Source organism: Gulosibacter molinativorax, from assembly GCF_003010915.2.
In the GTDB taxonomy this organism is placed as follows: Bacteria; Actinomycetota; Actinomycetes; order Actinomycetales; family Microbacteriaceae; genus Gulosibacter; species Gulosibacter molinativorax.
Window position 1 is genome coordinate 2470280 of record NZ_CP028426.1, and the last position, 449742, is coordinate 2920021.

General features: G+C 64.4%; 435 protein-coding genes, 9 tRNA genes, 2 pseudogenes and 1 riboswitch (1 of these 447 running past the window's edge). Of the genes and pseudogenes, 269 read left to right on the forward strand and 177 right to left on the reverse strand.

Annotation, left to right across the window (positions count from 1 at the left end):
- Positions 1-14 precede the first annotated feature (14 nt).
- The 4 genes from GMOLON4_RS11350 to GMOLON4_RS11365 all read right to left on the reverse strand — a co-directional run bounded on the left by GMOLON4_RS11350 (position 15) and on the right by GMOLON4_RS11365 (position 3066).
- Positions 15-266 (reverse strand): HepT-like ribonuclease domain-containing protein, encoded by a 252-nt coding sequence (locus GMOLON4_RS11350; protein WP_245575427.1) that lies wholly within the window; start codon positions 264-266, stop codon positions 15-17.
- A gap of 104 nt (positions 267-370) precedes the next feature.
- Entirely contained in the window at positions 371-814 is a 444-nt protein-coding gene (locus GMOLON4_RS11355; RefSeq protein WP_026936814.1) for a helix-turn-helix domain-containing protein, read from the reverse strand.
- 169 nt (positions 815-983) lie between these two features.
- Positions 984-1472, reverse strand: coding sequence for an Lrp/AsnC family transcriptional regulator (locus tag GMOLON4_RS11360; protein WP_026936815.1), 489 nt, complete (start codon positions 1470-1472; stop codon positions 984-986).
- Between the two features lie 130 nt (positions 1473-1602).
- Complete coding sequence (locus GMOLON4_RS11365; protein ID WP_026936816.1) at positions 1603-3066, reverse strand: aldehyde dehydrogenase family protein; 1464 nt, start codon at positions 3064-3066, stop codon at positions 1603-1605.
- Between the two features lie 219 nt (positions 3067-3285).
- Between GMOLON4_RS11365 and GMOLON4_RS11370 the strand changes: the two genes are divergently transcribed.
- The 3 genes from GMOLON4_RS11370 (at position 3286) to GMOLON4_RS11380 (ending at position 7424) form a co-directional block, all read left to right on the forward strand.
- On the forward strand, positions 3286-4749 hold the full coding sequence (locus tag GMOLON4_RS11370) for an NAD(P)/FAD-dependent oxidoreductase (RefSeq protein ID WP_084147478.1): 1464 nt from the start codon (positions 3286-3288) through the stop codon (positions 4747-4749).
- Positions 4750-5031: 282 nt separating this feature from the next.
- Complete coding sequence (locus GMOLON4_RS11375; RefSeq protein WP_026936818.1) at positions 5032-6174, forward strand: MFS transporter; 1143 nt, start codon at positions 5032-5034, stop codon at positions 6172-6174.
- Positions 6175-6284: 110 nt separating this feature from the next.
- Entirely contained in the window at positions 6285-7424 is a 1140-nt protein-coding gene (locus GMOLON4_RS11380) for an FAD-dependent oxidoreductase (protein WP_026936819.1), read from the forward strand.
- A gap of 47 nt (positions 7425-7471) precedes the next feature.
- Here GMOLON4_RS11380 and GMOLON4_RS11385 read toward each other — a convergent pair whose 3' ends face one another.
- The 8 genes from GMOLON4_RS11385 to GMOLON4_RS11420 form a co-directional block, all read right to left on the reverse strand.
- The gene (locus GMOLON4_RS11385; RefSeq protein ID WP_035732687.1) at positions 7472-8755 is read right to left on the reverse strand and encodes a glycosyltransferase; all 1284 of its coding nucleotides are present in this window, start codon (positions 8753-8755) and stop codon (positions 7472-7474) included.
- Positions 8756-8786: 31 nt separating this feature from the next.
- On the reverse strand, positions 8787-10169 hold the full coding sequence (locus GMOLON4_RS11390; RefSeq protein ID WP_026936821.1) for a D-arabinono-1,4-lactone oxidase: 1383 nt from the start codon (positions 10167-10169) through the stop codon (positions 8787-8789).
- A 9-nt stretch (positions 10170-10178) separates the two neighbouring features.
- Positions 10179-10529 (reverse strand): chorismate mutase, encoded by a 351-nt coding sequence (locus GMOLON4_RS11395; protein ID WP_026936822.1) that lies wholly within the window; start codon positions 10527-10529, stop codon positions 10179-10181.
- A 24-nt stretch (positions 10530-10553) separates the two neighbouring features.
- Positions 10554-11267, reverse strand: coding sequence for a deoxyribose-phosphate aldolase (gene deoC / locus GMOLON4_RS11400; protein WP_026936823.1), 714 nt, complete (start codon positions 11265-11267; stop codon positions 10554-10556).
- 133 nt (positions 11268-11400) lie between these two features.
- Positions 11401-12036, reverse strand: a complete 636-nt coding sequence (locus GMOLON4_RS11405) for a GNAT family N-acetyltransferase (RefSeq protein ID WP_051266777.1) — start codon at positions 12034-12036, stop codon at positions 11401-11403.
- Between the two features lie 222 nt (positions 12037-12258).
- Positions 12259-13056 (reverse strand): PfkB family carbohydrate kinase, encoded by a 798-nt coding sequence (locus GMOLON4_RS11410; protein WP_026936825.1) that lies wholly within the window; start codon positions 13054-13056, stop codon positions 12259-12261.
- 93 nt (positions 13057-13149) lie between these two features.
- A complete protein-coding gene (ftsH, locus tag GMOLON4_RS11415; protein ID WP_026936826.1) occupies positions 13150-15225 on the reverse strand; it encodes an ATP-dependent zinc metalloprotease FtsH in 2076 nt (691 codons plus the stop codon).
- Between the two features lie 77 nt (positions 15226-15302).
- Positions 15303-15911, reverse strand: coding sequence for a DUF1269 domain-containing protein (locus tag GMOLON4_RS11420; RefSeq protein WP_026936827.1), 609 nt, complete (start codon positions 15909-15911; stop codon positions 15303-15305).
- A 179-nt stretch (positions 15912-16090) separates the two neighbouring features.
- Between GMOLON4_RS11420 and GMOLON4_RS11425 the strand changes: the two genes are divergently transcribed.
- Entirely contained in the window at positions 16091-17371 is a 1281-nt protein-coding gene (locus GMOLON4_RS11425) for a PucR family transcriptional regulator (RefSeq protein ID WP_026936828.1), read from the forward strand.
- 96 nt (positions 17372-17467) lie between these two features.
- Here the strand turns inward: GMOLON4_RS11425 and efeB are convergent, their stop codons facing one another.
- From efeB to GMOLON4_RS11450, 5 genes are all read right to left on the reverse strand, one after another.
- Positions 17468-18793, reverse strand: a complete 1326-nt coding sequence (gene efeB, locus GMOLON4_RS11430) for an iron uptake transporter deferrochelatase/peroxidase subunit (RefSeq protein WP_026936829.1) — start codon at positions 18791-18793, stop codon at positions 17468-17470.
- Positions 18794-18795: 2 nt separating this feature from the next.
- Positions 18796-20043: an iron uptake system protein EfeO gene (gene efeO, locus GMOLON4_RS11435; protein WP_026936830.1), complete on the reverse strand. Its 1248-nt coding sequence runs from the start codon at positions 20041-20043 to the stop codon at positions 18796-18798.
- A gap of 50 nt (positions 20044-20093) precedes the next feature.
- Positions 20094-21077 carry an iron uptake transporter permease EfeU gene (gene efeU / locus GMOLON4_RS11440; protein WP_035732690.1) on the reverse strand — a complete coding sequence of 328 codons (984 nt, stop codon included), beginning with the start codon at positions 21075-21077 and terminating at the stop codon, positions 20094-20096.
- Positions 21078-21388: 311 nt separating this feature from the next.
- Entirely contained in the window at positions 21389-22678 is a 1290-nt protein-coding gene (locus tag GMOLON4_RS11445; RefSeq protein ID WP_026936831.1) for an adenylosuccinate synthase, read from the reverse strand.
- A gap of 65 nt (positions 22679-22743) precedes the next feature.
- Complete coding sequence (locus tag GMOLON4_RS11450; RefSeq protein WP_026936832.1) at positions 22744-23184, reverse strand: DUF3151 domain-containing protein; 441 nt, start codon at positions 23182-23184, stop codon at positions 22744-22746.
- A 42-nt stretch (positions 23185-23226) separates the two neighbouring features.
- Positions 23227-23353, forward strand: a riboswitch (FMN riboswitch).
- A gap of 98 nt (positions 23354-23451) precedes the next feature.
- Between GMOLON4_RS11450 and GMOLON4_RS11455 the strand changes: the two genes are divergently transcribed.
- The 5 genes from GMOLON4_RS11455 to GMOLON4_RS11475 all read left to right on the forward strand — a co-directional run bounded on the left by GMOLON4_RS11455 (position 23452) and on the right by GMOLON4_RS11475 (position 28327).
- Positions 23452-24315, forward strand: coding sequence for an ABC transporter permease (locus GMOLON4_RS11455; RefSeq protein WP_084147479.1), 864 nt, complete (start codon positions 23452-23454; stop codon positions 24313-24315).
- An 81-nt stretch (positions 24316-24396) separates the two neighbouring features.
- Entirely contained in the window at positions 24397-25434 is a 1038-nt protein-coding gene (locus GMOLON4_RS11460) for an ABC transporter substrate-binding protein (protein WP_051266745.1), read from the forward strand.
- Between the two features lie 366 nt (positions 25435-25800).
- Positions 25801-26472, forward strand: coding sequence for a homing endonuclease associated repeat-containing protein (locus GMOLON4_RS11465; RefSeq protein WP_146137561.1), 672 nt, complete (start codon positions 25801-25803; stop codon positions 26470-26472).
- Positions 26473-26568: 96 nt separating this feature from the next.
- A complete protein-coding gene (locus GMOLON4_RS11470) occupies positions 26569-27609 on the forward strand; it encodes a sigma factor-like helix-turn-helix DNA-binding protein (protein ID WP_084147480.1) in 1041 nt (346 codons plus the stop codon).
- An 88-nt stretch (positions 27610-27697) separates the two neighbouring features.
- Entirely contained in the window at positions 27698-28327 is a 630-nt protein-coding gene (locus GMOLON4_RS11475; RefSeq protein WP_026936836.1) for a TrmH family RNA methyltransferase, read from the forward strand.
- A gap of 194 nt (positions 28328-28521) precedes the next feature.
- Here the strand turns inward: GMOLON4_RS11475 and GMOLON4_RS11480 are convergent, their stop codons facing one another.
- The 3 genes from GMOLON4_RS11480 to pyrE are packed head-to-tail and all read right to left on the reverse strand — an operon-like array spanning position 28522 to position 30680.
- Positions 28522-29385: a DNA-methyltransferase gene (locus GMOLON4_RS11480; protein ID WP_026936837.1), complete on the reverse strand. Its 864-nt coding sequence runs from the start codon at positions 29383-29385 to the stop codon at positions 28522-28524.
- A 9-nt stretch (positions 29386-29394) separates the two neighbouring features.
- Positions 29395-30081: a septum formation family protein gene (locus GMOLON4_RS11485; protein WP_084147481.1), complete on the reverse strand. Its 687-nt coding sequence runs from the start codon at positions 30079-30081 to the stop codon at positions 29395-29397.
- 44 nt (positions 30082-30125) lie between these two features.
- Positions 30126-30680 carry an orotate phosphoribosyltransferase gene (gene pyrE / locus GMOLON4_RS11490; RefSeq protein ID WP_026936839.1) on the reverse strand — a complete coding sequence of 185 codons (555 nt, stop codon included), beginning with the start codon at positions 30678-30680 and terminating at the stop codon, positions 30126-30128.
- A 53-nt stretch (positions 30681-30733) separates the two neighbouring features.
- Between pyrE and GMOLON4_RS11495 the strand changes: the two genes are divergently transcribed.
- Positions 30734-31570, forward strand: coding sequence for an exodeoxyribonuclease III (locus GMOLON4_RS11495; RefSeq protein WP_026936840.1), 837 nt, complete (start codon positions 30734-30736; stop codon positions 31568-31570).
- Between the two features lie 147 nt (positions 31571-31717).
- Here the strand turns inward: GMOLON4_RS11495 and GMOLON4_RS11500 are convergent, their stop codons facing one another.
- Entirely contained in the window at positions 31718-33232 is a 1515-nt protein-coding gene (locus tag GMOLON4_RS11500) for a serine hydrolase domain-containing protein (RefSeq protein ID WP_051266748.1), read from the reverse strand.
- A gap of 84 nt (positions 33233-33316) precedes the next feature.
- Here GMOLON4_RS11500 and GMOLON4_RS11505 point away from each other — a divergent pair, with 84 nt between their 5' ends.
- Complete coding sequence (locus GMOLON4_RS11505) at positions 33317-33895, forward strand: nitroreductase family protein (protein WP_026936841.1); 579 nt, start codon at positions 33317-33319, stop codon at positions 33893-33895.
- Positions 33896-33904: 9 nt separating this feature from the next.
- Here GMOLON4_RS11505 and GMOLON4_RS11510 read toward each other — a convergent pair whose 3' ends face one another.
- The gene (locus tag GMOLON4_RS11510) at positions 33905-35440 is read right to left on the reverse strand and encodes a UDP-N-acetylmuramoyl-L-alanyl-D-glutamate--2,6-diaminopimelate ligase (RefSeq protein WP_051266750.1); all 1536 of its coding nucleotides are present in this window, start codon (positions 35438-35440) and stop codon (positions 33905-33907) included.
- A 93-nt stretch (positions 35441-35533) separates the two neighbouring features.
- Positions 35534-37678, reverse strand: coding sequence for an ATP-dependent Clp protease ATP-binding subunit (locus tag GMOLON4_RS11515; protein WP_084147483.1), 2145 nt, complete (start codon positions 37676-37678; stop codon positions 35534-35536).
- Between the two features lie 365 nt (positions 37679-38043).
- Between GMOLON4_RS11515 and GMOLON4_RS11520 the strand changes: the two genes are divergently transcribed.
- Positions 38044-38667 (forward strand): SRPBCC family protein, encoded by a 624-nt coding sequence (locus GMOLON4_RS11520; protein WP_026936842.1) that lies wholly within the window; start codon positions 38044-38046, stop codon positions 38665-38667.
- 291 nt (positions 38668-38958) lie between these two features.
- Here the strand turns inward: GMOLON4_RS11520 and GMOLON4_RS11525 are convergent, their stop codons facing one another.
- Positions 38959-39396 (reverse strand): carboxymuconolactone decarboxylase family protein, encoded by a 438-nt coding sequence (locus GMOLON4_RS11525; RefSeq protein WP_026936843.1) that lies wholly within the window; start codon positions 39394-39396, stop codon positions 38959-38961.
- A 226-nt stretch (positions 39397-39622) separates the two neighbouring features.
- On the opposite strand from GMOLON4_RS11525, the gene GMOLON4_RS11530 reads away from it, so the two are divergent.
- Positions 39623-40165, forward strand: a complete 543-nt coding sequence (locus tag GMOLON4_RS11530; RefSeq protein WP_026936844.1) for a YaeQ family protein — start codon at positions 39623-39625, stop codon at positions 40163-40165.
- An 84-nt stretch (positions 40166-40249) separates the two neighbouring features.
- Here GMOLON4_RS11530 and GMOLON4_RS11535 read toward each other — a convergent pair whose 3' ends face one another.
- Both GMOLON4_RS11535 and GMOLON4_RS11540 read right to left on the reverse strand, forming a co-directional pair.
- Positions 40250-41509 (reverse strand): allantoate amidohydrolase, encoded by a 1260-nt coding sequence (locus GMOLON4_RS11535; protein ID WP_051266752.1) that lies wholly within the window; start codon positions 41507-41509, stop codon positions 40250-40252.
- A complete protein-coding gene (locus GMOLON4_RS11540) occupies positions 41509-42699 on the reverse strand; it encodes an FAD-dependent oxidoreductase (RefSeq protein WP_026936846.1) in 1191 nt (396 codons plus the stop codon). The genes GMOLON4_RS11535 and GMOLON4_RS11540 overlap by 1 nt, the downstream gene beginning before the upstream one ends.
- 149 nt (positions 42700-42848) lie before the next feature.
- Here GMOLON4_RS11540 and GMOLON4_RS11545 point away from each other — a divergent pair, with 149 nt between their 5' ends.
- Positions 42849-43730: a LysR family transcriptional regulator gene (locus tag GMOLON4_RS11545; protein ID WP_026936847.1), complete on the forward strand. Its 882-nt coding sequence runs from the start codon at positions 42849-42851 to the stop codon at positions 43728-43730.
- 24 nt (positions 43731-43754) lie between these two features.
- On the opposite strand, the gene GMOLON4_RS11550 is transcribed toward GMOLON4_RS11545, so the two are convergent.
- Complete coding sequence (locus tag GMOLON4_RS11550) at positions 43755-45245, reverse strand: maltokinase N-terminal cap-like domain-containing protein (protein ID WP_051266754.1); 1491 nt, start codon at positions 45243-45245, stop codon at positions 43755-43757.
- A gap of 159 nt (positions 45246-45404) precedes the next feature.
- Here GMOLON4_RS11550 and GMOLON4_RS11555 point away from each other — a divergent pair, with 159 nt between their 5' ends.
- A complete protein-coding gene (locus tag GMOLON4_RS11555; protein WP_051266756.1) occupies positions 45405-45923 on the forward strand; it encodes an 8-oxo-dGTP diphosphatase in 519 nt (172 codons plus the stop codon).
- A gap of 15 nt (positions 45924-45938) precedes the next feature.
- Here GMOLON4_RS11555 and GMOLON4_RS11560 read toward each other — a convergent pair whose 3' ends face one another.
- Both GMOLON4_RS11560 and GMOLON4_RS11565 read right to left on the reverse strand, forming a co-directional pair.
- A complete protein-coding gene (locus tag GMOLON4_RS11560; protein ID WP_051266758.1) occupies positions 45939-47123 on the reverse strand; it encodes a class I SAM-dependent methyltransferase in 1185 nt (394 codons plus the stop codon).
- Positions 47120-47554, reverse strand: a complete 435-nt coding sequence (locus GMOLON4_RS11565) for a pyridoxamine 5'-phosphate oxidase family protein (RefSeq protein WP_026936849.1) — start codon at positions 47552-47554, stop codon at positions 47120-47122. The genes GMOLON4_RS11560 and GMOLON4_RS11565 overlap by 4 nt, the downstream gene beginning before the upstream one ends.
- Before the next feature lie 79 nt (positions 47555-47633).
- Between GMOLON4_RS11565 and GMOLON4_RS11570 the strand changes: the two genes are divergently transcribed.
- The 3 genes from GMOLON4_RS11570 (at position 47634) to GMOLON4_RS11580 (ending at position 50808) form a co-directional block, all read left to right on the forward strand.
- A complete protein-coding gene (locus GMOLON4_RS11570; protein WP_084147484.1) occupies positions 47634-48116 on the forward strand; it encodes a DUF3224 domain-containing protein in 483 nt (160 codons plus the stop codon).
- 195 nt (positions 48117-48311) lie between these two features.
- A complete protein-coding gene (locus GMOLON4_RS11575) occupies positions 48312-49562 on the forward strand; it encodes an NAD-dependent epimerase/dehydratase family protein (protein WP_026936850.1) in 1251 nt (416 codons plus the stop codon).
- A 4-nt stretch (positions 49563-49566) separates the two neighbouring features.
- Positions 49567-50808 (forward strand): glycosyltransferase family 4 protein, encoded by a 1242-nt coding sequence (locus GMOLON4_RS11580; RefSeq protein WP_026936851.1) that lies wholly within the window; start codon positions 49567-49569, stop codon positions 50806-50808.
- Between the two features lie 42 nt (positions 50809-50850).
- Here the strand turns inward: GMOLON4_RS11580 and GMOLON4_RS11585 are convergent, their stop codons facing one another.
- The 6 genes from GMOLON4_RS11585 to serA all read right to left on the reverse strand — a co-directional run bounded on the left by GMOLON4_RS11585 (position 50851) and on the right by serA (position 55737).
- Positions 50851-51159, reverse strand: coding sequence for a hypothetical protein (locus GMOLON4_RS11585; protein WP_026936852.1), 309 nt, complete (start codon positions 51157-51159; stop codon positions 50851-50853).
- An 87-nt stretch (positions 51160-51246) separates the two neighbouring features.
- Positions 51247-51657, reverse strand: a complete 411-nt coding sequence (locus tag GMOLON4_RS11590; protein ID WP_026936853.1) for a hypothetical protein — start codon at positions 51655-51657, stop codon at positions 51247-51249.
- Positions 51658-51849: 192 nt separating this feature from the next.
- Positions 51850-52467 carry a TetR/AcrR family transcriptional regulator gene (locus GMOLON4_RS11595; RefSeq protein ID WP_026936854.1) on the reverse strand — a complete coding sequence of 206 codons (618 nt, stop codon included), beginning with the start codon at positions 52465-52467 and terminating at the stop codon, positions 51850-51852.
- 61 nt (positions 52468-52528) lie between these two features.
- Complete coding sequence (locus tag GMOLON4_RS11600) at positions 52529-53497, reverse strand: lytic murein transglycosylase (RefSeq protein ID WP_146137519.1); 969 nt, start codon at positions 53495-53497, stop codon at positions 52529-52531.
- Between the two features lie 230 nt (positions 53498-53727).
- A complete protein-coding gene (locus GMOLON4_RS11605) occupies positions 53728-54507 on the reverse strand; it encodes an SDR family oxidoreductase (RefSeq protein WP_026936855.1) in 780 nt (259 codons plus the stop codon).
- A gap of 24 nt (positions 54508-54531) precedes the next feature.
- Complete coding sequence (gene serA / locus GMOLON4_RS11610; protein WP_026936856.1) at positions 54532-55737, reverse strand: phosphoglycerate dehydrogenase; 1206 nt, start codon at positions 55735-55737, stop codon at positions 54532-54534.
- 262 nt (positions 55738-55999) lie between these two features.
- Between serA and GMOLON4_RS11615 the strand changes: the two genes are divergently transcribed.
- Together GMOLON4_RS11615 and GMOLON4_RS11620 are read left to right on the forward strand one after the other, a co-directional pair.
- Entirely contained in the window at positions 56000-56962 is a 963-nt protein-coding gene (locus GMOLON4_RS11615; RefSeq protein ID WP_026936857.1) for a hypothetical protein, read from the forward strand.
- Positions 56963-57090: 128 nt separating this feature from the next.
- Positions 57091-58419 (forward strand): hypothetical protein, encoded by a 1329-nt coding sequence (locus tag GMOLON4_RS11620; protein WP_051266762.1) that lies wholly within the window; start codon positions 57091-57093, stop codon positions 58417-58419.
- 21 nt (positions 58420-58440) lie between these two features.
- Here the strand turns inward: GMOLON4_RS11620 and ykgO are convergent, their stop codons facing one another.
- Complete coding sequence (gene ykgO / locus GMOLON4_RS11625) at positions 58441-58563, reverse strand: type B 50S ribosomal protein L36 (protein WP_026936859.1); 123 nt, start codon at positions 58561-58563, stop codon at positions 58441-58443.
- Between the two features lie 108 nt (positions 58564-58671).
- Between ykgO and GMOLON4_RS11630 the strand changes: the two genes are divergently transcribed.
- Complete coding sequence (locus GMOLON4_RS11630) at positions 58672-59493, forward strand: CobW C-terminal domain-containing protein (protein ID WP_051266763.1); 822 nt, start codon at positions 58672-58674, stop codon at positions 59491-59493.
- A 222-nt stretch (positions 59494-59715) separates the two neighbouring features.
- Here GMOLON4_RS11630 and GMOLON4_RS11635 read toward each other — a convergent pair whose 3' ends face one another.
- Positions 59716-60966, reverse strand: a complete 1251-nt coding sequence (locus GMOLON4_RS11635; protein WP_026936860.1) for a ferrochelatase — start codon at positions 60964-60966, stop codon at positions 59716-59718.
- Positions 60966-61691, reverse strand: a complete 726-nt coding sequence (gene hemQ / locus GMOLON4_RS11640; RefSeq protein ID WP_245575429.1) for a hydrogen peroxide-dependent heme synthase — start codon at positions 61689-61691, stop codon at positions 60966-60968. The genes GMOLON4_RS11635 and hemQ overlap by 1 nt, the downstream gene beginning before the upstream one ends.
- Before the next feature lie 632 nt (positions 61692-62323).
- Between hemQ and GMOLON4_RS11645 the strand changes: the two genes are divergently transcribed.
- The 3 genes from GMOLON4_RS11645 to GMOLON4_RS11655 all read left to right on the forward strand — a co-directional run bounded on the left by GMOLON4_RS11645 (position 62324) and on the right by GMOLON4_RS11655 (position 66642).
- Positions 62324-64159: an HNH endonuclease signature motif containing protein gene (locus tag GMOLON4_RS11645; protein ID WP_026936862.1), complete on the forward strand. Its 1836-nt coding sequence runs from the start codon at positions 62324-62326 to the stop codon at positions 64157-64159.
- 243 nt (positions 64160-64402) lie between these two features.
- Entirely contained in the window at positions 64403-66013 is a 1611-nt protein-coding gene (locus GMOLON4_RS11650; protein ID WP_026936863.1) for a GMC family oxidoreductase, read from the forward strand.
- 11 nt (positions 66014-66024) lie between these two features.
- A complete protein-coding gene (locus tag GMOLON4_RS11655) occupies positions 66025-66642 on the forward strand; it encodes a TetR/AcrR family transcriptional regulator (protein ID WP_026936864.1) in 618 nt (205 codons plus the stop codon).
- A 7-nt stretch (positions 66643-66649) separates the two neighbouring features.
- Here GMOLON4_RS11655 and GMOLON4_RS11660 read toward each other — a convergent pair whose 3' ends face one another.
- Positions 66650-66973, reverse strand: a complete 324-nt coding sequence (locus GMOLON4_RS11660) for a branched-chain amino acid transporter permease (RefSeq protein ID WP_035732691.1) — start codon at positions 66971-66973, stop codon at positions 66650-66652.
- Positions 66970-67674, reverse strand: coding sequence for an AzlC family ABC transporter permease (locus GMOLON4_RS11665; protein WP_026936866.1), 705 nt, complete (start codon positions 67672-67674; stop codon positions 66970-66972). The genes GMOLON4_RS11660 and GMOLON4_RS11665 overlap by 4 nt, the downstream gene beginning before the upstream one ends.
- A 124-nt stretch (positions 67675-67798) precedes the next feature.
- On the opposite strand from GMOLON4_RS11665, the gene GMOLON4_RS11670 reads away from it, so the two are divergent.
- Positions 67799-69064 carry an amidase family protein gene (locus GMOLON4_RS11670; protein WP_051266765.1) on the forward strand — a complete coding sequence of 422 codons (1266 nt, stop codon included), beginning with the start codon at positions 67799-67801 and terminating at the stop codon, positions 69062-69064.
- Between the two features lie 3 nt (positions 69065-69067).
- Here the strand turns inward: GMOLON4_RS11670 and GMOLON4_RS11675 are convergent, their stop codons facing one another.
- From GMOLON4_RS11675 to GMOLON4_RS11700, 6 genes are all read right to left on the reverse strand, one after another.
- Positions 69068-69889, reverse strand: coding sequence for an ATP-binding cassette domain-containing protein (locus GMOLON4_RS11675; protein WP_026936867.1), 822 nt, complete (start codon positions 69887-69889; stop codon positions 69068-69070).
- The gene (locus GMOLON4_RS11680; protein WP_026936868.1) at positions 69886-70947 is read right to left on the reverse strand and encodes an ABC transporter permease; all 1062 of its coding nucleotides are present in this window, start codon (positions 70945-70947) and stop codon (positions 69886-69888) included. The genes GMOLON4_RS11675 and GMOLON4_RS11680 overlap by 4 nt, the downstream gene beginning before the upstream one ends.
- A gap of 25 nt (positions 70948-70972) precedes the next feature.
- The gene (locus tag GMOLON4_RS11685) at positions 70973-71980 is read right to left on the reverse strand and encodes a sugar ABC transporter substrate-binding protein (protein WP_245575430.1); all 1008 of its coding nucleotides are present in this window, start codon (positions 71978-71980) and stop codon (positions 70973-70975) included.
- 175 nt (positions 71981-72155) lie between these two features.
- Entirely contained in the window at positions 72156-73379 is a 1224-nt protein-coding gene (locus GMOLON4_RS11690; RefSeq protein WP_026936870.1) for a PQQ-dependent sugar dehydrogenase, read from the reverse strand.
- A 101-nt stretch (positions 73380-73480) separates the two neighbouring features.
- Positions 73481-74185: an RraA family protein gene (locus tag GMOLON4_RS11695; protein ID WP_026936871.1), complete on the reverse strand. Its 705-nt coding sequence runs from the start codon at positions 74183-74185 to the stop codon at positions 73481-73483.
- Between the two features lie 55 nt (positions 74186-74240).
- Positions 74241-74987: a LysE family translocator gene (locus GMOLON4_RS11700; RefSeq protein ID WP_026936872.1), complete on the reverse strand. Its 747-nt coding sequence runs from the start codon at positions 74985-74987 to the stop codon at positions 74241-74243.
- A gap of 130 nt (positions 74988-75117) precedes the next feature.
- On the opposite strand from GMOLON4_RS11700, the gene GMOLON4_RS11705 reads away from it, so the two are divergent.
- Positions 75118-75570, forward strand: a complete 453-nt coding sequence (locus GMOLON4_RS11705) for an Lrp/AsnC family transcriptional regulator (RefSeq protein WP_026936873.1) — start codon at positions 75118-75120, stop codon at positions 75568-75570.
- Here GMOLON4_RS11705 and GMOLON4_RS11710 read toward each other — a convergent pair.
- The 6 genes from GMOLON4_RS11710 to GMOLON4_RS11735 form a co-directional block, all read right to left on the reverse strand.
- Complete coding sequence (locus GMOLON4_RS11710; protein ID WP_051266767.1) at positions 75520-76104, reverse strand: methylated-DNA--[protein]-cysteine S-methyltransferase; 585 nt, start codon at positions 76102-76104, stop codon at positions 75520-75522. The genes GMOLON4_RS11705 and GMOLON4_RS11710 overlap by 51 nt on opposite strands.
- Positions 76079-77677 carry a DNA-3-methyladenine glycosylase 2 family protein gene (locus tag GMOLON4_RS11715; protein WP_035732693.1) on the reverse strand — a complete coding sequence of 533 codons (1599 nt, stop codon included), beginning with the start codon at positions 77675-77677 and terminating at the stop codon, positions 76079-76081. The genes GMOLON4_RS11710 and GMOLON4_RS11715 overlap by 26 nt, the downstream gene beginning before the upstream one ends.
- A 176-nt stretch (positions 77678-77853) precedes the next feature.
- Positions 77854-78219, reverse strand: coding sequence for a helix-turn-helix transcriptional regulator (locus GMOLON4_RS11720; protein ID WP_035732695.1), 366 nt, complete (start codon positions 78217-78219; stop codon positions 77854-77856).
- A gap of 3 nt (positions 78220-78222) precedes the next feature.
- A complete protein-coding gene (locus GMOLON4_RS11725; RefSeq protein ID WP_026936874.1) occupies positions 78223-78594 on the reverse strand; it encodes a hypothetical protein in 372 nt (123 codons plus the stop codon).
- Between the two features lie 274 nt (positions 78595-78868).
- A complete protein-coding gene (locus GMOLON4_RS11730; RefSeq protein WP_026936875.1) occupies positions 78869-79450 on the reverse strand; it encodes a dihydrofolate reductase family protein in 582 nt (193 codons plus the stop codon).
- A 205-nt stretch (positions 79451-79655) separates the two neighbouring features.
- Positions 79656-79737, reverse strand: a tRNA-Leu gene (locus GMOLON4_RS11735).
- 155 nt (positions 79738-79892) lie between these two features.
- Here GMOLON4_RS11735 and GMOLON4_RS11740 point away from each other — a divergent pair.
- The 7 genes from GMOLON4_RS11740 to pknB all read left to right on the forward strand — a co-directional run bounded on the left by GMOLON4_RS11740 (position 79893) and on the right by pknB (position 89191).
- Entirely contained in the window at positions 79893-80606 is a 714-nt protein-coding gene (locus GMOLON4_RS11740) for an FhaA domain-containing protein (protein WP_026936876.1), read from the forward strand.
- Entirely contained in the window at positions 80603-81214 is a 612-nt protein-coding gene (locus GMOLON4_RS11745; protein WP_026936877.1) for an FHA domain-containing protein FhaB/FipA, read from the forward strand. The genes GMOLON4_RS11740 and GMOLON4_RS11745 overlap by 4 nt, the downstream gene beginning before the upstream one ends.
- Positions 81214-82464: a PP2C family protein-serine/threonine phosphatase gene (locus tag GMOLON4_RS11750; RefSeq protein ID WP_026936878.1), complete on the forward strand. Its 1251-nt coding sequence runs from the start codon at positions 81214-81216 to the stop codon at positions 82462-82464. Before GMOLON4_RS11745 ends, GMOLON4_RS11750 begins: the two co-directional genes overlap by 1 nt.
- The gene (locus GMOLON4_RS11755) at positions 82448-83854 is read left to right on the forward strand and encodes an FtsW/RodA/SpoVE family cell cycle protein (RefSeq protein WP_026936879.1); all 1407 of its coding nucleotides are present in this window, start codon (positions 82448-82450) and stop codon (positions 83852-83854) included. The genes GMOLON4_RS11750 and GMOLON4_RS11755 overlap by 17 nt, the downstream gene beginning before the upstream one ends.
- Entirely contained in the window at positions 83851-85311 is a 1461-nt protein-coding gene (locus tag GMOLON4_RS11760) for a peptidoglycan D,D-transpeptidase FtsI family protein (protein ID WP_026936880.1), read from the forward strand. Before GMOLON4_RS11755 ends, GMOLON4_RS11760 begins: the two co-directional genes overlap by 4 nt.
- On the forward strand, positions 85308-87209 hold the full coding sequence (locus tag GMOLON4_RS11765) for a serine/threonine-protein kinase (RefSeq protein ID WP_084147487.1): 1902 nt from the start codon (positions 85308-85310) through the stop codon (positions 87207-87209). Before GMOLON4_RS11760 ends, GMOLON4_RS11765 begins: the two co-directional genes overlap by 4 nt.
- Positions 87210-87280: 71 nt before the next feature.
- Positions 87281-89191 (forward strand): Stk1 family PASTA domain-containing Ser/Thr kinase, encoded by a 1911-nt coding sequence (pknB, locus tag GMOLON4_RS11770; protein WP_245575433.1) that lies wholly within the window; start codon positions 87281-87283, stop codon positions 89189-89191.
- A gap of 62 nt (positions 89192-89253) precedes the next feature.
- On the opposite strand, the gene GMOLON4_RS11775 is transcribed toward pknB, so the two are convergent.
- The gene (locus GMOLON4_RS11775; RefSeq protein ID WP_026936881.1) at positions 89254-89466 is read right to left on the reverse strand and encodes a hypothetical protein; all 213 of its coding nucleotides are present in this window, start codon (positions 89464-89466) and stop codon (positions 89254-89256) included.
- Entirely contained in the window at positions 89466-90278 is an 813-nt protein-coding gene (locus GMOLON4_RS11780; protein ID WP_084147488.1) for a class E sortase, read from the reverse strand. The genes GMOLON4_RS11775 and GMOLON4_RS11780 overlap by 1 nt, the downstream gene beginning before the upstream one ends.
- 30 nt (positions 90279-90308) lie before the next feature.
- On the opposite strand from GMOLON4_RS11780, the gene GMOLON4_RS11785 reads away from it, so the two are divergent.
- On the forward strand, positions 90309-90770 hold the full coding sequence (locus tag GMOLON4_RS11785) for a cell division protein CrgA (protein ID WP_084147489.1): 462 nt from the start codon (positions 90309-90311) through the stop codon (positions 90768-90770).
- Positions 90771-90903: 133 nt separating this feature from the next.
- Here the strand turns inward: GMOLON4_RS11785 and GMOLON4_RS11790 are convergent, their stop codons facing one another.
- Positions 90904-91632: a rhomboid family intramembrane serine protease gene (locus tag GMOLON4_RS11790; protein ID WP_265576751.1), complete on the reverse strand. Its 729-nt coding sequence runs from the start codon at positions 91630-91632 to the stop codon at positions 90904-90906.
- Positions 91633-91804: 172 nt separating this feature from the next.
- Positions 91805-92347: a peptidylprolyl isomerase gene (locus tag GMOLON4_RS11795; protein WP_026936884.1), complete on the reverse strand. Its 543-nt coding sequence runs from the start codon at positions 92345-92347 to the stop codon at positions 91805-91807.
- A 107-nt stretch (positions 92348-92454) separates the two neighbouring features.
- Between GMOLON4_RS11795 and GMOLON4_RS11800 the strand changes: the two genes are divergently transcribed.
- Positions 92455-93057 carry a hypothetical protein gene (locus GMOLON4_RS11800; RefSeq protein ID WP_051266771.1) on the forward strand — a complete coding sequence of 201 codons (603 nt, stop codon included), beginning with the start codon at positions 92455-92457 and terminating at the stop codon, positions 93055-93057.
- A 73-nt stretch (positions 93058-93130) separates the two neighbouring features.
- On the opposite strand, the gene GMOLON4_RS11805 is transcribed toward GMOLON4_RS11800, so the two are convergent.
- From GMOLON4_RS11805 to GMOLON4_RS11825, 5 genes are all read right to left on the reverse strand, one after another.
- Positions 93131-94222, reverse strand: coding sequence for an IS630 family transposase (locus tag GMOLON4_RS11805; protein ID WP_265415367.1), 1092 nt, complete (start codon positions 94220-94222; stop codon positions 93131-93133).
- 230 nt (positions 94223-94452) lie between these two features.
- Positions 94453-94923, reverse strand: a complete 471-nt coding sequence (locus GMOLON4_RS11810) for an NUDIX hydrolase (protein ID WP_026937112.1) — start codon at positions 94921-94923, stop codon at positions 94453-94455.
- A 55-nt stretch (positions 94924-94978) separates the two neighbouring features.
- The gene (locus GMOLON4_RS11815) at positions 94979-95650 is read right to left on the reverse strand and encodes a methionine ABC transporter permease (protein WP_084147538.1); all 672 of its coding nucleotides are present in this window, start codon (positions 95648-95650) and stop codon (positions 94979-94981) included.
- Positions 95650-96690: a methionine ABC transporter ATP-binding protein gene (locus GMOLON4_RS11820; RefSeq protein ID WP_026937110.1), complete on the reverse strand. Its 1041-nt coding sequence runs from the start codon at positions 96688-96690 to the stop codon at positions 95650-95652. Before GMOLON4_RS11820 ends, GMOLON4_RS11815 begins: the two co-directional genes overlap by 1 nt.
- Positions 96691-96825: 135 nt before the next feature.
- On the reverse strand, positions 96826-97725 hold the full coding sequence (locus tag GMOLON4_RS11825; protein WP_026937109.1) for a MetQ/NlpA family ABC transporter substrate-binding protein: 900 nt from the start codon (positions 97723-97725) through the stop codon (positions 96826-96828).
- A 112-nt stretch (positions 97726-97837) separates the two neighbouring features.
- On the opposite strand from GMOLON4_RS11825, the gene GMOLON4_RS11830 reads away from it, so the two are divergent.
- Complete coding sequence (locus GMOLON4_RS11830; RefSeq protein WP_035732904.1) at positions 97838-98659, forward strand: SDR family oxidoreductase; 822 nt, start codon at positions 97838-97840, stop codon at positions 98657-98659.
- A 142-nt stretch (positions 98660-98801) separates the two neighbouring features.
- Here GMOLON4_RS11830 and GMOLON4_RS11835 read toward each other — a convergent pair whose 3' ends face one another.
- The gene (locus tag GMOLON4_RS11835) at positions 98802-100289 is read right to left on the reverse strand and encodes an MDR family MFS transporter (RefSeq protein ID WP_051266918.1); all 1488 of its coding nucleotides are present in this window, start codon (positions 100287-100289) and stop codon (positions 98802-98804) included.
- A gap of 109 nt (positions 100290-100398) precedes the next feature.
- On the opposite strand from GMOLON4_RS11835, the gene GMOLON4_RS11840 reads away from it, so the two are divergent.
- Positions 100399-100998: a TetR/AcrR family transcriptional regulator gene (locus GMOLON4_RS11840; protein ID WP_169516515.1), complete on the forward strand. Its 600-nt coding sequence runs from the start codon at positions 100399-100401 to the stop codon at positions 100996-100998.
- 202 nt (positions 100999-101200) lie between these two features.
- Here the strand turns inward: GMOLON4_RS11840 and GMOLON4_RS11845 are convergent, their stop codons facing one another.
- The 6 genes from GMOLON4_RS11845 to mvk are packed head-to-tail and all read right to left on the reverse strand — an operon-like array spanning position 101201 to position 107717.
- Complete coding sequence (locus GMOLON4_RS11845; protein WP_026937107.1) at positions 101201-102355, reverse strand: hydroxymethylglutaryl-CoA synthase; 1155 nt, start codon at positions 102353-102355, stop codon at positions 101201-101203.
- A gap of 3 nt (positions 102356-102358) precedes the next feature.
- Positions 102359-103408: a hydroxymethylglutaryl-CoA reductase gene (locus tag GMOLON4_RS11850; protein WP_026937106.1), complete on the reverse strand. Its 1050-nt coding sequence runs from the start codon at positions 103406-103408 to the stop codon at positions 102359-102361.
- Positions 103405-104616 (reverse strand): type 2 isopentenyl-diphosphate Delta-isomerase, encoded by a 1212-nt coding sequence (gene fni / locus GMOLON4_RS11855; RefSeq protein ID WP_084147537.1) that lies wholly within the window; start codon positions 104614-104616, stop codon positions 103405-103407. The genes GMOLON4_RS11850 and fni overlap by 4 nt, the downstream gene beginning before the upstream one ends.
- A complete protein-coding gene (locus GMOLON4_RS11860; protein ID WP_245575462.1) occupies positions 104609-105757 on the reverse strand; it encodes a phosphomevalonate kinase in 1149 nt (382 codons plus the stop codon). The genes fni and GMOLON4_RS11860 overlap by 8 nt, the downstream gene beginning before the upstream one ends.
- Positions 105754-106722: a diphosphomevalonate decarboxylase gene (gene mvaD, locus GMOLON4_RS11865; protein ID WP_026937104.1), complete on the reverse strand. Its 969-nt coding sequence runs from the start codon at positions 106720-106722 to the stop codon at positions 105754-105756. Before mvaD ends, GMOLON4_RS11860 begins: the two co-directional genes overlap by 4 nt.
- The gene (gene mvk, locus GMOLON4_RS11870) at positions 106719-107717 is read right to left on the reverse strand and encodes a mevalonate kinase (protein ID WP_084147536.1); all 999 of its coding nucleotides are present in this window, start codon (positions 107715-107717) and stop codon (positions 106719-106721) included. The genes mvaD and mvk overlap by 4 nt, the downstream gene beginning before the upstream one ends.
- A gap of 317 nt (positions 107718-108034) precedes the next feature.
- Here mvk and GMOLON4_RS11875 point away from each other — a divergent pair, with 317 nt between their 5' ends.
- On the forward strand, positions 108035-108937 hold the full coding sequence (locus tag GMOLON4_RS11875; RefSeq protein ID WP_026937102.1) for an Lrp/AsnC family transcriptional regulator: 903 nt from the start codon (positions 108035-108037) through the stop codon (positions 108935-108937).
- A gap of 12 nt (positions 108938-108949) precedes the next feature.
- On the opposite strand, the gene GMOLON4_RS11880 is transcribed toward GMOLON4_RS11875, so the two are convergent.
- Positions 108950-109684, reverse strand: coding sequence for a helix-turn-helix transcriptional regulator (locus GMOLON4_RS11880; protein ID WP_051266912.1), 735 nt, complete (start codon positions 109682-109684; stop codon positions 108950-108952).
- A 97-nt stretch (positions 109685-109781) separates the two neighbouring features.
- On the opposite strand from GMOLON4_RS11880, the gene GMOLON4_RS11885 reads away from it, so the two are divergent.
- Entirely contained in the window at positions 109782-110234 is a 453-nt protein-coding gene (locus GMOLON4_RS11885) for a hypothetical protein (protein WP_245575461.1), read from the forward strand.
- Between the two features lie 12 nt (positions 110235-110246).
- Here the strand turns inward: GMOLON4_RS11885 and GMOLON4_RS11890 are convergent, their stop codons facing one another.
- The 7 genes from GMOLON4_RS11890 to GMOLON4_RS11920 all read right to left on the reverse strand — a co-directional run bounded on the left by GMOLON4_RS11890 (position 110247) and on the right by GMOLON4_RS11920 (position 121106).
- The gene (locus tag GMOLON4_RS11890) at positions 110247-113207 is read right to left on the reverse strand and encodes a type I restriction endonuclease subunit R (RefSeq protein ID WP_265576752.1); all 2961 of its coding nucleotides are present in this window, start codon (positions 113205-113207) and stop codon (positions 110247-110249) included.
- 10 nt (positions 113208-113217) lie between these two features.
- Entirely contained in the window at positions 113218-114333 is a 1116-nt protein-coding gene (locus GMOLON4_RS11895; RefSeq protein ID WP_084147535.1) for an ImmA/IrrE family metallo-endopeptidase, read from the reverse strand.
- Between the two features lie 31 nt (positions 114334-114364).
- Positions 114365-114661, reverse strand: coding sequence for a type II toxin-antitoxin system RelE/ParE family toxin (locus GMOLON4_RS11900; RefSeq protein WP_026937100.1), 297 nt, complete (start codon positions 114659-114661; stop codon positions 114365-114367).
- A gap of 51 nt (positions 114662-114712) precedes the next feature.
- A complete protein-coding gene (locus GMOLON4_RS11905) occupies positions 114713-115972 on the reverse strand; it encodes a restriction endonuclease subunit S (RefSeq protein WP_146137509.1) in 1260 nt (419 codons plus the stop codon).
- 11 nt (positions 115973-115983) lie between these two features.
- The gene (locus GMOLON4_RS11910; RefSeq protein ID WP_026937099.1) at positions 115984-117954 is read right to left on the reverse strand and encodes a type I restriction-modification system subunit M; all 1971 of its coding nucleotides are present in this window, start codon (positions 117952-117954) and stop codon (positions 115984-115986) included.
- 126 nt (positions 117955-118080) lie between these two features.
- A complete protein-coding gene (locus tag GMOLON4_RS11915) occupies positions 118081-120642 on the reverse strand; it encodes an excinuclease ABC subunit UvrA (protein WP_026937098.1) in 2562 nt (853 codons plus the stop codon).
- Positions 120643-120776: 134 nt separating this feature from the next.
- A complete protein-coding gene (locus GMOLON4_RS11920; protein ID WP_026937097.1) occupies positions 120777-121106 on the reverse strand; it encodes a nucleotidyltransferase family protein in 330 nt (109 codons plus the stop codon).
- Positions 121107-121182: 76 nt separating this feature from the next.
- Between GMOLON4_RS11920 and GMOLON4_RS11925 the strand changes: the two genes are divergently transcribed.
- Positions 121183-121842 (forward strand): NUDIX hydrolase, encoded by a 660-nt coding sequence (locus GMOLON4_RS11925; protein ID WP_051266908.1) that lies wholly within the window; start codon positions 121183-121185, stop codon positions 121840-121842.
- Positions 121843-121851: 9 nt separating this feature from the next.
- Here the strand turns inward: GMOLON4_RS11925 and GMOLON4_RS11930 are convergent, their stop codons facing one another.
- Positions 121852-122490 (reverse strand): hypothetical protein, encoded by a 639-nt coding sequence (locus GMOLON4_RS11930; RefSeq protein WP_026937096.1) that lies wholly within the window; start codon positions 122488-122490, stop codon positions 121852-121854.
- Positions 122491-122585: 95 nt separating this feature from the next.
- On the opposite strand from GMOLON4_RS11930, the gene GMOLON4_RS11935 reads away from it, so the two are divergent.
- Positions 122586-124145 (forward strand): helix-turn-helix transcriptional regulator, encoded by a 1560-nt coding sequence (locus GMOLON4_RS11935; RefSeq protein ID WP_026937095.1) that lies wholly within the window; start codon positions 122586-122588, stop codon positions 124143-124145.
- Between the two features lie 23 nt (positions 124146-124168).
- Here the strand turns inward: GMOLON4_RS11935 and GMOLON4_RS11940 are convergent, their stop codons facing one another.
- Positions 124169-125974, reverse strand: a complete 1806-nt coding sequence (locus tag GMOLON4_RS11940; protein WP_026937094.1) for a hypothetical protein — start codon at positions 125972-125974, stop codon at positions 124169-124171.
- A gap of 192 nt (positions 125975-126166) precedes the next feature.
- On the opposite strand from GMOLON4_RS11940, the gene GMOLON4_RS11945 reads away from it, so the two are divergent.
- From GMOLON4_RS11945 to GMOLON4_RS11955, 3 genes are all read left to right on the forward strand, one after another.
- The gene (locus tag GMOLON4_RS11945) at positions 126167-127207 is read left to right on the forward strand and encodes an NAD(P)-dependent alcohol dehydrogenase (RefSeq protein WP_026937093.1); all 1041 of its coding nucleotides are present in this window, start codon (positions 126167-126169) and stop codon (positions 127205-127207) included.
- Between the two features lies 1 nt (position 127208).
- Positions 127209-128255 (forward strand): CobW family GTP-binding protein, encoded by a 1047-nt coding sequence (locus tag GMOLON4_RS11950; RefSeq protein ID WP_051266905.1) that lies wholly within the window; start codon positions 127209-127211, stop codon positions 128253-128255.
- 104 nt (positions 128256-128359) lie between these two features.
- Positions 128360-128944, forward strand: a complete 585-nt coding sequence (locus GMOLON4_RS11955; protein WP_026937091.1) for a DUF937 domain-containing protein — start codon at positions 128360-128362, stop codon at positions 128942-128944.
- A gap of 49 nt (positions 128945-128993) precedes the next feature.
- Here GMOLON4_RS11955 and GMOLON4_RS11960 read toward each other — a convergent pair whose 3' ends face one another.
- Positions 128994-129557 (reverse strand): SMI1/KNR4 family protein, encoded by a 564-nt coding sequence (locus tag GMOLON4_RS11960; protein ID WP_026937090.1) that lies wholly within the window; start codon positions 129555-129557, stop codon positions 128994-128996.
- Positions 129558-129809: 252 nt separating this feature from the next.
- Between GMOLON4_RS11960 and GMOLON4_RS11965 the strand changes: the two genes are divergently transcribed.
- Positions 129810-130196, forward strand: a complete 387-nt coding sequence (locus GMOLON4_RS11965) for a DUF1304 domain-containing protein (RefSeq protein WP_026937089.1) — start codon at positions 129810-129812, stop codon at positions 130194-130196.
- 93 nt (positions 130197-130289) lie between these two features.
- Here the strand turns inward: GMOLON4_RS11965 and GMOLON4_RS11970 are convergent.
- From GMOLON4_RS11970 to dnaA, 9 genes are all read right to left on the reverse strand, one after another.
- Positions 130290-130362, reverse strand: a tRNA-Ala gene (locus GMOLON4_RS11970).
- Between the two features lie 41 nt (positions 130363-130403).
- Positions 130404-130477 (reverse strand) — tRNA-Ile (locus GMOLON4_RS11975).
- Between the two features lie 102 nt (positions 130478-130579).
- Entirely contained in the window at positions 130580-130987 is a 408-nt protein-coding gene (locus GMOLON4_RS11980) for a DUF3566 domain-containing protein (RefSeq protein WP_026937088.1), read from the reverse strand.
- A gap of 11 nt (positions 130988-130998) precedes the next feature.
- Positions 130999-133650, reverse strand: coding sequence for a DNA gyrase subunit A (gene gyrA / locus GMOLON4_RS11985; protein ID WP_026937087.1), 2652 nt, complete (start codon positions 133648-133650; stop codon positions 130999-131001).
- Between the two features lie 51 nt (positions 133651-133701).
- Positions 133702-135804 (reverse strand): DNA topoisomerase (ATP-hydrolyzing) subunit B, encoded by a 2103-nt coding sequence (gyrB, locus tag GMOLON4_RS11990; protein ID WP_026937086.1) that lies wholly within the window; start codon positions 135802-135804, stop codon positions 133702-133704.
- A gap of 149 nt (positions 135805-135953) precedes the next feature.
- A complete protein-coding gene (locus tag GMOLON4_RS11995; RefSeq protein WP_245575460.1) occupies positions 135954-136454 on the reverse strand; it encodes a DUF721 domain-containing protein in 501 nt (166 codons plus the stop codon).
- Positions 136438-137712 (reverse strand): DNA replication/repair protein RecF, encoded by a 1275-nt coding sequence (gene recF, locus GMOLON4_RS12000; RefSeq protein WP_051266903.1) that lies wholly within the window; start codon positions 137710-137712, stop codon positions 136438-136440. Before recF ends, GMOLON4_RS11995 begins: the two co-directional genes overlap by 17 nt.
- Positions 137713-137715: 3 nt before the next feature.
- On the reverse strand, positions 137716-138858 hold the full coding sequence (gene dnaN / locus GMOLON4_RS12005; RefSeq protein WP_026937084.1) for a DNA polymerase III subunit beta: 1143 nt from the start codon (positions 138856-138858) through the stop codon (positions 137716-137718).
- A 680-nt stretch (positions 138859-139538) separates the two neighbouring features.
- Positions 139539-141035: a chromosomal replication initiator protein DnaA gene (gene dnaA / locus GMOLON4_RS12010; RefSeq protein WP_026937083.1), complete on the reverse strand. Its 1497-nt coding sequence runs from the start codon at positions 141033-141035 to the stop codon at positions 139539-139541.
- Positions 141036-141410: 375 nt separating this feature from the next.
- Between dnaA and rpmH the strand changes: the two genes are divergently transcribed.
- The 10 genes from rpmH (at position 141411) to GMOLON4_RS12055 (ending at position 151309) form a co-directional block, all read left to right on the forward strand.
- On the forward strand, positions 141411-141548 hold the full coding sequence (gene rpmH / locus GMOLON4_RS12015; RefSeq protein ID WP_026937082.1) for a 50S ribosomal protein L34: 138 nt from the start codon (positions 141411-141413) through the stop codon (positions 141546-141548).
- Positions 141549-141553: 5 nt separating this feature from the next.
- On the forward strand, positions 141554-141946 hold the full coding sequence (rnpA, locus tag GMOLON4_RS16445; protein WP_051266901.1) for a ribonuclease P protein component: 393 nt from the start codon (positions 141554-141556) through the stop codon (positions 141944-141946).
- On the forward strand, positions 141933-142262 hold the full coding sequence (gene yidD / locus GMOLON4_RS12020; protein WP_181244114.1) for a membrane protein insertion efficiency factor YidD: 330 nt from the start codon (positions 141933-141935) through the stop codon (positions 142260-142262). Before rnpA ends, yidD begins: the two co-directional genes overlap by 14 nt.
- A gap of 9 nt (positions 142263-142271) precedes the next feature.
- Positions 142272-143246, forward strand: a complete 975-nt coding sequence (gene yidC / locus GMOLON4_RS12025; RefSeq protein WP_026937081.1) for a membrane protein insertase YidC — start codon at positions 142272-142274, stop codon at positions 143244-143246.
- 227 nt (positions 143247-143473) lie between these two features.
- Positions 143474-143983, forward strand: a complete 510-nt coding sequence (locus tag GMOLON4_RS12030; RefSeq protein WP_407648561.1) for a Jag family protein — start codon at positions 143474-143476, stop codon at positions 143981-143983.
- 14 nt (positions 143984-143997) lie between these two features.
- Positions 143998-144660: a 16S rRNA (guanine(527)-N(7))-methyltransferase RsmG gene (rsmG, locus tag GMOLON4_RS12035; protein ID WP_245575465.1), complete on the forward strand. Its 663-nt coding sequence runs from the start codon at positions 143998-144000 to the stop codon at positions 144658-144660.
- 2645 nt (positions 144661-147305) lie between these two features.
- Positions 147306-147473 (forward strand): hypothetical protein, encoded by a 168-nt coding sequence (locus GMOLON4_RS12040; protein WP_181244113.1) that lies wholly within the window; start codon positions 147306-147308, stop codon positions 147471-147473.
- Positions 147474-148048: 575 nt separating this feature from the next.
- Positions 148049-149128 carry a ParA family protein gene (locus GMOLON4_RS12045; protein WP_322745118.1) on the forward strand — a complete coding sequence of 360 codons (1080 nt, stop codon included), beginning with the start codon at positions 148049-148051 and terminating at the stop codon, positions 149126-149128.
- A 439-nt stretch (positions 149129-149567) separates the two neighbouring features.
- Positions 149568-150557, forward strand: coding sequence for a ParB/RepB/Spo0J family partition protein (locus GMOLON4_RS12050; protein ID WP_407648562.1), 990 nt, complete (start codon positions 149568-149570; stop codon positions 150555-150557).
- A 44-nt stretch (positions 150558-150601) separates the two neighbouring features.
- Positions 150602-151309, forward strand: coding sequence for an SDR family NAD(P)-dependent oxidoreductase (locus GMOLON4_RS12055; protein ID WP_265576753.1), 708 nt, complete (start codon positions 150602-150604; stop codon positions 151307-151309).
- Positions 151310-151439: 130 nt separating this feature from the next.
- Here GMOLON4_RS12055 and GMOLON4_RS12060 read toward each other — a convergent pair whose 3' ends face one another.
- The 6 genes from GMOLON4_RS12060 to GMOLON4_RS12085 all read right to left on the reverse strand — a co-directional run bounded on the left by GMOLON4_RS12060 (position 151440) and on the right by GMOLON4_RS12085 (position 159817).
- Positions 151440-152435, reverse strand: coding sequence for a D-alanine--D-alanine ligase family protein (locus tag GMOLON4_RS12060; RefSeq protein WP_026937076.1), 996 nt, complete (start codon positions 152433-152435; stop codon positions 151440-151442).
- 42 nt (positions 152436-152477) lie between these two features.
- On the reverse strand, positions 152478-153806 hold the full coding sequence (locus tag GMOLON4_RS12065) for an aminotransferase-like domain-containing protein (RefSeq protein ID WP_051266899.1): 1329 nt from the start codon (positions 153804-153806) through the stop codon (positions 152478-152480).
- 118 nt (positions 153807-153924) lie between these two features.
- Entirely contained in the window at positions 153925-154248 is a 324-nt protein-coding gene (gene trxA / locus GMOLON4_RS12070; protein WP_026937074.1) for a thioredoxin, read from the reverse strand.
- Positions 154249-154259: 11 nt separating this feature from the next.
- A complete protein-coding gene (gene trxB, locus GMOLON4_RS12075; RefSeq protein ID WP_084147531.1) occupies positions 154260-155360 on the reverse strand; it encodes a thioredoxin-disulfide reductase in 1101 nt (366 codons plus the stop codon).
- Between the two features lie 168 nt (positions 155361-155528).
- Positions 155529-157424 (reverse strand): murein biosynthesis integral membrane protein MurJ, encoded by a 1896-nt coding sequence (gene murJ, locus GMOLON4_RS12080; RefSeq protein ID WP_051266897.1) that lies wholly within the window; start codon positions 157422-157424, stop codon positions 155529-155531.
- A 2-nt stretch (positions 157425-157426) separates the two neighbouring features.
- Entirely contained in the window at positions 157427-159817 is a 2391-nt protein-coding gene (locus GMOLON4_RS12085; RefSeq protein WP_026937073.1) for a DUF6049 family protein, read from the reverse strand.
- Between the two features lie 86 nt (positions 159818-159903).
- Between GMOLON4_RS12085 and GMOLON4_RS12090 the strand changes: the two genes are divergently transcribed.
- Positions 159904-161349, forward strand: coding sequence for a CCA tRNA nucleotidyltransferase (locus GMOLON4_RS12090; RefSeq protein WP_026937072.1), 1446 nt, complete (start codon positions 159904-159906; stop codon positions 161347-161349).
- On the opposite strand, the gene GMOLON4_RS12095 is transcribed toward GMOLON4_RS12090, so the two are convergent.
- Genes GMOLON4_RS12095 through GMOLON4_RS12105 form a run of 3 tightly spaced genes read right to left on the reverse strand, consistent with a single transcriptional unit; the run spans position 161346 to position 164382 of the window.
- Positions 161346-162317 (reverse strand): TAXI family TRAP transporter solute-binding subunit, encoded by a 972-nt coding sequence (locus GMOLON4_RS12095; protein ID WP_051266895.1) that lies wholly within the window; start codon positions 162315-162317, stop codon positions 161346-161348. The genes GMOLON4_RS12090 and GMOLON4_RS12095 overlap by 4 nt on opposite strands.
- On the reverse strand, positions 162314-163741 hold the full coding sequence (locus GMOLON4_RS12100; protein WP_084147530.1) for a sensor histidine kinase: 1428 nt from the start codon (positions 163739-163741) through the stop codon (positions 162314-162316). Before GMOLON4_RS12100 ends, GMOLON4_RS12095 begins: the two co-directional genes overlap by 4 nt.
- Complete coding sequence (locus GMOLON4_RS12105; protein ID WP_245575457.1) at positions 163738-164382, reverse strand: response regulator transcription factor; 645 nt, start codon at positions 164380-164382, stop codon at positions 163738-163740. The genes GMOLON4_RS12100 and GMOLON4_RS12105 overlap by 4 nt, the downstream gene beginning before the upstream one ends.
- Before the next feature lie 197 nt (positions 164383-164579).
- Between GMOLON4_RS12105 and GMOLON4_RS12110 the strand changes: the two genes are divergently transcribed.
- Positions 164580-165959: an MFS transporter gene (locus GMOLON4_RS12110; protein WP_026937068.1), complete on the forward strand. Its 1380-nt coding sequence runs from the start codon at positions 164580-164582 to the stop codon at positions 165957-165959.
- A gap of 107 nt (positions 165960-166066) precedes the next feature.
- Here the strand turns inward: GMOLON4_RS12110 and GMOLON4_RS12115 are convergent, their stop codons facing one another.
- Complete coding sequence (locus GMOLON4_RS12115; protein WP_026937067.1) at positions 166067-166576, reverse strand: hypothetical protein; 510 nt, start codon at positions 166574-166576, stop codon at positions 166067-166069.
- Between the two features lie 66 nt (positions 166577-166642).
- Entirely contained in the window at positions 166643-167212 is a 570-nt protein-coding gene (locus tag GMOLON4_RS12120) for a hypothetical protein (protein WP_051266894.1), read from the reverse strand.
- Between the two features lie 282 nt (positions 167213-167494).
- Here GMOLON4_RS12120 and rpsF point away from each other — a divergent pair, with 282 nt between their 5' ends.
- From rpsF to dnaB, 5 genes are all read left to right on the forward strand, one after another.
- A complete protein-coding gene (gene rpsF, locus GMOLON4_RS12125; RefSeq protein ID WP_181244123.1) occupies positions 167495-167878 on the forward strand; it encodes a 30S ribosomal protein S6 in 384 nt (127 codons plus the stop codon).
- Between the two features lie 44 nt (positions 167879-167922).
- Positions 167923-168495 carry a single-stranded DNA-binding protein gene (locus GMOLON4_RS12130; protein ID WP_026937065.1) on the forward strand — a complete coding sequence of 191 codons (573 nt, stop codon included), beginning with the start codon at positions 167923-167925 and terminating at the stop codon, positions 168493-168495.
- 50 nt (positions 168496-168545) lie between these two features.
- Positions 168546-168803 (forward strand): 30S ribosomal protein S18, encoded by a 258-nt coding sequence (gene rpsR / locus GMOLON4_RS12135; RefSeq protein WP_026937064.1) that lies wholly within the window; start codon positions 168546-168548, stop codon positions 168801-168803.
- Positions 168804-168823: 20 nt separating this feature from the next.
- Positions 168824-169276, forward strand: coding sequence for a 50S ribosomal protein L9 (rplI, locus tag GMOLON4_RS12140; RefSeq protein WP_026937063.1), 453 nt, complete (start codon positions 168824-168826; stop codon positions 169274-169276).
- Between the two features lie 459 nt (positions 169277-169735).
- Positions 169736-171136: a replicative DNA helicase gene (dnaB, locus tag GMOLON4_RS12145; RefSeq protein ID WP_026937062.1), complete on the forward strand. Its 1401-nt coding sequence runs from the start codon at positions 169736-169738 to the stop codon at positions 171134-171136.
- Positions 171137-171150: 14 nt separating this feature from the next.
- Here dnaB and GMOLON4_RS12150 read toward each other — a convergent pair whose 3' ends face one another.
- The 4 genes from GMOLON4_RS12150 to GMOLON4_RS12165 all read right to left on the reverse strand — a co-directional run bounded on the left by GMOLON4_RS12150 (position 171151) and on the right by GMOLON4_RS12165 (position 178518).
- Positions 171151-173790 carry a multicopper oxidase domain-containing protein gene (locus GMOLON4_RS12150; protein WP_026937061.1) on the reverse strand — a complete coding sequence of 880 codons (2640 nt, stop codon included), beginning with the start codon at positions 173788-173790 and terminating at the stop codon, positions 171151-171153.
- Positions 173787-175067 (reverse strand): hypothetical protein, encoded by a 1281-nt coding sequence (locus GMOLON4_RS12155; RefSeq protein ID WP_181244122.1) that lies wholly within the window; start codon positions 175065-175067, stop codon positions 173787-173789. The genes GMOLON4_RS12150 and GMOLON4_RS12155 overlap by 4 nt, the downstream gene beginning before the upstream one ends.
- Positions 175064-175789 (reverse strand): helix-turn-helix transcriptional regulator, encoded by a 726-nt coding sequence (locus GMOLON4_RS12160; protein ID WP_156892043.1) that lies wholly within the window; start codon positions 175787-175789, stop codon positions 175064-175066. The genes GMOLON4_RS12155 and GMOLON4_RS12160 overlap by 4 nt, the downstream gene beginning before the upstream one ends.
- 170 nt (positions 175790-175959) lie before the next feature.
- Positions 175960-178518 (reverse strand): ATP-dependent Clp protease ATP-binding subunit, encoded by a 2559-nt coding sequence (locus GMOLON4_RS12165; protein WP_026937060.1) that lies wholly within the window; start codon positions 178516-178518, stop codon positions 175960-175962.
- A 137-nt stretch (positions 178519-178655) separates the two neighbouring features.
- On the opposite strand from GMOLON4_RS12165, the gene GMOLON4_RS12170 reads away from it, so the two are divergent.
- The 6 genes from GMOLON4_RS12170 (at position 178656) to GMOLON4_RS12195 (ending at position 183982) form a co-directional block, all read left to right on the forward strand.
- On the forward strand, positions 178656-180185 hold the full coding sequence (locus GMOLON4_RS12170; RefSeq protein ID WP_026937059.1) for a lipase maturation factor family protein: 1530 nt from the start codon (positions 178656-178658) through the stop codon (positions 180183-180185).
- A 137-nt stretch (positions 180186-180322) separates the two neighbouring features.
- Positions 180323-181492 (forward strand): AI-2E family transporter, encoded by a 1170-nt coding sequence (locus GMOLON4_RS12175; RefSeq protein ID WP_084147528.1) that lies wholly within the window; start codon positions 180323-180325, stop codon positions 181490-181492.
- Positions 181493-181501: 9 nt separating this feature from the next.
- Positions 181502-182119 carry a CG0192-related protein gene (locus GMOLON4_RS12180; RefSeq protein WP_051266890.1) on the forward strand — a complete coding sequence of 206 codons (618 nt, stop codon included), beginning with the start codon at positions 181502-181504 and terminating at the stop codon, positions 182117-182119.
- 76 nt (positions 182120-182195) lie between these two features.
- Entirely contained in the window at positions 182196-182831 is a 636-nt protein-coding gene (locus GMOLON4_RS12185; RefSeq protein ID WP_026937058.1) for a hypothetical protein, read from the forward strand.
- A 110-nt stretch (positions 182832-182941) separates the two neighbouring features.
- Complete coding sequence (locus GMOLON4_RS12190) at positions 182942-183625, forward strand: HdeD family acid-resistance protein (RefSeq protein WP_026937057.1); 684 nt, start codon at positions 182942-182944, stop codon at positions 183623-183625.
- Between the two features lie 3 nt (positions 183626-183628).
- Positions 183629-183982 carry a hypothetical protein gene (locus GMOLON4_RS12195; protein ID WP_026937056.1) on the forward strand — a complete coding sequence of 118 codons (354 nt, stop codon included), beginning with the start codon at positions 183629-183631 and terminating at the stop codon, positions 183980-183982.
- Between the two features lie 139 nt (positions 183983-184121).
- On the opposite strand, the gene purB is transcribed toward GMOLON4_RS12195, so the two are convergent.
- Positions 184122-185504, reverse strand: a complete 1383-nt coding sequence (purB, locus tag GMOLON4_RS12200) for an adenylosuccinate lyase (protein WP_026937055.1) — start codon at positions 185502-185504, stop codon at positions 184122-184124.
- A 10-nt stretch (positions 185505-185514) separates the two neighbouring features.
- Complete coding sequence (locus GMOLON4_RS12205) at positions 185515-186045, reverse strand: low molecular weight protein-tyrosine-phosphatase (protein WP_026937054.1); 531 nt, start codon at positions 186043-186045, stop codon at positions 185515-185517.
- A gap of 217 nt (positions 186046-186262) precedes the next feature.
- Here GMOLON4_RS12205 and GMOLON4_RS12210 point away from each other — a divergent pair, with 217 nt between their 5' ends.
- Together GMOLON4_RS12210 and GMOLON4_RS12215 are read left to right on the forward strand one after the other, a co-directional pair.
- Entirely contained in the window at positions 186263-186577 is a 315-nt protein-coding gene (locus tag GMOLON4_RS12210) for a hypothetical protein (RefSeq protein ID WP_146137531.1), read from the forward strand.
- Positions 186574-188250, forward strand: a complete 1677-nt coding sequence (locus tag GMOLON4_RS12215; protein WP_026937052.1) for a hypothetical protein — start codon at positions 186574-186576, stop codon at positions 188248-188250. The genes GMOLON4_RS12210 and GMOLON4_RS12215 overlap by 4 nt, the downstream gene beginning before the upstream one ends.
- 33 nt (positions 188251-188283) lie before the next feature.
- Here GMOLON4_RS12215 and GMOLON4_RS12220 read toward each other — a convergent pair whose 3' ends face one another.
- Complete coding sequence (locus GMOLON4_RS12220) at positions 188284-188688, reverse strand: phage holin family protein (protein ID WP_026937051.1); 405 nt, start codon at positions 188686-188688, stop codon at positions 188284-188286.
- Between the two features lie 76 nt (positions 188689-188764).
- On the opposite strand from GMOLON4_RS12220, the gene GMOLON4_RS12225 reads away from it, so the two are divergent.
- The 9 genes from GMOLON4_RS12225 to GMOLON4_RS12265 all read left to right on the forward strand — a co-directional run bounded on the left by GMOLON4_RS12225 (position 188765) and on the right by GMOLON4_RS12265 (position 197783).
- Positions 188765-189865, forward strand: coding sequence for a histidinol-phosphate transaminase (locus GMOLON4_RS12225; protein ID WP_026937050.1), 1101 nt, complete (start codon positions 188765-188767; stop codon positions 189863-189865).
- 127 nt (positions 189866-189992) lie between these two features.
- On the forward strand, positions 189993-191108 hold the full coding sequence (locus GMOLON4_RS12230; protein ID WP_026937049.1) for a thiamine pyrophosphate-dependent dehydrogenase E1 component subunit alpha: 1116 nt from the start codon (positions 189993-189995) through the stop codon (positions 191106-191108).
- Complete coding sequence (locus tag GMOLON4_RS12235) at positions 191105-192088, forward strand: alpha-ketoacid dehydrogenase subunit beta (RefSeq protein WP_026937048.1); 984 nt, start codon at positions 191105-191107, stop codon at positions 192086-192088. Before GMOLON4_RS12230 ends, GMOLON4_RS12235 begins: the two co-directional genes overlap by 4 nt.
- Before the next feature lie 9 nt (positions 192089-192097).
- Positions 192098-193495, forward strand: a complete 1398-nt coding sequence (locus GMOLON4_RS12240) for a dihydrolipoamide acetyltransferase family protein (protein WP_026937047.1) — start codon at positions 192098-192100, stop codon at positions 193493-193495.
- Positions 193496-193610: 115 nt separating this feature from the next.
- Positions 193611-194741: a metal ABC transporter substrate-binding protein gene (locus tag GMOLON4_RS12245; RefSeq protein ID WP_051266888.1), complete on the forward strand. Its 1131-nt coding sequence runs from the start codon at positions 193611-193613 to the stop codon at positions 194739-194741.
- Between the two features lie 6 nt (positions 194742-194747).
- Complete coding sequence (locus GMOLON4_RS12250) at positions 194748-195578, forward strand: metal ABC transporter ATP-binding protein (protein ID WP_084147526.1); 831 nt, start codon at positions 194748-194750, stop codon at positions 195576-195578.
- On the forward strand, positions 195575-196504 hold the full coding sequence (locus GMOLON4_RS12255; protein WP_026937045.1) for a metal ABC transporter permease: 930 nt from the start codon (positions 195575-195577) through the stop codon (positions 196502-196504). The genes GMOLON4_RS12250 and GMOLON4_RS12255 overlap by 4 nt, the downstream gene beginning before the upstream one ends.
- A complete protein-coding gene (locus GMOLON4_RS12260; RefSeq protein ID WP_026937044.1) occupies positions 196501-197370 on the forward strand; it encodes a metal ABC transporter permease in 870 nt (289 codons plus the stop codon). Before GMOLON4_RS12255 ends, GMOLON4_RS12260 begins: the two co-directional genes overlap by 4 nt.
- Positions 197367-197783, forward strand: a complete 417-nt coding sequence (locus GMOLON4_RS12265) for a Fur family transcriptional regulator (protein WP_026937043.1) — start codon at positions 197367-197369, stop codon at positions 197781-197783. The genes GMOLON4_RS12260 and GMOLON4_RS12265 overlap by 4 nt, the downstream gene beginning before the upstream one ends.
- A gap of 212 nt (positions 197784-197995) precedes the next feature.
- On the opposite strand, the gene GMOLON4_RS12270 is transcribed toward GMOLON4_RS12265, so the two are convergent.
- Positions 197996-199237: a DDE-type integrase/transposase/recombinase gene (locus GMOLON4_RS12270; protein WP_181244158.1), complete on the reverse strand. Its 1242-nt coding sequence runs from the start codon at positions 199235-199237 to the stop codon at positions 197996-197998.
- A gap of 263 nt (positions 199238-199500) precedes the next feature.
- Here GMOLON4_RS12270 and rpmB point away from each other — a divergent pair, with 263 nt between their 5' ends.
- From rpmB to GMOLON4_RS12300, 6 genes are all read left to right on the forward strand, one after another.
- On the forward strand, positions 199501-199737 hold the full coding sequence (gene rpmB / locus GMOLON4_RS12275; protein WP_026937798.1) for a 50S ribosomal protein L28: 237 nt from the start codon (positions 199501-199503) through the stop codon (positions 199735-199737).
- Entirely contained in the window at positions 199737-199907 is a 171-nt protein-coding gene (gene rpmG / locus GMOLON4_RS12280; protein ID WP_026937797.1) for a 50S ribosomal protein L33, read from the forward strand. The genes rpmB and rpmG overlap by 1 nt, the downstream gene beginning before the upstream one ends.
- Positions 199908-199910: 3 nt before the next feature.
- Positions 199911-200216, forward strand: a complete 306-nt coding sequence (gene rpsN / locus GMOLON4_RS12285) for a 30S ribosomal protein S14 (protein ID WP_026937796.1) — start codon at positions 199911-199913, stop codon at positions 200214-200216.
- Between the two features lie 448 nt (positions 200217-200664).
- A complete protein-coding gene (locus GMOLON4_RS12290) occupies positions 200665-200955 on the forward strand; it encodes an HU family DNA-binding protein (RefSeq protein WP_026937795.1) in 291 nt (96 codons plus the stop codon).
- Between the two features lie 89 nt (positions 200956-201044).
- A complete protein-coding gene (locus tag GMOLON4_RS12295; RefSeq protein ID WP_245575559.1) occupies positions 201045-203165 on the forward strand; it encodes a cytochrome c oxidase assembly protein in 2121 nt (706 codons plus the stop codon).
- Positions 203165-204478, forward strand: a complete 1314-nt coding sequence (locus tag GMOLON4_RS12300) for an ATP-dependent DNA helicase (RefSeq protein WP_026937793.1) — start codon at positions 203165-203167, stop codon at positions 204476-204478. The genes GMOLON4_RS12295 and GMOLON4_RS12300 overlap by 1 nt, the downstream gene beginning before the upstream one ends.
- A gap of 15 nt (positions 204479-204493) precedes the next feature.
- Here GMOLON4_RS12300 and GMOLON4_RS12305 read toward each other — a convergent pair whose 3' ends face one another.
- Complete coding sequence (locus tag GMOLON4_RS12305; protein ID WP_169516546.1) at positions 204494-206164, reverse strand: alpha/beta-hydrolase family protein; 1671 nt, start codon at positions 206162-206164, stop codon at positions 204494-204496.
- Positions 206165-206498: 334 nt separating this feature from the next.
- Here GMOLON4_RS12305 and GMOLON4_RS12310 point away from each other — a divergent pair, with 334 nt between their 5' ends.
- A complete protein-coding gene (locus GMOLON4_RS12310; protein WP_026937792.1) occupies positions 206499-207044 on the forward strand; it encodes a YceI family protein in 546 nt (181 codons plus the stop codon).
- Between the two features lie 122 nt (positions 207045-207166).
- Here the strand turns inward: GMOLON4_RS12310 and GMOLON4_RS12315 are convergent, their stop codons facing one another.
- Positions 207167-207871 (reverse strand): IclR family transcriptional regulator, encoded by a 705-nt coding sequence (locus GMOLON4_RS12315; protein WP_051267379.1) that lies wholly within the window; start codon positions 207869-207871, stop codon positions 207167-207169.
- A complete protein-coding gene (locus tag GMOLON4_RS12320) occupies positions 207864-208568 on the reverse strand; it encodes an IclR family transcriptional regulator (protein ID WP_035733782.1) in 705 nt (234 codons plus the stop codon). The genes GMOLON4_RS12315 and GMOLON4_RS12320 overlap by 8 nt, the downstream gene beginning before the upstream one ends.
- Positions 208569-208807: 239 nt before the next feature.
- Here GMOLON4_RS12320 and GMOLON4_RS12325 point away from each other — a divergent pair, with 239 nt between their 5' ends.
- The 4 genes from GMOLON4_RS12325 to GMOLON4_RS12340 are packed head-to-tail and all read left to right on the forward strand — an operon-like array spanning position 208808 to position 212268.
- Entirely contained in the window at positions 208808-209392 is a 585-nt protein-coding gene (locus GMOLON4_RS12325; protein WP_026937790.1) for a VOC family protein, read from the forward strand.
- Between the two features lie 17 nt (positions 209393-209409).
- Complete coding sequence (locus tag GMOLON4_RS12330) at positions 209410-210372, forward strand: fumarylacetoacetate hydrolase family protein (RefSeq protein WP_035733778.1); 963 nt, start codon at positions 209410-209412, stop codon at positions 210370-210372.
- A complete protein-coding gene (locus GMOLON4_RS12335; RefSeq protein ID WP_026937788.1) occupies positions 210369-211856 on the forward strand; it encodes an aldehyde dehydrogenase family protein in 1488 nt (495 codons plus the stop codon). Before GMOLON4_RS12330 ends, GMOLON4_RS12335 begins: the two co-directional genes overlap by 4 nt.
- Positions 211843-212268: an ester cyclase gene (locus tag GMOLON4_RS12340; protein WP_051267377.1), complete on the forward strand. Its 426-nt coding sequence runs from the start codon at positions 211843-211845 to the stop codon at positions 212266-212268. The genes GMOLON4_RS12335 and GMOLON4_RS12340 overlap by 14 nt, the downstream gene beginning before the upstream one ends.
- 73 nt (positions 212269-212341) lie before the next feature.
- Here the strand turns inward: GMOLON4_RS12340 and GMOLON4_RS12345 are convergent.
- A protein-coding gene (locus tag GMOLON4_RS12345; RefSeq protein WP_265415360.1) for an IS3 family transposase occupies positions 212342-213528 on the reverse strand; the annotation gives its coding sequence in 2 pieces (ribosomal slippage) (positions 212342-213258 and positions 213258-213528; 1188 coding nt in all).
- 33 nt (positions 213529-213561) lie between these two features.
- On the opposite strand from GMOLON4_RS12345, the gene GMOLON4_RS12350 reads away from it, so the two are divergent.
- The 9 genes and pseudogenes from GMOLON4_RS12350 (at position 213562) to GMOLON4_RS12390 (ending at position 227846) form a co-directional block, all read left to right on the forward strand.
- Positions 213562-214179 carry a flavin reductase family protein gene (locus tag GMOLON4_RS12350; protein ID WP_051266596.1) on the forward strand — a complete coding sequence of 206 codons (618 nt, stop codon included), beginning with the start codon at positions 213562-213564 and terminating at the stop codon, positions 214177-214179.
- A 199-nt stretch (positions 214180-214378) separates the two neighbouring features.
- Complete coding sequence (locus GMOLON4_RS12355; protein WP_051266598.1) at positions 214379-215068, forward strand: YczE/YyaS/YitT family protein; 690 nt, start codon at positions 214379-214381, stop codon at positions 215066-215068.
- 15 nt (positions 215069-215083) lie between these two features.
- Positions 215084-216541: a phytoene desaturase family protein gene (locus tag GMOLON4_RS12360; protein ID WP_026936508.1), complete on the forward strand. Its 1458-nt coding sequence runs from the start codon at positions 215084-215086 to the stop codon at positions 216539-216541.
- 359 nt (positions 216542-216900) lie between these two features.
- The gene (locus GMOLON4_RS12365; protein WP_146137517.1) at positions 216901-221526 is read left to right on the forward strand and encodes a choice-of-anchor G family protein; all 4626 of its coding nucleotides are present in this window, start codon (positions 216901-216903) and stop codon (positions 221524-221526) included.
- A gap of 102 nt (positions 221527-221628) precedes the next feature.
- Positions 221629-222384: a DUF5819 family protein gene (locus GMOLON4_RS12370; RefSeq protein WP_026936509.1), complete on the forward strand. Its 756-nt coding sequence runs from the start codon at positions 221629-221631 to the stop codon at positions 222382-222384.
- Positions 222384-223478, forward strand: coding sequence for an HTTM domain-containing protein (locus GMOLON4_RS12375; protein WP_084147421.1), 1095 nt, complete (start codon positions 222384-222386; stop codon positions 223476-223478). Before GMOLON4_RS12370 ends, GMOLON4_RS12375 begins: the two co-directional genes overlap by 1 nt.
- 174 nt (positions 223479-223652) lie before the next feature.
- The gene (locus GMOLON4_RS12380; RefSeq protein ID WP_026936511.1) at positions 223653-224102 is read left to right on the forward strand and encodes a 3-oxoacyl-[acyl-carrier-protein] synthase III C-terminal domain-containing protein; all 450 of its coding nucleotides are present in this window, start codon (positions 223653-223655) and stop codon (positions 224100-224102) included.
- Between the two features lie 107 nt (positions 224103-224209).
- A pseudogene (locus tag GMOLON4_RS12385) lies at positions 224210-226842 on the forward strand (alpha/beta fold hydrolase).
- A gap of 35 nt (positions 226843-226877) precedes the next feature.
- Positions 226878-227846 (forward strand): NAD-dependent epimerase/dehydratase family protein, encoded by a 969-nt coding sequence (locus tag GMOLON4_RS12390; RefSeq protein ID WP_026936512.1) that lies wholly within the window; start codon positions 226878-226880, stop codon positions 227844-227846.
- Between the two features lie 17 nt (positions 227847-227863).
- Here GMOLON4_RS12390 and GMOLON4_RS12395 read toward each other — a convergent pair whose 3' ends face one another.
- Complete coding sequence (locus GMOLON4_RS12395) at positions 227864-228490, reverse strand: SIMPL domain-containing protein (RefSeq protein ID WP_026936513.1); 627 nt, start codon at positions 228488-228490, stop codon at positions 227864-227866.
- A gap of 108 nt (positions 228491-228598) precedes the next feature.
- Between GMOLON4_RS12395 and GMOLON4_RS12400 the strand changes: the two genes are divergently transcribed.
- Positions 228599-229615 carry an LLM class flavin-dependent oxidoreductase gene (locus GMOLON4_RS12400; protein WP_026936514.1) on the forward strand — a complete coding sequence of 339 codons (1017 nt, stop codon included), beginning with the start codon at positions 228599-228601 and terminating at the stop codon, positions 229613-229615.
- On the opposite strand, the gene GMOLON4_RS12405 is transcribed toward GMOLON4_RS12400, so the two are convergent.
- Together GMOLON4_RS12405 and GMOLON4_RS12410 are read right to left on the reverse strand one after the other, a co-directional pair.
- On the reverse strand, positions 229612-230115 hold the full coding sequence (locus GMOLON4_RS12405) for a nuclear transport factor 2 family protein (protein WP_026936515.1): 504 nt from the start codon (positions 230113-230115) through the stop codon (positions 229612-229614). The two genes, GMOLON4_RS12400 and GMOLON4_RS12405, sit on opposite strands and share 4 nt — an antisense overlap.
- A 71-nt stretch (positions 230116-230186) precedes the next feature.
- On the reverse strand, positions 230187-230984 hold the full coding sequence (locus tag GMOLON4_RS12410; protein ID WP_026936516.1) for an SDR family oxidoreductase: 798 nt from the start codon (positions 230982-230984) through the stop codon (positions 230187-230189).
- A 171-nt stretch (positions 230985-231155) separates the two neighbouring features.
- On the opposite strand from GMOLON4_RS12410, the gene GMOLON4_RS12415 reads away from it, so the two are divergent.
- Positions 231156-231491 carry a hypothetical protein gene (locus GMOLON4_RS12415; protein WP_035732465.1) on the forward strand — a complete coding sequence of 112 codons (336 nt, stop codon included), beginning with the start codon at positions 231156-231158 and terminating at the stop codon, positions 231489-231491.
- Positions 231492-231523: 32 nt separating this feature from the next.
- On the opposite strand, the gene GMOLON4_RS12420 is transcribed toward GMOLON4_RS12415, so the two are convergent.
- Entirely contained in the window at positions 231524-231928 is a 405-nt protein-coding gene (locus tag GMOLON4_RS12420) for an arsenate-mycothiol transferase ArsC (RefSeq protein WP_026936518.1), read from the reverse strand.
- A 120-nt stretch (positions 231929-232048) separates the two neighbouring features.
- Positions 232049-233959 (reverse strand): KUP/HAK/KT family potassium transporter, encoded by a 1911-nt coding sequence (locus GMOLON4_RS12425; protein ID WP_169516491.1) that lies wholly within the window; start codon positions 233957-233959, stop codon positions 232049-232051.
- Positions 233960-234053: 94 nt separating this feature from the next.
- Between GMOLON4_RS12425 and GMOLON4_RS12430 the strand changes: the two genes are divergently transcribed.
- Positions 234054-234557 carry a ferritin gene (locus GMOLON4_RS12430; protein ID WP_026936520.1) on the forward strand — a complete coding sequence of 168 codons (504 nt, stop codon included), beginning with the start codon at positions 234054-234056 and terminating at the stop codon, positions 234555-234557.
- Between the two features lie 334 nt (positions 234558-234891).
- Here the strand turns inward: GMOLON4_RS12430 and GMOLON4_RS12435 are convergent.
- A tRNA-Gly gene (locus GMOLON4_RS12435) sits at positions 234892-234965 on the reverse strand.
- Positions 234966-235034: 69 nt separating this feature from the next.
- On the opposite strand from GMOLON4_RS12435, the gene dcd reads away from it, so the two are divergent.
- Genes dcd through GMOLON4_RS12450 form a run of 3 tightly spaced genes read left to right on the forward strand, consistent with a single transcriptional unit; the run spans position 235035 to position 237833 of the window.
- Positions 235035-235640, forward strand: a complete 606-nt coding sequence (dcd, locus tag GMOLON4_RS12440) for a dCTP deaminase (protein ID WP_026936521.1) — start codon at positions 235035-235037, stop codon at positions 235638-235640.
- Positions 235641-235653: 13 nt separating this feature from the next.
- Positions 235654-236700, forward strand: a complete 1047-nt coding sequence (locus GMOLON4_RS12445; protein ID WP_026936522.1) for a serine hydrolase domain-containing protein — start codon at positions 235654-235656, stop codon at positions 236698-236700.
- A 29-nt stretch (positions 236701-236729) separates the two neighbouring features.
- Positions 236730-237833 (forward strand): VIT1/CCC1 transporter family protein, encoded by a 1104-nt coding sequence (locus GMOLON4_RS12450; protein WP_026936523.1) that lies wholly within the window; start codon positions 236730-236732, stop codon positions 237831-237833.
- Positions 237834-237861: 28 nt separating this feature from the next.
- Here GMOLON4_RS12450 and GMOLON4_RS12455 read toward each other — a convergent pair whose 3' ends face one another.
- A complete protein-coding gene (locus GMOLON4_RS12455; protein WP_026936524.1) occupies positions 237862-239016 on the reverse strand; it encodes a PucR family transcriptional regulator in 1155 nt (384 codons plus the stop codon).
- A 135-nt stretch (positions 239017-239151) separates the two neighbouring features.
- Between GMOLON4_RS12455 and GMOLON4_RS12460 the strand changes: the two genes are divergently transcribed.
- From GMOLON4_RS12460 to GMOLON4_RS12470, 3 genes are read left to right on the forward strand one after another with little or no spacing between them, the layout of a single operon-like run.
- Positions 239152-240486 carry an MFS transporter gene (locus GMOLON4_RS12460; RefSeq protein WP_026936525.1) on the forward strand — a complete coding sequence of 445 codons (1335 nt, stop codon included), beginning with the start codon at positions 239152-239154 and terminating at the stop codon, positions 240484-240486.
- A 42-nt stretch (positions 240487-240528) separates the two neighbouring features.
- Complete coding sequence (locus GMOLON4_RS12465; RefSeq protein ID WP_026936526.1) at positions 240529-242181, forward strand: amidohydrolase; 1653 nt, start codon at positions 240529-240531, stop codon at positions 242179-242181.
- 20 nt (positions 242182-242201) lie between these two features.
- Complete coding sequence (locus tag GMOLON4_RS12470; protein WP_026936527.1) at positions 242202-243449, forward strand: M20 family metallo-hydrolase; 1248 nt, start codon at positions 242202-242204, stop codon at positions 243447-243449.
- 38 nt (positions 243450-243487) lie between these two features.
- Here the strand turns inward: GMOLON4_RS12470 and GMOLON4_RS12475 are convergent, their stop codons facing one another.
- From GMOLON4_RS12475 to GMOLON4_RS12485, 3 genes are all read right to left on the reverse strand, one after another.
- A complete protein-coding gene (locus GMOLON4_RS12475) occupies positions 243488-244309 on the reverse strand; it encodes a DUF4333 domain-containing protein (RefSeq protein ID WP_026936528.1) in 822 nt (273 codons plus the stop codon).
- Positions 244310-244330: 21 nt separating this feature from the next.
- Positions 244331-245200 carry a hypothetical protein gene (locus GMOLON4_RS12480; RefSeq protein WP_026936529.1) on the reverse strand — a complete coding sequence of 290 codons (870 nt, stop codon included), beginning with the start codon at positions 245198-245200 and terminating at the stop codon, positions 244331-244333.
- A gap of 158 nt (positions 245201-245358) precedes the next feature.
- Entirely contained in the window at positions 245359-246435 is a 1077-nt protein-coding gene (locus GMOLON4_RS12485; protein WP_026936530.1) for a trypsin-like serine peptidase, read from the reverse strand.
- Between the two features lie 124 nt (positions 246436-246559).
- Here GMOLON4_RS12485 and GMOLON4_RS12490 point away from each other — a divergent pair, with 124 nt between their 5' ends.
- From GMOLON4_RS12490 to GMOLON4_RS12510, 5 genes are all read left to right on the forward strand, one after another.
- Positions 246560-247579 (forward strand): LLM class flavin-dependent oxidoreductase, encoded by a 1020-nt coding sequence (locus GMOLON4_RS12490; protein ID WP_026936531.1) that lies wholly within the window; start codon positions 246560-246562, stop codon positions 247577-247579.
- A 263-nt stretch (positions 247580-247842) separates the two neighbouring features.
- A complete protein-coding gene (locus tag GMOLON4_RS12495; RefSeq protein ID WP_026936532.1) occupies positions 247843-249477 on the forward strand; it encodes a thiamine pyrophosphate-dependent enzyme in 1635 nt (544 codons plus the stop codon).
- Entirely contained in the window at positions 249477-251159 is a 1683-nt protein-coding gene (locus GMOLON4_RS12500; RefSeq protein WP_026936533.1) for an amidohydrolase, read from the forward strand. Before GMOLON4_RS12495 ends, GMOLON4_RS12500 begins: the two co-directional genes overlap by 1 nt.
- Positions 251160-251198: 39 nt before the next feature.
- On the forward strand, positions 251199-252803 hold the full coding sequence (locus tag GMOLON4_RS12505) for a DUF7059 domain-containing protein (RefSeq protein WP_245575403.1): 1605 nt from the start codon (positions 251199-251201) through the stop codon (positions 252801-252803).
- Entirely contained in the window at positions 252803-253192 is a 390-nt protein-coding gene (locus tag GMOLON4_RS12510) for a metal-sensitive transcriptional regulator (RefSeq protein WP_084147426.1), read from the forward strand. Before GMOLON4_RS12505 ends, GMOLON4_RS12510 begins: the two co-directional genes overlap by 1 nt.
- Positions 253193-253321: 129 nt before the next feature.
- Here GMOLON4_RS12510 and GMOLON4_RS12515 read toward each other — a convergent pair whose 3' ends face one another.
- Positions 253322-254914, reverse strand: coding sequence for an HNH endonuclease signature motif containing protein (locus GMOLON4_RS12515; protein WP_026936536.1), 1593 nt, complete (start codon positions 254912-254914; stop codon positions 253322-253324).
- Positions 254915-255248: 334 nt separating this feature from the next.
- The gene (locus GMOLON4_RS12520; protein WP_051266605.1) at positions 255249-256187 is read right to left on the reverse strand and encodes an acyl-CoA thioesterase domain-containing protein; all 939 of its coding nucleotides are present in this window, start codon (positions 256185-256187) and stop codon (positions 255249-255251) included.
- A 248-nt stretch (positions 256188-256435) separates the two neighbouring features.
- Between GMOLON4_RS12520 and GMOLON4_RS12525 the strand changes: the two genes are divergently transcribed.
- Both GMOLON4_RS12525 and GMOLON4_RS12530 read left to right on the forward strand, forming a co-directional pair.
- The gene (locus GMOLON4_RS12525) at positions 256436-256648 is read left to right on the forward strand and encodes a heavy-metal-associated domain-containing protein (RefSeq protein ID WP_035732491.1); all 213 of its coding nucleotides are present in this window, start codon (positions 256436-256438) and stop codon (positions 256646-256648) included.
- Positions 256626-259169, forward strand: a complete 2544-nt coding sequence (locus GMOLON4_RS12530; protein ID WP_084147428.1) for a heavy metal translocating P-type ATPase — start codon at positions 256626-256628, stop codon at positions 259167-259169. The genes GMOLON4_RS12525 and GMOLON4_RS12530 overlap by 23 nt, the downstream gene beginning before the upstream one ends.
- 242 nt (positions 259170-259411) lie before the next feature.
- Here GMOLON4_RS12530 and GMOLON4_RS12535 read toward each other — a convergent pair whose 3' ends face one another.
- Complete coding sequence (locus GMOLON4_RS12535; RefSeq protein ID WP_026936539.1) at positions 259412-260101, reverse strand: PIG-L deacetylase family protein; 690 nt, start codon at positions 260099-260101, stop codon at positions 259412-259414.
- Between the two features lie 228 nt (positions 260102-260329).
- Between GMOLON4_RS12535 and GMOLON4_RS12540 the strand changes: the two genes are divergently transcribed.
- Positions 260330-260836: a GNAT family N-acetyltransferase gene (locus GMOLON4_RS12540; protein ID WP_051266609.1), complete on the forward strand. Its 507-nt coding sequence runs from the start codon at positions 260330-260332 to the stop codon at positions 260834-260836.
- A 167-nt stretch (positions 260837-261003) separates the two neighbouring features.
- On the forward strand, positions 261004-263970 hold the full coding sequence (locus GMOLON4_RS12545) for a hypothetical protein (protein ID WP_156892038.1): 2967 nt from the start codon (positions 261004-261006) through the stop codon (positions 263968-263970).
- On the opposite strand, the gene GMOLON4_RS12550 is transcribed toward GMOLON4_RS12545, so the two are convergent.
- From GMOLON4_RS12550 to GMOLON4_RS12565, 4 genes are all read right to left on the reverse strand, one after another.
- Positions 263942-267253, reverse strand: coding sequence for a DEAD/DEAH box helicase (locus GMOLON4_RS12550; protein WP_051266612.1), 3312 nt, complete (start codon positions 267251-267253; stop codon positions 263942-263944). The two genes, GMOLON4_RS12545 and GMOLON4_RS12550, sit on opposite strands and share 29 nt — an antisense overlap.
- 118 nt (positions 267254-267371) lie before the next feature.
- The gene (locus GMOLON4_RS12555; RefSeq protein WP_169516492.1) at positions 267372-268826 is read right to left on the reverse strand and encodes an MFS transporter; all 1455 of its coding nucleotides are present in this window, start codon (positions 268824-268826) and stop codon (positions 267372-267374) included.
- A gap of 369 nt (positions 268827-269195) precedes the next feature.
- Positions 269196-269723, reverse strand: coding sequence for a CAP domain-containing protein (locus GMOLON4_RS12560; protein ID WP_051266614.1), 528 nt, complete (start codon positions 269721-269723; stop codon positions 269196-269198).
- Between the two features lie 101 nt (positions 269724-269824).
- On the reverse strand, positions 269825-270580 hold the full coding sequence (locus GMOLON4_RS12565; protein WP_026936542.1) for a cysteine hydrolase: 756 nt from the start codon (positions 270578-270580) through the stop codon (positions 269825-269827).
- Between the two features lie 269 nt (positions 270581-270849).
- Between GMOLON4_RS12565 and dnaK the strand changes: the two genes are divergently transcribed.
- From dnaK to GMOLON4_RS12590, 5 genes are all read left to right on the forward strand, one after another.
- The gene (gene dnaK, locus GMOLON4_RS12570; protein WP_026936543.1) at positions 270850-272715 is read left to right on the forward strand and encodes a molecular chaperone DnaK; all 1866 of its coding nucleotides are present in this window, start codon (positions 270850-270852) and stop codon (positions 272713-272715) included.
- 3 nt (positions 272716-272718) lie between these two features.
- The gene (locus GMOLON4_RS12575) at positions 272719-273414 is read left to right on the forward strand and encodes a nucleotide exchange factor GrpE (protein ID WP_026936544.1); all 696 of its coding nucleotides are present in this window, start codon (positions 272719-272721) and stop codon (positions 273412-273414) included.
- A gap of 131 nt (positions 273415-273545) precedes the next feature.
- Positions 273546-274562: a DnaJ C-terminal domain-containing protein gene (locus tag GMOLON4_RS12580; protein WP_026936545.1), complete on the forward strand. Its 1017-nt coding sequence runs from the start codon at positions 273546-273548 to the stop codon at positions 274560-274562.
- A gap of 33 nt (positions 274563-274595) precedes the next feature.
- Entirely contained in the window at positions 274596-275069 is a 474-nt protein-coding gene (locus GMOLON4_RS12585; RefSeq protein WP_026936546.1) for a heat shock protein transcriptional repressor HspR, read from the forward strand.
- 257 nt (positions 275070-275326) lie between these two features.
- On the forward strand, positions 275327-276484 hold the full coding sequence (locus tag GMOLON4_RS12590; RefSeq protein ID WP_051266615.1) for a M15 family metallopeptidase: 1158 nt from the start codon (positions 275327-275329) through the stop codon (positions 276482-276484).
- A gap of 274 nt (positions 276485-276758) precedes the next feature.
- Here GMOLON4_RS12590 and GMOLON4_RS12595 read toward each other — a convergent pair whose 3' ends face one another.
- Entirely contained in the window at positions 276759-278012 is a 1254-nt protein-coding gene (locus GMOLON4_RS12595) for an acyl-CoA dehydrogenase family protein (protein WP_146137534.1), read from the reverse strand.
- A 427-nt stretch (positions 278013-278439) separates the two neighbouring features.
- On the opposite strand from GMOLON4_RS12595, the gene GMOLON4_RS12600 reads away from it, so the two are divergent.
- Positions 278440-279783, forward strand: a complete 1344-nt coding sequence (locus GMOLON4_RS12600) for an acyl-CoA dehydrogenase family protein (protein WP_084147431.1) — start codon at positions 278440-278442, stop codon at positions 279781-279783.
- Positions 279784-279899: 116 nt separating this feature from the next.
- Here the strand turns inward: GMOLON4_RS12600 and GMOLON4_RS12605 are convergent, their stop codons facing one another.
- A complete protein-coding gene (locus tag GMOLON4_RS12605; RefSeq protein ID WP_026936550.1) occupies positions 279900-280961 on the reverse strand; it encodes a phosphotransferase in 1062 nt (353 codons plus the stop codon).
- Positions 280962-280989: 28 nt separating this feature from the next.
- Between GMOLON4_RS12605 and GMOLON4_RS12610 the strand changes: the two genes are divergently transcribed.
- On the forward strand, positions 280990-282321 hold the full coding sequence (locus tag GMOLON4_RS12610; protein WP_084147432.1) for an aspartate aminotransferase family protein: 1332 nt from the start codon (positions 280990-280992) through the stop codon (positions 282319-282321).
- 98 nt (positions 282322-282419) lie between these two features.
- Here the strand turns inward: GMOLON4_RS12610 and GMOLON4_RS12615 are convergent, their stop codons facing one another.
- The 4 genes from GMOLON4_RS12615 to GMOLON4_RS12630 form a co-directional block, all read right to left on the reverse strand.
- Positions 282420-283808 (reverse strand): LLM class flavin-dependent oxidoreductase, encoded by a 1389-nt coding sequence (locus tag GMOLON4_RS12615; RefSeq protein WP_026936552.1) that lies wholly within the window; start codon positions 283806-283808, stop codon positions 282420-282422.
- A gap of 285 nt (positions 283809-284093) precedes the next feature.
- Positions 284094-285977 (reverse strand): DUF2207 domain-containing protein, encoded by a 1884-nt coding sequence (locus tag GMOLON4_RS12620; RefSeq protein ID WP_026936553.1) that lies wholly within the window; start codon positions 285975-285977, stop codon positions 284094-284096.
- Between the two features lie 144 nt (positions 285978-286121).
- A complete protein-coding gene (locus GMOLON4_RS12625) occupies positions 286122-286925 on the reverse strand; it encodes an HNH endonuclease family protein (protein WP_051266618.1) in 804 nt (267 codons plus the stop codon).
- A 294-nt stretch (positions 286926-287219) separates the two neighbouring features.
- Positions 287220-288059, reverse strand: a complete 840-nt coding sequence (locus GMOLON4_RS12630; protein ID WP_051266620.1) for a patatin-like phospholipase family protein — start codon at positions 288057-288059, stop codon at positions 287220-287222.
- Between the two features lie 183 nt (positions 288060-288242).
- Here GMOLON4_RS12630 and GMOLON4_RS12635 point away from each other — a divergent pair, with 183 nt between their 5' ends.
- Positions 288243-289463 (forward strand): S8 family peptidase, encoded by a 1221-nt coding sequence (locus tag GMOLON4_RS12635; RefSeq protein WP_026936555.1) that lies wholly within the window; start codon positions 288243-288245, stop codon positions 289461-289463.
- A 67-nt stretch (positions 289464-289530) separates the two neighbouring features.
- Here GMOLON4_RS12635 and GMOLON4_RS12640 read toward each other — a convergent pair whose 3' ends face one another.
- Positions 289531-290175, reverse strand: a complete 645-nt coding sequence (locus GMOLON4_RS12640; protein ID WP_026936556.1) for a DsbA family protein — start codon at positions 290173-290175, stop codon at positions 289531-289533.
- 92 nt (positions 290176-290267) lie between these two features.
- On the opposite strand from GMOLON4_RS12640, the gene GMOLON4_RS12645 reads away from it, so the two are divergent.
- Together GMOLON4_RS12645 and GMOLON4_RS12650 are read left to right on the forward strand one after the other, a co-directional pair.
- A complete protein-coding gene (locus GMOLON4_RS12645; protein WP_026936557.1) occupies positions 290268-291149 on the forward strand; it encodes a helix-turn-helix domain-containing protein in 882 nt (293 codons plus the stop codon).
- 74 nt (positions 291150-291223) lie between these two features.
- Positions 291224-293104, forward strand: coding sequence for a DUF2207 family protein (locus GMOLON4_RS12650; RefSeq protein WP_169516493.1), 1881 nt, complete (start codon positions 291224-291226; stop codon positions 293102-293104).
- Between the two features lie 33 nt (positions 293105-293137).
- On the opposite strand, the gene GMOLON4_RS12655 is transcribed toward GMOLON4_RS12650, so the two are convergent.
- Together GMOLON4_RS12655 and GMOLON4_RS12660 are read right to left on the reverse strand one after the other, a co-directional pair.
- Positions 293138-294151, reverse strand: a complete 1014-nt coding sequence (locus GMOLON4_RS12655) for an HAD hydrolase-like protein (RefSeq protein ID WP_245575404.1) — start codon at positions 294149-294151, stop codon at positions 293138-293140.
- 9 nt (positions 294152-294160) lie between these two features.
- Positions 294161-295393, reverse strand: coding sequence for a glycosyltransferase family 4 protein (locus tag GMOLON4_RS12660; protein ID WP_026936560.1), 1233 nt, complete (start codon positions 295391-295393; stop codon positions 294161-294163).
- A gap of 133 nt (positions 295394-295526) precedes the next feature.
- Between GMOLON4_RS12660 and GMOLON4_RS12665 the strand changes: the two genes are divergently transcribed.
- Entirely contained in the window at positions 295527-296489 is a 963-nt protein-coding gene (locus tag GMOLON4_RS12665) for a hypothetical protein (protein ID WP_146137533.1), read from the forward strand.
- An 82-nt stretch (positions 296490-296571) separates the two neighbouring features.
- Here GMOLON4_RS12665 and GMOLON4_RS12670 read toward each other — a convergent pair whose 3' ends face one another.
- On the reverse strand, positions 296572-296988 hold the full coding sequence (locus tag GMOLON4_RS12670) for a hypothetical protein (protein ID WP_146137532.1): 417 nt from the start codon (positions 296986-296988) through the stop codon (positions 296572-296574).
- Between the two features lie 117 nt (positions 296989-297105).
- Between GMOLON4_RS12670 and GMOLON4_RS12675 the strand changes: the two genes are divergently transcribed.
- Entirely contained in the window at positions 297106-297933 is an 828-nt protein-coding gene (locus tag GMOLON4_RS12675; protein WP_407648491.1) for a cyclase family protein, read from the forward strand.
- A 26-nt stretch (positions 297934-297959) separates the two neighbouring features.
- Positions 297960-299672 (forward strand): thiamine pyrophosphate-binding protein, encoded by a 1713-nt coding sequence (locus GMOLON4_RS12680; protein ID WP_026936563.1) that lies wholly within the window; start codon positions 297960-297962, stop codon positions 299670-299672.
- On the opposite strand, the gene nucS is transcribed toward GMOLON4_RS12680, so the two are convergent.
- Positions 299669-300364 carry an endonuclease NucS gene (nucS, locus tag GMOLON4_RS12685; RefSeq protein WP_026936564.1) on the reverse strand — a complete coding sequence of 232 codons (696 nt, stop codon included), beginning with the start codon at positions 300362-300364 and terminating at the stop codon, positions 299669-299671. The two genes, GMOLON4_RS12680 and nucS, sit on opposite strands and share 4 nt — an antisense overlap.
- A gap of 140 nt (positions 300365-300504) precedes the next feature.
- The gene (locus tag GMOLON4_RS12690) at positions 300505-301830 is read right to left on the reverse strand and encodes an MATE family efflux transporter (protein WP_026936565.1); all 1326 of its coding nucleotides are present in this window, start codon (positions 301828-301830) and stop codon (positions 300505-300507) included.
- 109 nt (positions 301831-301939) lie between these two features.
- Between GMOLON4_RS12690 and GMOLON4_RS12695 the strand changes: the two genes are divergently transcribed.
- The 10 genes from GMOLON4_RS12695 to GMOLON4_RS12740 all read left to right on the forward strand — a co-directional run bounded on the left by GMOLON4_RS12695 (position 301940) and on the right by GMOLON4_RS12740 (position 314539).
- Complete coding sequence (locus GMOLON4_RS12695) at positions 301940-303913, forward strand: M13 family metallopeptidase (RefSeq protein WP_026936566.1); 1974 nt, start codon at positions 301940-301942, stop codon at positions 303911-303913.
- Between the two features lie 114 nt (positions 303914-304027).
- Positions 304028-304348: a hypothetical protein gene (locus GMOLON4_RS12700; protein ID WP_035732470.1), complete on the forward strand. Its 321-nt coding sequence runs from the start codon at positions 304028-304030 to the stop codon at positions 304346-304348.
- 39 nt (positions 304349-304387) lie between these two features.
- The gene (locus tag GMOLON4_RS12705; RefSeq protein ID WP_084147437.1) at positions 304388-304867 is read left to right on the forward strand and encodes a phage holin family protein; all 480 of its coding nucleotides are present in this window, start codon (positions 304388-304390) and stop codon (positions 304865-304867) included.
- Entirely contained in the window at positions 304860-305135 is a 276-nt protein-coding gene (locus GMOLON4_RS12710) for a DUF3618 domain-containing protein (protein ID WP_026936568.1), read from the forward strand. The genes GMOLON4_RS12705 and GMOLON4_RS12710 overlap by 8 nt, the downstream gene beginning before the upstream one ends.
- Positions 305136-305176: 41 nt before the next feature.
- Positions 305177-305992, forward strand: a complete 816-nt coding sequence (locus GMOLON4_RS12715) for a chlorite dismutase family protein (RefSeq protein ID WP_026936569.1) — start codon at positions 305177-305179, stop codon at positions 305990-305992.
- A 56-nt stretch (positions 305993-306048) separates the two neighbouring features.
- Positions 306049-306951, forward strand: a complete 903-nt coding sequence (locus GMOLON4_RS12720) for a uroporphyrinogen-III synthase (protein WP_035732471.1) — start codon at positions 306049-306051, stop codon at positions 306949-306951.
- Between the two features lie 59 nt (positions 306952-307010).
- A complete protein-coding gene (locus GMOLON4_RS12725) occupies positions 307011-311246 on the forward strand; it encodes an aldehyde dehydrogenase family protein (RefSeq protein WP_026936570.1) in 4236 nt (1411 codons plus the stop codon).
- A 15-nt stretch (positions 311247-311261) separates the two neighbouring features.
- Positions 311262-312497, forward strand: coding sequence for an ornithine--oxo-acid transaminase (rocD, locus tag GMOLON4_RS12730; RefSeq protein WP_026936571.1), 1236 nt, complete (start codon positions 311262-311264; stop codon positions 312495-312497).
- A 35-nt stretch (positions 312498-312532) separates the two neighbouring features.
- Positions 312533-313417 (forward strand): alpha/beta hydrolase, encoded by an 885-nt coding sequence (locus GMOLON4_RS12735; RefSeq protein ID WP_169516494.1) that lies wholly within the window; start codon positions 312533-312535, stop codon positions 313415-313417.
- A gap of 72 nt (positions 313418-313489) precedes the next feature.
- The gene (locus GMOLON4_RS12740) at positions 313490-314539 is read left to right on the forward strand and encodes a lipoate--protein ligase family protein (protein ID WP_026936572.1); all 1050 of its coding nucleotides are present in this window, start codon (positions 313490-313492) and stop codon (positions 314537-314539) included.
- Positions 314540-314596: 57 nt separating this feature from the next.
- On the opposite strand, the gene GMOLON4_RS12745 is transcribed toward GMOLON4_RS12740, so the two are convergent.
- From GMOLON4_RS12745 to GMOLON4_RS12760, 4 genes are all read right to left on the reverse strand, one after another.
- Complete coding sequence (locus GMOLON4_RS12745) at positions 314597-315241, reverse strand: PepSY domain-containing protein (protein WP_084147438.1); 645 nt, start codon at positions 315239-315241, stop codon at positions 314597-314599.
- Positions 315242-315338: 97 nt separating this feature from the next.
- Positions 315339-315677, reverse strand: a complete 339-nt coding sequence (locus GMOLON4_RS12750; RefSeq protein ID WP_084147439.1) for a GNAT family N-acetyltransferase — start codon at positions 315675-315677, stop codon at positions 315339-315341.
- Between the two features lie 76 nt (positions 315678-315753).
- Positions 315754-316422 carry a TetR family transcriptional regulator C-terminal domain-containing protein gene (locus GMOLON4_RS12755; RefSeq protein WP_026936574.1) on the reverse strand — a complete coding sequence of 223 codons (669 nt, stop codon included), beginning with the start codon at positions 316420-316422 and terminating at the stop codon, positions 315754-315756.
- 5 nt (positions 316423-316427) lie between these two features.
- Complete coding sequence (locus GMOLON4_RS12760) at positions 316428-317753, reverse strand: flavin monoamine oxidase family protein (RefSeq protein WP_026936575.1); 1326 nt, start codon at positions 317751-317753, stop codon at positions 316428-316430.
- 275 nt (positions 317754-318028) lie between these two features.
- Between GMOLON4_RS12760 and GMOLON4_RS12765 the strand changes: the two genes are divergently transcribed.
- The 4 genes from GMOLON4_RS12765 (at position 318029) to GMOLON4_RS12780 (ending at position 322026) form a co-directional block, all read left to right on the forward strand.
- Positions 318029-319141 carry an extracellular solute-binding protein gene (locus tag GMOLON4_RS12765; RefSeq protein ID WP_026936576.1) on the forward strand — a complete coding sequence of 371 codons (1113 nt, stop codon included), beginning with the start codon at positions 318029-318031 and terminating at the stop codon, positions 319139-319141.
- Positions 319142-319259: 118 nt separating this feature from the next.
- Positions 319260-320030, forward strand: a complete 771-nt coding sequence (locus GMOLON4_RS12770; RefSeq protein WP_245575405.1) for an ABC transporter permease — start codon at positions 319260-319262, stop codon at positions 320028-320030.
- Positions 320027-320827, forward strand: a complete 801-nt coding sequence (locus GMOLON4_RS12775) for an ABC transporter permease (RefSeq protein ID WP_026936578.1) — start codon at positions 320027-320029, stop codon at positions 320825-320827. Before GMOLON4_RS12770 ends, GMOLON4_RS12775 begins: the two co-directional genes overlap by 4 nt.
- Positions 320824-322026, forward strand: coding sequence for an ABC transporter ATP-binding protein (locus GMOLON4_RS12780; protein ID WP_084147440.1), 1203 nt, complete (start codon positions 320824-320826; stop codon positions 322024-322026). Before GMOLON4_RS12775 ends, GMOLON4_RS12780 begins: the two co-directional genes overlap by 4 nt.
- Positions 322027-322106: 80 nt before the next feature.
- On the opposite strand, the gene GMOLON4_RS12785 is transcribed toward GMOLON4_RS12780, so the two are convergent.
- Positions 322107-323381, reverse strand: coding sequence for a flavin monoamine oxidase family protein (locus GMOLON4_RS12785; RefSeq protein WP_146137497.1), 1275 nt, complete (start codon positions 323379-323381; stop codon positions 322107-322109).
- A 214-nt stretch (positions 323382-323595) separates the two neighbouring features.
- Here GMOLON4_RS12785 and GMOLON4_RS12790 point away from each other — a divergent pair, with 214 nt between their 5' ends.
- Entirely contained in the window at positions 323596-325908 is a 2313-nt protein-coding gene (locus GMOLON4_RS12790) for a hypothetical protein (protein ID WP_211222685.1), read from the forward strand.
- Between the two features lie 82 nt (positions 325909-325990).
- Here the strand turns inward: GMOLON4_RS12790 and pgm are convergent, their stop codons facing one another.
- Positions 325991-327619: a phosphoglucomutase (alpha-D-glucose-1,6-bisphosphate-dependent) gene (pgm, locus tag GMOLON4_RS12795; protein WP_026936580.1), complete on the reverse strand. Its 1629-nt coding sequence runs from the start codon at positions 327617-327619 to the stop codon at positions 325991-325993.
- Positions 327620-327681: 62 nt separating this feature from the next.
- Here pgm and pheA point away from each other — a divergent pair, with 62 nt between their 5' ends.
- Positions 327682-328629 carry a prephenate dehydratase gene (gene pheA, locus GMOLON4_RS12800; RefSeq protein ID WP_026936581.1) on the forward strand — a complete coding sequence of 316 codons (948 nt, stop codon included), beginning with the start codon at positions 327682-327684 and terminating at the stop codon, positions 328627-328629.
- A gap of 150 nt (positions 328630-328779) precedes the next feature.
- Here pheA and GMOLON4_RS12805 read toward each other — a convergent pair whose 3' ends face one another.
- The 8 genes from GMOLON4_RS12805 to GMOLON4_RS12840 form a co-directional block, all read right to left on the reverse strand.
- Positions 328780-329640 carry a MurR/RpiR family transcriptional regulator gene (locus tag GMOLON4_RS12805; RefSeq protein WP_026936582.1) on the reverse strand — a complete coding sequence of 287 codons (861 nt, stop codon included), beginning with the start codon at positions 329638-329640 and terminating at the stop codon, positions 328780-328782.
- A complete protein-coding gene (gene phnE / locus GMOLON4_RS12810; RefSeq protein WP_265576754.1) occupies positions 329618-330508 on the reverse strand; it encodes a phosphonate ABC transporter, permease protein PhnE in 891 nt (296 codons plus the stop codon). Before phnE (GMOLON4_RS12810) ends, GMOLON4_RS12805 begins: the two co-directional genes overlap by 23 nt.
- On the reverse strand, positions 330505-331314 hold the full coding sequence (gene phnE / locus GMOLON4_RS12815; RefSeq protein ID WP_026936584.1) for a phosphonate ABC transporter, permease protein PhnE: 810 nt from the start codon (positions 331312-331314) through the stop codon (positions 330505-330507). Before phnE (GMOLON4_RS12815) ends, phnE (GMOLON4_RS12810) begins: the two co-directional genes overlap by 4 nt.
- Positions 331311-332096, reverse strand: a complete 786-nt coding sequence (gene phnC / locus GMOLON4_RS12820; protein WP_035732474.1) for a phosphonate ABC transporter ATP-binding protein — start codon at positions 332094-332096, stop codon at positions 331311-331313. Before phnC ends, phnE (GMOLON4_RS12815) begins: the two co-directional genes overlap by 4 nt.
- A gap of 78 nt (positions 332097-332174) precedes the next feature.
- Positions 332175-333188: a phosphate/phosphite/phosphonate ABC transporter substrate-binding protein gene (locus tag GMOLON4_RS12825; protein WP_026936586.1), complete on the reverse strand. Its 1014-nt coding sequence runs from the start codon at positions 333186-333188 to the stop codon at positions 332175-332177.
- 70 nt (positions 333189-333258) lie between these two features.
- The gene (locus tag GMOLON4_RS12830; RefSeq protein ID WP_051266631.1) at positions 333259-333945 is read right to left on the reverse strand and encodes an HAD family hydrolase; all 687 of its coding nucleotides are present in this window, start codon (positions 333943-333945) and stop codon (positions 333259-333261) included.
- Between the two features lie 49 nt (positions 333946-333994).
- Entirely contained in the window at positions 333995-334681 is a 687-nt protein-coding gene (locus tag GMOLON4_RS12835) for a hypothetical protein (RefSeq protein WP_051266633.1), read from the reverse strand.
- Positions 334682-334756: 75 nt separating this feature from the next.
- Positions 334757-335722 carry a diacylglycerol/lipid kinase family protein gene (locus GMOLON4_RS12840; RefSeq protein WP_026936587.1) on the reverse strand — a complete coding sequence of 322 codons (966 nt, stop codon included), beginning with the start codon at positions 335720-335722 and terminating at the stop codon, positions 334757-334759.
- A 53-nt stretch (positions 335723-335775) separates the two neighbouring features.
- On the opposite strand from GMOLON4_RS12840, the gene serS reads away from it, so the two are divergent.
- From serS to GMOLON4_RS12885, 9 genes are all read left to right on the forward strand, one after another.
- Positions 335776-337038: a serine--tRNA ligase gene (gene serS / locus GMOLON4_RS12845; protein ID WP_026936588.1), complete on the forward strand. Its 1263-nt coding sequence runs from the start codon at positions 335776-335778 to the stop codon at positions 337036-337038.
- 8 nt (positions 337039-337046) lie between these two features.
- Positions 337047-337859: an HAD family hydrolase gene (locus tag GMOLON4_RS12850; RefSeq protein ID WP_035732476.1), complete on the forward strand. Its 813-nt coding sequence runs from the start codon at positions 337047-337049 to the stop codon at positions 337857-337859.
- A gap of 126 nt (positions 337860-337985) precedes the next feature.
- Positions 337986-338070, forward strand: a tRNA-Ser gene (locus GMOLON4_RS12855).
- Positions 338071-338250: 180 nt separating this feature from the next.
- A complete protein-coding gene (locus tag GMOLON4_RS12860) occupies positions 338251-339411 on the forward strand; it encodes an LCP family protein (protein WP_051266635.1) in 1161 nt (386 codons plus the stop codon).
- A 46-nt stretch (positions 339412-339457) separates the two neighbouring features.
- Positions 339458-339546, forward strand: a tRNA-Ser gene (locus tag GMOLON4_RS12865).
- A 252-nt stretch (positions 339547-339798) separates the two neighbouring features.
- A complete protein-coding gene (locus GMOLON4_RS12870; RefSeq protein WP_026936590.1) occupies positions 339799-340446 on the forward strand; it encodes an IclR family transcriptional regulator in 648 nt (215 codons plus the stop codon).
- Positions 340447-340566: 120 nt separating this feature from the next.
- Positions 340567-341664, forward strand: coding sequence for an isocitrate/isopropylmalate dehydrogenase family protein (locus GMOLON4_RS12875; RefSeq protein WP_026936591.1), 1098 nt, complete (start codon positions 340567-340569; stop codon positions 341662-341664).
- A gap of 40 nt (positions 341665-341704) precedes the next feature.
- Complete coding sequence (locus tag GMOLON4_RS12880; protein WP_265576755.1) at positions 341705-342769, forward strand: NAD(P)-dependent oxidoreductase; 1065 nt, start codon at positions 341705-341707, stop codon at positions 342767-342769.
- Between the two features lie 96 nt (positions 342770-342865).
- Entirely contained in the window at positions 342866-344329 is a 1464-nt protein-coding gene (locus tag GMOLON4_RS12885; protein WP_106486641.1) for a 2-hydroxycarboxylate transporter family protein, read from the forward strand.
- Positions 344330-344350: 21 nt separating this feature from the next.
- Here GMOLON4_RS12885 and GMOLON4_RS12890 read toward each other — a convergent pair whose 3' ends face one another.
- Positions 344351-345619: an MFS transporter gene (locus GMOLON4_RS12890; protein ID WP_026936594.1), complete on the reverse strand. Its 1269-nt coding sequence runs from the start codon at positions 345617-345619 to the stop codon at positions 344351-344353.
- Between the two features lie 155 nt (positions 345620-345774).
- Between GMOLON4_RS12890 and GMOLON4_RS12895 the strand changes: the two genes are divergently transcribed.
- Positions 345775-345847, forward strand: a tRNA-Arg gene (locus GMOLON4_RS12895).
- Here GMOLON4_RS12895 and GMOLON4_RS12900 read toward each other — a convergent pair.
- Positions 345813-346118 carry a helix-turn-helix domain-containing protein gene (locus GMOLON4_RS12900; protein ID WP_146137495.1) on the reverse strand — a complete coding sequence of 102 codons (306 nt, stop codon included), beginning with the start codon at positions 346116-346118 and terminating at the stop codon, positions 345813-345815. The two genes, GMOLON4_RS12895 and GMOLON4_RS12900, sit on opposite strands and share 35 nt — an antisense overlap.
- 131 nt (positions 346119-346249) lie before the next feature.
- On the opposite strand from GMOLON4_RS12900, the gene GMOLON4_RS12905 reads away from it, so the two are divergent.
- From GMOLON4_RS12905 to GMOLON4_RS12915, 3 genes are read left to right on the forward strand one after another with little or no spacing between them, the layout of a single operon-like run.
- Entirely contained in the window at positions 346250-346468 is a 219-nt protein-coding gene (locus tag GMOLON4_RS12905) for a helix-turn-helix domain-containing protein (RefSeq protein ID WP_026937829.1), read from the forward strand.
- Between the two features lie 59 nt (positions 346469-346527).
- A complete protein-coding gene (locus GMOLON4_RS12910) occupies positions 346528-346884 on the forward strand; it encodes a hypothetical protein (RefSeq protein ID WP_026937828.1) in 357 nt (118 codons plus the stop codon).
- Positions 346884-347138, forward strand: coding sequence for a helix-turn-helix transcriptional regulator (locus tag GMOLON4_RS12915; protein WP_035733856.1), 255 nt, complete (start codon positions 346884-346886; stop codon positions 347136-347138). The genes GMOLON4_RS12910 and GMOLON4_RS12915 overlap by 1 nt, the downstream gene beginning before the upstream one ends.
- A 14-nt stretch (positions 347139-347152) precedes the next feature.
- On the opposite strand, the gene GMOLON4_RS12920 is transcribed toward GMOLON4_RS12915, so the two are convergent.
- Positions 347153-347593 (reverse strand): hypothetical protein, encoded by a 441-nt coding sequence (locus GMOLON4_RS12920; RefSeq protein ID WP_146137494.1) that lies wholly within the window; start codon positions 347591-347593, stop codon positions 347153-347155.
- Between the two features lie 179 nt (positions 347594-347772).
- Between GMOLON4_RS12920 and GMOLON4_RS12925 the strand changes: the two genes are divergently transcribed.
- From GMOLON4_RS12925 to GMOLON4_RS13240, 66 genes are all read left to right on the forward strand, one after another.
- Positions 347773-348591: a BRO family protein gene (locus GMOLON4_RS12925; RefSeq protein ID WP_051267399.1), complete on the forward strand. Its 819-nt coding sequence runs from the start codon at positions 347773-347775 to the stop codon at positions 348589-348591.
- Entirely contained in the window at positions 348591-348878 is a 288-nt protein-coding gene (locus GMOLON4_RS12930) for a hypothetical protein (RefSeq protein WP_026937825.1), read from the forward strand. The genes GMOLON4_RS12925 and GMOLON4_RS12930 overlap by 1 nt, the downstream gene beginning before the upstream one ends.
- Before the next feature lie 271 nt (positions 348879-349149).
- Positions 349150-349341, forward strand: a complete 192-nt coding sequence (locus GMOLON4_RS12935) for a hypothetical protein (protein ID WP_026937824.1) — start codon at positions 349150-349152, stop codon at positions 349339-349341.
- Complete coding sequence (locus GMOLON4_RS12940) at positions 349338-349709, forward strand: hypothetical protein (protein ID WP_026937823.1); 372 nt, start codon at positions 349338-349340, stop codon at positions 349707-349709. Before GMOLON4_RS12935 ends, GMOLON4_RS12940 begins: the two co-directional genes overlap by 4 nt.
- 5 nt (positions 349710-349714) lie before the next feature.
- Entirely contained in the window at positions 349715-350458 is a 744-nt protein-coding gene (locus GMOLON4_RS12945) for a phage antirepressor KilAC domain-containing protein (protein WP_245575561.1), read from the forward strand.
- A gap of 51 nt (positions 350459-350509) precedes the next feature.
- Entirely contained in the window at positions 350510-350707 is a 198-nt protein-coding gene (locus tag GMOLON4_RS12950) for a helix-turn-helix domain-containing protein (protein ID WP_084147710.1), read from the forward strand.
- Positions 350704-350895, forward strand: a complete 192-nt coding sequence (locus GMOLON4_RS12955; RefSeq protein ID WP_026937822.1) for a hypothetical protein — start codon at positions 350704-350706, stop codon at positions 350893-350895. The genes GMOLON4_RS12950 and GMOLON4_RS12955 overlap by 4 nt, the downstream gene beginning before the upstream one ends.
- On the forward strand, positions 350879-351352 hold the full coding sequence (locus GMOLON4_RS12960; RefSeq protein WP_026937821.1) for a hypothetical protein: 474 nt from the start codon (positions 350879-350881) through the stop codon (positions 351350-351352). The genes GMOLON4_RS12955 and GMOLON4_RS12960 overlap by 17 nt, the downstream gene beginning before the upstream one ends.
- Before the next feature lie 82 nt (positions 351353-351434).
- Positions 351435-351605 carry a hypothetical protein gene (locus tag GMOLON4_RS12965; protein WP_181244107.1) on the forward strand — a complete coding sequence of 57 codons (171 nt, stop codon included), beginning with the start codon at positions 351435-351437 and terminating at the stop codon, positions 351603-351605.
- Positions 351574-351954 (forward strand): RusA family crossover junction endodeoxyribonuclease, encoded by a 381-nt coding sequence (locus tag GMOLON4_RS12970; RefSeq protein WP_146137493.1) that lies wholly within the window; start codon positions 351574-351576, stop codon positions 351952-351954. Before GMOLON4_RS12965 ends, GMOLON4_RS12970 begins: the two co-directional genes overlap by 32 nt.
- Positions 351935-352879, forward strand: a complete 945-nt coding sequence (locus GMOLON4_RS12975; RefSeq protein WP_026937839.1) for a YqaJ viral recombinase family nuclease — start codon at positions 351935-351937, stop codon at positions 352877-352879. The genes GMOLON4_RS12970 and GMOLON4_RS12975 overlap by 20 nt, the downstream gene beginning before the upstream one ends.
- Positions 352876-353664 carry a recombinase RecT gene (locus GMOLON4_RS12980; RefSeq protein WP_051267408.1) on the forward strand — a complete coding sequence of 263 codons (789 nt, stop codon included), beginning with the start codon at positions 352876-352878 and terminating at the stop codon, positions 353662-353664. The genes GMOLON4_RS12975 and GMOLON4_RS12980 overlap by 4 nt, the downstream gene beginning before the upstream one ends.
- Positions 353665-353679: 15 nt before the next feature.
- Positions 353680-353907, forward strand: a complete 228-nt coding sequence (locus GMOLON4_RS12985; protein WP_026937838.1) for a hypothetical protein — start codon at positions 353680-353682, stop codon at positions 353905-353907.
- Positions 353908-354116: 209 nt separating this feature from the next.
- On the forward strand, positions 354117-354347 hold the full coding sequence (locus GMOLON4_RS12990; RefSeq protein WP_026937837.1) for a hypothetical protein: 231 nt from the start codon (positions 354117-354119) through the stop codon (positions 354345-354347).
- Positions 354319-354687, forward strand: a complete 369-nt coding sequence (locus GMOLON4_RS12995) for an HNH endonuclease (protein ID WP_146137492.1) — start codon at positions 354319-354321, stop codon at positions 354685-354687. The genes GMOLON4_RS12990 and GMOLON4_RS12995 overlap by 29 nt, the downstream gene beginning before the upstream one ends.
- A 30-nt stretch (positions 354688-354717) precedes the next feature.
- On the forward strand, positions 354718-355437 hold the full coding sequence (locus GMOLON4_RS13000; RefSeq protein WP_106486637.1) for an HNH endonuclease: 720 nt from the start codon (positions 354718-354720) through the stop codon (positions 355435-355437).
- A complete protein-coding gene (locus GMOLON4_RS13005; protein WP_106486636.1) occupies positions 355427-356347 on the forward strand; it encodes a hypothetical protein in 921 nt (306 codons plus the stop codon). The genes GMOLON4_RS13000 and GMOLON4_RS13005 overlap by 11 nt, the downstream gene beginning before the upstream one ends.
- On the forward strand, positions 356344-357927 hold the full coding sequence (locus tag GMOLON4_RS13010) for a DNA-methyltransferase (RefSeq protein ID WP_265415368.1): 1584 nt from the start codon (positions 356344-356346) through the stop codon (positions 357925-357927). Before GMOLON4_RS13005 ends, GMOLON4_RS13010 begins: the two co-directional genes overlap by 4 nt.
- Complete coding sequence (locus GMOLON4_RS13015; protein WP_026937869.1) at positions 357924-358304, forward strand: hypothetical protein; 381 nt, start codon at positions 357924-357926, stop codon at positions 358302-358304. Before GMOLON4_RS13010 ends, GMOLON4_RS13015 begins: the two co-directional genes overlap by 4 nt.
- Positions 358297-358467 carry a hypothetical protein gene (locus GMOLON4_RS13020; RefSeq protein ID WP_156892074.1) on the forward strand — a complete coding sequence of 57 codons (171 nt, stop codon included), beginning with the start codon at positions 358297-358299 and terminating at the stop codon, positions 358465-358467. Before GMOLON4_RS13015 ends, GMOLON4_RS13020 begins: the two co-directional genes overlap by 8 nt.
- A 195-nt stretch (positions 358468-358662) precedes the next feature.
- Complete coding sequence (locus tag GMOLON4_RS16450; RefSeq protein WP_407648564.1) at positions 358663-359082, forward strand: HNH endonuclease signature motif containing protein; 420 nt, start codon at positions 358663-358665, stop codon at positions 359080-359082.
- Entirely contained in the window at positions 359082-359492 is a 411-nt protein-coding gene (locus GMOLON4_RS13025) for a hypothetical protein (protein WP_026937867.1), read from the forward strand. Before GMOLON4_RS16450 ends, GMOLON4_RS13025 begins: the two co-directional genes overlap by 1 nt.
- Before the next feature lie 9 nt (positions 359493-359501).
- On the forward strand, positions 359502-359768 hold the full coding sequence (locus GMOLON4_RS13030; protein WP_146137491.1) for a hypothetical protein: 267 nt from the start codon (positions 359502-359504) through the stop codon (positions 359766-359768).
- Complete coding sequence (locus GMOLON4_RS13035; RefSeq protein ID WP_026937891.1) at positions 359768-359974, forward strand: hypothetical protein; 207 nt, start codon at positions 359768-359770, stop codon at positions 359972-359974. The genes GMOLON4_RS13030 and GMOLON4_RS13035 overlap by 1 nt, the downstream gene beginning before the upstream one ends.
- Before the next feature lie 164 nt (positions 359975-360138).
- Positions 360139-360690, forward strand: coding sequence for an HNH endonuclease signature motif containing protein (locus tag GMOLON4_RS13040; protein WP_084147718.1), 552 nt, complete (start codon positions 360139-360141; stop codon positions 360688-360690).
- Positions 360691-360919: 229 nt separating this feature from the next.
- The gene (locus tag GMOLON4_RS13045; RefSeq protein WP_026937884.1) at positions 360920-361492 is read left to right on the forward strand and encodes a hypothetical protein; all 573 of its coding nucleotides are present in this window, start codon (positions 360920-360922) and stop codon (positions 361490-361492) included.
- On the forward strand, positions 361482-361763 hold the full coding sequence (locus tag GMOLON4_RS13050) for a hypothetical protein (RefSeq protein WP_026937885.1): 282 nt from the start codon (positions 361482-361484) through the stop codon (positions 361761-361763). The genes GMOLON4_RS13045 and GMOLON4_RS13050 overlap by 11 nt, the downstream gene beginning before the upstream one ends.
- Entirely contained in the window at positions 361753-362067 is a 315-nt protein-coding gene (locus GMOLON4_RS13055) for a hypothetical protein (protein ID WP_026937886.1), read from the forward strand. The genes GMOLON4_RS13050 and GMOLON4_RS13055 overlap by 11 nt, the downstream gene beginning before the upstream one ends.
- A gap of 116 nt (positions 362068-362183) precedes the next feature.
- Positions 362184-362489 carry a hypothetical protein gene (locus GMOLON4_RS13060; protein WP_106486634.1) on the forward strand — a complete coding sequence of 102 codons (306 nt, stop codon included), beginning with the start codon at positions 362184-362186 and terminating at the stop codon, positions 362487-362489.
- 151 nt (positions 362490-362640) lie between these two features.
- On the forward strand, positions 362641-363141 hold the full coding sequence (locus GMOLON4_RS13065) for an ead/Ea22-like family protein (protein ID WP_106486633.1): 501 nt from the start codon (positions 362641-362643) through the stop codon (positions 363139-363141).
- Positions 363131-363340, forward strand: coding sequence for a hypothetical protein (locus tag GMOLON4_RS13070; RefSeq protein WP_026937844.1), 210 nt, complete (start codon positions 363131-363133; stop codon positions 363338-363340). Before GMOLON4_RS13065 ends, GMOLON4_RS13070 begins: the two co-directional genes overlap by 11 nt.
- Positions 363341-363366: 26 nt before the next feature.
- On the forward strand, positions 363367-363606 hold the full coding sequence (locus tag GMOLON4_RS13075) for a hypothetical protein (protein WP_026937843.1): 240 nt from the start codon (positions 363367-363369) through the stop codon (positions 363604-363606).
- A gap of 104 nt (positions 363607-363710) precedes the next feature.
- Positions 363711-364307, forward strand: a complete 597-nt coding sequence (locus tag GMOLON4_RS13080) for an ead/Ea22-like family protein (RefSeq protein ID WP_146137490.1) — start codon at positions 363711-363713, stop codon at positions 364305-364307.
- Complete coding sequence (locus GMOLON4_RS13085; RefSeq protein WP_026937841.1) at positions 364307-364597, forward strand: hypothetical protein; 291 nt, start codon at positions 364307-364309, stop codon at positions 364595-364597. The genes GMOLON4_RS13080 and GMOLON4_RS13085 overlap by 1 nt, the downstream gene beginning before the upstream one ends.
- Positions 364594-364821, forward strand: coding sequence for a hypothetical protein (locus GMOLON4_RS13090; protein WP_026937840.1), 228 nt, complete (start codon positions 364594-364596; stop codon positions 364819-364821). The genes GMOLON4_RS13085 and GMOLON4_RS13090 overlap by 4 nt, the downstream gene beginning before the upstream one ends.
- Before the next feature lie 311 nt (positions 364822-365132).
- Positions 365133-365273: a hypothetical protein gene (locus GMOLON4_RS13095; protein WP_181244098.1), complete on the forward strand. Its 141-nt coding sequence runs from the start codon at positions 365133-365135 to the stop codon at positions 365271-365273.
- A complete protein-coding gene (locus GMOLON4_RS13100; RefSeq protein ID WP_026937876.1) occupies positions 365266-365457 on the forward strand; it encodes a hypothetical protein in 192 nt (63 codons plus the stop codon). Before GMOLON4_RS13095 ends, GMOLON4_RS13100 begins: the two co-directional genes overlap by 8 nt.
- Positions 365429-366181 (forward strand): helix-turn-helix domain-containing protein, encoded by a 753-nt coding sequence (locus GMOLON4_RS13105; RefSeq protein ID WP_026937875.1) that lies wholly within the window; start codon positions 365429-365431, stop codon positions 366179-366181. The genes GMOLON4_RS13100 and GMOLON4_RS13105 overlap by 29 nt, the downstream gene beginning before the upstream one ends.
- Before the next feature lie 223 nt (positions 366182-366404).
- Positions 366405-366486 (forward strand) — tRNA-Leu (locus tag GMOLON4_RS13110).
- Between the two features lie 254 nt (positions 366487-366740).
- Entirely contained in the window at positions 366741-367040 is a 300-nt protein-coding gene (locus GMOLON4_RS13115) for a hypothetical protein (protein ID WP_106486631.1), read from the forward strand.
- Positions 367041-367103: 63 nt separating this feature from the next.
- On the forward strand, positions 367104-367409 hold the full coding sequence (locus GMOLON4_RS13120) for an HNH endonuclease (protein ID WP_265415369.1): 306 nt from the start codon (positions 367104-367106) through the stop codon (positions 367407-367409).
- Positions 367406-367612: a hypothetical protein gene (locus GMOLON4_RS13125; protein ID WP_146137489.1), complete on the forward strand. Its 207-nt coding sequence runs from the start codon at positions 367406-367408 to the stop codon at positions 367610-367612. The genes GMOLON4_RS13120 and GMOLON4_RS13125 overlap by 4 nt, the downstream gene beginning before the upstream one ends.
- 310 nt (positions 367613-367922) lie before the next feature.
- The gene (locus GMOLON4_RS13130; RefSeq protein ID WP_026937846.1) at positions 367923-368240 is read left to right on the forward strand and encodes a hypothetical protein; all 318 of its coding nucleotides are present in this window, start codon (positions 367923-367925) and stop codon (positions 368238-368240) included.
- A complete protein-coding gene (locus tag GMOLON4_RS13135) occupies positions 368173-369747 on the forward strand; it encodes a hypothetical protein (protein ID WP_146137488.1) in 1575 nt (524 codons plus the stop codon). Before GMOLON4_RS13130 ends, GMOLON4_RS13135 begins: the two co-directional genes overlap by 68 nt.
- A gap of 12 nt (positions 369748-369759) precedes the next feature.
- Positions 369760-371037, forward strand: coding sequence for a phage portal protein family protein (locus tag GMOLON4_RS13140; RefSeq protein ID WP_265415370.1), 1278 nt, complete (start codon positions 369760-369762; stop codon positions 371035-371037).
- Positions 371034-372197, forward strand: a complete 1164-nt coding sequence (locus GMOLON4_RS13145) for a head maturation protease, ClpP-related (protein WP_265415371.1) — start codon at positions 371034-371036, stop codon at positions 372195-372197. Before GMOLON4_RS13140 ends, GMOLON4_RS13145 begins: the two co-directional genes overlap by 4 nt.
- 2 nt (positions 372198-372199) lie before the next feature.
- Positions 372200-372562: a capsid cement protein gene (locus GMOLON4_RS13150; RefSeq protein WP_265415372.1), complete on the forward strand. Its 363-nt coding sequence runs from the start codon at positions 372200-372202 to the stop codon at positions 372560-372562.
- Positions 372563-372574: 12 nt separating this feature from the next.
- Positions 372575-373507, forward strand: a complete 933-nt coding sequence (locus GMOLON4_RS13155; protein WP_265415373.1) for a phage major capsid protein — start codon at positions 372575-372577, stop codon at positions 373505-373507.
- Complete coding sequence (locus GMOLON4_RS13160; RefSeq protein ID WP_106486757.1) at positions 373507-373788, forward strand: hypothetical protein; 282 nt, start codon at positions 373507-373509, stop codon at positions 373786-373788. The genes GMOLON4_RS13155 and GMOLON4_RS13160 overlap by 1 nt, the downstream gene beginning before the upstream one ends.
- Positions 373789-373801: 13 nt before the next feature.
- Positions 373802-374149 carry a hypothetical protein gene (locus GMOLON4_RS13165; protein WP_106486756.1) on the forward strand — a complete coding sequence of 116 codons (348 nt, stop codon included), beginning with the start codon at positions 373802-373804 and terminating at the stop codon, positions 374147-374149.
- Positions 374150-374172: 23 nt separating this feature from the next.
- A complete protein-coding gene (locus tag GMOLON4_RS13170; RefSeq protein WP_146137588.1) occupies positions 374173-374496 on the forward strand; it encodes a hypothetical protein in 324 nt (107 codons plus the stop codon).
- Positions 374496-374765 (forward strand): HK97 gp10 family phage protein, encoded by a 270-nt coding sequence (locus tag GMOLON4_RS16455; RefSeq protein ID WP_407648565.1) that lies wholly within the window; start codon positions 374496-374498, stop codon positions 374763-374765. Before GMOLON4_RS13170 ends, GMOLON4_RS16455 begins: the two co-directional genes overlap by 1 nt.
- Positions 374762-375178 carry a hypothetical protein gene (locus GMOLON4_RS13175; RefSeq protein WP_026937831.1) on the forward strand — a complete coding sequence of 139 codons (417 nt, stop codon included), beginning with the start codon at positions 374762-374764 and terminating at the stop codon, positions 375176-375178. Before GMOLON4_RS16455 ends, GMOLON4_RS13175 begins: the two co-directional genes overlap by 4 nt.
- A gap of 26 nt (positions 375179-375204) precedes the next feature.
- Positions 375205-375792, forward strand: a complete 588-nt coding sequence (locus tag GMOLON4_RS13180) for a hypothetical protein (RefSeq protein ID WP_026937832.1) — start codon at positions 375205-375207, stop codon at positions 375790-375792.
- Between the two features lie 59 nt (positions 375793-375851).
- The gene (locus GMOLON4_RS13185; protein ID WP_026937833.1) at positions 375852-376205 is read left to right on the forward strand and encodes a hypothetical protein; all 354 of its coding nucleotides are present in this window, start codon (positions 375852-375854) and stop codon (positions 376203-376205) included.
- 20 nt (positions 376206-376225) lie between these two features.
- Positions 376226-376567: a hypothetical protein gene (locus GMOLON4_RS13190; RefSeq protein ID WP_026937834.1), complete on the forward strand. Its 342-nt coding sequence runs from the start codon at positions 376226-376228 to the stop codon at positions 376565-376567.
- A gap of 44 nt (positions 376568-376611) precedes the next feature.
- Entirely contained in the window at positions 376612-379596 is a 2985-nt protein-coding gene (locus GMOLON4_RS13195) for a hypothetical protein (protein ID WP_265415374.1), read from the forward strand.
- Complete coding sequence (locus GMOLON4_RS13200; protein ID WP_265415375.1) at positions 379593-380375, forward strand: phage tail family protein; 783 nt, start codon at positions 379593-379595, stop codon at positions 380373-380375. The genes GMOLON4_RS13195 and GMOLON4_RS13200 overlap by 4 nt, the downstream gene beginning before the upstream one ends.
- A 10-nt stretch (positions 380376-380385) precedes the next feature.
- Positions 380386-381519: a hypothetical protein gene (locus GMOLON4_RS13205; protein WP_265415376.1), complete on the forward strand. Its 1134-nt coding sequence runs from the start codon at positions 380386-380388 to the stop codon at positions 381517-381519.
- 590 nt (positions 381520-382109) lie between these two features.
- Entirely contained in the window at positions 382110-382634 is a 525-nt protein-coding gene (locus GMOLON4_RS13210) for a M23 family metallopeptidase (protein ID WP_265415377.1), read from the forward strand.
- Positions 382635-382781: 147 nt separating this feature from the next.
- Positions 382782-383138 (forward strand): hypothetical protein, encoded by a 357-nt coding sequence (locus GMOLON4_RS13215; protein ID WP_265415378.1) that lies wholly within the window; start codon positions 382782-382784, stop codon positions 383136-383138.
- Positions 383138-384526, forward strand: coding sequence for an SGNH/GDSL hydrolase family protein (locus GMOLON4_RS13220; RefSeq protein WP_265415379.1), 1389 nt, complete (start codon positions 383138-383140; stop codon positions 384524-384526). Before GMOLON4_RS13215 ends, GMOLON4_RS13220 begins: the two co-directional genes overlap by 1 nt.
- A gap of 132 nt (positions 384527-384658) precedes the next feature.
- Positions 384659-386119: a peptidoglycan-binding protein gene (locus GMOLON4_RS13225; RefSeq protein WP_265415380.1), complete on the forward strand. Its 1461-nt coding sequence runs from the start codon at positions 384659-384661 to the stop codon at positions 386117-386119.
- Positions 386119-386541, forward strand: a complete 423-nt coding sequence (locus GMOLON4_RS13230) for a hypothetical protein (protein ID WP_026937863.1) — start codon at positions 386119-386121, stop codon at positions 386539-386541. Before GMOLON4_RS13225 ends, GMOLON4_RS13230 begins: the two co-directional genes overlap by 1 nt.
- A 3-nt stretch (positions 386542-386544) precedes the next feature.
- Positions 386545-386835: a hypothetical protein gene (locus tag GMOLON4_RS13235; RefSeq protein ID WP_026937862.1), complete on the forward strand. Its 291-nt coding sequence runs from the start codon at positions 386545-386547 to the stop codon at positions 386833-386835.
- A gap of 3 nt (positions 386836-386838) precedes the next feature.
- The gene (locus GMOLON4_RS13240; RefSeq protein ID WP_051267431.1) at positions 386839-387087 is read left to right on the forward strand and encodes a holin; all 249 of its coding nucleotides are present in this window, start codon (positions 386839-386841) and stop codon (positions 387085-387087) included.
- Positions 387088-387152: 65 nt separating this feature from the next.
- Here GMOLON4_RS13240 and GMOLON4_RS13245 read toward each other — a convergent pair whose 3' ends face one another.
- The 3 genes from GMOLON4_RS13245 to GMOLON4_RS13255 all read right to left on the reverse strand — a co-directional run bounded on the left by GMOLON4_RS13245 (position 387153) and on the right by GMOLON4_RS13255 (position 390121).
- Complete coding sequence (locus GMOLON4_RS13245; protein ID WP_169516551.1) at positions 387153-387314, reverse strand: hypothetical protein; 162 nt, start codon at positions 387312-387314, stop codon at positions 387153-387155.
- A gap of 13 nt (positions 387315-387327) precedes the next feature.
- On the reverse strand, positions 387328-388023 hold the full coding sequence (locus tag GMOLON4_RS13250; protein ID WP_265415381.1) for a tyrosine-type recombinase/integrase: 696 nt from the start codon (positions 388021-388023) through the stop codon (positions 387328-387330).
- Between the two features lie 400 nt (positions 388024-388423).
- On the reverse strand, positions 388424-390121 hold the full coding sequence (locus GMOLON4_RS13255) for an SWIM zinc finger family protein (protein WP_026937861.1): 1698 nt from the start codon (positions 390119-390121) through the stop codon (positions 388424-388426).
- A gap of 325 nt (positions 390122-390446) precedes the next feature.
- Between GMOLON4_RS13255 and istA the strand changes: the two are divergent.
- From istA to GMOLON4_RS13280, 4 genes and pseudogenes are all read left to right on the forward strand, one after another.
- Positions 390447-391990 (forward strand): annotated as a pseudogene (gene istA, locus GMOLON4_RS13265) (IS21 family transposase).
- Positions 391987-392769 carry an IS21-like element helper ATPase IstB gene (gene istB, locus GMOLON4_RS13270; protein WP_106486792.1) on the forward strand — a complete coding sequence of 261 codons (783 nt, stop codon included), beginning with the start codon at positions 391987-391989 and terminating at the stop codon, positions 392767-392769. The pseudogene istA and the gene istB overlap by 4 nt, the downstream one beginning before the upstream one ends.
- A gap of 165 nt (positions 392770-392934) precedes the next feature.
- Positions 392935-393621, forward strand: coding sequence for a uridine kinase family protein (locus GMOLON4_RS13275; RefSeq protein WP_051267403.1), 687 nt, complete (start codon positions 392935-392937; stop codon positions 393619-393621).
- A gap of 86 nt (positions 393622-393707) precedes the next feature.
- Positions 393708-394064 carry a DsrE family protein gene (locus GMOLON4_RS13280; RefSeq protein WP_035733875.1) on the forward strand — a complete coding sequence of 119 codons (357 nt, stop codon included), beginning with the start codon at positions 393708-393710 and terminating at the stop codon, positions 394062-394064.
- Positions 394065-394165: 101 nt separating this feature from the next.
- On the opposite strand, the gene GMOLON4_RS13285 is transcribed toward GMOLON4_RS13280, so the two are convergent.
- The 3 genes from GMOLON4_RS13285 to GMOLON4_RS13295 all read right to left on the reverse strand — a co-directional run bounded on the left by GMOLON4_RS13285 (position 394166) and on the right by GMOLON4_RS13295 (position 395836).
- On the reverse strand, positions 394166-394492 hold the full coding sequence (locus GMOLON4_RS13285; RefSeq protein ID WP_035733873.1) for an ArsR/SmtB family transcription factor: 327 nt from the start codon (positions 394490-394492) through the stop codon (positions 394166-394168).
- 17 nt (positions 394493-394509) lie between these two features.
- Entirely contained in the window at positions 394510-394971 is a 462-nt protein-coding gene (locus GMOLON4_RS13290) for a MarR family winged helix-turn-helix transcriptional regulator (protein WP_035733871.1), read from the reverse strand.
- A gap of 103 nt (positions 394972-395074) precedes the next feature.
- The gene (locus GMOLON4_RS13295; RefSeq protein WP_026937835.1) at positions 395075-395836 is read right to left on the reverse strand and encodes a winged helix-turn-helix domain-containing protein; all 762 of its coding nucleotides are present in this window, start codon (positions 395834-395836) and stop codon (positions 395075-395077) included.
- A gap of 389 nt (positions 395837-396225) precedes the next feature.
- On the opposite strand from GMOLON4_RS13295, the gene GMOLON4_RS13300 reads away from it, so the two are divergent.
- Positions 396226-397374 carry an ISAs1 family transposase gene (locus tag GMOLON4_RS13300; protein ID WP_106486788.1) on the forward strand — a complete coding sequence of 383 codons (1149 nt, stop codon included), beginning with the start codon at positions 396226-396228 and terminating at the stop codon, positions 397372-397374.
- Positions 397375-397409: 35 nt separating this feature from the next.
- On the opposite strand, the gene upp is transcribed toward GMOLON4_RS13300, so the two are convergent.
- Complete coding sequence (gene upp, locus GMOLON4_RS13305) at positions 397410-398045, reverse strand: uracil phosphoribosyltransferase (RefSeq protein WP_026937517.1); 636 nt, start codon at positions 398043-398045, stop codon at positions 397410-397412.
- Between the two features lie 64 nt (positions 398046-398109).
- On the opposite strand from upp, the gene GMOLON4_RS13310 reads away from it, so the two are divergent.
- A complete protein-coding gene (locus tag GMOLON4_RS13310; protein ID WP_026937518.1) occupies positions 398110-398586 on the forward strand; it encodes a nucleoside deaminase in 477 nt (158 codons plus the stop codon).
- Here the strand turns inward: GMOLON4_RS13310 and GMOLON4_RS13315 are convergent.
- Complete coding sequence (locus GMOLON4_RS13315) at positions 398583-398882, reverse strand: hypothetical protein (protein WP_146137513.1); 300 nt, start codon at positions 398880-398882, stop codon at positions 398583-398585. The genes GMOLON4_RS13310 and GMOLON4_RS13315 overlap by 4 nt on opposite strands.
- A 103-nt stretch (positions 398883-398985) precedes the next feature.
- Here GMOLON4_RS13315 and proC point away from each other — a divergent pair, with 103 nt between their 5' ends.
- From proC to GMOLON4_RS13350, 7 genes are all read left to right on the forward strand, one after another.
- Positions 398986-399861: a pyrroline-5-carboxylate reductase gene (gene proC, locus GMOLON4_RS13320; RefSeq protein WP_245575514.1), complete on the forward strand. Its 876-nt coding sequence runs from the start codon at positions 398986-398988 to the stop codon at positions 399859-399861.
- Positions 399858-401363: a J domain-containing protein gene (locus GMOLON4_RS13325; RefSeq protein WP_026937521.1), complete on the forward strand. Its 1506-nt coding sequence runs from the start codon at positions 399858-399860 to the stop codon at positions 401361-401363. Before proC ends, GMOLON4_RS13325 begins: the two co-directional genes overlap by 4 nt.
- Before the next feature lie 28 nt (positions 401364-401391).
- Positions 401392-402810: a PucR family transcriptional regulator gene (locus GMOLON4_RS13330; protein WP_026937522.1), complete on the forward strand. Its 1419-nt coding sequence runs from the start codon at positions 401392-401394 to the stop codon at positions 402808-402810.
- A 121-nt stretch (positions 402811-402931) separates the two neighbouring features.
- Complete coding sequence (locus GMOLON4_RS13335) at positions 402932-404338, forward strand: NAD(P)/FAD-dependent oxidoreductase (RefSeq protein ID WP_026937523.1); 1407 nt, start codon at positions 402932-402934, stop codon at positions 404336-404338.
- A 282-nt stretch (positions 404339-404620) separates the two neighbouring features.
- Positions 404621-405937 carry a flavin monoamine oxidase family protein gene (locus tag GMOLON4_RS13340; RefSeq protein ID WP_035733389.1) on the forward strand — a complete coding sequence of 439 codons (1317 nt, stop codon included), beginning with the start codon at positions 404621-404623 and terminating at the stop codon, positions 405935-405937.
- 26 nt (positions 405938-405963) lie between these two features.
- Positions 405964-406635, forward strand: coding sequence for an NAD(P)H-dependent oxidoreductase (locus GMOLON4_RS13345; RefSeq protein ID WP_084147611.1), 672 nt, complete (start codon positions 405964-405966; stop codon positions 406633-406635).
- 104 nt (positions 406636-406739) lie between these two features.
- Entirely contained in the window at positions 406740-408098 is a 1359-nt protein-coding gene (locus GMOLON4_RS13350) for an NAD-dependent succinate-semialdehyde dehydrogenase (protein ID WP_026937525.1), read from the forward strand.
- Between the two features lie 292 nt (positions 408099-408390).
- On the opposite strand, the gene mtnN is transcribed toward GMOLON4_RS13350, so the two are convergent.
- From mtnN to GMOLON4_RS13370, 4 genes are all read right to left on the reverse strand, one after another.
- Entirely contained in the window at positions 408391-409137 is a 747-nt protein-coding gene (gene mtnN / locus GMOLON4_RS13355) for a 5'-methylthioadenosine/S-adenosylhomocysteine nucleosidase (RefSeq protein WP_051267165.1), read from the reverse strand.
- Positions 409137-409601, reverse strand: coding sequence for an S-ribosylhomocysteine lyase (locus tag GMOLON4_RS13360; protein ID WP_035733393.1), 465 nt, complete (start codon positions 409599-409601; stop codon positions 409137-409139). The genes mtnN and GMOLON4_RS13360 overlap by 1 nt, the downstream gene beginning before the upstream one ends.
- A 134-nt stretch (positions 409602-409735) precedes the next feature.
- Positions 409736-410404 (reverse strand): potassium channel family protein, encoded by a 669-nt coding sequence (locus GMOLON4_RS13365; protein WP_026937528.1) that lies wholly within the window; start codon positions 410402-410404, stop codon positions 409736-409738.
- Positions 410397-411833, reverse strand: a complete 1437-nt coding sequence (locus GMOLON4_RS13370) for a TrkH family potassium uptake protein (protein ID WP_051267168.1) — start codon at positions 411831-411833, stop codon at positions 410397-410399. The genes GMOLON4_RS13365 and GMOLON4_RS13370 overlap by 8 nt, the downstream gene beginning before the upstream one ends.
- 221 nt (positions 411834-412054) lie before the next feature.
- Here GMOLON4_RS13370 and GMOLON4_RS13375 point away from each other — a divergent pair, with 221 nt between their 5' ends.
- From GMOLON4_RS13375 to GMOLON4_RS13415, 9 genes are all read left to right on the forward strand, one after another.
- The gene (locus GMOLON4_RS13375) at positions 412055-412258 is read left to right on the forward strand and encodes a helix-turn-helix domain-containing protein (RefSeq protein ID WP_026937530.1); all 204 of its coding nucleotides are present in this window, start codon (positions 412055-412057) and stop codon (positions 412256-412258) included.
- A 134-nt stretch (positions 412259-412392) separates the two neighbouring features.
- Positions 412393-412491 (forward strand): 30S ribosomal protein bS22, encoded by a 99-nt coding sequence (locus GMOLON4_RS13380; protein ID WP_019174583.1) that lies wholly within the window; start codon positions 412393-412395, stop codon positions 412489-412491.
- A 244-nt stretch (positions 412492-412735) separates the two neighbouring features.
- Positions 412736-413980 (forward strand): Na+/H+ antiporter NhaA, encoded by a 1245-nt coding sequence (nhaA, locus tag GMOLON4_RS13385; RefSeq protein ID WP_026937531.1) that lies wholly within the window; start codon positions 412736-412738, stop codon positions 413978-413980.
- On the forward strand, positions 413977-414336 hold the full coding sequence (locus GMOLON4_RS13390; protein WP_245575515.1) for a glutaredoxin family protein: 360 nt from the start codon (positions 413977-413979) through the stop codon (positions 414334-414336). Before nhaA ends, GMOLON4_RS13390 begins: the two co-directional genes overlap by 4 nt.
- 250 nt (positions 414337-414586) lie before the next feature.
- A complete protein-coding gene (locus GMOLON4_RS13395; RefSeq protein ID WP_051267169.1) occupies positions 414587-415075 on the forward strand; it encodes an Lrp/AsnC family transcriptional regulator in 489 nt (162 codons plus the stop codon).
- Between the two features lie 148 nt (positions 415076-415223).
- Positions 415224-416408 carry a pyruvate dehydrogenase (acetyl-transferring) E1 component subunit alpha gene (gene pdhA / locus GMOLON4_RS13400; protein WP_084147612.1) on the forward strand — a complete coding sequence of 395 codons (1185 nt, stop codon included), beginning with the start codon at positions 415224-415226 and terminating at the stop codon, positions 416406-416408.
- Positions 416405-417439, forward strand: coding sequence for an alpha-ketoacid dehydrogenase subunit beta (locus GMOLON4_RS13405; protein ID WP_084147613.1), 1035 nt, complete (start codon positions 416405-416407; stop codon positions 417437-417439). Before pdhA ends, GMOLON4_RS13405 begins: the two co-directional genes overlap by 4 nt.
- Positions 417439-419091 carry a 2-oxo acid dehydrogenase subunit E2 gene (locus tag GMOLON4_RS13410; RefSeq protein WP_026937535.1) on the forward strand — a complete coding sequence of 551 codons (1653 nt, stop codon included), beginning with the start codon at positions 417439-417441 and terminating at the stop codon, positions 419089-419091. The genes GMOLON4_RS13405 and GMOLON4_RS13410 overlap by 1 nt, the downstream gene beginning before the upstream one ends.
- A 262-nt stretch (positions 419092-419353) precedes the next feature.
- A complete protein-coding gene (locus tag GMOLON4_RS13415) occupies positions 419354-420754 on the forward strand; it encodes an amino acid permease (protein WP_051267171.1) in 1401 nt (466 codons plus the stop codon).
- A 126-nt stretch (positions 420755-420880) separates the two neighbouring features.
- On the opposite strand, the gene aspS is transcribed toward GMOLON4_RS13415, so the two are convergent.
- Entirely contained in the window at positions 420881-422191 is a 1311-nt protein-coding gene (aspS, locus tag GMOLON4_RS13420; RefSeq protein ID WP_026937537.1) for an aspartate--tRNA(Asn) ligase, read from the reverse strand.
- 90 nt (positions 422192-422281) lie between these two features.
- Here aspS and GMOLON4_RS13425 point away from each other — a divergent pair, with 90 nt between their 5' ends.
- Genes GMOLON4_RS13425 through ccsB form a run of 5 tightly spaced genes read left to right on the forward strand, consistent with a single transcriptional unit; the run spans position 422282 to position 427229 of the window.
- Positions 422282-422983 carry a histidine phosphatase family protein gene (locus tag GMOLON4_RS13425; RefSeq protein WP_026937538.1) on the forward strand — a complete coding sequence of 234 codons (702 nt, stop codon included), beginning with the start codon at positions 422282-422284 and terminating at the stop codon, positions 422981-422983.
- Positions 422980-423594 (forward strand): TlpA family protein disulfide reductase, encoded by a 615-nt coding sequence (locus tag GMOLON4_RS13430; protein WP_035733396.1) that lies wholly within the window; start codon positions 422980-422982, stop codon positions 423592-423594. The genes GMOLON4_RS13425 and GMOLON4_RS13430 overlap by 4 nt, the downstream gene beginning before the upstream one ends.
- Complete coding sequence (locus GMOLON4_RS13435; RefSeq protein ID WP_245575516.1) at positions 423591-424469, forward strand: cytochrome c biogenesis CcdA family protein; 879 nt, start codon at positions 423591-423593, stop codon at positions 424467-424469. The genes GMOLON4_RS13430 and GMOLON4_RS13435 overlap by 4 nt, the downstream gene beginning before the upstream one ends.
- A complete protein-coding gene (gene resB, locus GMOLON4_RS13440; RefSeq protein WP_026937541.1) occupies positions 424453-426156 on the forward strand; it encodes a cytochrome c biogenesis protein ResB in 1704 nt (567 codons plus the stop codon). Before GMOLON4_RS13435 ends, resB begins: the two co-directional genes overlap by 17 nt.
- The gene (ccsB, locus tag GMOLON4_RS13445; RefSeq protein ID WP_026937542.1) at positions 426153-427229 is read left to right on the forward strand and encodes a c-type cytochrome biogenesis protein CcsB; all 1077 of its coding nucleotides are present in this window, start codon (positions 426153-426155) and stop codon (positions 427227-427229) included. Before resB ends, ccsB begins: the two co-directional genes overlap by 4 nt.
- Before the next feature lie 50 nt (positions 427230-427279).
- Here the strand turns inward: ccsB and GMOLON4_RS13450 are convergent, their stop codons facing one another.
- Positions 427280-428278 carry an o-succinylbenzoate synthase gene (locus tag GMOLON4_RS13450; RefSeq protein ID WP_026937543.1) on the reverse strand — a complete coding sequence of 333 codons (999 nt, stop codon included), beginning with the start codon at positions 428276-428278 and terminating at the stop codon, positions 427280-427282.
- A 166-nt stretch (positions 428279-428444) separates the two neighbouring features.
- Here GMOLON4_RS13450 and GMOLON4_RS13455 point away from each other — a divergent pair, with 166 nt between their 5' ends.
- The 7 genes from GMOLON4_RS13455 to tatA all read left to right on the forward strand — a co-directional run bounded on the left by GMOLON4_RS13455 (position 428445) and on the right by tatA (position 434156).
- Positions 428445-429077, forward strand: a complete 633-nt coding sequence (locus GMOLON4_RS13455; RefSeq protein WP_146137514.1) for a hypothetical protein — start codon at positions 428445-428447, stop codon at positions 429075-429077.
- Positions 429047-429880: a PKD domain-containing protein gene (locus tag GMOLON4_RS13460; RefSeq protein WP_051267174.1), complete on the forward strand. Its 834-nt coding sequence runs from the start codon at positions 429047-429049 to the stop codon at positions 429878-429880. Before GMOLON4_RS13455 ends, GMOLON4_RS13460 begins: the two co-directional genes overlap by 31 nt.
- A gap of 101 nt (positions 429881-429981) precedes the next feature.
- Positions 429982-430407: a hypothetical protein gene (locus tag GMOLON4_RS13465; protein ID WP_026937545.1), complete on the forward strand. Its 426-nt coding sequence runs from the start codon at positions 429982-429984 to the stop codon at positions 430405-430407.
- 43 nt (positions 430408-430450) lie between these two features.
- Positions 430451-431362: a 1,4-dihydroxy-2-naphthoyl-CoA synthase gene (locus GMOLON4_RS13470; protein WP_026937546.1), complete on the forward strand. Its 912-nt coding sequence runs from the start codon at positions 430451-430453 to the stop codon at positions 431360-431362.
- Between the two features lie 109 nt (positions 431363-431471).
- On the forward strand, positions 431472-432794 hold the full coding sequence (locus GMOLON4_RS13475) for an AMP-binding protein (protein ID WP_051267175.1): 1323 nt from the start codon (positions 431472-431474) through the stop codon (positions 432792-432794).
- Positions 432795-432864: 70 nt separating this feature from the next.
- Positions 432865-433815, forward strand: coding sequence for a 1,4-dihydroxy-2-naphthoate polyprenyltransferase (locus GMOLON4_RS13480; RefSeq protein ID WP_026937547.1), 951 nt, complete (start codon positions 432865-432867; stop codon positions 433813-433815).
- 182 nt (positions 433816-433997) lie between these two features.
- Positions 433998-434156 carry a twin-arginine translocase TatA/TatE family subunit gene (tatA, locus tag GMOLON4_RS13485; protein ID WP_084147614.1) on the forward strand — a complete coding sequence of 53 codons (159 nt, stop codon included), beginning with the start codon at positions 433998-434000 and terminating at the stop codon, positions 434154-434156.
- A 17-nt stretch (positions 434157-434173) separates the two neighbouring features.
- On the opposite strand, the gene GMOLON4_RS13490 is transcribed toward tatA, so the two are convergent.
- Positions 434174-434569: a DUF4229 domain-containing protein gene (locus GMOLON4_RS13490; protein WP_051267177.1), complete on the reverse strand. Its 396-nt coding sequence runs from the start codon at positions 434567-434569 to the stop codon at positions 434174-434176.
- 64 nt (positions 434570-434633) lie between these two features.
- On the opposite strand from GMOLON4_RS13490, the gene GMOLON4_RS13495 reads away from it, so the two are divergent.
- Genes GMOLON4_RS13495 through GMOLON4_RS13505 form a run of 3 tightly spaced genes read left to right on the forward strand, consistent with a single transcriptional unit; the run spans position 434634 to position 438093 of the window.
- Positions 434634-435119, forward strand: coding sequence for a PLD nuclease N-terminal domain-containing protein (locus GMOLON4_RS13495; RefSeq protein WP_051267179.1), 486 nt, complete (start codon positions 434634-434636; stop codon positions 435117-435119).
- Positions 435116-437116: a thiamine pyrophosphate-binding protein gene (locus tag GMOLON4_RS13500; RefSeq protein WP_026937548.1), complete on the forward strand. Its 2001-nt coding sequence runs from the start codon at positions 435116-435118 to the stop codon at positions 437114-437116. The genes GMOLON4_RS13495 and GMOLON4_RS13500 overlap by 4 nt, the downstream gene beginning before the upstream one ends.
- Before the next feature lie 59 nt (positions 437117-437175).
- Positions 437176-438093, forward strand: coding sequence for a PPK2 family polyphosphate kinase (locus GMOLON4_RS13505; protein WP_051267181.1), 918 nt, complete (start codon positions 437176-437178; stop codon positions 438091-438093).
- 7 nt (positions 438094-438100) lie between these two features.
- Here GMOLON4_RS13505 and GMOLON4_RS13510 read toward each other — a convergent pair whose 3' ends face one another.
- Entirely contained in the window at positions 438101-438805 is a 705-nt protein-coding gene (locus GMOLON4_RS13510; protein ID WP_026937549.1) for a Crp/Fnr family transcriptional regulator, read from the reverse strand.
- A gap of 113 nt (positions 438806-438918) precedes the next feature.
- Between GMOLON4_RS13510 and GMOLON4_RS13515 the strand changes: the two genes are divergently transcribed.
- Both GMOLON4_RS13515 and GMOLON4_RS13520 read left to right on the forward strand, forming a co-directional pair.
- Entirely contained in the window at positions 438919-439152 is a 234-nt protein-coding gene (locus tag GMOLON4_RS13515) for a heavy-metal-associated domain-containing protein (protein WP_026937550.1), read from the forward strand.
- A gap of 24 nt (positions 439153-439176) precedes the next feature.
- Complete coding sequence (locus tag GMOLON4_RS13520) at positions 439177-441195, forward strand: heavy metal translocating P-type ATPase (protein WP_026937551.1); 2019 nt, start codon at positions 439177-439179, stop codon at positions 441193-441195.
- Positions 441196-441272: 77 nt separating this feature from the next.
- On the opposite strand, the gene GMOLON4_RS13525 is transcribed toward GMOLON4_RS13520, so the two are convergent.
- Positions 441273-442598, reverse strand: a complete 1326-nt coding sequence (locus GMOLON4_RS13525; protein WP_084147615.1) for an isochorismate synthase — start codon at positions 442596-442598, stop codon at positions 441273-441275.
- A gap of 147 nt (positions 442599-442745) precedes the next feature.
- Between GMOLON4_RS13525 and ubiE the strand changes: the two genes are divergently transcribed.
- The 3 genes from ubiE to GMOLON4_RS13540 are packed head-to-tail and all read left to right on the forward strand — an operon-like array spanning position 442746 to position 446029.
- Positions 442746-443477 carry a bifunctional demethylmenaquinone methyltransferase/2-methoxy-6-polyprenyl-1,4-benzoquinol methylase UbiE gene (gene ubiE, locus GMOLON4_RS13530; protein ID WP_026937553.1) on the forward strand — a complete coding sequence of 244 codons (732 nt, stop codon included), beginning with the start codon at positions 442746-442748 and terminating at the stop codon, positions 443475-443477.
- Entirely contained in the window at positions 443474-444595 is a 1122-nt protein-coding gene (locus GMOLON4_RS13535) for a polyprenyl synthetase family protein (protein WP_026937554.1), read from the forward strand. The genes ubiE and GMOLON4_RS13535 overlap by 4 nt, the downstream gene beginning before the upstream one ends.
- Positions 444596-444652: 57 nt before the next feature.
- The gene (locus GMOLON4_RS13540) at positions 444653-446029 is read left to right on the forward strand and encodes an FAD-dependent oxidoreductase (protein ID WP_026937555.1); all 1377 of its coding nucleotides are present in this window, start codon (positions 444653-444655) and stop codon (positions 446027-446029) included.
- Positions 446030-446135: 106 nt separating this feature from the next.
- Here GMOLON4_RS13540 and GMOLON4_RS13545 read toward each other — a convergent pair whose 3' ends face one another.
- Both GMOLON4_RS13545 and GMOLON4_RS13550 read right to left on the reverse strand, forming a co-directional pair.
- Positions 446136-447659 (reverse strand): phospholipase D-like domain-containing protein, encoded by a 1524-nt coding sequence (locus GMOLON4_RS13545; protein WP_051267183.1) that lies wholly within the window; start codon positions 447657-447659, stop codon positions 446136-446138.
- A gap of 36 nt (positions 447660-447695) precedes the next feature.
- Positions 447696-448184 carry a YajQ family cyclic di-GMP-binding protein gene (locus GMOLON4_RS13550; protein WP_026937557.1) on the reverse strand — a complete coding sequence of 163 codons (489 nt, stop codon included), beginning with the start codon at positions 448182-448184 and terminating at the stop codon, positions 447696-447698.
- A gap of 112 nt (positions 448185-448296) precedes the next feature.
- Between GMOLON4_RS13550 and zupT the strand changes: the two genes are divergently transcribed.
- Together zupT and GMOLON4_RS13560 are read left to right on the forward strand one after the other, a co-directional pair.
- Positions 448297-449085: a zinc transporter ZupT gene (gene zupT, locus GMOLON4_RS13555; protein WP_026937558.1), complete on the forward strand. Its 789-nt coding sequence runs from the start codon at positions 448297-448299 to the stop codon at positions 449083-449085.
- Between the two features lie 77 nt (positions 449086-449162).
- Positions 449163-449738, forward strand: coding sequence for a hypothetical protein (locus GMOLON4_RS13560; RefSeq protein WP_084147617.1), 576 nt, complete (start codon positions 449163-449165; stop codon positions 449736-449738).
- Here the strand turns inward: GMOLON4_RS13560 and GMOLON4_RS13565 are convergent.
- Positions 449704-449742, reverse strand: a tRNA-Tyr gene (locus GMOLON4_RS13565); it runs 43 nt beyond the window's last position. The two genes, GMOLON4_RS13560 and GMOLON4_RS13565, sit on opposite strands and share 35 nt — an antisense overlap.

Consider the following 449742-nt stretch of genomic DNA (forward strand, 5'->3'; position numbering starts at 1 on the left):
ACGGCTGCGCCTACTCAATGGGCCCGCTCCCCTGAGGAGTCCGACCCCATTCCGGCGATATGTTCTCGGATGACCGGAAGGTCGACGACCAGAGTGTCCCACACCGCCTCATAGTCGGTGCCTTCATAGTGGTGGGCGAGGCGGTCGCGCATTCGTTTGATCAGTGACCACGGCACTTCCGGATGCTTCTCGAGCGTGTCGCGACTCAGTCGAGCAACGTTCTCGCCTATTTTGACAATGAGCGATTCAGCGGCCAATCCTGGCACGTTGTCAGGGTCGCTCGCATACCAACTGTGACCGCGGGTTACGAGCCGCGAAGATACATCGCAGAGGCGCACAATCTCCTGAAGCGCGGCGGCATCTCTTGACTTCATACGGCAACGGCCGTCGCCAAAATCTCATGCCCAGGGCCGAGAGCACCATCCGTGACGACGTCTACCTCGACGCCAAGCAGTTCGCTCGCTTCCTCTGCGAATGCGACCAGTGTCAACAGCCCAATTCCCGGCGCGCGGGTAACGAGGATGTCCAAGTCACTTCCCGGCCGATCGCTACCCCGCATCGCCGAACCAAAGACTCGAACATTGCTAAAGCCATGTCGTGCAGCCAAGTCGACCAGCTCGTCACGATGCGCGGCGAGCGCGTTGTGCGGCAACGGTCGAGCGGCTTCACGGAGCCGGCTGAGCATCGTGGTAGAAGCTCGTCGTTTACCCGATTCATACGCCGCGATATTGGGCTGCGCAACACCCGAGCGCGCAGCCAACTGCGACTGGCTCAGACCGGCCGCCTCACGCAACTCGCGAACTTCATTCGACACACCCCCATCATATCGCCCGATATGAGGACGGCGCGTCCCGATGAATGCAAATAATGAGTGCATACCTGCCCACGAGCAGGTATGCACTCATTATTCGCAACCGAACAACCGAGTCGTCCGAAGGAAAGATTTCTACTGCCTCACCCAGCCGAGACGAACGTCGACAAAGTTATTTGCCATTTCGTGCACTCGACGGATGGCTATAACCAGTGCCCCAGCCATACGCCAATTTGTACGCCTCAAGCACGAAGAAGGTTTCGGCACCGACGATGCCTTCTTGCCTGGCAATGCGGTCATGCAAAAGTTCGGTGTAATGCTCAACGTCGCGACAAACAACCTCGACCATCACATCAAACTGGCCCGTCGTAAGTACGACGTAGCTTGTCTCCGGCATCTCCGCGAGCGCCTCACAAACCTGCCGCGCCCTGCCCATTTCAGTCTTGATGCCGATCATTGCCAGACGGTCGAACCCGATTCGCAACGGGTCCGCGACACCGACGATCTGGAGAGTGCCGGATTCTTCGAGACGCTGGACCCGGTACCGAACCGATGAAGCAGGGATGCCCGTTTCTTCAGAAATTTCCTTGAACGATCGGCGACCATCCTTTTGCAAGATGGCGATCAGTTGCCGATCAACTTCGTCGAGTTCGGGCTTCATGCCGTCTCCTTCTGCGTCGATACACTCGCGCTCTGTTCCCGCACTCACGCTATGTCAGCGGGCTCGCCCAAGATTAGCAACGCGGCGAGCCCGCTCAACGGCGGCTGTCGGCCACATCCTTCGAATCCAATTAGTCCTCGTCGGCCACCCGGATGCAGCCGTTGCGTAAGTAGGTCATGTCGTGCAGCGTGTACATGCCGCCGATTCGACCCCAACCGGTGGCCGTACCGCCCGCGCCACCGAACGGCATATTGACGTCCCACCAGTTATTCGACTCATTCACGATGACTTGGCCGACCTGCATTTCCTCCATGAAGTAGAAAGCCTTCTTGAGGCTCTCGGTGAAAACGGCACCCTGCAATCCAAGCGGATCGTCGTTAGCGATACGAAGAGCATCCTCGTCGTCCTTTGCGGTAATGATCGGCACGACCGGGCCAAACGATTCTTCGCGAGAAAGCAAACTGTCGGTAGTCACGCCGTCCACTACCGTGAACTCGTAATACAGATTGGTCGGCATACCCTCCGCTCGACCACCGCCGACAAGCACGTCGAACCCACGCTCACGGGCATCCGCCATGTGGCGGTCCATCTTCGCCGCGACCGCCTCATTGTTGAGCGGCCCGAGGTTAGTATTCGGATCCGTCGGGTCACCCAGCACGACGGTCTTCGAGTACTCGAGGACTTCCCGTACGAACTCATCGTGAATGTCTTGGTGCACGATCACCCGTTCCGTCGCGCAGCAGACCTGGCCCGAACACGAGTACGCTCCATCTACCGCAGCCTTTGCAGCGCGCTTTGCGTCCGCATCTGCGAGCACGACTACAGGGCCATTACCAGATGCTTCGATAAGCAGCGGCTTGAGGCCTGCCGTCGCCTGAATTTTTGCAGCCGTCGCCGACGAACCGATGAACCCAACGGCGTTGATTCCTGGGTGCGATACGAGCGAGGCACCGAGTTCACCGTCACCAGGGAGCACGCTCACGAGCCCGTCGGGGAGCCCAGCTTCACGCATGACCTCCATCGCTGCGAGGACCGTAAGTGGCGTGTTCGCTGGCGGCTTGACAACGTGCGCGTTACCAGTCGCAAGACCGGGTGCGACGAATTCGGCAAACATCAGCATTGGGAAATTCCACGGGGTAATGATGCCGAAGACACCGATCGGTGCGCGCCACGTAATCTGACGCATGTTTCGATCGTTTGACGGCAGCGTCTCACCATACAGACGCACTGCGTCTTCAGCGTGCAAGTGGAAAAGGTGAGCTGCTTCGGTGATATCAGCAAGCGACTCGGCGAGCGGCTTGCCTTGTTCGCTCGTCTGGATTCGCGCGAGCTCCTCTGCCCGTGCCTCTAGGGCGTCCCCAATCTTGTGGCAAATTTCGGCTCGGGCGAATACGCCAAGGCGACGCCAGGCCGGTTGAGCCTCGTGTGCCTTCGCAACCGCGAGGTCAAGATCGGGTTGCGTGGGCACAGGAACCGACGCAATCGATTCGCCGGTAGCCGGGTTAATCACTTCGCTGCGTTCTGTCGAAGATCCGTCGGTGTATTCACCGGCGATATAGAGATGCGGCTGAATCCGCAATGACACTGCACTCATTTCGATACCTCCTTGTATCCGTAACGACGCTGTTGACCCCAAGCCTACGGAGCGCTTGCCTGATGTGCAACAAAACTCAGGCTATTTTGCGACTACAACAATAATTTCGTGAATTATTACCGCTCGGAGCAATTTTGTGTGAAGCTCAAACGCAAACCATCGCCCAGCTATTGCTGGCCCCACAACCACTCGTGCAACCAGCGACGCATAAGGAGCATCATGATCACCTTCGATCGCGCCGAACGCGATATCCCCGCATCCCGCATTGATTCCGCTCTAAGGAACACTGCTCGCACACCGTACTGGCTCGACGATCCGCGCCGACCGGGAAGCCTTCCAAGCGCGCGCGGCGAACTCAGGACTGACCTCGCCATCGTGGGCGGCGGCTATACGGGCCTCTGGACGGCTCTCCTAGCCAAAGAACGCGATCCAAACCGTCGAGTAATCCTGCTTGAAGGAAAACAGGTGGGCTGGGCGGCTTCCGGGCGTAACGGCGGATTTTGCGAAGCGTCTCTGACCCACGGGGAAAGTAACGGCCAACGACACTTGCCCAACGAACTCGAAACGCTACAAGAACTCGGCGCTACAAACATCCGCGAAATCGGCGAAACCGTTGCGCGATACAACATGGATTGCGATTACGAGGCTTCCGGAGTCCTACGAATTGCGACCGAGGACTATCAAGTCGAATGGCTGAAAGAGGACTCCGCGAAAAAGCCCGCACAAGTTTTCATGGATCGTGAGCAAGTGCGTAAGGAAATAAACTCACCGATCTTGCACGCAGGACTGTGGGAAAAGACCGACAACGTCCTCGTGAACCCTGCGCGCCTCGCGTGGGAACTTCGCCGAGTTTGTATCGAGCTCGGGGTCGAAATTTTCGAGCACTCGCCCGTGATCGACCTGAAGTCGACACCGGGCTCCGTCGAACTTGTCGTTGGGGGCGTCACAAGTGCCAGTGCGAAGGAGGTCAAAGCAACAGTCACAGCGCCGCGAGTTGCACTCGGTACGAACATATTTCCATCCCTGTTGCATCGAATGCGCCCCTACACCGTCCCGGTTTGGGACTACGCCCTCATGAGCAATCCGCTCACCCCCGAGCAGTCGGATGCGCTGGGGTGGAAGTCTCGACAAGGCCTCGCCGATCTCAATAACCGGTTCCACTACTTGCGCATGACGCGCGACGACAATGGCCACGACCGCATTCTGTACGGCGGCTACGACGCGATCTACCACTATGGCCAGCGATTGAAGCCCGAGTATTACAACCGCGAGGAGACGTACCGCAAACTTGCGGCGCATTTCTACGCAACCTTCCCAATCCTCGGTGACATCGGATTCAGTCACGCATGGGGAGGAGCAATCGATTCATGTAGCCGCTTTTTTTCATTCTTCACACGCTCCCTTGGCGATCGCGTCGTGGGCTCTGCGGGCTATACAGGACTCGGTGTGGGAGCAACACGCTTCGGAGCAAACACCATCCTGGACCTTCTTGACGGCCTCGACACGGAACGCACCCGCTTGGAACTCGTCAAGAAAAAACCCATCCCATTTCCGCCTGAACCCGCTGCCTGGCTCGGAGTGCAAGTCACGACCTCCGAAATGGCTCGCTCCGACCGCCGCCAAGGGAAGCGCGGCTTGTGGCTCTCCACGATGGACGCGATCGGCATGGGGTTCGATTCGTAGGTCGAAAGCTGCGTAGGCGTGCGAAAGATCTACAACATCAAGCGGATTACACCAATCATGGATAATTCGCAAGATTAGCGATAGACTTTGCTCTACCACTAATTACGCCACCGCAATATTGTCGAGTGCGCAATTTTCAAAGGTTCAATCTCATACTCAACGACGAGACAGAGGTCTGCTCCAATGTCAAAAATCAATCCCGCCACCAAATGGGTGATGCTAGGGCTCTCGTACCTAGTTCTCATCGCCTGTTTCATTCCGTATATCGGGTGGACACCAAACTTGATCGAGATCTCGGAAGAATTTGGTCTTTCGGGAGCCGAAGCTGGGCTGCTGAGCTCCATCACGGCGTTAGTCGGCGGGCTCATATTGCCGTTCGCTGGCGCAATCGGGGACCGCTGGGGTATCAAACGAATCATTCTCGTTGGCCTCATCGCCTCGATCATCGGCCAGTTCCTATTTGCCCTAGCCCCTGGATACGGTCTCGCGCTCCTTGCCCGCGCGATCAGCGGCCTCGGCGTCGGGCTCCTCTTCGTTGGCCCCTACACTATGGCCGTGAATTGGTTCGAACGTGAACGCAAAAACGGCATCGCGCTCGGCATCATGTTCACGAGCGACGGCATCGGTACCGGATTCGCACTCTACGTTTTCGCAATCGTGTTGGTCGCGTTTGGATGGCGATCGGGAACAATGATCGGCGGCTACTTCTTGATCGCGGTGTTGTTGATCGCGTGGATCTTCCTCCGTGATGCGCCTAACGTCAAAGAGGAGCCGCTCAATGCAGAACTCGCGTCGAGTTCGGATCGTTCAGCGATTAGCTGGCTCTTCAGCCGGAACGTTCTCATTGCGGCGGCCTTCTTCGTTGGCGAATGGGGCATCTTCGCTGTCGTCGCGGTTTGGATGCCCACCATTCTCATCGAGAACGCGGGGTGGCCGACCGAGATTGCCGGCCTGTTCGCGTCACTGTACGTGCTCATTGGAATGATCACATCGATAGTGTTCGGCCTCATTTCGGACCGCCTCGGACGACGGAAGAACCTCATCGTTCTCGCGGGAGTGATGATGACCACGTTCATGGCGCTAATGACGGTCGCTCTCGCGACAGGCAACTATGTCCTCGTCGCTGTATGTCTGCCTCTCGTCGGACTCGGTGTCTACACCGGCATGCCTCTCGCTCTTGCTCTCGCTGCGGAATCGGTCCCCACTCGAATGGCAGGCACCGTCAACGGGTTTGTCCTCGGAGTCGGCTTCATCGTTGGTGGATTCGCCTACCCCTACATCATGGGCGCGGTCAAGGACGCCACCGATGAGTACGTACTGGGGTTCGTCGGCATGGTGATCGCTACTGCAGTGCTCAACCTCGTCTGCCCGCTATTCGCGAAAGACGTCCGGAGAGTGGACACTCAAACTACAGTCAGCGCGTAAATCGGGCCGGCTTGACTGGGCAGATCTTCACGGCGAAGATACTGCCCAGTTTGAGGTTTCCGATGACGGAGCGAGTCGAGCCCCCATCCCCCTCGCGAGAAGGAATCACCGTGGAATCATCCAAGTACGTCGTCATCGGCGCGGGGCTCGTCGGCTCGGCAACCGCCTGGCACCTCGCGAGCGCAGGCCAGGAAGTCACGCTGCTCGAACGCGACGTCCCCGCCAGCAACCACGGCTCATCCCATGGATCCTCGCGGATCTTCCGCTTCGCCTACCCCGACGAGACATATGCGAACCTCGCGAAAGTAGCCGCACCACTCTGGTCGCACCTCGAGCGCGAGAGCGGCCAATCGCTGCTCCAGCAGGTCGGCGGCGTCGACTTCGGCACCGAGCGCAATCCACGCCAACTCGCCGCTGTCCTCGATCGCGTCGGGGTCGAGCACCGAATCATCGAGATCGACGAAGCCCGGGAACGCTGGCCGCAGTACGCACTCGACACCGAGGTCTTGTGGCAGCCGACCGCCGGCGTCGTCAATCCCGCCAAGGCGGTGGATGCGATGGTCGGGCTGGCAGCGAAAGCCGGCGCCCAAGCACTCACCGGTTGGCAGGTCGCGAGCGTGACCCCCGCATCCACAACGGGGTATGTCGTGACCTCGAGCCGCGGCGAGCAGATCCACGCGGCCGAGGTGGTCGTCGCCGCTGGCAGCTGGCTGCCGCACATCCTGCCAAGGCTCCCACTCCCGAAAGGCTTCTTGGATGCGCTGCCCACCTTTGAGGTGCGGCAAGAGCAGACCTTCCACTTCCCATACGAAAAGCCGCGCGAGGACGCGGACTGGCCGACGCACATCCATATTTTCAAAGAAATCACCACGACACGGATGGTCTACGCGCTCCCCGGAGGCGAGGGCGTAGAGAACCGCGCACTGAAGGTCGCACTCTTCAACGGCGGCAAAGTACTGCCGTCGGCCGCGCAGCAAGACGGCATTGTGGATGCGGCGAATCGCGACTGGGTGACGCGGTACGTCGAGCGCCACGTGCCGGGCGTCGTGCCGGAGCCGTTCGCCGAATCAACGTGTTTGTTTACGAACACGCCGACGGAGGATTTCGTGATCGAGCGCGTGGACGGCATCACGCTGGTATCGGCGTGCTCGGGCCACGGCGCGAAGTTTGCGCCGCTGACCGGGCTGCTCGCGTCCGGAATCACGACGGGCAACGGCACGGTTCCGGATGCGTTTCGGGTGCAACGTTAGATGAATCTACAAAGATCTCGGGCGACAGTGGCCGGATCACACGACGATCAAACCCTTGACGCGAATTCATCGAGGAGATCCGCAGCTTTCGAAGCCCCGCCAGCTTTGTCGAGCTCAGTCGCAACGTTGCGCGCGGCATCGCGATAGGTCCCCTCGTTCAGGACTTTCCCGACAGCAGCCCCGACTTGGCGCGGCGAAGGCCGACCGTTGCGTAGGTTTACCGCGGCGCCCGACGCCTCGACGCGCGCCGCAATTTCGGGCTTGTCGAGGTCACCACCGGCGATAACGAGCGGAATTCCGTGCGCGAGCGCGCCTAGCGTCCCGCCCCAGCCGCCGTTTGTGACCATGGCATCGACGCGCGGGAGCAGCAAGTCGTACGGGATAAACCCGGCGACGCGCGCATTGCATGGCACCGAGAAGGGCAGACGGTCATGCCCGCGACGCCCGGTCGTGACGACGACGATGAGATCGAGGTCTGCGAGGGCCTCGAGCGTCGGGCGAATGAGGTCGGTCGGGTCGATATTGAACGTGCCCTGCGTGACGTGCACAACCACCTTGCCGTCGAGGTCCGACCACCAATCTGGGAGCAGACCAGATGATGTCCTCGGCGTCACGCCCATAGCGGTGAGGTTCCCCACCCACCGCAGATGCTTGGGTCGGTCGGTTCGATGGTGGTCCAATGCGGGAACACCACTGGCGAGGATGAGCTCCGACGAGAACACCGCGCGATCGAACGGTAGCCGTGAGGGCGACAGCCCAGCAGCGCGGCGGGCCCGCGACAGTGCTGGCCCCAACGCCGACCCGAGCGCAGGCGTGAGCGAACGGAGCAGCGCATCCCGCGCCTTGCCGACCGGGCCGTGACCGGGCAGCAAACCGAGCCCGTTGGGTGGCCCTTCCCTGCTCGGCAAACCGAGAGGCAGCACGGCAAGGGTTACCCAGTGGCAACCGAGTGACTCGGCGCAGAGCCGCGGGGCAACGGTCGATTCTTCCGCGACCAGAATATCCCACGGTTCACGCTGCCACTCGTCTCGGAGGTCCGCCACTTGCCCCGGTGCGGTACCGATGAACAGATCCGCGAGATTGGTGATGACCTGCCCGATTCCTGGCCTTCCACGGAGCCTCGGGAAGGTCGTCTCGAGGTCATGCTCATCGAAGTCCGGCGCTCTCTGCCACCCGAGCCAGCTCGCGCCCGTCGCCTCGACACGTTCCCGGTAAGCACGTCCTGTGTAGACACGGACGTCGTGCCCGCGCCCTACGAGTTCGGCCGCGACCGCCAGGACTGGTGCGACGTGACCGGCAAGCGGCATCGCCATGAGCATGAACTTGGTCATCGTTGAACCGCCCCTCGGGATAGCTCCGGGACTAATCTCCCAGCGCCCGCTCCAGATACGCGTTATCGAAGACCCGCTGCGGGTCAACCTTGTCGCGCAGCGCCACGAACTCGTCGAACTTCGGGTAGAGATCGCGCAGCTGCGGCGCGCGCAGCGTGTGCATCATCCCCCAGTGCGGGCGACCACCGGCCGACTGCAGCACCTCTTCGACGACGCCGAAATACTCCGCGTGCCGCTCGCGCACATAACGGTGCACCGCAATGTAAGCCGTCTCGCGACCGTATCCCGGCGAGAGCGGGACGTCATCCGCCGCCCCACACCGAACCTCAATCGGGAACGAAACCGTGATCCCGTGCGCATCGATCTGCCTACGAATCTCGCGGACCACCTCCGGCCCATCCTCGAGCGGCACCGCGTATTCGAGCTCGTTGTAGCGCATCCGCTTCGAGTTGCCGAACATGGTGACCGAGTCCTCGACGTACTGGCGAGAGCCGGTCAGCGCTGAGGTGAAGTGCGAAACCCGCTGCACGAGCCCCGGCGCGACCGTGCCCAACGACGCCGCAAGACCCTGGGCCCAATACTGTACGAGCTCCTCATCGAAGAACTTCGCCGCATTCTTGCCTCCGAGCCCCTCGGGTTCCTCGCCGTCCGCGAGTCGGCGGTGCGCCTTCACGAGCGCCTGCTCTGCATGCGGGAACCAAAAGAACGAGAAGTAATCCGTCGATCGTGCGCGCTCAAGATAGGAATCGAGCACCGCATCCAACGGCTCCGCCGACTCGTTGGCCTCGACACGGAACGTCGGCACGCACTGAATCGCGACCTCGACGATCACGCCCAAAGCGCCAAGACCAAGACGCGCAAATTCAAACAAGTCCGTGTGATTGCGCTCGTCGCAGTACACGATCTGCCCGTTCGCGAGCACCATCCGCAGGCCCTTGACCATCGAGGACAGCCCGCTCGTGCCAAGCCCGGTGCCGTGCGTGCCGGTCGAGATCGCGCCAGCGATCGTCGGCGCGGCGACATCGCCCTGGTTCTCGAGCGTCAGCCCATGCTCGGCGAGCAGATCATGAACCTCGTGCATCCGCGTGCCCGCGCGAAAGGTTGCCACACGCGTTTCCGGGTTCACCGAAACCAGCCCGCGGTAGTCGTCGAAATGCAGGCGCAGGCCCTCGGTGCCTGCGATGTCGTTGAACGAGTGCCCGGAACCGACCGACTTCACCTTGAGTCCAGAGCCTCCGGCACCAACCACGAGCGCGCTCACCGCCGTCTCGCTCGTCGGCCCGGCCGCGAGCTGCGAGGTCTCGGTCACGCCACCCGACCAGTTACGCCACGTATTCCCGCGACGCTTCGGCAGCGAGGTCGCGGGACGCGTCGGCAGAATCTTGCCGGGTTTGTCGGCCTGTGATTCGGTCATTGGCTGCGGCTACTCCCCTGAGGGCTCGGTTGTGGCTGCGGCACCCTCGGCAATGCGCCGGTGGTGATGGATGACTTCGGCAATCACGAAGTTAAGGAACTTTTCCGCGAACTCGGGGTCGAGTCGCGACTCATGCGCAAGCTCACGAAGACGTGCGACCTGACGCTTCTCCCGCTCGGGATCCGACGGCGGCAGGTCGTGCTTCGCTTTGAGCTCGCCGACCTCCTGCGTGTGTCGGAAACGCTCCGCGAGAATGTGAATCATCGCCGCATCCAGGTTGTCGATCGAACCGCGGATCTCGCCCAATTTTTGTAGGGCTTCCTGCTGGTCTTTCGTCGGGGATGCGTGCTGTTGAGTCATGACTACGACTCTATCGAAATTGGCTTAGGCCTCGGGCGCTTCGGCCAGGACTTTCTTGCCCGAAGACATCCCGAGTCGGTTCGCGCCAGCCTCGATCATCGCCATCGCATCCTCGTAAGTGCGCACGCCGCCCGATGCCTTCACACCGAAGTCGGGGCCCACGGTCTTGCGCATGAGCGCGACCGCCGCGACGGATGCACCGCCGGCGGCATGGAACCCGGTCGAAGTCTTCACAAAGTCTGCGCCCGCAGCAACGGATGCCTCGCAGGCCTGGACGATTTCCTCGTTCGTGAGCGCCGCTGACTCGATGATCACCTTGAGCACGGTCGGCGAAGGCACGGCCTGGCGAACCGCGGCGATGTCCTGCTCGACGAGCTCCGGGTGGCCGGCTTTGAGCATCCCGATGTCGATCACCATGTCGATTTCATTCGCGCCCTCGGCTACCGCACGGGACGCCTCGACCGCCTTGATGCTCGAGTGGTGCTTGCCCGACGGGAAGCCCACGACGGTCGCGATTTGCGGCTCGCCCTCGGCGGGTTCGAACGGTTCCGAGTCAGGGTCGAGTCCGGTCCACGCGGCGCCGATCGGCAGCATGTTCGGCGAGACGCACACCGCGTACGTGCCGATCTCCTTCGCCTCCCGGTAGAGCGCGGCGACATCATCGTTGGTCGCGTTAGTCGCGAGCAGCGTGTGGTCGATGTACTTCGCCAGTTCGGCGCGGGTGAGCTTCAGGCTCATTGCGGCTCCTTGAGGGTTTCGGGCTTCGCGGCATGGATGCGCGGCGGCTCGAGAGCGCCGGTCGCGTGGATGCGCTGGGATAGGAGAATAGTCAACCACGGACCCCTGGTCAGCGGCTTGAAACGCGCTCGGGCTACTTCGGAATGCGGGCGAGCAGGCCCGCCCGCACCCCATCCCATTCCTGCTCAAGGATCGAGAAGACCACGGTGTCGCGGAATGTGCCATCGGCGCGCAGCTTGTGCTCGCGGAGCGTGCCGTCGTGGTGGGCGCCGAGCTTGCGCATCGCTGCCTGCGAGCGGCTGTTGAGGTTATCCACCTCGAAGACCGCGCGGTGGAAACCGCCGCCGAACACCGCATCCAGCACGGTGCGCTTGACGTCGGGGTTCAGGCCCGCGCCCCAGGACTCCGGCGCGTATGCCGTATAGCCGAGGTGGACGCTGCGCTGCTTGAGATCGGCGAGGTACAGCGACGTTGTGCCGACCGCGGCGCCGTCGTCGTTGAGCCGGATGACGTACGTGCGCCCCCGTTCGACGCCGGGCGTGTATCCGAGCAGCCAGTCCGCGAACGCCTCGTCGGTCGCCGGGAGCCCGGCGGGCCCGCCGCCGAAACCGCCCGCGAACACCTCGGGATGACGCAAGGCCTTTGCGAGCTCGAGCGCACCCTCCGGGGTCAGCGGCTCGAGCCGTACGTGCCTGCCCTCGAGCACCGTGTCCTCGGCCGGCAGCGTTGCATTGGCGGAGGGCTTCGCCTTGTTGCTATCGCTCGTCATTGCAGCTCCCGCCTCCAGGTACTGGTCGTATAGCCAATCATTGCAGTTCACGCACGCGCTGCCCGTGTCGGTGGCGCTCATCACTGCAGGTCGCGCACGCGACCCTTGCCGGTAGCGCTCATCATTTGCCGCACTTCGGCCATGATGAGCGCTAGCGGCAATGGGTAGCGTGGGCACACAGTTCGATACGCCGACTTCGTCGGCTACTCACTGAGCGCGCCGCTACTCCCCCTGCCAGACCACGTCGAACGGGGTCTGCGCCGAGATCGCGCGGCGGATGCCCGCAGTCACGAACTCCTTCGCGTTCTCGACGGCGGTGTGCAAGTCCTGGCCCTGCGCGAGGCCCGCGGCGATGCCCGACGCGAGCGAGTCACCCGCACCCGAGACGCGGTTCTCACCAATCTTGGGACGCGCGAACTCGACGAGCTCCGAGCCGTCCCACAGCACATCCACCGCCTGGTCGCCCGGCGTGTCGACGCCACCCTTTACGAGCACCGCCTTCGCGCCGTGGTCGGCGATGCGCTTCGCGGCCTCGCCAAAGTCGGCCACCGAGTCGAGCGACTCGATGCCCGAGAGAATCTGCGCCTCAATGACATTCGGCGTCAGCACATCTGCCAGCGGCAGCACCTCGGCGCGCAGCGAGTTGTCGATGTCGAGCGCGGCGCCCGGCTCCTGACCCTTGCAGATCAGCACCGGGTCGAGCACGATGTTCGGCAGCTTCGCCGCGGTGAGGATGTCGCGAACCGCCTCGATCGTCGGCACGGCTCCGAGCATCCCGATTTTTACGGATGCGGGGGTCCAGTCGGCCAGGATCGCCTCGGCCTGGTGGCGAATCACCTCGGCGTCGATCGGCACGAATCGGTGGTTCCAGTCATCCTTCGGGTCAAACGACACGATGCAGCTGAGCGCCGCGGCACCGTAGACGCCGAGCTCCTGCAGCGTGCGCAGGTCGGCCTGCACGCCCGCGCCGCCGGTTGCTTCCGAACCGGCGATGACAAAGGTGACGGGTGGGTTGGTCATGAAAACGTCCTCGTATTGGTGACAGACAGTGCCAAAACGAATCGGTGCGGCGCCGCAAATTGCGATGCCGCACCGATTCATTAGGAGACAACCTTACCCTTCCGGCACGGCCTTATTCTCATGCCCCGGCGACCCCGGCTTCGCGCCGACCAGCAGCGGGCGGGCAGGCTGGTGCACGAGCCCCGCGGCCTCGTACGCCTCCGCCTCGTCGAGCGTCTCCTTCTCGAGCAACGCCGCGACAAGCGAGTCGTGGTGCACACGGTTCTCGCGCAGCACCTTGCGGGTCTCGGCATAGCAGTCGACGACCAGCGCGCGCACCTCCTCGTCCACCAGCTCGAGCAGCCGCTCGGATGCGCCGGACTGGCGCGGGTCGCCATCCTGCGGGTAGACCTGCACGGGACCGACCTTCTCGGACATGCCCCAGCGCCCCACCATCTGGCGGGCGATGTTGGTGACGGTCTGAAGGTCTGACTCGGCGCCGGTGGTAATGACGCCGAAGATTTCCTCTTCGGCCGCCATGCCACCGAGCGCGCCCATGATGCGGCCGCGCAGGTAGTCGACGTCGTAGCCGTAGCGATCCGATTCGGGCGTCGACACCGTCACGCCGAGTGCACGACCGCGCGGGATGATCGAGATCTTGCGCACCGGGTCGGCACCCGGCCGCAGCATCCCGAGCAGCGCGTGCCCGGCCTCGTGGTACGCGGTCCGCAGCTTCTCTTCCTCGGGCATCACGATGCCGCGCTCGGCACCGAGCTGAATCTTCTCGAGCGCGTTCGAAAAGTCCGATGCGTGCAGGTGCGTGTCCTCGCGCTTTGCCGCGAGAATTGCCGCCTCGTTCGCGAGGTTCGCGAGGTCGGCACCGGTCAGGCCGGGCGTCACCTTCGCGACCTGCATGAGGTCGACATCATCCGCGAGCGGCTTATTGCGCGTGTGGACCTGCAGGATCTGCTCGCGACCCTTCGCATCCGGAGCCGACACCGTAATCTTTCGGTCGAAGCGACCAGCACGGGTCAACGCGTCGTCGAGCACATCCGCGCGGTTCGTGGCCGCGATCACCACGACGCCCTCTGAACCGTCGAAGCCGTCCATCTCCGTCAGGATCTGGTTCAGCGTCTGCTCGCGCTCGTCGTTGCCACCCATCGAACGCGAGCTCGAGCGGGAGCGTCCGATCGTGTCGATCTCGTCGATGAAGATGATCGCGGGGGCGACCTTGCGCGCCTCTTCGAACAGCTCGCGCACTCGCTGCGCGCCGACGCCCACGATCATTTCGATGAACTCGGATGCGCTGGCCGAGAAGAAGGGCACGTCGGCTTCACCTGCAGTCGCGCGCGCGAGAAGCGTCTTACCCGTACCCGGGGCACCCTCGAGGAGCACACCCTTGGGTGCCTTCGCACCGAGCCGCGTGTACTTCTCGGGGTTCTTGAGGAAGTCGACGATCTCGTAGACCTCGGCCTCGACCTCGTCGATACCGGCGACGTCGTCGAACGTGACGCGCACCTTTTCCGGGTCGACTCGCTTCGACTTCTTGCCGCCCCCGAACATCCCACCGGCACCGCCAGCACCAGCGCCGCCCATCAGCTCGCCCGCGTTCTTCTGCGCGCGGCGGATGATCCAGAACCAGAGTCCGAAGATGATGAGCATCGGCAGCAGCGAGATGATGATGTTCCAGAACGTGCCGCGCTCTTGCACAAGCGGCGTCGCGCTGACTACGACGTCCTTGTTCTCCAGCTGCGCGAGCAGGTCATCCTGCGCGAAGGTCGGCCGCTCGGTCGTGAAGTACTGGTACTGGCGATTCCCGCTGTCGTCTGGAATATCAGCGGCCTGAATGAGCGAACCCTCGATCGTGTCACCACGCGAGAAGACCTCTTCGACGTTGCCGTCCTGGACCTGCTTCGTGAATTCCGAATACGGAATCGTGGCGGATGGATTGGACCACGCATCCTGAACCGAAGTAAACCCGAACAGCACGAGCCACCCGACGAGCAGCCACACGATGATCGCCCACCATTTGGGCGGCTCAGGCATCTGCGGTTCTTCCGGCATGCCCTCGGTGCGCCAAGGCTTCGGATCATTGCCCTGCTGGTTCGCGCCCTGCTGGCGGTTTTGCTTCCCTTGTTGTCCGTCCCGGGAATTGACGGGTTTCTTTTCTTCAGCGGCATCTCGCGCCATGTCGTCCTCCAATGAACGCAGCGATTGAGCCAACCGTTGTTGACCCAATCGCCGCAATAGATTTGCTTGGGCGTGAGCTAGTCGGCGATGCCGAGCTTCTGCTTGAGGTTCTCCTTGCGCTGCTCGAAGTTCTCCTTGCGCTCGGCCCTGCGCTCCTCGCGCGCAATACGATTCGCTTCTTGGCGGCCCTGCTCGTATGCATCCTCTGCCGCCTCGAGCTCACCGAGGACCTCTTCCACAGGGCGGCGGTACACGACGCCGCCGAGTTCGGCCACGAGCTCGTTGACGACCCCGACCGCGAATTCCTCCACCTCGGCGATGACAACCGTGCCACCATTCGGGATGGACTGGCTCAGCTGGTCGAGGACGGTCTCGCCACGGTCGGCACGGCGAGCGTCGAAGGCGCCGCCAACGAGCGCGCCGCCGCCCCAGCCAAAGAGCATGCCGATCGGGCCACCGAGCACACCGAGCAGAAGACCGGTGAGGCTCCCTGCCCACGTGCCGGTGCCGCCGACCGCATCCTCGCCCTCGGGGATGCTCAGGCGACCTTCCTCGTCACGGTTCACGAGAACGGCGGTGCGGACGTTGACGCGGCCCTCGAGACCCGCGCCCTTCAGATCGCTGAGCGCCTGGTACGCCTTGCTCTCTTCCGTGAATGAAGCAACGATGATGTTGGTCTCAGTCATGTGTGAGGCTCCTTCGACAAATCGGATGAAAAGCCGCCCTGAGTTCGCGCGACAGTACTAGCTTTGTCGACACCAGTCGTGAAGGCATCGTGCAGTGTGCAGCGAACCTGACCCGAGTCGTGGGCAGTTTGCCCCGGCACGCAGCCATCGCAGTTCAGTTCCGTCACTAGGCTGGGCGAATGACGGTTTCTGCCGCAATGACGAAGATGTTGTCCTCGCTGGATTGGGAGGGCGAGCTCGACGACGCCGAGTTCCTGTCCCCGGCATCGATCGATTCCATTACCGACCGGCTACGCGAGGGCCTCGGTGACGGTGCGATTCGCTGGATCCTGGGCACGTCAGAATCCTTTGTCGCGCAATTCGGCATCGAAGTTCAAGATCCGCTCGCGTCCCGCAAAAAATTCGTCCTCTTTTCGCAGCAACTGCTCGCGAGCATCCTGCTGGGCTTGCTCGAGGGCGAGCCACCGTCCATTAAGGGCATCCACCGCGATCGAGAGATCATCGCGGACTTTGTGACGCGTGGTACCGACATGCGCGCCATAGGCGATTCGCTGCGCAAGATGCAGCGCGAGATCCTTGTTCGCCTAGTTGAACGCCTCGCCGATATTGGACCGGATAGCTCGATCCTCGCCGAAATTGCGGCGGGCGTGACGGGCACGATGGACCTCTGGCTCGAGTGGATGCTGGAAGCCACGTTTGCCGAGCGCGACCGGGCCGCGCGAGCTGAGGAGGTGCGAGTTCGCGGTGCCATCGAGGACTTGCTTGCGGGCGGCCCGGTGAACCTCACGGCGACTTCGGAGCTGCTGAGTCGGCCAATAGACGCATGGCACGTGTGTTGTGCGATCGGGGCCTCGCCCGAGGTGTCCCTCGAGCAGGACTCAATCGATGTAGTGGCCACCGGGTTCGCATCGGCCCACGGCGACCCTAACCCGCTTCGCTATGTGACGGCGGGCGGCGAGACCTATGTCTGGGCAACCATTTCGCACGAGCCAGGCGACCTGCCAGCCCTTGACGTCGAGGTTCCCGAACGGATGTCGGTTGGCATCGGTTCCGCGGGCCGAGGCGCCGAGGGTTTCCGTATTTCACGCCGCGAGGCCGCGGATGCATTTCAGCTGTCCCTGCGCATCCCCGCCACCGAGCCGGTGAAGTACCAGGATGCATCACTCGCGATCCTGCTTTGCCAAGACGAAGAGCGTGCCCGCGTGTTTGTTCAGGATGAGCTGGGGGAAATCGCCCGCGATACGCCCGAGGCCGCGGAGATGCGCGACACGATGCGCACGTTTTTCGCCATGCGGATGCGCATCGCGCCGTCAGCCGAAAAGCTGTTCTTGCATCGCAACTCCCTGATCAATCGGCTTGATCGAATTGAGCGGACGCTCGGTCACAGCCTCGCGGAGCGCACGCCCGAGCTGCAGGCGGCGCTCACCATCGCGGACCTGTACCCCACGGTCGGGGAGTAGCGCCAAAGGCGCGTATCGAACTGACCCCGGCCTCGATACGTGGCTTCGCCACTACTCGGCCAACGAATCGCGCCACTACTCGGCCAGCGACAACACCTACGCCTCGAACATGCGCTGGCCGACGTATTCATCCGCGCTCACGCCCGGAGGCACGAAGAATACGCCGGTGCGGTTCGTCTTCAGGTACTCCACGAAGAGATCATCCCGCGCCATGTTCTTGTGCACCTTGGCGAAGCGCTCGGGCGCGTTCACGAACGCAATAAAGAAGAGCCCCGCATCCAGCCGCCCCTGCGCGTCGTTGCCGTCGACGTAGTTATAGCCGCGACGCAGCATCCGAATGCCCCCGTTCTGATCCGGGTGCACGCGGAACACGTGTGATCGCTCGTCGATCAGCGGCGCGCCGTTCGAGCCCTTCGCCGCAAAGTCGGGCGCCGTGAATTCCGTACCGCCCGAAAGCGGCGCGCCCTCAACCTTGTCGCGGCCGGTCACGCGCTCCTGCTCGGCCAGCTGCAGGCCATCCCACACCTCGATCGTCATCGCGATGCGCCGCACGACCATGTACGTGCCATTCACCGCCCAGGCCGGGCCCTGCGCATCCGAAATCCAGACATGCTCCCCGAGCGGCCCGGGTTGCTCGGCCTTGAGGTTGTTCGTGCCGTCCTTCAGCCCGAAGAGGTTTCGTGGCGTCGCCTGCGAGGTCGACGTGGACGACGTGCGCCCGAACCCGAGCTGCGACCACCGCAGCCGTGCCCGACCCATCGCGATTCGCGTGAGGTTGCGGATCGCGTGAACCGCGACCTGCGGGTCGTTCGCGCAGGCCTGGATGCAGAGGTCGCCATCAGAGAGCGCCGGATCGATGAAGTCATTCACGAGGACCGGAAGTTCGGTGAAGTGATCCGGCAGGATGCTCGCGAGGCCGAACCTGTCTTGGCCATCGGCCGTGATGAACAGGCTCTTGCCAAAGCCGAACGTAATCGTGAGGCCCGACGCCCCGAGACCGACTGCCTCCCCCGAATCCTCGGGCGGGTAGTACGCGCCACCACCGAACGCGCCGCCCGGCGCGACCTCGGCGCCGAGCGTGAGCCTGCTCGCCGCGTATGTCCAGTCCTGCAGCAGCTCGATGAGGTCGGCCCGCTGCAGCCCCTCCCGCATATCGAAGGCGGCGAAGTGCATTCGGTCCTGCGCCGGCGTGATGATGCCGGCCTGATGGACTCCCCCGAAATCGTAAGTCAGGCCGTCCGACTCACCCACGGCCGTCGGAGGCGTCGACGTCGCCTGCTGAACACCGATCGTGCCGAGGGCACCGATCGCGATCCCCGCCGCACCCCCGCCGAGCAGCCCGAAGAGGCCGCGTCGGGAAAGTCCGCGGCGCTCGCTTTCGCCGGGCTCGGCGGATGCGTCGGGCTCACTACTTCCTTTCACTGCTACTCCAGCACCGTGCCGGTGAGCTGCGACAATGGCTCGCGGAGGGCATCCACCTGCTCGGTCAGCGCGGTCCGCTGGTCCGCGGTGACGATGTCATAGGAGACGAAGCCCGCGTCGAGATTTCCGTACTGGTCGAGCCCGGTCTGCATCGCCTCAAATTCCGTACGGATGTCCGAAACGAGCTGCGTGCCCTGCTCGCCCCGGCCTTCGGCGATCGGCGCGACGAGTTCGAACGCGGCCTGTGCCCCCTGAATATTGCCCTCGAAGTCCCAGAGGTCAGTGTGCGACCACCAGTTTTCCTCACCCGTGATCTTGCCGACCGCGACTTCTTCGAGCAGACCAATCGCGCCATTCGATACCGACGCGACCGTGAGCTGCTGATCCGCGGCGAAGCTCTCGCTGTTCACGAGGTCGTTGAGCTTGGCGACGTCGCTGATGAGCGCCTCACCGACCACCTGCCGCTGCTCGGTGGTGCTCGGTGCCCAGTTTTCCCACGCCGAGGTGCCGTCGGCATTCAACGCGGACTTGTCGGGAACCCAGAGGTCTTTCTCCATCCGGTGGAAACCGAGCCACTCGGTGAAGCTGGGGTCATCCGCCTGCAACTGCTCCGCCTCCGCACGGTAGTCGACCTCGCGATAGTCGATGCGGGCGTCGAGGATCCCCAGCGCATCCGCGATCGGTTCGATGCGCTCGTAGTGGACTCGCGCATCCGCATAGAGTTCACGCGCCTGGTCGTCGTTGCCGTCCATGTAGGCCGACGCGAACTCGTCCACGAGCGGCACGAGCTGAGACACCTCATCCCTGACGTAATTGGTGTAGTCGACGACCACCTGGTCGAACGCGGCCTGGTCCTCCGCGCTGAGCGCCGTCGACTCGCCCGTCACGACGAACTCCGCCTGACCGACGTTCGCGCCGATCATGCCGGGCTTGCAGGCCGTGAAGTAACTGCCCGGCTGCAACGAAACGGTGAGGTCGGCGGTGGTGCCGGGCGTGATGTTCTCGCGCTCTGCCACGATGCGCAGACCGTCGTCGCCGAGGAGGTAGAACTCGGTGGCCTTGTCGCCTTCGTTCTTGATCGAGAACGTGACGTTGCCACTCGCGATCGAGTCGGCCGAAACGGTGCATGCATCCGCCGTCGAGCTCACCTGCACGGCGTCGCCGGCACCGGCGACGTTCTCAACGCAGCCGGTCAGCGCGAGAGTGGATGAGAGCCCGAGTGCACCGAGGAGGGCGAGCTTCTTGTTCATGTACTGCTTTCTGTCGTGCCAAATGGCGGGAGTGTGCTTGTGCCGTTTGGCTACGAGGTGATGGGGGCGGCGGATGCTGCGGGCAGGGCCGGTGCGCTGGTTGCCGCGCCTTCGCTGGCCGCTGCCTGGCGGGCCTTCAAGGCCTTGCGCTCAAGCGCAGCCTTGCGGTTGCGGCGAGCGAGCCGGATGAACAGCGGCAGTGTGATGCCGATGTACAGAACCCACGCGATCACCTCGAGCCAGGACATCTGCGGGGCGAAACCGATCGTGCCCTTGAGGAGCGCGGCCAGGAATCCAGATGGTTCGATCACGTTCTGGACGTCGAAGGCCCAGCCGAACGGGAAGGCCTCGAAGCCGACGAGTACGTTGCCCGTGGCCGGGTCGATGGGCGTGATCGCGCCACCCGAGAAAGGCCCGGGCAGCACGCCGGCCTCCTGGAGGTCATGGATGCCGTAGGCAAGGATGCCGGCGGACATGACGATCAGGAACGCGCCCGACCAGGTGAAGAACTTCCCCAGATCGAACTTCAGCATGCCGCGGTAAAGCAGGTAGCCGAGACCGGCAGAGACGAGTAGGCCGGTGAACGCGCCGACGATCGCGAGGGCGCTGTCGAGCCAGCCGTACAGCATGAGCGTGGTTTCGATACCCTCGCGCGCGGCCGTGACAAACGCGATCCAAAAGATACTCGCGGCGCCGCCAACGAGCAGCGCGCGGTCGACGTTGCCCTCGACCTCGGCCTTAACTCGGGAACCGGCCGACATCATCCAGAACGCCATGCCCGTAACGAGCACGACGGCGAGCAGCGACATCGAGCCGCCGATGATCTCCTGTGCCTGGAACGAGAGTCCGTAGCGCCCGAAGGTGAAGAACGCGCCGAGCGCCAGCGAGAGCACGACGGCCGCGCCGATGCCCAACCAGATTGGTCGGCGCAACTCTCCGCGGCCGAGCTTGCGGATGTACGCGATGAGAAGGCCGACGACGAGCGCGACTTCCAGGCCCTCGCGGAGGCCAACCAAGAGTGCTGCAAGGAACATGCGAGCTGAATCCATTCCTGTGATCGCGGCATCTGAACCGCGGGATGAGAATCAGCATACACAGAGGTAAGGCTTACCTAAATCTTTTTTTCGGTGGGATGCGCAACACCACCACGCCTGTTGGCAAACAGACGAACGCGCCGCCCCGTACATCAATGATGCATCGCGGGCAGCGCGTGTCTAGGTTAGGTGAGCCTTGTTCTTTCGCCGCGATACGCGCGACCTCGATACGCGCCTGCGGCGCTACTCGGCCAGCGGGCCCGTCGGTCACCGAGTAGGCGCGCAGCGCCGTATCGAGGTGCGGCTGCGTCCTAGTCGCCGAGGAGGTTGTGTCGCTCGATGATGTGGTCGCGGGCCGGCCCCGTACCGATCGCCGAGATGCGCGCGCCCGAGAGTTCCTCGACCGCGAGCACGTAGTCCTGCGCGTTCTTCGGCAGGTCCTCGAACTTCTGGATGCCCGAGATGTCCTCTTCCCAGCCCGGGAATTCCTCGTAGATCGGCTTCGCGTGGTGGATGTCGGACTGCGACATCGGCATCTCGTCGAAGCGCTGGCCCTCGACGTCGTAGGCGACGCATACCGGAATCGTCTCGAATGTCGAGAGCACGTCGAGCTTCGTCATCACGATGTCGGTGAGGCCGTTGATGCGCGACGCGTAGCGGGCAACGACCGAGTCGAACCAGCCGGTGCGGCGCGGGCGGCCGGTGGTCGTGCCGAACTCGCCGCCGCGTTCGCGCAGCTTCTCGCCGAACTCGTCGTCGAGCTCGGTCGGGAACGGCCCGGAACCGACGCGCGTGATGTACGCCTTCTGGATGCCGACGAGCCGGTCGATCTCGCGCGTCGAAATACCCGAACCGGTCGCGACACCCCCGGCGGTGGCCGAGGACGAGGTCACGTACGGATAGGTGCCGTGGTCAATATCGAGCATGGTCGCCTGGCCAGCCTCGAAGACGACGTTCTTGCCCGCCTCGAGCGCCTGGTGCAGCTCGAGCGCGGTGTCGCCGACCATGGGGCGCACGCGCTCCGCGAACGGCAGCAGGCTGTCCGCGATCTCGTCGACCGAGAACGCGCGGCGGTTGTACGCCTTCACGAGCAGCTCGTTCTTCTGCACGAGCGCGCCCTCGATCTTCTGGCGCAAGATGCCCTCATCAAAGAGGTCCTGCATCCGAATACCGACGCGCGACATCTTGTCGGCGTAGGTCGGGCCGATGCCGCGACCGGTCGTGCCGATGCGGCGCTTGCCGAGGAAGCGCTCGGTCACCTGGTCGAGCGCGCGATTGTACTCGGGGATGATGTGCGCGTTGCCCGAGATCCGCAGCTTCGAGATGTCGATGCCGCGCTCATCGAGGTGCTCGAGCTCTTCGAAGAGCACGTTGAGGTCCACGACCACGCCGTTGCCGATCACCGGTGTCACGCCGGGCGAGAGGATACCGGACGGCAGCAGGTGCAGCGCGTACTTCTCGTCGCCAATCACGACGGTGTGGCCGGCATTGTTGCCGCCGTTGAACTTCACCACATAGTCGATCCGGTTTCCGAGCAGGTCGGTCGCTTTGCCCTTACCCTCGTCGCCCCACTGGGTGCCGATGATCGCAATGCCTGGCATGAACTCATCTCCTTGAGGAATGCATCCTTGATTACTGCGCCGTCAAAGACGCAAACAGGTCAACTCTACTGGGCGACGCCATCCAGCTTCTCGATAGCGGCCTCAGCTTCGGAGTCGGCGTCGCGCAAGAGAGCGGTGAGCCGCTCGACCTCGTCGTTCTCACCGATCGCCTCGGCGGCCCGGCGCAGCTGCCAGAATGATCGCAGCACGCCCTGGTTCGGCTCGTGCGACCACGGAATCGGCCCCTGGCCACGCCAGCCTGACTTGCGCAGCGCATCCAACCCGCGGTGATAACCAACTCGGCTGTACGCGTAGGCCTCGAGGATGCGGCCGTCGACGAACTCGCGCTGCGCCGCCTCGGCCCAGGCGAGGGATGATTTGGGATGCTTCTCGACGATAGCCGCGAGCGCGTGCTTTTCGCGGGGCAGGTGGCTGAGGTCATCGAGTACTTCGGGCTCTTCGTCGAGCCGCGTCTCGGGGATACCAAGGAGATTATTTGAAGTCATAGTTTCATTATGGCCAGGAACAGGTTAGGTTTCCTTTCAGTACACGTGCTCCGGGGTCGGTGAAAATCCGAACCGGTGGTTAAAGTCCACGACCCGCTGGTTTCGGCTGGCGGTTGATTCGGTGTAATTCCGAAACCGACGGTCATAGTCCGGATGGGAGGCGCGCGTGAGCTGCAGAACATCCGAGTTGGCTGGCCTGTAGCGACAACCACATTCGTGCCTTCCCTTGTCTTACCCACCTCCTCCGGAGCTGGAAGCAGAAAGACAATGGCACGAAATTCCCGCACCGACTGGTCGCGCATCCTGGCGCCGGTGCTGCTCGCGATCATCGTGGTCGCTGTTTGGGAGACCGCGGTGCGAAGCGGCGCCGTGAGCGCAATGTTCCTCCCCGCGCCGAGCGACTTGATCGCACGATTCTGGCTCGAGCTGACGCAAGGACCACTCCTCGACCACACTTGGCAGACGCTGATCGCCGCGCTGATGGGCACCGTGCTGGCGACGCTGGTCGCGGTTCCGCTCGGCTATCTCATCGCGCGAATCGACTGGGTCGACATGGCCGTGACTCCGTACGTCACCGCATCCCAGGCCATCCCCGCCGTCGCCGTTGCGCCGCTACTTGCCCTGTGGATCGGCTACGGCCTCACGCCGATCGCGATTCTGTGCGCGGTCGTCGCGTTCTTTCCGATGCTCATCACCACGACGATTGGCGTGCGTGCGCTGCCACAGGATGTGCTCGAGGCGGCTCGGCTTGACGGTGCGAACACGTGGCAATCGCTCGCGTGGGTCGAGGCGCCGCTTGCGATGCCCAGCGTGCTCGCTGGCATCCGCGCGGGTGTCGCGCTGTCGGTGACCGGCGCCGTGGTCGGCGAGTTCACGATGGGCGGCAAGGGCCTCGGCATGCTGCTCACGCTGTTTCGGGATGCGAACGACACCGAGGGGATGTTCGCGACGCTCCTCATGCTCGTGATCCTCGCGGTCGGGATGTTCACGGTGCTGCGGGTGCTCGAGTCGCTCGCGAATCGCCGCCAGCGACGCACCTCGAGCGACATGCGTCAGCAGCTGGATGCCGCATCCGAGAACGACCAAGTCATGACGGTGCCGCTGGTCGATGCGGCACCTCTCGATCGTTGAGTAGCGCCGAAGGCGCATATCGAAACCCACGCTTATTGAGTAGCGCCGAAGGCGCGTATCGAAATATCAAAGGAGCCCCAAATGTCCACCAACCGATTCCCCCGCGCGCTGAAGGCACTCGCGACGACGGCCGTCGCCGCCCTCGCCCTCGTGGGCTGCCAGGCGGGCTCGCCCGGCGCATCCGAAACCACGGGGGCAGCCGGAACCGGCGAGCCGCTGACGATCGGCTTGACCTACACCCCGAACATCCAGTTTGCGCCGTTCTATGTAGCGGAGGAGCTCGGCTACTTCGACGAGGCGGGCGTGAACGTCGAGCTGCGCCACCACGGCGAGAGCGAAGAGCTCTTCGGCGCGCTCAAGACCGGCGACGAGCAGCTCGTGTACGCGGGCGGGGACGAGATCGTGCAGGGCGTCTCGGGCGGAGTGCCCGTGCAGTCGGTTGCGACGCTCTACAACACGTACCCGGCCGTGCTGATCGTGCCCGCTGACTCGGATATTCAGAGCGCGGCCGACCTCGCTGGCCACTCGGTTGGCACGCCCGGCCCGTACGGTCAGACGTACTTTGCGCTGCTCGCGATGCTCGAGGGCGCTGGGCTGAGTGAGGCGGACGTCGACGTGCAGCACATCGGCTTCACGCAGCAGGCCGCGCTGTCGTCCGGCAAGGTGGATGCGGTGATGGGCTTCGCGAATAACGACGCGGTGCAGTTCGCGGCGCAGGGCATGGATGTGCGGGTCATCGAGGCCGTGGACTCTTCGGCTCCGACGCTGGTCGGGCCGGCTCTGGGTGCCGAAACGAGCGTGATTGCCGAGCGCGGCTCGGACGTGACCGCGGTGCTCGGCGCTGTGAAGCAGGCGATCGAGTACATCGCGCAGAACCCTGACGAGACGATCGAGATCTCGGCCTCGTACATCCCGACGATGACGACTCAGGAGCAGAAGGACGCGGCCCTCGCGACGCTCGAGGCGACCATCCCGCTGATGGAGGCCGACGGTGACCTGCCGTTGCTCACGAACAACCCCGACACGTGGGCCGCGATGACCGAGTTCATGCTCGAGGCCGGAATCATCACCGAGCCCGTTGCCCCCGAGGACGCCTTCACCAACGAGCTGCTGCCGTAGCGCGCGAGGCGCGGCTTGTTGCGTCGCGCCTAGTGCGGCGCCTTCCCGCATCCCCTCCGCAAATCCGTCACTCGATGTAGTCGAGGATGCATCAAATGCATTGAGTGACGGGCCTGCGGGGTGACCCTAAGGGATCCGTCACCCGATGCAGTCCCAGGCCCACCAAGTGCATCCAGCGACGGGCCTGCCCAGCGACCCCCAGAGATACGTCACTCGACGTTCTTGAGCCGTCTCCGAGTGCATCGAGTGCCGGATTTGTATGGAAGCCAACCGCAGACCCGTCACTCGATGCAGTCTCCGGCTCACCAAGTGCATCCAGCGACGAGTTTGCTGAGGGGACGGGCGTGCTCCTCTATGGTGGAACGCATGATGCCGGAATCGGAGCTCGTCGCCCATCTTCAGACGTGGGCTAGCCAAGCATCCTCGTTTCGGCTGACTGACTACGGAGATTGGGCGCGCGCGAACGAGGCGCCCAGCGCATCCACGCTAATCCTCCGCTTCGGGAGCTGGAGCGAGGCGATGCGCGCCGCCGGGCTCGAGGACAAGATCACGAGCGTGCGGCAGCAGCGGCGCGTGATCTCGAACGCGGAGCTGTGGGCGAGCGTGGTCGCGTACCTCCGCGCCGACCGCAAGAGCCATTCGTTCGCCGACCTCAAGGTGTGGATGCAGCAGCAAGAATTGCCGAGCGCCGCGACGGTGCGGGCACGGCTCGGCAAGTGGTCGGAGGTGCGGGACACCGCCGAGAAAGTGATCGCCTACGCTGACGCCCAATCGCCAACGCCTTGGGAATTTGCGGACGAGGTGCTCTCGATCGTGCCCGGCGAAGGTCCGCGGCGCGAGCACACCGACGACGCCTGCTATTCGGCCCTCCATCGAGTCGCGACGGTGCTGGATGGGCCAATCACTGTGGCGCAGTATGACAAGGTTCGTGCCCCTGCCGAACCGAGCTCGGGCGTGCTCATGAAGCGATACGGCAGCTGGTACGAGTCGCTGCAGTGGGCCGATCTCGGCGACCGCGCGACGTCGGCGCGGGCGTAGTCGCCGCTCTGCAACGGATCTCACGAATATTGTCGGTGGCTGGTGCCACTATCCATTCATTGGACGTGAAAGTTATCGACGACGTTGGAGAACCCAATGACCCAAGACAAACCTGTGGAGAGTGGCCTCTTTGAACGGGACAGTCGGATCGTTGCTCGCCTGCTGGACGGTCAAAATCTCCAGCAAGTTGGCGAGGAGTTCGGACTTACCCGCGAACGCATCCGACAGATAGCTAAAAAGCGCGGCGTGGATGTGCTGAAAATTAGAGAATCCAAGAAGAACGGTCAAGCTCGGAAATTTCGAGACCTAAGTTCGGCCGTTGAAAAGTTCTCAATTCAGCATCCGCTAGCGAGCGTGGATGAGATCGCGTTGAAATTCAACTTGGATCTCGAAACTGCGGAGCGGGCACTCGGGCGTCGAGTGGCCATTCATAGGCCACGCGAGCTCGCCGTCAGTCGGACGTTCACTGACGACGAAATGCTCGACCATCTCAGAATCTGGGCAAAGTCAGCATCAAATTTCCGCCGAGAGGACTACGAGAACTGGGCGGAAGATACTGATTTTGTATCACCAGCGACGTTGACTCTTCGATTCGGTAGTTGGGGCGAGTCAATGCGTCGAGCAGGTCTCGGGCACTTGACCGAGAACCGATCACTTCGGAAAGTTATCTCCGACCTCGAACTCTGGGCTTGCGTAGTTCAATACTTGAAATCAGATCGCGATCGATACTCATTCGGAGATCTCGGTGTTTGGCTCCGAAAATCCGCCCTGCCAAGCGCAGAACTCGTACGGTCGCGCCTCGGTAAGTGGCTAGACGTGCGCGAAACCGCACTTCGAATCATCGATTACGAGAACAACTCAGCACCGGGCACGTGGACATTTGCGGACGAGGTTTTAAGCACTGTCCCCGGTGAGGCAAAGCGACGCGAATTTTCTCCTGAGGAAACCCGCGCAGCTCTGAGACGGGTGGCTGCGTTAGACCGAGGAAAGATCACCGTGGCGAAATATGATTCGCTGCGGTTAGAAGACGAACCCAGTTCGGGCTTAATTATGACTCGAAATGGCGGCAGCTGGCACGATGCACTCGTCGACGCCGGCCTCGGCGACCGTGCGAATCGCCCACGCGACAGGTCGTAGCGAATCGGCCGGATGACGAATCCATCCCCGCGCATCCGCCTACCCAGCCGCGGTACTACCCTCGAGGGTGGACTTGGAGAGGGAGCGGATGAGCGAAACACACGAGCTATCGACGTACGGGGTTGGGCCGTGGGAGGGCGAGTGGCCCGACGATCCGCGATACGATCGCGAACTGCTCGAGCACGGTGACACGCGCAACGTCATCGATCGCTTCCGCTACTGGACGATGGATGCGATCATCGCCGACCTCGATGAGACGCGGCATCCATTCCACGTCGCGATCGAGAACTGGCAGCACGACATGAACATCGGCTCGATCGTGCGCTCGGCGAACGCATTCGGCGCGAATACCGTGCATATCGTGGGTCGCAAGCGCTGGAATAAGCGCGGCGCGATGGTCACCGATCGATACCAGCACGTCATGCACCACGAGACGGTGGATGCGTTCGTCGAGTGGGCGCGGGGTGCCGGCATGCCGATCATCGCGATCGACAATGTTCCCGGATGCGTGCCGATCGAGACGACGCCGCTGCCCGAGCGCTGCGTGTTCCTGTTTGGGCAGGAGGGCCCGGGACTCACGAAGGCCGCCGTTGCCGCCGCCGAGCAGGTGATTGAGATTACGCAGTTCGGGTCGACGCGCTCGATCAATGCATCCGCTGCCGCCGCCGTGACGATGCACGACTGGGTGCTGCAGCACGTCTACGGCCGCAAGCCTTAGTCGGGCGTAATACTGAACCGCATCGAGTGACGGATCGCTGGCGGCCGCCCCACAGGCCCGTCACTGGATGCACTTGGAAGCCCCGCGACCGCATCGAGCGACGGATCATTGGCCGGCCCTCCCGCAAGCCCGTCGCTGGATGCACTTGGAAGCCTCGCGATTACATCGAGCGACGGATTTGCCGAAGTAGGGAGCTAGCCCGCGTAGAACGCGACGTCCGCATCCGCGAAGCGCCGCCGCATCGTCGCGATCGCCTCCGGATTCTGGTCGACCAGCACGAACCGCCGCCCGAGCGACATCGCCGCGGCACCCGTCGTGCCGCTGCCGCCGAAGAAGTCGAGCACCCAATCCCCCGGCCGGCTGCTCGCCGCGATCACGCGCCGCAAAATCCCGAGTGGCTTCTGCGTCGGGTACCCCGTCTTCTCGTGCCCGTTCGGCGACACGATCGTGTGCCACCACACATCGGTCGGCAGCTTCCCGCGCGCCACCTTCTCGGGCGTGACGAGCCCCGGCGCCATGTACGGCTCCCGGTCAACCTCTTCGCTGTCGAAGTGATACCGCCGCGGATCCTTCACGTACACCAGAATCGTGTCGTGCTTCGACGGCCACCTCGACTTCGAGCGGGCGCCGTAGTCGTACGCCCAGATGATCTCGTTGAGGAAGCACTCGCGCCCGAACAGCGCATCCAGCAGCACCTTCGCGTAGTGCACCTCGCGGTAGTCGAGGTGCAGATAGAGCGTTCCGGTCGCATCCAGCAGCCGCCAGGCCTCCTCGAGCCGCGGCTCGAGAAACTCCCAGTAGTCCTCGAACGCGTCGTCGTACGAGGTGACCACCCCGCGCACAGTCTCGTACGTCTGCCCCTTGAACCCGATCCGCGTGCCCGACTCCGACCGCACCGACTTCGTCGTCTGCCGCAGCTGCTTCCGCCCCGTATTGAACGGCGGGTCCAGATAGATCAGCTGAAAGGATGCATCGGGCAGCGATCGCAGGACCGGCAGGTTATCGCCGTGAATGACCGCATTGGGCCCGTCCGGCGCCCACGAAAACTCGCCCGTCATCCCTGCATCCTATGGCTGGAGCGAATCGAATTGTTCCGCGGAGGTCGCAAAGCAGTAGTACGAGCGGATGCCCGCATCCCACTCGACCTCGTCGGCTGGCCAGCGCACCTGCACCTGCAGGTCCGGGATGCTCGCAGCGGCATCGAGGTTGATCGCGTCGGGCGACTGGCAGGCAATCATCGCGCGCTCGCGCAGTGCATCCTCGCCGGGCCAGGCTTCACCGTCGAGGACCGATTCCACGGGCACGATCGCCGTGAGCTGCGCCGTGTGCGACTCGTCGCACGAGATCGGCGCGAAGTCGGACGCCCAGGGCGTCTCGAGCGTCGCGAAACAGTCCCCCGCTTCGAGCGTCGCGAGGGTGGATGCGGCGGGCTGGGTCGTCGCAGGCACGGCCGAGTTGGGTGCCTCGGCGCGGCCGAAGGGCGACCAGATCCATCCGGCGACCCCCGCGGCGAGGACGATTACCGCGCAGATCGCGAGGTTGCGCCCGAGCGGCGAATGGCGTCGCGCATCCTGCCGCCGAGCGGCTTGGCCGTCGCGCCGCGCTCCAGCCGCAGAGTCCCCCACCTCGCGCAGCGACGCGCCAGCACCAGCACCAGCAGAGCCCCGGCCCTCGCGCCGCGAACTTCGCGTGCCGTCAGCAGGACCGCGAGCGCCGGACGACTGCCTGTCGGAAGAGGGTTGTGAACCGGCCACGCCGTCACCGGCCCGGCCGTCGTGGCGCCCGCGAACGCATCCCGCTAAACCGCTTCGAGGCCGAGGTCGTCGAGGCCGATCGCGTAGCGGTACGGGTAGCCCGCATCCTCGATGCGCTGGCCGGCGCCGGTCGCGCGGTCGACGATCGTGCAGACGGCGACGACGTTCGCGCCAACCTTCTCGAGCGCCTCGATCGCGGCGAGCGGCGAGCCACCGGTGGTCGACGTGTCTTCGAGCACGACGACCCGCTTGCCGTCGACATCCGGACCCTCGACCTGCTTGCCGCGGCCGTGGTCCTTCGGCTCCTTGCGCACAACGAACGCGTCGATCGCGCGGCCCTTCGACACCGCGTGGTGCATCACTGCGTTCGCGAGCGGATCCGCACCCATCGTCAGGCCGCCGACGGCGTCGATGTCACCGAACTCGTCCACGAGCTCGAGCAGCACCTCGCCGATGAGGGGCGCCGCGCGGTGGTCGAGCGAAAGCTTGCGCAGATCGATGTAGTACGAGGCCTTCTTGCCGCTGGTGAGCGTGAAGTCGCCGTGGAAAACGGCCTCGTCGCTGATGAGCTGGATGAGTTGAGTACGTGCGTCGGTCACGCCTCCCAGCGTAGTTGCTCGCGCGACGCGGTGCGCGCGATACGGTAGACGCCATGCGCATCGCCACCTGGAACGTGAACTCCATCCGCACCCGCAAGGGTCGCGTCATCGACTTCCTCGAGAACAGCGACATCGACGTCCTCGCGATGCAGGAAATCAAGTGCAAGCCTGAGCAGTTCCCCTACGAGGAGTTCGAGGCTGCGGGCTACGAGGTAATCGCGCACGGGCTCAACCAGTGGAACGGCGTCGCGTTCGCCTCCCGCTTGCCAATTGAGGATGCGGTCGAGGGCTTCGACGGGATGCCCGGATTCAGCAAGAAGCCGGTTGAGGGCGACCTGCCCCTCGAAGCGCGCGCGCTCGGCGTCACGATCGAGGGGATGCGCCTCTGGTCGCTGTACGTCCCCAACGGTCGCGAGCTCGACGACCCGCACTACACCTACAAGCTCGAGTGGCTGAAGGCGCTCCGCGCGGCGACGCAGGCACGGCGGGATGCGCATCCTGACGAGCCACTCGCGCTCATGGGCGACTTCAACATCGCCCCGCTCGACATCGACGTCTGGGATCCGGAATTCTTCGTCGGTAAGACCCACACCTCGCAGCTCGAGCGGGATGCGTTCAATGCGTTCCTCGACGACGGGATGATCGATGTCACGCGCGAGCTCGGCGTCGAGGGCTACACGTACTGGGATTACACGCAGCTGCGGTTCCCGCGCAACGAGGGGATGCGCATCGACTTCGTGCTTGGCAACCCCGAGTTCCTGGAGCTGGTCACCGAGGCCGAGATCGCTCGGGATGAGCGCAAGGGCGACGGTCCGAGCGACCACGTTCCGGTCATCGTCGAGCTCGACACCGAGACCTCGCTCGACGACGACATGCCGATGATCTTCTAGCCCCAGTTGTCTGGTGGGGGTCCCACTGGCCAATTTGGTGGTCGCTGGCTTTGGTGGTCGCTGGCTGAGTAGCCGCGCAGCGGCGTGTCGAAGCCCGGCGACCTTCCCCCTCGATACGGCCTTCGGCCTACTCGGGGAACGAAAGCGTTAAGGGCAGTTGATCGTCAGCGCGACGTCGGTGAGCTCGTACGCGAGGTCGAGGCGCGCGTCCTGTGCGTAGTCGGTCGGCGAGATCGTCCAGAGCACGGTCACCTGGCGCATGCCGTCGGGACTCGACATCGTGATGCCGCGGTATCCCAGTCCCGAACCGATGTGCCCGTACACGTGGCGCGGGGCGCCGATTTGGACCAGCTCGCCGAACGCGGAATCGTGCAGGCTCCCGGAACCCGATTCGGGCGCGGCGAAGTCGTAGGTCGGCAGCGGGGTCGCGGTAGCGGATGGGTCAGACTGCCGCGGTACGGATGCATCCGGCGGCCCCGTTTCACCGGCTTGGGTCGGCGGTGCAGACGCGTCCGGCGGCGCCGTCTCGCCGCCGTGGGTCGGCGCCTCGGATGCGCTGGGTGCGTCCGTGTCCAAAGTCGCTCCGGGCTCGTCCCCGGCATCCGCCCCATCGCTTGCCCCGGGTATCCCTGCCTTATTCGCCGAGGACTCGAGGTACACCGGCTCGGCGTCGGGGCACTGATCGGTCCGCGATTGCACGCCGAGCCCGTAGCCCTCAGGCAGGAGCACGAGCATCTCACCCAAAAGCTCGGGCGCGATGACCTGGCCGGTCAGGAGCGCGCGCATGAACGTGTTCACGTCCGACACGGTCGAAACGACGCCGCCCGCGCCCGACCAGAGCGACGCATCCTGTGCCGTGACATCGATCGAGAGCGCGCCCTCCGTGATGTAGCCGTGCGCGGCATTCTCGGGCATCGCGGTGCCGTCCGGCAGCGACGTAGTGGTGAGTTCGAGCGGCTCGGTGATCCGAATCGCGAGCTCCTCGGCGAGCGTCGAACCCGTGAGCTCCTCGATCAGCATCGTGATCACGATGTAGTTCGTGTTCGAGTACTCGAAGCCTGTGCCGGGCTCGAAACTCCACTCCTGGCTCTGCGCGTTCTCGACCAGCTCCGCGTTGGTCACCGGAGTGACAATGCGGGTCGATAGCTGGGTCGGATCCTCGGGCATGAGCGTCGGCACGTAGTCGGGCAGCCCGGACGAGTGGTTCAGCAACTGCCGCACCGTCACCTCGCGACCGCCGACGACGCCGGGCAGATAGTCCTCGATCCGGTCGCCGAGCTGCACCCGCCCCTCTTCGACGAGCTGCAGCAGGATGGCCGCGATCATCGGCTTCGAAAGGCTCGCGATCCGAACCGGGTCGGTGACGGTCGCGGGCAGCTCGGTCTTTTTTGAGCGGATGCCCTTGGCACCACTCCAGGCATGCTCGCCATCGCGGATCTCGACGAACACGGCGGGGGCACCCGCATCCACCATCTGCGTCATCAGCGCCTCGATATCGGCGACCTCGAAATCGGCCGTCTCGGTCGGGCGCAGCGGTATCGCCGTGGGCCCCGGCTGGGGGCCGGATGCGCATCCAGGCAAGCTCGCAAAGATCACGAGCGAGAGCGTTGCACCGATACCCTTGACGGCGGACTTCCACGAAGGACGAAAGACAGTTCCCATGACGAGGGAATACTGTCACGTGTCGATGAGTTGGAGTTGAACGGAAAGCCGTGCGCTTCCAGAAGCCACCGAAAGGAACAGTTCTTGACGATCATTGCCCCACGCAACGCGACCACAGCACCCATCGCCGACGTGCTCGAGAATCGCTGGAGCCCGCGCGGCTTCGACTCCTCGCACGAAGTCAGCGAAGCGGAAATCCGCTCGCTCATCGAGGCTGCCCGCTGGTCGCCATCGGCGTTCAACTCGCAGCCGTGGGGCTTCATCGTCGGCCGTCGTGGCAGCGACAACTTCAACAAGATCTTCTCCGCGCTCGTCCCTTTCAACCAGGAATGGAACGTGAATGTGTCCGCATTGATCGTCGCGCTCGCACGGGTCGAGATCGACGGTAAGAAGCTTCCGACTGCGTATTACGACCTCGGCCAGGCAGCCGCTCACCTCACCGTTCAGGCCGAAACGCTCGGCTTGAACGTGCACCAGATGGGTGGGTTCGACCCCGCCGCGGTCGCCGAGCAGTTCGTGCTGCCCGAGGGCTACGAGCCCTACACCGTGATCGCGGTGGGCCAGCATTCGACCGATGAGTCGATCGACGACAAGATCCGCGAGCGCGATGCCGCCCCGCGCGAGCGCAACGACGTCAGCGAGATCCTGCTCAGCTTCGAGTAGGGGCGGCCCCTACGAGATCAACTTGTGGCGCGACTTCTCGCACTCTTCCCTTGGGTCGAGCACGCGGGGGTCGCGCCCGGCGATCGCTTCCTTCGCCGCCGCCATTTCGTCGAGGTGAATGGCGCCCTGCCCGTCCGCCAGGATGAGCTGCTTCTCGTGGCCCTTGCCCGCAATGATCACGATATCGCCCTGGCGGGCACGTTCGATACCGGCCGCGATCGCATCCCAGCGGTTGTCGATGCGCTCCCACGCGACGCCCGCCTCGTCAAGCGCCGGCGCGACATCCGCGACGACCTCTTCGAAGCTGCCAGCCTTGAGGTCATCCTCGGTCAGGATGATGTGGTCGGCGCCAGCGGCCGCGACCGTCCCCATCTCACGACGAAGGCGAGGGATGCGGTCCCCAAGCACGCCAAAGACCAGCGTGATCGGCGCATCCGACAGCGCTCGGACGGCCTCGAGGCAGGAATGGAGCGCGTCGGTCGTGTGCGCGTAGTCGATAAAGACGTCGAGCCCGTCCTCGTTCAGCACGCGCTCGAGCCGTCCCGGCACCGGTTCGGCCTCGCCGAGGCCCTCGGCGATCGTCTCGAGTGCATAGCCCTGCGTCATCGCGGCGGCCGCGGCGAGCAGCGCGTTGCGCACGTGGTAACCGCCAAGCGCTCGCAGCCGCACGGGCACGGTTCCGCTACTCGTCACGAGGTCAAATGTCGTACCGTCAAGATCAGTCGCGATGTTTTCCGGTCGTACGTCGACGGCGTCACCAGGGCACCCGACCCGGACGACTCTGGCGCCGGTCGCCTCGATGAGGCCAGCGGCACGGGCACCCCACTCTCCGCCCACGTCAACGATCGAGTAACCGGCGGCAGCGTGCTCGAACAGGCGCCGCTTCGCGTCGAAGTACGCCTCCATCGTCCCGTGCAGCTCGAGGTGGTCCTCGGTGAGGTTCGTGAACATTGCGACATCGAAGGACATCCCGGCAACTCGCTCGAGCTGCAGCGAGTGGGAGGAGACCTCCATGATGACGTCCTCGGTACCGCCCTCGACTGCCGTTCGCAGGAGGTCGTGCAGGATGGGCGCTTCGGGTGTCGTATTGGGCGTCTCGATGATCTTCCCGTCGAGATCGAATCCGATCGTGCCCATCACCCCGACGCGACGCTTCGCGTGCCTGAGGATCGACGAGAGGAAGTAGGCCGTCGAGGTCTTCCCATTCGTGCCGGTGATGCCGTACATCCGGAGCTGCTCGTCCGGCTTGCCATTCAAGATCCGTGCCATCAGAGCCAGCGCGATGCGCACATCCGGCACCACGATGTAGGTCACATCCGGCAAAAATTCGGCCGGCAACTGTGCACACACAACAACGTTTGTGCCCCGAGCGACTGCATCCGGAACAAATTTCATCCCGTCATGATGAAACCCCGGCACCGCCACGAAGGCCGTGCCGGGGCCAGCAACACGAGAATCATGCGTCACCGCGGTGACTTCACGAAGCGGATCGAACTGTGCTGTAGCTACGAGCTGCAACTCAGAAGCAAGAGCGTCAAGCAGCATCCTGTGTTCCTTTGGGCAGTACTGAAAACCAAAAAGTTGTGGGTCCATGACCCACAACTCTTCGGAGGCTAGCACGCTCGGGGTGCGTTTCGGTTACGTTCGGATCACGAGTGAATCACCGTCCGCGGCGACCGAAACCATTACCTTTGCTCCGTCCTGGACCTTGCCCGCAAGGATGGCCCGCGCGAGCTGGTCATCGATCTCCTTCTGCATGAGGCGACGCAGGGGACGAGCACCGTAGATGGGATCGTACCCCCGCTCTGCGAGCCAGTTGCGCGCATCCTCGTCCACCTCAATTTGGATGCGGTGCTCCGCAAGCCTGTGCTCGAGCGTCTCGATGTTGAGGCCGACGATCTTCGCGAGCTGGTCTTGCGACAGCGCCTCGAAGATGACGATCTCGTCGAGCCGGTTGATGAACTCGGGCTTGAAAGCGCGGCGCACCGCGCCCATTACCTCGGCGTGACGCTCCTCGGTCGTGAGCTGCGGGTCGATCAAGAACTGCGAGCCCAGGTTCGAGGTGAGGATGAGGATGGTGTTGCGGAAGTCGACCGTGCGACCCTGACCGTCGGTGAGGCGGCCGTCGTCGAGCACCTGCAGGAGGATGTCGAAGACCTCGGGGTGGGCTTTCTCGACCTCGTCGAACAGGATGACCGAGTAGGGGCGGCGGCGAACCGCTTCGGTGAGCTGACCGCCCTGCTCGTAGCCGACGTATCCCGGAGGGGCACCGACGAGTCGCGAGACGCTGTGCTTCTCTCCGTACTCCGACATGTCAATGCGCACCATCGCCTGCTCGTCGTCGAAGAGCAGGTCCGCGAGCGCCTTGGCGAGCTCAGTCTTACCGACACCGGTCGGCCCGAGGAAGAGGAACGAACCGGTGGGCCGATTCGGATCCGCGACGCCCGCACGCGAGCGACGAATCGCATCCGACACCGCCTGGACGGCCTCGTCTTGCCCAATCACGCGCTTGTGCAGCTCCGACTCGAGGTCGAGCAACTTCTCGCGCTCCGACTGCAGCAGCTTGCCAACGGGAATGCCCGTCCACGCGGCGACGACACTTGCGATGTCATCTTCCGTGACGTGGTCATTCACGAGGCGCTGTTCGCTGCCCTCCTGCGCCTCGGCCTCCGTGAGCTGCTTCTGCAGCTGCGGGATCTCGCCATACAGAACTCGCGAGGCGAGCTCGAGGTTGCCATCGCGTTGGGCGCGGTCCGCACGGATGCGCGCCTCGTCGAGCTTGGTCTTGAGGTCACCGACCTTGTTCAGGCCACTGCGCTCCGCATCCCAACGTGCCTGCAACGCATCCAGCTCGACCTGGAGGTCTGCCATTTCCCGGCGGAGCTGCTCGAGTCGCTGCTTCGAAGCCTCGTCGTGTTCCTTCTTCAGTGCGAGCTCTTCGATCTTCATGCGGTCGATCTGACGCTTGAGGCTGTCGAGCTCGGTCGGCGAGGAGTCGATCTCCATGCGAAGGCGCGACGCTGCCTCATCCACGAGGTCAATCGCCTTGTCCGGCAGCTGTCGAGCCGTGATGTATCGGTTCGACAGGGTTGCAGCGGCGACGAGCGCGTTATCGCTGATGGCGACCTTGTGGTGTGCCTCGTAGCGCTCCTTGAGGCCGCGAAGAATCGCGATGGTGTCCTCGACCGACGGCTCGTCAACGAAGACCTGCTGGAAACGGCGCTCAAGGGCCGGGTCCTTCTCGATGAACTCGCGGTACTCGTCGAGCGTCGTCGCGCCGATCAGACGCAGCTCACCACGGGCGAGCATCGGCTTGAGCATGTTGGATGCGGACACGCTCGACTCGCCACCACCGGCACCCATGAGCGTGTGCAGCTCGTCAATGAACGTGATGACCTGGCCCTCAGATTCGCGGATCTCGTCCAGGACCGCCTTCATGCGCTCCTCGAAATCACCGCGATACTTGGCACCCGCGAGGATTGCCGAGATGTCGAGCGAAATAAGTTCTTTGCCCTTGAGAGACTCGGGGACGTCGCCCGCGACGATGCGCTGAGCGAGCCCCTCGGCAACGGCAGTCTTGCCGACACCTGCCTCACCAATAAGGACGGGGTTGTTCTTCGTGCGCCGAGTGAGCACCTGACTCACGCGGCGAATTTCAGCGTCACGACCGATGACCGGGTCAAGTTTGCCGGTTCGTGCGATGTCGGTGAGGTTGACACCGAAGCGCTCAAGCGCTGACTGGGATTCTTCATCTTGGGGCTGTGCGCCTTGCATATTAGCCATGTGCTTCTCCTTTCGAGGGGGCTCAAGACAGGCCGTTCGACGGGCTCACGACGAGCCTCCGCTGCCTGCAGATTAGGGAAAGAGTCCTCGCACAACCTGCGGCATGGGACGCGGGCCACCACCGGGGGTGGGGAGGATGCTTTCTACACTTGAGTGCAACCGACTCAAGTTTGCAATTATTCCCTGATCCAGGCGAAATATTTTCTGACGATTCAGCAAGTCCACAGCATCCCGCGAGCAAGGAAATTGACGGAAATCAAGCCGTTCACTTGTTGTTCACCTATAATTCACTTAGAAGCATCATTGCTTCCGCTTTTCGCGTCCGCGAGAAGCAACCCAGAAATGGCCGCAAAGGAGGCGACAACATGGGTGAAATCAGCGGGAACATTTCCCGAGTAACTGACAACTACACAGTAACGCTCAGCGCCGACTCAGATTTCGATCGAAAGACGATTTGGCGCGCAATCACTCAGGAGCAAGCGCTCTCGACGTGGCTTGGACGACCTTCGAAGTCGATCATGACGGGTGAGTCATTCACCCTGACCTACCCGAATGATGCTGACTACAGCATCATCGCGCGAGTGCACGATCGCCGAGTACCGAGTTCGCTCGTGCTCAGCTGGAAGTTCAACGAGCTGCCGGAAAATTTCGTGCGCATCACGCTCAGCAAGCGACCGGAGGGCGGTACCGAAATCCGCCTCGAGGTCACGGGCCTACGCCGCGAAGACACCGCAGCCGCCGCAGCAACCTGGCACGCCCAGATGGAGTTCCTCCGGAACTACCTCCAGGGCCGCGAGGTAATCGGGCACGCGCTGCGCTTCCGTCGTGACGAGCTCATACCCGAGTACGAGCAGCAGATGCTCGATGTCGGCGCACCGCGCCGTTCGCGCCGCGAGCTGCTCGACGAGCTGGAGTTCGAGCAGAGCCATGTACCGCCGCAGGACAACGAGTTCCGCCGCGTACTGCACACGCACGGACACCTCGCCTAACGCAGCTAGTTACTCCCGGGGCGGGTGGATGACTTCGGTCACCACCCGCCCCGCGTCGTTTCCGGCCTTTCGGAACTACGGCGACGCGGTACCCGCTGCGTCACCTCGGCAAACCCGTCGTCACCTCCGCAAACCCGTCGCGAAACGCACTCCACGGCACCCCGACTACATCGAGTGACGAGCCTGCAATCTCACTCCAGCAAATCCGTCACGAAACGCACAATGCGCCACGTCCGACTGCATTGAGCGACGGATTTACCGAAGTGATTCGGCGGCGGGGTTGGTTCGGAGCTACGGCGCGACGCGGTAGCCGCTGCGAATCGCCACCCGGTTCCAAGAGTTCATGACGACCGCGAGCCAGCTCACTGCCGAGACCTGCTCGGGGTTCAGCGAGCCGTTGTCCCAGTCGGTGCGTTCTGGCACGGACAACCGCGTCACTTCCTCCGCCAGCCCGAGCGCATCCTGCTCCTGCTCGCTGAAGTACTGCGACTCCCACCACGCGGGCAGCACCGCGAGCCGGTCCGCCGTCTCACCGGCGCTGACCGCGTCCCGCGTGTGCAGGCGACAGCAGAACGCGCAGCCGTTGAGCTGCGAGACACGGATCTTGACGAGCTCGATGAGCTTCTTGTCGAGCCCAGCCGCCGCTGCGGCCTCCTCCGCCGACTTACTGAGCGCGACGACCTGCTGGTAAACGTCGGGGTGCTGCTTGCTGATATTTACTCGCGACATGTGTGAACTCCGTTTCCGTTGCGTAGATGTGCCCTACCCACGATGAATAATCGGATGCACCACCGACATCGTGGGACCACTGCGTGCCCCAGAAGTAGGTGACTCCTACATGCTGCTCTCGCGCCCTGCGAGCCGCCTCCGCATCCCTCGCAACAATGGTGGGGACGAGCTCCTCGCGACCTGCCTCGGCAGGAGACTGTGCCATGCCCCGGTAGGCTCGAACACTATGGCTATTGGCGCAACCATGCACACGTTCGAGGTCGACCTCTCCCTCATCGATCGGGCGGTGTACGAGAGTTTCACCGTGCGAGTGGCGAGGCACCCCTCTGAGACCGAGGCCTACATGATGACGCGGTTGCTCGCCTACTGCATGGAGTACGAGGAGGGCATTGCGTTCGCCGAGGGTGGGGTCTCTTCAACCGAAGAACCGGCCGTGCTGGTACGGGACTTGACCGGGCGAATCACGGCGTGGATCGAGATCGGCGCGCCCGACGCGGCCCGACTGCACTTCGGCAGCAAGCTGGCCGATCGCACCGCCGTCTACACCCATCGGGATCCGGCGAAGCTCTTGGCCTCGTGGTCGGGCAAGACCATCCACCGAGCCTCGGAGATCCCGCTGCGATCCTTCGACCCCGGCTTCATTGACAGCGCGACCACGGCGATCGAACGTCGCAACACGATGTCAGTCTCGGTCACCGAGGGCCAGCTGTACCTGACCCTCGGCGACCTTCACCTCGAGACCCCGGTGCATGAGACACACGTTGCCTAACCCGCGCTGCTCAGAGCGGAGCCCCATCACGCTCAGGAGACCGAGCCACATCCTGCGCGAAACAAGTCAGTCCGGCTCAAACCGCTACGAGCCCGGGCCCAGCCCGAGATCGCTCACCAGCACCGCCGCGAGCGCCTCCGCGCCGATCTCCGCGTCCGCATCCTCGACGTGCTCCTCGTGCGCGTGCGACACTCCGGTCGGGTTGCGCACGAACAGCATCGCGGTTGGCACGTGGGAGGCGAGGATGCCCGCGTCGTGACCGGCGCCTGTGTCGAGTACCGGCGCATCCGGCAGCGTGACCTCGAGCCGCCGACGTAGGCCGGCGTCGAACGACACGGTCGGGCTGAGCGATTCCTCGCGAACAGACACCGCGCATCCCTGCTCGCGCGCGAGTTCGTCGGCCCGCTGCGAGATCTCGGCGACGACCTGCGCCGTGACCGCGTCGTCGGGATGCCGCACGTCGAGCCAGACGTCGACGCGCGAGGCGATCACGTTCGTGCCGCCCGGGATGGGCTGCAGCCGGCCAACCGTCGCGCGGGCGCCGTCGTGGGCACGCGCGACGCTCGGAATCTGGCCGATCAGCGCGCCGGCAGCTACCAGTGGATCACGACGGTCTTGCATCAGCGTCGTGCCAGCGTGATTGCCCTGGCCAGTGAAGCTGAGTCGCCAGCGGCCGTGTCCGAGAATCGACGAGCCAATCGCCACCGCCTGACCGAGATCGATGAGTCCGCGGCCCTGCTCGACGTGCAGCTCGACGAACGCGCCGATCTGCGCGAGCCGCTCGGGGTCCGGACCCATATGCCGAGGGTCGAGCCCGGCGGCGGCAGACTGCTCGGCAAACGTGTTGCCATCCTCATCCGTCAGTGCGAGGGCCTTGTCGAGCGAAATGGCGCCGGTCAGGATGCGTGAGCCGAGGCATGCAATCCCGTACCGTGAGCCCTCTTCCTCGGGGAATACCGCAATTGCGAGCGCGCGATCCGGCTGCCTGCCCTGGGCCCGCAGCACATCCACCGCAGCGAGCGCCGACGCGACGCCGAGCGGCCCATCGAACGCACCGCCGCCCGGCACCGAGTCGAGGTGACTGCCCGTCACGACCGCACCCGAGCGGTCGCCGGAGGGCGTGTCCCACCAGGCCCACATGATGCCGTTGCGGTCGGTCTCCACATCCAGGCCGCGCGCGATCGCCTCTGCGATGAACCAGCTGCGCAGGTCGAGTTCGGCGGTCGAGTAGACCGGACGCGAGTAGCCACCTCGGGCGCTGTCACGGCCCACATCCGCGATCGCCGACAGAAGCGAGGTGACCCGATCGGTGCGCTGGTTACCTTCGATGAGGTTACTCGTCATTACACTGCCTCCCGACCGAACGGCCCTGTGCCGTAGTCCTTGAATTGGTTCTGTGCGACGCGGAACTCCTGCGGCACGGTACCGGTTCCGGTCGCGAGATCGGCGGCAAGCTCACCGAGCAGTGGGGCGAACTTACCGCCGTGGCCGGAGCACGCCGACACGACGACGACGCCGTCGGCCTCGTCGATCACGAAGTCCTCGTTCTGCGTGTTCGTGAACAGGCACGTGGTCTCGGCATAGGGCTCGGGCACGACGCCGGGGAGGAACTCTTCCGCGTACGCGATCATCTTCGCGCGCATCTCAGGGCGGATTCGCCCGTCCTGATCGAGCGCCGAAGGGATGACCGGGCCGCCGTTGAACTGCGCCAGCTTCTGCCCGCGGAACTCGGCGTCACGACCGCCGGGCAACCCGTAGGTCTCGAACTCGAAGCGCTTGTGGATGAACGTGGGCCAGGAAGGATAAGTGTTGCCGGATGCATCCTGCTCTCGCCAGGGCATGTGAAAGGCCTGTTCCTGCCGTACCTCGAGTTTCGGGAACGATTCGAGGAAGGCGCTCGGCAACGCCAGATCCTGCAGCAGGTGCGGGAACCAGCCACCGGCCGCAACGATGACCTTCGCACCAGCGACTCGCTCGCCGGTGGCGGATTTCACCACGAAACCGCCGAACGCGGTGCGCGTGATGCCCGCGACCTCCCAGTTCGTGCGCAGGTCGACGCGACCGGTCGCGACCGCGAGGTCGAGCATCGTCTCGACGGTGGTGATCGCATCGAGCACGCCCGAGCCAGGGTGGTAGAGCACCTCGGTATCGAAGTTGAACTGCGGGAAGCGAGCCCGCGCATCCGCAGCCGCGAGCAGCTCGTGCTCGACCCCGGCCCGTTCGAGCACGCGGGCGAGCAGCTCCGGCTGGCGAACCGCGCCGAAGTCGATCGCGCCGGTCGGGGTGATGAGGTGCTTCCCCGCAGCCCGCTCGAGCGCATCCCAACCGCTGCGAGCCCGCACGACCAAGTCGGTGTAGAGCTGCGATGGGTATGCGTAGCGGAAGATCCGCGCGGAGCCGTGCGAGCTGCCCTCGTCGTTGGCGGGCGTTGTACGTTCGACCACGGTGACGTTGTGGCCCCGCTCGGCCAGCTGCCAGGCGGCGGCCGCGCCAGCGAGTCCGGCTCCGATAACGATGTAGTCCGATAGAGGCATGGTGCTACTCCTCTGGAGTGTGTCGACGATTAATTGCCTTGGTAATGAATAGAACTCCCGAGTGATAGCAAAGTCCAATATAATCTTGGGAAGAATTGTTTTGACTTGGCTAATAAATACTTAGCTAATGAACCGAGATTGGATGCGCGATGGAACTTCGGCAGTTGCGATACTTTCTGGCGGTCGCCGAAGAACTCCACTTCGGCCGAGCGGCCGAGCGGCTCCGGGTGTCTCAGCCGCCGCTTTCGGTCGCGGTGAAGTCGCTCGAGGATGAGCTCGGCGTTTCACTCTTCAACCGCAGTACCCGCAGGGTCACCCTGACCCCCGAGGGTGAGCTGCTGCAGCGGCGCGTGACGCCGATCCTCGAGGACCTCGACCAGGTCGCTAGCGAGGTGGCCGACGTTCGAAAGGGCCTGCGCGGGCTCCTGCGCATCGGTTACGTCAGCTCCGCGAGCTACACGATCCTGCCCCGGGCCGTGCAGCTGTTTCAGGGGCGGCTCCCCCTCATCGATCTCCAGCTCAATCCGCTCACGAGTGGTGAGCAGCTTGAGCGGATGCGCGACGGCGGCATCGATCTCGGCATTGTTCGCGACCAGAGCGCCGTGCCGGGCCTGCGCCTGGAGCCCGTGCTCGAGGAGCGACTCGTCGTCGTGCTCCCGGTCGAGCATCCGCTGAGCCGCTTCGAGACCGTGAAGGTCGAGCAGCTCGAGGGCGAACCCCTCGTGCTGTTCGCGCACGAACTCATGCCCGGCTACGTGACGCGTATCACCGAGGTGCTGGAGGCCAATGGTGCGATGCCGCGGGTCGTGCAGCGAATCGTGCATCAGGAGACGGTGCTCGGGCTGGTCGCTGCGGGAGTAGGGCTTTCGGTGCTGCCCGAGTCGGTCGCACGCATCTCGATGCCTGGCGTTGCCGTGCGACCGCTTGCCGGGGATCCAATTTCCCGGCTACAGCTAGCCGCGCCCGGAACCCTCGCCCCCGCAGCGCGGGCATTCGCCGAGTGCGTGCGCGACGCGAGCGCGGCTGTGTAGCCGAGCTGCGCCAGTCGGACGTCGCTAGGCCTCGCCCTCCGGGCTCTCGTCCTCCGCGCGGTCAGCATCCTGGGCTTCCGGGCTCTCAGCCCCGAGGATCCGCCGGACCGCGGCCAGCGGAATCGGCAGCCACGTGGGTCGGAACTCCGACTCGTACAGCGTCTCGTAGATCGCCTTGTCGAGTTCGTAGGCCTCGAGGACGCGACGCTCGTCTTCCTCGCGAATCGCGCGCCCCGGCGTGCCCGAAGTATCACGCTCCGCGACCACCTCGTCGACGTAACCCTCGAGGAACGCCTCGCGGGCCGCATCCGCCCAATCGCGGGCGACCTCGTGGCCCGCCTGTAGCGTCAGCGATCCGGCAACGTAATCGAACGAGCGCAATAGCCCCGCGACATCGCGCGCGGGAACATCAGGCGCATTCCGCGATTCCAACGGCCGCAGCGGCTCGCCCTCGAAGTCGAGCAACACCCAGCCGCGATCCGGCACGGCAAGCACCTGGCCCAGGTGGAAGTCGCCGTGGATGCGCTGCAGCGTCGGCCACTTTGCGTCACTCGCGAGCGCATACACTCGCTCGACCTCGGTCGCGTATTCGCGCAGTTCGGGCACCGCCTCCGCGGCGAGCTCGTAGCGGCGCCACATCTGCTGGGTCGCGAGGTCGATGTCGGCCTGTTCGGGCTCGACGGTCGGCATCACACGGCGCAGCGTCGCGTGCACCTCGGCCGTGGCGCGGCCCAAAGCCCGGGCCAGCGGCGTGAAGTCCTCGCCACCCTCGGCTGCGCGCAGTGCCACTCGCCACGCATCCTCGACCCCCACAAAAAACTCCTGCGCGAACGCGAGGTGGCCGGCGACCTGCTTGCCGTCCGCATCGGGCCACACGGCCGAGACCTGCCCGAACGTCGGCGGCACATGCAGCGAGCCGGTGGCCGCGAGCGCGGTCTGCAGCGTCACGTCCGGGTTATCGCCCGCATGCAGCGTGCGGAAAAGCTTCACGATGAGCGGCACGGCCGCATCCCCGTTTTCGTCCTGCAGCTCGCAAATGATCGACGTGTTCGACTGCTCGCCCGAGAGCACGCGCGAAGTCACGAAGCGGCCAGCCTTCGCCCCCGGCATCGGCTGGCCATACACGCGCACGCGCGGCACACCATCCGCGCCGACCGCGCCCGAGGCCTCCTTCTCATCCGCGATCAGGCGAATGAGCGCGTGCGCAAACGCCTGATCGTGTGTTCCGTCGACGAGCGCGGCGCGATCGCCGTGCTCCCGGATCGGCCCGATGAATCCGAGCGCGTCGACCTGCGCATCCACATCGCGGATCACGAGCGGCACCTGGTACAGCGGCGCGGGCTTCCGCGAGTGGTCGCGCACCAACGCGACCGTGATGAGCCGCAGCGCCGCGTCCGACTCGACCGGCTCGAGCTCGTAGCTTCCGATGAGCTCGAGCTCCGGGGTCGTCGAGCCGCCGACATACCACCGCTGCCGGGGCATCCATTCGCTGAGCAGGGTGAGCACATCAGACATGCGGTGGCGCCTTCCAATAGCAATCGTGCGGAGAATAGCGGCGGGCACGAGCGGACCGCCGCGACCACATCCAAGGCTAGTGGCCGCCGCCTGACCGCGCCGTAACCACACCCCGACGCCGAGATTTCCTTAGCGCGTGCACGCGAGTAAACTTGGCCCATGGCACTCCCACAGGTGTGCGTCACGTATCTGCTCCGCGAAAGTTCCCGGGGCACTCAGGTTCTACTCGGACGCAAAAAGTACGGGCTGGGCGAGGGAAAACTCGTCGGCCTCGGCGGGAAGCTGCACCCGGGCGAGCATCCTCGCTACGCAGCGATTCGCGAGATCGAAGAGGAATCGAGCGTCTTCGTCGACCCGAAGGCCCTCCAGCACACGGGCCTGCTCACCTACATTTTCCCGACGAAGCCCTCGTGGTCGCAGGAATCCTGGGTGTACCTGTGCCGCGACTGGATCGGGCACCCGATCGAGACCGAGGAACTCGTGCCCGAGTGGCATCCACTCGATGACGCGCCGCTCGCGCGCATGTGGTCGGATGCGCAGTACTGGCTCCCGCGGGCACTCCAAGGCAATTTCATTCGCGCGAGCTACATCTTCGGCCACGATCTCGACACCGCCGTCGCGTCCGACGACCCCTCGACCGGCCTGCCCTCGGTGCCGCCGCAGGGCACCCTCGGCTAGCGCCCGAATTGCCCGCTAGCGACGCTCCGAAACCGTCACCGTAAACTTCTCGGTCCGGTTCAGCTGCTGCGTCGGCCCGACGATGTTCTCGAGATGCTGCCGGTGCTTGAGGTGCGAGTTGAACACCGTGACGAGCAGCCCGCCCGACCGCAGCATCCGCGCGGCACCGCGAAACAGCTCGTTCGCGAGTCCCGGGTCGACCTGCCGCCCGTCGTGAAACGGCGGATTACACAGCACGAGATCGACGCTCCCAGGCTCGATCCCCGCCCCCGCATTCGCGCGCAGCACCTCGATGCGCTCGGCGAAGCCGTTCGCTTCGGCTGTCTGCTCGGCGGACGCGCAGGCCCACCAGGATGCGTCGGTCGCGATCACGTTCGCGTCGGCAAAGCTGCGGGCGAGGACGGCCGCAAGGAGCCCCGTGCCGCAGCCGAGGTCGACGGCGGTGTGGATGCTCGGCTCACCGTCCGAGACGACGTCGGCCAGTGAGACGGTACCCGGACGGTCGCCCGGGATCGACTGCAGCAGCACGCGCGTACCGAGGTCGAGCGTCGTGCCCGCGAAGGCACCGCCGCGGGCCGCGACGACGAGGTCGAGCTCCTCGAGCTGCGCGGTGCGCGGGAAGGCGTTGGCCTCGGTCACCGCATCGGGAATCCGCCCGGTCGCAACGATCGCGCGCGACTTGCGCATCCCACGCGTGCCCCGCACATCCGCGAAATACTTCCCGAGCACCTCGTTCATCGAGCGCGTAAGGTGCTTCTCCCGGGCGCCCAAGATGACCCGCGCATCCGGCGCCGCCTGGCGGTGGATGCACTGGGCGAGGTCCTCGAGTTCGGCGAGCGATTTCGGGAGGCGGCCAACAACGAGGGTGACGTCGGTGAAGAGGCTGCCATCGGGGGTTTCCTCGCGGACCACGCCTTTCGATACGGCCGCCTCCCGCTCGTCGAGTAGCGAAGCGTATCGAGACGCCTCCGGCCCGCGCAAGGAGCCGACCCCGAAGTCGCTAAAGACCCGCACATCCTGCGCCCCGAGCGCGAACAACGGGGCGACGAATGCGGCCTCGGCATCGTCAATCACCGCGACCGCGCCAGGCACGGCCCCGGTGTCGAGCGCCTCCGCGAGCACGACATCCACAACGGGATCGTCATGCAGCGCCGTGCCCCCGCGTCCTGCCGATGCTTCGCCGGAGACGGCGTCGCTCAAGAGACAGTCTCGGGCTCAGCTTCGGGCTCCGCGCCGAGATGGAAGTAGCGCCCCGAGATCTCGCCGATCTTGAACTCGACGAAGACTTCCTTCACGGTCGGCACGAGCGGATGCAGGTCGAGCTGCGATGCCCGCTCAATTTCTTCGGCCGATTCGAGAACCCGAGCGGTGCAGTGCGCAACAACGCTCCACGCGACGTCTTCCGTCACGTTGTCTACTTGGAAGAGAATCTCGTCAGCGACAACCGCACCGGCGAGCTTCGTGCCCGGGGCCGTGCGAATCACGATCCGGTGTCCGTCGCTCCAGTAATTCACGGGGAAAATTTCGGTGATGTCGTGGATGCGCTCCACGAGTCGTCCGAGGGTGTGGCCTCCCAGCAAAGTGCGGGCCCGAGTGTCGTCCAGAATCTCAACTACCGCGTCTTCAGTCATAGCCCTATCGTTTCACGTTCAGATGGAGGAAATCCCCGCCTGACCGCACATTCAGAACCACGTGCCAGAATCCAGCAGTATGCGAGCGAGCAGTTCATTTCAGATTGATGTATGGGATGCCAACGGCCACACCCCGGATGTTGAGACGGGCGCCCCGCTGGCCGGATTCTTTATTCGCCGGACGTTCACTGGGGAGGAAATTACCGGTGCGTCGCAGGTCCTCATGGTGAGCGCCTTCAACAATGACAACGGCTCCGGCACCTACGTCGCGATCGACGCGTTCGAGGGTGAGATCGCTGGGCGACGCGGCACGCTCAACTTCTGGCACACATCCACCGTCGACCACGGCCGGTTCGTGGCCGAGGATGCGCTGCTCAAGATCGTGCCCGCGTCGGGGACGGGCGACCTCCTGGGCGCGCGCGGCACCGGCCGAATCGTGAACCGCGGGGACCTCGAATTGCTCGAGCTCGAGATCGAGTTCGGTGACGAATCGTCGGAGCAAGACCTCGACGGGGAGGCCGCGATTGGCAAGCTCGAGCCTCCCGCGGAGGGCGCCGAGTAGGCTGCTGCCCGTATCGCACGGGTCCCCGAGTCGGCCGCAGGCCCTATCGATGGATGCATAAACTTCACCCGTCGTTAATACAAGGCAATACGATGGCTAGACGTGCCAAAACGCAACCATGGTTTTGACACTCGAAGCTACACCGGCCCCACGGGGCCAGCCCGGAGCGGAAATCCCGCAAGTTATGGAGTACTCGTGAAGATTGCAATTCTCGGTGGCGACGGATTCTGTGGTTGGCCAACCGCGTTGCACCTCTCGGCCCAGGAACACGACATCGTCATTGTCGATAACCTGTCGCGCCGCCGCATCGACGAAGAGCTCGGCGCCGAGTCGCTGACGCCGATCGCATCCATTGAGGAGCGCCTCTCAGCCTGGGAGGAAGTCTCGGGCAAGAAGGTCGGCTTTGCGAACATCGATGTCGCACAGGACTACGACGGCCTGCTGCAGTTCATCATTGACGAGGAACTCGATGCGATCGTGCACTTCGCCGAGCAGCGCGCCGCGCCGTACTCGATGAAGAACTCGCGCACCAAGCGCTACACGATCGACAACAACGTCAACGCAACGGGCAACGTCCTCACCGCAATTGTCGAGTCGGGTCGCGACGTGCACCTCGTGCACCTCGGCACGATGGGCGTCTACGGCTACGGCACCGCTGGCATGAAGATCCCCGAGGGCTACCTCGACATCGAGGTCACGACCGATGAGGACGAGGACGGCAACCAGCTCGACGAGCCGACGCGCGCGCAACTGCAGATCCTCTACCCGACAAACCCGGGCTCGGTCTACCACCTCACCAAGGTGCTCGACCAGAACCTCTTCGCGTACTACGCGAAAAATGACGCGCTGCGCATCACCGACCTTCACCAAGGCATCGTCTGGGGCACCAACACTCGCGAGACCGCGATGGATGAGCGCCTCATCAACCGCTTCGACTACGACGGCGACTACGGCACGGTTCTCAACCGCTTCCTCATGCAGGCCGCGGTCGGCTACCCGCTCACGGTGCACGGCACCGGCGGCCAGACCCGCGCGTTCATCCACATCCAGGACACGGTCCGTTGCATCCAGATCGCGCTCGAGAACCCGCCTGCCGCGGGCGAGCGCGTCAAGATCTTCAACCAGATGACCGAGACGCATCGCGTGCGCGACCTCGCGAACCTGCTCGGCAAGATCGCGGATGCGGAGGTCGAGCTCGTGCCGAACCCGCGCAACGAGGCCCCCGAGAACGAGCTGCACGTCAAGAACGACACGTTCCTTGACCTCGGCCTCAACCCTACGAAGCTCGAAGAGGGCCTGCTGCTCGAGGTGACCGACATCGCGCGCAAGTATGCCGACCGCGCCGACCGCTCGAAGATCCCGGCGACCTCGCTGTGGACCGCGAAGCAGTCCGCCGGCGTGCCCGCCTCGGTCGCATCCGAGACCGAACCGGCGGCCGCGAACTAGCGCCATGCGGATCGCGCTCTTCACCGAAGTCTTCCTCCCGAAGATTGATGGGGTGGTGACGCGCGTTCTGCGTACCCTCGAGCACCTCGAGGCCCTCGGCCACGAGGTGCTCGTGTTCGCCCCGGGTGACCCGCCCAGCAACTACGCTGGCGCGCGGGTCATCCGGGTCAACTCGGTGCCGCTCAAGCCCTGGTATCCCGAGCTCAAGATTGGCATGCCGACCCCGAATATCGCGAAGCTGATCGAGGAGTTCGCGCCGCACGTCGTGCACCTCGTCAACCCGGTGGCGCTCGCCGCCTACGGCGCGCTTTCCGCGGCCCGTCGCGACCTGCCGATGCTCGCATCCTTCCACACCGACACCCCGCAGTACGCGGATGCGCTCGGTCTCGGGCCGATCCGGCGCGCGGGAACGGTGTACCTCCGCGAGATTCACAACCTCGCCGAGGTCAACCTCTGCACCTCACCGCAGATGGTCGAGCGTGCTGAGGAAATGGGTATCGAGCGCGTCGACCTGTGGCCGAAGGCGATCGACACCGTTACCTACCACCCCGACAAGCGCGACCCCGAGATGCGCGAGACCCTGACCGACGGGCATCCGGAGCACAAGCTCATGATCTACGTGGGCCGCATGTCGAAAGAGAAGAATCTCCGCGCGCTGCTGCCGCAGATCCGCAAGTTCCAGGACAGCGGGGTGCGTCTCGCGATGGTCGGCTCCGGCCCGGACCGTGAAGAGCTCGAGCAGGATTTCGCTGACACCAACACGGTATTCACCGGCTACATGTCGGGGGATGCGCTGGCCTCGGCCTTCGCGTCGGCCGACGTTTTCGCGTTCCCGTCCACGACCGAGACGCTCGGCTTGGTTGCGTTGGAGTCGATGGCCTCGCAGGTGCCGGTCGTTGCGGCGCGAGCCGGGGGCATCCCCTTCGCCGTGACCGAGGGACGCAGCGGTTTCCTCTTCGACCCCAAGTCCGAGGATGAGTTCACCGAGGGCCTCGAGAAGCTGCTGTTTGACGATGAGCTGCGCATCGCGATGGGTGCCGAGGCTCGCCGCGAGGCCGAGGAGAGCTCGTGGCGTTCGGCCACCGAGAAGCTCGTTTCCTTTTACGAAGAAGCGATCGACCGTCACTGGGCGCGCGCCCACAGCCTCTCGACGTATTCGCTGCGGATGCGCTTGTTCGGCAAGCCGATGCCGCGGCCGACCGACCTGCGCGGCAACCTCACGGACGACATCCCCGGGAATCGCTAGTTTGTAGCTCCTTGAGTAGCGAAGCCTATCGAAAGGCGCCCCCTACCCCGCGCCAATAATCATCCCGAGCACGAGGGCCGCGATGTTCAAGACGGCTCCCGCAACCGCGGTCACCTTCCATGGGCCGAGCGTCCCGAGCACTCCGAAGAGGAGTCCGATTACGGACGGAAACGGGACGTAGCCCGCCGCAAGGTGGATATCCCCGAAGATTAGCCCGACCCCAAGAACGATGAGCGAGATCGCGCCGAGCGCGAGCGAAATCGCCGCGATCGTCGTGAATCCGCCCCGTTGATACCACGGAACGTCGGGATTCGTTTCGGGCTGAAATTCCGGATTGATTGACTTTGCCATGACCGCCCCCTTGAATCGGTGTTGGTCTTTCCGAGTCTTTAAAGGTAGCACCGGAAGGTTGGTATCCCCTCAGTGCGGTGGGACTGCTTACGCGTTCGCGCCAGCCACAATGAGCCCAATCCCGGCCGCACCAACGCCGATCGTGAGGCTCAGCGCCCCGAGCCAGATGAGCAACTTCAGCCCGTTGGGTTTCTCGGGGTCGCGACCGATGACGGAGAGGAAGAAGCCAGCAGGCATGAGAATCGCGGCGAACAGCACCCCATCGGCAAGGAGCGCGCTCCATTCGGGAGCTCCGCCGAGCTCGACCCAGAGCCGGACGAGCAGCCCAAGGATGACGAGCACTCCGGCGTGCGCGTGCCCAGCGCGGAAATAGCTCCGCTGCAGTTCGTTCGCTGGCACATTGCCGCCAACCACGCGAAGGAGGAACGTACCGCCGAAGGCGATCGTGATGACGATGAGGATGACGATGCCGGTAGAGATGAGCGTGACAGAAGACATGATTGGCTCGCTTTCGTTTGGTTCGGATGTTTCGACTGCGATCAGTGGTTTGCTGGATGTGTACGGCTCAGTGATATGTCTCAGGTGATACGTCTCGGGGCATATCTCTCGGATGGATGCGTCGCTGGGCATACGTCTCAGGTGGATGCGCCTCGAGTGTCGGCCTCTCTGTTCATCGGTCAGTTGGTTGGGTCAGTTGGCTGGGCCACCTTGCTCACTCGACCCTGGCGAGCCGTAGAGCATCCGCGCGGCCCGACGGGTGATCTCGAGCAAATCGCCATCGGCAACCAGCGCCCCGAGCTGAGAATCCTGCAGGTTGCCGGTGATCCCGAGCGTGGCAATGCCGTGCACGAGGCCCCAGCCCGCAATCACGGCGGCAGCCGCATCCTCGATCGCGCCGCGCGCGGCCATCGCGTCGACGCCGCCGCGGAGCTCGCCGAACGCCAAGTCCTTCGCGTCGATGAGCTCGGTGTTCTCGGCATCGAGCAGGGTCGGCGCGAACATGACGGTCATGTGCGCCTTATGTGCGAGCGCAAACTCGACGTACGCGACGCCGACGTCGAGGAACTCGCCACCCGACTCTCGCGTCTCGATGAGGTGACGGCCGAGCATCCGGAACCCCTCAGCCGCGATCGCGGTGCGGAGCCCCCGCAGGTCACCGAAGTGGTGCCGCGGCGCCGTGTGGCTGACCCCAATGTCGGCCGCGATCGAGCGCAGGGACAGCGCCTGGACGCCGTCCTGCTCGATCACTTCCAGCGCGCGCCGAAGCACCGCTGATTTCAGGTCGCCGTGGTGATAGCCGTCGCTCATGTCAGCTATCTTACCGACGGAAACATTCCAGCGGTAAGATTAACCGCATCCTCCCAGGTGGCTAGCGGAGCTCCCGCTCGATGCGCGCGTAGTTTGATGCCGCATCCGCGACCTGCTTCTGGTAATCGTCGGTGTTGTTGTACGAGCGGATGGCCGGAATCCAGTTATCGGCACCCTCGAGCGTGCCCTGCGCGTTGCAGAGATACAGCGCCGCGGTCATCGCCGCGTCGTCGATGTGGTGCGGGTCTTCGATGCCATCGCCATTCCCATCGGTGCCCCAGATTTCCCAGGTCGTGGGGATGAACTGCAGCGGCCCCATGGCTCGGTCCCACTCCGTATCGTTATCGAGTCGGCCCTTGTCGGTATCCTCGATCGCCATCGTGTTGTTCGTGCCGTCGAGGGGAATGCCGTAAATCTTCTGGGACGTTTCGCCATCGGGCTGCACCCCACCCCCAAACAGTGTGCCGTGGTGGCTCTCGACGTAGCCGATGCCGGCGAGCGTGTTCCAGCCCACGCGACAGCCGTACACGTTTGAGGCCACGAGGTCGGCGCCGGCGTAGGCTGCGAGCGCGCGCTCGGGGATACCCGTGGCGGCGGACACGTCGGCCAACCACTGTGGGTCGGGCAGACTCGCGATCTCGGTCGACTGCATGGGCGGGATGCCTCCGGGACCAGCCTCATCGACCGCGACCCCCGCGCCCTCGAGGGCTTGCGCATCCTCGGCTTTGGGGGCTTCGGCGCCGAGAGCTGCCGAGGGGTTTCCTGTGCCCGGGCCGTACGAGAGCCTACCGATCGAGTGGATGCCCGAAACCAGCGCCCAGGTCGCGGCGATCAGGGCTGCGGTCCCGAGGGTCGCAGCGATTGCGGTGAAGGCCTGCCTGCGACGCTTTCGCGCCTGCAGTTTTATGGCCGTTGGAGCACGGCGGGAACCCTTCGAGGCAGGTTTACGCGCAGACCCGCTCGGCTTGCCAGTCTTACCCGACGTGGCGCGCGTGCGGCTACGCCCAGCAGTGCCCCTGCTGGCGCCCATGTTTCGGCCCTGCGTTGTCTTCGAGACGCCGTCCTCCAAACGACTTGCGAGTGTGGTCGATTAGCCAACTGCTCGACCCGAAGTTGGCATCCTAACCTGCGCCTCCGACAGCCCTGCACCTCGGACAGCCCATCGCAGCGGAAGGCAGCGGAAGGTTCAGCGCAAACCGACGTCGTGCATCCGCCAGTGTCGCGTGCGGAGCGCGCTCGCAACTGCGTCGATCCGCCAACCTAGGACTCGCGCGGAACCAGCGGCCCCTTGTGCGTGTCGACGTGGCTCGACTGCGCCACGGGTCGCAGGATGATGAGGTCCTGGTTCACGTGCGGCGGCTGCTCGAACGTGCCGACGAGCACTCGCGCCACGTCTTCGGGTGTGAGCGGCTCGACATCATCGTAAATACCAAGTCGAGCGGCCGCGTCCACGTCGCCGCGCATCCGGTTCAGCGTGAACTCCTCGGTGTGCACGAGGCCCGGCGCAAGCTCCATTACGCGGATCGGTTCGCCCGCGAGCTCGAGCCGAAGCACCTCGGTGACCGCGTGGGCCGCGGACTTCGCCGCGATATAGCCGCCGCCGTGCTTGTAGACGCCGTGCCCCGCGGTCGACGTGAGATTGAGGATCGATGCCCAGCCGTCGCGCGTGGCGCCCTCGCGAAGGACCGGCAGCAGCGCCGCCGTGACCGAGCGGAGCCCGATGACGTTGACCTCGAACATCCGCCGCCATTCGTCGTTGGATGCATCCTCGACACGATCGAGCCCGATCGCACCACCCGCGTTGTTGACGAGCCCGGTGGCGCCGCCCGTCTCGCGGACGGTCTCGGCGAGCTGCGCAACCTGCGCCTCGTCGGTAATGTCACACACGACCGGAAGGCAGCCCGTCTCCTGCGCGAGTTGCTGCAGGCGATCTTCGCGGCGAGCGACCGCGACGGTGTCCCACCCGATTTCCGTGAAGCGACGCACGGTGGCGGCGCCAATTCCTGAGCTCGCTCCGGTGACGACTACCCGCTGCGCCATGTGTGCTCCTCCTCGCGTCGCTTGCTAGCGAACCTGGCCGAGCGCGGTGAGGCGACGTGTCGCCTTGAGCGCGCGGATCTCATCCAGCGCGGCCTGCGGCACGCCGTTCGCGCAGTCGGTCACCACGTAGCCGAGGCTGCCGCGGGTGGTGAGCTGCTGGCCGTCAATGTTGACGCCGTGCTCGCCGAGCACCGAGTTGACGGTGGCGAGGACACCGGGGATGTTCTCGTGGAGGTAGAGCAGTCGCGCGCCGTGGTCGATCGGCGAGAGCTGCACCTCGGGGAGGTTGACCGACATGTACGTGGAACCCGAGCGCACGTAGTCGCGGAACTTACCGGCGACGAAGCGGCCGATGTCTTCCTGCGCTTCGGCGGTCGAGCCACCGATGTGCGGCGTGAGAATCACGTTCGGGATGCCCTGCAGCACTGATTCGAACGTGTCGCCCGCACTCTTCGGCTCGACGGGGTAGACGTCGAGGCCCGCGCCCGCGATGTGGCCCGAGACGAGGTTGTCGCGCAGCGCCTCGAGGTCGACCACGTGGCCGCGCGAGAGGTTGAGGAACAGCGAACGGGGACGCATCATCGCGAAGGTTTCCGCGTTGAAGAGATTGGTGTTCTCGGGGCGACCGTCCACGTGTACCGAGACCGTCTCCACGGTCGACAGCAGTTCCTCGAGCGAGTCGCAGCGCACGGCGTTGCCGAGCGCGAGGCGGTCGACGGCGTCGTAAAAGTAGACGCGCATCCCGAGCGATTCGGCGAGCACCGAGAGCTGCGAGCCGATGTTGCCGTAGCCGACGAGCCCGAGCGTGCGGCCGCGGACCTCGTGCGAGCCCTTCGCAGTCTTATCCCAGAGGCCGTTGTGCATGTTCTTGTTGTGATCGCCCAGGTGGCGAGCGAGGTTGATGATCTCGCCGATTGCGAGCTCGACCACCGAGCGGGTATTCGAGTACGGCGCGTTGAAGGCGACGATCGAGTGCTCGGCGGCAGCGTCGAGGTCGATCTGGTTCGTGCCGATGCTGAACGCACCGACGGCCTTCAACTCGGGGCGCGCCTCGATCACGCGACGCGTCAACTGAGTCTTCGATCGGATACCAAGCAGGTCGATACCTTCGAGGGCCTCGATCAGTTCGTTCTCGTCGAGCGCGCCCTTGCGGGTCTCGACCTCAATGCCGGCGGCCTCGAGCAGGCGAGTGGCTTCGGCGTGGATGTTTTCGAGAAGAAGGGCTTTCACCCGCACCATCCTAGTCCCGGTGATCTTCTTCGCGCACGTCTGTGACGTACCACCGCCGACAGCGGACGCGGTGAGTCAAGGTGGCCGACTCGAATATGCGCGAATCGTTATCCCTCCGCGTTCGCCCCAGCGCACAGTCCCGGTAACTGGCTCGCGGGCTGTTCTCATTCATCCACCGGCTCCATACCCTTAAAGAACCGCGATGACGCGTGGCCCAGGATGCAAGCACAGTCGCCTGCCGGGAGAATTCGAGGGCAGGATCATGAAATCGTTTCTACGACCGCTCGCCTACGGCTTCGCTGTGCTTTTGCTCCTCAGTGGATGCGCGAGCGGCTCTGAGGCAGAGGTCACGACACCAACCTCAACCGGCTCGGCCTCGTCGGATGCAGGCACCGCTGACACCTCCGGGTCTGGGAGCGACGACGGTCCAGGCTCTGGCGCGACGCGCGGGCCGACCCCTGGCCCGGAAACTTCGTCGGTCGCAAGCCTCACCGATTTCATCCGCAACACGGAATGGGTCTTTTCCGAGGACGGCTTGACCAGCAGCATTCTGGTCGACATCAACAATGGCGCAGGAACTGGTGCCGATGGTCAGGTGTACACCGTTGGCGTGCCGGTGATCGGGGATGCCAATGGCGACGACGTCCCGGACGTCGCGATACCGCTCAGAGAAGAGGCGCAAGGCAAGTTCCGCGAGCTCTGGTACGTCTGGCTCGGCGTCGATGCGGGAGGCAATGTCACGGCGGAACAGGTCCCATTCCCGATCGGGGTTACGAGCACGTGCGGCCACGTCGTGAATTCAGTCACGGCCACTAACGCTGGATTCACGGTGGATGAGAATCTCCGGTTGATCCACGACCTCGCGCGGGACTGCATCCACATCGGCAAGGGTCACCAAGTTCGCGAGATCGCAGTAACGCAACTTGATGGCACCTGGTTCCCGCTCCAGGTTGCCCCGAGCGCGGCATGGGGCGGGTTCTGCCCACCGTCGCTTTGGGGCGACGCCGAGGCGATCACGAGCGGGACGACGCTCCTGTCGGCACCTGCCTCATCCGCTCCCGTATCGGTGCGCCCTGATGACCAGATCGCACTATTCCCCGTCGCCCAGGGCACTGAGTTTGCCAGCATGGGATATGAGATCGTCGCGTACCGAGGAGACCAGACGGGCGAACTCGGAACGGCCGACACAACCCCGCTGCTGAACTGCGCGTTTCTCGCGGACTAGCCCTGGATGATCCAGCCGCCAATGCACAGCAATTCGCGACACCAGTCTCACGAGCTTCAGAAGCGGGTTGCAGCCGGTCGGGTGGTTGGTTTCCAAGAACGCCACGAACACCTCTCCAAGGAGCCACCATGACCGTCTTCGCCAATGGACTCAAAGCAATCGAACTCACCGACCGCGAGCGAACTGCGCTGGCTGACCTCGCACAGTTCCCCTTCTTCGACGCCCTTCTTGGTCGCCGTTCGCGACGTTTTCCGGTGGGCGGCCACATCCCCGCTGGCCCGCTTGCGTTCAAGAGCAATAAGGAGCCCAGATCCCTCACCGATCTCCAGCGCGCCTTGGTGCTTGCGACGATGAGTGGGCAGACTGGCTGGCACTTTGCAATTACGCATCACCCGGGCTATGCCCCACACCTTCCCAACTACAGCGGTTCGGCGATCGGCCGCACCTTTCCTTCCGCGGCGGGGTTCCACACCACCGACTTTTTCTTCACTGACGACTCCGGTATCTACTTCTTGTCAACGAGGGATGCGGTCCTCGACACCCAGCTCGGGTCCGAGGGATTGCCCTGTAACGACGAACTCGAGCGGGCTCTCAACGCACTCCTTGCGCGAGTCGTCAGGGTAAGCGACGAGCGGCTTTACCTGCCGCGCGAGCAGCCCTACTTTGAGGGCCACAACACCTGGATCGCAAATTGGCCCGGGACGCTACTTGTCATTCCGGTTGCCGATCTTGCGCAGCAGACGCTCCTCAACATCGCCTTCTTTGGCCAGAACGGATACGCGCTCTACGACGACCTCAACGGACGAGAAATTCCCGGCCTTGAGCGGTTCGCGGGTCGCTTGGAACATGCGGCCGAGCCACAACCGATCTCGTTCGTCGACCAGTATTCACTTGCCGAAGCGAGTGCCGAGCTGATGACCTCGAGCTATGCGGGTCACCTGGCGCTCGGCGCGATCGGGCTCGGAGGCTGGAGCGTCGACGGGCTCGACCGACTCTCCGTGCTGGGCGCATCGGGGAACCCCGACGTGCCCGGGCTTGGGTTCAGTTATGACGAGGATGCTCGATGGTCGATGCCGAATCCCACCGGTCTCGACGGCGTATTCGAATCATTCACCCGGCAGCATTACGGATCGATGCGAGCAGTGGTAGAGGCCCTGGTCGAGCGCAAGTTTGGGGCGGGCGGCCCGTTCAACTCGGGCACGCCCGGTGCGTGGCGCGACTCGCGAGGGATTCGTGGCTCTGCGGCACCATTCGACGAAGAAATGATCGACCTGCTGACCCTGCAGCTCGAGTACATCGACTCGTCGTTCGGGAAGTTCCCTGCGGCCGTGCCCTCGGTGTGGATAATGAACTACCTGCAGGCTCAGCACCTAGACACTGACTTCTACGACGCCCTGTTCACACCGGGCGCGTACCTGTCGACTCACGCCAATGAGCAAGCTCGGTGGGGAAGCTAGCTCCTCCGAGCAGGGTTCGGACTAGCCCTGTCGGCCCTTGAAGCGCGGGGTCTTTTTGTTGATCACGTAGACGCGGCCACGGCGGCGCACGACCTGCGCACCTGGCTGATTCTTGAGCGACTTGAGCGATGCACGAACTTTCACGGTAACCTCCTAATGATAACGATTATCGCTTACTAGATTACACCGAGAATTTTGGAGGCGTTCAGCCGTGAATAGCAGTGCAGTCGATCTCGTGGCCGTGGTCGGGTCGTGTGCCTGCGGGAGGTGCTGTGCGTCGTCGACGCGAGCCACCTCATCCAGGACTTGCTGCGCGACGACTACCGGCCCGTAGCGCCCATCCGCCGCAAACCGCAGGAGTACATGGCACGCGCCATGCTCACCGCGACGCAGATCGAGTACGCCTCGACCGTGTGCTTCGTGAACTGGGAGTCGCTGTCGACCCCTGACTTGTCCACGATGATGGCGCTTGTCAGCCACCTCGCGCCGACCGCGCGCCTGCGCCTCTACGGCGTCGACACGGGGCAGGCCCTCGTCCAGATTTCGGATGCGCGTTATTCGCCTGAACAGGATCGACCTGGCTGGGTGCGGCTGCTGAATGGCGAGCTTGAGCCGCACATGACCGACGAGCGGGTGAGCGCATTCCATTACGAGCGCGTCGGCGCGTTCCATCCCGGTCGGTTGCAGGTGGTGTTGGATGAGCGGGTCGAGCGAGGCGAGTTCGGCCAGGTGCTGCGCTCGAGCGGCTTTTGCAGCTTCGCGACGCGACCGGAGCGGCTCGCCCGCTGGAGTCACGTGGGCGCAATGATTGACTTCGACCCGATCGTGTCGGATGTCGCAGCGCTGGATGCGCAGAACGTTTCGACCACACGCGACGGCACGGACGACCTGGATTTCTTCGCATCCGGCCAGGACCTCGCGTTCTTCGGCCTCGACTTCGAGCACGAAGCGCTCGCTGCCGCGCTCGATACGGCGTTGCTCACGGATGCCGAGTTCACGGCCGGACCTAACGCGTGGCGGCAATTCCCCGACCCGTACCCCGAGTGGCACGTCGAGACCCACGAGCGCGAGTAGCACCGCCCCGCCACCCTTGCTCGTAGCGCTAGCCCTTGTCCGTACACGGCGATGGGTAAGCGCTACCTGCAATGGGCGTCGGCGGGAACTCTGCACGCCTGAGGGCGGCGCACAACTGCCCTTGCTCATAGCGCTAGCCCTTGCCCGTACTCGAGCACGGGCAAGGTCTAGCGGCAATGGCTGCGCGTGGTTACGGCTGCGCGGTGTTAGACATGCGCCGGGTTACGGCTGGAGGCCAGCGACAGCCGGCCGGAACCCGAGTCGCGCGTTCTCGCAGCATCCGGCGCGACACACGTCGTACCAGGGGCCGAGCTCGGTTCGTGCGGGTCGCTCGTCCTTCGGCGTGCCATTCACACGCTCGAGGATGAGGTCGACAAGCCCCGAGACATAGGCCGGGTGGACGCCCGGGGTGGGGGTGCGACGGAAGGCGAGGTTCGCATCCGCCGCCGAGGTCTTGGCCTCGTTGTCGAGATCCCACAGGACTTCCATGTGGTCGGACACGAAGCCGACCGGCACGACGACGACCGCGCGGCGACCCTTCGCAGGGAGCCCCTCGATGACGTCGTTGATGTCCGGCTCGAGCCAGGGCTGGCTCGGCGGGCCCGAACGCGACTGGAAAACGAGCTGCCAGTTGAGCTGCTCGAGCCCGTCGCCGCGCTCCTCGAGCTGAGCCAGCGCATCCTGCACCACGACCTCGCTCACCGCGAGGTGCTGCGCGAAGTACGCGCCGCCCTCACCGAACCCGCGGGATTCGGGGCCAGAGCGGTTCGCGTCATCGGTCGGCACGGAGTGGGTCGTGAAGAGCACCTCGACGTCGCTGCCGAGCTCGAGACTCGGGTCTTCGCGCTTGAGGTCGTCGAGTGCCTCGACGAGGCCGTCCACGAACGGACTGACGAAGCCGGGGTGGTCGAAGAACTGGCGGACCTTATCGATCTGTACCTCGCCCTGGAGATCGAGGTCCTCGAGGAGGTCCGCGAAGTCCTCGCGGTACTGGCGGCAGGATGAATACGAGGAGTACGCGCTCGTCGAGAGCGCGATGATCTTCTTCGCGCCGTTTTCGTGCGCCTCGCGCACCGCGTCGTTCATGTACGGCAGCCAGTTGCGGTTACCCCAGTACACGGGCAGGTTCACGCCACGCTTTTCGAGCTCGGCTTCGAGGGCCGACTTGAGGGCAAGGTTCTGCTCGTTGATCGGGCTTTTCCCGCCGTTTTTGCGGTAGTGCACGGCGACTTCTTCGAGCCGCTCATCCGGGATCCCGCGACCGCCCGTGACGTTCCGCAGGAACGGAATCACATCATCCTGGCCGTTCGGTCCGCCGAAGGACGCGAGCAGGATCGCGTCATAGTCCACGGCCTCCGAAACCCAAGGAGCGCCGTCGCAAGCCGCCGAGGTCGCGGCCGAAACAACCGCGCCGGGGGCGAGCGGAGCATCCTTCGCGGGAGCTGGCTTGCGACCGATATTCTCGGCAGCCACTAGTCGACCGGGACGTAGCGGAGGGCCACAGGCACCTCGGCTTCGGGGATGCGGCGGCCGGTGTAGAACGGCAGTTCTTCGCGCACGTGACGGCGGGCCTCGGTGTAGCGAAGGTCGCGCATCATGTCGAGGATGTTGATGAGGTCATCGTCCTCAAACGAGAGCATCCACTCGTAGTCGCTGATGCCAAAGGCGGCGATCGTGTTTGCCAGGACCGACTTGAATGCAGCGCCTCGCATGCCGTGGTCGCGCAGCATGACCGAGCGCTCTTCCTCGGGAAGCAGGTACCACTCGAACGAGCGCACGAACGGGTAGATCGTGATCCACTTCTTCGGCTCGTGGCCGAGCATGTAGGCGGGCGCGTGGCGCGGGTTAAATTCGGCATCGGCGTGCACGCCGGTGACCTGCCAGACCAGCTCGAGCGACTCGAACAGCGTGGTCGAGCGGATGTTGCGGATCGCGGTCTGGATCGCCTCGACGTCTGCGCCGTGCGTCCAGACGAGGATGTCACCGTCGTGGCGGAAGCCGTTGAGGTCGTAGATGCCGCGGAGCGTCACGCCCGAGGGTTCGAGCTTTGCGGTCACTGCCTCGAGCTGGGCAACTGCGGCGTCAAGATCTGCGGGCGCTGCTGTGCCGGGAAGGCGACGAAATACCGAATAATTTGCGTACTGCGCGAGCTGGCTGGGCGCCTGGGCCTCAGCAGCTTCTCCATGAGGATTCGACATGCATTCCATCTTAGGACTGCCTCCGACACTTACCTGACTTCAACTATCGGGGAGGTGTGCGGGGGCAGTGTGCGGGAGGGGTGGTTGTGGTTGCGGCTGCGCGGTGAGGCTGCGGCTGCGGCTGCGGCTGCGCGGTGAGGATGCGGGTGTCGGTATGGATGCGGTTATGGCTAGGGCAACGGTTTTGGATGCACGGTGTTGCGCCTGTTCGCCGAAGGCCATCGGGCATCGGAAATGTCGGAGGCTCCATTTACCTTGGTTTCGTTGGCCGAGGACAGGAAATGTCGGAGGCTCGACATACCTTGAAGTCATCGGCTCAGGTCGATGCACTCGCTTTCGAGACACCGTCGGATGCTGTCGATTTCAAGTCACCGCGTCGCGCTATTTCAACCGAAACCGGCTCCAACACAAGAATGTCGGAGGCTCAACATAGATTGAACTCCATACCCGGAACCGTTCGACTCTGACCCGAGACATCCACATTCTGCCCCGCTCCAAGTCAGTCATTTCGATCCCCCGCAGCTGAGACCGCCTCCGCCCCAAGAATGTCGGAGGCTCGACATAGATTGAACTCGTCGGCCAACGCTGGTCGACCTAACGCCCGCGATTCGTTAGTTGGAGGTGACATCCTCATGACCGCAATCGACTCTTCCGCTGCAGATGGCAGCACGCGTGACACCCTCGCTGCGATTGTCGGCGAGGCAGAGGCAGGCACCGGCGCTGACGCAGGTGCGGGCGAGATCCGGCCCACACCGATCGAGCTGCACCCCACGGTGCCAGCGACGGCACCACGGCCTCGGCGCCGTCGCTACTCCCGCGAGATCGCTCGTATTCGCGGCGCTCGAGCCGGCGAGGGAAGCATCGGCGGGCAGGATGCAGCTCCGGCTGAAGCAGCGGACGCGGTGGTGGCGGCAGAGAATGCCGCAGCAGAAGATGCGGCCGCCGCTGCGAATGCGGCAGGCGCGGCAGATACGGCAGGCGCGGCGGGTGCGGCAGGCGCGGCAGGCGGGGCAGATACGGCAGGCGCGGCGGATGCGGCGCGGGCGCGGAAGCGCGAGAAGTCCCGGACCAGGGCTCCTGGTGGGAGCCGCGCCGGGAAGTCGCCTCGCGCCAACACCGGCCGCAAGACAGCGGCCGACGAGCTCGGCACACCCGAGCTGAAGGCAGCGCTGACGTCGTTCGGCGAGGCGTACTGCGCGCGAGGCGCGGGTGAGGCTGCGATGATCCGCGCGCTGGCCACGGCGCACGACATCGCGCAGCGCCGCGCGGAGGCAACCCTCGCGGAGTCGGGGCGAGGCGAGGCAGACAGCGACGAGCAGGTCTTCTCGTGGCACTTCACCTCGGTGCTGGGCGAATTCGCGTTCGCCACGCACGACTCGGATCAGTCACTGCGGGCCCGCGGCTACGACGCGTCGGTGCTCGTGGGCCGGTTCCCCGGCTGGGTCACGGCCATCGAGCGTGGCCAGGTCGACACGCGCCACTCCCGCGAGATGCTGAAACACTCGCGTCACCTCGGCGACAAGTACCTCGCCGAGTACGGGGCCGTGGTGCTCGAGTTCGCCGAGCGCCACACCCCCGGTGAGACCGGGACCTTCGCGGAGGAAGCCGCGAGCACCATCGCGGCGGAGGAATTCGAAGCGGAGCACGCCCGGGCTCGGCGGAGGCGAAGCGTCACCGTCAGCCATGACGGGCTCGGCATGGCGGTGCTGAACGCCTACCTGCCGAGCGAGCTGGCCTCGCCGATCGCGCAGCTGATCGACAAGGGAGCGCGAGAGGTCATCGCGCTTGACAAGGAAGCGCAGGCCGAGCACCGCCAGGCCATGCGCGACGCGCGGGCCAGAGGTGCCGTGGAGCCGCCCGAGTTCGAGGCGGACACCCGCTCGATCAGTGAGATTCGAGCGGACGTCTTCGCCCAGACGCTGCTCTGCAGCACTCCGGGCGAGTCGCGGGTGAAGGCAGTGGTGAGCGTCACCGTTCCCGCACTTTCGCTCCTCGAGGGCCGGAAGAACGGGACGGCGCCAGCGCTGCTGGACGGGATACGCCCGATGGGGTTCGAGGAGGCCCGGCAGCTCGCCGGGGAGGCGACCTCGTTCCAGCGGGTTCTGACGGACCCCGCCACCGGGCACGTATCGTGCGTCGACACGTACGAGCCGAGTAAGTCACTACGGCGGTTCCTTCAGGTCCGGGACCGCACCTGCGCGTTCCCGGGCTGCATCCGCCCGGCGGTGCAGTGCGACGCCGACCACACGCATCCATTCAGCGAGGGTGGCGAGACGCACGACGGAAACATGGCCCACCTGTGTCGAGGCCACCACGTGCAGAAGCACGAAAAGCCCTGGACGGTCACCAATCTCGGAGGCGGCGTCCTCCAGTGGGTAACTCCGCTCGGTCAGGTCGTAACCGCGGAGCCGCGCGGGTACGGCCCACGGTTTGTGCCGAAGGTCGAGGATGATCCGCCGCCGTTCTAGCGGCCGCGCCAGTTTCGCCGGCGCGCGGCCGACACAGTAGGCGAGAGCGAGCATCCAGAGACGGATTGCTCGCTACTCGTCGTTGGCAGGGCGGTAATGGAGCAACCCAGGCCAACGCTACAGGAACACAGCCACACAGCCACACAGCCACACAGCCACACAGCCAACTTATAGACACTGTCGATAACGTGCCTCGCGTGCCCACAAGTCCAGGCACCGATCACCTTCACCGAGGAGCGATTCATGACTGTTTACGGAGCCGACTACGTCATCGTCGGGTCGGGTGCGGCGGGTTCAGTGCTCGCTTATCGTCTGTCGGAAAATCCACACGTGCGCGTCGTCGTGCTCGAGTCGGGCGGCAATGACCGCGCACCCGTGCACCGCATCCCGAAGGGCTTCTTCTTCACGATGCACAACGACAAGTACTCGAAATACTTCCCGACAAAGCCATTCGGCCCACACAACACCACCGAGCAGTGGTGGCGCGGCCACATCGTTGGCGGATCGACGACAACAAACGGTCTCGTGTGGAACCGAGGCTGGAAGCAGGACTACGACTCGCTCGAAGCCGCAGGTAATCCAGGGTGGAACTGGCAGGGCTTCCTCAAGGCATTCCGCGAAATCGAGGACTTCGAGCCGGGTGCCAACGAGCTCCACGGCGGCAGCGGGCGCGAGCGCGTCCAGGTCGCGAAGCCTCGCGACGAGACCACCGACCTCTTCATCGACTCGACCTCGGTCGTCGGTGCACACCGCGTCGACGACATCAACGGCTCCGACGACCCGCGCGCGGGCTACGGACAGTACGCAACCCGTCGCGGCATCCGCGTCTCGGCAGCGGATGCGTACCTGCATCCGGCGCTGAAGCGCCCCAACGTGCGGATGCTCACGCACGCCACGGTCAACAACGTCACCTTCTCGGGTAAGCGCGCAACGGGGGTCGCCTTCGAGCACAGGGGTGAACGACACGAGGTACGCGCCAAGCTCGAGGTGATCGTCGCGGGTGGCACGCTCGACAGCCCGCTGCTGCTCGAGCGCTCCGGCATCGGTCGCGGTGATGTCCTCGCGGCGGCCGGCGTTCAGCAGCTCGTCGAGAGCCCCAACGTCGGCGAGCGCCTCCAGGAACACCGCGGCGCGACGCTGATGTACCAGATCAAGGACCTGCCGAGCTTCAACACGCAGCTCTCGAGCCCACCGCGATATCTCGCCACGGGCGCCAAGTACCTCGCAACGCGAACCGGTGTCATCTCGCAGGGTTCCGCCTCGGGCATGGTGTTCTTCAAGGTTGACCCCGCCTCCGACCGTCCCGACGCGATCGGCTATTTCAACCCAATCTCTACCAAGACCTCGCAGCTTGCGGGCAGCGGTCTCGCGGTCGCGGACGAACCCGGCGTCATGCTCGGCCTCTACCCGCTTCGCCCGACGAGCCGCGGCAGCATCCACATCACCGGGCCAAATGCCGAGGACGGCGGCATCGTCAACCCGCAGTTCCTCACCTCCGACTACGACCGCAAGATCGTGTCGCAGCTGGTGCTCAAGGGACGCGAGATCTTCGAGCGCGGTGCAATCTCTAATTACATCGTCCACGAGACGGCACCTGGCACCGAGGTCACCGATGAGGAAAGCGCGCTGCGCAACTCGCTCGAGGCCGGCACCAACGGCTATCACCCGCTGTCGACCTGCGCGATGGGCCCGAACGATGACGACGTCGTTGACGCCGACCTGCGGGTTCGAGGCGTCGATGCACTGCGTGTCGTTGATGCATCGGTGTTTGTCGACCAGCCCTCCGGCAATACGTCAGCACCCGTGCAGGCGCTCGCCTGGCAGGCGGCGGAACGGATCGCGGCGGCGCACTAGGCTCGCACGATATGAGTACTCCATCCGGGGCGCTTTCCGAGCGCCGAGTCACCCTCGCCGACACCAACGATCCGCGAGCGATCGCGACGCGGCAAGCGCTGCTGGATGCATTCATCCAGCAGGTGACGTCGAGGACAACAGGATGCTCGGTCACGGCGATCTCGAAGGCGGCGGGGGTCGCGCGCAGTACGTTTTACACGCACTTCGCAACCGTCGACGAGCTCGCGGCCGCGGCGGTGGGGGCAGCCCTCACCGCCGCGGTGCCGGACGACACTGAGCGCCGCTCGACGCACGAACTCGACCGCGCCACGATCACGGAGCTCGGCGTGCGCGAGCTGGTCTCGGCGACCCAGGCCACGCGAGGGCTCATCCTGGGCGCGATCGCCAACAGCTCCCGAAACGCCCTACAACCACTGCTCGTCACGCGCGTCGCCGATGCGGTGCGGCAGGTGCTTTTCACCGAGCATCCAGAGTCCGCACCGGTCGACGCAGAGCTACAAGCGAACTACATCGCGGCGGGCACGGTCCAGGTGCTCCTCGACTGGGTCGAGCGCGGCGTCCCAGACGTCGAGCGCCTCATCGAGCAGATTACATACCTACTTCCCGAGTGGATGAAGCAAGAATCGTAGTGCACGCCTACCCCGCCAGCGCGAAGTACACCACCGAATAGCTCGCAACACCGCCGACGAGACTCACCAGCACATTGCTGCGCCAGAGATGCAGCAACACCGTCACGAGAATTCCCACGACAGGTGCGACCCACTCAGTCCCTGCGAAGGACATATCGCGCACGGTATACGCCGTCAAGATCACCATCACGCCGACCGGCAGCAACGCGCCGATGTCCCGGACGAGCTCGTTATCGCTGAGCCAGCGCCGCAAAACCAAAGGCGCCGCGCGCAGGGCGAACGTGATCGCCCAGATCACCACCAACAACAGTACCGAGTGCCAGACGTTCATGCCGCCGCCCGCTTCCGGCGCACGAGCACCATCGCGACCACGAGCACGAAGTAGGCCGAAAGGCCAACGAGCAGCATCGCATCCTTCGCAAAGATGATCGCCAGAACGCCGATGATCGCGGAGACCCCGAAGAGCCCCCACTCGCGGCTCGCCTTCGCGGCGTTGATCGCGAGAATTGCGAAGAGCGCGGTCATCGCAAAGCCCATGAACGACAGGTCGAACGGCAACACGCTCGCGAAGAGCGCACCGACGGTGCTGCCGGTGATCCAGTAAAAGTGGCTCGACAGCGAGATGGCGAGGATGCGCGGCCCAGTCAGGTGCTCGCGCCCGATCCCAGCGCACACGGCATAGACCTCGTCAGTCAGCGCGTGGATGCAGTAAAACCGGGCGAGCGGATTCCTCACACGCTCGAGCGGCACGCTCAAGCCGTAAAAGATGTGCCGGGAGTTCACAAACAGCGTGGTCGTTGCGGCCTGGGATACTGGGGCGCCGCCGACGAGCATCCCCGCCGCGAGGAACTCCATCGAACCGGCGTAAATGATGATCGCCGTGATCGTGACCCACCACCACGGCAGGCCGATCGACACCGCGAACAGCCCGTATGACACCCCGAGCGGCAGGTACCCGAGCGCGACCGGAACCGTGTCGCGCAGCCCCTGCTTGAAGTCACCGGGTGACTCGACGGGGACGGACTCGCTCATGCCTGACATTCTGCCCCAGATCAGGCACCTAGCCGAACCCGCGAGCGCGCCGGCTCCGCGCATCCACAGATCACGGCGCTAGCCTGAGGCGGTGGCACTCGCTACCCCGGCGGAAGGAACCGAAGTGACGGCTGATCAGCAAGAAGCAAGCGACAGCAACGGAATTTGGCTCGAGCGCGGGCTCGCCGCACCGCCAGAAGTCGGCGAACCCGTCGGCACGCCCTTCACGCTCGGCGTCAAGGCAAACATCTCGGTGAACGGCTACCGCCTCAGCGCCGGCTCCCCCGTCCTCGGCACCAAGCCAGCCGAATACGACGCGCCGGTCGTCGCGACCCTCCGCCAGTACGGCGCCGAAGTCGTCGGCACCACCAACATGCACGAGCTCGCGTTCGGCATCACCTCGAACAACGCGCACTTCGGCGCGGTGCTGAACCCCCGCGATCCCTCGCGCGTCGCGGGCGGCTCGAGCGGCGGCAGCGCTGCCGCGGTCGCGTCCGGCGAGGTGGATGCGGCGCTCGGCACCGACACGGGCGGCTCGATTTCGATTCCCGCATCCCTCTGCGGCGTCGTCGGCTTCCGCCCCACGACCGGTCGCTGGCCGACCGCGGGCACGGTCTCCCTCTCCTGGACGCGCGACACCATCGGCTCGCACACCCGCGATGTCGCCACCGCGATCCAGTTCGACCGCTGGATCACGGGTATCCACGGCATCGACCATCTCGCAGACGACGAGACCCCGCGCCTCGGCCTGCCCGCCGGTCTTTGGGCCGATCTCGATCAAGCCACGAGGGATGCGACAGACCGCGCGATCGAGCGCATCGCATCCGTCGCCGAGGTGGTCGAGGTCGACCCGAGCGACCTGCTGCAGCAGCTCGACGTCGCGGCGATGCCGATCGTGTTGTGGGAATCGCACCGCACACTCGCCGCAGCGGCGGCGGATGCGCTGGCTCTCGCCCCCGAGGACGCGTTCGCGAGGCTCGTCGAGGGAACCGCGAGTGAGGATGTCCGCCACATCCTGAGCATGGTGCTCGCCGACCCGATCGGCGCGACGACCTACGCCGAGAGCATCCACCTCGTCACCGATGCGCGCGAAAAGTACCTCGCCGCGCAGAAGACCGCGATGCTCGACGGCTGGCTGTTCCCCTCGACCGCGTTGCCCGCGCCGCTACTCGAGGAGAGCCACGAGATCACGCACCTCGGCACGACGTACTCGACGTTCAACCTGCTCACGCGCAACACCGAGCAGGGCACGCTCCTTGGAGCACCGATGGTGACCGTGCCCGTGCCGGTCGAGGACGCGCTGCCGGTTGGGCTCACGATCCAGGGCCACCGGGGCCGGGACCGGCGCACGCTCGGCATCGCGGCGCGGCTCGAGGATGCGCTGGGCTAGCAGCTAGTCGCGCTCCTCGTTCAGCGCCGCATCCAGCTCCTCGACGAGCTCCTCGAGTTCCTCACCGCCTGCCATCAGGTAGGTGAGCTCGTCGAGCGAGATTTCCGACTTCTGGAAGTAGCCGATGCTCTGGCCGCGCTTGAGCAGCAGGAAGCGATCCCCGACGGGGTAGGCGTGGCTGGGATTGTGCGAAATGAAGATGACGCCGATCCCGCGCTCGCGCGCCTGCACGATGTAGCGCAGCACGATCGCCGACTGCTTGACGCCGAGCGCCGCCGTCGGTTCGTCGAGGATGAGCACCTTCGCGCCGAAGTACACCGCGCGGGCGATCGCGACGCACTGCCGCTCGCCGCCCGAGAGCGTGCCGATCGGCTGGTCGACGTCGCGCAGGTCGATGCCCATGCTGAGCATCTCGCGCTTGGTCGTCTCCTTCATGAACTCGATGTCGAGCCGCTTGAACGGCCCCGCGCCCTTCGTCGCCTCCGAGCCGAGGAAGAAGTTGCGCCACACCGGCATGAGCGGTGCGACCGCGAGGTCCTGATACACCGTGGCGATGCCGCGCTCCAATGCCTCGCGCGGGGAGCCAAACTGCACCTCTTCACCCTCGACGAGGTACTCTCCCTCGGTGTTCTGGTGCAGGCCGGAGATGATCTTGATCAGGGTCGACTTGCCCGCGCCGTTGTCGCCGAGCACGCACGTGACCTCGCCCGCGGAGACCTCGAGGCTCACGTCCTTCAGCGCGATCACGTTGCCGTAGCGCTTGCCCGCGTGGCGCAGCTCGACAAGGGGCGCGCGCTCGGTCAAGGCTTCTGCCGACTCGCTCATACCTTGTCCCCCCGTCCTGCCCGGCGCTGCAGCCAGAAGTTGAGCACGGTCGCGCCCAGCAGCATCGCGCCGAGGAAGAACTTGAGCCAGTCCGGATTCCACTGCGCGTACACGACGCCCTTGAGCGCCATGCCGTAGATCAGCGCGCCGATCGCCGCGCCAATCGCGCTGCCCCGACCACCTGACATCAGGCAGCCACCGACCACCGCGGCGATAATGTAGAGGAACTCGTTGCCGACGCCCTCGCCCGACTGCACCGTGCGGAACGCGAACAGCTGGTGCATCCCGAGCAGCCATGCGCAGAAGCTCACGCCCATGTAGAGGCCGATCTTGGTGCGCACAACGGGCACGCCGACCGCGCGCGCGGCATCCGGGGCGCCACCGGATGCGAAGATCCAGTTCCCGGCGCGGGTGCGATTCAGGATCCAGGTCGCGATGAGCACGAGCAGGATCCAATAGAAGACGGTGATCTTGACGTTGACGCCGAAGATCGGGATTTCGGACGCGAATACTGCCGCAGCCGAAGCAAACCCGGTGCCCGGCGCGATAGACGGCGTCGCAACACCACCGGTGATGAGGCGCGTGACGCCCAGGTTGATGCCGGTGAGCATGAAGAAGGTCGCGAGCGTGACGATGAAGCTCGTGAGCTTCGTCTTCGTGAGCAGCCAGCCGTTCAGCAGCCCCAGCGCGAGCGACACGATGAGGGATGCGATGACGCCCACCCAGACGTTCGACCCAAACCAGTAGATCGTGAGCGCGCCCGTGAGCCCGGCCGTCGTGACGGCGACGCCCGCCGAGAGGTCGACCTCCCCACCAATCATGAGCAGCGAGACACCGACCGCCATGATGCCGACGGTGGATGCGCCGTAGAGCGTCGTCGCGATCGACTCCGGCTGGGTGAACTGCGGCGCGACGATCGAGAAGAGCACCGCGATGACGAGCGCGGCCGCAATTGCCCCCGCCTCGGGCTTCGTGAAGAGCCGCCCGAAGAAGGAGGTGGTCGCGATGCGCTCGTCGGCGGGTTTCGCGTTCTGGGAAGTGCTGGCTGGGGCCGTCATATTTCCTGTCTGGTCGCTGGCGCGCTTAGCGAGTGCCGTTGTCCACGTACTCGCTCAGGGTGTCCGCCTGATCCGGCGTGACGATCGACGGGCCGGTGAGCACCGGCAGCCCGCCGCCGAGCACGTTCCCGTTCGTCTGGTACAGCCACACCGCATCCATCGCCTCGTAGCCCTGGAGGTACGGTTGCTGGTCGACGGCAAACTGCAGGTCGCCGTTCTGCAGGCCTGCGACGACGTCGGCGTTCAGGTCGAAGGTCGCAAGCTTCGCGCCCGAGCCGGCCTCCTCGATCGAGGTCAGTGCGATCGCGGCCTGCGGGGCGCCGAGGGTCAGGATGTAATCGATGGATGCGTCGGCCTGCAGCTTCGCGGCGATGGTCGACTGCACGTTGGTAGGGTCCGCGGCATTTACGTAGACGATTTCCATTTTGCCGTCGAGCGTCTCGTCGACGCCCTGGCAGCGCGACTCGTGGCCCACGTTGCCCTGCTCGTGAATCACGCAGATCACGTTCTGCGCGCCCAGTTCGTTGAACTGGTCACCAGCCGCCTGGCCCGAGACGAGCTCATCCTGGCCGAAGTGCGCAAGCACGCCCATCGCCTCCCAGGCCTCCTGGCCCGAGTTGATGCTGAATACCGGGATGCCCGCCGCCACGGCCTTTTCGACCGACGCGGTCATCGCCTCGGGCTTCGCGAGGGTCACGATGATGCCGTCGACGCCCTGGTCGATCGCCTGCTCAACGAGCTGCGACTGCTTCGCGCCGTCCGGGTCCGAGCTGTAGAGCAGCTCGATGCCGTCCTTGGCCGCCGCTGCCTCTGCGCCCTTGCGGACGATGTCCCAGAAAGTATCGCCGGGGGTCGAGTGAGTGATCATCGCAACGGTCATCGTCTTCTCGACATTCGCGCCGGCGCCGGAACCGGCGGTCTCGCGGTTCTCACCCGTCACGCCCGCCGGGCCACCACATGCCGCCAACAGCAGCGCCGCAGATGCCGCGATTGCGGCGAGGCCGAAACGCTTCAGGCCACGAAGACTCTTCACTATGTACTCAACTCCACTGTGCTTCATAGGCGTGCCGCCGAGGCGCGGATCTACGGGCACGCCAAATGGGCCCACTCACGCTCGACGCAATTGACCGCCAGCGTAGTCCGAACCCGGGCCCCATATTTTGAACCGTTCCAAACGCGAGGGCAGGCCCGAAACCAGCAAACGCGGCCTACTTGGCGTCGAGCCGCACCACAAGCAGCCGGTCGTCTTCCGGCCCCGGACTCCCGCGCCCGTCGGTGTTGTTGGTGAGGCTGACGAGGGTCCCGTCGGTGCCGATCGTCGCGTCTCGCATTCGCGCATCCACCCCGTCGGGCGCGAACGCGACCGGATCTCCCACGACCGCGCCACCGGAGGTGTCGACGAGCCAGAGCTGCTGCCCGCGCAGCGTGGCGAGGAACAGTGTGTCCCCCTTGGCCGCGAGGCCGCTCGGGCTCGCCTCGGCCGGGGCCCACTGGATGCTCGGGTCGACGAAGCGGTCGTCCCCGGCGATGCCCTCTACCGTGGGCCACCCGTAGTTTCCGCCCGGCTCGATCCGATTAAGCTCATCCCACGTGTTCTGGCCGAACTCGCTGGCCCACATCACCCCGTCGGAGGTCCACGCGAAGCCCTGCACGTTGCGGTGGCCGAGGCTGTAGACCGCGTTGCCGAAGGGGTTGTCGGGCGCCGGGTTCCCCTCGGCGTCGACGCGCAGGATCTTGCCGCCGAGGCTCTCCGGGTTCTGCGGGTTATCGCGCTGCTGGGCATCGCCCGTCGAGATATACAGGTAGCCGTCAGGGCCGAAGTGGATGCGCCCGCCGTTGTGGGTGTCGGCGCGCGGGATGCCGGTGAGGATGGGCTCGGATGCGCCCAGCGCAAGGTCTTGTGGGCCGGTGCCGTCGAGCCGCATGCGCACGACCCGGTTGTCCTCGGATGCGCCGTGATACGCGTAGAGGTAGGTCGCGTCGCCTTCGTCGAGCAGCGCGAGGCCGTGCATCCCCGACTCCCCGCCCGATTCGACGCCCTCGACCTGCCCGATCGTGGTCTGCGTGCCGTCGGACGCGACGTGGACGATCGCCCCGTCGTCCCGCTGCGAGACGAGGTAGCCGTCGTTGAAGGGGATGACCGACCAGGGCGCGTCGAGGCCGGTCGCGAGGGGGGATGCGGTGGGGTCGGCGGGCACCCAAAGGCCCGTCGCGCCCGACCCGTTGACGGACGCTCCGGGCGCCGTGGAATCTGGCGTGGCCGGCGTTGGGGTCGGCGTGGCTGTTGTCTCCGGCCGCGTGGCTGTCGAACCAGTCGTGTTCACTACGACGGAGTCTGAGCCGTCCCCGGAACCCTGCCCGGCGCATCCTGAGACCGCGAGCGCGAGCGCACTCGCCACCGCCACCATCCGGACCGCTCGCCGCGCGCTCATGCCTCAAGGATGCGCGAGACACCTCCGGATTCCCGCAACCGAGGTGTGGTGGGTACCACGACACAGCAACGAACCACGTGACACGCACCCGGCAGGCGCGACTACTCCTCGATCTCGCCGCCAATCGAGCGCAGGTGCTGGCGGAAGGTCAAGCCGTCCCGATGTCGCGACTCGAGAAAATCGGTGAAGCGAAGCTGTTGGCGCAGGCTCTTGCCAACGCGCATTTGTGCTGCCTGACGGCGCTCCGTCTCCCGGATGCCCTCGGCGACATCGGCAATCTCGATCGCGCGGTCGAGAGGAAGAAATAATGCGCCATCATCGTCGGCGAGGACAAAGTCCGCGCGCGTGACCCGGTTCGCGCCAACCTGGGCGACATCGATCGCATCCTCACGCGGCGGATCGAGCCGCTGTGGCCCCGTCGGCAACGACCCCTGGCTGAACACGGGCAGACCGATCGTCCGCAGCTCGCGGGTGTCACGGTGCAGGCCCCAAATGATCACACCGGCAAGCTGCGCCTGCGCCGCCTCGAGGGTCACGAGGTCGCCCACACATGCCTCGTCGTCGCGTCCGCCATTGTCGACGACCAGCACGTCACCGGGCTGCGAGGTCTCGATCGCTTCGAGAAACACATCCACGCTACCCGCGTGCTGGGCCGGAAGCACTCGGCCCACGATGTGGCCGTCAGGCCACAACGGTGTGACGCTTGCCGGGGCCTGCCGCACCGGGATGCCGAGTCGCATCACGGCGTCGGCGACATGCGGGGTCGTGAGGTCGAGGTAGCGGCGCTGTAGTTCGTGGGATTTCACGCGTGAGATTCTCCTGATTCTTTGGACGAGAGAGGGATAACGAGACGACGTTGCATTACTGCAGCAGGTTCTCGATCACGAGCACCAGCGCAATCACAATCATGATGGCGCCCGAAACCCGTGTGATGACACGCGCCGCCGCGGGTCGTGCCGCAAGCACCCGACGGGCACCGTAACCCACCACGAGGTAGACGATCGCGCAGCTCGCGACGTGCACGAGCCCGAGTATCGCCATCTGCACCCCCACCGGCAAACTGCCGCTGACGTCCGTGAACTGCGGCAGCAGCGCCAATAGGAGGAGGTACACCTTCGGGTTGAGCAGGCTCACGCCGGCGCCCTTCAGGAACTGTGTCCGGATCGGCGTCGTCACGCGCGCCTCGAGTACTACCCGAGTCGCGGTACTCCGCCGTGCATCCTGGCCGACGTGAGCATCCTGGCCGACGTCAGCCTGGCCTGACTGTCCCCTTGAGACGGGCACCGTGGCCGACCCTTCCGCCGAGCCCGGCTCCCGCACCGGCACTTCCCCCGGCGCGCGCAACAGCCCGATGCCCATCCACACGAGATACAGCGCACCCGCAAGAGTCAGGATGCTCAAGAGCGCCGGCAGCTTCGCAACGAGCACGCCCACACCTGCTGCAACCACGAGCGTCGCGACCAGGTGGCCCGAGAGCATCCCGAGAATACCCGGCAGCGGCGAACGGTTTCGCAGCGCGGACGCGATCGCGTAGGCCCAGTCCGCACCGGGCGTGATGATGAAGAGAATCGCAACGAACCAAAACTGCAGAATCAGCGAAGCATCCATCGGTCCTCCCCCACGCCTAAACCCGACTGCCGCGCCGAGTTACCTGATGCCGAAGATGCTACGGAGAAATTCGCGAAAGGTGTTTCGATAATTTCGCCAGAACCGCGCTCCAGCTGGAATAATTAAGCCCATGGATGCGATCGATCGGAAGATTCTTGCGTTGCTTCAGGAGGACGGCCGGAAAAGCGTCACGGACCTCGCGACCGAGGTCGGCCTGAGCCTTTCCGCTTGTCACCGCAGGGTGCGCGAGCTCGAGCAGTCGGGCGCGATCGAACGCTACCGCGCGGTGATCTCACCGGATGCGGTGGGCCTGCATTTCGAGGCCATCGTCTTCGTGACGATGGAACGCAGCGACCAGAACTCCGTCGCCGCGTTTGAGGATGCGGTGAGTGACCTCCCCAACGTCGTTGAGGCTGAGCGGCTCTTCGGCGATCCCGACTTCATGCTGCGCATCCTCACCACTGGCCTCAAGGCCTATCAGGAGTTCTACGACAACGAGCTCGGCGGCCTCCCAGGCGTGCAGAAGCTCACGTCAACGCTCGTCATGAAGCGAGTCGGCCGCGACCGGACGGTCCCGGTGTAGGGAACTGTCTCGAGCCGTGCGTTCACGGTCGAGCAGTGACTGCTTGACATCGGTGCCCCACGCGAATCCCCCGAGCGACCCGTCCGAGCGCAGCACTCGGTGGCACGGCACAAACAGTGCAGGGGAGTTTTTTGCGCAGACCGAGGCCGCGGCACGCACCGCGTTCGGACTACCAAGTCGCCGCGCAAACTCGGTGTAGTTCAGCGGCTCGCCGGGCGGAATTCGCCGCAGTTCGCGCCACCCGCGCTGCTGCAGCGCTGTGCCGTGTTGGCGCACGGGAACCTCCATCGCCGGCTGCATGTCGCCCGCGTAGTACCCGACGACGGCCTTCGCGGCCTGCGTCTCCCCCTCGACGAGCTCGAATGGCCGAAGCGTGCGGTGGATGCGCTCCAAGACTTCAAGCGCATCCCCGGTCCAGCCGGATGCGAGGACGCGACCCTGCGCATCCTCGATCAGCGTAAACGGGCCGTCCGGGGTGTCGATCGTCTCGACCGTCGCCGACTCCTGCTCAGTTTCCTGTCGTCGCTGAAACATGTGCGTCCTCCTTCAGAGATGCGTGGACCCGCCACAGGTGGGCCATGAGATAACTGCGCCAGGGCGCGAATCGGGCCGCCCACTCGATGAGGCCCTTCGCGTCGCTCGGCACGCCCGCGCGTTGTGCGCCCGCCCGGAGTGCGCTGTCGCCGGGCAAGAGCACGTCCGGATCACCGACCACGCGCATCCTCACATAATCCGCCGTCCAGGGACCGATGCCCGGCCTCGCAAGCAGCGCCGCGCGCTGTTCGTCCCCGTCATCGGCGACGGTCAGCGTGAGCGAGCCATCCGCGAGCGCCCCGGCCGTCTCGGTGATCGCCCGGATGCGCGCCCCGGGTCCCCGGAGCACCTCGTGCCCGCGCGCCGCGATCGTCGCCATCGTCGGAAACAGTCGATCCGTCGCATCCTCCGACCCGCCCGCCGACTCGCGCTGTGGTGACTCGCGCTCTGGCGACTCAATCCGTTCGCCGAGTGCATCCACGAGCCGGGTCAACGCCGTCCGCGCCGAAGCGACCGACACCTGCTGCCCGATCATCGCCCGAATCAGCATCTCGTGCGGGTCTGCCGCACCCGGGACCCGGATGCCCGGCGTACCGGCAACCAGCGGCGCGATTTCGGGATGCTGCGCAAGCGCCGCGTCGATCGCGAGCGGATCGGCATCGAGGTCGAAGAGACGCCGGATGCGCGCCACCAGCATCCCGAGATCCGCCAGTTCGGTGACCCGTGCCCGCAGGCGCACCCGGCCGGGCGAGGCCGCATCCTCGCGCACCTCAAAGGATGCTGGGCCGGAGGGCAGCGCGAGGGTTCGCGCGAAGCTCGCCTCGGTCGCGCGTTCCATGCCCGCGACGGCACGTTCGGCCATCCAGCGGAAGACGCCGCGGATATCCAACGGCGCGCGGGCAGGGAGCACGAGGTCGATCACGGTCGGTGTTGGAGACAGTGCCGCGGCGGGAGAGTGTGCGGCTGCCTGTGCTGGACCCGAAGCCGGGGTCGAGCCCACGCCGCGGCTGCGCGAACGCAGTTCGGACGGCGTCATGCCAAACACCTCACGGATAGTGTCGTTGCACTGCCGGATGCTGCCGAAGCCGGCGGAGAACGCAACCTCGGAAACGCCGAGGCTCGTGCCGGTCAACAGCATCCTGGCGGTCTGGGCACGCTGCGACCGGGCAAGCGCGAGCGGGCCCGCCCCGAGTTCCGCCGAGAGCACCCGGGTGAGGTGCCGCGAAGAGTAGCCTAGGCGACCGGCGAGCGCGTCCACGCCCTCGCGCTCGACGATGCCATCGGCGATAAGCCGCATGGCACGGCCAACGACATCGCGGCGGGTATCCCACTCGGGAGAACCGGGCGCGGCCTCAGGCAAGCAGCGCTTGCAGGCACGGAATCCGGCTTCGTGGGCCGCCGCGCTCGTCGGATAGAAGGTGACGTTCGCCCGCTTCGGCGTGCGTGCTGGGCACGATGGTCGACAGTAAATTCCGGTGGAGCGCACCGCCATGATGAACTGCCCGTCGAAGCGCCGGTCGCGCGCTTCAACGGCGCGATAACGCTCATCGAAGGATGCCGGTGCCGTTGTCATGTCACCAGCCTGACACGAAGTGCGGCCCGAAACTAGCGGAAATCGGACACGGCGCTCGACTGCGCAACAGCTCCGGCGAAACCGCTTCGCACTGCTCTCGTTGCCCACGCCGCCAGCCCTGCTGCGTTCGGAATTGCCGACGCGAAGCGTCAAGCTGAAGCCACGAGGTTCTGGGATTACTTGGCGCGAATCTGCGGCAGTTCGATGAGATTCGCGTCGATACCTGCGAGGTACTGAGCACCCTCTGGTGAAAGCGCGAGTTCTTTTCGCTTGGCCCCGGTTCGAGGCGCGTCCCGCTCTTCGCTCAACAGAAACCCTGTGTCTTGAAGGCGCTTCACGGTGCGGTAGAGGCCTCGCTCCGTGATCTGCCATCCGGTGGTGATGGTCAGATGGTTGAGGAGTTCCGCGATGGTCACGGGTTGATGAATCTCGACAAGACGAAGGATGACCGGCGACAGCATGGCCTTCTTATATGTCTCAACCCAGGACTCGACCCGACCGGACAGCCACTCTTCGCTCTCCTCTGCGTGCATCGGGGTCATGCTTTAGTCCTCCCAGCCCCGACCGAGGACGGTGCCGAGCAAGTGGATGAGGAGCCCGAGACCCCACGCAGCGGTCATGATGAGTGTCGCACCGAACCACGGGGTCGTCAGCAGATCACGAGACACAGTTTCGAAGCCCTCGGGCCCGGAACCCAGAATCAATGTGCGCAGGACGGCATGCGCGTTGAACGATGTCGTCACTGTGACGAACGCGATGGCATGAGCAACCGCCACTCCGTACCGCACTTGGGTAAGGCGACGGTAGTTGCGCCACAACCAGACAACGATTCCGAGCGCGACAGCAGCGGTCAACAGCCCCACGAACGGGGTGATCTCGCCGCCAGCGAGCGCGATCGTCGCTTGTGTTACCCCCATCGCGACTATTAGCGCGAGGGCGTAGGGCAGGAGGATGGCTCGTGAATTTACGGTTCTCGGAGATGTAATTGTCGTATCCATGTAGGTACTGTACCACTGGCATAGTACCTATGGAAGTCAGCGATTCTTCCGTGGCAACGACCTGCCGACGTCGTGCCAACAGACTGACAAGAAGTGCGGCTCGAAATGAGCGGAAATCGGATACGGCACTAGGGGTTGGCACGCTCGCTCAGTGCACGCTCGCTCAGTGCAGCCTCGCTCAGTGCAAACTCGCTCAGTGCAAACTCGGGCGATAGACGAGTTCCTGGATGCGGCCATCGAACGTGCGACTCGACACCATGTCGAGGTCAAAGTCGGCCGCGCCCGCAAAGATCGGCGCGGTTCCAGTGACGCCGGTGATGACGGGGAAGATCGTCACCTGCACGAAGTCGACAAGCCCCGCGGCCATCGCGGCACGGTTCAACGCGAGACTCCCGTGCGACCGAAGCGGTACTGGCGACTCCGCCTTCAACCGAGCGATGATCTCGGCCCCGTCACCCCGCTCGAGCGTCGCGTCCGGCCAATCGAGAGGTGCCTCGTGCGAGCTTGAAATGACGGTCGTCGGCGCGAACTTCATCCGCGTATTGACGGGATCTTCGGCCTCGCGTTCGCGCGTCATCGATCCGAGGAAGCGCTGAAACATCCGGAACGTATTCGCGCCGAGCACTAGCCGGAAGCCCTGCCCGTACTGCTCGGCGCGGTGCGCGATAAATTCTGGCCCCTGCTTGCCCCAGTAGCCGCCCCAGTCACCATCGGCGTTGAACGAGCCGTAGCCGTCGAGACTGCAGAACACGTCGAATGTATAGGGTGCCGTCATGATGGCCTCGATCCGCTGTCGCAGCGCTGTCCTGGCGCTGTTTCGACACCAGGCTAGAGCCGCGTGCTTCGGGTTGGCCGGATGCGCGTCAATGCCACGAGCCGGCGCACGCGCGCAACCTCGCGGCACATCAACCGGCACATCAGACGCAAAGAACCCCCGACCTCGGGAACTAAATCCCAGGTCGGGGGTTGTTTTTTCTCTGTGCGCGTGGGGGACTTGAACCCCCACGCCCTTGCGGGCACTGGCACCTGAAGCCAGCGCGTCTACCATTCCGCCACACGCGCGCAAGGGAATACGCTAGCACAGTGAGCGCGCACCACGCTAATCAGGCCCGGTATTCTGTCGTTCTCACCGCGGATAGCCCGGCACTCATCCGCGCCTATTACTATGCACAACGACCGGCGCAGCATATAGCGTGCGCAGACAACCAAGGAGACACGTGGGAATTCTCGACAAGTTCGAGCGCGGATTGGAGCGCACGTTCAATGGCGCCTTCGCGAAAACTTTCCGCTCCGGCCTGCAGCCGGTCGAGATTGTCTCGGCGCTCAAGCGTGAAATGGACACGAAGACGACGATCATTTCGCGCAATCGAATCCTCGTCCCCAACCGCTTCCACGTCATCGTCTCCCCGACCGACTACGACCGGCTTGCGTCAATGGGCGACACCCTGCAGTCCTCGCTCATGCAGGAGGTCGAAAGTCACGCCGCCTCGCACCGATACCAATTTCCCGGTGGCCTGTCGATCAAGCTGATGCAGGACGATTCGCTTGGCATGGGCCAGCTGTCGATCGAGTCGCGCTCGGTCGAGGGCCGCGTGAACTGGACGCCCGTTCTCGAGGTGAACGGCATGCGTTATCCCCTCCACCAGGGTTCGAACGTGATCGGCCGCGGCTCGGATGCGCAGATCACCATCGACGACGGCGGCGCCTCCCGACGCCACGCCGAAGTGGTCTGGGATGGGCAGCGCGCGGGCGTGCGCGACCTCGGTTCCACAAACGGCACTAAACTCAATGGTCGTCGAGTCGCGCAGGCCGCACTCGAGCCCGACTCGCTCATCGAGATTGGTCGCACGCAACTCACCTTCCGGATAATTCCGGAGGCGGAGCCGAGTGACGACACGGGCTACATGCGACGACCCGGAGGTTCACAATGAGTGGGGAGCTCACGCTACTCGTCATCCGCCTCGTCTTCCTCGCGATCATGTGGATCTTCGTGTTCTCGATCGTGTATGCGCTCCGCAGCGACCTCTTCGGCTCGCGCTCGCGCGACTACCAGCAGGCAATGGCGCAGTCGCGGCAGCAGACCTTTGCCGCGGCTGGCTCAGACTCCGGCTCGAGCGGAAGCCCGGCCCCCGCTCCCGCACCGGCAGGCGCGCCGGCAAGTGCCGCGTCGCAGCCTCAGACCCAGCCCGCGCCGCCCCCACAGGCCCCGGCAGCCGCATCCGGTGCGTCCGGCACATCCGGCCAGCCCCAGCGCCTCACGAAGCTCGTCATCACGTCGGGCCCCAAGCGCGGCTTCGAGATCGAGCTCGGCACCGAGCCGCTCTCGATCGGCCGCGCGCGCGATGCCGATGTGTGCATCCAGGACGACTACACGTCGACTCGCCACGCGCGCCTGCTCAACTGGGACGGGGCATGGATGCTCCAAGACCTCGATTCGACCAATGGCACCTTCATTAACGGTGAGCGAGTGAGCCAGCCGGTCGAGCTTCGCAGCGGCGTTCCGGTGCGAATCGGCACGACCACCTTTGAGCTGCGTTAATGCCGAAAGTCGTTCGCGCGGGTGCCGTATCGCACGTCGGTCGAGTCCGGTCCAATAACCAGGACTCGGGCTTCATCGGCAAGCACGTTTACGGCGTCGCCGACGGCATGGGCGGCCACGCGGGTGGCGACGTCGCGTCCTCAATCGCAGTTCGCCACCTCGCCGAGAACGATCAGCTCTACGACACGGTCGAGGAGGCCAAACAAGGCCTGACCGAGGCCCTCCTCGAGGCAAACTCGCTCATTACCGAAGCGGTCGAGGAGCACAGTGAGCTTCGCGGTATGGGTACGACCGCCGATCTCATCACGCGCGTTGATGACGAGATGGTGATCGCGCACATTGGCGATTCGCGCGTGTATCGCTTCCACGAGGGCGAGCTCGAGCAGGTCACGATCGACCACACCTTCGTGCAGCGCCTCGTGGATGCGGGCCGCATCACGCCCGAGGAAGCGCTCGTGCACCCTCGACGATCCGTGCTCATGCGCGTGCTTGGCGACGTCGAGACCAACCCGGATGTGGACACCTACGTCGTGCCGGCCGTCGAGGGCGACCGCTGGCTGCTCTGCTCCGACGGGCTCTCGAGCTATGCCGAAGAATCCCAGATTGCGGAGGTGCTCGCCCGTACCGTCGAGTCCTCCCGCGAGGTCGCGGATGATCTCGTGCAAATCGCGCTCGACAACGGCGCTCCCGACAACGTCACCGTCGTCGTCCTCGAGCTCGGCAACCGCCCCCTCGAGCCGATGCGCAGCCGCATCGTCGGCGCCGCGGCCAACCCGCTCAAGTACGCGTCCCGCGCTCCCCGCCGGGCCAAGCGCATCCTGCCGGACATGCTGCAGTCGAGCCGCCGCCTCGCGCAGCTGCCGGAGCGCGAAGAGTTCGTGCCGCCGAGCGACGAGTTCCTGCAGCAGCTCGTCGACGAGGAGCGCCGCCGCAAGCGCTGGCGGCGCATCACGTGGGCTGCCGCAGCGATCGTGCTGCTCGGGGTCATGGCGGGTGCATCCGCGCTCGCCTACTCGTGGACGCAGCAGCAGTACTACGTTGGCACGTACGAAGACCAGGTCGCGATCTACCAGGGCGTCCAGGCGACCCTTGGCCCGTGGGAGCTTTCGACCATGATTGAAGAGTCGGATATCTCGGTGGATGACCTTCCCGCCTACCAGCACATGCAGGTAACCTCGACCATTCCGTTCTCGTCGCTTGATGAGGCGCGGGCGCTCGTAGAAAGGTTGGAGGATGCAGTCAAGAACTAGCGCACCAGCTGGCGAGACGTCGCAGTCGCTCCCCAAGCCCAAGCGCCAGCGCACGCAGGGTCTACGCAACATGGAACTCGGCTTCCTGATCTTTGCGTACGTCATTGTGCTCGCCGCCCTTCTGCAGGTGCAGCTCGGGGTCACGGGGGCGTTCGACTTCCAGGCCCTCGCGCTCCTCGGCTTCGTCGCGATCCTGACGCTCGCGATGCACGTCGTCCTCCGCTTCATCGCGCCCCAGGCCGACCCGTTCATCCTGCCGATCGCCACGACGCTCAATGGTCTCGGCATCTCCATGATCTATCGGCTCGAGCTCGGTGGCGTCGAGACCGCCAACTCTTTCGCGCAGATCCTCTACACCGGCATCGGCGTCGCGTTCGGCATCGCCGTGCTGTTCTTGGTGCGCAACCACCGCATCCTGCAGCGGTACACGTACCTCTTCGGGCTCATTTCCCTCGTGCTCCTACTCCTGCCGCTCATCCCGGGCCTCGGCGTCTCGGAGGCGAACGCGCGCGTGTGGATCTCGATCGGCCCGTTCAACTTCCAGCCGGGTGAGATCGCGAAGGTCACCATCGCGATCTTCTTCGCCGGCTACCTCGTGACCGCCCGCGACTCGCTCTCGATGGTGAGCCGCAAGTTCCTCGGCATGAAGCTGCCGCGGATGCGCGACCTCGGCCCCATCCTCGTCGTCTGGGCGATCTGTATGGCCATCCTGGTCTTCCAGCGCGACCTCGGCACCTCGCTGCTCTACTTCGGGCTCTTCCTCGTGATGATCTTCGTATCGACGGGCCGGATCTCCTGGGTCGTGATCGGCCTCGTGCTGTTCGTGGCCGGCGCGACCGTCGCCGCGTTCAACATCAGCTACGTGAACTGGCGCGTGATGGCCTGGCTCGATCCGCTCAGCCCCGAGCATTATGACGCGGTCGGCGGCAGCTATCAGCTGGTGCAGGGGATGTTCGGCCTCGCCAACGGCGGGCTGATCGGCACGGGCCTCGGCCAGGGCCGCCCCGACATCACGCCGCTCGCCGAGAGCGACTTCATCATTGCCGCCCTGGGCGAAGAGCTGGGACTCGCCGGTCTCTTCGCGATCCTGTGCCTCTACCTGCTGTTCGTGGCGCGCGGCTTCCGCATCGGCCACCAGGGCGGGGATGACTTCGGTCGCCTCCTCGCGACCGGCCTCGCGTTCGTGATCGGCCTGCAGGTATTCATCGTCGTCGGTGGCGTCACCCGCGTCATCCCCCTGACCGGTCTCACGACACCGTTCCTCGCCGCGGGTGGCTCGAGCCTCCTCACGAACTGGATCATCGTCGCCATCCTGCTCAGGCTGAGTGACACCGTGAAGACCTCAAGTACTCCGCAAATCAAGCCAGCATCGCAGGAGGTGCGTCCATGAGCCGCAATATCCGCGTCGTTGGCATCGTCCTGCTCGCGATGTTCCTCGCCCTGTTTGGGTCGTCAACGTACATTCAGTTCGTCCAGGAGCCGGAGCTCGTCGCCGACGGCCGCAACACCCGAACGCTCCTGGCGAGCTACGAGGTGCAGCGCGGCCCGATCCTCGTCGACGGCAACCCGATCGCATACTCCGAGGCCGATGGCTCGTCGTACATGTACCAGCGCGTGTACACCGATGGCGAGGTCTACGCCCCGATCACGGGCTATTACTCGGCCAACCAGGGCGCGACGCAGCTCGAAGAGGCGATGAACGCCGAGCTCTCGGGCACCGCCGACTCGCAGTTCTTCACGAGCTTGCGCGCGCTGTTCACTGGCGAGGAGCCCGCCGGTGCCGCGATCGAGACCACGATCAACCCAGCGGCCCAGCAGGCCGCCTGGGATGCGCTTGAAGGTCGCCCAGGTGCCGTGTTTGCGTACAACCCCGAAACCGGCGCGATCTACGCGATGGCGAGCACGCCGAGCTACGACCCGAACACGCTCGCGATGCACGATGACGCGACGGTTATCGAGAACTACAACGCGCTCATCAATGACCCGTCGAATCCGATGATCAACCGCGCGATCGGCGGCAACATGAACCCGCCGGGTTCGGTGTTCAAGCTGGTCGTCGCCGCGGCCGCACTTGAAGAGGGCATCGTGACGGCGGACTCCGAGCTCGATAATCCGGAGTCATGGACGCCGCCGGGGACCACCAAGCCCGTCTACAACCCGAACCACGGTCAGAAGTGTGGCTCCGGCGAGAAGACGACGCTTCACATCGCGCTGCAGTACTCCTGCAATATCCCCTTCGCGCAGCTCGCCGTCCAGCTCGGCGACGAGAAGATTCGTGCGATGGCCGAGGCCTTCGGCTTCAACAGCTCGGTGTCCATCCCGATGGAATCGGACCCGAGTGTCTACCCGACCGAGGACCTCGACGACGCGTTCACCGCCCAGACCGGCTTCGGCCAGTTCGAGGTTCGCACCACCCCGCTGCAGATGGCCATGGTCGCGGGCACGATCGCCAACGGCGGCGATATGATTCAGCCAACGTTGATCGAACAGATCATGACCCCGAGCCTCCAGGTCGTCCAGGGTCCGCAGGTGGAGTCGATGGGAACGGTGATTTCCCAAGAGACCGCCACGGCGCTCACCTCGATGATGCAAGACAGTGTCGCCAATGGCGTCGCATCCAACGCCCAAATTGCGGGCGTGGATGTGGCAGGCAAGACCGGTACTGCGGAGAATGGTGAGGGTGAACCGTACTCGCTATGGTTCACCGGGTTCGCCGAATTGGATGGTCAGCAGGTCGCGGTGGCCGTGGTGTTGGAAGACGGCGGCGGAATGGGACAAAGCGGAACGGGAAACGGCTTAGCGGCCACGATAGGACAGCAAGTGATTAAGGCGGTGCTTGAGCTATGAGGCCTGGGCAGGGAGTCACATTCGGCAACCGGTACCAACTGGGAAGCCGCATCGCCATTGGTGGCATGGGTGAAGTGTGGGAAGCCACCGACCTCGTAATAGGGCGCCAGGTTGCGATCAAGATCCTGAAGGATGAGTACATGGGGGACCCCGGGTTCCTCGAACGATTCCGCGCCGAGGCCCGTCACGCCGCACTCGTCAACCACGAGGGCATCGCGAATGTCTACGACTACGGTGAGGAAAACGGTTCCGCTTTCCTCGTCATGGAGCTCGTCCCCGGCGAGGCGCTGTCCACGATCCTTGAGCGCGAGCGCGTGCTGCCCTCGGACCAGGTCATGGATATCGTCGCGCAGACGAGCGCCGCACTGTCCGCAGCTCATCGCGCTGGTCTCGTGCACCGTGACATCAAGCCCGGAAACTTGCTCATTACCCCCGACCACCGGGTGAAGATCACCGACTTCGGTATCGCCCGGATCGCCGACCAGGTGCCGCTCACCGCGACCGGCCAGGTCATGGGTACCGTCCAATACCTGTCGCCCGAGCAGGCCTCGGGGCAGCCGGCCACCGCATCCACCGACATCTACTCGCTCGGCATCGTGGCGTACGAGGCGCTCGCTGGGCGTCGCCCGTTCACTGGTGAGTCGCAGGTCGCGATCGCGATGGCGCACATCAACGACCAGCCTTCCCCGTTGCCGGTAACCGTGCCGGAACCGGTCCGAAACCTGGTCATTGCGTCGATCGCCAAAGACCCAAAGGATCGTCCAGAGTCGGCCGAGGCCTTCTCGCGCGCGGCCTCCGCGCTCCGCGACGGCAACGTGCAGCGCGCGGCCCAGGCTGTTCCCGCCGTGCTCGGCCAGCCGGGGACGCAGGCGACCGCGCAGCTCGACCAGACCCAGGTCCTCAGCAGCGACAACCGACCCACCACCGTGCTTTCTGGGCCGGCGGATGCGGACGGCATCGACTCCCTACTCGGCGACACCCGCGAGCAACGCTCCGTGGGCACCGACGTCGAGAAATCGGAGGAGGACGAGGAAGAGAAACCCAAAAGTGGCCAATGGCGATGGTGGCTCGTAGCCGCGATCGCGCTGCTCGCAATCGCCCTCGGCATCCTCGGGTACGCGATGCTCAGCAGCGGTAACCCCGAGCCGACGCCCACCCCGACGATCACGCAGAGCGCGCCCGAGACCACCGAGCCGACGCAAAGCGAGCCGGAGACGGTATCGGTGAACGCATCCGACTACGTCGGCCTCACCTACGACGAGGCCGCAAGCAAGGTCAGCGAACTCGGCCTCACGCCCGTTCGGGTCGAGGGCGACGCGGCGCAGAATGAGTCGGATGTGGGCGTCGTCTACGACGTGAACCCGACCGGAAACGTCCGCCCGGGTGCGAGCGTGTCGCTGCTCGTCTACGCCAAGCAGGACCCGCTCGAGGGTCCGGCAAGCGCGCCGCAGGTCGGCACGAACGGCACTGAACTCGTCGTCTCCGGCCTCGACGCCTCGTGCCCCGCCGGACGACCCTTCGAGGGCTTCACCGTGACCACCACATGGTCTGATGGCTCAACGGAGACCCACTCGACCTCGGATTCCTCGCTCACCGCGAGCATCCCGAGCGGCGCGACCTCCGTGAATGTGTCCTACGTGCGCTCGTGCGGTGGCCAGGACTCGCCGTCCTCGCCCGCGACGCAGTTCGCGATCAACCTGCCTGCTCCGCCGAATGACAATTCCGGCAGTGGTTCCGGCAGCGGCTCTGGAAGTAACAGCGACAGCGCTACAACCGGTGACACGAGCGGTAACAGTGACTCGGGCGGGCTGGGCGGCGCGAGTGATTCTGGCAGCGCGGATTCGTCCGCTGATACCGCCACCGATCCGAACCCGCCTGAAACCCAAACGGCGCCCTAATCGCGCGGTCGCTAGACTGAGCACCTTACGCATGTCCTAACGGGCGCCCCCAACTTCGAGGAGTTTGTGTCGTGATTCAGACGCAACGCACGCTCGCCGACCGATACCTCATCGGTCGACGCATAGGCCGAGGCGGCATGGCGGAGGTCTATGCGGCCACCGACCAACGGCTCGGGCGGCGCGTTGCGGTCAAACTCCTGCACACGAACCTCGCGACCGAACCGGCTTTCCGCAAGCGCTTCCGCCAAGAGGCACAGGCCGCAGCCCGAATGACGCACCCGACGATCGTGCGCGTGTTCGACGCGGGTGAGGACACCTTCGTGCGCGACGACGGCTTTGAGATCACCGTGCCGTACATCGTGATGGAATTCATTGACGGTGACCACCTCGGCCAAATCATGTCCGAGGGCATCCTGCCGCCGGACAAGATCGAAAAGTACATGTCGGGCATCCTGACCTCGCTCGAGTACTCGCACCGTGCCGGCGTCGTGCACCGCGACATCAAGCCCGCGAACATCATGGTCACGACCAACGACGAGGTCAAGGTCACCGACTTCGGTATCGCGCGCGCGATCTCCGACACCGCCGGAACAATCGCCCAGACGACCGCGATTCTTGGCACCGCATCCTATTTCTCGCCCGAGCAGGCTCGCGGCGAGACCGTCGACGGCCGAAGCGACCTGTACTCGGCGGGCATCGTCCTCTACGAGATGCTCACGGGGCGCGTGCCGTTCCAGGGCGACTCGGCCGTGGCAGTCGCGTACCAGCACGTCACCGAGCCGCCGCGCCGCCCGAGTGAGGTTAATTCGCAGGTCTCCCCGGCGCTGGATGCGGTGGTGCTGAAGGCGCTCGCCAAGCGGCGCGAGGATCGCTATCAGACGGCCGCGGAGTTCCGCGCCGACCTCCAGAACGCCTTCCAGGGCGTTTCCCCCTCCTACGTGGCCGCAGCGGCCGACGACAACCCCACCGAGCTCTTCGGCCCCGGGCCGACCGCAGTGGATGCGACCGAGTCCGCGCTCCAGAACATGAGCACCGACGACGACCGCGCCCCACAGGTGCAGCGGCGTCCGCCAGCGATGTGGATCTGGGGTGCCGCGGGACTCGTCGTGGCCGTGATCATCGGCGTGCTGATCTGGGTCATGCTGTTGCCCAAGGAGGGCCAGCTCCCTTCAGCGAGCGTGGTGGTGCCCGACGTGGTCGGACTGGATGAGACGGAGGCAACGGCCACCCTCGAGGAGCTTGGGCTCGTCGTAGACGTGGAGACCGCGCCGAGCGACGAAGTCGAGATCGACTTCGTGATGGCGCAGACCCCGCCGCCCGAGTCGTCCATCCCCCACGGCGATCCCGTGACGATCACCGTCTCGGCCGGGCCAGCATCAATCTCGGTGCCGAACCTCAATACACTGACAGAGGACCAAGCGAAGGCCGCACTTGAGGCCGTGGGTCTCACCCTCGGATCGGTGTTCACGGAAGACTCGCCTTCCGTGCCGCAAGGCCAGGTCATCCGCAGTCAACCGGGGGGCGGCTCTGCGGCTGCGCCCGGCAGTGGCGTCGACATCTACGTGTCGAACGGCCAGGTAACTATTCCAAACTTCATCGGCGAGAACCTCGAGAGCGCCGAGGAGGTTGTCGCGTCCCTGGGCCTGCGCGTCGAGCGACAGCCCGATTACTCGTGCGTCGCGCAGGATGGCTGGCCGATCACGCAGCAGTCCGTACAGCCCGGCCGCGTAGACCAGGGCTCGACCGTCGGCCTGACCTACTGCGACGGCACCGAGCCGGATCCCGCACCGCCAGCGAACGACCCGGGCGACACCACTCAGGACGACACTCCAGCACCGCCCGAGACCGATGCCGCGGGCAACGCCGACAGCACCAACGGCAATGGCAACGGCACCCCAGGCGGGAATAACGGGAACGGCAATGGCACGCCAGGCGGCAACAACGGGAACGGCAACCCCGGTGGCCTGCGCGGGAGCGACTAAGTCGCAGTTAGCTCCGCGCGGCTGACGGCTAGCGCTCGCTGCACGTGGTTAGGTGCACGCGGCTAGTAGCTCGCGACTGTGGTCACGTCCACGCCACTCGTGGACATGCCCATCGACACCGTAATGTCCTGCGTGTTCGGGAGCACGATGTTCGCGTCGACCCACGGGAACACCCACGTCACGAGGGCATAGAGCACCGCGGCGATCAGGGCGAGGTACACGAGCAGCTTGACCGGCCAGGGGCCTGGAATCGCTCGCCAAAGAGCTCCGTACATTAGAGGTCACCTCCGGTGTCCTGGTTGCCGTTGTTGGCGCGTGCGTTGACCGTGTCGGCAATCTCGGCGGGCGGCCCCTCCGAGCGCGGCACGAAGTCGACCAGCACCGTGTAGGCAACCTGTCGCTCGAGCGAGGATGTGTAGATCGGGTTACACGTCTGCAGAATCATGATCCGGTCCTCGCTCTTCATGTCGGGGTGACGGGGGACGTCCGCTAGGACCGAGACTTCGCTCGGGAGCACGTACTCACCGGAACGATACGTGTAGACATACCAGCCGTCGACCGTCTCGATGTAGACGTTGTCGCCCACCGAGAGGTCGGGGACCTCCTTGAACGCGGAGCCATATCCCCAGCGGTGACCGGCGATGACGAAGTTCCCCACGGACCCGACCGGGTCGGAGGACTCGTACGCCCCGACGTACTGGTCGAGCACGCCGTAGAAGGATGTACCGGTCGCGATCGTGCGCGAGAAGTCACCTTCCCAGGCGGGCACGTAGAGCACGGCAAAGGGCTGACCCTCACCCTCGGGCATCGCTCGGATCGGGATGCCGCTCTCGTCAAGTTCCGGCGCATCCGCCGTCTGATAATCCTGCTCAAACTGCTGGCTGAGGCTCGCACCCGCCTCGTCCTGAGCGCTTCCCGCGAGGCCGTCGTAATAGAAATACTTCCAGCCGATAAACAGCAGCAGCAGCGCGCCAACGGTCAGGAGCAATTCACCAAGAACGCCGGTGAAGGTAACCTTCGGCCGGCGTTTGGCTGCTGCTCTTCTCCCGCTTTTCTTGCGGGGCGAGCTGTGCTGGAGTGCAGTCATGCGGCAATTGTATGTGGCTAGACTTGACGCATGCCCAAGGAGACAGCCTCAACCCCTGCCGAGAACGAGTCCGACGCGACGGAAACCGAGGCGGAGACCACCTCAGAATCGAAGCCCGAGCTCACCGAGAAGGAGCGAATCGAACGCTCGAAGGAGATCGCGGCGAAGGCCAAGGGGAAGACTCCCAAGAAGGGCAAGGCGACCCCGAAGCGCAACGCCAAGTCGAAAAAACTCGAGGTCGAGGAGACCAAGAACGCTGGCAAGACGAAGGAACAGCTGCGCGCATCCGGGAAGAAGCAGCGGCCAGCTGACGCGAACCCGGTGTGGTTCAAGCCGATCATGTTCGGCTTCCTCATCGTCGGCTTCCTCTGGATCCTCGTGTACTACCTCTCACAGGGTTACTTGCCGGTGCGCGCGCTTGGTGACTGGAACATCCTCGTCGGCTTCGGCATCGCGCTCGTCGGCTTCCTCATGATGACCAATTGGAAATAGCTAGCTGTGGATAACTCGACGGGGTGTGAATTACAACGGTGTAATTCTCCCCAGCTGTGAATAACCCTGTGGATAACTCTCCACAGGGTTATTTGCTGCCTACCGGAGCATCCCGTTTACCGGAGCATCCCGTTTACCGGAGCATCCCGATGAGCGGCGGCAAAGCGATACACAAGACGCCAACGAGCACCTGCAGCCACAGGCCGACCTTGCTCTTACCGCCCTTGCGGAGATCGCGGATCGTGAGCCAGCCACAGAGCGCGCCCACGAGCAGCCCACCGAGGTGCGCCTCCCAAGAGATACCGGGGTTGAAGAACGCGACGACCACGTTGATGCCGATCAGCACGAACATGGACGACATGTCTTGGCGGGTCTGCCGCAGCACGACGAACCACGCGCCGAAGAGGCCAAAAATTGCGCCCGAGGCGCCGACCACTGCGGTGTCGGGGGAAATGATCGCGACCGCGAGCGAGCCGCCGAGTGCGGACACGAGATAGAGCAGCAAGAAGCGTGCGGAGCCGAGCAGCGGCTCGAGTGCCCGGCCGAATATCCACAGCGTGAGCGTGTTGGTTGCCAGGTGCATGAGCGAGCCGTGCAAGAAAGCCGAGGTGAGCATCCGCCACGGCTCGAAGGCAACGGCGCCGGTGGCCGTATGGTGCTGGAGGTCCGTGTACTGCGGGGAGTAGGTGAACAGGAAGTCGATGATGGGCGTGCCCATCGTGCGGGTGAGCCACTGGAGGAGATACACCACCACGATGATCCCCATCAGGGTGTAGGTGACGGGCGTACCCGAACCGATCAAGCGCGACTTCCAGGTGCGCTTCGGCCGCTGCTCCTGCATCCGAGCCCTACCCTCTTTCATGCATTCGGGACAAATAACCCCGACCGGCGCCTGCGTCTGACACTGGGGGCAAATCGTGCGGCCGCATCGCTGGCAGAGGACGAAGCTCTGCCGGTCGGGATGGCGGTAACAGTAGTTGCTGGTGTCTTGAGGCGTGCCGGTCGGGGTTGTCATCGATGGTGCGAGTGCGGCTTTAGAGCTGCTCGACCTCGACCGACTCGATTACGACATCATCGAGCGGGCGGTCGCGGCCGTCGGTCTCAACGCCTTCGATCTCGTCAACCACGCGCTTCGACTCTTCGTCGGCAACCTCACCGAAGATGGTGTGCTTGCCCACGAGCCAGCCGGTGTTTGCGGTCGTGATGAAGAACTGCGAGCCGTTGGTGCCGCGACCGGCCATCTTGCCGGCGTTCGCCATTGCGAGGACATAGGGCTCGTTGAAGTTCAGCTCGGGGTGAATCTCGTCGTCGAAGACGAAGCCGGGGCCGCCCGAACCGGTGCCGGTGCGGTCGCCGCCCTGGAGCATGAAGTCGGTGATGATGCGGTGGAAGACGACGCCATCGTAGAAGGGGGTGTTTTCCTTCTTCTCGCCCGTTTCCGGGTCGGTCCACTCGAGCTCACCCGTGGCGAGACCGGTGATGATCTTCACGGTGTTCGGCGCGTGGTTGCCGAAGAGGTTGAGCTTGATGTCGCCATGGTTGGTGTGCAGTGTCATGACTGCAGTCGCATTACTCATGCTGCTTATCCAAGCACAGCGAGTTCCAGGATTTGTGCAAAGCGCCGTGACAAGATTAGGTCATCGCAAACGCGCCATTTCATTTATCGCCGGAGGTAGTAATGGGAATGTCCAGGAAGAACACGCGCAAGCTCAATCGTCTCCGCCGAGACGCAGATCGACTTTGGGGCGAGCAGCAGGCGGTCTTCGCCAAGGCTCGCGAGCTCAGCGGTCGCGGTGTCGAATCCGCACGCGACTACGCAGACGCAGAGGTGCTCCCCGTTGTCCGCAAGAGCGTAGACAATGTCCGCCCCGCATTCGAGCGCGGCGTCGAGTCGGGTCGCACGGCACTGCACAAGGCCGAGTCGGCGCTGCAGCGCAACGTCATTCCTGCAATCGCTGAGGCAGGCGGCAACGTGTCCGGTGCCGTTCGCGAGTTCGTCGACTCCAACAAGACCGTCCAGCAGGTGCAGTCGCGCGGCGAGAAGTTCGCGAAGGAAGCAGCGAAGCGCGTCGAGGAGCTGCAGAAGCAGGTCGCCAAGGAGCAGAAGAAGCAGAAGAAGCAGAAGTCGGGCATCGGCGTCGGTGGCTGGTTCGCAATCGGTGCCGGTGTCGCGGCCCTCGCAGCCGTGGGTTACGCGCTGTGGCAGACCTTCCGCGCGGACGACGACCTCTGGATCGCCGACGAGGAACTGGACGCTCCCGTCCAGACCGTCACGCGCAACAACTAGCTCGCACTAGCCCTTATGCAGGGCAACGCGCAAGGCCCTTGAGTAGGGCGAAGCCCGTATCGAAAGGCCCGGTCTAGTGTCCTGATCCGTTAATTCGTTTCAGGTATTTGGCGATGGATTCGAGGATTTCCTCGGCGGTCTTGGTCCAGATGAACGGCTTCGGGTTCTCGTTCCACGCCTTCACCCAACCGCGGAGGTCTCTCTCGAGCGCTTGCACGCTGCGATGATCGGAACGCTGTAAAAGATCACGAGTAACTTCGGCGAAGAGCCGTTCAACCTGGTTGATCCATGACGAGTAAGTCGGCGTGAAGTGCATGTGAAACCGAGGGTGCTTGGCAAGCCACGCCTTAACGGTGGGGTGCTTGTGTGTGGAGTAGTTATCGCAGATCACATGCACGTCGAGGTGTTCGGGGACGTTCTTGTCGATCTTCTGGAGGAACTTCTTGAACTCGATCGAGCGATGCTTACGATGAATTGAGGAGATCACCGTCCCGTCAGCGACGTTCAGCGCGGCAAACAAACTCGTGGTGCCATGCCGGACATAGTCGTGTGAGCGCCGTTCGGGGACTCCCGGCATCATCGGGAACGCCGGTTGCGAGCGGGCCAAAGCCTGCACCTGACTTTTCTCATCCACACTGAGCACCACCGCCGACTCGGGTGGGTTCAGATAGAGGCCAACAATGTCGTAGACCTTCTCAGTAAACAGCGGGTCGTTGGAGAGCTTGAACCCTTCCTCCAGGTGGGGCTTCAACCCGAATGCCTTCCAGATCCGCCCCACTGTCGATTTCGACAGCCCCGACTTTTCCGCCATCTTCGCCCGTGACCAGTGCGTCGCGTTCTGCGGCGTCGATTCCAGCGTGTCGATGACCACCTGTTCCACACGGTCCACACTGATCAGCGCGGGGCGACCCGGCCGCGGATCGTCAACGAGCCCGTCCAGCCGCCGCTCCAGAAACCGCGAACGCCACTTGCGCACCGTCGGTAACGACACCGCCATACGATTGGCCACCTCGGAATTCGAAGCCCCAGTCGCGCATTCCAACACGATCCGAGAACGCAACGCGAGATCCTGCGCTGACTTCCGGCGACGCACCCACCGTTCCAGTTGGTCACGCTCAGTTTCAGAGAGCTTCAGTTCGGGAAGAGAAGGTCCACGTGTTGCCATACTCCATTCTACAAAACTAGCAACGAATTAACGGTGCAACACACTAGCCGCCTTTCGATAGGCTTCGCTACTCAAGGGCCTTTTGCTGTTGGCAATGCGCGCCGCGGTGGCCCATGCATTGCCGCTAGCGCACTCCCTTGCTGGCACTTCGCCAACCATGAGCGCTAACGGCAATGGGAACGTGTCACAGCTGCCATGGTGAGCCCGCACGGCAATGGCTGCGCGGGCCGTTAGCTCTTGCGCTTCGAGAGTTTCTCGAGGTGCCCGTTGCGCGGCCGCTCATGGTAGAGCCGCATCGCGACCTTGACGAGCGAGACCGTCTGCAGCGTCTTCACCTCGGACAGATCAAACCACTTTGCCTCATCGGTCGTGCCGTCGACCTCGCTTCGCAGCTCGCCGCCGGTGATGCTCGCGAGGTAGACGATCCGCACGTTTTGCAGCGGCGCCTCGCCGGGCTTACCTGCGCGCCGACGATTGCGTGCGTTCACGACGATGGAGTCGACCCCGAGCATCTGGTCAATCGACGCTTCGTAGCCGGTTTCCTCGTGAATCTCGCGAATGGCCGCGTCGTACGGGTCCTCCCCCGCCTCGACGCCGCCACCGGGGAGCGTCCAGCCGGATCGGCCGCGCGCGTTCCAGTGCGCGAGCAGGATCTGCTTATCCCTGACGATCACGCCGTAAGCACCGACACGGAATCGCAATTCGACTCCTTTCGGCGAACGGACGGATGGGCAATTGCAATAGTCTACGTCGGGACTACCTGCGCATTGCCTTCCGAGCCAGCCAGTTGCCGAGGAACTGCACAATTTGCACCACGATGATGATGATGATCACGGCAGCCCAGGTGACCCACGGGTTGAACTGACGATAGCCGTACTGGATCGCGAAGTTACCGAGGCCCTCACCACCGACGTAGCCCGCGACCGCCGACATGTCGATGACCGCGACGAACGCGTAGGTGTAACCAAGGATGAGCGGCCCGAGGCCCTCGGGGATGACGACGGTCAGGAGCGTGCGAAAACGCCCCGCGCCACTTGCGCGCGCGGCCTCGACCACGCCCGGGGGCACCGTCACGAGCGCCTGCTCGACGAGTCGGGAGATGCCGAAGGTCGCAGCGAAGGTCATCGCGAAGATCGCCATCTGATTACCGATACCGATACCGATGATCGCGCGGGCGAACGGCTGCAGCGCCGCGAGAAGGATGATGAACGGGATCGGCCGGAAGATGTTGACGATCACGTTGAGGATGTTGAAGATGAACTTGTTCTCGAGAATGTTCCCCGCGCGGGTCGCGTAGAGGGCGACGCCGAGGATTAGGCCGAGGATGCCGCCAAGCAGCATCGCCATGGCAACCAGGATGAGTGTGGTCGCAAGCTCGCCGGGAAGCTGCGGTAGCAGCTCAATGAGGCGATCGATCTGGTCTTGCATTAGTGGCTCGCCCCCTCGAGTGTCGTGACTTGGGCAATCTGCGAAACCTGCGCGATCGACTCGCGAATCTGCGCATCCTCACCGGTGAGCTCAAACGTGAGATGTCCAAACGAGCGGCCGGACACCTCGTTCATGCCGCCGTACACGAGCTGGGCGTTGGTGCCCGGCGCGAGTAGTCGGCGGAGCACCTCGGGTTGCGCGGTCTGTTCGTCATTGACGGTTATCGTGACGAGCGTGCCGGTGTGCCGAGTGCGCAGCTCGGTGAGCTCGCGGTCACCCGGGACTCCCGGGATGATTGTCGAGACGAAGCGCTGGGTGGCCGGGTGTTGCGGATGCGCAAAGATGTCGAACACTTCGCCCTGCTCCACGACCTTGCCCTTCTCCATGACCGCAACGTGGGAGGCGATGCGCTTGATCACATCCATCTCGTGGGTAATCACCACGATCGTGAGGCCAAGCTCGCGGTTCACGCGCTGGAGGAGATCGAGCACGTCGGATGTGGTCTGTGGGTCGAGCGCGGAGGTCGCCTCGTCGGCGAGGAGGATCTTCGGCGAGGTCGACAGCGCCCGGGCGATGCCGACGCGCTGCTTCTGTCCACCCGAGAGCTGGTCCGGATAGGCACGGGCCTTGTCGGCGAGGCCGACGAAGTTGAGCAGTTCTTCGACCCGCGAGTCCCGCTGCTCCTTCGGGTAGTTCGCGACGTTCATCGGGAAGGCGATGTTGCCCGCGACATTCCGGGAGTTAAACAGGTTGAACTGCTGGAAGATCATCCCGATCTCGGTGCGCACCTTCTGCAGCTGCGACTCAGGAAGCTCGGTGATGTCCGTACCGTCGACCTCGATCACGCCCGAGGTGGTCGGTTCAAGCGCGTTGATGAGCCGCACGAGCGTCGACTTGCCGGCACCGGAGTATCCGATGACGCCGAAGACGTTGCCCTTTTGAATGTCGAGGGAGACGCCATCGACCGCGCGGATCGGCTCAGCGCCGCGCTTCGATGAAGGATATTCCTTCACGATGTCGCGCATCGAGATCATTACCATTCGCGTTCCTTTCCGTACCAGCGAAGATCGTGGCCACGGCCGCTAATGCGACACGCACCCGGTACCGATGGTGACCGGGTGCGTGTCCATTATTCACGAGTGCCAGGCGATTGCTCGCGTATCCGGCGTTATTGCTTAGGGCTGCTCGGACTGAATCTTCTCGAGCGAAGCCTGCAGCTCCTCCGGCGCGATCACGAGCATCTCGGCAGTGCCACCCGATGCGTCGATGACGCCCTGCTGAACGTCTTCGTTGGTCTGGTAGATCTCAACGAGCTTCAAGAGGGTCTCGTTGGTCTTGTCCTCTTCGCGAACGGCGAAGACGTTGACGTAACCCTGCGCGGCGGGGTCGGCAGGGTCATCCTGGGCGATGGCGTCGTCCTCGGTGAGGCCAGCGTCGGCAACGAAGTCGTTGTTGATGATGCCGGCGTCGAGGTCGGGTAGCGATGCAGGGATGAGGTCAGCGTTGAATGCCTGAACCTCCACCTTCGACTCCTCGGCGATGATGTCGTCGAGCGTCGAGTAGGGGCTGCCGCCGTCCTTAAGCTTGATCAGACCGGCCGACTGCAGCACGAGCAGGCCGCGAGCCTGGTTGGTGGTGTCGTTCGGGACGCCGACCTTGCCGCCCTCGGGGATCGACTCGACCGAGTCATGCTTCGTCGAGTAGAGGCCGAGCGGGTAGATCGCGGTCGAGCCGATGACGGTCAGGGTGTCGCCCGACGCGTTGTTGTGCTCGGCGAGGTAGATGATGTGCTGGAACTGGTTGATGTCCAACTCGCCAGCCGAGAGCGCGGGGTTCGGCTGGTTGTAGTCGCCGAAGTCGATGATCTCGAGGTCGATACCCTCGGCCTCAACTGCGGCCTCGTAGGTCGCCCAGTACGGCTCGGATGCGCCGACGACGCCGAGCTTGATCGTCTCGCCCGCCGCCGCAGCGCCAGATTCACCGGCTTGCGGGGTCGTGTTGTTCGAGCAGGCAGCGAGGCTGCCGAGGAGCGCAATCGCGCCGGCTGCTGCCAGCACCTTGGTAATGCGTGCCATGGGGAGATTCCTCTCAATAATTGCCGCGCATTTCGCGCGCATACAGTAGGAATCATAAGGATTGGCTGGAGTTTCCCTCGAACTTAGGTTCATGCCGCGTAACATTCGGCAAATGCGAGCACCACTTCAAGGACGAACCTTGCTCATCTCCGGCGGCAGCCGCGGCATCGGACTCTCGATCGCGCTGCGCGCGGCGGCCGATGGCGCCAACGTAGCCCTGATCGCCAAAACCGCAGATCCGCATCCCAAACTCGAAGGCACGGTCTTCACCGCGGCCGAAGAGATCAATGCGGCGGGCGGTCGCGCCCTGCCGATCGTCGGCGACGTGCGCGACGAAGCGAGTGTCGTGGATGCCGTGGCCAAGACGGTCGCGGAGTTCGGCGGCATCGACGTGGTCATCAACAATGCCTCGGCGATCAATCTCACCGGTTCCGCCGAGATCGAGATGAAGCGTTACGACCTCATGCATCAGATCAATACGCGCGGCACCTTCCTCCTGACCCGCACGGCGCTGCCGCACCTGGCGCAGTCTGCCGACCCGCGCATCCTGAGCCTGTCGCCGCCGCTAAATCTCTCGGAGAAGTGGCTCGGCGCCTACCCGGCGTACATGCTCGCAAAGTATGGCATGACCCTCGCGGCTCTCGGGATCGGTGCCGAGACGGGCATCCCCGCGGCGTGCCTGTGGCCGCGAACGACGATTCAGACCGCCGCGGTGCAGAACGTGCTGGGCGGAGATGAGGTCTTCCGCCGCTCCCGCACGCCCGAGATTTACGCGGATGCGTCGCACGCGCTGCTCTCGGGGGATGCCTCGGCAATGGCGGGCAAGACGCTGTTCTGCGAGGACGTACTCAAGAACGCCGGGGTGACTGACTTTTCGCAGTACTCCCCCGGCGTCCCGGAGTCGGAGCTATTCCCCGACGCGTTTGTTGGCTAGCGGTCGTCCGCTGCCCCATCGGCAGAAAATTGTGCACGTATGTGCAGAGCGCTCGGCGTGTCGCCGCGTGTCGTGCTCAGACGTGCACAGTTTTCTCGAGGCACTCCTCATGAGCGTCTTGTTGGCTAGCAGCCGTTACCGGCTAGGCCGAGGTGCTGACCATCCCCGTTTCGGTGCGCTCGGGCGCACGAGTGGTGGATTCGACCACCTCAGGCTCGCGCTTCGCGCTCTTGATCGTGAACGAAAGAATTATCGCGACGACCGCGAGCACACCACCGACGATGAACGGTAGGCGGACCGCATCCTCAACTGTGCCGAAGATCGACTGGCCAATCCCAAACGCGGTGAGGAATAGCGCGGTTCCGACCGCACCCGCCAGCTGCTGCAGCGTGTTGACGATCGCGGATCCGTGACCGTACAGCTCGCTCGGCAGGGAGCCGAGCGAGTGCGTCATCATCGATGACATCACTAGCGCCATGCCCGCACCGAAAATGGTGTGGAACATGATCACGGTCCACAGCGCAGTGTCGGCACCGGAGGTCGCAAGGCCCCACTGGCCGATCGCCAAGAGGAACGTGCCCGGAATCACGAGCGGCTTCGGGCCGTGCTTGTCGTAGATGCGGCCGGCGATGGGCGAGATGACGGCCTGGATGAGACCGCCGGCGAGGAGCGAAAGCCCGACAGTCGCCGTGTTGAGGCCGAGGCCGTTCTCAAGGTAGATGGGCAGGACCACAGTCGAACCGAGCATGGTGCCGAATGCGATGCCGATGATGATCAGGCTGCGGCTGAAGGTGCCATTCTTGAACGGAGTGAGGTTGAGCAGTGGCGCGCCGCCGCTGCGGACGAGGGAGTTCTGGCGAACCACAAAGATCCACAGCGCGGCGATGCCCACCACGAGCGCGATGAGGGGCACGTAGTTACCCTCGCCGATCAACGAGATGCTGGAAACACCGTAGACGAAGCCGCCGAAGCCGATGACCGAAAGCAAGATGGACACGGCATCGAGGCGACCCGCCGGCTGACCCTTGCCACCCGGAAGCGCAAGCACGCCGACGAAGAATGCCACCACGGCAAACGCGAGCATGCCCCAGAAGAGTGCGTGCCACGACCACGCCTCAATGACGAGGCCGGCGACGGTAGGGCCAACCGCGGGACCAACCGAAATCACAACCGAGTTGAGCCCCATGATCGACCCACGGTGTTGTGCGGGGATGAGGCGTAGCGAGGTCGTCATCAACAGCGGCATGATCACCGCGGTGCCGAGCGCCTGCACGATACGGGCGAGCAGCATCGTCTCGAACGAGGTTGCAAGCGCTGCGATGAGCGTCCCGACCGCGAACAGCGCGATTGCCCAAAGGAACAGGGTTCTCGTGCCGAAGCGCTGCATCAGGTACCCAGTCAGCGGAATGCAGATCGCCATCGTGAGCAGGAACGCGGTGGTAAACCAGCCAGCTGACGCTGCAGAAATTGAGAAGTCGCTCATGAGCGACGGGAGCGCGACGGTGAGGACGGTTTCGTTGAGAATCATCACAAACGCGGCGATCGCCAAGGTGCCAATGATGGCAACGAGTCGCCCAGTGGAGTACACCGGGGCCGCTGATGTAGCCGAGTTCTGCTCGGTCTTTGTCATATGGGTCTTCCTTCAAGTTTTGCGAATACCCAAGTATGGCACGGTGTGACAGGTTGTCGTAAGATGACATTGCGAATTTTTTTGAAACGGACGTGAAACAATGACCGCCATGACCACCGACGGAACCTCGCTCACCGAACGCCGTCGCGCTCAAACCACCAATGAAATTCACCTTGCGGCGATGACCATCTTCGAGAAGCAGGGGGTGGATGCGACGACCGTCGCTGAGATTGCGGATGCAGCTGGCATTTCCTCGCGTACGTTCTTTCGCTACTTCGATAACAAGGAACACGCGGGTATCCCGGGACAGGTCGGGTTGCGGATGCGCGTCGAGAAGTTTGCGCCGATCGATGATTCGCCGAATCACGTGCTCAAACAGATCGAGTCACTGTTCGAATCGGAGATCGAATTCGCGGGGGATCTTGGCGAAGACTCCCTGCGCGTCGCAAAACTGGTCGCTGGTGAGCCGGCGCTTCGCGAGGAAGCGGCGGCTCAGTTGCAGCGCATCGCAAAATCTCTCGAGGCCCAGCTACGTGAACACTGCCCGTCACTCAACCGGTCCACCACGATACTGATCACGAATCTCGCGATCACGACGTGGCAGACCAGTTGGGAATCGCTCGGGCAGCGCTCCATTGCTGGCGAGCGCGTCTCCGCAATCGACAACTACCGTGAGCACTGCGAAATGCTGCGGAGCATCCTGCGCTAGCTGGGCATCGGCGCTAGCTGCGCACCTGCGCGAGCCGGGCATCCCACCGCCACAAGAAAAAGTGCACGTATGAGCAGACGCGCCGGCGTGTCGCCGCGTGTCACGCTCATACGTGCACAATTTTCGAGCGGTGGGTGCGGGGAGGGGACCTCCCCAGGCGGAGCAGCCCAACATGGGCGCCCCACCAGAAACTACGCAGCCCCTAGCTGTTCGCCTCGTACTGGCGCGCGCCGCCGCGGATGCCCGCGAAGCGGTACGGCGCGTTGGTCACGCGCGGATTCTCGACGTCCACGCCGCTCGGCAGCACCCGCTCGTGCAGCTCGACGTACTCGTCGAACGTGATCACGTTGCGCGCGGCGAGCTCAGACTGAATCGGCTCAGTGTGGATGTGGTCGCGATAGTCGTCGCGCACGACGCCGGTGAAGTACTCACCCGTGCTGCCGGAGCCGTAGCTGTAGAAACCGATGCGCTTGCCCGCGAGCTCCTCGTCATGGTGCATCAGCGAGATCAACGCCGAGTAGATCGACGCACCGTAGGTGTTGCCGAGTTCGCGGTTGTACACGAAGCTCGCTTCGAGCACGTCCTCCGGAAGCTCGGTGCCCGTGTGCTTCGCGAGCTCGCGGTGCCCCTTGCGCGCCATCTTCGTGAACGGCTGGTGGTAGAGGAAGCGATCGATCTCAGCCACCGAGTGACCGCCGCGGGCCTGGTAGTCGTCCCACGAGCCGGTCAGCGTATCGAGGTAGGCGGAGAGCGAGAGCGCGCCGTCGACCACCGCGGTGGTCGAGTCATTCGGGCGCCAGAAGTCGTCGACGTCAGCACTGTAGATGCCGGTCTCCGGCTCGATCTCGACGAGCGCCGGGTTCGCCGACACCAGCATTGCGACCGCGCCCGCGCCCTGGGTCGGTTCGCCCGAGCCCTCGAGCTCGTACTTCGCGATGTCGCTCATCACGATGAGCACCTTCGACTCGGGCTCGCGCGCGATCACGCCGAGCGCGCTCTGCAGCGCGACCGTGCCGGCGTAGCAGGCCTGCTTGATCTCGGCGACGCGCATGGCCTTCGGCAGCCCCAGCAGGCCGTGGATGAACATCCCGCCCGACTTCGACTGGTCGACGCCCGTTTCGGTTGCGAAAAGGAGCGAGCGGATGCCGTCGGTCCCGGTACGCTCGAGCAGTCGCGCGGCCGCGGTCGCACCCATCGTGATCGGATCTTCATCCGCCGCCGGAACGCTCATGCGCGTCTGGCCGAGGCCGATCTCGTACTTGGCGGGGTCGACACCGCGCACGCGCGCGAGCTCCGCAAGCTCCAGCACGTCGTGCGTCGCGACGAGCTCGATGTCATCAATTCCAATTGCAACCATTATTTAGTTCCTTTCCCCGCGCTCGAGCGCAACGTGTGACCGCATGAGCTCGCCGGGATTTGTCTGGGCGGCGAGGAGCGAGAGCTCGCCGCAAAGCACGGTGGCGGCGATCATGGCCGCAAGACGCCGTGCGTTGGCGCCGGGTTCGCGCGGTTCGCGGCAACCCAGCTTCTGAAGTGCATCCTCAACCTGCTCGAGGTCCTTGCCGTTTCCGACGGTGCCGACGATGAGGTGCGGGAGCGTGCACGAAAAATAGAGGCCCTCTTCGCGGTTCTCCGCGTAGACGATGCCCTGCGAGCCTTCGACGATGTTCGCGGCATCCTGGCCCGTCGCGAGGTAGAAGGCGAGGAGCATGTTCGCGAAGTGCGCGTTCGCCGAGCGCACGGCGCCCGCGATCGTCGAGCCCACGAGGTTCTTGCGCACGACGATGTCAGTGATCTGCTGCGCGGTGCTGCGCAGCTTCGACTCGACGATGTCGTGCGGAATCAGGATCTCGGCCACGACGCGCTTGCCGCGCCCGAGGATGCCGTTCACCGAGGTGGCCTTCTTGTCGGAGCAGAAGTTGCCCGAAACCGAGCCGTACTCGAGCCCGAGATCCCAAGACAGGATGAGGTTCATCAGCGAGTCGGCGGCCTGGGTGACCATGTTGTGGCCGGAGGCGTCGCCCGTCGTGAACGCGAAACGAATAAACAGCAGGTTGCCGACGATTTCCTCGTGGATCTCGATCAGCCTCGCGAAGCGGCTCTGGGCAGTTACGACCTCGTGCAGCTCGGCCTCGCGTTCGCGGATGCGCGACATCGCTTCGTAGGCATGGGCGGCATCGCGCGCAATAAAGAGGGATGAGCGGGTCATGCGTTCGTCGACGACGGTCGCGCGGATGCCGCCCTCGACCAGGCGCGAGACGCGCGCGCCGCGGCCGACCGACGGCCACAGCGGGGTCTCGTAGGTCGCAAGCGGTACCTTGATCTCTTCGTCGATCGCGTTGCCGCTGATGCGGATGGGACCTACCCAGCTCGACGGAATCCCGGTGACGAATTGTTCGTGCTTGCTCAACGTTTCTCCTCGGTGCTGGTAACTCCGGTGTTGGAAACACCGGTGCTGGTCGCGCGCGCGTCGCTGCGGTGCGACAGCACCGTGACATCGATGCCGCGCAGGGTGGCAAATTCGTGGAGGCGGCCGCGCACGAGCAGGTCGGTCGTGGCGAGCTCGCGCGGGGATGCGGCCCCCAGCATCGCGTGCAGCATGCGGATCTGCTCGAGCCAGCTGGCGATCTCGGCGGTTAGATCCTCAGGCGTGCCCTCGAGTGCGGGCAGCAGGAACGGCCCTGCGACGCCGACGGCGCGCGCGCCGAGCGCGAGGGCCTTGACCACGTCGAGGGGATGCCGCACCCCGCCCGACGCGAGCAGGTTCGGGAAGTGGGTCGGCGCATCCAGCAGGCAGGCCGCCGCCGACTGGCCGAAGCTGCCGAGGTACCCAAACGCATCCCCGCCGCGCGCGCTCTCGATGCGGGCAAAGTTCGTGCCGCCCGAGCCCGAGACGTCGGCGATGTGCACGCCGACCTCGCGCAGCTGCTGCAGCGTGCGGCGGCTCAGGCCGAAGCCGACTTCCTTGACGATGACGGGTACCGAGGTCGCGGCGACCGTGCGTTCCACCCCACGCAGCCAGTTGGAGAACTCGCGACTGCCCTCGGGCATGATCGTCTCCTGCACCGCGTTAAGGTGCAGCTGAAGGGCGTTCGCCTCGAGGAGGTCGACTGCGCGCTGGCCGTGATCGGCTGGGCGGCCCGCGCCGACGTTCGCCATCACGAAGCCGTTCGGGTTTTCCTCGCGGATGACGCGGAAGCTCGCAGCCGTGGACGGGTCGTCGATCGCGATGCCGACCGAGCCGGATGCGATGGGCACGTCGGTCTCGCGCGCCGCGATTGCGAGAGCGCGGTTGACGCGCATCGCAGTCTCGGCGCCGCCAGTCATGCCGTTGATGTAGAGCGGGGCCTGCCAGGTCCAGTCCGCAACCTTGGTGGTGAGGTCGACCGCGGCAACATTGATCGCGTCGAGCGCGTGGTGCAGGAACTCGAGGTCGTCGAACTCGCTCGGTCGCGGCGGATGCGCGGCGACTTCCGGCGCGGACGGCCGCGGGGTCTGTATCTCCCGTCGCTGCTCGGCGGCGAGACGGATGTGGTCTTCCTTGCGCGCCGAAGCACGCGCGACGGCGCGCTGGATTTCCGCGTTGGTCGGCGCGGACTTGGGTGAGGGGTTAGTCATTTGGGCCGCCCGCCTGTGGTTCTGCGTTCTGCGTGCCAACTGCCGGATACACGCCTAGGCCGAGCGGACGGACTCCCGCGGCCTCCCACTCGCGCAAGATTGCCTCGCGATCGGAGTCCGGACCGGCGAACACGATCCCGCAGTCTCCCCCACCGGCGCCCGACGGCTTCGCCGCGGCATCGTGGGATTCCGCGATCTCGCACAACGTGCGCAGCTTCTCGGTCTCGATCTGAATGCCGGTCCGTTCGCCGAGCCCCTGCAACAGAGTTCGGGCCGAGCGAACGAGCTCGAGGGTGCGCGAGGCGTCGTGCGCCTGCATCGCGGCGACCAGCGCATCCACGATCTCGCGACTGCGCGCGAGGAAATCCTCGTGGCTCGTCGACGCGATCGGTGTCTTCTTCTCGACCCGGTTGACGAGGCGCTCGGTGGATGCGGGCGAACCCGTCCAACCCACGAGCAGCTCAAGGGTCTGCGGCTCGGGAAGCTGCGTGACACTGAAGGTATCCCAGCCGGTCGAATCGAGGTTCGCCGAGACCGTCTCGTTGCGGTCGAGGTCGCGCAGCAGCGCATCCCGATCGGGCGAGGTGTAGCGAATCCAGCCGCCGAACGTGCTCGCGGCGAGGTCGCCGCCCGAGGAGCGCGGCGAAACGCGCGCGGTCGACAGCAGGGCGAGCTTGAAACGCTCGGTGGTGGTCAGGCCGAGCTCATAGAAGTCGCCTATCGCGGCGATCGTTGCCACGACGACCGCGGCGGACGAGCCGAGGCCGAACTTGCGGCCGCTCGAGTCGTCGAGCTCGCTCTCGATGTGCAGGTCAAAGTAGCGCGGTTCGCGGCCGCGCTCACCTCGCAGTCGCTCGGTGAGCGCGATTGCGGCCATGACGTAGTCGAAGGGCTGGTGCTCGAGCTGGATGCTGTCGTCGTCATCGCGGGTCCACACGACAGGGCGCAGGCCGTACTCGCTCGAGAACACGCGCCCAACATCATCGCTCGGGGTGAGATTGACGGTGAGGACGCGATCGACGGCGACGATCACCGAGGGCTCGCCCGGCTCAACCACGGCATATTCGCCCGCGATGTAGAGCTTGCCGGGTGCTTTCGTCTCGATTGCCGCGTGCTTATTGGTGGTCACTTGGCTGGTCACTGCGCCTCGCTGTCTGCAAGCAGCTCGGCACCGGGCCCGGGAGCCATGACGCGCACCTCGCCGAACTCCGCGAGCGCCTTGGCCACCGCATCCGCATCTTCGGGACGCGAGATCGCGACCACGTTGGGGCCCGCATCCGCGGTGCCGTAGGTCTCCATACCGGCGTCACGCAGCGCGCGAATGCGGTCGAAAATGGCGATACTCTGCGGCGCAAGGTAGCGAATCGGCGGGTCACAGGCCTGAATTGCGGCGTGCATCCGCATCGCGTTGGTCTCGGTGATGCGGCCAATGCGCGTGAAGTCGCCGTCGGCGCACGCCTCGATCATCGACTCGAGCGCCTCCTCGGTCGTCGTGATCCAGCCTTGGTGGTACGGCGAGGTGGCCGCGGTGCGCTTCATCGCCTCGCGACTCGAAACTTCCTTCTGGCGGGCCTGCACGACGACCACGATCATCCGCATGTCGGGAGCATCGATCGCCTCGGCGACGGAGGTCTCGTCGTCGCCCGCCCTCCACACGGCGAAGTGCGGGATGATCGACCGCGTTGCCGAGCCCGAGCCGCGGCGCGCGAGGCGGCTCACGTCGGCTGGCTCGAGCGAGAGGCCGTATGCCTTCGAGGTCGCGAGCGCGAGCGCGGCGAAGCCGGAGGCCGAGGATGCGAGGCCCGCTGCCGTGGGCCCCTCGTTCTTCGACCGCACGGCGGCGAACTCGCGCACGCCCGAGCGCTCCCGGACGAGGTCGAGGAACTCCGCGACGCGACGCAGCGGCTCGTCGGTGACGACCTCGCCGCCGAGCTCGAACGTGTCGGCGCTCGCATCCGGCTGCCGCTCGACGGTGGTGACGGTCGGGAAATCGTCGAGCGTCATCGACATGCTGCCGGTGAGCGGCAGCATGAGCGTCGAATCGCGCTTACCCCAGTACTTGACGAGCGCGATGTTGGGGTACGCGCGGGCCGTCGCCGTGGTCATCGAGTTGCCTCCAGGGTCATGGTCCAGACGTCGGCCGCGCCCGCGGCGCGCAGTGCGCTTGCGAGTGCGTCAGTTTCCTGCGGAGTTGCGGCAAGTGCGAGGATGCAGCCGCCGAGTCCGCCGCCCGTCATTTTAGCCCCCATGGCACCGGCGTTCAGCGCGGCGGTAACGAGGTCGTTGAGCTCAACCGAGCTCACGTCGATGCGCGTGAGAAGTCCGTGGGCCTCCGTCATGATCGTGCCAAGCGTGGGGGCGTCGCCCTTCGCGAGCGCGATGCGGGATGCGCCGGTCAGCTCCCCGAGTCGTTCGATCGCGCCAGCGGCCATATCGTGGTCAATTTCGTGCAGCGCGCGGACTCCCGCGAGGGCCTGCGCGGTGTAGCTCGGGCGGCCGGTATCTGCGATCACGAAGCCGAACGGTGCGCCGACGCGAATGTCGCTCGCTTTACCGCGCTCAAAGTAGACGGGCTGGTCTGAAATCACGGTGCGGGCATCGAGGCCGCTCGGGGTGCCGTGGGCGACGCGCTCGGCGGCCTGGATGAGCTCGTAGCGCTCGTCGAGGCTCCAGTTCAGGCCCGAGACGTTCGAGGCCGCATCCACAATCGCGCCCGCGACCGCGGCCGAAGAGCCAAGCCCGCGGCCCACCGGCACGGTGCTGCGGATAGTGACCCCGACCTGACCCTTCTTGAATCCCGCGGCCTCGGTCACCGCATCCACCGCCGCCAGCACTGGCGCGACTTCTTCGGGGGCGATGTCGGCGAGACCGACGTACAGGTCGCTGTCGATCCGGGCGGTGTCGAACAGTCGCAACGTCACCGCAGCCTCGACGCTGTTAACGGGAAGCGCGATGGCGGGCTGCCCATAGACCACCGCGTGCTCGCCGATCAGAATCACCTTGCCGTGCACGCGTCCCTCACCTTCCGCACGCACTGAGGGGGCGTCGGACAGACGCAGTGCTGCGGTGTGGAACGGGTTCGCGGGAAGGGAGTGAGTCATAGCAATTATGCGCGGTTACAGCGGGCTGTCATGCGGAGGCGGTCGTCCATCGGTCGTAACGAAACGCGCGGACGGGCACAGCCCATCCGCGCACGGTTAGGCGAAAGTTTACCGCGTGTTACTGGCTGCCGGTAGCCGTTGCGCCGTCGGCGAATCACTCCCCCCAGCGCGAAGCCGCTCACGGATCCCGGATGCGCGTCGAGCGCCATTCGTTTAGCAAGAATTCGGTATCCTTTTGACGCTCCCCCGCGCGCTCCGCATAGTCGGTCGAATCTGGCCCGCGCGTGGCGCGGTTCGCTCCACAGAGAGGTGTGATCATGGCCGTGTCCCGGATTGAGCTCGAAGGACGCCTCTTTGCGGCACTGAAGCGTGAACCGCGTGCCTCCGTGCTCGCCCTCGCCGAGTCAACCGGGTTCCCCCGTGCCGTGATCGCGAACCACCTGAAGGACCTTCAGCGATCGGGCTGCCTTCGCGTCATCGGGGCACTACACCCCAAGCTGACCGGCACACCAACCCTTGCGGCGATCGGGATCGCCGTCGCCGGACCGATCGCACCGGTGCTGGAATTCATCGCACCCATCGAGGAAGTGGTCTCCATTTCCACCATCACCGGGCTCTTTCCGATCGGCGTCGAGGTTCGAGTCACAACCCCGGATCATCTGCAGGCCGTCCTCGACCGCCTGCGGGCACATCCTTCGGTCGTCAAGATCGAAACCCGGATGTTTGGGCGGGTGATCAAGGGTCACTCCTCGCACAGCGTTCCCGATGAGATAGTCCTCGATGAGAAGGATAGTGGGCTCATCGAAGCGCTCGGCGAGGACGGTCGAACCTCGTGGCAAGAGCTCGCGGAGCGAGTGTCGCTGACACCGGCCGCAGCGCGAACCCGCGTTCGTCGACTCATCGACGCCAACGTGCTGCGCATCGTCGTGCTCGAACGCGGCGATCTTCACAGTCGCGGGATTGCACTCGTGGCAAACCTCGCGCTGCGTGGAGACAGCGAAGCCATTCTTGGGCAAATTGCCGAGGAGCTCGAGGTCGAATTCGCCGCAACCGAATTTGGTAAGGGCGACGGGATCCTCGTGATTCGTTCGCGATCGCAGGAATCCCTGTTTGCGCTCCTCGAACGCATCCGCGCGATTCCGGGCGTGATGGAAGTAGAGACGCGCACCTACCTCCATCACCACAAGGAAACCTCCACCGGCATCCCGCTCACGGTGTAACGCTTCGGGGAGCTAATCTGTCTCGGCGTCTGCGCCTCGATCCGGGCCTGTCGCGACCGGGCGGATTGCGACGCAGCATAGGCCCTCGGTCGGCTCGAGGGAGGCACGCGACCCCGCGCATCCGAGCCCGTCGAGCATGCCGCTCACGTAGGCCTCATTGATGCCGCACACGAGGTCGCGGTGCGTGCTCGAGAGGTCATGGAAGGGGCAATTGCGCAGACGAATCGCGTCCTCCGTTTGAATCGGCTCGTAGCCGTCGCTGGTGAGCGTCTCGATTATCGCTTCGGTCTCCTGGCGTTCCTTCTGTGCGGCGTCAGCCGGAGTGGCACCGGATGCACCCCGGCCGGTCTGTTCGCCGGCCTCGCGCGCGGTGTGTTGCAGCGCATCCTGAAGCTCTGGCGTCAGGCCCGCGTGCTCGATCGCGCTGGCAAGAATGCCGCCCACGAGCGCGTATCGACGCCCCGGGAGCGAGACCTCGACGGGTGTGTCGCCGCGCCGGTACACCTTCGCCGGCCGCCCAGCGCCGGGGCCGGTTTTTCCCGTGAGCCTTCGGTACTCGCTCTCGAGCAGGCCCTCCTGCACGAGCCGGTCGAGATGAAACTTCGCCTTGTGTGGCGGAATCTCGACCGCGTTGGCCACCTCCTCGCGGCCGACCGGATCGGGCTGGGCCACGACGTATTCGTACAGCGCGCGCCGAATCGGGTCGGCGAGGCTCCCGACAGCATTGATGGGATCGACGTTGGTCATGTCTCAACTCTATCGGACATTTACTTAACCACTAGAAGCAAATTGGGTCTATCATATAAATATCTAGCCGTTAGAAATTGATCTCAAAGGAGCGATCATGTCGAGCATCAACACGGACGTTGCGAACGTCTACGTCAAGTCGCACGTCCCCCTCTGGCAGGACGGGAACCGACTCGCTTTCGTCCTCCTGCGCACAGTCTTTACCGTCGCGCCGATCCTGTTCGGCCTCGATAAGTTCGTGCGCGTCCTCACGGACAACTGGGAGCGCTACCTCGCCGGCTGGATGGATGCGGTCATCCCCGGCGACGCCCACACCGCGATGCTGATCGTCGGGGCGGTCGAGATCGTCGCCGGCATCGTCGTCGCGATCATTCCTCGCTACGGCGGGCTGCTCGTCGCCGTCTGGCTCGCGGGCATCATCATGAGCCTCATCAGCGTCGGCGGCTACCTTGATATCGCGCTGCGCGACTTCGGCCTGCTGGTTGGCGCGCTCGCGCTGTCGGCCCTCGCCTTTGGCCACCGGAGGGAGGCGGTGCCTGTGCATCGATGAGCGCCGTGCTCACTACCTATGACAGCCTCGGAGCTCAGGCACTCTTCTTGTAAGTCGCTCTGAAGACCGCCTCTTCGAGCCATGCTTGAAGCTCTCGTTATCCTGGAAGGCCTTAAAGAGCTGCGTCTCGTCGGCGATCAGGCTGAACATGGCCTTGCTGAGCGCGCGGTCGCTTTCGACGCGAGCGTTCGTCGGGTCATTATTCGCCTGCGCATTCCGGTAGGCCTCATCTTGCGAGACAAGGCGAGGGATCTCCTCCGTGATGCGCTGCTGGATGCGGTCCGCATCCTCCCAGTCGATATTGCCGAAGTGCTCGTTGAAGCTCTTCACAATCGCCGAGAGCCGCTCTAGCTCGGGGTCCGAGCCGAGGCCGCCACCCGTCGCCGGAACAGGCTCGAGCACTCCGTCCTCGTCCTCGAGGACGATCTGCATCGCGACAGCCTTCTCGGCTCGATACGATTCGAGGTCGATGTTCTCGAGGATGCCGAAGCTCAGGTCTTCCTCTCGAGGCGCGGGCAGCCTCGGCACCAGGTTGTCGAGAAAGATCGAACGCTTCTCCCATTCCACGCTGCCGTACGGAAGCACCGTGGAGAGGAAGTTGTAGGTGCGCAGGAATGCTTTGGCATCACCCTTGAACTTCACCTGGTCCTCTTCGTCGAGCAACTCAGAGTATTCCGTGACCGATGCATCCAAGATCGAGTAGAGCTCAGCGACATCAACACCGGCGAGATACCGCTCGACGAACTCATCAACTTGCTCAGTCGTGTAGACGCCGAAGCCATCGAGATCGTTGATGAGATCGTGCAGCTTATTGGCGTCTGTCTCTTGCGACAGCACCGTAGTGCGGTAGTACGGGTCGAAGGCGCGCTTGATGGCTTCGGCATCGTTCGCGAAGTCGAGCACGAAGGTGTCGCGCTTGGCGGGATGCGCCCGGTTCAGTCGCGAGAGGGTCTGGACAGCGAGCACGTCCGAGAGGGTCTTATCGACGTACATGGTGTGCAGGAGCGGTTCGTCGTAGCCTGTCTGGAATTTGTTGGCCACGACGAGGATGCGGAACGGGTCTTGCTGAATCTTCTCCGCGATGGCCCTCGAAGGGAATCCGTTCAAGCTTGCTTCGGTGACATTGTCGCCGAGGTACTCGTGCTCCCCCGAGAATGCCACGACGGCCTTGTAGGGGCTCTTCCGTTCGGCGAGCGCATCCCGGACCGCGTGAAAATACTGGATGCAGCGATCGATCGATGAGGTCACGATCATTGCCCGCGCCTGGCCACCGACCTTCTGCTTGGCGATGACCTGATCGAGGAAGTGCTCGACCATGATCGCGGATTTCTGCGCAATCGCGTGTTCGTTGCCTTCCACATACGCTCGCAGCTTCTTGGATGCGCGTTTGGCGTCGAACTCGGGGTCGTCCGCAACGGTTTTCATCAGCCGGTAATAGCTTCCGACCGGAGTGTAGTTTGCCAGCACATCCATGATGAAGCCCTCTTGAATGGCTTGCTTCATCGTGTAGCTGTGGAACGGCTCGTACCCAATGCTGCCGTCGAGCCGGGCAACCGGGTTGCCGAACATCTGCAGCGTCTTGTTTTTCGGGGTCGCAGTGAAGGCGAAGTAGCTCGCGTTCGAGAGCATTTTCTTGCCCTCGATGATCGCGTTGATCTCGTCCTCGAAGGTAACTTCTTCGTCATCCGCGGATTCGATACCAGCCAGAGCGCGGGAGACGGCCGCGGAGGTCTTCGTTCCTTGCGAAGAGTGTGCCTCGTCGATGATGATCGCGAAGGTGCGATCGCGGTGCTCGGTCCCGATGTCGTCGAGGATGTAGGGGAACTTTTGCACGGTCGTGATAATGATCTTCTTGCCGGCGGTGATTGCGCGACGGAGATCTCCCGAGCGGTCGGCGTGCATCACGGTCGAACCGACCTGCAGGAAGGACTTGATGGTCTGCGTGAGCTGATTGTCGAGGATGATGCGGTCGGTCACGACGATGATCGAGTCGAACGCGATCTTGCCCCCGTGGGTCGTTTCGGTGAGCTGGTGGGTGAGCCACGCGATCGAGTTCGATTTGCCGCTCCCGGCGGAGTGCTGGATGAGGTAGCGCTGCCCGGCGCCGTTTGCGGCGACGTCAGCGAGCAGCTTCCGGACGACGTCGAGCTGGTGGTACCGCGGGAAGATCGCCTTGCGCGTTTTCTTGCCGGTCCTGGGGTTTCGCTCCTCGACGATCTGCGCGTAGTTTTCGATGATCCCGGCCAAGCTTTTCGGTGCAATGATGCGTCGCCACAGGTAGTCGGTCTGGATGCCCATGGGGTTCGGCGGGTTTCCGGCACCATCGTTGTATCCCTGGTCAAACGGCAGGAACCAGGATGCTTTGCCCTTCAACTGGGTGCTGAATTTCACCCGCTGGTCGTCGAGCGCGAAGTGGGCAATGGTTCGTCCAAACCCGAAGAGCGGGTCGCGAGGGTCCCGATCACGTTGGTATTGCTGCACCGCGTCGTCAACGGTCTGCTTGGTAATGCTGTTCTTGAGTTCGAAGGTGAACACCGGCAGGCCGTTGACGGAAGCGACGAGGTCAATGGCGTCGCCGGGTTTGCTGATGCTGTGGTGGACCTGGCGGGTGATGGTGTAGCGGTTCGCGGCGAACTTCGCTGCGGCGTCGGCGTTGCCGTCGGTGGGCGTCGGATAGTAGAGGTCCACGTGATTCCCGAGGTGTTCGACGCCGTTCCGGAGCAAGTGCACGATGCCGCGCTTCGTTATTTCGCCCTGAAGTCGGGCGAGGAACTTATGGCGGGTTGGCGATTCTTCGCCGAGCCCGAGCGGCTCGACGAGGCTTGGCTGGGTCGCGGCAATAAATGCGGCGAACTCGGTGAGATCGAGCGCGTAGGAGGCGTCGAAGTCGGCAGCTCGGCCTTCGTTCCAGCCGCCGGCAGTCATCTGCTCGACGATGACCGCCTCGAGGTTCTCTTCATTGAGTCGCCGCACGCCTATTCCCCTAGTTGTTCGCCGCGTCTGTACCCGCCGAGCGTGAACTCGCCGAGTCCGAATCTGCGGAGCCCGAATCCCAGTTCAGCGTAACTTTCAGTTGCTGACCCCACGCGTAATCCTCCGTGATGCGCTGCGCCTGGCCGAGGACGATGCTCGGCGCGATGCCGAGTTCGGCCGCGAGCTCACGCACCGCGTCGATGTTGCGGCCGCTCGGGAGCCGATCACGATACTGCGCGGGTACGAGCGTCAGAGCCGCGAATTCGTCGGCCTCGGTTTCTGCGCCGTCGCCAACGCCATGCAGAAAGAGGGTGTTGTGGCCGTGCAACAGCACGTGCCCGAGTTCGTGAAAGAGCGTGAACCAGAGCTGGTCGTCTTTCTTTCCGCGCACGGAAAGTTGCATGACCGGGTGGCCCTGTATCCAGCGGGTGGCACCGTCAACGCCAAAGCCTGGGATGGGTGGGATGAGACTCAAGGCAACGCCGACCTCCCTGAGGAGCGCCTTGGCGTCGGCAATGGCAGCGACAGGATTCGGTTCCGCGGTGAACGTGCGGAGCCGCGGAATGAGTGCTTGAAGTGCGGCCTCGTCGTAGTCGGGAAGGTCGTCGAGGCCTGCCTGAAGCTCGCCGAGGGCGAGCCAGATGGCCTGCTCGTGCGACTTGTCGTTCTTGAGCGTGGCCTTGCGGTAGGCCACTTTGGAGTGCACCCAAGTGTTGTCGAATGCGTCCAGGTGACCGATTCGTAGAATCGAGAGCAGTCCACGGACATTGCCCGCCTTGTCATGCGCCGACGCTTCGATGAATCCCCACCTTCGCAGGTAAGAGAGCGGAAATTGCTTCGCCTGGTCGTACTGTGCCTTCAGCTTGTCGTCTTCCGCGAGGCGCGCGAGGTCTTCACGGAAGGTGGCTTCGAATCGATTCCAGATTCGGGCCGGGATGCCCGTCACCCGCTCGAGGCCGAGGGCGACCGTTGCGGAGAGCGGCGCCTTGCCTGCGAGCAGTTCCGAGACGTGCTTCGGTGTCACGCCGAGACGGCGAGCGAGTTCCGCGGCGTTGATGCCCTGATCATCGAGCCATTCGGCAATGTGCTCGCCTGGAGCAACGGCGTAGTTAGGTAATGCGGTCATGGCGATGCTCCTTTCTTGAAGGGCGTGGTCGTTACCGTTTGTGGTAGTCGGTGATTTCGATGACGAGTACGGTGATGGCCCCGTCGTCAGGGCTCACGATGAGTCGCCAGTTTGCGGTCAATCGCCCTGACCACTGGCCAGCTCGATCGCCCTTCAGCTCCTCCCACCTGCCGGCAAAGAAGAGAAGGTCGCTCATCTCAGCGGCGTTACGCAGTTCATCGAGCCGAAGGCGTAGGGCTTTGGCCACCTGCGCGCCGAGTTTGCGTTGCATATGACGCGCGTCGGTGCAGCGACGCTCCAGCTCGTTGTCCGCGTAGCGCAGTTCCATCGTGTTACCTAAATCGTAACACTCAACGTCACACGCGGATAGATCGAGTCGCTACACATCGGCAGTCTCCAAGGCTTCGATCAATTCGTCGTCAGAATCACTGACGAGATCAGCGACCGCTTCGGGGGCATCGGGGAGTGTAGCCGCGATTGCCCGAACGTCGACCTGTCCTGTTACGACGTCGGCGACTAGGCGAGTTCGAAACTCTTGGAGGAGATCGGTTTCCCGGTTGGATCTACGAACAAGCCGGTCAATGTCAACATTCTCGCGTTCGATTTCACCTACCATTAGTTGCTGTACTTGTCGAGGTGGAACTGCGATGGGTATATCGAAAAGATCTTTTCGGTCAATTCCTGGAACTGCAGACTTGCCTGAGTACTTTGACTTCCCGATCGAGCGCAACGTCCAATAACACCACATCGGATCATTACCTTGAAAGTCTGTAACGAATAGGGATGTGTTGTGGGGCCAAAAATCGGACTCGACGAAGAAAACCGCGTCTGTCGAACCATACCTACCCATGACCACACCAGGCCCCGATGCCCGCGGCTCATCGTGCGTCCCAATGACACCACCGGAAGAAATAACTGGGAATGCACCGGGTCGACGCTTATCTGCAGGAAGGTCGTAACCACGCTGGAGTCGAGTAACCCACTTCAAACGCTTAGTCGTCCAGCCTTGAATCGTCACCGAAGAAGTTTCTCCAAGTGTTAGACGACCAGCAAGAATGTCACGGACGACTTTCCCCCTCTGCTCTTCAAGGAGGGCGATGAGGCGGCGCTTGGCGGTGATGGCCTTGTCGATGCGGGCGTTCGCGTGGGCGAGGTACTTCACGATCGCTGCCTGCTCGTCCTGGGACGGCAGGATCACCTCGATGTTGCGCATGCGAGGAATATCGAGATCCCATTGTCCAATCCGAACACCATCAGACGCAGCAGCGAATTTGGCGACAAACGGCTTACTTCGTAATAGATACTCACCGAACTTGAGATTCGCAAACTCTGCTTCAAACACGAAGTATGCGGGGCTGACTATCCCGTCAACAGGAGCGAGCCCAAGAGAACCCTGCCACGCCTTCATCTTGTTGATGACAAGGTCGCCTTCGCGCGCGACTTTGTAATTGCTGAGGTCCTCCGGGATCACATTGTGATTGGCATCATCCTTTGACCGTACGAACACTCCGCGTTCCCTTGCCACAGTGAGCAGCGGCAGATCCGGGCGATTTCGCTCACTCCGAGGCGTGAGTATCGAGCGCAGAGACCGCTTCTGCCAACCGTCACCCGCTCTATCGCTTCTTGGAAGAGAAAACATTCGAGATCCCATCAGTGATCACCAGCGATCTCAGCAATGAGGTCTTCGGTTTCTGCCTCCAGCGCGCGGATATCGGCCTGAATCTCGGCGAGCGTGCGCATCGGCGCGGGCTTATAGAAGTGTCGGGTGAAGGAGATCTCATAGCCGACCTTTGTTTTCGAGTCGTCGATCCACGCATCCGGAGCGTACGGTTCGACCTCGCGACGGAAGAACGCCTCAACGCCGTCGGCGTAGTCTCCCGAAGGCTCGGTCAGCGGCACCTGCTCGGTATCGCGCAACTCAGTGTCGGGCTCGTATTCGACCACGCGCATCCGGCCACCTACCTCGGCCTCGTAACGTCCATACAGAGGGTCCATAGTCGCCGCAAACGGCAGCGCTTTCCTGATGACCGGCGGCGCAGACTCGTCGCGAACCCCGTGTTCCTTGAGTTGCTTGATTTCTTTGGCCGAATACACTCTGTTCGGGTCGATGCCCGCGATGCGCAGCGGACGCTCAACCGTGATCTTGGTGTAGCCGAAGTCGACGCCATCGAAGACCTTCGAATGATCGGGATCGTCGTACGCCTCGAACGCGTTGAAGGCTTCCAGCACCTTGTCAGCATCCGACTGCGTAACTTCCACGCCTTTCTCCCCGAGGTTTTTCCGCAACGGCGTGAACCAGTCGGTGGCATTGATGAGCTGCACCTTGCCCTTGCGGCGCTCCTCCTTGCGGTTCGAAAGCACCCACACGTAGGTTGCGATACCGGTGTTGTAGAACATCTTCAGCGGGAGCGCGACGATCGCTTCCAGCCAGTCGTTCTCGATGATCCAGCGGCGGATATTGCTCTCACCCTGGCCAGCATCCCCCGTAAACAGCGACGAGCCGTTATGCACGGACGCGATCCGCGAACCCAGCTCCGTGCTCTGCTTCATCTTCGCGATCAGGTTCACCAGGAACATCAGCTGGCCATCGCTGCTGCGAGTCACAAGCGAGTATTCCGGATCACCATTGTGCTCAACGACGAAGCGCGGGTCGATGATGCGCTTCGCCCCGCCAAGACGCTCCTGGTCGGTCTTCCAGCTCTTGCCGTACGGCGGATTCGAGAGCATGAAGTCGAACTCTTGACCCGCAAACGCATCGTTCGAGAGCGTCGAGTATTCCGGCCCACCCTTGATGTTGTCGGCCGCGTCGCCGTCACCCTTCAGGATCAGGTCGGCCTTCGCGATCGCGTACGTCTCGGCGTTGATCTCCTGGCCGTACAGGTGCGTAGAGACCTTCTTACCCTTCGGCTCCGTGAGGTGCCGCAGCGTCTCTTCGGCAACCGTGAGCATCCCGCCAGTACCCATGGCACCGTCGTACAGCCGATAGGTACCCGAGGGAATCGCATCCGCGACTGGCTCGAACATGAGTCGAGTCATGAGGCGAACCGCGTCACGCGGGGTCCAGTGCTCACCCGCCTCTTCGTTGTTTTCTTCATTGAATTTCCGGACGAGCTCCTCGAACACCGTGCCCATGCCATGGTTGTCGATGCCATTCGGAGACAAGTCGAGGTCTGGCTGTAGGAATTTCTCGATGAGCGACCCGAGCGCATCCGCCTTCGTGAGCCGCGGCAGCTGGTGGCGCAACTCGAAGTTGTCGATGATTTCTTGCACATTCGGGGAGAAGCCGTCGAGGTACGCCTCGAAATCTTGGCGCAAGCGCGTGGCGTTTGCCCGATTACGAAGGTCCTTGAGCGTGAATCCTGACGTGTTGTAAAAATGCTGACCAGCCGCGGCCCGCAGCGGCCCATCCTGATTCGCGATGCCAGCGTCGTCGAGCTTCGCCTTCATGTTCATCACCGCATCACGGGTCGGCTCAAGCACGCTGTCGAGTCGGCGAATGACCGTGAACGGCAGGATCACATCCCGGTATTTACCCCGCACGTACAAGTCACGCAGCACATCATCCGCGATACCCCAAATGAGCGAGACGATACGTGCGTGATCGATCGAGGTATTCGGCAATTGCTGTCCTTCAGTCCTATTGGCTCACTGCTATGGCTGGTCGCGACGACGATCCATAACTCTCATCACGAGTTCGAAGGCGACGGCACCCTCAGTGAGAAGCTAATCGTCGCCTCCGACATTGTCTCAAGTTCGCGCCAGGTGCCGAGCCAAGTAGTTGCCCGTGATGGATGCGTCGTTCGCGGCGACCTCATCGGGTGTGCCCGTCGCGACGATGCGGCCACCGTCCTGACCGCCTCCGGGCCCGAGGTCGACAATGTAGTCGGCATTCGCGACGACGTCGAGGTCATGCTCGATCACGACGACCGTGCCGCCCCGCTCCGTGAGTCGCTCGAGCACCCGCAACAGCGTGCGCACGTCGAGCGGATGCAGGCCCACGCTCGGCTCGTCGAGCACGAAGAGCGCATCCGACTGGTCCTTATTCATCTGGCTCACAAGCTTGAGCCGCTGCGCCTCGCCGCCCGAGAGCGCGGGGGTCGCCTCCCCAAGCGTGAGGTAGCCGAGGCCGAGCTCATCGAGACCCTTGAGCCGCTTCTGCACCCGGGAGAGGTCGGCCGTGTGAGATAGGGCCTCGCGAACCGTGCATCCGAGGAGCTGCGGCAGCGTGATGCCATCGCGCTCGTACCGTTCGGCCTGCGGCGCGAAGCGGCTGCCGTGGCACTCCGGGCATTCGATGTCGACGTCCGGCAGGAACTGGATGTCGAGCGAGACCTGCCCCGTGCCCTCGCAGCGCGGGCATGCGAGCGAGCCGGTGTTATACGAGAAGTCGGATGCGGTGAGCCCGTCTTCTCGGGCCCGCTCGGTCGCCGCGAACACCTTGCGCAGCTCATCCATCACGCCGGAGTAGGTCGCGACCGTCGAGCGCACGTTGAGGCCGATCGGGGTCGCGTCGACGACCTGGACGCGTAGGCCCGCCGGGGCATCGAGCGCGCGGACGTGATCGGGCAGTTTCGCGTCCTCGCGTGCATCCTGGACCGTGCTGTTCGCCTTGGCCGAGCTTTTCGCTTGAGCAACGCTGCGCGCCTGGGCAACACTGCGCGCCTGCACCGCCGGCACGAGCGAATCGAGAATCAGCGTGCTCTTTCCCGAACCCGAGACGCCGGTGATCGCGGTGAGCCGCCCCATGGGTATGTCGAGCGACAGCGGATGCACCGTGTGGATCGCCTCTGTCTCCAGGTGGATCGTGCCCAGGGCGAATACCTCGTCGGCCGCCGCCCGCTCGCGGATCACGACCGGTTCATCCCCAGTGAGGAAGCCCGCGAGGAGCGAGCCGCCGTCGAGGCCGACAGGTTCACCCTCCGCGATGACCGTGCCGCCCTCGGTGCCCGAGCCCGGTCCGATCTCGATGAGCCAGTCGGCCTCGCGCAGAATCTGCACGTCGTGGTCCACGAACACCACGGAGTTGCCGTCGGCGAGCAGGTCGCGCATGACGCCGATGAGGCCGTCGACGTTCGCGGGATGCAGGCCGATCGACGGCTCGTCGAGGACGTAGAGCACTCCGGTGGTGCGATTTCGCACGCTGCGCGCGAGCTGGGCGCGCTGTCGTTCACCGGTCGAGAGCGTCGAGCCCGCGCGGTCCAGCGCGAGGTACCCGAGCCCGAGCTCGATGAGCCGGCGGGCCATCCCTTCGAACGTGTCGATCAGGGCGGCCGCCATTTCCTGCATCGACCCGGGCAGCGCATCCGCGACCGTCGGCACCCACGCGAGCACGTCCTCGAGCGGCAGCGCCGAAATCTCGGCGAGGTTCTGGCCGTGGATTTCCGGCGCGCGGGCGGCCGGGCTCAACCGGCTGCCGCCGCACTCGGGGCACGTGCCCTCGCGCAGGAAGCGGCTCACCTTCGCGAGCCGCTTGTCGGTATCCGCGCGCTTGAGCTCCTCCGTGACGGTGAGCCGGGCGTTTCGGAAAGTGAAGTCGAGCTCGTGGATGCCCTTCTTCGACGTGACCGTGATGTGCTTCTTTTCCTCGGGCCCGTCGAAGACGATCTCGCGTTCGTCGTCGGTCAGCTCGCGCCACGGCACGTCGGTGCGCACGCCGAATTCCCGGACGATGTCGGGCTGCACGTTGAAGCCGAAGACCTGCCAGGGCAGCACCGCACCCTCGTCGATCGTCTTCGACTCGTCCGGCACGAGCGCGGCGTCGTCCACCGTGCGCACCACACCGATGCCCTGGCACCGCGGGCACGCCCCGCCCGAGTTGAACGCAAGCGCCTCGGCGCCGGGTGGATGCACTGTCTCGCCACAGGTCGGGCACGCGAACGGCACCTCGGCCGCGACATCGATGGTTGGCGGCACGCGGTGGCCGTTTGGGCAGAGGTGGGATGCGAGCCGCGAGAACATGAGTCGGAGCACGTTGAGCAGCTCGGTCGAGGTGCCGAAAGTCGAGCGGACGTCTGGTACGCCCGGTCGCTGGCGCAGCGCGAGTGCGGCCGGCACGTGCTCGACAGAGTCGACCGCCGCCCGCGGTGACTGCGCCATGCGGCGACGCGTATAGGTCGAGAGTGCCTCGAGGTAGCGCCGTGAGCCCTCCGCGTACAGCACCCCGAGTGCGAGCGAGGATTTCCCTGAGCCCGAGACTCCGGCGATCCCGACCAGCCGCTGGAGCGGCACATCCACATCCACCGACTTGAGGTTGTGCACCCGCGCGTCCCGCACGCGAATGTGCTCGGGCATCGTGGAGATCAGCGACATGCCTCGAGCCTAATTGCAGCTCCCACAAGCGCAACTACGCCATTCAGACGCGCGGCTTCAATGGCCGGACTAGGTTGGCTCGGCCTCACTTTGGTCCAACGCCGAGGCCACGATTCGAAGGTCAGAGCCTCTAGTCATATCGCGACCGCATCGCGAAGCGCCGACTCGGAAATCGAACGCCGAAGTAGCTGCGCCGGGAACACGTCGATGTCGTCACGCTTGAACAACTCACGCGTTTCTTCCATCAGGCCGGATGCCCGCATTAATAGGTTTCCGTCCCTTTCGTCCATATCGACGAGGATGTCGATGTCGCTATCCTCGCGAGCAGTCCCGCGGGCGACGGAACCAAACATTCTGGGATTTGTTGCGGAGTATTTGTCGAGCAGCAATTGAAACTCGTCACGGTGCAGGTCGACAAGCTCGCGGAGGGCGAGTGACTCCGGCGTCGGGACGATTTGCGACATACTTCGAGGGTACCGATCGCGCCGCAGAAGAACCACGCCCATACCGCCAGTCGTATTGACTCGGTAGCCTCTCGGCATGCCTACCCCCGAGTTCATCCTGGATCTGCGCGAGAAGATCGGTCATGACCTGCTGTGGCTGATCGGCTGCACGGCCGTCGTCGTGCGGCCTCATCAAACGGATGCGTTCGGTCACCAGGATGCGGTCATGGCGGCACGCGAGAGCGCGAGTATGCGCGCGGCGAGTGCGCCAACGGTCGGCTCCAACCGCCACCTCGGGAGCCTCGAGCCGTGGTCGGCGCTGCCCGCCGCGTCGGATGCGAATGCACGTGCATCCGAGGATGTGCTGCTCGTACGTCGCAGCGACGACGGGCTCTGGGCGCCGGTGACCGGAATCGTCGACCCTGGTGAGCATCCTGCCGTGGCCGCGGTGCGCGAGGCCCGAGAGGAAACCCGCGTCGAGTGCGCGGTCGAGCGGCTCGCGCAGGTGCACGTCACCGACCGGGTCACGCATCCGAATGGCGATCTCGCGCAGTACACCGGGCTCGTCTTCCGCTGCCGATACGTGGGCGGATCACCGGGCGCGGGCGACGACGAGGCGTTGGATGCGCGCTGGTGGCAGGCCTCGACGTTGCCGCCGATGCGCGAGTTGCATCGCGGCGCGATCCGTGCGGCGTTGAGCGGCCATCCGCTGTGCGAACTCGCGACCGGAGACGGAGTCATCCCCGTCTCCGGCTAGCGTTACCCCTCAGTGCACTGGCTTGCGCTCAGACCGCAACAGCGCCGACCCAAGCACCGCGAATAACAGGTTCCACAGTGCGATCGCGATTCGTGCCGTCTCGAATGACACCAGGGTCAGCGGGAGCAGCGGCACGAAGATGTAGACGTCGAGGATCAGGATGATCCATCGACGCCAGCCGTGCAGCTGGCCGCCACGCATCGCCGCGATACCGAACACGATGAGCATCGCGCCAATGAGGATCGAAAGCACGCCGTACACCGCTTCCGCGAGCGCGATCTGCGCCGACGGGTACACGGCTTCCGCGAGCCCGGCGACAACGAATTCGTGGACGCCGAAGAGCGCCATCACGACCACCGAACCGATCCCGCCGACCGCCGCGAGCTTGCCTTTGCCCGCAAAGCCCGATCGCCACACCACGTACAGCCCATACGCGATCGCGACGTGATGCACGAACAGGAAGACCTGTGTCGCGGCGTGGCCGGCCGCTGTGAGTGGATAGCTGAAGGCCTCCTTGCCGACCATACCCGGCACGACTGCCAACAATAAGCCGATTAACGTGCCCAGCACACCACCAACGATCAGGACCCAACCACCCAGACTGATGCTCCTTGAGGCGGGCATCACCGCCGAGGCGTACGCTTGCATTACCTTCTCCTTCCGACTCCGTTGTCGGTACTACCGACGGTACGAGCCGGGCGGCGAAGCCACATCCGTGGAATCACGCAATTGTCGAGGGCGACATGAGTACCGCACGTGGAGATGACTCGGACACGCACCGTGATTCCGCGCGCCCCGGCGATGAGCCGCACGGCGACGTGGTAAGTTACGCCGAGCTAGACGGCGACGTGCCGCACGACGATGGCCGACACGGCTCCGAGCTACTCAGCGTCGAATTACTCAGTGCCGCACGCGTACAAGCACGCAATGGTTCGCCGCAGCGCGCATGGGAGCTCGCGCAAAAGGTCGCGGTCATCGGTCGCACGACTCACAACCCGCAGCTCCTCGCTGACGCTGCCCTCGTGCTCACTGCTCCCTCAGTCGGCGCCTGGAATCTCTCGGCCGATCGCCACACCCTCGCGCTCGAAGCCATCCGAATGCTCGGTGACACCGATCCCCATCGAACCGCCCGACTGCGCGCGTTAATGGAGGTCACTCGAAACCCTTGGTATGCATCCGCCGACTTGCCCGATCCCGACCGGCTCGATCCCGACCGGCTCGACGAGGAACAGGCCGAACGTCGTTCCGCCGAGCTGCACGCGCGGGCCTCGCGCGCAGCCGGCGCGAGGGACGTAAACACGCGACTCGAGTGCGCGGATGCCCTCGCCGAGCTCGCCGCGAACTCCGGCCGAACGGAAGACGCGGCGTGGGCATCCCTGTGGCGGCTCGACGCATACTGCCAGCTCGGCAAGCGGGTGGAACTGAACGCCGACCTCATGGAGTTCGGTGCGATCGTGCGCCGCCTGGATGCGCCGATCTGGCACTGGCGCCTTGCCGCGTGTCGCGCATCCGTCGCGCTGCTCGATGGCAACCTCGAGGATGCGACGGACCTGATGGATCGGGCGCTCGAACTCGGCCAGTCGCTCGGCAGCGAGGAGGCGATCTTCGTCGATCTCGTGATGCGCTCCGCCTTCGCCGCCCAAACCGGCACGAATCTCGACGCAATAGAACCGCTGGTCCGCGTGGCAATCGCCGACGCTCCCTTTCTCGCCCAAACCTGGCATGCGCGCATCCTGCTGGCCCAAGGCCGCAAGGAAGATGCGGTCGCAATTTGGCACGCGATTCGGCCGAACATCGATCGAATCGCCTCCGACACCCGCGAGTGGATCGTGGCCCTCGCAACCCTCGCCGAGCTCTGCTTCGCGGCCGAGGATGCAGAAGCTGCGGCCACTCTGCGCGAGCAGTTGCTTCCCCTCGCTGGCCAGCACGTGACCGGCGGCATCCTGACACCGTATGAGGGTCCCGTCAGTCGCTTTCTCGGGCTGCTGTCACTCGCCCTCGGCGATCGCGTCACCGCGCGCAACCAATTCCAGGATGCGTTCGAGGAATCCGAGCGGATGCACGCGAAGCTGCACGCTGCCCGAGCCCAACAATTGCTCGAGCGCTACGGGGGTGACCACGGCATCCTCACCCGCCGGGAGCTTGACGTCGCCCGACTCGTGGCGGAAGGGCTCACGAATAAGGAGATCGCCGCGCGCCTGTTCCTCTCAGAACGCACCGTCGAAAGCCACGTGAGCCACGTCATCCGCAAGCTCGAAACCTCGGGGCGAGCCGGCGTCGCCCACAAGCTCGGTGCACCCTAACCCAAGCCGCTGTAACTCGCGGACTACAGCGTCTGCAGGCGACGCGTGATCTGGTCGAGGCCGCGGGCGATTGGCAACCGCCACTCGCGGGGCACCCGGAATTCCTCGCCGTGTCGTTCCACCAATCCGAGGTCGGCAAAGTCATTGAGGACGCGGCGTGCCTGCATTTCAGCGAGCATCACGACCGTTACCTCTTCGCCGAGATCCATGAGTGGCACGCCTTTGAGCGCGCTCGTGAAGTGAGCCACGATCAGCCCCAACGCGAGATCGTCATACTCTATTTGGCCAGGCTCGTCCTCGAATACGCATTCGTACCAAGTCCTGCTTTCGACGAGAGCCGTGATTAGATCGTCACTCGCATCGGCGGGAACCGATCCCGCTCCGTCCCAATTGCTCCCTGTCGGGCCACGCTTTACCTTCGTCGCGAGAACCTCGATAGCCCCGCTCACTCGAAGCGCGTCCCACCACATCACCAGCTCGCGAATGTCGAACGCCGACTGGACCTGCAGCTCTTCGAACGGCGACTCGCGAGCAGTACGCTTTGCAACGCCCACGGCGCGGATGCCGAGCATCCCCGCAACCCGCTCAATGTCGGCGCGACGCGGTGCGCCGATCGACGTTACCGGCTGACCCTTCTCGCCGAGCCAATCCACGAGCTCGAGCGTCGCCTTGTACAGCTTTGTCTTTGCAAACGCCTTCTCGCGCACCGAGGCCGTGAGCCCCTTCGCATCCTCTTCGGCCCACTCCACGAGCCCGCTCATGTCGAGCTCAGAAAGCGGCGGCGCCTCGATCGCGTCGTGCACATCTTCCCAGTCGGCTCGGTTCGGTGACGTCTCGAGGTGAAAGTGAACGAGTGCATCAATTGCCATCAGACCGTTACTGATGAGGTTCGCGTCAGCGTCTGGGTACGTTTCGTCGAAGGTATACGAGAGCATCTCGACATCCGAGGGCTCCTCGATGGGCCGACCCTGCTCACGCATGTAGCCGAACAGGTCGACCAAGAGGTGGTGAATGACCTCCGCGTCTTCATCGAATCCGCCTCCGGCCGAAAGCCATTCGCGAAATCCCAGCAGTAGCGGCTCGCCGCCGAAATCCGTGGGTGGCTCCTTGATGAAGGCCGCGCCGGTCCGGTTCGCCGGGAGTTCTGTCGCGGTCAGCAGCTCCGTAGCCAGCGACGCAACATCCATACCGCGAGACTTCGCCATCACGATCACCGCACCCGCGACTGCGAGCACACCGGCTTCGGAGACGACAAAGCCGCCGTTTCGCGCGATGAGCTGCCCTGTCGTCGCGGTCGCGCGTCCCTTCATGGCGAGCGACACAATGTCGCGCGCGAGATTCCTGCCCGGCTTGGAGAACAGCTTCGGCACGGATGCGCGGGCCAACTCGCGGGTGAGGGCAGGATCCGAATACCACTCATCGAGCAGCCCGAGCGAGACGCCAATGAGGTGAGAGCCAGCGGGACGGGTCTCCGATTCCTCGGGCTCGATCGAATCGTGAATGTCTACGGCGTCATCGGCATTACCGGATGCAATCGCGATTGTGATGTCGCGGAGTACCGCAAGCGCCAGGTCTCGATACAAGCCAATGGGCGTAAAGAGCTCCATGTTGCGACGCTCGACGGCCACTGCCATCGCCGCATTCAGGATGTCGAGGTCCGGCGGGTTGTCGGGATCATCCAGGTCGATTCCCTCGGCTTTGAGCAGCGGCGCGAGCTCCTCCAGGAGGTCCTCGGCCATGCCGGTCTTGCGCTGGATCCCTCGTCGCGCGAGTTCCTCAAAGAACTCCGGATCGACATCGTCAGAGTTGGCGATAATATCGTCACGCATTGGGCCAGGGTATGCGTTGCGCGTGGAAACTCGCCTCGCATTCTCGGCATCGCCGCAATTTGAAGCACAAATAGCGCATCAAAAGGTGCCTGCGAGCTTTTGGGCGGCTCAGCGTGCTCAGAATCGCAGCCGGCACGGGTGCATGATGGAAAGCAGCACTTTCCGCAACTCATTCGAGGGAGCAGCCAGCACATGCGAACCGTCAACGCCTACGGATCCATCAACGCCACCGACCCGCTCGTGCCGATGACGATCGAGCGCCGCGACGTCGGGCCGCACGACGTGCTCATCGACATCGACTACGCGGGCATCTGCCACTCCGATATCCACACGATCCGCGGCGAGTGGGGCGAGATCGCCTACCCGCAGGTCGTCGGTCACGAGATCGTCGGTCGCGTCGCCGAGGTTGGCTCCGAGGTGACGAAGCATCGCGTCGGCGACACCGTTGGCGTCGGCTGCCAGTCCAACTCGTGCCGCACGTGCGAGCAATGCCAGCTCGGGCACGACCAGTACTGCCTGAACGGCAACACCCAGACCTACGGCAGTGTCGACGCCGACGGCACGATCACGCAGGGCGGCTACTCCGAGGCGATCGTCACGAACGAGGACTACGTGCTCGGTATCCCCGCGGGCCTCGACCCCGCCAAGGCCGCGCCGCTCCTCTGCGCCGGCATCACGACCTACTCGCCGCTCAAGCACTGGGGTGCGGGTCCCGGCAAGCACGTCGCGATCCTCGGCATGGGCGGACTCGGCCACATGGGCGTGAAGCTCGCGGTCGCGCTCGGCGCCGATGTCACGGTGCTCTCGCGCGGCACGAAGAAGCGGGATGACGCGCTCGCCTTTGGTGCGCAGCGGTACGTCGACACGACGGATGCGGCGGCGATGGCCGAGCTGCGCGACAGCCTCGACGTGATCGTCAGCACGATCTCGGCGGGCTTCGACGTCACCGATTACCTCAAGCTGCTGCGCGTGGACGGTACATTCGTAAACGTGGGCGCCCCGTCAGAACCGTTCACCATCCCGCCGTTCCTGCTCGGCGGTCGTCGCCGCGCGCTCGCCGGCTCCACCACGGGAGGGATCGCCGAGATCCAGGAGATGCTCGAGTTCTGTGCCGAACACGGCATCCACCCCGAGACCGAGCTTGTCGCGGCAGAGGGCATCAACGAGGCCTGGGAGCGCGTGCTCTCGTCGGACGTGCGCTATCGCTTCGTCATCGACGCGCACACCCTCTAGCGTGGCTGCTCCGTCGGCTTCGCAGCAGGTGACCGGCAAGGTGCCGCTGATCGCGATCACCGGCTTCCTCGGCGCCGGAAAGACGAGCCTGCTCAATCACCTCTTGCGCGCGCCCGGTGCCCGGCTCGGCGTTGTCGTGAACGACTTCGGCACCATCAACGTGGATGCGGCACTCGTCTCCGGCCAGATCGATGAGGCCTCGACGATCTCGGGCGGATGCTTGTGTTGCCTTCCCGACGCGGGCGGGCTCGACGACGCCCTCGCGAAGCTCTCGCAGCCGAAACTCCGGCTGGATGCGATTCTCGTGGAGGCGAGCGGCGCGGCAGACCCGCTCGCGCTGGATCGGATCATCCGCTTCAGCAAGGTGCCTCGCATCCGCGCAGCCGGGATCGTCGAGGTTATCGACGCGGTCGAACACTTTCGCACGGTCGATCGGGTGCCCGAGCTGCCGCTTCGGTATGCCGTCGCGTCGCTCATCGTGATTGGCAAGACGGATCTGCTCTCCGAGCACGAACGCGAGGCGACGATCAGGGCAATCCGCGAGCGCGTCCTCGAACGGAACCCAGGGGCTGCGATCGTGATCGCCCGGGCCGGGCAGATCGATCCGGCGCTGGTGTTCGACACGGCGACCGAGGAAGACCCGCTCGATGAGCTGCCGATCGCTCAGTTGCTGCGGGAGGCGGCCGTCGAACACACCCACCACGACCACGCGCGGGCCGCGTCGGTCGCGCTGACGGAGCCCGTGTCCCCGAGCGCGCTCGTTGACCTGCTCGAGCAGCCGCCGGCCGGCGCCTACCGCATCAAGGGCCGTATCGGCGTGCGCCGAGGTGAGAGCGTGCACGGATTCCTCGTGAACGTCGTGGGCGGCACGATCCACGTGACACGGCTCGCGGATGCGCGTGTCGAGGGCGAGCTCGTCGCGATCGGCATGGAGCTCGACCAGGCTGCCACCGAGCGTCGTCTCGAGAACGTGGCCCGCGCATCCACCGAAGAGCCCGACACGGCGGGGTTCGAGCGACTGCAGCGATACCGCAGGCTCAGCAGTTAGGCCGGAGTGCGCATCCTGCACCCAGAAATTCTTCGAGTGAGCGGTTTTAGGATTTCGGCTTAAGGGCGCGAACCCCTGGCCCGAATTCGAGAGAAAGAGCTTCCATGACTGACGTAGATGCATTCCTCAACGGTCTCCCCGTCGACCAGCTCGCACAGCGCGTGGGCGCCTCGCCCGAAGAGGTCGAGCGCGCGCTGAACGACCTCGTCCCCTCGCTCGTCGGCGGTATGCAGGCGAACGCCCAGTCTCCTTCGGGCGCCGAATCATTGAACAACGCGCTGTCGCAGCACGTCGACGGCGCGACCTCGATCGACGAGGTCGACGAGGCCGATGGCCAGAAGATCACGCAGCACATCTTCGGCGGGCAGAAGGATGCGGTGGTCGAGAAGGTGGCCGAGAATTCCGGCACCGACCAGAACCTCATCCAGAAGCTGCTGCCCATCGTCGCGCCGATCATTCTGGCGATGCTCGCGAGCAAGATGTCGAAGCGCAACACTCCGAACAAGGATGCGGCGGATCAGCCCGATGCGGCTGGCACGGATGCCTCTGGCACCACGTCAACGCAGAGCGGCTCCGAAGGCAGCCTTGCGGATGTGCTTGGCGGCATCCTCGGCGGCGGTTCGTCCAGCGGCGGCCTCGGCGGCATTCTCGGCCAGCTCGGCGGCCTGCTCGGTGGCGGCCGCAAGTAGGGTTCGCAATCGATCTGGACGGGTGTGCTGGATCTCCCGGCACACCCGTTCACAGATTAAGCCAGAGCCCAGTCTTGTCATCGATTCGGAACGCTCCGGCGTCGAGCTTCTCGGCATACGAAGACAACCAGGCGCCGAACGAGGCGAACTCGATGGGCGCCTCAGGATCGTCCATCGGTAGATAGAAGATTTGCCCCACCTCCCCGGCCGGGAGCGGTTCGAGGTCCATGGCGTAACCGTCGCCCTCGGAGTCGGTGAACTGCAACCAACCCCGACAGTTCACGACCGGCCGCACTTTGTCCGGGGTAATCCAGTCAATGAAGTTCGCTCGGTCGTCGCCGAGGGCGCTCACGCGGATCTTCGACATCTCGACCATCGCATCCGCGCTGAGGAGCGTGTGGTGATCGAAGAGATCGAGCAGCCTGGTCGGATTTGACTGGCCATCGTGGCGCTCGAGGCTCCGCACGAAATCTGCAGGCAGCGGATGCCCGATCTCCCGCTCGAGCCGCTCCACGGCATCGCCGGTCACCGGCCCACGAAGTGTCTGCGCGACCCGCGGGAGCCGGTCGTACAGCACCCGCTCGATGATGTTCCACGCATCGTCGATGTCCATGCGTTGCCTTCCCTCATGAGTGTGACACTCGCTTGGTTTTTGACCGAGCAGGACCGCCGCCCAACCGCAGTCGTTATTCGTCGTGGAATCCTTTCATGGCGACCTTGTCCCGGATGCCGTGGCCAGCATCCGCCCGGTGGGCGCGCCAGAAGTGCCGTGATCTACGCAGCTTATTGCGGGACGTGGGCGATCGGAGCGCCATATTCTGAAAGAGTCGTTAAAGAATCGGTTTCGCCCGAAGGGAGCTCCCTCATGGTCATCGCAGGTCTTATCCTCGCCGGGCTGGCGGCACTCATCCACGTCTACATCTTCTACTTGGAGTCCGTTGTCTGGACCGGGGAGAGGGCGCGCGCCACGTTCGGGACGACACCCGAGCAGGCGAAGGTGACGAAGGCGCTGGCATTCAACCAGGGCTTTTACAACTTGTTTCTCGCAATCGCCGTCGTGATCGGAATCGTGTTCTTCGCGGTCGGCTCGCCCCAGGTTGGTGCGACGTTGGTGTTCACCGGTGCCGGGTCGATGGCCGCCGCTGCGCTCGTGCTGCTGCTTTCCAGCCCGGACAAGCGGGGTGCTGCCTTGAAGCAGGGCATGCTGCCGCTGCTGGGCGTAATCGCGCTCGCCGTCGGCCTCGTCATGTAACGCTCACGCCGACGCTGTTGTTCGGCACGGCGACACTGCCTGGCGAAAAAGAAAACCCCTGGTCTCCCAGGGGTTTTCGTTTCTATGAAGTTGTGGAGCCTAGGAGATTCGAACTCCTGACATCCTGCTTGCAAAGCAGGCGCTCTACCAGCTGAGCTAAGGCCCCGTATGTTCTGGCGAACAACAGGTCAATCCTAGCGGATTGAGTGGGGCTACGAGGACTTGAACCTCGGACCTCATCGTTATCAGCGATGCGCTCTAACCACCTGAGCTATAGCCCCTCTCGTGCCGAGATTTTCACTCGAAATGCCTTGGCACAAGAGAAGAGATTACCACCGATTTTCCATTCCGCAAAATCGGCGGCGAAGAATCTCTGACCTTTCCTAGGAGTTGGTGAAGCCGAACACGAGGCCACCCGTGAGGCGCACCGAGAGGTTGTACAGGAAGGCGCCGATCGCCGCGAGGGCGGTAGTCACCACGACCTCGAGGAGCGCGAGGATCGCCGAGAACCCGAGCACACCCTGGAAGTTGATGAACGACTCCACGGTGATGTCCTCGTTGCTCGTGACGTCGTTCAGCAGGCTATTGAACGAGTCCATCACGCCCGTGTTCGCCAGCACCACCCAAAGCAGGATTGCCGCGACGATGATCACGACGCCGATGCAGACCGCGATGATGAGCGCGAGCTTCACGACGGACCAGATGTCGAGTTGTACAAGACGAAGCCGCACTTGCTTATTGGAGGTGCGACGCTCCGACTTCTTTGCGAGCTTGTCCGCTACAGATGTCATGATCGTCGATCCTACTCGTCTGTCTCAGAGGCGGCATCATTTTCGGCCGCATCCTCGGTTTCTACGACCTCGGTTGCATCCTCGGGGGCTTCGACGGGCTCAACCGACTGGTCAGACTCAACCGCAGCGTCAGGCTCAACCGACGAATCGGCATCCTCGTCCTCGCCGAGGTCACGCTCGGTGTTCCGAGCAACGCCGACGACCGAGTCCTTCTTGTCCATGCGCGCGAACACGACGCCCATCGTGTCGCGACCCTTCGCGGGCACTTCGGAGACGTCGGAGCGCGCGACCTTGCCCGAATTCAGGATGACGAGCACTTCATCCTGCTCGTGCACGAGCAGCGCACCGGCGATCTCGCCGCGCTCCTCGGACTGCTTCATCACCTTGATACCGAGGCCACCGCGGCCCTGGATGCGGTAGTCATCCACCGAGGTGCGCTTCGCGTAGCCGGCCTCGGTCACGGTGAACACGTACAGATCCGAATCCGTGGCCACAGACGCATTAATGAGGTAGTCGCCGTCGCGGAAGCTCATGCCCTTCACACCCGAGGTGTCGCGACCCATCGGGCGCAGCTGCTCATTGTCCGCGATGAAGTGCAGCGACTGGCCAGCGTGCGAGAACAGGAAGATGTGGTCCCCATCCTTGATCGCCATCGCCGAGACGAGCTCGTCGCCGTCGCGAAGCTTGATCGCTATGACGCCAGCCTGGCGGTTCGTGTCGTAGAGCGAGAGCGCAGTCTTCTTCACGAGTCCGTTGCGGGTCGCCAGCACGAGGTAGTCCTGCTCCTCGTAGTTCTCGAGGTCGAGAATCTGGGCGACCTCTTCGCCCGGCTGCAGCGGCAGCAGGTTCGCGATGTGCTGACCCTTCGAGTCGCGGCCGGCTTCCACGAGTTCGTAGCACTTCGCCCGATACACGCGGCCGTAGTTCGTGAAGAACAGGAGCCAGTGGTGGGTGGTCGTGACGAAGAAGTGCTCGACGATGTCATCGGCCTTGAGCTGCGCCCCGCGCACACCCTTGCTGCCGCGGTGCGAAGACCGGTACTGGTCGCTGCGCGTGCGCTTGATGTAGCCGGCGCGGGTTACGGTGACGACCTGCTCCTCGACGGGGATGAGCTCCTCGTCGCTCACGCCGCCCTCGAAGCCGTGGAGGATCTCGGTGCGACGGTCGTCGCCGAAGCGGCGCACGATCTCCGTGAGCTCCTCCGAGATGATCTCGCGCTGCCGCTCCGGCGAGGCAAGGATTGCTTTGTATTCGAGGATGAGTGTCTCGAGTCGGTCTGCCTCGTCGGTGATCTTCTGGCGCTCGAGCGCGGCAAGGCGGCGAAGCTGCAGGTTCAGGATCGCGGAGGCCTGGATCTCGTCGACCCCGAGCAGCTCCATGAGGCCCGTGCGCGCGACCTCGACGGTGGCCGAGGCGCGGATGAGCGCAATCACCTCGTCGAGCGCATCCAGCGCCTTGAGGTAGCCGCGCAGGATGTGCACCTCTTCTTCGGCCTTGCGCAGTCGGTACTGGGTGCGGCGCACGATGACCTCGACCTGGTGGTCAAGCCAGTAGCTGATGAACCCGTCGAGCGCGAGCGTCTTCGGCGCCCCATCAACGATCGCAAGCATGTTCGCGCCGAACGTGTCCTGCAACTGCGTGTGCTTGTACAGGTTGTTCAGCACGACCTTCGCGACCGCGTCGCGCTTCAGGATGATCACGAGTCGCTGACCGGTGTGGCCGCTCGTCTCATCGCGGATGTCCGCAATGCCGTTGATCTTGCCGTCACGCACCATCTGCACGATGCGGTCCGACAGGTTGTCGGGGTTCACCTGGTACGGCAGCTCGGTGACGACGAGGCACGTGCGTCCGCCGATCTCCTCGACGTTCACGACGGCACGCATCGTGATCGAGCCGCGACCGGTCCGGTACGCCTCCTGGATGCCCTTGGTGCCCAGAATCTGCGCGCCGGTCGGGAAATCCGGGCCGTGGATGCGCTGCATCAGCGCCTCGAGCAGCTCCTCGCGGGATGCATCCGGGTGCTCGAGCGCCCACAGCGCACCATCGGCGACCTCACGGAGGTTGTGCGGCGGAATCTTGGTCGCCATACCGACTGCGATACCCTCCGACCCGTTGACGAGCAGGTTCGGGTAACGGGCAGGGAGGACGGTCGGCTCCTGCGTCTGACCGTCGTAGTTGTCCATGAAGTCGACGGTGTCTTCTTCAATGTCGCGCACCATCTCGAGCGCGAGCGGTGCCATCTTTGTCTCGGTGTAACGGGGAGCAGCAGCGCCGTCGTTACCTGCCGAGCCGAAGTTGCCCTGACCCTGCGCGAGCGGGTAGCGCATCGACCACGGCTGCACGAGGCGCACGAGCGTGTCGTAAATCGCCGAGTCACCGTGCGGGTGGTACTGACCCATCACGTCGCCGACGACGCGCGCACACTTTGAGAACGACTTGTCGGGGCGGTAGCCGCCGTCGTACATCCCGTAGATCACGCGGCGGTGGACGGGCTTCAGCCCATCCCGAACCTCGGGGAGCGCGCGCCCCACGATCACGCTCATCGCGTAGTCGAGGTACGAGCGCTGCATCTCGAGCTGCAGGTCTACCTGTTCAACCCGGTCGGTTACCGGAGCGTTTTCGCCCGCGCCATTGTCGTTGGTGAGATCAGTCTCATCAGCCATTTAAGTTGTCAGCCTCTTGTGTCAGAAGTTCGAAAAAAGTGGATGCGCGGGCTAGATGTCGAGGAATCGCACGTCGTGCGCGTTCTGCTGGATGAACGCACGGCGCGATTCGACGTCCTCGCCCATGAGCGTGGAGAAGACCTCGTCGGCCGCTTCCGCATCCGACATCGTGACCTGGCGAAGCGTGCGCGTTTCGGGGTTCATCGTCGTGTCCCAGAGCTCCGAGTAGTTCATCTCGCCGAGACCCTTGTAGCGCTGGATCGCGTTGTCCTTCGGCAGGCGACGCCCAGCCGCCTTGCCGCGCTCGATGAGCGCATCCCGCTCCTCGTCCGAGTAGGCGTACTCGTGCGCCGCGTTCGTCCACTTGAGGCGGTAGAGCGGCGGCATCGCGAGGTATACATAGCCCACCTCGATGAGCGGGCGCATGAACCGGAAGAGCACAGTGAGCAGCAGCGTGGTGATGTGCTGGCCATCAACATCCGCATCCGCCATCAGGATCACCTTGTGATAGCGCGCCTTCTCGGCATCGAAGTCGTCGCCGATTCCGGTACCAAACGCGGTGATCATCGACTGAATTTCGAGGTTCTGCAGGGCGCGGTCGATGCGCGCCTTCTCGACGTTCAGCACCTTGCCGCGCAGCGGCAGAATCGCCTGCGTGCGCGGGTTGCGCCCCTGCACCGCCGAGCCGCCGGCCGAGTCGCCCTCGACGAGGAAGATCTCGGATTCCGCTGGGTTTCGCGAGGAACAGTCGCGCAGCTTGCCGGGCATACCGCTCGACTCGAGCAGGCCCTTGCGGCGCGTCTGCTCGCGCGCGCGTCGGGCCGCGATGCGGGCGGCGGATGCTTGGCTCGCCTTGCGGATCACCTCGCGTGCCTGAGTCGGGTTGCGGTCGAGCCAGTCGTTGAGGGATGCGGTCATCACGCGCTGGACGTAGGACTTAGCCTCGGTGTTGCCGAGCTTCGTTTTCGTCTGGCCTTCGAACTGGGGCTCACCGAGCTTGACCGAGATGATGGCCGCGAGACCCTCGCGGACATCCTCACCAGAGAGGTTCTCGTCTTTGTCCTTGAGCAGGTTCTTGTCGCGCGCGTAGCGATTGATCACCGACGTGAGGGCAGAGCGGAATCCCTCAAGGTGGGTACCGCCCTCCTTGGTGTTAATCGTGTTCGCGAACGAGTGCACCGACTCGTTGTACGACTCGGTCCACTGCATCGCGACCTCGAGCGAGATCTTGGCTTCGTCATCTTCCTCGATGATCTCGATGACCTCGTCGTGGACGGGCTCGACCTTCTTGCGCTTGACGAGGTGCTCGACGTAGTCGACGAGACCACGGTCGTACTTGAAGACCTGCTTGCGCGGCTCCCACGCTTCCTCTTCGCCCGCGGCTTCCGGCTGCTCTTCGGCGACCGTGTCCTCGGTGATGACCTGAATCGACTCGGTCTCAAGCACCTCGCTCACGGTCTTGAGGCTCGCCTTGAGGGTGTTCGGGTTGCGCTCGTCGATGAGGGTGATGCGCAGGCCGCGATTGAGGAACGCCATCTGCTGGAAACGCGCGCGGAGGGTCTCGTAATCGAACTCGACGGTCTCGAAGATGTCGCCGTTCGGGTAGAACGTGATGTTCGTGCCGGTGTCGGTGACTTCCTTGCCACGCTTGATCTCGTGCTGCGGCACGCCGTCGGCGAACTCGAGCGACCACTCGTAGCCATCGCGGTGCACGACCGCGATGAAACGGTGCGACAGCGCGTTCACGACCGACGAACCGACGCCGTGCAGACCGCCCGACACCGCGTATCCGCCGCCGCCGAACTTGCCACCGGCGTGTAGCTTCGTGAGCACGACTTCGAGCGTCGAAACGCCCTCGACCGGGTGGAGCTCCACGGGAATGCCGCGGCCATTGTCGACCACGTTCGCGCCGCCGTCGGCCTGCAGCGTTACGACGATGTCGTCACAGTACCCAGCGAGAGACTCGTCCACCGAGTTGTCGACGATCTCATAGACGAGGTGGTGCAGACCGTCCGGGCCGGTCGAGCCGATGTACATACCCGGCCGCTTACGAACCGCTTCTAGTCCCTCGAGTACTTGGATCTCGCTTGCGCCATACTGGTTTTCCACCTTGTGGCTGCCGGGGACCTGGTGATTCGCTTCGGTCTCGCTCATCGATTCGGGCTCCTTGACGGTTCATGAAAAGTAATCAGCCCGGGACTCGCCCAGGGCAGACGTCCCATCCTACCAAGGACGCCGCCATTTAGCCTTAGAAGGCCTTCTAATCGGTTTTGACCCCTCACCCGTGGGTCAGTACGTGATCCCTATCCGTACGTGTCTCGAGGCCCGCGGCCGGGAATCGATCTCGGGCCGCGCTTCCAGGACGGCGCACCTGGATTGAGGAACTGGATCTCGTCGATTTCCGCATCCGGAACGCGCTCGCGAATCGTGGCGAGGATGGTCGAGCGGATGCTCCGCAGCTGCGTTGCCCACGCCGTCGAGTCGCACTGCACGACCAGCTTGCGTTCGTTGACGTAGAGCGGTTGCGTGTGCTGCGCCGTCTGCTCGCCGGCGAGCTGCGCCCAGTCGTTGATGACCTTCGCCTGTGCGAGCGGCCCCTGCCAGTTGTACTGCCGAAAGAGGCTGTCGAGGAGGTCTGCGGTGCCGATCGGATCGCGGTGCGGGCCGAACGCGAATTGTTCTTCCTTCGTCGCCTCCTGCTTCTTGTCGCCGCGCTGCTTGCGGCGATGAAACGAGGTGGTCTTGCCGCCGAACACCTCTTTGAAGCGGTTCCAGACCTCGGATGCCTCACTTTGTTCGGTCATCGGCCTCGCCCTGTGCATCATCCGCGACTTCCGCGGCCTGCGAGTCTTGCCCTGCCTGCGAATCTTGCGACTCCCGCACTGCGTGGCTGCTCGCCTGTTCCCCCACGATCGTTCCCGCCGAGATCCGAATGGTTCGGGTCCACAGTTCCTCGGGCAAGTCCTCCAGCACGGCGCACGTAATGAGGACCTGCTCGAAGCCTTCGATGGCCGTGGCAAGTCGGCTGCGACGTTGGCCGTCGAGTTCTGAGAACACGTCGTCCAGGATGAGCACCGGGTCGCCCGTGCGCGATTCCTCGCGAACCAGCTGCGCCGCGGCTAGCTTGAGCGACAGTGCGAACGACCACGACTCTCCCTGACTCGCGGTGATGCGTGCCGGGAGTCCGTTCAGCCAGAACGTCACGTCGTCGCGGTGGGGCCCAACGAGCGTCGTGCCCCGCTCGAATTCCCTGGCCTGCGCATCCTTCAGCCGAAGCGTGAATTGCTCGCGAATCTCCTCGACCGTGAGCTCCGAGTCGATCTCCCCACCCGCACCGTCTTCATCCATGAGCTTCTTGGCATCAGCGAGCGCCGACACGCGCATCGTCATCGTGGCGCCGTGGTCCGCATCCACGAGTGCCATGTAGCTCTTCGCGAGGTGCGGGCGAAGCCTGGTCACGAGCGCGAGCCGGGCCGCGATGATCTCGGTGCCGAGCATGATGAGCTGATCGTTCCAGACCTCGAGCGTGCCGAGCATCGCATCCGAAACCGTGCGCGATTTGGCCGAGCGAAGCAGCGAGTTGCGCTGCTTGAGGACACGTTCGTAGTTTGCGATGACGTCCGCAAGCCTTGGCGCGTGAGTGGCGAGCAGCGAATCGATGAAGCTGCGCCGCTGCTGGGGCTCGCCCCGGATGAGCGCGAGATCCTCCGGCGCGAACAACACGGTGTTGAAATACCGCGGCAGCTCGCGCGCCTTCACGGGATGCCCACTCACGCGGGCCTTGTTTGACCCCGATTTCGTGATCTCGACGTCGATGCTGAGCCGGCGTGGTCCGTGCGCGAGCTCGGCCCGAATGATTGCCGCATCCTCGCCAAACTTCACGAGTGCCGAATCGCTCGAGACCCGGTGCGACCGAAGACTCGACAGGTACGCGATCGCCTCAACCAGGTTCGTCTTGCCCTGCCCATTGACGCCCTCGAAGATGCGCACACCGGGTGCCAGATCGAGATCCGCGGATGCGTAATTACGGAAATTGCGCAGCGTGAGGTGAGTGACGTGCACCGCTTATCGCATGAGCAGATTCGGCTGCAGCAGGTAGCGGAACGTGTCGTTTTCGGCGGGCTCGTCGAGCGAAGTCTGGCCGCTCAGGAGGACGGGGCCCGGCTTGTTCGGGTTGTCCGTTGCCGTAAACGCGATCTTCACGAACGCCGAGTGGATCGCACTGACTCCGTCGAGCAGGAACTGCGGCTTGAGTGACACAACGATCCCGTTGCCGACGAGGTTCGCGCTGAGTTCCTCCGAACCCGCTGCCTGCTCGGCACCGTGTGCCTGCAGCGTCAGACCCTCGTCGGTGAACGAGAATCTCAGCGCCTGCTCGCGCTCCAGGACAAGTTGCATACGGCGAACCGCGTCGACGACCTCGCTGCCCTGAATGACGGCGAAGTGCGGGGTATCCGCAGGGAAGAGTCGCGAGACTGCCGGGAAGTTGCCCTTGATGAGCAGCGACGTGACGGTGCGGCCATCCGCGGTGAACGCGATGAGCTGGCGTTCACCTTCCGTGACGAGCGTGATGACAACCTCGCTCGCGTGCGAGAAGGACTTACCAACCTCGCTCAGGGTGCGAGCCGGCACGAGGGCCTGGTCACCCTCGTTGAAGTTGCTCTGCCAGTTGATGGTGCGAACGGCAACGCGGTAGCGGTCGGTCGCAACGAGGCTGAGCTCGTTGGGCGCGAGCGTGAGATTCACACCGGTGATAACGGGCGCGACATCCTCCTTGGATGCGGCCACCGACACCTGGCCGATTGCCTCGGAGAAATCCTCGCCCGAGACCACTCCGGTCGTGCCATCGACGACGGGAAGCGTCGGGAACTCTTCGATCGGCATCGTCGGCAGCGAGAAGTTTGCTCGGCCACAGGTGATTGCCACACCCTGATCAGTGCGCTCGACTGTTACGGGGGCATCCGGGAGACGGTTAGCGATGTCGGCGAGCAGTCGACCCTGGACCAGTACCGCGCCAGCCTCCTCGACCTGCGCATCCACCGCCGTGCGGCTTGAAACTTCGTAGTCGAACGACGACAGCGAGAGGCCAGCGTCCGTGGCTTCGAGCACCACACCACTCAGAATCGGCAGCGTCGGTCGTTGAGGCAAGAGCTTCACGATGAATGACACTGCGTCGCTGAATACGTCGCGGTTGACCTCGAACTTCACGGTGCGTCCTCCTGTGGTTGGTGGAGAACTAATGCTAGCCGCATCTTGCGACATAAAAATCAAGCTCCAGGATGCGCTGCCTGCTACGGACTTGGACGTCTGTGGGAGCGGTTTGGGACGCACAGTTTCACTCGATTATTTGTTCGATACCCTTGGGTCAAGGACGTGTTGACGCGTTTTCGGGCGCCTCAAGCTCGGCTCGGCGGTCAATGTCACGAGCAGGCCTTGGATGAAATTTAAATCTGCAACCGCACTATTAACACCTGTGGATAATGTGGATAACTCTGTGGATGCTTGTTCGCAGTAGGGAACTACATTCGTGTGAGTTGTGATTGGTCGGTGAACGGAAAGTGATCTTTGCTGACATCCATGTGAATGGAAATCGAGATATCCACAGGGATATACGATTTCTCCACAGTTTTGGGCCCCGGTTCGGGTGAGTTATCCACAGTTTGTGGAAACCGAGGCGCAAAAACTTGTCCACCGAGATTCCAGCGGTTCCACACAGAGTTATCCACTGGACCTGTGGATAACTCTGTGTGACTGTGGATTACGTGACCGAGGCGCAAAAAGCCCACACGATTGTGTGGGCAGAGGGATTTTGCGAGTGGGGAATTCGCATGGGCCGAGATTCCGCGTGTGTCGAGAATCGCGCGGGGCGGGAGTCTGCGGGGCGCCAGTTAGTTCTTACTCGCCTGGCGAATGCGCGAAGTGAGCTCGGTGACCTGGTTATACACCGAGCGGTCTTCGGTAATGAGCTTGGTGATCTTGCGGTGGGCGTACATCACGGTCGTGTGGTCGCGACCGCCGAAGAGCTGTCCGATCTTCGGCAGGGAGAGATTGGTCATTTCGCGGCACAGGTACATCGCGACCTGTCGACTCGTGGCGATCGCCTGTGAACGGCTCGAACCGTAGAGGTCTTCGACACTGAGGTGGAAGTAGTCGGCGGTCTCGCGAATGATCTCCTGGGGGGAGATGATGCTGGGCTCATCGTTAATCAGCAGGTCTTTGAGCACGAGGCTCACGAGATTCAGGTCGATGGCTTGTTGATTGAGATTCGCATACGCGGTGACGCGGATGAGCGTGCCCTCGAGCTCACGAATTGAGCCGTTGACGTGGGCGGCGATGAACTCGATCGCATCCTTCGGCAACGAAATGTCGTCGGCTTGCGCCTTCTTACGAAGAATTGCGATACGCGTCTCGAGGTCGGGGGCAGAGACGTCGGTGATGAGTCCCCACTCAAAGCGGGAACGCATCCGGTTTTCAAACCCCGTGAGCTGCTTCGGCGGCACGTCAGAGGTAATGACGACCTGCTTGTTGTGCTCGTGCAGCGTGTTAAAAGTGTGGAAGAAGGCCTCCATCGTGGAGTCCTTGCCCTGCAGAAACTGAATATCGTCGATCATCAGGATGTCGTTGTTGCGATAGCGCGCATGGAACTCCTGCGCGCGGTTGTCCGCAATCGAGTTGATGAAGTCGTTCGTGAACTCTTCGCTCGAGACGTACCGCACCTGAATCCCGGGGTAGATATTCTCGGCGTAGTTGCCGATCGCGTGGAGCAGGTGCGTCTTGCCAAGACCGGAATCCCCGTAGATAAAGAGGGGGTTGTAGCTGCGGGCGGGGGCTTCGGCGACGGCGACCGCAGCCGCATGCGCGAACCGGTTCGATGAACCGATGATGAAATTCTCAAAGTTGTAGCGCCGATTGAGCCGAGAGTCGTGGACCGGTGCGGGGGTCGGAGCCTCCGCGTGGTATGGCGCCTGCTGCCGACCCTGCGGCAAGGGAGCAGCCTGTGAATAACCAGTGGAAAACGGTTCGCTCAACACCTCGGTTTGGGCGAGAGAAGCTTGTTCCAGCGCGCTTGGGTGATCGGGCTCGACTTCATAAACTTGCGTGTCAAGCGGCGGCTGTTGACGGATATCGGGATTCACGACGACGGCGAAGTTCGCGATTTCCATCTCGGTAGGAAGCTTGCTGATTGCCTCGAAGAGGGGCTCTCGACCGCGCTGCTCGATCATCGTGCGGGTCATATCGTTCGGCACTTCGAGGTAAATTGTGCCGCTCATCACGCCTTTTGGCTCGACGATGCGAAAGAACGCCCGCATCGATGCGGATACCGTCTCGTTCGTTTCGAGTGTGTTGAGGAGTGCTGACCAGATGACGCTGACGTCTTCGGTCATGACTGGCTCCTCGGGTTGCGTAGTGTTCCGTGACTCGAGTCGTTCTCGAGGTACAGGCGTGTCGGGCTTGATCCTCTCCCGTGCCTGCCTGTGCCGGCAAGTTATGCACAGTGCCTGTGGATAACTGTGGAATCTGTGAATAATAGTAGCGGTAGACCGACCAGCATAAGACCACCCGGAGGGATTCTGTCAATCCTTTTTAGAGTCTTCGGCGCGTCGCTCCGCAATCCTGTGGGTAGGGTGGTAGATAACACCGCACCTCAAGTACTACTTGACCTAGATCTCGGCAGAGATGTAGTCTATTGCGGTTGAGCCCGTAGTCAGGGCGATTAGTCGTTTCCCCGTTGACGGGGCTACAAATCCCGGAGTCAATTTATGTCCAAGCGTACTTTCCAGCCGAACAACCGCCGCCGCTCGAAGAAGCACGGCTTCCGCCTTCGCATGCGCACTCGCGCCGGCCGCGCGATCCTCGCGTCGCGCCGCTCGAAGGGCCGCAAGGTCCTCTCGGCGTAACGTCATTGCTAGCTCACCCGAATCGGGTCACTCGAGGCGACGATTACCGTCGAATTTCTCGTAGGGGCACTCGGGTAAGTGCACGTGGGCTCGTCGTTCTCGCCGAGCTTCGCGCCGACGCAACTGCACCCACTCGATTCGGATTCATCATCACGAAGCGGGTGGGTGTTGCTGTTGTACGCAATCGACTTCGTCGTCGGCTCAAGGCGATCTCGCGCGAGCTTCTCGTGCTGATCCCTACGGGAGCCTCCTTCATCATCCGCGTCTTTCCGGAAGCTGCGGACCTTTCTTATGACGAGCTGCGAACGCGAACGCGCGCGGCGACCCTCAGCGCATCGGAGCGAATTGGTGTGACGGCGATTCCAGAGCAATGCTCGTGTGCGGATGTGGTCGATTAACGTGCTTCGAGCACTTCACAATCTCGTCCTGGCACCGCGCAATCTCGGAGTGGCGCTTTTGCTCGTCTACCGGAAGGTTATTTCGCCCATTTACGGTGACGTTTGCCGCTATTACCCGACGTGTTCCGCGTATGGTTTAGAAGCAGTACAGGTATACGGACTCCTGCGGGGTAGCTGGATGGCGCTCCGGCGCATCCTTCGTTGTCACCCCTGGGCGAAACCCGATTTCGACGAGGTGCCTGAACCCAAGCGCGCCTTTGACATCCGCATCACCGCCCCTGGATTCGTAGTATCAACCCTCCAACCGAAAGACTGACCCCTCTCAATGGACTTTTTAGACACACTCCTGTGGCCACTTCGCTGGGTCATTGAAGCCGTCCTCGTGGGTGGCCACTGGCTCCTCACGCAGGTGGGGTTGGGCGATCTCGGTGGTTGGACCTGGATTCTTTCGATCTTCCTGCTCGTGATCATCGTCCGCTCGGCAATGATTCCGCTGACGGTTCGGCAGCTGAAATCGATGCGCGGCATGATGGAGCTCCAGCCTGAGCTCAAGCGCATCCAGGATAAGTACAAGGGCAAGCGCGATCAGTTCTCGCAGCAGGCGATGCAGCAAGAGACGATGGCGCTGTACAAGGAGCATGGCTCGAGCCCATTGTCGGGCTGCTGGCCGATGCTCATCCAGATGCCGATCTTCTTCGCCCTGTTCCGCGTGCTGAACACGGCGAACAGTAACCAGGCCGGTGTCGGCGCGATGAACCTCGAGCTCGCGCACTCCTTCTCAAGCTCCGAGATCTTCGGGGCCCCGCTTAGCGCCACGCTGATGGATAACGGTGGCAACACCTCGGTCATCATCACCGCCATCTTGATCATCGTCCTGATGGTCTCAACCCAGTTCTTCACCCAGTTCCAGATCACTGCACAAAACATCTCGCCGGCGGCCAAGGAGTCGCCGATGTTCAAGCAGCAGCAGATGATGATGTACCTCCTGCCGCTCGTGATGGCAGTCTCGGGCCTCATGTTCCCGATCGGTGTGATGAGCTACTGGGCGTTGTCAAACCTGTGGACGATGGGTCAGCAGTGGGTCACCATTCGCCAGATGCCGACGCCGGGTTCGGACGCCGCGAAGAAGCGCGAGGAGCGACTGCGCCGTCAGGGCAAGTGGGAGACTTCGGCCGATAACCCCGCGAACCAGAAGAAGAAGAAGGGCGCGCCGGTCGAGGAAATCGTCGAGAAGCCGCAGGGTCAGCGCGAGCAGCCGATGTCGAAGCAGCGCGCTAAGAAGAAGAAAAAGAAGAAGTAGTTTTGATTTAGGCGCAGGCTCTGCCTGCTGCCCACGTTCCGCCGAAAGGGAAGTAAATGACGAGCGGCATTAGAGAAGACGAGCGCCACGAAGACGCACTCGAGCAGTCGGAATCGATCGAGGACGCGACCACCGTGACTGACGAGACTGACCTCGTCGAGGGCGGATCTGAGTCGGCCACGGACGCGTCCGAGTCTGCTGAGGACGACGCTGCGGACGACGACGAGATCGACGCCGGCGCGGGCGACGACGTGGCAAGTTTAGACGACGACGCGGACGAGGAAGACCGCGACGAGGGTGACATTGCCGCCGACTACATCGAGGAGCTCCTCGACATCGCTGATGTCGATGGTGACCTCGAGATCGATGTCCGTGGCGGACGCACCTATGTTTCGGTGACCGCTGATGGTGACTCGAACCTCTCGAAGTTGTCGTCTAACCAAGTCGTGGATGCGCTGCAGCAGCTCACGCGGCTCGCGGTGCAGGCTGAGACCGGCGAGTTCTCACGATTGATTCTCGATATTGGCGGCTCGCGAGAGTCGCGCAAGAAGGAGCTTGAGGACCTCGTGGGTCGGGCGATCGAGCGGATTGAGGGCGGTGCGTCCAAGGCGGCTCTGCCGCCGATGTCCTCGTACGAGCGGAAGATTGTGCACGACATCGCTGCCGAGCGCGGATATCACTCCGAGAGCGAGGGTGAGGGTCGCGACCGTCACACGGTGCTCCAGGCTCAGGACTAGTCACCAGCGTGGATATTCCAGAGGCAATCAACGAGGTCGAGATCGAAGGCGAGCGCGTCGAGGTTGAGGCGCGCCCTGCTGTTGCTGACGAGATATTCGGCGACCGCGTTGGGCTCGCGCAGGCCTATGCCAACGCGCTCGCTCGGGACGGGGAATTGCTCGGACTGCTCGGGCCGTTGGAGTATCCCCGACTGTGGACGAGGCACATCATCAATTCGGCGTTGATCGCTCCACTGCTTCACGGCGAAGTTGGCGACGTTGGTTCGGGCGCTGGCCTCCCCGGGATTCCTCTCGCGATTGCGAGACCGGATGTGCAGTTCACTCTGATCGAGCCGATGGAGCGTCGGCACGATTGGCTGGTACAGCAGATCGGCGACCTCGAACTCGACAACGTGAAGGCAGTTCGTGGACGAGCGGAAGATATCGCTGAAACGGTCGCCTTCGATCAAGTCACCGCGCGTGCAGTTGCCGCGCTCTCGAAGCTCCTACCGTGGACGGTTCCGCTCGTGAAGTATGGCGGTGAGATCGTTCTTCTCAAGGGTCGCTCGGCCGAGGCCGAAATCACGAAGGCCGCCAAGGTCATTCGCCGATATGGACTCGAAGATATTCGGGTCGAAGAGGTTGGCGAGGGCCTCGACACCGAACCCACCCGGGTGGTTCGCGCGACGGTGCAGTAACGCCCCTCCCAGCAGGATCTTGAGTCAACCGGACGCAAACCACGGATCGGAACGTTGGCTCGGGCAGAGTTTGCAGGATGCTGTCTCGGTCCAGCGGACTTGAGGACAGTCGGAGCGGGCACTGATCCTGCTTTGTTGGGTATAAAGTGCCTCTGATCAGGTGTTTTTACTCTCACTCTCGAGTTTGATTGTCGCGAGCGTGGATGCTTCGAGCAGCAGCGAAGTACTTCGCAAGCGAATCGATGCTCGGCATTTTGGCGTTTCACGTGAAACCCATCAGGCTCGATGTGCATTGCGGCACATTCCCCGAGATCCTTTGGTTGTGCAAGGTGATGCTCTCAATCCGTCGTTAGGATCCGTCTCAGCGTTTCTGGAATCTTGTTGCGTGTGGTGCCCCCACACTTTTGATGGGCAAGTGACCACACGACTCATGGCTCAGAGATCACGGATTGGCTCGCCCAAATGAATTTCGGGCGGGACATGCACTGCATAGAACCGATTATTCTTTCGCCCCTCGCGTCGCTTGCCTGAGTGATAAAGATGACGATGTTTCACGTGGAACAACAATCTTCGCTTTCACGCGGAACACCACAGCGGCTTCGACATCTTTGACGAGTTCTGAGAAACACGTACTGCATGGTCGAACACACCGTTTAGCCCCATACCGTCATGAGACTGCTCGGCGGTGAGTGCGTTTCACGTGGAACCCCCTGGTGGCTGTTGCAATGCAATCCATCGTTGATGTTGAGTTCCGAATGACCTCCGCCAAGTGCGTCAGGAGCTGATCCGGGTGCTGGGCATGGAAAGGATGCCAGGTTGCAGCTGGTCGATATGGCACTCCTCCTGGAACATGCCCGTCCAACGAATGTCTCTCTTTGTCCTAACCTTGCATTGGGCATTGGGGATTGGGCATTGGGCATTGGGCATTGGGCATTGGGCATTGGTCGTTTGGTTTTGTGCGATCAGATCCTGATGTTTCACGTGAAACGCAACTGATGGAGTCAGCCTTACTTCGGACCCTCTGATGCGGGACAGAGAATGGGTTCGGTGGGCTTTCCTGGATCAGATGCTGATGAGAGTCAGGCGAAGTGAGGCGGATTGAGTCTCGATCAGGATGTTTCACGTGAAACAGCGCGCTCGGGAGTTCAGTGGTGAGTTGAAGTGGCTTTCCATATGATTGGAGGGCGCGCGACAGCGATAGCCCAGTTGGGAGCATCTCCAACGGCGCGGATCGTGCTGATCGCGCAATCGGCACGGTGTTTCACGTGACACCACCTAGCGGAAGGGCAGAACCGATTCGCGACGAAGGGTGTTTGGCCGAATCGAGGAAGGCTGATTGATTACGCTGAGACGCTTCGGAATGTGAACCCCCGCGTGTCGAGGAGGAGTGTTTAAGTGGCGCATGCCTGCTTGGCGCATGGCGGCTTGCCGATAGCGGTGGCCCAGAGGGGCTGCACATGATTCAGGTGTGCTTTCTTCGGCACTGGGTCGTTCTGTCGCTTGATTCTGTTGCGTTCGCAGTGGAGTGATCTTGGATGAGCGGTGTGTGAAGCGGTGGTGTGCGAAAGTAGTTGTGGGTTCCGGGTACGAGGACGCTGTTCGCTACTACTTCGGTGCGATTGCGCCATTTCGGCTTATAGTCGGCCAAAGAGCACCGTTGGCTTCACTCTGTTCCAAACAATGGGTTCCGAGACAGTTGTCAACGTCTCTCACGTGTTGCACATGTTTCACGTGAAACACGGCTCGCTTCGTTGACTTGTCTTGCAAGTAAACCGAGGTTTCGAGATGGTGCGGTGCCATTACTCCCGCACTCCTCACCCGATGCAGTTCGTATGCGGCACTTAACCCTGACCCTCTGCTTCGTGGAGCAGCATCGGCGCTAGTTCTCGCTCGCGGTCGCCACTCGCAGTGCCACTCTTGCTCGGTTTCACGTGAAACGTGTCGGGATAGGAAGGTCCAAAGGGTACCGAACCAGGTGGTGGGGTTAGTTGAAGGCTCTATGCGCGGTCGGGACGCACTTCTCACCGGCAGGAATCGCTGCCCCGGAATGGGTATGGAAAGTTCGGGCGTCGACCCTAGCCCTGTAGATCCAGTGGTGTTTCACGTGAAACGGCTCGTGATCCTGCAGAGTTCTATCCCAGTGCTGGATTCTCAGGCAGAGGAACTTGCACGTCACGGGTAGACGACAGGCCATGGCCTCGCTAACGGGAAGGTCTCACTCCACGGTTGATCGGTGAAGATTCTTCCATCGTAGGAAGCGTGAGCGCGCGGGGTAACTTTCTCAGGATCTGGGCGTCCGGCTTTCAACCCGGCCCTCGCGAGGTCTGCCTTCTCGACGGACTGAAGATCAACCGGTGAGGCCTCATCTAAAGGAAGCTGGGCCAAATACTGGTGGCTGGATGGACTGCTCAACAACAAGTTGCGAGTGTTTCACGTGAAACGGAGATCAACGGTACTGCGCATGAAACGGATATCTAGAGCAATGACGAAGACAGAGGGTGGCGTGATGTGTTTCACGTGAAACCAGGAGGCCAAATTCGCCTTCGGTAGTGCGGCCCCAGTTTCCGCAGCGCTGCCGATTCGCTTCAATGCGTTGAAACTTCCAAGTTCCGGTGTGGACGCCGTCTCATCAATATCGTTCGCTCGTGCCCGTGCTCGTGCTCGTGCTCGTGCTCGTGCTGTCGCTCGTGCTCGTGCTGTCGCTCGAAATCTCGCCGTGGCCCAGCAGACGAGTCGATACACAGGGCCGAGGAAGGCTGTCGCTCAGTAGGCGAAACGTTCCGCAACCAGGTCCCATGATCTGGAGAGACTGAAGGGCGCGCATTCCAGTCAAGGCTGCTGAAGTGTTTCACGTGAAACGGGCGAAGGGCTGTTGGAAGTTGATTCAATGCCGCGGTATCGCAGGAACTGTTGCCGCGCGAGAATGGCTATGCAAGCCCACGCTTGAATCGCACCTCTCCCTCGAATGTTTCACGTGAAACCACGAAACGACTTGCCGGCTTTGAATCAACCCTCGAACCCTCCCAGCGCTACGAACCATTCGGTCGCAGATGTGAAGGAAGTGTGTACGGAAGTATTTCGAAGGGGCGGCGCTGTGCCCTGGTTTCACGTGAAACGGTGGAGAGCCACGCAGATCGAAGCGCCATTCTGGTCTGCGCTCGGATCGCTGCTGTCGACGTCCGCAGCGGGATTGTTCGTCGTCGCGGACACTCCATGGCATCGCGTGTTGCAAGGGATCTCATGCCAGGAACGTACTTCACGGGAATGTTTCACGTGAAACAACTCGGACACTTCTTGACGCCACCTCGAAGACGCCCGACGCCAAATGCCGAGCACTCGCATTTCACTTCCCGACGGCACAATGTCGGTGGCTTGAGGGACGATGTGAGTGAGCTCGAAGCAAACTTTCGCCGTGATGAGGTGCGAATCTGCAAAGTCTGATGTTCCACGTGAAACGTACCTTTCCGCAAGCCGCGAGCCTCCCCGATGTTTTGAATTTCCCGACGAAGATAGAAGCCCCGGATCGAAATCAGCACTGAACACGATCAGGGAGAAAGGGTTTGCAAGCATGAGCGACATCTTTGATTCGCCAATTGCCCGTCAGATGACCGAACTCAACGCTAAGAAGAAGTCGTTGAAGCGGCAAACTGCGCCCCGACCAGGGAAAACACGCGTAATGACGGTGTCGAATCAGAAGGGCGGGGTCGGAAAAACGACGACGACCGTCAATATGGCGGCGGCTCTTGCGACCTTCGGGCTTCGTGTCCTTGTGATCGACAACGACCCCCAGGGGAACGCCTCCACGGCGCTCAATATCGAGCATCGAGGCGACACTCCAGGTACGTACGAGGTGCTCATTGACGGAACACCGCTCCGCGAAGTGGTGCAGCCAAGCCCTGACATCAAGGGCCTCTATTGCTGCCCGGCCACCCTGGACCTTGCCGGCGCCGAGATCGAGCTCGTGCCGATGGTTTCACGTGAAACACGATTGAGGAACGCGATCCACCGATACCTCGCGGAGACGGAAGCGGCCGGCGAACGGTTCGACTACGTGTTCATCGATTGCCCGCCCTCGCTCGGCCTCCTCACGATCAACGCCTTTGCAGCTGCCGATGAAGTGCTCATCCCGATCCAGAGCGAGTACTACGCGCTCGAGGGTCTTGGCCAACTACTGAACTCCATCGACCAGCTGCGTGGCTACCTGAATCCAAATCTCGAAGTCTCGACAATCCTGATGACGATGTTCGATAAGCGCACGAACCTGTCGAAGGACGTGCAAGACGAGGTTCGGCAGCATTTCCCAGACCAACTCCTCTCGACGGTCATCCCACGATCGGTAAGGATCTCGGAGGCCCCCAGCTTCAACAAGACCGTTCTCAGCTACGACCCCGAAGGCGTCGGCGCGGTCGCCTACAAGGAAGCAGCACTCGAAATGGCAAAGCAAGGAGCAAGTACCAATGGCAACTAAGCGACGCGCCGGTCTTGGTCGAGGGCTCGGTGCCCTCATCCCGCAGGCGCCAGACCAAGACGATCGAGCCATCGATGTGTTCTTCAACGGGTCGGCGCCACTCGGCCGACAAGAGACATCGAAAAATATCGATTTAGAAAACCAGAACGTCCAGACGCACTCTCCTGAGGTGCAAGTAGAGACGAAGAAAGGTACCCAAAAGTCCTCCGCCTCGACCGCGGCCAAATCGAAGAAAACGACCACGGCCTCTGCTGCCACCTCGAAGTCGAAGACGAGTTCCGCATCCCGAACCGCGACAGCGACGCTCGAACGGGATACATCGGACCGCATTGAAACTTCGCCGGGTTCGGATGAAATCGCTGAGTTCGACAACGAGCTGACCGTCGATGCCGTGACCGGCGAAGTCTTGACGGAAGAATCGACGGACGAATCAACGGAACTGAGTGGCGAAAGTTCTTCACATGCGTCCACACGCCTATCCACAGATTCATTCACAGCAGCTGTGGATAACCGAGCCCAGATAGGCCCAGATGGAACCTCGCTCAATACATCGAATGATCTCGATATAGAAGAGGCGGAGAACCTCCTTCCTGTTCCGGGTGCACAACTCGGCAACCTCGATCCCTACCGCGTGCTCGCGAACAATCGCCAGCCGCGAACCGAGTTCGATCAGGATGCGCTCGACGAGCTAACCCACTCGGTCCGGGAGTTTGGAGTCTTCCAGCCAATCGTGGTTCGTCCGATTCCTGAGGATGATCCACGACGCGCCGAGGGTGATTATGAGCTCATCATGGGTGAACGTCGCCTCCGAGCGACAAAAGCTGCCGGGCGCACATCCATTCCGGCGATCATCCGCAACACGGATGACGACGACATGTTGCGGGATGCACTCCTCGAGAACCTGCACCGCGCGGAACTGAACCCGCTCGAAGAAGCCTCCGCGTACCAACAGCTCCTCGACGACTTCGGTTGCACACAGCAGGAGCTCTCCACGCGCATCGGCCGCTCGCGACCGCGAATTTCAAATACGATCCGCCTGCTCAAGCTGCCGGTCGATGTGCAGCGTAAGGTTGCCGCGGGCGTATTGAGCGCGGGTCACGCCCGAGCAATCCTCTCCGTCGGTGAGCCAGCGGCAATGACGCAGCTCGCGAACAAGATCATCAACGAGAACCTCTCCGTGCGCGAGGCGGAACTGGCCGCAGCGACCATGAGCATCCGCACCGATAGGCCGCCGACAAAGCAGACGCAAGTCGGCAGCGACTCCCTCAACGCCCATCTGTCTGGTGTTGGTGAGCGGCTCGGTGACCGGCTCAACACCCGCGTGAAGGTCGTCCTACGAAAGACAAAAGGCCAGATCAGCATCGACTTTGCGTCGGTAGCCGACCTCAACCGCATCCTCGAGGCAATCGGTGAACCGACCGAGGCGTAGGTCTTGGAGGCGTCGTCGCCCGGGCTCACCTTCGGCCAACGGGAATGGAACTACAGAACACGGAGGAGAACATGGACCTGCAGCTTGAAGACCGCGTGATTTTGGTCGTCGGTGGACGAGGGCTGATCGGGAGCGCGGTCGTCGACTTGCTCCGCAAGGAGGGCGCAATCGCGATTCCTGCGTCGCGGAGCACCACCGAGGGTGTGCAGCTGGACGCCTCGCAGGACGACTCCGTTGCCGAGGCGGTCGCAACCGTTCTCGAACGTCATGGTCGCATTGATGGACTCGTTGTTGCGGCGGCTCCTGCCGCCGGCACCCTTGATTCGTCTACTGACTCCGACCCCGCGGAGATCCTGAAGGCGCTCGACGCCAAGGCGCTGACGTTCCTCCGAGTGGCCAAGGCCGTCGTCCCCGCAATGCAGGATGCGGGATACGGCCGCGTAGTCGGCGTGAGCGGCCAGAACGCCTTCCTCACCGGCAGCATGACCGGATCGATGCGGAACGCGGCACTGATCGTCGCGGCGAAGAATCTCGCCGACACGCTTGCTGGGACCGGCGTGAGCGTGAACACGGTGAGCCCGGGGCCGGTCACCACCGAGCCATCGGCTGCCGTCGAGATCGGCAAACCCGGTGAATCCTCGCCAGAGGACGTCGCGAACCTAATCCTCTATCTCGTGTCGCCGCTGGCGGGCGCGGTGTCCGGCGAATCGATTGCGGTAGGGCATCGAGTGCGCGGCGTCACCGCCTTCTAAGCGGTCGAACCAATCCGGATCCACGGACCTCACGAAGCTCCACGAGGCACCAACCAGGCATAGAAAATGGGGTGGATGAGCTGGGACTGAACCGGCGCATCCACCCCAATTCGCGGGTAGGAACGGCGTACTAGACCACGAGGTTCGGCTGCGCCGGGGTGTTGCGCGGGCCGCGCGCTGCCGCATGCTCAGCGAGTTGGGCGTACACGTCGGCGAGCTCGAGGCCGGCGGCCTGGATGCCGAGGGGCACGAGTGAGGTCTCGGTCATGCCCGGGATCGGGTCGGCCTCGATGAACCACGGGGTGCCCTCGTCGTCGACGATGAAGTCGACGCGGGCGACATCGGCGAGCCCGATGATCTGGCAGACGCGCACGGCGAGCTCCGAGACCTGGGTCAGCACTGCCTCGTCGACGCGCCCGGGCGCGTAGTACGTCGTCTCGCCCGCGTTGTAGCGCGCGGCGTAGTCGTAGACGCCACTATTCGGCACGACCTCGACGGGCGGCACTGCGAACGGGCCCTCGCCGAAGTCGAGCACGCCGACCATGAGCTCGGTGCCGCTGACCTTCTTCTCGATGAGCACGCCATCGGCGTAGGTGAATGCCGTCACGAGCGCGCGCGAGAACTGCGACTTCTCGTTCACGAAGGACACGCCCTGCGAGGATCCGCCCTCGACCGGCTTTACGACGGCGGGAAAGTCGATGCCCCTCGAGATGGAGTCGATCACGCTCGTGGCACCGAGCTCGCGGAACGTGTCGTTCGGCAGCACGATCGACTGGGGCGTGCGGATGCCCGTTCGCTTCACGAGCGCCTTCGCGGTGGCCTTGTTCCAGGCAAGCATGGCCGCGGTCGGCCGTGAGCCCACGTAGGGTACGTCGATCGCGCGCAACAGCGAGTAGAGCGCGCCGTTCTCACCCGAAACACCGTGCAGCACCGGCCACACGACATCGACATCGTCAAAGTTCTGCTCGAGCCAGGGAAGCAGCTTCTCGTCGGGCTCGCGAACCGTGACACGAGCGCCGGCCTTGATCAGCGCATCCGCGACCCGGCGGCCCGAGCGCAGCGAGACATCGCGCTCGTGCGAGATCCCACCCGAGAGAATGACTACGTGTTGTCCCTCGATCGTCATAACTGTTGCTCCTAAATTCAGGTCTGGAAGTTCGGTGAGGGGCTAGTTGAGGTCCGGCGGGGCGGCGGCGAAGCGGTTGTCGTCTTCTGACCGGTTGTCGAACGTGCCGAAGGTCTCGATGATTTCGAGTTCGCCGTTGATCACGTTCGCGAGGCGACGCACGCCCAGGCGGATGCGGTCGGGAGTCGGGAGCGAAAAGGACAGACGGATTTTGTCGTGGCCTCGGCCGTCGGCGTAGAAGCCGGTCCCCGGCGTATAGGCGACGAGCTCCTTGGTCGCGCGCGGCAGCATCTGCTTCGAGTCGAGCGACTGGGGCAGCTGGACCCACGTGAAGAAGCCGCCGTTCGGGACGGTCCAGGACAGCTGCGGCAGGTACTCCTCGAGGGCCGCGAGCATCGCATCCCGCCGCTCGCGGTACGTGCCGCGGTAGGTGTCGATCTGCGCGCGCCAGTCACTCGTCTCGAGATACTCGGTCACGAGCCACTGGTTGAGCGAGGACGGCGAGAGGATGGACGACTCGACCGCGAGGATGAGCTTCTCGCGAATGCCGTGCGGCGCGAGCACATAGCCGACGCGTACGCCGGGCGAGAGAATCTTCGAGAACGAGCCCAGGTAGAGGACGTGTTCGTCGTCGAGCGACCGGATCGCGTTCGGAGCCTTCTCGTCGAAGTAGAGCAGTCCGTAGGGGTTGTCCTCGACGATCAGCACGTCCTCGCGGATGCACAGGTCGAGCACCTCGCGACGTCGCGCCTCCGACATGGTCACGCCAGTGGGGTTATTGAAGTTCGGGATCGTGTAGAGGAACTTCACGGCCTTGCCCTCGGCGCGCGCCTTGTGGATCGCGGCCTCGAGCGCTTCGAGGTTCAGGCCGTCTTCGTCCATTTCGACGTGGCGGACATCCGCCTCGTAGGACTTGAATGTGCCGAGCGCACCGACGTAGCTCGGGGTCTCGAGGAGGATCACGTCGCCCGGATCGATGAAGAGTTTCGTCACGAGGTCGATGGCGTGCTGCGAGCCGGTGGTCGTGACGACGTCGTCGGCGGATGCGCCGGTAATGCCCTCGAGCGTCATGAGCTCCAGGATGTGCTCGCGTAGCTCCGGGATGCCCTGGCCGCCACCGTACTGGAGGGCCTCGGCGCCGTGCTCGCGCATCATGCGCTTGAACGCAGTGTGGATGAGCTCTTCGGGGAGGGCGCTCACGTACGGTGAGCCACCGGCGAGGGAGACGACTTCGGGGCGCGAGGCGACCGCGAAAAGCGCTCGAACCTCGCTGACGGTCAGGCCGGCAGTGCGGCGCGCATAGTTGTCGTACCAGGGGTCAAGATTGAGACCCCCTTGCTGGTGTGCTGAATCTTGCGATGACACGGGCATCCTTCGCGTTAAAGACGAAAGGCCAGTCTACGCCCGAGGTGGGCAAGACTGGCCTTCGTTGGGGGCACCTTTCGATATGCGCCTTCGGCGCTACTCAAGGAGCGCTAGTCAAGGAGCGCTAGTCGAGGAGTCCCTCGAAGTCCTTCAGCAGGGCACCCTTGGGCTTCGCGCCGACAACTTCCTTGCGGACCTCGCCGTCGCGGAACAGCTTGATCGCGGGGATGCTCGTGACCTGGTACTGCATCGCGAGATCCATTTCCTCGTCGACGTTTACCTTCACGACTTTGACGCCGGGGTGCTCGTCGGCAATCTGGTCGAGGACGGGCGATACCTGGCGGCAGGGGCCGCACCAGGGTGCCCAGAAGTCGACGATGACGGCGCCGTCCGCGCCGAGCACCTGCTCGTCGAAGGTTGCGCCGGTGGCGTTCGTGACGTTAGCCATGAGACTCTTCCTTACTTGCCGCCGAAGAGCGGCGTGTTGAAACCGATTGGGTTGAGCGAGATGGAGGCCGCTTCCTCGGCGACCGTCGGCTGCGAAAGGACCGGGGCATCCGCCGCAGCCTGCGCATCCTCGCCGACCTGCGCATCCGCTTCGGCCGCACTATCGGCGGCGGCCTGCGCGAGCAGCTCGGGGCTCAGAGTGCCGAGGTAGGCCTCGACGTCGAGCGCGGCGACCGTACCCGAGCCGGCCGCGGTGATTGCCTGGCGGTAGTGGTCGTCGATCACGTCACCCGCGGCGAAGACGCCGGGCAGCGAGGTGCGCGAGCTGCGCCCATCCACCTTCACGACGCCCGACTCGGCAAGCTCGATCTGGTCCTTGAAGAGGTCGGTGCGCGGGTCGTGCCCGATCGCGACGAACGTGCCGGTGAACTCGCGCTCAAAGACCTCGCCGGTCACGGCGTTCTCGAGCTTGAGACCCGTGAGGTTCGTGTCGCCGAGGTACTCGAGCACCCTCGCGTTCGGGAGCCACTCGATCTTCTCGTTGGCGCGGGCGCGCTCGAGCATGATCTGGGATGCGCGGAAGTTCTCCGAGCGGTGGATGATCGTGACGCGGTCCGCGAAGCGGGTGAGGAACAGCGCCTCCTCCATTGCCGAGTCGCCACCGCCAATAACCGCGATGTGCTGCTCGCGGAAGAACGCACCATCACACGTCGCACACCACGAGATACCGCGACCCGAGAGGCGGTCCTCGCCCGGAACACCAAGGTGGCGGTATGCGGAACCGGTCGCGAGGATGACCGCGAGGGCTTCGTAGTCGCCCGAGTACGCGGTGTGGATCTTCTTGACTTCACCCTTGAGCTCGAGCGATTCGACATCGTCAAACACGAGCTCGGTACCGAAGCGCACGGCCTGGTCCTGGAACTTCTGCATCAGGTCGGGTCCGAGGATGCCCTCGGGGAACCCGGGGAAGTTCTCGACGTCCGTCGTGTTCATCAACTCGCCGCCGACCTCGACTGCCGAGGTGAACAGCACGGGACGCAGCCCGGCGCGGGCAACATAGATGGCGGCGGTGTAACCGGCGGGACCGGAACCAATGATGGCGACATTACGCATGGGGCGACTCCTGGATGCAGGGCTTGAGTTCGACTGCTATTGAAAGCCAACCGAAATCAGGGCTGTGGTATTCCACTCGGGCGGAATTCTACTCAGCCGGGATATCGGCGGGGTTAATGGTGGTAGTGAACGCCCGGGGTAGCCGGGCGTTCACGGCGCCGCGCCGCGCTAGATGAGCGGCTCGTCGTCGATCGCGTGGCGCTTCTCGTACGCCTCGCGCTGCTTCTTGCGCTCGTAGTCGCGCAGGTCTCGCCGCGAGGGCATCTCCTGGGTCACCTGGCTGGCCATGGCCATTTCGCTGTCGGGATGCGACTGTGAAGATGAGCCGAAGGCGGAGCTGACGTCTGGCGTGTATTGGTGGACCAGGGAATCGTGTTCGTCCGCAAAGCGGTCGGCGTTGACCGCGGCTGCCGAGTGGCGCGCGAGCTCGACCGAGTGGCGTCCGCGTCGCCCAACGATGCGGCGGATGATCGGGCCAACAAACGGCTCGAGCTCGGAGCTGCGCGCGGCCATGGCGATGCCGAAGTAGACGATCGCCATGACGACGCCGGCAATCAGGCAGGTCACTAGCGCGTTGAAGATGCTTGCGCGCGCCCAGCCCCCGGCCGTGTAGCCCCCGAGCCCCCACATCACGAGGAGGCCGGCGACTGCTGCGGGGATCGCATACACCATGAACCGCACGAACGCGCGGACGAGCGTCGGGGCCTCGATGCTGCCGAGGCGCTTGCGCAGCACGTTGATCATGATGAGGAAGCGAACCCACGTCACGGCGGACTGGACGAGCACTAGGCACAGCACGAGGATCTCGACGGGCGCGAACACCGCGACGAGCCAGATGCCGACGAGCTGCAGCGGCGACGTGAGCGCGTAAAGCAGGAAGACGCTGCGGGTGTCTTCGAACGCGTAGAACACCCGCTGCACGTAATAGAGGAGTGAGTAGGAAAGGAGGCTCAGCAGGGTGCCGCACATCACGAGCGCGAGGGCCTCGAGACCCTCGTCACTGCCGTCGAAGATGCGCGCGAAGGCGGGCGAGATCACCATGAGGCCAAAGGCCGAGAAGATCATAAACATGGTGATCGCGCGGGCGCCGGTGGAGAAATCCTTGATGACCGACTTGATGTTCTTATCCGCGGCCTTTTCGCTCAGCGACGTGAACATTGTCGTGGTCAGCGAGACCGTGACGATCGAGTGCGGCAGCATGAAGATCATCCACGCGTTTTGCAGCGCCGCAAGTGAGGCCGCCTGGCCGAACGCGACGTTGGCGGCGAGGGTCTCGAGCCAGCCGGTGATCTGCACGACTACGAGCAGACCGAACGACCAGCCGGCGAGCTTGCCGATGCGGCCCAGCCCGGTGCCCCGGAAGTGGAAGTCGGGTCGGTAGCGCAGGCCCGCCTTGCGGAGGAAAAGGAAGAGCACGCCGGCCTGGGCCACGACACCGAGGGTGGTGCCGCCACCGAGCATCGCGATCATGGTCGGCGTCCAGTCCGAGATCTCGCGCGCACCGGAGGGGTCCGCACCGAAGATGACCGAGAAGAGGACGAGCATCAGGATTGCGATGACGTTGTTGAGTGCCGGCGCCCACGCGAACGGGGCGAAGATGCTGCGCGCGTTGAGGATTTCGGACACGACGGCATAGAGCCCGTAGAAGAAGATCTGCGGCAGGCACCAGTAGGCGAACGCGATCACGAGGCCGAGCTGCTCGCCCGAAAGCGTGACACCGTAGATCCACGACAGCACCGGGGCGCCGATCGTCACGACGATCGTGAGGGTGCCGAGCACGACGATCGCCAGCGTGATCAGCCGGTTGACGTACTCGCGCCCACCATCCCCGCGCTTTGTCGCACGCACGATCTGCGGAACGAGCACGGCGTTGAGGAGGCCTCCCGCGATCAGCGAGTAGATATTCGACGGGAGCGAGTTCGCGTTGGCGAACGCGTCGGCCGAGGCGGAGCCGACTAGACCGATCGTCTGCGCCAGCACGATCGCCTTGATGAAGCCGAGCACACGCGATATCAGCGTGCCCGATGCAAGAACGAGACTCGTGCGTCCGAAAGATTTAGCCATTGCTACTCGTGGTTGCTGCTTTCTTGGGGCTCGCCTGGGGATTCCGGCTCGCTGTCGGTCGGGGTTTCGCTCGATTCTTCCACCTCGGCCAGCCGCTCACGCTTTCGGCGGCGGATAGTTCGCCAGATGCCGACGACAAAGAGGAGCACGCCGGCGCCGATGAGGAGGCCCACGGCCACGGTCTCGAGGCTCGCGTTCACGTTGACGACGAACTCCTCGGTGTTGTTGAGCTGCACGCCCGTCGTCGTCCAGATCGTCGCCTCGACGCCGCTGACGCCGTTCGCGATGGCCTGCACCGGGAGCGTCGCGCGGGTGACTCCCCCCGCTGGAATCTTGATGACCGCAGCCTGATCCACGAGGATGTGGCCGGTCGTTGGCCGCAGGCGCACCTCAACGGTGACCTCGCGATCGGTGTTGTTCTCGATAAAGAGCGGGAGCGAGGACTCGTGGCCAATGAGCTGGATCTCGCTACCGGGCACGATCGTGATCTGGCTTGCCGCGGCGGTTGCGAACTCGGTGAACGCCTCCGTCACGGTCGGCCAGTCGTCGGTCTGTACGACCGAATTGCTGATTGCTCCGAGTAGCCCGGCGTCGAGCTCTTCGGCGACGGCCGCCGGCTCTTCATACAGAGAGGTCAGCGACATGCCCTGTTCGTGGGCCGCGAGGAGCTCCTGGAACCGCACGATGGTCGGGTTCGAGTAGCCGCCCTCGATGAGGTCGGTGTCGGGCAGGATGCTCGGGTCCTCCGCGTGCGCGGGGATCGGCGCGACGTCGGTCCACTGATTCCCGGTCATCCGATCGAGCAGCTCGCCGAGCCGATTTGGATCCTGCAGCGCCTCGCGCGGCACCGTCGTCACGATCTCGCGGGACTCGTTGGGCAACTCGCGCGTGATCACCGAGAGGAGGGTCGCGACATCGGTCGTCGCGTCTTGGAAAGTGAGTTCGCTGGTTGCGGTCACCGCGCTCGCGATCGCGTCGTCGAGGGTCGAGTCGGTGACGAGCACCTCGAGGCCGTCGATCTGCTGTTGCGAGCTCTCAGTCGACGAGCGATCGGGGGCGAGGGTGGCCTGATCGCCGTAGAGGATGACCGTCTCGGCTCCCCAGTCGGCAAGACCCGCCGGGTCACGCACGGTGCCGGCCGCGGGCCAGACGACGTTTGGTCGCGTGTAGTCGAACGCGGTGAGCTCTTCGAGGGTCGGCGCGGGGCGTGCCTCGAGCTGCGGCGCTTGGGTCTCGGCGGGATCTGTGCCTGTCGGATCTGTGCCTGTCGGATCTGTACTGGCTGGATCTGTACTTGCGGGTTCAGTGGTGCCCGGCTCGCCTGCGTCAGGAAGCCCGGCCTGGGGATCGTCGGACTCGACCGGGGCCGCATCCGGATCGGTCGCATCCGTGGCAGTCGGCGCCGGTGTGGCCGATTCAGTCGGCGCGGTAGGGGCCGTTGGGACAACCTCTTGAAAGAACTCCCGATCGGCGGTCCGGTACGAGAAGCCGCTCGGCTCGATCGGCTGCTCGAGCCCGGCCTGCTGCTGGAGCGTGAGGCTCGCGTCCGCGTATTCGAGCGGGAAGCTCGCGTTCTCGAGCGACTCGAGTCGGTCGAGCCAGTCGACCGCGCTCTGCGGCGCATCCGCCCCGAGCGCCCGCACCGACACGAGCAGGCGCGGGTCGATCGCGAGCGTCGCCGAGGTGCCCTCCACCGCATCCAAGAGCAGCGTGAGGTCGCCGTCGGCCGCCGTGAGCGTCGAGAGCTCGGTGATGGTGAGCAGGGCACCGTCGCCCACATCGGTGACGATCGGGACGATCGGGCTGACGCTGACGGCGTTCGCGAGCGACTCCGCGTTCCAGACGAAGGATGACCGCCCCTCGGCGACCTGGTCGCCGGTCAGCCACTGCGCGGTGATGCCACGGGCCCCGAAGGATGCGCCAGTCAGCACCGAGGTCGCGGTCGCGGGCAGGGTGACGGGAAGCTCAACCGTCGAGCCGGGATGCACCTGGTCCACGTCGAGGCGGAACACCTCCGTGCCCGGAGCGAGATCTTCGGAAGCGCCACCGCCGTTCCAGAGGCTTAGCTCGTAGCGCGTGTCGATCGTTTCCTGGTCGATCAGGATGGCGACCTGGCCCGCGCTCGCGATCTCCGCGGTGCGGTTCGACAGGATGAGCGTCGCGGCGACGGGCTCGTCCTGCGTGATGGCGCCGCCGCCGTGCAGCACAATCTCGACACTCAGCTCGCCCTCGACGGGGTCACTAATCGTTGCGGGCGCCGGCTCATTCGTAGCGGCTCCGGCCTGCTGGGCCGGGAAGGGAATCGCACCGCCGATTCCAAGGGCCACGACTGCAGCGGCGAGAAAACGCCGCCAGGGCAGCCGTGGTGGTCGCGAATGCGATTCCTCGGACATGAACTTCAGTCTACGAGCCGAATTCCTGCACCCGCCTCGGCCGCACGGAGGAAGGCCGCATCCGGCCCTGCTCGTACACTGGATGGGTGGAACACGTGCAGACAGCTATGGCGAGATTGACCGAACTCGCCCGCTCCGGACCGGTCGCGAAACTTGCGACCGCGTTCGCCGATGCGGGCGCACAGCTGGCTCTGGTCGGCGGTCCGGTCCGCGATGCCTTCCTCGGCCGGCCCGTCCACGACCTCGACTTTGCCACGGATGCGCGCCCCGACCGCATCCTGGAAATTGTCAAGCCGATCGCGCAGGCGCACTGGGACATCGGCCGCGAATTTGGCACGATCGGTGCGCGCATCGACGGCGAACAGGTCGAGATCACGACGTATCGCTCGGATGAATACGACGGCCATTCGCGCAAGCCTGTGGTGGCGTTCGGCGACACGATCGAGGGTGATCTTCACCGCCGCGACTTCACGGTGAACGCGCTCGCGCTCGCCCTTCCCCAGCTCGAGCTGGTGGACCCGACGGGCGGGTTTCAGGATCTCGTCGACGGCGTGCTGCGCACCCCGATCGAGCCCGAGATATCGTTCGGCGACGACCCGCTGCGAATGCTCCGCGGTATCCGCTTCACGTCGCAGCTGGGCTTCCACCTCGACGGCGCATCCTTCGAGGCGATTCGCGAGCTGACGCCGCGCATCAAGGACATCTCGGCCGAGCGCATCCGGGACGAGTTCGTCAAGCTCATGTCGACCGATTCGCCGCGCGCGGGCATCGAACTGCTCGTCGAGACCGGGCTGGCCGAGATAATCCTGCCGGAGCTGCCCGCACTGCAGCTCGAGCGTGACTCGGCGCACCAGCACAAGGACGTCTACGAGCACTCGATTCAGGTGCTCGAGAACGCGATCACGCTCGAAAAGGAGGCGGCGAAGGCCCGGGGTGATTCGGCCGTCGAGGCCGACGTCGTGCTGCGCATCGCCGCCCTGTTGCACGACATCGGGAAGCCGCGCACGCGCGAGTTTGGCCCGAACGGGCAGGTGACGTTCCACGGCCACGACTGGGTGGGCGCGAAAATGGCGAAGAAGCGCCTGACGACCCTACGCTTTGACAATGACTCGGTGAAGCAGATCGCGCGGCTCGTCGAGCTGCACATGCGGATGTATAACTACGGCAGCGCGGGCTGGACTGATTCGGCCGTGCGACGCTTCGCGCGGGATGCGGGCGAGCGGCTCGACCAGCTCCTCATCCTGATTCGGGCAGACATCACGACGCGAAATCGCCGCAAGTCCGAGCGCCTGCAGTTCGGCATCAACGACCTCGAGGCGCGATTGGCAGCGCTCCGCGAGCAAGAGGAACTCGACGCGATGCGTCCCGACCTCGATGGCGAGCAGATCATGCGCATCCTCGACCTGAAGCCGGGCCGCGAGGTCGGCGAGGCTCGGAAGTTCTTGCTCGACCTGCGCCTCGACGAGGGTGCCCTCGGCGAGGAAGAGGCGACGAAGCGCCTGCTCGTGTGGTGGGCGGCGCGGCGGGCTTAGCCGTATAGCTCGCGATAGCGGCGAAGCGCGGCGGGATGCAGGGCAATCGGACTCGTGTCAATGAGCCCGGCAAGGGTGAGGTATTGCACGCCGACGCTGCCCTCAGGAACGAGCGACGCCGCATCCTGGACCAGCACATCAACGATGCTCGCGATCGTTGCGTCGGCAAGGTCCGGGCGGGTGAGCAAGAAGTTCGCGATGCCGATCGTCTGCGTCGGGGTCGTGGAGCCGTAGACGCCTGCGGGGATTTCCGCGAGGCGATAGAGATTCGGGTACGCGTCACTAAGTTGCGCAAACTGCTCGGCGAGATCGAGGATTCGCAGCGGTGTGACCGCACCGACGGACTCGAGGATGGCCGTGGGTACGCCACCGGACCAGAAGAGCGCATCGATTTCACCGGATGCGAGCGACGCGCCGGCGCCCTCGAGCAGCTGCTCCGTGAGCACGGGGGCGTTCGATCCGGCGTCGAGGCCCGTCACTGCCAGTATTCGCCGCGTTGTAAACGCGCTGCCGGAGCCTGTGGCACCGATTGAGATGCGCCGGCCGACGAGGTCCTCGAAACGTTGGACGTCACTGTCCCGGCGGACGATGCACTGTAAGTAGTTTTGGTACACCCGACCGATGGCGACGTATTCCGCGGAGCCATTCTCGGTCGAGAAAACATGCCCGGATCCGGTCGCGGTGTCCGCGAGCGACATGGCGAGGTCGACGGTTCCCGTCTTGAGCAGGTCGAGGTTCTCGACACTGCCGCTGGTGGCGACGGCCTCGAGTTCGAGCGCCCGACGTCGACGCAGTGCCGCGCTGAGCAGTCCGGCAAATTCGAAATACTGCCCACCGGCCTCACCCGCCGCGAGACGGATGGCGCTCGATTGTGTACCGGTCGCGCAGCCGAACAGACTCGTGGTGAGCGCCGTACTGACGGTCGCGCCGAGGGTAAGCAGCACAGTCCGCCGCGAAACCAAGGTCATGTCGCACGCATCCTTACCCGGGTTCGGAGGCCGCCTTGCCTCGCCCGGTCGACGAGCACGGTCGCGTGATTCGCCCGCGCGAGCTGGGTCAGAATCGCGTGGCCGAGACCGGTGCCCGGTAGCGCGCTGTGGCCGGTTGCCCGCCAGAACCGGGTGCCGATGCGGGCCAACTGCTCGTCGTCAAGTCCGGGGCCGGAGTCGGCAACCTCGAGGATGACCGCATCCCCGTCGGGTTTCAGGCTGACCCAGACGGTTGCGCCTTCGCCTGCGTACTTTCGGGCGTTGTCCAACAAGATTTCGATAATCTCGTCGAGGTCGCTCTGCCGAAAGACGACCCGGAAGGTCTCGCCTTCGGTAATGAGTCGGATGCCCGCCGCCTGGAGTCCGGCCCTGTGCGCCTCGGCGAGCGATGTGGCAGAAACGGTGGATCGTTCCGGGCCGTCGACGCTGACTTCGAATGCGTGACCGCTGATGGTCTCGCCGGCACGGTGCTCGGCATTGGCGAGGGTGAGCATTCGTTCGACGGTGCGCTCGAGCCGGTCGAGATCGGCGTCGATCGCGGTGACGTCCTCCGCAACGAACTGTCGCGCGGCGTCGGGATCCTTCGATGAGTTGGCCTCGCCAAGATCGTAAGAGAGCGAGTCCATCCGGAGTCGGATCGCGGCGAGTGGCGTGCGCAGCTGGTGAGACGCATCCGCAACGAGCCCGTGCTGCTGCTCGAGGGCCGCTTCGACGCTGTCGGACATTTGCCGGAACGACTCGGCGAGCCGGCGCAGTTCAGGTGGGCCGGTTGCATCCCCCAAATCGAGTTTTTGGTGATTCGCCATCGCGAGCGCGGCCGAGTCGAGCGCGCTGACCGGCCGGAGGATCCAACGCATCCAGGCCATTGCTGCGGCGAGCAAGACCGCGAAGAGGGCGAGACCGATTGCCCCGACGAGAATCCACTGTTCGGTGATGTCCCGCTTCGCTGCGGCCTGATTGATGTCCAACACGACGACGCCGGTCACCGTTCCGGTGTCGCTGATAAGCGGTTCGGCGACCAGCGCCGTGTCGACGCTCCACGGGTACGCCGTCGCGAGGGACCACTGCGGAACTGCGCGAGATGCCGCGAGCGCGAGTTGTGCAACCTCGTCGTCCAGGGTGATGTCGCCCGCTGCGGCGAGAGGCGCGCCTGTGCCTTCGATGATCAGCACGGACTCCCCGAAGGTCTCGTGAAACTCATCGAGATACTCCTGCAGTGTCTCGCCGTCACCGAGGGTGATCGCAGTCTGGGCACGCTGGGTGAGCTGATCCATAGAATTGGCGCGCTGCAGCGTGAGCTGCTGGGTTCGGGAGGTCGCGACTTGCTGGCCAACTCCAATCAGGATGACGGTCATCGCAAGGAGACCGAACACGATCACTGGGAGTAGTACGCGCCGTCTCATGCGGTCGGCTCGAGGCGAAAACCGTAGCCCCGGATCGTCGTGATCGTGAGCATCGGCAGTTTCTGCCGTAGCTGGCCGAGGTGTACGTCAAAGGCTCGCGAGTCTGCCGGATAACCCTCCGGCCAGACGTCATCGAGCAGAGTTTGGCGGCTCACGGCCGTTCCTGCGTGTCGGGCGAGCGCCGTGAGGAGCGCAAACTCCGTGGGCGTGAGGCCAATCTCCGATTCGCCGTGGAGGACACGGATCGCGGATGTGTCGACCGTCACCTCGCCGAGTTCGAAGAACTCCGGTGCCGAACGTCCACCGTAGCGGCGGGTGACTGACTCCAAGCGGGCGAGAAGTTCGTGCAGCCGAACGGGTTTGACGAGGTAGTCATCCGCGCCGAGTCGCAGCGCGCGCACGGTCGACCGTTCGTCGCCGCGTGCCGTCACCACGATCAAGGGCATGTCGCTCACCTCGCGCAACTGCCGGAGCGCCTCAAGACCGTCCATGTCCTCAAGCCCGAGGTCGAGCAACACGACGTCCGCCTCACGGTGGCGCGGCAAGAGATCTGCACCGCGAGTGCTGCGAATACAGCTGTGTCCGGCGCGGGTCAGCACCGAGAAGAGCGCAGCGGAAACCGAGGGGTCATCCTCGATCATGAGCACTCGCAAAGGCGGGCCTACCTCTCGGCTGGATCAGCGAGTTTTCCGGTACCGCTGTGGCAACCAGACAACCATCGCGCAATGTAAAGGTCGTGTAAGGGATTTAACCGCGAGTCGAAGCATTCCGACAACATTGCCTGACCAGTGCCGAAGCCAGGTACTTGGGCCTAGTTTCGAGAAGGAATGGATTGTCAATGTCAACGAAGACTGCGACCTCGCCGTCATTGCGTCGGTCGATATCAAATACGCTGAAGGGCTCCGCGGGCAACCTCGTGGAGTGGTACGACGTCTACGTTTACTCCGTATTCGCGGCCTACTTCGAGTCTCAGTTCTTTCGTGAGGACGACGAGAACTCAACCCTGTACGTCTGGGCGATCTTCGCCGTCACGTTCATTATGCGCCCGATTGGCTCTTGGTTCTTCGGCCGCTTTGCGGACCGGTATGGCCGACGCCTGTCCTTGACCGTGTCGGTCGCGGTGATGGCGGGATGCTCGATGCTGATCGCGCTCACCCCAACCGCCGAGACTATCGGCGTCGGTGCCGTGGTCATCCTGGTCTTCGCCCGACTGGTTCAGGGCTTCGCGACCGGCGGCGAGTACGGCACGAGCGCGACGTACATGTCCGAGGCGGCGATCCCGGGACGTCGTGGCTTCCTCTCCTCATTCCACTACGTGACGCTCGTTGGCGGCCACGTGCTCGCCCAGCTGACGCTCCTCATCATGGTCGTCACCCTGCCGGAAGAGGCAATCACTGCCTGGGGCTGGCGTGTGGCATTCCTGATCGGTGGCGTGGGCGCGCTCGCGGTCCTCGTGCTTCGCCGCACCATGGATGAAACGCTCGAGACCTCCGCGATCGAAGCGTCGAAGAACGGCAAGGCCAAGAGCTCGGGTTCGATGCGCGAACTGCTCGTGCACCAGTGGAAGCCGCTGCTGCTGTGCTTCCTCGTGACCGCTGGCGGCACCATCGCCTTCTACACCTACTCCGTCACCGGCCCGGGCATCGTCAAGAGCACGTTCTCGCAGGGTGACGTCGTCACCGGCACCGTGATCAATCTCATCGCCCTCGTCATCCTGATGCTGCTGCAGCCCCTCGGTGGCTGGCTCTCCGACATCGTGGGCCGTAAGACGCTGCTTGTCTTCTTCGGCATCGGTGGCGTGAGCTACACGTGGTTCTTCCTCACGGCTCTCCCGCAGCAGACCAACCCGATCGTGGCATTCTCGATCCTCGTCGGTGGCTTCATCATCCTGACCGGCTACACCTCGATTAACGCCGTCGTGAAGGCCGAACTGTTCCCGACCCACATCCGTGCCCTCGGCGTGGGGTTCGGGTATGCGATGGCCAACTCGGTATTCGGCGGTACTGCTCCGTTGCTCTACCAGGCCGCCGGTGAGGCCGGGCAGGTGCCCGCGTTCATCTGGTACGTCATCGGCGTGATCGCGGTATCGCTATTCGTGTACATCTTCTTCCTCAAGAACAACGGCCAGAACTGGCTTGACCATGAGAAGAGCCTGCATGCCGAGGCAGATGCCAAAGCCGCCGGGCGAGAGGTGGAATCGGCAACCGCACGGGCATAGTTGCCGCAGCTCATTGGGCGCGCCCCGTAGAGAGCGAGCCGCCGACAACTCATCTGTTGTCGGCGGCTCGTTTCTTGTATTGGCTCTGTACCGGTTCTTGTGTTGGCCTAGCTCGGGGTTGAACCGATCAGGGCGAGCGGGAAGAGCATCGCGAAGAACAGCACGAAGATCAGCGGGATGATCACGAGCATCCCGATGTTGACGCCGAGTCCCCAGCCTGCCAGCACGCGATTGCCGCGGTACTGTTCCATCGCGAGCCCGACGATGCCGAGCACGATGCCGGCGAAGGGCATCAGCACCGCGAGGACTTGGATGAACGGGATGATGCTCACGACCGGTGTTGCGATGCCGATAATCAGGGACCACAGACCCGGCTGATTCGTACCGCTGCCGACGCTCTGGACCGGGTATGGGTTAGGCGCGTACTGGTTCGCCCCGTAACTGGTGATCGCATATTGCGGTGCGGCGTAGCCAGGCTGGCCGTACTGCTGGCCAGATTGCTGGTCGTATTGCTGAGCGCTTGGCTGATTCCGGTCGAAGTACTGCGGCTGCGGCGGGGTCGATTGTGGTCCGTAAGGCGAGTTCTCTGGAGCTGGCTGGCCTGGATATTGCGTCATGTTCGTGTGCTTTCGAGGATTCGCGGTGCGATCGACCCCGTGGGCCGGGGTATCGAAGGGTTGCGGTTAGGGCGTGCCGACGGTTTCCTCAGGCAGCGTGACCTCGGGCTCGTCGCGGCCGGTCGGCTCGGGCGTTGCCGAATCGGGATCAGGGGTGGCCGAGTCTTCGCTAGGGCCGAAATCGGTGGTTGGCTCGTCGAGGTCGGATTCGTCGTCGTAGTTATACGTCTCGAAGTCCTGCTCAATTTGAGTCTGGAGCTCGTCGAACGCGCCGGAGTCGTCGAGGACGCCGATCGTCCACCACACACCCGTGAGCGCGGGAACGAATGTTGACAGCACGAAGGCGATGCCGCTGATTACGGTGCCGATGATTGCGAGCATCCGGCGGCCGCGATACTTCTCGAGGGCGAGGCCGAGGATACCGAACACGAGACCCACGATCCCGATCAGGATGCCGATGAAACCAATCCAGGGAATCCAGCAAACTGCGAGCCCGATGGCACCGATGATGACGCTCGCAAGGCCCATGCCGTTGAGGCCGCCCGAGGGCTGCGGTGACTGCTGGTAAGGCTGTCCGGAATGCTGCGGCTGGTACTCGTTCGGTTGCTGGCCGTATTGCGGTGGTTGATTCGTCATCGCGGTTCCCTTTCGCTGCCGTTATACCTATCTCAGCAGGGATCGCGACGGGTGTCGATCAGGCAGACGGGGGATCTTTCCCTCGTACCCTCGACGGCTTTCGCACTGGCGCGTGGGCAATTAACACTCTAAGCTTATTCAGTTGTCCCGATACGACTGTCTCGGGAAACGGCATCCCCTCGATCAACCGTGGGGATGCGATGCAATAACCCTCCTGCTGCGGAACGTCCGCAGCCGTTCAAGACCAAAGGAGGTGGGTTTATCGTGCATCAGTATGAGCTCATGGTGATCATCGATCCAGAGATCGACGAGCGCACCGTCGCCCCGAGCCTCGATAAGTTCCTCGCTGTCATCACCAAGGATGGCGGAACCATCGAGAACACCGACATCTGGGGCCGCCGCAAGCTGGCCTACGAGATCAACAAGAAGTCCGAGGGCATCTACGCCGTCGTTAACTTCACCGCCGAGCCTGCAACCGCCGCAGAGCTCGACCGTCAGCTTCGTCTGTCCGAGGCAATCATGCGCACCAAGGTGCTGCGTGCCGAGGAAGCTATCGCTCGCGTTGCGAAGGTTGAAGCTGCAAAGGCTAAGAAGGCTGAGACCGTAAAGTCGTCCGCAGCTGAGGCAGCCAAGGTTGCCGCATCTTCCAAGTCTGAGTCTGAATAATCGCAGACTGAGTAACCACACTTCATCCAAGTAGGGAGCGCGACATGGCAGGCGACACGATCATCACAGTGGTGGGAAACCTCACCGCCGACCCCGAACTCCGGTACACCCCCAATGGCTTCGCGGTAGCGAACTTCACCATTGCATCCACCCCCCGCACGTTCGACCGTCAGTCGAACGAGTGGAAGGACGGGGAGCCGTTGTTCCTTCGTGCGTCAGTCTGGCGTGAGCACGCCGAGAACGTCGCGGCAACGCTGACCAAGGGTCAGCGCGTGATCGCGCAGGGCAAGCTCAAGCAGCGTTCCTACGAATCCCGCGAGGGCGAGAAGCGCACCGCGTTCGAACTCGACATTGACGAGATCGGCCCGGCACTTCGCTACTCGACCGCACAGGTCACCCGTGCAGCCGGAGGCTCCGGCGGCGGTGGCGGCGGCGGTCAGTTTGGCGGAGGCGCGCAGCAGCAGCGCCCGCAGCAGGTCCAGCAGCAGCAGCGACCCCCGGCCGAAGAGCCTTGGGGTGGTCAGCAGCAGTCCGGCGGAGGCAACTTCGGTTCCGGCGGCTGGGCGGCACCCGGCGCGGGCAACTCGGGTGGATTCGATGACGAGCCGCCGTTCTAAACGGCAGGCATCTCAATAGATTCCAATAGCTAAGAAAGAAGCAGATCAGCATGGCTGGTAAGTCGAGCGGCAAGCGCCGCACGCAGGGTCGCGGCAAGGACAAGCCCGTCGCACCCGCGAAAAGCATCAAGGTCGGCGTCATTGACTACAAGGACGTCAACACCCTCCGTAAGTTCGTGTCGGAGCGCGGCAAGATCCGTGCCCGCCGTATCACCGGTGTTTCGGTTCAGGAGCAGCGACTCATCGCTCGCGCCGTGAAGAACGCCCGTGAGATGGCTCTCCTTCCGTACGCCGGCTCAGGCCGCTAGGAAGAAAGGTCCACGACATCATGGCAAAGGTAATTCTTACTAACGAGGTCACCGGGCTCGGCTCGGCTGGCGACGTCGTCGAGGTCCGTAACGGCTATGCCCGTAACTACCTCGTTCCCCAGGGCCTGGCAGTGGGTTGGACCCGCGGTGGCGAGAAGCAGGTTGAGCAGATTCAGGCTGCCCGCGCCGCCCGCGAGCTCCACTCGCTCGAGGATGCGCAGAAGCTCAAGCAGTCGCTTGAGGCCGGACTCGTCAAGGTCAACGTCAAGGCCGGCAAGGAAGGCCGCCTGTTCGGTTCGGTCCGTCCGGCAGCTGTTGCCGAGGCAGTCCAGGGCCAGGGCATCGGCGTGATCGACCAGCGCAAGATCGTGTTCCCGAACCCGATCCGGTCGACCGGTAACCACGAAGCAACCGTCCGCCTCCACGAGGACGTCACCGCAACCTTCACGGTTCAGGTGATCGCCGCTCGCTAAGCGGTAGGACACCCACCACACGGTGGCAGGGTTGGCGTAGCAATGACGCATTGCTGCGCCAACCCTTTTGTGTTTCCGGGGCCAGTTATCCACAGCAGAGTCCCAGGTATGGAAAGCTTCAAGTAGAGGTTTACACAGATTGAGAAAGTCTGCTGTGGATTTAGAAATCCCTGATCCCAAGTGTTTTTCTTGGCAGCCTACATTGGGTTATCCACAGATATCCACATTCGCCTCACATTCCCCCACAGAATCGTCCACGAGTTATCCAGAAGTTATCCACAGGGTGTGCGAGGGGCGGTCCCAACCCCGGCTATGGTTGCGGGGCGCTCGATTTCGAACCCGCGGCGTCGAAGAGGCTGCGATGTCGGAGGCTCGGGATAGAACGGACTCGCGAACGACCCGCCGCTCCAGTTGGGAGTGGGCGGGGTCGATATTCGGCGAGCTTGAGGAAGGAAGGCCATGACGATTACGCACCTTGGTGCAGAAGCACGCGACCGCTCCAGGGAGGCGCAGGACGGCCCACGCACACCTCCTCACGATCTGCTCGCCGAGCAGTCGGCGCTCGGCGGCATGCTGCTCTCGAAGGATGCGGTGGCCGACGTCGTCGAAGAGGTGCGCGGCACCGACTTCTACATTCCGAAGCACGAGATCATCTTTGACGCGATGCACACGCTCTACGCGGCGGGTGAACCGACCGACGTCATCGCGGTCACTGACCAGCTCACCAAGTCGGGTGATCTGCAGCGGGCCGGTGGCGCCGAGTATCTCCACACTCTCGCGGGTATCGTCCCCACCGCGGCCAACGCGGGGTACTACGCCAGCATTGTCGCCGAGCGGGCGGTACTTCGCCGCCTCGTCGAGGCCGGCACCCGCATCGTGCAGATGGGTTACGGCGCCGAGGGTGAGGTCGTCGAGCTCGTCAACCAGGCGCAGGCCGAGATCTACGGCGTCACCGGTGGCGTCGAGACGGAAGACTACGTACCGCTGAGCGATGCGCTGCTCGACGCGCTCGGGGAGATCGACGCGGCGCAGAACCGTGACGGCACGATGACCGGCGTGCCGACCGGGTTCCGTGACCTCGACGCCCTCACGAACGGTCTCCACGCCGGCCAGCTCATCATCATTGCGGCGCGTCCGGGTCTCGGTAAGTCGACGTTCGCGCTTGACCTTTGCCGCAGCGCGGCGGTGCACGAAAAGCAGCCCGCGATCTTCTTCTCACTCGAAATGAGTCGCGCGGAGATCGCGATGCGTCTGATCTCGGCCGAGGCCAACGTTAAGCTGCAGCACATGCGCACCGGCAAGGTGTCGGACGACGACATGCAGCGGATCGTGCGCACGCAGGGCGACATCAACGATTCGCCGCTCTACATCGACGATTCCCCGAATATGACCCTCGTCGAGATTCGCGCGAAGTGCCGCCGGCTCAAGCAGAAGTACGGTCTCAAGCTCATCGTCATCGACTACCTGCAGCTCATGACCTCGGGTAAGCGCGTCGAATCGCGTCAGCAGGAGGTTTCGGAGTTCTCGCGTGCCCTGAAGCTCCTCGCGAAGGAGCTCGAGGTGCCCGTGATCGCGCTGTCGCAGCTGAACCGTAACTCTGAGCAGCGCGCCGACAAGAAGCCCGCGGTGAGCGACCTGCGTGAATCAGGTTCGCTCGAGCAGGACGCCGACATGGTCATCCTGCTGCACCGCGAGGGTGCGTACGAGAAGGACCACCCGCGCGCATCCGAGGCGGACATCATCGTGGCCAAGCACCGTAACGGCCCGACGGACACGATCACCGTGCTCTTCCAGGGCCACCTCTCGAAGTTTGTCGACTACGCGCCGGGCATGGCGCCCGCGCAGAACATGGGGCCGTAGGCGGGCCACCTGATTTAGTCGCTCGGCGCGACCGCGAGGATGCCGTGGGCGCCGTGCTCGGCATCGACCATGAGGTGTGTGACGAACGGGTAGTTGCCGGACTCCGGGAAGGTGAGTTCCACGAAGCCGCCCTGTCCGGGCAACAGGTCCATCGCCTGGGCACCGACCCCCGGGGTGTTGTCGATCGAGTAGGCGCCCTCCTTCCACACGGTGTCGAATTGGCCGCCGATGACGTGGAAGGTCGAGGGTCGTTCGACGCCCGCATCCAGTACCCAGATGCGCACGCGTTCGCCGACGGTGGCCTCGAGCGGCGCGTGGTCGTATTGGTTCGCGTAGCCGTTGAACACGACGAGGTCGGGTGAGCGGTCCTCGATCTTGGCCGTGTCGACCTCACCGCCGGCGTGATCGCCGAGGTAGTACTCGCCCTGCACGAGCACGTAGCTGCGGTCCACCGCAGGCAGGACGTCGGGCTCAATCACGACCGCACCGTACATCCCGTTGGCGATGTGTGCCGAGATCGGCGCCGTTGAGCAGTGGTACATCCAGATACCCGCGCGAGTCGCGGTGAAGGTGTACGTCAGCTGCTCGCCCGGCGGGATCGTTCGCATCGGCTCGTCGGGCGCGAACGCACCCGCATGGAAGTCAATCGAGTGGCCCATCGCCCCGTCATTGACGAGCGTGATGATGAAGGTGTCACCAACGCGGCCGTGCAGGGTCGGACCGGGCGCGCTGCCGTTGTACACCCACAGCGTCTGCGTGACTCCCGGCGCTACCTCGATTTCCTGGTCGATCACAGTGAGGGTGACCTCGTGGGTGGCCGGCCCATCCTGATCCGGCAGGGGCGGGAGGCTCGCCTCGTAGGGCGCGAAGCCGGGGCCAGGGTCGGCGGCGAGATCGATGCCGGAGCCGTCGCTGCCGGATGCGCTGCTCGCTGATTCCTGCGTCGCTCCGGTCGCCTGGATGGTCAGGGTCATGCCCATTTGCCGGTGCCCGACGATTGAGCACCAGCCCTCCACGTCTGCGGTGATCACCCCGGCATCGATTGTGGCGGTCTCGCCGGGCGCGAGACGATCGCTCTTGACGCCGTTCGCGAGCACGAGATCGTGCACCTGGGTCGCATCCGTGTTCGTCAGCTCGATGACGAGGCGGTTGCCCGCGGGCACCTCGAGGACATTCGGGGTGAAGGTCATGTCGGCCGCATCGACCTGAACGGTCGTCACCGGCGCATCCGCATCGCCAGTCGCCCCAGAGCCCCAGCCCGCGCCGATCGGGTCGAGTGCCGCCGCGATGACCATCGCGAGGACGACCGTGATGAGCCCCGTCAGGGCCTGACCGGCACGGCGACCGGGCGCGATACCCGTGTCGGCCTTCGTGTCGGCCTTCGTCCGGACGACGCGGCCGGTGGATGCGCTTTCCTGCTTCGCCTTTCGCTGGGCCCGCATGGCCGCGAACATGACCACGAGGAACGAGCCCATCGCAAGCACGTACAGGATTGACGCCACGACGCGCATCAGGCTGGATACCGGCAGCGCGTAGACGACGAGGGAGGCATTCGCGACGGTCAGCCGGAGCGGGCCGAGGCGATCGAATGCTTCGGTGCCGACGCGCACGGGACGCGGGCCGCCACCGAGGACGACGGGAATGAGGTAGCTCAGCGCGCCGACGAGCACCTGCGCCGCAAACCCGGCAGCGAGGTAGGGAACGAGGCTATAGACGAGCTCGCTGACGGTGGCAAAACCGGCGTCGGTCGCGAAGGCGACGATCGTGCCAACCAGCAGGACGGCGACGCATCCGGCCCACCACGATAACGCGAGGCCCACCGACAGTGATGCGACGCTACGAGGCGGTGCGTTGCGCGCGGCGCGGGCGAGCGACATCCCGATCATCCCGAGCCCTGCGAGGTATCCCGCGAGCCCGAGGGCGAGGAGCGGCAAGTTGGCCACGCCTGCCCCAAGCGCGGCGACCAGCACACCGATCGTCAGCGCGGGGAGGGCGCGCGAGGCCCACACTGGCGCGGCGTCGTCGGCTCGGGTGCGGAGAATGGTCGGCCAGAGCGTCACGACGGTGCCCGCAACCGTGATGCCCACCCAGCCGAGGACGTTGATGAGGGCGTGCGAGAGGGAGAGCTGAGGCGCGGCATCACCTCGCGCGATGATGGCGCCGAGCACGCTGCCGATCGCCAGCAGGCTTGCCGAGGCCACGTAGTAGCGGACGGTCTTGCCAAACTTCCCCGGCAGGCTCCCGCGGGCGCGGCGGACGATCGCCAAAGCGTGCCACAACACCGCGGCCACGAGCGCGGACGCGCCGATCGCCGTGAGCGCCCAGACGCCTGTCGGCACGCCAATGAGCACGAGCACGGCGCCCAGGTTCGAAGCGGTGAGGCGGATGTTCTGGAGCCGTTGGTCGCGCCGCGTCGCGCGGGTGCGCAGCAGCGCAAACGAGAAGTACTCGCTCCACGTGAGGATCGCGTGCGTGATCGCGCCGAGCAGCAGCAGGTGGATCATGAGCCAGCGCGGCTCCGGGAGATCTCGATGCGCGAAGATCGCGACGAGCGTGAGCAGGAGCCACAGCGCGGTCGGAATATCTCGCATGAACCGGAACCCGCGCCCCGGGGCCGCGTCGGTCTCGGCCGGTCGGGAAGGCGAGAGCGTCATGGGGTGCCTCCGTCTGTGGCCGCGTCGCCTTGGCGGGCTGTGCTTGAGCTTCGGCCGGTACCGGCGCCGGTGCCTGTGTCTCTGCCTGTGCGGATGCCTGGGCCGATGCCTAGGTCGGTGTTGGATGCGCGGCTTGCTTTTCCTCCCGGCGCCCCGAGCAGCGCGCTCACGATCGCCGTCGCCGCAAACAGCAGGAGCGCCGCGACCCCGAGGCCCCCGCCGATCTGCCAGCCGAGCGTCAGCCCCAGCGCATCCCCGAGCCAGAGCCGGACGACCAGCGCGAGTTGCAGCAGCGCGATCGGCCCCCAGAATGCCGGCCGGTACGGCAGGGAAATGTGCAGCACGGCGGGCAGGATGGTCGTGGCGTGCGCCATGATCATCGAGAACGTGTAACCGAGGAAGATCGAGTGTGTGACCGCGTCGTAGGCGGGCTGGTGGCCGCTCGGGTCCCCTAACAGCAGGACGATGCCGGCGACCGTGAGCCAGGCGTAGCCGGCGAGGATGCATGCGGCCATGTACCTCGTGACACCCGTCGAGCGGATCGTGCGCCGCGCGATGTCGTGGCGAATAAGCCACCCGCACAGCGAGAGCAGCGAGATCCCGAGGAGAATCGCACCCGCATCCGGCATCACGAGGCCGACGACGAGCGAGCCGGTGACGCCCCAGGCGTGACCGAGCAGGACTCCACCCGCGCGTGGGCCCATGGTGATGTGCGCGAGCTCCACCCGCTCGGCGGCGATGGTGAGCACCACGAAGCCGATGAGCCACGGTACGACGCGGGCCATACCGTCTTCGACGAGCCAAATGATGGCCCCGCAAAGTCCGAGCGCGGCGCCCAGCAGCTGCACGAGCAGCGGAGCATCGTATTGCCGGCGCCAGAGCGGAACGTAGACCAGCATGAATGCCGCGGCACCCGCGACGAGCACGGCCTTGCCGACCGTTAGCGGGACGGCCGAGGTGACGAGCAGGATCCCGCCGAGCCCAAGCAGTGCGGGCGCAACGAAACCCCACCAGCGGCCAAGCGCGGTGGCGCGCTCCAGCGCGATGAGCGTGCCGACGAATCCGAGCACGAGCAGCATCCCGTGCACGTTCGGCAGCCGTTCGGTCGTGAGCGGGGCGGGCACGCCGAGGAGGAGCAGCCCCGCGTCGAGCCCGAGGAGGAGAGCGACCGCGGCGGGCACGAGCCACGCGAGTCGCCACGACGGGCCACGGGTGGATGCACTGGTCGAGGATGCGCTGGGTGCACCCAGCGACTCGGCACCCCGTTGGGAACTCATGCCGCTGGCCGTCCGGTGCCGCGCAGCCGCAGTATGCATACACCGTCGGCGGCGAAGGGTTCGAGCTCGGCGCTGACCGACGCATCCCGTGTGCGCGCGATCCCCTCGATCATGCCCTCGTGGACCGCGCAGATGACGTCGGCGTGCTGGGCCGCGGCGGTGAGGAGCGGGCAGGCGCGCAGGGCGATGGATGCGGTGTCTGCCTCGGGCGGTGCTGTGTCGCCTTCGTCGACCGGAGCGAAGCCCTGCTCGCGCATGACCTCGAGCACGAGGCCGCGGGGATCCGCACCTTTCGTCGCCGGGTCACAGCGATCGGCGGCGAGTCGTTCGCCCCACTGCACGCCCGATCTCCGGGCCTCACGAACGGGCTCCGACGCGGTGCGAAGCAGGGTCTCGGCGAGCGTGGTCGCGAGCCCCGCGTACGGGGATGCGTTCTGGGCGTCTAGCGCGCACCAGCGCACCGCGGGGCGACCCCGTCCGTGGGGAGACTGCTCGCGGCGAATGTGACCGTCAGCGACCAGGCGTTCGAGGTGTCCGCGAACGGTGTTCTCATGGAGGCCGGTCGCGGCGACGAGTTCGGCCGTTGTCGCATTGCCGCGGGTTTCGACCTCGCGCAGCAGGCGTTCGCGAGTCGGCGAGTGGCGTCGACCACCAGCGGTGCGACGAGACGGCGAGCGCGTCTCGGGCACCGAAGTCATCCCTCCGGAGTCGTCACTTTCCACGGAGTTAATTGTAATCAATTACCGCAACGGTGAACATGGCTGGCTAGACGCCGGGTAACTTTCTTCGCGCGTCCGCGAAGCGGGTGGAAACGAGGAAGCGGTCCGATCAGTTCGATACGGTGACTGCGTCACCTACTCACTGATCGGACCGCTTCGCTACTCGAAGACCGCTATGCCGCGATCATCTCCCGGCGGGCCGAGACGCGAAGGTGACCCTCCGCATCCACCGAGACGTCGATCGCACCACCCTCGTCGACCTCCTCGTTCACGAGCAGGTCGGCCACGCGGTCATCGAGCTCTCGCTGGATGACGCGACGCAGCGGGCGGGCGCCGAACTCGGGCTCGTAGCCTTCCTCTGCGATCCATGCCACTGCGGCATCGTCGATGTGGAGCGCGATGCCCTGCGAGGCGAGGCGCGCAATCGACTTGCCCAGCTGCAGGCGCGCGATGTCCTGGAGCTGCTCGGGCTCGAGCTTCCGGAACAGCACCGTGTCATCGATGCGGTTCAGGAACTCGGGGCGCATGGCCTCGCGTAGCTTGCCCATCACCTTCTGGCGCATGTCGCGATCGGCATCCTCGGAGCGGCCGGTGGCGAAGCCGAGGGGCGCGCCCTTGGCCGCGATGAACTCGGAACCGAGGTTCGAGGTCATGATGATGACGGTGTTGCGGAAGTCGACCGTGCGCCCCTGACCGTCGGTCAGGCGACCGTCGTCGAGCACCTGCAGCAGCAGGTTGAACACGTCCGGGTGCGCCTTCTCGATCTCGTCGAGCAGGACAACCGAGTACGGGCGACGGCGGACACGCTCGGTGAGCTGACCGGCCTCGTCGTAGCCGACGTATCCGGGAGGGGCGCCGACCAGACGCGACACGGTGTGCCGCTCGCCGAACTCGCTCATGTCGAAGCGGACCATTGCCGACTCGTCGTCGAACAGCGCTTCCGCTAGGGCCTTCGCGAGCTCGGTCTTACCGACGCCGGTGGGGCCAAGGACCAGGAAGCTGCCGACCGGTCGCGACGGGTCGCCCATGCCGGTGCGATTGCGTCGCACGGCCTTGGCTACCGCGGTCACCGCGTCGTCTTGGCCGACAACGCGGGCGTGCAGCTGCTCCTCGAGACGCGCGAGGCGGGTCTTCTCGGACTCGGTGAGGGATGCGGCCGGGATGCCCGTCGCGCGAGCGACGACCTCCGCGATCTGCTGCTCATCGACGGTGCGCGAGTCGGTGCCGGACGCCTTGCCAGCAGCCTGACCGTGCTGCGTAGCGACGTCAAGCTCGTGCGTAACCTCGGCGATTTGATCGCGAACCTTGCCCGCGCGCTCGAAATCCTCGGATTCGATCGCGGCACGCTTGTCCGCCTCGAGCTCGCCAAGCCGGGCACGGAGCGCCTCAACATCGACGACCGGGCCGCGGCGCAGCGACAGCCGCGCGCCAGCCTGGTCGATGAGGTCGATGGCCTTGTCGGGCAGGAACCGGTCGCTGATGTAGCGGTCGGACAGCTCGACGGCGGCACGCAGCGCCTCGGGCGTGTAGGTCACGCCGTGGTGCTTCGCGTACTGTCCTTGCAGGCCCTCGAGGATGCGAACTGCATCCTCGATTCCGGGCTCGCCAATCATCACGGGCTGGAAACGGCGCGCGAGCGCAGCATCCTTCTCGATCTTGCGGAACTCGGACAGCGTGGTGGCACCGACGAGGTGCAGTTCACCCCGCGCGAGGCGCGGCTTCAGGATGTTGCCGGCATCCATCGCGCCCGACTCGCCCGAGCCCCCGGCACCGACCACGGTGTGGAGCTCGTCGATGAACACGATGGTGTTGCCGCCGTCCGCTGCGATCTCGTCGATCGCGCCGGTCAGGCGCTCCTCGAAGTCACCGCGGTAGCGCGTGCCCGCGAGCATGCCCGCGAGGTCGAGCGAGATGACCCGCTTGCCCTTGAGCTGGGCGGGGACCTCGTCGGCCGCGATGGCCTGCGCGAGGCCCTCCGCGATCGCCGTCTTACCGACGCCGGCCTCACCAATCAGCACGGGGTTGTTCTTCGTGCGGCGGGCGAGGATCTCGATCGTCTGCTCGATCTCGCGAGCACGGCCGATGACCGGGTCGAGCTTGCCTTCGCGAGCTTCGGCCGTCAGGTCGAGCCCGAACTTCTCGAGCACGGATCCCTCTTGGCCTGCGGGTGCGCCGGACTCGCCTTGCGCATCCGCACCCGCCTGAGCCTGCGCCTGGGCGCCCGCCTGTAGGGAGTCCTGCGTGATGCCCGCGGCGGCCAGAATTTGGCCGGCGGGGGAATCGTGGTTCATCACGAGTGCAAAGAAGAGGTGCTCCGGGTCGACATACGTCGAGCCGAAGGCGCGAGCGGCCTGGTAACCGTCGAGGAGCGTGCGCTGGGCCGAGCCCGTAAAGGACGGGTTCTCGACCTGACGGTCGCTCGACTCGGGCAGTCGCTGGTCGGCCGCATCCGCGATTGACTGCGGGTCGGCGCCGAGCTGCTTGACGTACGGCGCGATCGACTCATCGAGGATGATGACGCGCAGCAGGTGCAGCGCGTCCACCTCGGTGTGGCCGTGCTCGAGAGCATATTTCACGGCCTGGTTCACGAGCGCGTGAGAGCGCTTGCTGAGCAGGCGTGACATGTCCACGGATCGCCCGGATCGGCCCGAGCCCCGCCCCTGCAGGTAGCGGGAGAGGAACTCGTCGAAGGAGCCGTCCTGCGAACCATTGGGTCCGAAGAAAGTTGGCATTAGTTGACCTCCAACAGGAAAGTTGAGTGGATATGACTCAAGTAACGTAACAGCAGCCGTGTTCTATTCCCACCGTGTTCGATATCGGCGAAACTTGATGAAAACGGGTTCGCAGCAGCGCAGCGAGGTGAGCGCGAATGGACTGGTCGGCGGCCGCGACATTCTTGAGCGGGAGCGACTACACGATCGCCCGCGAGGTGATCCTCCGCGGCGTCGCGGCGATCTACTTCCTTGCGTTCCTCTCGACCTTCCACCAGTTCCCGGTGCTCGCCGGCGCGCGAGGGCTTCTGCCGGTGCCGCGCTTCATCGACCGCACCCGCGCGAAGGACTACCCGGGCCTCTTCCGCCTCAAGTGGTTCCCCTATAGCGATCGCAAGCTGCGCATCCTGTGCCTGATCGGCATGGCGCTCGCGGTGAGCGTCGTTGCGGGGCTGCCGCAGCTCGGGCCGGGGTGGGCGACGATCCCGGTGTTTCTCGTAATGTGGCTGATGTACCTCTCGATCGTGAACCTCGGCCAGCGTTTCTATGGCTTCGGCTGGGAGACCATGCTGCTCGAGGCGGGGTTTATCGTCGGCTTCCTCGGCTCCACCGCGGTCGCACCGCCCCTGCTTATCCTGCTGTTCCTGCGCTGGCTCATGTTTCGCCTCGAGTTCGGTGCCGGGATGATCAAGATGCGTGGCGACGCTTCGTGGCGAAACCTGACGGCGATGTACTACCACCATCAGACGCAGCCGATGCCGAATCCGGTCAGCCGCTGGGCGCACCAGAAACCGCAGTGGTGGCATCGCGGCGAGGCACTGGGCAGCCACATCGTGCAGCTTGGGATGCCGTGGCTCCTCTTCTTCCCGCAGCCGATCGCGTCGTTCGCCGCCTGCGCGATCATCCTGAGCCAGGGCATCCTTGTTGTCACCGGCAACTACGCGTGGCTGAACTGGCTCACCATCATCCTGGCGTTCTCGGGCATCAGCGACTCGTTCCTACGCTGGGTCGGCGGGCTCTTCACCGGCGGCGCTGTGTGGCCGGGGTGGGAGTGGGAAACCATCGGCCGGCTGGATGCAGGGGCCGGGATGCATGGCCCGGCCTGGTGGCTCATCCTCACCGGCGTTGTATTCCTCTTCCTCCTGTCGCTGAGCTGGCAGCCGCTGCACAACCTGTTCTGGGCGCAGCGGCAGCAGATGAACGCGAGCTTCAATCGCTTTCACCTGGTCAATGCCTACGGCGCGTTCGGGTCGATGACGAAGGACCGACGGGAGTTTGTGATCGAGGGCGCGATGAGCGCGGCACCGCGACCGGAGGACTGGCGGGCATACGAATTCCGCGGCAAGCCAGGGGACCCCTCCCGAATGCCGCGCCAATTCGCTCCGTACCACCTGCGGCTCGACTGGCTCATGTGGTTTGCGGCACTCGGCGCGTATCGCGAGGTCTGGTTTAGTCGCATCCTCGACAGGATCCTCGAGGGCGACCCGGGTATTCGCCGGCTGCTCCGAATCGATCCGTTCTATGGAGAAGCGCCACGACTCATCCGGGTGCGGATCTTCGAGTACCGCTACAGCACTGCGGCAGAGAAACGGATGAACGGAGACTGGTGGGTGCGAGAGGAACGCGGCCTGTTGGTCCGGCCGCAGGGGTTGCGGACCTCCCGCGCAAAGCGTGCGGCCGAGGAATAGCCAAGGCCCGTCGCCGTGTGGTCGCCGTTACCGAAAGCGCCTAAATTAGCAGGGTGTCGCATTTTTTGGCGACGTGATTTGCTTGGCGGGTTTTTGCCGCGCAGTGGCGTATCCGCGGTGTTGAGGAGAACGATCGAATGCAGGACGAGCGCGACGACCAGGAGACGGCTGCCGAAAGTGCAGTCGACGCTGCCGCGAAGAAGTCGGCGAGCTACCCACGTCCGCTTGTCATCATCGTGGGCGTCGTGCTTTCGATCATCGGCCTCATTGCCCTGCAGCAGGTTTCGAGCTTCGTCACTCCCGTCTTCCTCGGCTTTAACCTGGTCCTCGCGATCTCGCCCTTCTTCCACTGGATGATTCGGCGTCGCGTCCCGAAGATCCTCGCCGGGGTAATCGCGGCACTCTTGGTGTATGCGCTGCTGATTCTGTTTGTGTTGCTGCTCGTGTGGTCGGTCGCGCTGCTCATTCAAGAGCTGCCGAAGTATGGCACGCAGTTCAACGAGCTGTATCGCACGCTGCTCGATTGGCTCGGGAGCTTCGGCATCACGCAGGACACCCTGCTGTCGCAGCTGCAGGGCCTGTTCAATCCGGCGCAGATCGCGAGTCTCCTGCAGGGGCTCATGGGCAACTTCGGCAACGTGATGTCGCTCTTCGCGACGCTCCTCGTCGTGATCTTCTTCATCTTCTTCGACGCGGTCACATTTGAGCCGCGCATGGAGGCCGTCCGGCGAGAGCGCCCGCTCGTCGGCGCGGCGTTCGACTCGTTCTCGCAGGGCGTCGGCCGCTACTGGGTCGTCACGACGGTGTTCGGCCTCATCGTTGCCGTCATCGACGTGATCGCGCTTGAGATGCTCGGCGTGCCGCTCGCACTCGTGTGGGGTGTGTTCTCGTTCCTTACCAACTACATCCCCAACATCGGGTTCGTGATCGGCATGATCCCGCCCGTGCTGATGGCGCTCCTCGCCAACGGGTGGGTCAACGCGCTCGTCGTGCTCGCGGTGTGGTCGATCATCAACTTCGTGATCCAGTCGCTCATCCAGCCGAAGTTCGCGGGCGAGGCAGTTGGCGTTACCCCGACCGTCTCCTTCCTCTCGCTGCTCGTGTGGGCGTTCGCCCTCGGGCCGGTCGGCGCCCTGCTCGCACTCCCCGCGACGCTCCTCGTCAAGGCCGTTCTCGTGGATGCAAACCCCGACGCCCGCTGGATCAACATCCTGATCTCCTCCGACCCGAAGCTCGATGACGACGTCGAACAGCCTAAGTTGACGCACGAAGGCGATTCTGAGGTCGACGGCACCCCCGCGGGATAGCGTGTGCGCATGGCTCTCATCTACGACGCAAAGCTCGTTCCGTCCAAGCCCGATCTGCTCGCCGCCTGGCTACCCACCCAACCGTGGTTCGAAGACAGCGACGGCGAGATCGAGGTGCTCGGGGCCTTCCGCTTCGACGACCCCGCGGGAGAAGTCGGCATCGAGACGCACATCGTGCGCGGCGCCTCCGGCACCGTCTACCAGGTGCCGCTCACCTATCGCGGCGCACCGATGGAGGATGCGGGCCGATTTCTCGTCACCGAGCTCGAGCATTCGGTGCTCGGGCATCGGTGGGTTTACGACGCGCCGGCGGATCCTGTGGCCGTGGCCGCCTTCGTCGCGGCCATCACGACGGGGCAGACGCAGGTCGAGGTGTTTGTCGATGGCTCGGATGCGCCGCTTCCTGCGAGCGTGACGGTGCGCGGAACCGGGACGCAGGAACGCGCGCCGCAGGCCACGCTCATCGAGCTCGAGACTCGGGATGCGGTCACCCGCGTGCAGACGGACTCGCTCGCCGTCGACTTCTTCCGCGTGGTATCGGGCGTGCAAGACCGCACGTTCCGGTTGGATGCGCAGACCGGGTTTGAAGGCACGCCCGCCACGCTCGCGGCAGTCGTGTCGGTTTAGGGCGCGACCGACCGCAGCCATCACGGTCGATGCGGGCACGGGTGGGCAATGGGTAGGCACTGGATAGGCTGGGCGCATGAGTGATGCAGCGACGGGGCAACGACGCGACGGCGGGAGCCGCAAGGTCGGCGTCGGATTCACCGTCGCCGCTGGCGTGATGGTGTTCGCGATCCTCGTCTGGGTCGCGTTCTCGCTCGGCTTTCAACGGATGCAGGCGGACCTTTCGCTCGACCACAAGACGAGCCTCGACCAGCCGCCGATCTTCACCTTCGAGGCGGATGCCCAGGGCTGGACGCTTGTGCGTCCCGGGAACGACGAACTAGGCACCGGCCCCGAATACGGCAACATCAGCGATTCGATCGACGCCCTTTGCGTCTTTAGCTGGACGACGGGTAACGTCTCGGATCCGGAAATTCTGGATGCCGAGACCGACGAAGCCGCGACGCTCAAGCTGCTCGAGGAGCAGGGCCACGACACCGCGAACTACGGCACCGTGCGGCTCGTCAACGAGTCCGGCCGCTCGATCGAACTCGTCTACCTTGACGCGGACACCGCGACCGGGCTCGACGGCGTGATTGCGGCACGCACCTTCGTGGGCACCGGCGAAAACGTCATCTTCTCGATGAAGTGCGAGCAAACCGGCGAACTCGATCAGGAGATCATGCAGGACACCCTGCTCGGCGTGGAGGCGAATCTGTCGGTCAGCCCGTAGTCGTACTCGCGGGTAGACTGGGGGGTGTTCCGCGTTGGTCTTGCCCATCGGCTTCGCCGTGCTGGCGGCACCGAATCGCGACCGTCATCGTTTTGGAAGGGAACTCTCCGATGAACACGACTAAGACAGGTGTCGCGAGTGCTGACGTCGATCAGTACCTCCCCGAGTCCCTCTGGAAGTCGATGCTGTTTCGGGCGGTCCCGGCAATCATCGGCGCGATCGTCATCACCTTCACGCAGGAGCACACGGCCCGATTCGGGTTCATCGTTTTTGGCGCCGTAGCGCTGTGGACGGGCATCATCGTGGGGTTCGAGGCGGTCGGCATCAAGGGTCACCCGTTGCGCGGCTTCGTGTTCGCGCGCTCGATTCTCGGTGCCATCGCCGGTGGCTTCTCGCTCTTTATGGGCACCGGTGGTCACAACTGGGCGACGGTCGAGGCCTTCATCTGGACGGTCGCGACATGGGCGATCGTGACCGGTGCCATCGAGCTAATTGCCGGGCTCGTCTTCCGCAAGCAGTCCATTTATCGCAGTGAGATCGTGTTCTCGGGCGCGATTACGATGCTGCTGGGCATCATTGTGGCCTTCGTGCCACCCGAGCTTGACGCAGAATATGGTGGGCTCGAGAACATCGAGGGCTCCCTCACCGCCGACGTTCAGGCCGTCGGATTCGTTGGCGCCTACTTTGCCGTGCTCGGTGTGCTGCTCATTATCGAGGCGATCACGCTCCGTTCGGAGATGCGCCGCCGCGACGAGCAGCAGACCGCCGACACGACCGTTTCGAAAGAGAGTTAGTTAGTGACGAAATCATCGTCGAAGAAGGACAATTCAACCCGCAGCGCGCTGATGAAGCCGTTCCAGGTCATCACGATCGCGTTCGTGTGTGGTGTATTTGTGCTCGGGGTGGTCCTTCTCACGCTCCAGAACTGGGTCCTCGGCCTGGTTCTCGGCGGCATCGTGATGGTCGTCGTGCTGCTCATCATGGCGCTGCTTCTGCTTAGCTACAAGCCGAACCCGGACGTTCCTGTGTACCTCGACCGGCAGCTCTACGAGTCGAAGGAACCCGGTGCCCAGGAGGCGTCCCTGCGTCCCGTCGAAGACTACGACGGCGAGTTCCCCCGCGAAGAGCACGACGACGAGGCGAAGAACTAGCACTCAGGTCGGTGAGTAGCCGCGAAGCGGCGTATCGAAGCGGGCGACCTCCCGGAGCACGACGAAGCGCATATCGGAGCACCTTGCCAATGCGGCAGGCACCTCGATATGCGCTTCGCGCTACTCGGCGAGCGACGGGTTAGCTCAGGCGGTCGACGAGGGCGGATGAGCGGCCCGTGTAGGTCGCGGGGGTCAGCTCGCGGAGGTGGGCCTTCGCATCCTCACCGATGTCGAGGCCGTCGACGAACTCGATGAGCTCTTCGCGACCAACCGAGTGTCCGCGGGTGAGCTCCTTGAGCACGGCATACGGGTCCTCGATCTTCGAGCGGCCCGCAACGATCTCTGCGCGGATCACCGTCTGGATGGCCTCCGCGAGGACTTCCCAGTTGCCGTCGAGCTCGGCGGCGAGCGTCTCGGCGTTCACATCGAGTTCGCCGAGGCCACGACGCACGTTGTCGATCGCGAGGAGCGAGTGGCCGAAGCCGACGCCGATGTTGCGCTGCGAGGACGAGTCGGTGAGGTCGCGCTGCAGGCGCGAGGTGACGAGCGTCTGTGCGAGCGAGTCGAGCATCGCGCACGAGAGCTCGAGGTTCGACTCGGCGTTCTCGAACCGGATCGGGTTGATCTTGTGCGGCATCGTGGACGATCCCGTCGCGCCCGGCTGCGGGATCTGCTTGAACACGCCGCGCGAGATGTAGAGCCAGATGTCGCTCGCGAAGTTGTGCAGGATGCGGTTGAAGTGGGCGATGTCGGAGTACAGCTCGGCCTGCCAGTCGTGCGACTCGATCTGCGTCGTGAGCGGGTTCCACACGAGGCCCAGGCGTGCGGTGAACTCGTCGGCAACCTTCTCCCAGTCGATCTCGGGAGCGACCGCGACGTGCGCGGCAAAGTTGCCGGTCGCGCCAGCCCACTTGCCGAGGTACTCCTGCTGCTCGATGCGGCGCAGGACGCGGCGCAGGCGGTGAGCGACGACCGCGAGCTCCTTGCCGAGGGTGGTCGGCGTCGCGGGCTGACCGTGGGTCAGCGACAGCATCGGCTGGTCACGCTGTGCGCCCGCGAGCTCGGCGATCTGGTCGGCAAGCGCGCTCGCGGCGGGCAGCCAAACCTTCGTGACCGCATCCCGGATCGTGATCGCGTAGGAGGTGTTATTGATGTCCTCCGAGGTGCAGCCGAAGTGGGTGAGCTCCTCGATGTTCGAGAGGCCGAGCTCGCCGAGGCGAGCGCGCACGTAGTATTCGACCGCCTTTACGTCGTGGCGGGTCGTGGCCTCGATCTTGCCGAGCTCGTCGATGTCGTCCTGCCCAAACGCATCCACCACGGCACGGAGCTTGGCCTGCACGCCAGCCGAGATCGGCTCGGTACCGAAGAAGCCATTGTCGGTTTGGTAGATGAGCCACTCGATCTCGACCGCGACGCGTGCCCGGTTGAGGGCTGCCTCGCTGAGGTGCTCGCCGATCGGTGCGACGACGGGGAAGTACCGGTTGTCGAGTGGGCTCAGGGATTGCGGGGGCAGGGGGCTCATGGCGCTCCGTTCATCGAGAGGGCGCGGCACCTCGAGCGGCGTGCACCGCGGGCTCAATCTGATTGAGCAGCGCTCGGCAGGCCTGTTCGATGGTGTCGCGCACCTCGTCAAATAATTCGTCGGTTCCATAGTAGGGATCGGGAACCTCGGGATTGTGCGCCCGATCCGGATCGAAGCTCAATAGCGGCTGAATGAGGCCGCGCTCGTTCGCGGTTTCGGCCCAGGTGTTGAGGATGCGCTGCTGGCCGCGGTCGAAGGTGAGGATGAGGTCGAACTTCGAGAAATCTTCGGTATCGAACTGCTTCGCGCGGTGATGCTCGCCCGAATAACCGGCGCGCTTGAGGGCTTCGCGGGTGCGCGGGTCGGCCTTCTCACCGACGTGCCACTCCCCGGTGCCGGCCGAGCTGAGCGAAATCAAGTCATCTAACCCGCGCCGCGCCACGAATTCCCGCATGATGACCTCCGCCATTGGAGATCGGCAGATATTGCCCGTACACACAAAGCAAATCCGGAAAACCGGCTGCGGTCCGTTTGACGCCATGGGCGTATTGTTGCGCATCGAGTTCAACAAGCGGGGTCGTTCGCACAGATTTTGTAGCCCTGCCCCAGTTCTCCGCCAGGGTCGAGACGCGAGGTGCCTCGGCGCAGGGTTTCGCTGTGGAGAGTGGGTTATCGACAGCGACTGGCTGCAGCCGAGCGGCGGCGTCGGATGCGCGGCAAGCTGTGGGCATTCACCGATCGAGGCGAAGGGGATGCACATGGGTGACGGCCAGGTGACCGGGTTGATTACTGGGATCGAGCGGGAGACGCTCGATCAGGTGCGGCAGGACTGCACGGCCGCGGGGGATGCGTTGCGCAATGCGGCGGATCGGGTGGAGAGCCAGCTCCTGCCGCTCGTGGACGACGCGGCGATCACCGACTGGGTGTCCTCCGGGCGGCTCACCTACGACCTCAGCCGCGCGGCGGTGACGACCGCGCTTGGGATTGTCCGGGACGGCTTTCGCGGCGTCGCCGCGCACTACGACGACGCAATCTGGCTCATCGACCAGCAGTCGAAGGTCGAGTTTCCGTGAGCGACGGGCAGATTCAGGTCGACACCGCATCGTTCGGGCCAGCGAGCGATCTGCTGATCGAGGTGGGGGACGGGATCTCGGCGCTTGAGGACTCGCTCGCGAACCAGACCTGGTATCCGGCGGATGCGTGGCGCACGGCCGCGGTCTTCAAGCTGCTGCAGGCCTCGGGCGAGGCTTCCCTCGCGCAACTTTCGGTGGGCGCCATCGCTGGCCTCGCCTACGGAGTTGCGGATCACCTCGTGCAGGCACAGGCCTGGTACGAGAGCGTCGACGCCGAGGTCGTGGCCGCCTTTACTGAGATCTCCGACACCGTGACGACCGCGTTCGTGATGGGCCTCGTGAATATTGGGATCGCCGGCGCGGGTGCGCTCGTGGCGACGCTGGCTACCCCCGGCGGGATCGCCGTCGTGGTCGCGGGCGGGCTCGCGTATTACGGGCTCGAGCAGGCGGGGCTCGCGCCGAGCGGCGAAGACGTCGGCGACTGGCTCGCCTCGAATCAGCACGTGCTCGCTAACCCGATGATGGTGACGCTCGTGCGGGCGATTACCTCGGGCGGCGACGAGATCATTACCGAGGCAGCGGCTGGGGTGACCGGTTTCGCTGGCGGGGTGCTCTTTGGCACACTTGGCGCGGTCGTCGCGAACGTGATCGTGCGTCAGGCGGTAACGTCGCCGCAGGCCGCGGCCGGCACGATTGCCGACATCATGCAGCGCAAGAATGGCAACTACCGCTATGACATCGAGCACACCGAGCGCGGTCCGGTCGCCGCGCCCGAGTCGATTTCCGATCTCATGCAGAGCATCCCCCAAACTGAGCCCGAGGGGACGCACGTGACGGTTAGCGAATACCTCACCCCTGAAGGTGAAACCGTGTATGTCGTGAGTATCGCGGGGACGAGTTCCACCGGTTTCGGTGGCGAGAATCCGATGGACAACCTGTCCAACCTCGCGGCGTACGCTGGGCAGGACGACGAGACGATCGGCGCGGCGATCTCGGCCATGGAGCAGGCGGGAATCTCGCCGGGAGACTCGGTCGTGCTCACCGGGTACTCGCAGGGGGCGCTCGTCGCGGCGGAGCTCGCATCCTCGGGGGAGTGGGAGACGCAGTCGGTTCTGCTCGCGGGGTCGCCCATCCACGGCAACGAGATCGGTGGTGATATTCCGGTCGTCCAGCTCGAGCACTCCGGCGACCTGATCACCGGACTGCAGGGCCTGACGGCCCCGGCAACGGGCGAGGTCGCGGTGGTGACGCGCGATCCGTATCCCGAGGGCGTGCCGCCGGACAAGGGAATACTCGGCCCACACATGCTCCACACCTATCAAGACACGGCCGCGCTCTACGACGCCCATGAAGATGCGAGCGCGGCGGCCAACCGGGACGCGGTGCTCGGCCCGGTCGCGGGCGCGACGCCCGTTGCCACTCATGACTTTCACCTGCAGCGCGAGTATCCCGAACCACAGGCCGCCGCGGACGGTCCGACGGGGAGCAAACCCGGCGACCGATCGCCGGTGCCGTCGCTCTTGCCCGACTTGGGCTCGCTCACGGAGAGCCCGCTCACGTCGCCAAGTGGCTCGATCGGCTTCCTTGGGGTGGATGAGGCGCTCGGAAGTGATGCAGGCCCACCATCGATGCCGGATGCCTTTGGCGTCACCGTGCCAAGCTATGTGCCCTAGGCCGACCTATCTGCCCTAGCGCGCATCCGGAACCTAGTCGCGCTCTTCCTCGCGACGGTCGCGGCCGTTGAAGAGGCCGTTCAGGATCGCCGAGAAAATGCCCATCAGGATCGCGCCGCCCATCGCCCACCAAAAGTTGTCTACCGTGATGCCGAAGCCGGCAAGGTCGCTAAGCCAGGCCACGAGCCAGAAGAGGAATCCGTTGACGACGAAGGCGAACAGCCCGAGGGTCAGGCAGTACAGCGGCATCGAGACGAAGCGCACGACCCGGCCGATGATCGAGTTGACGAGGCCCCACACGAGCGCGAGGAGGAGATAGGTGACCACGAGGGCGGCGGTGGTGTTCTCGTATGCGGTCACAGTAATGCCGCCGGAGAGGATCAGCGTCGTGAGCCAGAGTGCGATGGCGTTGAGCACGATGGAGGCAATGAGTCTCATGTATCCAGTGTGTCGCAAGCGCATGAATGGCGGCACAACGGCGGGGAGGGCCGCGTAGGGCCAGTAGACTTTGGTCATGACTGATGCGCCAGTAAAGCTCCGAGCCGAAATCCTCGCCCAGCGGGCCTACCAGCAGGGAAAGCCTGCCCCGGCCAACTCGTTCAAACTCTCCTCGAACGAGGTGCATTTCCCGCCGCTCGAGAGCGTGCAGAAGGCGGTCACCGAGTCGGTCATCACGAACCGCTACCCGGATGCATCCGCCGCGGCTGTTCGCGAAGCGCTCGCGGAGCACTACGGCGTGAACGCAGAGAACGTCATTGTGGGCGCCGGCTCGGTTTCGCTGCTGTACCAGGCGGTGCAGGCCGCCGCATCTGTCGGCGATGAGGTTATCTACCCCTGGCGCTCTTTCGAGGCATACCCCGGGATGGTCACCCTCACCGGAGCGACGTCGGTGCCGGTGGCACTGCGCCGCGACGGCACGACCGATCTCGACGCGGTTCTCGAGGTCATCACCGACCGCACGCGCCTCATCATCGTCTGCACCCCGAATAACCCGACCGGCCCCGTCCTCGGCCAGCGCGAGTTCGAAAAGTTCATGGAAAAGGTCCCGAGCGACCTACTCGTGATCGCCGACGAGGCCTACATCGAGTTCGTGACCGACCCGAACGCGCTCAACGCCACGCGCCTGCTCGCCGATTACCCGAACCTCGTCGTCGCGCGCACCTTCTCGAAGGCATACGGCCTCGCCGGCATGCGCGTGGGCTACATGCTCGGACACCCCGAGATCATGCGGGCGTTTAACACCACCGCGATCCCTTTCCTCATCTCGGCACAGGCACAGGCCGCGGCGCTCGCGGTCATGCGTGAGCCCGAGGCGATCCGCCAGCGCGTGAACGAGATCTCGGCTCGCCGCGACGAGGTGCGTCGCGCGTTGCTCGACCAGGGCTGGCCGGTTCCGGATGCGCAGGCCAACTTCGTGTGGCTGCCGTGCGGCGCGCAGACGGAGGCCGTCGCGGACATCCTTCGCGAGGGCGGCATCATCGCGCGAGCGTTCCCGGGCGACGGTATTCGCATCTCAATTGCCGAGGAAGAGTCGGTCACGCCGCTCCTCGCCGCGTGCTGGCAGGCGATCGAGCGATACCCGTACCTGCGCGCGGAGGAGCGTCACGAGGCCTAGCCACCCCGGGTGATTGTGGAACTCCACTAAAGATTCTCCGAATTCGCTTGTTGACTCACTCAGAGTCTCAGGCGGTGAGGCCATAGACTGGCGAAGTTGTAACGATCTGTTGGAAGGTGTCGAGCGCGTGACAGTAGCCCGAGAATTCGCTTCAGTACTTTCCCCTGAGGGAAAACTGGAGCCGACCGAGGCGTTCGAGCCCTTTGCCGATCGGCTGAAGCAGGCGAACGATGAGCTCTGGGGGACGGCGTTCCGGCAGATGAAGCTGGTGCGCGCGTTCGACCGCGAGGGCACGAACCTGCAGCGGCAGGGCCAGCTGGCGCTGTACGTGCAGCTCGAGGGCCAAGAGGCCGCACAGATTGGCTCGGGACTCGCCACGCGTCCGCAAGACACAGTATTCCCGTCCTATCGCGAGCACGGTGTCGGCCTCGTGCGTGGCCTCGACCTCGTGAAGATACTCGCGCTGCTTCGCGGCGTCACGAATTCGGGCTGGAACCCGGAAGAGGAGAACAACTTCCGCAACTACACGCTCGTGATCGCATCCCAGACGCTGCACGCGACGGGATACGCGATGGGCCAGACCCTCGACGGCAAGGTGGGCACGGGCAACGCCGACGAGGATGAGGCGACGATCGTCTACTTTGGCGACGGCTCCACGAGCCAGGGTGACCTCAACGAGGCGCTCGTCTTCGCTAAGAGCTACAACACCCCCGAGGTGTTCTTCCTGCAGAACAATCACTGGGCCATCTCGGTACCGGTGAGCGTGCAGTCACCCGTGCCGCTGTACCGACGCGCTGATGGCTTCGGCATCCCTAGCGTGCAGATCGACGGCAACGACGTCATGGCCGCGTGGGCCGTGACCGGCCAGTTCATGGATGATGCGCGCGCGGGGAAGGGCCCGTCGTTCATCGAGGCCCTCACCTATCGCATGGGTGCGCACACCACGAGCGATGACCCCACGAAGTACCGTACGCGCGACGAAGAGCAGCACTGGCGCGAGCGCGATCCGATCGATCGACTCGAGAAGTACCTGCGTGCCCAGGGCACGACGGATGCGTTCTTCAGCGACATCGAGACCGAGGCGGCCGACTACGCATCCGATATTCGGCGCCGCACCCTCGCGCTGCCCAATCCGGAACCCCTGCAGATGTTTAACCACGCCTACGCCGAGCCGAATCAGGAGATTGAGCGGCAGCAGATGGCCTTCTTCGACTTCGAGGCATCGCTCGAGGAGGACGCATGACCGAGCACGAAACCCTGCCGATGGCGAAGGCGCTCAATGCCGGGATGCGCGCGGCAATGGAGCGGGACGAGAAGGTCCTCATGATGGGTGAGGACATTGGCACGCTCGGTGGCGTGTTCCGCATCACCGAGCACCTGAAGCGGGACTTCGGCCCGAATCGCGTCTTCGACACGCCTCTCGCGGAATCCGGCATCATTGGAACCGCGATCGGCCTCGCGATGCGCGGCTACCGGCCCGTGTGCGAGATTCAATTCGATGGCTTCGTGTATCCGGGCTTCGACCAGATCACCTCGCAGCTCGCGAAGTTCCATGCGCGCACGCAGGGCGACGTCTCGCTGCCGCTCGTGATCCGCATCCCGTATGGCGGCCACGTCGGTGCGATCGAGCACCACATGGAGAGCCCCGAGACGTACTTCGCCCACACCCCAGGTATCCGCGTCGTCTCCCCCTCGACGCCCAATGACGCGTACTGGATGATCCAGCAGGCGATCGAGTCGGACGACCCGGTGGTCTTCCTCGAGCCGAAGAGCCGGTACTGGCCGAAGGGCGAGGTGAACCTCGACGAGCCGAGCGCGCCGATGGTCGAGACGCGCATCGCACGCGCGGGTGAGCACGTCACGCTCATCGGCTTCGGTGCCCAGACCACGATGAACCTGCAGGCGGCCCAGCTGGCCGAGGACGAGGGCGTGTCCGTCGAGGTGCTCGATCTTCGCAGCGTCTCACCGATCGACTGGGACCCGATCTTCGATTCGGTTCGGCGGACGGGGCGCGCCGTAATCGCGCAGGAGGCGCCGGGTAACGTGTCTGTCGGTAGCGAGCTCGCCGCGACGATCGCGGAGCGCTGCTTCTACAGCCTCGAGGCGCCAGTGTTGCGTGTGAGCGCCTACGACGTGCCGTTCCCGCCCGCACGTCTCGAAAAGCAATACTTGCCCGATGTGGATCGTGTGCTCGACGCGATCGACCGCACGCTCGATTACTAGGAGACCCCGATGGCTATTGAGTTTGAGCTCCCCGATGTCGGCGAAGGCCTCACCGAGGCCGAGATCGTCGAATGGCGCGTGAAGGTTGGCGACACCGTCAAGGTCAATGACGTGCTCGTCGAGATCGAGACAGCCAAGTCGCTCGTCGAACTGCCGAGCCCGCTCGAGGGCGTCGTGTCGAGCCTCCTCGCCGGTGAGGGGGAGACGGTTGAGGTCGGCAGCGCGATTCTCGCGATCGAGACCGCGGACTCGCCCGGTCCCGAGGTGATCGCGGACCCGAATGACCCCGACGGGGACGGCCATCCGGGCGTCACCTCGGATGAGTTCGCCGAGGCCGAGCGCGATACCGCGAGCACGGTAGACACCGAGGGCGGCGCGAATCTCGTCGGCTACGGGACAGCACCGTCGGCGCAGTCGCGCCGCAATGGGCGGCGCCGCAAGGTGGCGGCGCGCACGAAGCCCGCGACCGACCACGAGCGAGAGGCGGCGCAGGCCGCGGCACGCACGAAGCCAGCCCGACCCGCATCTGTGCCCGCCGCATCCGCCTACCCGATCGTCGCGAAGCCGCCGATTCGGAAGCTCGCGCGCGACCTCGAGGTCGAGCTAAGCGAGGTGCAGGCCACCGGTCTTGCCGGTGAGATCACGCGGGACGACGTCATCCGCCACGCCGAGCAGGCGAAGTTGTTCACCAACCTCGAGACGCCGGACCGCAGCTCGGTGCGCGAGGAGACCTTCCCGGTCAAGGGCGTGCGCAAACACATCGCGCAGAACATGGTGAAGTCGATGTTCACCGCGCCGCACGTCACGCTCTTCACCGACGTGGATGCGACGCGCACGATGGACTACGTCAAGCGACTCAAGTCCTCGCCCAACTTCGCCGGCGTCAAGATTTCGCCGCTGCTGCTCGTCGCGAAGGCCGTGATCTGGGCGATCCGCCGCAACCCGACGGTGAACGCGACGTGGACGGACACCGAGTACACGATCAAGCACTACGTGAACCTCGGCATCGCGGCGGCGACGCCACGGGGGCTGCTCGTGCCGAACATCAAGGATGCGCAGGAGCTCAGCATGCGCGAGCTCGCGGGGGCGCTCGAGCAGCTCACGATCACCGCGCGCGACGGTAAGACCTCGCCCGCGGACCAGCAGAACGGCACGTTCACGATCACCAATATCGGTGTGTTCGGGATGGACTCGGGCACGCCCGTGCTCATGCCGGATGAGGTCGGCATCGTTGCGTTCGGTACCGTGCGGCCGAAGCCGTGGGTCGTGAACGACGAGGTGCAGGTGCGTCAGGTCACGACGCTGGCGGCCTCGTTCGACCACCGTCTCGTGGACGGCGACGTAGCCTCGCGCTTCCTCGCGGACGTTGCGCGGATCGTGGAGGAGCCTGCGCTGCTGCTCGACTAGGTGGTCGCGCAGTTTTGCGCGGCAACTTGATAACGGTTATCGTTAGTCCCTGGTGATGCCCGGGACCGAGACCGCGCGCTGCCATTGGACTTTTCTCGGTTGGATTGGACTTGCAGTGTCTCACTACACCCGGCGGATTCTCACACGCACCCTGACCGGCGGCCTTGCCGCAGTGGCGATCACGACTGGCCTGGTTGGTTGCGCCGCGGGGAGCGACGCGCCCGCTGCCGCGGACGGGCTGCAGATCGTTACCACGACGACGCAACTCACCGACTTCGCGACGAACATCACCGACGGAACGGGTGCGCAGATCACCGGTCTCCTCCAGCCGAACGCATCCGCACACTCGTTCGAGGCCACCGCCGCGGACCTCGAGACCATCCGCACCGCAGACGTCGTCATCATCAACGGTCTGGGGCTCGAGCCGTGGGCGCAGTCGACGATCGACTCTGCCGGCTTCGAGGGTCTGCTCATCGACGCCTCCAACGGCATCAGCGATGACCGCATCCTCGCCGCGAACGAAGATGAGCACGACCATGCCGCGGAAGAGGCTGCAGCTGAGGAAACGCACGCCGAGGACTCGCACGACGGTCACGACCACGCCGACGAGACCGCTTCGGCCGCGGATGCTGCAGCCGAGGACTCGCACGACGGCCACGACCACGGCGGGGACAACCCGCACATCTGGACGGCTCCGCTCATGGCCGCGGACATGACGAACGAGATCGCCTCCGAACTGGCCAACCTCGACGCGGACCAGGGCGACACCTACCTCGCAAACGCGACGGCCTACAACGACAAGCTCACCGCGCTCGACGAGTGGGTCAAGACCAACGTCGACACCGTGCCCGCCGCGGACCGCCTCCTCGTCAGCAACCACGACGCGCTGACCTACTACGACCACGACTACGGCATTACCTTCGTCGGTTCGGTCATGCCGAGCTGGGATGACAACGCCGAGCCGTCGGCCGCCGAGATCGACGCACTCGTCGCGGCGATCAAGGAATCTGGCGCCCAGGCGATCTTCACCGAGACGCAGCTGAGCCCGGGAACCGCCGAAGCTATTGCCACGGAGGCCGGTATCAAGATTTACTCGGGTGAGGATGGTCTCTACACCGACTCGCTCGGCGCCGAGGGCACCGCTGGTGACACCTACATCAAGTCGACGATCCACAACACGACGCAGCTGCTCGACTCGTGGGGTGGCGCCGCATCCGAACCCCCCGCCGAACTTCAGGAATCTTAGGCACAGTTGACCACCGCATCCACCAAATCGGCTCGCACTGACAAGGCAGAAAAACCACTCGCGCACTACCGCGACGTCACGCTGAGCTACGACGGCCACAAACCGGCCGCGACCGGCCTCACCCTTGATATTTTCAGGCGTGAGGCCCTCGCCCTTGTCGGGCCAAACGCATCCGGCAAGTCGACCCTGCTCAAGAGTATGGTCGGCCTTGTGCAGCCGATCGCCGGCGAGCTTGAGGTGCTCGGGAAGGCGCCGCGACAGGCGGCGAGCGACATCGGGTACATGCCGCAGACCGATGAGATCGACCCCGAGTTTCCGATCAGCCTCCGCGAGGTTGTCACAATGGGCCGCTTCCGGCGGCTCGGAATCATGCGCTGGCCAGGCCGCACCGACCGGGCCGCCGTTGACGCGGCACTCGAGCGCGTGAATCTCGCCGATCACGCGGACACTCGCTTCGGCGACTTGTCGGGTGGCCAGCAGCAGCGCGGCCTGCTCGCGCGCGCCCTCGTGATGGAGCCCAAGTTGCTCCTGCTCGACGAGCCATTTAACGGTCTCGACACGTCGAGCCGGCAGATGCTGATGCAGACGTTGCGCGAGCTGCGCGCCGAGGGCGTCGGCATGGCCGTGTCCACGCACGACCTCGAGCTCGCGCACCAGGTTTGCTCGCATGTGCTGCTGATTAACCGCCACCAGGTGGCGTTTGGCCCGATCCACGAGACGCTCATCCCCGAGCACGTCTCGGAGACGTTCGGCGAGACCCACGAGCACTTCGACACGCACGAGGACATCGTGGCCCACCCGCACGTCGTCCCTAAGCCCGAAAAGTCCGGCCTGTGACGAGCATCTATGTCATGTTTGGCGCACCGTTCATGCAGAACGCCGCGATCGCCCTCGTCATTCTTGCCGTGGTCGCCGCGATCGTCGGGGTCGCGCTGAACCTGCGCGACCTCGAGTTCGTGAGCGACGGTCTCGTCCACGCGGTGTTTCCCGGCGTTGTGATCGGCCTCGCCGTCGGCGGCACGGATGCGCTCTATATCGGCGCGATCATCGCGGCGCTCATTGCGACGGTACTGCTCACGATCGCGACAAACCGCGGTGTGAGCACCGATGCGAGTACCGCCGTGCTGCTCGCCGGCGCCTTTGCGCTCGGTATCGTCATCGTCTCGAAGACCACGACGTACACGTCGGGTGTCGAGTCGCTGCTGTTCGGGCAGCTGCTCATGATTGACTCCAGCGACCTGATTGTCATCGCGGTCCTCGGCGCGCTCGCGCTGATCCTCACCGGCGTGACCTGGAAGGAACAGGTCTTCATCTCGTTCGATCGCCGCGGGGCTGAGGCAACGGGGATGCGCGTGTTCGCCTACGAGCTCGCGCTCAATCTCGCGATCGCCCTGGTCGTGGTGGCCGCGGCGAGAGCCGTCGGAAACCTGCTGGTGCTTGCGCTGCTCATCGTGCCCGCGGCGGTCGGGCGACTGCTCTCGCGGCGGCTGTCGAAGATCGTCGTGATCGGGATCGTTACGGCGCTCGTCGGGAGCTTCGTCGGGCTCGTCGGCGGCTACTGGCTGTCAGTGGATGCGCGACTCCCGGTCTCGCCCTCGGCCGTGCTCGTGCTGACCCTCGTCGCGATCTATCTCCTGGTGGCGGCCATGTCCGAGGTGATCTCGCGCATCCGTGCCGGCCGCCGACCCGTGGTGACCTCGCCGATCGAAACGGTGACGACGGGATCGGTCGGGGCTGTGGCTACGGGGGAGGGGCGCGCATGACCGTCTTCACCACCGCACTCATCACGGGCATCCTGGTGGGCGCGCTCGCGGGCCTCGTCGGCACCATCGTCGTGCTGCGCCAGCGTGCGTTCTTCACCGTCGCCCTCACGCACGCCACCTTCCCGGGTGGCGTCGCCGCGGCACTGCTCGGAGTCAACATCGTGTTCGGAGCCGCCGTCTTTGGCCTTGGGCTCGTCGCGCTGATGCTCGCCCTCGGCCGGATTCGTCGCCAGGGACGCCAGGTCGCGGCCGGCATCGTGCTCTCCTTCGGGTACGCGCTCGGGACGTTCCTGCACTCGATGAACCCGCAGCTGCAGACTCGGGTCGACTCGTTCCTGACGGGCCAGATCCTCGGGATCTCGCCCGAGAACGTGGGCATCATCGCGGGGATGCTCGTGATCGCCATCGTCACGGTCGGGATGTTCTGGAAAGAAATCCTCTTCTCCACCTTCGACCGCGTTGGGTTCGAGGCCGCCGGATACCGGGAGTCGCGGATGGAGGTGCTCACGCTCGTCCTTATCGCGGGCACGGTCGTCGCGACGATGCCTGCGATCGGTTCCATCCTTGCGATCGCGATGATCGCGGCACCCGCTGCCGCCGCTCGCCTGGTGACCCAGCGCATCCAGGTGATGGTGCCGCTCGCTATGGGGCTCGGCGTCGTGTCGGCGGTGCTGGGACTGTTCATCTCACGGTGGTTCGACATCGCCGCGGGCGGGTCGATGGCGCTGACCGCGACGGCGATCTTCCTGCTCGCGATGGCGTGGTCGGGGATGCGCAAGTGGTTCCGGCGTTCGCGCTCGGCTGAGGCGGTGAGTGCGCAGGCGGCTGGCTCTCGAGAGGCGGTGCCCGCTAAGGTGGCGTCATGACAGAGGGTCGAAAGGCAACACCGCAGCGCCGCCACACGTGGCAGCGCGAGGCGGTCCGCGACCACCTGCGCCAGCGCGACGGCTTCGTCACCGCGCAGGAGCTCCACAGGGATATCGAGGAGTCGGGCCAGCGCATCGGCCTCGCCACCGTGTACCGCGCGCTGGCGTCGCTCGTTGAGGCGGGCGATGCCGACTCGATGCTCAACACCGACGGCGAGCAGTACCGTTTCTGTGAAACCGAACACCACCATCACCACCTGGTGTGCCGCAACTGCGGGGCAACCGTGGAAATCAGCGATCCGACGGTCGAGCAGTGGGCCGCGGCCGTGGCTGAGCAGTACGGCTACACCGAGGTGACGCACACGCTCGACGTGTTCGGCCTGTGTGAGAACTGCAGCGCAACCGGTCGGTGAGTGTCGCGTAGCGACGTATCGAACCGCCCCTCGATACGGCCTTCGGCCTACTCGGGGAGCGACGGACGGTGACTAGTTGCGTAGCGACGCATCGAACCTAAGAAACCTACGAGATGCCTCATGTCAATATGCCCGCGAAATGATCTCCATGCCTCACTTGTGAATGCCCGCGAAATCGTGCCCAACCCGGGCCAGGGTTTCGCGGGCACGGGTTAGCTCGCTTTGCGACGCACCCCACGACTGGTGTCAGGCAGTGGCTTCACGGTCGCGGCTTCCAACTCCAGCGTCGGGCGCTGCGCGAGGCCGGTCAACCGGCGTTGGAGGGACACGATCCGGCGGGCGAGTTCGGCGGGGTTCAGGCTGTCGCGGTACGCGGTCAATTCCGCGATCTGCGCGGGAGCGAGCACTTCCGCGTCCAGGAGCCGATCGAACGGGGTTCGCGGGTCGTCGTACACCCGTTTGCGGCGGCCGACGCGGTCGGTGCTGTAGCCGGTGGGTTTGATCGTGGGTGTGAAATAGTTCAACCGGTCATTGACCAGCGGCCACAGCTGGTTCAGTAGCGTCAGCGCTTCGGGGGTGTCATACCGCCAGTAGAAGCCGTAGTGCCGCACGAGATGGTTGTTCTTCGACTCGATCGTGGCCTGATCGTTTTTCTTATACGGGCGTGAGCGGGTGAAGAAAATCTTCCGGTCCGCGGCCCAACCGATCACTTCGTGGTTGATGAACTCGCTGCCGTTATCGAAGTCTAAGCCGGTGACTTCGAACGGGATGCTGGTGACACCTGCGTCGAGCGCGGCGAGGATGTGGATAGTCGCGTTGTTCCGGATCGAGCGGGTGAACCCCCACCCCGTGCGCATGTCGGTCAGGTTCAATGTCCGTGCGAACTCGCCCTTCAGCGTGGGGCCGCAGTGCGCGACGGTGTCGCCCTCGAAGAACCCGGGCTCGTCCTCGACTTCGTCACCGGCTTTGCGGATCTGGATCGAGGAACGCAGCAAGGGTGAGGGTTTTGTGGTGCTGATCCCGCGCAGCGGGTCGCTGGCGCGGGCCGGGGCGAGGTACCGGTCGATCGTGGCCGCGCTCATCGCGAGCAACTCTTCGCGTACGTCGGGCGAGTACCGCTGCTGGCCGTGAACGAGTTCGTGGTGGCGTTCGAGGGCATCGAGCTGTAGTGGCATGGAGACGGCGAGGTATTTGCCGCACTGGCCGCCGGTCGCGGCCCACACCCGCTGCAGTACCTTGGTCGCGTCGTAGGAATACTTCCGTGGCCGTGGTTTGCGTTCGGTCGTAACGGCCCGTGGTCCTGGTTTGGAGGCTTTCGCGAGTCGGCGTCGGGCGTTATCGCGGGACCAGCCCGTGACCGCGACGACCTCGTCCAACAGCCGGCCACGGTCCTTTTTCGAGGCGTTGGCGTACTGCCGGGCATACTTCCGGGTGATCTCTATTCGGGCGGCCATTGACAACTCACTTCCCATGCCTTGAGCGTCACCGTTTCACGGGCCTTTTTATGTGAGGCATCGAGGGTGTTTCGCGGGCACTTGAAGTGAGTCTTGTCGACCTATTGCGTACTCCACTCGACGTCGAGTAAAGTTGCTAGCTGGTGCGTTTGGGGTCACTCCTCCGACGACACCGCGAAGGATCTGCAATCCCGCATTTCCAGACGCAGACAAGAGATCTTGGGCAATGCCTTCATGGGCATTGCGGTATTGAAGGAGACACCGTGGCAGCAGTATGCCAGGTGACCGGAACTACTCCGCAGTTCGGTCACAATGTTTCGCACTCAAACCGACGTACCAAGCGTCGTTTTGACCCGAACATCCAGAAGAAGAAGTTCTACGTTCCCTCGCTCAAGCGCACCGTGACGCTCACCGTCTCGGCTAAGGGCATCAAGGTAATCGACGCTCGCGGCATTGACGCGGTTGTTGCTGACCTGCAGAAGAAGGGTGTGAAGCTCTAATGGCAAAGAAGAGCCAGGACGTTCGTCCGATCATCAAGCTCCGCTCGACCGCGGGCACGGGCTTCACCTACGTCACCAAGAAGAACCGACGCAACACCCCGGACCGTCTCGTGCTGAAGAAGTACGACCCGGTAATCCGCAAGCACGTCGAATTCCGTGAGGAGCGCTAAGACATGGCTAAGAAGAGCAAGATTGCAAAGAACGAGCAGCGCAAGGAAATCGTTGCGCGCTACGCCGAGCGTCGCCTGCAGCTGAAGAAGCAGCTGGTCGACCCGAACGGCACCGACGAGTCGCGTGAAGAGGCTCGCGTCGCCCTCCAGAAGCTTCCCCGTAACGCTTCGCCGGTTCGCGTTCGCGGCCGCGACAGCATCGACGGTCGCCCCCGCGGCTTCCTGAGCAAGTACGGCGTCTCGCGTGTGCGCTTCCGTGAGATGGCACACCGCGGCGAGCTCCCCGGCATCACCAAGTCGAGCTGGTAAAGCTCGTGCACGGTCGCTGAGTAGCGGGCGCAGCCCGCATATCGAAGCGATCGCATCAAGTGGGGCGGACATCCTTCAACGGATGTCCGCCCCACTTGCGTATCCGGCGTAGCTTGCCGGGGTGGCTGCGATCTGCGGCACGCGTGGCACATCAGGACGGAGCATTCGCCTCGTGACAGCCCATGCGTGCCGCAAATTGCAGCGCCGTGTGGTGAACCTCCGTGTAAGGCTGTGCCATCGCCCGTCGGGCCCTTCAAGCACCCCAAAATCCCCACTTTCGACGGATTCGCAGCACTTTTTTCGCGCAAAACCCGCGTATTTGCAACGATCGCAGCCTGTCGGTGCTAGTTTGGCGACGTTGCCCACCGCAGAAACAGGCGGAACGCGGCGACCCAAACTGTAAATCTGCGTTCGTGAGAGCGGGCGCAGCGTCCTGAGGAGGGCACGTATGGCAGAGAAGACCACCGTGAACAAGACCGAACTCGTCGCAGCGATCGCTGCTGAGACTGGCCAGAGCCAGACGACCGTTAACAGCGTTCTCGACGCACTGTTCCAGCAGCTCGCAACGAACGCTGCTGCCGGCAACAAGGTCACCATCCCGGGCTGGTTCTCGGTTGAGCAGACCGAGCGCGCAGCCCGCGTTGGCCGCAACCCCCGCACCGGTGACGAGATCCAGATCCCCGCATCGAAGGGCGTCAAGATCTCGGCAGGTTCGAAGCTCAAGAACGCCGTCAAGTAGTTTCTCGCGAACTAAGTCGAGGGCCGTCCCAGTTGGGGCGGCCCTCTGCTTTTCCGACCACCCTTCCCCGCGGGTACCCTGGAGGGACCATGATTTCGTCCGACTCGGGCCCCGCATCCCCCACCGAGCGTCTCGGCACCACAGCCGTTAAGCGCCGCAAGAATGTCCTCAGTGACGCCGAACTCGACCGCATTGGCCAAAGCGGTTGGGATGCGCGCACCCGTACGCTGATCGCCTGGGGACCCGCGGGCCTCCTCGTGGTCGCACTGCTGGTCATGCTGGGCGCGCTCGCGTACGGCGGAGGAGCGGCGCCGCTCGTCGTCGCTGACCCGGGACCGATCGTGCGCTGGGGTCTGCCCGCGTCGCGCCTTGCCTACAACCTGACGGCCGCGATGACGCTGGGCGCGCTCGCGGTCGCGATCTGGAGTTGCAGCCGGAAGGAGCCCGAATTCGAGCGGGCGATGAGCCTCGCGCAGGGTGGCGCCGCGGCGTGGATGGTCTCGACCATCGCGGCGGCGCTCTTCGCCTACCTTGACGTCTCCGGCGTGCCGTTCTCGTTCGACGCGAAGTTCGGCGAGGGCCTGTGGTTCTACCTCGTGTCACTCGAGGTCGGCCAGCTGTGGCTCATTGGGATCGTCATGTCGGCGATCCTCAGCACGTTCGTGTTCGCATCCCGCTCTCGTTGGGGCACCTTCCTCACGACCGGCTTCGCGTTCCTCACCCTCTGGCCCATCGCATCCCTCGGCCACGCCGCTGGCGCCGAGTCCCATAGCACCGCCGTGGGCGGCATCACGCTGCACTACACCGGCGCGGCAGTATGGCTTGGCGGCCTCGTGGTCACGGCGATCATCGCCCTCGGCGCGCCCGCCCGACGCCGTCTGCCGCTCGTCGAGCGGTACTCGCAGCTGGCGCTCGTCGCCTTCATCACGACGGGTGCGAGCGGCGTCGTCGCGTCGTGGATGAACATTGGCGCCTGGGATCGACTCTTTACGACTCCCTATGGGCAGATCACGCTCTTCAAGGTTGCGCTGCTGATCGTCCTCGGCTGGTTCGGGTTCCTGCAGCGCCGGTACTTCATTAACCGGATGGCGAAGAACGTCGAGGAGCGCAAGTCGACGCTCACACCGCTCGCATGGCTACTCGGAATCGAAATGCTCATCATGGGCGCCGTCTCGGGCGCCGCCGCGGCGCTCGGCCGCACCCCGAGCCCGCAGCCCCAGGTCACGGCCGAGGAGCTCGCCGCCCCCACGCCCGCGCAGTTGCTCTCGGGCGAGCCGCTCCCGCCGCCCTTCGAGTTCTCCCGGTTGTTTACCGAATGGCAGCTTGACCCGATCTGGACGCTCTTGTCGCTCCTCGCGCTCGCCTTTTACTTCATGGGCGTGGGCCGGCTCCGGGGGCGAGGCGACAAGTGGCCGTGGTGGCGCGTCGCCTCGTTCGTGTTCGGCCTTCTCGTGCTGCTCTACAACGTCAACGGCGCGATGATCGTCTACGGCAAGTTCCAGTTCAGCTTCCACATGACCGATCACATGATCCTCTCGATGATCATCCCGATCTTCATCGTCCTCGGCGCCCCGATGACGCTGCTGCTGCGCACGGTCAAGCCGCGCCACGACGGCTCGATGGGCGGCCGCGAATGGGTGCTGCACCTCGTGCACTCGAAGTGGGCCACGTTCTTCTCGCATCCGATCGTTGCGGGCATCAACTTCGCGCTCGCGCTGCTCGTGTTCTACTACACGCCACTCTTCCGCTGGGCCACGTACGACCACGTCGGCCACATGTGGATGATCGCCCACTTCCTCATCGTCGGGTACCTGTTCGTCGAGTCGCTCATCGGCGATGACCCGTCGCGCACCCGCGCGCCGTATCCCGCACGACTGATCTCGCTCATCCTGGTGATGACCTTCCACGCCTTCTTCGGCCTGTCGATCATGACCGGCACCGGCCTGCTCGTCGCCGAGTGGTACGGCGCGACCGGACGCACCTGGGGGCCCGAGACCGCCCTGCTCGACCAGCAGATGGGTGGCGCGGTGGCTTGGGGCATCGGCGAGTTCCCGACGGTCATCCTGGCGGTTATCGTTGGCCTGCAGTGGTCCAAGAGCGACGACAAGCGCGCGAAGCGCGAGGACCGCCGGGCACAGAAGAACGACGATGCCGAGCTCAAGGCCTACAACGAGCAGCTCAAGACCCTGGCAGAAAGGGACGCGCAGTAGTGACCGTGCACCTGACGCCAGAACAGCAGGGAGTCTTCGACGCGATCGAGGGCACCCGCGAGCATCTCTTCGTGACCGGCCGCGCCGGCACCGGAAAGTCGACGCTCCTCAACCACCTTTCGTGGCACACGACGAAGCAGCTCGTGATCTGTGCGCCTACGGGCGTCGCGGCGCTGAACGTCGGCGGCCAGACCATCCATTCGCTGTTCAAACTGCCGATCGGCATCATCGGCAACCAGCCGATCGAGCAGAACCGCGAGGTCAAGAAGCTGCTCAACACGATCGACACGCTCGTAATCGACGAGATCTCGATGGTCTCGGCCGATCTGCTGGATGCGATGGATCGTTCCCTACGACAGGCTCGCCAGCGCAAGGCGGAGCCATTTGGCGGCGTGCAGGTCGTGATGTTCGGCGACCCGTTCCAGCTCGCGCCGGTGCCGCCGAGCGATCCCGACGAGCGGGCGTGGATGCGCGACAACTACAAGTCGACCTGGTTCTTCGACGCGCACGTGTGGCGCGAGACCGAGATGCACATCCACACCCTGCGGGAGATTCACCGGCAGCACGACGACGAGTTCCGGAACCTGCTCACCGCGGTGCGCTACGGGAACGTGACCGAGGCGATGGCGACCAGGCTCAACGAGGTGGGATCGCGCACGCCCCCGACCGACGGCATCATCACCCTCGCCTCAAAGAACGCGACGGTTTCGCGTATCAACAAACGCGAGCTCGACCGGTTGCCGGGGCAATCGATGTCGGCCGCGGCCGAGATCAACGGCGACTTTGGCAACGCCCGCACGTTTCCGGCGGAGGAGGAGCTCGAGCTGAAGATCGGGGCCCAGGTGATGTTCCTGCGCAACGACACCGACAGCCGGTGGGTGAATGGTTCGGTGGGCGTCGTCACCCGCATTGACAAGACCGTGCACGTCGAGATCGACGACGAGGAGCACGAGGTCGAGCCGATCGTGTGGGAGAAGTTGAAGTATTCCTACGACGCCGAGTCGAGGGAGCTCTCGCGCGAGGTCGTGGGGGAGTTCCACCAGTTCCCGCTGCGGCTCGCGTGGGCGGTGACGATTCACAAGTCGCAGGGCAAGACCTATGACCGCGCCGTGGTCGACCTCGGCGCCCGCGCGTTCTCGCCGGGGCAGACGTACGTGGCGCTGTCGCGCATCCGCTCGCTCGAGGGCCTATACCTGACGCGGCCGCTGCAGCCGCGGGATATCTTCGTCGACCCGGATGTGATGCGCTTCATGAACGAGGTCGCGGAGGCACAGCGCGTCGCGAAGCTCGCGGTGAGATCGGTCGCTGACTAGCGCCGTAAGGCGCGGTCAGTGCGGGTGGATGAACGGGCGGACCTCCTCGATCAGCGCATCCACGTCGACCTCGACGCCGAGCACCTCGGCCCACGCACCCACGTACTCCTCGTAGTAGCGGTGCGCGTGTCCGCCCTTCGACTGGATCGAAGCCGCCATGTCGGCGGCGGTCTGCCAGAAGGTCACCCACGGCCACCAGCGCATGTGCTCGGTGACGTCGTAGCCGCGCGGCTCGGTCATCCACTCCGGCTCCTGCCAGATCAGCGGCACGTTCCACCAGACGATTGGGTCGCTCGGGTGCTGCATGAAGACGAACCGCCGCGGTCCCCAAGGTACGTAGTCGACGCCGTCGTTTGGTTCGCGAAGATCTCCCAGCCGATTCGAGAAACGAACGAGCGAGCCGTCGCCGATATAGGGCCGCACGACGCGGGAACCCTCGCCCCGACGGTCCACGAGCTCCGACCAGATCGGCGTGAACTGCGGGGTACCCGCCCAGATTGCGCCGTCGAGCCGCTCGGTCATGTCCCGGGCGTCGTCGAACACCGACAGACCGCCGAAGGCACCGAGCGATTCGCCGGAAATATATAGCTTCGGGCGCGACGCCTTAGGCATCTTCTCGAGCTCGGCGACAACCTCGCGGTAGAGCGCCTGACCGGTTTTCTGGGGCGAGTCTCGGTCGAGCAGGAGTGCGAAGGCGCTCGGCAGCACGGTGTACTGCAGCGACACCATCGCGCAGTCACCGCGGGTGAGGTACTCCATTGCGGCCATCGACCAGTCGTTGAGCCAACCGGTGCCGGTGCCGATGTAGATGCAGATGTGGCTGCGCTTGAAGCCCCCGGCGCGCTTCAGCTCGCGCACGGCTCGCTTCGCCGCGGCGTCGATCGAGACGCTCGCGCGCAGGCCGACGTACGCGCGGATCGGCTCCATCGCATCCTCGCCCGTGAATCGCGCGATGTCGGCGCCTCGCGGGCCATCGGAGACGACGGCCTTCCCGTGCCGGCCAAGCGTCCCAAAGGGTTCGTAGGATGCGCTGGATCCGGATCGCTCGGGCTGCAACGGTGGGGTGCGACCCGGCAGCGGCTTGAGATTCTTCGCGGTGGCCGAGTCCTCGATGCCCTCCAGGAGGCGCTTCCAAAGCACCGAACGGTTAAAGAAATAGAGCAGGCCGAGGGAGATGATGGTGCCGGAGAAGGGAACGGCGATCGCCGGCACGTAACGCTTCAGCAGCTGCCGGGTGCCCCAGGACTGCAGACGGAACAGCCGCACCCCGAGCAGGACACCCATCGAGGCGAGGGTGCCGGCGCTCAGACCGAGCAGCTGGATTCGTGGGGTCGGCGGCTCTTGATCCACGAGTTCCGCAATTTCCCGCTGCCGGTGCATCGAGGTGATGAGCGAGGCGCCGGTGCCGAGGACGAGTCCGCTCAACAGGAGGATCTGCCAGACTGAAGTGAACTTGGCCAGCTGGTGTCCGAGTCGGATGGGGAGAAACTTCTCCGGGACGAATCGGCGAACCGCGTCGCCGATGCCGATGCGCGCCGAGCGGGCCCCGACGCCAACCCCGTAGCCATACAGCTGGGACAGGCTGACGCTGGCCGCGGTCATCCACCATTTCCGTGGCAGGAAGCTGGGGCTGAGCGCGATCCAAGACGCAATCTGGCCGCCGACGATGCCCCACCAGTTGGGCACGAGGGGGTGGGGGCTGGCGTCGATGCCGCGGGGCGGATCGCCCGCGGGCTGCGGATTCTGGCCCTGTGGGCGGAAGAAGCGGAGTCTTGGATTGGGGGTTCGCTGCTTCCGCCTTTGCTTCCGACTCCGCCCACCAAACATGTTGTCATTATCCAGGCTCGAGTTGACACGATGTGAACGCACGCTGAGTGGCGCTTCATTCCGGTAGCGGAAGATGGGGACAGTGCGACCGCTCGTCCCAGAATTGTTCATGCAAATTCAGGGAATAAGGGGTTGCGCTCAGAGTCCAATCGAAATAAGTTGTACCTACAACCAAACTTTTGAAGGAGTTCACATGACCGCAATTCAAGGCCTCACCGCAGGCACCTGGAACATTGACCCCACCCACACCGAGGTCGGCTTTGTCGTTCGCCACATGGCGATCTCGAAGGTCCGCGGTAAGTTCGAACGGTTCGAGGGTGCGATCGTCGTCGGCGACCAGATCGAGGACAGCTCGGTGAACGCGACCGTCGAGGTCAAGTCGGTGAACACCAACCAGGAGCAGCGCGACGAGCACCTTCGCACGTCGGACTTCTTCCTCGCTGACGAGCACCCGACGATCACCTTCGCATCGAAGTCGGTGCGCGTTGACGGTTCGGACATCTACGTGCTCGGTGACTTCACGATGCGTGGCGTGACGAAGGAGATTGAGCTGCAGGTCGAGTTCGGCGGCGTGACTGTCGACGGTTACGGCAACACCAAGGCCGGTTTCGAGGCCTCGACCACGATCAACCGCAAGGACTTCGGCGTGAACTGGAACGCACCGACTGAGGCCGGTGGCCTCACGCTCGGTGACGACGTCAAGCTCCACATTGACGGTCAGGCGATGCTCGCCGCGTAGTCGCAAGTCGCTCAACTGCGAATATTTCAGGCGCCCCGATCTGCACATGCAGATCGGGGCGTTCGTGTTCGGCTGGCGGCTTGGCCTGCAAGGTTGCTCGGTCGGTTAAGTTGCTCGGTCGGTCAAGCGGAGAGCTGAGATTCGATCTGCGCCGCCGCGCGTCGAAGCGCAGACTCGCTAGCGCGGAGCTTGTCGACCCGCGCGGAGGGTACGAGTGCGGCGAGGCTCCCGATTACCGTGTCGGAGCCATCGCGCACCGCCACCGCGAGTCCGGCGACTCCCGACCGCAGGAGGTCGGACGTGAAGGCAATGCCCTGTTCCTGCGCCTCGGCAATCCGCTCGAGGAGTTCGGGATCCGGATCGCGACCGAGGAGCCTGTCGCGAGCACGCGCATCCGTCGCCGCGAGCACCGCGAGGCCGGATGCGCTCTCGCTCATCCCGCTGCGCGAGCCGACCTCGTGGCGCACGAGCATCCCGGTACCCCGGCCGTGCAGGAGCTCGAGCAGGACAACCATCGCCGAGCCGTCGACGATCTGAAACACCACGGTCTCGCCGAGCTCGCGCATGAGCGCCTCGGCTGCCGGCCGGGCGGCGCGACGTAGCTCGGGGTAGACGGCGCTCGCGAGCCTGCGCATCCTGCCGCTGAGCTGGAAGCGGCTTCCCTCGCGGCGGATGAGGTCACGCGAAAGCAGAGTTTGGAGCAGGCGGCGGACCACCGTCCGATTCATCCCAGTGATCGCCGTGAGTTCGGGCGCGGTCAGTGACCGGCCCTCGAGGGCGAGGAGGAGGTTGAGCGCCTTGTCGGCGGTCTTGGAGATCTCAGACACGCTCGCCTGCCTCAAGCGCGGTCGCGATTGTGCCGGCGGTGGCGAGCAGCGCATCCTCAAAATGCTCGAGTCGTTCGGCGCGCGAGGTCGGCACCACGATGGCGACTGCGCCGCGCAAACCGCTTGTCGTGTCGAGCACCGGCGCGCCGATTCCCGACATTTCGGGGCGGACGTGGCCGCGCGAGCGGGACACTCCGCGCTGTCGAATCGCCTTGAGCTGCAGTGACGTGTCGTCGTGGAGCGTGAGTCCAAGGGTGCCCGCGTCGAGATGGGCGAGCATCGCGAGGCTTGACGCACCTCGCGTGATGGGCTGTCGGAAACCGACTTCATATTCGATCCGCAAGGTCGACTGTGCCGCGTGCGCCCGCGCGACGACGACGGCCTCGTGGTCCTCGGGCACGGTCAGGATCACGGTCTCGCCGATGCTCGCAGCGAGTTGGTCGATAATCGGCTGCCCTACCGTGGCGAGCTCATTAGGAATGTGCCCCGCGAGGCGAACGAGGAGCGGGCTCAGTCGAAAGTTGCCTGCCGGGTCGCGGGTAACGAGCGCTCGACCGTGCAGTGTGTTGAGGATGCGCTGCATGACGCTGCGAGCGACGCCGACGGTGGTGGCGAGGTCGCTCGCAGTCTGTGCGTCCTTCGTCTCCAGCGCAAACAGCACCTGGAGTGCGTAGTCCGCGGTTTGCGAGATCTCCATGGGTGTCCCTACTTGTCACTAGTGTCCCAACGTTGGGTGCAGCGCCCGATTATCGGACTCTCCACTCTAATTCGACTGCGATCCGTACGGGTCTTGCGGCGGAGCCTGAAAGCTTGCAATCATTATGAGCGCTTGCTCAAAAAACCATTGCTTCGCGCACGAGAGTTCGATAGTCTCCAAATATCGGGTTTGAAAGCACGATAAACGGAAATCACAGCAGCGACTCAATGGAGTGTCAAATGAGTGGAAAAGTTGCCCGCCTGGGCCATGTGGGAATCGCGGTCGAAGACATCGACCGCTCAGTGGCGTTTTATACCGAGGTGCTCGGGATGCGCCTCACCGAAATGTTCCGTTACGACGAGAGCACGGTAGGACACGGCTCGGCCGTACTCGCGGGCGCGTTCGTGCGCGGCTGGGAGGACACTATCCATCACCGGCTTTCGATCTTCACGCTCCGGGATGCGAACCCCGAAAAGCCGAGTGCTCGCTCCCTCGGCCTGCACCACATTGCGTTCGAAATGGACTCGAGCGACGACCTGCTCACGCTCTACCGCCGGTTCAAGGAGCGCGAGGTGCCGATCGTCAACGCGCGTATCGGTGGCCCGGGTAATCAGCCGCGGTTCTACGGGCTCGACCCCGACGGGAACCTTCTCGAGTTCTACTACAAGATCGATCACGTCGGTTGGGACGGCATCCCGCGCCCGTACCCGGCGATCCAGGAAATCGAGCTCGAGGACTTCGACTTCGAGGCGTACGACGAACAACGAGAGAAGCAGGCCGAGGCCGAGCGTGCCCGTCGCCTGCAGACCCAGCCGAGCAGCTAGCAAAGGAGCACTCACCCATGACCAAGATCGCCCGATTCCAGCATCTCGGCGACGCGCGACTCGGCGTCGTCAGTGGCGACGATTATATTGACGTCACCAAGGCATACGCCGCGCTGCTCGCCAGCGAGGGGGAGCTGAACGCGGCTGCCATCGCGCAGGGCGAGCTTTCTCCGGACTCGCTCGCGTTCTTCCGCGGTGGTGATCGCACGCTCTCGGCGTTGCAGGATGCGGTCGCGCACGCCGAATCGCTCCCGGACGCGGATGCGCGGGAGGCGGGCATCCGCGTCTCGCAAAGCTCGACTGACACGCTCGTGCCCATTCCGAACCCGCCCAAGATCGTGTGCGTGGCCCGAAACTACGGAAAGCACGCGGAGGAAGCGGGCCTACAGATCTCGGAGATTCCCATCCTGTTCCCGCGCTTCGCGGCGACGCAGATCGCGCATGGTGAGCCAATCGTCGTGCCGAAGGTCTCGCACGAGGTGGATTGGGAGGGCGAACTCGCCGTCGTGATCGGCAAGGGCGGCAGGCACATCACCCGTGAGGATGCGTTCGAGCACGTCGCGGGCTACACGGTGTTCAACGACGTGTCGGTTCGCGACTACCAGTTCCGCGTCACCCAGTACACCGGCGGCAAGAACTTTCACGCATCCGGCCCGGTCGGTCCACACATCGCGCTCGCCGACGAGGGACTCGACCCACACAACCTGCGCATCACAACGGTCATCAACGGTGTAGTGAAGCAGGATGCATCGACGAACGAGTTCATCTTCGACATCCCGGCGCTGATCGAGCACATTTCGGAGTTCATCCAGCTCGAGCCGGGCGACATCATTCCGACCGGGACCCCCGCGGGCGTGGGGTTCAAGCGCAACCCGCCCGAGTACCTCCGCGACGGCGATGTCGTCGAGATCACCGTCGAAGGCATCGGCACGCTCCGCAATCCCGTCATCAACGAACATTCAGAGGAAACATCCGCATGACAACCACCACCGAAACTAGGCTCCCGACTCGGCCCGATGGCGTCACCGACGCGAAGCTGTTTATCGACGGCGAGTGGGTCGAAGCGGTCTCGGGCGAGCGCACCCCGGTGATCGACCCATCCCGCGAGAGCCAGATCTCCTCGATCGCGCTCGCGGGCCCCGAGGACGTCGCCCGCGCCGTCGCAGCGGCTCGGCGCGAGGTGGATGAGGGCGCCTGGTCGCGCGTTTCGGGCGCGGACCGCGGTCGGATGCTCTGGCGCCTCGCCGACCTGATCGAGGAGCACCGCGAGGAGCTCGCGGCCCTCGAGTCGGTCGACATCGGCCGCCCGATTGGCGAGCCATTCTTCGGTGAGATTCCGCTCGCATCCGAGGTCTTCCGCTATTTCGCGGGCTACGCCGACAAGATTCACGGCACGACGTTCGACCTGCCTGATCTCGGCGGCAAGTCGCGGCGCACGTACACGCTCCGCCAACCGCTCGGCGTCGTCGGCGCGATCACCCCGTGGAATGCGCCGACCATGATCACCGCGTGGAAGCTCGCGCCGGCGCTCGCGGCAGGCAACACCATCGTGCTGAAGTCGGCACAGGAGGCGTCGCTCAGCACGGTGCGCCTCGTGCAGCTCATCGAGGAGGCGGGATTCCCAGCGGGCACCGTCAACCTCGTCACGGGGCGCGGCTCGGTCGCCGGCGAGGCACTTGTCACCGCGCCTGGCGTTGACAAGATTTCGTTCACGGGCAGCCCAGAGGTCGGCCGCGGCATCGCCGCGAAAGCCTCGGGGGCGCTCAAGAAGATCGTGCTGGAGCTCGGCGGCAAGTCGCCGCAGATTATTCGGGCGGATGCGGATCTCGACGAGATCATCTCGACCGTCGGCACGGGAGTCTTTGCGAACCAGGGCCAGACCTGCGCATCCGGCAGCCGCATCTTCGTGCAGCGGGATGTGCTCGACGCGCTCGTCGATCGGCTCGCGGCCCACGCCGACTCGATTCGAGTGGGTGACCCCTTCGACGAGGCGACGCAGATGGGCACGCTCATCAACGAGCGCCAGCTCAAGAGCGTCTCGGCGCTCGTCGAGCAGGGGCGCGAGTATGGCGTCGACGTCGTTACCGGCGGCGAGCGACTCGGCGACCGCGGCTACTTCTTCAAGCCGACGGTTCTCGTTTCGGACAACGACAGCCCCGTCGCGCGCCAGGAGATCTTCGGCCCGGTCGGCACCGTCATCCCGTTCGACACCGACGAGGAGGCGCTGCGCCTCGCAAACGACACCGAGTACGGCCTCACGAGCGTGCTCTGGACCAACGACAGCAGTGCGATCAACCGCTTTACCAAGGGCCTGAAGGCAGGGTCGGTCTGGGTCAACGCGTGGGGCCCGCCCCACCCGGCGACGCCGTGGCTCGGGGTGAAGACCTCGGGCATCGGTGAGGAGCTCGGCACCTCCGGCCTCCTCGCGGAGACGGTGGAGAAGGTCGTCAATGTCGTCGGCTAGCCCGAACCTCAAGCAGATTCTGTCGGAGGTGTGGAATGCGATGGAGCGGGATCGATACCAGTCGATCCTCTCCGAGCACTTCACCGAAGATTACGTCAGCCACGGCGGCAGCGGCACGGTCGATCTCGAGGGATTCATCGGCCTCCTCCGGGAGTTTCAGGAGGGCTTTCCCGACCTTGAAACCGGGATGCTTGATCTCATCGAAGAGGGCGATCGCGTCGCCTATCGGTGGGTCACGGAAGGCACCCACCTCGGGACCTTCCTTGGCGCGCTGCCAACCGGGCGGCGCATCCGGGCCGAGGGCATCATCATCACGCGGTTCGAGGGCGACAAGATCGCGGAGGACTGGTCGTCCTGGAACGAAGTGACCGTGCTGCATGATCTCGGCATCCTGCCGATCGATCGCGGCTGAAGGAAAGAACGACATGACTCAGGATGAGACTGGGCTGCTGCGTAGATTTCGGACAGCGTTTTGATGGATTTTCTTACGCTGCTAGTGCCAGCTGTCGGTAACTGTAATGGACATCGTTGGGGTACTGGTAACCCAACGCGGAGTGGCGACGGCGACTGTTGTAGAACCCCTCGATGTAGTTGATCACATCACGTCGCGCCTGCTGTTTCGTCGCGTACACGGTGCGGTACACGCGCTCGTTCTTCAACGCCGAAAAGAACGATTCCGCCATGGCGTTGTCCCAACACACGCCAGTTCGTCCCATCGAAGACCGCATCCCCAGCCGGGCCACCAGCGCCCGATAGTCCGCGGAGGTATAAACACTTCCGCGGTCCGAATGAAAAATCGCGCCTGGCTCAATCTGGGTGGTCGCTACCGCATTCCGGAGCGCGTCCTCGACCAACTCGGTACGCATGTGATCAGCGATCGACCAGCCCACAACTTTCTTCGAATAGCAGTCAATCACGGTCGCCAAATAGATGAACCCCTGCCACGAGGGAATGTAAGTAATATCGCCCACGAATTTGCGGCCAGGCCGGTCAGCGGTGAACGCCCGCTGCACGAGGTCTGGCATGCCCTCGGCGGCCTCTCGATCCGCCAGCGTCGTCGTTCGGAACGGGCGCGGTTGACAGGCCACCAGGCCCTCGTCACGCATGATCTGTCGCACCAGCTCTGGCGAGCACTCCGTCCCCTCCGCGGTCAGATCAGCGTGAATCCGCCGGTACCCGTAGGTCTGGTCCGATGCGTCGAAGAAGTACCGGATCCGGGAGGTCAGCGCCGCCCTGCGGGTCGCGGTCGCCGATAACGGGCGGCCGCGCCAGTGATAGAACCCGGAACGAGAAACTGCCAGCCACACGCACATCCGCGCGATCGATGGCGCGCCTGGCTCGCGGGCATAGGAGTCAATAAACTCATACTTCGCCACTATCGTGGCTCCCTCGCGAAGTACGCTGCTGCTTTTTTTAGGAACGCGGCCTCGGTGCGCAGTTCCCGGTTCTCGCGTTCGAGTTCTCGTAACCGGGCTCGTTCATCGAGAGTCAAATCGCCCTCCGGTTCTCCGGTGGCGTGCTCGGCCCGGTACTTCTTGAGCCAGCCGCGGAGGGTTTCGGCGCCGACACCGTATTCCTCGGCTACCGTCTTGACGGCCTTCGAGGTGGTGATCACCTCGCGGCATAACTCGTCCTTGAATTCCTGACTGAATCGTCGTCGTGTTGCAGACATTCTGCGGATTCCTCATTTCAGTGTTCCCCCGAAATGCTACGGGGCTCACTGTCCGAAATCTCCACAGCACTCCAGACTCCGAAGGTAGCGAACCCCGAGGTAGCGAACCCCACGGTAGCGGGCCCCACGGTAGCTGGCCCAGGAGCAGCGGTCGAGGAACCCACCCTCGGCCAGCGGCTGCGCGCTGTCCACAAGCGCTACCCGACCGGCGTCACGATCGTGACGGTGCTGGGGTCGGACGGTCAACCGCGCGGGCTCGCGGTGAACGCGTTCGCGTCGATCTCGTACGATCCACCGCTCATCATGGTCGCGATCAACGCCACCTCGTCCACGTACCCGTGGCTGTTCAGCGCCGACCATCTCGCGATTAACGTCATCGCGGAGGATCAGATGCCGATCGTGCGGGCGTTCGCGAAGAAGGGCGGCGACAAGTTCGCGGGGCTCGACTGGCAAGAGGGGGTAACCGGCAGCCCGATCCTGGCGGGCGTGACCGGCCACTTCGAGCTTGCGATCAAATACAAGATGCCCGCGTACACGCACACGATCTTCATCGGTGAGGTCGTCGCGGCCGAGGCGGGGGAGACGCCCGCGCTCATCTATCGCGGGGCGGAGTTCTTCTTGGGCAGCGACCTGACGCCCGTGGAAGAGTGAGACGGCCCGCGCATCCTGACCTGCGCATCCTGACCTACGCATCCTGACCCGCCGCATCCTCACCGGTGCACCCCGGCCACCGCGCCAGACCCGAGAGGTCCCGTAAGATTCGCAAGAATCCTGCGGGACCTCTCGCGCTTCCCATAGAATCAGCGGGTTGCCGAAATCGTATACGACGGCGTGATTCGAGGAGTGGCCTATGTCTGATGCCAAAGAAGCCCCGCGGGGTTTGTCGCTGACGCTGCGCTACCTCACTTTCCTCGTCGGCCTCTTCGTGATGTCGATCGGCATTGCGCTCTCGGTGTACGCGCTGATCGGGACCACTCCGATCAGCGCGATTCCGCTCGTGATGAGTTACGCGACGCCCCTGAGCCTCGGCTTTTATACCGTCGCGATCAACGTCGTGCTGTTTTTCGTGCAGATCCTCATCTTGCGGCGAAAGTTCGAGCTCATCCAGATCTTGCAGATCCCGGCCGCGTTCGCGTTCGGTGCGCTGTGTGACCTCTCGGTGTGGCTGCTTCGCGGCCTGGATGGTGTGGCCGAGGGCAACTATCTGATTCAAGTCGCGCTCTCAGTCGCGGGATCGGTCGTGCTCGGCGTCGGGGTTTGGCTGCAGGTCACGCCGCGGGTGCTCACCCTCGCTGGCGACGGCACCGCGGTAGCGATTGCACGCGTCACGAAGCGGCCGTTCAGCTCGGTCAAGATCCTGTTTGATTCGTCGCTCGTGGTCATCGCGGTCATCCTGTCGCTCATCTTCTTCATGGAACTTCGCGGTGTCCGCGAGGGCACGATCCTCGCCGCGTGGCTCGTCGGCTACGTCGTGCGCCTGCTGCACCGCTTCGTGACGTGGCCCGCGATCCTCTCGCGGCCGGGCGTTCAGGACAGCTAGGTCATGGCGGCGCGCATGCGGAAAGAAGGGGCCGCCGTCGTCGGCTCCGGCCCCAACGGCCTCGCGGCCGCGGTCACCCTCGCTCGCGCCGGCATCCCCGTCACGGTTTTCGAGGCCGCCGAGACCATTGGCGGGGGCACACGCACCGGTGAGGTCGTGATGCCCGGGGTCGTGCACGACATCTGCTCCGCGATCCATCCGATGGCGCTCGCCTCCGAGTTCTTCCAGCGTTTTGAGCTGACCAAGCGCGTCGAGTTCGTCGTCCCCGAGGCCTCGTACGCGCATCCACTCGATGGGGGACCCGCCGCCGTCGCCTACCGCGACCTGGATCGCACGATCGGGGAACTCGGCCGCGACGGCGAGGCGTATCGCCGCCTGTTCGCGCCGATGCTCGCGCGACTCGAGGGCGTGCTCGACTTCGGGCTCGGCGGCAGCATGCTGCGGTGGCCGAAGTCGTTACCCGCGGCAATCGCGATGGGGCTGCGCACCCTCGAGCAGGGTTCGCCGCTGTGGAACGCCCGGTTTCGCGAGGATGCGGCGCCCGCGTTGATTTCCGGGGTCGCGGCGCACAGTATCGGCACGATGCCGGCGCTGTCGACGGCCGCGGTCGGGCTCGTGCTCTCGGTCACGGGGCACGCGGGCGGATGGCCGGTGCCAGTTGGCGGGTCGCAGGCGATTTCGCGGGCGCTCGCGGATGACCTCCTCGCGCACGGCGGGCGGATCGAGACGGGCACGCGCATCCGCGATATCGGCGAGCTCGATAGCTTCAGCGTCAAGGTGTTCGATACCTCTGCGCGCGATCTCGGTCGCATTGCCGCGCGCGAGCTGCCCGATGCGTACCTTCGAGAGCTGCGAAGGTTCCGACCCGGCAACTCGGCGGCAAAAGTCGATCTCGTGCTGGACGGCCCGATTCCGTGGGCGGATGCGCGCATCGCCCAGACCCCGACGGTTCACCTTGGCGGTACGCGGTCCGAGATCGCTTTCGCCGAGGGCGAGGTGAACCGCGGCCGGCATCCCGATCGTCCCTACGTCTTGCTCGCGCAGCCGACCGAGTTTGATCCGGCGCGGAACCCGGCGGGGCTCAACGCGGTCTGGAGCTACACGCACGTGCCGAATGGCTCGACATTTGACGTATCCGAACGCGTGATCGCGCAGATCGAGCGTTTCGCACCCGGCGTGAGGGACCGCATCCTGGACTGCCGAGTGACGACCGCGGCTGAACTGGGGGAGTACAACCCGAATTACTTCGGCGGCGACATCAGCGCGGGCGGCGTGCAGCTGCGGCAGCTGATCGCGCGGCCGTCGCTGTCTGCGCATCCCTGGCAGACTCCGGGCCGAGGGATCTATCTCGCGTCCTCTTCGACGCCTCCCGGACCGGGGGTACACGGACTCGCCGGATGGCACGCGGCACGACTGGTTCTGTCGAAAGAATTTAGCAAATCGTTACCTGACCTTTCGGTGTCCCCAGAATGAGTCACAACCGGTGTTGAGCTGCGGAGTTGGCACAAACGATTGACTGGTTTGTCGCAAACAAGAAACACAACGGGATTCTGGCTGGGATCCAAAAGTTTACCAACTCCCAAAATTGGGGCAATTTCCGCCGCGGCCGCTGGTTAGAGGTCTCGATCTCATAAAGACTTTGTCTCGGACGCGTCACTTATCAGGGGTTTTTTACTTAATTGTCAGGAAGCAGTGAGGGAGAGATCCCGTACCTGCTTCCTTACTCCTGGTTGAGGCAAGCGTTCACGCTACGTGGACGCGTCGGCCAACGCCCCCACGTGCGTGGACGAAGTCCGCACACGCTGGTTTTGGCCAAAACCTAGGGGGAATATATGGAACGTCCGGTGAGATCCCGGAAGCGATTCCGGAAGTGGGCAGGGCCAGGCGTCGCAGCCGTCGCCGCTTCCGCGCTAATCGCCGCGCCGCTATCGGGGGCGCTTGCTGCAGAAGATACCGACTATGCCGAAGCAAACGCGCAGGTTCTGACGAGCTCGCTGCTGTCCGCGCTGCAGCTCGCCGACCTCGGCTATAGCGAACACGGGTATCCGACAGACTCGGCGACTCCGTCCGCGCAGGGGGCACTCGATCTTGGGGTGCTCAACGACAGCATTCAGTTGAACCTGGGTGGCATCTCGGTACCACTCATCAGCGATACCGCCAACGGCGGGCTGCTCTACCTCGGTGAACTCGGCACGATGACGAGCTTTAGCCAGGCGTCGAGCTCAACGCAGAGCACGGCGAGCGCCGGCGTGCTGTCCGACGGCGGCGCACTTGCCGTGACGCCCGGTTCGGGCGTCGGCACGGACCCCGCGCACATCGACCTCGTCTCGCTCGCCGACCAGTTGGGCGTCGCAGGTTTGACCGACGCCGTCCTCGACGAAGCACGAGTCGAGATCGGTGCCCTTGGATCGACGGCCACGGCGAGCAACGGGACGATCGATTCGTCGTACGGGATTGCCGGAGTGGAACTGAACCTGCACAGCGACCTGGTTGCGGGGCTCGCGAGCACGCTCGGCGACACGATCACGACTGCGACGCAGACGCTTGACGACACGGTGTCCTCGAGCGGGGCAGTGAACACGCTGCTGTCGGGCGTCGGCGACACGCTGGACGCCATTCCGCTGATCTCCGTTACCTCGGGACCGACCATCGCGATCAACGGCATCGACACGGTCGGTGACCAGGTGACGCAGTACCTGATCGACAACCCGGTGCTGTCGAACGCCACCGGGACGATCGAGGTCAACCTCGGCACCGGCACGATCAGCGTAGACCTGCTCGGCTTCGTCGCGGACGAACTCGGACTGCCAGTCAACGAGTTGCCCGCGAACACGGACCTCCTCACCGCCGACGTGCTGAACTCGGTCCTCGCCGAAGTCGACGTTCTGTTTGACGAACTGACCACCCAACTTGGGACTGTCATCGTTGACGCGCTGAACAGCCTCGAGGTGGTCATTGACGCGCAGGTCGCGCTCGGTGGTAGTGCGATCACTCCGCCGCTCGCAACCGGCGGTGTCACGGCGACGGGCACGCTCGGAGCGCTCTTGGGCGTTAGCGGGCAGAATTTCACGGTGGCGACGACGCTGGACCTGCTCGGTTTGATCAACATCGGCGACCTCCTCAACCCCGTCACCGACTTCCTCGTTTCGGCGATCGCCGGGACCACAGGTGCGCTCCTCGGCGACGTCATCGATGGCGCGGTCGACGGCGTGGTTTCGGCTGCCACTGGCACCGTTGCTGACGTGCTTACGGTCCTCAACCCGGTCCTCACCGAGGTCGTTGGCGGTATCGCGAACATCCGCATCAACTCGCAGCCGACGCTCCCCGCGGATGTTGCCGAGGGTGAGTTCTTCACTGTCAGCGCGCTCAGCGTTGACGTGCTTCGTGGCGACCTCGCCTCAGTCGACCTCGCGACCTCAAGTATTCGCGCACTTGCCCAAGAGGCCGCGCCGGTCGTGATTGACTCGCCGACCGCGGGTGAAGAGCTGCCCGAAGGCGCACTGCCGGTCTCGGGTACGGCGGAGCCTGGTGCTGCGGTGACCGTGACCCTGGTCGATGGCGTCGTAGAGACGACCACTGCGGATGCGTCGGGTAACTGGTCGGTTGAGTTCGCGGATGTTGCCGTGGGTGACTACACGATCTCGGCGACCGACGGTGCGACGACGGACACGGTTTCGATCTCGGTTGCGGCGCCTGCTGCGGCCGTTGTGATTGTGTCGCCGACTGAGGGTGCTTCGGTACCGGAAGGTGCGCTCCCCGTTTCGGGTACTGCGGAGCCTGGTGCCTCGGTCACTGTGACCCTGGCGGCTGGTGTGACGCAGGCGACGACCGCGGATGCCGAGGGCAACTGGTCAGTTGAATTCGCCAATGCTGCTGCCGGTGACTACACGATTACCGCAACCGATGGCGTAACGACTGACTCCGTCACGATTACAGTTACTGCGGATGCGACCGCCACTGCGACTGCGGACGCCTCGGCTACGGCATCAGTGGATGCGGATGCAAACGTGAATGCTTCGGCTTCGGCCTCGGCGTCGGCGAACGCGGATGACAACAGCAATGCCTCGGCGCAGGTGGCAGCGCAGGCTGCTGCGCTCGCGGATGCGACGTCGACGGCCTCGGCTGCGGCGACCGCGGATGCGACTGCTGCTGCTTCGTCGGCTGCGACGGCTGATTCCTCGAGCACTGCGACGGCGGATGTAACCACGGATGCGAATGCTTCCTCGGTTGCGGCGGCTCAGGCTGCTGCGATGGCGGATGCAACGTCGACGTCGGCGGCAGACGCTACCGCGGCTGCCGAAGGTAACGCTGCGGCGGCGGCTTCGGTCGCCGCGAACGCCGACTCCTCGAACGACGCTTCGGCAACTGCCGCGGCGGACGCCAACGCGAGCGCGTCGGCCGACCCGGTAGCGGCGTCAGTAGTCATTGTGTCGCCGACTGAGGGTGCTTCGGTACCAGAGGGTGTCCTGCCGGTTTCAGGAACTGCTGAGCCTGGCGCTTCGGTCACCGTGACCCTGGCCGAAGGTGTCGCGCAGACCACGACGGCGGATGCAGAGGGCAACTGGGCAGTTGAATTCGCCAATGCTGCTGCCGGTGACTACACGATCACCGCAACTGACGGCGTAACGACTGACTCGGTGACGATAACGGTTGCTGCTGATGCGACCGCTACGGCGACTGCTGATGCGACCGCGACCGCGGCTGCCGACGCAACAGCAACTGCCGACGCTTCGGTGGACGCTGCTACCTCGGTGGATGCGGATGTGAATGTAAACGCTTCGGCTTCGGCCTCAGCGTCGGCAAACGCGGATGACAACAGCAATGCCTCGGCGCAGGTGGCAGCGCAGGCTGCTGCGCTCGCGGATGCGACGTCGACGGCCTCGGCTGCGGCGACCGCGGATGCGACTGCTGCTGCTTCGTCGGCTGCGACGGCTGATTCCTCGAGCACTGCGACGGCGGATGTAACCACGGATGCGAATGCTTCCTCGGTTGCGGCGGCTCAGGCTGCTGCGATGGCGGATGCAACGTCGACGTCGGCGGCAGACGCTACCGCGGCTGCCGAAGGTAACGCTGCGGCGGCGGCTTCGGTCGCGGCGAACGCCGACTCCTCGAATGACGCCTCTGTGACGGCGGCAGCAGACGCAGACGCGTCGGCAACCGCTGACGCTACGGCCACAGCAACTGCGACCGCAGACGCTGCGGTCGATGCCGACGCCACTGCCGCGGCTGATGCGGTGACCGCTGCGGTTGTCATTGTGTCGCCAGCTGATGGCGAAACAGTGCCCGCGGGTGTTGTTCCGATTTCGGGTACGGCTGAGCCTGGTGCTGTTATCACGGTGACGCTTGCCGACGGTGTTGTGGAAACCGCGACGACGGATGCTGCAGGCAACTGGTCGGTTGAGTTCGCGGATGTCGCCGCGGGTGATTTCACGATCACCGCGACGGACGGTGTGACGACTGACTCGGTTTCGTTCACCGTTTCTGCGGATGCAACCGCGACTGCTGATGCAGCCGCTGCTACCGATGCAACCGCGACTGCTGACGCAGCGGCTGCGGCTACGGCTGACGCAACGTCGACCGCAATCGCGGATGCCTCGGTTGACGCAGCGGCTGCGGTAGACGCCGCGGCCACGGCTGACGCAAACGTCAACGCGTCGGCTTCCGCATCGGCCTCGGCGAATGCAGACGACAGCAGCAATGCATCGGCACAGGCCGCTGCGCAGGCTGCAGCCCTGGCGGATGCAACGTCGACGGCTTCGGCCGTCGCGGACGCGGACGCGACCGCGGCAGCATCGTCGGCAGCGATGGCTGATTCCTCGAGCGACGCCACCGCTGACGTTTCTTCCGACGCAAATGCGTCGGCGGTTGCCGAAGCGCAGTCTGCGGCAACGGCAGATGCCGACTCGACGTCGGCTGCGGATGCGTCCGCAGCTGCAGATGGGACAGCGGCGGCTGCGGCCTCGGCCGCGGCGAGCGCTGACGCATCGGACGATGCATCGGCAACCGCAGCGGCTGACGCAGCGGCGAGCGCGACGGCTGACGTGAATGCGTCAGGCGAAGAGCATTCGGCTGCCGACAGCGATGCAGCAGGTCAAGCAACGGACGCAGACGCAGCAGGCCAAGCAGCGGACGCAGACGCGGCAGCCGAAGCGGCTGATGCTGACGCCCAGGCAACGGACGCAGCCGACTCGGCCGACGCGGCCAGCGCATCCAGTGCAGCCAGCGCATCCAGCGCAGCCAGCTCGGCCACGGCATCCGCAGCCGGATCGAACGAAGCGAGCGCGAGCGCGAACCAGAATGGTTCGACGAACGCGACCGGCTCGAGCGATGACGGCCTCGCGCAGACCGGTGCTGACCTGCCGATCGTCGCGATGACGATCGCGGGCATGCTCATGCTCATCGGCACGGCCGCCGTGCTGATGACGAAGCGAGGCGGAGTGACGCGCCGGAATGGCTAATCACGTCTGCTAGACAGAGCGGGCAGCACACGAAGGTGTGCTGCCCGCTCCGTTCTTGTATCAACCCATCCCCGACTCCCGTCGGGACTTTGAAAGCATCCCATGGACAAAGAGAAAAAGAAGCGCTCACACCTCGTGCGAGGAGTCCTCGTCGCACTGAGCCTCGTGACGGCATGGCACATCTTCGCGTCGTTCCTCTGGATCGCGCCGAGCTCCCCGCTGCGCGAGATCCCGACGCAAAAGGTGCTGTCGAGCTACATGATCCCGTTCTTCGGGCAGTCCTGGAGCGTGTTCGCCCCGGAACCCATCAACGGGAGCTACACGCTGAAGGTGCGCGCCGTCGTCGACGACGGCAGCGGCCCGGTCGAGACCGAGTGGGTGGATGCGACCGCGGTCGAGTATTCGATGATTCAGAACAATCTTTTCCCGCCGCGTGCCGGCATCCAGGCTGGTGAGGTTGCGAGCCAACACAAGGCCGAGTTTGACGGGCTCACTGCGGACCACCAGGTCATCGCGGGGCTCAACTACTTCGAGGGTGACTGGGAGGCGCGCCTCGAGGAGAAGATGAGCAGCTACGGGGATGCGGCGCTCGTCGAGGAGTACATGGTCACGGAACACATGGCCACCGCATACGCGACGCAGGTCGCTCGGGCGGTGTGGGGCGAGGACGTCCAGCGCGTGCAATACGAGATCAGTCGGCAGAACGTGATTCCGTTCGCCGATCACCACGACCCCGAGGCGCAGCAGCCTCCGGTGCAGATCATCGCCACGGGCTGGCGCGGGTTGATCGTCAATCCCGGGCAGTCCGACGAGGCATTCGCCGACGTCTTCCTTCGCGTCTATGAGGGGATGCAGTAATGGCTACGCAGACTAACTTCGGCACGCACGTCAAGCGCTTCTTCGTCGCCCTTGGTTCCTTGCTCGGCGGCGGGATCGCCTCGCTATTCCGCGGCGCCGGCCGGCTCATCAGCACCGGCTACACGATCGCCGAAAACTGGCTGATCGACACGAAGAAGGCGACGTACGGGCTCGCCATCACGCGCATCCTGCTCGGCCTCTCGGCCGTGGGACTGCTCGTGTCGAACTGGCGCACGCGCCTGTACTCGTTCGGCAGCGGTTCGCTCTGGAACGGCGAGGGGCTCGAGGCGAAGAGCGACTTCCCCCAGATTTGGCTCTTCAGCGCGTTCCACCGCGCGATGCCGAACGACCTCGCCTACACCGCGTTGTACCTGCTGCTGCTCGCGCTCGCAATAGCCTTCACGCTCGGCTGGCGCACGCGGATCGTGCATCCGATTTTCCTCGTGCTGTGGATCAGCTTCATCGAAGCGAACGACATGCTCGGCGATCAGGGCGACAACATGTATCGCATCGCGCTGTTCTTCATGCTGTTCGCGAACTGCGGGATGCGCTGGTCGCTGGATGCGCGGCGGCGCGAGAAGAAGTTTGGGCCGACAACGAACGAGAGCCCAACGACGCAGTGGGGGCAGGTTCAGAACATCGCGCACAACCTCGTGCTCGTGATCCTGACCGCACAGGTGTCGTTCGTGTACATCTCGGGAGCGCTGTATAAGGCGGGTGGCGACCCCTGGTCGGGCGGCTACGCCGTGTACAACCCGCTCATGACCGACCGGTTTGGCACGTGGCCGTGGCTCAGCGAGATCGCCACCGCGTGGGGCCCGCTCGTAACGATTGCGACGTGGGGCTCGATCATCATGCAGCTCGCATTCCCGTTCATGCTCCTCACGCGACCCACTCGCGTCATCGGGCTGGCGAGCATCCTTACCTTCCACATTGCGATTGCGGTGCTCATGGGGCTGCCGTGGTTCTCGCTCGCGATGATCGCGATCGACTCGATCTTCGTGACCGACCGCACCTGGCAAAATATGGCGACTGGTCTGCGGCAGCGGGTGCGCGCATCCGCCGAGGAGGCCCGCGAGAAGGTGCCGGCGTAGGGGTGAAACCCCGCCGTGGCAGGTCCGCAATCGGCCAAGATTTTGCGGGTTGCGGACCAGGCACCGCAAATACTCGTTCGCTGGTGGCCGAACAACTTGTGGTTGCATCACAACGAACGTCGATAAAGTGAGCGGACGATGACAACCGAAATTTCCCTGTCCAGTCCTCCGCGCGTGGCTACGGCTCCCGTTGGAAACGCCACACTCAGGCACGCGAATGTCTCGCTACTGGGGATCGCCGAAGCGATTGCACCTGTCGAAGTTGCCTCGTCGCACTTCGATGAGCAGCTGCGCGGTGTGCTCAAGGAACTCGGTCTACCTCGAAGGTTGTTGGAGCGTGTCGCTGGCGTTGAGACGAGGCGCAACTGGGAGAACCCAAAGGACTACATCGCGGGCGCGGCGGAAGCTGGCCGAAAAGCAATGGCGCAGGCTGGCGTGACGGGAGAGCAGATCGGCCTGCTCATCAACAGTTCGGTATCGCGAGAGGAGCTCGGGAACGTCGGGCCCGCATCCCTGCCCATCACGCTCGCGCGTGAGGCGCGCGAGATGCAGCGCGGGGACCGCATCCTCTGCATGGGCGTCGGTTCAGGGCTCAACACGGCGATGCTGGAAATCACCTGGTGAGGCTTCCCGCAAAGCCGGCCAGTACACCCGGCAACCTCCCCGAGTGGGACGAGCAGTGGTCTCGGCTCGTCACCGTCGACACGGTGGACGGTGCCCGCACGTTCCACGTGCTGGACACCCTCGAGGCGCTCCGCGCGCAGGGCCGGGAGCCGAGCGGCACGATTCTCGCGCTGCACGGGAACCCCACGTGGTCGTATCTCTGGCGAGGGCTCGCGACGGCTTCACTTGCGGATGGTGCGCTGACGGATGCGTCGGGCCGCGTGTGGCGGGTCATCGCGCCGGATCAGCTCGAGATGGGCCATTCCGAGCGACTTCCGCACGACGCGCTGCCGACCACCGATGGGCCTGGCTACCGTCGCATCGCCGAGCGGGTGAGCGACTTCGACGCGGTGGTCCAGTCGCTCCTCGCCGAGACGGCGGATGCGGCTGGCGAGCAGGCGCATCCGGTCGTCACGATCGGGCATGACTGGGGCGGCATCATTTCGCTCACGTGGGCTGCGCGGCACCAAGACACGGTGGATGCGGTCATCAGCCTGAACACCGGCGTGCACCAGCCCGAGGGCAAGCCGCTGCCAGCACCGCTGCGTGCGGCGCTGAGCGGACCCGTCTTGCCCGCATCCACGGTGCTCACGGATGCATTCCTGCGCGTCACGCTGTCGCTTGGGCAGGGGCCAATCGCGCCAGAGATTCGCGACGCTTTCCGCTCGCCCTATCGGAAGGCGGAAGACCGCAGCGGAATCGGCGCATTCGTGGCCGATATTCCGGCCGACGAGGCGCATCCGTCGTTCGGCGAGCTGCAGCAGCTCGCCGAAGATGTCGCCACGATCCGAACCCCGGCGCTGCTCGTGTGGGGCCCGAAGGATCCGGTGTTCGTCGAGTACTTCCTGCGCGACCTCCGCGGGCGGCTGCCGCAGGCGGATTTGCACCGGGTCGAGACGGCCTCGCATCTCGTGAGTGAGGATGCGGATGTGGTCGGCATTGTCTTTCGCTGGCTGCGGGACCAGTTCCCGGTGGCTGCGGACGAGGCTGGGCTTGCGGACGAGGCTGGGCTTGCGGAAGAGCCTGCACCCGGGGATGACGCCGCGGCGCCGATGCTCTTCGACGCGCTCGACAAGCGCCGAGCGGAACGCTCGATCGCGAGTGTCGACATGACGCAGGATCCGCCGCAGCAGGTGTCGTGGGTGCAGCTTTCGCGCGTGATCGACGGGATCGCGCGGGGATTGCAGCGGCTCGGCCTCGAGAAGGGGGATCGCGTCTCGATTCTCGTCACGCCGGGCAATAACCTCACGGCGGTGCTCTACGGCGTGCTCAAGGCGGGCGGCGTCGCCGTCGTCGCCGATAGCGGGCTCGGCATCGAGGGCATGTCGCGGGCGATCCGGGCCGCCGATCCGAAATGGATCATGGGGTTGAAACCGGGGCTCACCCTCGCCCGAGCCAAGAACTGTCCGGGTCGGCGCATCGGGGTCGGTCGCTTCGACCGGCTCGAGCGGGCCGCCCTTCGGGTCGAGAGGACGGTCAACGACCTCGTGCGGAGCGCCGGGAGCGAGCCGATTCGACTCCCCGGGCCGAGCGATGACGCGGTCATCCTGTTTACGTCGGGATCGACGGTCCGGCGAAGGGCGTTCGATACACGCACGCGCGCATCGGCGCGCTCGCGGAAACGCTGCGCGAAGAATTCAAGGTGCACTCGAGCACCGGCTGGGCGGCCGGTTTCGCGCCGTTCGCGCTGCTCGGGCCGGGTCTCGGCATCAGCAGCGTGACGCCGAAGATGGACGTGGCCAAGCCCCGGACGCTGACGGCCGCCGCGCTCGCGGATGCCGTCATCGCCGGGAAATCCACCATGGTGTTCGCATCCCCGGCGGCCTATCGCAACGTCAGCGCTACCGCGAGCGACCTCACCCCCGAGCAACGCGCATCCTTCGCCGACATCGAGCTCGTGCTCTCGGCGGGAGCGCCCGTGCCGCTGCAACTCCTGGATGAGCTGGCCGAACTGTTCCCGAACGCGGTGATCCGCACGCCCTACGGCATGACCGAGGGCCTCATGCTCACCGACATCGATCGCGACGGGATCGCCGCGGCGGAGGCCCAATCGCGCGATCACGGCGTGTGCGTGGGCGCCCCGATCTCGCGAGTGCGAGTGGCACTCGCACCGCTCGACGCGGTCGGGACCCCGACCGACGAACTGCTGACCGGTGACGCCGCGACGGACATCCTGGGCGAGTTCGTCATCTCGGCGCCGCACTCCAAGGCAAGCTACGACGCGCTCTGGGGCACCGACTCCGCGTCGAAGCGCGACACGCTCGACGGCCTGCTCTGGCACCGAACCAACGACATCGGACACTTCGACCCTGAGGGCAGGATGTGGCTCGAGGGCCGCGTGCAGCACGTAATCAGCACTCCGGATGGTCCGGTTGGGCCGGGCGGCCTCGAAGCCGTCGTGGACAAGGTGCCGAGCGTGCACCGCTCCGCCGTGGTCGGGGTCGGCCCCGAAGGCGTACAGGCGGTCGTGGTCGTCATCGAACCGGAAGCGGGGTCGGGCCTCAAGGCCGGACTCGCGCCGCTCGAGGTGGCCGATGCCGTTCGCGCCGCGGTCGCCGAGTACTTCCCGCAGGACGTCGCGGCCGTCCTCGTCACGACGACGTTCCCCACCGACATCCGCCACAACTCGAAAATTGACCGCACGCGACTCGCGCGCTGGGCGGACTCGGTGCTGTGCGGCGAGCGAGTCGGCACGCCCTGACGCCGGTCGAATCACCGCTTCGCGAAGGAGATTTCTTGAACATTCTGGTCACCGGCGCATCCGGACTGCTCGGCTCGTCGGTCGCGCGTGCCCTTCGGGATGAGGGGCACCGCGTCACGACGCTGCAGCGCCGGGCGTCGGGAGTGGCGGGCGTCCGGGATGTTCGGGGTAGCGTCACCGACGCCGCGGCGGTCGCCGAGGCGATGGCCGGGCAGACCGGGGTGATTCACCTCGCGGCGCAGGTCTCGATGGCAGGGGACGCGAGCGGCTTCGAGCGGGTCAATATCGGCGGCACGCGAAACGTGCTCGCGGCGGCCCAGGATGCGGGAGTCTCGCGATTCGTGCACATTTCTTCGCCGTCCGTTGCGAACGCGGGCGACTCGCTGGTCGGCGTGCCCGCGGGGCCTGCCAACCCGGAAGCCGCGCGCGGCGAGTATGCGCGAACCAAGGGCCACGGCGAGCTGCTGGCGCTGGGCGCCGACTCCGAAGACTTTCCCGTGCTCGTGCTGCGCCCGCACCTGATGTGGGGCCCGGGCGACACCCAGCTGACGGAGCGCATCATCGAGCGCTCGCGGCAGGGCCGGATGCCGATTCTCGGCTCGGGCGCGGCGCTCGTGGACACGCTCTACGTCACCAACGCGGTCGACGCGATCGTCGCGGCGCTCGAGGCCGTGACGTCGGTGCACGGCGAGGCGCTCGTCGTCACCAATGGGCAGCCTCGCCCGATCGGCGAGTTCATCGAGCGGCTCGCCCTCGCGGGCGGCGCACCCAGGCCGAAGCTGCGCATCCCCGTCGGTCCGGCCCTCGCGGCTGGCAGCGCGGTGGACGCGATCTGGAACCTGCGCGACGATCACGAAGACGAGCCGCCGCTGACCCGATTCCTCGCGGAGCAAATGAGCACCGCGCACTGGTTCGACCAGCGCCGCACGCGCGAGGTGTTGCAGTGGAAACCGGCCGTGAGCTTTGAGGCTGGGATGGCGGAGTTGGCGCGGAGGTATCGCTAGGTACGGGCTGCTTCCCGCTACTCGCTCACAAAGACCCCGGTGACGGATGCGCGTACCGTGATTTCCTGAATCGTCACTTCGGCCGTTTCTGTCGCCTCGGCCGAGGCTCGCATCATGCCCATGGGAGCGACCGGCCTGCCCTCGACGTCCGAGATACTCGCGACCTGCACGACTCGCTCGCCCAGCGCATCCGCGTAATCGTCCGCGATCTCGCGCGCGGAGGCGACTGCCGCTTTGCGGGCCGCGCGTTCGTGGGTGCGCCGGGATTGTTCGGTGAGCGTCCACGTTACGTTCGTGCTCGCACCGGCCTCCGTGAGTTCGTTCACCAGCTGACTGACGAGGTCAAGATTGGCGAGCTTGACACTGACGTTGCTGGTCGTGACGTGCTCGAGGATGACCCGAGTGCGACTGCCCTCAGCGTAGGTCTTCCGCGTCCAGGTGCTGATCGGGCTTGCCGCGTGCCACGTGGCGTCGCCCGCGCCTCGCAGTTGCTGTGCTCGCTCGACGATCCGATTGTGCAGGGCGGATGCGGTCTGGATGCTCTGGCTTCGGTCGCGGGACGCGACAGAGGTGTGAGCTTGGACGGTTGCCCGCTCGGCAAGGTGGTGTGTCTCGGCGGTGCCAGTGGCGTGGATTTCAGTCATGCAGCCAGCTAACACCGTGCGGCTGGTTAGATTTCTGGCATCGAACCGAACGTGAATTTACTTGCAAATACAAGGAATATTCGCGGGATGAGCGGGGTTATTTCTGACATGGCAACCAAGATTGGCTTTCTCTCATTCGGGCACTGGATGGATGCGCCCGGCTCCCGCGTCGTGACGGGGCAGGATGCGCTGCTCCAAGCGATCGATCTCTCGGTCGCGGCCGAAGAGGTCGGCATCGACGGCGCGTATTTCCGCGTCCACCACTACGCGAAGCAGCACTCCGCGCCGTTCCCGCTGCTCGCCGCAATTGCCGCGCGGACGAAGCGGATCGAACTCGGCACGGGCGTGATCGACATGCGGTACGAGAACCCGATGTACATGGCGGAGGAGGCCGCGGTCACCGACCTCATCTCCTCCGGCCGATTGCAGCTAGGCGTGAGCCGCGGCTCACCCGAGCCTGCACTCGCGGGATACCAGGCGTTCGGCTACGTGCCTGAGGACGGTGACCACGCCGAGATGGCGCGGCACAAGACCCTCATCTTCCTGCGCGCGATCCAGGGCGCGGGCGTCGCGAACCCCGATCCGCGACAGTCCGCATCCCCCGAGCCGCTCGCGCTCGAGCCGCAGTCGCCCGACCTCCACCAGCGCATCTGGTGGGGCGCGGGCTCACGCAAGACGGCGGTGTGGGCGGCCGAGCAGGGCATGAACCTGATGTCCTCGACGCTGCTGACCGAGGACACCGGTGTGCCGTTCTCGGAGCTGCAGGCCGAGCAGATCCAGCAGTTCCGCGACGCGTGGGATGTCGCCGGTCACCACTGGACCCCGCGCGTCAGCGTCTCGCGCAGCATCATCCCACTCGTCGATGACGAGTCGCGCCGCTATTTCGGTGTGCGCGCCCAGGCCGAGGCGAAGGACCAGGTCGGGCAGATTGAGCCGGGCGAGCTCGCGCGCTTCGGCCGCAGCTACATTGGCGAGATCGACACGCTCATCGAGGAACTCAAGGAAGACGCCGCGGTGCAGGCCGCGGACACACTACTCGTGACCGTGCCAAACGCCCTCGGCGTCGACTTCAACGCGCGGATGCTCGAGGCAATCTCGAAGGAGTTGCGCACCGCGCTCGGCTAGGCGTTCTTGTACCAGCTCGAGCCGAGGGTGTAGCGGATCTTTTCGATGTCGGCCGCGTCATAGGGAAGGTACTCGATGACGCGGTTCTTCAGCGCGAGCTCGCGGCGGGCGATGCGCCAGCCGTTCTCGGTGCGCACGAGATCGTCGACGTAGATGCCGCCGGCCCGGATGTGTTTGAACTTCTCCGGGTCGTCGGTCGTCTGCAGCGTCACCCATAGCACCTCGGTAACGGTGTGCGCGGTGTCGCCGTCGATCTCGAACCGGGTGTTGCCGTTGACGTGCTGACCCGAGAGTCGGGTGTCGTCGTTCTGGCCGCTCAGCGCATCCTGCAGCGAGGCGGGCGTGTAGTGCGTGTCTCGTTCGAGCAGCACAATGTCGGCGTCGGGCGTGAAGGCGTCGTCGAGGATCGACCACTCGCGCTGGTCGAGCGCGTGTGAGTAGGCGTTGATGGCGTCGAGGATCTCGGCGCGGTCGATGAGGTCTTGCGTGGTGAGTGGCATGTGAGTCCTTGTCTCGTGAACGTATCGGTGGCGGGCGGGGGCAGCGGGTGGCGGACTAGCGGGCGAGCTGCCTAGCCCCACTTGGTGGTGGAGCCCGCGTCGATGACGAGGTTCGTGCCGGTGATGTAGCGGGCCTCGTCGGAGGCGAGGAAGAGGACGGCGTTCGCGACGTCGATGGGGTCGATCCACGGGGTGTCGAGCAGCTTGCCGCGCTTGAAGGGTTCGATGACGTCCTCGGGGGTTGGATGCTCGAGGTCGGGTCGGTAGCGGCGCAGGTTGTCGTCGTTCAAGACGAGGTCCGTGCCGACCGCCGTCGGATGCGTCGTGTTCACGCGTCCGCCGAATGCACCGAGCTCGGTCGCCCAGACCTTCGCGAGACCAACGAGGGCGGTCTTCGCCGCGGTGTAGGCGCTCGAGTTTGCCCCGCCGCGGATGCCCGCGGTCGAGGATGCGAGGATGACGCTTGAGCCGTTCGGGTTCTGCTTCAGCGCGGGGAACACTGCCTTCGCGGTTCGCCAGACGCCGGAGAGGTCGATGTCGATGACGGTGTTCCAGGTCGCCTCGTCGAGGTCCTCGGCCTGGGTCTCGGGGAGCAGCACCCCGGCGTTCGCGAACAGGATGTCGATGCGGCCGTAATGCTCGATCGTGGCCTCGACCGCGGCATCCAGGCTGGCCTGATCGCGCATGTCGGCCTGCAGCGGTAGGAGGTGGTCTGTCGGGGCCGGGGGATTGAGGTCGACGGCCGCGACCTCGGCGCCCTCCTCGATAAATCGCGCCGCCGTGGCCGCGCCGATACCTGCGCCCGCGCCGGTGATAAATGCCACCTTGCCGGAAAGGCGGCCGGGGCGGATGCTGTCTGCAGTGCTCATGTGCCAAGTTCACGCCCGTTGCGCGAAGAACACAACTTGGGAGTCACAGTGTGACGAGTGTCGGTGTGTTTGCGGCCCCGTGGAACACATACCCGTGGTTTCGCGTTACATGACAATGCAAAGACCACGGTCGCGGGAATATCGCGGCCATCAGACCATCCAGAAGGAATCATGCGCGCGAATTTACATCGAGTCCAAGTCGTCCACATTCGCGATTGCCCGAACACGCAGGTCGCGACTGAGCGCATGCGGTCCGCGCTCGAGGCTGTGGGGATGGGGGAGACCCCGGTCGAAACGGTGCTGGTTGAAACACCAGAGCAAGTCGCTGCCGTGACCTTCGCAGGTTCACCGACCATCCTCGTCGACGACGAAGATCTGTTCCCGACGGGCGCCACGTCGCGCGACCTCGCGTGCCGCGTGTATGTGAGCGAGACAGGAATGGCTGGCGCGCCATCGGCTGACCAAATCGCCGACGCGTTACGCGCGCGGATCGCTGAGGTCCAGTAGTTACTGCGAACCAGTAGCTACTGGGCCAAAAGCTATAGGCCGAGTCGCGTGGCGAGCTCGTCGACGCGTTTTGCGATGTCGTCTCGGACGAGGTCCATCCGCTGTGCGCCTTCAATCCCGCGGAGCGAGGGCTCGTCCGTGATCCAGCGCTCGACGTTTGCTGCACCTTCGGGAAGCTGCGCCTCCTCGCCGAGCACGATGACCAAGTCGGAGTCGCGCAGGTCTGCCTCGGTGATCGGTTTCGGATATTCGCCCTCGGTTGACGCGCCGACCGCGACGAGCGACTCGACCGACTGTGCGTTGAGCGCTGCGCCCGGCTCCGTTCCTGCCGACCGGATCTCGGCAGCATCCCCCACTCGCTGCCGCATGAGCGCAGCTGCCATCTGGGACTTGCCGCCGTTTTTGACGCAGACAAAAAGCAGTTTCGGTGTTGACATCACTGCACCCTTTCGCGGAAATTCCTGGCCCCTCGAGCGAGGCCCCACGGACGAAACCACCGTACGTGTCGATTGCTAACGCGAGGCGAACTGCCCCGAGGAATCTCTCGCGCATCCGACCTACAGCTTGACCTCGCGACCGATGATGATCGTGCGCTCGCGGGGAAGCGAGAGCTGATTGACCGGGTCGGTCCGCATCCGCACCATGAGCGCGTAGATTTCGCGAACGAACTTCACCGGGGGCCGCGAGACCACCTCGACGATTGGCAGCGATAGGTAAAACACGACGTGGCTGACGTTGAGATCGCCGAAGAGATCTGGCCGAAGCTTGATTACCTCGCGCAGCGCGCCGAGCGGCTTGATGCGCTCGCGGTAGCCGTATGTTGCGGTCATTGAAAGGATGCCGGGCTCGGGACTCCTGATGTCCTCGGGGTGGATGCGCTCTTCGGCGGGGACGGCCGGGACGTGGACGTTCTGCCAGGTGAAGAGGATGATGCGCTCGGGTATCGCATGTTGGTGCTTGGCCATGACGTGGAGCGCCACGGGGATGCGGTCGCGAGACGGCGTGAAGAAGACCCCGGTGCCAGCGACTCGCGAGACGTTGCCCTCATCCAGCAGCTCGAGGAACTCGGCAGGCTTGACCTCTTCGTGGCGACGCCAGCGGCGCATCTGCTTCCGCCCGGATCGCCAGCAGAACATGAGGAAGCAGAGGACCCCACCGATGAGTAGCGGCAGCCAGCCGCCGCTTTCAATCTTCGGCACGTTGGCGGCGAGGAACACCAGGATGATCAACCAAATAGCGCCGGCGACCCACAGCGGCCACGAGTAGTCGCGGCGCAGGATCATCAGGCCGATGAAGAGGGACGTCGTGATGGTGATCGTAATGGTGACCGCGAGGCCGTACGCCGAGGTGAGGTTTTGCGAGCTCTGGAAGAGCACAACGATGAGGATGACTGCGGCGGCAAGCGTCCAGTTCGCGGTCGGCAGGTAGACCTGGTGCTGCTCTTCCTCGGAGGTGTGAACCACCCGCATCGGCACCATGAGGTCAAGCCGCGAGGCCTGGTGAATCACGGTGAACGCGCCGGAGATGACGGCCTGCGAGGCGATGACTGTCGCCGCGGTCGCGATGAGGATCATTGGTACGAGCAGGGGTTCGGGCACCATCGCGAAGAACACACCGCCAGGCCCCGACTTGCCTTGAACGAGCGTCGCGGCCTGACCCAAATAGGCGACGGTTAGCGCGGGCAAGACGACGAAGAGCCAGGCGCGACGGATGGCTTTCCGACCGAACTGCCCCATGTCGGCATAGAGCGCCTCGGCACCGGTGACGGCAAGCACGACCGAGCCGAGCGACAGAAATGCGGTAAGTGGATGCGCGGCGAAGAACGGGATGATCCAGTGCGGCGACAGCGCCCAAAGCACCTGGGGATGCCCGATCACCGCGAGTAGGCCGAACACCGTGATCGCGCCGAACCACAGCAGCATGACAGGTCCGAAGGCCTTCGCGACGCGGTTGATGCCGAGCGGTTGTAGGAGGAAAAGCAGCACGAGAATCACGATCGTAATGGGAACGACCGATGCGCCGAGGCCGCCATGCAGCAGTTCGAGGCCCTCGACCGCGGAGAGCACCGAGATTGCGGGGGTGATGATGCTGTCGCCGAGGAACATCGCCGCACCGACGCCGGCGAGCGCAATCCAGATTCCGCGGCGCGCGGCCTTACGCGGCACCTGGCGGATGAGTCCGAGCAGCGCGAGTAAGCCGCCTTCACCGTTGTTATCCGCGCGGAGAAAAATGGTGACGTACAAGATCGTCACGATCAGGATGAGCGACCAGATCAGCGTCGAGACCATGCCGTAGACGGTGGTCACGTCGCCTGGCCCAGATGCGTGCTGTTCCTTGGCGAGGGCGGTCACGGTGTAAATCGCACTCGTACCGATGTCACCGAATACGACGCCGAGCGCGCCCAAGATGAGCCCGATGCTGGATTTCCTTGGCAGGTGTGCGGCAGTTGCCGCAATTCCGTTAGACATGGGCTCAAAGTACACCTTTTGGGCGGTGCAATGTTGCGTCATATTTTGCCGGATGTCGACGAACTCGCAGCTTGCGTGCCTAGGGTCGCTTGCCATGAAGATCGACCAGAAATACGCGGACGCCATCAACGATCAGGTCACTCTCGAGCACCAGGCATCCCTGGTCTACCGCCAGCTCGCGGCCGACATGGAGGCGATCGACCTCAGCGGCATCGCATCCTGGTTCTCGGCGCAAGCCGACGAGGAACTTGTCCACGCTGCGAAGTTCACGCAGTATCTCCACGATCGCGACTACCACCCGGTGCTCGGCACGATCGAGCTCAGCGGCAACACCGTCGACAACGCGCTCGACGCGTTCAAGGCATCCCTCGCCCACGAGGAGAAGGTGTCCGAGGCGATCCGTAATCTCTACCGCATCGCTGATGAGGTCGGCGACATTGATTCTCGACCGCTGCTCTACTGGTTCCTCGACGAGCAGGTCGAGGAGGAGTCCACGGTGAGCGAGATCATCGGCCGCATCGAGCTCCTGAACGGGGATGGTTCGGGTCTCTTGACGCTTGACCGTCAGCTCGGCCAGCGGGACGCATCCGCGGAGTAGCCAGCTTTTCGCCGAGCCAACCTCGCCCGGCCACACAATCGTCCGGCCTCGAACCGCCACACGGCACGGCTCGAGGCCGGATCTCTTTTCCGGTGTGCCGAGCCAGGCCGTGTCTTGCTGCCGCTGCCGCAGCCATTGCCGCAGCCATTGCCGCTAGCGCACAGCCCGCCCCGTATACCGGCCAGGTTGAGCGCTACGGGCAATGGGTGGATAACCGACCGGGTGCATCCATTGCGGTTATCGCTCAGTCCGCCCCGTGCACAGGCCACCGTGAGCGCTACTGGCAATGGGTGCCACCGACAAATGGGCGAGAACAGGCCTCCGAAGGCTCAAGTGGAGGGGCTGACGGGAATCGAACCCGCGCTGTCTGCTTGGGAAGCAGAAGTTCTACCATTGAACTACAGCCCCACTCCGCGCAATAAAGCGCCGACCGCTAGTGTAGCAACAGGTTTGGCCGCAGCGAAAAAAGGTGGATGCATGCTGCTCAGTGATCGAGATATTCGCGCCGGAATCGACTCGGGACGCATTGGTCTCGACCCGTGGGATCCCGCGATGGTGCAGCCCTCGAGCGTGGATGTGCGACTCGATCGCTACTTCCGCCTCTTCGACAACCATCGGTACCCGTCGATCGATCCGCGCGAGGAGCAGTCGGAGCTCACGCACCTCGTCGAGGCCGAACCGGATCACGCGTTCATCCTGCATCCCGGTGAGTTCGTGCTCGCCTCCACCTTCGAGCAGGTCACGCTCGCTGACGACGTCGCGGCCCGCCTCGAGGGGAAGTCCTCGCTCGGACGCCTCGGCCTGCTTACCCACTCGACCGCCGGCTTCATCGACCCCGGCTTCCAGGGCCACGTCACGCTCGAACTCTCGAACGTCGCGACGCTGCCGATCAAGTTATGGCCCGGCATGAAGATCGGTCAGCTGTGCTTCTTCAACCTGTCTTCGCCTGCCGAGCATCCGTACGGTTCCGCGCAATATCAGTCGCGCTATCACGGCCAGCGCGGCCCGACGGCGTCGCGCTCATGGATGAACTTCTCGGTTGTAGACGTTTCGAGCACCGACGCGGGTTCGCGCGGCGACTAGCTAAGGGGAGCGCGTGACTGACTTTTCGAGGGCGATCGACGTTGCGCGGCGCCGTGGCGGACCCGCGCACCTGCTCGTACTGCACGAGGGCACCCCGGTGGTGGATGAACGATTCGGCGTGGGCGCGCATGCCGCGTTCTGGCCGTTCTCGGTCTCGAAGATCTACATCGCGGCACTGACCTGGGCGCTCCACGAAGACGGGCTGCTCAGCGTCGATCACCCCGTCGCGAAATACTGGCCCGAGTTCGCCCAACACGGCAAGGAAGCGGTCACAATCCGCCAGGTGCTGCAGCATCGCTCGGGCCTGCCGCGCGTCGGCGGCACGCTCGCCGAGGTCGCGGCGATGACGGACTGGCGCGAGGCGACCGACCGGCTGGCCCGCGCATCCAGGCAGCCGAACGCCGACGAGGTACCCGCCTACGAGTGGCTTGCGTGGGGATTCATCCTCGGCGAGGTGGCGCAGCGCACGACCGGCTTCGACCTCCAAACCGTCTTGCGTGAGCGCATCCTCGAGCGGGTGGATGCGCGGGGCACGTTCCTGGGGATGCCGCCGACGCAGTCGTGGCGTGCGGTGCCCTTCACGGCGCGGGATCCGGCGTCGGGCGTCGTCGCGGGAGTACTGAACCGGGAGTCGGTGCGGGATGCGGTCATCCCGGCCGGTGGGGTGTCGACCACGGTTTACGATCTCGCGAACCTCCTCGAAGCGATTCGACTCGGCGGAAGCGAAATCGGGCTGGGCAATCAATCCACCGCCGCGATGCTCGAACCGAGCAATCATGGCGAATTCGACCGCTTCGCGGGCGGCAGAGTCTGGTGGAGTAACGGGCTGCAGCTCGGGCATGCCGACCCGAACCCGTTTCGCGCATCTGCCCTCGGGACTCGCTCGTCGGACGAGACGTTCGGACATAACGGCTCGAATGTCTCGATCGCGTGGGCCGATCCGACACGGGATCTGACGTTTGTGTATCTCTCCGGCATCATCGAACCGTTTCCGCTCAATCGACTCACGCTGATGCGCATGCAAGACCTGGTGCTCACGGCAGTGGGCGACATAAACTAGTCGATTGTCCACACGAACGGAGCCCCCACTTGCCGAACCGAATCGAGCACCGACCAGACCCCTCCCCGCAGGATGTTCGACGCTGGCGGCGGTACCTCGCGAACGAGCGCGCGGAGGGCGAGACCTATCGCCAGCTGGCAAAGAAGCGCACCGGCGAAGAACGCGAAATCTTGCTTGGCCTGGCCGAGGCCGAGAAGCGTCACGAACAGCACTGGATCGACAAGCTTGGCCCGCTCGCTGAGAAGACGGTGCGCCCCGACTTCAACACCCGCCTGTTTGGCCTCTTTGCAAAGCGGTTCGGGTCGGTATTCGCGCTCGCGCTGATGCAGAACTTCGAGGCCCGTACGCCGTATGCCGAGGACCCGGATGCGACCGATCAGATGGAAGCCGACGAGCGGGTCCACGAGGAAGTCGTGCGCTCGCTCGCGACGCGTTCGCGTGCGCGCATGAGTGGCACGTTCCGCGCCGCGGTATTCGGTGCGAATGACGGTCTCGTCTCGAACCTAGCGCTGGTGCTCGGCGTCGGCGCGACGGGCGTCTCTTCAGGGGTCATCCTCGCGACCGGTATCTCCGGCCTCCTCGCGGGTGCGCTCTCGATGGCGGCCGGTGAGTACGTGTCGGTCAGCTCGCAGCGTGAGCTGCTCAACGCATCCACCCCGAACCCCGACACGAGCGAGAAGCTGCCCGCGCTCGACGTGAACGCGAACGAGCTCGCGCTGGTGTACCGCGCTCGTGGGATGGGTGAGGATGAAGCGAAGGCTCGCGCCGAAGAGACGCTCCGGTTGGCGCAGCGCAACACGCAGCCCGTGCCGGTTGACCACCACGGCGGACAGCCGGCGGATCACGAGGAGCTCGGCACCCCGATGGGTGCCGCGACTTCGAGCTTCATGTTCTTCGCGGTCGGTGCGCTCATTCCCGTGCTGCCGTGGATCTTCGGCCTCGAAGGCATGACCGCGGTGATCGTCTCCGCGGCGATCGTGGGCATTGCGCTGCTGCTCACCGGTGGCATCGTCGGCGTGCTCTCGGGAGCCACACCGTGGAAACGCGCGCTCCGGCAGCTCATCATCGGATACGGGGCGGCGGCGATTACGTACCTGCTCGGCCTTGCGTTCGGCGGAGTCGTCTCGGGCTAGCCAGGCCAGGTTGCCGGGGCTAGCCAGCTCAGGCCCACAGCACGACGAGCAGCGCGGCCTGCTGCGGCACCGTGACGTCCAACCCGGTCAGCTCCCGGAACCGCTGCAGCCGGTTCGTGAGCGTGTTGCGGTGGCAGAACGTCGCCTCGGCGGCCTCCGAGACGCTGCCGGTCTGCAGATACGCGCGCACCGCCGCCAGCAGGTTCTTGCGCTCGGCCGCTCCGCAGACGGCGAGCTGTGGATGCACATCCAGGAAAGTGCCGAGGTTCAGCTCGGTGACTCGGTCATGGATGAGCCTGGTCCAGCCGAGCTCGGGGGTCACGGCGTCCTTGGACACGAGCTGCGCGAGCTGAATCGCGAGCGGCACGGCGTGCCGCAGACCCGCAAGCGTTTCGGCCCGCGGGATGAGCCCGATCGGCAGCTGCTGTAGCGCGTCCAGCCCGAGCTGCTGGGCGATGCTCGGCGCGGGTGGCACCGCAACAAACAAGACGAGCGCGGTGTCGAGGTATTGCGCGAATGGGCTGAGGCCCGCGCGCTCGAGGCGCGTGATCTTGGTGCGCAGAGCGGTGATCGCCGCCTCGTCCTCGTTGGCGGCCGCGACGGCGAACGTCCCGTCGGCGGCTAGACCGAGCGCATCCCCGATCACCTCGAGCCGCTGCGGGGAAAGTTCCTCGCGCCGGAGCAGCTCTGCGAGGAGTTTCCGCCTCGTCGAACCGGCCTCTTCCTCCATCCGCTTCTCTTCCGCCATATAGGCGAGCTGCGTTTGCCGGACGTAGTTGTCGACGGTGGTCCAGACGGAGTTGGCGTGCCGAATGAGCAGCTCCGCATCCGAGTCCTCGGCGACTTCGATGATGGAGTTCCACAACACCTGAAAGTCGACCCGAATCGCGGTCATGAGCGAGGACATTGGCACCTCGGCCCTGGCACGCGTCACGCCCACGTGCGTCGAAATGTCCTCAGTCAGCGCGTGATCGTCGCGCTTGAGTGCGTCGAGCAGTGCCACAAAGGATGCGAGGGCGGTCGAGCGGATCTCGGCCCACGTGACCGTCGGGTTGGCATAGTCGTCGATTTGGCGCACCTGGTCGACGAAGCGCTCGACGAGCTCCTCCGGGCTCACGCGTTCGAGGACCGCCACCCAGCGTGACTGGTCCGCATCCGTTGGATCGAGAAGGTGATTCGCCATAACATCCACGGTAAGGGCGTTTGCACAATCTGGCGAGGAAATCGGCGAACTTTGCCCCGAGCATCCGGGCATTACCACTGGCACGGTAGTAGTCACGGTATCGCTCACGGCGATACGACCAACAAAGGAGTGGTCTTGAGTAACGAAACCTCAGCAACCGCGTCGATTGAATACGGCGCGACGAAACAGATTTCCACGAAGGAAGCGAACAAAGTCGCGATTGGTGCGCTCATCGGCACCGCGATGGAGTGGTACGACTTCTTCCTCTTCAGCGCCGCCGCGGCGCTCGTGTTCAATGTCCAGTACTTCCACTCGGAGAACGCGACCGCTGCCGCGATGGCCTCGTTCGCGACCTTCGGTGTGGGTCTTGTCGCCCGCCCCATCGGTGGCCTGATCTTCGGCACGATGGGTGACAAGATCGGCCGCCGTAAAGTGCTCCTGATCACGATCGTCGGGATCGGCGTCGTCACCGCGCTCATCGGCATGCTGCCGACCTATCAGGCGATCGGCATCGCGGCCCCGATTCTGCTCGTGCTGCTGCGCATCTTCCAGGGCCTGTTCGTCGGTGGCGAGTGGTCGGGCGCGATGACGATCGTGGTCGAGAATGCGCCGCTCGAGAAGCGCGCGATGTACGCCGCGATCCCGCAGATCGGCTCGCCGATCGGCACGATCCTCTCCTCCGGTGGCTTCTACGTAATGACCCTGCTGCTCTCGCAGGAGAGCTTCGACTCGTGGGGCTGGCGCATCCCGTTCCTCGCGGCGATTCCGATGCTGCTTATAGCGGTCTACATCCGTCGTCAGCTCGAAGAGTCGCCCGTGTTCACCGAGCTCATGGAGCAGGGTGAGACCGTCAAGAGCCCAGTCGCCGAGACGTTCAAGCACTACTGGAAGCACATCTTCATGGGTATGGCCGCAGGCCTACTCGGTATCGGTGGCTTCTACCTCGTCACCGCGTTCATCGTCTGGTACGGCGTGAATATCCTCGGCTACTCCTCGGAGTTGATGCTGCTCGGCAGCATGGTCGCGGCGATCGTCGAGATCCCCGTGCTCATCGCCGGTGGCCGACTCGGCGCGAAGTTTGGCGCGAGCCGGGTCATCCTGTGGGGCGGCATCTTCTCGGCGATCATCGCGGTGCCGAGCTTCCTGATGCTGGAATCGGGCAACCCGGTCCTCGTCGTGCTCAGCATGACCATCGCGGTTGGGGCGCTCTCGTTCCCGTACGCCGCATCCGGTACCGTCCTCACCGGCCTCTTCCCCGCGAAGACTCGCTACACCGGCGTCGGCATGGCGCAGAACATCGCCGGCATGATCTCGGGCTTCATCCCGCTCGCCGCGACCGCGCTCGTCGCATCGGCGGCGAACCACTGGTGGCCCGCGGCAGCGATGCTCGTGTTCCTTTCGCTGTTCACGGCGTTCTCGGGCCTCATCACGCCGCGCATGAGCGTGAACCTGCCCGGGTTCAAGCACTAGCGCCACGCATTAGCACCACCGCCCGGACGAAGGAGTCTCCCGATGGAAATCGATCTCATTGTCGAAGCCGACACGATCATCACGCTCGACGCCAAGCGGCCCACCGCAACACGGGTGGGCGTGCTTGGCGGGCGGATCGTCGGCTTCGACGAAGAGCTCGATGGCGTGACTGCCACCCGTCGGGACTCCTTCCCGGGGCAGGTGCTCGTGCCCGGCTTCATCGACGCCCACTGCCACACCACGTGGTGGGGGCTTGGCCTCACCGCGGTGCAGCTCGACCAGGCGCGCGGCCTCGAACACCTCTATTCGATGATCGAGGATGAGGTTAGGCGGCTCGCAGACGACCCGACCGCGTGGATTCACGGCACGGGCTTCAACCAGAAGCATCACGGGGGCGAGTACCCGGACATCGCGCGCCTCGACGAGATCACGGGAGAGCACCCGCTGTACCTGCGGCACACGTCGGGGCACGCATCCATCACCAATACCGCGACGCTGAAGCTGATCGGCGCACTCGACGAGGGCTTCGAGAACCCGGTCGGCGGCGAGGTCGTGCGGGATGCGAATGGCCACCCGACGGGGCTCCTCGACGAGGCGGCGCAGAGCCTCATCCAGTCGATGCTGCTGCCGTACTCCGCCGAGGAAATCGCGCGGGCCCTGGATGCGGCGACGCGGCGATACGCGGCCGAGGGCATCACGAGTTTCACCGAGGCTGGAGTCGGCGGCGGCTGGATCGGCCACAGCCCGATCGAGGTCGCGGGATATCAGCTCGCGAAGGCATCGGATCGGCTGCACGCGCGAGCGCAGCTCATGCCCGCGATCGACTCGCTCACGATGCTCGAGGGCAATGCGGGCGACTTCCGCGGGGCCGGCCACGGCCTGACTGCCGCGCTCGGCGTCGGCCCCGGTTTCGGCACCGACTGGATCAGGCTCGGCCACGTCAAGGCGTTCATGGACGGTTCGCTGCTTGGCAAGACTGCCGCCGTGACCGAGGACTACTGCGGGCACGACCACAATCGCGGCTACCTGCTCAACACTCCCGAGCAGTATCGCGAGGATGTGCTGGCCACCTACCGCGCGGGCTGGCCGGTCGCGCTGCACGCGATCGGGGATGCGGGGATCGACATGGCCCTGGATTTGATCGAGGAGTGCCAGGACACTTACGGCGTGAACGACGTGCCGAACCGAGTCGAGCACTTCGGCATCGCTCGACCGGATCAGGTCGAGCGGGCCGGGCGGCTGCGGATTACGGTGACGCCGCAGGCCGGGTTCATCGGTCCGCTCGGGGACCAGTTCGCGAAGAACGTCGGACCCGAGCGCGAGGGCTGGCTATACCGCGGGCGCTCCGTCGTCGAAGCCGGTGCAATTCTCGCCGGGTCGAGCGACCTGCCGGTGGCGGACAACAACATCCGCCGCGGCATGCAGACCGCGGTCGACCGGCTCACCGAGAACGGGCTCGTGCTTGGACCCGAGGAGGGCCTCACCCCCGAACAGGCGCTGCGCTCGTACACCGAGTGGGGCGCGATCGGCACCGGACAGATCGCCGACAAGGGCACGCTCGAGCGCGGCAAGCTCGCCGACTTCGTCGTGCTCTCGGATTCGCCGCTCACGTGCGACAGCATCGCCAAGCTCGACGTCATCGCGACGTTCGTTGGCGGCGCCGCAACCTACGACTCACGCGCCAATGCACGCTAAGAACAACTAAGGACACTCAAATGGCTCAGACCCCAGAATTTCTCCACGACTTCCGCTCGATGAGCACGATCGGCGCGACCGCCGGTGGCGGTGTCGACCGCCAGGCCGCGACCGTGGCTGACGGCCAGACCCGCAACTGGTTCCGCGGCCTCGTCGAGGGCTACGGCTTTGACGTTCGCTACGACCAGGTCGGCAACCAGTTCGCGCTGCTCGAGCTTGTTCCTGGGGCCCCGTACATCGCGGTCGGCTCGCACCTCGACTCGCAGCCCCTCGGCGGCCGTTTCGACGGCGCCTACGGCGTGCTCGCCGGCGCCCACGCGGCGAAGGCGCTCGCGGCGCTCGGCATCGACGGCACGGGCGAGGCGAAGTTCAACATCGCGGTGGTGAACTGGTTTAACGAAGAGGGCTGCCGGTTCAAGCCCTCGATGATGGGCAGCTCGGTGTTCACCGGCAAGCTCGCGGCCGAGCAGGTGCTCGAGACGACCGACCCGAAGGGCGTGACGGTGCGCGAGGCGCTCGAGGCGATCGGCACGATCGGCGACTTCACGCTCGACGTCGCTGCCTACGTCGAGATTCACATCGAGCAGGGCCGCTCGCTCGACGACACCGGCGTGCAGATCGGCGTGGTCGAGTCGACCTGGGCGGCGAACAAGTACGAGTATCGTGTGATCGGCGACCAGAGCCACACGGGCGCGACCGTGATCGCGGACCGTAAGGATGCGCTGCTCGGCGCGGCGGGGATGATCGTCGCGGCTCGCGACGTCGCGGATCAGTTCACGGACGCTGACGAGATGGTCGTCACCTCGTGCGGTGAGATCAAGGTGTTCCCGAACTCGCCCGTCGTCGTGGCGAGCGACGTCGAGCTGCTCATCGACATTCGCAGTACGAGCGTCGATCGCCTCGCCGAGGCCGATGCCGAGCTCATCCGCCGCTTCGAGGAGGCTGCGAAGCGCGCCGACGTCGTGCTCGAGCGCGGCAAGGAGCACATCTGGGGCGCCAACGAGTACGACAAACGCGGGCAGGAGCTCGCCGCCGCGGCGGCGGATTCGCTCGGGCTCTCGCACAGCCAGGTGCGCACGCTCGCCGGCCACGACTCGACGAACCTCAAGGACATGGTGCCCACCATCATGCTCTTCGTCCCGAGCGTGGACGGCATCACCCACAACGAGAAGGAACTCACCAAGGATGAGGACATGCTCGCGGGTGTCGAGCTCCTCACCGAGGTGCTGCGCCGCGTCGCCGCGGGCAAGTTCGTCGCGGCCGCGTAGCCGCTGCGAAGCTGCGAGCGACCGTCGTCGGCGCCTGGTTACTCCGGCGCGCCGACGACGAGCTGGCCCGACTGCGAGCCCTGAGTCACGGTGACCGTCTGGGTCGCGCCGGCGTACTCGAACTCACACTGGAATGACTCGCCCTGCTCGACCTTGATCCAGGCCGGGCACTGCACCTCGCTGAGGTCGCTGAGCCCGTAGTCGTCGCGGAGGACGGCGACGACCTCCCGCTCGACGGCTTGCGTGCTGTAGCTCCCCATCTGGTCGGCATACGTGTAGCCCGCGATTGCGCCCGCCGCGATGCCGATCGGGAGGAGGAGCGACAGGACCACGACGGTCGCCCGCGCGCCTCGGCCGCGCTTGCGGTCTCGTTTCGCATTCGCTGGGCCCGGAAGCACGGGTACCTGACTCGTCCCGGGGTGAGCGCTCGTGTGGCTACCGGTGTGAGTAGTGCCGTAACTCGGATAGGGCTGGGGCTGGCCATATTGCGGCTGCGGCCGGTTCGGCTGGCCGTACTGCGCGTGGGATTGACCCGCGTAGCCTCCCGACTGGTGGCCAGAGCCAGATTGGCCCGAGCCGGATTGGCCAGAATATGAGGTGGGGCGAAACGTGCCGGCGCCGCCCGCATCCTGGCCCGTCGAGCCCGCGCGGTACGCGGGGCGATTCGTGCCAGGGCCGTTCCAGCCGGAGCTTGAGCTCGCGCTCGTTCCCGTGCCGCTCGCACCCTGCGAATCAACGCCCGCGGATGCCTGAAACGCCGCCGAGGGCGAGGCCGAGGCATCGAGGTCGGGCAGCTTCGGCATGTCCTGCTGCGGTTCGCGCGAGTCGTCGGATGCGCCGTCTGTGGGGGTGTGCGTCATGGTCAGTTCCTCGCTGCTCGGCTAGACCGAACCGATCTTTTGCAAAAACTCTTCGAGCTGCGCCGTCGTCGTGATGCGGTACAGGTCGTCCTGGGGAATGTCGCCAGCCGCGACCGGCACCATGTCCGCGGATGCGGACGTGCTCGTGAGCTCGAAGCCGATCTGCAGCGACAACTCGCGGCCGGATTCATCCTTGAGCACACCGTTGACCTCGATCTTCGTGACAATCCCGTCCGGGTTGACCCAGAGGTGCATCGGGATGAGGGTGTCGCGCATCGCCTTGCCGTCGAAGCCCTGCACGTTACCCTCGCCGGTAATCAGGCCGGTGTCGGAGAGCGAGCCGTAGGTGACGGCGGTCGCGAAGTGCTGGTCGCCCGACTCGGAGCGCGAAAGCTGCACCGGCACCGACTCGAGGTTGTCTCGGGTCAGATTCCATGCATCCACGAGCGCGCAGGTGTAGGCGACGGCAAAGAGCTGGCAGGATGCGGCGGGATCGATCTTGAGGCCGAGGTCGGGCACGGGCATGCTCACCCAGGTCTTGCCGTCCGCGATCTCTTCCTTGATCTTGTCGCCGAGCAAGTAGAAGGTCTCGCCCGACCCTTCCTCGTGCGATTGATCGAACGAGTAGCCGTCCATGTCGGTGAACAGGCGCGACACGTAGCTCTCGCCGCTCACCGAGGTCTCGTACTCCATGTGCAGCGTCAGGTCGGTGGTCTCGAAGTGGTGGTAGCCGACGGCTTGAAACTCGTCGAGGGATGCGAGGCCCGCGGTGACGTCGAGGTTCAGGAGCTCGTCTCCCGCACCCTCGTGGAAGGTCGTTTTTTCGTCGTGGTGGGCGACGACCCACGGCTCGACCTGGAATCCGAGGCCGAGGTCCTGTCCCGCACCCACGAGCGGCGCGCATCCTGCCATCCCCATCGCGAGAAGACCGGCCGTCAGAATGCATAACGCACCTCGATACGCGCGTGCCGCGCTACTCGGTGAGCGGTTCGGTCGGTGAGTAGCCGGAGGCGTATCGAAGCGAGGCCGGAGTCGACGTTTCACAGCGCTCACGACCCGTCGAGTTCGTTGTAGATATTGAGCGCGGTCTGCCCGAGCACGGGGGAGTTCGTGTCCCTCGAGCCCATCGCGATGCTCGAGGTCACGCCCACGACGTATCCGGTGCCGGATGCGCTGTCATAGTTTGCGAGCCAGCCGCCGCCGGAGGCCCCCTGTGTCATCGTGCAGTCGTGGGTGTATCCGCCCTGCCAGTTCGAGGTGAACGAGGTGGATGCGCACATGTACTCTTCGCGGCCGTCGTAGGGGGCGGCGCTCGGATAGCCAATCTGCGTCAGCGTTTCGACAGGGATGCCGAATGCGATGCCCTGCGCGCCAGCCGCCTCCTGGATGGTCTGGCCGTCCTTTTCTTCCATCTTGAGGAAGGCGTAGTCGTAGTTCCAGCCCTCCTGGCTGAGGAGGTAGCCCTCTTCATCGGTGATCGCGCCGTCGACGAACTGCTGCGGCACGGCCACGGAGACCGCGGCCCACATCCCGTGCGGCTGCTCTTGCGCATCGTTGCGGTCGCCCGGCACGAAGATCATCGACTCGGCGAGGGTGCCGGTGCCATCGGTCGACACGACGCAGTGCGCCGCGGTGACGACGATGCTGCCGGACTTAGAGTTCACGACCGTCGCCGAGCAGACATTGAGCATTTGGCCGTCGAACGTGAAGTACAGGCGGCCGAAGGTCGAGGCGCCAAGGCCAGCGCGGTCAAAGACCTCGGCGTCCGCCACGGTGCCGTAGCCGTTTGGCTTCGAGGGCATCGTCTCGGTCGCGGGCAGGTAGGCACCGGTCGCGGGGTCGCCAGGTCCCGGTGGGAGGCTGTTGTCTGGCGACTGAAACTCCATGCCCTCGGCGTCTTCCATCTTTGATGGGTCGGACCAGAAGTCGTGCGACTCCTGCGGGGTGCTCTCGAAGTCTTCGCGCAGGCCCGCGTCATCACTCACGACCTCGGGCAGATACGGTTCGTAACCGCCAGCGGAAGCCTCGCCCTGCACATCCGTGACCGCGCATCCGCTCAGGAGGAAAGCCGCGACCGTAGCGAGGATCGCACCGGTGCGGCGGATGCCGTTACGGGGGTTGGGCATGGGGCTCCATTCGTGGGAATACCACTTAGTCTTGCCAATAACGGTACCGTCCGCGTCGTTCATTGGGTGGAATCGAATGCACGCGCAGGGAATGATTCGTCGTAACGGGGCGTTGACCGCGGGTATGACGAATTTCTCGGTGCTCGACCTTATTCCCGTCAATTCGGCACAGCGCGTGGCGGATGCGTTGCAGTCGTCGAAGGAACTGGTGGAGACCTCGGATCGTCTCGGATACCACCGGTACTGGGTGGCCGAGCACCACAACACCGAGTCGATTGCGTCGACGTCGCCCGCAGTGGCGCTCGCGTACCTCGGGAGCGCGACGGAGCGCATCCGCCTCGGTTCTGGTGGGGTGATGCTGCCGAATCACTCGCCGCTCGTGATCGCGGAGCAGTTCGCGCTGCTCGAGGGGATGTACCCGGATCGCGTCGACGTTGGTCTCGGTCGGGCGCCCGGCACCGACCCGATCACGGCGCGCGCACTGCGGCGCGACATGTCGCGGGATGCGGTTAATCGCTATCCGGCGGATGTGCTGGAGCTCGCGGGGTATCTCGGGGATGTGCGGCCGCAGGTCGACGCGGAGACATTCACGAAGCTCAAGGCCGCGGCCGACCTCGAGCACCGGCCGCAGGTGTGGCTACTCGGTTCGAGCTTGTACTCGGCCGAGCTCGCGGGCGTGCTCGGGCTGCCGTTCTCGTACGCGAATCACTTCGCGATGGGCAACGACGCGGTGGGCGCTGTGCGGCACTATCGCGAGCATTTTGAGCCGTCGCAGGTGCTCGAGCGACCCCTTGCGATGGTCTCGGCGACGGTACTGATCGCCGACACGATCGAGGAGGCGCGCTACCTCGACCTGCCCTCACGCGTGAACCGCTACCAGCTGATGGCGGGGAAGCTGGGGCGGACGATGACGCCGGAAGACGCGAAGGCGTTCTCGGAGCGGCTCATCAACAGCGATCTTTGGCACCGCGCGACCGGCAGCCAGTTCGTGGGGCCGACGCAGCTCGTCGCGAGCAGCATCCGCCACTTGCGCGACCAGACTGGGGCCGATGAGATCATGCTGCAGCCGAATGGCTTTGACGTGGCTACGCGCATCCATACCCTGACCGAGATCGCGGGCGCGCTCGAGCTATCGGTTGCTTGATCGCCACGGTGTTTGAGTAGCCGCAAAGCGGCGTATCGAAAACTGCGCGACGAGTGGGCGGACGCCCAGAACTGAGGTCCAGCGGGGCCGATACGCCTACTGGAGAGGGCATATGACCAATCGGGCCGCGACTTCCGCGTTGAATGCCCGGTGCCTCGCGTTCGTGGGACTGGCAAGGTGGATGGGTGCTGGCATCGACGCCAGCGTGCGCTCCGGAGCATGATTCCGGGTGCGGCATCGAAGCTGCGGAGAGGACCACCCCAATGACCAATTCACGTTCGGTCGGCAATCTCATCGTCGAGACGCTCGCGAACCACGGAGTTGAGCGCGTGTACTCGGTACCCGGCGAAAGCTTCCTCGACGTGCTGGATGGGCTCTACGACTCCAGCATCAACAACGTCGTGTGCCGCCAGGAGGGTGGCGTTGGGTTCATGGCGCTCGCGGAGGGCCGCCTCACCGGTATTCCGGGAATCGCGATGGTGACGCGCGGCCCGGGTGCCTCCAACTTCTTCATTGCCGCACACTGCGCGTACCAGGATGCGACGCCGCTCGTGTGCTTCATCGGGCTCGTGCCGATCGCCGATCGCCGCCGCGAATCCTTCCAGGAATTCAGCATCGACAGCTGGTTCGGCTCGACCGTCAAGCGCGTGCTCACTGTCGAGAACGCCGATCAGGCGGGGGACATCGTGGCCGAGGCGATGCACGTTGCGGTCTCGGGTCGCCCCGGCCCAGTGGTCGTCGGTCTCCCCGAGGACCTCCTGCGCGGGCTCACCGAGGTTCCCGCACCGGCGCCGCGCGCCGTGGCCAACCCGGCACCGAGCCGCGCCGACCTCGAGTCGCTGAAGGAGCGCATCCTCGCCGCCGAGAAGCCGCTGCTGCTCGCGGGAGGCGACGCCTTCTTCGGCGAGACAGGCCGAAAGCTCGCCGACTGGGCGCTCGAGAACCACATCCCCGTCGCGGGCGACTGGCGCAACTACGACGTGGTGCCGAACAACCACCCGGCCTACGTCGGCTGGCCAGGCTACGGCCGCCGCGAGAGCATCGTCGAGGCAATCAAGGAGGCCGACTTGTTCATCGGCCTCGGCGCCGTGCGCGGCGACGTGATGAGCGAGGGCTATACCGTCGGTTTCGACGCCGAAACGGTGCTCGTCTCGACGGATGCGCAGCTGCTGCAGCACTCCGGTCGCGTCGACCAGTTCATCGCCTCGACTCCGGCAAACTTCGTTGCGGAGCTCGCCGAGCTCGGGGATGTGCGTGGCAACCGGTCGGGCGAGCGCGTCGCCGAATTGCGCGCGAGCCACGAGCGCTTCACCCAGGTAACCGAGCACGAGACCCCGGCAGAGGGCGTCGACCTCGAGCTCGTCTTCGATGAGCTCGAGCAGCAGCTCGGCGACGAGCGCGTCGTGACCTACGGTGCGGGTAACGCCACAATTTGGGGCCACCGCCAGCTCACCCACAATGTGCCGAACAGCCTCGTGGGCTCGCGAAACGGCGCGATGGGCATGGCCGTGCCCGCGGCCGTAGCGGCCTCGCTCGTGTTCCCCGAGCGCCGCGCGGTTGCGGTGTGCGGCGACGGTGACTTCTTCATGAACGGCCAGGAGGTCGCGACGCTCGTGGCCCAGGGCAGCCGAGCGCTGTTCGTCGTGGTCGATAACTCGAAGTACGCGACGATCGTCGAGCACCAGGAGCGCTGGTACCCGGGCCGCCCATCCGGCACCGACATGGTGAACCCCGACTTCACGACGTGGATCGAATCCTTCGGCGGCCGGGGCGCGCGCCTCGAGTCGAACGAGAACATCGCCGAGACCGTTGCCGAGCTGCTCGAGTTCGATGGCCCGGCGCTGCTGCACCTCGTGATCGACTCGGCGACACCCTCGCCGAGCGGTGTTGGCTTCTAATGGCGCTGCAGCTCGACCTGCTCGTCACCGCCGAGCGCATCCTGACGCTCGAGGCGGATGCTGACGGGCAGCCCCGCGTGGCGACCCGCATGGGCCTCATGGGCGACCGCATCGTCGGCTTCGATGCCGACCTCGACGGCCTCGAGGCGCGTCGCACCGAGGAGTTTCCTGGGCGCACGATCGTGCCCGGGTTCATCGACGCCCACTGCCACACGACGTGGTGGGGTCTCGGGCTGAACGGCGCGCCCGTGGGTGAGGCTCGCGGGCTCGACGAGTTCTACGAGGTGTTGCGGGCCGAGGTCGCGAAGCTTGGCGATGACGAGGATGCGTGGGTCTACGGCATCGGCTTCAGCGAGAGCCACCACGGCGGCCTCGTGCCGGATCTCGCGACGGTCGACGAGATCACCGGGACTCGCCCCATGTATATCCGCAACGCATCCGGCCACTCGGCGCTCGCGAACACCGCGACCCTGCGGCGAATCGGCGCGTTCGAGCCGGGCTTCCAGGATCCCGAGGGCGGCGTCGTGGTGCGGGATGCATCCGGCGCGTTTACGGGGCTCGTGGAGGAGACGGCGCAGGAGCTGCTGCAGTCGCTCATCCTGCCGTACCCGATCGAGCAGATCGTGGCGGCACTCGATGCCGCAACGTTGAAGTACGCCGAGCAGGGCATCACCAGCTTCACGGAGGCTGGCATCGGCGGGGGATGGATTGGCCACAGTCCCGTCGAGATGGCCGCCTATCAGGCCGCGCGCGAGCAGGGCAAGCTGCACGCCCGCGCGCAGCTCATGCCGGCGATGGATGCGGTGGTTCCGCTCACGGGGAACGATCGCGACTTCGCGGGTTCGGGTTCGGCGGCGGGACTCTCGCTCGGGATTCGCACGGGCTTCGGCGACGAGCAGTTGTCGCTCGGCCCGGTGAAGGTGTTCACGGACGGGTCGCTGCTTGGTGGGACTGCGGCCGTCACCGAGTCCTTCTGCGGGCACGACCACAACGTTGGTTATTTGCTGTCCTCGCCCGAGGAGCTGCGAGAGCAGATTCGTTGCGTATACCGGGCGGGCTGGGCGATCGCGGCCCACGCGATCGGCGACGCCGCGATCGACCTCGCGCTCGACGTCATCGAGGAGTGCCAGAACGAATACGGGACGATCCACGCCGCGAGCGGGGAGCGCATCCCGAGCCGCATCGAACACTTCGGCATCACGCGCCAGGACCAGGTCGAGCGCGCCGGGCGGCTCGGCGTGGCGGTTGCCCCGCAGTACGGGTTCATCCACACGTTCGGCGAGCTAATGGTGAGCCGCGTCGGTGAGGGACGGCGCGATCTGTTGTATCGCGGTCGATCGCTGCGGGATGCGGGCGTGATTGTCGCGGGCTCGAGCGACTCGCCGGTCGTCGACAACAACGTGCGTCGTGCGATGCAGGCCGCGGTCGATCGCCGGGGGAGCGACGGCAGCGTCATTGGGTCGCGCGAGGGACTCTCGCGGGAGGAGGCGCTGCGGCTGTACACCGAGTGGGCGGCGGAGGCGACCGGTCAGCTCTCAAACCGGGGCACGCTCGCGGTCGGGAAGCTTGCGGACTTCGTCGTGCTCGACTCATCCCCGCTCGAGGCAGAGGATCTCGGGGCGCTCGAGGTTCTGGCCACGTTTGTTGGTGGAGCGGCGACCTTCGACGCACGCACGTCATAGTCAGCCGGGCGGGGTGCCGTCGATGGGACAATGGGGAGTGTGAACTTCGATGACCCGCATGATGCCCCCGCCAGCTCTGACTACGCGCGCCTGGAGCGCATCCGCGCCACGCTAAAGCGGGTCGACTACACGGTCGATGGTGTCGAGCGGCTGCTCGGTGCCGATGCGGCGGATGCGCTGCACCGCGACTTGCTCGCCCCTGCGCAGTTCGCGCTTGATGCTCGGCCGGCGGGCGATTCGGCGGATGCGGATGCACAGCTCGCGGCGCTCATCCGGGTCTACTTGCTGGCGCAACCAGTGGATGCGGGGCTCGTGCCGCGGGTCGACGATCAGGTGGCAGCGGGGCTCCTCGAACCGCGGGACCAGGACGGCGTCGTGACGGCGCGCTTCGACCTGCGGCCGTACGCGATCGCCGAGGGCGAGACGACCCTGAACCTGTGGGTCGCGAGCGACCTCGGGGGTCTGCAGGTTCCCGAAGACCAGCCGCTACGCCGCGATCACGTTGTCGGCATCGGACCGGCGACGACCAATCTCGCGCAGCTCACGCCGCGTCATGACGTCGACGTTGCGTTGGATCTCGGCGTCGGGATGGGCGTGCAGACGATGCACCTGCTGCGGCACGCTGGCGAGGTCGTCGCGACCGATATTTCGGACCGCGCTTTGGCGTTTGCGCGGTTCAACCTGCTGTTTAATGCCGACGACCTTGAGATTGACCCGCGTGACCTGTCGGCGCGAGTGACGCTCGTGCGTGGCGACCTCTTCGAACCAGTTACCGGGCGGGCGTTTGACCTCATCGTCACGAACCCGCCGTTCGTCATCACCCCGCGCGTCGAGGGCGAGGATGCGAGCGACCAGTACACCTATCGTGACGGCGGACGCCCGGGAGACTCGCTTGTGGAGACGATCATCCGCAACATCGGTTCGTATCTCGCGCCGAACGGCATCGCGGTGATGCTCGGCAACTGGGAGATCCACGAGGGCGACGAGACGTGGCACTCGCGCCTCGAGACGTGGCCCGATGCGGACACCGACTTGTGGGTTGTCCAGCGCGAGCAGGCCACGCCGATCGAGTACGCGGACATGTGGCTGAAGGATGCGGCCGAGAACCGCGAGCTGGAGTCTTGGCGCACGCAGTTTGGACGCTACCTGCGCGATTTTGCTTCGCGCAATGTCGAGGCGATCGGGATGGGGATGTTCTTCCTGCACCAGGGGTCAGCGACGGCAGAAGGCGCGCCCGTGCGTCGCTTCGAGATGCTCGAGCACCAGCTTGAGCAGCCGCTTGGGGCGCGCATCCACGACACGTTCGTCGCGGACGACTGGCTGCGCGAGCGGGACGACGAGGACCTGATCGACGAGACGTTCGTGGTCGCGGGGGACGTAACCGAGGAACGCTGGATGATCCCGGGCGACGCTGACCCGTCGGCGATCCTGTTGCGTCAGGGCGGCGGGTTCCGGCGAACTTTCCCGGAGACCACGGAGCTTTCGTCGTTTGTGTCGGTGTCCGATGGTGAGCTCACCGGCCGACAGATTCTCACTGCTATTGCGGCCTTGCTCGAGGTCGATCAAGATGCGTTGAACGCGCGCGTGTTGCGGGATGTGCGTGATCTCGTGTCGCTCGGTTTCCTAGTTCCGAGGTGGATGTAATGAATGATGCAGATCCGACGGTTGAGTCGGTCGAGTCGGCTGAGCCTGTCGAGTCGGTTGAGCCGGTCGAAACCCCCGAGCCAGCTGGCCCCACGACCCACACCCATACGCATGGCTATCGCCACGACGTGCAGCCGCTCAAGAACCGGCTGAAGCGGGTCGAGGGTCAGGTGCGCGGCGTCGAGCGCATGATCGACGATGATGCGTACTGCATCGACGTGATTACGCAGATCTCGGCGATCAAGGCCGCGCTCGATCGGGTGTCGACCATCCTGCTCGAAGATCACATCGATCACTGCATGGCCGAGGCCGCGGAATCGGGCGATCCGGAGATTACGAAGATCAAGGTGGCCGAGGTCCGCGACGCGGTGGCTCGCCTGCTGAAGTAGCTGCGGCGATACCTGACCCCGCATGCCCAGTCAGGCATGGTGCCAGTGGCAAAGCATGGCACCAGCGGCTGGGTATCGCGCTGATCCTCGAGAACCTCGCTGGTCAGACTAATCGCCTGCCTTCGAACCTTAGAAGGGCGGTGGGTCGTCAGTCTCGGCTTTGGTTTCTGCCCCCTCGGAGCTGTCAGAGGACACACTCCCAGAATTTTTCTCGGCGCCAAATTGCTCGGAACCCGAGTCGTTCGACGGCTTCTCACCGTCAGTAGGGCGAAACACCGGCCCCGTCGTGGACCGTGACTCCGCGCACCCGCCCGGGGTGAAGGTCGGCGCCGTCGGATACGGTTCCGGCCGGCTCGTGACCACTTGCCCGAGCGGGGTTCGCCACTCCAGGATCCCGTCACCGAGATTGGTGACGGTCCAGGGCTTTTCGTGCTTCAGCACGTGGTGGACTTTGCAAAGCGAGGAAAGATTGGCCGCAGAAGTCGCGCCACCCTCGCTATAGGGGTGCGTGTGGTCGATCTCGCAGCGAGTCGCGGGGCGGATGCACCCCGGGAAGCGGCACTGCTGGTCGCGCACCTGAATCAGCCGGCGCAGCGCGGCACTCGGCTCATAGGTGTCGACTGCGAGAACCTGCCCCGTGACAGGGTGCGTGAGCACCCGCTGGAAGGTGGGCGCGGCTGCCGTCAGCTGCCGTGCCTCCGGGAAGCTGATCGGCCGCATGCCGTCCAGGAGCGCCGGCGCCGTACCATCGGCGTGCCCGTCGAGTAGCGCGAGCACGGGAACCGTGAGATTGACCTTCGCGGTGACCCGAGTCTCGCCCGGGGTCGCGCAGAGCATTGTCTCCGCGAATACATCGGCGCGGATCTGGTCGGCGGTGCGCGTGTCGGTCGCGGCCGGGTCGATCTGTTCCAGCACATCCTGCAGCGAGTGCTGCTTTGACGGCTGGTCCCGATCAGGCGACGTGGCCTCAGCGATCGAGGCCAGCGCATCCTTGACCGCGCCCCGCCGCGCCTTCATGTTTTCCTGCTTGATTTCCTTCGCGCGGGCGTCGAGCAGGTCCTTGATCGGGGCCGCGAGCTCGCTCGGTAGGTACGCGCGGAGCGTCGCCATCCCGAAGTCGTCGTGATTCAGGGTGACGCGCCGTTCCGCTCTCGCCTGCTCATGCGTCCGCTCGAACGAGGCGGCCGCCACGGTGCTCGCGAGCCGAGCGGCCTGGTTGTCCGTCTGGCCCACCGAGTTCGCCTCGGCATACTTGAGGAGTTCGGCGCCAAACTCCGCGTAGTCTTCTTCGCCCAGGATGCTGATGTGGCGGAGCATCGTGCGGGCATGGGCAACTTCGATCTTGCCCGCCTCGATCGAGGCGAGCCAATCCGGGAAATGCGTCACGAGCTCGTAGGCGTCGTATCCGCGGTTCGCGAGGGCGCGAGGCGACTCGTTGGTCTTCACCGCGAAGTCGCTCAGGAGCGAGGTGAAGTGCCACGAGAACACCTTCTCCTGGCTCTCTACCCCGAACGAGTCCGGGGTAGAGGCACTCGTTCGCTCGACCGCGATCTCATACACCGTCGCAAGCAGCCGGATGATTCCAGCCTCCGCCACGCCTCGCGAGCGGCGAAGCTCGGCGTAGACCTCGAGCTTCTCTTGCGCCTCCGCGACGCGCAGGTCGTCGGCGGGAAGGTGGCGGCCGGTGTTCGCGCGCGGCCGCTCGTTCGGCTGAGTTGTCATCGGAATCGCCTCCTTTCCACCTAAGCCGGATGTCTATCCGGAGTCTCACAGTTCGAATATTTCTTCGAACTTCTTATGGAACAAGAGTAGAACAAGCCTCCGACATTCCCGCGTTTCCCGCATACTGCTGCGGAATTCGGTGGACAAGGGCCCCTGCGTTCAGCATTGGATCCAGCGCATCCTTCAATGGCGGTTCGCGCTCTCGGTGGACAATCTTTGAGCGGTGCTCAAGTGGTCTGTGTGTGGCTAGCCCGACGCGCGTAAGGGCGCCGCAAGGTCAGGCACCGCGTCTGGGTGGCGCCTTTTAGTCAGAAAAGTGCGCAGACAACGAACCCTAAACGAGCTTGTTCGGCGCGCCAGTCTCAGGGTCCTCAAATCGGATGCGGCCACCGGGCTGCAGAATCGTCGTCACCTGCGCGGTGCCGAACTGACCGTCCTCATCGAAGAGCACTCCGGTCCCGATCGCGATCCCGTCGTGGTCCACGCGGTCTATCGCCTGCACGCCCACCTCGTTGCGTGATGGCAGCCGCACGAGCGAGAGCGTCGCATCCGCGTTGATGAAGTCGAGGCCTTCGGGGCCCCAACCGGTGGCGAGGTTGGTGACGTCCGCGACCGTCGCCGCGACCTGGTAGGGCGAGTGGAACTCGCCGACCACTACCGGAACCGGAAGCTGCCATACGGTCTTGCGCCCAGCATCCTGATGTCCCCATCCCTGATCGCTCCAGGGCTTGTCCGCGCTCCTGAAGAGGCGGCGGTCATTGCTCGGATTCCACGGGCCGGGGCCGGGCGTCGTAAATTGCCGATCCGCGTGCCAAGGGGTGTTGTCGCTGACGTCCGCGTCGTCGTTCGGCCGCAACCACACACTTCGCGCCCGCGCGTAGACGCTGTCGCCACAGATCAGGTCGGCCTCGACAAGCTTGAGGCGCCGACCGTCGCGCAGGATGCGCACCTCGGTGCGCAGCGGACGGCGCGGCACGGGGGAGTGGAGTTCGAAAGTGGTTCGGGCGGGGATGAGCTGCGCTTGGCCTTCCTTCTCTCGCCGGTCGGCGGAGCCGCTTGCATGTTGCCGGTCCTGGGCGGGGGTCTGCCCCGAGGCGTCGGCCGTGGCCTGCCCGTCGGCATCTCGGGGCGCGACCACATTCTCGATGGCGCGGGCGAGCAGCGCGGTGATCGCCGGACCGCGCACGATGTCGCCCCAGCCGCTCTTGGATTCGCTCGTGGGCGTGAAAACCTCGCCGCTGTCGGTCAGATCCCGCTCGAAAAAGCCGCTCATCGCATCCACGTTACTCAGTCCCGGCATTTCTGGGCATCACCCCGGCAGAAAATTGTGCACGCCTGAGTGCGACACGCCCGCGACGCGCCGTGGACGGTGCGCAGGCGTGCACTTTTTCCGCGGCGAGACGGGCCCAGGGCAGCGGGAACCGCAGAACTTGGCCGGATACGCAGACAAACAAGAAATTTCACGCGACAGGAATACCCATGGGGGGTATGTTGGTTCCAACAATCGAGGAAGGAAACATCATGACTACCACCACCTACCAGATCACCGGAATGACCTGCGGCCACTGCGAGATGAGCGTCCGCGAGGAAATCAGTGAGATCGAGGGCGTCACCTCGGTTACCGCAAGCAGTGCTGACGGCACTGCCACCGTCGAGTCCGCTGCGCCCCTCGACCTCGGTGCGGTGCGCGCTGCAGTCGAGGAGGCCGGCTATGAGCTCGTCGACGCCAAGTAGCGCGGTCGCCCCGGAGCACCAAGCAGCTCCGGGGAGCACCACCGACACCCCAAACTTTAACGACCCGGTGCTCAAGACCCTGACGCTCGACGTCGAGGGCATGACCTGCGCATCCTGCGCCAACCGCATCGAGCGCAAGCTCAACAGGCTCGACGACGTGGATGCGAACGTCAACTTCGCGCTGAACCGCGCGAGCGTGAAGGTGCCCGAGGGGGCAGATGCGAAGGCCGAGTACGAGCGCCTCATCGAGGCCGTTCGCGCGGCCGGTTACGACGCGACCCCACACGTGAGTCGCTACGCGCAGGCCCCGGCAAACACTGCCACCGCGTCGGCGACCGGTGCAAGCAACGCGCCGACAGCCGATGTGACCAGCAGCGCCGGCGCCGATGTCGCCGAGTCCAACGTGACCAGCGCATCCGCCGCTCAGCCCCAGCCCGAGCCTGTCCTCGACGAGAACGAGCGCGCGGCGAAGTCTTACCGCAACCGCTTCGTGTGGTCGGCGATCCTGACCGTCCCGGTCATCCTGATTTCGATGATCCCGCAGTTGCAGTTCATCGGCTGGCAGTGGGTCGTCATGGTGCTGACGCTTCCGGTCGTGACGTGGGGCGCCTGGCCGTTCCACCGCGCGACGCTACGGAACCTGCGCCACGGCGCGACGAGCATGGACACCCTCGTGTCGATCGGCGTCACCGCGGCCACCCTGTGGTCGCTGTACGCGATGTTCTTTGGCCACGCCGGGGAGCTCGGCATGACCCACGGCTTCGAGTGGCGCCTCACGGCCCAATCGGGCACGGGCAACATCTACTTCGAGGTTGCCGCTGGCGTCACGATGTTCCTGCTGCTCGGCCGCTGGCTCGAGGCGCGCGCCAAGCGCCAAGCTGGTTCCGCGCTGCGGGCCCTGCTCGACCTCGGTGCGAAGGACGTCGAGATCATCGAGGGCGACGCATCCCGTCGCGTTCCGGTTTCGGAACTCCGCGTCGGCCAGCGCTTCATCGTGCGCCCCGGCGAGCGAGTCGCGACCGACGGTGACGTCATCGAGGGCGAATCCGCCGTGGACACCTCGATGCTCACCGGCGAATCAGTGCCCGTCGAGGTCAAGCCCGGCGACGAGGTCGTCGGCGCGACGGTCAACGTCTCCGGCCGCCTGGTCGTCGAGGCCACCCGCATCGGCGCCGACACCCAGCTGGCCCGCATGGGCGAGCTCGTCGAGAACGCGCAGAACGGCAAGGCTGAGGCACAGCGCCTCGCCGACAAGATCTCCGCCGTGTTCGTGCCGGTCGTGCTCGTGCTCTCGGTCGTCACGCTCTTCGCGTGGCTCATCTTCGGTGGCACCGTCGACATGGCGTTTACCGCCGCCGTCGCCGTGCTCATCATCGCCTGCCCGTGTGCGCTTGGGCTTGCGACCCCGACCGCAATCCTCGCCGGAACCGGTCGCGGTGCCCAGCTGGGCATCCTGATCGCAGGTCCTGAGGCGCTCGAACAGGCGCGCCGAATCGACACTGTCGTGCTCGACAAGACCGGCACGGTCACGAGCGGCGAGATGAGTGTCGCCTGGGTGCGCACGCTCGACGCGTCGGTCAGTGAGGATGCGCTGCTCACGCTCGCGGCCTCGGTCGAGGATGCGTCGGAACACCCGCTTGCTCGCGCGATTGTGAGGTCCGCGGAGGACCGTGGCCTGACGCTCGAGCCTGTCTCGGAGTTCCGAAACGAGGCCGGACGCGGGGTCGTCGGCATCGTCGACGGCGTCGAGGTGCGGGTCGGTCGCGTGGTTACTGGCGACGCGGATGCAGCGCCGATCGCGGCTGTCGCAGGGTCGGCGGATGCGTCGCAAACAGTTGGCGCTGCTCCGGTCGCGGATGCCTCGGCTGGAAAGGCTGTGGCTACGACGGCGGCCGAAGTGGATGCGGTCATCGCCGAGTTTTCTGGCGCCGGTCAGACCCCGGTGCTGGTGCGCGTCGACGGCGCGGTGGTCGGTGTGATTGCCGTCGCCGACACGATCAAGCCGACCTCGGCGGAGGCCATCGTTCGCCTGCGCGAGCTCGGGCTCGAGCCCGTGCTGCTCACCGGCGACCACGAGCTCGTGGCGAAGGCCGTCGCATCCGAGGTTGGAATCGACCGCGTGATCGCTGGCGTCCTGCCTGAGCAAAAGGCTGAGGTCGTCGCGCAGCTGCAGGCCGAAGGCAAGAGGGTAGCGATGGTGGGCGACGGCGTAAACGACGCACCCGCGCTCGCGACCGCCGACCTCGGCATCGCGATGGGCGGCGGAACCGACGCCGCGATCGAGGCTGCGGACATCACGCTCGTACGCGATGACGTGAACGCCGCGGTGGATGCGATCCGCCTGTCGCGGCAGTCGAACCGAGTGATCATGCAGAACCTGTTCTGGGCGTTCGCGTACAACGTGGCGGCGATTCCGCTTGCCGCGTTCGGGCTGCTCTCGCCGATGATCGCGGGTGTCGCGATGGCGTTCTCGAGCGTCTTCGTGGTGCTCAACTCGCTGCGCCTGCTCCGCTTCAAGTAACGGCTGGGCTCCCTGAGCCCGTCGAAAGGCGGTTCTTGAGCCCGCCGAAAGACTGGTCACGTTCTGGGATTATGACGACTCATAACCCCAGAACGTGACAACTTTCCGTTTGGGCTCAAGCAAGATTGGTCACGTCTCGGGTTTATACGTCCTGATAATCCCGAGACGTGACCAATCTTCGTGTGCGGCAAGGCGAGCGTGACCCAACCTTCGCACGTGGCTGGCGCGGATGCGCCCAAACGCTACTTCGCGAGCGACGTGAACCAGTCCGGCGCCTGACCCTGGCCTGCGCCGAAGTACTCGTGCTGGAAAAGCGAGCCGACCACGAGCTTCGGGAACTGCATCCCTCGTGCGAGCAGCTGCGAGAACCGGTCCGCGCCGCCACCGGCTGCCTTCATCGCATCCCACTTCACGTCGAACTTCTTCTTCGCGGGGATGTCATACGCGAGGTCGCTCTTCGACGCGAACTGCGCGAGCTGCTCGTCGTTGTACGGCACGGTCTTGCGCAGGGTCTTCGCGACGCCCGCGCCCTTGTTCACGAGCTCGCGGGTGATCGCGGCCTCGACGGTCGGCGCACCGAGGCGCGACGCGAGTTCGTTGCCGATCTCGTGCACGCGCACGTGGGTGGGCTCGTGTACGACACCGATCTTGTCGTAGCTCAGGATGAGATCGATCTCCTCGTCCGCGAGCAGCGTCTGGATGCGGTCGGTCGCCTCGGCGACGGGCACCTTAGACTCCGATTCGAGCGCGAGCTCGTAGCCCAGCGACTCGGCACGGGCGGCGCCGAGCGACTGCGCGATCGCGGTGGGAGCGTCGCCGGTCAGGGTCACGATGACGACTCGGCGTCCTTCCTCCGTGAGTCGCGCAATGGTGCTGCCGGTGAGCAGCGGGACGTCGGCGGTGGCGGCGTGCAGGGCAAGAACGGTGGGCATGAGGCTCCCTCGTGAGTAATCGGTGGTGGATGCGCGCCCCCAGTCATCGAGCGCATTGGCACGTAGGTGCCACGGAATTGCTCGATCGGGGGCAGACAACGGCACCGAGCATAGCGACCGAACGTTGACGGCGAAGGATGCAGCTCGACGGCAAGGCATGCGCGCGCTCCACCACAGCGTTAGGCTTTCCTGTTGTTCCGCAGCCCATCGAAATCGAGGAATCCCGCCGTGACCCGCGACATCCGCATCCGCCCCGCAATCGCGGCCGACGCCGAGACTCTGGCGCGCATCCTTGCGAACGCCTGGCGGGAGACGTACGGCGGAATCCTGCCTGAAGAACTCGTCGCGAAGCGTGCCGACCCCGACCAACAACTCACATGGTGGCGCGAGCAGCTCGCCGACCCCGCCACAGCTTCGGGCACCTGGCTCGGTGAGCTCGACGGCGAGCCGGCCGGCCTCGCGCTCGCACGCGCGACGCCCGAGGATGCGCCGCGTCCTCTCGAGTTGAAGCTTTGCTACACCTTCGCCGCCTCCCACGGTTCGGGCCTCTCGCACGCACTTATCGAGGCCGCGATCGGTGACCGCCCGGCGTGGCTGTGGATGCTCCACGGCAACGATCGCGCGGAGGCGTTCTACCGCAAGCACGGCTTCCACCGCGAGGAGCCGTGGGACACGCGCGAGTGGGGCGAGGCCTTCGGGGCCACCAGGTACACCGACATTCGCCTCGTGCGGTAGCGTCTCCCGCGGCCCAAAAAGCCAAGATCAACCGAAGATTTTCTGTCCCCGTTCGGTGCACGGTGGTACGAGTATTCAACCGCGCCCGGGAATAGAATCGAGCCAGGGCACGTGGGCCATCGTGATTTGGCGGTGAGGCCACGGGCAGTCGCGACAAAGGAGTCGTCATGCCTGACCGAAGAAGCGCGGGGGTGGCTCCGAAACCACACATCCTGGAGCTGCGCATCCACGGCATCGCCAATACCCCACCTGAGGTCATGCTCGGCGTGAGCCGAGACGAGATCACGAGTGCGGGCAGCGACGAACTCGGTGGGTTCTGGCGGTACAAGAACAAACCGGGGCCGCCCGAGGACACCGACTCGTTCGCCGCGCGCGAGCAGCTGCATCGCACCGATCTCGACCCGCGCATCCACACCGAGGCCTACTCGTGGGGCAACATGGTGCGCTCAGGCGGCACCTTCGGCTCGGCGGTCGTGACCGTGCTCATCCAGATCGGCTGGTTCCTCACGCTGCCGTTCGCGCTGTGCAACGTCGCGTACTGGACGCGACGGATTACTCGCAAGGGCGGCTCGGATCACGAGTGGCTCAGCGGCGCGGGCGCCGCGACCGTCCGGCTCTTCGCCCTCGGCCTGACGCTCCTGCTCACTTCCTCGCTCGCGACGATCCTGCTCGATTTCATCGGCACGCAGTGCTACCGGCCCGACGCGATGTGCGCGAACCTGCCGGGCATTTTCCAGCTCCTCCCGCGGGATGCCGAGGGCCGCCCACTGCGCCTCGCCGCACTCAGCGTCATCATTGTGCTCGCGATTCTGCTGCTGTTCCTCCTCACCCGCAGCAGCAGGCTTCGGTACGAAGCGAACCTGCGCAGCTGGGCTGCAGACACGCGAGATGCCGGCGAAGTCGCCCGAGCCAAGACCGAGCTGCCACTGCTCGCCACCTCAGGATTCTGGTCGAGCGCCCGCGTCGGCCCAACATCCGAGCGCCTCCACCTCGCCGCGAGTCTCGCGCTCATCGTGAGCCTGCTCGCCTGGGATCGAATTTTCACCGCGGATGCGGCCTGTCACGAGCTCGTCGGCTTCTTCAGCTCGAGCGGATGCTCGGCGACGGGAATGCTCGCGGCGTCGCCTCGCGAGAGCTGGATCCTCGGCATCGCGGCGGCCGTGTTGCTGCTCGCGACGGTGCTAACCGGGTTCACGACGGCCAAGTCACCGAAGCGGATCCGGGTGGGCCGCATCGTCGCCGCGGTCCTGCTGCTTGTCGTGGCCGCGGACTACGCCGTGTACGTGATCGCAACGGGGCTGTCCGGGGGAGAGGGAACTGGCGGCGAATCGGGTACCCCGGTGACGGCGTTTCTCGGCCTCACGGTCGTTCCCACCGTGCTCGTCGCGCTGCTCGCGGTCGGATGCGTTGCTGCGCTCTGGTGGCGCGACCCGCGCTTTGGCCGTTGGGCCATCATCCTGCCGCTGCTCGCGATGGCCTTCATTACGTATGGCGGTCTCGCGCAGCGAGCAGGCCCGCTGCCGCAGAATGCGGTGGACCTCCACTGGGCGATCCAGGTCGGCATCGGCCTGCTCGCGGTGCACGTCGTGATTGCCGTCATTCTCGCGCGAAGGCGCACATCCTCACGGTACGAGGCCTGGCACGGATTCGGCGGGGCGGTCGCGCTCACGCTGTCGCTCACCTCGGCCTTGCTGCTGACCTGCCTGCTGGTGTTCGGCGTACGCACGTGGCTGACGCCGCCGGTGGACTCGTCGAAGGTCGTCGACAACTGGCGCATCTTCGCGGATCCCAGCAGCACGCCCGCGCGGCCCGACCTCCCCGAGCAGCTCACAATCCCGGCGGTCTTCGAGTCCTACGGCGTTGCCGTGCTGGCGATCCTCGTCGTGATCGCCATCGTGGCGACCGCGGCCGCGATCCGCCAGTGGTGGGGCCCGTACCGTCGACTTACGACGCCGACGATCACCTTCCCCGAGGGCACGTCGAAGAGGCAAGAGTCCTACGACGAGATTCTTGTGCCGGGTACTTTCGGCCCGGGCTACCCGGTGCCGGACCGGGGCGTCACGACCCCGACCGAGCGGGAGGTCGAGGCAGGCCGAAGGTTCGCCGCGTTCGCCCAGCGCGGGGAGGCGATCGGTGGCGTGCTTGCGCTGACGTCACTGTTGGCAATCGCGTTTGTCGTCACGCTGAGCTTCATGGTGCCTGACGGCGCGCTCGCGGGGCTCGAGCCGGGCAAGGCGGGATTCCTCGGTGACATCGCGCAGACGGTCGACCTGTTGGATGGTGTCGCGCTCGCGGTAATGACCGCAATCGCCGCCGTTGCTACAGCCTTGGTGATCGGGAACGTCACCTCGCCCAAGGAGCGTCCGCTCGGGTTGCTCTGGGACATCCTGTGCTTCTTCCCCCGAGCCGCGCATCCGCTCGCCCCGCCCTGTTATAGCGAGCGGACGGTGCCCGAACTCACGACGCGCGTGCTCGAGTGGCTCGGCCCGGGGACGGTCTCGCCGCGCCTGCCGCTCAACGACCCCGCACCGTCGCGCAAGGTCGTCATCACGGCTCACTCGATGGGCGGCGTGCTCGCCAGCGCCACGGTTTTCGCGGTGCTCAATCGCACCGAACCGGTCGCGGTGGATGTGTGGGGTCGGCTCGGGCTCGTGACCTTCGGCATCCAGCTTCGGGCATACTTCTCGCGGTTCTTCCCGGATGTGCTGGGTCCGGACGTGCTCGGTGTTCAGCCTTGCCGTGGCCCGGGGTTGTTCTCGCACGACCCCTGGCATCGTCAGGTTGTGGCCGAGCACGAACCGGATCGCGAGTGGCTCGCGGAGTACGAGCAGCGCTTCGGTCCGGGGATGCGCGAAATCCTCGCTTCGAGAGATCCCGTGCTGCCCGCCTGGGTCAGCCTGTGGCGGCGCACCGACTTCATCGGCTTCCCCGCGACTAGTTACAATGAGGCCGACAATCCGATCGACCGGGGCGCGACGGAGAGCGAGCCGCGGAGCTACCTCTGGAAGGTCGCGACCCACTCCGATTATCAGTTCACGCTGCAGTATGTCGCTGGCTTGCAGGAGGTCATCGACCGGCTCGAGGGACCGGGCCGAACGGAAGGCACTACTCGAGCAGCTCCCGAATCTGGTTAGCGGTGAGGGTGCTCTCGCCCATCGCGCCGCCGCCATCGAGCACGCGGGCGAAGAGCTCGGCTTTCGATTCCCGAAGCGCGATCACCTTCTGCTCGATGGTGTTTGCAGCGACCAACCGGTACACGAACACCGGTCGGTGTTGGCCGAGCCGGTGGGTGCGGTCGATCGCCTGTTCCTCGACGGCCGGGTTCCACCAGGGATCGAGGAGCACGACATAGTCGGCCTCCACGAGGTTGAGCCCAAACCCGCCAGCCTTCAGCGAGACGAAGAATACCGGCGCGTTGCCGTTGCGAAACTCGTCGATGACCTGCTGCCGGTCGGTCGTGCTGCCGTCCAGGTAACACCAATCGAGACCGGCTTCTTCGGCTCTGTCCCGGGCTGAGCCCAAGAAGCGCGTGAATTGGCTCAGGACGAGCACCCGGTGGCCTTCCTCATGCGCTTCGGTGAGCAATTCGATGAGCGCGTCGAGCTTCCCGGAAGGGGCATGCCCGGCATCGACGAGAGCCGGGTCAAGCGCGAGCTGACGCAAGAGGGTGAGTGACTGGAAGATCTGGAATCGGTTCGCGTTGACGTCATCGATCAGCCCGAGGAGCCGCTGGCGCTCGCGTTGGAACTGCACGTCGTAGAGCTTGCGGTGCCTCGGGTGCAGCGTGACCTCGATGGTCTGCTCCTGCTTGGGTGGAAGCTCCGCGGCGACGAGGTCCTTACTGCGCCGCAAGAGGAAGGGTTGGACGCGCCGCTGCAAGAGCGCCAAGCGTTCGCTGTTCTTGTCTCGCTCGATTGGGGTGCGATAGAACTCGGTGAACCGCTGGCGATTGCCGAGCAACCCGGGAGCCGCGAGCGAGACGAGCGCCCAGAACTCGAGGAGATTGTTCTCCAGGGGCGTGCCGGTGATCACGAGGGTAAACGGGGCATCGAGTGCGCGTGCGGCCCGGTAGCCGTGTGACGCGTGATTCTTGATCTGTTGGGCCTCGTCGAGGATGAGACCGGACCATGCGAGGCCGCGGTACTCCTCCGCCTCGCCGCGGAAGAGCGCATAGCTCGTGACCACGACATGCGCGCCAGCCGTCGCCTCACTGAGCGCGCAGCCTCGCTTCGAAGCCATGGAGGTGATCGTGCTGACGCGGAGATTTGGTGCGAACTTTTCGCACTCTCGGGCCCAGTTTCCAACCACGCTCGTTGGCGCTACGACGAGGAATGGCGGCATGTCAGGATGCTCTTCGCGGGCGAGTTCCATCATGGCGATGGTCTGGAGGGTCTTGCCGAGCCCCATTTCGTCGGCGAGCACCCCGCCGAGTCCGGAGGTTCGCAAGAAATGCAGCCAGGACATTCCCTCGAGCTGGTAATCACGGAGTTCCGCGCGGATGCCCTTGGGCACCGCAACGGCCTCCACGCGCTGGCCCTCACCGAGCGACTGCACGGTGAGCCACCACTGCGCTTCTCGCGCGGCAACGACGCCGAGCTGGGCGAGATCGTCCCAGAGACTCACTTGGTGGCGGTTGAGGCGGAAACCGTCGCCCAGCTGATCATCGGGCTGGCGGTTCGGCCGGTCACTCAGCGCCCGCGCCTCGGCGAGGATGTCCCGCAGTCGGCTGAATTCTTCGCCCTCGAGCGAGAAGTAGGTACCGCTGGGGAGCACAAACAGCGCATCCTCCCTGGCCAACGCCGTGTAGATATCAGCAAACTCGACCGCTTCTCCCTCGACCTGGACTTTGACGTGCAGGTCGAACCAGTCGCCATCTGCCTCGGCGCTGACCTCCACCACAGGAAGTGTCTCGGCTTCGCGATAGCTGGGCGGTTCTGCCTGTTCAGTGACCTCGACACCCTCAAGGTCATGCAGCCGCGGTAAGACCTGCGTGAGGAAGACAACATGATTCGTTCCGCTCAAGGTGTTCGGATCTGGAATGCGGAGTGGTTGCTCGGCGGAACCGTCCGAAGCGGACGGTGCATGCGCGGGCCACAGAATCGACTGATTGGCCCCGGCCGCCGAGCGGAGCCGGTCGAGGATTTGCGCCTCGCGTTCCGCGTCGGGTCGGAAACCCGCCGGTCGATCCCATAACCAGTCGAGGTGCGTTCGACGCCCTTCGTGGTTGACAACGAGCTTGAGCGACGTCCGCCGAATCTCCGGAATGGCAACGGATGCGTCGGGCGATTCAAACTGGAGACTCGCTTGGAGCCTCGGGAGGTAGTCGGTCTCGAACGCCGCCCGCTCGCTGGTCGGAACTTCGATCGGCTCATCGGCGTTGAGCAGGCGCAGGGTCAGGGCATCCACAGCGGTGGCGACCGGATGGAGGGTGATTTGTTCGCTCGGGCCGGCCTTGTCGGCGATGTGGGCGATGGCAGCGGCTGGGCTCCCGATTGGTGCAAGGGCTTCGTACGCAATCGCATCGGCTCCGAGCCGTGCCTCGGCGCGCACCTGAAGTGCTGCGTCACCAGCCTGCACGATGCCAGCGATCGTGATCGGACGTGTGTCGAAGCGAACCGGTCGCTGCTGTTTGCCGGTCGAGACGAGTGGGACCCCGACTTCGCCCAACTGCTTCAGGAGCTGCCAGATGTCGTTGCCAGGGACAGCGCTGAGCGGCAGCCATTCGCTGTTGCTGTAATACCAATACTCGTTGCGCGCAGCGGCAAGGTAGAGGCGGTGGATGCGTTGGAGCAGGTCACTCGCGTCCGGCGCTAGGCCGAGGGCCTCTACCGCATTCCAGCGCGCCTTCCCTTTGATCCACAAGCCGCGCTTTCCGCGCATCCCGGGGCGAATCTGCAGCTCTTGGAGCCGCATGCTGCTGCGGTGCTGGCCGCCGTAGTAGCTCGGCCGGGTCGCAGAAGCGAGTTCGATAAACACGCACGCTTCGGCGAAGTCGCTCGGTGATTCGCTCGGGAGAAGCGCATCGAATTCTTGCCGCCATTTCGAGCGCGGCGACCACCGATTTCGGCGGGTCAAGCCAGGCTGGCGCGGCGGTGCAATCCGGGGGTTGTGGCCGGCCTCGCGCTCCCAAGTCCCAAGCTCGACGAGCAGTAACGCGCCCAGGTGTGAGCAGGCGCCTCCGGCCTCACACGTGCAATAGAACGAGACCTCGTGCGAGTCAAAAACCTTCGCCGTCACATACTCGGTGCCCTGACCGTTCACGTTCTCGACCTCGGCCTCGAGCGTAACGTGGTCGTCGAGGTCTTCGCGATGGAGGATGTGGACCGCGTTGCGCATCATGAGGACCACTGCGTGCTGCACGACGTGGGCAGACGCAATGGAGCGTACGACGTCGACGGCAAATGGCGAAAGTTCCATGGGAGAAGTCTGCCTCGTGCCTCCGACAACCGGAGCGTCTTTCCACAGCACTCCCGACTGTGGAAAGTCGGAGCTAGCGCGCGCTGGGAGCTGCGCCCGGGAGCCTATGGCCGGAGCATTATTCGCGCAGCTTCACGACGCCGCGCTTGGCGGGCACGGTGAGCAAGATCACGAGGCCGAGGGCGAGCGTGATCAGGATGCCCCACACGCCAGCCTTCGGGACCATGAGCCAGGAGATGAACGCGAAGTAGAGCAGGTTCGCGATCCAGCCCGCCGCGCGACCGGTCGTGGCGTAGAGGCCGAAGATCTCGCCCTCGTGGCCAGCGGGAACCGCGCGCGAGAGATAGGAGCGCGACGCCGACTGCACCGGGCCAACGAAGAGGCACAGGATGAGTCCGAGGACCCAGAACACGGACTTGTCGTTCGAGGTGAACATCAGCACGGTTCCCGCGATGAGGAGCGAGACGAGTGACGCGACGATCACGGTTTTCGGCCCGAAGCGGTCGTCGAGGAAGCCCGAAGCGAGCGTGCCGAAGCCGGCCGCCAGGTTCGCCGCGACCGCAAAGTAAATGACCTCGCTGCCCGAGAAGCCGTACACTTGGGCCGCGAGCACCGCGCCCCACGCGAAGATCGCGCCGAGCCCATCACGGAAGATCGCGCTCGACAGCAGGAACTGCAGGAGCTTGCGATCGTTCTGCCAGAGCCACACGAGCGTCTTCCACAGCTCGCCATAGGCCTGGAAGAAGTTGACGCGCTTGACCGTCACCCGCGCATCCGCCTCGGGCACCCGGCGCAGCAGCGGAATAACAAACGCGATGAACCAGAGCGCCGCGACGACGACCGCGAGGCGGATGTTGAGTGCTTGCCCGTCTAATCCATCCGGCACCCCGAACAGGCCGATCCCGGGCTCATCCCCGTTGAAGTCCTGCAGGAACAACACGAGGAGAACGAGCAGCAGCACGATCGAGCCGATGTAGCCGAGTCCCCAGCCCGTGCCAGAGACGCGGCCGACGTTCTCCTTCGTCGACACCTGCGAGAGCATCGAGTTGTAGTTCACCTCGGCGAGGTCCGAGAACACCTTGCCGACCGCGAGCAGCGTCGCGCCGAAAACGAGGAACTTCGCCTCCGGGTACACGAAGAACATTAAGAGCATGCAGGCGATCGTGATGCCCGAGAACACGGCGAGGTACGTCTTCCGTTTCCTCGAGCCATCCGCCGAACGACCGAGCGCGGGCGCGATCACGGCCACGATAATGGCGGCGGCAAGGTCGAGGCCGCTCATCACCTGCTGCGAACCGGCCTGGGCGTTGAGGTATGCCGGGTCCTCGGCGTTGGCCGCGCCGAGCGCCACGATATCCGGGTCGATGAAATAGTCGGATGCGAGGTAGGTCGCGAAGACGAAGGTCACCACGACAGCCTGGAAGGCGGAGTTGCCCACGTCGTAGAGCTGCCACGCGAACGAGCGGCGCTTCAGCTCGCGCTTGTTGATGCGCTCCCCGTCCTGGGTCACCACGGTGTTGGGGGCGTTGGCCGGCTCTGGCGTCACGTGCTCGGGCGTCGTCGAAGTGCTCACAAGGCGGATTGTATTGGGCGGATGCGACTTGGGCGTTGCCTTAGGGGTAATTAGTTCCACGCTCGGGAAACTGCGTGACCTCAGCCATCGCGAAGCAGTGCCATCAATTCGTCTGTACTTAATTTGGCATCGGCCTGACCGCGCATGTGCTCAATTACGCGCTCCCCGTGGGTATTCCTCTTCGCGGCATGAACGATTCGCAGGCCTGTCCCGTCGGCGATGACTTCGACCTCGACACCTGCTAGAAAACTGTGGTGCGGCGGAGATCTTCCGGGATCGTGACTTGGCCCTTGCCATTGATTCGCATAACTCGCCTCCGGACCTTACTTATCAGGGTAGAAACGTAATGATTCACGGGCAATGACATGGCTACGGAAGCCGACTCCCAAACACCTGCGCAAAATACGTGCGGCCGTCGCTGCCGTAGGTCATCGCGAAGCCCATTTCTTCGAGCTTCGGGTTGACGATATTCGCGTAATGCCCGGGCGAATCGACCCAGCCGGTCATGACCTGGGTGTAAGAGAACTGCCCGAACGCGACGTTCTCGGCGACCATCCGCCATTGATAGCCGGTTGCCGAGACGCGCTCCCCAAGACCACCCAGCCCGTCATGCGTCATCTCGAGGATGCTCGCCTGATGATCGGCCTGGGCCTGCGCGGCCTTGTTGAGTTGCAGATTGATGGTGAGTGGCTCGAGGCCCTCCTGGATGCGCACCCGGTTGACGAGCTCAAGCACGGTGTTGGCGCCTGCCGTGCCTTCCTCGAGCGCGGCGTCACTGCTGAGGTCGTAGGTGTCTTCTGCCGAGCCTTCGAGCGTGATCGGCGGTGCTTCGGTCGTCGGCGCCGGCACCTCGAATTCGATGCGGATGCAGCCGGTGAGGAGGGGGGTAAGCGCCACTGGCGCCGCAATGAATGTGAGGAATCGTCGGCGCAACATTGGGGCTAGCTAACCCTCACAGGCCAAGAAACTGCTGTGTTCGCCGGGCCGGGTTGGCCGAATTACTCGCCGAGAAGCTCGACGAACTGCTCCGAGCTAATCACCGGCGCGAAGAAGTTATTGATGCGTCGGAAGGCGGCCGCCTCATCCGCGGGGTCGTGCGTGCCCGTCGCGTCGCCGATCACAATCGGTAGGAGCCCGTGGTCGCGTGCTGCGCGCGCGTTGCCTTCGACGCACCAGTCGAGGTGGATGCCGGTGATCACCACGACCTCGATCTTGCGTCGCGCAAGGGTACCGGGAAGGTCGGTGCCGACAAACGCCGTCTGCAGTGCGGTCTCATTGAATTGCTTGTCGCCGGGCTCCACGAGCTCGGCGAGTTCATCCACGAGCGCATCGTCCCAGGCAATCTGCTCGGGCGTTGCGTCGATCGCGCCGGTCCAGCTGTCGTACTGCGCCGCGTCGAAGAGCGACTGAGGGTATTCGGATCGGAACACCGTGAAACCGACCCAGTTAAACGATGTGAAGTTCGGTGCCTGACGAGCCGCTTTCGCGGCGCGCACCGTCGCCTTAAGGCTTCCGCGATACGCGTGCCCTTCTGCATACTGCACGCCGCCCGGCTTGTAGAGCGAGTTCGACTGGCTCACCGACATGAACGCCGCGGGCCGTTTGAGGATTGCTCGAAGATCGAGCGACTGCCACTGCGGGTGCAGGGGTGGGATGGCGTCGACGTTGCTTCCTGGGAGGCGAGCGATCGTGGCCGCATCCAGTTCGACGGGCTCGAGAGGCGTGGTGCGGGTGCTGAGGGTGAGCGTGCTCACGGACTTCTCCTCGGGTCGACGAACGGGATGATTCGACGGTAGCGAGCCGGAGCGTGGCGTGGCCAGCGAGTAGGCGAAGGTGAAGAAATGTGACGTTGCCCATCGTGGCGAGAATAAAGACTTGAGCCGAGTTCACTCAACTCTCAGGTTTCCAAGGTTGACACGATGAGGCTCAAGAATATACTTGAGTCAGGTTCACTCAAGGTTGCCAGCTCAATTACGGCAGCAAGAACCGCAGATCAACCACAGAAAAGCCCAAAGGAGAACACATGTCACGTGCCGTTGGTATTGACCTCGGAACCACGAACTCTGTCGTTGCAGTCCTCGAAGGTGGCGAGCCGAAGGTCATCGCCAACGCCGAGGGCATGCGCACGACCCCCTCGGTCGTCGCGTTCGCCAAGGATGGCGAGGTGCTCGTCGGTGAGACCGCAAAGCGCCAGGCCGTCACGAACGTTGACCGCACCATCGCTTCGGTGAAGCGCCACATGGGTACCAACTGGACTACCCAGGACATCGACGGGAAGAAGTACACGCCGCAGGAGATCTCGGCTCGTACGCTCGGCAAGCTCAAGCGCGACGCCGAAACCTACCTCGGTGACAAGGTGACCGACGCGGTCATCACTGTCCCCGCATACTTCAACGACGCTGAGCGTCAGGCAACGAAGGAAGCTGGCGAGATCGCCGGCCTCAACGTGCTCCGCATCATCAACGAGCCGACCGCGGCAGCGCTCGCGTACGGCCTCGACAAGGGTAAGGAAGACGAGCTCATCCTCGTGTTCGACCTCGGTGGCGGTACCTTCGACGTCTCGCTCCTCGAAGTTGGTAAGGACGAGGACTTCTCGACCATCCAGGTGCGCGCAACCGCCGGTGACAACCGCCTCGGTGGCGACGACTGGGACCAGCGCGTCGTGGAGTACCTCATCGGCGAGTTCAAGAGCCAGACCGGCGTCGACGTCTCGAACGACAAGATCGCACTCCAGCGCCTCAAGGAAGCCGCTGAGCAGGCGAAGAAGGAGCTGTCGAACTCGACCAGCACCTCCGTCCAGCTGCCGTACCTCTCGCTGACCAACGAGGGCCCCGCAAACCTCGACGCGACCCTTAGCCGCGCGAAGTTCGAAGAACTCACCAAGGACCTCCTCGACCGCACCAAGAAGCCGTTCAACGACGTCATTGCGGAAGCCGGCGTCAAGGTCGCCGACATCGACCACGTCGTGCTCGTCGGTGGTTCGACCCGTATGCCCGCCGTGAGCGACCTCGTGAAGCAGCTCACCGGTGGTCAGGAGCCCAACAAGGGTGTGAACCCGGATGAGGTCGTCGCCGTGGGTGCTGCCCTCCAGGCCGGTGTCCTCAAGGGTGAGCGTAAGGACGTTCTACTCATCGACGTCACCCCCCTGAGCCTCGGTATCGAGACCAAGGGTGGCATCATGACCAAGCTCATCGAGCGCAACACCGCGATCCCGACGAAGCGTTCGGAGACCTTCACCACGGCTGAAGACAACCAGCCCTCGGTGCAGATCCAGGTCTTCCAGGGTGAGCGTGAGTTCACTCGCGACAACAAGCCGCTTGGCACCTTCGAGCTGCAGGGAATCGCTCCGGCTCCCCGCGGCATCCCGCAGGTTGAGGTCACCTTCGACATCGACGCGAACGGTATCGTCCACGTCTCAGCGAAGGACAAGGCGACCAACAAGGAGCAGTCGATGACCATCTCGGGTGGCTCGAGCCTCCCGCAGGAAGACATCGACCGCATGGTCAAGGAAGCCGCCGAGCACGAGGCAGAGGACAAGGAGCGCCGCGAGGCCGCAGAGCGTCGCAACCTTGCCGAGTCGACCGCCTACCAGGTTGAGAAGATCATCTCGGAGAACGAGGACAAGCTCCCTGCCGACGTGAAGAACGAGGTCCAGGGTGACGTCGACGCGCTGAAGACCGCACTTGCGGGCGATGACGACGACGCCGTGAAGACTGCGTTCGACAAGCTCAACGAGTCGCAGCAGAAGCTCGGCGAGGCGATCTACGCGCAGCAGTCGGCTGAGGGCGAGGCTCCGCAGGCTCCGACCGCTGACGGTGAGGCCAACGCCGACGACGACATCGTCGACGCCGAGGTTGTTGACGAAGACGACGAAGAGAAGAAGAACTAGGTAATGACTCAGCAGAACCCGAACGAGCACGAAGAGCCGATCATCCGCGACAAGCGGCGGATCGACCCGGAGACCGGGAAGGTTCGCGAGCCGAACCCGGATGCGCAGTCAAACGATGTCGAGGATGCGGTGGCGGACGCCATCGACGCCGAGACGGAGCGCGAGACCATCTCGGAGGAGGAGCTGCAATCGCTCCTCACCGACGCGATGAGCGCATCCACCGCGTCTGATCTACCAGAGGATGCACCCGCATCCGCCGTCGAAGAGACCGAGGATGCGCGACTCGCTCGCGAGCACCTCGATGACCTGCGCCGCGTGCAGGCGGAGTACACCAACTTCCGCCGCCGCACCGAGCGCGAGAAGGAGGAGCTGGCCAGCGTGGCGACGGCAAACGTCGTCACCCAGCTCCTCCCGGTCCTCGACGATCTGGGCCGAGCCGAGGCCGCGGGCGACCTGCCGGAAGGCAGCGCGCTGCAGGTGATCGCCGCGAAACTACACGCGACGATCGAGCGGCTAGGCGTGGAACCGTACGGCGAGAAGGGCGAAGCCTTCGACCCGAACATCCACGAGGCGATCGCTCAACTCCCGAATCCCGAAGTAACTGAACACACCATTGCCGATGTAGTCGAACGTGGCTATCGCATCGGTGAGCGTGAGATTCGTCCCGCCAAGGTCGCGGTGTTTGTCCCGGCCGAGTAGGGCGAAGTGAATGGGGGTGCTCGCTACCGCGGGTACCCCCACTTTGCTCAATATGGCGACATACTCTGCTGGCTAACGCTGGCAACTGCTGGCCAACGCCGGCAACACCGTGATTTTGAAAGGAGAAGTGTATGGCGAGCCAAGACTGGTTCGATAAGGACTTCTACAAGACGCTAGGTGTCGAAAAGGACATCAGCGACGCGGAGCTGCGGAAGGCATACCGCAAGCTAGCGCGAAAATATCACCCGGACACCCACCCCGGGGACAAGACGGCCGAGGAGAAATTCAAGGAGATCTCCGAGGCCTATGACGTGCTTTCCGACGCCGACAAGCGCAAGGAATACGACCAGATCCGTGCCATGGGCGCGGGCGCACGATTCTCGGCAGGGCCCGGCGGCGCCGGTGGCGCTGGCGGATACGGCAACTTCGAGGACCTCTTCGGCGGCCTCTTCGGCCAGGGCGGCTACCAGCCCGGCTACGGCCAGGGTGGACGCACGTACACGACGACGTCCGGTGGCGGCGGGTTCGAGGACCTCTTCGGCGGGATGTTTGGCGGCGGTGGCTCCGCCGGTGGCCAGGCTGGCTTCCAGGCGAACCGAAAGGGCGCCGACCAGCGCGCATCCACGACCCTGAACTTCATGACGGCCATCAAGGGCGACACGATCGACCTGCAGGCTGGCGACGGCCGGATCATTACCGTGCGCATCCCGGCCGGGGTCAAGGATGGGCAAAAGATTCGTCTGCGCGGCAAGGGCGCCCCGGGGCCCCAGGGCGGCGAACCCGGCGATCTCATCCTCGAGGTGTCGGTGCGGCCGCACCCGGTGTTCAGCCGTGACGGCAACAACATCGTGGTGCAGGTGCCGATCACGTTCGCGGAGGCCGTCCGCGGCACGACGATCGAGGTGCCGACCATCGATGGCTCGACCGTGAAGGTGCGCGTCCCGGCGCACTCGCAGACCGGCAAGAAACTGCGCGTCAAGGGCCGTGGCGTGAGCACGAAGAAGGAGACCGGCGACATGATCGTCGAGCTCGGCATCGTTGTCCCGAATCGGCTCACGAACGATCAGGAAAAGGCGCTCGACGACTTCATCGCGGCGTCGCCGGATGAGAATCCGCGCGAAGACCTGATGCGCGAGGCGCGCGTCTAACCTGGGAACCACAATGCCAGAAAGGAGGCGGCGATGACCACCCCACGAAATCACAATCTCGACGAGGATGCGCCAGTATTCTCGATCGCAATCGCCGCCGAGCTGGCGCAGATGCACCCGCAGACGCTGCGGCAATACGACCGGATGGGGCTCGTCGTGCCGGAGCGCACGTCGGGCCGAGTCCGCCGATATTCGCTGGTCGATATTGCGAAGCTCCGCGAGATCAGCGAGCTTTCGGAAGCGGGCGTGAGCCTCGAGGGCATCCTGCGCATCGTCGAGTTGCGACACGAGGTGCGCACGCTGCGAAAGCGGATGCAGGAGCTCGAGCACGAGCTCGCAGAGGAACGCCTTGAGCGTCAGCGGGTATTTGCTGCGGGGCACGGCGAGATCGTCGCGATTTCGCGCGGCGCCCGAGTCCGGGCCCGGAACGAGATCGTGCTGTGGGAACCGCGCGTGGCTGCGCGCAGTGTTGAGGACGATGACGTTGAGGCTGACGACGAGGACTGACTGCGGGAGCTGACGTTGGGGAATGACGTTGGGAGCCGACGAGGACGCAACGTTCAGGTCGCGCTGAGATGGTGAGTGAGTTCACACATTTCATGTGGTTGTGGAAAGCTTGCCCGGGTTCCTTTTCGCCGCGGGTACGCTGCGACATGGACCACCCCTCGCGATCGACGCTTGCGCCAACTCAACGTGCCGCCTCGATACGCAAGGACACGACCGCACGGCGAGCACTGTACTGACAACACCGAGGAGACCGCGACGTGACCAACGCGCAAGACGACTCTGAACGCTGGGAATCCTCTTCCGAGGACGCCAGCGCCAGTGACGCCGCGCGCGCTGCAGAAAGCGCGGCGGGTGCGTCGGATACCGATGCGGAATTCGCGGCTGAGGCGTCGGCCGGAGATCCGGAAGTCTCGGCGGATTCGTCCGTCGGTGAGCCTGACATCGCTAGCTCCAGCATCGCTAGCTCCGGCATCGCGGGCACTGGCGTTGAGAGCTCGGCTAGTGCCGACTCCAGCAGCGCGGACTCCGGCAGCGCGGACTCCGGCGGCGGGCGCAAGGTTGCCCGTGTCCTCGGAGCAGTCGCGGTAGTCGCGTTCGCAACGCTTGGTCTCGGTGTCGCATCCGGTTGGGGGAGCCCGGGCACACCGCTTGGAGCCGCCTCGGCTGCATCGCTTGCGCACGGCCCATCGCTGTCAGCATCCCCGTCTTCGACTCCCGGCGCATCCGCGTCTCCGACACCCGCCGCATCCGTACCGGCGACGACGGCGACAGCCGCGACTCCGACTTCGTCGGCCGCTCCGGAACCGGCACTCGACATCACGACCGCCTCGAGCCTCACTGTGCTCGTGAATAAGCACATCCCGCTCGATCCGATCAACTATGCTCCGGATGACCTCGTGTCGATGGAGTCGATCGACGTCCGCTCGATGAACGACCACTCGCTACGCCAGGATGCGGCGGATGCGGTCAAGGGAATGTTCGCGGATGCTGCGGAGGCCGGCCACTACCTCGATATGACGAGCGGCTACCGCGAGTACGACCTCCAGACACAGCTGTACTCGGGCTACGTCGAAGAGCAGGGCGTCGAAGAAGCCGACTCGACGAGCGCGCGGCCCGGGTTTAGCGAGCATCAGACCGGCCTTGCTGCCGACATCTCCGCGCCGGACGCGTATCCGGATTGCATCCTTGACACCTGTTTCGGTGAAACTGAGGCCGGCCAGTGGCTCGCCGAAAACTCCTGGGAGTACGGCTTCATCGTGCGCTACCCGGAGGGCGAGACCGCGGTCACGGGCTACGCCTACGAACCGTGGCACTTCCGCTTTATCGGTGTCGAGGCCGCCGCCGAATATCACGAGTCTGGTGCCGCGACCTATGAGGAATTCGTCGGCTCCGGCCCCGCCCCCGACTACAAGTAGCCGTTTCGCGGCGCGGCCGCGCGCCCATTGCCGGTGCCCGCGCCGTACCCATTGCCGGTAACGCTCACCCCTGCTGGCACTTCGGCAGGGGTGAGCGTTACCTGCAATGTTTGCCTGCGCCATCGGCAGGGGTGAGCGTTACCTGCAATGTTTGCCTGCGCCATCGGCAGGGGTGAGCGCTAGCTGCAATGCCAGCGAGCGCGAACGGCCAAGTGCGCCTGCGCTACCGGCAAGGGAGAGCGCTACCCGCAATGCCCACGCGCCAGCACCACCGCTAGCTGTACCAGGTCGGAAGCGGGATCTCGTTGACCAGCACGTACTTGCCGACCTCGTGCTTCTTGTAGGGGAGCGGGTCGTGCAGGCTGTGCGTGCGCAGGTTGCGCCAGTAGATGTCGAGCCCGACCCGGTTCGCGCTCGCACGGGCACCGGTCAGCTCGTAGATCTTCGTGGCGATCTCGAGACCGTCCTCGATGATCCGCACCTTGCCCGCGGCCACGCGCACCGCGACCTCGCCGCGGCGTCGCGCCGTCAGTGACTCGCGCGGAGCATGCAGCACCTCGCTGATCTCGAGGTCGATCTGGTCGATGAGCGCAGCATCCGCCCACAACTTCGTCGCGAGGTCGCCGTAGCCCTCGAGCACGTAGAACTCCTCGACGCCGAACTGCTTCTGCTCGCCGCCGTAGGGCCACGAGCGCGTGTGCTCGCGGGTGTAGGCGGATGCGGTGTCGAGCGCACCCTCGGCGATGCCGAGATAGATGTTGTTGAAGATCGCCTGCAGCGCGGGCACGTTGAGGGTGTTGTACACGAGCGGCTGGAACTGCTTATTCACGAAGCCGGCCGCGCCCGCCCAGTCGACCTGCACATCCTGAATCGTCACCGAGCCCGACTCGGTGAGCCGCTGGCCGAGGTTGTCCCAGTCGCCAGCGAAGACGATGCCAGGCTGGTCCGTCGGCACGATCGCGAACACGTGCGTGTCGGTGCCGTCGAGCACTCCTTCGAGCACCGTGAGATCGGCGACGCGGCCGCCCGTCGAGAACGACTTTCGGCCGTTGAACACGATCGTGTCGCCCTCGTCGGCGATGCTGAGGTCGCCATCCCGGGGGTTCACCGCGCCGCCGAAGAACAGGCTGTTCGCGGTGTAGAGCTCCTCGACTGCGGCGATCTGCGCATCCGTGCCGACGAGGCGCACGGCCCACGCCCAGAGGTAGTGGTAGCCAAGCAGCTGCCCGATCGATCCGTCTGCCCGCGAGATGATCCGCACGATCTTGTTCACCACGTGCCACGGCAGTTCGCCGCCGCCGTGGGCCGCCGGGCCGAGCACCGTTACGAGTCCCGCGTTCTTGAGCAGCTGCACCTCGGTGTGCGGAGCTTGGTTCGCGCGGTCGCGCTCGACGGCGTCGACCGCTAGGATGTCCGCGACTTCCTGCGCGCGCTCGAGCCAGCCCTGCGCATCCGTCGGCCTCGGGATGTTCTGCCAGCGGTCCAGCAGCTCGGGGGCATTGGTCGTGAGGGTCGTTGCTTCGGTCATGGTGGATGCTCGCTTTCGCTGATTCGATCGCCATTTCGCGTTCGGTGGGTGGATGCTTCGGGCCGCGACCCGGGTCCGGTTTGCGGCGGCGGAGCGCTTGCCGAAAATGTGGCGGTTGCGTGAGGTGCCCGTCAACGGCGGCCGCCGCTTCGTGTCGTTGATTGACGGGATGTGACGGAATCGACCCGAGGCGCGTCACGGAATGACATGGCGCGTCATGAAGCGCGGCGGATGCGTGACGAACGCGGTTGTGGCTCGGTACGTTCTTCGCACTGCCGCGGTATTCGTGCCGATCAGGCACCGTCCGTCGGGCGTCACGTTCTGCCAGTGACCGAACCGCCCGACAGCGAACCTCCAACACCGAACCGCAACACCGAACCGCAACACCGAACCGCGAACACGTGATACCCAACGAAGGGACCCGACCATGACTCAGCTGACCGACCTCGAAACCAGCCCGCTCCGCGCATCCGCAGACGGTGCATCCGCGAGCCGCGCATCCGCCGGCAACCTGCCTGAAGCCCAGCGTGAGGAACTGTCGCTCGGCGCCGACTACGAGGCAGTGGCGGCGAAATTCCGCTCTATCTTCGAGCGAATTGCCGCGACGGCGCTCGAGCGCGAACACCAGCGCAGGCTGCCGCACGAGGAGATCGACTGGCTCAAGCAGGCCGGGTTCGGCGCCGTGCGCGTGCCGCGCAAGTACGGTGGCGACGGCGTCTCGCTGCCGCAGCTGTTCGAGCTGCTCATCGAGCTCTCGGCGGCGGATTCCAACATTACCCAGGCGCTGCGCGGTCACTTTGCATTCGTGGAGGATCGCCTGAACCAGCACGCCACGACCGACCAGTCCGCGTGGTTCGCGCGCTTCGTGAGCGGTGAGACCGCGGGGAACGCGTGGACCGAGGTAGGCGAGGTGAAGGTCGGCGACGTCAATACGCGTGTGCAGGAGACGCCGAACGGGCTTGTTGTCAACGGCGAGAAGTTCTACACAACGGGCAGTATTTACGCCGACTGGCTCGACGTCTACGCCGGCCGCCACTCGGACGACGAACCGGTGATCGCGCTCGTCAACCGTCACCAGCCGGGCGTGACCATCAGCGACGACTGGGATGGCTTCGGCCAGCGCACGACCGGCAGCGGCACGACCGTGTTCGAGAATGCCGCGGTGGACGCAGAAAACATCACGGTGTTCACCGACCGTTTCCGCTACCAGACCGCGTTCTATCAGCTCGTGCACCTCGCAACACTCGCCGGCATCACCGAGGCCGCGTTGAGCGAGTTCGCGCAGCAGGCTCGTGCCCGCAAGCGCGTGTTCAGCCACGGCTCGAGCGAACAGTGGAGCCAGGATCCGCTCGTGCAGCAGGTCGTCGGCGTCGCGTCCTCGCAGTCGTTTGCGGCCCGCGCGACCGCGATTCGTGCTGCCGAGTCGGCGCAGGATGCGTACCTCGCGCGTTTCTCCGCGGTCGCCGGTCTCGAAGGGGCTGTCGAGGAGGAGCAGCGCGCGAACCAGCGGGCCGAGCTCGAGTCGGCGCAGGGCCAGGTCGTCATCATCGACCTCGCGCTCGACGCGACGAGCAAGCTCTTCAACGCGCTGAGCGCATCCGCGGCCTCAGAGGCGAAGGCGCTCGACCGCTACTGGCGCAACGCCCGAACGGTGTCCTCGCACAACCCGGTGATCTTCAAGCAGCGCATCGTCGGCGACTGGGCGATCAACGGCACCGAGCTGCCGTACGCCTGGGCGATTGGGGCGCAAAAGAACTCGACGGCCGAGTAGCAACCGAGTCGCCGAGTAAGCCTGGCTTGGTCGGTCGCCGACTAGGCCGCAGGCCGTATCGAGGCGCAATATCCTTCAGTACCTCGGCGCCGTACCAAAGGTTAGGTAAACACCCTTCAATATGGCTGGCCCAGCCGCGCCTGAATCTCGGCGATCAAGGCATTCCGATCTGCGGCGAGGAAGGACTGCAGGACGGGAACCACGCCCGCCGAGCGTGACTGCGCGTACGCAGCGCGGTCTGTCGTGAGTCTTGCCGTCCAGACGCTGAGATTGACGGCGAGTCTGGCGACGACTGAGTCGCAGACGACGTCGATTTCGCCAGCCTCGAGTGGAACGCGCGTGCCCCAGCCCTTCAAGACATCGAGCAAGCCGGCGACAGGTTCGCTCGCGCGCCGACTCGCGTATGCGCCAGCCACGACGAGTTCCGCAACGCGCGGCGCCCACACCATGTCGCCAAAGTCGAGCACGCCGGTGACCGAATCCCCGGTCACGAGCAGGTTCGAATCGTGGAGGTCGTGATGGACAACCTGTTGGGGGAGCGAAGAGAGCTTGTCCGCGACGTGCTCGATGAACCGGTCATGCGCCAGCTGCAGGACTTCGCGTACCACGGGATCCGTTGCGGCCGGCATGGTGGTGGCCAGGGTCTCGAGAGTACGGGTGAGTTCCCACGGATGCGAAATCGGTTCGGGCGGCGCGGGCCAAGCGGCCAATCCGCGCGAGATTGCCGCCGCCGTGCGCCCAACCTCGCGCAATAACTCTGGCGAGGGTCGAACCGAGTCGAGCGGGGTTCCTTCGAGCCATTGACCCAAGTGCACGATCGCCGACGGTTGCGAGCCGGGGGATGCATCCGGCCGCCCCGACGATTGGGCGACGTCCGCCACCACCAGTGACGTGCCGCTCACTGACGGCACGGTCCGCGCCACAGGCACGCCGAGCGACTCAAGATGATCCATCGCCGCAGTTCGCCAGGACTCCAAGGCAAACTGCGAAGTTGAAAACCTTGAGGCCTTGAACGCGAGCTGTCGCCCATCCGCCGCAGCCACGCGAAACACCGTGGCGAGCTCGCTCGGCATCGCGTGCATGTCAACCGCTTCGATCCCGTAATCGCGACGCAATATCGCACGCGCCTCCGAATCGTCGAGCGTGAGCACTTCCGGGGTGACGGCGTTATCGGGCATCCAGGCAGTCTGCGGCAGAATCGGTTGTATGTCTACGACTCCCTCCCGAGTTCACATGGCCATGGGCTTCGACCCCGACGAAGACGTCGACCTCGATCCCGCGACGAGAGCACTCATCGAGCGGCGCGACCGCGTACTCGGGCCGTCGTACCGGCTCTTCTACCGCGAGCCCGTCGCGATCGAAAGCGGCAAGGGCGTTTGGCTCAAAGGGATGGATGGCCGTGACTACCTCGACGCCTATAACAACGTCCCGGTCGTCGGGCACAGCCATCCGGCGATCACCGCGGCCGCCACCGCGCAGCTCGCGACGCTCAACACGCACACGCGCTACCTCACCGAGCCGGTCATCGCCTACTCGGAGCGGCTGCTCGCGACGTTCCCGGATGCACTGAATCGCGTCACGTACACGTGCACCGGCAGCGAGGCGGTCGACCTCGCGGTCCGCACCGCGCGTCACGCGACGGGCAACCGGGGCCTCATCATTTCCGAGCACGCCTATCACGGCACGACAGTTGCAGCGGCAGGAATTTCGCCGTCGCTCGGCCCCAACAACCCGCTTGGTGACGATGTGGTGACCATCGCATCCGTCGACACCGCGCGCATCCCGCCCGAGCAGGTCGCGGCAAAGCTCGAGGCGGATGTGCGCAGCGCGATCGAGCAGCTCCAAGAGTCGGGCGCGGGTGTCACCGCGATCATCCTCGACTCGATCCTGTCGAGCGATGGTGTGCAGGTCGAGCCAGCAGGGTTTCTCGCGCCGCTGGTCGATCTCGTGCACGAGGCGGGCGGGCTCTACATTGCCGATGAGGTGCAGCCCGGCTTTGGCCGAACCGGCGAATGGTGGGGCTTCGAACGCCACGCGCTCACGCCTGACCTCGCGGTACTTGGCAAGCCCATGGGCAACGGCATTCCGATCGCCGCGCTCGTCGGTACGGAGGAATCGCAGCGCAAGTTCGGCGAAGACATTCGCTACTTCAATACGTTCGGCGGGAACCCCGTGAGCATCGCGGCGGCGAACGCGGTACTCGATGTGATCGAACAGGAGCAGCTGCGGCAGAACGCTGCCGAGGTCGGGCGGATGCTGCTGACCGGCCTCGAGCGGATCGGCGCCGACGACGACCGGGTACTGCACGTGCGGGGTGCGGGGCTCTTTCTCGCGATGGAGTTTGCGGATGCTGATGGCGCCCCCGACGAGGCGCTCGCGGCTCGGGTCGTGAACGGGATGCGCGACGAGGGCGTGCTGATCAGCGCGTCGGGCCCGGCTGCTGCGGCGCTGAAGATCCGCCCGCCGCTTGTGTTCGACTCCGGCAACGCGGAGCAACTCCTCGAGACGCTGGAGCGGGTGCTGCGGAGCACCCGCTAACGCGCCGAATCTGTTGCCCGGACGCAGACAACGAAGCCGGTGACTGCATCCACCAGACAAGGTGAGTAGCCACCGGCTTCGGTTCGCGCAACGATGGGCTAGTAGACCGACTGCCCCGCCAGCTCCGGCGCAAACGCCCCGCGATAGCGAGCCGCCGGGTGCCGGTCGTTGAGCCGCGCATCCCCAAACAGCTTCTGTCGAAGCGGACCCGGTGCGTACTCGCTCTGTGCGAGGCCGCGCTCGCGCAGTACCGGCAGCACCTTCTCGGCGAACTCCTCGAACGAGCCGGGCAGCACATAGTTCATGACATTGATCCCGTCGACGTCCGCCGCACGCCACTGCTCCAGCTGATCCGCGATCTGCTCGGGCGTGCCGACAATCTGATTCCCGCGCGCCAGCAGCGTGCCGACGTCGGACATGACCGGCTCGCGATCTTTGACGGCGAATCGCGTCCACTCGAGGAAGCCCTTGGCCGTGTTGGTCTTGATGTCCTTCAGCGGAGTCTCGGGCGGGTAGACGCGACCGTCCGCATCCACGAGCGCCATGTGCGCGAGGTGTCCCTCGCTGCTCGCCCAGCGGTCGAATTCCTCCGCCTTCTCGTTCGCCTCGATCTCGGTGTCGCCGATGATGAAGCTCAGGCCAGGGAAGAACTTGATGTCGCCCGGCTCGCGTCCCGCCTCGACGGCGAGGGCACGGGTTTCGGTGATGAGCGCCCTGGCAGCTTCGGGGGTCGTGGTCGGGATGAACGTTGCCTCGGCATGTCTCGCGGCGAATTGGCGGCCGGATGCGGATGCGCCGGCCTGAAAGAGCAGCGGCGTGCGCTGGGGCGAGGGCGCGGGTAGGTGCGGGCCCTCGACTTTGAAGCGCTCGCCCTCGTGGTAGATCTTGTGAATCTTGGATACATCGGCGTAGATGCCGCGTTCCTTGTCCTTCAGCAGCGCGCCCTCATCCCACGAGCCCTCCCAGAGCTTGTAGACGACGTCGACGTATTCCTCGGCCCAGCGGTAGCGCTCAGTGTGGTCGACGAGGTTGGGGAGCCCGAAGTTGCGCGCCCCGTTGTCCTGCGTTCCGGTCACGATGTTCCAGGCGATGCGACCGCGCGAGATATGGTCGAGCGTCGAGATCTGCCGCGCGAAGTTGAACGGGTGGTTCTGCGCGACGTTCGACGTAAGCGCGAGGCCGATGTTCTCGGTAACCACAGCGAGCGCGCCCAACAGCACGGTTGGGTCGTTGCTCGGCAACTGCAGACCGTGCCGCGCGTAGACCTCGTATTCGGCGTCCGCATCCCCGTAGTGGCCGGTCACGTCGGCGAAGAACATCGCGTCGAACTTTGCCTCCTCGAGGAGTCTCGCGAGGTTGATCCACAGGTCGACGTTCTCGAAGTCGACCTGTCCCGCATCCGGTTGGCGCCAGTGGCCGTGCTTGATGTGGGAGTTCGTGTTCATCACGAACGCGTTGAAGTGGAGTGGGCGGTCCTGCGTGCTCATAGCAATCCCTTTCGGTGTCGTTGGCACCAGTGTTCGGTGCGAGCCGTCATCGCGAAACCGCGTGTTACGCCGGGCGGCAGCGCGTGACTTCGCGTTACGCCGGATGTCGGTGGGTCACGTGCCGCACCCATTGCCGGTAGCGCTCGCCAGGGGCGAAGTGCGGGCAGGGAAGAGCGTTACCGGCAAGGGGTACCGGTGCGTCCGGCAATGATGAGCGTTACCGGCAAGGGCTACCGGCGCTCGCGGCAATCGCGAGCGCTATCGGCAATTCCCGGCTATCGGCGGCTACCGCCCGCCGACCGACCCACCGCCGATGCCGCCGCCGGCCATCCCGCCGCCACCGAAGCCGCTCGCGCTCGCCCCGCCGCCTTCGCCAGAAGGCATCGTGGTCTGCGTGGTGTGCTTCAGGTGAGTCATCGCGGTCGCGAACACAACAGGGCTGTAGCCGTAGAGCCAGACCGGGGCCGTGCCCGCGGACTCGTACTTTGCCTGCAGCTCCTTCGCCCAGGTTCGGTCGAGGCCGAACAGGGATGCATACGGCAGCAGCTGCTCGTAGACCTCGATCACGCGGGCATCCAAGCCAACGCGCTCGGCGGTCTCGGCCGACTGCAGCGACTGGATGCGATCGGCCTCGGAAAGCTTGATGTACTCACGCAGGCCGCGAAGGTGATCATGCGCCTCCGCGCCCTTTGCTGTCCGCAGGCGAGTTGGGATGGATGCGGCAACCACGGCGAGGGCGAACAGCAGCAAGGTGCCCACCAGGGTGAACCCGATCAACGCACCGCCATTCACAATGAGCATCACGATGAGGGCCGCGAATGACACGACGATGGACGGAACCGCCACCCAGAGCGTCCGTCGTTTCGCAGCGGAAGCCGCCACTGACTTCTCGATAAACCCGTCGTCGACCACCGCCTTGCGGGGTACCTTGCCGAAGCGGCTATAGGCCTTACCGAGCTTCTCGTTGCCCCGAATCGCGATCACTTCCCCACTCGGGAAGAGTACCGAATCCACGAAGTGCTGCTCGATCTCGGGCAGCGAGCTGGCATCGTCGAGTTTCCGAAGCTGGGGATCGAGCAGCTTTTCGCCTGTGCCCCACACCTGGGACGGCTCCTTCGCGTCCTCCGATTCTTCGATGCGAAGGGCACCGTGCACGGCGCCGAAAAGGATGCTCGCCGGGAACGCCCGCTGCGCGAGCGTGGGCATGAGCTGTGCCGCGATCTGCGGCGAGACATCCTCGCGAGGCTCGTACTGGGCCACCACGACGCCACCGGGTGCGTGCCGCGAACGCCGCAGCTGCACCACGAGCAGCACGGCGCTGGCGAGGAGACCGCCGAGGGCAATCGCCGCCACTGCAAACGGGAACCAGCCGACTCGATCGAGCAGCGAGAGCTCCGGCACCGTGCCCGGCTCGAAGCCGATGTTGATCGTGACCGTCGTGTTTGGCTCCATCGCGCCGGGCTCGACGTGGTAGCTCAGCCCATCCGCGAGAATCTCGCACGGGTCGGTCGCCCCGGCGGTGCCGAGATAGCAGGATGCATCCCCAACCCGAGCCTCGGCAAGCTCTGGCGCGAGGGTCACCTGAGCCGAGAACGAATGGATGGGCTGCACGCGCGAGGTTGGGAGGAGATCGGCGTAGAGCTCCTGGACTTCGGGGTTCCCCAGGTCGGCGATCACGTCACGCAGCTTGTAGGAGAGAACATAGGTCTGCTTACCGTGCACGAACTCGTCGGTGCCGATCTCGACCGTCAGCACCCCGCCCGAGACATCGCTGTCGAACTCGACCTCGTTGCCTGCGGCGTCGTGCACGCCGACGTCGGTGACCTCCATCCGCCCGTCTGCGATGTCGAGCGGCACCGATCGAACAATGCCACGATTCTGGTCGATTTCCGGGAACACCGGAACGATCGTCTCAGTGACCTCAGCGTACGAACGCTCCTTCCCGCCGGGCGTGCGCTCGATGCCGACGTGCCAGTCGCTCGTCCAGCTCTCGAACTCGAAGTTCTCGACCGAACTCTCGTCGGCGAAGGCTGGCGTCACGCTGCCGACGACTCCGAGTATCCCCGCGAGCAGGACCAGCAGCAGCGCGAGGAGCGCGCCCGAACGTTTTGCACGCGCGCCGATCGTCGGCGGCTGAATCCGAGCAGCTGGGGTGGGCTGGGGAATCACGGCAATCCTTCCCGATGCGTCACCTCAACTGTAGGTGTGCCGGGCTGAACGCGAGCGGGTCGCGATGTCGACTGGGATAGGCTGCGTCGCGACCGGCTCGAGGCGAGTCGTCGACGCGGAGTGCGCCTGGGCGGGTGTGATCGCTTAGACGCAGCCGGCGAGCACATCGCGCATCGCGGCGTCCTCGTCGGGCGTGACCCAGAGGTCGTACGTCGCCTTGATCACGATCTGCCGCGCGACGTACGTGCAGTGGTAGGTCTCGTCCGGTGGCAGCCACTGGGATGCGTCGCTCGATTCCTTCTCGTCGTTCGCCCAGTCGACCGTCGGCTGGAGGTTCATCGGGTCGTTCGCGAGCTCGAGGCGCTCCTGCTGCGTGAGGTCCTGTGCGCCGGTGCGCCACGCGTTGTAGAGCGCGACGACGTGGTCGATCTGCACCTTGTCGCTCGTGCCCTGGCCGCGCATGAACTCAACGGTCTCGCCCGTGTAGGGGTCGTCGAGCACGCCGAAGTCGACGCGGCAGCCATCGCGGTTCAGCTCGACCTCCTCGAGCTGGTCGGCGAGCACTTCCTGGCGGGTGTTGCAGTCGTCGCCATCGAGGTCTGCCCAGCCCTCCCCGAAGTACTCGTCCCGCTGGAAGTAGCCGTCCCACTCGGTGCGCTCGGCCACGGGGATGGTGTCGAGTACATCGAGCGCGGTCTCGGCGAGGGATGTGTCTGCAGCCGCGTTGTCGGTTCCGCTGCCCGCCTCCGCCTCCGCGTCCAGCACTTCCTGCGTGAGGATGGGCAGTGGCGCGCTGTCGCCGGTCGCGCCTGAGGTGCCGGAGTCGGTGGAGCCCGATGCGCATCCTGCGAGCAGCAGGGCAGCCGCGATGGGCACCGCGATGCGGCGGATGCGTCGGGTGCGTCGGGTGCCGAGGGTGCGGCTGGTCGCGGGGCTGGAGTGGCTCACGTTGCTCCTGGTGCAGGCGTCATTCGAACACCTGCCAGCTTAACGCGGCGTCGCCCGCCGGCCATTGCCGCCGAGGCTCTGCATTCGAGTTAAAGCGGCCAACCCTTGCAGCTAGCCGCCATCATTGCCTGTCTACGGGGCGGGGCAGGCGTTACCGACAGGGGTAGCGGCGAGCGCAGGCGCATCACTCAGCTGCACCTTGCAGCTAGCCGCCATCATTGCCGGTGTACGGGGCGGGGCCGGCGTTACCGGCAGGGGTAGCGGCGAGCCGGGGGCTCGGCCGCGCCCGCCTCCCTACGGCTGCGCGACGGGCACGCGGTGGCGCGTGATCTCAGCAATCGCCTCGCGCGCGGCCAGACGACCCGCCTCGACCATCGCATCCACGTGCTTCGCGGACCACTGCGAAAACCCCTCGAGCTTCGGTTGCACGAGTAGCGTCGTGGGGTCAGTCTCGAGGTCGCCGACATGCGGCGCGAGCGAGCGCATCCCGCGCAGCGGACGCTCCGGTCGGATGCGCACAGCGATGACGTGCGAGGCGCCGAGCGACTTCGCGACACGAATGGGAAGGTTCTCGACGAGGCCCCCGTCATAGAGCAGCTGCCGACCTCGACGAATAGGGGGGAACACTGCGGGGATGGCCATGCTCGCGCGGATCGCCTCTGCGACCGAACCCTCGGTGATCACGATCTGGTTGCGGCCGATGACGTCGGTGGCGGTCGCCGCAAACTTGCGGGGGAGGTCCTCAATATTGCGGTCTCCGCCGAGACGCTCGACGGTGTGCAGCAGTCCGTCGGAGTTCAAAAGGGCTGGGCCATCGGGGAACCGACGCAGCGCCGTCTGGGGCTTTCGGCCGAAGATGTGGCGCGAGAAGGTACTGATCGACGCCTCGCCGGCGAACTTTCGCAATACCGAGAGCGGGATACCTGCGGCATAGCCAGCGCCAATAATGGCGCCCATGCTCGTGCCTGCGACGATGCTCGGTCGGATACCGCGGCTGTGCAGCTCCTGTAGCACGCCGACGTGGGCAGCGCCGAGTGCGCCACCGCCGCCGAGGGCGATGCCGATTCGTATGTTGTTGTTCTCGGTCGCGGCGAACGGGAAAAGTTGTTCAGCGGCGAGTGGGCCGTGGGTCAAGCAATCATCTCCAAAACTGTGGAACCGTCCCGGTACTACAAAGGGGGAGGGATGGGGGCGGTCCCGAATGAGCCGATGCTAGGGACGAAGCCTGTGGAATTTGGCGATACTCTCAGGATTAAAGGATTGACGAAACGCGAGCCGTTAAGGGTGAACCAGGTGCGACGAGTGAGGAAACGCGGGATGATCGCGGCGCTCGCGATCTCAGGATGCGCGCTCGCGGCGTCGACCGTGACGCCGGCTGTCGCGACACCAGCGAGCATGACGCCTGCGAACGCAACGAGCACGCCGACGCTCCCCAATCCGTCCGCCGCGCCGGACGCACCCTCAGCTGACGATGGCCTCTGGTACTACACGGACACCGGCGTTGCCGAGATCCACGATTCCGGCATCACCGGCGAAGGCGTCACCATCGCGATCATCGATTCCCCGATCAACCTCGACGTGCCAGACCTCGCCGGGGCGCGCATCCACCCCCGAACCGACCAGCTGTGCCCCGGGTTTACCGGGGTGGAAGCGACCGAACGGGCGCGGCACTCGACCGCCATGGCCTCGCTGCTCGTCGGCAACGGTGCCGGCATTGTGGAAGAGCCTGGTGTGCTCGGAGTCGCACCGGATGCGGAGATCCTGCACTATGCCGTGCTGGGGGTAGCGGTGAACGAGTGCGATGCGCCGCTCGCCGATCTCGTGACGGACGCTGTCGAGCAGGGCGCCGACATCCTGAATCTCTCGATCGCCTACGACTCACCGAACGACGCCCAGAAGGCGATCGACGTTGCGCTCGCGGCGGGACTCGTCGTGAATGTGGCGGTGCAGAATCAGTCGAGCGATCGGCTTGACCTCTTATCGGGGATGCCCGGGGTTGTGTCGATCGAAAACGTGGATCAGGGCGGCAACCCCGACGAGTTCTCGGTGACCGGCCCCGGTCTCGACTTGCTCGCCCCGGGCGTCGGAATCCGGATGCTGCGGACCGACTTTTCGGGGTACGAGCTCGATGACGGCACCTCGCCCGCTACGGCGTGGGTGAGTGGGGTGTTCGCGCTCGCGAAGTCGGAGTGGCCGGATGCGACGGGGAACCAGCTGATTCAGGCCGCGATCCGGAGCACGACGCCCGAACCGACCACCGCATCCACCGAGCTGCCGCCACGCACCGACTCGAGCGGTTACGGCCGGCTCGACCCGCGCATCCTTCTCGCCACCGACCCGTCGCAGTTCCCTGACGAGAATCCCCTGCTCGAGGTCGGCGCGACGGCAGACCCAACCGAAACACCCCCGGTGACGCCGCTCGAAAACGCGCCGGCCGCCTCGAGGTTCATCTGGCTCGTGGGAGGATTCGTCGCCGTCACCGGGTTGTACGCGCTGTTGCTGGTAGTTCGAAGGCGGCGCTACCGGCGCGGGCGCTGAACACCGACGAACCCCGGGGCGGAGCATCCACCCTTGGGTTCGCAAGCTTCGGCCCATGCGTAACGATTCAGGCCTTGCCGATCGCCGCGAGGTACTGGTCGAGGGCCTGGGTGAGCACCGCCGCGCTGGTCGTCGGGCCACCGAAGCGGTGCACGCCCTGGTCGCTGTGGAGGAGCAGCGTCGGGTACGAATCGATACCCAGCGCGCGCAGCTCACGGAACTCACGCTCGGCCTCTTCGCGGCTCGCCGGGTCTCGGTACGCGGCCTCGGTCGCGTCGGCGTCGAGGCCCAAGTCGGTGGCGATGGTGCGGTACGTTTCGACGTCGGAGAGGTCCGCGCCATCCATGTACCAGGCCGACTGGAGCGCGCTCGCCAACTCGAGCTCGCGATCGGGTGCCTGCTTGCGCAGGGCAACAAGCCCGGTTGCCGCGTCGGTCGAGTCCATCACCCGCGTGCCGTCCTCGAGAACCCTCTGGTAGTCGTCACCGAAGGCGACTCCGGTGAGCTCCGCGATTCGTTCGTTGGCGCCGGGGATGTGCGGGTACGCCTCGATCGGCTGGGCGCGCGGGCCCGAGAAGAGGCCGCCCGAGAGCACCTTGAGATCGATTCGGTCGGCATTCTGAGCCGCGAACTCGCGGAGCGCGGGGCTGAATCCGTAGCACCAGCCGCAGTAGGCATCGAAGGCGTAGGTGAAGGAAGTTCGAGTGTTCATGGGCTCCCACCGCTTGGTTCCGAAAATGACTTTGTATGGCTTCGAAGTTATCGGCATGGCCAGGCCCAAACGAGGTCAGGTACGGTCGAGCAATGGTGAAAAACGGACAGGAAGAGATCCTCGAAGTTCGATATACCCCGGCAGCAGGGGGTACTGCGGGCGTCGAGGTGGTCTCGGTCGCCGAACTGTGGCGCAGGATGCAAACTCGCGCGCCAAGTTCGCGGGCGCAGCGGCCGGATTTTCACGTGCTGCTCACAGTGAGTGAAGGCGTGACCTGGCACATGGTCGATTTTCACCACTACGCGTTGGCCGACGGGGCGTGGCTGTGGGTCCGGCCCGGCCAGGTGCAGCGTTTCGGAGACCTGGCCGAGGCATCCGGCACCGTCGTGATGTTCTCTTCGGGCGTGCTGTCACCGAGCATCGCGGCGGAAGCCGCCCTCGACGACCCATTTGGCCAGACGCTGTGGCAGCCAACCGGCCCCGAGGCGGCGACGCTGCAGCGGGCACTTTGCCGGCTGCAGGAGGAGTTCGATGCCACCGACGTTCCGGCATCCACGCGGGCCGCAATCCTGCAACACCTGCTTGCCGCGCTGCTGCTGCGGCTGACCAGCCTGGACTCACCGACCAGCACAACTCGTCGAGAGCACTCCGAAACGTTCCTGCGCTTTCGCGAGGCGGTCGAGGACGGTTTCACCGAGCGGCGGGACGTTGGCTCGTATGCCCGTCGACTCGGGTACTCGCCACGGACGTTGACGCGCGCGACGGGGGATGAGGTCGGCGTCGGCGCGAAGGAATTCATCGATCGGCGCGTGATCCTCGAGGCTAAGCGGCGGCTGGCCCACACCGATGACCCGGTGGCGATCATCGCAGCCGCGCTCGGGTTTCCCGACGCCAGCAATTTCGTGAAGTATTTCTCGCTTCGTGCCGGCACGACGCCGACAGAGTTCCGGCGGCAGTTTCGTTCGGGCGAATGATCTCCGTGGGATAGCCCCATCGGCGTATCGTCGCGGGCATCAATCCCTGAAAGGGTGGAAGGATGCGCGCGCAATTGAAACTTCAACCGTTCGCCATCCGATTCGTCATGGCCTTGGCGGTCGTTGCGCTGGCGATCGTCGCCCTGCCGTTCGGCACATCCACCGCGCGCGCCAACGTCAACGATTTCACGTTTGCGAGCTGGCACACCGAGGTCGACGTGAGCGTCGAGAAGGGCGCGTTCGGTGGGGACATCGTGCGCTCACACTTCACGGAGACGGTCACGGCGGTGTTCCCGGACGAGGATCAGAACCGCGGGCTCGTGCGGGCGCTGCCGGTGGCGATGGGCCATCAGACGATGCGGGTTGAGGATGTGTCGGTGACGGATGGTGCGGGCAACCCGGTGCCGTTTGAGCTTTCGCAGGCATGGGGTCCGGAGGACGTCGTCATCTCGATCGGCGACGAATCGTTCGTGCACGGCGAGACGACGTACGTGATCACCTACGACCTCGTGAACACGATGCGGTGGCGTGAGAGTTCCGATCAGTTTGAGTACGCACCGAACCTCGTGCCGCCATATCGACTGCAAGAAATCGAGGAGTTTTCGGCGACTGTGCGGATGCCGCAGGAGCTCATGGACCACGTCGCCCCGGTGCCCTCCCATCGCGATTACGAGGGCGTCCACGGTGCCGACATCGTCTGTTTCATGGACGAACTCTATGGCGAGCGCGAATGTCCGGTGACCGTCGCATCCCAACGTGACGTCGTGTCGATCAGCATCTCGGAGCCGGCATTGGCAGACCGTGACGTGACGCTCCGGGTCACCCTGGACGAGGACGCGCTGCGCGGGTCGGTGGCGTTCGACGCGCTGCTGTTGCCGCAGGTGCTCAGCTTTATGGCGCTCATTGCGGGCGTGGTGCTGACGGTGATTGCCCAGGTGTGGGCGTCGCGGAACCGAATTCCGAAGACGCACAGCCCTTTGATCGCGAGATATGAGACGTCGATCACGCCCGTGTTGGCGAGCATCCTCCTCCGATATGGTGGACGACCTGATCGGGCGCTGACACTGTCGGCGAGCATCCTGTTTGCCGCGGTTCGCGGGGTACTCGAGTTGTCAGAGGGCGACTCGAGTGGCGCTAAAAATCCCGTGACGCGCGTTCGACTCGTGGCACCGCTTTCGACCTTGCCGGAGGAATCGCAACGATTCATCCGGGAGGTGCTGAGAATCAGCAATGTGGGTGATGAGCGTGTCCTCGGCGATGGCGAGCACGGTGTCGGCGACCGCTGGGAGAAGTTCGTGTCGGATGCACTCCAGGAGCCGACACGAGCCGGTCTGATTGGACCCACGCCACTCGCGAAGAAGCGCAAATGGCTCGTGGCCAGCCCGTTATTGTTGACGGCGATCTCGGCGCTCGCGATGATTCTGCTGTGGAACCACGTGGCCGATGACCTCACTCTCTGGGTGTTCCTAGCCGGGATTCTCGGCGGAATCGCGCTGATCTGGCTGCTCTATCTCGTCGTGTTTGATCGCGGGGAGGGGCTCACCGAGCGTGGGATGGGCCTATACGAGGAGCTCCAAGGCGTGAAGCAATACATCGACCTTGCGGAGGCCGATCGGCTTGCGATGCTGCAAGGGCTGGGCACCGCGGATCGAGACGACGTCGACGGTCGTGCGGTGCTGGACGTGTACGAGAAGCTACTGCCATACGCCGTGCTCATGGGCTACGCATCCTCGTGGGCGTCGCTGGTCACCCACTGGCAGCGCGAATCCGCGACGGACCTCGCCTGGTTCCCGGCGAGCACCGACCTGTCACACACCGTGACCGGGCTCAACGCCTCGACCCTCGCATCCACACCGACACCGTCGTCGAGCTCGGACGGCGGTTCTTCGAGCAGTTACTCCGGTGGCGGTTCCGCGGGCGGCGGCTTCGGCGGCGGGTCGGTCGGCGGGCGGTAGGGGTGCGCGGCCCAGCACATCCCGTAAGACCACCTACAGCCCGAGCAGCTCCCGCAATTCGTGCGCGTTTGAGGCCACCGCGACGGCGCCCTCATCCTCGCCGACCTGGCCATAGCCCCAGTTGACGTAGATCGTGGGGATGCCGTGCTGGGCTGCGCCCTGGACGTCGTAGAACCGGTCGCCGATCATGATGACGTTCGAGAGATCGACGCCCTTCTCCCGCAACCGGCGGACGGCCTCCTCGACAACGTCCTCTTTCTTCGAGCGCGACTCGTCGTCGGTTGCACCCGTGATGAAGTCGAACTCGTCGGCGATGCCGTAGTAGTGCAGCACACGGCTCGCGGCCGACTCGGGCTTGCTCGTCGCGGTTGACTGCGGGATGCCCGCGCGACGCACATCGCGCACGAGCTCCGGCAGGCCCGCAAACGCGGGGGAGTCGACGAGGCCGGACTCCTCGTGAATCTCGCGGTAGGTCTCGAGCGCGTGCAGAATCTCGATCTGATCGTCGAGGTGCTCCGCCTTGAACGAGTCGATGATCGGCGGGCCGACGTAGCTGAGAAGCGTGTCATCGCTCGGAATCGGCATGCGGAACACGTCGTAGGTCTTGCGCATCGCCTCGATGATGCCGGCGGCGGAGTCGGAGATAGTGCCGTCGAGGTCCCAGAGCACGGCGGTGAAGGGTGCCACACCGGTACCGAGCGGCATGTCTACCGGCGTCAGCGGGCGGGCTTGTGGCTGGACCCGCCGCGAGATCGTGGTCGGCGCGATTGGCGGCTGCTGCATAACGGTGACGGATGCGGGAGAGAAATTGCCCGCCGCGTCACGCTTGACGCGCGGCCCGTCGAGGGGGAACCGCACGTCGCCGCCGTGTCGCTCACGCGTGGCAGTCCGTGCCTCGTCGAAGTCTGACTCGGCGAACGATTCCTGCCCGGAGTGCTCTCGCGCCGCGAGTTTCTGCTCCGCCTCGGGGTCGACTTCCTCGAGCAGCGGCGCGTCAACGGGGCCGGTTTCGTCGACCGGTTCGTAGAATCCGTCGTTGTTGCTCATCGGTTCAGCCTAGCCTCGTTCGCTTGCGAGCTTCGTCGCGGTCTCCCAGAGGATGCGCGCCGAGCGCTCCCAGGTGAACTGGCGCATGTGCTCGAGACCGGCCGCGATTGTCGCCTCTCGCGCCGCAGGGTCGTCGAGCGCACCGACCTGCGCGGCAAACGCGCGCGCGTCCCACGGCGCGAAATAGCGCGCTCCGTCGCCTGCAACCTCGTGGAAGATCTCGAGGTCCGTGACGACTGCGGGGGTGCCAAGGGCGAGCGCCTCCGCGATCGGCAGGCCGTAGCCCTCGTCGAGCGACGCGGTAACGAGCACCGCGTCGTCGTGCAGGATCTGCGCGTATTCCTCGTCGCTGACCCCCTCGTGGAACACGACGTCCGCGCCCGCCGGCACGATCGCCTCGAGTTCGCGCCGCCGCTCCTGGTTGATCCTGCTCAGGAGGTGGAGCGTGCGGCCGGGCAGCTCGCGCATCCCCTCGATCAGCGTCTCGACGCCCTTGTACGGCATGAACGAGCCCATGTAGACGAGGTTTCGGATGGGCTGGCTCGCGTCGGCAATGTCTGAGGAGGTCTGGCTCGTGGTCGCCGGCGGGTGGTGCGGCTCGGCTGTAGCGGCTGCGCTGCTAGATGCGTGATCCAGCTGGGCGGCGGACTGGCCCAGCTTCGCCGCGGTTTGGTTCAGGATCGGCGTCTCTTGCGCCTCGGGCAGGAGCGCGCGCAGGTCGTTGGGCGCGTTCGGGATGACCACGACCGGCCGCTTCGTGAGCCGGTGACCGAGGATCTCGCGCTTGGAGGTCTCGGAAACCGTGGCCACCGCATCCGCGCCGTCGAGCGCGAGCCGCTGCGGGCCGTACGTGAGGTGGTAGGCGCGCCAGCCCAGCCGAAGCAGCGGGCTGAGATTGGTCGGCGGCTTGCGGTGGCGGTAGTAAATGAGGTCGTGAAGCGTGACGATTACCTTGAACTTGCGCCCGGCGGTGCCGATGGTCTGCAGCGGCGAGAAGACGACGTCCGGCCGATACTTGTTGAGCTTCATCGCGGCGATCGGCTCGAGCGCCGACTCGTTCGAGTGGAACAGCAGCCACTTCGCGCCCTCGGGGAGGTGCTCGAGCTGGCGCTCGTCGTGGATGAGGAAGGTCACCTCATCGGGCGACTGCGCGTGCACAGCGTTGCCGAGTTGGGCCGAGTAGCGGCTAATCCCGTCGTGAAAATCGGTGCGGATGTAGCGCGCGTCAAAGAAGAATCGCATCGCCTCGAGCATACGACGGTCGACATTCAATCTCCGAGTAGGCGCGGAGCGGCATATCGAGGTGCGCCACGCGAGACCAAACAGGGAGGTTCGTATACTCGGCCTGAACGCAGCAAGAGTGGGGAACCCGAACGTGACGATTGACGGCCCGAAGAACGAGATTCCGAAGAACGAGGCTCCGAGCAGCACAGTGTCCTCCGAAGCGCTCCGGATCGGAGTCCGGCCGATCCCAACTACCGAGCCTGATCTCAACGATGCCGTCGTGGCGCTGATTGACGCTCAACTCGCGGAGAGCGATGCCAGGCTGCCAGCGCCGACGCGCGAGCGTGTGCGCGCGACGGTTGCCGCGCATCCCGACATCGCGGAGATCGTCGTGGACGTCAGCGACGCCGTGATCCCGATCGCACTGGATGAAGCGCCGCAGCCCGGGTCTGCCGAAGACGAACCCGGCGACGCTGCTGGCGCGCCCCGGCCCGAGATCGCGGCGCGGGTTGAAGCGGTGGCCGGCCGCGTGCGGCTTACCGGGAAACCCATCCACCTTGAATCGCTCCCAGTAACGGTCGCAGTGGATGCGAAGAACCTCGCGGTCGACTGGGTGGAGGACGTTGACGGCGTCCTGTGGTTCGACGCGGGGCGAAAGCGCCCCGGATTTCAGGCCGACGGAGAGCTGCAGTTCGATATTGACGACGCGCGGGCCATGTTCCGCGCGATGGCGGATGCCATGGCGAAGGAGGCACAGGGCCGTGTCAAGGAAGTCGACTTTGACGTCGATATCGAGCGGCCGATGGGCGGGGAACAGCTCGTGACGCTGACCGGCACGCTCGACGGCGGTTGTAAGTTCATCGGGCTGCGCGTGAGTGCGCATGTTGTCGCGGCGCTGCACAATGCATCCGCGAAGGTCACGGTGCGCGACTTCTCGCTCAAGACCTCAAACCCGTTCGCAAAGCTCGCGCTATTCGTGTTTCGCAAGCGCATCCGGGAGTGGGCCAGTACGCCGTTTGACCTGATTCCCGATCTTCCCGAGGACTACCGGGTCGACGCCCTCGAACTGCGCACGCGAGGCCGCGCAGTCACCGCGACCCTCCGCATCCGCTAAACCGGCGCAACCCGCGAACGCGACTGCGCAATGCTAGCGCGGGTCGTGCATCCTCCGCAGCGAGCGCCAGCGAGTCGCCTCGCTACCGGTCGGGACGTTCAACCGCGGCGGCCGCGCGTCGATCGAAAATGCCAAGGAGCGCGAGCGTAAAGCCAAGCTGGGCGAGCCCGGCAGCGAGGTAGATGTGGTGCAGGATGCCCGTGCCGGTCATCAGCACCACTTCTACGTAGATCCAGATCACCATTCCGAATCCCGCGACGCCGGACCAGAACGCGGCGGATGCGCGTCGCTTCCACAGCGTGATCAGCGCCGCGAGCTGGGTGCCGCCCACGACCACGAGCAGGATCCAGCCGGGGATGACGAAGCTCGTGAATATGCTCGGGCGCATGACCTCGTCGAACGGCATGCCGGGCGCACCGGCGATGACGAGATAGTAGAACCCGAGAATGCAGCTGACGACGTTGAAAATTGAGATACCGATGAGAGTCCAGCGCCACATGATGCCCACCAATGTTGATGTGTTCGCGTACTGCCAGCGTAGCCAGCGCGTGTGAACGGCACCGTAACGTCACGGATACTAGTAGCCAAGAGAGAGCCACTGACCGAAGGAACAAGGGTGTCCACTTCCTCCTCGACCAACACTTCCCCCAACACTTCCCCAAACACTGACCAGAACGTGCTGACCGCGCTCGTCGCGGGGCTCGCATCCGGCGGCATCGAGGTCATCGACCTCACGAACAAGCTCAGCCCCGAGACCCCGACGCTGCAGCTGCCCGAGCCGTTCTCGAACCTCATCGACCTCAGCATCGAGAAGGTGAGCGAATTCGACGACGCGGGTCCCTTCTGGGCCCACAACAATCTCCACGTTGGTGAGCACATCGGCACGCACCTCGACGCGCCCATCCACTGGATCTCTGGACGCGACGGCGACGATGTCTCGCAGATACCGGTGCCGCGCCTTGTCGGCCCCGCCGTGGTCATCGACAAGAGCGCTGAGGCCGCGGAGAACCCCGACTTCCTGCTGACGGTCGAACACATCCAGGAGTGGGAGGTCGAGCACGGCAAGCTTCCGGCCGGCGGCTGGCTGCTTTACCGCACGGGCTGGGACAAGCGGTCACAGGATCAGGATGCGTTTCTCAACTTCTACGACGGCACGAGCCATACGCCGGGAGTTACTTCGGAGGCCGCGCGCTGGCTGGCGGAAGAGACGGAGATCGCGGGCTTCGGCGTCGAGACGGTCGGCATTGACGCCGGCGATGGTTTCGTGCTCGAGCCGCCGATGCCGGTGCACTACTACCTGCTCGGCAACGACAAGTACGGCGTGACTTCGCTGCAGAACCTCGCTTCGCTTCCCGTCACCGGTGCCGTGATCGTCGTCAGCCCGCTGCCGATCGTGGGCGGCACTGCGAGCCCGGCGCGCGTCCTCGCGCTGGTTTCGAAGTGAAACTCAATCTGTCAGAAACGGCACACATGAACGTCGGCGAAGCAGTAGGTCACGCACTCGCGCAACTCGGGGTGCGGCGCGCGTTCGGAGTGGTCGGCAGCGGCAACATCCTGGCGACGAACGGCCTCATCGAGGGCGGCGTCAGCTTCGTGGCCGCGCGCCACGAAGGCGGCGCGGTCACGATGGCGGATGCGTACGCGCGCATGTCCGGCGAAGTTGCCGTTGTCTCGCTGCATCCCGGATGCGGCCTCACCAACGCCGTAACCGGCATCGGCGAGGCGGCGAAGAGCCGCACCCCGCTCATCGTGATTGCGGGCGACACGGCGAATCCCGCCTCGAATTTCTTCATCGATCAGGATGCGCTGGCCACCTCGGTCGGGGCAACGAACGTCCGACTCCGCTCGCCTGAAACGGCACTCGAGGATGCGCGGCGCGCCTACGCGATCGCGCTCCGCGAGCGTCGCACGGTCGTCTTCCACCTGCCGATGGAGGTGCAGGAGCGCGATCTGCCAACCTTGCCCACACTCCGGCCGGTCGCGCCGTTCTCGGCACCCCGCGCATCCGACGAAGCGATCGAAGAACTCGCCGAAGCGCTTCGAGCCTCGAAACGCCCGGTCTTCATCGCCGGCCGCGGCGCTCGCGGCGCGGCCTCACGCGATGCGCTCGCGGTACTCGCCGATGCCACCGGTGCGCTGCTGGCCGAGGGCGCCGTCGCTAAGGGCCTGTTCGCGGGAAACCCCTGGTCCATCAACGTTGCTGGCGGATTTTCGTCGCCGCTCACGGTGGAACTCATCGGCGGCGCGGATCTCGTCGTCGGCTGGGGGACCGCGCTCAACCAGTGGACGACGCGCCACGGCAAGCTACTTTCGCCCGACACCAAGCTCGTGCAGGTCGATATCGAGCCCGGCGGTCTCGAGCGCCAGCGCTCGGTTGACCTCGGGATATTGGGCGACGTCGCGGGCACCGCAGCTGCGACGACCGAGCTGCTTCGCGCATCCGGGCCAGGCACATCCGACTCAGACTTTTCTCGCGGGGACAACGTCGGCCCAGACGCATCCGTCCCTGACTCCTCTCGCCCAGACAACTTCGGCTACCGGTCCGAATCACTCAAGCAGCGCATCGCGGCCGAGATCAAGTGGCGAAGCGTACCGTTCGAGGATGCGAGCACGGCCGATCGGATCGACCCGCGCATCCTGTCGATCGTGCTCGACGACATGCTTCCCGCGGAGCGCATCCTCGCGATCGACTCGGGCAATTTCATGGGCCACCCGAGCATGTTCATCGATGTGCCGGATGAGAACGGGTACGTCATGACGCAGGCGTTCCAGGCCATCGGGCTTGGCCTTGCAACGGCGATCGGCGGCGCGCTCGCGCGGCCCGACCGGCTGCCGGTGCTCGCGAGCGGTGATGGCGGATTCCTGATGAGCATCGCCGATCTCGAGACCGTTGGGCGGCTCGACCTGCCGATGTTGATCGTGATCTACAACGACAATGCGTACGGCGCGGAGGTCTACCACTACGAGCCCGAGGGTGGTTTGCGGGATGCGGTGGTCTTCCCGGACACGGACATCGCGGCGATCGCGCGCGGGTACGGCTATGACGGCATCACTGTGCGGACGGCGAGCGACCTTGATCGGGTCGCTGCGTTGGTGCGCGCGGGCTTGACGAAGCCGCTGGTGGTGGATGCGAAGGTAGTCGGCGAGGCCTCGTGGTGGCTCGCCGACGCCCTCAAGCACTAGAACAGGCGGAGGATGCCCGAATCGTCGCCGCGCATTTCCTCGTAGTCGAGTACAACGCAGCGAATGCCGCGGTCCTCGGCGAGGGTGCGAGCCTGGGGCTTGATCTCCTGCGCGGCGAAGATGCCGGTGACCGGGGCGAGGAGCGGATCCCGGTTCATCAGCTCGAGGTAGCGGGTGAGCTGCTCGACGCCGTCGATCTCGCCGCGGCGCTTGATCTCGACGGCCACGGCCTTGCCCTCCGGGTCCCGCGCGAGGATGTCGACGGGGCCGATCGCGGTCATGTGCTCGCGGCGCACGAGGGTGTGTCCGTCGCCGAGCCGCTCGATCTGGGCGGCGAGGAGCTCCTGCAAGTGCGACTCGACGCCATCCTTGGTCAACCCCGGGTCAACCCCGAGCTCGAAGCGCTCATCCGAGATCCACTCGTAGATGTTCACGCGCAGCTTGTCGCCGGACTTCCGGTGCATGACCTCCCAGCACTCGATCACACCGGCCAGCTTCTGGTCTTCGCTCAGCTCGACGATGTCGAACACCGCAGGCGGGCTCATCCAGTTGAGCGGCTTGTACGAGCCGCCGTCACTGTGGACAAGCAGCGAGCCATCCGCTTTGTGGATGAGCAGACGTGTAGCTTCGGGTAGGTGTGCGGTGAGGCGGCCGACATAGTCGACCGAGCAACGAGCAATGACGAGGCGCATCCGAAATAGGGTAGTCGGTTTGGGCGGGAGCGCGTGGCGTTCGGGAACATGAGGTGCAGGTCGGAGCGCCCCGTTCGACAGGCTCGCGCCCCTTTCGACCCGCTCAATCACCTTCCCGCAAGGGCAAGCGTCGAAGGTCCTTATCGGGATGCGCCGAGCACGATCCAGCGGTCGGTCACGGCCCGCGCCACTAGCGTCACGCCACGCGCGATGAGGTAGCCGCCGAAGGCGCCCCACAATAGGTTCACCCCGGCCGCGCCATCCGCGCCCGTCCCAAGCACGAGGAACACCAGCCCGACAAACACGATCAGCGGGATGATCCCGATGATCGCGAGGTACTTCACGTCTCCTGCTCCGATGAGCACGCCGTCCAGCACGAATACGAGCCCGCCGACGGGCAGGAACACCGCCATCGTGATGAATGCCGAAGGCAGCATGTCGAGCACGGCGAACTCGTTCACGAACAGCCTGCCAAGGAATGGCGACAGGGCGCCCACGATGAGCATCAAGATGACGCCGAGGCCGATTCCCCACCACACGAGGGTCCAGGTGAGTCGCTTCACCTGGCTCCGATCCCCGGCGCCCAAGTCATGACCGATCATGGCCTGTGCGGCGATGGCCAGCGCATCCAACATGAACACGAGCACGTTGTAGACGGTGTAGGTCACCTGCAGGGTCGCGAGTTCGGAGACCCCGAGTTGGGCGCCAGCCCAAACGAGCAGTAGGAGGGCGATGCGCAGCGTCACCGTGCGCAGGATCATGAGCGCGGAATCGCGCAGGGCCTCGCGGGGCTTACCGATGCCCATCGACAGGCTCACGTCGTGCTCGTTCGCCGCGCGCACTGCGACGATGATGTAGACGACGGCCATCAACGTCTCAGAAATGATTGTGCCGAGCGCGGACCCCGCGATGCCCAGCTGTGCCCCATAAATAAGCAGCGCATTGAGCCCGACGTTCATGACCGCGCCACCGACCGCGACCACGAGCGGGGTGCGAGTGTCTTGCAAACCGCGCAGAAGACCGGTTCCCGCGATCACGAGCAGCATGCCGGGCAGGCCCCACAGCGAGACGGTGAGGTAGCTCATCGCCGCTTCGTAGACGAACGGATCGTCGGTGAACGCGCTCACCGCCGGTCCTGCAACAATCAGGCCGATCAGCAGCAGGATGATGCCGCTGCCAAGCCCCAGCCACATCCCGTCGATACCCGCGCGGATCGCGCCCGCGCGATCGCCGGCACCGAGGCGCCGAGCGACAGTCGGCGTCGTCGTGTACGCCAGGAACACCATCAGGCCCGTGATCGTCGTGATGATCGTGGCGCCGATCGAGAGCCCGGCAAGCACCGATTCGCCGAGGTGACCGACCATCGCGGTATCCGTCATGACGAAGAGTGGCTGCGCGACGAGCGCGCCGAGCGCGGGCACGGCAAGGGCCAGGATGCGTCGGGTCGTCTCAAAGCGCGCGGTCACTTGATCATTCTCCCAGGAAACGTTCGGGTTAGTGTCGCCAACTACGCGCCCAGCGAACCGTCGCGCCCGTGCCGAATTCGCCCATCCGCCGATGGGTACTCTGGTCATCATGACGACCAGCAATAGCGCGCAGCTTCGTTCCGGGATCGATTTCGACTCACTCGACGAAGGGGTTCGACCGCAGGATGACCTCTTCCGTCACGTCAACGGAAAGTGGCGTGCCGAGACCGAGATTCCCGCCGATAAGGCCTCGTTCGGTTCGTTCCACATCCTCCACGACGAGGCGGAGGTCGCGGTTCGCGAGATCCTCGAGGGCAGCGCGGCTGCGCCAGAAGACTCGGGTCTGCGCAAGGCCGCGGATGCATACGCGGCGTTCATGAACGAGGAACTGCTCGCTCGACTCGGCGCCGACCCGATCTCGCAGGACATCATGCAGGCGCTCGTCGTCTCCTCGATCGACGAGTTCCTCTGGCTGCTCGGTCGCAACGAGCGCAAGGGCGTCGGCGGGTTCTTCGGCCAGTATGTGATCGGCGACCTCGGCGACCCGACCACGAACGCGCTGTACTTTGGCCAGTCCGGCCTCGGCCTTCCCGACGAGTCCTACTACCGCGAGGAACAGTACGCGCAGATTCGCGAGGCCTACCTCGCCCACATCGAGCGGATGTTCGTGCTCACCGACGTGCCCCGCCCCGGCGAGCGCGCGAAGAACGTGTTCGACCTCGAGACGGCCATCGCATCCCACCACTGGGACGTCGTGAAGACCCGCGAAGCCGACCTTACCTACAACCCGACCACACTCGACGAGTTCCTCGGACGGTTCAGCGGGCAAGACATTAAGGGGTGGATGCAGGAGCTACAGGCTCCCGAGGGCACCTTCAACAATTTCGTGCTGAGCGAGCCGAGCTACGCCGACGGTCTCGCGACGCTGCTCGTCGAGGAACGACTTGAGCAGTGGCGCGATTGGCTCGTGTGGCGCATCGTGCTCGCGCACGCGGCGATTCTGAGCCCCGAGATCTCGGCGGCGAATTTCGAATTCTTCGGCACGACGCTGCAGGGCGTCCCAGAGCAGCGCGACCGCTGGAAGCGCGGCGTCGGCCACGCCGAGTCGCTCCTCGGCGAAGCGATCGGTGAGGAGTACGTCGCGCGCCACTTCAAGCCGAGCGCCAAGGAGAAGATGGATGACCTCGTCGCGGGGCTGCTCGACGCCTACCGAGACTCCATCCAGAACCTCGATTGGATGAGCCCCGAGACGCGGGAGCGTGCGCTCGAGAAGCTCGGCAAGTTCACGCCGAAGATCGGCTACCCCTCGAAGTGGCGCGACTACACGGATCTGCACGTCTCGCCGAACGATCTCGTCGGTAACGTCCGCCGCGCGGCCGTCTTCGAATCGGACTGGGAGTATTCCAAGGTCGGCAAACCCGTCGACCGCGAGCTCTGGCTCATGACACCGCAGACCGTGAACGCCTATTACCTGCCGACGCAGAACGAGATCGTGTTTCCCGCGGCCATCCTGCAGTTCCCCTTCTTCGACGAGGACCGCGATGCCGCCGCCAACTACGGCGCGATCGGGGCCGTCATCGGCCACGAGATCGGCCACGGCTTCGACGATCAGGGCTCGAAGTACGACGGCGACGGCAAGCTCGAGAACTGGTGGACGGATGCGGACCGCGAGGCTTTCGAGAAGCACACGGCATCGCTGATCGGCCAGTACGCGGAGCTCTCGCCTGAGGGCGTCGACGGTGAGAAGGTCAACGGCGAGCTCACGATCGGTGAGAACATCGGCGACCTCGGCGGGCTTGGCATCGCCTGGAAGGCGTACCAGAGCCACCTCGGCGGCGAAGAAGCACCGATTATCGACGGCCTCACCGGCGCCGAGCGATTCTTCCTTTCCTGGGCACAGGCCTGGCGCGAGAAGCGTCGCCCCGAGTACATGAAGATGCTGCTCGCGGTCGACCCGCACTCGCCGGCCGAGTTCCGCTGCAATCAGATCGTGAGCAACCTCGACCCGTTCTATGAAACCTTTGGCGTGACGAAGGACGACGGGCTGTGGCTCGATCAATCGGAGCGCGTCGCAATCTGGTAACGGCGTTCACGAAACCGTGACGAACGTGCGACTACGCTTGATTTTTGGAATTGCTGCACGTCAAGGACACCGACTCGGTGGGTTGCATGCAGCACATGGACTGAAGGGAACAGGATGAAGACCTCGAGCAAGCTCTCCCTCGTTGTTGGCCTCGCCGCTGGATACGTGCTCGGTGCGCGTGCGGGCCGTGACCGTTATGACCAGATTGCGAAGGCGACGCAGTCCGTCTGGAACTCGGGACCCGTGCAGAAGCAGGTGCAGAACGTTCAGGGCCTCACGAGCAAGTACGTGCCGAAGGCCGTCGAGTCTTCGTTCCGCGGTGCTGGCAAGGTTGCCTCGGGGCTGGTCGACAAGGTGATCGGCAACGGCGTGAAGTCCAAGAAGAGCACGCCCGAGGCGCCCACGGGGACGGTTCCCAACCCCGCCAAGTCCTAGCACGGCCCACCTCCACAGCGATCGAAAGGCAGTAGCGCAATGAGCGACTACGACAAGTCTTCTCAAGAGCCCGTGCGCGGGCCGTTCCCCAACGCCGAGGCCCCCGCCAAACTGGGACGATTCAATCCCAAGTCCCGGCGATCCGTCGGCAAGCTCGCTGGCAGCCTTCCCGGGCTCGCCGCAAAGCTCGCCAAGGATGAGATCGAGCATGCCAAGATCGAACTGACGGCCAAGGCAAAGTTCGGTGGCATCGGCGCGGGTCTGTTCGCCGTCGTCGCGTTCTTCGCGCTGACGCTGTGGGCTGTCCTCATCACGGCCGCCATCCTCGGGCTGAACACCGTTTTTGCGCCGTGGCTGTCCGCGCTGATCGTTGCCGGTGTCCTGCTGGTCATCATGATCATCGCCGCGCTCGTCGCAATCTCGCTGTTCAAGAAGATGAAGGGCGTCATGCCCGAAGAAACCGTTGCCTCCATCAAGCAGGACGTCAACGCAGTTAAGGGAGTTGGCAAGTATGAGTAACGACAACCCGGCGCCGAAGCGCAGCTCCGGCGAACTCCGCCGCGACATTGAGCACACCCGTCGCGAGCTCGCCGAAACCCTCGACGCGCTCGAGTACAAGCTCGACGTGCCGGCACGGTTCGGCGAGTGGCTGGATGAGCGCAAGACGCAGCTGCGCAAGGCCACGGACGAGTCTCCCGCAACCGTCATCGGTGTCGCCGCCAGCGCCGTGGTGCTCATCGGCGGCATCATTGCGGGAGTCGTCGGACTCGCGCGCCGCGGCCGCTAGCTACTCTCCCCATCCTCCAGCTGCACAAGGAACCAACCGCAATGTCTGAGCCCACAGATTTCACCGAGCGCGCTGCGCTGTACTCGCTGTTCCTCGTTTTCGCCGAGACCGAGCTCATCGAGTCGCGAGCATCTGCAAATGAGGCGATTCGGCTGACGAACGAGCTCGAGACGGTCTTTAGCGAACTCGCGGAGAGCCACGTGCGCGTGCGCGGCGCGTACGACCTCACCGGGTTCGACACGAGCGCCTCGGTCATGATCTGGCTGACCTCGGAGACCGTGGATGACCTTCAGTGGGCGAAGCGTCAGCTGCACCGCACGCAGCTGCTTGGCGACACGCTCGTCATCGAATCGGTGCTGGCACTCGGAGTAAGCGAGATCGAGGAAGACCCCCGTACCTGGGTCAGCCTCGCCCCGGTTTCCCCGGGATCGGTCGACGCTGATTCTGAGGAAGAGATCTTCGGCGAAGACGAGCTGGACGACCCCGACGTCGATAATCTCGACCCGGAGTTTGCCGGTGACCTCGAGAGCGAAGTGCTGGCGGCCCGCGAGCTCGTTTCGGAAGGCATCGATGCGGCAGTGACGCCGCGCTCCGAAGGCCGCCACGCGCTCGGCGGCTCGCGCTCGGAAGACGAAGAAGAGGTCGAAGAGGAGGGTGGCCTCGAGGGTGACACGACAAGTCTGCACGCGCAGCTTGGGGTCGGCCCGATTCGCCTCTACGCCGCGGTCGAAACCGACGACCCCAGCGAACTTATTGGGCCCTCGCTCGGCCTGCTCGAAAGCGGCCTGATGACGGTCGCGACCCCTCGTACAGGGCGGATTGTGACACCCGCTGAACTGTACGAAATTCTTCGATAGCGTAGAGGCGGAGTAATCGCCTCGACTCTTTAGAGTCACTGAAACGGACGGCAAGTATGACGACAGGCCAGCCTCTCAAGGGCTGGAAGGTTCTGGTGCCGCGCGGCGGAACATTCGGTAACGATGCTGCCGAAGCAGTTCGCGCGCGGGGAGCTTTCCCCATCATTGCGCCGCTGATTAACTTTGCGAGCCCAGCGCCCGAAGACGCCGAGCTGCTTGCGGACGCGCTCGTTCGGCTCCAAGCGGGCGCATATGACTGGCTCGCGGTCACGAGCGCGACGACGGTCGACGTCATGCACTCAATGAACGTGCGCATACCCGAAGGAACGCTGATCGCGGCCGCGGGGGAGACCACCGCATCGTCGCTCGTCGCGAGCGGCTACCGGGTCGATTTCGTCCCAACCCACGACAACTCCGCAAAGGGGCTGCTCGTCGAGTGGCCCGAGATTCAGCGACGGATGCCGAAGGTGCGGGTGCTGTGGCTGCACTCGGCGGCATCCAAGCCGGCGCTGGAGCGTGGGATGAGTCGGCGCGGCCACCAGGTCGACTCTCTGGTCGCGTATCGCTCGGTCGGAGTGCCTGCCGCGGAGTCCATCCAGCACGACATCTCGCATTCGCGCATCCGCGCAATTCTCGTGACGAGCGGCTCGGTCGCGGAGCAGCTCATCAAGCAGTTTGAGCGCATCCCGGACGACATCGCGCTCGGCGCGATCGGCCCGCGCACCGCGAAGGATGCGCGCGCGCTCGGTCTGCGGATCGATGTCGTTGCGCGGCACCGTTCGGTGGGCTCGCTGCTCGACGGCCTTGCGTGGGTCGCGGCGGGAGAGGTTATGCCGGAGACAGCGATGATCGACCTGCGCTCGATTGCGGCGTGGGACGACGACGCCGTGATCAGCAAACAGGACGTGCCCGCATCCGATGAGGCACGACCCGACACAGGGCCGATGGACCTCAGCTAGGGGGACGTTTGCGGCGAGTGGCACGCAATACTTCGAGGTCCGCTCGCTAGGCTCGGCTCATGGCAACTCCTTTCACCCCCGATGAAACGAACGAGCCACGCTCAGTTGATTCCCGGGGACGTCGCGGTGACGAAGAGTTTCACCGCGGAGATATTGAGCAGGTACGGGCACGGCGCGTCGAGCGCGCCGACCTCGTGCGCGAAATTCTCGAGAAGAAGCAGGCCGATGACGATCCGGTGAGCATCCACAACCGGGAGGATGCGATCTTCATCCCGGTCGCATCCCCGCAACCGGATGACAACGAAACCGGCGAAGTCGGGCATCGTGCTCAGGCCGGGAGCGCCCAGAAACCGCTGCGACCGCAAATCATCCAAGCAGATGCCCCGCTGCCGCCGGAGAGGGGCGGCACCGGCCGCACCGAACCGCGTTACGACCACGTGGCACCGAGCGTGCCAGCCGACCAGGCCATCCCGGCCACGCTGCAGACGCTCGCTGAGTGGCGCACGATCGACCGAAACGAGCACGACGCCGTTCTCGCGGCGCAAGACTCCGCGACGAACGACCGACAACGCGACAAGCTTGACCCCGCGAACGACTTTCTTCGGGCGCTTCGCTCGGAGGGGGGTGCCGAGTTTCTTCGTCGCCTCGTTGACGATGTGATTCGGCCGGACGACCTGATCGCCTCCGGCTTTGCCCTGAACGACTTGCGCGACGAGATTCCCGCGACCCTCACCCGGCGCACCCGAAGGCTCTTCAAACTTGGTGCGTTTGCCGGGGCGGGAATCCCGTTCGTCGCGGTACCTGCCATCCGTCGCGGCGCGCTTGCGTTCTTCGGCAATGCGATCACCCGCGAGTCGGCACTCGACGAGGCGGTCCGTGCCATCGCCGAGCGCGATGGCTCCGTGCGCGTCGTTCCGTTGAGCGACGCGATCCTGGGCGATGCTGCCGAGGATGCGTACCTCGCCCGGGTACGGGCGCTGATCGCCAACCCGAACGTGAGCGAGATTGAAATCGGTTGGCGGGAGCTGCAGCCGCACGACGGTTCGTGGGACTTCGAGGGTACGGCCGATCGTGCCTCGGTGCGGTTCGGCACACTCGTGCGGGAGGCCGCGGAGCACCAGACCGCACTACTGCTGCGTGCCGAGAGTTCGCGCGACCTCGAGCTCGTAATCGAAACGGTGATTCGAACGATGGACTTCGAGGGCCTCGAGAGGTCCGACTTCGGCGTCCGAGTGCCCGTGGACTTCCCCGACTCCAGCACGCTCCTGCGCCGGCTCGCAGGGCGCGCACACCTGCGCCGTGAAGACGGCGGTGTCGCCACGCGCGTGTCGCTCTTTCGGCTCTCCGACCGCGCCATGGAGCGGGCGGATGCGGTCATGCATGGTTGGAAGGTCGCGAGCTACGTCGAGGACGCGGAGGTGGATGCGAACATGTTTCGCATCATCGACGCGATTCTCGCGCCCGAGAACCGCGGTGTGATCGAGCTCGAAGTCTCTGGCGAGGTGCGGATGGACGCGGTATTTGCCGCCCACCTCGCTCGTTTACGCGGGAACTTCGCGATGCTCGGGGTCGTGACCGACCAGGCCGAGAGCGACGTGTCGCGCTCCCGGTTCCTCCAGTTGGGCACGCGTGTGCGCACTCGAGTCCCTTTGGTTGCAGATGATTCGCTGCGACCCGCTGGCCGCTACCTGTGGTCGCTGGTCACCCGGGCCGAGCGCGACCTCGACCTAATCGATTCGGCGCAGGTCAGCTTCGACGGGGTCCACTCCGAGGACGAGCGGGTGCTGCAGGCGACGGCACGGATGCATCAGGTGCACGCGGGGCCGGTCCGGAACCAGACGCGCATCGCGCCGGAGGAGGCTCCCGGGATCACTGCATCCATTGCCCTTGAGCTGTTCCCACCCGGGCTCCTCGGCGAGGAACCGAGCACGGAGGATCAGGCCGTCGTCGCGACGCGGCCGACACCAATCCTGGGCGAGGGCCCGACCTCGAACGCGGCCGAAACCACCATCCTCGGCGACCGTCGCGGTAAGCGCGAGGATGCGGTCCCCGACGAAGCTGGCGATCTCGCGGACTCGCGCGAGATCGCCGAAAACGACTTTGAGGCGGACCCCTCGATGAACCCGGCGGAGACGGGTGCGGCACCGAACCTCACCGAGGTCGTCCTCGGGTTGCGTCGCGGCCGACTGTTGCGGAATACGTTCCGCAACGATCCGTCATCCGACCCCACGGTGAGCGCCACGCGCGAGTGGTCAGACCGCGTGCAGCGGCGCGCGGCGCACTCTGATCTCGGGCGTGACGAGGCGGCGAGCCACGAGCTGAAGTCGGCGGAAGAAATCGATGAGGTGCTGAGTCGCGCACAGGCGGCGGGCGAGTCCTGGAGCCAGACGAGTGGCTGGGAACGTGCGGCGCGGCTCGAGCAGGTCGCGAAAGCGATCGACGCGAACCGTGCGCGGCTGATCGAAGTCGCGATGAATGAAACCTCGCTCAACTTCGCGGAGGTCGACGAGGACGTCAACCGAACGATCGACCTCGCAAACTACGACGCGCATCTCGCGCGACAGCTCGACCGGATGCAGGGCGCTCGGTTCGACCCGGTAAGGGTCTCGCTGGCGGTTCCGGGCTGGGTGCCGCCGGTGTCGAGCACCGCGGCGACGATCTTCGGCGTGCTGGCTGCGGGCAGCGCGGTCGTCTTGAAGACCTCGTCGCACACTGCGCGCACGGCAGCCGTGCTCGCTCGAGTGCTGTGGTCGACCGACCTGCCCGCCGATCTCGTCCAGGTCGTCTCGGCCGATCACGGGATGATGGCGGAGGACCAGTTTGGCCGCGAGCTCATCGTCGACCCGCGCGTCGAGCGCGTCTTGATGCAGGGCTCCTACGTCACCGCGAACCGCTTCCTCGAGTGGCGACCAGACCTCCCGCTCCAGGGCTCGGTCGGCGGCAAGTCGACCGTCGTCGTGACCGGTGCCGCCGACTATGACCAGGCTGCCGCGGACATCGCACGTTCGGTGGTGGCCGCGACAGGACAGTTGCCGCTGCGCCCATCCACGCTCATCCTGGTCGGTGCTGCCGCTCGCTCGGAGCGGTTCCTCAAGCAGCTTGCCGATGCGGTCACCTCGACGCGCGTGGGTTATACCTCTGACCCTTCCGTAGAAGCCGGGCCGCTCATGAAGCGCGCCACGGGCAAGGCCCTCGCGATGCTCACGGAACTCGGCGAGGACGAGAAGTGGCTCGTGCAGCCGCGGAGCCTCGACGACACCGGACGCCTCTGGACCCCGGGCATCCGCACCGGGGTATCTTCCGAATCGAGCGCGTTGCTCAACGACGCGCCGGTGCCGGTGATCAATGTCGTGACCGCGCGGAATCTCGACGATGCGATCAGCATCCAGAACCGCTACGACTACGGGCTTGGTGCCGGGCTCTACTCGCTCGACCGCTCGGAGATTGCGCAGTGGGTTCAGGGCGTCGAGGCGGGAAACCTCTACGTGAACCGCGACGTGCTCGGCAACAAGGTGCAGCGCCAGCCCTCCGGCGGCTGGAAAGAGTCGATGATCGGCACGAAGCTCAAGTCGGGCGGACCGAACACGATCATGTTCCTAGGGCGGTGGCGCGCCGACGACCATGAGCAGTCGCACACCCTCCACCTGCGCGGCCTCGACGAGCCGGTCGCGCGGCTCATCGAGGCGCTGCAGCCGGGGATGTCTTTTGACGAGTTCGAGCGCGTGCGCCGCACGGCGCTCAGCTGCCAGATCGCGTGGAACGAGGAGTTCGGCGAGGTCGTGGATGCGACGAACCTCCCCGTCGAGCGAAACCTTTTCCGCTACCGGCCGGCGCCCTGCGTCATTCGCTTCTCGGAAGACGGCACCGCGGATGAGCTCGGCCATGTGCTCGTGGCGGCCACGGTCGCACGGGCCAAGATTCTCCTGTCCACCGCGTGGGCGCTCCCGCCGACGCTCTCCGCCGAGCTCGAACTGCGAGGCGCCCAGGTGCTCATCGAATCGAACGAGGACTTCGTGTCGCGGCTCTCGACCGAGGGCCTGCGGGCGGCGCCACGGCTGCGGCTCATCGGCGGCTCTCGCAGCGAAGTGTGCCGGGCGCTCGAGAACGGCGTCGACATTGCCGTGTTCTCCGACGATGTCACCCTTGCGGGACGAGTCGAGATGCTACCGTTCCTGCGCGAACAGTCGATTTCGATTCGCGCGCACCGCCACGGCCGTCCGGATGCGCGGATGCAGGGGCTGTTCCCGCACGAAACCGTGCGTGACCCGGATGCCAGCCTCCTTGGGCGAGTCTGACGGTAGGGTTACCCCATGAACGCTTCTGTATCGCCGCGCGTAAAAGATGAGATTGCCAAGGTCAAAGACCACAGCGCAAACAACTACGCGCCGCTCGAACTCGTCATCGAATCAGCCGAGGGTGCTTGGATCACCGACGTCGACGGCAAGCGATACCTCGACTGCCTCTCGGCGTACAGCGCCACCACGTTCGGTCACGCCTACCCGAAGTTCATCGAAGTGTTGCGCGAGCAGACCTCGAAGATCTCCATCGCATCCCGTGCGGTCTACGTCGAGGGATTCGGCGACTTCGCCGAGGCACTCGCGAAGCTCGCGGGCAAGGACATGATCCTCGCGATGAACACGGGCGCCGAGGCGAACGAGACCGCGATCAAGATCGCGCGCAAGTGGGGCTACCGCGTCAAGGGCGTGGCCGAAGACAAGGCCAAGATCATCGGCATGGAAGGGAACTTCCACGGCCGCACGACGACCATGATTTCGCTGAGCGACGACCCGATCGCGCGCAAGGACTACGGTCCGTTTACGCCGGGCTTCGAGCTTGTACCGTTCAACGACGCCGAGGCCGTCCGCGGCGCGATCGATGAGAACACGGTCGCGGTCATCGTCGAGCCCATTCAGGGCGAGGCTGGCGTCGCGGTGCCGGACGAGGGCTACCTCGCGAAGGTACGCGAGATTACGCAGGAGCACAATGTCCTCCTCATCGTCGACGAGGTGCAGACAGGCCTCGGCCGCACCGGCACGACCTTCCGGTTCGAGGCAGACGGCATTGAGCCTGACCTGATCACCGTCGCGAAGGCGCTCGGCGGCGGCATCCTGCCAGTGTCTGCCGTCATCGGCAACAAGGATGTGCTCGGCGTGCTCGAGCCCGGCACGCACGGCTCGACCTTCGGCGGCAACCCGCTCGCGGCAGCGATCGGCAAGGCAGTCGTCGATGAGCTTGCGACCGGCAAGTGGCAGCAGCACAGCCAGGAGCTCCACCCGGCGCTCTTCGAGCCGATCCGGGCGTTGCTCGGTCGTGGCGTCACCGACGTGCGCGGCGCCGGCCTGTGGGCGGGGCTCGACATCGATCCGAAGATTGGCACCGCGCATGACGTCTGTGAAGACATGCTCGAGAAGGGCATCCTCGCGAAGGACACGCGTGCGAAGACCATTCGACTCGCGCCGCCGTTCATCGTGACCCGCGAGGAAGTCGACTTCATTACCCGCACGTTTACTGAGGTGATCGACGCCCGCTGGCAGGCGGCGCAGTAGTAATGCCGGTCTCATCGCGCTTTTATACGCCCGGAATGGACACCTCGAACGACGGTTTCGAGGTCGATTACGTCGAGCACCTCGTGCGCATCGAGGGCGTTGACGTGCACCTGTACGAGTGGGCCGGGGGCCGGTCACCCAAGGGTGTCGTGCACGTCACGCACGGCGCGGGCGACCACGCCCGCCGCTACCAGCGCCTTGCGGGCGACCTCAACGCGGCCGGATACGCCGTGGTTGCGCACGATCTGCTCGGCCACGGTCGAACTGGCGTCGGAAGCTGGGGGCTCAGCAACCTCGGCCCGGGCGGCATGCCCGCGGCTCGTCGCGCAATGCGCGAGACCGTTCGCTGGGCGCGAGGGAAGTACCCGGGCATCCCGCTCATCGAAGCTGGCCACTCCTGGGGGTCGCTCCTCGGGCAGCAGCTCTTTTTCAACGAGCAGGATGTGTTCGACGCCATCGTCTGGACGGGCACGACGCTCGCCCTCCCGGGCTTCGTGAACGTCGGCAACTTCAACGAGAAGTGGTCGGGCGACGGGCACGGGATGAGCTGGCTCACGCGCGACACCGTCGAGGTGCAGAAGATGATCGACGACCCGTACGGGTTCGACATCGCCGACTCCTCCGTCTGGACGCCCGTGGGCGCGTTGCAGCTCCTGACCGCTCCACCCGCACCCCGTGCCGGGCGCGAGGCGCGTGTGCCCATCCTCGTGATGGCGGGCACCGACGACGCGATCGGCTATGGCGCACGCGGCCCGAAGGCGCTCACCTCGAGCCTGCGGAACGTGACGCGGATGCAGGATGTGCAGCTGCTGATCTATCCGGATGCGCGGCACGAGGTTTATAACGAGATTAATCGCGACGAGGTGACCGACCGGCTGACCAATTGGTTGCGCTGGCACTTCGAGTCACCCGCCGCGTAACGAATTCACTAGCGCGCCGCGCGTTCGCGTCTGGCGCCCACGAGGAAGGCAGACATGCAGGACAAGCGCGATTTGCACGGCGAGTACAAGGTTCCCGGCGGCAAGCTCGTCGTGGTCGATTTCGACGTGACCGCGGGCAGGCTTGAGAACGTTCGGTTGGCTGGCGACTTCTTCCTCGAACCCGACGAGGCGCTGGGCGCGTTGAACTCGGGCCTTGAAGGCCTTTCGGCCGAGGCAACGGGCGAGGACATCACCAGGGCGGCACGCGAGGCGCTGCCACAGGATGCGCAGCTGCTCGGCTTTTCGCCCGAGTCCGTCGCCGTCGTGGTGCGTCGCGCCCTGACCGGCGCGCGAAATTGGCGTGACTACGACTGGAAGATCCTGCATCCCGGCCCCCTCGCGCCCCGCGTGCACGTGGCGCTCGACCAGGTGCTCACCGAAGAGGTGGGCGCAGGGCGTCGGGGGCCGACGCTGCGGATCTGGGAGTGGAACGAGGATGCCGCGGTCATCGGTTCGTTCCAGTCGGTCAAGAACGAGATTGACATGGAGGCCGCCGAGGCCGAGGGCGTGCAGGTGGTGCGCCGCATCTCGGGCGGCGGCGCGATGTTCATGGAAGCGGAATCGGTCGTCACCTATTCGCTTTATGTTCCCGCCGAGCTCGTCGCGGGGATGAGTTTCGCCGAGTCGTACGCGTATCTCGACGAGTGGGTGCTCGAGGCACTTGGCGCGCTCGGGATCGAGGCGACCTATGAGCCTCTCAACGACATCGCCTCGCCAAGCGGCAAGATCGGTGGCGCCGCGCAGAAGCGCCTCGGCTCGGGCGCCGTGCTGCACCACGCGACGCTGTCGTACGACATCGACGCGGATCGAATGGTGCGCGTGCTGCGCATCGGTCGCGAGAAGATGAGCGACAAGGGCACGAAGTCGGCGAAGAAACGCGTTTCGCCGCTGAAGTCGCAGACTGGACTGTCGCGCGCCGAGATCATCGCAAGCCTCAAGAGCACCTTCGTCTCGCGCCACGGCGGCACCGCGGACGAGATTACGGATGCGGAGATGGCGCGGGCCCGCGAACTGGCCGAGAGCAAGTTCGCGAGCCGCGACTGGACGTATCGAGTGCCGTAGGCGGGCTCGATGCGGTTCGGTGTTTGCGGTTAGCTGACTGCTGTTTGCCGACCGCTGTTAGTTGTCGGCCGTGACCTCACCGGTTACGGCGTCAACGAGTAGGTCATCGGCCGCGTCGTCGGTGTAGTCGATCTTCCACACGACGGCACCGTCCTCGGTGTCTAGCTCGACCTCTTCGATCGTGCCTTCTTGGTGGGCCAACGCTGCCTTGATGGCGGCCACCATGTCGAGCTCGGCCGTTTCAATCTCGCGGAGATCCTCGTCATCGAGCTCTCGCTGCTCGGTGTCGTCAAGCCGCGGTGAGCCATCGGGCAGGACGTCGTACTCGTACACGGTGGCGTTATAGGCGACATCGATGTTAAAGACCTCGTCGTTATCGTCGTCGTCATCCTCGCGCTCGAGGTCGAACGCGAACACATCCTCGTCGGAGACACCCTTATGTACCGAGATCACCGAGGAAATCGCGTCCGTGTATTCGGCCGCGCGCACCGTGGCTTCGTCGGTGGCTTCGATCGGATAATCACCGGTCTCTGATTCCGTCGCCCTCGCGTCGGCGGATTGCGGTGGTGTTTCGGAGGGAACGGCGCCGGTCGGTTCGCCAGTAGCCTGTGCGTCGTTTGCCGAGCCCGCGCAGCCAACCAGGCCGAGCAGTACGGCCGAGGATGCGAGGGTAACCAATGCTGTTCGTACGTTGCTGTTCATGCTCCCACCCTACGAACACCGGATGAGACAGCAATGAGGCCGAAGCCATCCTGCATGAGAGCTCGATGAGCGCCCGCGGTGGCTTCGGCCGTGGAATCTACGCCCGCTCCTCGGTGAGGTGCTGGTAATCCGGGTGGTTCTGCAGCCAGGCACGAACGTAAGAGCAATCGGGGATGACAGCCTGGTTACTCGTGCGCTCGAAGTCGTCGAGCGCATAGCGGATGAGCCGCGACGCGACACCCTCACCCTGGTGCGCCTGGTCGACGACCGTGTGGTTGAAGTGCACGCCGTCTGCGGCCGGGCGATAGGCTGCGAATCCAACGATGTCACCGTCGTAGTTTGCGACGTACCGGTTGTGGCCTGGATCGTGCGAGAACGAGTATTCGGCCTTCTGCGTCTCGGTCTCGGGGGTTTCGGATGCTGTGGTTTCAGTCATGAAGCCACGGTATGAAGCAATCCCGAGCTTTTGCCGAACGGGGTTGGCCTTGCCACGTGAACCGAAGTCGGAAGCCTTATACGAATGGGGTTCTGTCGTCTCTTGGAAGATGAGAGGTCGGGAATTCGCCGCCGAGGGCAGCACTCACGGCCGCAGCCAACATGTCACGCCGAGCCTGACCTCTGGATTCTGCCTGTCCCTCTCCGTCAGTGATCACCATGACAGTCAGCCCGTCAGATACCGCGACGAGATGCGCCGCCGTCATTTCTGCCGTCGCGGATAATCTAAACTCACCGACAGCCTCGCCGTCCGCGATGAGTTCAGTGAATACTCGGTTCCATGCGTCATTAATTCGCTCAACTGCAGCTCGGTACCTGTCGGAGCTAACCGCGTGTGCGATGAGGTCGATCCAAATCGTTGACCGCCGCCAGGCACGGTTGAACGCAATTTCATCAATCATGCGAGACATCCGCTCGCGCGCGCTCCCAGGTGCGTCCCTCAGGTTCTGCAGTCGGTCCGTGACCTTGAGCAGATGATGCTCAAATGCGGTCCCGATCAATTCATCACGCGTTCCAAAGTGGTGCTGCAATCGCCCGACCGAGACATCCGCTTCCTGCGCGATTTCTCGCACTGTGATGAGCTGTGAATTCTTAGTTGTCGCGAGCCGCAGAACTGCTTCCAGAATGGGTACGAGGTCGTCAGGGTCGATCGGTGGACGCCCGCGTTTAGTGCCGCCTTTCGTCATCAGATTCACCGCTCTCTGGATTGGATAATCTCTCGTGCCGTTGCGAGCCCACGCTCAATGGCCCCGTCGACGAAGCCAGGCCACAGGTTCGCATTGTCACTTGAGGCGAACCTGATGGGGCCCGCGGTCGCCTGAGCTCCGGTGAGGTGCTTGAGTCGCCCAGGGCGCAGTAGCTGCCAAGTGGTTCTCGAGTCTTCGTCAGCCATCCAATCGTGAGTGGTGACGCCAGTCACTTCGAGGTCTGGTCGCCAACGCGCGAGCATGGCCCTCGCGTCATCGAGAGAAGTCGCGTCAAACTGTGTGTGGTCGGCCCCGAATCCGACCAACACCGACTCGTATTCCCCGATGAACTCCGTTTTGACCATGATGATCGGATGTTCGGCGCTCGCGTATGCACTGAACGGCGCGACTTTTCCTCGCACACTGATCCAGAGCTTGAACCCATTGTTACCAAGGGCATCGCTCCCGAGTGACTGGACGTCCGCGGGTAGGTCTGGAGTGAACTTAATTTGATCGAGTGCGGCGAACGGAACGGTCACGATCACTGCGCTGGCTTCAACTATTCGGCCTTCGGCAGACTCGACCTCGACGGCATCACTACCCACCGAAGTGATCCTGGTTGCGCGGGTGTTGAGTTCAACAGGAGCCCGGAGGTCGCGTTCGAAATTGCCAATGAAGGACGTCATGCCGCCGGTCACCCGGTATGAGGACGAGGCCTCGTGGAGTGTCTGCCAGCCCCCGCCCGTCGCCGCCGACCAGCGGAGCCCGGCGGTAAGCGCGACGTCCTCGAGCTTGCCGTTAATGTGACTCGCCCAGATTGCCTGACTCGCGAGCCAGGGCCCTTGTTCTTCCGGAGAGAGTGACTCGGCAAGCTCATCGAAGCGGTCTCGGATGGTCATGTTGTCGGCATCGCTGAACACGACCGAGCGCGTATTGGCGCTGGGGGAGTCAGGCCTTGGAAACACGTCGCGGGAGTCATGTACAACACCTGCTTGAGCCGGCCCGATGCTTGCGCTAAATTCTGCTGCCTCAGAAACGTGAACTTGGTCGTCTTGGTCAAGCCAGTACACTGTCTCGGCCTTGGGCGAGGGATCGATCGTAATCCCGTACCGCGAGAGCTCGGCCCAGGTGTGCGGCTGAGACCAGTGCACCCAGGTACCGCCGATTTCGAGATCGTGACCGAGACGGTGATCCGTCCAGACCCGGCCACCGACACGATCGCGTGACTCCCACACGATTACGTCCAGCCCGGCACGTTCCAATTCTCGGGCAGCAGTAAGGCCTGCAAAACCCGCTCCGACAACGACCACATCGGTCGACTTTTTCGCCATTGACACAGCGCCTTTCGGTCCATGAATCCACCGTCGCTACCACGTCAATGTGGTGACTGGTGCAATTTCCAATCTGTCTGTATTGTGAATGTACACGGAGCGCAACTCAAACGGCAATGGGGTCGGAAGTAAGCGAGAACACGGTCGTACCGATGTGTCATTCGGCCAGCTGGAACGATTCTTCGCTCGTGGGTGAGGCAATCCGTTAAATCCGCGCAAACAAGTTGTGTCATTGGGGACGCAGCAGAGTGTGCGCACTGCTGATTGGAGCAAATATGCAGCGTAGACGTATCGCCAATCGAATGTGGCTGGCGGGAGCAGCGGTGGCAGCCTTGCTGCTGTCCGGCTGTCAACAGGTTTCACAATCGGATCAAACAGAAGTCGATCTCGGCACGCCCGTAGCTGGTGAAGTCCCTGAGGGAGTTTTCGAGGGCACAACGCTGACCTTTGCTGGCTCCGGTGGCATTTTCCAGGACGGTCAGGCGGCCGCGGCATGGGATCCGTTTGCCGAGCAGACCGGAGCGACTTTCCTGCAAGATGCGTATGACCCGGGCAAGCTCAAGGCGATGGTCGACAGCGGCAACACGACATGGGATCTCGTCAACGCAACGCAGTTTGACACCGCTCAATATTGCGGCACGCTCTATGAGGAGCTCGACTACTCGCAGATCGATATCTCGAACGTGCCGGAAGGCACAATCACCGATGACTGCATGGTGCCGCAGATTCTGTACGGTCTCGTTCTCGTATACAACACCGACACTTTTGGAGACAACCCTCCGACGACTGCAGCTGACTTCTTCGACACGGAGAAGTTCCCCGGTCAGCGCACAGTGAGCGCGTCCCCATACGTGGACCCGCAGATGTTTGAGTTTGCGATGGTTGCGGATGATAAAGACACTTCGAGCGTCACCGCCGACGACATCGTCCCTGCGCTCGACAAGTACCGCGAGATTGAAGACTCGCTCATCACCTGGACGAGCGGCGCACAAGCTCAGCAGCAGCTTGAGTCAGGTGAAGCGGTGATGGGTCTGGTCTGGAGTGGTCGCGGCTACGGCGCCGCAAACGCCGGTGCTCCCGTAGCTGCCATGTGGGACGAGTGGATGGTCATGGTCGATTCGACGGCAATCCCGAAGGGTTCCCAGAATCTACAAGCTGCACATTCGGCGATTAATTATTACGGTGGCGCTGAGCAACAGACGAAGATGTCCGAGTTGACTTCGTATGGCCCGATTAACGTCAATGCCAAGCCCGATTTGAGCGGTGAACTTGGGAACTGGATGACTACTGATCACCTCGACACGGGGCACTATCCGAACGTTGATTTCTGGGTCGAGAACTATGACGCGTTACAGTCCGCGTGGTCAAGCTGGGTCACGACGGGTTAAGTAAATGACCGATCTCGCACAAGCGAATCCCCAAGAGGCGAAACCGCGAAAGCGGTTTCGCCTCGGCGGGGCCTGGGCTCTGCTCATCCCCGCATTCGTTGTTGTCTTCCTATTCTTCGTGCTGCCGCTCATCGATATCATCGTGCGCAGCTTCACAGACGTCAGCCCGGCCGACACACGTGGCAATTACTGGTGGCTTGTGTCGAACACGGACAACCTGATTATCGGTGCCCGTACGATTCTCACCTCGCTGGTGGTCACCATCGCCTGTTTGGTCTTGGCTTACCCGTACGCCTATCTGATGACCATTGTGAGCGACCGCAGTCGCAAGTGGCTTACACTCGCGGTCATGATGCCACTGTGGACGAGCATCCTGGTCCGCACGATGGCGTGGATGATTCTGTTGCAGGACACTGGCCCGATCAATGCGTTCCTTGAGGCGATTGGAATCGGCGCGCAACCGCTTATTCGAACCACATTCGGTGTGGCGCTCGGTATGGCGCAGGTGCTGTTGCCATTCATGGTGCTGCCGCTTTACTCGGCGATGTCAAAGATTGATCCACGGCTGCTTACGGCGTCCTCGAGCCTAGGGGCGAATGGCATCACTTCGTTTTTCACCGTGTACCTGCCGCTATCGCGGCCCGGCATCTTCGCCGGCAGCGTTACGGTGTTCATCCTCGGCCTTGGCTTCTACATCATCCCCTCACTGCTCGGATCGCCACAGGAGGCAATGATCTCTTCCCTGATTTATCTCCAGGTGAGCCAGTTCCTCGAATGGGGCCATGGCGCAACCCTGGGCGTAGCACTTCTGGCGGTGACCGCGCTCCTCCTCGCAGGGTTTAGCAAGCTCACCAAACAGTCCGCGGCGAAGGCGGGAGCCGATCGATGACACTCAAACGCGTTCTTGGTGTGCTGTCGGTGCTCACAATCATTTGGTTGTTGGTGCCCACACTGGTGATTATCCCGATGTCGTTCAACGAGGCACAGTCATTCAACTTTCCGCCGAAGGGATTTTCGACTCGCTGGTACGAGAATTTCTTCACCAATGGTGTCTGGCTTAAGTCACTCGGTAACTCGTTTTTGATCGCCATTTTGACGGCAATCATTGCGACCACTCTCGGGGTCCTTGCTTGCCTGGGGCTCATCCGCTTGAAGCCAAGAGCCCGTGGAATCTTCGAGAACCTCTTCCTCGCGCCAATGATTGTCCCGGGTATCGTCCTCGCGATTGGCCTCTATTCGATATACCTGCGGTTGCAGTCGTCGACAGGGTTCCTATGGCTCGGAACGCTGCAGGGCTTCGTGTTCGCACACGTGATTTTGGCATTGCCCTTGGTGATCACGAACGTCATGGCGAGTCTGCAAGGGGTGGATGACCGGCTCGGACAAGCCGCAGCGAGCCTCGGAGCTTCCCGAATGACGACGTTCTTCACCGTCACGTTGCCGCTCATCATTCCGGGCGTGACGGCTGGCGCACTCTTTGCGTTCGTCACGTCGTTCGATGAAATTATCCTGTCGCTGTTCATTCAGACGCCAAACATGCAGACCCTACCGGTTCAGCTCTTTAACTCGGTTCGCCAGAGCAACGATCCCACCGTGGCGGCTGTTGCCGTGGTCATGATGGTGCTCTCGCTCCTCGTCCTGCTCGCCGCGCAGTCGGCAACTCGAAAACGAAAGGTAAAGGCATGATCGCTCCTCGAAATAAGCGCGTGCAAGATGAATCAACGACCCTGGACACGCAGGGCGTCAAACAGCAGATTCGTGACCTCGACTACGACACGACGGCAGTTGAGACGATTGCACGCTCAGGAATTAGTCTTCGCGGGGTGACTAAGCGTTACGGCACAGCGACTGTTGTCGAGGACATCGATCTCGAGATTGAAGCTGGCGAGTTTATGACCTTCCTTGGGCCCTCAGGTTCGGGGAAGACGACGACGCTGAACATGATCGCGGGCTTTACCGACGTGACTGAGGGCGACCTCTTCATTCACGGGAAGCCAGTTGCGAAACTGCCTGCTCATAAGCGTGATCTGGGGGTCGTTTTCCAGAACTATGCGTTGTTTCCGCACATGACCGTCGCTGAGAATGTCGCCTACCCGCTTAAGCGTCGCAAAGTTAATAAATCCGAACAGGCCGACCGAGTGAAAACCACGCTCGACATGGTGAAGCTCGGCGACTATGGTCGTCGGTTCCCATCGGAGCTATCGGGTGGTCAGCAGCAGCGCGTCGCCCTCGCGCGCGCACTCGTATACCGCCCCAAGGTTCTCTTAATGGATGAGCCGCTTGGAGCGCTCGATAAGAAACTCCGCGAATGGCTCCAGATTGAGATCAAGCGAATTCACCACGAGGTGGGTTCCACCTTCGTCTTCGTCACTCACGACCAAGAAGAGGCGTTGTCCATGTCCGACAGAATCGCGGTGTTCAACGAAGGAAAAATCGAGCAAGTCGGCACAGGCGTGGAATTGTATGAGCACCCTGAGACGCTCTTTGTAGGGCGGTTCCTGGGAGAATCAACTGTGATCACCGGGGAGTCTTCAGCGACATCCAACGACGGAACCGAGCTGGTACATGAGGGTCATCGCATCGTGGTACCTGGGCAAATCAGCGCGTCCAAGCAGGTCATCCTGGTGCGTCCGGAGAACCTCTCGCTCGAGCCGACGGCCGATTCGGCCGTCGCTCCAGGAGTGTCGAGAAATGCACTTCCGGTCCAGGTCTATGCAGCCACCTATCTCGGGATCGGCTGGCGCTACGACGTGACGTTGCCCAACGGCGACCGCGGTGTCGTGCGATCGGCACACTCGGCCTCGCGGTTTGGTGTTGGCGAATCGGCGCTCATGACCTGGCGTCCCGAAAACGGGGTTCTTCTGGAGGACTTGCCCCAGTCCTAGATCCTCGATTAATGGTGAGAAACGAGTGGGGGTCCGCACGGAGTTATGTGCGGACCCCACTCGTTTCTACGCGGAAGGACTTAGGACCCGGTTGCCAAGTCGATCGCATGTGCCGCGCGTTCGCCGGTACGAAGCGCGCCTTCCATCAACCCCGCAAATTCGAGATCGATGTATTCGCCTGCAAAATAGAGGCGACCGTGAGGGGCTTCGAGCGCGTCTGCATGCTCTTGCATGAAACCGGGCCCGTGCGCGGTGTAGCCACCTTTTGAAAGCGGGTCAAACGGCCATGCCGTGACAACCGGCTCCTTATCTGCGAACGGAAGGTCGGGGCGCAATTGGGCCACTCGAGTGGCCCATTCTGTCGGGCCCTCATCAATGCGAAGGTCTCGTAGATGGTCAATTTCCGCACCGAAACAATTGAGAACCGGTGCTACCTGCCCATCTTCAGCGATAGCAGTCCAGGTCCAAAAGCGGTCGCTCACCGACATGACGGCGCTGGTTTCCGGACCTTCGACCAGCTCTAGATGTAGTTTTGCTGCATTACCTTGGACGACGTGGTCGAGGGCCGCCACCTTCCAGTCGGGGAGCTCGAGCAGTGGTGACTCACGATCGTTCAGGATTCCAAAGGGTAGCGCGACGACTGCGAAGTCAAACCTCTCGCTCTCACCGTCGGCAGTGACGGCGACACCCATGTCGTCTTGCGTGACTTCCTCGATCAAGTGGTTAAGCCGAACTCGATTTCCTAATGCTTCGCCCATAGCTATTGGTAGGCGTTGGTTGCCACCGCCGATCCGCCAACTCGGTCCCGGCGTGAAAGACGCAGTGTGCTCGAGGGTTTGCTCCGCGGTGACTTGGTCCACCCGAACCGAAGTCGACATCTCTATGCGCGCCTCGAGTGCTTCGCGGGCCGCACCAGTAACACCAACTTCACTAAGCACATCTGCTACCGACCGCGCGCCAGAGCCTGCGGCTGCGTTCAGGGCAGCTTGAGCCCCAAGGGATGCCATCGCCTCGGTCGTTACGTCAGGTCGATCCGCAGGTTTGCGAATGTAGTAACTCATCCCAGTGTCGACAAGGTTGAGCCCATGGGTCGAGCAGTACTCGCGAAGCGTTGTGTATCCATCCAATACAAATTCGGCGCCCCGTTCGATGACGTAGGTGCGATCAACGCCCGCGACTGTTTCTGACCACACGCGGCCACCAAGCCGGTCTCGAGCCTCGTAAACCGTCACTTCGTGACCAAGTTCAACGAGCTTCGTTGCTGCTGCGAGACCGCTGAGGCCGGCGCCGAGAACGGCGATTCGGCTAGATGCTGACATTCCTGTCCTTCCATTTGATTGCAGCGCTGCAATCAAAACTTCGTGCTTGAAAATCGTGCGCCACCATTAGCCGCCCTATCTGCTTATGACAATACGTTTGTATCGGTTAATTATCGAGCGGCAAATCCTGGATTTGTACGCACCTGAGCACACGGTCGGGCAAAGTGATGCGGTCACGGGTAAATTTGGGGGTAGATCTGGCCGTAAAGTGCACCTAATGCCACCAGCGGCACTCGAGGAAGTGATGAGCATGACGAAATGTCCCCAATGCGGTGCAACGACGAACCCGTCACAGCGCTTCTGCGGTGAATGCGGCACGCGGTTGCACGCAGCTCCGACGCCGCAGCCAACGGATGACCGTAATGCGGTTCCGCACCGTCCCGGTGGGGGCAAGCCAGACCCCTGGGACGTCGGCGCCACGGACCAGTCCGCAGGCTCAGAGGACGATTTCTTTAGCATCTATCGACCAAAGTCGGCCGCCCCGGAAGGCGAGCCGGAGACTCCTCAGCCCGCGCATCCTCGCCGACTGCGTCGACGCTTCGAACCCGACCTAGACGGTCGGAGCGCGCCACCGACTCCGCCATCGGTGCCGCCGCTGTTTACGCAGCACGCCGACGAAGGCACAGCAACGCCGGCACCGGCTCCTCGTGAATCCCAACCTGCACCCTCTGCACCCGCAAAGTCGCCATTTGAGGGGCAGCAAAATGCCACGCAGTGGGATGCACTGGCCGAGCAGCAGCAGCGAGAGCAGGCTCAGCGTGAGCAGGCGCAGCGTGACGCTCTTGCCGCGCAGGAGCGAGCCCGCCAGGAGCAGGCTCAGCGAGAGCAGGCACAGCGCGAGCAGGCGCAGCGTGACGCTCTTGCAGCGCAGGAACAAGCTCGTCAAGAACAAGCACGTCAAGAGCAAGCCCAGCAGGAGCAGGCCCGCCAGGCGGATGAGCGTCGAGTCCGTCAGGAACAGGCTGAACGCGAACGACGAGCGGCTGAAGAGCGTGCCCGCCAGATCCAGGCAACACAGGAGCACCAAGCCCGGGAGCAGCAGGCGCGGGAGCAGCAGGCGCGGGAGCAGCAGGCGCGGGAGCAGCAGGCGCGGGAGCAGCAGGCGGCCGGTCAGCAAACGCCCGAGCAACGCGGCAGCCAAGCGATGCCGTGGCTTCCCGCGGTCGACGCGGAATCGAAGCACGAACCGGACGACGCGACGTTCACGCAGCTCATCGAGGGCCTGAAGGACGACCCTGCGGACAAGCCCATCCTGGCCGATGGTGGATTCGACAAGACCGGTATTGTGCCGCTGCCTCCTCGCGAGCAGGATGCGGCGCAGCCTGAGCCCTCGCAGGAAGAGCGTGCGGCCCAACAGCGAGCCGCAGAGTTTTACGGCACGTCGTCGTCGGCGCCGAACCAGCAAGCGCCGAACCAACAGGCGCCGAACCAGCAAGGTATGCCCGCTTTGCCGCCACTGAGCACAAGCCCGCAGAACCAGGCCCCGGCCGACTCGGCGCAGTCCGGCCCGACAAGTCCGGACGCAGCCGACCAGACGCAGTCGCCCTTTAGCTCGCCGTTTGCGCAGGAAGCGACGACCCCGGATGCCGCTGGATCGCGGCAGCAAGCCGCATCCGAGCCAGCTGCCGCGGCGAACAGCACGACCGCTTGGCCGACGCGCGATCGGGCCGAGGGTAAGAAGCAGCTGCCGCAACAGAACCGCTACCAGTCGGGCGCGGGGTCGGCGGTAGGCGCAGGTGCATCGGCAGGGACTGCCGCGGTGGCCGGACACGTATCGGAATTTGACAAGGCGATTCGCGGCGACGAAAGCGGCGGTCAGGGTCATGGTCGCGACGACTCGGGATTCGGCGATTCACGCTTCAGTGGGTCCGGGTTCGGCGGCGGCGGTGCCGGCGGCTCAGGAACAGGCGGCTCTGGATCGGGCGGACCTGGCTCGGGCGACGACGCTGAGCAGAAGCGGAAGGGCCTCAAGACGATCTTGATTGCTGCCGTCGCTGCGGTCGTCATTATCCTTGGTGCCTTTGCCATCAGCGGGCTATTCGGTGGCGGTGACGACCCGGTCGCGGACACGACCCAGGCCGAAACCACCGTGCCCGAGACCGCTGAGCAGCCGGCCAACCCGGAGATCACGGGGCAGACGCCTTCGCCGTCCCCGGAAACCACGGCTCCAGCTGAATTCGAGCCCGTCGCGTTCCAATCCGAGTCCGGAAACCTCGTCTGCGAGATCACTCCTGAGAGCGGTGCGGCCTGCCAAATTTACGACAAGAGCTTCACGACTCCGGATGAAGCGTGCACGTCGGGCAGCAACCGCGGCGTGATCGTGGGCGTCAACGAAGAAGGCATCACGTGGCCGTGCGCCACCGCCAATCTCGGTACCGGAGAAGTGGTCAGCTACGACGAGCCGATCACCGCAGGCGATTACACCTGCTCGATCAACTTCGCAGCCGGTGCGATGTGCGAGAACGGTTCTGGCGACTCCTTTGCACTCGAGTACTACTCGGGCGTCGAGACGAGTGGGAAGACTTCGCCCGACCCTCAGTTCACCCTCGAGCCCAACAACTGACCGAGCGCAACGCGCACAACTGCCAAGGCCCGCACCGGATGATTCCGGTGCGGGCCTTGGCAGTCTTGCTAGAACGGTGCGCTTAGGCCCAGGTCAGCGCCTGGTCGACGATCGCCTTCGCCTCCGCCTGCACGAGCGCCAGGTGGTCGGGACCCTTGAACGATTCCGCGTAGATCTTGTAGACGTCCTCAGTTCCCGAGGGGCGCGCGGCGAACCAGGCGTTCTCGGTCACGACCTTGAGTCCCCCGATCGCGGCGTGGTTGCCCGGGGCCTCGGTCAGCTTCGCAACGATCGGTTCACCCGCGAGCTCGGTCGCGGTGATGTTTTCGCCCGACAACTTCTTCAAGGCGGCTTTCTGCGCGGGCGTCGCCGGCGCATCCACTCGCTGATAGGCGGGGTTGCCGAACTGCTCCGTGAGCTCCTGGTAGCGCAGCGAGGGGCTCTTCCCCGTGACCGCGAGGATCTCGGAGGCAAGCAGCGCCAACAGGATGCCGTCCTTGTCGGTGGTCCACGTGCCACCGTTGAACTGCACGAACGACGCTCCCGCGGACTCCTCACCGCCGAACAGGATCGAACCGTCCGTCAGGCCTGGCACGAACCACTTGAAACCGACCGGGACTTCAACGAGGTTGCGGCCGAGTGACGTCACGACGCGGTCAATCATCGAGCTCGAGACGAGCGTCTTGCCGATGCCAGCCCCGGTCGACCACTCGGGACGGTTACTCGCGAGGTAGTCGATCGCGACGGCGAGGTAGTGGTTCGGGTTCATCAGGCCGCCGGTCGGCGTCACGATGCCGTGACGGTCCGCATCCGCGTCGTTGCCAGTCAGGATGTCGTACTCATCCTGGTGCGCCAACACCGAGGCCATTGCAGCGGGGGAGGACGGGTCCATGCGGATCTTGCCGTCCCAGTCGAGCGTCATGAATGGCCAGCGTGGGTCGACCTTCGGGTTCACGACCGTGAGGTTGATGCCGTACTTTTCGGCGATCAGCTGCCAGTACTCGACGCTCGAGCCGCCGAGCGGGTCGGCACCGATCCGTATGCCCGAGTTCTTGATCGCCTCGAAGTCAATCGCCTTCGCGAGGTCGGTGACGTACGCCTCACGGAAGTCGTAGAAGCCGATTCGGTTATCCGAGTTGGTTTCCTTCACGCCCTCGAGCCCGGCCGCGATGAGCTCGTTCGCGCGGTTCTCGATCCAGCTGGTCGCATCCGAATCCGCGGGGCCACCGTGTGGCGGGTTGTACTTGAAGCCGCCGTCCTCGGGCGGGTTGTGGCTCGGCGTGATGATGATGCCGTCGGCGAGTTCTTCCCGGTCACGGTGGGAATTGTGCACGATGATCGCGCGCGAGAGCGACGGAGTCGGGACCCACGAGTTTCGCGAGTCGGCGAGCACTTTGACGCCGTTCCCGGCCAGCACATCAAGCGCCGTCTTCTCGGCTGGGTCGCTCAGCGCGTGCGTGTCGCGGCCGATGAAGAGCGGTCCGCGGATGCCCTGCGAGGCGCGGTATTCGACGATCGCTTGGGTGATGGCCTTAATGTGCTGCTCGTTGAACGAGCTCTTGAAGCTCGAGCCACGGTGGCCGGACGTTCCGAACGCAACGCGTTGGGCGGGATCAGACACATCAGGCACGTTGCGGTAGTACGCGCCAATGAGCTGGTCGACATCAATAAGATCCTGGGGACTGGCGACAGTGCCTGCTCGTTCATGCATGGACCAAGTTTCGCAATTCAGATTGAACGCTGGCTGGCGGCAAGCCATTTAGGCTGGAACCTATGACCGATTCCGAAACGCTCCCCGACGCATCCCAAACCGTCTCCTTCCTGGGGCCAGCCGGGACCTTTACCGAGGCGGCGTTGAAGCTCGCCCCGGAGGCGAAGGGCAAGCACTGGAAGCCGGTCGCCAATGTCCTCGAGGCGTTGATGGATGTGCAACAGGGTCGGTCGTTCGCGGCGATGGTCGCGATTGAGAACTCGGTCGAGGGTGGCGTGACCGCGTCGCAGGATGCGCTTTCCACCATGGACGGGCTGCGGATCATCGGCGAATACATCGTGCCGATTCGGTTCGTGCTCGCGACCCGGCCAGGGACCACGATGCGCGACGTGCAGACCGTGGCCGCGCATCCTGTTGCGTATGGCCAGTGCCGACGCTGGCTGCACCAGGCGCTGCCCGAGCATCTCTACGTGCAGGCGTCGTCGAACGTCGCCAGCGCTCGGCAGCTCTTTGAAGAGGATGGGTTGGCCGACGCGGCGATCGCGCCGCCGACGATTCAGGACCACTTCGACGTCGATATCCTCGCTGAGGACATTCAGGACTCGTCGATCGCGCGTACCCGATTCCTGCTCGTGACGACGCGCACGGATCTGCCGTCGCGCACCGGCACGGACAAGACCTCGCTCATCGTGACGCTGCCGGACGAGCGCCCCGGCGGGTTGCTGTCGATGCTCGAGCAGTTCGCGGCCCGCGGCATCAACCTCTCGATGATCACGTCGCGACCCATCCCCGAAAGCCCCGGACGCTACCGCTTCGTGATCGATCTCGACGGCCACCTCGAGGATGCGCGCGTCGCGGATGCGCTGCTCGGACTTCGTCGCTACAGTCCGTCGGTGAAGTTCCTCGGTTCGTATCCGCGCGCGGTGCCCTCGCCGGTCGCGGTCGATCCGGCGTACTCCGACGAGAACTACGCGGAGGCCCGCGGCTGGCTAGACGGCCTCGTCCGTTAGGTCAGTGAGTAGCCGCGCAGCGGTGGAGTAGGTCATTGAGTATCCGCGAAGCGGCGTCTCGAAACGCCCGGCGCGCCTCGAAACGGGCTTCGCCGCTACTCGGCGAGCGGTGTCGAGACTTGCTTCGCCGCTACTCGGCGAGCCGAAGCATCATTCGAGCAATCCGCTGCCGAGCACGGAAAGTGCAGCGGCCTGTGCTTCGCGTCCCCGCTCGCCGCGATGCTGGATGAACAACTCGATCAGCTGCTCGATGACGAGCATGATTGCGGCGCGCGAGGTATGGATCAGTTCATCCTGAAAACTCTCGTTGATCGGCGGAACAACGAGCGCCAAGTCGGCCAAGTCGGCCACCGCAGATCGCGCGAACGAGGTAACCGCCACGACGGATGCACCACTGGCTTTTGCTGCGCGCATCCCGTCCAGAGACGCGCGGTTCGCGCCGGAACCAGAGATCACGATGCACACAGACCCGGCTCCGAGCTGGGCTGCCGCGATCTGCTGGGACATCGCATCCATCAGCATTTCTGCGGGGCGACCAGCGGCGTTGAGACGCAGCACGAGATCGAGTCCGAGCGACAGCGAGAGACCGTTGGCGAGCACCAGCACGCGATCGGCACCGTCAAGTAGCCGCAAGAATTCTGCGATGTCGTCTTCGGTCAGCGCCGATACCGTGTTGGGAAGCCGCGCACCGAATCGAGCAACTCCCGCGCGCAGCGAACCGGCAAGTGTGCCGTCCGACTCCTCATTGGCATTCCCCTCGAGAGCCAGCTCGCGAGCGAGCGCGACGCGCAGCTGCGGATACCCCTCGTACCCGAGGGACTGCGCGGCGCGAATCACTGTCGTTCGGCCGACGCCCACTGCATCCGCGAGTTCTTGCGCGGTTCGCTCGACCGTGCCTGCACGATCTTTGAGGATTGAATCGACGACCCGTCGTTCGCCGGGCTGCAGCGACGGCGAGAGCGCCGCGATGCGAGCGTGCGGTGGCGCGTCAGGCGCTCCTTGCCAGTTCACGGATTCGTGTCCCTTCCATGATTCGCCGGCGAATCGCACCCGAGATCGCATCCACGATCATCGTCGTGACAATGACGACGATGAGGAGCATCCCCACGGTGTCCCACTCCCGGTAATTCGTGTAGTTCGAAAGCATACTGCCGATGCCACCCGCGCCAACGAGGCCGAGCACAGCCGAGGTGCGGATGTTGATCTCGAAGCGATAGAGCGCAAACGACATGATCGAGGGTGCGACCGCGGGCCACAGGGCCCAACGCGTTACCTCGGCCGTCGTGCCGCCCGCGGCGCGGACCGCCTCCGAAGCACCCTCCTTCGCCGACTCGATCGACTCGTAGACCCACTTGCCTTGGGTGCCGATTCCCGCGATGCCGAGGGCGAGCGCGCCGGTGAAGGGTGTGAGCCCAGTCACGGTAAGCAAGATGATGGCGATGATTACCTCGGGTACGGCGCGAATGATCGCGAAGAGCCCGCGCAGGATTGCGCGGAGCCAAGCCGGCCCGACGCCTCGGGCCGCGAGCATGCCCAGCGGCACCGAAACGACCACGCACAGGATCGCACCGAGCCACGCCATCGAAATCGACCGCCACATCTCGGTGAGGGCTCGCGGCAGCTTCTCCCAGTTCGGCGAAGCGAACATGAGCTGGAGGTAGTTCGCGACGTTCGCGGGAATTTGCGGGATGTCGGCCCACGAAATCTGGAGGCCCGCGCCGGCCGCGAGAACGATCGCCCCGACGCCGATGGTCAGGATGTTTGGCCACAGCAAGGAAGGCTGCGGCGGGATTTCGAGACGACCGGACTGGGGCTCGATGGTCTCCGTGTTCGTATCTGGCTGCATCGCAGTTTGGGTGGTTCGAGACGATGCGTTCATTTCGTGAGTTGCTTTCGGATGACGTTCGAGAAGAACTCGATGAGGACCACGACGAGCAGGATCTCGAGGATGATGACGGAGACGTCGCCGTAGGCATAGAACCCACGTCGCTCATCGAGAAGTCGACCGATACCTCCGGCGCCCACGATGCCGAGGATCGCGGAGATGCGCACGTTCAACTCGAGTGTGTACAGCCACTGATTCGTGAACAGCGACCAAGTCTGGGGGAGCGCGGTGGCGCGGTTGATTTGGAACTGGCTGCCGCCAGCGGCGCGACCGGCCTCCATGTAACCGTGATCCGCGGAATCAATCGCCTCGGAGACGAGCTTCACGATAATGCCGAGATCGAACAAGATGAGCGTGAGCAGACCGGGCAGCGCGCCTACACCGACCATAGCCACCAGGATGGTGGCGTACACGAGGTCGGGCACCGATCGAATCACGTTGATGATGGTGCGGACGACGAAGCGGCCGGTCGAATTCGGGTTGGTTGGTTTTGCGGCCCACAGCGTGAGCGGTACCGACACGAGGGCCGCAATCACCGCGCCGACGACGGCCATCTGTAGGGTTTCGAGCATTGGCAGCACGGTGCGCGGGAAGAACGCGAAGTTCGGCTGCAGCAGCTCGATGAGTTTGTCGGCACCGTTTCGCCAATTTTTTGCAATCGAGGCGAGGTCGATTTCGACACCGCCAATCGCGGGGATGCAGGTGGCGACAGTGAAGGCCACAACCGCGAGCACGACCAGCGCGGTGCGTCCACGATTTCGGGGGCGGGGCGGTAGGACGAGTTCGCGGGATGCGCTCATCCTTCAGCTCCAAGGCGGTCGCGAACCTGAATCTCGCGACCGTAGATCTCCTCGAAATCCGCGTCGGTGGCGGTATTCGCTGGGCCGTCGTAGACGATCTCGCCGTCGCGAAGACCGATCATTCGCGTGGTGTACTGCCGCGCAAGGTCCATGAGGTGGATGTTTACGAGGACGGTGAGACTGCGCTCGCGGTTGACCCGCCGCAGGTCATTCATCACGGCGTGTGCGGTGGGTGGATCCAGGCTCGCCACGGGCTCGTCGGCGAGCATCACGCTCGGCTCCTGCGTCAGCGCACGAGCGATTGCGACGCGCTGTTTCTGCCCGCCCGAAAGGGCATCCCCGCGCGCCCAAAGCTTGTCGAGCATCCCCACCGAATCGAGTGCGCGGAGTGCGATGTCGCGGCTCTGCGCGGACGGCATACCGAGGAGGGTTCGCCACGCGGGCGAATGCGCGAATCTCCCGACGAGCACGTTGTGATAGACGTCGGTGCGGTCTGCGAGGTTGAAGCCTTGAAAGATCATGCCGACGTGGCCGCGGAACTCTCTGAGCCCACGGCCCCGCAGGGTGTTCACCGTGTGCGGGCCAACCGTGACACTGCCGTCAGTCGCTTGCACGAGGCCGTTAAGGGTGCGGATAAGGGTCGACTTCCCAGAACCCGAGAGCCCAACGATCGAAACCATTTCACCAGGTTCAATACGTAGCGAGACGTCCTTGAGCGCACGAGTGCCGTTCGGGTAGATGACCGATACGCGGTCAAGCGCGACATGCCAGGACGTGTCCATTTGCTGCTCTTTCTTCAAGGCTTCGACGTCTCGGACGGTCGCGGGGCGGGTATGAGCCCGCCCCGCGACCGGGCAGGACTAGTTCTGGAACTGCTTGAGGATCTCGCCGTAGCGATCGATCTGCTCGGATTCGGTCTCGGCGGTCCAGTCGGAGAGGCCGACGAGGTCGAACATCACGGTTTCGGCCTCGGCCGAGGACTGGGCGTAGCCATCCATGAGCTCGGCGAGCTGCGCGACGAGGTCCTCCGGGAGGTCCTGCGTCACCGCAACGCCGCCGTTCGGGATCATCTCGGTGTAGCTGAATGCGACGACCTTCTCAGCAACATCCGGTGCCTCTTCGAGGACCGTCGAACGCGCATCCCAGAACCCGAAGCTCACCTCGGCGTCGCCGTTGTAGACCGCGAGGACCGCGTTGTTGTTGCCCTCGACCGGAACCTGCTTGATGCCGTTGTCGGTGTCGATACCGGCAGCCTGCATTGCGACGACGGGGTACTGGTAACCGGCGGGGGAGGTCGCAGCCTGCAGCGCTACTGCGGTGCCCTCGTCAATTTTCTTCAGGGCGTCCTCGGCGGCTGGGCCCTGTCCAGCCGCAGCTTCGGCTGCCGTCTCGATGCCGTTGCAATACGACAGTTCCTCGCCGTTGGCCGCGTAGGTGGCCATGACCGGTTCGTCGTCGCAGTACTTATCGGGATTGTTCGTGTAGGCAACCGAAGCGTAATCGGTTGCGCCGAAACGGACGTCGCGCAGGATGAGCTTCGCGTCGTGCTGGTTGATGGCCTGGTAGAGCGAGCCCGCATCGGTGATGATGACCTGGGCCTGGTCAGCACCGAGTGCCTCGACCGTCGCGGCGTAGTCCGTTGCGACGACACCGTTCACCTCGATGCCGAGGTTCTCCGACAGGTAGGTCGTGAGCGGGTCGAGCGCTTCGGCGAGGTTCTCGCCCTCGGTGGAGGGAACGAGCGAGATGGTGATCGATTCGGGCCAGGAACCAGAGCCCGTCGCGTCGGTGCTGGACGCGGTGTCGCTGGCGCAGCCCGTGAGGGTCAGCGCCGCTGCGGTGAGGAGGCTGGTGGCGATGAGTGGTTTGTGCATGTTCGAGAAGCCTTTCGGTGGGGATGCGGTGAGTGGGTTGTGGTGCGTCGGATTGAAGAGTGTCGGCGACCTAATTGGGGCGCTGAGCCAGCGCGGCGGTAGCCCAGGTCTGGATGCTCGGGACGAGAGTGGCGAGGTCGTGCGCGCGCATCGTCGATGTCGGTGCGGCCTCGCCCGGTAGCCGGTCGGTGGCGTTTGCCCCGAGGAATGCGGTATCGGCACCGAGGGCAGCGGCGGGAGCGAGATCGAACTCGTAGATGTCGCCGATCGAAAGTACCGGCCCGCGTGAGAGTGCGTCGCGCAGAATCGGCTCGAGACCTGACGGCTTCCCAACCGAAAAGTGGAGGCGCGAGAACTTCTCCCGAATACCCCAGCGGTCGAGTAGCTCGAGCACACCGGAGTTCGGGGCGTTCGTCGCCAGCTCGAGGTGGATGCTCGGGTCGAGCGAGTCGAGGAGGGTGATGAGCCCAGGTGCTGGCTCGACGGCCGCTTCTTCCTTTCCGAGGATGTCGCGGCTCAGCGCGTAGGCCGAATTCAACACGCCTTCTTCCACGCCACGGTCACGGGCGAGCGAGCCAACGACGTCGTAACCATCGCGGTAGCGTCCAGCGCCGAGGTCATGCCGCTGAAGCACCTCGGCTACTGCATCGAGGTATCCGGGGCCGATGACTTCCGCGACGAATCGGGCGTAGGCCAGCACGGGGCCGTTGCCGACGGCAACGGTGCCGTCGAAGTCAAAAATGATGGTGGCTGTCACGCTAGGTCCTCCTGTGAACGTTGCGTCCAAGGATGCGCGACAAAGTGGACTAAGTGTCTACGTGCGGGTGAACAGTTGGTGACGAAGCGTCCGGAATTGCCGCATTCCAGTGCAGTCTTCGATCAGTCAGGAAGTCTCGTACGATTGAATCGGGGTTGCCATTCACTGGAAAACACGTGATCAGTTGCATTTGCTTGCTCATGTTGACTCCGTAAATGAGCGCGGACGTTTCGTCCGTACCGACGATCACCATTCGAGTATTCACGGTGGAGAGCCTCACTTCGGCCTCGCCGCGGATCGCGACCTGGAACGATGGCTCGGCCTGACTGGGCGTGGCCGCCTCGCCGGGCACTGCGAGCAACAGGGGGAGAGCGGCTGACGTAACCCGCTTGAGCAGGGTCGAGCCGGTGTGATGAAGATGAAATGCGTCATCGGGGAGGCCCAGTGCGCCCGAAAGGTCGCCGTCGAGCCAGCGGTCGCGCTTGTACCCGTATGGGGTTAGCACGGTAGAGAACCAGTAGCCGTACACGTGGATCACGCCCGCGTTGCCGATTGGGAACGTGGCTTGGATGCCGGCGGCGTCGTGCAAGCGATCGAAGAGCGCGGGGTCAATGATGGCTTTACCGACGTGCTCGTCTACGACCGTGGACCAGCCCCATGGGGCGAATCGATTCGCCGCGGCGTCGGCACGGATCTGGTCGAGGACCAGGTTGAGGTCGGGGATAGTTTGAGGCATAGGTTGGCTCGGTTGGCGACCTCGATACGGGCTTCGCCCTACTCGGCGATCGGAAGCGGTACTCGGTGATCGCTACTAGCGGGCAACTCGGACGGTCAGCGCGGCTGGCCGGGCGACAACGTGTGCGGCGACGATCTCGCCCGCCTCGTCCCCGTCCAGCTCGAAGTGCTCGGGGTGGGAGTCGACGCGGAACGTGAATCTTTCGTTCTGGTAGTAGCTCAGCACCCGGACGTTGCGAGTGCCGGCCAGGCTCGTGCGCAGCCCGAACTCGCGGAACTGCTTCGCGATGCCGCGGGCGATCAATCCCGCGCCGACCATGGCCCACCCCATCGGCCCGCGCGGCCGCATGATGATCATGTCGAGGATTCCGTCGTCCAGCTTCGCCTCGGGGAGGAGTCGGAAGCCGCCGGTGAGGAGGCCGCAGTTGCCGATCATGATGCTCGACGCGCGCGATCCCCACGTGCGTCCCTCGCCGACGCGGTAGCGAGTGCGAAAGGCTCCCGAGCCGATCATCCACTTCGCGATGCCGCCGATGTACGCGAGCCAGCCGATCTTCTTCTTGAGCTCGTCGTCGGTGTGCGCCACCATGCCGGCGTCCACGCCGATACCAGCGATGACGGTAAAGAGGAATGTCTCGTGGTCGCCGTCCGGCCGTTCGATCTGTGCCTCCGCAAGATCGATGCGGCGGTCCGCGCCCGAGAACGCGACGTCGAGCGCTCGCGGCACCGTGAGCGCATCCAGGTCGAGATTGCGGGCGAGCAGGTTGCCGGTACCGGCGGGGATGATGCCGAAGGCGACGTCGGTGTCGGCCAGCTGCTCAGCGACGACACGAACCGTGCCGTCGCCGCCGGCGGCGATCACCAAATCGACGCCCTCGGCCAGCGCCTCGCGAGTCTGGCTCGAGCCCGCATCCTCTTCGCTGGTTTCGATGATCAGCGTCGGCCCCCAGCCGTATCGATCCTCGACGCGAGGCAGCTCGACGAGTAATTCTTCAAGATTCAGCTTGGTCGGATTCACAACGACCGCGGCTCGTGGCGACATGGCAGCATCCTACGTTCACGATCCGCGTCGAAACTGGCGGCTACCATGGCGATGTGATTGACGTTCAACTCCTTCGTGACCAGCCCGACCTCGTGAAGTCCTCGCAGCAGGCTCGCGGCAATGATCCCGCGACGGTGGATGCAGCCGTAGCGGCCGATCTCGCCCGTCGCGAGGCCCTCCAGCACTTCGAGTCGCTGCGCGCTGAGCAGAACGCCAAGTCGAAGGAAATCGGCAAGGCCTCGAAGGAGGACCGCCCCGCACTCCTCGCGTCGGTGCAGGAACTCGCGCAGCAGGTGAAGGATGCGCAGGCCGCGGTCAATGAGGCCGAGGATGCGTTCACGCAGGCGGTCATGAAGATCGAGAACATCGTGCTCGAAGGGGTTCCCGTCGGTGGCGAGGACGACTTCGTGGTGCTGCGGCACGAGGGCGAGAAGCCGGTCTTCGATTTCGAGCCGCGCGATCACCTCGAGATTGGTGAGCTGCTCGGCGCGATCGACATGCAGCGCGGTGCGAAGGTCTCGGGTGCGCGCTTCAGCTTCCTCCGCGGTATTGGTGCGCAGCTCGAGCTAGCGATCATGCAGCTCGGTCTGAACAAGGCGATCTCGAACGGCTTCGTCATGCTCACCCCGCCGACCCTCGTCAAGCCGGAAATCATGCGCGGTACGGGCTTCCTCGGCGAGCATGCCGACGAGGTCTACAACCTGCCGGCCGACGACCTCTACCTCACCGGCACGAGCGAGGTCGCGCTCGCGGGCTACCATTCCGACGAGATCATCGATGTGACCGATCCCGTGCGCTACGTCGGCTGGTCGACCTGCTATCGCCGCGAGGCTGGCTCCGCGGGCAAGGACACCCGTGGAATTATCCGCACGCACCAATTCAACAAGGTCGAGATGTTTGTCTACACCGACCCGGCCAACGCCGAGACCGAGCATCAGCGGCTCCTCGGGTGGCAGGAGGAGATGATGCAGGCACTCGGGCTGCACTACCGGGTGATTGACACCGCGGCAGGCGACCTCGGGTCCTCCGCGGCACGCAAGTACGACATCGAGGCCTGGGTTCCCACGCAGGATGCGTACCGCGAGCTCACCTCGACCTCCAACTGCACGACCTACCAGGCCCGCCGCCTGAGCATCCGGGCCCGAGGCGAGGATGGCAAGGCCGCGCCGGTCGCAACGCTGAACGGCACGATCGCCACCACTCGCTGGCTCGTGGCAGTCCTCGAAACCCACCAGCAGGCCGATGGCTCTGTGCTGGTCCCCGAAGCCCTCCGCCCGTACCTGGGTGGGCAAGAAATACTGCTGCCGAAGGAATAGTCACCATCATGACCACTGATCGCATGCTCATTGCCCTCGATATCGACGGCACAATCTTGGATGTTGATGGCGAGATTCCCGACGCCACGCATCGTGAGATCGATCGGCTGGTCACGGCCGGTCACGAGGTCATGCTCGCGACTGGCCGTTCGGCGCGCGACACGCTTCCGGTGCGCGAGCGGCTCGGCATCGAGCCGCAGTACGTCGTATCGGCGAACGGCGCGATGACGCTCGAGAAAGAACCGGCGGATGCGCGGGGCTATACCGCGCGCTGGGTCGAGACATTCGACCCCACCGGCGCTCTCGAGGCGCTGAGCACCGTGTTGAAGGATGCGCGCTTCGCCGTCGAGGGCTCGGACGGGGTCTATCGGTACTCGGGGCGTTTCCCGGAAGGAACCTTCGAAGCCCAGGGGCTCGAGGTGCCGTTCGAGGAGCTCGCGAAGGAGCCGGTCACGCGTCTCGTCGTAGTCTCACCGGATCAAACCATCGAGGAGTTTCTCGAACAGATCGCGGAATCCGGCCTCCACTCGGTGAGTTACTCGGTGGGCTGGACGGCCTGGCTCGACATCGCGCCGGAAGGGGTCAATAAGGGCACAGCGCTTGAGCGAGTGCGGGAGTCGCACGGCATCGACCGCAAGAACGTGTTCGTCGCGGGGGACGGTCGCAATGACATCGAGATGCTGCGCTGGGCCGCCGAGGGCGGCGGCCACGGTGTCGCGATGGGCAATGCTCCACAGGAAGTGATCGACGCGGGCAACGCGATGACCACCGACTTCTACCACGAGGGTCTAGCGAGAGCGCTCGCAAAAATCCCTAGTTAGTGGGGCCGAATCCCTTTACACTGGGAGCTTGCACAATGGCAGAGTGGCACGTTCGGCACCCTCGCACGATCTCCGCTACTATTGTGCGCAGCCAAGTAAATTCGTTATCGAATTGTTGCTTGGCAGGGAGGGCTGTCCGAGCGGCCGATGGAGCTGGTCTTGAAAACCAGTGGGCAGAAATGTCTCGTGGGTTCGAATCCCACGCCCTCCGCGTAGTGCCGAAGTGCCCCCTGCTTCGGCGCATCGCCGAACACAGGAAATGAGGCCGGCCCCCTTGTCACGTCATACCGCCAAGCATGGCGCGCAGCTTCCGCGCGTAGGCGGGACGGAGGCGCGTCACGGACGGCTCCCAACCACCACCGTTGCCAAGTCAATCGGCAAAGGAATCGCCATGGTGATGGGGGTCGTGCTCGTCTCGCTGGTCACGTTCGGCGGGATTGTTTACGCGAACCTCCAGTCTGGCGTCGAGACGTTCGACCTCGCGGATAATTCGGCCCAGGGCGACATCTTCGAGGGTGGCGTCAACATCCTGCTCGTCGGCAGCGACTCTCGCGCGGATGCACAGGGCAATATTCAGGCTGGCGCATCCGAGAGCGTCCTCAACGATGTCAACATGATCTTCCACCTCTCGGAGGATCACTCAAACGCGACTGTTGTGTCGATCCCCCGTGACACGCTCGTGAGTCGGCCGGATTGCACGGGCGACGATGGCTCGGAGTACTACGCCCAGGACGGCGTGATGATCAACTCCATCCTCGCCGAGGGTGGCATGAACTGCATCGTGAGTACCGTCGAGGGCATGAGCGGACTCGACATTCAGTTTGCCGGAATGATCGAGTTCAACGGCGTCATCGAAATGTCGAACGCCGTGGGCGGCGTCGAGGTTTGTGTCGAGCAGCCCATCGACGACTCGTACTCGAAGCTGACTCTGGATGCGGGTTACCACACGCTCCAGGGCGAAGAGGCGCTCAAGTTCCTGCGCACCCGGCACGGGGTCGGCGACGGCTCCGACCTTGCGCGAATCGAAAATCAGCAGGTCTTTCTCTCGGCACTGATGCGCACGATCAAGAGCAACGAGACTCTCACGAATCCGACCAAGGTGTACGGCCTTGCACGCGCCGCGACGCAGAACATGCTGCTCTCGAGCAACTTGAACAGCGTCGACACGCTCGTGAGCCTCGCGAACGCGCTCGCGCAGGTGCCACTCAGCGAGTTCACCTTCGTGCGCCTCCCGGTGGTCGACTCCGAGTGGTATGCGGGCCGCGTCGAGCCCGCGTATCCCGATGCGGAACAGATGTGGCAGCTCATCGCGGACGACCAGTCGCTCAACGTGGGCAACGACGAGACGACTGCCCCGACCGATGGTTCGGGCGAGGCTGATGCGCCGACCGCGGACAGCAGCGGCGCAGATGCTGGCACGACCGACAGATCGGCTGATGGCTCGGCCGATGTCGAGGGGCCAGCTGCATCCGCGGAGTCCACTCCAGCCCCGACACTGCAGGGGCAGACCGCCGATACCGAATCCTGCTCCAACTCCGATTCCTTGTTCTAGAGCCAAACTGACGGCGTCGAAAAATCCATGTACACTTGGCGAGTCTGGACACGTGCTAGAGCGGCCGAATAGACCACCCTGCTAAGGTGGAGTCCCTGGTTACGGGGACCGAGGGTTCAAATCCCTCCGTGTCCGCAGATGGAGATTTCTCCGAAATCTCTTAACTGAACATTGCAAGCGAATTCGTTGGGACGCAAGGCGGTGCCTTGCGGGGTTCAAATCCCTCCGTGTCCGCCAATCGAAAACCCCCAACTCCGTCAACTGATGGCCAAGTTGGGGGTTTTATGTTTCGCTGCATCGGTGAGTCTGTCTCTATATTGAGTATTCTGATTCAAGTATCGAAACGTGGGCGTAGATTGCGTTCGCGCACACGAGGGTGGTGGTGACGTGGCTGAAGCGGGATCGCAGACCCTGTCGCGGGGGCTAAGGGCGCTCGAGCTCATTGGGGAATCAACCACCCCGCTATCCGTGCCCGAAGTGGCGGAGAAGCTGGGCATCCATCGCTCCATGGCGTACCGCCTGGTGCGCACGCTCGAGGACCACGCACTCGTGGTGCGGAACGCTGATGGCGGGCTCGAAGTAGGCGTGCGCATGGTGTCGCTCGCGCGGAATGCCGCGCGGGACCTGCGCGCAGCGGCCACGCCGGAGCTCACGCGGCTCGCCCAGGAGCTTGGCAAAACAGCCTTCGTCGCAACGTTCGACGGCGCCGAGGTGGTCACGCTCGTGACCGTCGAGCCGCAGCAGGCGGACTCCACGGTGGGGCAGCGGCCCGGCAGTCGCCACCCGATCGACAGCGGTGCGCCGGGACGGGTGATCCGCTCGCAGGTCAACCCCGAAGAGTTTCCCGCCGAGCGATACGAGCTCAGCCACGACGAGGTCATCGGTGGGCTCACCTCCATTGCCGTGCCGATTCGGCTCACGAGCGGCGTGCCGACTTCGCTGGCGATCGTGTACCTCACGCAGGAGATCGACATCGACTCGACTGTCGCCGAACTGGAAGCGTCGGCACGTCGAATCGAGCGCGCTTCGCACTGACGCACTGGACCGTGCTTCCCACTGTGCGGGACATTTCTTTCGCTGTGTGGAAAAGATCGTCCACTGGCCGGTAGCTTTTCGCATATCACCTCACCGGTACATGCAAAGGAGCAACACGAGATGACGAAGCCTGCCTACGAGATCGCCGTATTCCCCGGCGACGGAATTGGTCCCGAAGTAATTGATTCGGCGCTCGCCGTCCTGAACGATGCGCAGTCGCGCTACGGCGTCACGCTGAACTACACGACGCACGACTTCAGTGCCGACCTCTACCGCCGCACCGGCAAGAAGATCACCGAGGCTGACATGGATGCGATCGACGACAAGTCGGATGCGGTCTTGTTCGGCGCGATGGGGCTTCCGGATGTTCGCGGTCCTGAGGGCCTCGAGCTCGGCGCGCAGGTTGAGATGCGTGCCCACTACGGCCTGTTCGCGAGCCTTCGCCCCGTGCGACTCTTCGACGGCGTCGAGGGTCCGCTCAAGGATCGCAACGTTGACATGCTCGTCATCCGCGAAACCTCCGAGGGCATGTTCGCGGGTCTCCACGACAAGCACGAGCCGAGCGACGAGACCGCGTCGGACCGCATGACCATCACCCGCGCCAACTGCGAGCGACTCTTCGATGTCGCGTTCTCGCAGGCTCGGATGCGCCGCAAGCGCGGCACCCCCGGTCGCGTCACGCTCCTGCACAAGTCGAACGCGCTGCGCAGCAACGTCCTCATGGAAAGGGTCTTCGACGAGGTCGCGGCCAAGAACAGCGACGTCGAGAGCACCAAGTTCTACATCGACGTCGGCTCGATGTACATGGTCACCGACCCGAAGCGCTACGACGTGGTCGTCTCCGAGAATATCTTCGGCGACATCACGAGCGAGATTGTGGCGGGCATCGGCGGCGGCCTCGGCATCGCGCCGTCGGCCGACGTGAGCCTCACCCAGGGCGTATTCCAGCCATCGCACGGCAGCGCGCCGGACATCGCGGGCCAGGGAACCGCGAACCCGATCGCCATGATCCTTTCGGCCGCCATGATGCTCGAGTGGCTTGGCGACCAGCACGAGGACGAGCGCTGCACGCTTGCCGGCCAGGGCATCCAGGCCGCGGTCGAGAAGGTGCTGGCCGAGGGCCCGCGCGCGAAGGACCTCGGCGGTGACGCCGGCACGCAAGACGTGACCGACGGCGTAATCGCCGCCCTCGCCACCGTTGGTGTCGTCACCGCATAGGTGCGGCGAAGCCGCCACGAATCAACAAAGGATTCAATTCATGACGTACAAAGTGCTCGTTCTTAACCCCCTGCGCGACTACATTGACAAGCTCAAGGAGGCGACGCCCGAGGGCTTCTCGCTCACGGTGATGTCGCCGGATGCCTCCGTCGCGGAGATGTCCGCCGAGGCCGCGGATGCGGACTTCATCATCTCGGGCGTCGAGATCCCCGAGGCCGTATTCCGCGCCGCGACGCAGGCCAAGTTCATCCAATACATGAGCTCCGGCTACGGGCAGCTGCCGCTGGACGTGCTCAACGACCTGGGCATCCCCGTCGCGCAGATGAAGACGCATTCGATCTCGGTGGGGGAGCACGCCGTGACGCTGATGCTGACCGCGCTGCGGCGCATCCCCGCATCCCTCGAGCTGCTTCGCGAGGGTGCGTGGCGCCCCGACCTCGACGAGACGTCCTACTCCGAGCTGTATGGCAAGACCGTCGGGATCGTCGGCCTCGGGAACATCGGGCGCTGGGTCGGGAAGGTCGTGCGCCAGGGCTTCGGTGCCGAGGTGATTTACTACGACAGCGCCGAGATCCCGCTCACGGTGTCCGAGCTCATTCCTGCGACCGCGGTGTCGCTCGACGACCTGATGCGCGAGTCGGACATCGTCTGTGTGAACCTGCCGCTGAATGCAACCTCCGAGAAACTGATCGGTCGGGAGCAGCTCGAACTGATGAAGCCGAGCGGCATTCTCGTCAACGTCGGTCGTGGCGAGGTCATCGACGAGGATGCGCTGATCGAGGTGCTTCGCGAGCGTCGGATCGACGGTGCGGGACTCGACGTGTTTGCGAATGAGCCGCTCGACCTCTCGAGCGAGCTCCTCGAGCTCGACAACGTTGTCTGCACGCCGCACATGGCGGGCGTCGGCTGGGAGAACGTCCAGCGCCGCATCGTGACCGGGTGGGGCAACATTCAGGCTGTGCTTCGGGGGATGTGCCGACTGGCGTCATTACCGAGGTCAAGCGAGCCGAACAGGTGCTCGTTCCCTGAGCACCCTTCCCGAGAGGTGGGAAATATCGCTCTAATAATTGCCGATATTTCCCACGTCTCTCTACTCTCGCTGTAGTCAACAAGCGCACTCTTGCTCAATCGGGCAAGCGCACGAGATCACTTCCCCTAACCACACTCTCCGCAAGGATGCGGACAATCGAGTAGGACAACGATGTCAAGCAACGAAGCCGCGTCGAAGGCAACTGCCGTCGATGCCAATGCTGCCGAGCCGAACGAGGCGAACATGGAGCAGAACCAGGGTCAGGCCCCGAAGGGCCCCTCGCGGACCGAAATGATCGCGACCAGCAACCCCGCCATCGCGACGCAGAAGAAGCGCTACACCTGGCGCCGCATCAACGACATGCCGATCTGGTGGTTCCTCGCGGTCCTCGCCACGGTTGCCGTGGCCGTGTACACCGGTAACCTCCCCGAGGCGCTCCTCGGCGGCTTCGCGGTAACCCTTACCCTCGGTGGCCTCCTCACGTGGATCGGTTCGATGATCCCCGGTCTGCGTGACTACGGTCTCGCGACGCTGCTGTGCACGTTCGTACCCTCGGCAATCATCTTCTTCGGGTTGATGCCCGAGATCGTCACCGAAACCGTCACGGCATTCATGACCGAGGTCGGATTCCTCGACTTCATCGTCGCGGCGATCATCACCGGTGCAGTGCTCGGCATGCCCCGCAAGCTGCTCATCAAGGCGGGCCCGCGCTTCCTCGTGCCACTCGCAGGATGCATCGTCCTCACCTTCGCGATCATCGGCGGACTCGGCGCTCTGTTCGGCCGTGGCTTCATCGAGACCATGCTGCTCATTGCGGCCCCGACCATGGCCGGTGGCATCGGCGTCGGCGCGATCCCGATGTCGGAGATGTATGCGGCCGAAACCGGCCAGGACGTCGGCGTCTACTTCGCGCAGCTCGTCGCCGTCACCGCACTCGCGAACGGTATCTGCATCCTCATCGCCGGCATCGTCCGCGGTCTCGGAAGCAAGAAGCCCAACCTCTTCCCCGGGTTCTACGGTGGCGGCCAGCTCATGCGCATCGAGGACAAGAACGGCGACCTCACGATGCCGAAAGCCAAGGCGTCCGCGACGTTCCTCAGCCTCGGCAAGGGCCTGCTCATCACGGCAGTCCTCTACACGCTCGCGAACGTGCTGAACGCGTACATGCCGCTGCTGCACACCTTCGCGTGGCTCATCATCTCCGCCGCGATCCTGAAGATCTTCAACCTGTTCCCGAGCGAGCTCGAAGAGGCTGCGACCGAGTGGGGTAGCCTCATGACCACCTACTTCGTGCCTGCACTGCTAGTCGGTGTGTCGATCGCTTACATCAACCTCGAGGAGGTCATCCACGCGGTTGCCGACCCGGTATTCCTGCTTCTGGTCGTGCTGTGTGTGGCTGTCTCGGGTCTGGTTGCCGGCTTCCTCGGTTACCTACTCAAGTTCTACTTCGTGGAGGCGATGGTCATTCCAGGCTTCGTGATGGCGGACTCGGGTGGTAGTGGTGACGTCGCGGTGCTCTCGGCGTCGAACCTCATGCACCTGATGCCGTTCGCCGCACTCGCAACGCGAATTGGTGGCGCGTTCACGCTCTTCATCACCGCGCTTCTGGTGCCACTACTCTCTGTGGTGTCGTAGCGGCGCATCCACTCCCGAACACTAGGCCTGCCGGGCCGCCTGTAATGGGCGGCCCGGCAGTACTGTTGCGGCGATTACGAACGCGATAAGAAAAAGCGCGCCGACCATCCCGACCAGCCCCGGCCATCCCCATTGCTGAAAGAAGAGACCGCCGACGAAGCCGAGGACGCTGGAGCCGATGTAGTAGGAGAGGTTATAGAGCGCGGTCGACTGGGCCCGGCCGAATTTCGGGAAGGACCCAGACCATCCTGACGTGATCGCGTGCGCGCCGAAGAATGCCGCGGTCAGGATAATCAGGCCGCTGACGATCGCCACGATGTTCGGGACGAGCATGATGGCGAGGCCGACCCAGGTGATCGACTGAAAGATCAGGAGCATCCGCTTGCGCCCATATTGGCTGGCGAGGCGGCCCGCGAATGGCGACGTGAATGTGCCCGCGAGATAGGCGAGGAAGACGAGCGACGAGACCCACACCGGCAGGAAGAATGGCGCCTTGGTGAGGTGATAGCCGAGGTAGTTGTAGATCGCGACGAAGCCGCCCATGAGGAGGAACGGTTGCGTGTAGAGCGCGAGCAGCACCGGGTTACGCAGATGCTTCCACGCATTCGACAGCGTGAGTTGGATGGACTGGCCGAGAGTGCTGCCTGTGCCACCCATCGGGATGAAACCGCGCGGTTGCGGCGTCAGCAGCATGAAGAGGATGGATGCGAGGATCGACAGCGCGGCGACCGCCAGGAAGCCAATTTCCCAAGAACCGGTCGCCTCGCCGACCGGCCCGCTGATGATTCGGCCCGAGAGGCCGCCGATCGTGTTCCCCGCGACGAAAGTGCCGCCCGCGACCGCCGCATCCGACCGGTGGATTTCCTCGTTGATATAGGCCATCGCGACCGCTGGGACGCCGCCGAGAGCGATGCCTTCGAGGAACCTGACGGCGAGGGTGAGCTCGAACGTGGGCATCGCGGTTGAGAGGAGGCCGAGCAGGGTTGCGGCGACGACGGCGATCGAGATCGTGCGCTTTCTGCCGATGCGGTCGGCGACGAGCGACCATGGCACCACTGCGATGGCGAGACCGCCGGTGCCCATCGAGACCATGAGTGACGACTCGGCGATGGTGACTTGGAACGACTCGGCGATTTGGGGGAGGAGCGCTTGGGGTGCGTAGAGCTGTGCGAACGTCGCGATCCCGGCGAGCAGCATCGCGAGTTGGATGCGCGTGTACGGGCCGGTGCCCCGGCGGTGGCCAATCCAGGTTGAGCCTGTTTCGGAGAAGCCGGGGTCGTTCGTAGTCACGGTCCTAGACTAGGCCCGGCACGGGATGCTGGTGTGTCGGGCGAGCTGGTGCGGATGTGAGGGTGATTTTGCGCTCCGTTCGGGCCTTTGTCTGGCCTGATTTGCGAATGCGTTTTTATGTAGCTATGCTAGATCAGTCGCCAGCACGGCGGCCTGCGCCTGTGGCTCAATGGATAGAGCATCTGACTACGGATCAGAAGGTTGGGGGTTCGAGTCCCTCCAGGCGCACGTTACGCCCCTCGCCCTCACCGGCGGGGGGCGTTTTTTGCTTTCCGAAGAGTGATTCGATGCTGACTCCGAGGACATCGGCAAAGAGGGCGATGTCGTTCGGGTCGAGGGGTGTGGCCCCGGAAGCGCGGCGGTTTACCCAGGTGGGTTGTACGCCTAGTCGGTTGGCGAGTTTGCGGCCGCTCCAACGCTGGCGCGCCATTTCAGCGCGAATATTGTCGGCAACCACAGTATTCCAGTCTGTCGCGTGGTGGTTTTGCGGGGTAGTCATGCCTCTAGTGTAGCGATATTGCGCCCAGCGCAACAGAGTTTGTACGAATGAAACAAAAAACGGCTCGCAATGACGCGACACGCGGTGTGTTGGATTTGCACTGAATCAAAATGTGATCCAAGATGGAACACATGACGAGCAAACGAATCGCAGCAGAGGTCAGGGCAATCATCGCCAGAGACCAGCTCTCACAGTCAGTCGTCGCAAAAGCTGCGAACCTCTCGGACTCCCAGTTCTCGCGACGACTCAACGGCCACATCCCCTTCAGCGCGGATGAGGTCGCGGCCATCGCCAAGGCGATCGGCACCAACGTATCCGTCCTGTACGGAGAGACCGCCTACGCGGCATAAGAAAAGCTCCCGCGCAGGATCAGTGCCGGGAGCACGGATCGCCTTAGAAGGAGGCAACCATGTTCAATTCTACTCCCGATGCCCAGGTTGGTGCGATGTGGGCTGGCGCCGATGTCGCGTCGCCTGCGGTGCGTGACGGCATCGATCGTGTCCAGTCGGAGCACTGGGCGGCGCGTAGCGCGGAGATCATCGGCCGCATCGGCGCTGATGCGGGCCGCGGTTTGGGTACGTCGCTTGGCACGATTCTTGAGCGTTCGCGGTCGTCGCGTCGTTCGCCGTTCCTCCCTGGTCGCGCCGTCTACAGGGACGAGTCGCGTGGGGTCACCGCGGTCTGTGACTCGCAGCGCGACGAGGACTGGGACGACCACATGTGGGACGTGGACCGCATGCAGCATGAAGCGGAAGGGGCCAACTGATGGCTGCTGTGTTGAAGCTCGACTTCGGGGGCGAGCAGGCGCCGGAAGAGGCGCTGAAACCTCTCGCGATTTCGCCGGAGACGTTGAGCATCCTGCTCGACGGGATTGGCCTCTCGACGCTCGCTGATTGGCGTGCGACGTGGAAGAACGGCCGTGAGGGTGAGGGGCCGCGGTTTTTCAAGGTCGGACGTCTTGTCCGGTATTCCGTGGCCGCGGTTGAGGAATGGCTGACCGACTTGGAGAACGCGTCATGAACGTCGCTGTGGAACTAATCACTGGTACGGGGTTCGTCGCCGCGCTCGTCGCTCCTGTTGCGGTGGCGGTGGTGCAAGAACGTCGTTCGGATAAGCGACGCGCCCAAGGCGCCGAAAGACAGACCATTGGCGTAATTCATGACATGCGCCCACGCGTTCACTGTGGGGTCACTGATGGTAGTGGCACCGTCGAAGTCTGCACGCACCCAACTGATGTTTGCGTAGATGACGAGCAGCGTAAAGACGTAGAACACGATGTCGTACCAGGCCGAGGACCGGTCGTAGGAGCCAGGCCGAGTCCTCTCGGGGATTCTGAATGTTCCGTACCCATCGACGTGGATCTCACGGGTAGCGAGGGATCCACGTTTCTGCGGGTCGAAGATCGTGGCGAGCATGAGCACGGCAAGTACTTGCGTGAACAGCTCGAGGCCCGCTTTGAAGGACGTGACGTCCATGTCGAAGCTCCTCTTTCTAAGCCCCTGGGTGGGGTGAGTGTGGGTGGTGCTCCTCACCCTACCCAGGCTGTTCGTTGCTCGAATGCTGAGCGCCGTAGCCGGCATGCGGGCTCTCGCGAGTCGCTGGCTCGTGGGGTTGCCGCACTGTTCGGGCGCAAGCCGGAAGGGAAGCGTGCGAAGTGAACGACATCACGCCATTCAGTTTCGAGTCGCACGAGGTGCGCGTCGTCACGATCGACAACGATGTGTGGTTCGTCGCGAAGGACGTCGCCGTGGCACTCGGTTACTCGAACCACTCTGAGGCGATTAGCCGCCACTGCCGTGGGGTCGTGAAACGCTACCCCATCCAAGACGCCCTCGGTCGCGGTCAAGATGTCCGCGTGATCGCTGAGTCGGATGTGATGCGCCTCATCGTGTCGAGCAAGCTCCCCTCCGCGGTGGAATTCGAGCGGAAGGTGTTCGAGGAGATCCTCCCATCGGTCCGGAAGCACGGCGCGTATCTCACGGACGCGAAGATCGAAGAGGTTCTCTCGGACCCGGACACGATCATTCGTCTCGCTACTGAGCTCAAGAACGAACGCGCGGCGAATAAAGCGCTCGAGGTTCGTGCGGAAGCGGCGGAGGGGACCGTGAAGGCGATCGAGTCGCAGGACGGCATCACGCTGCGCGAATTCCACAAGCACTATTTCTCAGATGTGCCAGAGCGGAAGTTCTTCGACTTTCTCTACGCGCAGGGGTACCTCATCGATCAGCGTGGCGCTCGCGGTCGAGACGACAACGGGAAGCTCAAGAACGGGAAGCAACATCAGCACCCCTCGTACATCGGGAAGCAATGGGTGTACCTCCACGGCGCGACTGACGAAGAAGGCATTCGACGAGAACGGCCGAGGGTGCGTCCTGGAAAGCCGGAGACGAACTTTGCCCGGCATCTCGCTGAGAAGGGGATGCCGCTCAACCCGATGGCAGCACGACACATCTATAAGGACGGACTTTTCTAATGCGTCTCTACAAAGCACACACGATCGACAAAGGTAACTACGAAGAGGACGAGTACGGATTCCCGGTCACAGAGCCGGAAGGCTGGCGCGAATATGCACTCGAAAAGTGGGGCACGCTGACCGAACCGTTCAGCTCGGATGATCTGGAGTACCGCGAGTTCTTCTGGCCGTCCGACGACCAGGTATACCGGTCGCTCTCTGAGATTGAGCGGATCGCTGGTGCACTCGGCGTTTCGCCGGGCTCGTTGATGTCTCAGGACTTCACGATTTCGAGCCTCGCGGCCTAACGCTTCCTTATTCGACCGCCCAAAAGGGCCTTACTTGTCGCGCCTTGACGCGCCTGATTCTGATAACTCGACAGCGGAAATCGCTTCTCTCGATCGGAGAGATACGGGCTGGCCTCGACAACGGTACGGGCTGACCCACACTGCGCACGGCGTTGGCCGTTGATTCCGGGACGTGCGCAAGGCACCGGCCGATCGAAATGAAGCGAACGACGACATAGAGAAGCCCCGGCGATTGCACTCACCGGGGCCAGAGAGAACGGAAGAAATTCTCATGGACGATTCTACGCGCGACCTACGCGCAATCAATCAGCGCAATCAGGCGAAGCCAATCCAGGCAAACGCTGACCAGTTCCCCGACAAGGGCGACGGGCTCGGGCGCGGCCTGGGCGACATCCTCAACGCCATCAGCACCAGCAGAAACCGCGGGCTCGGCTCGCTCATCCCCACGGGAGACACAGAATGAGCGACGACATCGTAACGCTCGACCTGGACGACCTCATGCGGTACGCCCGTGATGCCTACAAGCGAGAAGGCGTCACGTTCCGTGCCGGGTTCATGCGGGAGCAGATCAGTAAAGCGCTCGAACTCCTCGGGCCAGCGCGCACCGTGAAGGCCATCGACCGGATGTTGCGCGACGAGGTGGGCACGATCCCACCGACCCGACCGGGAACCGCGAACGCAAAGAAGGTGGCGCGAGTCGCCGCCGAAGAACATGCGCGCCGAAACGATCCCGTGCTTGCAGAGATGCTGGCGCGACAGAAGCGCCGCGAGCAAGCATTCCGCGGGCTCGACCGAGTGATGCGCGAAACGCCGTCAGGGAGATACGAGTGAACGAGATGATCCAGACCATCGAAGGCGAGCTGCGGATCTCATCGGAGATCATCGCGGAGCGCACCGGCAACCAGCACAAGAACGTGCTCGAGCTAGTCAGAAACAACCGGGCCGACTTGGAAGCGTTTGGGGAGGTCGCGTTTGAAACGCGAGCTGGCTACAACAACGCGAAGGTGACAGTCGCGCACCTCAACGAGCAGCAGTCCACGCTGGTCACCACGTACATGCGCAACAGCGAGATCGTGCGGGCGTTCAAGCTCGAGCTAGTCAAACAGTTCTACGAGATGCGGAAGGCGCTCACTGCCCCGGCTCGGGAACTGTCACCGCAAGAACTCATGGCGCGTGCCGTGCTCGAAGCGAACCGACAACTCAAGGCACTTGAGGCAACCGTGGCGGAGGTCATGCCGAAGGCGAACGCCTGGGATCACATCGTGAACAGTGCGGGCTCGTGGTCCTACAACGATGCGGCGAAGGTGCTCTTCGAGCAGGGCGTCGCGCAGGTCGGCGAGAAGCGTCTCGCGCGCGACCTCGTGACGTGGGGATACCTCTACCGAGATCACAAGGGCCGCCCTCACGTCTACCAGCGCTACCTCGAGCAGGGGCTCTTCGCCACGAAGGCGCGCGTCTACACCGACCAGGTGAGCGGCGAGACACGCGAATCATCCGCACCGCAAGTGCGCATCACCGGCAAGGGGCTGGACATGCTCTTTCGCCGCTACCGAGCGAACGAACTAGAAGGAGTCGCGTAATGCGCACCCTCGACAAGCTGTACTTCATCATCACGGGCAGGCGTGGCCGTCATGGTTGAGCGGCTGCTGAAACTATCCACCGTCGCGGAACGTCTCGACGTGTCCGTGTCCACAGTCCGCCGGTTGATCACCGCGGGCCATATCCACGCCGTGCACGTCGACTACGTGCGCAACGGCAACGCACCATCCGGGCCGCTACGGGTGCCCGAGTCAGAAGTTGAACGTCTCACGGAAAGGCAAGCCGCATGAGCGCCGAAGCCCGCGACGGCAAACACGACCACCACCCGATCCTCCTGCGGATCAACCTCGACGGCGGTCAGGGCGTCATCCGCAAAGACCTCACCATCACGCAGGCGAGACGGCTTGCCGACTCCCTACACGACCGGTGCGACGCCGCCGAAACGCGACAGAAAGAATCCAATGCGACCAATCATTGACGACGACGGCGACGCGATCACGAGCCCCATGGCGCTGCAGCTCGGCGCGCAACTCGACTCAGGTGACGCGGTATCGGCATGGTTCGCTGACCGCATCCGGCGGGGAACATTCACCCGCGACACGGCGGACGGGCAGCGCGCGAAAATCCCGCAAGGCCGCCTGTGGGAAGACCTCGACAAATGCGATATCCCTGCACCCGCCCACGTCGTCATCACCGAGACCGAAGTTGAAGACCTCCACGCGATCGGCTACCCGATCTACAGCATCGGACAGAACACGCACGTGCTCGGGCGGCCCAGCATCACCCGCATACTGCGGCGCATCATAGACCACCTCGCGTGCGCCGACATGTTCTCCGACGCACTCGAAAACGACGACACGTGGCTCGCCTACCAGGCGCGCCGATCCCGGCTCCACACTCTCGCCGGTCGCATCACGGCAGCGAGGTGGGTGTGAGCGTCGAGACAGACCACTTATGCGATCGGGAATACGAGTCGCTGGAAGACGCCCTGGAGGCGTTCAAGGGAAGGATTAGACAGTGAGAGACCTCACGTATTTCGCGGCCATCGGGTTCCTGGTGGCTTTTTTTGTGGCCGCGCTCGTGGCGGGGAACTTGTTTTGGTTCGTGTTCCTCGTGCTCGCGGTGGTCGTGCTGCTGATGTGGGATGGGGGTGAGCATGCGGGAGTGGACGATCGACCTCGGGTTTGAGTCGCCGCCGTTGCTGATGAATCAGCGGATGCATTGGGCGCCGAAGAACAAGATCACGCAGAACGTTCGTAGCGTCGCTGGCTGGCGTGCACGGGCCGCGGGAATACCCCGGCTAGAGCAAGTGCAGGTGGTGCTTGTTTGGTCGGTCACGGATCAACGCAGGCGTGATCAGGACGGCCCTACCCCGACGTTGAAGGCCGCGATTGACGGGCTCGTGGATGCCGGGGTGATTGACGACGACCATCGGCGGATCGTGCGCCGGTCGTACTGCGAGATCGAAGACGCCGCCGAGAAAGGTACGGCGCTGGTGATTACGGAATTGGGGAGCAATGAGTTTCGAGCGGCTTGAAGAATACGAGCAGGATTCGCCCGAGTGGCATGAGGCGCGGACGCATCATCTTGGTGCGTCGGAGGTCGCCGCGGTGCTCGGCCTGTCGAAGTGGCAGACACCACTGTCCGTGTACCGCACGAAGATGGGTGTGCCGAATGAGATCCCGGAGAACCTCGCGTATTTCGGGCACGCACTGGAGGAGCCAATCGCGCAGTGGATTCGCGATAAGCATCCGGAGGTTGGGAAGGTGTGGCGGGGCATGTCGGTGCGCTCGACAGAGTTCCCGTGGCTGTCCGCAACACCTGACCGGACTGTGCGAGTGCACACCGGCGGTGTGGTGATTCCGATTGAGATCAAAACATCGTCGGCGTACTCGATAGATGAGTGGGCAGACGGTGTGCCGGACTACTACAAGATCCAGTCCATCGTACAGCAGGGCGTTCTGGGTGCACCTTACGGGTGGCTCGCGGTACTGCATGGCGGGAACACTCCCGACCTGCACCGGATCGAGTTCGACGCGTCAGCGTGGGAGTTGATCGTGCAGCACACCAGGGATTTCTGGGAACAACACGTGCTCACGAGAACCCCGCCCGACCCGGTAGGGCTGACCGAACAGAACGCGGTGTGGCCCTCGGTCGCGGGGAAGGCTACCGAACTGTCAGACGAAGCATTCGACGTGTTCGAGCGGCGAAACGTGCTGCTGTCCGACATCAAGTCGATGCAGGGCGAAGCGGACGCACTCCAGGAAGCGCTGGGCGCGTACGTGGAGGACGCAGAAACCCTCACCTACCAGGGGCGCAAGGTAGCGACATACAAGACGCAGCAGGGCCGCAAACGGGTCTCTGTGCGTGATCTCGAAGAGCAGTACCCGGACGTGGCCGAAGCGCTCGTGACGCGTGGCTCACCGTTCAAGGTGCTGCGCACTGTGAAGGAAAAGCAATGACAGATTTGACGGAGAAGATCGCGACGAAAGCGGTCGCGGTGAAGAAAGATCCGAAGATCGCGGATCTCATGAAGTCGTACGAACCGCAGTTCGCGCGCAGCCTCGGCAAGTCGATGGACGCGGCGAAGTTCGGGCAGGACGCGCTGACCGCAATCAAGCAAACACCGAAGCTGCTGGAGGCTGACCAGCGGTCGCTGTTCGGCGCAATATTCCTCGCCGCGCAACTGAAACTCCCGGTGGGTGGGCCGCTCGCACAGTTCCACCTGACACCGCGCAAGGTCGCGGGAGAAATGACCGTGGTGCCGATCATTGGCTACAACGGCTACATCCAGCTCGCGATGAACACGGGCCTGTACTCGAAGGTGGGGGCGTTCACGGTCCACGCGAATGACCATTTCAGGACGGGCGCGAACTCGGAACGTGGCGAGTTCTACGACTACGAGCGTGCCACGGGAGACCGCGGGGAACTGACCGGCGTAATCGGCTACGCGAAGGTGAAGGGCTTCGACGAGTCCAGTTTCGTGTACCTCGATGCGGCGACGGTCCGGGAGCGGCACCGCCCGAAGTTTTGGGACAAGACACCGTGGGCATCCGACGAAGGAGAAATGTTCCGCAAGACCGCGATCCGTGTCTTGCAGAAGTATCTACCGAAGTCGATTGAGGCGGCACCGTTGGCGCTCGCCGCGCAGGCCGATCAGGCGACAGTACGCCGGGTTGATGGGGTCGATGATCTCCAGATCGACCACGAGGACATCGCTATCGCCGAGGTGATCGAGGATGACTAGCCCGGAGGGATACCGATGACTGTGTTACTCGCGCACCGCGTGAAGGTGACGGGCGAGCTTGAAGTGCGCACCTCGTCGGGGTGGTTCGTGATCGGCAGTATCGCCCGCCGTGGCGATGCGTTCTATGCGTGTCACGCGAACGGCACGCAAGTCAATGAAGTGTTCAGGCGTCGCCATCAGGCGGTGCTTGCCCTGCTACAGGCATGGGGAATGTTTAGGGGTGATACCAGTGAAGCCTGTTGAAGTTCCGCTCCCTGGCCTGCTCCGGCCTGACCTGCCGGGCCTGGTGCATGGTGTTGTGGGCCGTGACCCGTGGGAGATTCAGTGTGATGGCTGCGGGCGTGTGGATACGTGTAATCCGGTGATTTCTGACATCCGGTTCCATGCCCATCGTTTTGGTGATGAGCGGCGCATGTGTAAGCCGTGTTGGATCGCGGACGGCTGGGAGTGGGATGGGCACTACGGGATTCGAGGTCGTCGTGACTCCTGAATCGATTGTGATTTATCAGCGCAACGAGCGGTTGATTGAGCTGCAGGCGGTTCCTGCTCGGGCGGTGGAGGCGGAGCGGGTGACGCTCACGCATTCTCAAGCGGTCGAGGTGTGCGCCGGCCTCCTGCGGGAGCTGGGGGAGCACACGCTGGCGAGGATGGTGAGTGAGATTGGTTCCGAAGAAGATCGTTGAACTCGTGCTGGAACGTGACGGCCGCCTATGTGTGATAGGTGGCCGTCATTGTTTGGGGGAGGCGACGGTCGCTGATCATCGCGCGAACCGCGGCTCTGGCGGGAGCCGGTCGTTGGATGTGCCGCATGTGCTCATCGCGGCGTGCACGCTCTGTAACGGGCTGAAAGAGGACGCCGTTGGCCTGTACCGGGAGTCGCTGATTGACCGCGGGATACGGGTGCTGAAGGCGGCGACGAACCGTGAGACGGCGCACCGCTGCGAACTCGCGCCGGTGCAGTACCCGGATGGGCGCTGGTGGCTCCTACATCCTGACGGGAGCCGCACGCCGGTCGGGCCGTGAACACAAACTATTGATACGGAGGAACAAGGAATGGCAGTAACAAAGAGAACACTGTTTGAGGTCCTTCGTCGGGACGCTCACGCGTGCCAGTACTGTGGCGCGCAAGCCCCAGATGTGAAGCTGCACATTGATCACGTCGTTCCGGTCGCGCTCGGGGGCAGTGACAAGCCAGACAATCTTGTTACTGCATGCAGCGACTGCAACACGGGCAAAACGTCGATCGCGCCGGACAGCCCGTTCGCTTCGGCGGTGAGCGAAAAGGCCGCGGCCTACGCTCTGGCAATGCAAGACCACATGGTCAGGTTCAGGGCATCGCTTGAGGCCCTCGATGACTACGTTGACGAGTTCGAAGCCGAATGGAACTCGTGGACGTCCAACGCGACTGGCAGGGCAGTGCCGTTACCGCCTGACTATCGGGCCAGCCTGTACCGGTGGCAGCAGCTCGGGATACCCGCCGACGTGTTCGCCATCGCCGTGCCCAAAGCAATGATGAAGGACAACATACGTGGCGAGCACGGCACCTTCTCCTATATGGCTGGCGTGATCAACAACATGGTCAAGCTGGACGAGATCGACATTGGGGTGACCGTAGAAACCGCTGCCGTCTACACGGCACTCGATGCGGAGAATGAACGCATCGACGGCTACGAGCATGGCGTCCGGTACGGCAAGCTGTGGGGTTGGGCGCTCGTGCATGACAACGACCCCTTGTCGTTGCATATCGATAGGGCGGTTAGGGATGGCGCGTGACAGGGCAAACATATTCACTGACATTTGGGCCGATCAGGATTGGCGGGAGCTGTCAGTCACAGCGCAGCATCTGTATCTGTTGATGCTTACCCACGGCACGCTGAATTATGCGGGCGTCATGGACTGGCATCCGGGGCGGCTCGCGGCGATGAGCGATGGGCGTGCCGCTGCCGACGTGGAGCGGGATGGTGCCGAGCTAGAGGCGGGCGGATTCGTCCTGATCGATACGGATACGGGGGAGGGTCTTGTCCGGTCGTTCTTGAAACACGACGGCGTGCTGAAGCAGCCGAAGATCGTCGTGTCGATGACGAATGCGTTTGCGTCTGTGGCGTCTAAGAAGATTCGGCAGGTGATCGCGTTCGAGGTGCAGAAGTTGCAAGTTCAGCAGCCTGAGTTGCGTGCGTGGGAGGTGAAGCAGGTGCGGACGATCCTTGAATTTGCGGCTGCATCTATCCATGAGGTTACCCCCGGCCTTGCCCTTGCGGTTACCCCTGGCTTTACCCCTGGGGTTACCCCAAACGGCGACCAGGCGCAGGGGTTGCCTACTACTACAGCTACTACTACAGCTACATCTATCTCTAACGAGATAGATATTGGGGAGCCCCCAAAACAAAAACGGAAGCCTGAGCATCCGATTCCTGCCGACTGGTCACCGAACGAGTCGGCAGTTTTGTTTGCCCAGCAGAACGGTTTGGATCTGCGGCATGAGGCCGGGCAGTTCGTTGCTCACGCTCACTCGAAGGAGCGCCGGTTGAGGAACTGGGATGCCGGGTTCCGGACGTGGCTGGGCAACGCGGTGAAGTGGCGGGCCGAGAACCGTCGGCTCACACCGACGGAGCGAGCCGCGCAAACCGTGTCGATCGGGCGGGCACCACTCGCCACTGATTTGCAGTTAGGAGAAATCGCGTGAAACCTTATTTTGATGACGGTCTCGTGCAGCTGTACCACGGCGACTGTCTCGCCGTCCTGCGCACCCTGCCCGACGAATCCATCGACGCGGTGGTCACCGACCCGCCGTATGGCCTGAGCAATACCGACCCGAAGCACGTCGCCGAGACCTTGACCAAGTGGGTCACCGGGGACCACGAATACACCCCGCCTGCCAAGGGGGGTTTCATGGGCAAGACGTGGGACTCGTTTGTGCCCCCACCGGCAGTGTGGATCGAGTGCATGAGGGTGCTCAAGCCTGGTGGGCACCTGCTTGTGTTCGCGGGCACCCGCACGCAGGATCTCATGGGCATGTCCATCCGCCTCGCCGGGTTCGACATTCGCGACGGCATCGGCTGGATATACGGCAGCGGATTCCCGAAGTCGATGGACGTGTCCAAGGCCATCGACAAGGCCCGCGACGACAGGGGCGACATCCTGCGCGTGACCTCGTGGCTGGCCAAGCAACGAGACCGCGCAGGCAAGACCAACCGCGACATCGACGCAGCGTTCGGTACCGCCGGGATGGCCGGGCACTGGACTTCGACCAAGTCTCAGCCCGCCGTCCCGAAGTGGGAACAGTGGCAGACCTTGCGCGAACTGCTCGACCTGCCCGATGACATGGACGCCGAGGTCTGGCGGCTAAACGGCCGTAAGGGCACCCCCGGCGAAAACTGGGACAAGCGCGAGGTCGTCGGAAAGAACGCATGGACCAACAGCGCGAACCACTTTGTCCCCGGTGAGGACCACACGCAGCGTGTCCACACCGACATCACCACCCCCGCCACTCCCGAGGCCGAGCGATGGTCTGGTTGGGGGACGGCTCTGAAACCGGCCATCGAGCCGGTCATCGTCGCGCGTAAGCCGATCAAGGGCACCGTCTCGGCGAACGTGCAGGAGCACGGCACAGGGGCACTCAACATCGACGCGAGCAGGGTGGCTACGGATGAGGATACTGCGCGGCCTTGTAGCGGCTTGGGTAATCCTTCTTCGTTCAACATGGCAGCCAGTGGAGAGCGGAGGATTACTGTCGGTTCCCCTGCTGGTCGTTGGCCTGCGAATGTGTTGCTCGACCCCGAAGCCGCCGCCGCGATGGACGAGCAAAGCGGGGTGAGCACAAGCAGGCAGTATCCCGCGGCCAGCATTAAAACCAAGCGGAACGCGATGGCAGGGGGTGCCATGCACAGTGGGGCCCACGTGCATTCCGATCCTGGTGGTGCTTCCCGCTTCTTCCCTGTGTTCAAGTACCAGGCCAAAGCGCCGAAGCGTGAACGGCCCGTCATTGAACGGGAGGACGGCACGAAGGTACAGCACCCCACGGTCAAGCCGCTGGCGCTCATGGAATGGCTGGTCACCCTCATCACCCCGCCAGGTGGTGTTGTGCTCGACCCGTTCGCGGGCTCGGGAACCACGTTGCAAGCGGCTCGCGACAAGGGTTTCCGGTCTATCGGCATTGAGGCTGACGCGGATTATGTGGCGTTGATCCGTGAGCGGCTTGAACAGGGATCTGGTGAACCAGATTTGCGCCTGTCGCAGCAGCCTCTCGATATGGAGATCGCATGAACATTCAAGAGACCGCGCAGGTGCTCGCGAAGATCCAGCTTGGCGATAACCGGCAAGTTGATGAACTCACTGTCCGCGAGTGGCACGACACGATCGGGCACCTTGAGTTCGTGGATGCGATTGCGGCGGTGAAGGAGCACCGGCAGATGACGGCGGACTATCTAATGCCCGCGCATGTCATCGGCGGGGCTCGGAGGTCGCGTGAGCGTCGGGCGCGTGAGGCGCGGATTGACCGGCAGTTGACGGCGCGTGATGAGCCTCGCGATGAGGGGCTGATGGAGCGCACGATGCGGCGGATGCTCGATGACCCGGCGGAGTCGGAGGCGTCGAAGGCATGGATTCGCCGGTGGTTCGAGATGCGGGGCATCGGTGGCTAAGCGTCGTGACGGTACGTGGGCGTCGGATGTGGATCGGCTCGCGCTCTACATGCAGCACAACCCGATGGTGACGTGGATGGCGGCGCGGGTCATGTTCCCGGCGATCCCGGTCGAGGTGGTGCGGCACATTTTTGATGAACGAAAACGAAAGAAGAACAGGTAATGGCTCACAAAGCGAGATTTATTCGAGAGAATTCGATAGAATTAAAGCGGCCCCAAACCGAGTGCTGGAAACACTCGCCGGGGCCTAACCCTGAATCAAGAATGAGTTGATTGGAGGGCTGCGGTGCAGTCTAACGAAGTTTGGCGACCCGTGCTCGGCTACGAAGGCAAGTACGAAGTGAGCGACCAAGGCCGAGTGCGAACCGACGAACGCATCTTGAAACCGTGGATCTTGCGGAACGGCTACGAACAGCTCGCGCTATGGGCCGAAGGGTCGCGGAAGCGGTTCACAGTGCACCGGCTAGTCGCGATCGCCTTCTGCGGCACGCCTAAGGCAGATGAGCAGGTCTGCCACGTCGACGGCAACCCTAGAAATAACCGGGCCGAGAACCTTCGGTGGGGAACCGTCTCGGAGAACGCCCACGATCGGGTTCATCACGGCACGGATGCGAACGCTCGTAAGACCCACTGCAAGAGGGGGCATCCGTTTACGGAGGCAAACACGCGCCTGGTCAATTATTCGAGTGGGCGCGTTCAACGTCAATGCATTACTTGCAATAAGCAACGGCGCAGAAATGCGTACTTGCGTGAGAAAGAATTAAGAAAGGTTGCATAATGGCAAACATCACTTTTGAAGGATATGTCCAAGAACGCCGCGGCAAATTGATTCGAGTTTCTGAAGAATACCGAGTTAAAGATGAGTCGGGCCAATGGGCCAATGCTGGGTATGGCGATTATTCCGTCTGGCTTCGTGACGACGACTCGCAGCCGGAGATCCAGCCGGGCGCAGTTGTGCTTGTGTCTGGCGATCTTCGAGTGAAGAAGTCGGAGAAGGACGGCAAGGTCTACACGAACCTGAATGTGTCGTTCGCGAAGGTTGGCATTACACGGACTACTCAAAAGTACCTCGGGCAGGCGTTTGGCGACGCGCCACAGCCAGATAACTCGCAGTGGGCTACTCAGGTACCGCCGCGGCAATCTAACCCGTCTAGCGGGCAGCAGTGGGACGAGCAGGTCCCGTTCTAGGGGGAAATCATGGCTACGACAGCTGAGATGGAAACAACAGTGGTTTACGACCACGCGGAACAGAAGTACCGCGTTTGGTCGTCCTATCGCCCGCATATCTCTCGTTTCAAAAAGGATGAGCGCGCGCGCCTAACTGGGGAGGGTGAGGACTGGGCGTCTTTTGAAATCCCTGCATCGCAATACGACATTCGGAATGCGTTCAAGCGCAAGGTCACGATGTCGGACGAGCAGCGTGAGGCCGCGGCGGAACGTCTACGGAAAGCGAGAGCCGCGTGATGGATAACGACGACTACAACGACTATCGAATCAAGGCGCAGAAGGAGCGCGACGACGCCGACCTCAAAGACTGGACGATCCCGGAACTCTCGCCCCGTTCCCGCATGTGCGAGCTGGACAATCACCGGCCCTGCACGGGAACCATTCGGGAGCTTCGTGAGCGGGCTTGCGGCTGCTGGTGCCATGACGAGGCGGTGGCGGCATGAGTGACCAGAGGTGCTGTGCGCAACTTGGAAAGCAATATTGATCGGGACTTTTCGAATGATGTTCGATAGAATTAGAGGGCATAAAAGCGGCCCCAAACCGAGTGCTGGAAACACTCGCCGGGGCCTAACCCGATCACTTGATTAGAGCAAGGAAGGGGCTAGCTATGGATGCTACCCGAAAGTGTCAGTTCGACGGATGCGATAGGCCACTTGATGACAAGGGTGGACGTGGTTTATGCGCCCGCCATTACGGGTGGGTACGCGCCAACGGACGGCTCAATGAGTACAACCGGGTGCAGCCAGATTGGGCGACTGCCGAAGAACGATTCTTGGCGAAGGTTGTAAAGACGCCGACGTGTTGGGAATGGGCTGCTGGCAAGAACCAGGCTGGTTACGGGAAGTTCGGCTCTGAGGGAGGGCGTAAAGGGCAAATGATGTACGCGCACCGGTGGTCGTATGAACACTTCGTTGCCCCGATCCCAGATGGCCTGACTATTGACCACCTGTGCAAGAACCCTGGATGCGTCAACCCAGCCCATCTTGAGCCGGTCACTCTTGTCGAGAACATCCAGCGCGCCCATCCGCTGCGCACTCACTGCCATCGGGGTCATGACTTGGCTGATGCATACGTGCGTAAGAACGGTCAGCGGATGTGCCAGAAATGCCGCACGGTTCGGTATTGGGAGAAGAAGAACGCGTCGAAGGGGAAGCAATGACGTGCGTTAACGGTCATCCGGCGTCTGAGCGCATGCGGAACGGGAATTGTCGGGGGTGTGCGCGGGAGGCGAATCGGCGCTACTACGAGCGGACGCGGGGCGAGAGGCAGTCTTCGTATCAGCGGGTGTGTAAGCGCTGCGGTGGCGATTTCTATAGCGAGCGGGCGCTCGTCTGGTGTCGGGATTGTCGGGACGTGTACCCGGCTGAGTACAAGGAAGCGAGAGCGGCGTGAGCGGCTATATCGAATTGGAAGAGGGAGAAATGAAACCTGAAATTGTGATTGAAGAGCGCGAAGGCCGACTGTGTGTTGATCGTGGTATTCAGCGGATGGAGATCGTGCCCGAATACGTCGACGCCCTCCGCGCGTATTTCCTTGCGGAGCGTGACGAGCAGCTCGGGCGCTGGCGAGACCCTGTAGACCCGGATTGGGTTGTCTACCGTAACAGGTCTGAGGATGACGGCGACGGGCGAGCAGTGTACATCTTCAATGAGCGGAGGCGGTGCCGCGCATCAACGTGGGAGCACCTGACCCGAACGCCAGGCAAAGGGTCCGATGACGTAGCGAACCGCTATTTCGCTGCGCATCCCCCTAAGCGTGAGCTACCGACCGCGTTGGGCGCGATTGTGGAGGGCGGCGACTACCGGGCGCACCTGACGAGCATTGATTCTGACGGGCATTGGTGGACAGTGCTGCGGAATGAAGACGTGATCGATGATGCGATTGAATCCGCCTATTTGGTGGGCTTGCACGTCGGCCATGACTGGAAGCTCGTACACGAGGGGAAGACCGATGAATCTTAGAGAGCAGATCGCTCGGGTGCTGGATGACCAGATCATGCGCGAGACCGACGCCGTCCTCGCCTTGTTCGCGGAGCCGTCCGAAGGGCTGGTGGAGCAAGTTGCGGCGGCTGTTTGGTCGTACCTGTGGTCAGGCGAATTCGAAGAGGGCCTACTAAAGCTATCCATTTTCACGCCAGAGCAAGCCGCGGAATCTGCGGCGAAGAAGCGAGCCGAGAAGTGCGCCCTGGTGCGAGACATTCTGCGAGCGATAGGAGAGAGCGATGACGAGTGAACGCATCTCAGATGAGCAGCTCGCGGAGTGCATGGAGTATGCGACGCACGAGGCGGACATGTCGGGGAATGCCGCGCGTGTGAACCCGGATCATGTCGACGACGCGCGGTTCTACCGGAACCTCGAAGCGGCGCTGACGGAACTGCAATCGTTCCGGGCGCGGGAGGCGGAAGTCGAGGCGAAGCTCGCCAAGGTACGGGAGCAGCTTCTTGAGCCCGTCCCACTCGGGTCGTCCTGGATGCGGGAGTGGGACAAGCGACTGACGCGGATGCTCGCGATTCTGGACGGAGACAACGATGAGTGAGTGTTGCGGCCATGCTGACGGCTGGCACCTCGAATCGGCTGGGCCGGTGATCGAGCCATGCAATTTCCCTGGCTGCCGGTGCATCCGAGGGGTACGAAAAATCGAAGGACAAGACGATGACTGATTCCACATTGCGTACCGCGATAGCGCGGGCGATCCACGATGGGCCTAATGCGCAAGCACAGTACCGGGCTGCGGGCATCGAGCCTCATCCCTTCGGAGAATGTGCTTACACCGATCAGTACCTTGCGGACGCCGACGCCGTGCTTGCTGTCCTCGCTGATCTTCTTGAGTCCGTGATCGAACGAGCAGCGGAGGGGTTGCACGATGCCGCTTTCGGGCAAGAGTTGCCGGAAGCGCCGATTGATCTTGCTCGTGCGGCGCTGCGGGCCGCGTTCGGAGGGGAGCGAGACGATGTTTAGGCGTGACCCGAAATCGTGCCGCTGGTTCCACTCGTGGGCGGACACGGACAAGTTCTACGACATTTTCAGCATCGTGGATCAATGCCGGAAGTGCGGCTTGTACCGCATCACGAACCTGTTTACCGAGCAGACAACTTTCAGGAGGTAGGCCATGTCTGATTTTGATTTGTCTGGGCTGCGAGAGATCGCGGAAGCGGCGACACCAGGACCGTGGAGGCAGTGGAACCCTGCTACGGGGCCATCACACATCACTATCGGCGGCAAAGTTGCGTTCGAGTCTTTGCAGAGCGCTACACGGTTCGCTGACGACGAGGTGATCCCGCACTGGTGCGACGCCACACATATCGCCGCGTTCGATCCGCCTATGGTGCTCGCGCTACTCGACCTCATCGCGGAGCAGAAGGCCGAGCACGCGGAGAAGCTGGCTGCGGTCGGCGGTGAACGTGATCGGTTGCAGCGCATTTATCAGGAGGAAGCGCTGCGGGCTGAGTATTTTCTGTCTGAGCGGGATCAGTTAGCGGCGAAGCTCGAAAAGGTGCGGGCGCTGTGTGCCGAACGTGTCAGCGGGTACCCGGATGATCCGTACGACTTTGTGCGGGAGTTTGCGCTTAGGGTCCTCGCGGTCCTGGACGGTGGCGACGATGACGAGTGAACGGATTAGTGATGAGCGTCTAGCTGAGCTGCGAGCACTCCAGGAGAAGCGGATCAAGGGTCGTGGCGGGGTTCCCGAAGTTCGAGACCTCGCGAAGGCGCTAACTGAACTGGCCGAGCTCCGGGAGCGGGACAAGCGCAAGGTCGAAATCGTCATCGATGAGCCGCGATGCCGGGCGTGCGGGCTGCCCAAGTATTAGTGCCCGAACGGCGGGAGGTTGTTGCGATGACGAGTGAACGGATCAGTGATGAGCTGATTGAGAAGATACTCACGAACGACATGGCGATCGGCTCATCCACAGACTTCGGAGCGCTCATCTGGCTCCTCGCGGCGGAGGTTGCTGAGCATCGGGAGAGCGGGGCGAAGCTGGCGGAGATACGCGCGGCAGTGGAGAACCCGTACATCTCACGGGAGCAGTTGAGGCCGCGGCTCCTCGCGATCCTGGACGGAGAATCCGATGAATGAGTACAGGTGCGGCACGTGTGGCACGACGTATCGCGGGGTCCCGTTCGGCAGGTTCATCGAAGTTGTCGAGCACCACAAGACCGAGTGTGAAGGCGGTGGGAACGATGACTGAGTTGAGTGGAGAGAAGCTTGCCGAGCTGCGGAAGATCGCGGGCCGGGCAACACCGGGACCGTGGAGCGCGATGGGGTACGACGATTATCCCGGCGACGAGGGTGTGTGCATACTCGGTGCCGCCAACACCGCGACCGGGTCGCACATGATCGGGTATTCGCTTCCTAATGGCCGGTCGCGTGATCAAGTCGAGTCGGACGGTGCTCATATCGCGGCGTTCGATCCGCCTACCGTGCTGGCGTTACTCGACCGGATCGCGGAGCTTGAAGCGGAGCTTGGCGGTATCCGTGCCAGAGATCAAGAAGTGAACGATGAGTGTGAAGGCTGGTCGATTGGAGGAGCCTGGGGTGACTACGGGGAAGTCGTAGTGCCACTCAGGATTCTGTCCTATGTCATAGATGGAGAGCTTGGCCAGCAGGTCGTGGAGACGGACGCTGGGTTCGCTGTGACGTATGCCGAGCAAGTAGCACGCGCCGAGCAGGCTGAGGCGAAGCTTGCCGAGATCCGCCGTACCGTGCAGTCACCGTACATCGAGCGGGAGCAGCTACGGGCGCGCCTACTGGACATGCTAGACGGGGAGGGCAAGTGATGACTTGGATTGAGTTGGTGATGATCGCATGCGCGGCGTTCATGCTTGTGTGCGGTGTCGCGTACATCGTCATGACGGTGCGCATGTCACAAGCGCGGCGCACGTATGAGCACCTGTCGGAAAAGTACGACATGCCGAAGGTGTACGCGAAGGGCTATTCGCAGGGCTGGGATGACGCCGTGGCGATGTCCAGAAAGCATGAGCACACGGTGGTTGTCAACCATCCGACTCTGAGCAACGACGAGATCGTGAAGCTCGTGCAGCGGTCCGTCAGAAGGAGCTGGCGATGAGTGAGGACAAGGAGCCGCGCATATCTGCGATTGGTGGGCATGTTGATGACCTCACGATCACCGATGCGGACAGTATCAGGATTGAGGACATGGGTGGCTCGCATTGGATGCGGATCGAAGCTCACGGGAAGGCATACGAGTTCACGATCAGCTCGGTGCAGGGTGGCTCGAATGTCTACCTTGACGACGTCACGCCGGTGGAGGTTGGCGATGAGTGCGGTTGAGTACCGGGACGGCTTCGGGCGGTCGTGGTGGCAGCCGAGGCTTGAGAGTGGCGAACGTCTTTACGATCGATGGTCATTTGACGATGTGCACCGGGTGTGGAGAAGTCACGGATACGTGAGTTATGGCGCGGGCATGGAGCCAGTCATGTTCCGGTCTAAAGCGCGTGCCGAGCGTGTGGCGCGGCGAGAAGATCGGCGCAGGCTCGCGTGCAAGCTGGCGCGAGTGACGGAGGTTGGAGATGAGTAGTGGCCAGAGGCCTCGCACGCGGGAGCACTTCCCGAAGATGAAGGATCGAGCAGGGAGACGGCGGGTGAGGCGTGCGGAGCAGTTCGGTTGGAAGCTCGTCGCGTTCACGGAGGCCGCAATCGGGGCGAGCCTCTCGGTCCAGCAGCTAGCGCTATCGATGGCCGCATTCCAGGCCGCATACGAAAGGAGCCACGAGCGTGACTGAGCGCGTGATCTGGGAGGCATCCTCCCTGCCGTACCTCGTGCAGGAGCGGCGCTGGTGGTGGTGGCGAAAAGTCGCCCGGTTCGAGATGCAGGGCAGTGCCGAGAACGACGCGATCGCGCGGGCGAAAACGGGGGCGTACACGAGGGTGGTGAGGTATGACGGACTATCGGCAGATTATTCGTGACGTGCCGGAGCTTGCCGCGAAGCTCGCGGGGCAGATCATCCCGAGCAGTGAGCCGGGTGACGGGCAGCCGCGCGGGAGTAACCGGCCTGACGCGGCTCGTGTGGTCGCAATCGATGAACTCGACCGGCTGTTTCGGGAGATCGGGCAGTCGGTCAGGTTCTGGCAGCAGGCGTTCTCGACGGAGTGGGAACTGTTGCCGGTCCCGTCGATTGTGGATGTGGTGACCGCACCGAGGTACACCCGGAGCGTGGCGGACGACCCGCTCGCGGCGGCAAGAGACATCCAGCCAGCCGTGGACTGGCTCCTCGCCCAATGGGCAGACGCTGAGGGGCACCCGCTGCACGACTATTGGCTAGCGGGCCTGGACGAGTGGCTTGTCCCCGCGGTACGTCGGCTGGAGGTTCGGGAGATCGCGCAGCGCCCGAGGCGGTGCATGGTCTGCTCAGCACTCGACACGTGGGCGGACACGGAGCATGCCAGCGCCGTGTGCGAGACGTGCGGGGCGGTGATGCGTGCCGAGGTGTGGCTGTCGGTGCGGGAGGCCGCGAAACGCCTGGACGTGGACGTTCGCACCGTGCAGCGTTGGGTAGCGGGTGACCTCGTGGAGCACCGCAAGTCAGGCCGCACGAACCAGGTCGAGTGGGGTTCGTGCAGGGAGCATCACGAGATGGCGGTAGCGCGCGCGAAACTCAACCTCATCCAATCCCCGAATGTCGCCACCTAGATGGTAGGCTGACGCCAGGCGCATAGTGCGCACAAGGAAGCCCCGGTTGTATTCGCCGGGGCTTCCCTCATTTTCCAGAGCTTGGCGGGGTTGTCGGGTCCCTTCATTGAGCCGCGTGGTGCCGTGGCGAGACCAAGAAAGAGCACCGATAAGCGGTCGCGAGCCTCCAACTCCCCGCGCATACGAGCCCTTGCAGGTCGGGACGCAAAGACCTGCATTCTTAGCTCTCGTGGCGAAATGGTAAACGCGCTGGATTCAAGACCCGGTGCCCGAAGGGCGTGCAAGTTCGAGTCCTGCCGGGAGCACGGAGGCATCGTGAAGCGACGCTGCGTCAACGGTGACGAGCAGGACGCGATCCACGCACGCAGGCTATTTGCGTGGCGTGCTGGTGAAGTCGCGAAGGTCAAGCGAGCAATTCGACGGCGAGAACGTCACGAGCACAAGCGGATTGATCGAGACACGGGCAGATGGTGAACAGAAATGCTGACCTCGCACCGAGCGAGACAACGGAATTGATCAGCGAAGCCAGCATGTCGGTGGCCGCGGATATGATCAGCACATGACTACCGGCATCCCCGACAAGCCCAGCAACCCGAGACTCGCGCGACTCTACGACAAGCACTTGAAAGCGGGCGACGAGATCCGCGCCGCGAACGAAGAGGCACTGATCGTCTGGCACCAAAACGAGTGGGGCTGCGCAGGCTGGCTACTGCTCATCACCCTCGGCATCGTGACCGCATTCATCGTGCCGCTCATCCTCTGGCTACTCGGCGCGTTCTCGAAAGACGGGCAGCTAATCACCTACACGATCAAGCGCTCAGGCGGCGTCAAGAAGCACGTCAAGTACGGGGCGAAATAGCCCCACCCATTCAACGCCCCGGTCCATGATGGCCGGGGCGTTCTGCATGTCCGGGGGGTCGAGTTGAGCACCAAAGAGATCCGCAACGGAAAAGGGCATCGGGCATACCGGCGCAAACAAGCTGCGCTGAAACGGCGGACGGCTCGCGAGAACCTGCCGTGCGGGTACGGGTCCAGCTTCGGATGCGGGCAGCCGATCGACACGACACTGCCGTGGAAGGACCGGTTGGCGTTCACGGCCGACCATCCAGTAGCGCTCGCCAACGGTGGGCACCTCGTCAAGCAAGACCTCGTGCCGTTCCACCGTGGATGCAATTCACGCAAGGGCGACGCTGAAGAACTCGACATCGAACTATGGGGGGCATCATGAGCACCATCGGAACACTCACGGCCACCATCCTCGTCAAGGTCGGAGACCAGACCACCGATGTCGGTTCGATCACAACCGACATCGACGGCACGCTCACCGAACACGACAGTGGGTACGCTGTCTGCGTAGAAGTCAAACGATACCGCTGGCGACTCGCACGGCTCTTCCTCGCGGCCGCATGGGCCGCGGTGACCTCAAAGTAGGGGTCGAGCGCGAAAGGCCGCGAGGCGGGCGTGAGAGGCCGCGCGAAGTCGGTCGGAGGCTCGAGAGGGTCGAAAAAATCCAGAAACCTTGATCCGATGCCAGTCTCCCGCCCGCTGTCTGGCATCTCTCTCTCTCGGCTTTTTGAAGAATCTGCGCAATTTGCGCGGCGCGTGGATTGGGGTCAATTCGATGGCACGTCAAAAGGCTCCCTGTGGCACGTATTCGGCCTACCGTCGCCATCGGCGCGAGGGTTCTGAGCCGTGTGGCCTGTGCGTTCGCGCTAAGAATGAATACAACGCGTCGCGGTCGGTGTCTGCAACTGGCCGTGAGCGTGAGGAAGCTGCGGTTCGCGTCGAAGAGTCGGTTCCGGTTGAGGCTGATTCATTGGATGCGTTCGATCGTCGGGCGGAGCTGTTGCGGACGTTGGAGTTTGTGGACAGGGCGATTGGTGCGGCGATTGGGGATGACCCGGTGAAGCTTGCGCCGTTGATTCGTGAGCGGCGCGAGCTGATTGCCGAACTTGGCCCGGTTGAGGTTGTCGAGGAGGTTGACCCGTTTGATGAGTTCCTCGCTGGAGAAGGAAATGTTGTTCGGTTCGACTCGGCCAAGGGTCGAGAAGCGTCCTAATGCTGCCGGGTCTCATGCGGATCGTGCGCTTCGGTTTCTTGATGCGTGTGGGCTGACGCTTGACGAGTGGCAGCGGTATGTCGTGTCGGCGCTGGTTGAGGTTGACGACGAGGGGCGCTGGGCTTCGTCGGAGTTTGGCCTACTTGTGGCGCGGCAGAACGGTAAGGGCGAGATTCTGCTCGCGTATGACTTGCTGCATTTGTTCATGTTTCCGCGCGCGGACAAGAAGCGTAAGACGATCTTGCACTCTGCGCATGAGGTGAAGACCTCGGTGGATGCTTTTGAGCGCCTCGCGGGCGTTGTCGAGTCGGTGCCGCAGTTGATGGCGCGCGTTGACAATATTTACACGGCGAACGGCAAAGAGGGCATTGTCCTGAAGCGTCGCGAGGGTCAGCGGAATGGTGACCGTGTACGGTTTATTGCTCGGACGAAGAAGTCTGGTCGAGGTTTCACGGCAGATATTCGTATTGACGATGAGGCTCAGGAAGAGTCGTTGCAGGCGAATAATGCTTTGGCGTATACGCAGTCGCAGATCACGAATCCGCAGGCGCTGTTCACGGGGACTGTCCCCGAGGATGGCGTGAATGATGCTGAGGTGTGGGAGGCGCTGCGGGATCGTGGCCGTAAGGGTATCGGTGCGCGCACGGGCTGGATGGAGTGGTCGCCGGAGGGGTCGGACGATCCTGATGTTGCGGATGCGATAGACCCTGGTGATCTTGATGCGCTCGTGGCGGCTAATCCTTCGCTTGGCTGGCGGATGCCGATCGAGACGGTGGTCGATCAGCTTGAGCGAGCAAACACAGACCCTGATGGGTACTTGCGCGAGAGGCTGTCTGTGTGGCCGAACCGTCGTCCGGTTGAGGCGCAAGCGTTGTCTGAGTTGGATCTTGACCGTTGGCGGGATAGTGAAGAGCTGGATGCGACGCTTGGTGACGTGTCGGTGATCGCGATTGCGGCTGCTCGTAATGCAGCGTATTGCTCCGTGTCGGCTGCGTCGAGGTTCGATGACGACACGATTTTTGTTGAGCATGTTCGCACTGATCGCGGAACGATGTGGGTCGCGGAGTTCGTGAAGTCGTTGAAGGCTGACCTTGGTGATGCGCTTGTGGTGCTGGACTCAAAGAATGCGGCGATGATCCTTGTCGATCTTGAGCGCGCCGGGGTGAAGTTCCTTTCGATGGATATGAACGAGGTTGCTGCGGCGCATGCGATGTTCATTGAGGGGTCGAATCTGGGCCTGATTGTGCACCGCGGGCAGGCTGAGCTCACGCAGTCGTTGGCGTCTGCGACGACTCGGAAGATTGGGCAGGCTGGGATGACGTGGGATGCGTCAGACTCGAAGGTTCCGGTGTCGCATGCGCAGTCGGTGACGTGGGCTGCGTGGGGGTTACGGAAGCAGGAGGCGCGCCCAAAGCGTGAGCCTGCCCCGCCGCCGCCGAAGCCTGCTGTGTTGACTCGCGATTCTGTCGCTCGGGATGAAACGAATTTGAACCATGTGAGGTTCTAGAGGGGGTCTGTCTTGGTTGAGATTGGTTACCAGTCGGGCTCTGGCGTGAGCGGTTGGGGTGCGCTTGCTGCGGAGACGCATGAGACGAACCCTGACTTGCAGTGGCCGAATTCGATTGATGTGTTTGATCGGATGCGGCGCGAGGATACGCAGGTCAAGTCGGTTCTTCGGGCAGTGACGTTGCCGATTATGCGCACGGAGTGGGTGATTGACGGGACAGGTTGCCGCCCGGAGGTTGTGGAGCATGTTGCTCGCGATCTTGGCCTGAAGGTGAAGGGTGAGGCGTTCCAGGCTCCTGTCCGCTCGAAGGGCCGGTTCTCGTTTCAAGAGTTTCTTCGTCTTGCTCTGCTCGAGCTGGTGTATGGGCACTCGTTTTTCGAGCAGGTGTATGACCAGTCGGATGGCGAGACGCACCTGCGGAAATTGGCTTGGCGTCCGCCGCGGACGATTGCGGATATTGAGACTGCCACTGACGGTGGTCTCGTCGCGCTCAAGCAGGCCGGGGCGAACGGCAAAGACGATGTTGTGATTCCGGTTGACCGGCTTGTGGTGTTCACGAATGAGCGTGAGGGCGCGAACTGGCTCGGTGAATCGCTATTGCGTTCGGCATACAAGATGTGGGTGCTGAAGGATCGCGTCTTGCGAATCCAAGCACTCACGGCGGAACGTAACGGCCTCGGTATGCCGGTGGCCACGTCTGCCCCACCTCCTGAGGATGCGTCGTTTGACGAGCTGAAGGCGTGGATGGATGAGCAAATCGCGGCGAATCTTGAGCTCGTGAAGAACGCTCGAGCAGGTGAGTCTGCTGGGGCGTCGATCGCGCATGGCGCGAAGTTCGAGTTTGTCGGGGTGTCGGGTGATTTGCCTGATACGGATAAGCCGATCCGGTATTACGACGAGCAGATTGCTCGTGGTGTGCTGGCGCACTTCTTGAACCTTGGTACTGAGACGGGATCTTGGGCACTGGGTTCGACGTTCGCGAATTTCTTCACGGACTCGTTGAATGCGGTGGCGCAGCATATTGCTGAGGTCACGAATCAGCATGTGATCGAAGACCTTGTGGACCTTGCTTTCTCGGAGGATGAGCCCGCGCCGAAGCTAGTTCCTGCGGCGATTGGTGAACAACAGCCGGTGACGGCGGAGTCGATCCGCGCGCTCGTGGAATGTGGCGCGATTGAGGTTGATGAGCGGCTCGAGGCGTGGCTGCGTGAACGTTTTGGCGCGCCGGTGAAAGACAGCGCCACAACGAGAGTGAGACCTGCACAAGTGAGAGCCGAGGGGGCTGCATGAATGAGAAATCGCGGCCTTGGTTCCGCATTGAGATGAAGGCTGAAGTTGAGGATGCTCCGGCGTCGGCTGATGTGTATATCTATGACGAGATTGGCGAGTCCTGGTGGGGCGGCGTGTCCCCGAAGGCGTTGATTGATGAGATCCAGGCGCTCGAGGTCGATGACCTGAATGTCTACGTCAATAGCCCTGGTGGTGCGGCGTGGGATGGGATCGCGATCATGAATGCGCTTCGTCGGCATAAGGCGAAGGTGCATGTGACGGTTGATGCTCTTGCGGCGTCGGCGGCGTCGATGATCGCGATGGCGGGCGACCGGATCACGATGAATCGTGGCGCGCAGTTGATGATTCACGACGCGTCGGGTTTCGCGATGGGTAACGCGCAGACGATGGATGAGACCGCGCAGGTGCTCAACAAACTGTCTGACAGCTATGCGGACGCGTATGCGGCGCGCGCTGGTGGCTCGCGTGAGCATTGGCGTGAGCTGATGCAGGCGGAGACCTGGTATACGGCGGAGGAGGCTGTTGAGGCTGGCCTGGCTGATGACTGGGTGGATGCCGAGCCTGAGGCTACCGCGGCGTTTGATCTGTCGCGTTTCAAGTTTCGAGGTCGAGCGATGGCCCCAGCGCCGGTGCTCGCCCGAATAGACCTCTCGGCCAACCGGTCGGGTGAAAGTTCCGCCGAGGCGGACGTACAGAAGGAGGGCCTTGTGGCTTATCTGGACGATGTAATCGAAGCTCTCGGCATGGACGAGGGCACGACTGAGGAAGAGACGATCACTGAGATTAACCGTCTGGTGGATCTTGCGACGGCTCCTGTAGAGCCGGAGTCGAGGCTCCCTGCTGGTGTGCAGGCTGTGGACGCGAATGTGTTCGCGCAGCTCCAGGCTGATGCTGCTGCTGGCCGTGAGGCGCTCGAGGCGCAGGCTGAGGCTCGCCGGGAGGGCATCGTGAAGGCCGCGATGGCTGATGGCCGCATCACTGCCGCATCGAAGGCCACTTGGCTTTCGGCGCTCGAGAAGGACGAAGAGGGCGCGAAGGCGCTGATCGAGTCGTTCCCGAAGAACACTATTCCGGTGGCTGAAATTGGCCACTCGGACGACATTCAGACCGCCGAGGACGCGCTCCTTGACCGGTTCAACGGCAAGACTCAGGAGGTCTAGAAATGGCTGACTACATCCCCAAGTTTCCCGCTGGCGCGGTCGTGACGCTCACTACGTCGGCAGATGTTACCGGCGGTCACGTTGTCGAGCTTTCGGCGGCTGGCACGGTCGCTCACGCTGCGGCTGATTCGGCGAAGGTCGTCGGTGTTGCTGCGCGTGACTCGAAGTCGGGCGAGCAGGTCGCTGTTTTCGTCGGCAAGGGCACTGTCCACCGTCTTGTTGCGTCGGCTGCAATTGCTGCGGGCGCGAAGGTCATCACCGCCACTGGCGGGAAGGTCGCGACCATCGGCGCTGGCACTAACACTGTCGGCCTCGCACTCACCGCGGCGACTAACGCCGATGACGTCATTGAAGTTCTGGTCTAGGAGGATCGAAAAATGGGCTACACATACCCTGTGCGTCACCAGACTGGGACGCTTACTACGGAGCAGCTTCACCTGCTGCTGAAGAATCCGCGGCTGATTGCGCGTCAGGTTGCGTCGCTCACGAACGAGAAGTTCCTCGCGGACTATCTCCTGAGCGGCCGCTATGACGCTGCTGGTGGCGGGGTCTACTACGAGACCGAGACTGCTGACCTGTACACGGGCACTGACCCGGAGGCGATTGAGCCTGCTGGTGACTACCCGCTGATTCAGCTTGACGAGGGTGTACCGTCTGCGGCGCGCACTGTGAAGTTCGGTCAGGGCTCGGTCATCACGGATGAGAAGATCAGCCGCGAGGGCAACCAGTATGTGCAGAAGGCGCTCATGCGTGTCGGTAACCAGATGGTTCGCTACGTCGACACGGTTGCGTGGGGCGTTATCGCGTCGCGTGTCTCGTCGACCTCGGCTGCGACCTCAGATGGCGTTGGTGCGTGGACTACCGCGGGTAACGTGCTCGGGCACCTCATGATGGTTCGTGAGGCTCGCGCCGAGCTCGCTACGGGTCTTGACCTGGACACTGTGGTGCTGCCGTCTGCGAAGTGGGCGAAGCTTGTCGGCATGCTTGTCGACGACGGCGCTCTTCCTCGCGAGCAGGGCAATATCGCGCTCTCGGGCACTGCGCCGGTGAGCGCGTTCGGCATGACGTGGCTCACGTCGCCGCACATCACCGGCACGGACCCGTGGCTTTTCGACACTGCGCAGCTTGGCGGTATGGCGGACGAGAAGCTTCTCTCGGAGGAGTTCGCGGCTGCTGGTCAGACTGGTGTGGAGGCGTCGACTACTCGTATCGCGGATAACGACTCGTACCTTGTGCGTGGTCGCCGCGTCACGGTGCCGATTGTCACTGAACCTCAGGCTGGCGTGAAGCTCACCGGGACGGGGCTGTAATGGCTGACGTGAAGCCCGGTGAGGGTACTTATGCGGTGACTGCTGCGGTGGCCGTGGTGCGCCTGCTGGACGGCTCGGAGCGTTACGTGTACCGAAACGGTCGTTTCGATGCGGCTGGCGCTGACGCGGCGAGCGTCGCGCACCTCGAGTCGGTTGGTCTCGTGCGCAAGGAGCCCGTCCCGGTCGAAGGGGCGGAGACTACCGAGACTCCCAAGGATCCAGAGAAGTCCGAAGCGCCTGAGGATCCGAAGCCAGCGACTCGATCGCGCACGACGAAGTAAGGGGTAAGGGGCGATGATTCTTCCAATCGAGATTGGCGAGGATGATGATCTTGCTCGCGAGATTCTTGTGATCGGTCGAGGCATTGCCCCTTGCATCTCGTCGCTTGAGGGTGAGGGTCGAGCGGATGCGCTCGCGATCCTCAAGCGGGTCTATAAGGACACTCGTACTCGTGGGCAGCGGTTCGTGAAGTCGCAGTCGATTGGTCCGGCGAGGGTGGATTACACGGATGTGCAGTCCATGTTTGACGGTGCCCCGACGATGGCTTTGCGGTCGCTGTGTGGTGCTTCGGGTGTCGCTGGGCTATCACGGGGGTCGTTCCCGAATGAGCGTCCTGTGGGCAAGATTTGGCCGGAGGAATGATGGATTTCCCGTTTGGCCGCTCTGTGACGAGACTTAGGGCTGGCGTTCAAGTTGACCCGTATTCGGGTGAAGAAACGTTCTCCGACTGGGGTAGCCCTTCCTCGCTCGAAATCGAGGGGGCGTTTGTCGCGCACACGTCTACTTCGATGCTTGCCACGGCGACTCGCGAGCAGGCGCTTGAAGCGAAGTCGCTGTTTTGTGGCGAGGCGGAGATCCGCAAGGGTGACCGCATCGTTGACGGTGACTATACGTACACGATTGACGGGATTCCCCCGGCTGCGGACACGAACCCGTTCACAAATTGGACGCCGCCGCGGGAGATCCCGTTGACGAGATACGAGGGATGATGGCGAAGAACTTTGTCAATAGTCCGGGGTTCATTGAGTCCTTGTATGACGATCCGGGTTTGAACGCTGAACTGCAAGCCGCGGCTGAACGTGTCGCGGCGAAGGTTCGCGCTACTGCGCCTGTCGGGGATAGTGGCGAGTACAAGGATTCAATCCATGTCGAGAAGTCCCCTCGAGGGGGTAGGCCGGTCTATCGTGTGGTTGCTGACGCGCCCCACGCGATGCTGGTCGAGTCGCGTACCGGGAACCTTGCTCGGGGCGTCAGATGACCTATACACGCCCGGATATCGAATTGTGGCTGACCGGGTATCTGCGGGGGAAGTTCCCGCACTGCACGGTCACGAATAAAGAGCCGCCCGATCTTGGGCGGCTCTTGCCGTTAACGAAACCTTTGATCGTGGTGCGGGACGATTCCGGGCCGCGCCTGGATTTCATGCTGTTTCAGAACGCGGTCGGTGTCTCTGTGCTTGCTGGCACGAAGGCGAACGACAAGCCCGCGAATGACCTCGCTCGTGAGGTTGCCGCGGTCCTGTTCGATGACGGGATTACCGGTATCGAGCAGTCACCTGTCACTCGGGTCGAGTGGGACGGATGCAACGGGCCGTATGCCGTTGATGAATCAAGTGATGTTGCTCGCCGCTATATGACGGTCGAGTACATAACCGCGGCTGTCGGCTATTGACAGCCCTATTTTGAATGGAGTAAATAATGGCCGACGCACAAGGATTTGATGTTGACGTTGCCCGGATTTGGCAGACGGGTATGGCGTATATCGATCGCACGCCTGACGCGGTGCTGCTGGATGCTGCCGGTCGGACGGCGCTAGTCGCTGCCGACGGGAAGATCGTGGTTCCTGCGTCGTACGAGAACGTTGGGCTGTGGACTAAGGATGGCGGGCCGGAAGAGGGCCGCGAGTCTGAGGACCCGACCGAGTTCTACCAGCCTGGGTATGAGATTGGCGGGGCTACTTCTCGGACGGTCGCGCTCACCCTTGCTGAGGATAACGAGATGGTTCGGTGGCTGGATACTGGCAAGACGCCGGTGGCTGGCGAGATGACCGTTGGTGGTGGGAATGACCACCGGTTCCCGCTGCTCATTGTGCAGAAGCGCCGGGATGGTGCGATTCGCCTTCGGAACGGGTACGCGCGCGTTTCCGAGTTCGCGCCGGAATCGGCTGACCGGGGGACGCTCGAGAGTTCGGTTGCGACGTTCAAGTGGTCGGAAGCTGACGAGCTCGGCGACGACCTGTATTGGGAGCGCGTAGTTCCGGCGACAGTGACGGTCCCGGCTGGCTAGTCGTCTTGTTGAGGGGCAGGTAACCGCCTGCCCCTTTTTCGTTTCATTGAGAGGGAATAATGACCAGCACTGACCTGGATAAGTTTTTCGACGGCGACTTCGATGAAGAGAAGGTGCTTGCGGAGATTGCCGAGAATCCTGGCGTCGAGACAAGATTCTCGCGTGATTTCTTCGCGGCCAAGTTTGAGGATGGCACCCGTGTTGGTGTGCCGTTGAGGCTCACCCGCGAGATCTACTCGGACATTACCGAGAAGTACGAGGACCCGTTCGATCAGATCGAGGCGCTTTTGATCGCGCTCGGACTTGAGGATGAACTAGAGAAGATCCCGAATGACGTGACGATACAAGGCGTTTTCGTTGAGCGTTATTTCGATGCGCTCACGAAGAAGCAGAACGCTTCACTGGGGAAATAGCGTACGTCGCCCATGTCAGCTTGGAGCATCCGTCCGCGTTCGCGGTGACGATGCGCCGGTATGGGGTTTCCCCGGCTGACGTTGGCGACGGCGTGACGTTTGGTGAGGCGTATGACCTTGTGCTTGCGGCGATGGGTGACACGTCCACGCCACTGTATGCGGCCGTGCAGGGGTGGGCGTTTCCCGCTTCATTTCCGGAGCTGGTGCAGATCGCGTCCGCTGCTGGGTCTCCTGCTGCGGCGAAGAAGTTGATGCCGTGGACGCTTGGTGCGGAGAGTCGCCGTAAAGCGGCGCTGGAGGTGTCTGCTGATGAGCGGGCCGAGGCGCTGGCGGAACTACAGTCGATGATTGTGAGGGGCTGAGAGGCCCCTTTTTTGCGCTCTGAGCGCGGAAGGCGGTGTCTCTCGTGAAGCAAGTCGGTGCCGGGTTCGTCGCCGTGAGCCCAAAATTTTCTGGCTTCAGGCGCGCGGTCGCTGCCGAGTCAACTGCTGCCGGTCGTGAGGGTGGGCGCAACCTGCAGTCCTCGCTTGGCGGTGCTGGGCGCTCGGCGGGAGCGAAGCTCGGCAAGGACATGAAGTCGGCTTTCTCGTCGGCGTCGGCTGGGCTCGGCGGCGCGTCGCTCAAGACGCTCACTCGAGAAGTGCAGACTGCGCAGGACAAGCTCACCGCGGCTCGACTGAAGCAGCAAGACGCCGCGGGGACTGTACGGACGGCTGAGGCGAAGCTCGCTGAGGCTATCCGTAAGTCTGGCGAGAACTCGGCGGCGGCGGTTGGCGCGAGCGAGAAGCTCGAGTCGGCTCGTCGTAAAGAGAAGGTCGCGGCTGACAATCTGGCGACGGCTTCAACGAAGCTGAAGGACGCTCAGTCGGCGGTGAAGGATGCGTCGAAAGCTGCCGGTGATGCCGCTGGCACGTCGGTCACTGGTTTCGACCGGTTGAAGGATGCTGCGGGGAGCGCGCTGACTGGGATCGGGGATAAGGCCGGGAATGCCGGTAAGGCGATCCTGGACGGGGTCGGCGCTGGTATCCAGGCGGCGTCGCAGATGGCGGCGGCGGGGCTCGCGGCGCTCGCTGGGCAGACTGTTGCGATCACGAAGAGTGCCATGTCGGAGTATGCGACGTGGGAGCAAGTCACGGGCGGTGTCGACACACTGTTTGGTGATGCGTCGGCGACGGTGCAGGGGTTCGCGGATCAGGCGTTCCAGACGGCTGGCGTGTCCGCGAACGAGTACATGTCGCAGGTCACGAGCTTTTCGGCGTCGCTGATCAGCTCGCTTGGCGGGGACACTGCCGCGGCGGCGGATATCGGCAACATGGCGATGATCGACATGTCGGACAACGCCAACAAAATGGGCACCGATATCGCGTCGATCCAGAACGCGTATCAAGGGTTCGCGAAGCAAAACTACACGATGCTCGACAACCTCAAGCTGGGGTATGGCGGCACGCAGGAGGAGATGCAGCGGCTGTTGGATGACGCGCAGGCGTTGTCGGGGCAGACGTATGACATTGGCTCGTTTTCGGACGTGGTGTCTGCGATCAACGTCGTGCAGACGGAGCTTGGGATCACGGGGACGACTGCCGAGGAGGCGGCGTCCACGATCGAGGGTTCTGTTGGCGCGATGAAGGCATCGTGGTCGAACTGGCTCACTGAGCTGGGTAAGACCGATGGTGATGTTGAGGGGATGACGGACAATCTTGTCCAGTCGATTGGCACGGCGCTGAGCAACATTGTTCCGCGTGTGGGGCAGATCCTTCAGAGCCTCGTGCAGTCGATCCCATCGTTTCTTTCGAGCATCGTCACGATTCTTCCGCAACCGTTCCAGGATGGTCTTGACAAGATCAGCGAATCGGTTGGCGGGCTGGATAGCCTGCTCGGCCCGCTGGGCGCGTCGTTTGGTGCGATTGGTGCGGTTGGTCTCGTGCCGTTGCTGTCGAAGCTGCCGATTGTGGGGAGCCTGTTTTCTGGGCTCGCGACGAAGCTGCCGTTGCTGACGAATCCGCTGTTTATTGCGGCGGCAGGTCTTGGCGCTTTTGCTGCGGCTGGTGGGGATTTCGGACAGATCGGCGACCTCGTGTCGGGGTTCGTTGACACGATCGTTTCAGCCCTGCCGGGTGTGATTGATGCGATTGTGTCGGCAATCCCTGAGCTGGTGGACGGCATCCTCACGGCGGTGCCTCAGCTGCTGGAGGCGGCGACGCAGATCGTGCAAGCGCTGATTGATGGGATCGTTGTCGCGCTGCCGCTGCTGATGCAGGGCGCGTTGACGCTCGTCACGGGGCTGCTGGATGCGATCGTGGCGAATCTGCCGATGATCATCCAAGCTGCGCTGACGCTCGTCACGACACTGCTGCAAGGAATCATCCAAGCACTACCGGTGCTGATTCAGGCTGGCATTTCACTGCTGATGGGGCTGATTCAGGGCATCATCGAAAACCTTCCGATGATTATCGAGGCGGCACTGTCGCTGATCAATGGCCTACTGACGGCGATTGTCGAGAACCTGCCGCTCATCATCCAGGCTGGTATTGATCTGCTGATGGCGCTCGTCACCGGTCTGATTGATGCGCTGCCGATGCTGCTCGATGGCGCGCTGCAGTTGCTTATTGGGCTGGTGACGGCGATCACGGAAAACCTTCCGTTAATTATCGAGGCCGGTATTTCGTTGATCATGTCGCTGATCCTCGGCATCATCGGGGCGCTGCCTGACCTGATCACGTCGGCGGTGGGCATGATTTCGACAATTGTCGAGACGCTGCTCGAGAATCTGCCGATGATTATCGAGGCGGCGATTCAGATCATCCTCGCGATCGTGGAGGGTCTCGTGGTCGCGATTCCTGATCTGATTGCGGCGATTCCTCAGATCATTGAGGCGATCTGGAATGCCATCACTGAGGTGGATTGGCTCGAGCTCGGTAAGACGATCATCCAGGGGTTGATCGACGGTATCGGTTCGATGATCGGCGGCGTAGGCGACGCGATCGGCGGTGTGGTCGAGGAGCTGTCGTCATGGCTACCTCAGTCTCCGGCGAAGAAGGGGCCGTTCTCGGGTCGTGGCTGGACGCCTCACCGCGGTAAGTCGTTGGTGGAGGGGTTCGCTGAGGGTATGCGGGATTCGCAGTCTGACGTTGAGTCGGCTGCTGACCAGCTTGCTCGGGGTGCGGTGATTGACCCGCAACGGTATGCGTCGGATGCGGCGATGGCTGTTGAGCAGCGTGCCCGGATGGCGGTTGATGCCTCGTTCGCGGCTGCACCTCAGCAGGCGACGGCTACGGCGGTCCTGGATCGTCCCGCGATCGGTGACGTGAGGATCACGATCAACGCGACGGATGGTCAGTCTGCGCGGGATATTGCGCTCGAGGTGGACAAGATCCTGAGGGGTGGCTTGTGAGTCAGATCTATATCGAAATGGATGGGCTCACCGTGTGGGGTCGCGGGAAGGCGACTCCACATGACCTTTCAGGGTTCGGTATCAAGCGGAACGGGCTCGAGCAGTTTGACGATTCTGCGAGCCGTTCGGGCGAGGTCGCGAAACGCGATGTTGGTGACGGCTCCTATTGGGGTGATTCCTCGCTTGATGGGATTGTCCGCACGCTGCAGGGTGTCGCGTGGGCTCAGACTCATCGTGAGGTTGAGGCGATGCACGACCGGCTGATGGCGTTGAACGCCTCGTCTGCGTACCGGCCGCTCACGTACCGGTCGGAGCGTGGCTACCGGTATGCGATGGCTCGCGTTGAGGGCGCTGTCACGTGGCTGCATGACCGGTGGATCAACAAGCCTCGCGCAGAGTTCACGATTGCTTTCCGATGTGCGGATGCGCATTGGAATGGTGAGTCGCGAAAGTACACGCTCACTCCTGGGCAGACGGTCACGGTTGAGAATCGCGGCACTCTCCCCGCTTGGCCGATGGTAGACGTTCGCGGCCCGCTCGGGGTGAACTGGGGTCTCGGTGTCGGCTCGTCCCGGCTGTATGTCGATCGTGCGGTTGGATCTGGCGAGACGGTGACAGTCGATCATGAAAACGGCTGGGTCAAGTCGTCGTCTTCGGGGTTCATTACCGAGGGCATCAGCGGGTACGAGTCGAATCTTGCGCCTGGCGTTGGCACGGTCACCTTCACCGGGTCGGGTTCGGGCTCGGCGACGGTGACGTTTACTGACCGGTTCGTGTAGGGGGGGTTTGATGGTTGAGCGCATTGTCCCCGTGCATACGGTGACTGGGGAGCGGATCTTCACGAAGATCGGCGGCACGGTCGGTTCGTGGACTACTTCACTCACGACGCCGGGGACTGGTTCGGTGACGATCTACGCGCGGGATCAGAAACGCAAGCTCGACTTCGAGTCGGTGCGCTTGCTGCGGCGTACCGCCGCGACAGCGATCGTCATCGAAGAAGTCAAGCACGAAGTGTTTTCCGGGCCGGGGCATATCCAATATGCCGGGTATGTGACGGACTCGGAGTGGGACGACTCCACGGGAATGCTGTCGCTGAACCTTGTCGAAATCAAGAAGCTCGGCGATAAACGGCAAATGTGGGTACCTGGCGAGGGCGGCCCGAACGAACTGACGATCACAGGCGCATCCATGTATCGGATCGTGCGTGAGGTGCTCTGGCGGGCATTCGGTCGCGAGATCGGAACTAGGCATGCGCTGCCGTTCCTATGGCCAGAGGAGAAGCCTGGGCAGCTCACATATGAGCTGTTCAGGTACCACTACAAGAGCCTCACTCAGGTCATGTCTGACCTTGACGCTACGGGCGGCCCGGACTGGAACCTTCGCCCGCGGTGGGTCGGTGGCCTACTGAAGTGGGATGTGCATATTGGTTCGCCCACGTTCGACTGGGGCGAGGTGCGGATGCGTGCAGCGACGCCCGAAAATCCTGTCCGCACTCCCGTATCGAAGCTGAAAGAGCTACAGGATGGTTCGGAGCAAGCATCTGACGTGTGGGTGATCGGCGCTGGCTCTGAGGCTGACATGCGCGTTGGCTGGGCTGGGCCGGACCAGCTGCCGATGATCGAGGGCGTTCCGCGGCAGATCGTCACAGAGTCGCACAAGCACGTGGACGTCAATACACAGTTGAATCAGATCGCGTTGACAACACTGTTGGACAGTCGGGGGCCCCGCCGTCAGTTCTCGTTTGAGCTGCAGTTCGAGCAGGGCGGCTGGCTTACGCCGGACATGGTGCGTATCGGGATGCGGATCAGGTTGGCGCATCCGGGCTCGGAGGGTATCTCTCGCGGCGAATATCTGCTGTATGTGCTGTCGGTTTCGCGTGCCGGTAAGGGCCGGGTCCGAGTGGAGACGCAGGAGGTCGAGTAATGGCGCGCTGGCGGAATTTGAAAGACCCGGCAATCCCCGACACGAATCGGCGTGTGCGCGACCTCGAAGCTGGCTCGCCGATCGGCTTTAGCTCTGTGGAGCGTGGCGGGCTCAGGATCGCGTCAGAGCAGGGCCTTTTGGTCGAGGGCTCGATCTATGGGTCTGCGAATAATGTCCTCGGCATTCCGGCGCATATCGATTGGCGGGGAACCGCGGTGTTTAGTGGCGGCCTGTCGGTCGGGCACTCCTGGAACTCTCCGAGTGGGGGGCTCGTTGTCGGGGAGACTACGAACCGAAGGCCGTCAACATTTAACGGTACGACGTCACATAATGATGCGGCGTGGTTCAATGGCCCAATACGCATGCGGGACGGCGGTTGGTCATCTGAGCCGCCTGAACTGCAGATTGGCGAGCCTGGCGGCTCGATACCATCGTTTTTCAATGGCGATGTTGAACTCAACGGCAATGTTGAGGTGAATGCGACCACTGCCGGGGACAACATATTCCGTGTCGGCACGACAGATGCACCAGTGGATTCCCATATCAACGGGCCACTCACGACTCGCGGTGACCTGCGGCATTTGAACTTGATGGAAACTGCCACTCCGGATGACTACAACATTCTGATGGTGAACGTCAATGGTTTCGTGTTCAAGGGACCGAAGGTTGGCGGTATCGGTACAGGGCCGGGACCGATCGACCCGGGCAATCCTGGCGCTACAGGGCTCGTGAAACCGTTCCCGTGGTCCACGGTCACGTCGGAGTTTGGGCCGCGTGAGTCGCCTGGCGGGATCGGGTCAACAAATCACCTCGGGATCGATTTCGGGTACTGGCCTGCCACATACGGCGCTGCGATTGGCGCGGTCGGGTCTGGGACGGTCACATTCGCCGGGTGGGCAGGCGGCTACGGCAACGCCGTCAGGATCGACCACGGCGGCGGCATCCACTCGTATTACGCGCACCAGTCGAGCATTGTCGTGTCGGTCGGCCAGACGGTGAACCAGATGCAGACGATCGGCTATATCGGTTCCACGGGCAACTCGACAGGCCCGCACCTGCATCTCGAAATCATTGTCGATGGTGTCGAGCGTAACCCGCGCAACTATCTCGTCTAGCAAGCCCTCACTCGCTGCCACCTTCGGGGTGGTTTTTCTCGTTAAGGAGACTCTTTTGGTTGTCTATTCCGGTTATGTTGCGACTCCGGCGAATGAGGTGCATTCGACGTCGCTCAAGCCTCGGTTGGAGGTGCGTTTGTTGGAGGCGTGTCACCACGGGGGACCCTTGTCAATACGGAGACGAAGCTGGTGGATGTCGCGTCTTCGGGTGCGTATTCGGTGGATTTGATCCCTAGCGAGCAGTTGCGCTCGCGGTCTGGCGCTCTCGCCTTGTACGAGGTTGCCGAGTCGTGGCTCGGCGAGGGTGGGCAGCCTGTGAAACGGTCGGAGTGGGGCACGTTCTATTTGCGTGCGTCGGGTGGGTCCTTGTCTGATCACGCGCAGTTCCCTGCCAGGGTTGGCGCGGTTTTCGTGCAGGAGGCTGACCCGGCGACGCAGGGCGCGGTCGCGAGGAACAGTATTTGGTTGCGCCCTTCGACGGGGCAGATTCGGAGGATGGACTAATGCCGTGGACTCTCGTAGGGCAGATCGCGGCGGTGACGGATCAGGACATGGCGTCGAAGCTCTCTGCGCCTACTGCGTCGCGGTCTGCGGTGGATGCGCGTATTCGTGTCCAGGCTGAGGGCATGGTTGGCGATGTGATCGCGTCGAACCCTGAGGTGACTCAGGCGGTGATCGACGGTATTAATGCCGATCCGCTGCTGCTTGGCGAGTTGTCGTATTACAAGGGGCAGGCGACGGCAGATAGCCTCGATTCTCTGCCGGGTGGTACGCATTGGATCTCTACCGCAAAGGCGACCGAAATGGGCCTCCCAGCCGCGGGCTCGTTACTGCTCGTTAACCGGGATAGTTCATACAAAACAGCGGTTCTCGTCGCGCTGAACCCGACTCGGGTTTGGGCTGCGGATCGTAACGGCGCCGCTGGATGGTCCAGCTTCAGTGAAGTCACATCTCGTGTTCGGCAACTCACCACTGAGAATCTGGATACGCTCACGACAACCGGAAGTTTTTACCAGAACTCGCCAACGTTTGCGACAAGCGAACGCAACTACCCGTTCCCAACGATGTGCACCATCGACGTGAAACCTTGGTCTGCAAACAATGCTCACGTCACTCAGGTCGCGATCCCGGACGCGACGGGCTACAGCGCGTTCGCGATCCGCTCACTGCTACAGGGGACCTGGTCAGACTGGGACCACTACTTTTCGGACGCGGCGAATGCCCAGAAATATGCGTTGAAGAGTGAGCTCTCGGGTCGTGTCAGCGTATGGGCTGGTGGATCATTCATCGTGCTTGGTGATTCGGTCATGGCGAATGGCGCGGCCGCGCTCAATGCTGTCCGTGACGAACTTGGGTTTTCCTCGGTTGAGAACGCAGCAGTAGCGGGCCGCCCCATGTCGGATGGTTCCGCAAACGGTGTCGGGACAGTAACGACTGCTCTGACGAAAAGCTTTGTTGGTCATGACCTTGCGATTGTCGCGGCGGGCACTAATGATTTCCGGCTGGACATGCCGGTCGGAACGCTCGGGCAAATCGGTGACGCATCGTTCGATCGAGCTACGTTCTTGGGCGCCTACCGCACAACGATCGAGCACATTCTGACTCAGAACCCGACTATCCGCATCATGCTTTCCACACCGCTGCAGCGCGATAACGCGTCGTATGACGTGAACCACGTCAACGCGGTGGGGCACAAGCTTTTGGATTATGTCGACGCGGTGAAGGAGGTAGGCGGCCTGTACGGCCTCCCGGTGTACGACGCGTACGCGAACTCGGGGTTCACAAAACTCACTCTGGCCACGCTCACCTCGGATGGTCTCCACCCGAACGCGGCTGGGTATGAGCGTCTCGCATCAGCATTCTCTGGGTTCCTCTGGACGGTAGGGAGTTAGCCGAGTAAGGCGCAACTTCGCGCACAACCTGATCCACGAGATTTCCAGCCGCCTCTACCGGGGTGGATTTTTCTCCGCCCTTTCGCCAATACCGGTGGGGGGCTTTTTTATGCCCAAAAGGAGGGCAAAGAAATGGCTTACGAGTACACGAATATTGACGGTCACCGGGTCGAGGTGAACGTTGCAAAAGCGTTCCGCGAGATGGCCGCAGATTTCCAGAAGGCGACCGGCTATTCCCTGCATGTCTCGGATGGGACGCGCACGTGGGATGAGCAGCTCGACTTCTGGGAGGACTACCAGGCAGGCAAGGGGAACCTTGCACTGCATCCGTCGTCACCGTTGGCGTACCACGTGGAGACGAATCCTTCTGGCCCTCGAGCTCTCGACATTCATGACAGTGGGGATGACGCGGGCGTGACCGTCGCCGGGAATGTCCGCTCGCACTGGATCAAGGCGAACGCGTCGAAGTACGGTTTCGATCCTGCTGGGTATGGGTTCTCGCAGGTGGAGCCGTGGCACATCGAGTACCGCGGACAGATCGGCGGGAAGGTCGATACACCGAAGCCCTCGGCGGCGCAGGTGCTTGAAGCTGGCGGGCTGGTCAACTCGACCATCATCGTGAAGGCTGCGTCTGCGGTCGGCCTGGATCTCGCGATCGCGGCCGCGGTGATTCAGAAAGAGTCCGGCGGTCGCAACGTGTTCGGTCACGACGCGGGCGGCGCGTATCACGGCGGCGGCGAGGTCACCGAAGCGAAATACAAAGACTTCATCAAGCAGGTGCGAGGCGGCAAGACATCGAACGGCGTCGGCCCTGCACAGATCACGTGGCCAGCGTTCTTCGATGAGATGGAGAAGGCTGGACTCAAGCCGTGGGTGCCGCTGGACAACATGAAGTACGGCTTCCGGTTGATGGTGGATTACCTCGGCGGAAAGACCGCTGATGCGGCGATCCGTAACGCTGGCAAGCGCTACAACGGCAATGCCTCGTACGGTGACGACCTCCTCGTGAAGGTTCGGGAGTGGCGTCAGCGACTCGCGGGCCGGAACGTTTCGTCGGCGCCGGCGAAGGGCGACGAGCGCATGGCGTCGCGCCAGCGGTTCCTCAAGCACGATCGCGGCGAGGACATCACGGTGGACGGCTGGGACGGTCCCGAGACTCAGGCTGCGGTGAAGCGTTACCAGCAATTCCTTGGCGTGACCGCGGACGGTATCTGGGGCGACGCGACCGAGGCCGCGCACCTGGTGTTCAAGCAGACCGGGAAGAGTCCGAAGGCCGCGGCGTCGAAGACCTCGGCGAACAACCCATTCGGAATCCCCGACGTGCGGGGTCTGCAGAAGATAGCGCGCGAGCGCGGGTACACCGGCAAGATCGACAATATCTGGGGTAGCGGATCGGCGTACGGTTTCGCGCGGTTCCTCCGTCAGGATTGGGGTTACCCGGCGAATCAGAACGACGTGCTCGGCCCGGTCATGTGGGCGAGCATCGCGCGCTGGCTCCGTGGCCGGTGGGGCTACGTCGGGAATGATGTTCCCGGCCCGGTGATGCGTGCCGCGCTCACGCGCGCGAACGACGCGAACAAGCGGGAACTCTGATGTTGCGCGCGCTGAGGTATTGGTTTTATGACCCGCCCCAGTGGCGGCCCGTCGTGTTGCTCGGCTATGTGGTCGCGTTTGCGATGGGCATGGTGACATTGATTGCCCCGCCGTTGACGATCGCCGGGCAGCTCGGGCACGTGCTCACGACGATCTGGGCGTGCCTGCTAATCGCAGGGAGCCTGCTCGCGGCGTGCACGGTCTATTCGGACTGGTGGTGGCTCGAGCGGCTGGGGATCAAGATCGCCGCGCTCGGCCTCGGCGTGTATCTCGGCGTCGTCGTCTACCTGTGGGGGTTCGAAGCCGGGAATCGCGGCACACAGTTTTTCGGGCTCACGCTCGGCCTGTGTTTCTTCCTGCTCCGCTTTCTACAGATTCAGGCTTGGGATTACCGCCCACGGAGACTCGACCGAGAGGACTAGGGCGTGACTGCGGGAGAGATTGCGGCAATCATCACCGCCCTTGGACTCGGGGCGATCATCAAAGACATCTCCACGTGGGCCTACCGGGCTGTGACTGGCCGGGAGGGGAAACGGCGCGACGATTCTCAGAAAGCGTGGGATGCGTTCGATAGGGAGTCGAAGCATCGGCGCATCATCACGTCGCATGCGGCGCGTCTCGAAATCATGCTCATCCGTGCACCGTGCGTGGATGAGAAGGATATCCCACCGTGGCCCTCAGCAGGGGGCACGGGAGAAATACGGACTAAGGAATAGATCATGAAAATCTTCTCGAAAGACTTCCTCCGGGGCGCAATCGACAGAGCGATCAAAACTGCCGCGCAGGTGCTTCTTGCGGTGCTCCTCACGTCGGCGGGGAGTGACCTGGTGCCGACGGCTGGCATCCTCGAAATCGACTGGCTTGGCGGGCTCTCGATCACGGCGCTCGCTGTCGTGATCAGTCTGCTCACGTCGATCAGTGACCCGGAATCGACGGCACAGTCAGCCCGATCACTGCCCTCTCACTGAACGTCACTCAACCTCACTGCCCCGCTCTCTGGCATCACGCCGGAGGGCGGGGTTTTTCGTTTTCCCTACCGCTCCGCGCCAACCTCGTAGAGATGCTCGTGGTAATCATCCACAGCCTTCGCCCGCGCGCCCTTGAAGCCCCGGACCGGCCCGCGCCAACCGCACGAGCAGACGGCCAGCCAAGAGCCCGCGAAATTACCTTTGATCGCTTTCGCCTTGTGAGACATGGGGGAGTCCTTTCTATGCGGCGCGTGGGAGTGACTGGACGACGGCTCGCGCGCGGGAGCGGTCGGGCGCGATGTAGACGCGGGTGGTTGCGGGTGACGCGTGCCCCAGGAGGTCTTGCACGACGAGGAGATCTCCGCTGGCTCGGTGTGCGTTCGTCGCGAACCTGTGCCTGCCGGAGTGGAGTGTCCATTCGCCGGGGAGTGCGTTGGCTGCGAGCTTGCCGACATAGCGGGGTGAGAGGTGCCCGTTGTCGCGGCCGGGGAAGAAATAGCCTTCGGGGAGTTGCCGGAGTTCGCTGGCGAGGTCGTCGGAGAGTGGCACGATGCGGTCTTTGCCACCTTTGCCGTGGACGACGATCGAGTGGCCGTCGAGGTCGGGGATGAGGTCTCGGGTGTGTGCTTGTGCGATTTCGGCGCGGCGCATACCAACTTCGGCGGCGAGGGTGAGGATGAGCGCGGTGCGGGCGTTACTGCTGGCAATGCCGAGGCTGAGGGGCGCGGCTGGGATTGGCCGTGGCTGGGGTGGTGCGGGCTTGACTGCGGGGAGCACGGCGGCGGCGTTGACGTCCGTGCGGCCCGTGGCGACTGCCCATGCCCAGAATGACCGGTAGGTGGTGCGGCGGCCGCGGCGGGTCTCGCGTGCCCATGTGCGGGTGGAGAACCATGCGAGGAGTTGTTCGGGTTCGATGTCCCAGGGGCTGGTTTTCATGGCCCTGGCGAGTTGCCGCAAATGTTGTTCACGTGTCGCGCAGGTCGTCAGGGGTGCTCCGCTGGCGCGCTCGTGTTGGAGGTACAGGTGGATTGCGGTTTCCCATTCGGCGGGGACCGGCCATTTTTCGAGACTCATGCTCGAAATTATGTGCCTGGTCATGAGGCGCGGGGGAACAGGGTGATGACGGGGTTGGGGTTGTCGATCTCGGGTGCGTCGGTGTTGTTTTGTGTGATATCGACTACAGAACAGAAGGTTGGGGGTTCGAGTCCCTCCAGGCGCACGTATCTCGTAGAGATAAGAATTCTGTGTGGAGACAGAACTGAACGGCTCGCAGCGTGTGAAACGCGGCGGGCCGTTTCTGGTTCCAGGGCAGCTTCTTGGTGTCCGGGTTCCTCCGTTACTTAACGCTGCGCAGTCCGGCCGCATCCAACGCTCTCATGAGCGCCGGTCGACGGCGGTATGTATCTCGGATCTCGGCGATCAGCGAGTCGATCTCCTTTTCCGCACCGACGGCAGCGTAGCCGTCGCGCATCCGTCGCAGGACATTCGCGACCTCGGGGTAGACCTGCGTATTGGCCTGCGGCAGGAGCTGGTTCAGGTAAGGGCGGTAAAGGTCTGCGGCTTCGCGAGGCTTTTCGGATGCGCTGGCCTCGGCGAGCTTGCGCCACGCGTGCCGGGATCCCCAACGTCCATGAGCCATCCACGCCTGCTCGATATCGTCGTCGGCGAGCGCAATCTCGATTGCCGCATCGCCGTTGCCTTCGCGGTCGGCATACGCTTCGACTGACTCGCGCGCCCAAGCTCGCTCAGTCTGATCGACGCCGAGCCGATCGGCGTACCGGATCAGCGAGCCAAACAGTGAAACGCTCGGCCGAGCAGCAAACAGTGCGTGTATCAAGTCCAGCGCATCTTCCTGCCGTCCTGCGGAATGAAGCCAATCGACGACCTCGTCGATACCGAGCCAAAAGCTGCTGGGTTCCTTCAGCGTGATCTTGCCTGCGGCAACCGCACGGTCGAGCCATACCATCGACTCACTGAGACGGTTCGCTTCGCGCAGTCTCAAAACAATTTCGCGGTAATAGATGTATTCGCCAGTACCGAGTATCTCCACCGCTCGGTCGAGGTCGTGATCGTGATCGGCGAGTTCCAGGAGAACGGTCCGGCGGTCGAATTCCGAGGTCTCTGGATCAGCCGCATACTTTTCGATGCCCTGGCGATATGTGCTGAGCCCAATCTCATCAAACGCGTCGACATAAAGTGAAAGAGGCGTCTCTGGCCAGCCGGGTGAAGTCCGGCGGTACGACACGAGCCAGTGTGCGAGTTTTTTCGGGTCAGGCGTCCCTTCGGCACAGGCTCTCGCGTGTAGCCCTACCGCGCGACTTAGTGCGTCGCCAATACCGCCGTTCGAGTCATCGGCGCTCTCGGAGATAGTGCGGGCGCGCTTCAGTACGTATTCGAGCGCGGGGCGGAGAACATCGGCTGGGCTGGCCTCATCATTTCTGCCAGGCGCAGAATCCAATATCGTTTCGTATTCATCGAGAATCGCTTCGATCTCGTATGCGACGTCGGAGGATCGTCGATAGTCAAGGTACCCACGGAACGCGAGCCTTGCTTTGGCGTCCTCGATGTAAGGCTGTTCCGCGCTCGTGGTGTCGCCGACCGAGACGGCGGCTCTCATCTCGAGAATGAGTAGTCCAACATCGCTGAGCGAAGCGAGCTCATGCACCAGCTCCACGAGGCGCTCTCGGGAGAGCTCTGCCAGCCACGAGACGATCTGGACTTGTGCCGTCTCAGAAATCGATCGCGCGCCGTCCTCGTTAACGGGCGCGCCTCCGCTCGCGTTGAGCACGGCCAAACCGAGTGCGGTGAGGTGCTTACAAAAATACCCCTTCGCATTGAACGGGCAGGTACACGAACCGGTCAGCTCATCCGCCCAATCGAGGTGGCACGTGTAGACCTGCCGGACGCCGATGGTTGCCATTGCACTTTTCGCGCTACTCCGCAGGCCGAACACATAAGGCACGTACTCGACGCCGCGATCGAAGATGGTGTCGCCAGCCGCCTCGAGCAGCGAATCCGCGGTAAGAGAGTTCATGGGCCTGTCCTCCGGTCCGGACCGATATTACCGGGGGCTGAATGACTGCTGGAGGTTCGCGGGTCCGTTAGGGGAGACTTGTCATTCATCTGATCTCTGACGATGCAATGGCGATAGCGGTTCCTTTGTGTTAGCGGCCATGGAAAACTGCCCATAGGCGGCCAGGGAATTGCCCGCTGACGGCCAACCGGACTGCCCACTGGTGGCCACAAGATCTGCCCACTTCGAATAGTGAATCCCCGCGGTGACGTAATCGCGGGGAGCCCCTTCCCGGGTTGGATGGCGATGTTCAAGTCGCATCACTGTTACCCGGGAAGAGGCTCGTATGAAGTCTGACGGAGAAATTATGGAAATGCTTGCTGCATATGATCTGACGGGATCGTTGCGTGCTGCCGCCGAGTTGGCGGGCTGTTCGCATCACACCGTCGCGCACCACGTCGCCGCGAGGGACGCGGTCGTCCCGTGGGCGCGGTCGAACCGCGAGAACGCGTGACTGATCCATTCCTGCCGAAGATCGAGGAATGGGTCGAGGCGTCCCAGGGCAAGATCCGCGCCGATAAGGCCCACGCGAAACTGGTCGCGCTTGGCTATGCGGGATCGGAACGCTCGACCCGGCGCGCGGTCGCTGAGGTTCGTGCCGCGTATCGCGCGGGCCGCGTACGGGTGCATCGGCCGTGGATCACGGAACCCGGCATGTGGTTGCAGTACGACTTCGGCGATGGGCCGGTGATCGACAAGGTGAAGACGGTCTTGTTCGTGGCGTGGCTGGCGTGGAGCCGGTTCCGGATCGTGATCGCGTTGCGGGATCGTACCGCGTCGTCGGTGTTCGCGGCGTTGGATCGGACGTTTCGGATTCTGGGTGGCGCGCCGACGTATGTGCTGACGGATAACGAGAAAACAGTGACGGTGTCGCATATCGCGGGCGTGCCGGTCCGGAACGTGCAGACGGTGGAGTTCGCGCGGCATTACGGGGTCACGGTGTTGACGTGTCAGCCCGCGGATCCCGCGTCCAAGGGCGGGGTGGAAGCATCGGTGAAACTCGCGAAGGCCGATATCGTGCCGAAGGACACGAACCTGCTGCCCGAGTACGCGTCGTTCGGTGAGGTCGAAGCGGCCTGTGACCGGTTCATGGCCGAGGTCAATCAGCGCGAGCATCGAGCCACGCGTAGGCGGCCGGTGGACATGCTTGGTGAGGAACAGGCGCGGTTGCATCGGGTTCCGGATCGGGCGCACACGGTCGCGTTCGGGGTATCGCGCCGGGTGCCAGCGAACACGCCGATGATCACGTTCGAGAATGGTCAATACTCGGTGCCCGCGGGGTTACTGGGTGCGGAGGTGTTCGTCCGCAGCCATGGTGCCGGCGAGGGCGAGCAGGTCATCGTGGTGCATGTCAGTGACCGGGGACCTGTGGAAGCCGCTCGGCATGAGCGGGCCACGCCGGGCAGCCCGCGGGTTGATGATGCGCATTTCCCTGACCAGCCGCAGAAAACGCCGGGTGACTACACGGTTCGGCCGCGTACTGCGGCTGAGGTCGAGTTCCTCGGGATCGGCGCGGGCGCGGAGGCGTGGCTGTTGGAAGCGGCCGCGGTGGGTACCTCCCGGATGCGGCAGAAGATGGCCGAGGCTGTGGCCCTCGCGAAGATCAGTGGGGTGGCCAGGGTTGATGAGGCGCTTGGCGAGGCGGCCACGTATGGCCGGTTCGCGACCGGGGATTTGGTGTCGTTTCTGGAGGCGGGTGTTTCTGGTCCCGCGCGGCGGGCAGACGAGTCGACCTCGCTGGCGCAGGGCACCGCGGGGTGGGCCGCGATCGGGCAGGCCAGCGCTGCCTTGACGGGTAGTGGCGAGAACGGTTCGGAGGATCGCGCATGAGCCCGGTGCAGTCGCAGCAGGCGCCCGCGTTGTCTGCCGAGGTTGAAGCGTTGATGCGGCAGTTGAAGATGCCGCATGCGAGGGCGGTCGCGCCGGAGTTGATCGCGACCGCGAAAGCGCAACGTTGGGAACCGTCCGAGGTGATCAAAGCGTTGTTCACGGAAGAAGTCGCTGGCCGTGCCCGTTCGATGCTCGCGACCCGTCGCAAAGCTGCCGGGTTCCCGACTGGGAAAACGTTCGCGAGTTGGGACGAGGGATTGTCCTCGATCCCGTTACCCACGCAGCAGGCGTTACGGACGCTGGAATGGGTCGACCGGCGGGAGAACGTGGTGGTGTGTGGCCCGTCGGGCACGGGGAAAACGTTCTTCCTTGAAGCGCTGGGCCAGCACGCGGTCGAGGAAGGCTTGCGGGTGGCGTGGTTCCGGTTAGAAGACCTTGGCGCGCTGGTTCGCGCGCATCGTGCGGACGATTCCGTGGGCAAGGTCGTCGCGCGGGTACTGCGGGCGGACATGATCGTGGTCGATGATATCGGGCTCCTTGAAGTTGGTGCCGATGCCGCCGAGGGGTTGTACCGGTTGGTGGATGCCGCGTACGAGAAACGATCGATCGCGATTTCGTCGAATCTGCATCCGGCTGGGTTTGACGAGCTGATGCCGAAAACGCTCGCGACCGCGACGGTAGATCGGTTGTTGCATCACGCGCATGTGTGTCAGACCACGGGCGACTCGATCCGGTTGACGCAGGCGCTGGCGGGGAAGGGAGTCATGTCAATGAGCTGACCTGTGTTCGGGTCATGGCCGGCGCCACCATCCCCTTTTGGTGGGCAGATCTGCTGGCCATGACTGGGCAGTTTTCGTGGCCACCAGTGGGTAGTTCTACTGGCCGCCCGCGGGCAGAAACAAATGACCATTGACACCTTTGCAGGAAAATAGGGAGGAGTTGTCGTGACAACCACAATCGATCCCGGTCCGGGCGAACTCGACGCCGGCACTTGGGAGTCGATTCATTTCGACGCGTGGGTATCCGGTCTGCTCGGGGAAGAGAGCACGGTTTCCGAGTTTCGCCCACTCATCATCGGCATCGACGGCCGCGGCGGCGCTGGCAAATCGACCCTGGCGACACGCATCCAGGATGCTCGGGCGGGAGTCGAGATCATCTCTACAGATGACATCGCGTGGCATCACTCGGTGCTGTCGTGGCATCCGCTGCTCGTGGAGCACGTGCTCGAGCCGATTCGTCGTGGCGAGCCGGTCGAGTACCGCCCGGATGCATGGGTCGAGCGAGGCAGGGAAGGTGCGATTCGAGTCACGAGGGATGCGCGCATCCTGATCGTCGAGGGAACTGGCACTCTCGATGATCAAGTTTTGCGCTATCTCGACCTGTCGATCTGGGTCCAGTGCGATTACGACCTTGCCCGGACCCGGGCTATCGACCGGGACGTGGCGACCGGCGTGAACGGCGACCGTCAGGCTTCAGTGGCCTTCTGGGAGGACTGGCAGCGTGAGGAAGTCCCGTACTTCATTGAACAGGCACCGTGGTCGAAAGCTGACGCGATCGTACTTGGAACGAGCGCAGTTGAAGTCTCCGAGGGACAGATTCTCATTTCCAAAGCCCCGAGATCGTCTTCGTGACGCCGTCGGCGTAACAAAGAAGTCCGATTCAATCGGCCGGAGTACGCTCGGGCATCAGCCACAATCGATCTCTCAAAGGAGTCTTCATGACCGACGCCACTCGCGGCTTCGTATTCCACATCGCTGACAACGACCCCGCGCGCATCCTTGCCGCAACGGCTTCGGCACGCAACGCGATCGCAGCACTCGGCGACGACGTACAGGTCGAGATCCTGGCTCAGGGTGGCGCGGTGACCGGCGCGTCGAAGTCGGCGGCACAGGCTGGCGACCTCGTTGTTGCGCTGCAGGAGCTCCCGACCGTGAAGGTGACGCTTTGCTCGCTTGCGGCGAAGGGGCATGGGATCACGGAGGATGACCTCGTCGAGGGCGCACGGCTCGTGCCGACGGCGACTGCGCACGCCGTGCAGCGTCAGTTCGATGGCTGGGCGTACATTCGGGCGTAGGCTCCACCTCGATACGGGCTACGCCCTACTCGGTGACCGAAGGTCGTTGAGTAGCCGCGCAGCGGCGTAGCGAAGCGCTTCGCCCTACTCGGTGACCGCAACTAACCGCGAGGCGCGAGGAGCGCAGCCACCGCGGCCAACGCATCCGCGTCGACGCGATACATGCTCCACGTGCCGGAGCGCTCGACCGTAAGGAATCCCGCAGCGACCAGCTGTTTCAGGTGGTGAGACACGGTGGACTGCGACAGCCCGAGCTCGCCGACCACCTCGCTCGTCGTCATCGGCACCGCATCCTTCGCCGAAATTAGCGACAGGATGCGCAGCCGGTGGGGATCCGCAAGGGCGTGGATGCGCGCGGCAAGATCGCGCGCATCCTCTGCCCCCAGCGGCGCGGCGTCGGGGAACCCCGGCCACGCGAACGTAGACATCGCTCCGAGCTCCGTATCTACTCGGGGGATTCGGCCGAACCGTCGTGTGCTCGGAGCAGCGTCATGCACAGATCGTAGAGCTGTTCCTGCTGCTCGGGAGTGAGCGCGCGGCCGATGTGATCCTCGATGCTCCGAGTGTGCAGCCCTGCAGCCTTCCGGAACGCTCGGACGCCCGCCTTAGTGAGTTCGACGATGGTGCCGCGCGCATCCGACTCGTCGTCGCACTTCTCGACGAAGCCCCGGGCGACGAGCCGGTCGACCAGACGCGACACCGAAGACTGGGTGATAAGCACTGAGCGATTGAGGTCGCGCAGGCGCAGGCGATGCTCCGGCGCCCGATACACGTTGAAGAGCACGTCGTACTCGTTCATCGAGATGCCGAAACCGGTGAACTCTTCACGCAGATCACGCATGACGGAGACCTGGGCGCGGAACAGTGCCTCCCACGCGTCAGACGGTCGTACTGATCGGTTTGCCATTTACCCAGCTTAGGCGGCTGCGATCAGGCCTTGTTACACTCGCCGCGCAAAACCGGTCACGATTCGGCGAGAAATCGTTCGCCGGTCGTACACCGAATATTTGCTAGACGCGGTCCGGCGAAGGGCTCGGCGCGTGCACGACGCGAACGTCGGCGTGGCGGTCGAACCGGTAACCCGCGCCGCGCACGGTGCGAACGATGTCGGCGTACTCGCCGAGTCGCTGACGGAGGCGACGCACGTGCACGTCGATCGTGCGCTCGTGCGGGCGTTCCTCGCTCGCGTCACGCCACAGCACCTCGATGATTTCTTCACGGCTCACGGTACGGCCTTCGCGAAGCACGAGCGCCTGCAGCAGCTCAAACTCCTTGTAGGTGAACTCGGCGTTCTCGCCGTGCACCTCGACGCGCTTTCGCGACGTGTCGATCGTGACCTTGGCGGATGCGCGCTTTGCTTCCTCAGCGCGCTCCTCTTCCTGGCGTGCCTGGCGGCGCTCGCGAACGGCACCCGGCTCCTGCAGGGCGAGGCGCACGAGGTCGATCGTCTCGCCACGCGCGTCACCGGGGGCGAACGCGACGGATGCGTAGCTCTGGGCGTGCGGGGCGCGGTCGGCGATGACCTGGCGAAGCGCGGTCACGAGGTCGGTGAGCGAGATCCCATCCTGAAGCGAAGCCTCGGAGTCGAGGCCGACATAGAGTGCAAAGCCGCGGGCCTCGGGCGCCGCTGCTTCCTTGGGTTCCGTGCGCGGTGCTGCGTTGAAGGCGGGCTTCGGTACGGCTGCGAGGTTCGGGCGAGCGTGAGCGGCTGCGGGCTTAGCGTGTGTGCCTGGCTTACGTGCGGGCAGCGGTGCAATGTTCGAGAACGACATGATCGTGAAAATCCTTGAATGATGATTGAAATGACTCGTGCGTGGTCAGCGGGGCAGCTTTGCCCGAGGTCGGATTGGATGCATCCGGATGCGCAATGCCTGAATAGGCGGGAGGGCTAACGGTGCTGGATTAGCGGCACATTCGACAGCACGCCATCATGCCGACCATCATCATGTCGGCACGACCTGCCACCTCGAGGGCGGGCACAGGGCGAGCAATCGTTGCAGTCATAACGTTCAGCTTTCACGACGTGACGAAAAAAGTCAAGAATCCCAGGGCTCTTTCAAAGTCCTGGATGAGGCGTGCGCGCGGCGTGGCCGCTTTTAACCGATGAGAACTCCTGTTAATCCGGTGGTTACCACAACCGTTGGAACACAGGAGTTCTCACATGTCATCATCGTTGATCGACCTGATTTGCGCCACCACCACTGCTCCGACCGACTTCGAGGCTGTCCCCGAAATCGATTTCGAGGCCCTCCGCAATCTCCTCGCGACCACCCCAGACCCACGCTCCCGACGCGGCTGCCGGTACGAATTCGCGGAACTCCTCAGCATCTTCGTGGCCGCGGTACTCTGCGGCGCAAAATCCCTCACCATGATCACCGAATGGGCCGCCCACCAAGCCCAAACCCGGCCGTTCCCATCAGGACGAACCCCCTCCCTCGCCACGATGCACCGCGTCGCGACCAGCGCCGACCCGGTCTGGCTCGACGAACACTTAGGCGCGTGGACCCGCAACCAGCACTCCGTCACCAGCAAGGTCGTCGCCATCGACGGCAAAGAAGTCCGCGGCGCGAAACACGCCAACGGGCAACGCGTGTTCCTGATGGCCGCGTTCGATCACGGTACCGGCTGTGTGATCGAGCAAGAACCCATCCCGGAGAAAACGAACGAGATCCCGCACTTCCCGATCCTGCTCGCCAGGCTCGGTGACCTGCAGGGGATGATCGTCACTGCGGACGCGCTCCACACCCAAACATCCCACGCACACTGGTTACACGAGCACGGCGCACACTATGTCTTCACCGTGAAATCGAACCAGCGAGCACTGCGCGATCGGATCATGCAGCAGAACTGGGCCCACCACCAACCCGGCTTTCTCGACACCGAGAAGAAACACGGCAGGATCACTCGCTGGGAAGCGACCTGCCTGCCCGCCCCGACGCGAATCAGGTTCCCGCACGCGGCACAAACAATGCGATTGACGCGCGACCGCACCAACCCCCGCACCCGCGAGTCCACGCGCGAGCACGTGTTCGTGATCACCTCGCTGCCACCCGAACAGGCCAGCCCCGCCGCCCTAGCGAGCTACATTCGCGGGCATTGGGGTATCGAGAACCGGTTGCATTGGATCCGCGATACCGCCTACCGCGAAGATGCTTCCCAGGTCCGTACCGGCAACGCCGCGCACTTGATGGCCACGATCCGAAACCTAGCGATCACCGTGCACCGTTTGGCTGGCGCGACGAACATCACCGCGGCCCTGCGCCATGCTGGCACACGCCCGAACACGATCAGAACCATCACCGGACTTTGAAAGAGCCCTGCAAGAATCCGAATGCTGAGCCAGGCCTACTCGGCGGCACCGTAGAGCCGATCGCCGGCATCGCCAAGGCCGGGAACGATGAAGCCCTGCTCGTTCAGCCCCTCATCGAGTGCCGCGACGATGATGCGCACGTTGTCGTCGGGGAACCGCTCCTGCATCAGCGCGACACCCTCGGGCGCGGCGACGAGGCAGATCGCGGTGATCTCCTTCGCTCCGCCTTCGATGAGGAACTCCACGGTTGCGGCGAGCGAGCCGCCCGTCGCGAGCATCGGGTCAAGCACGAAGCACTGGCGGTCCGAAACGTCATCGGGAAGCCGCTTCGCGTAGGTCTCGGGCTGCAGTGTGTCTTCGTTGCGACGCATACCGACGAACCCCACCTCGCAGTGCGGCATGAGCTGCAGGAACCCATCGAGCATCCCGAGGCCCGCGCGGATAATCGGCACGGCCAGCGGCAGCGGTCGGCTGACGTGCTTGCCCACCATGTCCGTGACCGGGGTGGTGATTGCCACATCCTCGACGTGCAGGTCGCGACTCGCCTCATAGGTGAGGAGATTCACGAGCTCGGATACGAGCGAGCGGAAGACCGGCGACTCCGTGCGCTCGTCGCGCAGGATGGTCATCTTGTGGTCAATGAGCGGGTGGTTCGCGACGTGCAACTGCATGTGATTAGCGTACTGAGAGAATTGGCAAGACACCGACAAGCGTGCACGAAACAGAACGGCAGGGATGCGAGTACCGGTAGAACTTGAGGCGCTGATGCGCATCGCCCTCGATGAAGCGCTCGCGGCGCCGAGGACTGGTGACATGCCAATCGGGGCGCTCGTCGTCGACGCGACCGGGCGCATCCTGGGCCGCGGGCGCAACCGCCGTGAGCAGACGCACGATCCGACGGCGCACGCCGAGATCCTCGCGATTCGCGAGGCGTGCGCAGCCCTCGAAAGCTCAAGACTCGACGGCTGCACGCTAGTGACGACGCTGGAGCCATGCGTGATGTGCGCGGGGGCCGCGCTCACCGCGCGAGTTGACCGCGTCGTGTTCGGCGCTTGGGACGACAAAGCGGGAGCCGCCGGTTCACGCTATGACTTGCTGCGTGACCGGCGGCTCCCGCTCAGTGCCGAAGTGATCGGCGGGGTCCTCGAGGAACACTGTGCCGCGCCACTGCGCGAATTCTTTCGCGCGAACGACGCAGCAACCGAGAATTAGTCCCAGGAGCGAATGACGATCGACTCCGTCGAAATGTGCTTACGGTCGGGCTCGGTGACGTCCGGCTCGACGAAGACTGCGGCGTCATCGCCGACGACCTCACGCACGAGCGCGCGAAGCTGCGCGAGAACCTGCGGAAGCGAGGCGAGGTCCGGCACGTTCGTGACGGCGACGCGGACGCCAGCGACTGCGATGGCTTCCTCGGCTCCTTCCACGTGGGCTGTCAGGACTTCCTCGACATAAGGACTGGTCAGCAACGCTTCACGAATCTGTGTGGCGGGGCCGGAGTTAGGCATTGTGCTCCCCTCTGGGACGGTGGCTGTGCTCAAAAGCATACGACCTGGTTCCGAGCGCGAGCCGAACCTGTGCATTTCCCGCAAGGACCATAGACTCGTGACTGTGACTTCCGCAGCAGACTCCACGAATCTTCAGCCGTCGCCGCTTCCGACGATCGCGATGATCGGCACCGGCAATATGAATGGTGCCATTTTGGCGGGGCTGCTTGCGTCAGCCGTTGCGCCCGTCGAACCGGTGCGGGTCACCACGCGCTCAGCAGCGAGCGCCGAAAAGTTTGCCGGGGATGCGCGCATCCTCGCGTTCTCAACCGAGGCGGATGCGGATGCGAATCGGAAGGCGGTCGAGGGCGCCAGCATCGTCATCCTCGGCGTGAAGCCCGCCCAGATCAAGGCCGTCGCGGCGGAGATCGCGGATTCCCTGGCCTCCGACGCGGTAGTGATGACGGTCGCCGCCGGAATCGAGACCGCGACGGTCGAGGCTCAGGTGCCTGAGGGCATCCGCGTCGTGCGCGTCATGCCGAACACGCCCGCGACCATTGGGCTGGCCACCACCGGCGTCGCCGGTGGCAAGGCGTCGGATGCGCAGGCTCTGGCGCTCGCCCGCACCATTTTCGAGTCGGTCGGCACCGTATATGAGGTGCCCGAGGAACAGATCAGTGCTGTCGGCGCAGTTGCGGGCTCCGGGCCGGCGCACGTGTACCTCCTCATTGAGCAGATGGCGGCGGCGACCGAGCGGCTCGGGCTGTCTCGCGAAGTAGCGCTCGACATCGTCGTGCGGACGTTCAAGGGGTCGATCGAGATGGTCTTGCAGGACCCGACTTTCGACGTCGTCGAGCTCCGCCGGAAGGTCACGAGCCCGAACGGCACCACCGAGCGATCAGTCGCGGTGCTGCAGGATGCGGACCTCACGGGGACATTCGAACAGGCACTGCGCGCCAACATCGGCCGCAGCGATGAGTTCGCAGCCGAGAACCGATGAGTAGGCGGCTGAGCTTTCCGGAGAACCTCTACGACGTCCTCGGCGTAGCCCCGGCCGCAACTGACGAGGAGATCCGGCGCGCTGGCAGGCGCAAGCAGCGCGAGACCCACCCCGACCTCGGCGGTAACGCGGCCGAATTCACGCGGGTGCGCCTCGCCGTTGAGGTGCTCGCGGATCCGCGACACCGCGCCGAACACGACGCGTGGCTCGCCACCGAGCAGGGCGTCGTCACGCCACCGCGTGCCGACGGCGTTCGTCTGCGCAATCAGCAGCGTGCGCCGCGCTCGCGGCCGTTCGAGCCACCGAAGGCGCCGACAGGCGAGGCCGGTTCGGCCGAGTCGGCCTCTCGCTCGGCCGCCGGGCGCCGCACCGCTGGCACGAGCGAACTCGCGTTCGATCGCATCCCGAAGCCCCGCGCCGACGCGCGCAAGATGGGGTGGTACCGGCGAGCCTGGCCAGAGCATCCTGATGTGTGGCCTGGCGAGAACCCGACGCCGCCCGCGCCCACGATGCGCGAGTATGCCACCGTGCTGCCGTTCGTGGTGCTGGGCTTGGTGCTGATTGCATCGCAGGTCATCCCGAGCTCGCCGATGGCGGCACCGTGGTGGCCGGCAACCGCGGCGCTGTGGCTGCTCGGCCTCGTGTGGATCGTGCTGCGGGCAACCGGGCGGTATCCCGCGATCACGCGCATTCTCTACTGGGCCAATCTCGCGGTCATCGCGCTCGGCGCGGCGGCGCTCTTCCTCATCGCGATGATGCGCATCTTCGATTCGGGCGACGGCGCGCTGTTGCTGACCATTCGCGCGATCGTCGCGTTGGCCGGCGTTGCGCTCGCCGCGCTTGCGTGGTGGGGCCTCGACCCTCGAGCTCGCCGGATGGACTTCGAGCGGCTGCTGGCCGACCTCGCAAACGAGTCGGCACCGCCCGCCGACTCGGATCAGTGGGTTTGGGGCGAGCCCGGTGCCACGGCCATGACGCATTCGGCTCCCGGAGTGAACGCGGTGCGTCGCATGTACGCCGAGCAGATCGTCGGTGAGCAGCTTCGTGTGCTTGAGCGGATGCCCGGCGTCCGGATCGTCCACGGGCTGAGGCTTCCCGGCGGCGACCCGAATGTCGCTACGATTTCCCACGCGGTACTCGCCGGTCGTCGGCTCGCGGTGATCGACTCGGTGCTGTGGCGGGCCGGACAGTACGGCATCGACGCGCGCGGCCAAATCTGCTGCAACAACGTTCCACTTCCCGCCACGGCACAGGAATTCCCGCACCGCGTCGAACGGCTCTTTGAGTACTTCGGCGACGTCGCTGAGGTCCGCGGCTGGCTCACCGTGGTGCCGGAATCATCCGGCGATTTTTCGATCGATTATGCGCGCACTTGGCGCCGCGTCCGCCCGGCCTCCGTCGAGTCGCTGCTGCGCGAGACGGGGGACTGGCTCGCCGAGGACGGCGCGGAAGTCGACCGCCTTCTGCTGCGTGACCTGCTCGAGCTGCGCGTCGAGCCCTAACCTCGAGCCCTAACGTTTGGAGCGTGCCATGAGCGATGATGCTCTGAGCCTTCGCGACCTCGTCGCGACCGCGAGTCTCGAGACCGAGGTGCTGGCCGGCGACGGCGGGCTGTGGCGCAGTGTCCTTTGGGCCCACAGCTGCGAGCTACCGGAGCCGTGGCGCTGGCTGGGGCCGAACGAGCTGCTGATGACCGTCGGTCTCTGCGTCCCCGAGGCGGTGGATGCGCAGGTCGAGTTCGTGCGCTCGCTCGCGGATGCGGGGCTCGCGGGCCTCATGCTCGGTCGCCACGAGACGTGCCCGACGATCTCGGATGCGATGCTCGCGGAGGCCGATCGGCTCGACTTTCCCGTGCTCGCCACCGCACCCGAGATTCCGTTCGCCGCGGTGTCCCGACACATCGCCGCGGCGAGCAGCACGCGGCAGACGATGGAGGTGCTGAGCCTCGCCAAGCTATACAGCCTCGCGGCAGAATCGAGCGAGAATCTCGCTGAGTTCACGGTATCCGTCTCGAAACTCCTGCGGATCGGCATCCGCGTGACCGATGACTTGACCTCGAGGCCGCTCGTCGAGCACCCCGGGCCGTTTGGCGGGAACGCAACCAACGTGCGGTCGCACGACTACCCGCTGCGCGCATCCGAACCGGCGACCCTCACCGTCGAAGAAGCCGAGGGCGAAGACCTCAGCTCGCTCGTGCTCGTGCACATCATGAAGCTGTTCGAACTGAGTGCCGACCGGGTGTATGCGCGCAGCCGATTCGCGTCGCAGCGGCGGTCGCTGCTGCTCGAGGGGTTGCTGCGCGGGTCGCATGACGAGGCGATCGAGACGTATCTCAAAGAGTCGCGCCTCGCCGAGGGCTATCGTGCCGTCGCCGTCAGCGGTGAGGATTTTCGGAAGGTGAGCCTCGGGCTGTCGCTGGCGGGCATGCCAGTTCTGGCGGCGAAGCGGGGCGACGCAGGCCTGGTACTCGCGCGGCACGAGGTGTTCGCGGAGGTCCGGGGCCTCCTCGCCGAGCTCGAGGTTTCGGCCGGAGTCTCGGCCACCTTCTCGGACCCGCGCGATGTCTCCACCGCGGCGTCGCAGGCGGCCGAGGCCCGGAGCCACGCGGCTGGCGAGGGGCTGTGGCATGAATACCGCGGCGTGCCGCTGTCCGTGCTCGCGCGCTCGTATGACGAGGCCGCCGAGATCGTCGAGCGGGTGCTCGGCGAGCTCGGCTCGGATGCGCCGAAGTCACGAGACCTCCGCGAGACGCTCTTCACCTACCTGCGCCACGACCGAAGCTGGAATGCCGCAGCTAGCGAGTTGGGCATCCACCGACAGACCCTCGCTTACCGCATCAAGAAGATCGAGGCGGCCACGGGGCTCTCGCTCACGGACACCGCCGACCTCGCGGCCCTCTGGATCGCCTATCGAGCCTGGGTACTCATCCACGATGGGACAGACGTCTAGTCCTCGGTGGATTTTTAGACGGCGGTACGATCGCCCGATTTCGAGAACCTGCCTAGGCTACGAACGTATGCCGCGCCGTCGGGCGCGCATTTCAATGTCGAAATGTGAGGGGGAGCATCGGATGTCGCAGGACGTAAGGGTCGCGCCAGGGTTTATCAACGGCGACGTGTCGTTCTGGATGCGCGATATCGGATTGCCGACGCAGCGCGCGTCGCTCGCGGGCGATATCGAGGTCGATGTCGCGATCGTGGGCGGCGGGCTGACCGGGCTGTGGACGGCCTACTACCTGACGAAGGCCCAGCCGGAACTTGAGATCGCCATTGTCGAGAAGTACTTCGCGGGGTTTGGCGCCTCGGGGCGCAACGGCGGTTGGATGAGCGCGGAGCCAGCCGGGCAGTTCCGTCGCTATGCCGCGGCGCACGGCGCGGAATCCGCGCGGGCCATGCAGCGGGAGATGTTTACGGCCGTGGACGAGGTCGTAACGGTGGCCCAGCAGGAAGGCTTCGCCGAGGACCTCGTGAAGGATGGGCTCATCCACGTCGCGACGAACGGCCCGCAGCTTGCTCGGGCCCGCGCGCACCTCGACGAGCTGCGCGAGCAGGGCTGGGGCAAGGACGATGTGTTCGAGCTCGGGGTCGACGATCTGCGCGAGCGGGTGAACGTGCACGGCATGCGCGGCGGGTACTGGACCCCGCACTGCGCGCGCGTGCATCCCGCCAAGTTCACGCGCGGTCTTGCCGCGGTTGTCGAGGCACTTGGGGTCACGATTTACGAGGGCACGACCGCGGAGTCGATCGCTCCGCGCGCGGTTCGGACCGATCACGGCACCGTTCGCGCGAAGTACGTCGTGCAGGCACTCGAGGGCTACACTCACTCGCTGCCTAGGCAGGAGCGCCGACTGCTGCCGATGAACAGCAGCATGATCGTGACTGAACGGCTGACCGAGCAGCAGCTGGATGCGATTGGCTGGCGCGGCGCGGAACTGGTGGGCGACATGGCGCACGGCTTTACGTACATGCAGCGCACCGCGGACGGCCGCGTCGCCCTCGGCGGCCGAGCCGTTCCCTACGACTTCAACTCGAGCTTCGACGAGCGCGGTCGCACGGCCGATCGATCGGTGGGGATGCTCTCGAAGCGGCTCGGCGAGGTTTTCCCAGCGCTGCGGAATGTGCAGATCGACCACTCGTGGTCGGGTGTCCTCGGCGTTCCGCGGGACTGGTGTGCCGCCGTGAACTTCGATCGAGACGCGGGCATCCTCTCGGCCGGCGGCTACGTGGGCCACGGGCTCAGCGGCACGAACCTCGCGGCCCGCACGCTGCGCGACCTCATCCTGGGCGAGCAGACCGACCTCGTGCGGTTGCCCTGGGTTGGTCGCACCGCGCGCAACTGGGAGCCGGAGCCGCTGCGCTGGATCGGCGCGACCGCGCTCTACGCGGTCTACCGCGCCGCCGACGGCCGCGAAAACCACAGCCAGAGTGGCAAGACCGACGTCCTGGCCCGCGCTGCGAATGTCATCAGCGGGCGCTGAGACGCGCACTACTAGCCGCGGTGTGCCTCCATTGCCGATAACGCTCGACCTTGTCGGCATTCCGGCAGGGTAAGGCCCTACCAGCAAGGTGTGGATGCGCCCACGACATCAGCAGCGTGCATCCATTGCCGAAAACGCTAGCTCTTGCCCGAACTCCGGCATGGCCAAGTACTACGCACAAGTGTGAGCGCTAGGGGCACACCTGCATTCCGAACCAAACCCAATCCAATCCATCAGAACCATCTCGAATCGTCGAGATTCACGTTGACAAAGGAGTCACCAATGTCGAAGCCAATCCAATCGACCGAGACCGTGGACGTCGTAGTAGTCGGTGCTGGGTTTGCGGGGGCCATCGCCGCTCGCGATTCCACCGAAGCGGGACACACCGTAGTCGTGCTGGAGGGCCGCGACCGCGTCTCGGGCCGCACGTGGTACCGCAAATTTGAAGGAAAAGAGCAGTGGATCGAAGTCGGCGGCACCTGGGTCGCGCCGAGCCAGCAGCCGCACGTCAAGACCGAGGTCGAGCGCTACGGTATTGAACTGTTCCAGAGCCCCGAGCCGCGCGCATTCGCTTGGGGCATCGACGGAGAAATGTCGAATGCGGCATTCCCGATCCCGGCCGCCGAATGGCCGGCACTCGAACGAGCCGTGGCGCGAATTGATCAGGATGCTGACCGCATCCGTCTCTACGAGGAACCACTCGGCCAGGAAGGCCTTGATGACCTCGACATCCCGTTCACCGAGTATGTCGACACGCTCGGACTCGCACCCAAGTCGCGAGACTTCATCCTCGCCTGGCCCGCATTCTATTTCGGTGCCTATCCGGAAAAGCTCTCTGCCCTGCACGTGATCTCGTGGGTGACCGCGTTTGGCAGCTGTACCGGCTGGTTCACGCTTCTCACCGACAAGTTCGTCGGCGGCACTACCGGATTCGTCGAGCGGATCCTTGCCGACGCGGGCGCGGACGTTCGCCTGAACACCGCCGTCGCAAGCATCGACGATGAGGGTGAGCAAGTGCGCGTAACCACCCGCTCCGGCGAAGAAATTCTCGCGAAGTCGGTGATCGTTACCGCACCTATCAACGCGTGGAACACCATCCAGTTCACGCCCGAGCTTCCGACGGCGTACCGCGCAATGGGCGAGGAAAAGCAGGCTGGCGAATCGGTCAAGGTGTGGGTGCTGGTGCCCGCACTCGAGACGGACTTCTACGGCGTTGGTCTGCACACCACATTCAAGTGGATCGCCTCGGAGTACACGACCGAGGACGGCACCTATCTATGTGCGTTCGCGAGTGCCGAGAAGGACCTCGACGCGACCGACCCGGACGCGGTCGAAGCGGCCGTACGCGAGTTCTTGCCGGATGCGAAGGTACTGGCGAGCGACACTCATGACTGGAACAACGATGAGTTCTCGCAGGGTACCTGGATGGCCTACCGTCCGGGGCAAGTCATGGAGTACTCGGCCGGACTGCAGGTGCCGCACGGGCGTATCCACTTCGCAAACTCTGACCTTGCCTCCGGCTGGGCGGGCTGGATCGACGGAGCGATCGAGTCGGGGTTGCGAGCGGCAAAGCAATCCAACGATCTGCTCGGTAAGTAATAAGGGCGAGTCCTTAGACTGGCGCGATGACCTCGATAGTCCGACCCCGCATCCTGATTGTTGTGGCGCATCCGGTGCGCGACTCGCACACGTGGCGCGTCGCCGGGACACTGCGCGAATTGCTCGGCGAGCGAGGCGCGAGCGTGGAGATCGCGGACCTGCACGGGGAAGAGTTCAATCCGGTAATCACCGCGGAAGACCTCGCGCACTACGCGGGAGAGGGGCGGGCGTCGGTCGATATCGTGCGCGAGCACGAGCGCCTGTCGAGGCAGGACGCGGTGATCATGCTGTCGCCGATGTATTGGTGGACGGTGTCGGCGATGCTCAAGGGCTGGATCGACCGCGTGTTTACCAATGGCTGGGCCTTCGGGCACGGCGCAGCCGCTGGCACGAAAGCGGAGCTGCCGTTTTCCCGAGGCGGGTTCGTCCTACTGACTTCGGGCTCGGTCGCGGACCTCGACCGCCACGGATACAGCTCCGCCGCAGCGGCCCAGCTGCCATACGGGGTGCTCAGCTACTGTGGCCGACCGGACTCCCCACTACTGTTCCTCGAAGAGTCAGAGGCCGAACTTACCCCCGAGAAGGCGGCCCACTGGCGCGGTCAGCTCGAGGGATTTCTCGACGAACTCGCGAGCGAAAACCTGGCCATCCGAGCGCTGTCACCCAGCACAACTTCATGCCCCATCGATAGTCACTAGCACAACCCAATACACAAGCGGGCACTCTAGGTTTGAGGAGAGTGCCAAGTACACGAGCGCGGGCAACACCCGCGCTGCAACGAAGCGAAATCAGGAGAACATCAATGACGACGTTTGCAGTCATCAACCCGGCAACCGGCGAGACGATCAAGGAATACCCGACCGCGACCTCCGAAGAGATCCAGGCGGGCATCGCATCCGCCCAGGATGCGTACCAGAACTGGGCACGCAAGACCACCGTTGCGGAGCGCGCGGCACTCGCGCAGCGCGCCGCCGAGCTGTTTTACGAGCGCCAGGACGAGCTCGGCGCGATCATCAACCGCGAGATGGGCAAGCCCCTCGACCAGTCGGTAGGCGAGGCAGAGTTCTCGGGCGACATCACCGCCGCGTTTGCGAAGAACGCTGAGAAGTGGCTGGCGGATGAGCCGCTCGAGGTCGAGGACGGCCTGAAGTCGTTCTTCCGCTACCAGGGCACCGGCGTGATCCTCGGCATCATGCCGTGGAACTACCCGTACTACCAGGTCGCCCGCTTCGCGGTGCCGAACCTCATCCTCGGTAACACGATCATCCTCAAGCACGCCGCGCAGTGCCCCGAGTCGGCCCTCGCGCTCGAGCAGCTGTTCCTCGACGCAGGCTTCCCGAAGGGCGCCTACGTGAACGTTTTCGCGACGCACGAGCAGATCTCGGACATCATCGCGGACGACCGCGTCCAGGGCGTCTCGCTCACCGGTTCGGAGCGTGCCGGCGCGATCGTCGCCGAGCAGGCCGGCCGCGCGCTGAAGAAGTGCGTGCTCGAGCTTGGCGGCTCGGATGTCTTCCTCGTCCTCGACACGGATGACCTCGACCACGCGGTCGAGCACGCCGTTGGCGGTCGCATGGAGAACACTGGCCAGGCCTGCAACGGTTCGAAGCGCATCGTCGTCATGGACAAGTACTTCGACGAGTTCTCGCAGAAGTTCAACGCCGCGATCGGCGGCCAGTCGTACTCTGACGGTGACTTCGGCCCGATGTCCTCGGACGGCGCGACCAAGACCCTCACGAGCCAGGTCGAGGACGCCATCAAGCAGGGCGCCCAGATCGCGGTCGGCAACAACACCCCCGACGGCAACGTCTACACGCCGACCGTGCTGACCAACATCACCCCGGCGATGGACGTCTACAGCCAGGAGCTGTTCGGACCGGTCGCGCAGCTCTATAAGGTCTCGAGCGACGAGGAAGCGATCGACCTCGCAAACTCCTCGCCGTACGGCCTCGGCTCTGTCGTCATCTGCGATGACCTCGAGCGCGCCGAGCAGGTCGGCAACCAGCTCGACGTTGGCATGGTCTTCATCGGCGCCTCCGGCCTCGAGGGCGCGGATGTGCCCTTCGGTGGCGTGAAGAAGTCGGGCTACGGTCGTGAGCTTGGCCGCGTCGGCATGCTCGAGTTCGCGAACAAGAAGCTCTTCCGCTTCGCCGCGAAGTAGTCGCGTAACGCTTGAGGCCCCGCAGGTTGCTGCGGGGCCTTTTGCGCGCCTGGGGGCGGTGGCCATTGCCGGTGGCGCTCATGATTGCCGTTAGCGCTTCCACCCCTTGCCGGTGGCGCTCATGATTGCCGAAGTGCGGGCATGGGTGAGCGTTACCGGCAATGGTGGGGGTGGGATGCGCGTGGGCGAGAGCCAAGGGCGCATCCGCCCCTTGCCCGTAGCGCTCATGATTGCCGAAGTACCAGCATGGGTGAGCGTTACCGGCAATGGTCGGGGCGGGATGCGGTTTCGACTACAGCGCGGCGAGGAGGGCTCGCACCGCGTCGCGGCTGTGGGCGGCCGCCTCGTCGACACCCATGTGGAAGTCCTGCCCGGCCGACGGGCCGCAGAGGTCGGAGATGCCGCGCACCGAGATGAAAGGTACGCCGAACGCCGAAGCGGTCTGCGAGATGGCGCAGGACTCCATGTCGGTCGCGACCGCATCCGGGAAAGCTTCGCGCATGTCTGCGACGTTGCGCGTGGTCACGAACGTGTCGCCCGAGAGAATGCGCCCCACGCGTAGGGCGCCCGCGCTCGACCCGGGAATCCCGGCCAGAGCGGCGGCGACGAGCTCGGGGGAGGACTCGAAGCGCACCGGCTGGCGCGGGACCTGGCCGCGCTCGTAGCCGAACTCGGTCGCATCCGCCGTGCCGTAGGTGCAGGCCTCGGCCACGGCGATGTCGCCGACCGAAATGTCAGCGGGAAGGCCGCCACCGGTACCGGCAGAGATGACCGCGGCCGGGGCAAACTCGCCTGTCGCCCACGACGCGGCGCTCGCGGCCGCAACGAGCCCGATGTTGCTCGTGACGAGCACGGCATCGATCGCCCCGCCATCGCCTACGGCGAGACGACCGCGACGCGCCGAGACACCCGCGAGTGGTGTCGACACTGCCGAGACCTCGGTGAGGAACTCGTTAAACGGCGCGGACTCTTCGTCCATTGCGCAGATGATGACGACTGGCGCGCCAGCAGACAGCGCTGCGGCTAGCGCACCCGCCACTATGCATCCGCCTTCATGACGTTCGTCCAGCCGTCACGGGCGAGGAGGAACTTGGCCACCGCATCCTTCGCCCCGGCGAGGTCGTGGCTCGCGGCCCAACCGCACTGCACCTCGTTCGCAGCGGGAACCTCTTCGGCGTCGAGCAGGTCACGGAAGGTCGTCTCGAGCAGCTCGAGGAACGCATCCTCTTCAACCCCCAGGGTGAGTGCATAGAAGCCCGTCTGGCAGCCCATCGGCGAGAAGTCGATGAGCTTGTCCGTGTGATTGCGCATGAGCTCGGCCGTCGTGTGCTCGATCGAGTGCACCGTCGGCATCTCGAGGTGTTCCTCGTTTGGCTGGGCGAACCGCACGTCGTACTTGATCAGTACGTCGCCGCCGGGCAGTACCTTGCGGTCGGCGACGCGAACGTACGGTGCCGCGACCTCGCGGTGATCGAGATTGAAGGATTCAACATTCATGCGCATGCGACGAGCCTACGCGGTGCCACCGACACTGCGTAGACCGTCACCGCAGACTGTCAGCGCAGGCCGACACAGCGCAGGCCGACACGGCGAGGGCAACACCGCGCAGACCGACAGCGCAACCCCGCCATAGTCACCTACCGCAACGCGCTGAACCGCTCGATTCGATCCGCGGTGCCCGACACGATGATGAGATCGAGGTTCGAGATCTTCGTCTCCGGCGTCGCCTCCTTGAACTCGTTGCCGGGCGACTTCACGCCCATGATGCTCACCTGGTACTTGCTCCGAATCTGCGCCTCGCGCAAGGTGAGCCCGCGCACTGGCTTCGGCGGGTACATCTTTGCGAGCACGAACTGGTCATCGAACGCGATGTAGTCGAGCAGCCTTCCGTTGAGCAGGTGCGCGGCGCGCTCTCCGGCTTCCGCCTCGGGGTAAATCACGTGGTGCGCGCCGATGCGCTTCAGGATGCGCCCGTGAGTGCTCGACATCGCCTTCGCCCAGATCTGGGGCACTTTGAGGTCGGAGAGGTTCGCGGTGATGAGCACGCTCGCCTCGAGCGAGGTACCCACCGCGACGACCGCGATCGCAAACTCCTTCGCGCCGATCTGCTTGAGGGCGTCGATGTTGCGGGCGTCGAGCTGGGCAGTGTGCGTCACGCGGTCCGACCACTTCTGCACGAGCCCCTCGTCGCTATCGATCGCGAGCACCTCGCGACCGAGGCGATCGAGCTGGCCCGCCACTGCGGCACCGAAGCGACCGAGGCCGATAACGAGCACCGGGGCATTCGGGGGAATTGGTTCAGCCAACGATGATCCTTTCCTCGGGCAGCGTGTAGAGCTGCCGCTTGTGTCGTGACGCGAGCGAGGCGGCGAACGTCACCGTGCCGACGCGGCCGAGCCACATGGTCGTGGTGAGAACGTACGTCGCCGATTCGGGGAGTTCTTGCGTGAGGCCGGTCGAAAGGCCGCACGTCGCGAACGCCGAAATCGAGTCGAAGAGGGCGTACTTGAACTCCGCTCCCGACAGCTGCATCACGAGGATCGACGAGACCGCCACGATTGTCGCGCCCCAGAGCGCCACCGAGATGGCGAGGCGAAGCACATCCACTGGGATGCGCCTGCCGAATGAGTGGATGTCCGGGGAACCCTTGGCCTCGGCGACCGCGGCGAGGAAGAGAATCGCGAGCGTCGTCACCTTGATGCCACCCGCGGTCGACGCCGAGCCGCCACCGACGAACATGAGCATGTCCATGACGAGCAGCGTCGCGTCGTTCATTTCGCTGATGTCGACGGTCGAGAACCCACCTGACCGCGTCATCGCGGACATGAAGCCAGCGGTGATCGGGCGGAACCACGGGTCATCCATCGCGAGGGTCCGGGGGTTGTCGAACTCCAAGAGGTAAATGACGATCCAGCCGATGAAGAAGAGGAGCACGGTCGTCACGAGCGTGAGTTTCACGTGCACCGACAGGCGCTGCTTCGTGCGGATGCGGCGCACGATCGCGAAGATGACGGGGAAGCCGATCGAGCCGAGGAACACCGTGCCAGCGAGGCAACCCAAGAACCAAATGTTGTGCTCGAACGGCATGATCCCGTCCGGGTGGTGCGAGAAGCCGGTGTTCGTGAAGGCGCTCGCGGCGTAGTAGTACGCGTCGTAGATCGCCGACCAGGTGTCGTAGCCCGGGGTTGCGAGAAACACCGGCAGGATGAACAGGGCCGAGATGGTCTGGATCGTGACGAGCGAGATGGCCGCGGTCGCGAGGATGCCGCCGACCTCATCCAGCTTCACCGCCTGCGATTCCGAGACCGGGCCGGCGTGCGTGCGCAGCGGGTTGCCGTCCGAGGCCGCGATGAGTTTTTGGCGCAAACCGAGGCGGCGCGTGACGACGCGGCCGAGGAGGGATGCGAGCGTAAGCACGCCGAGCGCACCCGCCTGGATGCCGATGAAGACGAGGAGGTTGCCGAACGTCGACCAGTGCGTCGCCATATCGACAACCGCGAGCCCCGTGACGCAGATTGTCGAGACCGCGGTGAACAGCGCATCCGCGAACGGAGTAATCTCCCCGGTTGCTGACGCCGCCGGAAGCATAAAGAGGAACGTCCACAGTGCGATGATGCTCGTGAAGATCAGCACCGCAAAGCGGCTGGGGGAGTTGGTGCTGAAGTGCGCCAGGCCGTCGCGGATGCGCTCCCAAGGGGTTCGCCGCTGCGGTTCAAGCCGATAGCGATACGGCATATCGAACTCCTGGGGCTGACGGGCGGTGGATGGCCGAAGTTGGTCGGCCGAAAGACTAATCGAATGTGATGCTACTCGCGTAGAGCGAAGGCAGTGTAGTCGCGGGCGGTGGCGATTCTGGGAACGACACTCTAGTCTTGACGATGTACTCACAGATAACTCGTGTCACTCTAGTGTCGCCAGTTACAGTTACGACCGCGAACCGATTGGGGACATGGCACATGGCAAACGACCTGTCTGATGTCCGCTTCTTAACGGTGGCCGAAGTCGCAGAGCTCATGCGCGTCTCGAAGATGACGATTTATCGCATGGTTCACGCGGGCGAGCTTCCGGCAGTGAAGTTTGGTCGGTCGTATCGGGTGCCGGAATCGGCCGTCAAGGATGCAATCCGAGCGGCCACCGAGGGAGAGCAGCACTCCGCGTAGCGCAGTTCGCACTCGCGCCACGCCGCGGGTGTAGACTAGTCCGAGCGCATTTTCCGGGGAGGGTCGAACGCCCGTCTGGGTCGCACGGCCACAAGCTCCCCGATCGCATCGTCCAATCAATTTGAGGAAACAATATGGGTTCTGTCGTTAAGAAGCGCCGCAAGCGTATGTCGAAGAAGAAGCACCGCAAGCTGCTTCGCAAGACTCGCCATCAGCGTCGCAACAAGAAGTAGTCCGCTACTTCACGAGACGGGCACCATCCTTCGGGAAGGTGCCCGCTTCTCGTTTCCTGCGCTCAGTGAGTGCCCGCGCAGCGGGTGTATCGAGCTGAGGCTCTCCGTTCGCCGAGAGCCAGCGACGCTGGTGTATCGAGGCGCGGATGCGAGCCAGTCGGCATGGGTATACACTTCCACGAGGCGTGCTGGGAAGTCTGGTCAGCGAATCGTTAGACGTACCCGATTTGAAGAGGTTTCCCCTATGGCAATGTTGCCGAAGCACCGCCCAGACGACACATTCTCGCTCCGCGAGCGACTCAACTCCCGCAAGGTCGGCGGCACCCTGCTCCTCGTGTCCGCCGTGATCGCAATGATCTTCGCGAACACTCCGCTCGCGGGCTTCTACAACTTCATCAAGGATTTCGACCTCTCGATTCCCGCCATCGGCATCGATCACATGACGGTCGCGCACTGGGCGAGCGACGGCATCCTCGCGATCTTCTTCTTCGTCGTCGGTATCGAGCTGAAGCGTGAATTTGTCACCGGTCAGCTCCGCGACCCTCGCAAAGCATCCCTGCCGATTGCCGCCGCGGTCGGTGGCATGGCAGTTCCGGCGATCGTGTATGCGATCGTCGTTTCGACCTCGGGGATGGATGCACTCGAGGGCTGGGCGATCCCGGTCGCGACGGACATCGCCTTCGCGCTTGGCCTCCTCGCCGTCTTCGGTAAGGGTCTACCCTCGCCGTTCCGCGCGTTCCTGCTCACGCTCGCGGTGATGGATGACCTCCTTGGCATCGTCGTGATCGCGATCTTCTACACCGCCTCGCTGTCGCTGTGGTGGCTCGCCGCCTCCCTCGTGACGATTGCGGTGTACGCGTTGTGCGTCAACCGGGGCTGGAACGCGCGCTGGCTACTCATCCCGCTCGGCATCCTCGCCTGGTACTTCATGCTGCGCTCCGGCGTGCACGCGACGATCGCGGGCGTGCTGCTCGGCCTCACCGTGCCTGCGCTGCCACGTGCGGGGGACAAGATTTCGCTCGCGGAGGACATGGAGCACGACTGGAACGCGCTCTCGCAGGGGGTCGCGCTGCCCATCTTCGCGTTCTTTGCGGCAGGCGTGCCGTTTGCGGCCGGGGACGGCACGTTCTTCGATGCTTTGTCTCACCCGGTGTTCCTCGGCGTCTTCCTGGGGCTCTTCATCGGTAAGCCTCTCGGCATCTTGCTGACCGTGGCTTTGCTCTACAAATCTCCCTACTTCAGGCTCGACAGTTCGCTGAATCTCAAAGACATCGCGGCCCTCGGCGGCCTCGCTGGCATCGGCTTCACCGTGTCCCTGCTCATTGGTGAGCTCGCATTCCGCGGCAATGAGGCGATGCTCGACTACGCACACCTTGGCGTGATCCTGGGTTCGCTCGCGGCCGCGTTCGTGGCGATCTTCACGCTCCGCCTGCGCGAGCGCGCCCACCACGCCGAGAAGCTGCCCGAAGGAAAGGTCGCGATGCCGTGATCGGTCGATTCTTCGGGCGCGGGGAGCGGTCCGGTTCGGGTGATCCCCAGGCCGCCGACGCGCAGGTCGAACACCAGGCCGGAGCGGCCGCGGACACGACGGTAGAGTCCGAGACATCGGGGCACGTCGTGGATTTCTACGAGAAGCCGGGCTGCCACCTCTGCGAGGATGCGCTCTCGGTGGTCTCGGCCGAGGTCGAGCGGACCGGAGCGACCCTGCGCAGGCACAACATCCTCGAAGATCGTGAACTGCAGCGGCAGTACGGAGAACTGATCCCCGTCGTCGTAATCGACGGTGTGCAGCACTCCACCTGGTTCGTACAGGATGCGCGGCTGCGGGCCGCGCTGGCCGAATAGGCAGCGCCGCGCGATTGCCGAGCGGCGCGGCGCGGCCCGCTTGCCGAGTAGCGCAGCGTATCGAGGCCGCCGGGTGCCGTGGCGACTCTGACTCTGGCATCGAGGTCGGAGGTGCGCGCAAAATGCGTCACGGGTGGAGCCGCAGGATCGGAATGCTCCCTCCTGGAGTGCTATACGTGCCGCAAATCGCGGCTGATGGTGGTGTGACGGGCTGTAGGGATAATTGAGAGCGAAATAAAGGGAGGCGAGGATGCTCGACGACATTGATCTCGCGATTGTGCGGGCGCTGCGACGCGACGCTCGGCTGTCGATTCGGTCGCTCGCCGAGGAGGTTCACGTCTCGCGGTCGACCGCACATGAGCGGGTCAACCGGCTGCTCGAGCGTGGCGTGATCAGTGGGTTCTCGGCGATCGTGGACCCGGCTCAGGCCGGGCTCGCGGTACGAGCCATCTTGGTGGTCGATACCGGAGCGACGCCCGAGGGCGCCGACCTCGCGGATGCGCTGCTCGAGGTCCCCTTCGTGACTCGCGTGCAGACGATCGCTGGCGATATCGACTACGTCGTTGAGATCGCCGCACCAACCCACGACGCGCTCAGTAACGTCGTGCTGCGCCGGGTGCTGCGGCTGCCGGGCGTGCATTCGGTCCGCACGCACCTCGTGATCGGAGAGCAATCCCGCGATCCCGTCCAGGAGCCGCCGGAAGACTACGAACCGGGTCCATCCGACGGCGCGTGGTGATTCTCGGGTGCGCAAACCCGCCGGACAAATTGACCTGAAACCACTCATGGCCCGGACGTTTGGCACCCCGCATCCGACAGAATGACCGGCTGTCGGGAGTTGCCCGATCGGGTATCAAAACCCAGGCTGACCGGCGCATCCTGGGTACATGCGAGACAACGAAGTCGAGCCGAATGCGGCCCGCGATATAGCTCCGCGTGGCCCCGAGCTCTCAATCCCAGGTTCCCACTATTCACGGCTGCTTGACCTGCTGCCCGGCGCAGCACCCGTGCAGCTCATCGACGAGGCCGGCGAGGCCGGCGAGAACGCCACCGGCTATGCGATGCCCGATGACGCGACGCTGCAGAACGCGTACCGCCGCATGGTGATCGCCCGCCGCTGGGAAGCGCAGGTCACCGCGCTCACGCGACAGGGTCGTCTCGCGACGTACCCCTCGGCCTACGGCCAGGAGGCTGGCGAGGTCGGTAGCGTGCTGTCGCTCGAGGAGCGCGACTGGATGTTCCCGACCTACCGCGAGTCCTCGGCGCTGCTCACCCGCGGCGTGCCGCCACGCAACCTGCTGAGCTTCTTCCGCGGCGACTGGCACAACGCCTACAACCCGTACGAGTTCCGCATCAGCGCGCAGTCGACGCCGCTCGCGACGCAGTCGCTCCACGCCGTCGGGTTCGCGCACGCCGAGAAGCTGCAGGGCCGCGACACCGTCACGCTCACGTACCTCGGTGACGGCGCCTCGAGCGAGGGCGACACGCACGAGGCGATGAACTTCGCCGCGACGTGGAACACCGCGACCGTCTTTTTCGTCCAGAACAACCAGTACGCGATCTCGACTCCGCTCGAGTCCCAGACCCGCTCGCGGTCGATCGCGGATCGCGCGGCCGGCCTCGGCATTCGGGGCGTGTGGGTCGACGGCAACGACATTGCCGCGGTGATCGCGGTGCTTCAGGATGCGGTGGCTCGCGCCCGCGCGGGGGAGGGCCCGACCGTGGTCGAGGCGCGCACCTACCGCCTCGAGTCGCACACCAACTCGGACGACCCGACACGCTATCGCACCTCGGAGGAGGCAGCGGCCTGGGCGCCCTATGACCCGATCGAGCGGCTCGCGACCTATCTGCGAAGCCGCGACCTCCTCGGCGAGGAACTCGAGGCCGAGATCACCGCAGAGGCCGAGGCCAACGCGTCCAAGACCCGCGACGCGATGAACGAGACCGTCGAGATCGACCCGCTCGAGCTTTTTGAGCACGTCTATGCGACCCCGCGGTCAGCCCTGAACGAACAGCGCGCGATGCTCGCCGAAGAGCTCGCCGCACGCGAACCGCAAGGAGCCACCTCATGACTTCCCTGACGATGCCCACGCAGCCCGCCCGCGAAGAGCGGCCGAAGCGACCCTCGGGCGTGGAGACGATGTCGATTGCCGGTGCGATCAATAACGCGCTTCGCGATTCGCTCGCGGAGGACCCGCGCGTCGTGATCTTCGGTGAGGATGTTGGCCCGCTCGGCGGCGTCTTCCGCGTCACCGACAAGCTCGCCGCCGAGTTCGGCGCCGACCGCGTGTGGGATGCGCCGCTTGCAGAGTCGGGGATCGTCGGCACCGCGATCGGCATGGCGATGTCGGGGATGCGCCCGGTCGTCGAGATGCAGTTTGACGCGTTCAGCTACCCGGCCTTCGAGCAGGTGCTCTCGCACGTCGCGAAGATGCGCAATCGCACGCGCGGCAACGTCGAGCTGCCGCTTGTGATCCGCATCCCGTATGGCGGCGGCATCGGCGGCGTCGAGCACCACTCCGATTCCTCGGAGGCCTACTGGGCCCACACTCCCGGGCTCACGGTCGTCACGCCCTCGAACGCGGCGGATGCGTACCGCCTCACTCGCGACGCGATCGCGTCGAACGACCCGGTGGTGATCTTTGAGCCGAAGCGCCGCTACTGGGCCAAGGGCGAGGTCGACCGCGACCACTCGCCGGCGCCGATGAACCGCGCGCGGGTGCTGCGCGAGGGCACCGACGCGACGCTGCTCGCCTACGGGCCGACCGTCGACGTCGCGCTCGAGGCCGCGCGACTCGGGGAGGATGAAGACCTCTCGCTCGAGGTCATCGACCTCCGCACGCTGTCGCCCTTCGACGACGAGACCGTCTCGGAATCGGTGCGCAAGACCTCGCGCGCGACCGTGATCCACGAGGCCGCGCAGTTCGGCGGCTACGGCGCCGAGGTTGTCGCGCGGGTGACCGAGCGCAACTTCTACTACCTGGATGCGCCAGTGCTGCGCGTCACGGGCTTCGATGTGCCTTATCCGACACCGAAGCTCGAGGAATATTTCTTGCCGACCGCCGAGCGCGTGCTCGCCGCGATGGACCGTTGGGAGTGGTGATGACGGAAACTCAGGAATTCATCCTGCCGGACCTCGGCGAGGGCCTCGTGGAGGCGACGATCGTCGAGTGGAAGGTCGCCGTGGGCGACGAGGTCACGATCGACCAGCTCGTGGTCGAGGTCGAATCGGCTAAGTCGGTCGTCGAGCTGCCGACGCCGTACGCGGGGCGCGTCGTCGCGCTCGGCGCGGGCGAAGGCGAGGTACTGAACGCGGGGCAGATGTTGCTCTCGGTTGCGCCCGCATCGTCGGGTGAGCCTGCCTCGACGGGTGAGCCCGCCTCGTCGGAGGCCGGAGCGACGGGTGAGCCTGTCGAAGCCCCGACCGAGCCGACCGAGGCCGCCACCGCCGACGCCGAACCAAACGACGGCCGCCCGGGCTCCGCGACCGACATCGGTCGCGGCTGGAGCGGTGAGGATGCGCAGGCAGCTTCCGCAGGCAGCGAGCCTTCAGACTCGGGCTCCGGCGCAGTGCTCGTTGGCTACGGCACGAAGGAATCGAACGCGCGCCTGCGCCGCCCGGAGGGTGGCCGCTTCAAGCGCCGCCGCCAGCAGGCCGGAAGCAACTCCGTACAGGCAGCGGCATCCTGCGAACCCGGCACCTCGTCCGGCCGCGCGGATCTCACGCACGCGGCGGCTGACCTCGCGCAAGCAACGAACACGCACGACAACCCAGCCGCGAGCGTCACGCTGATTGATGAGCGCCGCAACTCCCCGGTCATGTCGCCCCTCGTGCGCCGCGAGGCGCAGGCCGCGGGCTTCGACGCCCGGCACCTCCAGGGCAGCGGACCCGCGGGCCTCGTCGTCCGTGCCGACGTTCAACAGGCTGCGGCCGCGCTTGCAGGCGGGGCCGCGCCGCAGGCTCAGGCAGTCGCGCCGGTGACCCAGCTGCGGGCGCAACAGTCGCAGCTGGCGCGTGCCGTGCATCCTGCCGGCCAGGCGCCAGCTGCCGGACGCGAAGCCGCGGCCGACCACCGCATCCCCGTCGAAGGGATGCGCGCGATCGTCGCGGAGCACATGGCGCAGTCGCACGCGAGCGTGCCGAAGGCGACGATCTGGCTCGATGCCGACGTCACGCCCCTGCTCGAACTACGGAAGCAGCTGCAGGACAGCACCGGCGAGCGCTTTAGCCTCACGACGCTCATCGCGCGCATCGTCGTGGCGGGGCTCAAGCAGCATCCGCGACTCAACGCATCCTTCGATGCGGCGGCGAACGAGATCGTCGAGCACGGGCGCATCAACCTGGGCATCGCGGCGCAGACGCCGCGTGGCCTGTCGGTGCCGGTCGTGCACGGCGCGAGCGAGATGAACCTGCGAGAGCTGCGCGACGGTATCGGCGAGCTCGTCGCCGAGGCGCCGCGGGGCAAGTATTCGCCGAGCCAGCTGCAGGGCGGCACGTTCACGCTCAACAACTACGGCGGCTTCGGTGTCGATGGCTCGAGCCCGATCATCAACTTGCCGCAGGCGGCGATGCTCGGCATCGGTCGGCTCAAGGAACGCCCCTGGGTCGTCGACGGCGAGCACGCGGTGCGCACCGTCATGACGGTGAGCTTCGTATTCGACCACCGCGTGTGCGACGGGGATGCGGCGAGCGCGTTCCTGACCTACGTCACCGATCGCATGGAACGGCCAGCCCTGTTATTCGCTGACCTGTAGGGATACCCTGGAGGGATCGACATTGCGCTCGGCCAGCCCACTATCCGGGCTGGCCGGGCGGCCGAGGCCAGCTCAGCTGGCTGGGTAGCCGTAGGTCACTCACGCTGGCTGAGTAGCCGAAGGCGTATCGAAGCCCGCCATGACGGGCACACAATCCGGCCGAAACGGCCGACCTTTCGGGATCCCCGAGCCGCAGACCGCGTGCTCGGGCGCATCCCAACTATGCCAATTTGCGGGCGAACCCCGCTTTGGAAGGAGCGCGATGACTCACCCATCGCAGCAGCAAGACAGCATCGAAATCACGAAGACCGAGGGGCTGAAGCGCTCGCTGACGAGCCGCCAGCTATCGATGATCGGCCTCGGTGGCGCGATCGGTGCGGGCCTGTTTGTCGGCTCGGGCGAGGCGATCTCGGTTGCTGGCCCTGCCGTCGTGATCTCGTACATCGTCGCGGGCCTGATCGTGATCCTGATCATGTGGATGCTCGGCGAACTCGTCGCGGAGGACCCGCAGCCGGGCGCATTCTCGGTCTTCGCGGGCAAGGCGTTCGGCGCCGTCACGGGTGGAACCGTGGGCCTGCTGTATTGGTTCCAGCTCGTCGTCGTGATTGCAGCTGAGGCGACCGCGGCCGCGGCAATCGCGTCCGCCTGGCTACCGCAGGTGCATCAGGGCGTCTGGGCGCTCGGGTTCCTCGTCGTGCTCACCGCGGTGAACCTCTTGGGCGTGCGCAACTACGGCAACTTCGAGTACTGGTTCTCGATCATCAAGGTGGTCGCGATTATCGCCTTCCTCGCTGCGGGCTTCGCGTTCCTCTTCGGCTGGTTCCCCGACATCCAGTCGCCGGGCATGTCGAACTGGACCGAGCACGGCGGCTTCGCGCCAGGCGGGCTGCTCGGCATGTCGGCCGCGCTCCTGATCGTGATCTTCTCGTTCGGTGGCACCGAGGTCGTCGCGATCGCGGCGGCCGAGAGCGAGAACCCGGCCCAGGGTATCCGCAAGGCGGTGCGCTCGGTGATGTGGCGCATCCTCGTGTTCTACATCGGCTCGGTGTTCGTGATCATCTCGATCCTGCCGTGGAACTCGGAGGGCGTCGCGAGCGGCCCGTTCGTTGCGGTGCTGCAGCACCTGCGCATCCCGGGCGCGGACGTGCTGATGTCGATCCTGATCGTGATCGCCCTGCTCTCGGCGCTCAACGCGAACCTGTACGGCTCCTCGCGTATGGCATTCTCGCTCGCGGAGCGCGGTTTTGCGCCGAAGCGACTGATGCGCCTCTCGGGCAGCGGCGTCCCGCGCTGGGCCGTGCTCGCATCGGTCGCGGTGGGCTTCATCACCGTGATCTTCAACTTCATCGCGGCGGATGCGGTGCTGCCGATCCTGCTGAACCTCGTCGGCTCGACGGTGCTCATGGTCTGGCTGTCGGTGCTCGCGTCGTATTACATGCTGCGGGTGCGCGGCCGCGGCGGGAAGGATGCGAACGGCAACATGAATCTGCGGCCTGCGATCCTGACGCTCGGCGCCGCGGTGCTGCTCGGCGCGGTATTCGTGCTCGCGCTGCTGACGCCGGGACCGCGCGAGCAGCTGCTCGCGACCGTCTCGCTCACCGTCGTCTTCTTCGTGGCGCTGTGGCTCAGCGAGCGGCGCCGGAAGGCCGCCGCGATGCGCTAGTCCGAGGCAGGCGCGGCGAAGACCCACAATTTGCGGCACAAATAGACCCTTGAGAGGGAGCATTTCACTCTCAAGGGTCTATTTGTGTCTCGTTTTGCCGAGGGCGGCCGGTGCGGGCGGAAAGCCCTACGGCTGCAGGCGGTTCGGGCCGCGGAAGAGGTACGTAACCTCGCGCAGGTTCGGCTGGTGCAGCATCAGCATCAGCATGCGCGAGAGGCCCATGCCGAAGCCGCCGTGCGGGGGAGCACCGTAGCGGAAGAAGTCGAGGTAGAACTCGAGCGCCTTCGCGTCCATGCCCTTCTCGCCGATCTGCTCGGTGAGCACGTCGAGGCGGTGCTCACGCTGCGCGCCGGTCGAGATCTCCACGCCGTTCCAGACGAGGTCATACGACTTCGTGAGCTGCGCATCCGACTCGTGACGCATGTGGTAGAACGGGCGGATCGAGGCGGGGTAGTCGGTGAGGAACACGAACTCGCTGCCGTGCTCTTCGAGGGCCCAGCGGCCGATCTCGCGCTCGCCCTCAGGGTCCATGTCGAGGTCCTGGCGCTCGAACTTGTGGCCGCGCGACTCGACGATCTCACGAGCCTCGAGCAGCGGCACGCGCGGGAACGGGTTCTCGGGCAGGTTGATCTCGACATCGAAGAGGCGCTTGATGTCGTCGCCGTGGCGCTCCTTGACCGCGGTGAGCGCGGTGCGGATGAGCTCCTCCTGCATGTCCATGACGTCGGCGTGCGACTCGATCCAGGAGATCTCGGCATCGACCGAGGTGAACTCGGTCGCGTGGCGGGAGGTGAACGAGGGGTCGGCGCGGAACGCCGGGCCGATCTCGAAGACCTTGCCGAAGCCGGAGGACTGCGCCATCTGCTTGAAGAACTGCGGCGACTGCGCGAGGTAGGCGACGCCGTCGAAATACTCGACCTTGAAGAGCTCGGCGTTCGACTCCGAGGCGGTCGCCATGAACTTCGGCGTGAAGATCTCGATGTAGTCGCGGTCGTACCAATAGTTGCGCATCGCGTGGGTCATCGTGGTCTGCGCGCGGAACATCACGTTGTTGCGCTCGGTACGCAGGTCGAGGAAACGCCAGTCGAGGCGCTTGTCGATCGATGAGTCGTCGGCGATGGGGGTTTCGGGGTCGGCTTCCGAGTTCACGGTGATCGAGGAGACCTTGACCTCGAGGCCGCCGAGCTTGACGCGTTCGTCCTTCTTGAGGTCGCCCTCGACGGTGAGCATCGTGCCCTGGGCGAGGCCCGAGATGGTGTCGCTGATCTCTTCGCGACCCTCGCTGCGCGGATTTACGAGCTGGCAGGCGCCAGTCTCATCGCGGAGCACGACAAACTGCACCTTCTTTTGATCACGGACGGTGTCGACCCAGCCCTGGATCTTGACGGGACCGTCTTCGAGAGCGGCGAGTGCGTTAATAAGGGTACGTTCAGTCACTCGACTACCTTAGCCGCAGTGGGCGTTCGGCCGCACTCGGCGGCGGCACAAGAGGCGCGCTAAGAGGGGCGCGAACGTAGACTGGCAGTCATGATCTCGCAGCGCATCCACCTCGTCCGTCACGGCGAGGTCTTCAACCCCGACGGCGTGCTCTACGGTCGCCTCCCGGGCTTCGGCCTGAGCGAGCGAGGGCACCGGATGGCAAAGCTCGCGGCGGATGACCTGGCCGAGCGGCAGGTGCCAGCCACGCGGCTCGTGGTGTCGCCTCTACAGCGCACCCGGGAATCGGCCCAGCCCATCGCGGATGCGCTTGGCCTCGAGATGATCATCGACGAGCGCGTCGTCGAACCATGGAACGAGTTCGAGGGCAAGCAGTTGCGCGGCAAGAAGTCGGCACTCAGACACCCATCGAACTGGCACCTTGTGACCCGGCCGTGGGTGCCGAGCTGGGGAGAGCCGTTCGTCGAGATCGCGGCGCGGATGCGTGAGGCGCTCCTCGAGCACGCGATGGACTCGAAGACGCAGGCGCGAAAATCAGCCTCGGCGAGTATTGACGGAGGACAATCGCTTCCAGCCGCAGATGTTATCGTGGTGTCTCATCAGCTGCCGATCTGGATGGTGCATCGGGCGGTTACCCATCAACCGCTGCCGCACAACCCGGCGAAGCGCCGCTGCTCGCTTTCGAGCATTACGGCGCTCGAGTACCACCCCGCAACCGGTTTCACCGAGGCCGCGTACCGCGAACCGGCGCTGACTGAACTCGCTTCTGCGACCGATCAGGGAGCCGTGTGACCAACCGTATTCGCCGCCACCGACGTGGCCTCACCGCCGTTGCGTTGGCTGTCGTCGCGACCCTCGCGCTCGCCGGCTGCGCGAATGACAGCTTCGCCGAACAGTACGCCGCCGACGCCGAACAGGGTTACGTCGCGGGCGACGGCTCGTGGGAGGTCTTCACCCCGGGCGAGCGCGCCCAGCCCGTGGCGTACGAGGGCGAGAGCGAGTCGGGCGACACAGTGACGAGCGCCGACTACGCCGGCGAGGTCGTCGTCATGAACTTCTGGTACGCCGCGTGCCCGCCGTGCCGCGTCGAGGCGAAAGACCTCGAGCAGGTCAACCAGGACTTCGCCGACCAGGGCGTCAACTTCCTCGGCGTCAACGTCTACGACCAGGCGCCCACGGCAGAGTCGTTCAACAAGGAATTCGGGATCACCTACCCGTCCATCCTCGACGTCGAATCCGCCTCGGTGCGCCTCGCGTTCTCCGACAACGTGCCGCCGCAGGCGATTCCCTCGACCCTCGTCATTGACCAGAACGGCTCGGTCGCGGCGGTCATCCGTGGCGTCGCCGACCCCTCGGTACTCACCGAAATGATCAATACCGTCCTCGAAGAGCAGGCCGCGTGATCGCACAGCTCGCAGTCAGCGCCACGCTGGCCGCCGGCCCGGCGCTCGCGGCGAGCCCGGGGGAGACGATCATGACCGGGCAGCTGCTTGTCGCGCTGCCGCTCGCGTTTCTTGCCGGGTTCATCTCCTTTGCGTCGCCGTGCGTCCTCCCGGTGATTCCGGGCTACGTCGGGATGCTCGGCTCGGTCTCGACGGCCGATGACAGCAAGGCTGTGTCCGGCAAGGATGCATCGGATCAGTCGGCGGCCGGGGCCGGCATGGCGGCTGGGACCGGTACCAAGACCCGGACGAAGGCCCCCGCGCGCAGCCGGGTCGCGCTCGGCGCGACCCTCTTCGTGCTCGGCTTCTCGGTGATCTACGTGCTCACCGGGGCGATCTTCGGCCAGCTCGGCGTCTGGTTCATGCAGTACCAGGGTCCGATCATGCGCGTCCTCGGAGTTCTCGTGATCATCATGGGGCTCGTGTTCGTCGGCATGGCCGGCCCATGGCAGCGCACCGTGAAATTCAACAAGGCGCCCGCGGGACTCATCGGCGCGCCCATCCTCGGTGCGATCTTCGGACTCGGCTGGGCGCCCTGCATCGGTCCCACGCTCGTCGCGATTCAGGCACTCTCGTTTGACACCGCATCCCCGGGCCGTGGCGCGCTCCTCGCCTTCGTCTACTGCCTCGGCCTCGGCATCCCGTTCATCCTCGCCGCCGTCTTCTGGAACGCGGCCACCAACTGGGTGGGCTGGCTCAAGCGGAACATCCGTACCATCAACCTGATCGGTGGCGGCATCATCATCCTGATTGGCCTGCTCATGGTGCTCGGCATCTGGCAGCAGTTCGTCTCCTACATTGCAGCAATGCTCCCTGGTTATGTCGCGCCCATCTGATCATATTGAGGCGGATCGCCCCGGCTTCGAGCCCCGCGATGTCCGCAAGCCGAGCCGCGCATCCGGCAACGGCGGCAAGCCGAAACAGACGGGTCCCGTCGTCACCGTACTGCGGGGCCTGTGGACGTGGCTGACGAGCATGCGCACCGCGATCATCCTGCTGTTGCTGCTCGCGCTCGCCGCGGTGCCCGGCTCGCTGTTCCCGCAGCGCTCGAGTGACCCGAATGGCGTCACGGTCTACTTCAACGAGAACCCCGATCTGGCGCCGCGGCTCGACGACTGGGGTCTGTTCGACGTGTACTCGACGTGGTGGTTCTCGTCGATCTACATCCTGCTCTTCATCTCGCTGGTGGGCTGCATCCTGCCCCGCACGACGCACCACCTCAAGGCACTTCGCTCGAAGCCGCCGCGCACGCCCGCGCGCCTCTCGCGAATGGATGCGTACGCCGAGGTCCAGCTCGACGACAAGTGGGTTGGACGCGAGGGCGAGATCATCGCGAGCGCGCGCGACACGCTGCGCAAGAGCCGCTACCGCACCGAGATCTACGACGGCGGCAAGCGCGGCATTTCAGTTTCGGCCGAGCGCGGCTACGTGCGCGAGACGGGCAACCTGATCTTCCACATCGCGATGCTCGGCGTGATCCTCTCGGTCGGGTTCCTCTCGGGCTTCAATTGGCACGGCCAGCGCGTGCTCGTCGAGGGCCAGACGTTCGTGAACGGCCTCGTGAGCTACTCGTCATTCAACCCGGGGCGCTTCTTCACCCCCGATCAGCTGCCGCCGTATTCGATGAAGCTCAACGAGCTCGATGTCACGTATGAGACCGAAAACGAGAACGCCATCGGCATCCCGATCGACTACACGGCCCACGTGACCGTGACGCATCCGGGCGAGGGGCCGACCGACACGACCATTCGTGTCAACGACCCACTGCGCCTCGACGGTACCGACACGTACCTCCTCGCGAACGGCTACGCGCCGACGATCACGGTGCGCGACCCGGAGGGGAATGAAGTCTTCCGCGACTCCGTTGCGTTCATCCCGCAGGACAATTTCCTCACCTCGACCGGCGTCGTGAAGGTGCCGGATGGGCTGGCCGAGCAGGTTGGCTTCCTCGGTTTCTTCTACCCGACCGCGGCGCAGCTCGACTCGGGCGCGCTCACCTCGGTGCATCAGGACCTGCACAACCCGATGCTCACGTTCAACGTGTACGTCGGCGACCTCGGGCTCGACACGGGTATGCCGGTGTCGGTCTATAGCCTTGATACGACCGACCTCACGCAGATCGCGGGCCGCGACATGGCGGTGCAAGCGATCGAGCTCGCGCCGGGCGACACCGTCGAGTTGCCGAACGGCCTCGGCACCATGACGCTCGACGCCGAGATTCCCCGCTACGCCTCCTTCGACGTCCACCGCGACTACACGCGCGTGCCCGTCGCCACCTTCGTATTTCTCGCGATCGCGGGGCTCGTCACGTCGCTCCTCGTCCCTCGCCGCCGCGTGTGGGTGAAGGTGACGAAGAACGCTGAGGGCGTGCTGCTTGAGTTCGCTGGTCTCGCTCGCGGCGAGGACCACCAACTTGCCCGCGCGGTGAACGATTTGGTCGACGCCCAAACCCAGAAGCTCGTATCGTTGAGGGCAACGCCGGCGACCGCCGGAGACGCCGGAGACGGAAAGTCAGGACAATGATCGAAACGCTTTCGAACTCGTCGAACATCGCGCTGTATATCGCCATGGTGGTCTATGCGGCGGCGTTCATCTTCTTCACGATCGACCTCGCTACGCGCGGCGCGAAGAAGCAGGATGTGGCGGCTAAGTCGTCGGCGCTCGGTGCTACGGAGCGCTCGAAGCAGCTCGTCGGTGCGGGTGCCTCGGCCGAGGTTGGTGGCGAAGCGGCGGATGCGGGCATTCTGCGTTCGAGCGTCGTGACCAGCTCGGGCTCGGGGTCGGGTGCCGTTGCGGGCCAGGCCGCCAAGGCTGAGCCGCGCTGGCGCGACCAGCGCGGCACGGTCTCGCAGAAGATTGCGATGGTGCTCACCGTCGTAGCGTTCGTCGCACACCTCGCCGCGACCGTGTTGCGCGGCATCGCCGCCGAGCGCGTGCCGTGGTCGAACATGTTCGAGTACACGATGACCTCGACGCTGCTGATCGTGCTCGTGTTCCTTGCGGTGCAGTTCTGGCAGGACCTCCGCTTCCTCGGCACGTTCATTACGGGCTTCGTCGTGCTCAGCCTTGGCGTCGCGACGGTGGGCTTCTACGTTGATGTTGTCCCTCTGCAGCCCGCGCTGCAGTCGTGGTGGCTCGTGATCCACGTGTTCGTGGCCTCGCTCGGTACCGGTTTCCTCGCGCTCGGCTTCGGGCTTTCCCTGTTGCAGCTGCTGCAGGCGCGACGCGAGGCGAAGATTCGTGCGGGCGAGGGTAACAAGCGTGGCTGGCTGTCGGCCATGCCGAGCTCGGAGCGACTCGAGGATCTCGCGTTCCGTGTCAACGTGATCGGCTTCATCTTCTGGACGTTCACCCTGGTCGCCGGTGCCATCTGGGCCGAGCGCGCGTGGGGCCGCTACTGGGGCTGGGACACCAAGGAGGTGTGGACCTTCATCATCTGGGTGGTCTACGCCGGCTACCTGCACGCCCGCGGTACTCGCGGCTGGCGCGGTGCGCCTTCGGCCTGGCTGTCGATTGCAGGCTTCGCGACCGTGGTGTTCAACTTCGGCATCGTGAACGTCTTCTTTACGGGCCTCCACGCCTACTCCGGCATGTAGCCCGTCTCGCTCCCCGAGTAAGGCCGTAGGCCTGTATCGAGGGGCCGCACCTACGCTTCCGCGCGTGCCACGAGAACTTCGTGGCACGCGCGGATTCGTTCGTGCCACCACTTTTCTCGCTCGGCGGATGCGCGATACTCGCGCAGCAGCGACTCCCGCGGCAGCGCCACCTCAAGCGAGACCCGGCCGTTCTTCGGCCTGCGAGGCTCGGCCAGCACATCCGCAGCGAACAGCGAGACCGTGCCGAGCCCTGCCGCGAAGCGCGGTTCAGGTAGCCGTGCGGCGAGCTGCGCCCCCATGACAATCCCGACCGAGGTATCAAGCGCGCTCGACACCGTCGCGGTGAGCCCCGCATCCTTGACCACCCTGGCCGCGTTGCGGATGCCGCCGAGCGGCTGCACCTTGACGATCACGTGGTCGGCAGCGCCGGCCCGAGCGACGGCCAGCGGGTCGGTCGCCTTCCGAACCGATTCGTCGGCCGCAATCCGGGTGCCGAGATCCCGGATGCGCTGCCGCAGCTCCGCGAGCTCCGGCACGGTCGCAACCGGCTGTTCCGCGTATTCGAGGGTGATGCCGAGCTTCGCGATCTCGCGTAGCGCGTGCTCCGCCTCGTCGAGCTGCCAGCCCGCGTTCGCGTCAATTCGCAGGGATGCTTCGGGCAGCGTCGCCGCGACGGCCTCGATTCGCGCGAGGTCGTCTGCGAGGGTTTGGCCGCGCTCGGCGACCTTCACCTTGACGGTCCGACAGCCGTCGAACCGGGCGAGGACGCCCGGGACTTCCTCCGGACGCACCGCCGGAACCGTGGCATTCACATCGACCCACCCCGCGCAGAGCCGCTCCAGCGTGGGATCGAAGCCGTACTCGATCGCGGCGGTGAGCCAATTGGCGGACTCCTCCGCGTCGTATTCGAGGAAAGGCGAAAACTCGCTCCACGCCCAGGTGCCCTCGATGATCGCGGCCTCGCGCTGCGTCACTCCCCGGAACTTCGTGTTGAGCGGCAGCGACACGATGCGGGTGCGATCGAGCAGGTCGGGGAGCGAAGGCAACATGGCCTCCATCTTGCCGGATCGAGGTGCTGTGGCCACGAGGAATCTCGGTTTATGAGCTGGCCGTGCGCTGTGGATAACTCTCGGTCGGTCTGCAGTGCGGTCGTTATAGTCAGCGGGTCGGTCGGCACTCGCCGAGCGTGTCGCCAATGAAGGGTCAAGGATGCACATGGTTCGCAGCGAGGATCAGCGCGGGAACTGGCGCCTGGGCGACCGCGGAGTTGTCGGCCGCGGGGCTGTCGGCGTGGCCGGGCTGCTGTTGGCGGTCGGGATGCTCGCTGGATGCGCCGATGCGTCAACCGAGAGTGGCGAGACTACTGCGCCGGTTGAGTCGGTTGAAGCCGATGCGACTACTGCCGTGCCCGTCGAGTCGGCACCGGAACTCACGGACGAGGAAGCGCTGCAGATCGCGGTGGAGACCTATGAGGAGTATCTGGCGATAAGCGGCGAGTTGATTGACTCCCAGGGCGACAGCTTTGCTGACCTCGAAGCCATCACGACACCGAACATGAGCGAAGGAAACCAAGCTGCCCTCGAACAATCGACATCCGGTGAATTCACGACAGAAGGCGTAATTCCAGTCATCAAGAGTGAACTCGTTCAGAAGACTTCAAGCGAGATTGACATTCTGCTTTGCCTGGATTTATCGCAGTCAAAAACTCTTGATGCGAATGGCCAACAGGTTGGGCCAGACCGCACAGGCCTGACGAATGCAGTCGATGTTCGAGTCGTAAACACGGATGGGGCATTCAAAGTGGACAGGAGTGACCAATGGACGCAATCCGAATTCTGTTCGGCGTGATTCTCGCGAGTGCTTTTGTAGCCATTGGGCCAGTTCAGGCGTTGGCCGATGGGGATGTCTGTAACGGTGGCAGTTCATGGTTCGACGGCTGCACCAGCAACAACGGCTCATCCGTCTCCGTCGAGTACAACCAGACTTACGAAGCCCCACCCTCGAGTGGCGGCTACGACACCAGCTATGACTCCGGCTACAGCGACAGCTCAAACTCGAGCTCCAACTCAGGCGGCGGAGGCACCGGCACCTGCACGATCATCGCCGGGCAGAATGCCGATCGTTGCCAGGCATTCATCCAGCGTCCGGGAGCGCCGAGCGCAGGCGGAGCGGGCGGGCCGTCGGGGCCGGTGCTTCCCGCATCCTTCTCGGTTAGCGACATCCTCGAGATCGCACCGAGCACCCCGAACCTCTCCATGGAACCGAACGGCTGGGGCGTCCTCGGCCAGCCCGTGAACTTCTGGGTTGACGCCGAGACCCACCGCCAAGACGGCACGCTGCTCGACCTCCCAGTGCAGGTGCAGTTCACACCGCAGTCGGTGCGCTGGGACTTCGGCGACGGCAACGGCTGGTCGACCGAATCACTCGGCTCGAGCTGGGCGGAGCAGGGCCTGCCCGAACTCTCCGACACCGCCACGAGCCACCGCTACACCGAGCGCGGCACCGTGACGGTCACCGCCACAGTCTCGTACTCGGCGGTAGTGTTCATCGCGGGCACGAGCATCCCGGTCACCGGCGCCGTCACGTCAACTTCTGCCGGAATCTCCTTCGAGCTCTTCGAGCAGTCCACAGTTCTGACACTCGATCCCTAAAAACGACTGATCAGGGGAGCGGGACAAGACGAGTTTCAGGTCGCTAGACTGACGAGATGCAGCGCCGCTGCAATCCCATTCATTGAAGGATTTTGCGCCAGATGACGACCGAGAGCCTCTCGAGCAACAGCCGTGCACCGGAGTTCCGCCATGCGAGCGAGATTCCTTTGTCGTTGCCGGAGCAGATGCTCACCCCGCTGCGCTGGAAGGTCGGGCACTGGGCGCTCTTCGGCGCCATGCTGACGCTCATCGCGGACATCATCGCGCTGCTCTACATCTTTAACTTCTTCGGCATCGAGCGGCAGTTTGAGATCGAAATGTGGATTCTGATCGCCGGCATCCTCGGGTTCGCGAGCATCACCGCATCCCTCTATGCCATCTTCTTCAAGTCGGGCCGCGGCACGGGCATTGTCGCGCTCATCGCATCCTTCATCATCGGCGGCGCGCCAGCGTGGCTGTTCGGCAACACGATTATCCAGCTCATCATCAACGGCGGCACGCTGCCGGATGCGCCGATCAACTGGTAGCAGCCCGAGCCGAACCGCTCCGCGAGACGATACCGTTAGGCCTATGAGCAACGAGACCGTTTCAGACACGTTCGACCCGTCGCGTTGGCGCGAGGTCGAGGGCTTCAACTTCGAAGACATCACGTACCACCTCGACACGACCGGACGCATCGCCCGAGTCGCGTTCGACCGGCCCGAAGTCCGAAACGCGTTCCGCCCGCAGACCGTCGACGAGCTCTACCGCGCGCTCGACAACGCCCGCCAGAACTCCAAGGTCGGCGTCGTTCTCCTCACCGGTAACGGCCCGAGCCCCAAGGACGGCGGCTACGCCTTCTGCTCGGGTGGCGACCAGCGCATCCGCGGCCGCGACGGGTACCAGTACGCCGAAGGCGAGACCGCCGACACCGTCGACCCGGCCCGCTCGGGGCGCCTCCACATCCTCGAGGTGCAGCGACTCATTCGCTTCATGCCGAAGGTCGTCATCTCGCTCGTCAACGGCTGGGCCGCGGGCGGCGGGCACTCGCTCTACGTCGTGACCGACCTGTCGGTCGCCTCGCGCGAGCACGCGCAATTCAAGCAGACGGATGCGGACGTCGGTTCCTTCGACGCGGGTTACGGTTCCGCCTACTTCGCGAAGCAGGTCGGCCAGAAGTTCGCGCGCGAGGCATTCTTCCTCGCCGAGACCTACGATGCCCAGCGCGCCTACGAAATGGGCGCTGTCAACCGCGTCGTGCCGCACGCGGAGCTCGAGGCTGAGGGCATCCGCATGGCGGAGACGATCCTCGGCAAGTCGCCCACGGCGATCCGGATGCTCAAGTACGCGTTCAACGCGGTTGATGACGGGCTCGTCGGACAGCAGATCTTCGCCGGCGAGGCGACCCGCCTCGCGTACGGCACCGACGAGGCCGTCGAGGGCCGGGACTCGTTCCTGCAGAAGCGCGACCCCGACTGGTCTTCTTTCCCCTACCACTACTAGAAATGACTCGATCGGTGAGTAGTCGCGGAGCGACGTATCGAACCGGAGCTGGCTTCGATACGCCGACTGCGTCGGCTACTCAACCAGCGTTCAACACGAAAGGGCAGAAATGGCTCGCGAATTGATCTCTATTTCGGCGGATGATCCGCTGGCCGTCTTGCGCGCCCTCGAGGATGCGATGGTCGGTTCCGGCCCCGCGATCCTGCCGGTGCCGGGGGAAGTCGCGGCGGAGCACATCCAGCTTCCCGGGATCCCCGACGACGCGCCACAGGACGTCGTCGCGGTGATCGAGACGAGTGGCTCAACCGCGACGCCGAAGCGCGTGATGCTCACCGCCCGCTCGCTGCGCGCATCCTCCTCGGCCACCTACGAGCGACTCGACAAGCTGGCCGCCAAGCGCGGCATCAACGTCGAGGAACAGTTCCCGACGCGGCAGTGGCTGCTCGCGCTGCCCGCGCACTACGTCGCGGGCCTGCAGGTGCTCGCGCGCTCGCTGCAGGCGGGCACCCGGCCGGTCACCTACACCGCGGAGCACTTCGACGTGCTGTACTTCGAAGAAGTCGCGGCACAGATGGACGGCGACCGCCGATACGTCTCGCTCGTGCCCGTGCAGCTGCAGCGGCTCGTCGAGGCCGTCAAGAACGAGGACGACTTTACGTTCATCGAGCGCGAGCGCATCTCGGCCCGCATGGGCCGCTTCGACGGCATCCTCGTGGGCGGTCAGGCCGTGCCGCCGCACATCGTGAAGGCCGCGCGTGAGCTCGGCTGGGCCGTCGTGCTCACCTACGGCTCGAGCGAGACCTCGGGCGGATGCGTCTACAACGGCGTGCCCCTTCGCGGCGTGACGGCGCGGGTCGAGCAGGGCGAAATCTGGCTGGCGGGCCCGGTGCTCGCCGCCGGCTATCTCGACGATCCAGAGCGCACGGGCGACACGTTCGTCGAGGCCGACGGGCAGCTCTGGTATCGCACGAACGACACCGGCACCGTCGAGCCGCCCTTCGACCCGACTGCCGCGCGCGGCGGCGAAAGCAGCCAGCGGGTGTCGGTGACGGGGCGCCGGGACAACGTCATCAATTCGGGCGGCATCAAGGTCAACCTCGACGAGGTCGAACGCGCACTCCACCAGCGGCCGGGCTTCGAGGATGCGGTCGCGGTGCCGCTCGCAAGCAAGGAATGGGGCGAATCGGTCGCCCTCGCGATCACGAACCGGGGCGCCGACGAGGCGCAGCTGCTCGTCGAGGCCACCGAGGCGGTCGTGTTTCTCGGCCCAGCCGCGCGACCGGTGCGATGCATCCAGCTGGATGCGGTGCCACGACTTGCGAGCGGCAAGCCGGACCGAGTGCGAATCGCGCACGTCGTGGCGATGACCGTGCTCGAGGAGCGCGAGGCGAGCGAGAGCTCGGCGGCCGGCGAAGGGGCCGCTGACTCTTAAGGCCGGGGCAGCCCGGTTCGGGGACGCGGGCGCACGCGCCAAAGTTTCGTGAACGCCTAGACTCTGACTCGTGGCGAAACAGAAGTCGAACAACCCTACCCAGCGTCCGAACAAGGCCAAGGGCAAGCAGGGCAAGCCAACCATCGGCGATTGGATTGAGGGCGCGCGCCTGCGCACGCTGCCGCTCGCGCTCGTGCCGGTGATCCTTGGTACTGCCTCGGCCGTCGCCGCCGTCCCGGGGGAGTTCCACTGGATCCGCGCGCTGGGCGCCCTCGTGGTCGCGCTCGCGCTGCAGATCGGCGTCAACTATTCGAACGATTACTCCGACGGCATTCGTGGCACCGACGACTATCGGGTCGGCCCGCCGCGCCTGACCGGCTCGGGCCAGGTGAACCCCAAGACGGTCCGGAACGTCGCCTTCGCGTTCTTCGGCATCGCCGCGGCGGCTGGCCTCGCACTCGCGATCGCAACCCAGCAGTGGTGGCTCCTCGCTGTCGGCGCCGCGGCGATCATCGCGGCCTGGTTCTACACCGGCGGCAAGCGGCCGTACGGATACGCGGGGCTCGGTGAGGTCTTCGTGTTCGTCTTCTTCGGCCTGGTCGCGACGGTCGGCACGACGTATGTACAGATCCTCACGGTGCCGCAGCACACCTGGGTCCTCGCCGTGGCCGCCGGCCTGTTCTCGTGCGCCGTGCTCATGGTGAACAACATCCGCGACCGGGAAACCGACGTCCTCGCGAGTAAGAAGACGCTGGCTGTGCGCGTCGGGCTGCGTGGCTCGCGCATCCTGTTCGGCCTGTTCGCACTGCTGCCGTTCGTCGCGACGATCCTGTTCGGGCTGCTGTACCCGAACACCTTCTTCTCGTTCTTCGCGTTGCTGCTGATTGGTCCTGCAGTGGTCATCACCTCGACCTCGACGGCCGCGAAGGACCTCATCCTGGCGCTGAAGCTGACCTCGCTTGGGGCGCTCCTGTGGGCCGTGCTGATGGCGTTCGGGCTCTGGATTCCGGCGTTTAGTTAGCGCTGCGGGGTTGAGCCCGCGCTGCGGTCTAGCGCAGGCGGGCACTGCGGGTATATCGTCTACTTCGCCGTGCGCGTCGACCGATCGACCACACCGACGGGCACAGCTGCGCTTACCGGTGGCGGTGAAGGAAATTCGAGGTCGCTCGAAGCCCTTGAACTAGTAGCGTGGAAGGCCCTCGCATGATTCAAAACCTCAACGGCTGGCACGCCATCATCGTGCTCGTCATCATCGTGCTCATCTTCGGGGCAAACAAACTGCCCCAGCTGGCGCGCAGCGTGGGGCAGTCGATGCGGATCTTCCGCGAAGAGATCAAGGCCGGTAAGCGCGACGACGAGTAGTCGCGCAGGGCGCTGCCTTACTTCTTGTCTTCGGGCTCTGCGTCTGGCTCGGCCTGGGCTGCAGCATCGTCGGCGACGTCTTCGGGCGCGGCATCCGCGGCCTCGGTCCCCGAACCGTCCGCGTCATCAATCTGCGCGTCGATGTCCGCGTCCTCCTCGATGTCCATCGGTCGGGGCTGCTCATTCTTCGCGGCCCTCGCCTCCGCGCGCTCCTGCATCTGTGCGGCGAGCGCCATGCGCTCGCGGTACAGGAAGATCTGTGAAATCGAGAGGCTCACGATCGCGCCGACGATCACGCCGACCAGCCAGTTCCACTGCCAGCCCGGTAGTACGAGCATGATGATCGCGAACGGAACAATGAAGGCCAGCAGCCGTACGAGAACGTATACGAACCAGGCGCGGGAAGTTTTCATCCCTTCAGTCTACGAAAGTCCCTTGTCGGCAAGGGCCAGGCTTCGGCGTCTAGACTGAACTCCTATGTCCCGCGCACTCATTCTCGGTATCGTCGTCGCCGTAGCCCTTACCGTCTACGCGATTGTTGATTGCGCCATGTTTGATGCGAAACGCACCAAGGTGATGCAGAAGCCGATCTGGTTGGTGGTCATCTTGCTCGTGCCGGTGATCGGTCCGTTGCTGTGGATGTTCATCGGCAAGGGGAGCAGCGACGACAAGGCCGCAACTGGCCAGCACGTCATCCCGGACGACATCAACTACATCAGCGATCCGAAGACGGAACGCGAGCACGACTCCCGCATCGCCGAGCTCGAAGAGCAGATGCGCCTTCTCGACGAAGAGATTGAGCGCGACCGCCAGAGCACGATGCGCAATCATCCTTCGAACCACCAGACCGGCGCAATCCCCACCGTGACGCCGGACGAGGAAGACAACCCCGACGCCGAGACCGAGAAGCCAAAGACGAATGGCGAGGCAAACGGCAGCGACGACGAGGGCCGACGCAAGTGAGCCCGGCGGGGCCGTCTTCCCCCGCCCTCGCCGCGGCGACCGAACTCCTCGTCGCCGCAGTGAACGGCGGAGTGCGCGATATCGTCGTGTGCCCGGGCTCGCGCTCGCAGTCGCTGGCGCTCGTCGCCGCTGAGCTCGAGCGCATCGGCGCGGTCCGCCTGCACGTGCGCATCGACGAGCGGTCGGCCGCGTTCTTCGCGCTCGGTATCGCTCGGGAATCGGGCAAGCCGGTGCCAGTCATCACGACCTCGGGCACCGCGGTCGCGAACCTCGGGCCGGCGATGCTCGAGGCGCACCACGCGGGTGTGCCGCTCGTGGCGCTCACGGCCGACCGTCCCGCCGAGCTCATGAACACCGGTGCGAACCAGACCACCCGTCAGCCCGGCCTGTTCGGCGACCTCGTGCCGCACACGTCCCTATCCGCGCCGGACGGCAGCGAGGCCTCGCTCGCCCTGGCGCGCGACGCCGGAGCGGCGCTCGCGGATGCGCGGGTCGCCTGGCACCTCAACGTCGCCTTCCGCGAGCCGCTGTCGGATGCGGTGCCCGATTTGTCGGAGCGCGTCACGGTTCGAATCGGCGGCGAGGATGCGTCGGCTTTGATCGTCAGCTCAGATGCGGCGGAAGCGTGGCCGGGAGACGCCGGTGACCGGCGCATTCGAGCCGGGATGCCGGGCAAAGGCCTGCCCGCGGACCTCGCCGAGGCCATCGCGAAGGATCTCGCCGCCCACGCCCCCCGCGATCGCTCATTGAGTAGCACCGAAGGGGCGTATCGAAATGCGGGCGAGCCCTTCGATACGGCTTCGCCTACTCAGGGATCCTTCGATACGGCTTCGCCTACTCAGGGATCCCCGAACCGCACCGAATCGATCGACCCGGGCGAATGGCCAAACGCGCTCGTCGTCGCGGGTGACCGCGCGGGCCGCCTCGGCGAACACCTCGCGCACAAGGGCGGCTGGCCGCTCATCGCGGAAGTCTCGAGTGGCTCACGCTTCGGCCGGAATGTCATCGCCACCTACCGCGACCTCCTCGGCGAGAACAGTCCCATCCCCGCGTTGCGCGACGCGGTCGAGCTCGTGATCGTCGTCGGCCACCCGACGCTCAGCCGCGAGGTGCCCGCGCTGCTCAAGCGCGAGAGCATCCGCGTCATCGTCGTCGATCAGCCTGGCGTCCCGCCGTACCGCCCGACGTCAAACGTCGAGGCGGTCGACGAAGTTAAGGTGCTCGCGTTCGGCTCGACGATGTTCTCGAACGCCGACGAGCAGTACCTGCTCCGGAAAGAGGCGAAGCGCTGGCTACACGACTGGACGGCGGCCGACCACCAACTGCTTGTTGAGCGGGACTCCGACCCGGAGGCCCCGAACGTCGCGGCGTCGCGAAGCCAGGACTTCCGCGAACGCGCGCGCTTCGGCCGCGAAGAGCTCGCCGTCTCGCGCGAGAAGGTCACGCGCGAGATGCTCGCCGACTCGATCTGGCGGCTCACGTGGCCGCACGACCGACTCGTCGTCGCCGCATCTCGGCTCATCCGTGACCTCGACTCGCGGGTGCCGGGCAAGCGCATCCACGTGCACGCGAACCGCGGGCTTGCGGGCATTGACGGCACGATCGCCTCGGGGCTTGGCATCGCTCACGCTTCGCAGCACGGCGACGACCTCGCGGCCCACGCGGGGCAGACCCGCGTGCTGATCGGCGATGTCGCGTTCCTCCATGACGCAAGCTCGCTGCTCGTGGGCCAGGCAGGCGAGGATGCGCCGCGCATCCAAATCGTCGTCGGCAACGATGGCGGCGGGACGATTTTCGACTCCCTCGAGGTCGCGAAGACGGCCGATCGCGCATCCTTCGACCGCGTGCAATACACGCCGACGACCGCGAACATCCAGGCGATCGCGGAGGCTTACGGCTGGACGTATCGCCGCGCCGACACCCGCGGCAGCCTCGAGGAGGCGCTCACCGACGGCACGGCGCCGAGGATGGTCATCGAGGTCCCGCTCGATCGCTAGCGAGGCATCCCCGCGCGGCTCGGTGCACGTCCAGCCGCGCGGTTCTAGGCTCTGGATGCATGGGTAAGAACAAAGTGAACGTCAACCCGGATGCCGCTCGGCTCGAGCTGTTTGTCGGACCCGGATTCAAGCTTGCAAACATTGACCCCAGCTCGACGCCGGGATTCGAGGGCAGCAACGGCGACTCGAAGGAGATCGCGGAGCAGATCGCGAAGGAGCGTACCCCCGAGCTGGCCGACCTGCAGGAGCGCATGTACGCGCAGGCGCGGGCCGAGAAGCCGAATGCGCCGAGCGTCCTCGTCGTGCTGCAGGGCATGGATGCGTCGGGCAAGGGCGGCATCGTGCGGCACGTATTCGGGTCGGTCGATCCGCAGGGCCTGCAGATCACGTCCTTCAAGGCACCGACCGAGGAGGAGCGCGAACACGACTTCCTCTGGCGCATCGAGCCGCACGCGCCGAAGCCTGGATTCATCGGTGTGTTCGACCGCTCGCACTACGAGGATGTGCTGATTCAGCGGGTGCGCGAGTTCGCGCCGCCCGCGGAGATCGAGCGACGCTACGGCGCGATCGTCGAGTTCGAGCAGCGGCTCGTGCAGTCGGGCACGAAGGTGCTGAAGTTCATGCTGCACGTGAGCCCGGAGGAGCAGGAGAAGCGCCTGCGCGAGCGCATCGAGCGCCCGGACAAGCACTGGAAGTACAACACCGGCGACCTCGACGAGCGCGCCCTGTGGGGCGAATACGCCGAGGCCTATCAGATCGCCCTCGAGCGCACCTCGGTCGCGAACGCACCGTGGTGGGTCATTCCCTCCGATAAGAAGTGGTACGCGCGGCTCGCGATCAAGGCGATTCTGCTCCAGGCCATGCGGAACATGGAGCTCGAGTGGCCGGAGGTCGACCTCGATCAGGAGGCGGAGGAGGCACGCCTCGCGGAGTCCGCAAAGCTCCTACAGGAGTCGCTCGAGCGCACGCAGGGCTAGCTCGCCCCTAGTCCTCCGCGAGCGCGATCAGCGCATCCACATCGAGAATCGCGATCTCGCGCGGGGAGCGATTCTCGATGACCCCCTGATCCTGCAGCCGCCGAAGGTGTCGGCTCAGGGTCTCGGGGGTCGTACCCAGCACCGACGCGATGTCCTTCTTTGCGATGGGTAACGACACGAGAATCTCGCCGTTCGTCGGGCGGCTGTCGAGCGAGAGCAGGTAGGCGGCCACGCGCGCGGCGACGTCGTCGGAGGTGACCGACACGAGGCGCGCCTCCGTCTGTTCGAGCCGCTGGCTCACATCCTGCAGCATCTTGAGGCCGATCAATGGATACTCCTCGACGAGGGTCTGCAAATCCTCGTGCCGAAAGACGCACATGCTCCCCGCATCCAGTGCCTCGGCGAACTGCGTCGGCCGCCGGCCGGTGAGGAACTGCGATTCGCCGAGGAAATCGCCCGGGCCGATGATGCGCAAGATCTGTTCGCGGCCCTCGGAATCGATACGGAAGACCTTTACCGTGCCGGTGTGCACCACCATGAGCTCGGCGTCGGAGGAGCCCGCAGCCTGCACCGTATCGCCACGCGAGACCTGCCGCTGATTGGCCACCGAGGCGACCTTGAGCTGGTCCTCGTAGCTGAGGTTCTTGAAGATGGGCACCCGCGAGACGCAGAGATCTTCGCGCGCGGATGCGGGATGTACCTGCGTGCTCATGCATCCACCATAACTTGACGCGCGTCAAGGCGACCGGGCGGGCATTTTCCTAATCTGAGGGCAACATCAAAGCTCGCCAGGGGCCACCTGGCCAGGCAGGAAGGGAGTCTCAAATGTCTGCCGCAACCACCACCCACACCACCCTCCGCGCCGAGGGATTCTCGTGCCCGTCCTGTGTGACCAAGATCGAGAAGCGAGTCGGCAAGCTCGACGGCGTCGACGACGTCAAGGTGCACTTCGCCTCCTCGCGTATCGAGGTCGACCACGACGAGAGCAAGACCTCCGTCGACGACATCGTCGCCGCGGTCGATAAGGCGGGCTACAAGTCCGCACCGTCCGCGTTCTAGCGCCGTACCAAGAAAGGAATAATCATGAACACGCTGCAGCGATGGGTCTCGAGCAAATGGTTCGTGCCCATCGTCTCCGGCCTGCTGATTCTGCTTTCGTTTGGGGTGCAGTACATCGCCGGAGGTGCACTGAACCCCGTCCTGTCGCCGAAGTGGTGGCTGGATGCAGGGGCGCACGACACGCACGGTGGCGTCGCGTTCATGCTGTCCGACCTCTTAATGATCGCCGCGGCGGTCCTCGCGGGGTACCGCATCCTCGTCTCGGCGATCCGCGCGCTCACGACCGGCTTCATCGGCATCGACCTGCTCGTGTCCGTAGCCGCGATCGGCGCGATCATCATCGGCAACTTCTGGGAGGCGGCCGCGGTCACCTTCCTCTTCGCGATCGGCCACGCGCTCGAGGCCGCAACGCTCAATAAGACCCGCTCAGCACTCGCCGAGCTCGTCGCGGTTGCCCCCGACTCCGCCGTCGTCCTGCGGGACGGCGAGCAAGTCGAGGTACCCGCGGCGCAGGTGCGGATGGGCGAAATCGTGCTCGTGAAGAACGGCGCCAAGGTGCCGGTCGACGGGCAGGTCGTCTCGGGTACCGGCGCCATCGACGAGGCCTCGATCACCGGTGAATCCATCCCGGTGGAGAAGTCGAAGTCCGACCAGGTCTACGCGGGCACCGTCTCGCGGGGCGGGTTCCTGCAAGTGCTCGCCACAGGCATCGGCGCGGACACGACGCTCGCCCGAATCATCCACCGCGTCGAAGAGGCGCAGGATGCGAAGGCGAAGACCCAGACCTTCATCGATCAGTTCTCGCGCTGGTACACCCCCGGCGTGATGGTGCTCGCGCTCATCGCGGGCCTCATCACCGGCGACGTGGTGCTCGCACTCACGCTGCTCGTGATCGGTTGCCCCGGCGCACTTGTCATCTCGATCCCGGTCGCGATCGTGGCCGGTATCGGGCGCGCAGCGCGCAACGGCATCCTCATCAAGGGCGGCGAATACCTCGAGACCTCCGCGAAGATCTCCGCGGTAGCGGTCGACAAGACCGGCACGCTCACCGAAGGTCGCCCGCAACTCACCGACATCGTCGTGCTCGACGCTGCGCGTGAGGCAGGGTTCGATCGTACCCAGGTGCTCCGCTGGGCCGCGGCTGCGGAAGCCGGCTCCGAGCATCCCCTCGCCCGCCCGATTATCGAGACCGCGCAGGACGAAGGCGTGGGCCCCGAGGGCATCCCGGGAGAGGTCACCCCGGTGCCAGGTAAGGGCATCGTCACGGATGTGGACGGCACGCGAGTGCTGATCGGCAACGTGCCGCTCCTCGAGCAGTACGGCATCGAGCGGGATGCGCAGGCCGGCCGAGTCGCGAACGAGCTCGCCGCGGAGGGCGAGACGCCCATGATCGTCGCGGTGGAAGAGCGCGCCGTCGGTGTCGTCGCCGTCGCGGACCAGATCCGCGAGGACGCCGCCGAGATGGTCAAGCGGCTGCACGAAGCGGGTGTCGAAAAGGTCGTCATGCTGACCGGCGACACGCAGCTCGTCGCCGAGGCCATTGGTAAGGCGACCGGGATCGACGAGATCCACGCGTCGCTGTTGCCGGAAGACAAGCTGGATGCGGTGGCGAAGCTCCAGCGCGAGGGTCACACGGTGGCGATGGTCGGGGACGGCGTGAACGACGCACCCGCGCTCGCGACCGCCGATATCGGGGTTGCGATGGGCGCGGCGGGATCCGCCGTCGCGGTTGAGACCGCCGACATCGCGCTCATGGGCGACAACCTGCTCAAGCTGCCCGAGGCCATCGGGCTCGCGAAGCGCACCGTCAGCATCATGCGGCAGAACATTGCGATCGCGCTCATCACGGTTGTGGTGCTGCTCGCCGGAGTATTCCTCGGGGGCGTGACGATGTCCATCGGCATGCTCGTCCATGAGGGATCCGTGCTCGTCGTGATCGCCAACGCGATGCGGCTGCTGCGCAAGCCCCGCTCGGAGAGTGCACCGCAGGCCACGTCGAAGCGGGAGTCCACTTCGGTCCGCGACTCCGTCACTACCCAGTGACCCGTTCCGCCCGGTGAGTAGGCCGGAGGCCGTATCGAACCGCCCCTCGATGCGGCCTTCGGCCTACTCGGGGATCCCTACTCGGGAGCCTTCGGCGCGAGGGCCTCGGCGATCGGCCGGAACTTGGGGCCCGTCTCGGCGAACTCGTCGGCGGGCTCCGAACCTGCCACGATGCCACCGCCAGCGAAGGCGGTGACTCGACCATCCGCATCCACCTCGGCGCCGCGCAGCGCCACGACCCACTCGCCGTCGCCCGACGCCGACAGCCAGCCGGCTGGCCCGGCGTAGCGACGGCGATCGAACGGTTCGAGCTCATCGATCGCGGGCATCGCCTTCTGGCGCGGGGTGCCGCCGACCGCGGCGGTCGGGTGGAGGGCTTCGACGAGGTCGAGCACGCTCGAGCCGCTCGGCAGTGTCCCGCGAATATCGCTCGCGAGGTGCCACACATTCGGCAGCCCCAGGAGGAACGGCTCGGGGGATGCGGTGAGCCCGGTATCCGGGTCCTCGTGCGTGTCGAGTCGGCGGAGCGACTCAATGGCCGAGTCGATCGCGAACTTGTGCTCGGCCCGGTTCTTCGCCGAGTCGGCGAGCGCGCGCTTCGCCGCCGCGTCCGCCGCCTCGTCTGCACCGCGAGGGAGTGTCCCCGCGAGCACGCGCGCGGTCACCGAGCGGCCGAGGACCCGCACGAGCATCTCGGGGCTCGCGCCGATAAGCCCATCCACCGCGTACGTCCAGGTCTCCGGGTAGGCCTCGGCGAGGCGACGCACAATGTGGCGACGATCCGCATCCGCCCCGATATCACCGTGCTGATCGCGCGAGATCACGATCTTTGTGAACTCACCCTGACCGATGCGCGAGAGCGCGGCCTCGACCGCGGCGCGGTGTCGCTGCTGCGTCATTTCCCCGGGCTCCAGCGTCGTTTCCGCGACCGGGCCGTCCGGGATGATGAGCGGGAGCCGAACGGGCACCGTCGGCACCGGGCCGGAGGAATCGATCGAGTCGGTGACAGAAATTTCGGTGAGGAACGCGCGCCCGTCCACCCGGCCGATCACGAACTCGGGTATTTGCAGGACGCTGGGGGCAGCGGAAGTCGCCGCGAACGTGAAGGCACCGAAGGCGACCAGGCCCGAGCCAGGCACGCGCACCGCATCCTCGACCCTGCCGCTCGCGACTATCTCGGCCCACGCCTCGCGGGCGTCGTGGATGCGCCTCTCGCCTGAGAACTCGCCTCGCCACACACTGCCGCCACCGACGATGCCGTCCCCGCGGCGAAGCCAGACCGCGGGATTGCGGGGCTCGGCAAAGCGGAGCAGGTCGCCCGGGTCGCTGATCGGACGCGTGCGCGCACGGAGCCGTGGCAGCGCAGGCTCGGTCGACGCGGATCGGGGAACGTTCGTATTCACTGGGTGCCAGCCTACCCGCGCGCGTCGGGCATCCCGGGGTTTCGACGGGCTCAACCGTCGGGGCCGACGAGCTCAACCGTCGGACCCCGAGAAGCGCACTCAGTCGAAGCCTGCGCCGCACGATCGCGGCGACGTAGGATGGAGGGCGTGACTTCCGCCGATCTCGAAAAACGCCCCGCCGACGTGTCGAGTATGTTCGACCGCGTGTCGGGCCACTACGACCTCACCAACGACGTGCTGTCGGTCGGCGTGACCCCATATTGGCGCCTTAAGACGCGTCAGGAGATTGATCCGCATCCCGGACAGAAGGTCCTCGACGTGGCCTGCGGCACCGGCACTGTCTCGCGCATCCTCGCCGATCACGGCTCGACCGTGACCGGCCTCGATTTTTCGCAGGGGATGATCAACCAGGCCATCGAGCGCCACGGCGACCAGCCGAACATCACGTTCCAGCAGGGGGATGCCACCGACCTGCCGTTCGAGGACGACACCTTTGACGTCACCACGGTGAGCTTCGGCATCCGCAACGTGCAGGAACCGAAGAAGGCGCTCGCGGAAATGCTGCGTGTGACCAAGCCGGGTGGCAAGATTCTCGTGTGCGAGTTCTCGCATCCGACGAACGGGCTCGTACGCTGGGGCTACGACACGTACATGAACGTGGCGATGCCGGCGATCGTGAAGCTCGTGTCCTCCGACCCGGAGGCCTACGAGTACCTCTTTCAGTCGATCCAGGCGTGGCCCGAGCAGCGCGAGTTCGCGGCATGGCTGCGCGAGGTGGGTTACGAGAACGTCGCGCACCGCAACCTCACCTACGGCATCGTCGCACTGCACCGCGGCACGAAGCCCGCAAGCAACACCCCATCCCAGGAGATTCATTGACCGCCCAGTCTTCGGCAACCCGGCGACCTTCCCACGGCAATGTGGGGTCGGCGTTTGCAAAGGAGCTCTTCGGCCGCCCGGCCGAGCGCAAACTCAAGGCCAACATTGAAAAGGGCCTCGAGCGCGTCGAAACGGTGCTGAGCGATCAGGTTCAGTATGCCGACAAGGTCGCGCAGGTGACGACGACGTACCTGCTCGGTGCCGGCGGCAAACGACTGCGCCCGATGCTTGTGCTGCTGAGTGCGCAGCTCGGCCCGAACTCGGACAGCGACGCGGTGCTCACCGCGGCGGCCGCGACCGAGATCACGCACCTCGCGTCGCTCTACCACGACGACGTCATGGATGAGGCCACCCTGCGCCGCGGCGTCACCGCCGCGCACCTGCGCTGGAGCAACTCGATGGCGATTCTCGCCGGAGACCTGCTGTTCGCGCGTGCGTCGCAGATGTTCTCGCACCTCGGGCAGGATGCGATCCGCCTCCAGGCGACCGTGTTCGAGCGGCTCGTGCTCGGCCAGATGCACGAGACGATCGGCCCCGCCGAGGGCGAGGACCGCATCGACCACTACCTGCGCGTGCTGTCGGATAAGACCGGCTCGCTCATTGGCGCAGCCGCGGAATACGGTGTGATGCTTTCGGGCGCACCGCAGGCCTTTCGCGGTGCGCTGTCGGACTTCGGCGAGGGCATCGGTGTCGCGTTCCAGATCGTGGACGACGTGATCGACCTGTCGCCGACCTCCGAGAAGACCGGCAAGCTCGCGGGCACCGATCTTCGCGCGGGCGTCGAAACCCTGCCCGTGCTGCTGCTCGAGCGCCGCGCGAACGGCGGCGACGCCGACGCAGCGGACCTGCTCGAGCGCATCCGCACCCGAGTCGCGGGTACCGCGCCCGGCAGCGCCGACCAGTCGTTCGCCCGCGAGGAGCCCCGTGGGTCTGATGACCCGGCCGAGGTGGATGCGATCATCGCCGAGCTGCGCGAGCACGAGGTCTCGAAGGAGACGCTCGAGGCCGCCGAGACACACGTCGCGCGCGCGATCGAGTCGCTCGAGCCGCTGCCGAGCGGCGTCGTGAAAGAGGCGCTGCGCGAGTTCGCAGACCGCCTCATTAATCGCGACTTTTAGACCATTCACGGTTCTGCACAATTGCCGGGCGACCGTCCCGGAGCCACTGGAGGAGATATGTCGAAGCTTCGTGTTGCCGTCATCGGGGCAGGCCCCGCCGGAATCTACGCGTCGGACATCCTGCGTAAAGAGGCCGAAGGCACCCACGAGGTATCGATCGACCTCTTCGACCGGCTGCCCGCGCCCTACGGGCTCGTGCGCTACGGCGTCGCCCCCGACCACCCGCGCATCAAGGGCGTCGTGAGCGCGCTTCGCGGGGTGCTCGACACGGGCGGCATCCGCGTCTTCGGAAACGTCGACTTCGGTAGTGACATCACGCTCGAGGATCTCAAGGAGCGCTACAACGCCGTGATCTTCGCGACCGGCGCGATGCGGGATGCCCCGCTCAACATTCCGGGGATCGACGCGGAGGGCTCGTACGGGGCCGCCGACTTCGTGAACTGGTATGACGGCCACCCGGATGTGCCGCGCGAGTGGACCCTCGACGCCGAGCACGTCGCCGTGGTCGGCAACGGCAACGTCGCCCTCGACGTCGCGCGCGTGCTCGCGAAGCAGGCCGACGACATGCTGCCGACCGAAATTCCGACGAACGTCTATGAGGGGCTCAAGGCCTCGAAGGTGACGGACGTGCACGTCTTCGGTCGACGCGGGCCCTTGCAGGTGAAGTTCACGCCGCTTGAGCTGCGCGAGCTCGGAGAGGTGCCCGACTCCGACCTCATCGTCTACGAGGAGGATTTCGACCGCGATCCGGCGGCCGACGAGGAGTCGAAGCGTAACAAGCAGCTGCTCGTGATCAGCCGAATCTTCGGCAAGTGGCGCGAGCAGCAGGATGCGCTCGGGAACGCGAGCCGCCGCATCCACCTGCACTTCTGGTCGCGACCCGAAGCGGTGCTGACCAACGAAGCGGGCCGCGTCACGGGCATCCGGATGGAACGCACCGAGCCAGACGGCGATGGCGGGATCCGCAACACGGGCGAGATGCGCGACTACGAGGTGGGCCAGGTCTACCGCGCGGTGGGCTACTTCGGTTCGCCGCTCGAGGAGATTCCGTACGACCCCGTCAACGGCGTGATCCCGAACCACGGCGGTCGCGTCGTTGATGCGGCGGGCAACATCGTACCCGGCATGTTCGCGACCGGCTGGATTAAGCGCGGACCCGTGGGGCTCATCGGCCACACGAAATCCGACGCGAAGGAGACCATCGAGCACGTGCTCGCGGGGGAGTCGGGTTGGTGGCAGCCGACGATTACCAACGAGGACGAGATCGTCGAGCTGCTCGATGAGCGCAACGTTCGCTATACCGACCTCGAAGGCTGGCACAACCTGGATGCGCACGAGGTCGCCCTCGGCGAGCCGCAGGAGCGCGAGCGCGTGAAGGTCGTCGACCGCGAGGAGATGTTGGGTGTGTCCCGCGGCGAGGACTACTCCATCTAGCCGTTGGTGGCGCGGCAATGCCCACGTCGCTCTGTGAGTAGTGAAGCGTGTCGAACGGCGCCCCGCATCGATACGCCGCTTCGCGGCTGCTCACCGACCCGACGAACTACTGCACAACGGACGTCAGGCGGCAGAGGTCGTCGAACGCGAAGTGCGTCCGTGGCCGCGCCATCCACTCCTCGAGCGTGAGCTCGCGCGACTGCACGCGGTACGAGTGCTCGACCCACTCCATCCGGTGCGCGAAGTCCTGCCCGTACACGATCAGCATGACCTCGGCGTTGAGCGTGAACGAGCGCATGTCCATGTTCGAGGACCCGAGGATCGTCACCTCACCGTCGACGGTCATGTGCTTCGCGTGCAGGATGTACGGCGCACGATAGAGCCAGATCCGCACCCCGGCGCGCAGCAGCTCCTCGTAGTAGGACTGCTGCGCGTGCTGGGTGAAGAACTGGTCGCCGTGCTCGGAGACGTGGAGGTGCACCTCGACGCCGCGCTGGACCGCGGTCGTGATCGCGTACCGCATCGAGTCATCGGGGGCGAAGTAGGGGGATGCGATGACCACCTTTTCGCGGGCCATGTAGAGCAGCTGCGTGAAGATGCGCAGGTTGTTTTCGTGCTCGTAGCCGGGGCCGGAGGGCACCAACTGGCAGTCGTAGAGCTTGACGACTTCACCCGCGGCGCGGTCCTGCGCGTCGTCAAAGGCGAAGTCTTCCGTTGTCGGGTCGATCCCGTCATCGGCCATCTCGCCAGTCTCTACGTACCAATCGGAGCGGAACACCGCATCCAAACCGAGCGCCATCGGGCCGGCGACGCGCACCATGAGGTCCTGCCACTGCAGCTGCCCATACTTGCGGTTGGGTTTGCGGTGGTAGTCGCGCGCGATGAGGTTCTGCGAACCCATCCAGCCGACGCGGCCGTCCACGACGACGAGCTTGCGGTGGTTGCGTAGGTCGACGCGCTGCCAGCCGCCCTCCCAGGGCCAGATCGAGTAGAGGCGGTGCCACGCGCAGCCGATCTCATCCAGCCGCTTCTTGAGCTTGGCGTAGCCCGGGTAGCGAAACGAGCCGACCTGGTCGTACATGACGCGCACCGTCACGCCGCGCTTGACCGCCCGCTCGAGCGCGTCGAAGAACTCGGTCGTGACGTCGTCGTAGCCCATCGCATAAAACGTGACGTGCACATACGAGTGGGCCCGATCGATCTCGGCGGTCATCGCGTCGATCGTCGGGTTGTACACGTCGTGAATCTGGATGCGGTTGCCCGGCAGGTGCGGGATCGCGGTGAGCTCGCGGGCGAGCGTCGAGATCGGCCGGTACTGCTCGGGGATCGGCGTCAGGCCGAGCGAGTTCTGCACCTCGTTGGTGGCCTCGCGAATGATGTTGTCGAACTCGGCCTGCTTCTTGCGGCGCGCCCGCGGAAGGCGGTTCGTGCCGAAGAACGCGAATAGCAGCAACCCGAGGTACGGGATGAGCGTGATCGCGAGCAGCCACGCGACCGCCGTCGTCGGCCGCCGGTTGTGACCGATCGTAAACAGCGTGACGACGACGATTACGAGGTTGAGCACGAACAGGATTCCGACGGTGACCGCACCTGCGGTCGAGTCGAAGGGCAGCGGAAACGGGCCGATCATGGGTGCCTGGGAGTGGTCGGCGGGCGGGGCCGTGGGCTAGCGGAAATTAATGAACTGCAGGTCGAGCTCGACGTCGGCACCCTTGAGCAGCTGGATCGTTTCCTGCAGGTCGTCGCGGCTCTTCGAGGAGACGCGCAGCTCGTCACCCTGGATCTGCGACTTGACCGACTTTGGTGCCTCGTCGCGGATGAGCTTCGAGAGCTTCTTCGCGTTCGCCTGGTCGATGCCTTCCTTGAGCGTCGCCTCGAGGCGGTATTCCTTGCCGGATGCGTACGGTTCGCCGGTCTCGAGCGACTTCAGCGAGATGCCGCGGCGGATGAGCTTCGACTGCAGGACATCGAGCACCGCCTTGACGCGATCCTCGCTCGCGGCGTGCATCAGCAGCTTCGTGTCGTTGAGATCGATGGATGCGCCGGCATCCTTGAAGTCATATCTCTGCGCAAGTTCCTTGGTCGCCTGGTTGACCGCGTTGGCAACCTCCTGGTGGTCGACCTTGCTTACGACATCAAATGAAGAATCAGCCATGGGGCCATGCTACGTGGTGCCTCAGACGTTTTGTGTCGGCGCCGAGCCCGGGGCCGCCGCACGAGGGCCTAAAGTGACAAGGAGATTTCGACCAAGCGGGAGGGCGGGAACCATGAACTCGGTGCTGTTCGCCTTCCTGTTGACGCTGCTCGCAGGGCTCTCAACGACGATCGGCGCGGCGCTCGGTGTACTTGGCAAGAGCGCCTCAACGAAGACGCTCTCGATCGGGCTCGGATTCTCGGCCGGCGTGATGATTTACGTGTCGCTCGTCGAGATCCTCCCGAAGGGCTTCGACGCGCTGTCCAACGAACACGGGGAGGTCGCGGGCCACTGGCTCGGCGTCGCCGCGTTCTTTGGCGGCATTGCGGCGATCGGCCTCATCGACCGATTCGTGCCCGACTCCGTGAACCCACACGAGCCCGCCTCGATCGATCCTGATCGGCACAAGCACGCCCTCATGCGAACCGGTGTACTCACCGCGGGGGCGCTCGCGCTCCACAACTTCCCCGAGGGCTTCGCGACGTTTATCGCGGCCCTGCAGGAACCGCAGGTCGGCATTGCAGTGGCCGTCGCAATCGCGATCCACAACATCCCCGAGGGCCTCGCGGTTGCCGTCCCGATTTACCAGGCCACGGGTTCGCGCCGAAAAGGATTCCTCCTCGCGGCCTTGTCGGGACTCGCGGAGCCCGCCGGCGCGCTCCTCGGCTACTTCATCCTGATGCCGTTCCTCTCCGACACACTGTTCGGCATCGTGTTTGCGGCGATCGCGGGCGTGATGGTGTTCATCTCGCTGGATGAGTTGCTGCCCGCCGCGCACGAGTTCGGTGAGCACCACCTCACCATCTACGGGCTGATCGCGGGCATGGCCGTGATGGCGGTGAGCCTGCTGCTCTTCCTCTAGCGAAACATTTGGCGCTCGTTGGATCTATAGCGATTCGCACGCGCTGGCCATGGTCGCCGAGCCGTGGCAGCGCGACAATGGATTCACACGATTTTGCGCAGACGATGACGCTGACGAATCGAGGAATCATGAATCGCGACGATGCGGTTGTGGGGATCGCACCCCTAGCTCGAGCGTGGAGCCTCACGGCCGGGTACTTGAGCATTATGTCGGCGCTTGCGCTCATCCTTTTCTTCGCGCTTGCTGATCCGTACGGTGCTCAGCTGCCTCGGTGGATGTGGCTCGGCCCCGCGAACGACGTCCTCTCGATGGCACTCGCGCCGGTCATCGCCATCGCGGCAGTGCTGCTGTGGCGGCGACTCGGTGGCGTGCTGCTGGGACTCTTCACGGTCTTGCTCGGTCTGGGCAACATGGTTTTGGCGGTGGTAACCGGGCTGATGCTCGCGGGTGCTGCCACACTCGAGACCCAGACGATATTCGCGGTGCCGATGATTATCGCGATGTTTGTCTGGCTGGTGCTCGCAGGCCTCCAAAACCGGAAGCGCTCCGTGTTCGCGGGCGCTGAAACGAATGAGTCGGGGCACCAGCTGTGGCTGGTGCCCCGACTCATTCGGTTTGTGGCGGGTACAAGATTCGAACTTGTGAAGGCGTAGCCGT

What these genes read in the sequence shown, in the direction of transcription:
- GMOLON4_RS11360 (WP_026936815.1), bottom strand. Translation starts at nt 1,472, where the DNA reads ATGAAGCCCGAACTCGACGAAGTTGATCGGCAACTGATCGCCATCTTG.
- GMOLON4_RS11365 (WP_026936816.1), bottom strand. Translation starts at nt 3,066, where the DNA reads ATGAGTGCAGTGTCATTGCGGATTCAGCCGCATCTCTATATCGCCGGT.
- GMOLON4_RS11370 (WP_084147478.1), top strand. Translation starts at nt 3,286, where the DNA reads ATGATCACCTTCGATCGCGCCGAACGCGATATCCCCGCATCCCGCATT.
- GMOLON4_RS11385 (WP_035732687.1), bottom strand. Translation starts at nt 8,755, where the DNA reads ATGACCAAGTTCATGCTCATGGCGATGCCGCTTGCCGGTCACGTCGCA.
- GMOLON4_RS11390 (WP_026936821.1), bottom strand. Translation starts at nt 10,169, where the DNA reads ATGACCGAATCACAGGCCGACAAACCCGGCAAGATTCTGCCGACGCGT.
- GMOLON4_RS11395 (WP_026936822.1), bottom strand. Translation starts at nt 10,529, where the DNA reads ATGACTCAACAGCACGCATCCCCGACGAAAGACCAGCAGGAAGCCCTA.
- deoC (WP_026936823.1), bottom strand. Translation starts at nt 11,267, where the DNA reads ATGAGCCTGAAGCTCACCCGCGCCGAACTGGCGAAGTACATCGACCAC.
- GMOLON4_RS11405 (WP_051266777.1), bottom strand. Translation starts at nt 12,036, where the DNA reads ATGACGAGCGATAGCAACAAGGCGAAGCCCTCCGCCAATGCAACGCTG.
- GMOLON4_RS11410 (WP_026936825.1), bottom strand. Translation starts at nt 13,056, where the DNA reads ATGACCAACCCACCCGTCACCTTTGTCATCGCCGGTTCGGAAGCAACC.
- ftsH (WP_026936826.1), bottom strand. Translation starts at nt 15,225, where the DNA reads ATGGCGCGAGATGCCGCTGAAGAAAAGAAACCCGTCAATTCCCGGGAC.
- GMOLON4_RS11420 (WP_026936827.1), bottom strand. Translation starts at nt 15,911, where the DNA reads ATGACTGAGACCAACATCATCGTTGCTTCATTCACGGAAGAGAGCAAG.
- GMOLON4_RS11425 (WP_026936828.1), top strand. Translation starts at nt 16,091, where the DNA reads ATGACGGTTTCTGCCGCAATGACGAAGATGTTGTCCTCGCTGGATTGG.
- efeO (WP_026936830.1), bottom strand. Translation starts at nt 20,043, where the DNA reads ATGAACAAGAAGCTCGCCCTCCTCGGTGCACTCGGGCTCTCATCCACT.
- efeU (WP_035732690.1), bottom strand. Translation starts at nt 21,077, where the DNA reads ATGTTCCTTGCAGCACTCTTGGTTGGCCTCCGCGAGGGCCTGGAAGTC.
- GMOLON4_RS11445 (WP_026936831.1), bottom strand. Translation starts at nt 22,678, where the DNA reads ATGCCAGGCATTGCGATCATCGGCACCCAGTGGGGCGACGAGGGTAAG.
- GMOLON4_RS11450 (WP_026936832.1), bottom strand. Translation starts at nt 23,184, where the DNA reads ATGACTTCAAATAATCTCCTTGGTATCCCCGAGACGCGGCTCGACGAA.
- GMOLON4_RS11455 (WP_084147479.1), top strand. Translation starts at nt 23,452, where the DNA reads ATGGCACGAAATTCCCGCACCGACTGGTCGCGCATCCTGGCGCCGGTG.
- GMOLON4_RS11460 (WP_051266745.1), top strand. Translation starts at nt 24,397, where the DNA reads ATGTCCACCAACCGATTCCCCCGCGCGCTGAAGGCACTCGCGACGACG.
- GMOLON4_RS11465 (WP_146137561.1), top strand. Translation starts at nt 25,801, where the DNA reads ATGATGCCGGAATCGGAGCTCGTCGCCCATCTTCAGACGTGGGCTAGC.
- GMOLON4_RS11470 (WP_084147480.1), top strand. Translation starts at nt 26,569, where the DNA reads ATGACCCAAGACAAACCTGTGGAGAGTGGCCTCTTTGAACGGGACAGT.
- GMOLON4_RS11475 (WP_026936836.1), top strand. Translation starts at nt 27,698, where the DNA reads ATGAGCGAAACACACGAGCTATCGACGTACGGGGTTGGGCCGTGGGAG.
- GMOLON4_RS11480 (WP_026936837.1), bottom strand. Translation starts at nt 29,385, where the DNA reads ATGACGGGCGAGTTTTCGTGGGCGCCGGACGGGCCCAATGCGGTCATT.
- GMOLON4_RS11495 (WP_026936840.1), top strand. Translation starts at nt 30,734, where the DNA reads ATGCGCATCGCCACCTGGAACGTGAACTCCATCCGCACCCGCAAGGGT.
- GMOLON4_RS11500 (WP_051266748.1), bottom strand. Translation starts at nt 33,232, where the DNA reads ATGGGAACTGTCTTTCGTCCTTCGTGGAAGTCCGCCGTCAAGGGTATC.
- GMOLON4_RS11510 (WP_051266750.1), bottom strand. Translation starts at nt 35,440, where the DNA reads ATGCTGCTTGACGCTCTTGCTTCTGAGTTGCAGCTCGTAGCTACAGCA.
- GMOLON4_RS11515 (WP_084147483.1), bottom strand. Translation starts at nt 37,678, where the DNA reads ATGGCTAATATGCAAGGCGCACAGCCCCAAGATGAAGAATCCCAGTCA.
- GMOLON4_RS11520 (WP_026936842.1), top strand. Translation starts at nt 38,044, where the DNA reads ATGGGTGAAATCAGCGGGAACATTTCCCGAGTAACTGACAACTACACA.
- GMOLON4_RS11525 (WP_026936843.1), bottom strand. Translation starts at nt 39,396, where the DNA reads ATGTCGCGAGTAAATATCAGCAAGCAGCACCCCGACGTTTACCAGCAG.
- GMOLON4_RS11530 (WP_026936844.1), top strand. Translation starts at nt 39,623, where the DNA reads ATGGCTATTGGCGCAACCATGCACACGTTCGAGGTCGACCTCTCCCTC.
- GMOLON4_RS11535 (WP_051266752.1), bottom strand. Translation starts at nt 41,509, where the DNA reads ATGACGAGTAACCTCATCGAAGGTAACCAGCGCACCGATCGGGTCACC.
- GMOLON4_RS11540 (WP_026936846.1), bottom strand. Translation starts at nt 42,699, where the DNA reads ATGCCTCTATCGGACTACATCGTTATCGGAGCCGGACTCGCTGGCGCG.
- GMOLON4_RS11545 (WP_026936847.1), top strand. Translation starts at nt 42,849, where the DNA reads ATGGAACTTCGGCAGTTGCGATACTTTCTGGCGGTCGCCGAAGAACTC.
- GMOLON4_RS11550 (WP_051266754.1), bottom strand. Translation starts at nt 45,245, where the DNA reads ATGTCTGATGTGCTCACCCTGCTCAGCGAATGGATGCCCCGGCAGCGG.
- GMOLON4_RS11555 (WP_051266756.1), top strand. Translation starts at nt 45,405, where the DNA reads ATGGCACTCCCACAGGTGTGCGTCACGTATCTGCTCCGCGAAAGTTCC.
- GMOLON4_RS11565 (WP_026936849.1), bottom strand. Translation starts at nt 47,554, where the DNA reads ATGACTGAAGACGCGGTAGTTGAGATTCTGGACGACACTCGGGCCCGC.
- GMOLON4_RS11570 (WP_084147484.1), top strand. Translation starts at nt 47,634, where the DNA reads ATGCGAGCGAGCAGTTCATTTCAGATTGATGTATGGGATGCCAACGGC.
- GMOLON4_RS11580 (WP_026936851.1), top strand. Translation starts at nt 49,567, where the DNA reads ATGCGGATCGCGCTCTTCACCGAAGTCTTCCTCCCGAAGATTGATGGG.
- GMOLON4_RS11585 (WP_026936852.1), bottom strand. Translation starts at nt 51,159, where the DNA reads ATGGCAAAGTCAATCAATCCGGAATTTCAGCCCGAAACGAATCCCGAC.
- GMOLON4_RS11590 (WP_026936853.1), bottom strand. Translation starts at nt 51,657, where the DNA reads ATGTCTTCTGTCACGCTCATCTCTACCGGCATCGTCATCCTCATCGTC.
- GMOLON4_RS11595 (WP_026936854.1), bottom strand. Translation starts at nt 52,467, where the DNA reads ATGAGCGACGGCTATCACCACGGCGACCTGAAATCAGCGGTGCTTCGG.
- GMOLON4_RS11600 (WP_146137519.1), bottom strand. Translation starts at nt 53,497, where the DNA reads ATGGGCGCCAGCAGGGGCACTGCTGGGCGTAGCCGCACGCGCGCCACG.
- GMOLON4_RS11605 (WP_026936855.1), bottom strand. Translation starts at nt 54,507, where the DNA reads ATGGCGCAGCGGGTAGTCGTCACCGGAGCGAGCTCAGGAATTGGCGCC.
- GMOLON4_RS11615 (WP_026936857.1), top strand. Translation starts at nt 56,000, where the DNA reads ATGAAATCGTTTCTACGACCGCTCGCCTACGGCTTCGCTGTGCTTTTG.
- GMOLON4_RS11620 (WP_051266762.1), top strand. Translation starts at nt 57,091, where the DNA reads ATGACCGTCTTCGCCAATGGACTCAAAGCAATCGAACTCACCGACCGC.
- hemQ (WP_245575429.1), bottom strand. Translation starts at nt 61,691, where the DNA reads ATGTCGAATCCTCATGGAGAAGCTGCTGAGGCCCAGGCGCCCAGCCAG.
- GMOLON4_RS11645 (WP_026936862.1), top strand. Translation starts at nt 62,324, where the DNA reads ATGACCGCAATCGACTCTTCCGCTGCAGATGGCAGCACGCGTGACACC.
- GMOLON4_RS11650 (WP_026936863.1), top strand. Translation starts at nt 64,403, where the DNA reads ATGACTGTTTACGGAGCCGACTACGTCATCGTCGGGTCGGGTGCGGCG.
- GMOLON4_RS11655 (WP_026936864.1), top strand. Translation starts at nt 66,025, where the DNA reads ATGAGTACTCCATCCGGGGCGCTTTCCGAGCGCCGAGTCACCCTCGCC.
- GMOLON4_RS11660 (WP_035732691.1), bottom strand. Translation starts at nt 66,973, where the DNA reads ATGAACGTCTGGCACTCGGTACTGTTGTTGGTGGTGATCTGGGCGATC.
- GMOLON4_RS11665 (WP_026936866.1), bottom strand. Translation starts at nt 67,674, where the DNA reads ATGAGCGAGTCCGTCCCCGTCGAGTCACCCGGTGACTTCAAGCAGGGG.
- GMOLON4_RS11675 (WP_026936867.1), bottom strand. Translation starts at nt 69,889, where the DNA reads ATGAGCGAGTCGGCAGAAGCCTTGACCGAGCGCGCGCCCCTTGTCGAG.
- GMOLON4_RS11680 (WP_026936868.1), bottom strand. Translation starts at nt 70,947, where the DNA reads ATGACGGCCCCAGCCAGCACTTCCCAGAACGCGAAACCCGCCGACGAG.
- GMOLON4_RS11690 (WP_026936870.1), bottom strand. Translation starts at nt 73,379, where the DNA reads ATGAGCGCGCGGCGAGCGGTCCGGATGGTGGCGGTGGCGAGTGCGCTC.
- GMOLON4_RS11700 (WP_026936872.1), bottom strand. Translation starts at nt 74,987, where the DNA reads ATGGATGCTTCGCTGATTCTGCAGTTTTGGTTCGTTGCGATTCTCTTC.
- GMOLON4_RS11705 (WP_026936873.1), top strand. Translation starts at nt 75,118, where the DNA reads ATGGATGCGATCGATCGGAAGATTCTTGCGTTGCTTCAGGAGGACGGC.
- GMOLON4_RS11710 (WP_051266767.1), bottom strand. Translation starts at nt 76,104, where the DNA reads ATGTTTCAGCGACGACAGGAAACTGAGCAGGAGTCGGCGACGGTCGAG.
- GMOLON4_RS11715 (WP_035732693.1), bottom strand. Translation starts at nt 77,677, where the DNA reads ATGACAACGGCACCGGCATCCTTCGATGAGCGTTATCGCGCCGTTGAA.
- GMOLON4_RS11720 (WP_035732695.1), bottom strand. Translation starts at nt 78,219, where the DNA reads ATGACCCCGATGCACGCAGAGGAGAGCGAAGAGTGGCTGTCCGGTCGG.
- GMOLON4_RS11725 (WP_026936874.1), bottom strand. Translation starts at nt 78,594, where the DNA reads ATGGGGGTAACACAAGCGACGATCGCGCTCGCTGGCGGCGAGATCACC.
- GMOLON4_RS11730 (WP_026936875.1), bottom strand. Translation starts at nt 79,450, where the DNA reads ATGACGGCACCCTATACATTCGACGTGTTCTGCAGTCTCGACGGCTAC.
- GMOLON4_RS11745 (WP_026936877.1), top strand. Translation starts at nt 80,603, where the DNA reads ATGAGTGGGGAGCTCACGCTACTCGTCATCCGCCTCGTCTTCCTCGCG.
- GMOLON4_RS11750 (WP_026936878.1), top strand. Translation starts at nt 81,214, where the DNA reads ATGCCGAAAGTCGTTCGCGCGGGTGCCGTATCGCACGTCGGTCGAGTC.
- GMOLON4_RS11755 (WP_026936879.1), top strand. Translation starts at nt 82,448, where the DNA reads ATGCAGTCAAGAACTAGCGCACCAGCTGGCGAGACGTCGCAGTCGCTC.
- GMOLON4_RS11760 (WP_026936880.1), top strand. Translation starts at nt 83,851, where the DNA reads ATGAGCCGCAATATCCGCGTCGTTGGCATCGTCCTGCTCGCGATGTTC.
- GMOLON4_RS11765 (WP_084147487.1), top strand. Translation starts at nt 85,308, where the DNA reads ATGAGGCCTGGGCAGGGAGTCACATTCGGCAACCGGTACCAACTGGGA.
- GMOLON4_RS11775 (WP_026936881.1), bottom strand. Translation starts at nt 89,466, where the DNA reads ATGTACGGAGCTCTTTGGCGAGCGATTCCAGGCCCCTGGCCGGTCAAG.
- GMOLON4_RS11780 (WP_084147488.1), bottom strand. Translation starts at nt 90,278, where the DNA reads ATGACTGCACTCCAGCACAGCTCGCCCCGCAAGAAAAGCGGGAGAAGA.
- GMOLON4_RS11785 (WP_084147489.1), top strand. Translation starts at nt 90,309, where the DNA reads ATGCCCAAGGAGACAGCCTCAACCCCTGCCGAGAACGAGTCCGACGCG.
- GMOLON4_RS11790 (WP_265576751.1), bottom strand. Translation starts at nt 91,632, where the DNA reads ATGAAAGAGGGTAGGGCTCGGATGCAGGAGCAGCGGCCGAAGCGCACC.
- GMOLON4_RS11795 (WP_026936884.1), bottom strand. Translation starts at nt 92,347, where the DNA reads ATGAGTAATGCGACTGCAGTCATGACACTGCACACCAACCATGGCGAC.
- GMOLON4_RS11800 (WP_051266771.1), top strand. Translation starts at nt 92,455, where the DNA reads ATGTCCAGGAAGAACACGCGCAAGCTCAATCGTCTCCGCCGAGACGCA.
- GMOLON4_RS11805 (WP_265415367.1), bottom strand. Translation starts at nt 94,222, where the DNA reads ATGGCAACACGTGGACCTTCTCTTCCCGAACTGAAGCTCTCTGAAACT.
- GMOLON4_RS11815 (WP_084147538.1), bottom strand. Translation starts at nt 95,650, where the DNA reads ATGCAAGACCAGATCGATCGCCTCATTGAGCTGCTACCGCAGCTTCCC.
- GMOLON4_RS11820 (WP_026937110.1), bottom strand. Translation starts at nt 96,690, where the DNA reads ATGGTAATGATCTCGATGCGCGACATCGTGAAGGAATATCCTTCATCG.
- GMOLON4_RS11825 (WP_026937109.1), bottom strand. Translation starts at nt 97,725, where the DNA reads ATGGCACGCATTACCAAGGTGCTGGCAGCAGCCGGCGCGATTGCGCTC.
- GMOLON4_RS11830 (WP_035732904.1), top strand. Translation starts at nt 97,838, where the DNA reads ATGCGAGCACCACTTCAAGGACGAACCTTGCTCATCTCCGGCGGCAGC.
- GMOLON4_RS11835 (WP_051266918.1), bottom strand. Translation starts at nt 100,289, where the DNA reads ATGACAAAGACCGAGCAGAACTCGGCTACATCAGCGGCCCCGGTGTAC.
- GMOLON4_RS11840 (WP_169516515.1), top strand. Translation starts at nt 100,399, where the DNA reads ATGACCACCGACGGAACCTCGCTCACCGAACGCCGTCGCGCTCAAACC.
- GMOLON4_RS11845 (WP_026937107.1), bottom strand. Translation starts at nt 102,355, where the DNA reads ATGGTTGCAATTGGAATTGATGACATCGAGCTCGTCGCGACGCACGAC.
- fni (WP_084147537.1), bottom strand. Translation starts at nt 104,616, where the DNA reads ATGACTAACCCCTCACCCAAGTCCGCGCCGACCAACGCGGAAATCCAG.
- mvaD (WP_026937104.1), bottom strand. Translation starts at nt 106,722, where the DNA reads ATGACCACGGCGACGGCCCGCGCGTACCCCAACATCGCGCTCGTCAAG.
- mvk (WP_084147536.1), bottom strand. Translation starts at nt 107,717, where the DNA reads ATGACTCACTCCCTTCCCGCGAACCCGTTCCACACCGCAGCACTGCGT.
- GMOLON4_RS11875 (WP_026937102.1), top strand. Translation starts at nt 108,035, where the DNA reads ATGGCCGTGTCCCGGATTGAGCTCGAAGGACGCCTCTTTGCGGCACTG.
- GMOLON4_RS11880 (WP_051266912.1), bottom strand. Translation starts at nt 109,684, where the DNA reads ATGACCAACGTCGATCCCATCAATGCTGTCGGGAGCCTCGCCGACCCG.
- GMOLON4_RS11885 (WP_245575461.1), top strand. Translation starts at nt 109,782, where the DNA reads ATGTCGAGCATCAACACGGACGTTGCGAACGTCTACGTCAAGTCGCAC.
- GMOLON4_RS11895 (WP_084147535.1), bottom strand. Translation starts at nt 114,333, where the DNA reads ATGACCGCATTACCTAACTACGCCGTTGCTCCAGGCGAGCACATTGCC.
- GMOLON4_RS11900 (WP_026937100.1), bottom strand. Translation starts at nt 114,661, where the DNA reads ATGGAACTGCGCTACGCGGACAACGAGCTGGAGCGTCGCTGCACCGAC.
- GMOLON4_RS11905 (WP_146137509.1), bottom strand. Translation starts at nt 115,972, where the DNA reads ATGTTTTCTCTTCCAAGAAGCGATAGAGCGGGTGACGGTTGGCAGAAG.
- GMOLON4_RS11915 (WP_026937098.1), bottom strand. Translation starts at nt 120,642, where the DNA reads ATGTCGCTGATCTCCACGATGCCCGAGCACATTCGCGTGCGGGACGCG.
- GMOLON4_RS11920 (WP_026937097.1), bottom strand. Translation starts at nt 121,106, where the DNA reads ATGTCGCAAATCGTCCCGACGCCGGAGTCACTCGCCCTCCGCGAGCTT.
- GMOLON4_RS11925 (WP_051266908.1), top strand. Translation starts at nt 121,183, where the DNA reads ATGCCTACCCCCGAGTTCATCCTGGATCTGCGCGAGAAGATCGGTCAT.
- GMOLON4_RS11930 (WP_026937096.1), bottom strand. Translation starts at nt 122,490, where the DNA reads ATGCAAGCGTACGCCTCGGCGGTGATGCCCGCCTCAAGGAGCATCAGT.
- GMOLON4_RS11935 (WP_026937095.1), top strand. Translation starts at nt 122,586, where the DNA reads ATGAGTACCGCACGTGGAGATGACTCGGACACGCACCGTGATTCCGCG.
- GMOLON4_RS11940 (WP_026937094.1), bottom strand. Translation starts at nt 125,974, where the DNA reads ATGCGTGACGATATTATCGCCAACTCTGACGATGTCGATCCGGAGTTC.
- GMOLON4_RS11945 (WP_026937093.1), top strand. Translation starts at nt 126,167, where the DNA reads ATGCGAACCGTCAACGCCTACGGATCCATCAACGCCACCGACCCGCTC.
- GMOLON4_RS11955 (WP_026937091.1), top strand. Translation starts at nt 128,360, where the DNA reads ATGACTGACGTAGATGCATTCCTCAACGGTCTCCCCGTCGACCAGCTC.
- GMOLON4_RS11960 (WP_026937090.1), bottom strand. Translation starts at nt 129,557, where the DNA reads ATGGACATCGACGATGCGTGGAACATCATCGAGCGGGTGCTGTACGAC.
- GMOLON4_RS11965 (WP_026937089.1), top strand. Translation starts at nt 129,810, where the DNA reads ATGGTCATCGCAGGTCTTATCCTCGCCGGGCTGGCGGCACTCATCCAC.
- GMOLON4_RS11980 (WP_026937088.1), bottom strand. Translation starts at nt 130,987, where the DNA reads ATGACATCTGTAGCGGACAAGCTCGCAAAGAAGTCGGAGCGTCGCACC.
- gyrA (WP_026937087.1), bottom strand. Translation starts at nt 133,650, where the DNA reads ATGGCTGATGAGACTGATCTCACCAACGACAATGGCGCGGGCGAAAAC.
- gyrB (WP_026937086.1), bottom strand. Translation starts at nt 135,804, where the DNA reads ATGAGCGAGACCGAAGCGAATCACCAGGTCCCCGGCAGCCACAAGGTG.
- GMOLON4_RS11995 (WP_245575460.1), bottom strand. Translation starts at nt 136,454, where the DNA reads ATGACCGAACAAAGTGAGGCATCCGAGGTCTGGAACCGCTTCAAAGAG.
- dnaA (WP_026937083.1), bottom strand. Translation starts at nt 141,035, where the DNA reads ATGACCGAAGACGTCAGCGTCATCTGGTCAGCACTCCTCAACACACTC.
- rpmH (WP_026937082.1), top strand. Translation starts at nt 141,411, where the DNA reads ATGTCCAAGCGTACTTTCCAGCCGAACAACCGCCGCCGCTCGAAGAAG.
- yidD (WP_181244114.1), top strand. Translation starts at nt 141,933, where the DNA reads ATGTGGTCGATTAACGTGCTTCGAGCACTTCACAATCTCGTCCTGGCA.
- yidC (WP_026937081.1), top strand. Translation starts at nt 142,272, where the DNA reads ATGGACTTTTTAGACACACTCCTGTGGCCACTTCGCTGGGTCATTGAA.
- GMOLON4_RS12055 (WP_265576753.1), top strand. Translation starts at nt 150,602, where the DNA reads ATGGAACTACAGAACACGGAGGAGAACATGGACCTGCAGCTTGAAGAC.
- GMOLON4_RS12060 (WP_026937076.1), bottom strand. Translation starts at nt 152,435, where the DNA reads ATGACGATCGAGGGACAACACGTAGTCATTCTCTCGGGTGGGATCTCG.
- GMOLON4_RS12065 (WP_051266899.1), bottom strand. Translation starts at nt 153,806, where the DNA reads ATGCCCGTGTCATCGCAAGATTCAGCACACCAGCAAGGGGGTCTCAAT.
- trxA (WP_026937074.1), bottom strand. Translation starts at nt 154,248, where the DNA reads ATGGCTAACGTCACGAACGCCACCGGCGCAACCTTCGACGAGCAGGTG.
- trxB (WP_084147531.1), bottom strand. Translation starts at nt 155,360, where the DNA reads ATGCGTAATGTCGCCATCATTGGTTCCGGTCCCGCCGGTTACACCGCC.
- murJ (WP_051266897.1), bottom strand. Translation starts at nt 157,424, where the DNA reads ATGGCTAAATCTTTCGGACGCACGAGTCTCGTTCTTGCATCGGGCACG.
- GMOLON4_RS12085 (WP_026937073.1), bottom strand. Translation starts at nt 159,817, where the DNA reads ATGTCCGAGGAATCGCATTCGCGACCACCACGGCTGCCCTGGCGGCGT.
- GMOLON4_RS12095 (WP_051266895.1), bottom strand. Translation starts at nt 162,317, where the DNA reads ATGACCTTGGTTTCGCGGCGGACTGTGCTGCTTACCCTCGGCGCGACC.
- GMOLON4_RS12100 (WP_084147530.1), bottom strand. Translation starts at nt 163,741, where the DNA reads ATGAGACGGCGCGTACTACTCCCAGTGATCGTGTTCGGTCTCCTTGCG.
- GMOLON4_RS12105 (WP_245575457.1), bottom strand. Translation starts at nt 164,382, where the DNA reads ATGATCGAGGATGACCCCTCGGTTTCCGCTGCGCTCTTCTCGGTGCTG.
- GMOLON4_RS12110 (WP_026937068.1), top strand. Translation starts at nt 164,580, where the DNA reads ATGTCAACGAAGACTGCGACCTCGCCGTCATTGCGTCGGTCGATATCA.
- GMOLON4_RS12115 (WP_026937067.1), bottom strand. Translation starts at nt 166,576, where the DNA reads ATGACGCAATATCCAGGCCAGCCAGCTCCAGAGAACTCGCCTTACGGA.
- GMOLON4_RS12120 (WP_051266894.1), bottom strand. Translation starts at nt 167,212, where the DNA reads ATGACGAATCAACCACCGCAATACGGCCAGCAACCGAACGAGTACCAG.
- rpsF (WP_181244123.1), top strand. Translation starts at nt 167,495, where the DNA reads ATGGTGATCATCGATCCAGAGATCGACGAGCGCACCGTCGCCCCGAGC.
- GMOLON4_RS12130 (WP_026937065.1), top strand. Translation starts at nt 167,923, where the DNA reads ATGGCAGGCGACACGATCATCACAGTGGTGGGAAACCTCACCGCCGAC.
- rpsR (WP_026937064.1), top strand. Translation starts at nt 168,546, where the DNA reads ATGGCTGGTAAGTCGAGCGGCAAGCGCCGCACGCAGGGTCGCGGCAAG.
- rplI (WP_026937063.1), top strand. Translation starts at nt 168,824, where the DNA reads ATGGCAAAGGTAATTCTTACTAACGAGGTCACCGGGCTCGGCTCGGCT.
- dnaB (WP_026937062.1), top strand. Translation starts at nt 169,736, where the DNA reads ATGACGATTACGCACCTTGGTGCAGAAGCACGCGACCGCTCCAGGGAG.
- GMOLON4_RS12150 (WP_026937061.1), bottom strand. Translation starts at nt 173,790, where the DNA reads ATGACGCTCTCGCCTTCCCGACCGGCCGAGACCGACGCGGCCCCGGGG.
- GMOLON4_RS12155 (WP_181244122.1), bottom strand. Translation starts at nt 175,067, where the DNA reads ATGAGTTCCCAACGGGGTGCCGAGTCGCTGGGTGCACCCAGCGCATCC.
- GMOLON4_RS12165 (WP_026937060.1), bottom strand. Translation starts at nt 178,518, where the DNA reads ATGCCAACTTTCTTCGGACCCAATGGTTCGCAGGACGGCTCCTTCGAC.
- GMOLON4_RS12170 (WP_026937059.1), top strand. Translation starts at nt 178,656, where the DNA reads ATGGACTGGTCGGCGGCCGCGACATTCTTGAGCGGGAGCGACTACACG.
- GMOLON4_RS12175 (WP_084147528.1), top strand. Translation starts at nt 180,323, where the DNA reads ATGCAGGACGAGCGCGACGACCAGGAGACGGCTGCCGAAAGTGCAGTC.
- GMOLON4_RS12180 (WP_051266890.1), top strand. Translation starts at nt 181,502, where the DNA reads ATGGCTCTCATCTACGACGCAAAGCTCGTTCCGTCCAAGCCCGATCTG.
- GMOLON4_RS12185 (WP_026937058.1), top strand. Translation starts at nt 182,196, where the DNA reads ATGAGTGATGCAGCGACGGGGCAACGACGCGACGGCGGGAGCCGCAAG.
- GMOLON4_RS12190 (WP_026937057.1), top strand. Translation starts at nt 182,942, where the DNA reads ATGAACACGACTAAGACAGGTGTCGCGAGTGCTGACGTCGATCAGTAC.
- purB (WP_026937055.1), bottom strand. Translation starts at nt 185,504, where the DNA reads ATGAGCCCCCTGCCCCCGCAATCCCTGAGCCCACTCGACAACCGGTAC.
- GMOLON4_RS12205 (WP_026937054.1), bottom strand. Translation starts at nt 186,045, where the DNA reads ATGGCGTCAAACGGACCGCAGCCGGTTTTCCGGATTTGCTTTGTGTGT.
- GMOLON4_RS12210 (WP_146137531.1), top strand. Translation starts at nt 186,263, where the DNA reads ATGGGTGACGGCCAGGTGACCGGGTTGATTACTGGGATCGAGCGGGAG.
- GMOLON4_RS12220 (WP_026937051.1), bottom strand. Translation starts at nt 188,688, where the DNA reads ATGAGACTCATTGCCTCCATCGTGCTCAACGCCATCGCACTCTGGCTC.
- GMOLON4_RS12225 (WP_026937050.1), top strand. Translation starts at nt 188,765, where the DNA reads ATGACTGATGCGCCAGTAAAGCTCCGAGCCGAAATCCTCGCCCAGCGG.
- GMOLON4_RS12235 (WP_026937048.1), top strand. Translation starts at nt 191,105, where the DNA reads ATGACCGAGCACGAAACCCTGCCGATGGCGAAGGCGCTCAATGCCGGG.
- GMOLON4_RS12240 (WP_026937047.1), top strand. Translation starts at nt 192,098, where the DNA reads ATGGCTATTGAGTTTGAGCTCCCCGATGTCGGCGAAGGCCTCACCGAG.
- GMOLON4_RS12260 (WP_026937044.1), top strand. Translation starts at nt 196,501, where the DNA reads ATGACCGTCTTCACCACCGCACTCATCACGGGCATCCTGGTGGGCGCG.
- GMOLON4_RS12265 (WP_026937043.1), top strand. Translation starts at nt 197,367, where the DNA reads ATGACAGAGGGTCGAAAGGCAACACCGCAGCGCCGCCACACGTGGCAG.
- GMOLON4_RS12270 (WP_181244158.1), bottom strand. Translation starts at nt 199,237, where the DNA reads ATGGCCGCCCGAATAGAGATCACCCGGAAGTATGCCCGGCAGTACGCC.
- rpmG (WP_026937797.1), top strand. Translation starts at nt 199,737, where the DNA reads ATGGCAAAGAAGAGCCAGGACGTTCGTCCGATCATCAAGCTCCGCTCG.
- rpsN (WP_026937796.1), top strand. Translation starts at nt 199,911, where the DNA reads ATGGCTAAGAAGAGCAAGATTGCAAAGAACGAGCAGCGCAAGGAAATC.
- GMOLON4_RS12290 (WP_026937795.1), top strand. Translation starts at nt 200,665, where the DNA reads ATGGCAGAGAAGACCACCGTGAACAAGACCGAACTCGTCGCAGCGATC.
- GMOLON4_RS12295 (WP_245575559.1), top strand. Translation starts at nt 201,045, where the DNA reads ATGATTTCGTCCGACTCGGGCCCCGCATCCCCCACCGAGCGTCTCGGC.
- GMOLON4_RS12310 (WP_026937792.1), top strand. Translation starts at nt 206,499, where the DNA reads ATGACCGCAATTCAAGGCCTCACCGCAGGCACCTGGAACATTGACCCC.
- GMOLON4_RS12320 (WP_035733782.1), bottom strand. Translation starts at nt 208,568, where the DNA reads ATGGAGATCTCGCAAACCGCGGACTACGCACTCCAGGTGCTGTTTGCG.
- GMOLON4_RS12325 (WP_026937790.1), top strand. Translation starts at nt 208,808, where the DNA reads ATGAGTGGAAAAGTTGCCCGCCTGGGCCATGTGGGAATCGCGGTCGAA.
- GMOLON4_RS12330 (WP_035733778.1), top strand. Translation starts at nt 209,410, where the DNA reads ATGACCAAGATCGCCCGATTCCAGCATCTCGGCGACGCGCGACTCGGC.
- GMOLON4_RS12335 (WP_026937788.1), top strand. Translation starts at nt 210,369, where the DNA reads ATGACAACCACCACCGAAACTAGGCTCCCGACTCGGCCCGATGGCGTC.
- GMOLON4_RS12340 (WP_051267377.1), top strand. Translation starts at nt 211,843, where the DNA reads ATGTCGTCGGCTAGCCCGAACCTCAAGCAGATTCTGTCGGAGGTGTGG.
- GMOLON4_RS12350 (WP_051266596.1), top strand. Translation starts at nt 213,562, where the DNA reads ATGCTACGGGGCTCACTGTCCGAAATCTCCACAGCACTCCAGACTCCG.
- GMOLON4_RS12355 (WP_051266598.1), top strand. Translation starts at nt 214,379, where the DNA reads ATGTCTGATGCCAAAGAAGCCCCGCGGGGTTTGTCGCTGACGCTGCGC.
- GMOLON4_RS12360 (WP_026936508.1), top strand. Translation starts at nt 215,084, where the DNA reads ATGCGGAAAGAAGGGGCCGCCGTCGTCGGCTCCGGCCCCAACGGCCTC.
- GMOLON4_RS12365 (WP_146137517.1), top strand. Translation starts at nt 216,901, where the DNA reads ATGGAACGTCCGGTGAGATCCCGGAAGCGATTCCGGAAGTGGGCAGGG.
- GMOLON4_RS12370 (WP_026936509.1), top strand. Translation starts at nt 221,629, where the DNA reads ATGGACAAAGAGAAAAAGAAGCGCTCACACCTCGTGCGAGGAGTCCTC.
- GMOLON4_RS12375 (WP_084147421.1), top strand. Translation starts at nt 222,384, where the DNA reads ATGGCTACGCAGACTAACTTCGGCACGCACGTCAAGCGCTTCTTCGTC.
- GMOLON4_RS12395 (WP_026936513.1), bottom strand. Translation starts at nt 228,490, where the DNA reads ATGACTGAAATCCACGCCACTGGCACCGCCGAGACACACCACCTTGCC.
- GMOLON4_RS12400 (WP_026936514.1), top strand. Translation starts at nt 228,599, where the DNA reads ATGGCAACCAAGATTGGCTTTCTCTCATTCGGGCACTGGATGGATGCG.
- GMOLON4_RS12405 (WP_026936515.1), bottom strand. Translation starts at nt 230,115, where the DNA reads ATGCCACTCACCACGCAAGACCTCATCGACCGCGCCGAGATCCTCGAC.
- GMOLON4_RS12410 (WP_026936516.1), bottom strand. Translation starts at nt 230,984, where the DNA reads ATGAGCACTGCAGACAGCATCCGCCCCGGCCGCCTTTCCGGCAAGGTG.
- GMOLON4_RS12415 (WP_035732465.1), top strand. Translation starts at nt 231,156, where the DNA reads ATGCGCGCGAATTTACATCGAGTCCAAGTCGTCCACATTCGCGATTGC.
- GMOLON4_RS12420 (WP_026936518.1), bottom strand. Translation starts at nt 231,928, where the DNA reads ATGTCAACACCGAAACTGCTTTTTGTCTGCGTCAAAAACGGCGGCAAG.
- GMOLON4_RS12425 (WP_169516491.1), bottom strand. Translation starts at nt 233,959, where the DNA reads ATGTCTAACGGAATTGCGGCAACTGCCGCACACCTGCCAAGGAAATCC.
- GMOLON4_RS12430 (WP_026936520.1), top strand. Translation starts at nt 234,054, where the DNA reads ATGAAGATCGACCAGAAATACGCGGACGCCATCAACGATCAGGTCACT.
- dcd (WP_026936521.1), top strand. Translation starts at nt 235,035, where the DNA reads ATGCTGCTCAGTGATCGAGATATTCGCGCCGGAATCGACTCGGGACGC.
- GMOLON4_RS12455 (WP_026936524.1), bottom strand. Translation starts at nt 239,016, where the DNA reads ATGGCGAATCACCTTCTCGATCCAACGGATGCGGACCAGTCACGCTGG.
- GMOLON4_RS12465 (WP_026936526.1), top strand. Translation starts at nt 240,529, where the DNA reads ATGGAAATCGATCTCATTGTCGAAGCCGACACGATCATCACGCTCGAC.
- GMOLON4_RS12470 (WP_026936527.1), top strand. Translation starts at nt 242,202, where the DNA reads ATGGCTCAGACCCCAGAATTTCTCCACGACTTCCGCTCGATGAGCACG.
- GMOLON4_RS12475 (WP_026936528.1), bottom strand. Translation starts at nt 244,309, where the DNA reads ATGACGCACACCCCCACAGACGGCGCATCCGACGACTCGCGCGAACCG.
- GMOLON4_RS12485 (WP_026936530.1), bottom strand. Translation starts at nt 246,435, where the DNA reads ATGCCCAACCCCCGTAACGGCATCCGCCGCACCGGTGCGATCCTCGCT.
- GMOLON4_RS12490 (WP_026936531.1), top strand. Translation starts at nt 246,560, where the DNA reads ATGACGAATTTCTCGGTGCTCGACCTTATTCCCGTCAATTCGGCACAG.
- GMOLON4_RS12495 (WP_026936532.1), top strand. Translation starts at nt 247,843, where the DNA reads ATGACCAATTCACGTTCGGTCGGCAATCTCATCGTCGAGACGCTCGCG.
- GMOLON4_RS12500 (WP_026936533.1), top strand. Translation starts at nt 249,477, where the DNA reads ATGGCGCTGCAGCTCGACCTGCTCGTCACCGCCGAGCGCATCCTGACG.
- GMOLON4_RS12510 (WP_084147426.1), top strand. Translation starts at nt 252,803, where the DNA reads ATGAATGATGCAGATCCGACGGTTGAGTCGGTCGAGTCGGCTGAGCCT.
- GMOLON4_RS12515 (WP_026936536.1), bottom strand. Translation starts at nt 254,914, where the DNA reads ATGACAACTCAGCCGAACGAGCGGCCGCGCGCGAACACCGGCCGCCAC.
- GMOLON4_RS12520 (WP_051266605.1), bottom strand. Translation starts at nt 256,187, where the DNA reads ATGAGCGGCTTTTTCGAGCGGGATCTGACCGACAGCGGCGAGGTTTTC.
- GMOLON4_RS12525 (WP_035732491.1), top strand. Translation starts at nt 256,436, where the DNA reads ATGACTACCACCACCTACCAGATCACCGGAATGACCTGCGGCCACTGC.
- GMOLON4_RS12530 (WP_084147428.1), top strand. Translation starts at nt 256,626, where the DNA reads ATGAGCTCGTCGACGCCAAGTAGCGCGGTCGCCCCGGAGCACCAAGCA.
- GMOLON4_RS12535 (WP_026936539.1), bottom strand. Translation starts at nt 260,101, where the DNA reads ATGCCCACCGTTCTTGCCCTGCACGCCGCCACCGCCGACGTCCCGCTG.
- GMOLON4_RS12545 (WP_156892038.1), top strand. Translation starts at nt 261,004, where the DNA reads ATGCCTGACCGAAGAAGCGCGGGGGTGGCTCCGAAACCACACATCCTG.
- GMOLON4_RS12550 (WP_051266612.1), bottom strand. Translation starts at nt 267,253, where the DNA reads ATGGAACTTTCGCCATTTGCCGTCGACGTCGTACGCTCCATTGCGTCT.
- dnaK (WP_026936543.1), top strand. Translation starts at nt 270,850, where the DNA reads ATGTCACGTGCCGTTGGTATTGACCTCGGAACCACGAACTCTGTCGTT.
- GMOLON4_RS12575 (WP_026936544.1), top strand. Translation starts at nt 272,719, where the DNA reads ATGACTCAGCAGAACCCGAACGAGCACGAAGAGCCGATCATCCGCGAC.
- GMOLON4_RS12580 (WP_026936545.1), top strand. Translation starts at nt 273,546, where the DNA reads ATGGCGAGCCAAGACTGGTTCGATAAGGACTTCTACAAGACGCTAGGT.
- GMOLON4_RS12585 (WP_026936546.1), top strand. Translation starts at nt 274,596, where the DNA reads ATGACCACCCCACGAAATCACAATCTCGACGAGGATGCGCCAGTATTC.
- GMOLON4_RS12595 (WP_146137534.1), bottom strand. Translation starts at nt 278,012, where the DNA reads ATGACCGAAGCAACGACCCTCACGACCAATGCCCCCGAGCTGCTGGAC.
- GMOLON4_RS12600 (WP_084147431.1), top strand. Translation starts at nt 278,440, where the DNA reads ATGACTCAGCTGACCGACCTCGAAACCAGCCCGCTCCGCGCATCCGCA.
- GMOLON4_RS12605 (WP_026936550.1), bottom strand. Translation starts at nt 280,961, where the DNA reads ATGCCCGATAACGCCGTCACCCCGGAAGTGCTCACGCTCGACGATTCG.
- GMOLON4_RS12610 (WP_084147432.1), top strand. Translation starts at nt 280,990, where the DNA reads ATGTCTACGACTCCCTCCCGAGTTCACATGGCCATGGGCTTCGACCCC.
- GMOLON4_RS12615 (WP_026936552.1), bottom strand. Translation starts at nt 283,808, where the DNA reads ATGAGCACGCAGGACCGCCCACTCCACTTCAACGCGTTCGTGATGAAC.
- GMOLON4_RS12635 (WP_026936555.1), top strand. Translation starts at nt 288,243, where the DNA reads ATGATCGCGGCGCTCGCGATCTCAGGATGCGCGCTCGCGGCGTCGACC.
- GMOLON4_RS12640 (WP_026936556.1), bottom strand. Translation starts at nt 290,175, where the DNA reads ATGAACACTCGAACTTCCTTCACCTACGCCTTCGATGCCTACTGCGGC.
- GMOLON4_RS12645 (WP_026936557.1), top strand. Translation starts at nt 290,268, where the DNA reads ATGGTGAAAAACGGACAGGAAGAGATCCTCGAAGTTCGATATACCCCG.
- GMOLON4_RS12655 (WP_245575404.1), bottom strand. Translation starts at nt 294,151, where the DNA reads ATGAGCAACAACGACGGATTCTACGAACCGGTCGACGAAACCGGCCCC.
- GMOLON4_RS12660 (WP_026936560.1), bottom strand. Translation starts at nt 295,393, where the DNA reads ATGCGATTCTTCTTTGACGCGCGCTACATCCGCACCGATTTTCACGAC.
- GMOLON4_RS12670 (WP_146137532.1), bottom strand. Translation starts at nt 296,988, where the DNA reads ATGTGGCGCTGGACTCTCATCGGTATCTCAATTTTCAACGTCGTCAGC.
- GMOLON4_RS12680 (WP_026936563.1), top strand. Translation starts at nt 297,960, where the DNA reads ATGAACGTCGGCGAAGCAGTAGGTCACGCACTCGCGCAACTCGGGGTG.
- nucS (WP_026936564.1), bottom strand. Translation starts at nt 300,364, where the DNA reads ATGCGCCTCGTCATTGCTCGTTGCTCGGTCGACTATGTCGGCCGCCTC.
- GMOLON4_RS12695 (WP_026936566.1), top strand. Translation starts at nt 301,940, where the DNA reads ATGACGACCAGCAATAGCGCGCAGCTTCGTTCCGGGATCGATTTCGAC.
- GMOLON4_RS12700 (WP_035732470.1), top strand. Translation starts at nt 304,028, where the DNA reads ATGAAGACCTCGAGCAAGCTCTCCCTCGTTGTTGGCCTCGCCGCTGGA.
- GMOLON4_RS12705 (WP_084147437.1), top strand. Translation starts at nt 304,388, where the DNA reads ATGAGCGACTACGACAAGTCTTCTCAAGAGCCCGTGCGCGGGCCGTTC.
- GMOLON4_RS12710 (WP_026936568.1), top strand. Translation starts at nt 304,860, where the DNA reads ATGAGTAACGACAACCCGGCGCCGAAGCGCAGCTCCGGCGAACTCCGC.
- GMOLON4_RS12715 (WP_026936569.1), top strand. Translation starts at nt 305,177, where the DNA reads ATGTCTGAGCCCACAGATTTCACCGAGCGCGCTGCGCTGTACTCGCTG.
- GMOLON4_RS12720 (WP_035732471.1), top strand. Translation starts at nt 306,049, where the DNA reads ATGACGACAGGCCAGCCTCTCAAGGGCTGGAAGGTTCTGGTGCCGCGC.
- GMOLON4_RS12725 (WP_026936570.1), top strand. Translation starts at nt 307,011, where the DNA reads ATGGCAACTCCTTTCACCCCCGATGAAACGAACGAGCCACGCTCAGTT.
- rocD (WP_026936571.1), top strand. Translation starts at nt 311,262, where the DNA reads ATGAACGCTTCTGTATCGCCGCGCGTAAAAGATGAGATTGCCAAGGTC.
- GMOLON4_RS12735 (WP_169516494.1), top strand. Translation starts at nt 312,533, where the DNA reads ATGGACACCTCGAACGACGGTTTCGAGGTCGATTACGTCGAGCACCTC.
- GMOLON4_RS12745 (WP_084147438.1), bottom strand. Translation starts at nt 315,241, where the DNA reads ATGAACAGCAACGTACGAACAGCATTGGTTACCCTCGCATCCTCGGCC.
- GMOLON4_RS12750 (WP_084147439.1), bottom strand. Translation starts at nt 315,677, where the DNA reads ATGACTGAAACCACAGCATCCGAAACCCCCGAGACCGAGACGCAGAAG.
- GMOLON4_RS12755 (WP_026936574.1), bottom strand. Translation starts at nt 316,422, where the DNA reads ATGACGAAAGGCGGCACTAAACGCGGGCGTCCACCGATCGACCCTGAC.
- GMOLON4_RS12760 (WP_026936575.1), bottom strand. Translation starts at nt 317,753, where the DNA reads ATGGCGAAAAAGTCGACCGATGTGGTCGTTGTCGGAGCGGGTTTTGCA.
- GMOLON4_RS12765 (WP_026936576.1), top strand. Translation starts at nt 318,029, where the DNA reads ATGCAGCGTAGACGTATCGCCAATCGAATGTGGCTGGCGGGAGCAGCG.
- GMOLON4_RS12775 (WP_026936578.1), top strand. Translation starts at nt 320,027, where the DNA reads ATGACACTCAAACGCGTTCTTGGTGTGCTGTCGGTGCTCACAATCATT.
- GMOLON4_RS12780 (WP_084147440.1), top strand. Translation starts at nt 320,824, where the DNA reads ATGATCGCTCCTCGAAATAAGCGCGTGCAAGATGAATCAACGACCCTG.
- GMOLON4_RS12790 (WP_211222685.1), top strand. Translation starts at nt 323,596, where the DNA reads ATGACGAAATGTCCCCAATGCGGTGCAACGACGAACCCGTCACAGCGC.
- pgm (WP_026936580.1), bottom strand. Translation starts at nt 327,619, where the DNA reads ATGCATGAACGAGCAGGCACTGTCGCCAGTCCCCAGGATCTTATTGAT.
- pheA (WP_026936581.1), top strand. Translation starts at nt 327,682, where the DNA reads ATGACCGATTCCGAAACGCTCCCCGACGCATCCCAAACCGTCTCCTTC.
- phnE (WP_265576754.1), bottom strand. Translation starts at nt 330,508, where the DNA reads ATGAACGCATCGTCTCGAACCACCCAAACTGCGATGCAGCCAGATACG.
- phnE (WP_026936584.1), bottom strand. Translation starts at nt 331,314, where the DNA reads ATGAGCGCATCCCGCGAACTCGTCCTACCGCCCCGCCCCCGAAATCGT.
- phnC (WP_035732474.1), bottom strand. Translation starts at nt 332,096, where the DNA reads ATGGACACGTCCTGGCATGTCGCGCTTGACCGCGTATCGGTCATCTAC.
- GMOLON4_RS12825 (WP_026936586.1), bottom strand. Translation starts at nt 333,188, where the DNA reads ATGCACAAACCACTCATCGCCACCAGCCTCCTCACCGCAGCGGCGCTG.
- GMOLON4_RS12835 (WP_051266633.1), bottom strand. Translation starts at nt 334,681, where the DNA reads ATGCCTCAAACTATCCCCGACCTCAACCTGGTCCTCGACCAGATCCGT.
- GMOLON4_RS12840 (WP_026936587.1), bottom strand. Translation starts at nt 335,722, where the DNA reads ATGTCGCCACGAGCCGCGGTCGTTGTGAATCCGACCAAGCTGAATCTT.
- GMOLON4_RS12850 (WP_035732476.1), top strand. Translation starts at nt 337,047, where the DNA reads ATGACCACTGATCGCATGCTCATTGCCCTCGATATCGACGGCACAATC.
- GMOLON4_RS12860 (WP_051266635.1), top strand. Translation starts at nt 338,251, where the DNA reads ATGGTGATGGGGGTCGTGCTCGTCTCGCTGGTCACGTTCGGCGGGATT.
- GMOLON4_RS12875 (WP_026936591.1), top strand. Translation starts at nt 340,567, where the DNA reads ATGACGAAGCCTGCCTACGAGATCGCCGTATTCCCCGGCGACGGAATT.
- GMOLON4_RS12880 (WP_265576755.1), top strand. Translation starts at nt 341,705, where the DNA reads ATGACGTACAAAGTGCTCGTTCTTAACCCCCTGCGCGACTACATTGAC.
- GMOLON4_RS12885 (WP_106486641.1), top strand. Translation starts at nt 342,866, where the DNA reads ATGTCAAGCAACGAAGCCGCGTCGAAGGCAACTGCCGTCGATGCCAAT.
- GMOLON4_RS12900 (WP_146137495.1), bottom strand. Translation starts at nt 346,118, where the DNA reads ATGACTACCCCGCAAAACCACCACGCGACAGACTGGAATACTGTGGTT.
- GMOLON4_RS12905 (WP_026937829.1), top strand. Translation starts at nt 346,250, where the DNA reads ATGACGAGCAAACGAATCGCAGCAGAGGTCAGGGCAATCATCGCCAGA.
- GMOLON4_RS12910 (WP_026937828.1), top strand. Translation starts at nt 346,528, where the DNA reads ATGTTCAATTCTACTCCCGATGCCCAGGTTGGTGCGATGTGGGCTGGC.
- GMOLON4_RS12915 (WP_035733856.1), top strand. Translation starts at nt 346,884, where the DNA reads ATGGCTGCTGTGTTGAAGCTCGACTTCGGGGGCGAGCAGGCGCCGGAA.
- GMOLON4_RS12920 (WP_146137494.1), bottom strand. Translation starts at nt 347,593, where the DNA reads ATGGACGTCACGTCCTTCAAAGCGGGCCTCGAGCTGTTCACGCAAGTA.
- GMOLON4_RS12930 (WP_026937825.1), top strand. Translation starts at nt 348,591, where the DNA reads ATGCGTCTCTACAAAGCACACACGATCGACAAAGGTAACTACGAAGAG.
- GMOLON4_RS12935 (WP_026937824.1), top strand. Translation starts at nt 349,150, where the DNA reads ATGGACGATTCTACGCGCGACCTACGCGCAATCAATCAGCGCAATCAG.
- GMOLON4_RS12940 (WP_026937823.1), top strand. Translation starts at nt 349,338, where the DNA reads ATGAGCGACGACATCGTAACGCTCGACCTGGACGACCTCATGCGGTAC.
- GMOLON4_RS12945 (WP_245575561.1), top strand. Translation starts at nt 349,715, where the DNA reads ATGATCCAGACCATCGAAGGCGAGCTGCGGATCTCATCGGAGATCATC.
- GMOLON4_RS12950 (WP_084147710.1), top strand. Translation starts at nt 350,510, where the DNA reads ATGGTTGAGCGGCTGCTGAAACTATCCACCGTCGCGGAACGTCTCGAC.
- GMOLON4_RS12955 (WP_026937822.1), top strand. Translation starts at nt 350,704, where the DNA reads ATGAGCGCCGAAGCCCGCGACGGCAAACACGACCACCACCCGATCCTC.
- GMOLON4_RS12960 (WP_026937821.1), top strand. Translation starts at nt 350,879, where the DNA reads ATGCGACCAATCATTGACGACGACGGCGACGCGATCACGAGCCCCATG.
- GMOLON4_RS12970 (WP_146137493.1), top strand. Translation starts at nt 351,574, where the DNA reads ATGCGGGAGTGGACGATCGACCTCGGGTTTGAGTCGCCGCCGTTGCTG.
- GMOLON4_RS12975 (WP_026937839.1), top strand. Translation starts at nt 351,935, where the DNA reads ATGAGTTTCGAGCGGCTTGAAGAATACGAGCAGGATTCGCCCGAGTGG.
- GMOLON4_RS12980 (WP_051267408.1), top strand. Translation starts at nt 352,876, where the DNA reads ATGACAGATTTGACGGAGAAGATCGCGACGAAAGCGGTCGCGGTGAAG.
- GMOLON4_RS12985 (WP_026937838.1), top strand. Translation starts at nt 353,680, where the DNA reads ATGACTGTGTTACTCGCGCACCGCGTGAAGGTGACGGGCGAGCTTGAA.
- GMOLON4_RS12990 (WP_026937837.1), top strand. Translation starts at nt 354,117, where the DNA reads ATGGGCACTACGGGATTCGAGGTCGTCGTGACTCCTGAATCGATTGTG.
- GMOLON4_RS13000 (WP_106486637.1), top strand. Translation starts at nt 354,718, where the DNA reads ATGGCAGTAACAAAGAGAACACTGTTTGAGGTCCTTCGTCGGGACGCT.
- GMOLON4_RS13005 (WP_106486636.1), top strand. Translation starts at nt 355,427, where the DNA reads ATGGCGCGTGACAGGGCAAACATATTCACTGACATTTGGGCCGATCAG.
- GMOLON4_RS13015 (WP_026937869.1), top strand. Translation starts at nt 357,924, where the DNA reads ATGAACATTCAAGAGACCGCGCAGGTGCTCGCGAAGATCCAGCTTGGC.
- GMOLON4_RS13025 (WP_026937867.1), top strand. Translation starts at nt 359,082, where the DNA reads ATGGCAAACATCACTTTTGAAGGATATGTCCAAGAACGCCGCGGCAAA.
- GMOLON4_RS13030 (WP_146137491.1), top strand. Translation starts at nt 359,502, where the DNA reads ATGGCTACGACAGCTGAGATGGAAACAACAGTGGTTTACGACCACGCG.
- GMOLON4_RS13035 (WP_026937891.1), top strand. Translation starts at nt 359,768, where the DNA reads ATGGATAACGACGACTACAACGACTATCGAATCAAGGCGCAGAAGGAG.
- GMOLON4_RS13040 (WP_084147718.1), top strand. Translation starts at nt 360,139, where the DNA reads ATGGATGCTACCCGAAAGTGTCAGTTCGACGGATGCGATAGGCCACTT.
- GMOLON4_RS13050 (WP_026937885.1), top strand. Translation starts at nt 361,482, where the DNA reads ATGAATCTTAGAGAGCAGATCGCTCGGGTGCTGGATGACCAGATCATG.
- GMOLON4_RS13055 (WP_026937886.1), top strand. Translation starts at nt 361,753, where the DNA reads ATGACGAGTGAACGCATCTCAGATGAGCAGCTCGCGGAGTGCATGGAG.
- GMOLON4_RS13060 (WP_106486634.1), top strand. Translation starts at nt 362,184, where the DNA reads ATGACTGATTCCACATTGCGTACCGCGATAGCGCGGGCGATCCACGAT.
- GMOLON4_RS13065 (WP_106486633.1), top strand. Translation starts at nt 362,641, where the DNA reads ATGTCTGATTTTGATTTGTCTGGGCTGCGAGAGATCGCGGAAGCGGCG.
- GMOLON4_RS13070 (WP_026937844.1), top strand. Translation starts at nt 363,131, where the DNA reads ATGACGAGTGAACGGATTAGTGATGAGCGTCTAGCTGAGCTGCGAGCA.
- GMOLON4_RS13075 (WP_026937843.1), top strand. Translation starts at nt 363,367, where the DNA reads ATGACGAGTGAACGGATCAGTGATGAGCTGATTGAGAAGATACTCACG.
- GMOLON4_RS13080 (WP_146137490.1), top strand. Translation starts at nt 363,711, where the DNA reads ATGACTGAGTTGAGTGGAGAGAAGCTTGCCGAGCTGCGGAAGATCGCG.
- GMOLON4_RS13085 (WP_026937841.1), top strand. Translation starts at nt 364,307, where the DNA reads ATGACTTGGATTGAGTTGGTGATGATCGCATGCGCGGCGTTCATGCTT.
- GMOLON4_RS13090 (WP_026937840.1), top strand. Translation starts at nt 364,594, where the DNA reads ATGAGTGAGGACAAGGAGCCGCGCATATCTGCGATTGGTGGGCATGTT.
- GMOLON4_RS13105 (WP_026937875.1), top strand. Translation starts at nt 365,429, where the DNA reads ATGACGGACTATCGGCAGATTATTCGTGACGTGCCGGAGCTTGCCGCG.
- GMOLON4_RS13115 (WP_106486631.1), top strand. Translation starts at nt 366,741, where the DNA reads ATGACTACCGGCATCCCCGACAAGCCCAGCAACCCGAGACTCGCGCGA.
- GMOLON4_RS13125 (WP_146137489.1), top strand. Translation starts at nt 367,406, where the DNA reads ATGAGCACCATCGGAACACTCACGGCCACCATCCTCGTCAAGGTCGGA.
- GMOLON4_RS13135 (WP_146137488.1), top strand. Translation starts at nt 368,173, where the DNA reads ATGAGTTCCTCGCTGGAGAAGGAAATGTTGTTCGGTTCGACTCGGCCA.
- GMOLON4_RS13145 (WP_265415371.1), top strand. Translation starts at nt 371,034, where the DNA reads ATGAATGAGAAATCGCGGCCTTGGTTCCGCATTGAGATGAAGGCTGAA.
- GMOLON4_RS13150 (WP_265415372.1), top strand. Translation starts at nt 372,200, where the DNA reads ATGGCTGACTACATCCCCAAGTTTCCCGCTGGCGCGGTCGTGACGCTC.
- GMOLON4_RS13155 (WP_265415373.1), top strand. Translation starts at nt 372,575, where the DNA reads ATGGGCTACACATACCCTGTGCGTCACCAGACTGGGACGCTTACTACG.
- GMOLON4_RS13160 (WP_106486757.1), top strand. Translation starts at nt 373,507, where the DNA reads ATGGCTGACGTGAAGCCCGGTGAGGGTACTTATGCGGTGACTGCTGCG.
- GMOLON4_RS13165 (WP_106486756.1), top strand. Translation starts at nt 373,802, where the DNA reads ATGATTCTTCCAATCGAGATTGGCGAGGATGATGATCTTGCTCGCGAG.
- GMOLON4_RS16455 (WP_407648565.1), top strand. Translation starts at nt 374,496, where the DNA reads ATGGCGAAGAACTTTGTCAATAGTCCGGGGTTCATTGAGTCCTTGTAT.
- GMOLON4_RS13175 (WP_026937831.1), top strand. Translation starts at nt 374,762, where the DNA reads ATGACCTATACACGCCCGGATATCGAATTGTGGCTGACCGGGTATCTG.
- GMOLON4_RS13180 (WP_026937832.1), top strand. Translation starts at nt 375,205, where the DNA reads ATGGCCGACGCACAAGGATTTGATGTTGACGTTGCCCGGATTTGGCAG.
- GMOLON4_RS13185 (WP_026937833.1), top strand. Translation starts at nt 375,852, where the DNA reads ATGACCAGCACTGACCTGGATAAGTTTTTCGACGGCGACTTCGATGAA.
- GMOLON4_RS13205 (WP_265415376.1), top strand. Translation starts at nt 380,386, where the DNA reads ATGGTTGAGCGCATTGTCCCCGTGCATACGGTGACTGGGGAGCGGATC.
- GMOLON4_RS13210 (WP_265415377.1), top strand. Translation starts at nt 382,110, where the DNA reads ATGGAAACTGCCACTCCGGATGACTACAACATTCTGATGGTGAACGTC.
- GMOLON4_RS13220 (WP_265415379.1), top strand. Translation starts at nt 383,138, where the DNA reads ATGCCGTGGACTCTCGTAGGGCAGATCGCGGCGGTGACGGATCAGGAC.
- GMOLON4_RS13225 (WP_265415380.1), top strand. Translation starts at nt 384,659, where the DNA reads ATGGCTTACGAGTACACGAATATTGACGGTCACCGGGTCGAGGTGAAC.
- GMOLON4_RS13230 (WP_026937863.1), top strand. Translation starts at nt 386,119, where the DNA reads ATGTTGCGCGCGCTGAGGTATTGGTTTTATGACCCGCCCCAGTGGCGG.
- GMOLON4_RS13240 (WP_051267431.1), top strand. Translation starts at nt 386,839, where the DNA reads ATGAAAATCTTCTCGAAAGACTTCCTCCGGGGCGCAATCGACAGAGCG.
- GMOLON4_RS13245 (WP_169516551.1), bottom strand. Translation starts at nt 387,314, where the DNA reads ATGTCTCACAAGGCGAAAGCGATCAAAGGTAATTTCGCGGGCTCTTGG.
- GMOLON4_RS13250 (WP_265415381.1), bottom strand. Translation starts at nt 388,023, where the DNA reads ATGAAAACCAGCCCCTGGGACATCGAACCCGAACAACTCCTCGCATGG.
- GMOLON4_RS13255 (WP_026937861.1), bottom strand. Translation starts at nt 390,121, where the DNA reads ATGAACTCTCTTACCGCGGATTCGCTGCTCGAGGCGGCTGGCGACACC.
- istB (WP_106486792.1), top strand. Translation starts at nt 391,987, where the DNA reads ATGAGCCCGGTGCAGTCGCAGCAGGCGCCCGCGTTGTCTGCCGAGGTT.
- GMOLON4_RS13280 (WP_035733875.1), top strand. Translation starts at nt 393,708, where the DNA reads ATGACCGACGCCACTCGCGGCTTCGTATTCCACATCGCTGACAACGAC.
- GMOLON4_RS13285 (WP_035733873.1), bottom strand. Translation starts at nt 394,492, where the DNA reads ATGTCTACGTTCGCGTGGCCGGGGTTCCCCGACGCCGCGCCGCTGGGG.
- GMOLON4_RS13290 (WP_035733871.1), bottom strand. Translation starts at nt 394,971, where the DNA reads ATGGCAAACCGATCAGTACGACCGTCTGACGCGTGGGAGGCACTGTTC.
- GMOLON4_RS13295 (WP_026937835.1), bottom strand. Translation starts at nt 395,836, where the DNA reads ATGTCGTTCTCGAACATTGCACCGCTGCCCGCACGTAAGCCAGGCACA.
- GMOLON4_RS13300 (WP_106486788.1), top strand. Translation starts at nt 396,226, where the DNA reads ATGTCATCATCGTTGATCGACCTGATTTGCGCCACCACCACTGCTCCG.
- upp (WP_026937517.1), bottom strand. Translation starts at nt 398,045, where the DNA reads ATGCAGTTGCACGTCGCGAACCACCCGCTCATTGACCACAAGATGACC.
- GMOLON4_RS13310 (WP_026937518.1), top strand. Translation starts at nt 398,110, where the DNA reads ATGCGAGTACCGGTAGAACTTGAGGCGCTGATGCGCATCGCCCTCGAT.
- GMOLON4_RS13315 (WP_146137513.1), bottom strand. Translation starts at nt 398,882, where the DNA reads ATGCCTAACTCCGGCCCCGCCACACAGATTCGTGAAGCGTTGCTGACC.
- GMOLON4_RS13325 (WP_026937521.1), top strand. Translation starts at nt 399,858, where the DNA reads ATGAGTAGGCGGCTGAGCTTTCCGGAGAACCTCTACGACGTCCTCGGC.
- GMOLON4_RS13330 (WP_026937522.1), top strand. Translation starts at nt 401,392, where the DNA reads ATGAGCGATGATGCTCTGAGCCTTCGCGACCTCGTCGCGACCGCGAGT.
- GMOLON4_RS13335 (WP_026937523.1), top strand. Translation starts at nt 402,932, where the DNA reads ATGTCGCAGGACGTAAGGGTCGCGCCAGGGTTTATCAACGGCGACGTG.
- GMOLON4_RS13340 (WP_035733389.1), top strand. Translation starts at nt 404,621, where the DNA reads ATGTCGAAGCCAATCCAATCGACCGAGACCGTGGACGTCGTAGTAGTC.
- GMOLON4_RS13345 (WP_084147611.1), top strand. Translation starts at nt 405,964, where the DNA reads ATGACCTCGATAGTCCGACCCCGCATCCTGATTGTTGTGGCGCATCCG.
- GMOLON4_RS13350 (WP_026937525.1), top strand. Translation starts at nt 406,740, where the DNA reads ATGACGACGTTTGCAGTCATCAACCCGGCAACCGGCGAGACGATCAAG.
- GMOLON4_RS13360 (WP_035733393.1), bottom strand. Translation starts at nt 409,601, where the DNA reads ATGCGCATGAATGTTGAATCCTTCAATCTCGATCACCGCGAGGTCGCG.
- GMOLON4_RS13370 (WP_051267168.1), bottom strand. Translation starts at nt 411,833, where the DNA reads ATGCCGTATCGCTATCGGCTTGAACCGCAGCGGCGAACCCCTTGGGAG.
- GMOLON4_RS13375 (WP_026937530.1), top strand. Translation starts at nt 412,055, where the DNA reads ATGGCAAACGACCTGTCTGATGTCCGCTTCTTAACGGTGGCCGAAGTC.
- GMOLON4_RS13380 (WP_019174583.1), top strand. Translation starts at nt 412,393, where the DNA reads ATGGGTTCTGTCGTTAAGAAGCGCCGCAAGCGTATGTCGAAGAAGAAG.
- nhaA (WP_026937531.1), top strand. Translation starts at nt 412,736, where the DNA reads ATGGCAATGTTGCCGAAGCACCGCCCAGACGACACATTCTCGCTCCGC.
- GMOLON4_RS13395 (WP_051267169.1), top strand. Translation starts at nt 414,587, where the DNA reads ATGCTCGACGACATTGATCTCGCGATTGTGCGGGCGCTGCGACGCGAC.
- pdhA (WP_084147612.1), top strand. Translation starts at nt 415,224, where the DNA reads ATGCGAGACAACGAAGTCGAGCCGAATGCGGCCCGCGATATAGCTCCG.
- GMOLON4_RS13405 (WP_084147613.1), top strand. Translation starts at nt 416,405, where the DNA reads ATGACTTCCCTGACGATGCCCACGCAGCCCGCCCGCGAAGAGCGGCCG.
- GMOLON4_RS13410 (WP_026937535.1), top strand. Translation starts at nt 417,439, where the DNA reads ATGACGGAAACTCAGGAATTCATCCTGCCGGACCTCGGCGAGGGCCTC.
- GMOLON4_RS13415 (WP_051267171.1), top strand. Translation starts at nt 419,354, where the DNA reads ATGACTCACCCATCGCAGCAGCAAGACAGCATCGAAATCACGAAGACC.
- GMOLON4_RS13425 (WP_026937538.1), top strand. Translation starts at nt 422,282, where the DNA reads ATGATCTCGCAGCGCATCCACCTCGTCCGTCACGGCGAGGTCTTCAAC.
- resB (WP_026937541.1), top strand. Translation starts at nt 424,453, where the DNA reads ATGTCGCGCCCATCTGATCATATTGAGGCGGATCGCCCCGGCTTCGAG.
- ccsB (WP_026937542.1), top strand. Translation starts at nt 426,153, where the DNA reads ATGATCGAAACGCTTTCGAACTCGTCGAACATCGCGCTGTATATCGCC.
- GMOLON4_RS13450 (WP_026937543.1), bottom strand. Translation starts at nt 428,278, where the DNA reads ATGTTGCCTTCGCTCCCCGACCTGCTCGATCGCACCCGCATCGTGTCG.
- GMOLON4_RS13455 (WP_146137514.1), top strand. Translation starts at nt 428,445, where the DNA reads ATGGTTCGCAGCGAGGATCAGCGCGGGAACTGGCGCCTGGGCGACCGC.
- GMOLON4_RS13460 (WP_051267174.1), top strand. Translation starts at nt 429,047, where the DNA reads ATGGACGCAATCCGAATTCTGTTCGGCGTGATTCTCGCGAGTGCTTTT.
- GMOLON4_RS13465 (WP_026937545.1), top strand. Translation starts at nt 429,982, where the DNA reads ATGACGACCGAGAGCCTCTCGAGCAACAGCCGTGCACCGGAGTTCCGC.
- GMOLON4_RS13470 (WP_026937546.1), top strand. Translation starts at nt 430,451, where the DNA reads ATGAGCAACGAGACCGTTTCAGACACGTTCGACCCGTCGCGTTGGCGC.
- GMOLON4_RS13475 (WP_051267175.1), top strand. Translation starts at nt 431,472, where the DNA reads ATGGCTCGCGAATTGATCTCTATTTCGGCGGATGATCCGCTGGCCGTC.
- tatA (WP_084147614.1), top strand. Translation starts at nt 433,998, where the DNA reads ATGATTCAAAACCTCAACGGCTGGCACGCCATCATCGTGCTCGTCATC.
- GMOLON4_RS13490 (WP_051267177.1), bottom strand. Translation starts at nt 434,569, where the DNA reads ATGAAAACTTCCCGCGCCTGGTTCGTATACGTTCTCGTACGGCTGCTG.
- GMOLON4_RS13495 (WP_051267179.1), top strand. Translation starts at nt 434,634, where the DNA reads ATGTCCCGCGCACTCATTCTCGGTATCGTCGTCGCCGTAGCCCTTACC.
- GMOLON4_RS13505 (WP_051267181.1), top strand. Translation starts at nt 437,176, where the DNA reads ATGGGTAAGAACAAAGTGAACGTCAACCCGGATGCCGCTCGGCTCGAG.
- GMOLON4_RS13510 (WP_026937549.1), bottom strand. Translation starts at nt 438,805, where the DNA reads ATGAGCACGCAGGTACATCCCGCATCCGCGCGCGAAGATCTCTGCGTC.
- GMOLON4_RS13515 (WP_026937550.1), top strand. Translation starts at nt 438,919, where the DNA reads ATGTCTGCCGCAACCACCACCCACACCACCCTCCGCGCCGAGGGATTC.
- GMOLON4_RS13520 (WP_026937551.1), top strand. Translation starts at nt 439,177, where the DNA reads ATGAACACGCTGCAGCGATGGGTCTCGAGCAAATGGTTCGTGCCCATC.
- GMOLON4_RS13540 (WP_026937555.1), top strand. Translation starts at nt 444,653, where the DNA reads ATGTCGAAGCTTCGTGTTGCCGTCATCGGGGCAGGCCCCGCCGGAATC.
- GMOLON4_RS13545 (WP_051267183.1), bottom strand. Translation starts at nt 447,659, where the DNA reads ATGATCGGCCCGTTTCCGCTGCCCTTCGACTCGACCGCAGGTGCGGTC.
- GMOLON4_RS13550 (WP_026937557.1), bottom strand. Translation starts at nt 448,184, where the DNA reads ATGGCTGATTCTTCATTTGATGTCGTAAGCAAGGTCGACCACCAGGAG.
- zupT (WP_026937558.1), top strand. Translation starts at nt 448,297, where the DNA reads ATGAACTCGGTGCTGTTCGCCTTCCTGTTGACGCTGCTCGCAGGGCTC.
- GMOLON4_RS13560 (WP_084147617.1), top strand. Translation starts at nt 449,163, where the DNA reads ATGGATTCACACGATTTTGCGCAGACGATGACGCTGACGAATCGAGGA.